Raw genomic sequence first — 455,021 nt, 5'->3', positions numbered from 1 at the left:
CACGATGAATTCCTTTCTCGAAGCGCAGATCCTGCGATTTCCCGAGCAGTACTACTGGGTGCACCGACGCTTCAAGCATCGTCCGGCAGGCGAGCCAGGCGTCTATTGACGGCTGAATGAGCGGCAGAACGTGGCGTTGGTGCACGGATGCGAATCTGAAAGAGATTTGGCGTGCCATGACGGGGCGACGTCTCCCTGCTCTACGAATGTGGCGGCAAATCCGGCGGCGCCGGCCGCTATAACCCGCTGTTGTTGCCTGTCACCGCCGAACGCCAGCCCCACGCCTTTCAGTGCGCGGCCGCCGCCGCATCGCTCGATCCCCCCGCCTTGCCCGGCTTGGTGATCCAGATCAGCGGGATGATGACGATCATCACGACTGCCGCGCCGTAGAACACGTCGTTCAGCCCGAGCATTGCCGACTGCGACTGCACGACGTGGTCGAACAACGCATACGACGATCCCTGGCCGAGCCCGAGCAGCGAATGGTAGCTGTCCATCTGCGCATTGAAGAGCGGGTTGGTCGGGCTCGACTGCTGCGTCAGGATCTCGTGGTGCATGATCGTCCGGTTGTTCCACACGACACCCGCGAGCGACGTGCCGATCCCGCCGAAGAACATCCGCGCGAAGGTCGACAGGCCTGCCGCGGCCGGCACCTTCTCGGGCGGCTGGCCGGACAGGATGATCACGGTCAGCGGCGCGAAGAACAGCGCCATCGGGATACCCTGCAGCAGCGTGGGCAGGATGATGTAGCCCTCGCTGATGTCGGTGAAGAAGAACGTGCGCATGTAATAGACGAGCGCGAAGCCGACGAACGCGAGCGTGCCGATGATGCGTGCATCCGAGCGCGGCAGGATCTTGCCCATGATCGGCGCGCCGATCACCGCGAAGATGCCGAGCGGCGCCGTCGCGAGCCCCGAGTCGACGGCCCGGTAGCCGAGATATTCCTGCATCCACTGCGGCAGCAGCACGAGCGTCCCGAAGAAGATCCCGTAGGCGATCGCGATCGAAATCGTGCCGCCGAGGAAGTTGCGCTGCTTGAAGAGCGTCAGGTCGACGACCGGATTCTTGTCGGTCAGCTCCCAGATGACGAACAGCACCAGGCCCACGACCGCGACGATGGTCAGGATCACGATCGTGTTCGACGAGAACCAGTCGAGGTCCTTGCCCTTGTCGAGCATCACCTGCAGCGACGCGACCCAGACGATCAGCAAGGTCAGCCCCACGAAGTCGATCGGCAGCTTCCGGGTGGGCGTATCGCGCTTGCGGTACAGGAACCAGACCATCGTGGCCGCGAACAACCCGACCGGGATATTGATGTAGAAGATCCACGACCATGCGTAGCTGTCGGTGACCCAGCCGCCGAGCGACGGTCCGACGATCGGCCCGGTCACGACGATCATCGAGAACAGCGATAGCGCGAGCGACGATTTCGCCTTCGGCCACGAGCTGAGCAGCAGCGCCTGCGACATCGGGATCAGCGGCCCGGCCACGAGGCCTTGCAGCACGCGCGCGCCCAGCAGGAACGGCAGCGACGGCGCAATGCCGCACAGCCACGACGCGAGCACGAACAGCAGGATCGAGCCGACGAACAGCCTGACCTGCCCCAGCCGCTGGGTCAGCCAGCCGGTCAGCGGGATCGCGACGGAATTCGCCGCGGCAAAGACGGTGATGACCCAGGTGCCCTCGTCGACCGATACGCCGAGGTTGCCCGAGATGGTTGGGATCGCGACGTTGGCGATCGATGAGTCGAGGACGGTCATGAAACCCGCAAGGCCCACGCTCAACGAGCCCAGTGCGAGTGCCGTCCCCGTCAGCGGAGGAGGATTCGATTGGTTGGCGGTCATGGTGATAATCCGGTTACGGTCGGGCCGGCGACGCGGGCGCAGGCTGCTTCGCACGCGCATTCGTCGAGCGACGGGAAGTCATTGGTTGGCGGCGACGATGTCGGCGATCGCGGCATCGGCCTTGTCGCCGTATTTCGCGAACACGTCGGTCTTGTAGATCGACGGGGGATCGGCTTCCAGGCCGGCACTGCGCTGATCGTTCACGTTGACGTCGACATTCATCGACAGCCCCACGCGCAGCGGATGCTTTTCCAGTTCCGCGGCCGGAATCTCGATCCGCACCGGCAGCCGCTGGACGACCTTGATCCAGTTGCCCGTCGCGTTCTGCGCCGGCAGCAGCGCGAGCGCCGAGCCGGTGCCCGGCGTGAAGCCCACCACCTTGCCGTGGTAGACGGCCGACGACCCGTAGACATCGGCCGTCAGCTCGACCGGCTGGCCGATGCGGATGTGACGCAGTTGCCACTCCTTGAAGTTCGCGTCGACCCACACCTGGTTCAGCGGCACGACCGACATCAGCGCGGCCCCCGGCGACACGCGCTGCCCGACCTGGACCGATCGCTGTGCGATGTAGCCGGTGACCGGCGCCGGCAGCGTCGTGCGCGAATAGGCCAGATACGCGTCGCGCACGCGCGCGGCGCTCGCCATCACGTCCGGATGCCGGTCGACGGTCGTGTTCGACGTCAGCGCGCGATTCGAGCCGAGCTGCTGCTTCGCGGCGTCGAGCGCGGCCTGCGCCGACCGGACGGCGTCCCGCGCATGCGAGATCTCCTCCTCCGACACGGCGCCCGTCATTCCGGTCGCCTGACGGCGCCGCAGGTCGTCCTGCGCCTTCGCGAGATCGGACTGCCGCTCCGCGATGTTCGCGCGGTACTTGTCGTCGTCGACATAAAGGCCATGAACCTTCCGCACGGTCTGGCCGAGATTCGCTTCGGCCTGCTGCAGCGCGATCTTCGCGTCCGCGGGATCGATCTGCACGAGCGGCTCGCCGGCCTTCACGATCTGCGTGTTGTCCGCGTTCACCGCGATGACCGTGCCCGATACCTGCGGCGTGATCTGCACGACGTTGCCGTTGACGTACGCGTCGTCGGTTTCGACGTGATAGCGCGCGTCGAGGAAGTAATAAGCACCGTAGGCGGCGCCGGCGATCCCGAGCGACGCGGCTACCAGTGCAAGCAGCGCGCGGCGCTTTCCCGGGGTCTTCGGTGCTGCGTCGGTCGGCTTTGAATCGGAGGTGTTCATGGTTGGCTCCAGTCAAGGTTGAGGTTCAAGGTCTTCCGTTCGGCGCGCGATCCAGCCGCCGAACCAATCGATCAGTTCGTCGCGGCGGGATGGGTCGGCGCGGGAATCGGCGTGTCGGCGTTCGCCGCGAGGCCGGCCTGCGACGCGTCGAAGCCGCCGCCGAGCGCCTTGATCAGCCCGATCTGCTGGCCGCGGCGCCCCATCTCGAGGTTCACCACCGCCGTCTCGGCCGCCAGCCGGTTGTCGTCCGCGTTCAGCACCTGCAGTTGCTGGTTGAGCCCCGACCGGTACCGGACGACCGCCAGTTGGTAGGCGGTGGTTTGCGCATCCAGCGCCTTGCGCGCATCGACGAGCTGGAGATCGGTCGAGCGGATCTGCGTGACCTGCGTGGCGACGTCGGACAGTGCGCCGATCAGCGTCTGGTTGTAGGTCGCGACGTCGTAGTCGAAGTCCGCATAACGACCCTTCAGTTGCGCGCGCAACGCGCCGGCATCGAAGATCGGCAGGTGAATGGCCGGGGCCGCCTGGAATTGCCGGCTGCCGGCCGTCAGGAAGCGCCCCCAGCCGAATGCGTCGAGCCCGGCCGCCAGCGACAGATTGACGTCGGGATAGAACTCGGCCTTGGCTTCCTTCACGTCGTGAACGGCTGCGTCCACCTTCCAGTAGGCTGCGACGATGTCCGGCCGGCGCGACAGCAGGTCGGCAGGCAGGTTGTCGGGAAGCGCGACGATGTCGCCGCCGCGCAGCGACGGATCGGCAATCTGGAGGCCGCGATCCGGGCCCGCGCCGAGCAGCGCGCCCAACTGGTAGCGCACCGTCTTGATCTGCCCGTCGAGATCGCTGACGCTCGAACGGCTCGTCGCGGTTTCGCCGTAGGCGGTCTGGCGCTCCACATTGCTGTCGAGCCCTGCACTGACGCGGCCTTCGGTGATGCGTGCAATCGTCTCGCGGTTCGAGACTTCCCGAACCTGGATGTCGCGCAGCGCATGGAGCAGCGCCAGCCGGTTATAGGTGCTCGCCACCGACGCGGCGAGCGTGATGCGCACCTCCTCGGCTTCCGCGTCCGCCACCTTCTCTTCTGAAACGGCCTGACGCAGCCGTTCGCGGTTCTTGCCCCACAGGTCGAGATCCCACGACACGCTTGCCAACAGGCTGTTCTCGCTCTGCCACGAGCCGCCGTACGGCGGCGGCACGATGCCGTTTTCGGTGTAGCGCTGGCGCGTCCACGTATAGCTGCCGTTCGCATTCGGATAGAGCGCGGATTTGGCGGTGCCGATGTAGGCCGACGCCTTCTCGATCCGGGCGCGCGCCTGGTCGATCGTCGGATTGCCGCGCAGCGCTTCGTCGATCAGCGCCGGCAACTGCGGATCGCCGAACTGGCTGGCCCAGTCCATCGCGGGCCACTTGCCGCCCTCGGCCGGCAGGCTCTCGGTCGACGCGTACTTCGTCGGGGCCGCCATCTGCTTGTCGCTCTTGATGCCCGCGTAGTTCACGCAACCGGCCAGACTGAACGCCAGCGCCGCCGCGGCGATCCATCCCTTACGAACGCCTGACTGCGGCCGGGGGAGCGAGTGATGCGTCGTCGTTTCCATTTCCATGTTTCCCTTGAGTCATCGAGTCATCGAACGATTAATGAATGCATATGCACACGTTAGCCAGCCAGGTTTCGCGCATCAATGTCTGGATCTGCATGAATGAGTTGCCGCGGCGGCTAACGGTCCGACGTGTCGTACGTCATGCGGAACAGTTCGCTGCGCAGATGCGCCGCCTGCTGCGATCCGAACGTGCGTTCGAAGCTCGCCTGCGCCGCCGCCCAGTGAATCGCGGCTTCATCGAGCTTCTTCGCGCCATGCGCGGTCAATACGACCTGCAGCCGGCGATGGCGCTTCCCCTCCGCGGGCGCGGCCACCAGTCCGCGCCGCAGCAACGGCTTGAGGGCGCGCACCAGCGTCGTTCGGTCCATCACCATCGCCTTCGCGAGTTCGGCCATGGTCATGCCTGCGCGGATGGCGAGCATGCCCAGGATGCTGAACTGCGTGGGCGTGATGTCGACGGCGGACAGGTGGTGCTCGTAGAGCTTCGAGATATGCCGCGAAGCCTGGCGAAGCGCGAAACAGTCGTCGTCGAGGAGGTCGATTGAGTGCATGCGCACAGCGTAGTGCGCGGCCCGCCGCAGAACGATGGCGGGCGGGTTATCAGATTGTTGTCGTTGCGCGCAGGAATGGCGCGCGGCCCGCGGCTTACCGGGTTCTCGATGCTTCGAAGAAATCGACCGCGTAGTCGATGAAGGCGCGCACCTTGGCGGGCAACAGCGTCCGGTTGCTGTAAGCGAGTTGAAGCTCGATGCTTTCGTCGATCAGCGGGAAATCGGCGAGCAGCCGCAGCAGCTTTCCGGCGGTGAGGTCTTTTTCGACCAGCGCCAGCGGCGTGATGCCGATGCCGAGCCCCTGCAGCACCATCTCGCGGTTGAACGCGGGACTGTTGGACGACACGCCGAAGCTCAGCGCGATCGCGAGTTCCTGCCCGTCGACGCGGAAACGGAGATCGGGACGGCGGATCGACGGCGACAACGGGACGAAGTGATGCGCGGCCAGCTCCGACGGATGCGCGGGTGTCGATGCGGTCTGCAGGTAGTCGGGCGTCGCGACGAGGACCACCGGAATCCGGTCGAGCACCCGCACGACGGTCGTCTCGCTCATCAGCATGAAGGGAACGACGATGCCCAGGTCGTACCCCTCCCCGACCAGGTCGACCGGCCGCTCCGTCAGCGTGACGTCGAGCGTGACCTTCGGATGGGCGCGCTTGAAGCCGGCAATCAGCGGGACGAGCCGCTGGATCGTCGCGGTCGCATGCGCGACCAGGCGCAATACGCCCTGCGCCTCCCGCGTCTGGTTCGCGACCTCCGCCTCGACCGTATCCACCTCTTCGAGAATGCGCACGCAGCTTTCGTAGAACCGCTCCGCGGCTTCCGTGAGCGATAGCCGGCGGGTCGTCCGGTTCAACAGCCGGCATCCCATCCGCTGTTCGAGCGCCGCGATCGTTCGCGACACGGCCGGCGGCGCCATGCCGTGATGGTCGGCAGCACGGGCGAAGCTTTTCAGTTCGACCACCGTCCGAAAAATGCGCATGCTTTCGATGTAATCCATGGCCACATCTCGAGAACGGGTGGAAGTCGGACGGAACACCGGCACGCTTCAGGTGTTCCGTTGACGCAAGACGGTGTTGCAGTGTGCCGAAACAACCTGGCGGCTGGTTCGCAGAAATATAACAAAACGGTCGGCTCGATAGGCACGTGCAAATCGATGCTCGACTGCGCACTTGCCGCATTGCGCGGCTGGGCGTTCGCTGACAGCGACGACGGGATCGAACGGCGCACGGGGCGATGCATGCGTTCGCTTCGAGACCGCCGCCGGCTGGTGCACCTGCACTTTTATGGCCGCTTCCCTGCCCTCGAATCGATGGCGAGTCGCATCGGAACGATCAGGACGGTGACATCAGGCACGTTTCTGAAACGGCGAGTTTGGATTCGTAATGATGCTGTTGTGATAAGAAAAGTTATCCGGATAGATGCGCGCTCTTATCAAACTGCATGTTCCAAGACAGACAAATCGGCTCGTCAAGCCGCGGAAAAGTGGGTCCCCGGGTGAGATCGCGCCACGCTTCAAAACTCGTGCGCAGCGCATCGACGCGCTTGCGCGAGACGTCGAGCGCCGATTGCGTCGCCTGCATCCGTGTCTCGACAGGCCGCCCTGACCGGACACAACCTGTCCTCCCCCGCATTTGTTCCCGCGACGCAAGACTGTTGCTCCACGGCGGGTGTTCGAAGTCGAACGCGACGCGCCTACAGTTTGCCCATCGGATTCATCGATCCGGTCGGCACTGAAGCCGAACACCATTCACCTGTCGAGGCATGTCATGAGCACATCCAAAGTCATCATCGTTACCGGCGCATCGCAAGGCATCGGCGCGGAAACGGTCAACGCGTTCCGCGCACGCGGCCATCGCGTGGTCGCGACTTCCCGTTCGATCGGGCCGTCGAGCGACCCCGATCTCGTCACCGTCGCGGGCGACATCGGCGATCCGGCCGTCGCGCGTCGCGTGGTCGATGCGGCAATCGAACGCTTCGGCCGCGTCGACACGCTCGTCAACAACGCCGGCGTGTTCGTCGCGAAGCCGTTCACGCAATACACCGCGGACGACTACGCGCAGGTCACGAACGTCAACCTGAACGGGTTCTTCCACGTCACGCAGCGTGCGATCGCCGCGATGCAGCGGCACGGCAGCGGCCACGTGGTCAGCATCACGACCAGCCTTGTCGATCACGCGAACAGCAATGTGCAGTCGGTGCTCGCATCGCTGACGAAAGGCGGCCTGAATGCGGCGACGAAGTCGCTCGCGATCGAATATGCGAAGGCCGGCATCCGAGTCAATGCGGTGTCGCCGGGCGTCATCAAGTCGCCGATGCATGCCCCCGAAACGCATGCGACGCTCGCGTCGCTGCACCCGGTCGGCCGCATGGGCGAGATGAGCGACATCGTCGACGCGATCCTGTATCTCGACTCGGCGCCGTTCGTCACCGGCGAGATCCTGCACGTCGACGGCGGCCAGAGCGCCGGGCATTGAGCCGTGGCGTCGAATGACGAGCCGGCGTGCCTAGCGCGATGCGGCGGCTCGTCTGGTGCGTGTACCGCCCGCCTTCCTGGCGGGGGCACGCTCCAGATGCTCGACGAGAAAATCGACGAACACGCGCACGCGCGACGACAGAAAGCGCGCATGCGGATACAGCAGCATGAACGGCCGCGACCGGCCGCCAAGGCCGGGCAGCACTTCCACCAGCGTGCCGGTGCGCAAGTCCTGTTCGACGATGAAGCGGTAGGTCTGGAACAGGCCCGCCCCGCTGCGCGCGAGCGTCACGCCGGCGAGGACATCGCCCGACGTACTGTAGTTGCCGGTCGTCGCGATTTCGAGCTCCTCCGCTCCGTCGTCGAACAGCCAGGGAATCGGCCGCCCGCTGCTCGGCAGCTCGAACTGGATGCATTCGTGCGCATGCAGATCGTCGATGGCGGCCGGCATGCCCGCGCGCTTCAGGTAGCCGGGCGTCGCGACGATCACGAGTTCGGCGTCTTCCAGCTTGCGCGCGACCAGGTTCGAATCGGCCGGCGCGCGGCCGCGGATCGCGAGATCGAAGCCTTCCTCGGCGAAGTCGATGTTGCGGTTGCTCAGGTGGGTTTCGACGCGCACGTCCGGATAGCGCTCGCGAAATGCGGGCAGCAGCGGCAGCACGCGATAGTGCCCGTACGGTGTCGGCATGCTGATCCGGAGCACGCCGGCGGGCGTGGCCTGCTGGCCGGTCGCTTCGCGTTCCGCGTCGACGAGCTGCGACAGCGCATCGCGGCATTGCTCGAAGTAGCGCCGGCCGGAATCGGTCAGGCGGATCTGCCGCGTCGTGCGCACGAACAGCCGCACGCCGAGCCGTTCCTCGAGCCGCGCCACCGACCGGCTGACCGCGGCCGGCGTGACGCTCGCCGCGGTTGCCGCCAGCGTGAAGCTGCCGAGTTCGGCAGCGAGACAGAACAGCTCGATGCTGCCCAGCAGCAGGTCGTCGAATCGTCGTTGCATGGGGCCGTTCCTGCCGTGTCCGGTGTGGGGCGCGCGATGAAGCAACGAGTGTGCATGAATATCGCGCGCGAAACCAGCCGGCGCGCGCGGCGCGATTCGTTACACCATGTCCCGAATCAATTGCGCGGCTGACATTTACCGGCTTCGGCCGCATGACCAGAATGACTGACAGGCAACACCGATCGCCCGATCCATTTTCCCGCAAGGAGCACGACATGACCGTCGAACAGAACCTGGCCGAACTCGGCCTCGCGTTACCCGAACCGCCGAACCCGCTCGGCAGCTATACGGCCGCAAGCGAAGCCGGCAACCTGCTGTTCGTATCGGGGCAACTACCGCTCGTCGATGGCAGGATCGCCTATACCGGCCGCGTCGGCGAGCAGTTGAGCGTCGACGAAGGCCGCGATGCCGCGCGACTCGCAGCGCTGAATGTGCTCGCACAGATCCGCAGGCATCTGGGCGGGTTCGACCGCCTGCGCAAGATCGTGCGCGTCGAGGGGCACGTGAGCTCGGCCGACGGTTTTTTCGGCCAGCCGGCCGTGATCGACGGCGCGTCGGACCTGTTCGCCGCCGTGCTGGGTGACAAGGCGGGACACGCGCGTTCGGCATTCTCCCAGCGCCAGTTGCCGGCCGACGCGGCCGTCATCCTTGTCGTGATTGCCGAGATCGACCCGGCGTGACGTCCCCGCAAGACGACAATTCATGGCGGCGGGCGTTTTCGCCCGCCTTCCCCGGGATTGGCGGCCAGCCCCGTTACCGTGGATATCGGGGCTCGACCGTCTGAGAGCCTTGTCCAGCAAAGCCCGACACGTTCCGGATACATTGAAATACAAAATATCGTATGCGATTTAATCGAATGCGCTTGACGCAGGTGGTCGGTTCGACGAAACTCCATCGCATGCGATCGAATCGCATCTGAGAAAACCCAGCCAACTGACGGAGCAAATCATGAGCAAGATCGACAAAGTGCTGTACACGGGCAAGACGCATACGACTTCGGGCGGCCGCGACGGCACGGCCCGCAGTTCCGACGGCCGCCTCGACATCCAGTTGTCGTCGCCGGGCAGCGCCGGCACCGGCACCAACCCGGAACAACTGTTCGCGGCCGGCTGGTCGGCCTGCTTCATCGGTGCGATGCAGCTTGCGGCGCGTGCCGCGAAGGTGACGCTGCCGGCCGATCTCGCCGTCGACGCCGAAGTGGATCTCGGCACGGCCGACAACGCGTACTTCCTGCAGGCCCGGCTGAACGTGAGCGTGCCCGGGCTCGATCGCGACGTCGCGCAGCGCATCGTCGATGCCGCGCACCAGACCTGCCCGTATTCGAAGGCGACACGCGGCAACATCGACGTCGACATCCGTATCGCCTGAACGTTGCATCGGGCGGCCGAGCGCCGCCCTTCCGAATTCCCGACTCTTTTCCTATCGAGGTAAATGATGAAAACCCGACTGATCGCCGCCCTTCTCGTCGCTGTTTCGGCCGCCGTTGCCGCCCCGGCGTTTGCCGATGAAACCACCGTATCCCGCGCGCAAGTGCGTGCCGAACTCGTGCAGCTCGAACAAGCCGGCTATCGGCCGGGCCGCGCGAACGATCCGCACTATCCGGACGACCTGCAGGCCGCACTGACGCGCGTTCACGCGAACGACGCCGTGACGGCCGATTCGTCGGCATCCGGTTATGGCGGCGATGCCGTCGCCGCCACCCAGTCGGGCAGCCGGCCCGCGACGCGCATCGCCGAGCGCTCGATCTATTTCGGTCATTGAACGAAACCGCGAACGGCGCCGGTTGCCGGCGTGCGGTGCGCAACCCCTGAATTCCCTTTTTCTTGCAGAGGTAAATGATGAAGACCCAACTGATTGCCGCCCTCCTCGTTGCCGTGTCGGCCGCCGTCGTCGCACCGGCGAACGCCAGCGAAAGCACCGTGACGCGTGCGCAGGTGCGCGCGGAACTGGCCGCACTGCACCAGGCCGGCTACTCGCCGAACCGCCCCAACGATCCGAACTACCCGGACAATCTCCAGGCGGCGCTGCGCCGGATTCGCGACAACGGCGCCGGCGCGGCCGATACGATGGCGTCCGGTTACGGCAACGATGCCGACAGCACGACTCAGTCCGGCAGCCGCAGTGCGGTTCGCACGGCCGAGCGCTCGATCTATTTCGGTCATTGAGCGTGACGCGACGGAATCGGTCGCCAACGTCCACCCAATAAAGCGCATGCGATTAAATCGCGTGCGCTTTTGTATTTGCGGCGCCCGGATTCGCATCGACATTTCCCGACTACGGATCGACGAGCGCGAAGAAGGCCAGCGCATGCGCGCGATGCCGATGACGCGATCCATATCGCGACGGTGCTACCTGCCCGGCCGATCCGGTCTATTCTGTGCGGCACGAAATCTTCATCGAGGAGCAGCCGATGCCGCAAGCCACAACCGGAAACGAGACAGGCGTTGCACACCCGCTCGACCATGTCGTCTGGAATGCGCTCACGGGCAAGCAGCGCCGTTTCGCGCTTGGCAACGACCGCGCGCTGCGGTTTCCGGCGGCCATTGCGCCGTTCGCCGCGATCGCCGACGCGAGCCCGGCGTCGTTCGACGCGTTGCGCGAACTGATTGCCGCGCACGGGCCGGCGGCGCTGGTCACGCCGGACGAAATCGGCCCGCCGGCGGGATTGTCGGTGATCCGGCGCGCGACGTTGCTTCAGATGATCTGGCAAGGGACGCCCGACCCGGCGCATGCATCGGCGCATGTCACGCTCGCCGAAACCGATGTGCCGGACATGCTTGCGCTGACCACGGCCGCGCAGCCCGGCCCGTTCGGCCCGCGCACGATCGAGCTTGGCGACTATATCGGCGTACGCAGCGAAGGCCGGCTGGCCGCGATGGCCGGCGAGCGGATGCAGGTGGACGGGTATACCGAGATCAGCGCCGTCTGCGTGGATGCCGCGTTTCGGCGGCAAGGCCTTGCGGCGCGGCTGATCCGGGCGTTGATTGCGGCGATCGGTGCGCGCGCGGAAACGCCTTTCCTGCACGTCCTCACGTCGAACCAGGTTGCGATCGAGCGCTACCTCGCACTCGGTTTTGTCGTCCGTCGCGAGATGAACCTGCTGGTGCTGGGCGACGAGCACGCATGACGATGCGGCCGACGCGATGCGCGCGTCGGCCGCCGGTTGCCACCGTGTTTATTCTTCGGTCGACTGGATCAGGTTGCCGCGCAGCGTGACGATCGCCTTCTGCATCTTCGCGAATTCGTCCGGCTTCAACCCGGTGGCTTCAACCAGATTCATGTCGATCCCCTTCTCGCGCACGCGGCGGCCGCTCTTCGTCAGGCTGACGAGCACCTGGCGTTCGTCCGACGGATCGCGGTGCCGCTCCAGGTAACCCATCGCCTCGAGCTTCTTCAGGATCGGCGTCAGCGTATTGGATTCGAGGAACAGCTTCTCGCCGAGCTGGCCGACCGTCTGGTTGTCGTGCTCCCAAAGCGCAATGATCGTGATGTACTGCGTATAGGTGAGGCCGAGTTCGTCGAGGATCGGCTTGTACGCCTTGCCGAACGCGAGGTTGGCCGAGTAGATCGCAAAACACAGGAACTCGGACAGCTTCGGCGCGGCGGGCGATGGTGCTTCGGTCGGTTTCATGAGCTTCCTCCGGCGACGCGAGCGGCCGCAGATGAACGCATTATATATCGCGTGCGATCTTATCGGAAGCATGATAATCGGTCTCGATGAAGTGGCGCGATGACGCGATGACGCGACGAAGCCGGATCGCCGCCGTCAGTCCTGCCTGCGTCGCTTGCCGGTTTGCAACCGGCTTTCCGACAGCAGCGAGCATTGCACCGGATGCGCGATTTCGGTCGCGAGCCCGCCTGCGGCAAACAGCAGGATCATCAGCCAGCGTTTCATGCGTCCTCCACGATCGAGAGGCTTGCGCCGTCGGCGACCGTCGCGTCGAGCGCATACGGATCGACGCCGTCGAGGCAGCCCAGATTGACGCGCCAGCATGTGGGGTCCTTGCGCGTCTGATGGAACGGATAGACGCCGCAACGGCTGCAGAAATAGTGACGGGCCGTGCGGGTGTTGAAGCGGTAGCACGTCAGTGCGCCCTCGCCTTCGACGATCTTCAGGCCGTCAGCGGGGAACATCGGGCTCATCAGCGCGCCGCGCCGGCGGCACAGGCTGCAGTTGCAGCGAGCCGCCGGCGCAATTGCCGTTTTCACTTCGAATTTGACGGCCCCGCAATGGCAGGACCCTTTGAACCAGGTTGCAGACATGATGTGCTCTCGAAGATGTCATGCCTGCTTTATAGCGGACGCGCGAACATGCGTTGTATCGCACTGTATCCGCGGTCCGAGCAGATACAGAGCATTGCAAATCGGCGGCGTCCGGAGCACGTTCGGCGCGGCGATCCGCGGCACGATCGCCGGCACGTGCCCGCCGCGTGCGGATCGAGCGATCAGTCCAGCGCGTGCTGCAGGCGCTCGATCGCGGCCCGCGTTTCGCGTTCGAGCGTCGCGAACAGTTCGGCGGCCGGCAGCGAGCGGACGAGCGGCGCCGCCTGCCCGGCCCACTGCGCGCCGTAGCCGAATTCGCCCTTCGCCTTCGCGGCCGCGTGCAGCGCCTTGCCCGCGTCGTACGCGATCGGATACGCGGGCGTGGCCGGCGCGTGCGGGTCGTCGCCGAGCGCGGTCAGCCGGTTCGCGATGCCGCGTGCGATCCGGCCCGAGATCGCGGACGTAAACGTCGTGCGGCGTGCCGCATCGCCGAGGATCGCGCGGCGATAACCGTCGTCGATCGACGTCTCCGGGCATGCGACGAACGCGGTGCCGAGCTGCGCGGCCTGCGCGCCGAGCGCCAGCGCGGCGGCGATGCCTTCGCCGTCCATGATGCCGCCGGCGGCGATCACGGGCAGCGTACATTCGCGCACGATCAGGCGTGTCAGCGCGAACGTGCCGACGCGATCGTCGTGGGCAGTCGAATCGAACACGCCGCGGTGCCCGCCGGCTTCGATGCCCTGCGCGACGATCGCGTCGATGCCGGCGGCGGCGATCTGCCGCGCTTCGTCGAGATTCGTCGCGGTCGCGAACAGCGTGATGCCGGCGTGCTTCAGCGCGGCGATCACGTCCGCGGACGGCAGCCCGAAATGGAAGCTGACGACGGCCGGCTTTTCTTCGGCGAGCATCGCCTGCATCGCGTCGTCCGCGACGAAACTCGTATAGATCTCCGACAACGATGCGGGCGGCGTCGCATCGTATTCGCGGAACACCGGTGCGAGCCAGTCGAGCCACGCGCGTTCGACGGCCGCATCGGAGCGGGCCGGACTGTGGCAGAACACGTTGATGTTGAACGGCCGGTCGGTGAGCGCGCGCGTGTCGCGGATCATCTTGCGTGCGCCGTCGGCGTTCGTCGCGCCGACGCCGAGCGAGCCGAGCCCGCCCGCGTTCGACACGGCGGCAGCGAGCGCCGGCGTGCTGACGCCGGCCATCGGCGCCTGGACGATCGGCGCGCGAATGCCGAGCGTGCGCAACAACGTCCGGTTATCGGTCGAGTGATTCATGGTGCCTGCCTCCTGCACGATCCGTAATCGAAATGCTTCGGCGCATGCCGGCCGAAGCGCGTTGGTCGGGTCCGGCACGACGCGCGTTCGTCGATCTTCGCGCGCAGCCGGTCATGTGAATGTGAAAGCAGTGTCGAAAACGATCGGCCACCTTGACGTGCGGCGTCCGGAACGCGCGGCGAAGATGCACGTTGTCACCGCTTCCGGGCACGACACCGCCACTGCGCCCATCCTACGCCACGCCCCGATCCGCGGGCCAGCCGCTAGCGGCCGCGCGCCCAGTGCGCGAGCACCGCGCAGGCCGCCAGCAGCGCGCCCGTCACGAAGAACACCGAATGCAGGCCGAGCGCGACGCCGATCTGCCCGCCGATCACCGGGCCGATCACCTGCCCGCTGAACTGCGCGGACTGCAGGTAGCCGAGCATCTGCCCCGTCGCGCGTTCGTCGACCGATTGCCGCACGAGCTTGCCGATCGACGGCAGCAATCCCGCGAGCGTCATGCCCATCAACACGCGCAGCGCGGCAAGCTGCCACCAGTGCGTGACGAACGCCTGCGGCACCATCGCGAGAGCGGTCAGCAGCAGGCAGCCGACGATCACGTTCCAGCTGCCGATCCGGTCGGCCAGCGCGCCGAGCCGCGCGGCGGTCAGCATGCTGCCGAGCGCCGAACACGCCATCACGACACCGGCGACGCGCGCGAGGTGATCGCCGCCAACGCCGAGGCCGCCGATATAGACCGTGATGATCGGCTCGATCGACATGTTCGCGAGCAGCACCATCATCGCCGTCACCAGCAGCGCGGCGACCGCCGCGCGATTCGTGCGTTGCGCCGTGCCTGCTGCCGCACCGGAGGTGCGTGCTTTCGCGTCGGTGCCTGCGTGGAAATCCTCTTTCACGACGAAGATCGTCAGCAGCGCGGCGACGGCGATCATCGCGCCACCCGCGAAAAACGTGCCGCGAATCCCGACCCAGCCCGGCAGCAGCCCGCCGACGAGCGGCCCGACGAGATTGCCCGCGAGCGCGCCGGTCGACAGGATGCCGAGTGCCCAGCCCGCGCGCTCGCGCGGCGCCTGCGTGCCGACCATCACGGTCGACGCCGATGCGTAGCCGCCGACGAGCCCCGCGATCAGTCGCAGCGCGACGAGTTCGACCACGTTGTGCGCGACGCCGATCAGCGACATCACGATGGCCATCCCGATCGCCGCGCGCACGAGCATCGGCTTGCGGCCGAAGCGGTCCGCGAGGCGGCCCCACAACGGCGCGGTGACGGCCGTGCCGAGGAACGTCGCGCCGAATGCGATGCCCGACCACTGGATCACGGCCGATTGCGCGTCGACGCCGAGTTGCCGCACGTACAGCGGCAGGAACGGCAGCAGCATGCTCAGGCTGACGAGCGTCGTGAACGATCCGAACACGCAGACGGCGAGGTTGCGCCGCCAGTAGCGCGCGTTGCGTTCGGCATAACTGGCAGTCGGCCGTTCGGCGAGCGCGGCGGCCGGCACATGTGCGGTTGTGCTCATCGCGCCCTCGCCATCGCCATCGCGATCAAACCGACCGGGAACGTCAGCGCGTCCGCCACGAGCGCAGCGGCCGAATACCCGCCGAGGTCCACCGTGCCGGACGACGCGGCCGTCGATGCCGGGAACCCGTGCACGGCGACGATCGCCGGCAGCAGCATGAACACGAAACCTGCCAGGCCGATGCCGGCCGGGCTGGCGACGGACACCATCCCGCGCGTCGCGTTGGACGCACGTGCACGGGGCCGATCGGGAAGCGCGTGACGCATGTTGACCTCCATTCGCTGGACGGGCGCCACGTGCGTCCGTCGGTTGAAGAAAGTCTAGATTGAGTCGAATGTCGAGAGAATCGCCGGTGCACGAAAGCCATTCTTCCACAACGCGGTTCAATCGCCGTCGGTGATGGCCGCCAGCCGCGCGAAGTGCTCGCGCAGGCGCGGCGCCGCGAAATCGACGAACGCGCGCACCTTCGGAACCGACAGCCGTCCGTAAGGCGTGACGAGGTGGATCGGCAGCGGCGCATGCTCGCTGTCGCGCAGCACGATCCGCAGCGCGCCGTCACGCACCTGTTCGGCGACGTGATACGAAAAGAGCCGCGTGACGCCGTGGCCGGCGACGGCCGACGCGACCGCGCCGCGGATCGTGTTGACGATGAAGCGCGGCGCGAACTGGACGACCTGCGGCAGCGCGGTCGGCCCGGACGGCGGGAAGCTCCATGAGTCGAGCCCGAAGTGCGTCATCGAGATGATCCGGTGCTGCGCGAGATCGGCCGGCGCATCGATCGCCGGATGTTTCTGCAGATAGCCGGGCGACGCCACGACGACGCGCCGCACCGTGCCGACCGGAATCGCGACGAGCGTGGAATCGGACAGATGCGCGATACGCAGCGCGACGTCCATCCCTTCGTCGATCAGGCTGACGGGACGGTCGAGCAGTTGCAGGCGGATCGACACGGCCGGATGGCGTTCAATGAACTCGTCGAGGAGCGCACGCAGCACGTCCTCGCCTGCGGCGACCGGCGCGGTGACCGTCAACATGCCGCGCGGCGCCGAGCGTTCATCGGCGACCAGCATGTCGGCTTCCTCGAGATCGGACAGGATGCGGCGGCACGCGGCCGCATAGCGTTCGCCGGCCTCGCTCAAGTGGATCGTCCGGGTGGTCCGGTACAGCAGTGCGGTGCCCGTGTGCTCCTCGAGAAACGCGATCGCGCGGCTGACCGCGGCCGGCGAGCGGCCGAGCCGCCGGCTCGCGCCTGCGAGGCTGCCTTCATCCAGCGTGGCGACGAACACCTTCATCGCATCGATTCGATCCATGGCGTGTGTGTGGGCGCGAGCGGTCGTGTGATTGGCGGCGGGCCAGCGAGCGTGCAGTCTACCGCACGCAGGCGCGGTGCTTTGCCGGGGGGATGCGGCGGTGGCGGTTTTGGCCCTACAATGCGCAGGCGAAGAAACCGTACGACCGGCCGTCACGACGCCGCGTTCATCGAACGCAGTGTCCGACATTCGAGCGGTTCCGCTGAACAACGAACAACAACCTGTACAGCACTCATGAAAAGAAGAACATTTCTCGCGCTGCCCGCCGTGGCAGCGTCCGGCATGCTTGCCGGCTGCGCCGATTTCGGTCCCGTCGCCAAGGAATGGATGAAGGATTCGAAATACGACGAAACGTTGTCGACCTTCCTGATTACCGCGGACGGCAAGCAACTCGTCGTGCTAGGCACGAAGTACCACTACATCTTCGATTTGCCGCCAAGTCTCGCGACCGTGCTCAAGGCACCCTATCGTCCGAAGCTTCAGACGGCGTTCCTCGATTTCGAGACACACGGCGAGCGGATCACCGGTCGTTATGCGATGCGACTCCCTTATGCGGATGCGCCGGACGGCTCTGAGATGAGCGCGCGCGCGCTCGCGGACGGTTTCAAGGAAGAGTCCGGTTACCTGGAGGAAGAAGGCACGATCAGCGGCAAGCGCTACCTGCCGAACGAGGTCACGCCGTCGTCGGTACCGCAGGCGTTCAATCGTCCATACCAGGTCACGGTGACGGAGAAGCTGTCGGCGGTCGGGCACGGCGCGAAGCTGGCGCTGTCGCCGATCACGATGGCTGCCGACGGCGCACTCGGCCTGCTGGGTCTGGCGCTGTTCCCGATTGCGCTGACCGCATTCATCGTCATCGCGAGCTGAGTCGCGTCGCTGCGCCGCGCGCGGCCGCTACCGCGCGGCGACGCGATGCGCGTACGCGGGCCGGACAGGCGAGCACGTAACACGACGAGCTCCGCGACCCGCGCGACCCATGTCGCGCGGCCGGCCACGCAAACTGCCTCATGGTTTTCCCGCCCCGCGTGGTTGCGGGAGCACCACCGACTCCAACTTCCGACCACGCGTCGCAGCAGGCCGCACCGCCCTGCCGCGCACATACCGCCCGCCGCGTGTTCCGTACCCTTTCTGCGCAGGAAAGGACGCTTGAAACATCCGCAATTATCGCGCGCCCCGGATTCGCACACCATGTGTCGGACGATCGGCGCAGCCCGCGTAGCCGGCCCTTCCACGGGCCTTGCGGTGCGTGCCGCCCTGTCGTGCGGCCGGACGCGTCATGCCGGCCGCAAACGCCCAGGCCCCGCGCCACGGCATATCGATAATCAGGAGACACGATGAACAGCCAATCCCTCGATCTGGGCGGCAACGCGGGTGGCCCCGCGTCCGCACGACCGCCGGCCGCATCCGCCGGCGTCGGCGCCGATGCGGCGGCCCTGCCGGCGCGCCGCGTCACGCTCGGCGATTTCATGGACGACCTGCCGGTCGGTGCGTTGCACCGGTTCGTCGTCTGGGTGATCGGCATCGGGCTGTTCTTCGACATGTACGAGATCTTCCTCGTCAGCACGATCGGTTCCGCGCTGCAGAACGAATACGGATTGAGCCGGCAGAGCACCGATTTCAAGCTGCTGCTGGCCTCGGCATTCATCGGGATGTTCGTCGGCGCGATGTGCCTCGGCAGCCTCGCCGACCGCATCGGCCGGCGCAAGGCGTTCCTGCTGACGCTCGTGTGGTACAGCGCGTTCTCGCTGGTCGGCGCGTTCTCGGTGAATGCCGACATGCTCGTCGCGTGCCGCTTCCTGACGGGCATCGGCGTCGGCGCGATCTATCCGGTCGCCGACAGCTTCCTGTCCGAAATCCTGCCGAAGGAAAAGCGCGGGCGGCTCGCCGCATGGGCGTATACGACTTCCTATGTCGCGGTGCCGCTCGTCGGCTTCCTCGCGCTGTGGCTGAACCCGCTGCATGTGGCCGGCGTGGCCGGCTGGCGCATCATCCTCGCGATCGGCAGCCTCGGCGCCGTGTACGTGCTGTTCGTCCAGCACCGTCTGCCGGAGAGCCCGCGCTGGCTGCTCGCGCAAGGCCGCACCGCCGACGCGCACGCGGCGCTGCAGCGTTTCGCGGAAGGCACCGGCGTGCGCGTGCCCGAGCACTTCGCGGAATCGGCCGAGCCGCAACGGCCGCTCGGCCTCGGAGAGCGCATCGCGCTGCTGCGCCGCGAACCCTACGGCGCGCGTTACCTGATGCTCGCGATCTTTCACCTGTTCCAGGGCTTCGGCTACTACGGCTTCGGCACGCTGGCCGGCACGGTCGTGAAGAGCCGCGGCTTCGACGTGACGGACAGCACGCTGTTCATCGCGCTGTCGTTCGTCGGTTATCCGATCGGCTCGCTGCTGTCGATTCCCCTGCTCAACTGGATCGAACGCCGCACGCTCGTGATCGCGTCGATCCTGTCGATCGCCGTATTCGGGCTGTGCTTCGCGTATTCGGGCAATACCGTGCTGATCGTCGGTTTCGGATTGCTGACGACCTGTGCATCGAACGTGTTCAGCAACGCGTATCACGTATACCAGGCCGAGATTTTCCCGGCGCGCGTGCGCTCGACGGCAATCGGCAGTACGTATTCGCTGTCGCGCATCGTCAGCGGTGTGCTGCCGTTCGTGTTGCTGCCGGTGCTCGTCAGCTACGGCGCGGGTGCGATGTTCGGCGTGATCTCGATCGCACTCGGCATCGTCGCGGTCACGCTGCGCGTGCTCGGGCCGCTGACCACGCGGCGCAGCCAGGACGAAATCAATCCGGTGTAGTCCGGTGTAATGCGGCGGCGGCCGGCACGGGGCGCACGCAGGCGTGCCCCGTGCGTCGCCGTTTCGGCGCACTCAGCGCGCCGACATGAAATCGAACAGCTTCGCGATGTCGGTCGTCAGCACGGTGCCGGCCTTGACGCCGACCCACAGCGTGCGCGTCGCCCACGCGTCGTCGAGCTTCACGACACCGAGCCGCGCTGCGCGCTCACCGGTCACCGCATCGCGCGGCAGCACGCCGATGCCGAGCCCGGCCTCGATCATCCTGCTCACGCCGTCGAAATTCGATACCTGGATCCGCACCTTCAGCGAGCGTTCGGCCGCGAAGGCGGCGTCGGTCATGCGCGCGAGCAGTGAGCTGCCGTCGCTCAGGCCGACGTAATCCTCGTCGAGCGTTTCGGCGAAGCGGATGCTGTCGCGTGCGGCGAAGCGATGCGCACGTGGCACGAGCAGCACGAGCTCGTCGCGCCGGTACAGCCGCCGTTCGATGCCGGGCGCCGGCACGTTGTCGGCAAACACGCCGAGATCGGCCTTGCCGGACCCGAGCGCATCGACTATCTCGTGGCTCAGCCGCTCCTCGAGACTCACCTTGATGCCCGGGTTGTCGGTAAGGAACGCGGCGAGATCGGCGGGCAGGAACTGGACGATCGCGGACGTATTGGTCCACACGTGGATATGACCGCGCACGCCGGCGACGTAGTCGCTCATCTCGTGCGCCATCCGGTTGACCTGCTCGATCACCTTCGCCGCATGGTCGAGCAGCGCGCGGCCCGCGGGCGTCAGCTCGACGCCGCGCGCATGCCGGACGAACAGCGCGCTACCGGTCACGCTTTCGAGCTCGGCGATGCGCTTGCTGACCGCGGACAGCGTGAGCTGACCGTGTTCGGCCGCCTTCGTCAGGCTGCCGTGTTCGGCGACGAGCGCGAACACGCGCAGCGACTGCAGATCGAAATGAAGCGGGTTCACCATGTCGGGGTCCTGGAAAGGCCGTACTGCGCGCGCCATCATCGCGGCGGCCTGACGCCGATCATACGCCCGGCCATGCAGGCGCGATACGGCGCGGCTAGCGCGGCGCAAGCACCTGCAACGCGGCGAGCATCGCGCCGTCCGGCTTCGCGAGATCGTCGAGCACCGCGAAGTGCTGCATGCCGGGCAGCCAGGTGCGCGCGATCCGTTCGCCGGCCGCTTCGCACGCTGACGCGTATTCATGCGCCTGCCGGACGAGTTCGGGCAGTTCGGCGTCGCCGACCGCGACGACGGTCGGCGCGCCGGGGCCGATGTGGCGCAGCGGGCTGTACGCGTCGACTTCGCGCGCGGTGAGTTGCAGCTTGTCGTTCAGGCAGCACAGCGAGATCGGTTCGAGATCGACGAGCGGGCTGATCGCGAGCGCTGATACAACGGCCGGATGCGCGCGATGCATGGCCGTCAGGTGGCCGCCCGCCGAATGGCCGCTCAGGTGGATCGGCCGCCGTGCGGTGCCGAGGCCGTCGGGATCGTTGGCAAGGTGGTCGAGCAGCGCGCCGATCTCGCCGACGATGTCGGTCATCGTCGCGACCGGCGCGAGCGTGTATTCGGCGAGCACGACGTCGAAGCCGCGCGCGAGCGGGCCGCTCGCCGCGTACGCGAAATCCTCTTTCGTGCAGTGTTGCCAGTAGCCGCCATGAATGAACACGAACAACGGCGCGTCGGGCTGCCCGCATGGCAGCCAGTCGAAGCGCTGCGCGGGTTGCGCGCCGTAACGCAGGTCGCGGCGGCCGGGTGTCGCGTCGTAAAGCGCCGCGCTGCGCGCCTGGCACGATGCGAGCAATGCAGGGAAATCGGGAACAACTCTCGTGTTCAGGTAGGCGGCGTCGAGTGCCGCGCGGTCCATGCCGCGATAGAGGATCGTCATTCGGGGAGTGTCCGGGGCGAGTTGCGGATGGGCGAGGCAGGTTCGCCCTGCCCGCTGCGAAGGCGACGGCCGAACCGACACCTTCGCACCATTATCCGCAGCGCGACCGGGTCAGGCTATCCGGATTCGGCGGGCGCGGCGCGTGCTTGTCCGCTTTCGGCGAAAGATTCGCGACGCCGTGCGCGCATTGTGCCTGTGCTTTCGCGACCGGGCGGATCGATGCGCCGAAGCAGCGAGACGCGCCGGCTGCCACCGGTCAGATCAACTCGGAGATCTCGATCAGGTTCAGGTCGGGGTCGCGCACGTAGACCGAACGGATCTTCTGCGTCGCACCCGTGCGTTCGACGGGCCCTTCGACGATCGGCCATTCGACCCGCTTCAGATGCGCGATCACGTCGTCGAGCGGCACCGACGCGATGAAGCACAGGTCGAGCGCGCCGGGCACCGGCACATGCGCTTTCGGTTCGAACTCCGCGCCGCGCACGTGCAGGTTGATCTTCTGGTTGCCGAAGCGGAACGCCAGCCGGCCGGCGCCGAAGGTTTCGAGCTGCATCTGCAGCACCTCGGTGTAGAAATGCTTCGTCCTGTCGGGATCGACGCAGGTCAGCACGAGATGGTCGAGGTGATCGATCAGCGCCATGGAATTCGCTCCTGTTTTCCGGTTCATGAGAATGCGCGTTGCGCGGGCATGTCGCCGGCGTCGGCGCGCGGTGGCGGATGAAGATCCGAGCGGCGCCCGGCCTTCAGGATCTGGCTCGGCACGTCATGCCCGATCAGCGCGGGCAGCCGTGCCGACGCGGCGAGCACGGCCGCGAGATCGATGCCCGTATCGTAGCCGTCCAGCTCGAGCATGTGCACGAGTTCCTCGGTACACGCGTTGCCGGTCGCGCCCGGCGCGTACGGGCAGCCGCCGAGCCCGCCGAGCGACGCGTCGAAGCGGTCGATACCGGCGTCGAGCGCGGCGAGCGTATTCGCGAGCGCCATCCCGCGCGTATTGTGAAAATGCAGCGTGAGCTGCAGCGCACCGAAGCGTTCGCGGGCACGCCCGGACAGATCTCGCACCTGCGACGGAAACGCCATGCCCGTCGTGTCGCACAGCGTGAAGCCGTGCACGCCGAGATCCGCGAAGCGCTGCATCCACGCGAGCACCGCTTCGGCCGGCACGTCGCCTTCCATCGGGCAGCCCATCGCGGTCGACAGCGACACATTGATCGCGACACCCGTGCCGCGCACCGCGTCGATCACGTCGCGCAGCTGCGCGAACGACTGCTCGCGCGTCATCCGCAGGTTTGCCCTGTTGTGGCTCTCGCTCGTCGACATCACGAGGTTCACTTCGTCGACGCTGCACGACAGCGCGCGCTCGGCGCCGCGCACGTTCGGCACGAGCACCGTATAGACGACGCCCGGTGCGCGCGCGATGCCGTGCATCACGGCTTCCGCGTCGCGCAATGCGGGGATCGCCTTCGGCGACGTGAACGACGTGACCTCGATCTTCGCGTAGCCGCAGGCGCTCAATGCATCGACGAGCGCGATCTTGTCGTCGGTATCGACGAACGCCGCTTCGTTCTGGAAACCGTCGCGCGTCGCGACTTCGTGGATGTAGAGCCGTTTGCGTGGCTTGCTCATGATGTCTCTTCCTGTCTCCTGTTGCCGGTTCAGATCACGCCGCGCGTGCGCCAGTCGCCGCGCGTCGCGGCATCGATGCCGATCGATTCGAGCACCGCATCGGTATCCGCGCCGAGCGCGGGCGCCGCGCGCTCGATGCGCCCGGGCGTCGCGCCGAGTTTCGGCACGATGCCCGGCACGAGCACGGGCGTGCCGTCGGGCAGCGCGGCGTCGACGATCATGTCGCGCGCGCGGTAATGCGGATCGGCCGCGATGTCGGCCACGTCGTAGATGCGCCCGGACGGGATGCGTGCGTCGTTCAGCGCGGCCAGCACGTCGTCGAGATCGTGACGCGCGCTCCACTCGCCGATCGCCGCGTCGATGCGCTCGACCTGCGCGACGCGTCCGTCGTTGTGCGCGAGCGCGGGATCGTTGCCGAGATCGGGCCGGCCGATCAGCTCCATCAGCCGCCGGAAGATGCTGTCGCCGTTGCCGGCGATCAGCGCGTACCTGCCGTCGCGGCAGCGGTACGCGTTGGTCGGCGCGATGCCGGGCAGGCTGCTGCCGGCCGCCTCGCGCACCGCGCCGAACGCCGAGTATTCGGGCAACAGGCTTTCCATCATGTTGAACACCGATTCGTACAGCGCGACGTCGACGACCTGGCCCTTGCCGCCCTGCTGCTCGCGATGCCGCAGCGCGAGCAGCACGCCGATCACGCCGTGCAGCGCCGACAGCGAATCGCCGAGCGAGATGCCGACGCGCACCGGCGTGCGGCCGGGCTCGCCGGTCAGGTGCCGCAGGCCGCCCATCGCCTCGGCGATCACGCCGAAGCCGGGACGGTCGCGATACGGGCCGGTCTGCCCGAAGCCCGACACGCGCAGCATCACGAGCCCCGGATTGATCGCGGACAGCGCGTCCCAGCCGAGCCCCCAGCCTTCGAGCGTGCCGGGCCGGAAGTTCTCGATCAGCACGTCGGTCTCGGCGACGAGGCGGCGCACGACGTCCTGCCCTTCGGGCGTACGCAGGTCGAGCGTGAGCGAGGTCTTGTTGCGCGACTGCGCGGCCCACCAGACCGACGTGCCGTCGTGCAGCAGCCGCCATTTGCGCAGCGGATCGCCGAGGCCGGGCGGCTCGACCTTGATCACGTCCGCGCCGAATTCGGCGAGCATCCGGCCCGCGAACGGCCCGGCGATCAGTTGGCCGAGTTCCAGCACGCGGATGCCGTCCAGGGGGCGTGTCATGGCTGTCTCCGATGAAATTGCGTTTTCGATGACGGCGATCATGACGGCGTTCGCGTACCGCGAAAATCGATCGATGCTCAACCAGCCTTTCCGAAACGGAAAGGCGCGCGTCGGTGCGATCGCTGCGTTCGTTCCCGCGCGGTGTGCGTCAGCCTTTCCATCCGGGAAAGCGCGCTCGCGCAACGGTCAAACGACACCGTGCGCGCCGCCGGCAGAATCGAGGCCGTTCCGCGCCCGCCGGGCGCTTGCCAGCGAGACCCGCCATGTTTTCTGTTTCCTCTCCCGCGAAGATCGTGTTTCTCGATCGCGCGACGCTGTCGCCGCAAACCGTGCTGAAGCCGTTCCCGTTCCCGCACGTGTTGCAGACGTTCGACCGGACGGCCGCGCATGAGGTCGCCGCGCGCATCGGCGACGCGGACATCGTCGTGACCAACAAGGTGCGGCTCGACGCTTCGGCACTCGCCGCTGCGCGCCATCTGCGGATGATCTCGATCGCCGCGACGGGCACCGACATCGTCGACCTCGACACGTGCGCGTCACGCGGGATCGTCGTGAGCAACATTCGCGGCTATGCGGTCCGCACGGTGCCCGAGCATACGTTCGCGCTGATCTTCGCGCTGCGCCGCAGCCTCGTGGCTTACCGCGACGCGGTGCGCGCCGGGCGCTGGCTCGACAGCGGCCAGTTCTGCTTTTTCGACCATCCGATCCGCGACCTGGCCGGCTCGACGCTCGGGATCGTCGGCGACGGCGTGCTCGGGCGCGCGGTGGCCGGCATCGCGCGTGCGCTCGACATGCGCGTGCTGTTCGCGGCGCACGGCGATGCGGCAGGTGACGATTACGCGCCGCTCGACACGCTGCTGCGCGACAGCGACGTGATCACGCTGCACTGCCCGCTCACGCCCGCGACACGGCACCTGATCGATGCGGCCGCGTTCGCGCGGATGGCACGCCGGCCGCTGCTGATCAATACCGCACGCGGCGGGCTCGTGGACGAAAGCGCGCTGGTCGACGCATTGCAGTCGGGGCAGATCGCGGGCGCGGGGTTCGACGTGGTCACGCAGGAGCCGCTGCCGGCCGCGCATCCGTTCCACACGATCCTGTCGCATCCGGCGTTCATCCTGACGCCGCACGTCGCATGGGCAAGCGACGAGGCCATGCAGGCGCTGGCCGATCAACTCGTCGACAACGTTGCCGCGTTTGTCGGCGGCGAGCCGCGTCATGTGGTGTGATTCGTGCCGCAGCGGCACATCGATTCACGCGCGCAAACAGAAAGGCCCCGCTCGATTGCTCGAAGCGGGGCCGGCTGAATCCGGGGGCTGCTTACGCCAGCGACTCGGCACGCGACGGGTTCGTGAATCCGCCCAATCCTGCGGCCGGTTTCTGAATTCCTGATGGGCGCTACTTTAAGGAATCCAGACCGACAACGCTGTAGGGTCAGTCTGAAACTGAATCGGACGAGTCGTGAAAAACGTCCGGTCCGGCTGCAGCGCGAACGCGCGACGCAGATTTCAGTAGGCGGACATCTCGACGCAAGGATCGACCTTGGACGGCGAGCAGATGACCGAGTACTTGGCGCTCTCGCGCATCAGCGCTTCGCCTTCGTGCAGCGCGATCTTGATCTCGGGGTGACGCTCGTACGCGAGGAACGCCGAGCACATGACCGCGGACATCACGACGAGGGAAAACACAAATTTTTCAAGGGTTTGGAAACGTTCAGGCATGGTTCGACCTTTCTCTCAGGCGGCGATTATACCCTGAGATAAGGGTTTTCCCTATAACCCGGCGCGCATACCGGGGATGCGTTCAACCGATGGCCGACCGGGTGCTCGCGCCCTTTTTCTCCGTTAATCCGCGCTTAAGCGCCGGTCGAACAAGATGGGTCGACCGGTTGCGGCGACCTGGCCGCACCGGCCGCCCTGTTCCTTTCGGAGATTCTGAAGATGAAAACCGCCCTTTCCCTGCTCGTCCTCGCCGCCGCAATCGCGGCGCCCGCCGTGTCGTTTGCGCAGGCGGCCAATGGCCCCGTCACGCGCGCCGAAGTCGTCGCGCAGTTGCGCCAGCTCGAACGCGCGGGCTACAAACCGCTGAAAGGCCAGTATCCGGACGATATCCAGGCGGCCGAAGCGCGCGTCGCGCAATCGTCGGGGATCGGCGCGGAAGCCGGCGCATCGACCGCGTCCGGCCGTCCGGCGCAGACGGCAACCGTGTCCGGCCAGCCTGGTCGCGGGCGCTGACCGGCGCATGCCCGGGCGGCGACGCGACGCTCGCGTGGGCAACCGTCGCCGATGGCGTGCCGTCGGCAGGAAGAACGGAACGGTGCGGCCATCAGGAACGACAGACCGTGCCCGCCGGAACGAAGAGAAAAACCCGTCGCCGGCGCGTCACTTCGGCGCCGACGCTGCGCTGGCCGCGTCGCCATGCCACGCCTTGCCGATCTGGTCGATCAGCGACTTCGCGGTGCCCGTCGCGAGCGCTGCGTCGACGCCCGACGTCTGCCACGAGCCGTCGGCGGCCTTCACGAAGGTCAGGTTCGCACGCGACGGCGAGTAATCGGCATTGCGCCACGTGACCACGACGTCGCACGAGTACGTGCGATCGCCGAGCTTCTTGCAGTCGCCGTCCGGCTTCGCCGACACGACATCGGCCGACACGGGCAGCGGCTGGCCGAACAGCGCGTTCAGGCCGCCGTGGTTTTCCGCTTCGAGCGCGCGGCGCACCGCCGCGTCGACGTCGCTCGATCCGGGACCGTCGTGGAGCAGATTGCAGGCGGCCAGCAGCGTCGATGCACAGCCGAGTGTCAGCAGCGTTTGAAACTTCATGGATATCCGTTGTCGGGTGTACACGTCGGGTGGCGCGCGGCGACGTGCAGGAACACGTTCGCCGGGCCGGTATGCCGCGTAGTCTGCAACGTCCGCGGGTCGTTCGCGGTATCCATTTGTAACCAATTGCACGGACGCGATCGCCCCTCTGCTTCGCCCGCGCCTACTGCCGCTCCTGCTTCACGCGGCTGACGAGCTGCGTCGGGCTCACGAACTGCAGCGCGATCACGACCCATACGAGCGTGATGGCCATATAGATCATCGCCATCGCGTCGATCGACTGCGGCGCGCGCACGCCGGTCGAGAACACCGCGTAATACAGCGCGACGACGAGCGTCTGCGTGCTCGGGCCCGCGGTGAAGAACGTCAGCTCGAACATCCCGATCGTGCGCACCAGCACGAGCAACCCCGCCGCGAGCATGCCGGGCACGAGCAGCGGCAGCAGCACGTAGCGGAAATAGCGCCACGTGTTCGCGCCGAAGATGCGCGCGGCGGCTTCGAGATTCGGATCGATCTGCTCGATGAACGGCGTCATCACGAGGATCACGAACGGCAGCGCCGGCACGAGGTTCGCGAGGATCACGCCCGGCAGCGTGCCGGCGAGCCCGACCTTGTACATCACGGTCGCCATCGGGATCCCGTACGTGACGGGCGGCACCATCAGCGGCAGCAGGAACACCAGCAGCGCGAAGCGCTTGCCGCGAAACTGCACGCGCGCGAGCGCATAGGCGGCCGGCACGCCGAGCGCGATCGACAGCAGCACGACCGCGCCGACGACCTCGACGGTCACCCACAGCACGCTCGCGAGCTGGAAGTCCTCCCACGCCTTCGCATACCAGCGCAGCGTGAAACCCTGCGGCAGCGGCGTGCCGAACCAGCGTGTCGCGATCGAGTTCACCGCGACGGTCGCGATCAGCAGCATCACGTTCAGCAGGAAGAACGCCATCAGCCCCCAGACGAGCGCCTTCCAGGCGCGGCCGGCGAGGTTGCTTCTCATCTTTTGCGGTTGCCTCGCGTTGACGGGCCGTGCATCGGGCGCGCCCTGCTTCGGCGGCCAGGCCGGCGCGGCATGATTGTCGGTCGCCATCAGCCCTTGCCTCCCGTCACCGGCCCCGTATAGAAGAAACGGCGCGCGCCGAGCATCGACGCGACCACCAGCAACTGCACGAAGCCCATCACGATCGCGATCGCCGACGCGAGCGAATAGTCGTAGCTCTCGAACGCGGCCTCGGCCGCCGCGATCGAGATCACGCGGGTCGGCCCGGCCGGCGCGCCGAGCAGCACGGCCGACGGGAACACCGAGAACGCCTGCACGAACGACAGGCATGCGGCCATCGTGAGCCCCGGTACGAGCAGCGGCAGGTAGATCTGCCGGAACTGCTGCCACGGGTTCGCGCCGAGCGTCGCGGCCGCGCGCGCGAGCGTCGGGTCGATGCCGCTGATGTACGACAGCATCAGCAGGAACGCGAACGGAAAGCCCGACACGATCAGCGACAGCAGCACGCCCCAGTAGTTGTGCGTGAGGCGCACTTCGTCCGAGTACAGGTGCAGCCCCTGCAGCGCCTGCGGGAACCAGCCGTTCGGCCCGAAGTACGTGAGCATCCCGTCGGCGACGAGCACCGTGCCGAGCGTGACGGGAATCACCAGCAGCGTCGTGACGAACTTCTGGTACGGCGAATTGCGACGCAGCGCGAACGCGACGGGCACCGACACGCCGACGTTGATCAGCGTGGCCGGCACTGCGAGCTTCAGCGTGACGAGCACGGTCGGCCACATCGCGGTATCGGTGAAGAACTGCACGTAGTTCGCGAGTGCGCCGCCGCCGTTCATCGGCTGGAACGACAGCACGAGGCCGTACGCGAACGGATAGATGAACAGCGCGACGATGAACGCGAGCGCAGGCGTGACGAGCCAGGCCTTCGCGTCGCGCGGCGTGCCGGCCGATAGCGTGCTCATGCGGCCTCCCGGCGCGACGGCGCGACGGTCGGGCCGCTCATGCCGGCGCTCCCGGATAGACGAGCGTGCGCGACGGCGCGACGCGCAGCCGCAAGTGTTCGCCTTCCGAGAATTCGCCGGCCACGCGCGCCCAGATCGGGCCGAACGGCGCGACCGCGCGGATCAGCGAATCGCGGCCGCCGTACTCGACCGTTTCGACCGTCGCGTCGAACGTGTTGTCGCCGGCGTCGTCCGCGCGCTCGATGTCGTCGGGACGCAGCGCGACCACGACGTCCTTCGCGTCGAAGCCGGCCATCGGCACGCCCGCGACGCGCACGCCGCCAGCGGTGACGTTGACGTAATCGCCGGCCATCCCTTCGAGCGTGAACGGCAGCACGTTGCGATAGCCCATGAAGCGCGCGACATGCAGGTTGTGCGGGCGCGTGTAGACGTCCTTCGGCGACGCGACCTGCTGCACGACGCCCTCCTTCATCACGACGATGCGGTCGGCCATCGACAGCGCCTCGTCCTGGTCGTGCGTCACGTAGATCGTCGCGCGTTCGAGCTGCGTGTGGATGCGGCGGATCTCGGCGCGCATCTCGATGCGCAGCTTCGTGTCGAGGTTCGACAGCGGCTCGTCCATCAGCACGAGCGGCGGCTCGATGACGATCGCGCGCGCGATCGCGACGCGCTGCTGCTGCCCGCCCGACAACTGCCCGGGCAGCTTGCCCTCGTGGCCGACGAGCTGCACGAGTTCGAGCGCCTGTTGCGCGAGGCGCCGCGTTTCCTGCTTGGGCACGCCGCGCATCTTGAGCCCGAAGCCGACGTTGTCGAGCACCGACATGTGCGGAAACAGCGCGTAGTTCTGGAACACCATCCCGAAGCCGCGGCGCTCGGGCGGCAGCACGTCGATGCGCGTGTCGTCGAGCCAGATGCCGCCGCTCGTGAGCGGCTGCAGCCCCGCGATGCAGTTCAGCGCGGTCGACTTGCCGCAGCCCGACGGGCCGAGCAGCGCGATGAACTCGCCGCGCCGGATCTCGAGGTCGAGGCCGTCCAGCGCGGCGACCTGCGCGCCTTCCGCATTGGTGAAGCTGCGGCACACGCTGTCGAGCCGCAGCCGTTCGAAACTGTGCTTCATTACGCGAACTCCATGGACGCGGGCGCCGCGGCGCCCGCCGGTTCAAGCGTCACTTCGACTTCCGCGAACCGATCTCGCGATCCCACTTCTGGAACGCGGCGACCATCGCCTGCGCGTTGAGCGGCTGCACGTGCGGACGATCGGCGAGCAGCTTCGCGTACTCGGGGCGGCCGAACTTGCGGATCACCTCCTGGCTGTGCGCGGGCGCCATCTCGAGCGTCACGCCTTTCACCGCCGGGCCCGGATAGAAATAGCCGTCGTCGTAGGTCATCGCCTGCTGCGCCGGTTCGAGCAGGAAGTTCATCAGCTTGAACAGCACGTCGAGCTTTTCCTTCGGCACGCCCTTCGGGATCACCATGTAGTGCGCGTCGTTGACCCACGTCATGTTGTCGAACGACTGGATCCGGAACTCGGCCGGCACGATGCCGAGCGCGCGCGGGTTGAGGTCCCAGCCGGTGACGGTCACGGTCATGTCGCGCGTGCCCTCGCCGAGTTCCTTCATCACGGCCGACGTGCCGCCCGGGTAGTACGGGACGCAGTCGTTCAACGCCTTCAGGAACGCCCAGGTCTTGTCCCAGCCGTTGATCGGGTCCTGCGGATTCTTGTCGCCGAGCACGTACGGCAGCCCCATCAGGAACGTGCGGCCGGGGCCCGAGTTCGCCGGGCGCGCGTAGATCAGCTTGTTCGGGTGCGCCTTGCACCACGCGAGCAACTGGTCGGGCGTCTTCGGCGGGTCGCTGACCTTCGCCGGGTTGTATTCGAGCAGCGGGCCGGCCGGCATGTAGGTGACCTCGAGGCCGAAGCCCTGCGCGAGATCCTGCATCTTGCGCGGGCCGGGCGCGTACCGGTCGAGCACGCCGGGGAACGCGCCCGCGTTGTCGGGCAGGAGTTTCTGCCACAGGTTCTGTTCGATGCCGGCGGCCAATGCGTCGGTGCCGGTCAGCACGAGGTCGATGTCCGAGCGCCCGGCCGCCTGCATCGCCTTGATCTTGCCCGGCAACTGCGGCGCCGGCGCATTCGTGAAGGTGACGGTCGATACGAGGTTCGGGTTCTTGTCCTTGAACGCCTCGATGGCCTTCTGCGTGAGCTGCAGGTTGCCCGCGACGTCGACGATGTTCAGCGACACGGGCGCGGCAACGGCCGTGGCGGCCCCCGCGGCCGTCAGCGTGAAGCCCAGCGCGACGGCAATCCGGCGGGCACGGCGCGCGATCGTGGTTGTGTTCATGTCTCCTCACTCCGGTCGATGGATGGGACCTTTCTTGTCAGGAAATCATGACGGCGTTATACGATGTCGGTCAACAAAAAACCACGGCGCGCGGGGCGGGACTTTCCCTGACAAAAACCCTTCTGCAGAAGCGTGATTCGAAAGGCTGAACGGATATAGGGTGCGTTGCAGCCGGTTGGGTGGATGGTGTTAAGACATCGTATGTCGACGCGAGAGCTGAATCAAGCTGGCGTGTCGGGAACGCCCGGCCGGCGTGTTTCGCGAGAGAGATGTAACGCCGACCTGATACCCGGAAGACGTATCGAGCCCGTACGGGTTATCGGCGCGAGGTCATCAGAACGATGCCGCAGAGAATGGTTGCGTGAGGCAGGGTTTCAACGGGACAGGGACAATTCCCAGACCGCACTGAAATACTCGGCCAGTTCCTCGCTCGTGACGCTGCCGTCGGCGACATCGACCATGAGGTCTTCGAGATCGGCAAGGCGTGGAATCGAGATGCCTTGCCGCTCCATATACGTCAAGGCGCAAGTGAGGCCGGTACGTTTGTTTGCATCATTGAACACATGGCCGCGCGCGATTGCGACGGCATAGGTCGCGGCGATACCGAACACGTCGTCGAGACCCGCGTAATGAACATGATTTTCGACGCGATGCAGCGCAGCCTCGACACCGCCGCGGCCGGCATGAGCGAAACCGCCGAGGCCGCCGAGATCCTGGATGATTTCGTCGTGGATATGATCACGTAGTTGAGATCCAGCAAATCAGCGATCCTTCAGCGCGATCAGCACGTCGCGGTGTTCGGTAATGACTTTTCGTGCTGCGCGCAGCACATCGCCCTTCTCGTTTTCAGTCGAGACCTTGACCTCCGTCGTGGGGCGAATGATCGTGCGAGGTTTCAGCTCGACTCCGTACAGCGTTTTCCGTTTGGGCGCCATGACAGATTTCCGATAAAAAGATAATAGTAATCAGCCACTTATCTGCGGCCACACTGCTGAAAATCATAGCATCCAACGATGCCGCCTCAGGATGTCTGCACGGGCAAACGATGCCGACGTGTCAATCCGTCACTTCAGAGCGCTTTCGCCGAGCGCCACGACTTCGCCGATCAACCGTTCCGCGTCATCCCACTCGCCATACCCGGACGCCGGGTTCAGGTGCCCGACTTCACCCAGATCGACGAGCTTGCTACCCCACCCCGCCGCGAACGCCTCGGCACGCTCGAAGCGCGCGAGCGGATCGTTGCGGCTCGCGGCGACGATGCTCGGGAACGGCAGCCGCGCGGTCGGCACCGGCGTCCAGCCGTGCGCGTCGATCGCATCGGGCGCCGGATAGCCGGCCGGCATCGGCGTATCGAGATCGGCCGGCGCCGCGAGCAGCGCGCCGTGGATCGCGCGCGTGGCCTGCCGCGCCCAGTGCACGGCGATCATCACGCCCGCGCTGTGCGCGACGAGAATCACCGGCCCGTCGATCGCGGCCAGCGCCGCGTCGAGCGCCGCGACGCGCGCGGCGCGGCTCAGTTTGTCGGCTTCCAGCGGTGCGACGGAGCGTGCGTTCGGCAGGCGCCGTTCGAGGTGAGTCTGCCAATGGTCTTCGACGTGATCGCGCAAGCCGGGCACGATCAGGATGGTGGGCGTGGTCGCCAAGGTCATGCAACCTCCGTGAGGGGTGAGGAAAGTTGAGATGCGCGCCGTTCGCGTTCGACGCGCGCGAGATCGGCCGCGTAGCTCGCGCGTCCGATCGCGAACAGCACGGCGGCCGCGAGCGGCACGACGGGAATCCATTGCAGTGCGCCGACGAGCCCGGCGCGATCGGCCACCCACCCCGTCAGCAGCGGGCCCGGCGCCATGCCGAGCAGGTTGTTGGCGAGCGTGAGCGTCGCAAATGCCGACGCGTGGATCGCGGCCGGCGTCAGGTTCGCGACCATCGCGCCCGATGCGCCGGACGCGCCCGCGCCGACCAGCATGCCCGCGCAGATCAGCGCGAGCTGCAGCGGCCCGGGCGGCAGCCGGAACGCGACCGCGAGGCAGACGCCGGTGATCAGGCAATAGGCGATCGCGGTCAGCCATTTGCGCGAACCGTCGGCGCGGCCGACACGGTCGGTGACGATGCCGCAGCCGACCATCCCGACACCCGCGAGCAGCACGAAGCCGGCCGCGAGCACGGCGGCACGGTCGGGCGCCATCGCGTAGTAGCGGTTCAGGTAGCTCGGCAGCCACGCGAACAGCGCGCCCGGCACGAACAGGTGCAGCCCGCTGCCGAGATACGCGCAGATCACCGAACGCGACGCGAACAGCCCGGACATCAGCGCGCGCACGCTGCCGCGCAGGTCGCGCGGCGCATCGGCATCGCGCCGGCACGGCTCGACGCGGCACGCAGCCAGCCGCCGCTCGGTCACCGCGCAGCGATACGCAACGAGCAGCACGATGCCGAGCGCGGCCATTACGCCGAACGACCAGCGCCAGCCGAGATGCGCGCCGACCAGCCCGCCGAGCGCCATGCCGAACACGGAGCCGAACGCGCCGCCGGCCATGAACGCGCCGGTCAGCGTTGCGCGCAGCCTGGCCGGGAAGATGCTGAGGATCAGCGCGACGCCGACGCTGCCGTACGCGGCTTCGCCGAGCCCGACGAGGCCGCGCGCCACCAGCATTTCGGCGTAGTTGGTCGACAGCGCGCAGCCGAGCGTCGCGACGCTCCACAACGCGGCCATCAGCACGATGCTGCGCACGCGTCCGAAGCGGTCGGCAAGCACCGACAGCGGAAACGTCAGCAGGCCGACCAGCAGCGCGACGACGCCGCTCAACGAACCGAGCTGCGTGTCCGACAACTGCCACGCGTGCTTGAGCAGCGGAAACACGGCGTTGAGCACCTGCCGCGACATGTAGTCCGACAGCAGCAGGCCGACGGTCAGCCCGAACACGAGCCACGCATACGCGGGCGCGCGCCGCTCGGTGGCCGCTAGGTCCTGCAGCGACGGCTCGACATGATGAATCAACATGCGTGTCTCCTCCGGCACCGGTGCGGCAACGCGCCGGCGCGGCTTGCGCGGCCCCGCTCCGTCGACCGGAGTCCGCCCTGCGTCATGCGCAGGGGTGGGTGCCGCGCCACATCGATCGGCGGGCGGCGCTCGCGGGCCGCCCGGATGCGCGGCGCGTCAGGCCGCGCGCAGCGGTACGCTCACCTGGCCCGGCCGGCGGTTCGGCGCCATCCCGAGCCGTGCGAGCGTTTCGTCGACGCCGTCGTACTGCACGCCGATCCGGTAGATCGCCTTCGCTTCCTTGCCGGTCGCGATGTCGCGGCCGAGTTCGCGGGCGATTCGCGCGCACTGCTCGACCTGCTGCACCGACGTCATCCGGTTGCCCTTCTGGTCGATGATCGTGTCCTCGATCCCGCAGCGCGGATGCAGGCCCAGCGCCATCGCGACCGTGTTGATCGGCAGCACGTTCTTCATCAGCGATTCGAGCGTGATGCACGCGCCGTCCGGGCAACGCCGCACGAATTCCATGAAGTTGTACGGATTCGGGCCGTCGAACCCACCGCCGATGCCGACCCACGTGACGTTCAGCGGGCCGCGATAGACGCCGCGCCGGATGATCCGCTCGAGCGTTTCGAGCGCGTGCATGCCGGTGAGCTGGAAATGCGGCTGGATGCCGGCCGCCTGCAGGCGGCGCAGGTGTTCGTCGACCCAGCCGGGGCCGGCCGGCACCGTCATCTCGCGGTACGCGTCCCAGTACGCGGCTTCGTTCAGCGACGTGCCGGCGATGTCCTGGCGGTTCATCAGCTCGGTGATGTTCATCTGCACGGTGTTGATCGCGACCGTCACCTGGTCGGGCTTCGGCGTCAGCTCGGCGAGCATGTGCCGCGTGTCGTCGGACAGCCATTTCGCTTCCGCGCCGTCGCCTTCCGGCGCGAACGAGATCGAGCCGCCCACCTGCAGGATCATGTCGGGCACGGCTTCGCGCAGCCGGCCGAGCAGCTCGTTGAACTTCGACAGCCGCTTGCTGCCCTTGCCGTCGAGCTCGCGCACATGCAGGTGCAGCACCGTCGCACCGGCGTTGTAGCAGTCGACCGCCTTCTGCACGTGCTCGTCCATCGTCACCGGAATGTCTTCCGGAAAATCGGCGGGCATCCATTCGGGGCCGTACGGCGCGACCGTGATGACTACCTTGTCCTGGTTTTCCGGGTGCAGCGAATCGTCGAGAAATTGCATGTCGTCCTCCAGTGGGAATCGTTGTATTCGGTTATTTCCGGGCGTACGGGCGTGCGTATCCCGTCGCGCCGGGCGGCGGGCCCGGCGCGTGGTGCGTATTGCGTGTTGTGAATCGGTTACGGTGCGGGCGCGCTCAGAACGGCACGTCGCCGACGATGCCCGCGCGCTCCATCTTGCGCACGCACGACGGGTAATCCATCACCGCGTAATGCTGGGTGCTGCGGTTGTCCCAGATCGCGACGCTGTTTTTCTTCCAGCGCCAGCGCACCTGATATTCGGGGATATAGGCCTGGCTGATCAGGTAGTGCAGCAACTGGCCGGCGCCGGGGTTCGCGTCCTGCCCGAAACGCACGCGCCCGGGCGTGTGAAAATTCGTGAAATGCGTCGCGAACGCATTCACGTACAGCACCTTCTCGCCGGTTTCCGGATGCGTGCGCACGACCGGATGCTCGGCGTCCGGATACTGCGCCTTCAGCGCGAGCCGCTTGTCGATCGGCATCGCCGCGCCGAAGCTCGCCTCGATGCTGTGGCGCGCGCGCAGCCCGTCGATCTGCTGCTTAACGTGTTCCGGCAGGTTTTCGTAGGCGAGCACCATGTTCGCCCACATCGTGTCGCCGCCAACCGGCGGACCCTCGATGCAGCGCAGCACGCAGCCGAACGGCGGCGCCACGCGCCAGCTCGCATCGCTGTGCCACGCATTCTCGTAGCGGTCGTTCGGCTGGTCGGGCGACTTGTAGATCCGCACGAGCCCCGGGTGCTCGGGATCGCTGCCGGCGACCGGATGATCCTCGAGTTCGCCGAAGCGCCGCGCGAACGCGACGTGCTCGGCGCGCGTGATGTCCTGGTCGCGCAGGAACAGCACGTGATGCCGGAGCAACTGCGCGCGGATCTCGGCGAACAGGCCGCCGTCGTGCACGGCGTCGGCGAGGCTCACATCCAGCAGTTCCGCGCCGATCGCGCAGGTCAGGGGTTCGACTCGCATGCGCGTCTCCTCAGACGATGAACACCGACGAACCGGTCGTCCGCCGCAATTCGAGATCGCGGTGCGCCTGCGCGGCGTCCTGCAGCGCATAACGCTGGTTGATCTCGATCCGGATGCGGCCGGCGGCGACGTGCGCGAACAGTTCGCCGGCCAGGTCGTTCTTCTCGGCCGGATCGGCGATGTAGTCGGCCAGCGCCGGGCGCGTCAGGTACAACGAGCCCTTCATCGCGAGGCGCTGCGGATCGAACGGCGGGATCGGGCCCGACGCGGTGCCGACGCACACCATCAGCCCGCGCCGCTTCAGCGAATCGAGCGAGCCTTCGAAGGTGTCCTTGCCGACGCTGTCGAACACGACGTCGACGCCGGCGCCATCCGTCAGTTCGCGCACGCGTTGCGCGACATCCTCGCGGCTGTAGTCGATCGTATGGTCGCAGCCGTGCGCGCGGGCGATATCGGCCTTGTGTTCGCTGGACACCGTGCCGATCACCTTGAGCCCGAGCAGCTTCGCCCATTGCGACACGATCAGCCCGACGCCGCCCGCGGCCGCATGCAGCAGCAGCGTGTCGCCCGGCGCGAACGCGTGGATGCGGCGCAGCAGGTAGGCCGACGTCAGGCCGCGCATCGTCATCGCCGCGGCGGTGTCGCACGCGATGCCGTCCGGCAGCCGGATCAGCGGCGCGGCCGGGATCAGCCGTTCGGTGCTGTACGCGCCGAGCGTGTTCAGGAAGCCCGTATAGGTCACGCGATCGCCGGCGGCGACGTTCGTCACGCCGGGGCCGACGGCCTCGACCACGCCTGCTGCCTCGACGCCGATCCCGGACGGCAGCGGAACCGGATACAGGCCGCTGCGGAAATAGGTATCGGCGAAGTTCAGGCCGACCGCCTCGTGCCGCAGGCGCACCTGGCCGGGGCCCGGGTCGCCGACGGCGACTGCTTCCCAGCGCAGTACGTCGGGGCCGCCGGTTTCGTGGAATCGCACTGCATGTGCCATCTTGTTCTCCGTAGGGTGTCAGTCGGATGCGCGTCGCGCATCGTCGGGTTCGTTCGCGCCCGGCGTCGTCGCGGCTGCGCTGCCTGCCGGGGGCTCGTCCAGTTCGGCCCAGTCGGCGTCGCCCAGGTAGCGCCGCGCGGCCGGGAAAATCACGCCTTCCATCCGCCCCATCTGCTCGAACGCGCCGTGTGCATAGCGCGCGAGCGCCGTGTCGAACGCGGCGGACGGCAGCCCGTCCCCGGCGATTCGCGTCAGTGCGTCGAGCGCTTGCGCGTCGCGCTGCCGCTGGCGGTCGAGTTCGTCCAGTTCGGCCGCGACGCACTCCGCACGGGCGCGCAATGCCGCGAACAGCCGCGCTTCGGCGGCCGTGCCGAAACGCGCGTTCTGCAGCGCGGCGAGCGAGGCCAGCTGGCCGCGCGCATCGACCGCTTGCTGCCGTGGCCCGTTCGCGCGTTCGCCGCACGCCATCAGCGTTTGCAGCAGCCGGCCGACGGCGCGGTGTGCATCGAGACAGCGCGCCAACACGCGCGCCTCGGCCGACGAGCGCGGCGACGGGCACACGAGCACCGGCACGCCGCTGGTCGCCAGCAGGTGCTTCCGCTGCGCGCAGGTTGCCGCATCGGCATCGTGTGGCAGCGCCGCGACGCCGATCAGGTCGCAGCCGAGTTCGCCGGCGAGCGTGCCGGGCGATGCGTTGCCAGCCCCCGGATGGCCGGCCCCCGCGATCGCATGGGACAAGCCCTGCGCCCGCGCGGCGGCTTCCACTTTCGCACCGTGTTCCGGCAGCCGCGCTCCGGACAAACGCGAGTCCGGTTCGGTGCCGGGCAGCACGAACGTGACCCGCGCGCCGACCGCACGGGCCAGTTCGAGCGCATGGCCGATCGCGTCGATGCCGCCGGGCGCGCCGTCGACCGTCACGAGCAGATGGCGGTACATCGTGCCGTTCCGCTTATCCGGCGGTCGGCGCGCTGCACTGCGCGCCGGTCGATTTGATCTTCATGGGTGCCTTCCTCGTGTGTTCGTCATGCATCGGAACCCATGCTATCGGCGCGGCGCCGGCGCGGCCCCACTCGTCGCGGGGGGGATTGACGCGCGAACGCGGTTCGACCGATCCTTCCCCCCACGCCCACCCCGGACGCTGGCCCGCACGGCACCGCCGGATTCCGACTGCAGCCCCGATGGCCCACCCACCCGATCGCGCCGACGCGCCCCCCACCGAACTGGTCCTGAAGACGACCGCGCCGCGCGTGCCGGCGCAGTTGCTCGCCCGCGCGCGGCTGAGCCTCGCCGCGCCGGCATTCGACGGCCGTCCGGTCACGCTGGTGCAGGCGCCGGCCGGCTACGGCAAGACGTCGCTGCTCGCGCAATGGCGCCGCGAGTATCTCGCGCTCGGCGGCGCGGTCGTGTGGCTGTCGGCCGACGAGCGCGACGACGCGCCGCGATTGCTGCAGGGGCTCGTACAGGCGGTGCGCACCGGTTGCGCGCGGCCCGGCTTCGGGCGCCTGATCCCGGGCGGCGCGGCCCGCGCGCTGGACGGCCTGACCGCGTGGCTGGCCGAGGTTGCGCAACTGTCGATCGACGCGCTGCTGATCGTCGACGACGCGGAGCGGCTGCCGGCCGCCGGCCTCGACGCGCTGACCTACGTGCTGCACAACGCGCCGCAAAACCTGCATGTCGTCGTCGCGGCGCGGCGCGGGCTCGATCACGCGGCCGGCGACCTGCTCGCCGGCGGGCAATGCACGCTCGCGGGCCCCGACTGGCTGCGCTTCACGCTCGACGAGACGATCGCGCTGGTCGGCGCGCGCTTCGCGCAACGCGTCGACGCCGACGCGTGCGCGCGGCTGTTCGAACGCGTCGACGGCTGGCCGCTCGGGCTGCAGCTCGCGATGGCCGCGATGGCGCGCTCGGCCGATCCGCGCCAGGCGGTCGACGCGCTCGCCGCGCGCGTGGACGGCACGCGCGACCGGCTCGTCGAGTTGCTGCTTGCGAACCTGTCGGCCGACGACACCGCGTTCCTGATGCGCACCAGCGTCGCCGATCGCCTGCATCCGTCGCTATGCGCCGCGCTGCTCGACGACGCGGATGCGCCCGACCGGCTCGCGCGGCTCGCGCGCGACACGCCGCTGTTCATTGCATCGGACGATACGGACTGGTGCCGGCTGCATCCGCTCGTGCGCGACACGTTGCGCGACCGCCTGGCCGCGGGCCCGGACGCCGAGCGCAGCGTGCTGCATGCGCGTGCGTCTGCCTGGCTCGACGCGCACGGGATGACCGAGGAAGCCGCGCGCCACGCGTATGCGGCCGGCCAGTTCGAGACCGCGTACGCGCTCGCGCAGCGTTGCCTCGAGGATGCGATCAAGCAAGGCCGCATCAACGACGTGCTCGACTGGCTCGCGCTGCTGCCCGACGCGGAGCTCGACAAGCGCCCGACGCTGCGGGTCGCGGTCGCCTGGGCGCTGGCGCTCGGCGAGCGCCATGTCGAGGCGCAGCGGCAGATCGCGGGCATCCTGGCCGACCCCGGCACGCCGGCCGCGATGCGCTACGAATGCGCGCTGATTCTCAGCGCGGCCGCGTATTACGCCGATGAAATCGATCGCTTCGTCGAACTGTTCGAACCGTGGGCCGACTTCACGCCGCCCGCGGCGACGTGGCTTGCGCAGATGCACGCGAACCGGTTGTCGGCGCGCGCGATCGTCGTCGGCGAACCGGCGCAGGCGCGCCGCTTCCAGCAGGCCGCGCCGCGTGGCGACACGGCGGCCGGGTTCGGCTACGTCGCACGCTGGGGCGAGCTGATCACGGGCCTGAGCTACCTGTGCGAAGGCCAGATCCGGCTCGCGGACGACGCGCTGTCGCCGGCACTGGCGCGTGCGGAAGCCGATCTCGGGCGCCGCCATCCGCTGACCTGCATGCTCGCGGCGATGTGCGCGGCGATCGCGTACGAGGCCGACCGCGTCGACCAGGCCGCCGCGCTGCTCGCGAACCGGCTCGACGTGCTCGAACACGCGGGCACGCCCGACACCGTGCTGCTCGGCTATCGCACCGCCGCGCGCATCGCGCTGCTGCGCGGCGTCGAGCATCGCGCGATCGACCTGCTCGAGGCGCTCGACGCGATGGGCGTCGCGCGCCGGCTGCCGCGCCTGTCGGTCGCGAGTCTCGCCGAGCAGGTGCGGATTCACGCGGCGCGCTATCGCGAGGCGACCTGCCACGCGCTCGTCGAGCGCATCGATGCGATCGCGGCGGCCGAGTTTCCGTCGCACGGGCCGCTGTGGCGGCGCCCCGTCGTGCTGCTGCAGGCGACCGCGCATGCGGGTGCGGCGCTCGCCGCGCGCCGCTGGGACGACGCGAGCGCCGCGCTCGACGAAGCGGCCGTGCTGGCACGCGAAATGAGCATGGGGCGCGAGCGCATCGAGATCATGGCGCTCAGCGCGTTCGCGCTCGAACAGTCGGGGCACGGCGGCCGCGCGCTGCTCGACGAGGCGATGAACCTCGCGGACATGTTCGGGCTCACGCGCACGCTCGCCGACGCGCATCCGGCCGTCGCCGACTGGGCCCGCCGCGTCGGCGACGAGGCGGCCGCCGGCGACGGCCCGGCGCGGCACGCGCTGCCGCAGCCGCGCATCGTGCCGCCCGCGCCGCGCGGCGCGGCCAGCCCGCGCGCGGTGCCGAGCGTCGTGCTGACGCCGAAGGAGCGCGCGATTCTCGAACTGCTCGCGCGCAACCTGTCGAACAAGGAGATCGCGGTCGCGCTCGCCGTCGGCGAGGAAACCGTGAAGTGGCACCTGAAGAACCTGTTCGGCAAGCTCGACGCCAGCTCGCGCAAGCACGCGGTGCGCCGCGCGCTGGTGCTCGGGCTGCTCGAAAGCGCGCCTTGACGCCGACCTGAAACGGCCTGTTCCGCCTGCATTGCGGCGTCGTTCGTCGTTGCAATGGCTGCGGACATTGCGCGTCCTCTCTCCTTGTACGCGCCCAAAGGAAGTCCCCTCGAGGGACGGGCGGAAAGGCACGTTCGCCAGCCCGTTGTCAGCGTGAACACGCCCTGACCCCCTTCGATTCTCCGCAACCCTGCCCCCCGCGCATGGGGGGGAGCGGCCGCCCGCCGTTGCGTAGTCTTTCCGCACGGCTCGCACCGGCGTCGCATGTCACGCCTTCCTGCCTGCCCCGATGCTTCCCCGCTTCACCCGGACGGGCTCGATCCCGTCCGGTCCAATACGATCCTGGAGACTTCATGAAGACGAAACTGGCCGCGCTCGCGGCGCTTGCCGGCTGTTCGGCGCTCGCACAGGCGCAATCCTCCGTCACGTTGTACGGCGTGATCGACACGGGCCTGCTGTACCAGAGCACGTCGGCCGCGTCGTTCAGCCCGACCGCGCCGAATACCGGCAAGGTGTTCCGCATGAAGGACGGCGGCATCTATTCGAGCTTCTGGGGCATCAAGGGCAACGAGGACATCGGCGGCGGCTACAAGATCAACTTCAAGCTGCAGGGTTCGTTCGACAGCGGCACCGGCAAGCTGCAACTGAGCGACACGCCGGGCGCCGTCGCGATCTTCAACCAGGTCGCGTCGCTCGGCGTGTCCGGCCCGTTCGGCACGTTCACGGCCGGCCGCCAGATCGTGCCGATGATCTATGCGATGGCCGACACCGACGTGCGCAACGCGCAGTTCTTCGGCAGCGTGCTGACCGCGTGGCTCGGCCTGAACACCGCGGCCGGCTGGCCGGGGACGAGCACCAACGGTTCCATTGGCGCGCTGTACGACAGCAATGCGCTCGTCTACCAGTCGCCGACGTTCGCGGGCGCGTCGATCGCGCTCGAATACGCGCCGGGCGGCGTCGCCGGCCAGTTCCAGGGCGGCACGCGCGAATCGGTCGTGCTCAAGTACTCGAACTACGGGCTGAACGTGTCGGCGCTTTACTACAACGGCCACGACACGAATCCGGCGCCTGGCGTCGCGCCGACCGGCGTCGACAACAACCGCTTCGTGTACTTCGGCGCGAAATACACGATCCGCGATTTCTCGGTGTCAGCGTCGTACGGCAACGGCAGGAATCCCGCGCATGCCGACAAGGTGAACCTCGACATGCTGTCGGCCGGCGTCGGCTATCGCTTCACACCGGCGCTGCAGGTGACCTCCGCCGTGTATTACCTGAAGGACCGCAACCGTTCCGAGAACCGGTCGACGGCGGTCGTGCTTGCGGCCGACTACAGCCTGTCGAAGCGGACGATGGTCTATGCGCAGGTCGGCCACGTGAACAACCGCGGCACGATGGACCAGATGCTCGTTTACGGGCAGCCGGTCGCGCCGGGCGTCGGCACGACAGCCGCGATGGTCGGGCTGCGGCACAACTTCTGACGATGCGTTTGACCTGACGCGGCATGGACGTGGCGGCGCTCGGGGGCGGATCCCGGCCGCCGCCTGCATCGATTGCGGGGATCGGCTACAGTGGGCGTTTTTCGGCGCGCTCCGGCGCCGTCGCCGCGCCGCGGACCGCGCGCGAGCACGGCGGCACGGCGGAGCGCGGATCACCCACCTCGTCGACGAGCGAACCTCCATGCCCGACCTGTCTGCCTTCCCGATCACGCAAAAGTGGCCGGCCCAGCATCCCGACCGTCTCCAGCTGTACTCGCTGCCGACGCCGAACGGCGTCAAGGTGTCGATCATGCTCGAGGAAACCGGCCTGCCGTACGAGCCGCACCTCGTGCGCTTCGACACGAACGACCAGTTGTCGCCCGCGTTCCTGTCGCTGAACCCGAACAACAAGATCCCGGCGATCATCGATCCGAACGGCCCCGACGGCAAGCCGCTGCCGCTGTTCGAATCGGGCGCGATCCTGATCTATCTCGCGGACAAGACCGGCCAGTTGATCCCGAAGGATCTCGCCGGCCGCTACGAGACGATCCAGTGGGTGATGTTCCAGATGGGCGGCATCGGCCCGATGTTCGGCCAGGTCGGCTTCTTCCACAAGTTCGCCGGCCGCGACTACGAGGACAAGCGTCCGCGCGACCGTTACGTCGACGAGTCGAAGCGCCTGCTCGCCGTGCTCGACGCGCATCTCGCGAACCGCAAGTGGGTGATGGGCGACACGTACACGATCGCCGACATCGCGATCTTCCCGTGGGTGCGCAACCTCGTCGGCTTCTACGAAGCGGGCGATCTGGTCGGCTTCAGCGAATTCCGGCACGTCGCGCGGGCGCTCGACGCGTTCGTCGCACGTCCGGCCGTCGCGCGCGGTCTCACTATCCCGGCACGCAGCTGATCGACAACGCGGGCGCGCCGTGTGCGGCCCGCGATCCGCGCAGCCCGCCGCGTTGCGCGGCGGGTGCGCTTCCTTCCGTTCGGCGCGTTCGCGCCCGCCGTTCGCTGTTTGCCGACGCTACTTCCCGCCCGGCCCTTCCGGCACTTCCGGCGCTCCGTTGGCCAGCCCCGCCAGCAACTTTCCCAGCAATTGCGACAACTGCGCCTGTTCCGCGTCCGACAGCGCGGCCAGCAGCGCGCGCTGGTTGTCGAGGTGCGCGGCGACCGCTTCGTCGATCAGCGCGCGGCCGGTTTCGGTCAGCGCGACGAGCGTGCCGCGCCCGTCGGCCGGATTCGGCCGGCGTTCGACCCAGCCGGCCTTCTGCAGCCGGTCGATGCGCGCGGTCATCCCGCCCGACGACATCATCAGCGCGTCGTACAGCGCCGTCGGCGTCAGCGCGAACGGCGCACCGCCGCGCCGCAATGTCGCGAGCACGTCGAATTCGCCCGGCTGCATCCCGTAGCGCGCAAACAGCGGATTGAGGCGGTCGCGCGCGATCACCAGCGCGGCTTCCTGCAGCCGCCCCATCACGACCATCGACGATGCGTCGAGATCCGGACGCTCGGCGCGCCATTGCGCGAGCGCATGCGCGGCTCGATCCATTAACCCTCCTCGGCTCACCAGTTATCTTGACGTCGAGATAAATCGGCGTTTATCTTGATGTCGAGATACTTTACATGAAAACGCACGGCGCCCGGACGGATGCCGTGCGCCGATACCGAGGGCCTGTCGATGAATCGCTTCACTTCCCCCGGATGGCGGCTCGCCGCCATCGTGCTTGTCGGGCTGAACCTGCGGCCGGCGCTCGCCGCGGTCGGCCCGTTGCTCGACATGATCCAGCGCGCGACCGGCATCGGCGACGGCGCGGCCAGCCTGCTGACGACGATCCCGATCCTGCTGATGGGGCTCGGTGCGCTGAGTGCTCGGCGCCTGCAGCGCGTGACGGGCATCGCGGGCGGCGTCTGGCTCGGCGTCGCGCTGATCGGGCTGGCCTGCGTGTCGCGCATCGGCGCGCAGCACGCGTGGCTGCTGCTCGCGAGCGCCTGCTGCGCGGGTGTCGGGATCGCGATGGTGCAGGCGCTGCTGCCCGGTTTCGTGAAGGCGCATTTCGCGACGCGCGTCGGCGGCGCGATGGGCGTCTATTCGACGTCGATCATGGGCGGTGCGGTGCTCGCGAGCGTCGTCGCGCCGTTCGCCGCGGCGCGCTGGGGCTGGCTCGCCGCGCTCGCGGGCTGGGCGGTGCCGGCCGCGGTGGCCGCGCTCGCGTGGCCGCTGGCCAGTCGCGGCGGCGATGCGCTCGCCGCCGGGCCGGCTTCGGCATCGACTGGGCAGCCGTCGCGCTCGCCGCGCGCATGGCGGCTCGCGCTGTTCTTCGGGATCGCGACGGGCGCATACACGCTGGTGCTCGCGTGGCTGCCGCCGTACTACATGCGGCTCGGCTGGTCGCCGACGGCGGCCGGCAGCCTGCTCGGCGGCGTGACGCTCGCGGAAGTCGTCGCGGGGCTGACGATCTCGGCGACGATCGACCGCCTGCCCGATCGCCGTCCCGCGCTGCATGCGGCGATCGCGTCGCTGTTCGTCGGGTTGCTGGTGATGCTGGCCGCACCCGAAGCGCTCGCGCTGCCGGCCGCGCTGCTGCTCGGCGCGGGGATCGGCGCACTGTTCCCGCTGTCGCTGATCGTCACGGTCGACCATGCGGCGACGCCGGCGGACGCCGCCTCGCTGACGGGGTTCGTGCAGGGTGTCGGCTACCTGGTCGCCGGGTTGTTCCCGTTCGCGGCCGGCGTCGTGCGCCAGCATCTCGCGGACCTGACGCCCGCGTGGATCGCGATGGCGTGCCTGTGCGTCGTGCTGTTCGCGCTGGCGGCAGGTTTTGCGCCGCGGCTCGCGCGGCAGGTTGCGCGGGCCTAGCGCCGCCCGCGGAACACGGCCATTGCCGTTCGTCTGCGACTGCCGCTCAGTTGACCGGCTCGCAGAACGACACCTTGTCGCGCAGCGCCTTGCCGGCGGCAACGGGATCCTGCCCGGCCGGCAACGGCACGGAAACCGACGTGTGCTCGGTCGCGCTTTTCGGTTTCAGCCCCGGCCAATGCGTCTCTTTCCAGGTTGCGATCCAGTCGAGCTGGCCGGCACGCGCGCCGGGCACGAAGCGTAGCCGCAACGCGCCGTCGAAGTCTTCGCTGCAATGCGGGGCGTGCTGGTACTCCCGTTCGGAAAAGCAGGCGCGAATCTGCTTGTCGCAACTGAATGGCAGCTTCGAGATCCGTGGTGTTCCGGCATGCCCGCCATTCGGCCGCAGTTCGACGAAGTCGGCATTTTCCCAGCTTCCGCCGCCGCCCGAATAGCTTTCGGACCATCCGGCCAGTACCGCAACCGCGAAGCGCTCGCCGCCCAGCGGGTACAGCGCGGGGTAGATCCCGAGCGGTGGCGCCTCGCCATCGCCGTCGACGCGGTCGGCGGGCTGGTAGTCGGAGAAATCCCACTGCTGCAGGACTTTCCAGCCGGTGGCGGACGCGAAGCTCACCTTCAGCAACTGCGGGCCGGGCAGGATCGCGTAGTAATGGCCGGGCGCGTCGTTCTTGATCCGGTACAGCGACGGCGCTTTGCTTGCGTCGCTTGGCTCGCCTGCCGACCCGCACGACGCCGAAACCAGTTGGCAGACCCTGGGCTGCCAGTCGCGATCGGGCACGGCGGCTTTCGCGACCTCGACGAACGGCACCGCGCGGGCTTCGTTCGCTTCGCCGGCGGCGTGCGCGGCGGATACCGCCAGCAAAGCGGCCGCCAAAGCCGCCAGGCCGAACATGCCCGCTCGAATACGGTGATTCATTCAGCAATGTCCTTGTGATTGACTGCGGCTCGGCTGCGCGCGCAACACCGAACGCAAATCGTCGGCCTTGGCCCGGAAGCAACATTCGCCGTGCACACCGGCCGGCGCGCGCGTGATCAGCCCGCGCTCGCGTACAGCGTCGAATCCGCGAACCCTTCTGCATCGAGCACGCGCCCGACCAGGATCAGCGCGGTGCGCTCGATCTGCGTGCCCTGCACCTTGGCGACGATGTCGGCGAGCGTGCCGGTCACGCGCTCCTCGTCGGGCCAGCTCGCGCGATAGATCACCGCGACCGGGCAATCGGCGCCGTAATGCGGCAGCACTTCGTCGACGATGCGCGCGAGATGGCGCACGCCGAGATGGATCGCGAGCGTCGCGCGGTGCGCGGCGAGCGCGCCGAGCGCTTCGCCTTCCGGCATCGTCGTCTTGCCCGCGAAGCGCGTGAGGATCACCGTCTGCGCGACGCCCGGCAGCGTCAGCTCGACGCCGAGCGTTGCCGCGCACGCAGCCGTGGCCGTCACGCCCGGCACGATTTCGTACGGAATCCCGAGCACCTTCAGCCGGCGGATCTGCTCGCCGATCGCGCCGTACAGCGACGGATCGCCCGAATGCACGCGCGCGACGTCCTGCCCGTTCGCATGCGCGGCGGCGAGCAGCGCGACGATCGCGTCGAGGTCGAGCTCGGCCGTATTGACGACCTGCTCCGCGCGATGGCCGTCGAGCACGGCCGCCGGCACCAGCGAGCCCGCATACAGGATCACCGGGCAGGTGCGCACGAGGCGCTGGCCCTTCACCGTGATCAGCTCCGGGTCGCCGGGGCCCGCGCCGATGAAATACACCGTCATCGAAAAATCTCCGTTTATTCGTTGGATGATCGGCCGCGCGGCGTCACGCGCGCGCGGCCGGATCGAGTGCGTCGAGCAGCGCGGCGGCCGAGTCGAACGCGCGATCGGCGTCGGGCAGCGGCGGCCGGCGCAGCATCACGACCGGCAGCCGGCGTTCGCGCGCGACGTCGAGCTTGGCCTCGGTGGCCGCACCGCCGCTGTTCTTGCTGACGACGACGTCGATCCCCATCAGCGCGAACAGCGCGCGCTCGCCGTCGAGCGTGAACGGCCCGCGCGCGGCGACGATCTGCGCGTGCGCGTTGCCGGGATGCGCGTCGAGGCAGCGCACGAGCCAGAACTGGTGCGGCGGGATCGCGTCGAGATGCGCGAGCGGTTCGCGGCCCAGCGTGAACAGCGGCCGCTTGAACGGCGCGAGCGCGGCCTCGATGCCGGCCCAGTCGTCGACCATTCGCCAGTCGTCGCCGGGTTGCGGCGCCCATGGCGCGCGGCGCAGCGCCCACAGCGGCACGCCCGCGTCGCGCGTCGCGGCGGCGGCATTCGCGCTGATTCGTGCGGCATACGGATGTGTCGCGTCGATCACGAGGCCGATGCCGGCGCTGCGCAGATACGCGGCCAATCCGGCGGCGCCGCCGAAACCGCCGACGCGCACGTCGCAGCGCAGGTCGTCGGGCACCTTGCCGAGGCCGGCCAGGCTGTACACGTGGTGCGGACCGAGTGCGCGCGCGATTTTCAGCGCGTCGCCGGTGCCGCCGAGCAGCAGGATGCGCGCGCTCATCGCGCTTGCCCGACGAAGCGGCCCTGCCGGTCGATCGCGAACATCTCGACGGCGACCGATGGCGGCACGATGTCGCGCGCGACGCGCAACGCTTGCGCGCAGACGAGATCGCCGAGCGGCACGCCGGCGGCCAGCGCGAGCTTCAGTGCTTCCTGGCTCGTGTTCGCGGCGCGCATCGCCGCCTGCAGCGCATCGTTCGCACCGGCCTCGGCCGCCCACTGCGCGAGCAGCGGCAGGTCGATGCTCGAATGGCGGCTGTGCAGGTCGAGGTGGCCGGCCGCGAGCTTGCTGAGCTTGCCGAAGCCGCCGCACATCGACAGCCGCGCGATCGGTGCGCGCCGCAGATGCTTGAGCACCGCGCCTGCGAAATCGCCCATCTCGACCAGCGCCATGTCGGGCAGGTGGTAGTGCGCGCGCATCGCGTCCTCGCTCGTATTGCCCGTGCACGCGGCGATATGCTCGATGCCGTTCGCGCGCGCGACGTCGATGCCCTGGTGGATCGACGCGATATACGCCGAGCACGAGAACGGCCGCACGATGCCGGTCGTCCCGAGAATCGACAACCCGCCGACGATGCCCAGGCGCGGGTTCATCGTCTTCAGCGCGAGCGCCTCGCCGCCTTCGACGCCGATCGTCACGTCGAAGCCGCCCATGTAGCCATGCTCGGCTGCCAGCGCGTCGAGGTGGGTCGTCATCATCTGGCGCGGCACCGGATTGATCGCCGGTTCGCCGACCGGCAGCGTCAGCCCCGCACGCGTGACCGTGCCGACGCCCGGCCCCGCGTGAAAACGCACGCCGGGCGCCGCCGCGAGCGCGACGCGCGCGAAGATCAGCGCGCCGTGCGTGACGTCCGGATCGTCGCCGGCATCCTTGATCGTGCCGGCTTCGGCGCCGTCGGCGGTGATCCGGCAGAACTCGAGCCGCATCATCACGCGCTGCCCCTTCGGCAGCACGATCTCGACTGCATCGTCCGCGTGGCCCGCGAGCAGCAGGCGCGCGGCCGCGAGCGAGGTCGCGGTCGCGCAGCTGCCGGTCGTATAGCCGAAGCGCAGCGGCGCGTGCTGTTCGGGGGTTTCGTCGCGCATCACGCGTCCGTTGCGTTCGTCAGGTTCGACGGTCCGGCCGTCGCGGCCGCATCGGGCTTGCGCACGTCGTACAGCGTGACCGGCAACGGCTGCCGCCACGTGTCGAAGCGGCCGAGCGGTTCGGCATGCGCGAGCGACACGCGCGTGAGCGTGCCGCCGTGCGCATCTCGCCATGCGGCGAGCGCCATCTCGCCCTGCAGCGTGACCGCGTTCGCGACCAGCCGGCCGCCGGGCTTCAGCGACGACCAGCACACGTCGAGCACGCCGGGCGCCGTCGCACCGCCGCCGATGAAGATCGCGTCCGGCGCGGCGAGCCCGGCGAGCGCATCGGGCGCGCGGCCCGAGACAAGCTGCAGGCCCGGCACGCCGAGCGCGTCGCGGTTGTGCTCGATGAAGCGCTGCCGCTCCGCATGCGCTTCGATCGCGATCGCCTGGCATGACGGATGCGCGCGCATCCATTCGATGCCGATCGAGCCGCTGCCGGCGCCGACGTCCCACAGCAGCTCGCCGGGCGCGGGCGCGAGACGCCCGAGCGTCATTGCGCGCAGGTCGCGCTTGGTGAGCTGGCCGTCGTGGCGGTACGCATCGTCGGGCAGGCCGGGCGTGAGCGCGCGGCGCGGCGCGTCGGGGCCGGCCTGGCAGTCGAGCGCGACGAGATTGAGCGCGGCCGTTTCTGCGATGTTCCAGTCGTGCGCGAGGCCGTCGAGACGACGCTCGAGCGGGCCGCCCAGATGTTCGAAGACACTGATGCGCGTCGGTCCGAAGCCGCGGGCGACGAGCTCGGCCGCGACAGCGGCCGGCGTGCGGCCGTCGGCACTCAGCACGAACAGGTGCCGGCCCGGCAGCAGGTGGCGCGCGAGCGTCGCGAGCGGACGACCGACGAGCGATACCGCGCCGATGTCCTGCAGCGCCCAGCCGAGGCGGGCGGCCGCGAGCGACAGCGACGACGGCGCGGGCAGCACGCGCCATTCGTCGGGGGAAAGCTGGCGCGCGAGCGTGGCGCCGACGCCGAACAGCATCGGGTCGCCGCTCGCGAGCACGCAGACGGGCGACGGGCGGCGGGCGAGCACACCCGCGATGTCGAACGGCGACGGCCACGCTTCGCGCGCAGCCGGCAGCCGCGCGGGCAGCATGTCGAGATGCCGCGTCGCGCCGACGACGAGCGTCGCGTCGAGCAGCGCGCGCCGCGCGCTGCGTCCGAGCCCCGCGTACCCGTCGTCGCCGATGCCCACTACCGTCAGCCACGCCGTCATGCACCCTTCCCCATCGTTCGATTCCATCGTGTCGCCGCGCGGCCGTAACAGGGCCCGCGCAGCCGTCCGCATTGCGAAAGACGGCATGGTACCGTGTTCCACCCCGCGTTTCATCTGCCGGCCCGCCGGCGCCGGGCCGTCGTCCGTTTCGCCCGTCGCGAACGGCTTTCCGGTCGCGAACCGCGGTCGAAATCGGGTATCCTACGGCCGTTCGTTCGCCGGTGCCCCTCGGGGCCGAAGAGGGAACACAGGGCGCACCGCGCGCCGCTGTGGCTGCCCCCGCAACTGTAGACAGCGAGCCGATCTCCCCCCTCACGCCACTGGTTCGACCGGGAAGGCCGGGAGCCGGCGCCGACCTGTCAGCCAGGAGACCTGCCGGCCAGAAAGTGCGTGCGTGCCAGTCGGCGTCGGGCGGGGTGTACCGATGCGTTGGCCGCGGCGCGACACTGCCCCGGTACCCCGTTGAGTTCCGCCCCCGATTCGATTCCTGCGTCGCCTGTCGTGCGCCCTTCGGCCTGCCCGGGGCTCATGCGCGTCGTTGCGGCCGCCGACGGCGGGCTGTGCCGGATCAAGCTGCCGGGCGGCCGGCTCGATGCGCGCCAGGCGCGCGCGATCGCCGCCGCCGCACGGGCATACGGCTCCGGCGCGATCGACGCGACCAATCGTGCGAATCTCCAGCTACGCGGCATTCGCGACGGCGCGGCCGACGCGCTGACGCGCGCGTTGCTCGACGCGGGGCTCGGCCCGCGCGCCGCTGCCACCGCAAACTCGACCGCGGATTCAACCGCCGATGCGGCCGCGCTCGCCGCGAGCGACGACGTCCGCAACGTGATGCTCAGCCCGCTCGCCGGACATGACCCCGCCGCGCTCGTCGACAGCCGCGCGCTCGCCGTTCCGCTGCTCGACATGCTGGCAAGCGAGCCGCGCCGCGGCGAGCTGTCGCCGAAATTCTCGATCCAGCTCGACGGTGGCGAATCGGTCGCGGCGCTCGATCATCCGCACGACATCTGGCTCGCAGCATGGCGCCGCGACGACGGCGCGGTGCGCATCGCGGCCGGGCTGGCCGGTTGTCCGCCGATTGCATTCGACGATACGCCTGCTTCGGTCGATGTGTCGCCCGACCAGGGCGTAGCGCTCGTCCGCGCACTGCTGCTCGCGTTCCTCGATCTCGCGCCGGCCGACGTCACGCGGATGCGTGCGCTGCTCGCGACGTGCGGCGCACGCGCGTTGCTGGATCGCGCGCAGCACTACCTGCCCTTCCCGCTCACGGTCGATCCCGCGCTCGCAGGCTGGCGGCGCATGCGCTCCGATTCCGCACTGCGTTTCGGCGCGCGTCCGTCGCTCGACGCAGCGCGCTGCAGCGTCGGTGCGCAATTCGCGCTCGGGCGGCTCGACGCGACGCAACTGGAACGGCTCGCCGCATTGGCCGAAGCCGACGGCGACGGCATGCTGTCGATGACGCCGTGGCAAGGCGTGTTTATCCACGGCGTGTCGCACGCACGCGCACCGGCCACGCTCGACGCGCTCGCGTCGCTCGGCCTCGTCTGCGCATCGTCCGACCCGCTTGCGACGCTTGTCGCGTGCACCGGCAGCGCGGGCTGCGCGAAAGCGCACGCCGATACGAAACACGATGCGCTCGCGCTCGCCGCGCGCATCGGCCAACCGCTCGACGTGCACCTGACCGGCTGCGAGCGTCACTGCGCGCTGCCGCATCCCGCGACGCACACGCTCGTCGCGGTTGCCCCCGCGCACTACGACCTTTACCGGCGCGACGCCGCCGCGGGCCTCGGCGCCCCGCTCGCGCGCCATCTGACGATTGACCAGGCCGCGGCCCGACTGACGGGCGCACGGCATAGCCAGGACACCACCACCGATGCTTGACTACATTCGCGACGGGCAGGAAATCTACCGCCAGTCGTTCGCGACGATCCGCGCCGAGGCCGACCTGTCGCAGGTCCCGCCCGATCTCGAGAAACTCGCGGTGCGCGTGATCCACGCGTGCGGGATGGTCGATGTCGTCTACGACCTGCGCTTCTCGGCCGGCGCCGGCACTGCCGGCCGTACGGCGCTCGCGGCCGGCGCGCCGATCCTGTGCGACGCGAAGATGGTTGCCGAAGGCATCACGCGCGCGCGGCTGCCGGCCGGCAATCCCGTGATCTGCACGCTCGGCGAGCCGGAGGTGCCCGATCTCGCACGGCATCTCGGCAACACGCGCTCGGCCGCCGCGCTCGAACTGTGGCGCCCGCATCTCGCCGGCAGCGTCGTCGTGATCGGCAACGCGCCGACCGCGCTGTTCCACCTGCTCGACATGATCGATGCCGGCGCGCCGCGCCCCGCGCTGATCCTCGGGTTCCCGGTCGGCTTCATCGGCGCGGCCGAATCGAAGGCGATGCTCGACGCCGACAGCCGCGGCGTGCCGTACGTCGCGCTGCTCGGCCGGCGCGGCGGCAGCGCGATGGCGGCCGCCGCGGTCAACGCGCTCGCGACGGAGGTCGAATGACGACCGCGCGCGGACGCCTGTTCGGGGTCGGCGTCGGCCCCGGCGATCCCGAACTGATGACGATCAAGGCGCTGCGCGTGCTGCAGGCCGCACCCGTGGTCGCGTATTTCGTCGCGAAGGGCAAGAAAGGCAACGCGTACGGCATCGTCGAAGCGCACCTGCTCGACACGCAGACGCAACTGCCGCTTGTCTATCCGGTGACGACCGAGGCATTGCCGCCGCCGCTTTGCTACGAGACGGTGATCGCCGACTTCTACGATACGGCCGCCGAAATCGTCGCGGCGCACCTCGACGCGGGCCGCGACGTCGCGGTGATCTGCGAGGGCGACCCGTTCTTCTACGGCTCGTACATGTACCTGCACGACCGCCTCGCGCCGCGCTACGACACCGAGGTCATCCCGGGCGTGTGCTCGATGCTCGGCGGCACGGCCGTGCTCGGCCAGCCGCTCGTCTATCGCAACCAGAGCCTGTCGGTGCTGTCGGGCGTGCTGCCCGAACCCGAGCTGCGCGCGCGGCTCGCACAGGCCGACGCGGCCGTCGTGATGAAGCTCGGCCGCAATTTCGACAAGGTGCGGCGCGTGCTCGACGAACTCGGGCTCGCGAAGCGCGCGCTGTACGTCGAGCGCGCGACGATGGCGAGCCAGCGCATCGTGCCGCTCGACGAAGTCGACCCGATGGCGTCGCCGTATTTCTCGCTGCTCGTCGTGCCGGGGGAAAAATGGCAAGGATGACGACTCCGCCCGCGATCGTGATTCTCGGCGCCGGCGCGCTCGACACCGCGCGGCGCATCCAGGCGCGCTACCCGGGCGCCCGCGTGCACGGGCTCGCGTCGCGCGTCGATGCCGACGAGCCGTTCGACGAACTCGGCGCGCACCTGCGCGAACTCTATGCGCGCGGCTTGCCGATCGTTGCGCTGTGCGCGGCCGGCATCGTGATTCGCTGCGTCGCGCCCGCGCTGGCCGACAAGGGCGTCGAGCCGCCGGTGCTCGCGGTTGCGGAGGACGGCTCGGCCGTCGTGCCGCTGCTCGGCGGGCTGACGGGCGTCAACGTGATCGCGCGCGAAATCGCCGATTGGCTCGGCGTCGCGCCGGCGATCACGACGAGCGGAGAACTGCGCTTCGGCGCATGCGTGCTCAATCCTCCCGAAGGTTATGCACTCGCCGATCTCGCGCAGGGCAAGCGCTTCGTGTCCGACCTGCTCGCAGGCGCGTCGACGCGCATCGACGGCGCGGCGCCATGGCTCGACGATGTCGCGCTGCCGCGCGACGCCGCCGCAGCGCATGCGATCCGCGTGACGCCCGATGCATGGCGCGGCACGCGCGACGAACTCGTGATCCATCCGCGCAGCGTGGTGGTCGGTGTCGATGCGCATGCCGTGCACGCAGACGAAGCGCTCGCCGCGCGCATCGAAGCCGCGCTCGAAGCGCAAGGCCTCGCACGGCTGGCGCTCGCGGCCATCGTCGCGCCGGCGTCGGCGATCGGCGAAGCAGCGCTGGAGGATGCCGCACAAACGCTCGGCGTGCCGCTGCGCTTCGTCGATGTCGATGTCGACCCTCACGCAGAAGCCGACGCGGCGACGCTGCTCGGCCGCGCGTTGCGCGTCGCGCACACGCTGCGCGCCTCGTCGAACGGCCTCGCGTGCGCAGTCGCGTCGCAGCCGGTCGATCCCGCCACGCTCGGCCGCGCGCGCGGCCGCCTGACGGTGCTTGGCCTCGGCCCGGGCGGCGCTGCGTGGCTCACGCCGGCCGCGCGTGCCGCGCTCGACCAGGCGACCGACATCCTCGGCTACACGACCTACGTGACCATGGCCGGCCCGTTTCGCGACGACCAGCGCGTGCACGGCACCGACAATCGCGAAGAGATGCAGCGCGCGCGCCATGCGTTCGAACTCGCGGCCGAAGGCCGGCGCGTCGCGGTCGTGTCGTCGGGCGACCCCGGCGTATTCGCGATGGCCGCGGCCGTGCTCGAAGCGCTCGACGAAGCGCGCGACCCGCAATGGGCGACAGTCGACCTGCGCGTGGAACCCGGCATCTCGGCGTCGCTCGCGACTGCCGCGCAAGCCGGCGCGCCGCTCGGCCACGACTTCTGCGCGATCTCGCTGTCGGACAACCTGAAGCCGTGGGACGTGATCGAGACGCGCCTGCGGCATGCGGCGCAGGCCGATCTCGTGATGGCGTTCTACAACCCGATCTCGCGAGCGCGGCCGTGGCAGCTCGACCGTGCGCTCGATGTCGTGCGCGCGCATCGTGCGGCCGATACGGTGGTCGTGCTCGGGCGTGACATCGGCCGGCCGGGCGCGACACTCGCGACGACGACGCTCGGCGCGCTGCGCAGCGACCAGGTCGACATGCGCACGATGGTGATCGTCGGCTCGTCGACCACCCGGCGTTTCGCGCTCGACGGCGGACGCGAGTGGGTCTATACGCCGCGCTGGTATCGCTGAACGCGGCTAGCGCATGAACCGGGCGCCGCGCACGTCGGCATGCCCGGTGCCGGCCGCGCTGCCGGTTCGCCAGAACCGGTACACGAGCACGCCGACGATGGCCTGCGCAACGACGACGAACGCGACGCAGCCGGCCCATCCCCACCGATGCCAGCCGGGCACCGGCAGGATCGACCCGAGACTGCCGCCGAAGTAATAGCAGGACAGGTAGATGCCGATCGCCGTCGAGCGTGCCGTCGCAGCAGCCTGCGAGACGAACGCGTTGGCCGACGCCTGTTCGACGAACACGGCAGTCGAGCTGAGCGCGAGGCCGGCCAGGATCACCGGCACGCTGTCGGACAGCGTCAGCAATGCACCGCCGATCGCGCATGCAGCGGCCGCGAGCCCCGGTGCGCGCGGGCCGCGATGCCGCGCGACGCGCCCCGCGAGCGGCGTGACGACCACCGCCACCAGAAACACCGCATAGATCGCGCCGATCCCGACCGTGCCGAAGCCGAACGGCGCGCGGGCAAGCCGCAAACCGATGAACGTGAAGGTCGCGACCTGCGACGCGAGCACGCACGCGCCGATCGCGAACGATGCGAGCAGCGGGCCGCGCGTGACGATGCGCCACGGTGACCCCGCAGCGGATTCGTTGCCGGAACGCCGCGCGATTGCACCGGCCGCCGGCAGGCTCGCGTAAATCGCGATGCCCGTAACGAGACACAGCACCGCGACGATATCGAGCGCGTGCCGCCAGCCCCACATCGACGTCAGCAGGTTGGTCGCGAAGCGGCCCGCGAAACCGCCGAGCGTCGTGCCGGCGACGAACAGCGAACCGATCTCGGCCGACGTGCCGCGATCGAAACGTTCGCCGATATACGCGATCGACAGCGCAAAGACGAACGGCATGATCAGCCCGGCGGCAAAGCGCGCGCCGAGAAACGACGCGAAACTTGCCGCATGCGCGGACCACACGACCGGCAGCGCGACGGCCACCGCCGCGAGCGAAATCGCGACGCGCCGCTCGATGCGCGTGGCCAGCATGCCGACGAACGGCGCGATAATGGCGACGGCCGTCGTGGTCGCGCTCACGCCCTGCCCCGCGCGTTCCGCGCTGACGCCGAAGGTCGCCGCGAGTTCGTGCAGGATGCCCTGCGTCGAATAGAGATTGAGAAACGCGGCGAAGCCGCAAAGAAAGAACGCGATGCGCGTGATCCTGTCGTTCATCGGGGCGGCCCTGTCATCGATGACGACAGTCTGACGAGCGCGCCGCACACACGCCAATACCGTTTTCATCGCCATTGATACCGGAACGACAACAATGCTCGACCTGCGCCGCCTCCGTTATTTCGTGGTCGTCGCCGACGAACTGCACTTCGGCCGCGCGGCATTGCGCCTGCGCGTCGCGCAGCCGCCGCTGACGCGCCATATCGCCGCGCTGGAAAGCGAGCTCGGCGTCCGGCTGTTCGAGCGTTCGACGCGTGCGGTGCGGCTGACGCCGGAAGGCACGCTGTTTCTCGAGCATGCGCGCCACGTCGTCAGCGCGGCCGCCGAGGCCGAGACGAGCGCGCGCAAGATCGCGCAAGGCATCGCCGGGCGCATCGTGATCGGCTATGCGAGTTCGATCCCGATGTCCGACACGTTCCCTGGCGTCATCCGCGCCGCGAGCCGGACGATGCCCGACGTCGAGCTCGCGTTCCGCGAAGCGGCGACTGCCAGCCAGCGCCAGCAGATCGCGGACGGCACGATGGACATCGGCTTCGGCTGGGCGTGGGACGGCGCGCCCGGCGTAGCGGTTGCGTCGCTCGTCGCGTCGCGCGAGCCGCTGGTCGCGGCCGTGCCGGCCGGCAATCCGCTCGCGGGCCGCGCGAGCATCGACGTGGCGGAACTCGCTGACGAGACCTTTGTGACCTTCCCTCCCGGTTACGGTTCGGCATTGACCGCAGCGCTGGACGACCTGTGCGCGCAAGCCGGATTCGCGCCGCGGATCGGCGCGACCGCGGCGCAGATCACGACGCTCGTGTCGCTGGTGGCCGCCGAACAAGGCATCGCGATCGTGCCGGGTTTCACCGCGACGCTGCAGCGCCCGGGCGTCGTCTACGTGCCGCTCGCGGGTGCACGCGCGGTCGAGCAGATCGTGTCGTGGAGCGAGCCGTTTGCGTCGGCGTGCGTCGAACGCTTCGTCGCACTGGCGCGCGCGCTTGTACAAACTGCATCGGCGTAAGCGACGTTAACGACGTTAGCGACGCGCATCGAGCTTCACGCGATCGGCACGATCGATCGGGAAAATCGCCCGTCCGATGCACTGCGGAACGGTGTCGAATCGGCAAGATCGTTACGTATCGGGAATCAAATAACAAAAAGAACTCCTGACTATTCACTATTCGGCGCGAATCCTCCAAGATGGGCACGCCGCCGGCCGGGCATGCCCGGTCGTCCGCCCGGCGGCGATACGCGGGCCAGCGTATCCCTCTTCCACTTGGAGAACAGAATGAACAACAACGTGTTGCAGCGTTTCATCCCGCGTGCGCTTGCCGCGGGCTGTCTGCTCGCCGCCGCGAGCGTGTCGCAGGGCGCCGGCGTCTATGCACCGTTCGTCGACGTGACGCTCTATCCGACGCCGCTCGTCGACCAGATCGGCGTCCGGCAAGGCGTCCAGCAATTCACGCTCGCGTTCGTGGTCGCGGGCAACGGCTGTGCGCCGTCGTGGGGCGGCGTGCAGCCGATCGGCAACGGCGCGAGCGGCGGCCTGCTGACTGCGCTGTCGACGTCGATCGCGAGCTATCGCGCGAAAGGCGGCGAAGTTGCCGTGTCGTTCGGCGGTGCGAACGGCACGCCGCTGATGCAGGCCTGCTCGACGGTTCCCGCGCTGAAGACCGCCTACCAGACCGTGATCGACACGTACGGCCTCACGCATATCGACTTCGACATCGAAGGCGCGTCGCAGCAGGACACCGCCGCGGTCGCACGCAACTTCCAGGCCGTCGCGCAACTGCAGTCCGACTATGCGGCGAAGGGCAAGCCGCTGCACGTCACGCTGACGCTGCCGACGATGCCGACCGGGCTCACGCAGGACGGCGTGAACGTCGGCAACGCGGCGATCGCGAACAACACGACGTTCGACGCGGTGAACCTGATGACGATGGACTACGGCCCCGCGAACATCGACATGGGCGCGGCCGCGATCAGCGCCGCGCAGGCGCTGTACGCGCAGCTCGATACGGCGTTCAAGTCGGCGGGCCAGCCGAAGACCGGCGCGCAGCTCTGGCAGATGGTGGGGGTGACGCCGATGATCGGCGTGAACGACGTACAGGGCGAGACCTTCACGCTCGCGAACGCGCAAAGCGTGCTGAACGCGGCGGTCAACAACGGCTACGGATTCTTCGGCAACTGGTCGGTCGGCCGCGACCAGCCGTGCCCGAACAACGGCGCGTATGCGTCGCCGACCTGCTCGGGCGTCGCGCAGCAGCCGTACGCGTTCGCGGCGATCTTCCGCAAGCTCGACGGCAAGTGGGGCGCGGGCGTCACGCAGGACCCGAACTACGGCGGCGGCTCGGACGGCGGCACGCCGCAGCCGGGCGCGCCCTGGGTGGCCGGCCAGGTCTATACGGCCGGCGCGACGGTGACCTACCAGGGCACGACGTATCAGGCGCAATGGTGGACGCAGGGCGACGTGCCCGGCCAGGCGGCGGTGTGGAAACCGGTCGGCGGCGGTTCGCCCGTGTGGTCGGCCACGACCGCCTACCAGGGCGGCACGTGCGTGATGTACCAGGGCGCGAAATACTGCGCGAAATGGTGGACGCAGGGCGACAACCCGAGTGCCGGCGGCGTGTGGGTGAAGTCGTGATGATGCAACGCGCCGGCGCATGACGCGCGACGGGCCGTTTCCGGCGCGGCAGGATCGCACGCCGGAACGGCTCGTCATGCTTCGCCATGAAAAACGCCCCAAAGGTTGGATCGGCGCCCAACTTTTGGGGTGCAGTTCAGACTGCTGGCCCGCTGCCGGCCGTCGCGTGCCGCTGCCCTACCCGCGCGCGTGCTCGGCCAGCAGCCGCGCCTTCGCGTCGACGAGCAGCGCTGCATGTGCGTCGCGATGCTGGCGGATTCGCTCGGTCGGCCCGACGACCGACAGACCGTACCAGTCGCCATCGAGCGTCAGCGCAACCGCGATTGCCGACAGCTCGGGCGCGCTTTCGCTGAAGTTCTCGGCCCAGCCGAGTTCGCGAAACCGCGCGGTTTGCGCAACGAGCGCCGGCAGGTCGGCCACCGTCGCGTCGGTGAAGCGCTCGAACGGCAACTGCGCGCCGAGCGCCTGCTGCGCATCGCCGGCGAGTTCCGCGAAGATCGCCTTGCCGATCGAGTTCGCGTGCAGCGGCCGCAGTTCGCCCGGCTGGCGCGTATAGCGGATCGCCTGCTCCGACTCGACGACGTCGAGGTAGGTCACCGACAGCCCCTGGATCTTGCCGAGCACGGCCGTCTCGCGACTCGCGTCGCGCAGCGCGACGAGATGCGGATGCACGATGTCGACGACGGGATCGGTCGCATCGATTGCGGCCGCGATCGTCTGCAGGCGGCGCGTCGGGTAGTAGCCGCCGCGCTTGCGCACTTCGTACAGGTAGCCGCGGCTCACGAGCGTGCGCGCCATCGCGAGGCAGCTCGACGCCGGCACATTGAGCAGGCGCGCGAGTTCGGTGAGCGGCAGCGGCCGCCGTTCGGCGGCGAACAGCTCGAACAGGTCGAGCGTGCGGGCAACGAGTTTGACGTCCATGACGAGCGCTTGATTCGGAACGGGAAACCGCGCGCCGGGCGGGCCGCCGCGCGTCAGTAGGACTTCGGCAGCCCGAGCACCTTCTCCGCGATGTAGCACAGGATCAGTTGCGGACTCACGGGCGCGAGCCTCGGAATCATACACTCGCGCAGGTAGCGCTCGACGTGGTATTCCTTCGCGTAGCCCATCCCGCCGTGCGTCGCGATCGCCGTCTGGCACGCGTGGAACGCGGCTTCCGCGCCGAGGTATTTCGCCGCGTTCGCCTCCGCGCCGCACGACTGCCCCGCGTCGTAGCGCGTCGCGGCCTTCATCACCATCAGCCATGCGGCCTCGAGCTGCATCCACGCCAGCGCGAGCGGATGCTGGATCGACTGGTTCTGCCCGATCGGCCGGCCGAACACGACGCGCTCGCACGCATACTGCGTCGCGCGGCGCAGCGCGGCCTGCCCGAGCCCGATCGCCTCCGCGGCGATCAGGATCCGTTCGGGATTCAGCCCGTGCAGCAGATAGCGGAAGCCATCGCCTTCGTTGCCGATCAGGTCGTCGTGCGACACGCGCAGGTTGTCGATGAACAGCATGTTGGAATCGACGGCCTTGCGGCCCATCTTCTCGATCTCGCGCACCTCGACGCGCGAGCGGTCGAGATCGGTGTAGAACAGGCTCAGCCCGTCGGTCGGTTTCGCGACCTGGTCGAGCGGCGTCGTGCGCGCGATGATCAGCATCTTGTTCGCGACCTGCGCGGTCGAGATCCAGATCTTGCGCCCGCTCAGTACGTAGTGATCGCCGTCGCGGCGCGCCTGCGTGGTCAGGTGCGTGGTGTCGAGGCCCGCGTCGGGTTCCGTCACCGCGAAGCAGGCCTTGTCGCACCCGGCGATCAGCGGCGGCAGGAAGCGCGCCTTCTGCGCGTCGTTGCCGAACACCTGCACAGGGTTCAGCCCGAAGATGTTCATGTGGACGGCCGACGCGCCGGACAGGCCGGCGCCCGACGCGCTGATCGTGCGCATCATCAGCGCGGCCTCGGTCATTCCGAGCCCGGCGCCGCCATGGGCCGGGTCCATCGCGATGCCGAGCCAGCCGGCCTCGGCGAGCGCCGCGTGGAAATCGTCCGGAAACCCGCCCGCGCGATCGCGTTCGAGCCAGTAGTCGTCGCCGAAGCGCGCGCAGATTTTCTCGATCGCGCTTTCGATCGCGCGCTGGTCGTCGGTCAGGTCGAACTGCATGGACTGCTCTCCGGGAAAAGGTGAACGGCCGCGCCGTTCTCAAGAAAACGCCGAGCCGCTCCGAGGTTTCCGCCTCGAAGGAAGTCCCCTCGGGGCGCCCGGCGCGACGCGACAGGTGTGGCGGCGCTCATAACGGAAACACGCCCGTCGCGACCGCGGCGAAGACCATCAGCACGGTGGCGGCGAACAGGAACGGAATCGTGAATTTCTGGTGCTCGGCGAGTTCGACGCCGGTCAGGCCGACGATCAGGAACGTCGCGGGCGTGAGCGGGCTCACCGGGAAGCCCGTCGTCATCTGGCCGAGCAGCGCGGCCTGCGCCATCTGGATCGGCGGCACGCCGAGCAGCTTGCCGCTTTCCGCGAGCACCGGCAGCACGCCGAAGTAGAACGAATCGGGGTCGAACAGCAGGCTGAGCGGCATCGACAGCAGCCCGAGCACGAACGGCATGTGGCGCGCATGCTCGACCGGCACATGGGCGACGACGACTTCCGCCATCGCCTTCAGCATCCCGGTGCCGGACATGATGCCGGTGAACGCGCCGGCCGCGAGCAGCACGCTCGCCATCATCAGCGCGGCCTTCGCATGCGCATCGATCCGCTCGCGCTGCGCCTGCACGTCCGGGTAGTTGATCACGAGCGCGGCGACCGTGCCGAGCATGAACATCACCATCGGGTCGACGATGCCCGACACCAGCGTGACGAGCACGACGAGCGTCAGCGCCAGGTTGATCCGGAAGCGGCCGGGCCGGCGCAGCGCGCGTTCGGCGTCGGTCAGCTCGCGCGGTGCGACCGCGAGCGACGCCGCGCCGGCGCGATCGAGCCCGAGCCGTTTCGCCTCGCGCGCGCCGAGTACGTACGCGGTGCCGAACACGAACACGAGCCCGACGATCTGCACCGGAATCATCGGCATGAAGATCGCCGAGCCGGGAATGTGCAGCGCCGCCGACGCGCGCAGCATCGGCCCGACCCACGGCAGGAAGTTGACGCCGGCCGCCATCGATGCCACGCACGCGAGGATGCGTCGATCCATCCCGAGCCGCGTATAGAGCGGCATCATCGCGGGCAGCGTGACGAGAAACGTGACGGCGCCCGAGCCGTCGAGATGGATCAGCAGCGCGAGCAATGCCGAGCCCATCACGATGCGCGGCGGATGGCAGCCGATCACGCGCAGCACGCCCGCGATGATCGGGTCGAGCATCCCCGCATCGGTGAGGATTCCGAAAAATAGAATCGCAAAAACGAACATCCCGGCGATCGGGCCGATGTTCTGTACGCCGTGCACGATGAACTTGCCGGTCGCCAGCCCGAAACCGGCCGCGAGCGACGCGGCCACCGGCACGACGATCAGCGCGACGAGCGGCGACAGCCGCTTCGTGATGATCAGGCCGAACAGCGCGACGATGGCGATCGCGCCGATCCATGCGAGCATGATGCGTCTCCTCTTCAGCCGGTGCGTCCGTGCGCGGGCCGGCGTGGTGTCCGAACGGGGTGTGCGGCCTGCGCGTCCGTGCGCCGCCGTCGGGCGCGCGGCACGGCCGGCGGCCGCGATGCCGGTCAGTCCCGGCGGGTGTCGCGATCGTTGTCGGCTTGGGCGAAGACCTGCGCCGCATGTTCGTTCAGCGCGGGCGGCGGCCGCCGGTACGTGGCCGGCGTGCGGCCGAGCTTGATCGGCGACGCGATGCCGCGATGCCGGCCCAGCTCGACCTTCATCTCCCGATGCGCGACATGCGGATGATCGAGCGCCGCGTCGAGCCCGAGCACGGGCGCGCACGGCACGCCGCGGCGCATCAGTTGCTCGGCGAGCGCCGCGCCGTCGTGTCCGGCCAGCGCCGTTTCGAGCAGCGCGCGCAGCGCGGCGCGGTTCGCGCTGCGCGCGCGGTTGTCCGCGAAACGCGGATCGGCGGGCCAGTCGCGCGTGCCGAGCACGTCGCACAGCGCCGCGAACTGCCCGTTGTTGCCGACCGCGAGAAAGATGTCGACGGTGGCGGTCGGAAAGCTGTCGTACGGCGTGATGTTCGGATGCGCATTGCCGGTGCGCACGGGCGCGTTGCCCGAATGGAAGTAGTTCGGCGTATGCGGATGCAGGATCGACAGCGCGCAGTCGAACAGCGTCGATTCGACGAACTGGCCGCGGCCGCTCGCGTCGCGTTCGCGCAGCGCCATCAGCACGCCGAGCGCCGCGTTCAGCCCGGTGACGAGATCGACGATCGGCACGCCGACGCGCAGCGGCGCGCCGCCGGCTTCGCCATTGACGCTCATCAGCCCCGCGAGCGCCTGCACGGCCGCGTCGTAGCCGGGCAGCCCGCCGAGCGGGCCGTCCGCGCCGAAGCCCGACACGCGGCAATGGACGAGGCGCGGAAACCGCGCATGCAGCGCGTCGAAACCGAGCCCCCAGCGCTCCATCGTGCCGATCTTGAAGTTCTCGACGACGGCATCGGCATGTTCGAGCAGGCCGAGCAGCCGCTCGCGGTCGTCCGGTTGCGACAGGTCGAGCGCGACGCCGAGCTTGTTGCGGTTGACGCCGAGGAAGTACGACGCGGTGTCGCCGTCGAACGGCGGGCCCCATGTGCGCGTCTCGTCGCCGGACGGCGGTTCGACCTTGATCACTTCCGCGCCGTGGTCGGCGAGGATCTGCGTCGCGTACGGGCCGCCCAGCACCCGCGACAGATCGACGATGCGCAATCCCGCCAGCGCGCCCTGCTGCTCCCGTTCCGCCATGCGTCTCGCTCCTGGTTCCGGTTGATCGGACTGCCGGTTCCGGCAGGCCGGCGCCTGCGGCGCGACGTTCCGGATCAGGCAAATAATTCTTGTGTGTGAATTTATATTCACACTCAGGAATTATATTGTCAAGCCCGGATGCACCCGGCCGACGCGTGGATAACGCCGCCGGACGCAAGTGGGGACGACACCGAACGCGGGCTGGTTGCGGCGTCGCCCCGCCGTTCGTTAAGCTGACGAAAATCGTTCATCTCGAAAAAATCAGGCGGAATATTCATGAAACGGATCTTGCTGACGGCCTTCATGCTGGCGTCGACGCTGGGCGTCGGACACGCGCAAACCCAGACTTTCCATTTCGGCGAAGGACAGACGGGGACCCCGGACGCACGGCCCGCGCCCGCGCACCGGCACGCGCCGCCGCCTCACCGGCGCGCCGTCCACAAGCGCCGTCAGCCGCGCCACGCGAAGCCGACGCGCAGCGGGATCTACACGCACGCGTAACCCGGCGCGGGCGGCGCCTGCGCGATGCACGGAACTGTCACGAACGGCCGGTAAGATCGGTGCGGCTGCCTGCATGCCGTCGCGGCCCGCGGCCGGACCACGAACCGCCGACGCGCAATTTCTCCACGATTCAGCACCTGTTTTGCCGAACATGAGTACCGGGCCGGATACCCTCGCCGTCATCAAGGAACGCGCCACGATCGTGTGCCGCCAGCGCAGCAGCGTGCTGCTGGTCGCCCGCACCGCGGCGCGCTGGTCGCTGCCGGGCGGTACGATCCGGCGCGGCGAGACGCCGCTCGAGGCCGCGCAGCGGGAACTCGCGGAGGAAACGCGGCTGGAGGGGCTTGCGCTCGACTATGCGGTGCAATTCGGCGGATTGACGAAGCTGCATCACGTGTTCGTGGCCGACGTGCCGGCGCACCTGACGCCGCGCGCGAGCAACGAGATCGCCCGCTGCAAGTGGTTCACCGTCGACCGGCTCAACACGCTCCGTGCGAGCGTGCCGACGCGCAAGATCATCGAACTGCTGCGCCTCGACTGCTTTTCGGCGATCGCGAACGGCCCGCTGCGCTGACGCCGATGTCGCCTGCGCCGGTCACGCGCGCAGGAACGGGCCGGCCTTGCGTTCGAGCAGCGCGACGAGTTCGGGCTGCATGAACGCGTAACGGTCGGGGATGTCGAGGCAGACGACCTTCTTCTGCTTCAGCCGGGCGCCGAATTGCGCGGACAGTCTCGCCTTGTGCGCGCGCTCCATCACGAAGACGATGTCGGCCCAGTCGAGCTGTTCTTCGGACAGGCGCGTGTCCGCGTCGGGCGCGAGGCCCGCGGAGTCGGTCTCGACACCCGGCCACGCGGCGAATACCGCTTCGGCCGTCGGGCTGCGCAGCCGGTTGCGGCTGCAGATGAACAGTGCCCGTGTCATGCGGCGTCGCGGCGTGCCTGCCCGTTCAACCCTGAGGAATCGTGCCGGGCCGCACGTACGCGAGCATGTGCGGCACGTAGTCGGCCTTGCCGAGCTCGACGCCGTGATGGCGCAGGATCGCGTACGCGGCGATCGCGTGGAAGTAGAACTGCGGCAGCGCCCAGTCGCGCGCGTACTGCTCGCCGGTCATGTCGAACGCGATCCCGTTCGGCATGTCGAGCGCGATCGGCCGCGCGGCGCCGCCATCGAGCGCATCCGGTGCGAGTTCGCCGAGAAACGCGAGCGTGCCGGCGATGATCGCCTGCGCGTCGCTCAGCGTGCCGGGCTGCGCATCCGCATTCCATCCGGCTTCACGCAATGCCAGCAATGCGGCCGGCAGCGGCTCGGCGCGCAGCCGGTAGACCGGCTCCATCGCCTGGAAACACGAGAAGCGCACCTGTGCGGCGAGCGGATACATGTCGGCCGCCAGCTTCAATGTCATCGCCGCATCGGGCTCGGCGCCCGCGGCCTGTCGATGCGAGACAGCCTTGTCGAGCCACGCGGACTGCGCGCGCAGCATCTGGGTGAACGTCGGAACGAGAAGTTGGGTCGGTGACACGCGTGCACTCCTGTGTGGTGGTTCGCGCCACGATATCAGCGTCGGAACAAACCTGCATCCCCGTGTGGCCGGCGCACACTGCCCGACGCGGATCCGCAGACTTGTCCGATGGCGCGTGCGAGCGTTCCCGCACGCGGGACGATCGATGGTGGAGCCCGCCCGAACGCAGCGTCACGGCTTGCCGTGTCGTGCCAGGAAGCGATCGAGTTGCGATGCAAACGTCTTGCCGTCGCGCGCGCTGAACGGTGCCGGCCCGCCCGTGTCGATGCCCGCGCTGCGCAGCTGATCCATCATCGCCCTCGTCGACAGGCGTTCCTCGATGTTCTCGCGGCTGAACCAGTTGCCGCGCGGGTCGAGCGCGTGCGCGCCCTTGTCGAGGACGGCGGCGGCCAGCGGGATGTCGGCGGTGATCACGAGGTCGCCGGCCTCGGCCAGCTCGACGATGCGTGCGTCAGCGACGTCGAAGCCGGCCGGCACCTGCACCGCCTTGATGAACGGCGACGGCGGCGTGCGCAGAAACTGGTTCGCGACCAGCGTCACGCAGATTTCGGCACGACGCGCGGCGCGAAACAACATGTCCTTGATGACGGCGGGACACGCGTCGGCATCGACCAGTACTTGCATGGCGGGTTTTCCAAAGGGGAGAAGCAGAAGCGGCGATCATATCGCACCGCCGGCACGCGGCCCGATCAGCCGGCGAGGTCCGTGCAAAGCGCATCGGCCATCACCCACTGCGCGCCCCAAGCAGCGGCGAGTCGTGCGCCCTGCCCGATCCGCACGGCCGCGTCGTCGAAGTCGACGAACACGACGTGATCGGCCGCCGCGGGTTTCGCCGGCGCTTCGCGCGTGCGCCCGTCGGACAGCACCCACAGCCAGCGCTGCTTGTCGGGCGTGCGCCGCGCATTGCGCGCGAGCAGGTTCGCGGCGGCCGCGATGCCGTCCTCGAGCGGCGTGCCGCCGCCGCCGTCGACCGGTTCGAGCCAGCGCGCATTCCACCAGCGCGGCACGGCCGGGCCGAAGCGCCGCGCGGCGCCGTTGCCGCCGAAGCAGATCAGCGCGGTTTCGACGCGGTCGCGCGCCGCGCGATCGAAATACGCGACGATCAGCCCCTTCGCCAGCGCGAGCCGGTCGTGCGATAGCATCGACGCCGAACAGTCGAGCACGAAGCAATGCAGCGCGTGCGGCGTGCCGGCCCGTTTCCGGAAGCGCAGATGGCCATGGTGCAGCGAATCGCCGCGTTTCGCGGCGAGTGTCGCCGGCCACGCAACGGCCGTACCGGCGCGCGCCGTGCCCGGCACGCGCGCGGCTGCGCCTGACTGCCATCGAGGACCGCGAACGGCGTTCGCGGCGGCGCCTGCTCGATGGCTCAGCGTTTTTTTAGCGGCAGCGGCACCACGCTTTTCACGTCGCGCAGCCCGGCGGGTTCGGGCGGCAGGTAGCCCCAGTCGCCCTGCGATGCGGCGGTGTCGTTCTTTGTCGCTTCCGGTTGGTCTTGCGGCCGCTGGCGCGCATCCGGCGGTGAACGATCGTTGCGATCGTCACGTTCGCCGCCCGGCTGCGACGCGCCGGAAGATGGCGGCGTACCCGCATGGCGCCGGTGCCGCAGCACCGCTTCGGCTACACGTTCCACATGCGACACCGTCACCGCATCGGCCCGTTCCAGCGCGGCGAGTGCGCGCGCGGCGCGCAGCATCACGAGATCGGCGCGCAGCCCGTCGACGGCCGCATCGATGCACAGCGCGCTGACGCGCGCATGGACCGCATCGTCGAAATCGAGCATCGCCAACCGCGCGCGCGCCGCATGAATCCGGTCGCCAAGTTCGCGCTGCGCGGATGCATGACGTGCGCGAAACGCGTCCGGATCGAGATCGAATGCAAGCCGCGCCTTCACGATCCGCTCGCGCTGCGCGGCATCGAAGCAGTTCTCGAGTTCGACCATCAGCCCGAAGCGGTCGAGCAACTGCGGACGCAGCTCGCCCTCCTCGGGATTCATCGTGCCGACCAGCACGAAGCGCGCGTCATGCGCGTGCGATACGCCATCGCGCTCGACGATGTTCACGCCGCTCGCGGCGACGTCGAGCAGCGTATCGACGAGCCCGTCGGCAAGCAGGTTCACTTCGTCGACATACAGCACGCCGAGATGCGCGCGCGCCAGCAGGCCCGGCCGGAAGCGCACGCCGTTTTCGGCCAGCGCATGCGCGAGGTCGAGCGTGCCCGTCACCTGTTCGTCGCTCGCCGACAGCGGCAGCGTGACGAACTGCCCTTCGGGCAGCAGCTCCGCGAGGCCGCGCGCGGCGGTCGATTTCGCGGTGCCGCGCGGCCCGCTCACCAGCACGCCGCCGAGCGACGGATCGATCGCGGCGAGCAGCAGCGCCTGCTGCAACTCGTCCTGCGCGACGAGCGCCGCAAACGGAAAGACCGCTCGTGCGCGGTGCAGTGTCGGATCGGTCATCGCCGTCCCCCTTCCTGGAGTTGTTCGCTCGCGAGCCAGACCGCTTCGATCCGTTCGCGATAGTCGCCCGGCTGCTGCCACAAGCCGCGCTGGATCGCCTCGACGAAGCGTTCGCAGATGCCGTGCAGCGCCTTCGGGTTGTGCCGTTCGACGAACGCGCGCGTGTCGTCGTCGAACAGGTACGCGTCGGCGACGAGCGCGTACTGGTGGTCGGACAACACGCGCGCGGTCGCGTCATAGCCGTACAGGTAGTCGACGGTCGCGGCCATCTCGGCCGCGCCCTTGTAACCATGGCGCTTCACGCCGTCGAGCCATTTCGGGTTGACGACGCGCGAGCGGATCACGCGCGCGATCTCCTCGCGCAGCGTGCGCATCTTCGGCGCGACCGGGTTCGCATGGTCGCCGTGATAGATGCTCGGCTGCTGCCCGGACAGGTGCCGCACGGCCGCCGTCATCCCGCCTTGGAACTGGTAGTAGTCGTTCGAATCGAGGATGTCGTGCTCGCGGCTGTCCTGGTTCTGCACGACGACGTCGATCGTCGCCAGCCGCTCGCCGAACACGTCGGCCGCGGCGTCGCCCGCGCTGTTCTGTGCGTAAACATGGCCGCCCCACTGGCGGTATGCCTCCGCGAGATCGGCGTCGCTCTGCCAGCGACGCTGGTCGATCAGGTCCTGCAGGCCCGCGCCGTAGCTGCCCGGCCGCGCGCCGAACACGCGCCAGCCGGCGCGGCGCCGCGCTTCGTCGGGCGCCACGCCCTGCGCGATCCATTTCGCGCGTTCGCGCTCGATGCGCGCGCGGACCGGATTCAGCGCCTCGGGTTCGTCGAGTGCGGCGACGGCCTGCACGGCCGCGTCGAACAGGTGCATCAGGTTCGGGAACGCATCGCGGAAGAAGCCCGATACGCGCAGCGTCACGTCGATGCGCGGCCGGTCGAAGATCTCGATCGGCAGGATCTCGAAGTCGGTCACGCGATGGCTGCCGTGCGCCCATTTCGGCCGCACGCCGAGCAGCGCGAACGCCTGCGCGATGTCGTCGCCGCCCGTGCGCATCGTCGCCGTGCCCCACACGGACAGGCCGATCGCGCGCGGATAGTCGCCGTGATCCTGCAGGTGCCGCTCGATCAGTTGCTGCGCGGATTTCAGGCCGAGCGACCACGCGGCCTGCGTCGGCACCGCACGCGTGTCGACCGAGTAGAAGTTGCGGCCGGTCGGCAGCACGTCGGGACGGCCGCGCGACGGCGAACCGCTCGGCCCCGGCGGCACGAAACGGCCGTCGAGCCCGCGCAGCAGCTGGCGCATTTCCTCGCCGCCGCATGCGTCGAGCGCAGGCATCAGCGTCGAGCGGACGCGTTCGATCACCGCGAGCGTATGCGGCCATTCGCCGGGCGGCGTCGCGTCGATGCCGGCGTTGCCGCCGGCGGCTGCACACAGCCCGTCCAGCCATTGCTGCGCGAGCCGTTCGAGCCGCTCGCGCGTATCGCCCGCATGACGCCACGGCGATCCATCGAGCGCCTGCAGGACCGCCGGGCGCGGGCCGGCCCACGGCGCGGCCCAGTCGGCCGACAGCGGATCGAAATCGTCGCCGAGCATCAGGTCGCGCGCGAGCGCGCCGATCAGCCCCGCGCGTGTGCCCTTGCCGTCGCCGACCGGAAAGCGCGCGAGCGCGAGCAGCGTGTCGCGCCGCTGGCGATCGGCCGGCGATACGCCGAACACGTGCAGCCCGTCGCGAATCTGCGCTTCCTTCAATTCGCACAGCCATGCGTCGACGCGCGTCAGCAGCGCATCCTCGTCGCCCGCGTCGCGCGGCGGCGATACGCTCAGTTCGTCGTGCAGCCGGTGTTCGGCGATCGTCGCGAGGATCGTTTTCCTCAGAAGCTTCGCGCGCCGCGCATCGACCATCAGCGCTTCGTAGTATTCGTCGACCTGCCGCTCGAGATCCTGCAGCGGGCCGTAGTTTTCCGCGCGCGTGAGCGGCGGCATCAGGTGATCGACGATCACCGCCTGCGCGCGCCGCTTCGCCTGGCTGCCCTCGCCCGGATCGTTGACGATGAACGGATACAGGTGCGGCAGCGGCCCGAGCGTCAGGTCGGGCCAGCATGCGTCGGACAGCGCGACGCTCTTGCCCGGCAGCCATTCGAGATTGCCGTGCTTGCCGAGATGGATCACCGCGTCGATGCGGTACGCATCGCGCAGCCAGAAATAGAACGCGAGATACGCATGCGGCGGCACGAGATCCGCGTCGTGGTAGCTCGCGTAGTCGTTCTCGCCGCGCGAGCGCGACGGCTGGATCCCGACGAACACGTTGCCCGCGCGCCAGCCGGCGATCGTGAAACGCCCGTGGCGTAGCGTCGGATCGGCTTCGGGCGGCCCCCAGCGCTCGTTCAGCGCATCGCGCACGGCGGCCGGCAGCCGCGCGAAATGCGCGACGTAGTCGGCCAGCGCGAAACTCTGGAACGCCGGGCGCAGCGCATGCACGGCAGCGTCGTTGGTCACGCCTTCGGTGAGCCGCGCGATCAGCGCGTCGCCGTCGGGCGGCAGGTCGGCCACCGTGTAGCCCGCATCGCGCAGCGCCGCGAGCACGCGCAGCGCGGACGCCGGCGTGTCGAGCCCGACGCCGTTGCCGATCCGCCCTTCGCTTTGCGGATAGTTCGCGAGGATCAGCGCGACGCGCTTGCTCGCGTTGTCGAGCGTGCGCAGCCGGCACCAGCCGCGCGCGAGTGCCGCGACGAACGCGATCCGCTCCGCGTCCGGCTGGTAGCGCACGACGTCGACCTCGGTATGCGGGCAACGATACGCGAGCCCCTTGAAGCTCACCGCGCGCGTGACGATGCGCCCATCGACCTCGGGCAACGCGATATGCATCGCGATGTCGCGCGCATGCAGGCCCTGGTTGTCGGCCACCCATGCGTCGCGATTGCCGCCGGACAGGATCACCTGCAGCACCGGCGCGTCGCCGGCGAGCACGTCCGGCTCGGCGGCATCGATCGCGCCGGCCGCGAACGCGGTCGTGTTCAGCACGAGCGCGACGCCGTGCGTGTCGCAGAGCTGCGTGATGACCTCGCGGCTCACCGCGTCCTTCAGCGACGTCACGGCGATCGGCAGCGGATTCAGCCCTTCCCGAACGAGCGCGTCGGCCAGCGCGTCGAACACCGCCGTGTTCGCGGCCTGCCAGTGCGCGCGATAGAACAGGATCGCGACGACCGGCGCGCCGGGCGTCCAGCGCGGCCGCCAGTCGTCGACGCTCGCGCGGTCGCGCGCCGGGTGATACAGCGCGGCGGCCGGCAGCGGGCGCGGCAGCTCGGGTTCGTCGCCGAAGCCGAGCGTATGGAATGCGATGCTGCGCAACAGCGCGTCGGCATTGTGCACGCCGCCTTCGCGCAGGTAGCGCCACCACAGCCGGCACAGCTCGGGCACGACCGTGCTCTTCGCGACGAGGTTCGGGTCTTCCTGCAGGTCGCCCGAGAACATCGCGAGCTGCTGTCCGCGCTTCGACGCGAGCGACACGGCCTGTTCGATCCCGTACGGCCAGTACGCTTCGCCGCCGAGATGATCGATCACGACCGTCTTCGCGTGGCGCAGCACGTCGTCGACATAGAAATCGACGGACGCCGGCTGCCGCAGGAACGTGACGTTCGCAAGCCGCACGCTCGGGAAGCCGTCCGGCAGTTGCGGCACGACGCTCGCGAGCAGCGACAGCGTGGTGTCGGCCGAACTCAGGATCACGATGTCGGCCGGTTGCTGGTCGATCCGGACGACGCCCTGCGTATCGTCGACGAAGCCGCCCGGCGTGGTGCGCAGCAGATGCATCGTGCGTTACGCCTGTTGCGGTTCGGCCGCGCACGCGGCGTCGAACGCGCGTTGCAGCGCGGCCGCGTCGAGATCCTCGCCGATCAGCACGAAGCGGCTCGCGCGCGTTTCGCCGTCCTGCCAGCGACGGTCGAAGTAGCTGTCGAAGCGGCGGCCGACGCCCTGGATCACGAGCCGCATCGGCGCGCCGGGCAATGCGGCGAAGCCCTTCGCGCGGTAGATCGTGTGCGCTTCGACGACGCGCTGCAGCGCGGCGATCGTCGCTTCGCGCGAGCCCGCGTCGCCCGACACGACCACCGAGTCGAAATCGTCGTGATGGTGGTCGTGATCGCCGTCTTCGGCCGAGCCGTGATGGTCGTGGCGCAGGTGGATCGTTTCCTCCGACGCCGATTCGAGGCCGAGCAGCATCGCGAGGTCGAGCTCGCCGCGCGTCGCACGCACGATCTTCACCTGCGGCGGGATCTCGTCGCGGATCGCGGTTTCGATCTGCGCGAACTGCGCGTCGCCGACGAGATCGGCCTTGTTCACGATCACGAGATCGGCGGACGACAGCTGGTCGGCGAACAGTTCGTGCAGCGGCGATTCGTGGTCGAGGTTCGGGTCGGCGCGGCGCTGCGCGTCGACGGCCAGCGGGTTTTCCGCGAACTGGCCGCTCGCGGCGGCCGGCCCGTCGACGACGGTCACGACCGCGTCGACCGTGAAGCTGTTGCGGATCGTCGGCCAGTTGAACGCCTGCACGAGCGGCTTCGGCAGCGCGAGCCCCGATGTCTCGATCAGCACGTGATCGATGTCCGCACGGCGCTCGACGAGCGCTTCCATCACCGGATAGAACTCTTCCTGCACGGTGCAGCACAGGCAGCCGTTCGCGAGTTCGTAAAGCTGGCCCGCCGCTTCGTCCTGCGCGTCGTCGCAACCGATGCCGCAGCCCTTGAGGATTTCGCCGTCGATGCCGAGTTCGCCGAATTCGTTGACGATCACCGCGATGCGGCGGCCTTCGGCGTGCTGCAGGATGTGGCGCATCAGCGTCGTCTTGCCGCTGCCGAGAAAGCCCGTGACGATGGTAACGGGCAGCTTGCGTAGGGTCATGGAATATCCAGGTTCGTAAGGGGAGTCAGGCAGAGATCGTCACGTCGATCTCGTCGTAGCGCTTTAACCGGTAGATGAGGGCCGACACGAGCCAGCATGCGAGGAACAGGCCGATCACGACATAGCCGAGCATGCCGAAGTGCGACGCCACCATCGACGCGAAGTCCCACACCGGGCCCCGCAGCGACAGCTTGTCCGCGAGCAGCGCGAGCACCTCGATGCCGCCGATCAGCGCGGCGACCAGCACCGACACGAAGGTGATCGTCATGTTGTAGTAGATCTTGCGGATCGGCCGCACGTACGCCCAGCGATACGCGCCCATCATCAGGATGCCGTCGGTCGTGTCGACCAGCGTCATGCCGGCGGTGAACAGCATCGGCAGCGCCATCACGGACCAGAACGACAGGCCGCCCTGCACCTGCGCCGCCGAGATGCCGAACAGCGCGATCTCGGTCGCCGTGTCGAAGCCGAAGCCGAACAGGAACCCGACCGGATACAGGTGCCAACTGCGCGACACGAGCCGGAACAGCGGACGGAACAGGCGCGCGAGCACACCGCGCTGGTTCAGCAGCAGGTCGAGATCGGCGTCGACGATCGGCTCGCCGCGCTGCGCGGCGCGAAACGTCCGGTAGACGGAAATCAGGATCAGCAGGTTCGCGATCGCGAGCACCAGCAGGAAGAACGCCGACACGCTCGTGCTGATCACGCCGCCCCACGCTTTCATGCTCTCGAAGCGCGCGAGCGACGCGGCCGTCAGCGCGACCACGACCGACATCACGATCACCACCGTCGAATGCCCGAGCGAGAAGAACAGGCCCGCGCCGAGCGGGCTGCGGCCCTCCTGCATCAGCTTGCGCGTGACGTTGTCGATCGCCGCGATGTGGTCGGCATCGACCGCGTGGCGCAGGCCGAACACGTACGCGAGCAGCGCGGTGCCGAGCAGCACCGGCTGGCCGTGGAACGCGATGAACGCCCAGATCCACGCGCCGACGTTGAACGCGATCAACAACGAATAGATGGCGACGATCTTGCCGCGCAGCCCGGACGGGCTGTCGTTGAACAGGCGGGAAAGCGGGTCGAGCATGGTGCTCCCTTGCGAACGGTCGACATGAAGAATGCCAACACGGCCGTCGCTGCGCGGCCCCGCGCGGTCCGGCCCTTCATCGGGCCGGATCATGCGCGCTCGCGCAGGCGGTCGGACGACGGGAATCGGGAAACGCTCGGGTGTCGGACACGCTGCGGCCGTGGACGATGCGCCGCCTCCCCGCGGCGCTGAACCCCAACGTTTAGGCCGGTATCCGGGCTGGCGAACACGCCGCTTCGCCTTCCCGGATACGCAGGGCATCCAGTGGCGGTCGTCCGCATGCGCGCGGCATGCGGCGAAGCGGCGCTGCATCGCGGCGGGCACGATGCGTTCGCTTACCGTTGCGGGGGCAGCACAGGTTGGCTCGACTGCGACGCAGGCAGGCTCCCTGTTTCCCGTTTAACTGCGCGCGCCGGAGGGCACGCGCGAGCACCAAAACGCGTGCGAGTGTAGGCGTCGGGGGCGGGAGCGTCAAGGTGAAAGGCGGGGCCGCGGCCGTCATTGTCCCGTTGCTCGGTCTTGTCGATCGCGCCCGACTACGTCGAGGCGACCGGCCGTGTCAATCACGATGAACCGGCATCGCGTGCACGACGACTGTCACGCCGATGGCGTCGTATGCGCGTGGATGGGTTCGTCGTGAAGTCCTTTTGAGTTGTGCAAGTGGCACGCCCAACCGCGCACGGGCGAGTTGACGGTTGTTCAATCTTCCGCCGGGATTGGCCGGCGACTGCGATGCCAGCCGGGCCGAGGTCTGTCAGCGAATGCGGCCGGCCAGACGCATGCACTGCGATGGACGTATCAGGGGGCTCTGGATACGGTCTAGTCCATTGACTCTTCCCTGTCGACATCCACACGAACCATGAACACGCTCCGGTCATACGTCGCCATCGTCGTGTGGCTGACTATGGCACTCATTTTTCCATTCTCGGTAAAGGAGGTGGCCGCGCCTTTCGCGGCGATCGCAAAAGTGCTGGTGTGGTCGTACTGCATTCTGCAAACGCTGCGGGCTTCAAAGCGGTGTCTGTAAAGTTGCACGGTACGAAAAGAAAACCCGACCACGGTCGTATGCCACGTCCGTGATCGTCAATCTACGGGGATGCTTCATGAAAGGACTCAAGGCATTTGAAACAAATCCGAACGCAAGCGAGCATGGATTCCGATCGGTGTCATGCAGCACGGGATTCCGTGCGCGACTTTCCCAACTCGATTCCTGACTACCGATTGCACCCATGATTCGACATTGCACTTCTCTCTTTCGCGTCGCGCGCTACGGTATCGCCGCGTTGCTGACGCTCGCGTCGCCGATCGCTTTCGCCGCCGACTACCAGGTCGAACGACTCGACAACACGATCAAGGTCGACGCATCCGGCAGGCGCACCGCGCAGGTCGATCTGTCGATCAAGCTGCTGACGGACGCCGCGATCGCCCGCTTCGGCCAGTACGTGCTGCCGTACAACGCGCAGCTCCAGACGCTCGACATCAATGCCGCGCAGACCGTGCACGCCGACGGCTCGACGGTGCCGGTCGATGTCCGGCACGGCATCTTCGACCGGCCGGCGCCGGTCACGGCCGCGGCGCCGCAATTCAGCGCCGAGCACCTGCGCATCGTCGCGTTTCCCGCGCTCGCGAAAGGCGACTCGATCCGGCTTTCGTACACGCTGACCGACACGGATACGCTGTTCCCCGGCAAATTCAGCGTGCAGCTCGCGTTTCCGCCGACCGAAGACTACCGCGCCGCGAACGTCACGCTCGATACGCCGGCCGGCATGGCCGTCGCGATCGAAGCGAGGGAGATGCGCACGACTTCCGATACGACGCGCAACGGGCGCCGGATCCGCGCTTACCACTATGAAACGCCCGCGCCGGGCCCGATCGAAGAACAGGCGAACACGGTCGCGTGGACGGACATCGGCCCCGTCTTCATCGCGAGCAATTTCTCGGGCTATGCAGACATCGCACGCGCGTATCAGGCGCGCGCCGCCGACAAGCAGGCGCCCGCGGACGCGATCCGCGCGCTCGCGGACCAGATCACCGCGGGTGTCGACGACCGTCGCGAGCAGGCGATGCGGCTGTATGCGTGGGTTGCCCGCAACATCCGCTATGTCGGCGTGTATTTCGGCGCCGGGCCCGTGGTCCCGCATCGAGCCGACGCCGTGCTTGCGAACCGCTATGGCGACTGCAAGGACCAGGTGACGCTGCTGTCCGCGCTGCTCGCGGCGAAGGGCATCGAGAGCCGCACGGTACTGGTCAACCTCGGCGATCGCTATCGCCTGCCCGACGCGCCGGACGTGCTGACGTTCAATCACGCGATCGTGTGGCTGCCCGAATTCGACGCATTTGCCGATACGACGGCCGGTGTGCTGCCGTTCGGCGCGCTGCCGTTCGAGGCGAGCGGCAAGCCCGCGCTCGACACCGCGACGGGCAACCTGATCCGCACGCCGCCGCAAAACGGCCGCAACAGCCGTTCGCTGCTCGCCTACGCGCTCGACCTCGACCGCGACGGCAACGCGGCGATGACGGGCGACATCGCGCTCGACGGCCAGGCGGTCCAGCATGCGCGGCAGATGTTCGTCTACGTTCAGCCGAAACGGCTGGCCGACGAGATGCTGCGCCGTTCCGGCCTCTCCGGCGAACTGAAGATGACTCCGCATCATCTTGACGCACTCGACCAGCCCTTCTCGATCGCGCTGCGCGGCACGCTGAATCAGTTGTCGCTGATGCCGGGCCCTGCGGCGTTCGCGGTGCCGTCGCTGCCGAATTTCGGCAGGATCCGCGAATTCGCCGATTTCGTCCTTCGGCAGAAGGACAAGCGCTTCGAAGGCGTCTGCGCCGGGACGCGGCTCGAGGAACGCTACCGGATCACGCTGCCGGCCGACGTCGAGATACTCGCGATACCGCCCGACGTCGACGTCCGCGCGGGCGAAATCGCGTACCGCTCGACCTATCGCCGCGACGGCCGGACGGTCGACGTGACGCGGGTGCTCGATCGCGATCTCGTCGGCAACGTGTGCAGCGGTACGAAGCTCGCCGAATGGGCCGACGCCGCGCGCAGCATCTCGAAGGATCTGAAGCGACAGATCCTGTATCGGTAACCGGAGCCGCGGCGGCCCGCGCATCACGCGCCGTGCGCCGGCCCCACCTGCGTTTGCACCGGCACGCTGTGCTATCGTAGCGCCGCGTTCGGTGCTCGCATGCGCATTCCGCGCACGCAGTTAAACGGGAAACAGGAGGCGGACGACCGCCCGGCCTGTGCTGTCCCCGCAACGGTACGCCGCCCGCGCGACGCGCTTCCCCGCGCACGCGCCCATGCCGCCCACGATGCCACTGCCCTTCAGCCGGGCGGGAAGGCCGCGGCCTGGCAAGCGGCCAGCCCGGATACCGGCCGACGCAAGGGGCGAGCCCGGTGCTCGCCGAACGCCCGGTCCGCGGGGGACGGATGGGGTGCGCATTCCGCCCGCGTTCGCGCGGGCTTCGCCCGATCCGTTATGCGTTGCCTGTTCGCCGGCCGCCGATGTGCCGCCCGCCTGCCCCTTTCCACTGTTTCGACACGGTGCGCGCCGTGCCGCGCGCGATGACCCGCGCGTGGCTCATCGGCGCCGGCCCCGGCGACGCCGACCTGCTGACGCTCAAGGCCGTGCGCGCGATCGGCGCGGCGGACGTGCTGCTCGTCGACGATCTCGTGAACCCTGACGTGCTGCGCCATGCGCGCGCCGACGCGCACATCGAGCATGTCGGCAAGCGCGGCGGCCATGCGTCGACGCCGCAGGAAGCGATCGTCGCCGCGATGCTCGCGCACCTGCGCGCCGGCCGCAGCGTCGCGCGGCTCAAGGGCGGCGATCCGTTCGTGTTCGGCCGCGGCGGCGAGGAACTGGCCGCGCTCGGTGCGGCCGGTTTTCCGGTCGAAGTCGTGAACGGCATCACCGCGGGCATCGCCGCGCCGGCCGCACTCGGCATTCCGGTCACGCAGCGCGGCGACGCGCAGGGCGTGATCTTCGTCACCGGCCACGGCGCGGGCGCCGACGAGCCCGACTGGCGCGCGCTGGCGGCCACGCGCATGACGATCGTGATCTACATGGGCATCCGCCGGCTCGATGCGATCGCGGCGGCGCTGCGTGACGGCGGCCTGCCCGGCGATACGCCATGCGCGGCGATCGAGAACGCGACGCGCCCCGAACAGCGGCACGTGCTCGCGACGCTCGACACCGTCGTCGAACGCGTCGGCGCGACCGGCATCGGTTCGCCGGCGATCGTCGTGATCGGCCGCGTCGCTGCGCTGGCCGACGATCCCGCGGTGCGTGCCGCGCTCGGCGGCGGTGCATGATGCGCGTCGCGCTCGGCGTCGGTTTCCGCGCGGGCGTGACGGCCGCGCAACTCGATGCCGCGATCCGCGCAGCCCTGGCGCTTTACCCGGCCGCCGAACCGGCGCTCGTCGCGACGCTCGCCGACAAGGCGCGTGCCCGCGCGCTGCGCACGCTGTGCGCGCGACGCGGCTGGCCGCTCGTCGCGTTCGACGCGGCGCAACTCGCGAGCCGTCCCGAACTGGCCGCGAGCGGCCCGTCGGACGCCGCGCTCGCGCGCTTCGGCGTCCCGGGCGTGGCCGAGCCGTGCGCGCAACTCGCGGCGCCGCACGGCCGGCTGCTGGGCCCCAAATCCATCCGTGACGGCGTGACGGTCGCGCTCGCCGGCCCGCTCTGAACCCATAGTTTCGCTTTCGACAGGACGATTCCCGATGAAGACCGATTCCGAATCCCATCAGCGGATGGCCGAGCGCCGCCGTGCCGGCCACGAGAAGAAGCAGGCCGCCGCCACCCATGAAAAAGGCCTGCTGATCGTCCACACCGGCAACGGCAAGGGCAAGAGCACGGCCGCGTTCGGCATGGCCGTGCGCGTGCTGGGCCACGGCATGCGGCTCGGCGTGGTGCAGTTCATCAAGGGCGCGCTGCACACGTCCGAGCGTGACTTCCTCGGCGCGGTCGCGGAATGCGACTTCGTGACGATGGGCGACGGCTACACGTGGAACACGCAGAACCGCGACGCCGACATCGCGACCGCGCGCAAGGGCTGGGACGAAGCGCGCCGGATGATCGAAAGCGGCGACTACCGGATGGTGATTCTCGACGAGCTGAACACCGTGCTGAAGTATGAATACTTGCCGCTCGACGAAGTGCTTGCGACGCTCGTCGCGCGTCCGGAGTCGGTGCACGTCGTCGTCACCGGGCGGCACGCGCCCGATGCGCTGATCGACGCGGCCGATCTCGTCACCGAAATGCGGCTCGTCAAGCATCCGTACAAGGAGCAAGGCGTGAAGGCGCAGCGCGGCGTGGAGTTCTGAGCGTGCCGGCCTGCCCCGCGCTGTTCGTCAGCGCGCCCGCGTCCGGCCAGGGCAAGACGTCGGTGACGGCCGGCCTCGCGCGGCTGCACCGCCGGCTCGGCCGCCGCGTGCGCGTGTTCAAGACCGGGCCCGATTTTCTCGATCCGATGCTGCTCGAACGCGCGAGCGGCGCGCCCGTGCATGCGCTCGACCTCGGGATGGTCGGCGAGGCCGGCTGCCGCGCGCTGCTTGCCGACGCCGCGCGCGATGCGGACCTGATCCTGATCGAGGGCGTGATGGGGCTGTTCGACGGCACGCCGAGCAGTGCCGATCTCGCAACCGCGTTCGGCGTACCGGTGGTCGCGGTGATTTCCGCGAAGGCGATGGCGCAGACCTTCGCGGCGATCGCGTTCGGGCTCGCACGGTTCCGGCCGGGGCTGCCGTTTCACGGCGTGCTGGCGAACCGCGTCGGCTCGGCCCGGCACGCGGAACTGCTGCAACAGGCGCTGCCCGGCGACCTGCGCTGGCTCGGGCACGTGCCGGCCGACGCAGGCATCGCGCTGCCGGAGCGGCATCTCGGCCTGCACCAGCCGGCCGACATCGACGACCTCGAAGCGCGGCTCGAGCGCGCGGCCGACGTGCTCGCGCAGACGGCGCTCGCCGAATTGCCGCCTGCCGTCGCGTTCGCGGAACCGGACGTCGCGGCGCCGCTGCCGCATGCGCTCGCCGGCAAGCGGATCGCGGTCGCGCGCGATGCGGCGTTCTCGTTCATCTATCCGGCGAATCTCGCGCTGCTCGATGCGCTCGGTGCGCAGGTGCGGTTCTTCTCTCCGCTCGCCGACGAACCGGTGCCGGACGATTGCGACGCGCTGTTCCTGCCGGGCGGCTATCCGGAGCTGCATGCGGCTACGCTCGCGGCGAATCACGAAACCGCGCGGACGATTCGCGCGCATGCGGCCGCCGGCCGGCCGATCGTCGCGGAATGCGGGGGGATGGTGTATCTGTGTGAATCGCTGGCCGACGTGGATGGTGCGACGACGCCGATGCTCGGCCTGCTGCCGGGCCACGCGACGATGCAGCGCCGGTTCGCGGCGCTCGGCATGCAGCAGCTCGATACGCGCACCGGGCCGATGCGCGGCCATACGTTCCACTATTCGCGGCTCGCGACGCCGCTGGAACCGGTCGCGAACGCAGTGCGCCCCGACGGCGGCTCGGGCAGCGGCGAAGCCGTCTATCGCAGCGGCGCGATCGTCGCGACGTACATGCACATGTACTGGCCGTCGAATCCGGATGCGGTCGTGGCGTTGTTCAACGGCGAAGCGTTCTAGATTGATCGATGCCGCGCCCGGATCGAGACGGCACAAGTCATACTGGGATGCGGGCCCCTTTGCGACGATCGCACCGCTCGACGTGCGCGACTACAGATGTCGCTCGATATCCATCCGCTGATGCAGGACCCGAATCACATCGATCGTGTTGTCCGTTTCGCGATAGAACACGACGTGGGAGCCAATTGCGTACCGGAGATACCCATCCCGAACAATGCAAGTCCGACCGGCCTTTTTCCCGTGCGCCAGTGCTTCCATTGTCCCGATCAGATCGCGGTGGTAGTGGTCCGCCTGCTCGAGCGACCAATGCTCGACGGTATACCGCCAAATGTCTGCGAGATCGAGCTCGGCCAGCGGAGTCAGCTGAAGCTGTCTGCCTTTAACCGCCATGCGTTGCCCGCATGCGGGCCAGGAACGCCTCGCTGTCGAAGGGCTTGGGCGCCCCTGATGCCTCACCGGCCTTCAACGCTTCTTGCAACGCACGCATTTGCGTTTCGTGTGACTCGAGGAGCCGCAAACCGGCTCGCACGACGTCGCTTGCGGAACCGTATCGCCCCGATTGCACTTGAGCGTCGACGAATTCAGCGAAGTGGTCGCCCAGGGAAACGGATGTGTTTCGCGACATGAGTCACCTCCTTTTCAAGGCAATCATCATATACCAAATATTGGTACATATCGTATTCGACCGCAACGGTGACCTTGCCGATGTCCGGCCCCGCGCCGCATGCGTTGCTTCGTTCGTCAGGTCAGGGTTTTTCGCGGCCCGGCGCTTCCGAACGCGAGGTCCGGATCACGATGCCATCGGGCGAGAAATGCGCATTGAACATCCCGTCGCCCGATACGCCGCCCTCGGCCCAGTGCCAGCTCCACACCTCTTCATGGCTCAACGCGTATTGCGCGACCTCGGTCGGCTTGCCGAGCAGTTGCCGCACGTCGTCCTTCGACATCCCCGGCACGACCTTCGCGATGTTCACCGCCGTCAGCGCCTGCGTGATCGACACGAGCCGGCCGTCGGGCCCGAAATCGAGCATGTAGGTGCTCGTGCCGTACGGGCCGCGCGGATACTCGAACCGCTGCGAGCCGTCGTCGCCCTGCCTGACCATCTCGGGCTTGCCGGCCTGGCGGAGCACGTCCTCGACCGTCGAGACGCCCGGCTGCAGGTTGCCGAACGCCATCGGATCGGGCTTGATCGCATTGACCGCATCGGCCACCTTCTGGTCGTCGCACCCGGCCGCCAGAACGCCGACCGCACAAGCCGTCAGCACGGTCAGAAACTGTCTTCGCATGTCGTCCACACCTGTATTCATCGAGCCGGTCCGGCGTCGCGCGCAGCGTAGCACGCGGCCTGTCCCGCCGATGTCAAGGAGCGTCAAATCAATGTGCAGCCTGCACGCGTCCGATTTCGTGGACGTGGACGCGCTTGCGCACACGGTGCAGCGGCGGCCACGCCGCCGCACCGCTGCGTCAGACCAGGAACGCCTCGGCCAGCTTGACCCAATACGACGCGCCCGTCGGCAACGCAGCATCGTTGAAGTCATAGCCCGGGTTGTGCACCATGCAGCCGCCCTCCCCGTCGCCGTTGCCGATGATCAGGTAGCAGCCCGGCCGTTTCTCGAGCAGGAACGCGAAATCCTCGCTGCCGGTAAGCGGCACCATCCCGTCGATCAGGTTCGCGGCGCCCACCCACTCGCGCGCGACGTTGCGTGCGAACGCGGTCATCTCCGCATCGTTGACGAGCACCGGGTAGCGGCGCTGGTAGTCGATCGTCGCGGTCGCGCCGAACACGGCCGCCTGCGCGTGCACGACTTCCTTTATGCGTGTCTCGAGCAGGTCGCGCACCTCCGGTTTCAGCGCGCGCACCGACAGGCGCATCTGCGCGCGATCGGGAATCACGTTCGGCGCCTCGCCCGCGTGGATCGCGCCGACGGTGACGATCGCCATGTCGAGCGGCGACACGTTGCGCGATACGATCGTCTGCAACGCCAGCACGATCTGCGCGCACACGACGACGGGATCGATCGCCTTGTGCGGCACCGCGCCATGGCCGCCGCGGCCCTGCACGTCGATGATCACGGTATCCGACGACGCCATGAACGGCCCCGGCAGGAAACCGAACCTGCCCGTCGGGAAGCCCGGCATGTTGTGCATCGCGAAGATCGCGTCGCACGGGAACAGCTCGAACAAGCCTTCGTCGAGCATCTTCTTCGCACCGCCGAGCCCTTCCTCGGCCGGCTGGAAAATCAGGTTCAGCGTGCCCGAGAAGCGGCGCTCGCGCGCGAGATGCTTCGCAGCTGCGAGCAGCATCGCCGTGTGGCCGTCGTGGCCGCACGCGTGCATCTTGCCGGCGATCGTGCTCTGGTACGGCAGGCCCGTCGCCTCGTGGATCGGCAGCGCGTCCATGTCGGCGCGCAGGCCGAGGCGCTGCGCGCCGTTGCCCACCTGCAACTGCGCGACGACGCCAGTGCCGCCGAGCCCGCGATGCACCGTGTAGCCCCACGACTGCAGTTGCTCCGCGACGAGGTCGCTCGTCGCGAATTCCTCGAAACCCAGTTCGGGATGCGCATGGATGCGGTGCCGGATCTCGATCATTTCATCGGCAAGGCCTGCGGGAATCACGCTGTGCGTCACGGTGTCGTCTCCTGTGTCCGGTGGGGAATGTGCAGGCAAGGATAGTCGGTTCGACGGCAACCGGGCAGACGGAAAGTCGTCGCGGTAGCAACTGGTAGTTGCCATATCGGACACGACACTGGGTAAGCGCACGCTGGCCATCCGGACGACTGCCGCACACGATCCGGACACGTGAAACTGTGTGCTCCGCATCGATTTCCCGTGCATGAGGGTCCGGCGATGGCTGCTCAGATATCTGAAATATCATCTATGCATCAAAGACTTGCAGATGTATGTTCACTTTTTGACGTTTGTACATTTTTTGTGTACGCTGACGAAGAAGTGAACAAGCGATCGCCTCTGATGCCCGAGAACGCCCCCCTCCCGATGTCGGAACAGCACGTGCTCGACGAAGCCTGCGCCGCGTTCGAACGCGCGACCCGGCGCTTCAGCGCGCGGCCCGTGCGAGTGCCGGCCGCATACAACGCGCATGCCGACGCGATGATCCGCTTCGACGTTGCCGGGCAGGCATTCGAGATGCCGGCCGCCGTGAGCGTGCGCGTCGAATCGCTGCCGGGCGCGCTCGCGGAATTGCGCCGCCGCGGCGGCGCTGCCCCGATGCCCGGCGAGCGGCCGCTGATGCTGATCGCGCCGTATCTTTCGGCCGAACTGGCCGCCGCTCTGACCGACCAGGGCATTCCGTTTCTCGACACCGCCGGCAACGCATGCCTGATTCAGCCGGAGGCGACCGTGATGATCGCGGGCCGGCCGAAGCCCGCACGCGCACCGCGCCGGCAGGCGTCGCGTGCGACGACGCCGAAGGGGCTGGCCGTGATGTTCGCGCTCGCGACGCAGCCGGGCCTCGTCGCGCAGCCGTATCGGGGAATTGCCGCCGCGTCGGGCGTCGCGCTCGGCACGGTCAATCTCGCGATGGACGACCTGATCGCGCGCGGCCTCGTCGGGCAGCGCCGCAACGGCGAGCGCCTGATTCCCGACTGGCCGCGCTTCGTGCAGGAATGGGTCGCGCTGTACCCGAGCCGCTTGCGCGCGAAGCTGTCGAGCCGCCGGTTTGCCGGCCTCGCGCCCGACTGGTGGCGCGGTTTCGATTTTGCGTCGTTCGATGCACGGCTTGGCGGCGAGCCAGCGGCCGACCTGCTGACGCACGATCTGAAGCCGGCCGCGATCACCGTCTATACGCACGGCGCGGTGCCGAACCGCCTGCTGCTCCAGGCCCGCCTGCGTCCTGACGAGCGCGGCGACGTCGAAATCCTCGAAGCGTTCTGGCCGCGCTCGCCTGCGCTCGACTGGCACGAGCAGGATATGCCGCTCGTACCGCCGCTCCTGATCTACGCGGATCTCGTCTCGTCCGGGGACAGCCGCAATCTTGCCGCCGCCGAACGGATCCATGACCGATACCTCGCCCACCCGCCCGCTTGAAGTCGATGCGCGCCGGCCGCTCGAGCCCGCCGCGGTCGCATTGCTGCAAGCAGTCGGCCTGGCCTGCGCGCGCCTCGATGCGGCCTTCGTCGTCGCTGGCGCAACCGCGCGCGACATCCTGATGTGGCACGTGCACGGCATCCGGCCGGTGCGCGCGACACGGGACGTCGACGTTGCGGTGTGCGCGGTGAGCTGGCCGTTTCACGACCAACTCGTCGATGCGCTCGTCGCGACCGGGCAATTCACGCGCGCGCCGAAACAGCAGCAGAAACTGCTGTTCGAAAGCGGAACGCACGGTTTTCGCACCGAGCTCGATCTCGTGCCGTTCGGGCCGCTCGAAACGCCGCCGGGCGAAATCGTGTGGCCGCCGGGCGGCGAATTCGTGCTGAACGTGCTCGGGTTCCAGGAAGCGGTCGACACCGCGCAGCCGGTGTCGATCGATGCGCACACCGTGGTGCCGGTGGCCAGCCTGCCGGCGCTCGCGCTGCTGAAGTTGCTCGCATGGAAGGACCGGCGCGCGCGCCAGAACAGCGACGCGTACGACCTGCTGTTCCTGCTGCGCAATTTTCACGACGCCGGCAACCGCGAACGCATCTGGGATGCCGCGCCGGACCTGCTCGAGACGCACGCATTCCAGCCGGGCATCGCCGCCGCCGCGCTGCTTGCGCGGGATGCGAAGCGGATTGCTTCACCGCAAACGCGCGACGCCATCCGCGCGCTGTTGTCCGACGAAGCGACTTACGCGGCGCTCGGCCAGGATCTGCTGGCACGTGCGTTCGCGCTGTTGCCGGGCGAATTCATCGATGACGCCGACCGGTATCTCGACGCGTTCCGCCACGCCTTTCTCGTTGATCCGCCCGCGCCGCACGCGTGACGCGCCGCTGCGGAGCAGCAACGTCATCGCGCTTTTGCCGCACTGCGCTCAGGCCGCCCAATCCTCGAGCGACAACCCGGCGACACGGCCGAATTCCCGCCCGTTGTTCGTGACGAGCACCGCGCCGGCCGCGATCGCATGCCCTGCGATCGACGCATCGTTCGCGCCGATCGGCGTGCCGCGCGCAGCGAGATCCGCGCGAATCGCCGCCGTTGCATCGACGGCCGCCGTATCCCACGACAGCACGCCATCCAGCCGCGACACAAAGGCCGTTACGAGTTCCGCATGCTTCGGCGACGCCTTCCTGCCGACTGCGCCGAACCGCATCTCGGCATAGGTAATCGCCGACACGACGATCCGGTGCTGCGCGTTCACGCACGACTGCAGCCGCGACAGCACCACCGGCGGCCGCTCGCGCATGATGAACGAACAAATGTTCGTATCAAGCATGTAGAGCGTGGTCACCGGCCGGACTCCGTCGGCTCGCCGGCATCGCCGGACAGATCGAAACGGCCGGACTCGATGATGGCCGGACGCTCGGCGAGGAAATCGGCGTCGGCCAGCGGTTCGTTCGCGAACGACAGCCACGTGGGGCGTACGGGACGCAGCAGCAGCGTGTCGCCCTCACGGCGGATCTCGAGTTCCGTCACGCCCTCGAACTCCATGTCCTTCGGGATGCGGATTGCCTGGTTACGGGCGTTCTTGAAAATGGAAACGGTGCGCATGAGCCACTCCATGGGAGTACGATGCGCCCATTCTAGGCATATGGCGGCATATGTCAATTTAAGGACGCGCGAATCGGATGTCGCGCCCCACGCTGTCACGGATGTTTTTGTCATGCTTCCGGCCTGTCGTCGATGAGGAGAGCGATCCATTCTTCACGACGCGGGCCGCGCGGTCCATATCCCGAACGGCCGATGCCCGCACGAAGCACGGCCGCGCGCAACGTCGTCCCGACGCTGCGCACCCGTCCCGTCACGGCAACCGGAAAGTGTCGAAGAATGTGTCGCGCTCGATCACCGTGAGCGCCGCACGCTTGTGCGGGAAGTCGAATTCCTTCAGCGTATGGAACCCGAGCCGGTGCATGTACGCGATGTGCCGCACGTGATCGACGCGCGGCTCGCCGACGAGCCGCTGCGTGCGCGGTTCGTCGACGAACATGTAGTGCAGCACCCCGCTCCACCACGCATGCAGCTTGCCCGCGCTCTGGAAGCGCGAGTCGCCGATCAGCAGGTGCAGCCCGCGATCGTAGTCGTGCGCATCGTAGAACGGCGCGAGGCGGTCCTCCTTCGCCCAGTAGAACTCGAAATAGCCGAACGGCGTATCGTCGAAATAGCCGATCATCGGGTGCATGTGCGGATCGGCGAGCCGCTCGGCGAGATACGCCGCATGCTCGTCGCGCGTGCCGCGCTGGTCCCAGAACTGCGCGACGCGATCGAGGTTCATCCAGCCGCTGAACAAGTCCGCGTGCGCGTCGATATCGACGGTGCGCAGGCTGAACGTCATCCCGACCTGCGGCATGGTGCGCGCATAGATCTCGCCGGCCGGCGACGGCGGCCGCACCGGGTGCCGGTGACCGTTCGTGATCGCGTAGCGCAGCGGCATCCCGCCCGATGCGGGCGCCTTCAGCCACGGCCGCGGGTTCTGCCAGAACGTCGTGCGCGACACGTTCAGGCGCAGCGTGTCGCCGGCGACCTGCGCACCGTCGATGACGCCCTCGCGCACCGCGCGTGCGACGTACGACTCGACGGCCGCTGCGCCGGCGCCGCCGAGTGGCACCGAGATCGTTGCCGCGTCGTGCCGCGTGTCCGTGTTGAACAGCTCGACGAACGCCGCGAGCAGCACGTCCGGCGAATCGTCGGGCCGCCATGCGTCGAGCGTGCGCTCGGCAACCGGTGCGGCCTGCCCGTGCGCGGCGCCGTCCAGTGCGGCCGCCACCTCGCCTTCGATGGCATCCGCGGCGCCGGCCGGTTTCGTCAGCGTGTCTTCCATCACAGTGCTCCCGCGTCGTGGCGGTCGGCGAGCACGTGAAGCCCTCGCTCGAGCGCCGGAAACAGGCTGCGCTGGAAGTTGTTCCAGCGCAGTTCGAGAATCGTGTCGTCCGGCGCGATCGGCGTGTCGAGCACGTCGCAGATCACCTCGCCGGAATCGATGCCGTTGTCGACGTAGTGGAACGACGCGCCCGTCATCGTCACGGGTTCGACCGACGACGTCGCGCCGCTCGCCCAGTCGACCCGTTCGCCGCGCGCGCCGTGCAGCGCGTCGAGCGTCGCCCACGCACCGCGCCGCTGGTACGGCGAAGCGTCGGCCGTGATGCCCGGGTGGATGTTCGCGATGCGCCGGTGAAAGCGCGCACCGGGCCGGACGAGTTCGTCGAGGATCACGAGCAGCCCGTCGAGCACGACGACCTCCGCGTCGAGTTCGAGCAGGCGCTCGAGCAGGCGGCGCTCGAACGCCTGTTTGGCCGCAGCGCGCTCGCTCGCGTCGCGCGGCAGCCGCCGGTACGTCGACGGAATCGAGCAGAACAGTTCGTCGACCGGCCGGCCCTGCACCGTCAACCCTTCCGGCAGGATCCACGGCCGGCCCGGCGTGCGCGCGAAGCCGTAGTCGGCCACCTTCGCGCGGTCGGCCGGCGAACCGTCGTCGTCGTCGACGATCACGCCCTTGAGCGTGTAGCGCTCGCCGAGCGGCGAGTCGTTCAGGCGCTCGACGAGGAATTCGAGCGGCGCCTTCATGTAGCGCGTGCCGCCCTGATAAGCGACCGGCTGGCCGGCGCGATCGGCCGCGCCGTTGCGCAGCGACTGGATGTAGACGAGATTTTTCTTCGGCATGGATGCGTCGTGGAAAAAGCGGACGAAGGCGCCGCGGCCAATCCGCGCCGGCCACGAAGGTCGGCAGGCCGCGGCGCGCGACGTCACCAGTTGTATTTCGCGGTCGCGATCACCGTGCGGTCGGTGCCGAACACGCAGACGTTGGCCGACTGGCAACCGCTGATGTAGTGGCGGTTGGCCAGGTTCGTCCCGTTCACGGCGAAGCGCCAGTTACGCGTGTCGTAATGCACGCCCGCGTCGAACACCGTGACGCTCGACACCGTCAGCGAGTTGTCGGCCGCACCGGCCGACGCGCTCTGGTAGCGAATGCCGCCGCCGAGGCCGAAGCCCGCGAGCGGCCCCGTGTGCCACGTCCAGTCGGTCCACAGCGACGCCATCTGGCGCGGACGCGGAATATCGACCGGCCAGTTGTTCAGCGATGCGTCGTTCGCCTTCACGTTCTTCACGTCCTGGTAGACATACGACGCGATCAGCGACAGGTTCCGCGTGAGCTTGCCGGTCGCGCTCAGCTCGATCCCGCGCGAACGCACTTCACCGGTCTGCACCGACTTCGTGCCGGTAGGGTCCTGACTCGGCAGCGCCGACGTGAGCACATTGGTCTGGTTGATCTGGTAGATCGCCGCGTTCAGCATCAGGTTCTTGCCGGGCGGCTGCCAGCGCAGGCCGGCCTCGATCTGCTTGCCGCGCGTCGGCTGCGGCAGCCCGCCGCCGACCAGGTTCACGCCGATCAGCGGATTGAACGACGTCGCGTAGCTGACGTACGGCGACAGCCCGTAGTCGCCCTGGTACGTGAGGCCGACGCGGCCGGTGAACGCCGTGACGTCCGCCTTCGTCGACGTGCCGGCCGCGCGGTCGTCCATCCGCATGTTGGCCCAGTCCTCGCGGCCGCCGAGCGTCAGCGTCCAGCGGTTCCACTTGATCTGGTCCTGCGCGTACAGGCCGAACGTGTTCAGCGTCGTGTACGTGTTGGTGCGGAACGTCGAAGCCGGATCGAACACCGCCGTCGTGACCGGCAGGTAGACCGGGTTGTAGAGGTTCAGCGGCGGCGCGGCGGCGAGCCATTCGCTGTCGGTCGCGGTCTGGCGGTTGTACTGGAAGCCGAGCAGCAGCGTGTGCTGGAGCGGGCCCGTCGCGAAACGGCCTTCCACGTTGTTGTCGATGTCGAAGCGGCTGTAGTTCATCTGGAACACGCCGGCCCAGCGCGACACGTCGGTCGTGCTGCCTTCGACGAAGCCGTTGCCGAACACCGAGCCGTTGTCGAGCGACAGGTGCATCAGGCGCACGTTCTGCCGGAACGTCCACGCCGACGTCAGGTTCTGCTCGAACTGGTAACCGACCGACCACTGCTTCTTGCGGTAGTAGTTGAAGTTCGGGTCGCCTTCGTACACGTCCTTGTTGATCTGCCCGTTCGGGTTCGGCAGCACCGTGCCCTGCGCCGGCAGGAAGTTCGACGAGATGTCGCCCCAGTCCTGCAGGTACGTCGCGGACAGCGTCAGCGACGTATCCGCGTTCGGGCGCCAGCGGAACGACGGCGCGAGCGCGACGCGCTGGTCGTTGTTCGGGCCCGTCAGCGCATTGCCGTCGCGCGCGACGCCGACGAACCGGTACGCGTACTTGCCGTCGGCATCGAGCTTGTCGCCGACGTCGATCATGAACTGCTTGCGCGCATAGTTGCCGATCTGCACCCCGGCTTCGCGCACGCGCTCGCCGTCGGCGAGCTTGGTCTGCACGTCGATGATCGCGCCGGGGTCGCCCGCGCCGTACAGCACCGACGTCGGCCCGCGCAGCACGTTGATGCTGTCGATCATGTATGGATCGACGCGCCAGCTCGCGAGGTTGATCGTGTTCGGCACCTGCAGCCCGTTCACGTAGGCGGTCGGCGTGAAGCCGCGCAGCGCCGCGTACCAGTCCGAACGGTTATCCGAACCGTACGTCGAGAAGCCCGGCACGTAGCGCAGCGCCGCGTTTACGTCGGTCGCGCCGGTCATCTCGATCTGTTGCGCGGTGACGACGTTGATCGTCTGCGGGATCTCGTTGAGCGGCGTGTCGGTCTTCGTGCCGGTCCTGCTGCGCTTCGCGACGAGCCCGACCGTGCCGTCGCCTTCCGAGGCCGCGTTGACGGTGATCGCCGGCAGCGTGCCGCTCTGCGCGCCGTTCGTCGTGCCATTTTTCGCACCGGTCGACGCACTCGCCGACGCGCCGCTCTGCGCACTGCTGGCCGACGCCGCGGCGCCTGCGTTCACGGCCGGCGCCGTCTGGGCATAAGCTTGCCCCGCCGCCGCACCGAACGCCACGCTCGCCGCGGCTGCGATCGCACGCAAACGCGTGCCTGTTGCCCACTCCATCTTTCTCTGCTCCACTTATTTCATGCGGTCTCCGACCGCGCCTTTGTCAAAGAGCGAAAGCCATCCGGCCCGCGCTCACCCCGTTTTCTTGTCTTGCCCGGGCCGCACCTTCATCATGGGCGGGTGCGATCCCGTCTTCGAGCGACGCGCAGATCTCGTCCGCGCGGCGCGCCAGTACCGACAGCAGCGTGTCGGACAATCCGTGGCTGTCTTCGCAGCAGCCTTGCAGGTAGATGCGCGGCGCGAAGTGCTCGGGCGTCGCGAGCAGGTAGTCGCGCGTCACGTCGCCGCGCGTGAGCGCGTCGCCCAGGTACGGCGCGAGCCCTTCGAGCAGCGCCGAATGCGTGTCGCGGCGATAGCCGGTCGCGAGCACGAGCGCGTCGAAGCGCTCGACGCGCGTATCGCCGCTCATCCGGTCGCGCAGCGTCAGCTCGATGCGGCCGTCGCCGGTGCGCACCGCGGCCTCGATCGCGCTGTTCGCGAGCAGCGCATGACGCGGCGTGCCGTCGATGCGCTGCAGGTACAGCATTTCGTAGATCTGCTCGATCAGCGGCCGGTCGACCACCGCGTAGTTCGTGTCGCGATAGCGTTCGAGCAGCGCGCGGCGCGCGTCGTGCGGCTGCGCATAGACGACATCGGTGAACTCGGGGCTGAAGATCTCGTTGACGAACGGGCTGTCGTCGGCCGGCTTCAGCGCACCGGCACGCATCACGAGGCTCGCGTCGACGTGCGGGAAGCGGCGTGCGAGGTCGATGAACACCTCGGCCGCGCTCTGCCCCGCGCCGATCACCGCGACGCGGCGGCGCTCGCCGTCCGGCGACGCGACGAGCCGGTCGATGTCGGCCAGATACGTCGACGAATGGATCACGCGGTCACGGCCGAGCGCGGCGAACGCGTCCGGAATCGCCGGCGTGCCGCCGACGCCGACCGACAGCGCACGCGTGACGCGCAGGCGCTCGTGGCCCGCGGCGTCGCGCGACAGCACGCGCAGCGCATCGATTCGCGCGCCGTCGCCGTGCACGGGCTCGATCGCCAGCACGGTCTCGCTGTAATGAACGCGATCGTCGAACGCATCGGCGACCCAGCTCAGGTAGTCGTGAAATTCGACGCGGGTCGGATAGAAGTTCTTCAGGTTGACGAATTCGTTCAGCCGGCCGCGTTCGAACAGGTAGTTGATGAACGTGTAGCGGCTTTTCGGATCGCGCATCGTGACGAGATCCTTCAGAAACGAGATCTGCATCCGGCAATCGTCGAGCAGCATCCCGCGATGCCAGCCGAATTCCGGCTGGCGCTCGACGAAGCAATGGGCGAACGTGCGTGCGCCGCTGCGCTCCGCGAGGCGAATGGCCAGCGCCAGATTCGACGGCCCGAAGCCGACGCCGATCAGGTCGAATACGGTTTCTCTCTGCATGTCTCAGGTCCCTTGTTGGTGATTCCGGCCCGTCAGACGTGACGGCCGGAGAAGAACGTCTCGCGCAGCGTGCGCATCCATAGCGGCTGCGCGTCGGCCAGCGCGAGACGGCGCTGCCGCGCGAAGCCATGCCGCGCGAGATGGTCGGCAACCCGCGCGTGGCCGGCCGGAACGGCACAGCCGACCGCTTCGGTGCGCGGGTCGTCGAGAAACAGGTAATGAACGACGGACGGCAGCCAGCCAGCGACGCAATGCGGGCCGCGCCAGCGCGGCTCGCCGACCAGCATCCGCAGCCCGCGGTCGTAGTCGCGCGCCGCGACGTGCGGCGCGAGCGCGTCTTCCTTCAGCCAGACCGCCTCGAAGTACGCGAACGGCTCGCCGTCGAAACAGCCGACGAGCGGCGTCACGTGCGGATCGGCGTCGGGTGCGGCACCTTGCGTGCCGTCCGCGCCGGGCTGCGCGCCCGGCCAGCCGTCGCGCACGCGCGGCTCGTCGAACCAGCGCGCGAGCCGCGCGGCGTCTTCCGCCGGCTGCCAGCCGCGCAGCGTGAAGCGCACGCCGAGCGCCGGCAGGTCGCGCGCGTAGACGTCGCCGCGCGGCGCCGGCGGCCGGCGCGGGTGACGCCGGCCGTCGGTGAGCATCGGCAGCGTCGCGCACCGCAGGTGCGTGCCGACGAGCCACAGATCGGCCTGCTGCGCCCAGCCGTCGCGCATGCAGCGGCCGCCGTCGGCGAGCACGCCGCTCGCGCGCAGCGCATCGAGCGCGACCGCCGGCCACGCGGCCGGGTCGAGCCGGATCGCCGCATGGTGCGCGCCGTCCGAAAACGCCGCGGACAGCGCGGCCAGCAGCGCGCGCCGCTGGTCGGCCGGCGCCGCGCGATGGTTGTACGCGACGAGGCGCAGCGTGCCGTCGTCGGCAAGTTGCGCGCGCAGCATCTGCGCGCCGATGCCGTCGCCCTGCGCGACGCGGATCTGCGAACCGTCGCGCGCGGCGAACAGGCCGTCCGCGAACGCGAGGCGGCACGTATCGGGCATCGTGAATCCGTCCGGACGCACTTCAGCCAGCATGGCGTTCCTCCTGTCCTGTTTCCGCGCGCGCATCGAGCCGCGCGCCGAGTGCCGCGAGCGTCGGCGACGCGAACACGTCGGCGACCGTCAGCGCATGACCGGCACGGCCGGCCGCGTCGACGAAACGCACGACGTCGAACGACGTCGCGCCGGCTTCGAACAGATCCGCACCGGGCTCGGGCGCGGCCGTCGCGAATGTGTCCGACCACAGCGCCGCGAGCGCGCCAGCCGCGTGCGACGGTGCGTCGGCCGATGCTTCCCGGCTCGCTTGCGCGCTGCAAGCCGCCTGTGTGGCCGCATGCCTGTCGGGCGCACCGAGCGCCGCTTCCGACACGCCGGCAAAGCGCGCGACTTCGTCGTGATAGACATCGACGACCGCATCGACGAAGCCGCGGTCGAGCAGTTCGTCCGCATACGAGAACGCAGCGCTCACGCGGCCATCCGGATGCTCGACGACGTCCAGCTCAAGCGTGAACACGACGCGATGGCGCACGTCGTCGAATGCCGCCAGCGACAGGCCGGCCCAGTCGCGTGCAGCCGCGCCCGTCGGGCGCAGGTAGTTGAACATCACCTGGAACAGCGGATTGGCCCGCGCGATACGCGGCGCGCGCAGCGCCGCGACGACGTCGGCGAACGGCACGTCGGCATGCGCATACGCGGCGAGCGCCGTGTCGCGCACCTGTGCAAGCACGTCCGCGCGGCGCGCGGCCGGGTCGATCCGCGTACGCACGACGACCGAATTGATGAACAGGCCGAGCGCATCGCGTGCCGCATCGCCCGTCAGCTCGCGTGTCGACGCGAGCACGCCGACCGGCTGGTCGGCCGCGCCCGTCGCGCGGAACAACGCCGTGTTGAGCGCCGCGTGCAGCAGCATCGGCAGCGTCGCGTGCGCGGCCGACGCCGCGTCGCGCGCGGCGCGGATCAGCGACGCGTCGAATTCGAACGCGATGCGTGCCGCACGCCATTGCGGCACGGCCGGCGCGTCCGCGCGCTGCGGCAGCACGCGCGACGGCAGATCGGCCAGCGCGTCACGCCAGTACGCGACGCGGGCCGGATGGCACGGCGCGGGCAGTACGAGCGGTACGGCCGGTTGGACGACCAGTTGGGCGGCCGGTTGGACGGCCTCTTCTGCCGGCACGGCGTCGCCGCGGACGCGAGCGACATAGCGCGCACGAACCGCGTCGAGCCACAGCTCGATCGATTCGCCATCCGACACGATGTGATGGATCGTCACCGACAACACATGGTCGTCCGTGCCGAGCCGCAGCACGCGTGCGCGCCACAGCGGCGCATCGGCGGCAAGGTCGAAGGGCGCGAGCGCATCGTCGTCGGTCAGCGCCGACGCGCGGGCAAGCGCATCAGGCTGCGCCGACAGGTCGACGACCGGCAGCGCGACCGGCTCCGCCGCGTCGATCCGCTGGCCCGGCAGCGCGCCGTCGCGAGCGACGAGCCGCGCACGCAGCGCCGGATGCACGGCTGCCGCATCGGAGAACGCGGCGCGCAGCGCATCGATGTCGAGCGGGCCACGCACGCGCAGCGCGACCGGAATGTTGTACGCGGCGCTGTCCGGCTGCGCGCGCCACAGGAACCACAGGCCGAGCTGCGCGGGCGACAGCGGCCACACGCCGTTTGCGTCGGGTTTGGCAACTGCGACGCCCGGCGCAGTTGCGTAGGCATGCGCGGCGCGCGGCGCGTCGGCCACCTGCAGCGCGTATTGCGCGAGCACCGGCGCCTCGAACAGCGCGCGCACCGGCACGTCGCGGCCGAGCCGTTCGGCCACGCGCGTCGCGACACGCACGGCGGCGAGCGAATGGCCGCCGAGATCGAAGAAGTGATCGCCTCGGCCAACGCGTTCGAGATTGAGTACGTCGCACCAGATCGCCGCGAGCGCGGCTTCATCGCCGTCGTGCGGCGCTTCGTACGCGCGTTCGACCCGCACGGGCGCCGGCAGCCGCGCGCGGTCGACCTTGCTGTTCGCGTTGCGCGGCAGCGCGTCGAGCACGATCAGTTGCGCGGGCACCATGTAGTCGGGCAGCGTGCGACGCAGGTGCGCGTCGAGCGTCGCGGCTTCGACGGACTGCGCGGCCGCCTGTGCGTCGGCGGTCAGTTCGACATACGCGACGAGCTGTGCAAGCGCGCCCTGCCCGTGCACGACCGCGCACGCTTCGCGCACCGCGTCGTGCGCGGCAAGCTGCGCCTCGATTTCGCCGAGTTCGATGCGCAGCCCGCGCAGCTTCACCTGGTGATCGACGCGGCCGATGAAGTCGAACACGCCGTCCGCGCGGCGCCGCACCAGATCGCCCGTGCGGTACAGCCGCGCGCCCGGCGCGCCGTACGGATCGGGCACGAAGCGCTCGGCCGTCAGCGCCGGACGGTCGAGATAACCGCGTGCGACGCCGATCCCCTCGCCGCCCAGGTACAGCTCGCCGATCACGCCGACCGGCAGCGGATGCAGCCGCTCGTCGAGCACGTGCGCGGTGCGTGCGCCGACCAGCGTGCCGATCGGCAGATACGCGGCGTCGCCGAGCTTCGCGAGATCGTCGCCGGGCCGGAACATCCACAGCGTCGGCGTAATGACCGTCTCGGTCGGGCCGTAGCCGTTGACCACGCGCACGTTCGGCAGCGCGCGGCGCAGCATCGTGAACGCCTCGCGCGACGTCGCTTCGCCGCCGACGGTCAGCGAACGCAGCGTCGGCGGTGCGCCGTGCGCGAGCGCCCATTCGGCGAGCTGCGCGGCGCAGCCGGGCGGCACGTAGGTCATCGTCACGCCGTCGCGGACCATCATCGCGCAGGTCTGCGCGGGCGGCCACAGCACGTCGGCCGTCACCGACACGGCGGCGCCCGACATGTATTGCGAAAACCAGCCTTCGTGCGCGCCGTCGAAGTTGACCGACTGGAACAGCAGGAACACGTCCTGCTCGCCGGCGCCGTAGCGCTCGGCGATCGCCGCGCAATGCAGCGCGAACGACGCATGGTCGACGATCACGCCCTTCGGCTTGCCGGTCGAGCCCGACGTGTAGATCGCGTAGGCCGCATGACCGGGCAGCACGTCCGGCAGCGCGACGTCCGCGGCTGCGTCGAGTGCATCGATTTCATCGGCGCGCCACACGCGCAGTTCCGGCAGCTCGGGCAACGACGCGGCGCTTGCGCCGTCGGTCAGCACGTGCGCAATGTTGGCGTCGCCGACGATCTGCGCGAGCCGTTCGCGCGGATGGGCCGGATCGAGCGGCACGAACGCGGCGCCGGACTTCAGCACCGCGATCAGCGCGACGAGCAGGTCGACCGAGCGTTGCAGCGCGACGCCGACGCGCATCTCGGGCCGCACGCCGGCTGCAACGAGATGACGTGCGAGGCGTGCCGCGCGCGCGTCGACTTCACCGCGCGTCAGCGCACGATCGATATCGGCGACGCCGCGTGCATCGGGCCGCGCGTGCGCATGCGCGGCGATGCGCGCGTGCACGGGCACGAACGGCTCGGCTTCGGTCGCGCCCGCCGGCGCGTTCCATGCAAAGAGCTGTGCCCGCTCGTCGGCGGGCAGCCAGTCGAGATCGCCGACCGGCATGTCGGGGCGCGCGAGCGCATCGGCGAGCAGCGTGACGAAACGCGCGGCCAGCCGCGCGATCGCGTCTACATCGAACAGGTCGAGCGCGTAGATGAACGCGGCGTCGAACGTACCGTCGGGCGTCGCCTCGACGGAAAGCGTGAGATCGAATTTGGCGGATGGCGTGCCGGACGGCAGCAACGCGGCCGCTGCCGCGCCGAGCGCCGGCAGCGCGCGGCGCTCGCCGTACGCGGCCATCACCTGGAACAGCGGATGGTGGCTCGCGCTGCGCGGCACGCCGAGCGCATCGACCACCTGCTCGAACGGCACGTCCTGATGCATCTGCGCGTCGACGAGCGCGCGCTGCGTGCGCGCGACCAGCGACGAGAAATCGCCGTGCGCGGGCACGTCGACATCGATCGCAAGCGTGTTGACGAAGAAGCCGATCAGGCCGGCGACTTCCGCGCGTTCGCGGTTCGCGGCCGGCACGCCGACGCAGATCCGCGCATCGCCGGTCGCGCGCGCAAGCAGCGCATCGAGCGCGGCGAGCAACACCGCAAACGGCGTCGCGCCCGTTGCGGCCGCGAACGCACGCAGTTGCGCGCCGATGCGCGCATCGAGCGAAAACACATGGCGCGCACCGCGCGCACTGCGGCGCGCCGGTCGTGCGGCCGCACCCGGCAGCGTCAGCACGCCGCGCTGCGGATCGAGCCGTTCGCGCCAGAACGCGAGCTGGCGGTCGCGTTCGCCGGCGTCGAGCCAGCGACGCTGCCACAGCGCGTAGTCCGCATACTGGATCGGCAGCGGCGCGAGCGGCACCGGCTTGTCGGACGCATACGCGCGGTAGAACGCCGCGAGTTCTTCGAGCATCACGCCGGACGACCAGCCGTCCGACACGATGTGGTGCACGGTCAGCGCGAGCCAGTGATGCGTCGCGTCGAAACGGACCAGGTGCGCACGCACGAGCGGCGCCGCGCCGAGCTCGAACGGTTCGGCTTCGTCGGCCGTCGCGACGGCCTCCGCGCGCGCGGCGCGTTGCGCGTCCGGCAACGCTTCGAGATCGGTTTCGCGCCACGGGCAGCGCAACGGCGCATGGATCGTTTGCGCGACACCGTCCTGCGCCTCGTCGAAGGTCGTACGCAGCGCTTCGTGGCGCGCGATCAGCGCGTCGCACGCGAGACGCAGCGCATGCGCGTCGAGCGGGCCCGTCAGCGCAAGACGCTCGGTGATGTGATACGCGTCGGGCGCATCGATCAGGCGTGCATGCAGCCACAGCCGCGTCTGCGCGAACGACGCCGGCACACGGTCGCTGCGCGGCGTGCGCGGCGGGATCGGCAGCACGCGAAAGTCGATGCCGGCCGCGCCGAGCTTGTCGATGAAGACCGCGCGCTGCGCGTCGGGCAGTTGCGCGAAACGCGTCGCGAGCGCGAGCCAGTCGGGTTGAACCTTCGTCATCCGTCGTCCTTATTGGGTTTCCAGTTCGCCGAGCAGCGCGTCGATCGCGCTTGCCGCATCGGTCGCGCCGCGTGCCGCGCAGGCCGCGTCGATCGCTTCCGCGCAGCGCGCGAGCGTGCGTTTGTCGAACAGCGTGCGCAGCGGCAGCGCGAGCCCCCAGTGCAGGTTCGCCTGCGCGTGGGCCTGCGTCGCGAGCAGCGAATGGCCGCCGAGCAGGAAGAAATCTCCATCGCGGCCGATCGCGTCGACGTGCAGCACGCGTTGCCAGATCTCCGCGAGCGCACGTTCGGTATCGGTCGCGAGTTCGACGGCTTCCGCCGCTTCACGTACCGGCGCGGGCAACGCATGACGGTCGCACTTGCCGTTCGGCGTGACGGGCAATGCGTCGAGTTCGATCAGTTGCGACGGCACCATGTAGGCCGGCAGTTGCGCGCGCAACGCATCGAGCAGCGCCGCGCGGTCGAGCGGGCCTGCGTCGCCGCGTGCGACATAGCCGATCAGTTGCTCGTCGCGCACGATCACGACCGCATCGTTCACGCCGGGCGCCGCGCGCAGCAGCGCCTCGATCTCGCCCGGCTCGATCCGCTGGCCGCGCAGCTTCACCTGCGTGTCGACGCGGCCGAGATAGTCGAGCGCGCCGTCGGCACGCCGACGTGCGAGGTCGCCCGTGCGGTACATGCGTGCGCCCGGCACGAAGGGATCGGGCACGAAACGCTCGGCGGTCAGCGCCGGGCGGCCGAGATAACCGCGCGCCAGGCCCGCGCCTGCCAGGTACAGTTCGCCGGTCGCGCCGGCCGGCACCGGCTGCCATGCGGCATCGAGCACGTGCAGTTGCAGGTTCGCGATCGGATGGCCGATCGGCACCGCGACCGCATTCGCATCGTCGGGGCCGCAGGTCCAGTGCGACACGTCGATCGCGGCCTCGGTCGGCCCGTACAGGTTGACGAGCGTCGCGTTCGGCAGCAGCCGCGCGATCTTCGCGACGAGTTCGGGTGCCAGTGCCTCGCCGCTCGCGACGATCAGACGCACGCTGTCGCATTGCGCGGCGGCCGAGAAATCGTCGAGATACGCGGCGAACGCGGCGAGCATCGACGGCACGAAATGCAGCACCGTCACGCCGTGCGCATGGATCGCGGCCGCGAGACGCGCCGGATCGCGATGGTCGCCGGGCGCGGCGATCGCGAGCTTCGCGCCGATCGCCAGCGGCCACACGAATTCCCAGACCGACACGTCGAAGCCGAACGGCGTCTTGTGCAGCACGACGTCGTCGCGCGTCAGCCGGTACGCGTGCTGCATCCACGCGATCCGGTTCGCGAGCGCGCCGTGCGTGTTGCCGGCGCCCTTCGGCTTGCCGGTCGAACCGGACGTATAGATCAGGTACGCGAGCTGGGTGTCGTCGATGGCGACGCCTGCGGGTGCTTCTTCACGTTCGCCCGCTTCATCGGCGAGCAGGTCCGCGACCGTCAGCAACTGCGTCGCTGCGTCGTCACCCAAAGCGGCCTCGACCTGCTCGCGCAGATGCGCCTGCGTGATCGCGACGGCCGGCCGCGCGTCGCGCAGCAGGTATGCGATGCGCTCGGCCGGATAGTCCGGATCGACCGGCAGGTACGCCGCACCGGCCTTCAGCACGCCGACGAGCGCCATCACCATGTCGAACGAGCGCTCGACGCACAGCGCGACCGGCGTGTCGGGCTGCACGCCGCGCCGGCGCAGCGCAGCCGCGATGCGCGACGTGCCGATGTCGAGTTCGCGATAGGTCGCGCGATGCACGCCGCCGTGAACGTCCGCGTATTCGAGCGCGATCGCGTGGGGCGTCGCGTGCGCCGCATCGACGAATTGCAGATGCAGCGGCTGACGTTGCGAAGCCGGCCATGAGCGCGCCGTGTCCTGCGCTAGCGCCAGTGCGTCGCGGGTTGCGTCGTCGGCGATCGACAGCGTGCCGAGCAGCGCGTCCGGCGTGCGGGCCAGCGCATCGAGCGCGCACGCGAACGCACGGTGCCAGGTCTCGACCTGCCGCGCATCGATGCGCGCGGTGTCGTAGCCGTAGTCGATCGTCAGGTCGGCACCGCTCTCGATCACGAGCGTCAGCGCGAAATCGGTCGCTTCGATGCTGCGCACGCCGCTCAGTGCAAGCGCGCGCGGATCGGCGTCGCGCGCCGTGTCGTCCACCGGGTAGTTCTCGAACACGACCAGCGTGTCGAACAGTGCGCCGCCCGCGCCGCGCGCCCAGCGCTGGATGTCGGCAAGCGGCGTGTGCGCATGCTCGGCGGCGGCCGCGTTCTCGCGCTGCAGCGTTTGCAGCCAGTCGGCCGCGCGTTGCTGCGGCGCGGGCGCGGTGATCACCGGCAGCGTGTTGATGAAAAGACCGAGCACCGTGTCGACGTCCGCGAGCACATCGGGACGGCCCGCGACGGTCGCGCCGAACGCAACGGCCGGCTGGTGCGTCATCCGCTGCAGCGCGAGCGCCCATGCGCCCTGCACCAGCGTGTTGACGGTCAGCTTCAGTGCGCGCGCCGTCTGCGCGACGCGCGTCATCGCGTCCGCATCGATCGTCGCACGCCACGTGATCATCTCGGCGTCCGCGCGGTCGGCCGTGCGTTCCGCGATCAGCGTCGGTGCGTCGAGCCGCGCGAGGCGGTCGGTCCAGAAACGTTCGTCGGCATCGCGGTCGCGTGTGCCGAGCCACGCGATGAAGTCGCGATAGCGCAGCGCCGGGCGGCTCGCGAACGGCGACACGGCGTCCGGGTCGCGATAGTCGCGCAGCACGTCCGCGAGCAGGCGCGCGGTGCTCCAGCCGTCGAGCAGCACGTGATGACGCGTCCACACGACGCGCCACGCGTCGTCCGTCACGCGGATCAGCGTGAGCCGCATCAGCGGCGGCTCGCGCCAGTCGAAACCGCGGGCGCGGTCGGCCGCGAGCCATGCGTCGAAATCGGCGTCGAGCGTGTCGCCGCGCGTGCGCCAGTCAAGCTGCTCGACCGGCATCCGTGCGTGGCGATGCACGCACTGCAGCGGCGCGGCTTCGTCGGGCATCACGCTCGTGCGCAGGATGTCGTGGCGTGCGACGGACGCGTCGAACGCGGCCGCGAGGCGGTCGGCATCGAGCGCGGTCGCGGTCGCGACGAGCTGGTTCACGTAGCTCGCGTGGCCGGGTGCGAACAGTGCATGAAACAGGATGCCCTGCTGCATCGGCGACAGCGGATACACGTCGTCGATCGTGCGCCAGTCGAGCGGCGTGCGTTCGATCGCAGCCTGCGTAAGGCCGGCGGCCTGCGCGAGCGGGAAATCGCCCGGCGTCGCGCCACCGCCGCGATGCGCGACGCGTGACGCGCAGGCTTCAACGAGTTCCCGCAGCGCGGCCGCGAAGCGCTCGGCAAACGCGTCGATCGTCGCGCGCTCGAACTGGGGCGCGCCGTACACCCAGTGCACTTTCAGCGTGCGCGCGCCGTCCCGGTCGGTATCGAGGTACGCGTGGATCGCGAGCGTATTGCCGAGCGGCCCTTGCTGATCGCGCTCGACGCCGGTGCCGCCGAAGCGTGGCACGAGCGTTGCGTCGCGCGGCGCGTCGAACTGGCCGAGATAGTTGAACGTGACGCGCGGGCGCGGCACGGCGGCCAGCGCCGCGCGCGTCGCCGCATCGCCGTAGTGTGCGAGCACGCCGAAGCCGAGCCCCTTGTGCGGCACCGCGCGCAGCGTGTCCTTGACCGCGCACAGCGTGTCGTTCGCGGTCGCTTCGACCGGCAACGTCACCGGGTAGTGGCTCGTCAGCCAGCCGATCGTGCGGCTCGCGTCCGCATCGTCGAACAGCGCCTCGCGGCCATGCCCTTCCAGTTCGATGCGGCACGATGCCGAGCCTCGCACGCCGGCCAGCGCCAGCGCGAGCGCCGCACCCAGCAGTTCGATCGTCTGCGTGCGATAGGCCGCATGCGCATCGGTCAGCGCCGCACGCGTCAATGCCGCGTCGATGGTCTGCACGACGACGGCCGCATCGGCATTCGTCGCCGCTGCGTCGGGGTGATCGGGCACGAGGTCGTCGCCCTGCGCCATCGCGGCCCAGTACGCGGCCTCGGCCGCGAATGGCGACGCCGGTCCCGTCGCCGCGCGCGCGAGCCGTGCGGCCCACGCGTCCGCGCGCAGGCCCGGCTGCGACAGCCGGACCGGCGTGCGTTCGCATGCTGCGCGGTAGGCCGAGTCGAGGTCGTCGAGCAGGATGCGCCACGATACGCCGTCGACGATCGCGTGGTGAATCGCGAGATAGAGCTGCGTCGAACCGTCCGGCATCCGGGCCGCGCACGCGCACGCAAGCGGGCCGCGGCCGAGGTCGAGACGGCGCTGCAACGCGTCGAAGCGCGCGAGCGCGTCGGCTTCGTCGCGTGCGGCGACTTCGACGAACGGCAGCGCATCGTACGGCTTCGCGGCATCGCTGGCGTGCCACGTGCCGTCCGTACCTCGCGCGAAGCGCTGGCGGAACGCGTCGTGATGCGTCAGCAGCGCATCGAATGCGCGCGCGAACGCGTCCGCGTCGAACGGCCCGCGCACGTCGAACGCGATCGACTGGTTCCAGTGGCCGCGCTGCGGGACGTCGAGCGCGAAGAAGCGCTGTTGCGCGGGCGTCAGGACTTGCGCGGCAGCGGGCGTTGCCGCCGCGGTTGCGATTGCAGGCTGCGCAGCGGCAGTCACGTCCTCGGTCTTCGCGATGCGTGCGAGCTCGGCCACCGTCGGGCCGTCGAACAGTTGCTTCGGCGTGAAGCGCACGCCGCGCTTGCGCGCACGGGCAATCACCTGCAACACGAGGATCGAATCGCCGCCGAGTTCGAAGAAGTTGTCGTCGCGGCCCACCTGCGGTGCCTTCAGCACGGCCTGCCAGACTTCGGCGAGCACCGTTTCGACCTCGCCCTGCGGCGCGTTGCCGGACGCGATCGCGACCGGCGCGGCCGCCAGTTCGCGCAGTGCCGCGCGATCGATCTTGCCGTTCGCGGTCACCGGCAGGCGCGCGAGCGCGACGAACTGCGCGGGCACCATGTAGTCGGGCAGCTTCGCGGCGAGCGCCGCGCGCATGGCTGCCTCGTCGAATGCCGCACCATCGCGCATCACGATGAAGGTTGCGAGACGCAGGCGGCCGTCATGCTCGATCGCGAGCGTTTCGGCTTGCGCAACCGGACCGGCCGCGCGCACGGCCGCACTCACCTCGCCCGGTTCGACGCGGTAGCCGCGAATCTTCACCTGATCGTCGATGCGGCCGAGGAACGCGAGACGGCCGTCCGCGCGCAAGCGCACGCGGTCGCCGGTGCGATACAGCCGCGCGCCGGGCGTGAACGGATCGGGCACGAAGCGTTCGGCAGTCTGCGCCGGACGCCCGAGGTAGCCGCGCGCAACGCCCGGCCCGCCCAGATACAGCTCGCCCGTCGCGCCGGCCGGCACGCATGCGCCGAACGCGTCGAGCACGAGCGCGCGCGCATTCGGCAGCGGCAAGCCGAGCGGCACGCCGCTCGCGGGATCGCGCGCATCGGCGGCAATCGACGCCGTGTCGCACGCGATCGCGCCGACCGTCGCTTCGGTGGGCCCGTAATGGTTGATCACGCGGCAAGCCGGCGCGAGCGCGGCCAGGCGCGCGACGAGCGCCCACGTGAGCGTTTCGCCGCCCGTCACGAGCGCGTGGCGCGGCAGCACGTCGGCCGGCACGCGCGCGTCGAGCAGCGCCTGCAGGTGGCTCGGCACGATCTTCAGCACGCCGACGTCGCGGCGGCGCATCTCGTCCGCGAACAGGTCGGGATCGAACGCACACGCGGCCGGCAGCAGGTGCAGCGTGCGGCCCGCGCACAGCGCGCCGAACAGCGTCGTGTGGCCGAGGTCGGCCGCGACGGTCGACACCATCGCGAACGACGCGTCCGGCGCGAACGCGAGTTCGTCCAGCATCCCCTGCACGTAATCGGCCAGTGCGCCGTGCGACACGACGACGCCCTTCGGCGTGCCGGTCGAACCCGACGTATAGACCAGGTATGCGCCCTGTTCCGGATGCGGTGCGACGCGCACGCCGGCGGCATGCGCGAGCGTCGCGTCCTGTGCGAGCGTATCGACGTCGAGCGGCTGCGCGTCGATGCCGGCGGGCCATGCGGCCGTCTCCGCGACGAGCGCCCAGCGCGCACCGCAGTCGGCTGCCGCCGCGGCGAGACGCGCGGACGGTTGTGCGGGATCGAGCAACACGGCGAGCGCGCCGGCCTTCAGCGCGCCGAGCAGGCCGACGACGAAGCGCGTCGATCGCTCGATACAGACGACGACGGACGCTTCGGCGGCCACACCGCGTTGCGTCAGCGCGCGCGCGATGCGGTTCGACGCGTCGTCGAGTTCGGCGAACGTCAGCGATGCCGACGCGTCGACGAGCGCGACGCGATGCGGATACGCGGCCGCCTGCCGCGCGAATGCGGCGACGATGTCGGCATGTTCGACGCGCAGCGCACGGCCGTCACGCGGCTGGCGCAACGCGGCCGACGCGTCGCATGGCAGCGCGGCCGTCGTGCGTTGCGGATCGTGCGCGGCCGCGCCGACGAGCGCCGCATAGCTGTCGAGCCACGCGCGGGCGGTGTCGGCGTCGATGCAGTCGGTCGCATAGGCGGCGACCAGTTCGATCCCGTTCGCGTCGTCGGTGAAATCCAGCGCGAAGTCGAACCGCGCGGCCAGATCGGGCCCCGGTGTCGCGACCGCCGTCGCACCCGGCAGCACGCTGTCGTGCCGCGCGTCGAACTGCTGCGCGAGTTTCACGCGCAGCCATTCGTCGCCGCGCTTGACCGGCGGCTTCACCGCATCGACGACGCGCTCGAACGGCACGTCCTGGTGCGCGACCGCGTCGAGCGCCGCCGTGCGCGCCGCGTCGACGAGCGCGCGGAACGGCAGCGTCGGCGCCACGCGCACGCGCAGCGCGACCGTATTCAGGAACAGCCCGAGCAACCCACGCGTTTCGGGGCGCTGGCGATGCGCGACCGGCACCGCGACGACGACATCCGTTTCGCCGGTCAGGCGCGACAGCCATGCGTCGAGCGCGGCCAGCAGCACCGTGAAGACGGTGGCCTGCGCATCGCGCGCGAGTTGCCGCACGTCGGCCGCGACCGCGTCGGGCACGCGCACCGACACGCGCGCGCCCCGCAGCGTGCGTGCGGCGCCCGGCTGACGGTCGACCGGCAGCGCGATCGGGCCCGGCACGTCGCGCAATGCGCCGCGCCAGTAGTCGAGCTGGCGTTCGCCTTCGCCGCCGGCCAGCATGCCGCGCTGCCAGTCCGCGTAGTCCGCGTACTGAATCGGCAGATCGGGCAACGACGGTTCGCGGCCTTCCGCATACGCACGGTACGCGGCCGACAGTTCGTCGAACGCGCAGCGCGAGCTCCAGCCGTCGGTGATCGCGTGATGCGCGGTCAGCAGCAGGCGGTGACGGTCGTCCGCGAGCGCGACGAGCGTCGCGCGCAGCAGCGGGCCGCGTGCGAACTCGAACGGTTCGGCCGCGTCGCGCTCGGCGAGTCGTGCGGCTTGCGCGTCGCGCGCGGCCGGCGGCTGGTCGCGCAGGTCGATGTCGGCGATCGACACCGGCAGATGCGCATGAATCCGCTGCATCACGACGCCGTCGTCGTTGTCGACGAGCGTCGTGCGCCACGCTTCGTGCCGGCCGATCACGTGATCGAGTGCACGCTGCAGCGCGTCGCGTTCGAGCGTTCCGTCGATCGTCCAGTGCGCGGCGATGTGATACGCGGCGCTCGCATCGCGCGTTTGCGCGAGCACCCAGAAACGTTGCTGCGCGAGCGACGCCGCGCGGTCGACATGCTGCGCGCCCGAAGCGGCTGCATCGACCGTCGCGCGGCGTGCGGAAATGACGGCCAGCGGCTCGCCGGTCTCGCGTTCCGCGCGGTCGATCGTTTCGGCCAGTTCGGCGAGCGCCGGGTCGGCGAACAGCGTATCGAGCCGCAGGTTCACGCGCGATGCGGCGCGAATCGCGGCCTGCAACTGCATCGTCGCGAGCGAATCTGCGCCCAGCGCAAAGAAGCGGTCGTCGCGCGACGGCGCGGCGTCGAGGCCGAGCAGCGTCTGCCAGAGACCGGCGAGTTGCTGCTCGGTCGGTGTGCGCGGCACGTCGCCGGCACCGTGCGTCGTGTCGCGCGCGGCGGCGATCCGCTCGCGCAGCGCGGCGCGGTCGATCTTGCCGTTCAACGTATACGGCAGCGCATCGCAGCGCACGAAACGGTGCGGTTGCCATGCCGCCGGCAATTGCGCGCCCACGTGCGCCTTCAGTGCCGCATCGTCGGCCGCCGCGCGCAGCGCGATGCACGCAATCAGTCGCGTCGGTCCATTGCCGGTTTCGGCGACCACAGCCGCATCGGCCACGGCCGGATGCGAGCGCAGGCACGCGGCGATTTCCGCGGGCTCCACGCGCACGCCGCGCACCTGGACCTGGTCGTCGAGACGGCCGAGATAGTCGAATGCGCCGTCGTCGCGCAGGCGGGCGAGATCGCCGGTGCGGTACACGCGTGCGCCGGGTTCGCCGTCCGGATCGGGAATGAAGCGTTCGGCCGTCAGCGCCGGACGGCCGTGATAGCCGCGCGCGATACAGACGCCGCCGAGCAGCAGCTCGCCGCCTTCGCCCGACTCGCCGTCGATGCGCGCGACGCGCGGGCCGATCACGCGGCCGATCGGCAGCGACGCATATGCGTCGTTAGCGGCCAGCACGGGCGTCTCGCCCGGTTCGACCGGCCACAGCATCGGCGAGATCACGGCCTCGGTCGGCCCGTAGCCGTTGATCAGGCGTGCCGACGGGAACGTGCGGCGCACGAACTCGAATGCCTGCTGCGGCAGCGCTTCGCCGCCGAACGCGAGTACGCGCAATGCCGGCGGCACGCCGTCGCGCGCGGCGACGGCCGCGAATTCGCGCAGGTATGCAGGCGGAAATGCGGCGACGTTGACCGATTCGCGCACCAGCAGCGCATGCGCGGCGTCCGGTGCAAACGGCTGCGGCGGCGCCACGACGATACTGGCGCCGATCGCGAGCGGCGCGAGCCAGCACTCGTGAGCGGCGTCGAAATTGACCGATGCGAAATGCAGCAGACGGTCGCCGGCCTCGATCGGCAACGCGGCCGCGAGCGCGTCGCAGTGCGCGGCGAGCGGCCCGTGCTCGACGACCACCGCCTTCGGCGTGCCGGTCGAGCCCGACGTATAGATCATGTAGGCGGCCGCACGCGGATGCACGGGCACGTCTTCGTCATCGGCAGCAATTTCTTGCTCGCCCGCCGCTTCGGCTGCCGCGTCGAACGCGTGTTCGAACGGCGTGCCGAGCGCCGCGCGGCCGGCTGCGTCGACAATGCCGTGCCGCAGTTGCGCATCCTGGACGATCCAGTCGAGGCGCGCAGCCGGATGACGCGGATCGAGCGGCACGAACACGCCGCCCGCCTTCAGTACGGCCAGCAGCGCGACGAACAGCTCGCACGAGCGCTCGACGCAGACGCCGACCCGCACTTCCGCGCCGACGCCGGCCGCGCGCAGTTGCCGGGCCAGCCGCGACGCACGCGCGTCGAGCGCGCCGCGCGACAGGCGCAAGTCGTTCTGGAAAGGTACCGCGATGGCAGGCGCGTCGGGCGCGACGCGCGCCAGTTCGCGGATTCGGTGATGCAGCGCAGTCGGGAAACTCGTCATGTGCGTGAAGTCCTTCGGTCCGGCCGCTACGGCCAAGTCTCGGGGCCGCTTGGGGCGGCTTCACTGGTGTGACGAACGGCGCGGCCGATTTTTTACCGTTTTGCGCTCAAAGCGTGCGTGGGCGCCTTTTTTGCGGGCGCTGCTAAATATTTGCGCGGCCCGTTCGTCTATCAGGGAGGAAAGTCGGAACGGGCGCCCCGCCCGCCGCTTTCGCATCACTTTTCCGTTCCCGCGTTTTCGCGTTTCCGCTTGCCTTCCCTTTACCGACGTTGCCGATGACTGCCGCCCACGAGCCTTCTTCCCCGCCGTCCCTCGACGCCTCGCCCGCCCGCCCCGCGGCGCGCCTGATCCTCGCGCTGTTGCGCGAAAGCCGCGCGTCGCTCGCGCTGGCACTCACCGCGTGCGTGCTGAACGGCGTCGCGAGCGTGCTGCTCGTCGCGACGCTCAACCGCGCACTCTCGCAGCCCGGCACCGCCGATGCGTCGCTCGCGTGGCGCTTCGCACTGTGCGCGGTGATTGCGCTCGTCACGCGGATCGTGTCGGGCACGCTGTTCGCCCGCCTGTCGCAGGACACGATGGCGCGGCTGCGCGTGCATCTCGCGCGGCGCGTCGGCGCGGCCGAGCTGCGCGACATCGAGCGGATCGGCGCGGCACCCGTGCAGTCGGTGCTGACCGACGACGCGACCAACGTGTCGATGCTGTTCTTCGCACTGCCGAACCTGGTCATGCACGGTTCGATCGTGTTCGGCTGCCTCGGTTATCTCGCGTGGCTGTCGTGGCCCGTGTGCGTGCTGGCGCTGGCCGCGATCATCGCCGGCTCGCTCGGCTATCACACCGGCGACCGCCGCGCGATCGCGTCGCTCGAAGCGGCCGGCCAGGCGCAGGACCGCCTGTTCGGCTATCTCGGCTCGCTGTTTTCCGGCGCGAAGGAACTGAAGCTGCACGATGCGCGCGCACGCCAGTTCGTCGACGGCCAGCTCGGCGCGGCGATCGGCGAAGTGCGCGACCACCGCCGCCGCGCGTTCAGCGCGTATGCGGTCGGCGTCGGCTGGATCATCTTCCTGTTCTATGTATTCCTCGGCGTCGCATCGTTCTGGCCGCAGCTCGGCGTGCATGCGAATCCGGGCGCCGCGGCCGGCTACGTCGTCGTGTTCCTGTTCATGCTCGTGCCGCTCGACGGGCTCCTGAACAACCTGCCGACCGTCAACGCGGCACGCGTGTCGCTCACGCGGATCGAAGGCGTGATGGCCGAATTCGGCGCGCTGCGCACGGTGCCGCCCGCGACCGACGCGCCCGATGTACCGCCGGCCGGCGCCGTCACATTGCGCGGCGTCACGCACGCGTATTTCCACGAGCGCGACGAACGGATGTTCAGCATCGGGCCGATCGACCTGACGATCAAGCCGGGCGAGCTCGTGTTCATCGTCGGCGGCAACGGCAGCGGCAAGACGACGCTCGCGAAGGTGCTGACGGGGCTCTACGAGCCCGAGGAAGGCGCGATCGAGGTCGACGGCCGCACGATCGGCTGGCGCGAGCGCGCCGCGTACCGGCAGCGCTTCAGCGCGGTATTCAACGATTTCCACCTGTTCGACGCACTGCTCGGCATCGTCGATCCCGACGATCCGGCCCGCGCGCAGGCCGATGCGCGCGCGAACGCGCTCGTCGCGAAGCTGGCGCTCGACCACAAGGTGAAGGTCGTCGACGGCGCGTTCTCGACCCGCGCGCTGTCGACCGGGCAACGCAAGCGGCTCGCGCTCGTCGTCGCGTATCTGGAAGACCGGCCGTTCTACCTGTTCGACGAATGGGCGGCCGACCAGGATCCGTCGTTCAAGGCCGTGTTCTACGAGCAACTGCTGCCCGAGCTGCGCGCACGCGGCAAGGCCGTGATCGTGATCACGCACGACGACCGCTATTTCGATCTCGCCGACCGGCTGCTGAAGCTCGACAACGGCCGCATCGTCAGCGACACGATGCCCACGCGTGCGCGTGCGCAGGACGGCGTCGATGCGCTGAGCGTGTAAGCCATCGCCGACGCGCCGCAATGGCGGTGCGTCGGCGGCATCCGGTTCGGAAGGGAATGTTGCTGGAGCGTTGCGACAAGGAAAGGCCGGGGCATCGACCGTCAAGCCGATGACAACGCCCTGCCCGTTAGAACAGCGTTATCGACGCCCGACAACCTACCGCGCGCTCAACGCGCGGCCGGCAGCTTCAGCAGCGTATCGGTCATCACGTCGGCCAGCTTCAGCGCCGACATCGGCCCGCCGAACCCCCAGATATTGCGTTCGATGAGCGCGATCCGGCGATCGCGCAGCGCGGGCACGAAGCGCCACACCGGCGAAGCGAGTTTCGCCGACAGCGGCACGTCCATCGCCGACGCGGTCACGAACAGCACGGCCAGGCCGCGCTGCGTGAGCAGGTCGGCCGACGTCACGTACAGCGTGCCTTCCCGCGTCGGTTTCTTCGGCCACGGATCGAGCCCGAGCGCACGCGCGAGGCCTGCCGACGTGCTGTTGCCCGTATAGGCCCAGTAACGGTCGGGCAAGCCGAGATCCTGCAGCAGCGCGATTCGCTCGTCCTTTCTGCCCGCTGCCGCGAGCCGTGCCGCATTGCGCGCGATCCCCGCATCGAGTTGCGCATCGACCGCCTGAGCGCGCGCGTCGCGCCCCGTCACCGCGCCGATCGTCCGGAAGATCTGCCGCATCCAGTCGAGCTGCGTGACGGGCACGCCGTCCTCGGAAACATTCGGGCTGAACTGGAACAGGACCGTCGGTGCGATCCGGTCGAGCGCGTCGAAGATCGGCGCATGCCGGAAACCGACGCCGATGATCAGGTCGGGCTTGACCGCGGCGATCGCCTCGAGCCCCGGCTCCTGCCGCGAGCCGATGTCGGTCACGTGCGCGAGCCGGTCGCTCTGGTAGCCGAGCCAGCCCGGATAGAACGCGGTATCGGCCATCCCGACCGGCACGATGTCGAGCGCGATCACGCTTTCCGCGAACATGAAGTCGAGCGCGACCACGCGCTGCGGTCGCACGGGCATCGTTGTGCTCGCCTGCGACACGACCGGGTTGCCGGCCAGCGACACGGCGCGCGGCGCGCTCTGTCCGCCGCCGGCAACGGCAACCGCACCGGCCGACGCGGAAAACACGCCGCAGCACGCCGCACCGAGCGCGGCGAGTGCGCCCAGCGCGTGCCGGCGGCCGGCATGCGTCACCGGATCGCGTCCTGCCCGGCCAGCGCCGCGTCGTCCATCGTCAGTAGCAGGGGGCAGCTTCCACACAGTTGTGTTTCTCCAGGAATTTCATAGCGCAGGCAGCACACGCGGCGCGCGCGGAACGGCGTCGGCAGCAGCGGCGAGCGCGGCACGGCATCGCGCACCGGCATGCGCAGCGGATTCGGTTCGCAAGCGTTGCACGTCGAGCCGAACAGCCAGCCCGCGTCGCGCGCGGGATCGGCCGCGCAACGCAGCGAACGGCAGGTGTCGAGCAGATAGTCGAGCAGATTGCCCGCGTTGCTCCACAGCACGCGCGGCGTGACGCGGCCCATCGCCGCGAGCAGGTCGACCACCGCGCCGAGATGCGCGACGAGCCCCGCATAGCGAAGCGCGGGATCGTCGCACGGCGCGCCGAGCGCGTCCGCCGCGAAATACAGCGCAACAGGCATCCCGTCGTCGAGCGCGACGAAGGTGCGCTCGGGCGCCATGTCGAGCGGCCTGCCGAGCGTCAGCGCGGCGACGACGCCGGCCGGCGCCGCACGGCCGAAATAGTATTTGCTCCATTGCGACATCAGCGCGCGCGCATGCTGCGCCGGATCGCCGCCGTAATGGCGGACCATCGCGTCGAGCATCGCGTCGCGATGTTCGGGCAACGCGCTGACGGGCACGACGATGCGGCCCGGCGCGTGCGCGTCGTCGGGCAAACCGAGCCAGACGACGTCGAGATGTTCGGCGAACGGCTCGGGCGCGAACGCCGAGAAGCGCGTGGCGCGCGCGCCGTCGAACGACGGCGTCATCGCGCTGCGCGCCGGGCGCGGCGCCCCTCGAGGATCAACAGCCCGAGCAGGTACGGCGCGCCGATCAGCGCGGTCAGCACGCCGGCCGGCACTTCGCGCGGCGCAACGACCGTGCGTGCCGCGAGATCCGCGACGCCGAGAATCAGCGCGCCGCACGCGGCCGCGAGCCACAGCCGTGTGCGATGCCGGCGTGCGCCGAGCATCGTCGCGACATGCGGCGCCATCAACCCGATGAAGCCGACCGGCCCGACCGCCGCGACGGCTGCGCACGCGGCGAGCGTCGCGATCGTCAGCGCGAGCGGCCGCAGCGCGGCCACCGGCAGGCCGAGCGCGGCCGCTTGGTCGTCGCCGAGCGCGAGCATGTCGAGCGGTCGCGCGAGCCACGCGAACACGGGCACCGCGAGCACGCACCACGGCAGCAGCATCGACACCTCGCCCCAGCTGCGGCCATAGGTGCCGCCGACGAGCCACACGACGAAGCGCGCGGGCTGCACGCTTTGCTGCGTGATCAGCCATTGCGCGAGCGTCGTCCACAGCGCGCCGATCGCAATGCCCGTCAGCGCGACCGCGAGCGGCGCATAACGATGCCGGTGATTCAGTGCGAGCGTGATCGCGAGCGACAGCCCGCCGCCGATCAGCGCGGCCGCCGCGAGCGTCACGTGGCCCATCAGCGGCCACGTCGACAACGCGAACAACGTGACGAGCCCCGCGCCCTGCGTGACGCCGAGCACTTCGGGGCCCGCGAGCGGATTGCGCACGACGCTCTGCATCGCGACGCCGCTCACGGCCAGCAGCGCGCCCGCGAGCAGTGCGCATAGCAGGCGCGGCATGCGCAGGTCGATCAGCATCCGCGCGAGCGCATCGTGGCCGGACAGCGCGGCGGACCAGCGCGCGGGCGACAGCCACTCGGGGCCGGCGGACACGCCGACCCACACCACCAGCGCGCCGCCGACGACGAACAACGCCGTGCGCAGCGGCCAGCCGAGCCGTTCGAGCCAGCCGACGAGCCGCGTCGAGCCGCCGCCCGCCGCGCGTTCGCCATCCGCATGCAGCACGCCCGACCACGCGGCGCCGCGCCGGATCATCGCGAGCATCAGCGGCGTGCCGATGAGCGCGATCGCGACGCCGGTCGACAGCGTCGCGTCGAGTCCCGACGCGAGCACCGCGCTGTCGGTGACGAGCACGAGCGCGCCACCGGCGAGCGCCGACAACGGCACCAGCACGCCGAGCCGCGCTGTGCGCGCGCCGCGCACCTGGCGCAGCAGGTTCGGCGCGACGAGACCGACATACGACAGCGGGCCCGCGATACTGACGGCCACGCTCGTGAACGCGACCGCGACGAGCGTCGCGGCGAGCCGCGTCGCATCGACGCGCACGCCGGCCGCGGCCGCCGCATCGTCACCGAGCGTGAGCGGGTTCAGCGGCCGGATCACGAACGGCAGCGCGACCAGCGGCACGACGAGCCAGCGCGCGGCGAGCGCGAGGCCCGTCGCGCCCGGCTGGTAAAGGCTGCCGTTGGTCCACAGCGCGGCGCCCGCGATGTTCTGCTCGAAGAACGCGAGCACGAGCGTCGACAGCGCGGCGAACAGCAGCATGCACACGCTGCCCGCCAGCACGAGCCGCAACGGCGTCGCGCGCCAGCCGCCGGCCGCGACGATCGCGCACGCGGCGGCGGCCAGCCCGCACACGAACAGCAATGGCACCGACGCGACACCCGCCAGTGCCGGCACGAGCATCGCCGCGAGCAAGCCGAGCTGGGCGCCGCCTGTCACGCTGAGCAGGTCGGGCGACGCGAGCGGATTGCGCGTGAGCGACTGGAACAGCGCGCCTGCGATGCCGAGGCAGCCGCCCGCGACGAGCGCGGCCGCGACACGCGGCAGGTTGAGGTCGAACAGGAACACGTGTGCGAGCGCGGCGCCGTCGCTGCCGGGCGCCGCCGCCCACCACACGCGCAAATCGGGGGCGACGCGCAGCGCCGCGAGTATCGCGATCAGCGCGACGAGGCCGATCGCGATCGTGCCCGCCCGGCCGGACGTCGCGCCCTTCCCCGTCGCCGCGAGGCGCTTGCGCATCGCGAACGTCGTCATAGGGCGAGATCCCGATCGAAGACGCCGGCCGCCTGCGGCGTGCCGGCGCTCGCCGGCCCGTAGGCCGGCACGCACATCGGCGCGCCCGTCTGCGGGTGCGCGAGCTTCAGCATCTCGACGCCGAACGCCGCGCGCAGCCGCGCCGGATCGAGCATCGCATCGGGCGAACCTTGCGCGACGAGGCGGCCCGCGCGCATCAGCACGATCTCGTCGCTGTACGCGGCCGCCTGGTTCAGGTCATGCAGCACCCACACGATCGTCAGCCCGCGCGCGCGGTTCAGCGCGCGCAGCGCATCGAGGATGTCGAGCTGGTGATGGATGTCGAGATAGGTCGTCGGTTCGTCGAGCAGCACGATCGGCGCCTGCTGCGCGAGCGCCATCGCGATCCACGCACGCTGGCGTTCGCCGCCCGACAGCGCACCGACGTCGCGACCCGCATCGTCGGCGAGGCCGCTCGTCGCCAGCGCCTCGTCGATCGCCGCATGGTCGGCGCGCGTCAGCCCGCGCAGGAAGCCGCCGTACGCATAGCGCCCGTACGCGACGAGCTCGCGCACCGTGAGGCCCGACGGAATCTGGTTGAACTGCGCGAGCATCGTCAGCTCGCGCGCGAGCGCGCGACGGCGAAACGACGCGAGCGGCTTGCCGTTCACGTCGACATGGCCGGCACGTGCGGGCTGCAGGCCCGCGAGCGTGCGCAGCAGCGTGCTTTTGCCGCAGCCGTTCGGCCCGCACAGCGCGGTCACGCGGCCGGCCGCGATCGACAGGTCCAGCCCGTCGATCACGACATGGTCGCGATAACCCACCGTCAACCCGCGCGCGGCAAGCGCGGCGGTACTACGCGTCATCGGTCCTCCGTTCGGTCGCGCGCGGGACCGTGTAACTCTGCGCCATCGCGACGACGACCTTGCGCGGCCCCTCGAACGGGTCGCGCGCATGGGCGGTCAGCATGTTGTCGAGCATCAGCACGTCGCCCGTGCGCCACGGGAACACGATGCGCTGCTGGTCGAGCACGCCGCGGATCTCGGCGAGCGCCTCGGCCTCGAGCGGCTCGCCGTCGCCGTAGTACACGTTGCGCGGCACGTTCTCGAGCCCCACCGCATCGACGAGCGCTTCCTGCATGTCGTCGTCGAGCGCGGACAGGTGAAACAGGTTCGCCTGGTTGAACCACACGCGATCGCCGGTGCGCGGATGGCGTGCCACGGCCTGGCAGCGTTCGCGGGTGCGCAACAGCAGTTCGCCGTCGTCGTCGGTGCGCCATGCGCATTCGATGCCGCGCGCCGCGCACATCCGCTCGACCTCGGCCGGCTCGTCGGTGCCGAACGACTGCTGCCACGGCAGGTCGAGCCCCTGCCCGAAATTGCGCACGTACAGCAGCTCGCGCCGCTCGAAGCGCGCGATCAGCGCCGGATCGAGCGCGCGATACACGGCGCGGCTGTCCGCGATCGGCGTCGCGCCGCCCTTCGGCGCCGCGAGCGCGCAGTGGAACCAGATCCGCAGCGGCCATTCGCGCGTATACGACTGCTCGTTGTGCAGCGGAATCGCGCGGTGCGGCGGGTATTCGGTCGACGTGTAGACGGCGCCTTCGACCTGGCTGCGCGGCGTCGACGCGTATTCATAGCCGATCAGCGGATCGCCGAACGATGCCGCGAACTGCTGGAACGCATCGATCGACGGCACGTGAAAGCCGGTGAACAGCACGCCGCCCGCCCGTTCGAGCGTGTCGGCCGCGATCTCGCGCGCCAGCGGCGCGACGTCGTCGATCGACATCCCGTCGCTGCCGCGCGGCGACACGACGGTGGGCAGCCCCGGCTCGATACGCAGGTCGTCGAGCGTCGGCAACGAAAGCAGGGTCATGCAACGTCCTCTTCAGGTGGCGCGCCGGATCGCGGCGCAGCGGGTCACGATGCGCGCGACGCGCGCTCGCCGTCCATCGCGCGGCGCAGGCTCGCGGGGCGCATGTCGGTCCAGACGGCCTCGATGTGCGCGAGACAATCGGCCTTCGGGCCGCTCACGCCGACCTCGCGCCAGCCGGCCGGCACGGGCCGGAACGTCGGCCAGATCGAATACTGTTCTTCGTCGTTGATGACGACCGTGTAGACGAGATCGTCGGTGTCGGCGGAAGGCGTCGTGGCTTGCGTCATGATCGGAAAAAAGCGGGAGACGGTTGAAGGATGCGAAGCGGCGGATTTCGCCGCTCCTGTCTGATAGACGATTGGCCGGCGCGTTTTTTTACCGGCGCCGCGCGCGGCCGCCCAGGAACACCGGGCACGCGACGCCGCGATGGCACGCGTCGAGGCATTCCGCGCAGTGGCGCTCCGCGTCGCGCACCATGAAATGCACGAGCGTCTGCGACACGTTCAGCGCGCGCGCCGCGGTCTGCAGCGTCTCCTCGCGCAGCCGCACCATCTCGAAGGCCGCGCGGCTGCGCGCCGGCAGGTCGTCGAGCGCGGCACAGACGCGCCGCAGCGTATCGCGCGTCATCAGCGCGGCTTCCGGCGTCGGCTCGGGCGACGGCACGTCGAAGCCGTCGTCCTCTTCCGTGTGATAGACGTTCTCGAGGCTCTGCCGGCGGCATGCGTCGATCGACGCATTGCGCACCATCCGCGTCACGTACGCGACCGGCTGGCGCACCGCATCCTGGTTCGGGAAATCGACGAGCTTCACGAATACGTCGTGCACGACATCCTCGGCGCGGCTCGCACAGCCGACGAAGCCGCGCGCGACATTGACGAGCATCGCGCGATGCGAGATCAGCACGTCGAGCAGTGCGCCCTGCGCGCGGGGCTCCGCGGCACGGCGTGCACGCGGCGCGGCGCGCGGCGGCAGGTCCGGATAACTGCCGAGGAACGGGTTCGCCGTTGCCACCGCCGGTCGGTCGAGCACTTCCGCCATGGCCATCGATCTGCTCCGTCATATTTCGAGATAGCAAAATTTAACGTAAACGCAAATCATTCTCAATACGATTCCCAAATACCCCTTTCAGTTGTCAGGATTTGTCTGAACAATTGGCGGGATCGTTGTTCGAGCGGACCGGGGTTCCCTTCGCCGATCGCAGTGTGTGGCGCGCTTTCGGTCCGAAAGGGGCCGGTACGATGCGACCATCGCCATCACAAGGTGTGCCGCTGAGTGCGGTAAGCGTCACGCAGCAGATGCGGACAAGCGCCGGCTTGCCGGCGCTTTTTTCCTCGCGGCCGGACGCGCTGCGGCGCGCGGCTCAATAGATGAACAACCGGATCGTCGCCGTCGCATCGAAGCGCCCGATCTTCGGCGGCCCGAACGACTTCAGCACCGCGTCCATCAATACGCTTTGGTTCATGACGTTGGCCGGGAACTGCGCCAGGTTGAACTGTTGGTTGAACGGAATCGCCTTGCCCTGGCTGTCTTCGATGCCGATACCGAAATTGCTGTCCTTCGCAGGGACCAGCAACCCGTTCTGAACCGGATAGGTCGTTTCGAAATACCCGTCGACGCGTACCGCGACGTTGCATTTCTTGGACAACGACAACGAGAATCGCTTGCGCGGCACCGCCGGCAGGAAGCCGTTGCCGACCGCCTGCACCTGTCCGAAATTGACGATGCCCGGTTCGGGCGTCACGAGCACGTCGACGAAACACGGTGTCGGCTTGAGGTTGCGCAGGCCGCTCAGGCGGTACTGGAAGCTCGGGCTGTACGCGTTCAGCCCGAACTCGCCGTCGAACTGGAACACCGTGTAGATATCGCTCGGCGGCTGGACCCAGTTGCCTTTCTTGCGCACGACGACCTGGTAGTCGATGCTGATGCGCGTCTGCTGGCAACGCCCGCGGTCGAAGTCGTACTTGCTGCACGGCGGCACCGAATACCCGGTAAACACCCCGCCGCCGCGATTGCTGGTCTTGTCGAAATAGTCGATGCCCTTGTAGCGGATGCCGATCTCGAGCCCCCATGCAACAGGGTTCGTGCGATTCGGATTCGCGTAGAAGTAAATGTTGTCGACGACCTTCAGGCTGCCGTCGTCCCCCAGGTCCTTGTAGCAATACCCTGTCGTCGTGCGCACCGGCGACACCCAGATCACATAGCCGTCCGGCGCGTCGGTCGGATACGACGCAACGCCGCCGATCGGCTCGGTCAACGAAGTCGCGCCGCTGTTGGTCAGGCAGCGCAGCGCCCATGCGGGCTGCACGGCCGCGACCAGCACCGCGAGTACGATCCAGCGCAACCAGGCCGCCGGCGATTCCCGATGACGCATTCCCCCGCTCATTTCTTCACGCTCTTGCAAGCACCCGCGTCGCACGCATACTCGACCGCCACCTGGCCGCCGTAATCGTCGATATGCGTGACGAACAGCGTCGATGGCGTCGCGGCCTTGAACGGCACGTCGGCCGTGCCCATCGGGCTCACCATCACCGGCTCGATCGGCACCGTCGTCTTCTGCGCCCCCGCGCTCACGTCGACCACCGTCACGTGGTACGGCGTCGGGTTGTCGAACACGAGCTTGTGCGCGGCCGCGTCCACCCGCAGCGTCATCGGCAGCGTCCAGTCCTCGTCGCGCGCGGGCTGCACGGCCTTCGGCCGGTAGAACAGCTTCATCTGCGTATGCAGCGCGATCTGCAGCGTGTTCGGCGTATCGGTCTTCGGCGGCACTTCGCGGATATTCAGGTAGAACACCGATTCGCGATCCGCCGGCAGCTCGGTGCCCGGCAGCTTCGCGATCCGCAGCACGTTGCGCTCGTTCGCCTCGACGCGCTGCAGCGGCGGCACGACCATCAGCGGCGACGTGATCTTGTTGCCCTTCGCGTCCTCGAGCCACGACTGCACGAGATACGGATATGTCGTGCTCTTGTTGGTGATCGTGACGATCGCGGCCTGCTCGCCTTCGTTGAAGATCACGCGCGTGCGGTCGGGCACGATCGCCGCATGCGCGGCGCCCGCGAGCAGCGCGCCGGCGGTCGCGAGCACGCACGGCGCGCGGCGCAGGAAGGAAAGGGAAAGAGAGTTTTTCATCGCAGGATCCGTGGATTCATCGTTCGACCCGTGCGGCCGCTGCGTGCGACTCGCCGGGCGTCTGGCACGTCACCGGGATCGGCGTGCCTTCGAGTTGGAGCTGGTTCGGCAGCGCGTCGACCGTGCAGAGCGTGCGTTCGCCCGCGCGCACCGCGAGCGACGACTTCGGCTGAACCTGCGTCAGGAACGCCGCGCCGCCCTCGCCGACGATGCCGAGCTCCTTGCCGTTCGCCGCGTCCTGCACCGACGCGCCGAACGGCAGCGGCTTGCCGGCCGCGTCGGTCAGCGTCAGGTACAGGTTGCTGCCGCGCGCGGCGGAGAACTTCACGAAGCCGATCGCGCCGTCGGTCAGCACCATGCGCTGGATCGGGTTCGTCACCTGCACTTCGAGCGGCAGCTTCTCGACGTTCACGGTCGCGTCGTACACGTTGTACGGCGAGATGCCGTCGAGCACCGCGTAGCCGCGCGAATCGGTATGCGTGAGCGTGCCGGACAGCGGCACGTCGCGCACGCCGTCGGTCGACACCAGCAGCCGCGTGTCGCCCGCGTTGCCGTTCGCGTGTGCGGACACGCCGTACTGCGTCGCGACGAACGAGCCGTCGACTTCGAGCGACGCGGCCGCATACGCATTGGCGAGCGTCGACGCCTGCGCGGTGAGCTGGTACGCCGACGTGCGCTGGCGGTAGCTCGCGTTCGCCGATGCGCGGCCGTCGGTCGCGCCCGCGTTGCCCTGGTAGGTGCGGCCATCCGGATCGTCGTAGATGTAGCCCGCATTCACGCTCGTGCTGCCGCTGCCCGTCGTCAGGTTCGACGTGACGGTGTGGCGGCCGCCGATCGGCAGCGTCGCGGTGATCGAGAACTGGTTGCCGCTCGCGCCCGCGCTCTGCGTGCGAAATGCCGACACGCTGACGTTCAGGTTGCGCAGCGTGCCGACCGAGAACGCGCGCGTCAGCGTGAGACCGACGCGCTGCTCGGACGAGCGCGCCCAGTAGGTCGTCTGGTCGTACGAGAAATAGGTCGACGTATCGCCGAAGCGCTTCGACATCGTCGCCGAATAGCGCTGCTTGCTGTTGGCCAGGCCGTACGCGGTCGGGTCGCCCGAGAATTGCGCGAAGTTCGTGTAGTCGCGCTCGGAGAAGCGATAGCCGAAGAAGCGCACGTCGGCGTCGAGTCCGTCGAAGTGCTTCGAATAGTTGATGCGATACGAGTTGCCGTTGCGCGTCGCGCCGTTCCACCACAGGCGCGCCCGCGCATGCGTGACGTCAGCCGACACCGCGCCGAACGTGCCGAAATCGCGGCCGACGCCGAGCGCGATCGACGTATAACCCGATGCGGCGATGAATCCGCCATACACCGTGACGTCGAGCGGCAGGCCGTACGCGATTTCGCCGAAGCCGAAGAACGGCGTGACGCCGGCGCCGCCGAACAGGCGCGGCTTGCCGACGGCGGCCTTGTAGCGCAACTGCCCGGTGCGCGCGAGGAACGGCACGGCGGCCGTCGTCACCTGGAAGCGCTGCACGCTGCCGTCTTCTTCCTCGACCGCGACGTCGAGCGTGCCCTGCACGCTCGTGTTGATGTTCTGCAGTGCGAATGCACCCGGCGACACGCGCGTCACGTACAGCACGCGGCCCGCCTGCGACACGGTCACGGTCGCGTTGGTGCGCGCGACGCCCGCGATCAGCGGCGCATAACCGCGCAGCGAAGGCGGCAGCATGCGGTCGTCGCTGCGGATCGACGCGCCCGTCAGCGCGAACGTGTCGAAAATGTCGGAGCTCAGGTAGTCGTCGCCGAACGTCACCGTCGACTGGATCGACGGCAGCGCGCGAAATGCATAAAGCCGGCTGAAGCGGAACGTGCGGTCCGCGTACGCCGTGTTGCCCACGTTCGACTGCGCCTGGTAGTCGCCGCGAAAGCGCCATGCGTCCCAGTTCGCGCCGATCGTCCCGTAGGCCTGGATCGCATTCGTCTGCCCGCCGCCCGCACCGAAGTTGCGGTTCGTGTTCGCGATCACGCGATAGTCGAGCATCGCACCGGGAATCCCTTCGGACCATCGCTCTGGCGGCAGATAGGTCGAATCGCTGAATTCGAGCGCAGCCTGCGGAATCGTGATCTTGAGCCGCCCGTCGCTCTTCAGGTAACGCACGGTCGCCCCCTCGATCGCGCCGAGGTCGACGCAGCGTCCGCCCTGGAAACGCGGCAGGTCCTTCGCGAGCGAAGGCTTCAACCCGAACTGCGCGACGAGTTCCGGACGCAGGCACGGCTTGCCCGCGCCGGACGCGTCGACGGCGATGAACTCGATCGCCTGCAGCCCGTAGAACAGGTCGTTGACCTGCACGTCGAGCATGTACTCGCCCGGCAGCGTGAAGTCGGCCTGCGAGAACTGCGACAGGTCGACATTGCTCGTTCCGTCGATGTCGAGGAACGACGAATTGAATTCCGTCGCATGGCTCTGGCTGCCGACGACCAGCACGGAGACGCAAAGGAAGGAATGTCTGATTCGCACGCGGCGCTACCGGAAGTCCGAGGAGAAGAAAACGGGAAGGAAAGAAGAAGGAGGAAGGGATGCATGCCCCCTCCTCCATACGGACGCTTACTGGTAGCGGACCGTGAAGTTCGCGACGCCGTCGGCGGTACCCGGCGTCACGCCGGCTGCCGTCGCTTCGTACATCGCTGCGAAGCGGGCGATGTTCGTGCCGTTTTGCAGCACGGTCGGCGCCTTCTGCTCGGCGCCGTTGTCGAGGTATTCACCCGACGCGGCCTGCAGGCGGATACCGACGTTGGTTGCCGAACCGATCGTGGCGAGCAGCTTCGGCTGGCCCGCGCTCGACGTGCCCGTGAACGTGAAGTACGCGTTCTGCGCGATGCTCGTGTCGCAGTCGGTCAGCTTGATGTCGAAGTTGGTCGGCGTGGACTTGTCGCCGGCCTGCTTGAACACGTTGGTCGGCACCTTGCCGAGGTTCACGGTCTGGTTGACCGAGCCCGAATCGATGCCGCATGCGCCCGCGACGATCTCGCCGGTGAAGTTGATCGTGCCGGTGCCCGCTGCGAAGGCCGAGGTCGACAGGGCCGCGAGTGCGACAGCGGTCAGGAGGGATTTTTTCATGACGTTTTCCGTGAGAATTGCAAAGGGAATGGACGACGTGGCGGATACAAAAGGCAGCGTGTGGTTGGCTCCCGTCCGTCACGAGGCGGCATTATCGAGATAATCGTGAAAGTTTTTTGTAAATCATTGTCAAATGCTTCTGACAATGTGCGGTTTACGCTTAATCATCCACATTCTTTCCCGACAATTTTCAATCCGGCCATTTTCGTCCGCAGTCCTTTTTTATTCCACGGAACCGATTGAAGATTAACGATATTTCCATCCGGCAATCGTTGTCGCCCCGCCTACCCTTGCTGGTATTGGCTCGCGCAGATCACACCCTCAAAAAAGACAAAACATTATCCAATGCCGCCACCGTTGCCGGACGGCAACGCCAACATCAAATCATTTCCAACTGACAGGAAATTAAAAGCGGCTTTCTTCGCCCCCTGATAAATTGCGCAAACGATTGCGAGTCGAATACAAACGTTTTACTGCGACACTTTGCCACCATCATTAATTCCAATACACGGATTAATTCGATCGTCAATTCCCGATCGGGAATCCGGCATTTGCGCCGCCGTCGGAGCGCGACATGCGGGCCTGAATGGACGAGATGAAAAAGGGAAGATGCGGCGCACACGTTTGCGCCGGGTGGCGACACGATCGGTCGCCGGATGCGGGCCGCTCCGGAAGATGCCCTTCCGCCCTGCCGCGGGATGAAAAACGGTGTGGATGACTGGCCCGACAGCGGAAGGTATCGCCGATAGCGATCGGCGATACAGCGGGCAACGATGTCGATCGAAACGACGGCCGCACGTCGCATCGTGCGGCCGTCGCATGGTTGCCCGACGCGCTGCGGCGTCAGGCGAAGTGCATCACATCACGCGGAAGCCGCGACCTCCGCCGACGCCGATGCCGGCGCCCAGCCGCCGCCGAGCGCGCGATACAGCGCGATCGCGTTCGCGAGCCGAAGCTGCTTGAGCCGGATCAGCTCCTGCCCCGACTCGTACGTGCTGCGCTGCGCGTCGAGCAGTTCGAGATACGTCGCGACGCCGCCCGCATAACGACGCTCCGCGAGCTTCAGCCGCGCACCGTCCGCCGTGTAGACGTCCTGCTGCGCCGCGAGCTGGCGATCGATCCAGTCGCGCGCGGCAAACGCGTCGGCCACTTCGCGGAACGCGGTCTGCACGGTCTTCTCGTATTCGGCGACCGCGATGTGCTTGCGCGCGTTCGCGACGTCGAGGTTCGCGCGATTGCGTCCGCCCGCGAAGATCGGCAGCGTGATGCGCGGCGCGAACGTCCACACGCTCGTGCCGCCCGCGAACAGGCTCGAGAACGCGTCGCTGACCGAGCCGTAGTCGGTCGTCAGCGCGATGCGCGGGAAGAACGCCGCGCGTGCGGCGCCGATCTGCGCGTTCGCGGCCTTGAGCCGCGCCTCGGCCTGCCGGATGTCCGGCCGCCGTTCGAGCAGCGCGCTCGGTGCACCGGGCGCCACCGGCGCGATCGACAACGTGTCGAGCGCGGTCGCGTCGCCGGGCACGTTGCGCGCGAAATCGCCCGCGAGCAACTGCAGCGCCCGCACGGCCTGCGCATGCTCGCGCTGCAGCGCGGCCTGCGACGCGCGCGCGGACGCCACCAGCATCTCGGCCGAGCGCAGCTCGATCGCATCGCTCGTGCCGGCCTCGTAGCGGCGCTGCGTGAGCGCGGCCATGCGCACGCGCGCGTCGAGCGTGCGCTGCGCCAGCGCGAGCTGCTCGTACAGCGAGCGCTCCGATACATACGCACCCGCCACTTCCGCGATCACGCCGATGCGGACCGTGCGCTGCGCGTCGGCCGTCGCGAAATATTCGGCGAGCGCCGCGTCGGACAGGTTGCGCACGCGGCCGAACAGGTCGAGTTCGTATGCGCTCACGCCGACGCCCGCGCGATACAGCCCGCTGATCGCGCTTTCGCGCACGACCGGGTCGTACTGGCGCGTGCGTTCATAGCCGAGATTCGCATCGACCGACGGCAGCAGGTCCGCGCGCTGCACGCCGTACAGCGCGCGCGCCTCCTCGAGCCGGCCGGCCGCGATCCGCAGGTCGCGGTTGTTCGCGAGCGCCGCGTCGATCCACGCCTGCAGCGCCGGATCGGTGAAATACGCATGCCAGTCGTCGAGCAGCGCGGCGTCCGCAGGTGTCGCATCGGACGCCGCTGCCGGCTCGAGGCTTCCATCAGCCGGCGCATAGGTAGCCGGCACGGGTGCCGACGGCCGCTCGTAGCGCGGCGCGAGCGAACAGCCGGCGAGCGCGAGCGCGGCAGCCAGCGCGATCTGAGCCCGCAACGTCGCGCGCGCATTCAGGGCAAACATCATTGCGATCCCTCCATCGTCGCCGGCTGTACCCCGCCGCGCCGGCGCGGGCCGACGTCGAACAGGCGGCCGACGATCACGAAAAACAGCGGGACGAGGAACACCGCGAGCACGGTCGCGGTGATCACGCCGCCGAGCACGCCGGTGCCGATCGCCATCTGCGCGCCGGACGCGGCGCCCGACGCGAACGCGAGCGGCAGCACGCCGACGCCGAACGCGAGCGACGTCATCACGATCGGCCGCAGCCGCAGGCGCGCGGCCTCGAGCGCCGCGTCGACGAGCGACATGCGCTGCGCGACCAGGTCCTTCGCGACTTCGACGATCAGGATCGCGTTCTTCGCCGACAACCCGATCGTCGCGATCAGCCCCACCTTGAAATAGATGTCGTTCGGCATCATCCGCAGCGTGACGCCGAGCACCGCGCCGATCACGCCGAGCGGGACCACCAGCATCACCGCGAACGGGATCGACCAGCTCTCGTAGAGCGCCGCGAGCGCGAGGAACACGACGAGCACCGACAGCGCGAACAGCATCGGCGCCTGCGCGCCCGACAGCCGCTCCTCGAACGACTGCCCCGACCACGAATAGCCGATGCCGGCCGGCAGCTTCGCGGCGATCCGCTCGATCGAGGTCATTGCCTCGCCGCTGCTGTGGCCTGCCGCGGCCGAGCCGTTGATCGTGAATGACGGATAGCCGTTGTAGCGTGTGAGCTGCGGCGGCCCCATCGTCCAGTGCAGCGTCGTGAACGCCGCGAGCGGCACCATCTCGCCGCGCGCGTTGCGCACGCGCAGCTTCTTCACGTCGTCCGGATCGAGCCGGTGCAGCCCGTCGGCCTGCACGACCACGCGCCGCACCTGCGTGCCGTGCATGAAGTCGCCGATATAGTCCGAACCGAACATCACCGCGAGCGTCGTGTTGATCTCGTCCATCGACACGCCGAGCGCCGACGCCTTCGCGCGATCGATATCGAGCTTCAGTTGCGGCGCGTCCTGCGTGCCCGCGAACATCAGGTCGGTGAGCGCGCGGTCCTTGCCGCCCGCCGCGAGCAGCTGCTCGCGCGCGGCGCTGAACGTCGCGTAGTCGAGCCCGCCGCGATTCTGCAGCCGGAAGTCGAAGCCGCTCGACGAGCCGAGATCGGGCAGCGCCGGCGAGTTCATCGCGAACACCGTCGTGTTCGGCGTGCCCGCGAAGCGCTCGTTGATGCGCGCGACGATCGACTGCACATGATCGCGCTCGGCCTTGCGCTCCTTCCAGTTCTTCAGCGTGACGAAGATCATCCCGCCGTTCGGCCCTTCGCCGTACAGGTTGAAGCCGCCGAGCGCGAACGTATACGCGGCCGGCTCGTCGTGGCGGATGTAGGACTCGACCTCGCGCACGCTCTGCATCGTTTCCGCGAGCGGCGTGCCCTGCGGCCGGATCACCATCACCATGAAGTTGCCCTGGTCCTCGTCCGGCAGGAACGCGGTCGGCAGTTGCGTGAGCATCAGCGCCGCGGCCGCGGTCAGCGCGCCGTACACGACGAGCCAGCGCACCGGCTTCTTCAGCATCGCGCCGACGCGCGTCGCGTAGCGCTGCGTCGCACGCGCGACGAAGCGGTTGAACCAGCCGAAGAAGCCGCGCTTCTCGTGATGGTCGCCGGACACGGGCTTGAGCAGCGTCGCGCACAGCGCGGGCGTCAGCGACAGCGCGAGGAACGCCGAGAAGCCGATCGACACCGCGAGCGACAGCGCGAACTGCCGGTAGATGTTGCCCACCGCGCCGCCGAAGAACGCCATCGGCACGAACACCGACGTCAGCACCACGGTGATCCCGACGATTGCGCCGCTGATCTGCTTCATCGCCTTGACGGTCGCGTCGTACGGGCCGAGCCCCTCCTCGACCATCAGCCGCTCGACGTTCTCGACCACGACGATCGCGTCGTCGACGAGGATGCCGATCGCGAGCACCATCCCGAACATCGTCAGCACGTTGATCGAGAAGCCGGCCGCATACATCACGCCGAACGTGCCGGCGAGCGCGACCGGCACGACGAGCGTCGGGATCAGCGTCGCGCGCAGGTTCTGCATGAACAGGAACATCACGAGGAACACGAGCACGCCGGCCTCGATCAGCGTCGTGACGACCTTGTTCATCGACACGCGCACGAACGACGACGTCTCGTACGGGATCTGGTACTTCACGCCCGGCGGGAAATACGCGGACAGCTCATCCATCGTCGCGCGCACGCGCTTCTCGGTGGACACGGCGTTCGAGCCCGGCGCGAGCTTGATGCCCATCCCGGTCGCGACCTTGCCGTTCACGTACGACGGATAGTTGTAGTCGTTGCCGCCGAACTCGACGCGCGCGACGTCGCGCAGATACAGCGCGGAGCCGTCGGCCTGCGTGCGCAGCGCGATCGCGCCGAAATCGGCCGGCGTCTTCAGCGGCGCGTCGGCGAACACGGTCGCCGCGATCGGCGCGCTGGCCGGCACCGCGCTGCGGCCGATGTCGCCGATCGTCACGCGCGCGTTGTGCGCACGCACCGCCGACGCGATGTCCGATGCGGTGAGGCCGTGCCCGGCCATCTTCACCGGGTCGGGCCAGATCCGCATCGCATATTCGGCGCCCCAGAACTGCACCTTGCCGACGCCGTCGACGCGGCGCAGCGCCTGCACGACGTTCGCCGACGCATATTCGCCGAGCTGCACGTCGGTCATCCGGCCGTCGTCCGACGTGAGCGACACGACGAGCTGGATGTTGTCGGCGGCCTTCTCGACCTGGATGCCGTCGCGGCGCACGGGCTCGGGCAGCCGCGCCTCGACCGTCTTCAGCCGGTTCTGCACTTCGACGGCCGCGAGATCGGCGTTCACGCCCTGCTTGAACGTCAGGTACAGCGACGCCATCCCGGCGCTGCTGGTCGCCGACGTATACATCAGCCCCGGCGCGCCGTTCATTTCGCGCTCGATCAGCGCGGTCACCGATTCCTCGACGACCTGCGCGGACGCGCCCGGGTACGTCGCGTAGATGCTGACGACGGGCGGTGCGATGTCCGGGTACTGCGCGACGGGCAGCGCGCGGATCGCGAACGCGCCGCCCAGCATGATGAAGATTGCGATCACCCACGCGAAGACGGGGCGATCGATGAAGAAACGTGCCATGGTGGTTGGTTTGAACCGGTCAGGTTTGACGGGCGGCCGCGTGCGAAGCGGCCGCTGCCGGCGCCGCCTTCGACGGCGGCGCCTTCTCGACGGGCTTGACGGCCGTATCGGGCGCGAACTGCGCGGCGTTGTCGACGATCACGCGCTCGCCGCCGGTCAGGCCGCGCGTGATGCGCCAGTCATGGCCGCTCATCTGGTCGGCCGCGACCTCGACGTCCTTGACCTTGCCGTTCGCGCCGACGACACGCACCGACGTGCGATCGGTCGTGCGCAGCAGCGCGTCGCGCGGCACGAGGATCGCCCGCTGGTCGACCGCCGTGTCGAGCGCGATCCGCACATACGCGCCCGGCAGCAGCTCGCGCTCCGGATTCGGGAACAGCGCGCGCATCGCGACGGTGTCGGTGGTCGGATCGACCGCGAGATCGCTGAACAGCAGCTTGCCTTTCAGCGGATACGCGCTGCCGTCGGCGCGCATCAGCGTCACCGCGATGTCGTGCTGCGCGATGCCGGTCGCGCGCCCGCTCTTCACCGCGCGGCGCAGCGCGTCGACGTCGGCGGCCGGCTGCGAGAAGTTCACGTAGATCGGATCGAGCTGCTCGACGGTCGTGAGCGGCGTCGCCTGGTCCTGGCCGACGAGCGCGCCTTCGGTCACGAGCGCGCGCCGGGCGCGGCCCGCAATCGGCGCGGTGACGGTCGCATAGTCGAGCTGCAACTGCGCACGCGCGAGTTCGGCCTTCGCGGATGCAACCTCGGCCTTCGCCTGCGTGTCGCCGGCAACGGCCTCGGTGTGGTCGCGCTCGCTCACCGCGCGGTCGCGCACGAGATCGTCGTAACGGCGGCGCTTGTCGCTCGCCGCGAGCGCGGCGGCCTGCGCCTTCGCGAGCGCGCCCTGCGCGGCGTCGCGCGCGGCCTTCAGCGGCGCGGGATCGATGCGGAACAGCACCGCGCCCTGCTTCACTTCCTGGCCTTCCTCGTAGGTGCGCGCGGTGACGATGCCCGCGACCCGCGCGCGTACTTCCGCCTGCCGGTACGCGTCGAGCCGGCCCGGCAATTCGACGGTCATCGGCACGGCCGTCGGGCGCACCGTCACGACGGTCGCCTGCTTCGCGGTCTCTTTCTCCGCGTCCTGCTCGCCCTTGCCGCATCCGGCCACGACGAGCGCGGCCGCCAGCGTGAACGGCGCCAGCCGGCGGCAGCGCGACAGGAAGCAATTGTTGTTATTCATGGTGACCTCGGATCGTTCGCCGCCGATAAAATGCGGCGGCTCAGGGTGGCCGATTATAATCAGTCATGACTGATTAAATAAACGCTGTTTCGCTCTGACCGTCACACTGTCTCAATAAAACGACAGCGAATTGTAAGGAAATTCACGCCATGGCCCGCAAGACCCGGGAAGAATCGCTCGCCATCAAGCACCGGATCCTCGACGCCGCCGAGCTCGTGCTGCTCGAGAAAGGCGTCGCGCAAACCGCGATGGCGGACCTCGCCGAGGCCGCCGGGATGTCGCGGGGCGCCGTCTACGGCCACTACCGCAACAAGATGGAAGTGTGTCTCGCGATGTGCGACCGCGCGTTCGCGCGCACGTCGGAAGGCTTCGACGCAGGCGACGGCCTGCCGCCGCTCGCCACGCTGCGGCGCGCCGCGTCGCACTACCTGCAGGAATGCGGCGAGCCGGGCCCGATGCAGCGCGTGCTCGTGATCCTCTATACGAAGTGCGAGCAGAGCGAGGAAAACGGCGCACTGCAGCGGCGCCGCATGCTGCTCGAGCTGCAGATGCTGCGGATCACGAAGGCGCTGCTGCGCCGCGCGATCGCGGCCGGCGAACTCGCTGCCGATCTCGACGTGCACCTGGCCGCCGTCTATCTCGTGTCGCTGCTCGAAGGCGTGTTCGCGTCGATGATCTGGACCAACCGGCTGCGCGGCAACCTGTGGAACGACGCTGAAGCGATGCTCGACGCCGGCTTCGACGCCGTCCGCACGTCCGCCGCACTGCGCGGCCGTGCGCAAAAATTGCCGGACTGACGAAAATCGTCGTAACAAATGCTGATTTAACCCGATTTACCGCACTGCGAAACGAATGAGCTGACCCCCTTTAAAATTTTTAACGTTTCGCGGAACATCGGTAGACTGACGCTGTCATCTTTCTTTAGCGTCTTCGTGATAACCGGGTTCGACCCGGTATGCACGCCGCCGTTCGAAGCGGGCCCGCCCCGCGCGTTGGGTCGAACGGAAACGACACAGGCCCCTGCCGGGGCCTGTTTTGTTGCACGCCCGCCGCCCGCCCCGTCGCCATTCGACGGTTGTGCCGCCGACGGCCCCTGCCCACACCCCTTTGAACCGCTTTCCTGGATGTGGACACCTTGGTCAAGCCTGCCGCAACCCCTGATGCTTTCGCGCCCGGCCGCGCGCAGCGCGTCGCGCGCGCGCTCGTGCCGGCCGCCGTGCTCGGCGCCCTCGCCGCACTCGGCCTTGCCGCCGCACTGCCGGCCGTGTCGCAACTGCCGGGCGCCGTCGATTCCGGCACGGCCGCGCTGCCGCAGCGCGTGCTGTCCGACACGCCGTTTCCCACCGCGCAGCATTTCGTGACGGGCGAGCTCGCCCGCACGCTCGGCGGGCGCAATGAATACGGCGAACGCAACGACCGCAGCGTGCAGCCGGGCCTGTTCGCGCCGCTCAGCGCACACCGCAACGACATGCTCGGCTATGCGAGCCTGTTCCAGCTCGCACCGCCCGAAAACCGGCACGGGATGCGCGCGGGCGACATCGAGCTCACGCTGTCCGATACGCTGAACCGTCTCGACGTGCCGCCCGAGGTGCGCATCCAGCTCGGCGATCTCGTCACCGGCAAGGTCGCGATGCGTGCGAGTGCGCAGCGCGGCGACTATTACCGCGTCGCGTACGACACCAACGACGGCACGCCGCGCCTCACCGCGTTCGAACTGCGCGTCGCCGGCCGTACGTTCGGCGCGATCTGGTTCCGCGCGCCGGGCGCCGAGCACGGCGCGTACTACAACGCGCTCGACGGCTCGCCGCTCGAAGCCGCCGCATTCACGATGCCGGTCAAGTGGACGCGCATCAGCTCGTTCTTCGGCGAGCGCATCCATCCGCTGTCGCAGGCGATGGCGTTCCATACGGGCGTCGATCTCGCCGCGCCGAGCGGCACGCCCGTCGACGCGGCGGCCGACGGCGTCGTGTCGTTCGTCGGTTTCGATCCGGGCGGCTACGGCCGCTACGTGATCGTCGATCACGCGGACGGCTACTCGACCTACTACGCGCACCTGTCCGCGTTCGCGCACGGGCTCAAGACCGGCGAAACCGTGAAGCAGGGCCAGCGGCTCGGCTCGGTCGGGATGACCGGCGCCGCAACGGGCCCGCACCTGCATTTCGAGGTGCGTATCGCGAACGATCCGGTCGACCCGCTGGTCACGCTCGCCAGCGCGCAGACGGCGCTGTCCGACATGCAGCTCACCGCGTTCCGCCAGGAAGCGGCGCAATGGCGCTTCCGCCTCGCGTCGATCAATACGGCGCCGTTCGCGTTCGCGCAGAACGACGGGCCGCTGTGGGGCGATTTCGCGACTGACAAATCGACGCTGCGCGCGGTCTTCAACGCACACTATTCGGCGTCGTGATACGCGTGCCGCCCGCCGTCGCTCCGGAAGCAGCGGCGCCGGCGGCCGGCCATCTACCGTTCATGTCCGTACTGCACGCCGGGCCCGACCTGCCCGATGTGCGGTCCACCACGGATATTCGCTAGCGTTTCCTCACCGGCAGTTCGCCACGGCGCGCGGCACACCATCACCGCGCGGGTTCCGTGCACTCGGCTGTTGCCTGCTCGACGCGTTCCGCGCGCGAGCCCCGCGACAGCAGCCAGCGCGCCGCGCCGTCGAGCGACGTGCACAGCACCAGATAGATCGCCGCGACGAACAGGAAGATCGGCGCCGGATACACCATCAGCCGGTTGTTCACCTGCGTCGCGACGAACGACAGTTCCGGCACGCCGACGATATACGCGAGCGACGTGTCCTTCACGAGCGCGACCCACTGGTTGACGAACGACGGCGTCATGATCCGGATCGCCTGCGGCAGCAGCACATGGCGCACCGTCTGCCAGCGCGTGAGCCCGAGCGACAGCCCGGCCTGCCATTGCCCGTCGCCCGTGGCGACGATGCCCGCATGCACCGCATGCGCAAGATACGCGCCGCCGACGAGCGCGAGCGCGCACACGACCGTCGCGAGCCCCGGCACATCCATGTGCAGCAGCACGGGCATCAGGAAGTACGTCCAGAAGATCAGCATCAGCACGGGAATCGCGCGGAAGAAGCCGATGAACGCGAGCAGCAGCACGCGCACCGGGCCGCGCGCGAGCGCCATCGCGACGCCGAGCGCGATGCCGAGCACCGCCGATGCAACGGCCGACGCGATCGCAAGCACCAGCGACAGCGCGGCGCCGCCGAGCGGGCCTTCCGGGAACGCGCCGACGAGCAGGTACGGCAGGTTGGCGAGTAGCAGCGAAAGGTCCATCGTCAGCGCCCCGCCTCGAGCCGGTCGCGCCATTGCGTGGCCGCGTATGCACCGGCCTCGATCGCGGCCACTGCCGCGACGTACAGCAAGGTCGCGACGCCGAACGCAGCGAAGGTCTTGAACGTTTCCGTTTCGACCTGCCGCGACGCATACGACAGTTCGGCCACGCCGATCGCCATCGCGAGCGACGAGTTCTTCACGAGATTCATGTATTGGCCGAACAGCGGCGGCAACGCGATGCGCACGGCCTGCGGCAGCACCACGTAGCGCAGCGACTGCATCGGCGTGAGGCCGAGCGCCGCCGCCGCGTCATGCTGCGCAAGACGCACGCCGCGCAGGCCGGCCTCGCACTCCTCGGCGACGAACGCGGCCGTATACGCGCTCAACCCGACCCAGCCCGCGACGAATTCGAACGACGGCCATGCGAGCGTGAGCGGGCCCGCGCTCACTTCATGGCGCGTGTTCAGCCATGCGATCCACGTGTCGGGCAGCAACGACGCGACGCCGAAATACCAGAACAGCAACTGCACGAGCAGCGGCGTGTTGCGGAACGCGACGACGTATGCGGCGGCGGCCGTGCGCAGCGCCGTGCCGCGCGCATGGCGCATGACCGCGAGCAGCAGCCCGCCGGCGGTCGCGGCGACGGCCGACGCGGCCGCGAGGCCGAGTGTCAGCAGGAAACCCTGCCAGAGCCAGGACAGATATTTGGGAGCCAACCCGAGCATGCTGAGGTACGTGCGCGAAGCGCGCGATCGGAAGAAAACGGAAAGCGCCGCGCTGCCGACGTGCCGGCAGGTCGCGGCGCGCGTGCGGCGTGGCTCAGGTCTTGTCGCCGATGCGGAAGATGCGCGTGAGCGGCGTCTTCGTCGTCGGCCCGAACCATGCGTCGTAGATCTGCGCGGCGCGGCCGTTCGCCTCGAGCCCCTTCAGCGTGTCGTTGACGAAACCGAGCAGGCGTGTCTCGCCCTTCGGCACGCCGACGCCCATGTAATCGTTCGAGATCGTGAACGCCGGGATCTCGTAGTTCTGCTTGTCGGGCACGTTCGCGAGCAGGCCGATCAGCTTCGGGCCGTCCTGCGTGATCGCCTGCACGTTGCCGGCGCGCAGCGCGGCGAACGCGAACGGCGTGTCGTCATATGCGACGATCGTCGCCTTCGGGAATTTCTCGCGCAGCGTGATCTCGTTCGTCGTGCCCTTGTCCGCGCCGACGCGCAGGCCGTTCAACTGGTCGGCCGATTTCAGCACGCCCTTCTTCGCGAGAAACTGCTGGCCCGACGAGAAATACGGAATGCTGAAGTCGACCTGCTTCGCGCGCTCGTCGGTAATCGTGAAGTTCGCGAGCACGAGATCGACCTTGCCGGACGTCAGGAACGGAATGCGGTTCGCGGGGTTGGTCGGCTGGAGCTGCAGCTTCACGCCGAGCTTGTCGGCGAGCGCCTTCGCATAGTCGACGTCGAGACCGACGATGTGGTTGTTCTTTGCATCGACATAACCGAACGGCGGATTGCTGTCGAACGTTGCAACGCGCAGCACGCCGGCCTTTTTGATGTCATCGAGACGGTCCGCATGCGCGACGGTGCCTGCGGTGACGAGCGCGGCCCCGACGAGCCACGTAGCGAGAGTGTGGATTTTCATGAGCACGACCTGATTTGTTATGAAGGCCGCCGCGGATCGCGCGGCGGCCGGTTCGAGGAACATCGCGACGCGTGTGGGGTCGCGAAGCCGCTAACGTATCAGCGTGTGCGGTGAATCCGAACCAACAAATGGTGCTTTGCTCTGCGGGTTTCGTGATGAGGCTGGCTGCGCGGTCACGCGCCATCGGCGCCCTCTTCGCCGTCCGCGGACGCCGCACACAGGAATTCGCCAGCGCCCGTGTCTTGCAGGTAATCGAGCGAGCGGTCCATGCTGAGGAACGACAGCGTGCCCGCAGCACCCAGTGCGTAGAGCGTGCGATGGTCTGGCGCGAAGATCACCTGCGACACGCCGCCCGCAACCGGAAATTCGCCGACAGTTCGGCGGGTCGCCACCTTGATCACGCGCATCGGCGAGCCGTCGTACGCGGTCACGGCGATCAGCTTGCCATCATCGCTGCCGTCGAAGCTGTGCGCCGAAGTCTGGCAGACCGGATAGGTCCTCAGCGGCGCGAGGCTCGCCGGGTCCACCCACTTGACCGACGACGCGCCGTAGAGCCATGTTCCCGCGCCCGGCGCGCCCGGTTCCGCCTGGATGAAGCCTGCATCGAGCGGATACGAGCGGACCGGCTCGTTCGTCGAAGTATCGAACGCGACGATCGTGCCTTTCTGCATCGCGTTGACGTTCAGTTGCTTGCCGTCCGGCGACAGCCACATCGACAGTGGCCGCCCGAACTCGACGCCCGCCCCGTCGCCATCACCCAGTTTCAGCGTCGCGACAACCTGCGGCCAGTGCGTCATGCTGACGACGGACACCGTATCGTCGACGCCATTCAGCACGTAGAGTCTGTCGTGAGATGCCGATGCGACGATCGCGCGCGGAAACCGACCGAGCGTCGCACTGTCGACGATCTTGCCGCTCGCCAGATCGATGCGTACGACGCTGTCCTCGCGCATCGACGTCACGTACGCATAGCGCTCATCCGGGCTGACAGCTACTCCGCTCGCGCCGCGGCCGCGGCACAGGTTGCTTGGACACCCGTTAAGCCCCGTCTTGAACGGCTCTCCGGCAATCGTGCGGACCACCGTGCGCTTGTCGACGTCGACGACGACGAGCGTGTTCTCGTCGTTGTCGGCGATGTACAGGCGCTTGCCCGACGCTCCCATGACCATCGCATAGGTACCCTTGCCGACCGGGACGACCGTGCCCGCGGCCAGTTCCGCGGACACTGGCGCGGTGCGATGCTGCTCGTCCTCGCGGATCTGGTCGGCAATCGTGTCCGCATCGCGCTTCGCCTGCTGCCGCGCGTCGTCTTGTGCACGCTCACGATCCACGGCCGTGCGTAGCTCCTGCAGCTCCGCGCTGCCCGCGCGCTGCGCCGCAAACAGCATCACGCCACTGCCCAGCACCGCCAGCGTGACCGGCAGCACCGCGCCACGCAGCGAAGCATCCGAAGGACGAAAACCGTACAGTATCCAGCCGACGACGAAACCCGTGACGACACCGCCCAGATGCGCAGCCTGGTCGATACCGGAAATGAAGAATCCCGACACCAGGTTGATGGCGATCACCTGGGCCACCGCGCCGAGATTGATGACGACGCCCGCATCGCGACCTCGATCCGCACGCCGGTGCAATGCGAACGCCGCGGCCGCGCCGGCCAGTCCCATCAGCGCGCCCGACGCTCCGACGCTGACGACCGGGCGGATGCCGCTCGTCGGCAACACGATGCCGAACGCGACCTGCATTGCGCTGACCTCGTGATACCCGGACCAGAGCGCGCTCAGCAGCGAGCCGCCGAGCGCCGACAGCAAGTACACGACGCCGAACCGCAGTGAGCCGCCCGCGCGCTCGAGCACGGTGCCGAGCACGATCAGCATGTAAAGGTTCAGCGCCAGGTGCTGCCAACCGCCGTGCAGGAACGCGCTGGTCAGCAGGCGCCACGGCTGCCCGGTCAGCGTATAGGGCGCGAAGTTGGCGCCCCAGCCGAGCAGCAGACTGTTCGGCAGCGCGCCGTACAATGCCTGTCGCCACATCAGCAGGAAGACGGCGAGGTTGACGACGGCCAGCAGGATCGTCAGGCCCGGAACGGATGATCGTTGTTCTTTCATGGATATTTTTTCAATCGTCGATGGTGCCTCGGACAAGCGCTGCCGATTGTATATCCTGGACGCTCGAATGATCGGAACAAAAAAACGCCCGCTGCAAGCAGCGGGCGCGAATCCCAGTCAAGGAGGTGTCACACGAACTACGGCTCCAGATTAAGGAAATCGCTCGCCACGGACAACGAATCGATTTCGATATCGATATGACGCGTCCCGCTCACGCCGGCACTTCCCGGGTCGAGCAGTGGATGCCGCCGCCGCCCGACGCGATGCCGAGGATGTCGACCTGTACGATCGCCCGGTTCCCCGCATACGGGCTGACCGCGGCGACCGCGGCCGCGTCGGCCGCCGCGTCGTTGAACTTCGGCATCACGATCGCGCCGTTGCACGTGTAGAAATTGATGTAGCCGGCCGCGAAATGCGACATCTGCCGGTCGTTCAGCGTGGTGCCGGCCGACGTGCCGAAATTGACCGGCGGCACGAGCTCGACGATCTGCAGCGGCCGGCCGTTCGCATCGGTCTGGCCGGCGAGGCGTTGCCGGTTCGCATCCGTCAACGCGCGTTCGCCGGTCGAATTCGACGCGTCGTAGCAGCACGCGACCACACCCGGCGCGAGAAACCGCGCATAGAAATCGACGTGACCGTTCGTGATGTCGCTCTCGCCGGCCGGTGTCGCCGCACCGCCGGCGCCGCCCACGCCGCTGCCGCGCGGATAGATTGCGGTGCCCGGCAGCCAGATGATCTTCCGTACGCCCAGCGTGCGCCGCAACTCCGCGAGCACGGTATCTTTCGCCGTCGGCAGCAGCGTCGCGTTGGCGATGGCGCCGTTCGGGATGTCGAACAATTGCGGATTCCGGTTCACGTGCAGCACGGCCGACTCGGTGAGGATCGCCGTCGCATCGCCGTCGAATTCGATCGCACCGCCTTCGAGCGTCAACGTGCTGCGGATCAGGTTCGCGCCTTTCGTCTGCGCCATCCAGCCTGCCACCGCGCTGTCCCGGCCGAATGGCTGGAAGAACCTGCCCGCCTTCGACCGGTTGCTCGCGGCCGCGACCGCCGGCGGGATCGTCGCGCCGACGCCGTCGGTGTTCGCGTTGCCCCACCCGTTGAAATTGAAGCCGACCGCATTCAGCGCATTGCCGTTCGCGGTGTCCCTGACGAACACGCAGCCCGTGTCGCGCACCCAGAAATCGTCGAAGCCGTCGGCGAGCGGCACGAGGTTGATCCCGCCCGCGCCCGCCGGACGCGCCGCATAACGCGCATGCAGGTCGGGATTCGCGACGCTCGCGTTCGCGAGCAGCGCGCGGGCCGCGTCGAGATCGGCCGGCAGCACCAGCAGGTCGACCGGTTCGGTTGCGCCGATCGCTTTCGCGACGTCCATCAGGTCGGCCCGAACCCGGTCGATGCCGGCATCCGTGCTCTGCGGCGTGACGGGCATCCAGATGCCTTCCGTGCCGGACGCGAAGGCCATATAGGTCGACGCGTGCGGCGCCTCTTCGGCCGGCAGCCGGTACACGGCCTGCCGAGCCGACGGCGTCACACGCGGCGCGGCAGTCGCGTCGGACGCGCCGTCGCCGCCGCATGCGGCCAGGCTGCCCAGCAGCGGCATGCCGAGCCACACGGCCGAACAGCGGATGAATCCGCGTCGTCCGGTATCCGGCATGTGCCGCACGAGTTTGTCTACGCTTGCGCGGGTCCCTTTTTTCGTCATGTGTTCACTCCGTTGCGCAGCCGGCGCGCGTGCGCGCATGCCGGCTTCCGTCCACCGGGACGGATTCCGCGTTTTTCTTCAGTAGTCCGGAACGACCGGCAAATGCCGGCAGCCGTGCGAACCGGTCAAGCAGACCGGCCCGCGGCCGCGCTCAGGCCGGCTGCTGTTGCGTGGTGCAGTGGATGCCGCCGCCGCCCGCCGCGATGCCGTCGATATTCAGCTGAATGACGTCCCGGCCGGGAAACAGGTCGACGAGCGTGTCACGCGTATTGCGGTCGGCCCGGCTGTCGCCGAACTGCGGCGCGATCACGGCGCGGTTGCACACGTAGAAGTTGATGTAGCCGGCCGCGAACTCCGCGTTCTCGTAGGTGTGCCGGACGGTCTTCGGGCCCGGCAGCACGACGACCTTCAACGGGCGGCCCTTCGCGTCGGTGGATTTCCGCAGGATCTCCAGATGCTGCCGCGTCACCGCGTGGTCGTACGAGGACGGATCCGTGTCGAGCCCGGCCACCACGACGCCCGGGCTCGTGAAGCGCGCGTAGAAGTCGGTATGCCCGTCGGTGATGTCCTTGCCCGCGATGCCGGGCAACCAGATGATCTTCTTCAGCCCGAGCAGGCGGCTCAGCTCCGCCTCGCACTGCGCCTGGCTGACGCCCGGATTGCGGTTCGGATTCAGCACGCAACTGCGCGTGATGATCGCCGTCCCCTCGCCGTCCACCTCGATGCCGCCGCCTTCCAGCACCAGCCGCGTGTCGATCAGCCGTGCACCGGCACGCTCGGCGACGAATGACGCAACTTCGGCATCCTGATCGTGTTCCTGCTTGTTGCCCCAGCCGTTGAAATTGAAGCTCACGCCGCCGAGCTGGCCCGACGCATTCTTCACGAACACGGGCCCCGTGTCGCGCATCCACAGATCGTCGACCGGATGCTGGACGAGCTCGACCGATGAGCCGCACAGGCGCGACGCAATCGCATAGTCCTGTTCCCGCACCAGCATCTTGAGCGGCTCGTGCGCGGCGATCGCCTTCGCGACTGCGGCGAGGTTCTCGCGCACCACGGGCAGGAGCCGCGCGCCCCAGATGTCCTCGCTCGGGCCGAACGCCATCCAGGTCGCCGTGTGCGGCGCCCTCGTCCGGCATGTGCCAGGCCGCGCCCTGCTGCGCATGCGCGGCGCGGCCGAGCAACCCGCCCAGCGTGCTGGCGGCCAGCGCCGCGCCCGATACGGACAGGCCGCGTTTCAACAGTTGACGTCTCGTTGTCATGGCATTCCTCTTTCGCTTGCCGGTTGCTTCGGTTGTTTCATGGTGTGCCGTCACGGTCGCGCCGTCTTGAAGCCGAGCCAGGTTCGACCTTCGACACGCATCGCGGCCGGCGATTCGGCGATCGGCGTAAACAGCGTGCGCCGCGTCGACTCGTCCGGATAGATGCCCGGATCGCGCACCAGCGCCGGGTCCATCAGCTTCAGCGCGCCCTGGTTCGCATTCGCGTAGCGCGTCGCATTCGAGATCTTCGCGATCACGTCCGGCCGCAGGATGTAGTTGATGAACGCATGCGCGTTGTCCGGATGTTTCGCGGATGCCGGAATGACCATCGCGTCGAACCACATCAGGCTGCCGATGCGCGGGATGTCGTACACGATATCGCGCTTCGGATCGCGCGCCTTCGCCTTCTGCGCGGCCAGGTTGATCGCACCGGAGAAGCCGACCGTCACGCACAGCTCGCCTTCGATCAGCTCGTTGGCGTCGGACGAGCCGACGAACTGGCGGATGAACGGCCGGACCTTCATCAGCATCGCCTGCGCGGCCGCGTAATCCTGCGCGGACGGATGCATCGGATCGCGGCCGATGTAACGCAGCGCCAGCGGCAGCACCGTGCTCGCGGAGTCCTGCAGGCCCAGCCCGCACTGCGCGGCGACGCGCGCCGCGATCGCCGGGTCGAACAGCAGGTCGAGGCTGTCGGCCGGCATGTCCTTGCCGAGGATCGCGTGCACTTTCGCGCGGTCGTAGCCGACGCCCACGGTGCCCCACATGTACGGCACGCCGTACTGGTTGCCGGGATCGGATTGCGCCATCTGCTTCAGCAGCGACGGATCGAGATACTTCAGGTTCGGCAGCCGGCTCTTGTCGAGCTTGCGAAACACGCCGGCCTGGATCTGCCTGGCCATGAAGTCGTTGGTGGGCCACACGAGGTCGTAGCCGCTGTTGCCGGTCAGCAGCTTCGATTGCAGCGTCTCGTCGCTGTCGTACGCATCGTAGCGAACCTTGATGCCGGTTTCCTTCTCGAACGCCGACACGGTATCCGGCGCGAAGTAATTGCTCCAGTTGTACAGGTTCAGCACCTTCTCCTCGTCGGCGCGGGCCGTTCCGGCCAGCACGCACAGCGCGAGGCCCGGCACCGCGACGCGCAGCCATCCGTTCCGTTTCATCGGGCACTCCTCATCGATAACAGGACGACATGCCGTCGCTGGTGAGCAACGTGCGATACATCTCCGGGCGGCGATCGCGGAAGAAGCCCCACGATTGCCGGTCGGCGCGGATCGCGTCGAGGTCGAACGTGTGCACGAGCACCGCTTCGTCGGTGCGGTTCGCTTCGGCCCGCTTCGCGCCGGTGTGATCCGCGATGAAGCTCGACCCGTAGAACACGCCCGTGAGCGCCTGCTGCTGCGGATTGCCGTTGCCGAAGCCGACCTCGCGGCCGATCCGGTTGGCGGCCACCACCGGCACCATGTTCGCGGCGGCGTGGCCCTGCATCGTGCGCTGCCAGTGGCCGGCCGAGTCGAACTCGCTGCTGAACGGCTCCGAGCCGATGATGGTCGGAAAGCACAGGATCTCGGCGCCCATCAGCGCGAGGCAACGCGCCGTCTCCGGATACCACTGGTCCCAGCAGATGCCGATGCCGATCCGGCCGAAACGCGTGTCCCACACCTTGAATCCGGTGTCGCCGGGCGTGAAATAGAACTTCTCCGTATAGCCCGGCCCGTCCGGGATATGCGTCTTGCGATAAACGCCGAGCACGCGTCCGTCGGCATCCGCGACGGCGATCGAGTTGTATGCGGCATTGCCCGCGCGCTCGAAGAAACCGATCGGCAGCACGATGCCGAGTTCGCCGGCCAGCGCCGCGAAACGGGCGATCTGCGCGTTGCCTTCGAACGGCTGCGCGAGTTCGAGATGGCGCACGTTCTGGTCGACGCAGAAGTACGGCATCGCGAACAGCTCCGGGCACAGCACGAGATTCGCGCCCTGTGCGGCGGCCGCGCGGATCAGGCGCTCCGCGGTGGCCATGTTGTCTTCGAGGTTCCAGCTACCCGACGCCATCTGTACGGCGGCGACGGTAATGTGTTTGGACGTCATTGCAATTGCTCCTCGCGGGATCGATACCTGCTGGTCAGGCGTCGCTCAGATCGCGACGGACGGCTGCTGCTGCGTCGAACAGTGGATGCTGCCGCCGCCGATCGACAGCGTCGGGATCGGCAACATCTCCACGTTACGTCCCGGGAACGCGCGACCGAAGACCTCGCGCGCGGCCTGATCCTGCTCGACGCCGAACGCAGGCACGATCACCGCGCCGTTCACCAGAATGTAGTTCGCATAGCAATCGCAGTAGCGCTCGGAGCCGAAGCGCTCGCTGACGATCGGCGACGGCAGGTCGAGCAGTTCGAAACGGCGCCCGGCCGCGTCGGTCGCGAGCTCCAGCGCGCGACGGTTTTCGCGCATCACGCGGAAATAGTCGCCCTGTTCGGGCAGCGCGGCCTGGCACAGCATCCGGCCCGGCGCGATGAACGACGCGATGCCGTCGACGTGCCCATTCGTCTCCACTTCGTCGGGATTGCCGGGCAGCCAGACGATCTTCTCGACACCCAGCATGCGCCGGAGCTCCGCTTCGATCTCCGCGCGGCTCAGGTGCGGGTTGCGATTGGGATGCAGCAGGCAGCTCTCGGTGGTGACCAGCGTGCCCTGCCCGTCGACGTAGAACGAACCGCCCTCCAGCACCATGTGCGAATTGAATATCTCGGCGCCTGCCGCGCGCGCGATGTCCTGCCCGGCCTGCTGGCAGCCGTCGTACGGCTGGTATTTCTCGCCCCAGCAGTTGAAGCGGAACACGGCCGCCCCCAGCCTGCGCTGCTCGCTGACGAGGAAGATCGGCCCGCAATCGCGCAGCCAGTTGTCCTCGGCCGCGACCGGCAGCACGTCGACGCTCGCACCGACCAGCTCGCGCGCGGCGTCGGCCTGGCTGTGGTGGACGGCCACCACGCAGCGCTGGTAGCGGGCGATCGTCCGCGCGACCAGCGCGAATTCGCGGCAAACCTGCGCGTAATGAACGCCCCACAGGTCCTCGCGCCCTTCGAGAACCGGCCATCCGAGCCACGTGGCGTCCATGGATTCCCATTCGGCGGGCATCCGGTAACCGCGCTGGCGAGCATCAAAGCGACCCATCGATCAGCCTCCGTTGTGATTGATGGCCGATTGTGCGTCAGGCTAAACTTGATGAATATTGATATTTTTTGGCCGAATCGATCAATTTACCTCATACCTCGATGCAACGCGTTCCGTCCCTGAAACTGCTGACCGGCTTCGAAGCCGCGGCCCGGCTGGGCAATTTCTCGCGTGCGGCCGACGAGCTGCACCTGTCGCAATCGGCGATCAGCCATCAGATCCAGCAGCTCGAAGCGCAACTCGGGCAGCCGCTGTTTCGCCGTCGCGGCCGCGGCGTCGAACTGACCATTGCCGGCGAAGTCCTGCAGCGCAGCGTGCAGCGCGCGATGGACACGTTGCGCGGCGGGCTCGACCGTATCGCGACCTACCTGAACCCGGGGCTCGTCGTGCTGGTGTGCCCTGCGCCGCTGCTGCACGGCTGGCTGCAGCCGCGCCTCGAGCAGTTGCAACAGGCGCTGCCGGACCTGTGCCCGCTGCTGTCGACCGACGAAACGGCGCGCTATGTCGACGAGATCGACGTCGACATGACGATCGGCACGCGGCCGATGCTGCAGCCGGGCCTGCTGGACATCCCGTTCATGCGGGACGAATGGGTAACGGTGTGCGCAATGCCGCTGGCGAAACAGCTCGAACGCGTGCCGCGCGGCGAGCACCCGCGGCATGCGGGGCTCATCTGCCTCGAAGCCAGCCTGACCGACGAGCGCATGGCCACGGTGTTTCGCGAGCAATTGTCGGACTTCCGGATGCACGCGATCTACGACGATCAGCGGCTCGTGCTGGACGCCGTGCTGCGCGGCCGCGGCATCGCGTGCCTGCCGCGCCTCGTCGCGCAGGCCGGCCTCGACCAGCACGCGCTGACCGTGCTCGCCGACTACCCGCGCCTGCCCGGCACCACGTGGTGGCTGTCACGCATCGACGGTCCGTCGCGTTCGCCGATCGTCGAGCGGATGTTCGAATGGCTGGTCGAGCAAGGCCGGCAGTCGGGCGCGCCCGATCCGGCATCCGCCGGCATGCCGCTGTCGCCCGCGTAGTCGCACGCCGCAAAAAAAACGTCCCGCCAGTTGGCGGGACGTTCGTCACGATGCGAATGCGCGCGCGGCGCAATCGATCACGGTTCGTGGCGCAGGTACCCTTCCTTGCTCGGATCGCGCATCCGCCACGATACGATCAGCGAGATCGCGCACAGCGCGGTCACGTACCAGTAGAAGGTTTCCTCGCTGCCGATCGACTTGAACCACAGCGCGACATACTCGGCCGAGCCGCCGAAGATCGCGTTCGCGACCGCGTACGACAGGCCGACGCCCATCGCGCGCACTTCCGGCGGGAACATCTCGGCCTTGATGAGGCCGCTGATCGACGTGTAGAAGCTGACGATCGCCAGTGCGACCGTGATCAGCACGAACGCGGCCACCGGGCTCGTGACGTCCTTCAGCGCATGCATCAGCGGCACCGTGCCGATCACCGCGAACGAGCCGAACAGGATCATCGACGTGCGGCGGCCGATCCGGTCGGACAGCGCGCCGAACACCGGCTGAATCAGCATGTAGACGAGCAGCGCGACGGTCATCACGTTGCTGGCCGTCTTCGCGTGCATGCCTGCCGTGTTCACGAGGTACTTCTGCATGTACGTGGTGAACGTGTAGAAGATCAGCGAGCCGCCGGCCGTGAAGCCGACCACCGTGAAGAACGCGCCCTTGTGCTGCCACACGCCGCGAATCGTGCCGGCGTCCTTCTTGTCGCGCGACGCGCTGGTCGACGTCTCGTCGAGCGATTTCCGCAGGTACAGCGAAATCAGCGCGGCCGCCGCGCCGACGACGAACGGAATGCGCCAGCCCCACGCCTTCAGTTCGTCGGTCGACAGCGTCTGCTGCAGGATCACGAGCACCAGCAGCGCGCACAGCTGGCCGCCGATCAGCGTCACGTACTGGAACGACGCGAAGAAGCCGCGCCGGCCCTTCAGCGCGACCTCGCTCATGTAGGTCGCGCTCGTGCCGTATTCGCCGCCCACCGACAGCCCCTGGAACAGGCGTGCAACCAGCAGCAGCGCCGGCGCGAGCGCGCCGATCTGCGCATAGGTCGGCAGCACCGCGATCACGAGCGAGCCGCCGCACATCATCAGCACCGAGATCATCATCGCGGCGCGCCGGCCGTGACGATCGGCGATGCGGCCGAACAGCCAGCCGCCGATCGGACGCATCAGGAAGCCGGCCGCGAACACGCCGGCCGTGTTCAGCAGCTGCGTCGTGGTGTTGCCGCTCGGGAAGAACGCCGGCGCGAAGTACAGCGCGCAGAACGAGTAGATGTAGAAGTCGAACCACTCGACGAGGTTGCCCGATGAGGCGCCGACGATGGCGAACACGCGCCGCCGGGTGTCATGCGCAGACAGCGCAGCTTGGTCGGTCTGGACGTCCATGGATTGGTCTGTTCCTTTTAGTGCTTTCTGGGCGAGACGGCTGGGGGCCGCCGCGTGCGGTCGCACGTGGCACCGGTTCCGGCGGCACGGCGCTACGGGATTTTAGCGAAATGTAAAGTAACAGGCTTTCCGGGTTCGTCCGGATGTAGAAAATTTTTCTCTTGCCGCGCGTTCGTCATATGAAAACGCCAGCCCGCGGGCTGGCGTCCGATGCAAACATTCTTGTAGCCGACGATCAAACGCGCACCTCCGGCGGCACGTAGCGGCACTCGTAGCGCTTGCGCACGGTGCCGGCCTCGTCGACGCTTTCCAGATACACGTCGAACTGCCAGAGCCGCGCCATGTGCTTGAGCACCTCGTCGCTGTCGTTCGACAGGTGGCGGTTGTCGGTCATGAAGTGACGCAGCGTGAGGCTGCGGTCACCGCGCGTATTCACCGCCCACACCTGGATGTTCGGCTCGCGGTGATGGATGTCGTACTGCCGCGACAACGCCTGCCGCACGTACTGGTAGCCGGAATCGTCGTGGATCGCCGACACCTCGAGCGAATCGCGCATGTCGTCGTCGAGCACCGAGAAGAGCCGCATCTCGCGGATCAGGTTCGGCGACAGGTACTGCGCGATGAAGCTCTCGTCCTTGAAGTTGCGCATTGCGTAGTGCATCGCCGGCAGCCACGGGGTGCCCGCGATCTCCGGAAACCACTTGTAGTCCTCTTCCGTCGGCGCTTCGCAGATCCGCCGGATGTCGCTCATCATCGAGAAACCGAGCGCATACGGGTTGATCCCGCTGTAGTACGGCTTCGTGACGGGCGGCTGGTAGACCACGTTGCTGTGCGAATGCAGGAACTGCATCATGAAGCCGTCTTCCAGCTTGCCCTGGTTGTACAGCGTGTTCAGCAGCGTGTAATGCCAGAACGTCGCCCAGCCTTCGTTCATCACCTGCGTCTGCCGCTGCGGGTAGAAATACTGGCCGATCTTGCGCACGATGCGGATCACTTCCCGCTCCCACGGTTCGAGCAGCGGCGCGTTCTTCTCCGCGAAATACAGCAGGTTCTCCTGCGGCTCGGGCGGATAGCGGCCTTCCTGCTCCTCCATCAGCTCGGGCTTCTTGCCCGGCAGCGTGCGCCACAGTTCATTCACCTGCGACTGCAGGTATGCCTCGCGCTCGCGCCGCAGCGCCGCTTCCTTCGACAGCGACGGCTTCTGCGGCCGCTTGTAGCGGTCGACGCCGTAGTTCATCAGCGCATGGCACGAATCGAGCAGTTCCTCGACGCGATCGAGCCCGTAGCGCTCCTCGCATTCCGCGACGTAGTTCTTCGCGTACACGAGATAGTCGATGATCGCGTGCGCGTCGGTCCACAGCCGGAACAGGTAGTTGCCCTTGAAGAACGAGTTGTGCCCGTACGCCGCATGCGCGATGACGAGCGCCTGCATCGTCATCGTGTTCTCTTCCATCAGATACGCGATGCACGGATTCGAATTGATGACGATTTCGTACGCGAGGCCCATCTGGCCGCGGCGATAGCTCTTCTCGGTCGCGAGGAAGTGCTTGCCGAACGACCAGTGGCGGTAGTTGACGGGCATCCCGACCGATGCATACGCATCCATCATCTGTTCGGCGCTGATCAGTTCGAGCTGGATCGGGTAGATGTCGAGCTCGTATTGTTCGGCGACCTGCGAGATGTGCGTGTCGTATTCCTCGAGCAGTTCGAACGTCCAGTCGGACGGGCACGGCAGCGGCTTGCGTTCGGCAACGTTCATACGCGCTTCCTTTTGCCCCGTAGCGGGCAAGTCGGCGGCCGGCGGCGGCGGTTCGGCCTGCGCGCGTTGCTGCGATGCGGCAGAGCCGGCCGTGTCGTCGCCGGAGGGGCGCGGCTCGTAGCCGCGCGACTCGTTGTGCAGATGGCGGGTCGTCATGACATTTCCACCTGCTTTTCGAACAATTCGCGAAACACCGGGTAAATCTCGGCAGCCGATTCCACTTTTTTCATCGCGAGATGCGGCTGCGACAGCGCCAGCTGCGCGTATTCCAGCCACAGATTCTGCTCTTCCGGCGCGACCTGGATATACGCGAAGTAACGCGTCTTCGTGAGGATATCCTCTTCCAGGATTTTGCGACACTTGGGCGAATCGTCGGTCCAGTTGTCGCCGTCGGACGCCTGCGCGCCGTAGATGTTCCACTCGGTCGGCGAGTAGCGCTCGTTCTGCACCTTGCGCATCAGTTCGAGCGCGCTCGACACGACCGTGCCGCCGCTTTCGGTCGAATGGAAGAAGGTATCCTCGTCGACTTCCTCGGCACGCGTATGGTGACGGATGAACACGACCTCGATGCGCTCGTAGTTGCGCTTGAGGAACAGGTAAAGCAGGATGAAGAAGCGCTTCGCGAGATCCTTGCGCTGCTCGTCCATCGAGCCCGACACGTCCATCAGGCAGAACATCACGGCCTGGCTCGACGGCTGCGGCTGCTTCACGCGGTTGATGTAGCGCAGGTCGAACGGATCGATGAACGGAATCCGCCAGATGCGCCCCTTCAGGTGATGGATCTCGGCCTCCAGCAACGCGATTTCCTCGCGGCGGTCTTCCGGATCGCTCTTCAGCGCCTCGAGCTGCGCCTCGAGTTCGCGCAGCTCGTTGACGAGCGGCGAGCCGAGCGCGATGCGCCGGCCGAGCGCGCTGCGCAGCGAACGCACGACGTCGATGTTGTTCGGCGTGCCTTCCGCCGACCAGCCCGCGCGCACGTTCTTCCAGCTCGGCACCGTCAGCAGGTGCGTCTTCACGAGGCGCGGCAGTTCGAGATCGTCGAAGAAGTACTGCATGAACTCGTCGCGCGACAGTTCGAACACGAAGTCGTCCTGCCCTTCGCCCTCGTTGCTGGCCTGACTGCCGCCGCCGCCCGAGCCGCCCTGCGGACGCGGGATCTTGTCGCCGCGCACGTAGTCCTCGTTGCCAGGGTGCACGTATTCACGACGCCCGCCCGGTCCGTGCCGGAAATTCGGCTCCGCGATGTCCTTGCGCGGGATCGTGATGCTCTGCGTGCTCTGGATATCCTTGATGCTACGGTCGCGCACCGCGTCGGACACGGCACGACGAATGTAGTTCTTGACGCGACGCAGAAAGCGTTCGCGATTGGCGATACTCTTGTTCTTGCCGGCCAGCCTGCGGTCGATGATTTGATGAAGCACTGCCGGTCTCCCGCTCGAAAGTCGATATGCCGGGACGCTCGCCGCACATGCCGTCTCCCGTCATGCGGGCGGCGTCTCTGAAAGCGCCCGTACGGACTCGCCGTACGGGCTCGGTACCGCGCGCGTCATGACGACTTGCGCACGCGCAGGTACCAGTCGCAAAGCAGCCTCACCTGCTTCGGCGTATAGCCCTTCGCGACCATCCGGTTCACAAAGTCCTCATGCTTGCGCTGCTCCTCCGCCGAACCCTTCGCGTTGAACGAAATCACCGGCAACAGTTCCTCGGTGTTCGAGAACATCTTCTTCTCGATCACGACGCGCAACTTCTCGTAGCTCGTCCACACGGGGTTCTTGCCGGCGTTCGCCGCCCGTGCACGCAACACGAAGTTCACGATCTCGTTGCGATAATCCTTCGGATTGCTGATGCCGGCCGGTTTCTCGATCTTCTCCAGCTCCGCGTTCAGCGCGGCGCGATCGAAGCTCTCGCCCGTGTCGTGATCGCGGAATTCCTGGTCCTGGATCCAGAAGTCCGCATACGTGACGTAGCGGTCGAAGATGTTCTGGCCGTACTCCGAATACGACTCGAGATAGGCCGTCTGGATCTCCTTGCCGATGAAATCCGCGTAACGCGACGCGAGCACGTCCTTCACGAAGGACAGGTACTTCTGCTCGGTTTCCGGCGGGAACTGCTCGCGTTCGATCTGCTGTTCGAGCACGTACATCAGGTGCACGGGGTTGGCCGCGACCTCGCTCGAATCGAAGTTGAACACGCGCGACAGGATCTTGAACGCGAAGCGCGTCGACACGCCCGTCATCCCTTCGTCCACGCCCGCGTAGTCGCGGTACTCCTGGTACGACTTCGCCTTCGGATCGGTGTCCTTCAGGTTTTCGCCGTCATACACCTGCATCTTCGAGAACAGGCTCGAATTCTCCGGCTCGTGCAGACGCGACAGCACCGAGAACTGCGACATCATCTTCAGCGTGCCCGGCGCGCATACAGCCTCGGCGAGCGACGAGTTGCGGATCAGCTTCTCGTAGATCTTGGTCTCTTCCGACACGCGCAGGCAGTACGGCACCTTCACGACGAAGATCCGGTCGAGCAGTGCCTCGTTGTTGCGGTTGTTGCGGAACGCCTTCCACTCCGACTCGTTCGAGTGCGCGAGGATGATCCCGTCGAACGGAATCGCGCCGAAGCCCTCGGTGCCCTTGAAGTTGCCTTCCTGCGTGGCGGTCAGCAGCGGGTGCAGCACCTTGATCGGCGCCTTGAACATTTCGACGAATTCGAGCAGGCCCTGGTTCGCGAGACACAGACCGCCCGAGTAGCTGTACGCATCGGCGTCGTCCTGCGCATACTGCTCGAGCTTGCGGATGTCGACCTTGCCGACCAGCGACGAGATGTCCTGATTGTTCTCGTCGCCCGGCTCCGTCTTCGCGATGCCGACCTGCCGCAGGATCGACGGATAGCGGCGCACGACGCGGAACTGGCGGATGTCGCCGTTGTATTCGTGCAGCCGCTTGACGGCCCACGGACTCAGGATGTTTTTCAGGTAGCGGCGCGGAATGCCGTACTGTTCCTCGAGGATCGGGCCGTCTTCGTCGTAGTCGAACAGCCCGAGCGGCGATTCGTTGACGGGCGAACCCTTCAGCGAATAGAACGGCACGCGCTCCATCAGTTGCTTCAGACGCTCGGCGATCGACGACTTGCCGCCGCCCACCGGACCGAGCAGATAGAGGATCTGCTTCTTCTCTTCGAGCCCTTGCGCAGCGTGGCGGAAGTACGCAACCACCTGCTCGATCACTTCCTCCATTCCGTAGAACTCACGGAATGCGGGATAGACCTTGATGACCTTGTTCGCGAAGATCCGCGACAGGCGCGGCTCGTTGCGGGTATCGATGTGTTCAGGTTCCCCGATTGCTGCCAGCATGCGTTCACCAGCCGTCGCGTACGCGGATGGATCGTTCTTGCAGAGCGCGAGATACTCCTCCAGCGAGAGCTCTTCCTCTCGCGTTTTTTCGAAGCGGTTCGCGAAGCTGCTGTAAATATCCATGCTACCTCCCTCGCCTGAGTCTGAAGACGTGCCTGCCTTCGTACGACTGCGCAGAAGCAAGCGCGTTCGAATTCATCCTAAACCCTTTCTTATTTTTTTTCACGAACTCTTCGTATGAAGTTCGTTATTCTCGACAACACCGCTTGGACAACACATTTCGTCGTTTTACAATCGATCTCCCGAGCCGCAGAAACTGCATCCGCCGCGTCTCGTCGAACGACGGAACCTCTTGTGCGTTGGACACATCCGACGTCGTCGCTTCCCCCCTTCATCCCTATACGTTCGAGCGGCCGTTTACGACGACACGCTTCGCGCACCGTTACAATTTTTTTGCGCAGCGCCCTTACGGAGATACCCGTACGACAGTTGCGGGCATACGACGCGCATCGTTGCGCGTATCCGCCGGGACAAGTCACGCGATGCGCGCGACGATGCACGATCGTTCATGCGCACTGTCACATTTTGTCTGCCGCCGAAACGACGACGCCCGCATGTCGCGGGCGTCGTTCGTCACCAAATGGGGATAGATACGCGGCACGCGCGAATCAGAAGGTCTCCCAGTCGTCGGCGCCGCCGGCAGAAGCGACCGGCGCCGCGGCAGGCGCCGCAGATGCGGTCGCGGGCTTGCGAGCCGGCATCGCCGCAGCCGTGCGCTTCGGCGGTGCATCGCGATCGTCGCGCGCAGCAGCCTGTTGCGCCGGCACGGCAACTGCCGCCGCAGGTGCACGCGACGCGTGACGCACGGCTGCCGGCGCGACTGCGCCGGGGCGTGCCGCTTCGTCGTCGAGCTGGAACACCGACGCCGTTTCGCGCAGGCGCGCAGCCTGTTCGTCGAGCGACTGCGCGGCGGCGGCGGCTTCCTCGACGAGCGCCGCATTCTGCTGCGTGACCTCGTCCATCTGCGCGACCGCGCGCGCCACCTGGTCGATCCCGCCGCTCTGCTCCTCGGACGCCGCGGCGATTTCGCCCATGATGTCCGTCACGCGCTGCACCGCACCGATCACGTCGCTCATCGTGCGCCCCGCTTCGTCGACCAGTGTCGACCCCGACCGGATGCGCTCCACCGACGCGTCGATCAACGCCTTGATCTCCTTGGCCGCGGTCGACGAACGCTGTGCGAGGCTGCGCACCTCGCCCGCGACGACTGCGAAGCCGCGGCCTTCCTCGCCCGCGCGCGCGGCTTCGACGGCCGCATTCAGCGCAAGAATGTTGGTCTGGAATGCGATTCCCTCGATGATCGCGATGATGTCCGCGATCCTGGCCGAGCTGTCGTTGATCTCGCCCATCGTGCCGACCACCTGGCCGACCACCGTATTGCCCTTGTTGGCAATCTCCGACGCGTTCGCGGCCAGCGCGCTTGCCTGGCGCGCATTGTCGGCGTTCTGTTTCACGGTGCCGGTCAGCTGTTCCATGCTCGACGCGGTTTCCTGCAGCGCAGCGGCCTGTTCCTCGGTACGCGACGACAGGTCGATGTTGCCGGCCGCGATCTGGCGGGCCGCGGTCGCGATCGACTCGCTGCCGCCGCGCACGGTGCGCACCGTGTCGACGAGCCCGCGCTGCATCTTCGCGAGGCCGTCGAGAAGCTGGCCCATCTCGTCGCGCCGGTGCACGACGATCGGCCGGCGCAGGTCGCCTGCGGAGATCGCGTCGAAATGCGCGAGCGCGTCCGCGATCGGGCGGCCGATCGCGCGGCTCAGCGTCAGCCACGACAGCAGCGCGGCGCCGACGCCGGCCGCGAGCGCGACGATCGACAGCACGCGCAGCATGTCGAACGTCGCTTCCGAACGGTCGAAACTCGCCTTCGCATCGGTGAACTGGAAATTACGCAGCGCTTCGCTCGCCACCGCGAGGTCGTTGTAGAGCGCCTGGAGCTGCTTGGCGCCGTCGCCGATGCGATCGCGCTGGTCCGCCCCGACGACGCTCGCGAACGCGTCACAGCCGCGTTGCAGCGCCAGCCGCTTCGCGGCGACATCCTGCGCGAGCCGATCCTCCTCCGGCCCGCGCGGCAGCGCGAGATACTTCTGCCACCACGCGTCGGACTGCGTGCGCATCGCCCGGCTGCGCTCGATGGCGGCCGCCGAGTCGGGCGTGCCGGACAGCAGCGCCGCGCGGTCGAGCGCGAGGCGCTCGCGCGCGGCGAACATTTCCGCGACCGCCACGTCGACCGCACTCGGCATCTGGTTCGTGAAAATCTCGCGCGTCGAGTCGTTCGAACGCGTCATCCCGTACAGCCCGAGCACCCCGGTTACGCCCAGCAGCACCGCCAGAAACGCCATCGTCAAACCGATGCGCGCACGAATCGTCAGGTTCCTGAACACCATCATCCATCCTGTGTTGCGTCGTCATGAACGGGCCAGGCCCGTTGGCTCGAAGCATTGCTTCACTCCGTGCATTTACGACCGTGCAGCGCACAACTTGATGGTTTTTGCGCTATTTTTTCGAATTATTGGTCTGTTTATTACAAATAGCTGAATAATCGACGCGAAATCCGGTCGGTCCGACAAACAGGATGGGAGAAAGCCCGTGGGGCGCCGGCAGCTGGCCGATGACAGGTGGTACGGCCGGCCGTCTCGTGCGACGGGCCGGCCGCGATGCGGAATCGGCGATCGCGCCCTATTCGGCCAGTTCGGCAAGCGTCGGGATCGACGGCTGCGCGCCCGCGCGCGTGACCGACAGCGCCGCCGCGCGTTGCGCGAAGCGGATGGCCGTGTCGACGTCCGCGCCGGCCGCGATCCGCGCGGAAAAGCCGCCGATGAAGGTATCGCCGGCTGCCGTCGTGTCGACGGCCTGCACGGCCGGAGCCGGATAATGCCGCGCGGTGCCGTCGGCCGTCAGCGCGAGCACGCCGCGCGCGCCGAGCGTGACCAGCACGTTGCGCGCGCCGCCGGCCTGCAGCGCACGCGCGGCGGCTTCCGCATCGGACGGATCGCGCACCGGCAGCGCGGTCAGCGCGGCCGCCTCCACTTCGTTCGGAATCAGGTAGTCGACGAGCGGCAGCCAGCCGTCCGGCAGCGGCGCGACGGCCGGGGCCGGATTGAGCACCACCGTGCGTCCGAGCCGCCGCCCGGCCGACAGCGCCGCGAACACCGCATCGGGCGGCGTCTCGAGCTGGCAGATCACCACGTCCGCCGACGCCAGCGCGGCTTCGTGGCGCGCGATCGTGTCGGTCGTGACCTCGCCGTTGCCGCCCGCGACGATCACGATCGCGTTCTGGCTCGCATCGTCGACGACGATCAGCGCGACGCCGGTCGACGCCGACGCGCTCGTCGCAAGCCCCGTGCAGTCGATGCCCTCGGCTTCGAGGCCCGCGCGCAGCGCAGCGCCGTGCGCATCCGCGCCGACGCAGCCGATCATCGCGACCTGCGCGCCGAGCCGTGCGGCCGCGACGGCCTGGTTGCCGCCCTTGCCGCCCGCTGCCTGCGCGAACGCGTGCCCGGCGAGCGTTTCGCCCGGCAGCGGCAGCCGCGGCGCACGCACGACGAGATCCATGTTCAGGCTGCCGACCACCGTCACGCGGCCGGTGCGCGCAGCGGACGCCGTCATGCGCGACCGCCTGTGCCAGCCGGCTCGCGGTAGATCGCCGTCGATTCGCGCAGCACGAGGCGCGGCGACACGACGCGACGGCGGCTCGGCACGGCCGTCGAGCCGCCGCCGATCCGCTCGATCAGCGTCTGCGCGGCCATTTCGCCGAGCGCGCGTACCGACTGGCCGACCGTCGACAGCGCCGGATACGTGTAGCGGGAAAATTCGATGTCGTCGAAACCGATGATCGAGCAGTCGTCGGGCACGCGCAGCCCGCGCTCGGCCGCCGCGCGCAGCGCGCCGACGCCCATCAGGTCGTTGCCCGCGAAGATCGCGCTCGGCCGCACCGTTTCGAACAGCCGCGACGCCGCGTGATAGCCGCCGAGGCACGAGAAGTCGCTTTCCGCGATCGCACCCGGCACGATGTCGACCCCGCGCTCGGCCATCGCGCGGATGAAGCCGTGCACGCGCATCGCGCTGACTGCCGTATCGGTCGGCCCGGTGATGCAGCCGATCTTCGCGTGCCCGAGTTCGAGCAGGTGGCGCGTCGCCAGGTACGCGCCACGTTCATGGTCGATCTGCACGAGGTCGGCCGCGAGCCCCTCGATGTTGCGGTCGACGACGACGAGCGGCGCATGTATGTCCGCAAGCGTCTGCGCCAGCACCGCATCCTCGCCCGCCGATGCGACGATCAGCCCGTCGATGCGCTTTTCCTGCAGCACGCGCAGGTAGTTGCGCTGCTTCACGGGATCGTCGTCCGAGTTGCAGAAGAACACGCAATAGCCGTTGGCCGCGCACTGATCCTCGATGCCGCGCGCAAGCTCCGCGAAGTACGGATTCGTGCTGTTCGGCACGACGAGGCCGATGGTCGCCGTCGCCCGCGCCTTCAGCGAGCGCGCCACGGCCGATGGCACGTAGTTCAGCTCGCGGATTGCGCCCTCGACCTTCGCACGCACATCCGCGGACACCGGCCGCGAATTGTTCACCACGTGCGAGACGGTCGTAAACGACACGCCCGCCATGGCCGCCACATCCTTGATCGTCGCCATTTCCCGTTTCTCTCTGGTCTGTTCTGTCTGTCTTTCTAGCTCTAGCGCACGCGCGCGCGCCGGCTGCGATACGTATCGAGCACGACCGCCACCACGATCACCGCGCCGGTGATGATCCGTTTCGTCGGCTCGTTCGCGCCGATCTGCGCCAGCCCCGCGGCCAGCACGGAGATGATCAACACGCCGAAAAACGTGCTGATCACCGAGCCGCGCCCGCCCATCAGGCTCGTGCCACCGATCACGACGGCCGCAATGACCTGCAGTTCGAGGCCCACGCCCGCGTTCGGATCGGCCGCCTCGAGCCGCGAAATCTGGAACAGCGACGCGAGCCCCGCGAGCGCGCCCATCAATGCGAATACGAGGATTTTATACGGCCGCGGGTTAACCCCGGCAAGTCGGACGGCTTCCTCGTTCGTGCCGATCCCGACGAGATAGCGCCCGAACACGGTGCGCGTGAGCACGAACTGGGCCGCGATCATCACCGCGACCGCGATCAGGAACGCCGGCGAGATGCCGAGCGCGATCGGGTTCGACAGGAAATCGAACGCGTCGCCGATATAGGCCGTGCGCGAATTCGTCAGTTGATACGCGAGGCCGCGCGCGGCCTCCAGCACGCCGAGCGACACGATGAACGACGGGATCCGCCAGCCGACCGTGACCGCGCCCGTCAGCGCGCCGGTGGCGGTCGCGACCGCGATCCCGATCAGCGCGGCCGGCAGCGGCCCCCACTGCCATTTCAGCGCGGCGACGCTGACCATCGACGCGGCGAGCGCGAGCACCGAGCCGACCGACAGGTCGATCCCGGCGATGATCAGCACGAAGGTCATCCCGACCGACATCACGACGAGATCGGGAATCTGGTTCGCGATCGTGCTGAACGTGTCGTAGGTCAGGAAATGCGAGCTCAGCACCGAAAACAGCGCGATCATCGCGGCCAGCGCGCCGGCAAGCCCGAGATAGTTCGACAGGCCGAGCCGCGTGCCGGACAGCGTGCGCGCGCGGCGCCCCGTCACGTCCTGCTGCGCGCCTGCGTCGGTCGGGGATACGGGAGGCTGGGTCATTGCTGTCGTCCTGTCGTCGAAGTGCCGGGAGCGGCGCCCTGCGCCGGCCCCGCGTCCGGATGCTGCGTCCCGCCCGGCGGCGTCTCGCGGCCGAAGCCGGCGAACGCCGCGGCCAGCAGCGCATCCTGGGTCCAGTTGCCGCGCTCGAACACGGCGGTCATGCGCCCGGCCGACATCACGCCGATCCGGTCGCAGATCAGCATCAGCTCGCGCAGGTCGCTCGACACGACGACGAGCGCGCGGCCTTCGCGCGCGAGCGCGCCCATCAAAGTGTAGATCTCGAATTTGGCGCCGACGTCGATCCCGCGCGTCGGCTCGTCGAACAGCAGCACGCCCATGTCGCGCGCGAGCCAGCGGCCGATCACGACCTTCTGCTGGTTGCCGCCCGACAGTTCGCCGACCGGCTGCGTCGCGCCGTGCGTGCGGATCCGCAGCGCGTCGATCTGACGCTCGGCGAGCGCCGTTTCGCGCACCGTGTCGACGACGCCGCCGTGCGCGAGCCGGTCGAGCTGGCCGAGCGACACATTCGCGGTGACCGACTGCGACAACAGCAGCCCCTCGCCCTTGCGATCCTCGGTAATCAGCGCGATGCCGTGCTTCACCGCATCGACGGGCGAAGCGATACGCGCCGGTTTCAGCGGCTGGCCGACCGCGATCATCCCGGCATCCGGCGTATCGGCACCGTAGATCAGCCGCAGCAGTTCGGTGCGCCCTGCGCCGATCAGCCCCGAGATGCCGAAGATCTCGCCCGCGCGCACCTCGAGCGACACGTCCCGCACGGCCGACCCGCGCGTGAGGCCCGACACGACGAGCCGCGGCGCGCCGATACGGCGCTCGCCGAGATCGATGTGCTCGCCGATCTCGCGCCCGACCATCAGCGTGACGAGCCCGTCGGACGTCGTCGCCGCCATGTCGCCCGCATGCACGAGCCGGCCGTCGCGCAGCACCGCGACGCGTTCGGCGACGCGCGCGAGTTCCTCGAGCCGGTGCGAGATGTAGACGATCGCGACACCGCGTGCCTTCAGCCGGTCGATCTGCTCGAACAACAGCGCGACTTCGCGCGCGGTCAGCATCGCGGTCGGCTCGTCGAGAATCAGCACACGGCAATCGCCGATCAGGTTGCGCGCGATCTCGACCATCTGTTGATGGCCGATGCCGAGCGCACCGACGGGCGTATCGGGATCGACCATGTCGAGCCCGACCTGCGCCATCGCGGCACGCGCGTCGTCGCGCAGCCGCGCGCGATCGATGATCCCGAAGCGTCGCGGCAGCCGGTTCAGGAACAGGTTTTCGGCGACCGTCAGCGTCGGCAGCAGGTTCAACTCCTGCATCACCATGCGCACGCCGAGCGCCTCCGCCTGCGTGCGGCTCGCCGGTGCATACGCGTGGCCGCCAAGCTGCATCGTGCCGGCAGTCGGTTCGACGAGCCCGCCGATGATCTTCGACAGCGTGCTCTTGCCGGCGCCGTTCTCGCCCGTCAGCGCGAGCGCCTGGCCCGCCGCGAGCGTCAGCGTGACGTCGGCGAGCACGGGTTCGGCATAGGTCTTGCCGATGCCGGAAACGGACAGCACCGGGGTAGCTGAACGGGAGGGTTGGAAGGTCGGTTCCATCGCGATCCTGGTTGCGGCCGCGCGCACGCGGCGCGCGGGTGTGACGCTCACTAGTGCATGTGCATGCAGTGGCCGTGATCGCGCTCACACCGGATAACGGCCGCCGCGCCGGATTCTTGAGGGCGGCGGCCGCACCGGCGCGGCGTCACTTCGTCACGAGATCCACCGGCGTCTCGACCACGCCGGACATGTCGGCCTGCTTGCGATGCTCGGCGATCGCCTTGAGCGCCGTGTCGATACCGAACACGGCCTGCTTCGCAGCGTACTGGTCGGCGGTCGCGAGCACGCGGCCGTCCTTCAGCATCGGCTTGATCGCGTTGATGTTGTCGTACCCGACCACGGCCACCTTGCCCTGCTTGCCGGCCGCGCGCACGGCCGACACGGCGCCGATCGCCATGTTGTCGTTGCCGCACAGCAGCGCCTTCAGGTTCGGGTACTCGTTGAGCATCGCAGCGGCCACCGCGTTGCCCTTGTCGATCTCCCATTCGCCGGACTGCACCGACACGACCTTCATCCCGCCCGCCCTCATCGCGTCCTGGAAGCCGGCCGTGCGCTGCTGCGCATTGGTCGTCGTCGACACGCCTTCGACGATGCCGACCTGGTCGCCCGCCTTCAGCTTCTTCGCGAGGTAATCGCCGATCTTGCGCGCGCCCTTGCGGTTGTCCGGGCCGACGAACGGCACGTTCAGGTTCTTCGACTTCAGCACGTCGGGATCGAGCCGGTTGTCGATGTTCACGACGATGACGCCCGCGTCGACAGCCTTCTTCACGACCGGCACGAGCGCCTTCGAATCGGCCGGCGCGAGCACGATCGCGTCGACCTTCGACACGATCATCTGCTCGACGATGCGGATCTGGTTCGCGGTGTCGGTCTCGTCCTTGATGCCGTTGGTGATCAGGTCGAACTGATTCGCGTTGTGTTTCTGGTATTCCTTCGCGCCGGTTTCCATGGTCAGGAAGAACTCGTTGGCGAGCGACTTCATCACGAGTGCGACCTTCGGCTTGGCGGCCGATTGCGCGTGGACGGCCGGTGCGGCGGCGACCGCGACGGCGGCAAGCGCGGCGGTCAGGAAGCGACGGCGAAAGCGGACATTCATACACATCTCCTGGCGACTGGCCCGAAGGGCCGGACTGTTGTTTTAATGTGAGCAAACGTTTGCGCCACACTACCCGAGCAATGGCCATCGATGCTGCTGTCGGTACCACGGAATGGAAGCGAGGCAGACGGCCGACTGCCTGGCGCGTGCTGTCGTTGACGCGCCGCCGCCGGCTGGAAGCCGGCGGAGTGAAAGCTATGCTGTACCGATTCGCTTCGACGCGCAACCTGTCTGATCAATATTTAAGGGTTTTTTCGGAGTGCGCGAGCGTGCGTCGCGACGCGCAAAAGCCACACTTGCGGAGGCCGCCGCGCGTCACGCCGGGTCCTGCGGCGCCGGCTCGTCTTCATCGGCCGACGGCGGCTCGCCGAAGCGGTTCGCATGCGGCGTGCCGGCGATGAAGCCGTTCATCACGAACAGCGCAATCGCGCCGACGATCGGGACGAAGAGCAGCAGCATCCACCACCCCGACTTGTCGATGTCGTGCAGCCGCTTCACGCCGACGGCAATCGACGACCACACCGCGACGACCGCGATCGCGAACAGCACGAGCATCGCCAGCAGCGGCAGATCGTCGTTCGACGAACCGCGTGAACCCGCGTCGAAAAACGCGCTGACCAACGCGGAAACCAGCGCGTAGATCCACCACGGCATGCGCCCGATCCGGCCTTCGAAGGAAAAGAGAAACCATTTGAGATTCATTGTTTACTTCTTCTTCGTGCGTGTTGCGTGTTGCGCGATATGTCGTCGAGTGTGTCGGAACCGGCAATCCGCGTGCGTTGTTTTCTGAATGAGGATTGCCTGCCGGTATCGCTTTGCACGCTTCGTCTCGGCGTTCGTTGCGCGTTGTGCGTTGCGCCGCAGGTACCAGCCGGTCGGGATGGAAGCCGGAGAGCGGCGCGAACGCCCGTCATCCGGCATTCACGCGCATTGAATCATATCTTCCGAAGCGTGGCCCGTTCGACCTCGCCGAATGGCCGAAACGTTCGCATCTACCGTCTCGTTTTTCTGCCGGCAGGCGCACGCGTGTCGATCGCCGCGTGCGGCAGACGGGAAAGATCGAAAACCGCGACTGCGGTCGATGGTTCGATGTATCCGCCACCATGACGGCGGCACCGCCCCTGCCGCCGCGCTGCGTATCACATCGGGCGAACGCACGCCGCGCCGCCCGGCGCAACGTCCCGGACGGCGCGAGAAGTACTGCCGTCAGACCGCTTCGCGCAACATCCCCGCGATTTCCGCTTCGTTCAGGTGCGGCGCGAACATCTCGATCAGCCGGTACGCATACGCGCGCAGGAACGCGCCCTTGCGGAGCCCGACCCGCGTCGTGCTCGCCTCGAACAGGTGCTGCGTATCGAGCGCGACGAGGCCCGTGTCGCGCTGCGGATCGTAGGCCATCGCCGCGACGACGCCGATCCCCATCCCGAGCTCGACATAAGTCTTGATCACGTCCGCGTCGATCGCGGTCAGCACGACGTCGGGCACGGCGCCCGCCGCCGTAAACGCCTGGTCGATGTGCGAGCGGCCCGTGAAGTCCTGGTCGTACGTGATGATCGGATACTCGGCGATTTCCTCGAGCGTCAGGTTCTCGCGGCCGACGAGCGGATGGCCCTTCGGCACGACGACCGTGTGGTGCCACGAATAGCACGGGAACGTGACGATGTCCGGATAGCGGTCGAGCGCCTCGGTCGAGATGCCGAGATCCGCCTCGCCGTTCAGGATCATCTGCGCGATCTGCTGCGGGCTGCCCTGGCGCAGCGCGAGATGCACCTTCGGGAACACGTCGGTGAACTGCCGGATCACCTTCGGCAACGCATAACGCGCCTGCGTGTGCGTCGTCGCGACGACGAGGTGGCCGCTGTCCTGATCCGCGAACTGGCGTGCGACACGACGCAGGTTCTCGGCGTCGAGCAGCATCCGCTCGATCAACTGGTGCACGGCCTTGCCGGGCTCCGTGAGGCCCGTCAGCCGCTTGCCGCGCCGAATGAAGATGTCGACGCCCAGTTCATCCTCGAGATCCTTGATCTGCTTCGACACGCCCGACTGCGACGTGTACAGCACGTTCGCGACTTCCGTCAGGTTCATGTTCTGGCGCACCGCTTCGCGCACGAACCGCAATTGCTGAAAATTCATGGGTATGCCTCTTAGGCTGTCGTTGTTTGATTGTCGAATCGGAGCGGATTCCGCCCCCTGCCCTGCATTCTCGCTTCAACGCGCGGGAAACACGCGCACCGCGCGCGGCACGGCCGTCGCGCCGTCACCGACCTGCAGCGAGAGCGCACGCCACGCGTCGCGATCGAGTTCCGCCTCGAGTGCGCCGCCCGCGCGCGCCTCGAGTTCGACACGCACCGAACCGCCGAGCGGGATCACGCGTCGCACGTCGACCGCGATGCCGTCCCGGTGCCCTTCGCCTGCCGGCCAAATCTGCAGGTCGTGCGGGCGCACGTACGCGTTCGCGGGGCCCGCGAAATCGGCGTCGACCTCGATCGGCGCAGCGGCGCCCTCGGCGACGAAGCCGCGCCCGGCGACCGTGCCCGGCAGCCGGTTCGCCGCGCCGAGGAACTCGTACACGAACGCGCTCTGCGGATGATCGTAGACGTCCTGCGGGCTGCCGACCTGCTCGACGTGGCCGCGGTTCAGCACGACGATCCGATCGGCCACCTCCAGCGCCTCCTCCTGGTCGTGCGTGACGAAGATCGTCGAGATGTGCAGGTCGTCGTGCAGACGGCGCAGCCAGCCGCGCAATTCCTTGCGGACCTTCGCGTCGAGCGCGCCGAACGGTTCGTCGAGCAGCAGCACCTTCGGCTCGACCGCGAGCGCGCGGGCCAGCGCGATGCGCTGGCGCTGGCCGCCCGACAACTCGGACGGATAGCGCTGCGCGAGCCAGTCGAGCTGCACGAGCTTCAGCAATTCGTGCACCTTGTCGCGAATCGCGGCTTCCGACGGCCGCTCGCGGCGCGGCTTCACGCGCAGCCCGAACGCGACGTTCTCGAACACCGTCATGTGGCGGAACAGCGCGTAGTGCTGGAACACGAAACCGACCTGGCGGTCGCGCGCGCCGACCGACGCGACGTCGAGCCCCTGCAGCACGACCTGGCCGGCGTCCGCGTGCTCGAGGCCCGCGATCACGCGCAGCAGCGTGGTCTTGCCGCAGCCGGACGGCCCGAGCAGCGCGACCAGCTCGCCGGGCGGAAAGTCGAGCGACACGTTGTCGAGCGCCGTGAAATCGCCGAAGCGCTTCTGAAGGTTACGGACGGTGATACCCATTCTGGTTGCCTCTTTACGATTTCGACGAAACGGCGGCGACGGGGCCGGCATGTGCTGGTACGGCGTCGCGCGCGCCGGCCAGTTCGGCGGCGAGATGACGCTCGGCGAGCAGCTTCAGCGCGAGCGTGACGAGCGCGAGCAGCGCCAGCACCGACGCCACCGCGAACGCCGCCGCGAAGTTGTATTCGTTGTACAGGATCTCGACGTGCAGCGGCATCGTGTCGGTCACGCCGCGGATGTGGCCCGACACGACCGACACCGCGCCGAACTCGCCCATCGCGCGCGCGTTGCACAGGATCACCCCGTACAGCAGGCCCCACCTCACGTTCGGCAGCGTCACGCGGCGGAAGATCTGCCAGCCCGATGCGCCGAGCACGCGCGCGGCCTCTTCCTCGTCGGTGCCCTGCGCCTGCATCAGCGGAATCAGCTCGCGCGCGACGAACGGGAACGTGACGAAGATCGTCGCGAGCACGATGCCCGGCACCGCGAAGATGATCTGCACATCGTGATCCTGCAGCCACGGCCCCAGCCAGCCCTGCGCGCCGAACAGCAGCACGTACACGAGGCCCGAGATCACCGGCGACACGGAGAACGGCAGGTCGATCAGCGTCGTCAGCAGCGCCTTGCCGCGAAATTCGAACTTCGCGATCGCCCACGACGCGCACACGCCGAACACGAGGTTCAGCGGCACGGCGATCGCGGCGACGGTCAGCGTCAGCTTGATCGCCGCCCATGCGTCGGGATCGGCGAGCGATTCGAGATAGAAGCCGACGCCCTTGCGCAGCGCCTCGACGAACACCGCGGCGAGCGGCACGACGAGGAAGAACGCAAGGAACGCCAGCGCGATGCCCGTGAGCAGCCAGCGCACGACGCGCGACTCGCTGACGGGGTCGAGCCGTTTCGCCGCGCGTCCTGGCGCGGCCGACGACGGGGTTTTCAGCACGACGCTGGCCTCCTGGCTCATTGCTGGCCTCCTGCTGCGATGGCGGCGACAGGCGCGGGCGCGGGGCCGCTTGCGCCCTTGCTCGTCCTGCGCTGCAAATACCATTGCAGCGTGTTGATCAGCAGCAGCATCAGGAACGACACGACCAGCATCACGACCGCGAGCGCGGTGGCGCCCGCGTAGTCGTACTGCTCGAGCTTCGTGATGATGAGCAGCGACGTGATCTCGGATTTCATCGGCACGTTGCCGGCGATGAAGATCACCGATCCGTATTCGCCGAGCGCGCGCGCGAACGCCAGCGCGAAACCGGTCAGCAGCGCCGGCAGCACGGCGGGCAGCACGACGCGGCGGAACGTCAGCCAGCGCGACGCGCCGAGGCACGCGGCGGCCTCTTCCTGCTCGCGCTCGAAATCCTCGAGCACCGGCTGCACGGTGCGTACGACGAACGGCAGCCCGATGAAGGTCAGCGCGACCAGCACGCCGGCCGGCGTGAACGCGATCTTGATGCCGAGCGGCGCGAGATACTGGCCGACCCAGCCGTTGGTCGCATAAACGGCCGCGAGCGAGATACCGGCGACCGACGTCGGCAGCGCGAACGGCAGGTCGACGATCGCATCGACGAGGCGCTTGAGCGGGAACGTGTAGCGCACGAGCACCCACGCGACGAGGAAGCCGAACACGGCGTTGATCAGCGCGCCGCCGAGCGCGGCCGAGAACGTCAGCCGGTACGACGCGAGCACGCGCGGCGACGTGACGGCGGTGACGAACTGGTCCCACGACAGCGTCGCGGTCTTCAGGAACGTGGCGGCGAGCGGAATCAGCACCACGAGGCTCAAATAGGCCACCGTGATGCCGAGCGTCACGCCGAAACCGGGCAGCGCGCTCGGCTTGCGAAAGGTGTACGTCGTCATCGGATGCTCTTGCTGGGTCGATGCTGCTCATGGGTCCGACGCAAACCGCCGGCGCGATGCGTTGCGCCGGCGGCCCGTCGGGGATGCGGCGCGCTGTCGTGGCGCGCCGCTGTCGTTATGGCGTTACTGCGGCTTGTAGATCGAATCGAACACGCCGCCGTCCGCGAAATGCGTCTTCTGCGCATTGGTCCAGCCGCCGAACGTGTCGTCGACCGTGTACAGCTTCAGCTTCGGGAACTGCCTGGTCAGTTCCGCCGGCACGTTCTTCGAACGCGGCCGGTAGTAGTTTCGCGCCGCGATTTCCTGGCCCTGCGGGCTGTACAGGAAGTTCAGGTACGCGTCGGCCAGCTTGCGCGTGCCCTTCTTGTCGACCACCTTGTCCACCACCGCGACGGGCGGCTCGGCCAGGATGCTCACCGACGGCACGACGATCTCGAACTTGTCGGTGCCGAATTCCTTGACCGACAGGAATGCCTCGTTTTCCCAGGCGATCAGCACGTCGCCGATCCCGCGCTGCACGAAGCTCGTCGTCGCGCCTCGCGCGCCGGAATCGAGCACGCCCGCATTCTTGTAGAGCTTCGTGACGAATTCCTTCGCCGTCTGCTCGTTGCCGCCCGGCTTGTGCTGCGCGTATGCCCACGCGGCCAGGTAGTTCCAGCGCGCGCCGCCCGACGTCTTCGGATTCGGCGTGACGATCGAGATGCCCGGCCTGGTCAGGTCGTCCCAGTCCTTGATCCCCTTCGGATTGCCCTTGCGCACGAGGAACACGATCGTCGACGTGTACGGCGACGCGTTGTCGGGCAGGCGCTTCTGCCAGTCCTTGTTGACGAGCCCCTTGTTTGCCAGCGCGTCGATGTCATAGGCGAGCGCCAACGTGACGACGTCGGCCTGCAGGCCGTCGAGCACCGAGCGCGCCTGCGCGCCCGAGCCGCCGTGCGACTGCTTGAAGTTGACCGTCTCGCCCGTCTTCGCCTTCCACTCCTTGCCGAACGCCTGGTTGAAGTCCTGATACAGCTCGCGCGTCGGGTCGTACGACACGTTCAGGAAGGTCGTATCGGCCTGCGCGTGCGTCGCGACGCCCAGCGCCGCCGCCGCGCCCAGCGCGAGTGTTGCGATCAGGCGGCCCACGCCGTCCACCAGCCCCGTATTGCGCTTCGCCATCCTTGGTTCTCCACTGTTGTCGGTATTGCGATGTCGGGCCAGTCTAACGAACGGGTTACATGATTAAAAATAATCGTTCTTCATTTTTTAATACTCAAAAGTGCTAACGCATACGGGATGGACGGTTGCGGCAGATGAACCGGCGTCCGGACGTCGCGAAATCGCGTCGGAACCGGCGTGATCGCGTCGAACCTCAAGTAACGCTTGAAATTCGCGAAGTACTGTATAAAAATACAGCTCACTGTCTATCCATACAGTTGAGCCATGACCAAACTCACCGCCCGTCAGCAACAAGTGTTCGACTTGATCCGTCGCGCGATCGAGCGCTCCGGATTCCCGCCCACCCGCGCCGAGATCGCGGCCGAACTGGGCTTCAGCTCGCCGAATGCGGCCGAGGAGCACTTGCGCGCACTGGCGCGCAAGGGCGTGATCGAGCTGGCCGCCGGCGCATCGCGCGGCATCCGCCTGCTCGGCCTCGAAGATTCCCCGCACCAGTTCACGTTGCCGCACGCCGGCCTGATGCAACTGTCGCTGCCGCTCGTCGGCCGCGTCGCGGCCGGTAGCCCGATCCTCGCGCAGGAGCACATCTCGCAGCATTACGCGTGCGATCCCGCGCTGTTCTCCAGCAAGCCCGATTACCTGCTGAAGGTGCGCGGCCTGTCGATGCGCGACGCCGGCATTCTCGACGGCGACCTCCTCGCCGTGCAGAAGCGCACGGAAGCGAAGGACGGCCAGATCATCGTCGCGCGTCTCGGCGACGACGTCACGGTCAAGCGCCTGATGCGCCGGCCGGGCGGTCTCGAGCTGATCGCCGAGAACCCCGATTACGAAAACATCTTCGTCAAGGCCGGCAGCGCGGAATTCGCGCTGGAAGGCATCGCCGTCGGGCTGATCCGCTCGGGCGAACTCTGACATTCCGTCTCGCTCAGGAGAACATCATGGAACGCCTTGCCCGCCTGCTGCCTTTCCGTCAATTCGGTCGCCTGCGTCATCTGCGCGGCCGCACGCCTTGCGCACCGCTGTCCGCGGCAGCGCCTGTGCAAGAAGAAGTCGCAGTCGAACGGCAGGCGTCCCTGCTGCCATCGGCGCTCCCCGCTTTCGCGCGGGTATCGCTGAACGCCGGCCTGAATCATGCGGAACCCGCGCGCCGCGCGCCGGTGCGCGTCTATCACGGCCGGTCGCGCCTGATCATGGTCGGCACGATCGATGCCGTGTGCCGGATGATCGATCACTGCATCGCGGAGGAACGATCGGCCGCGCAAGGCGGTCTCTGATTGCGGAGCATTCCCGCACCGGAGGCAACGTGACTGGATCCTCGGGCCGCAACCGGCGGCTCAAGCCCTTGCTGATCGTCGTGCTGGCCGTCGCCGTCATTGCGGCGATCGGCTACGCATACGCATCGCCGTACGTCGCGCTCGGTCGCCTGAAATCGGCGATCGATGCACGCGATGCGCAGGCCATCAGTGAATATGTCGATTTTCCGTCGCTGCGCATCAGCCTGAAGCAGCAGGTCACGGAAGAGTTGATGCGCCGGATCGACGCGGTGAAGAAAGACAATCCGTTCGCGGTGATCGGTGCGCTGATCGGATCCGCGCTGATCGGCCCGCTGGTCGATGCGTACGCGACCCCGGAGGGCGTGGCCGCGCTGATGAGCGGATTGCCGCCGCGCGGCAATCCGGGCGAGCGTCCGCCCGAATGGTCGAAGCTGCCGCAAGGCAATGCGCCTGGCAGCGCACCGGCCGCACCACCCGCCAATCCGGCTCCGGCGAGCGCAGCCGTTCCAGGCAGCAACGCAGCCGTCGCGGCTGCGTCATCGCCGGCACCGGCCGCTGCCGCACCGGCCAGCGCGAACGATGCAACGCACACGCCGCATCAGCAGCAAACCAGCGCCGGTTACCGGAATGTCGACGATTTCGTCGTGACCTACCAGCGCAGCGCCGACGGCACGCGCTATGCGGCGATATTCCACCGCTTCGGCCTGTTCTCGTGGAAGCTGTCCGCGATCGACCTGCATGCGTAGCCGGCCGCGGTCGACGCCCGCGCCGCTGATACGGCGCGGCGCCTGACCGGCGCGCATCGCCGGTCAGGCCGTCATTGCGCCATCAGATCATTTGCCGCTCGCCGTGGCCGCTTCACGCTCGCGCGCGATTTCGGCCTTCTGCTCTTCCGCCGACGAACATGCAACCAGAATGCTGCAGTTCACGCGATCGAGCAGTTGCGTATTGCCCGACCCCATCCACCATCTCGACAGCCCGCTGCGGCACCGATGGCCGACGACGACGAGGTCGACCTTCAGCTCCGACGCGAGATTCGCGATTTCGTCGATCGGGTAACCGAACGCAAAATGGCCTTCGGCCTGCACGCCGCGCTCGCGCAGCCAGTTCACGCCTTCCTGCAGGATTTCACGCGCGGTTTCCTCGAAGCGGCCGCACGCGACATCGGTCAGCAGACCCGCGCTTTGCGCGATGCTCGAGCGCATGTCGACGACCGACAGCAAGTGCGTTTCGGCCTTCAGGTCCATTGCCAGATTGGCGCCGCAACGCAGTGCCTTGCGCCCTTCGAGCGAGCCGTCGTAACACAGCAAAATCTTGTTGTAGCTAGCCATGAAACCTCCCTATCGCGACAACGAGCCTACGCATTCATCATGGTGCGCCGCAATTCAGGACGCAAGGGATGGAAAACGCTGATTCGCCCCGCTCGGCGCGTGCGCGATGATGCGGTGCACGATCGGTGCGCACATGCATCGCATCGTGCAGGCATGCGCTGAAGAGACGCAACCGATGCACTAGAATGGCCCGTTCGTACCCCAGCGGGTCGTGACGCGCCGGCGTCGTGCGCTTCGGTCATGCTCATGTGACACGCATTCGCGCGGTCCGTTCGCCAACCGGCCACGCATCGGGCTGCAGAACGCGCCCGCTTACAACGACAACATGCCCATGTCCGTCGCACCAATCGATCTCCGCAACGTCGAAAAGCGCTATGGCGACAAGCTCGTCGTCAACGGCCTGTCGTTCAACGTGCAGGCCGGCGAATGCTACGGCCTGCTCGGGCCGAACGGCGCCGGCAAGACCACCACGCTGAAGATGCTGCTCGGCCTCGCGTATCCCGATGCGGGCACCATTTCGCTGTGCGGCGAACCGGTTCCATCGCGTGCGCGGCTTGCGCGCCAGCGCGTCGGTGTCGTCCCGCAGTTCGACAATCTCGACCCCGACTTCACCGTGCGCGAGAACCTGCTCGTGTTCAGTCGCTATTTCGGGATGTCGGCGCAGGCTGCGCGCGCGCTCGTGCAGCCGCTGCTCGAATTCGCGAAGCTCGAAAACAAGGCCGATGCGAAGGTCGGCGAGCTGTCGGGCGGCATGAAGCGCCGCCTCACGCTCGCCCGTGCGCTCGTCAACGATCCCGACGTGCTGGTGCTCGACGAGCCGACGACCGGCCTCGATCCGCAAGCACGGCATCTGATGTGGGAACGGCTGCGTTCGCTGCTCGCGCGCGGCAAGACGATCCTGATCACCACGCATTTCATGGAAGAAGCCGAACGTCTGTGCGACCGCCTGTGCGTCATCGAGGAAGGCCGGAAGATCGCCGAAGGCGCGCCGCACGCGCTGATCGAATCGGAGATCGGCTGCGACGTGATCGAGATCTACGGGCCCGACCCGGCCGCGCTGCGCGACGAGTTGTCGGCGTTCGCGAAGCACACCGAGATCAGCGGCGAGACGCTGTTCTGCTACGTGACCGACCCGGAGCCGCTCCGCGCGCGGATCAAGGGTCGTACGGGGTTGCGCTATCTGCATCGCCCGGCCAATCTGGAGGATGTGTTCCTGCGGCTCACGGGCCGCGAAATGCAGGACTGATCGATCATGGATGTCCGCAACTATTCCACCGCCGCACCTTCGGCACCGCCGCGCGAGTCACGCTTCGCGATCGCGATGCCGGCGAACGCAACCAACTGGGTCGCCGTGTGGCGGCGCAACTATCTCGTCTGGCGCAAGCTCGCGCTCGCGTCGATGTTCGGCAATCTTGCCGATCCGATGATCTATCTGTTCGGGCTCGGTTTCGGGCTGGGCCTGATGCTCGGCCATGTCGACGGCGTGTCGTATATCGCGTTCCTCGCGGCCGGCACGGTCGGGTCGAGCGTGATGATGTCCGCGAGCTTCGAATCGATGTATTCGGGCTTCTCGCGGATGCACGTGCAGCGCACCTGGGAGGCGATCATGCATACGCCGCTCGCGCTCGGCGACATCGTGCTCGGCGAGATTGTCTGGGGGGCCAGCAAGGCGATGCTGTCGGGTGTCGCGATCATGCTCGTCGCGGGCGCGCTCGGCTATGCGCAGTTTCCGTCGATGCTCGTGGTGCTGCCCGTGATCGCGCTCGCGGGCCTCGCGTTCGCCAGCGTCGCGATGATCGTCACGGCGCTCGCGCCGTCCTACGATTTCTTCATGTTCTATCAGACGCTCGTGCTGACGCCGATGCTGCTGCTGTCGGGCGTGTTCTTCCCGATCACGCAGTTGCCGCCGGTCGCGCAGCACGCCGCGCATGCGCTGCCGCTCGCGAACGCGGTCGAACTGATCCGGCCCGCGATGCTCGGCCGGCCGGCGACGGACGTCGCGTTGCACGTTGCGGTGCTCGCCGGCTACGCGATCGGCGGATTCCTGCTGTCCGCGTGGCTGTTCCGGCGGCGGATGATGCGCTGACGGCCGGCGCGCACGGCGCCGGCTTCATGACGACGTTACTCGTCGTCGTCGCTCCACGGAATCTCGACGTCGGTCAGGAACGCGACGGTCGCGAGCGGGCCGCCTTCCTGGCGGCCGAGCTTGCCGTCCGCGCGATGCCATTCGACGCGGAACTGCGTGCCCGGATCGTCGGCGACCAGATAGACCGAGCGCAGCTCTTCCTTGTCGGCATCATCCACCGGGCCGTCGAACGACACCAGCATCTTCTGCGGCCACAGGCCGTTGACGGGATCGTAAATGCGGTCGCCCTGCGGAATGTCGATGCTGGCGTCGACGCCGATCGTTGCAGAGGCCTCGATGATCATCGTGCCGAGCGCGCTCAGCACGGCAGTCGCCCGCGCGGAATTGGCCTGGCGGATCGCGAGATCGCCGCGCGTCAGCGCCTTTTCGAGTCGAGGATGGATCTTCGGTTGGGTCATGCGTTTTCCTGTTTGCTTCTTGTAAAGGGCGCCGCACGCGTGAAGCCGCGGCGCCGGATGAATATGACGATTGCGCCCGCCCGGCGCACCGCTCGCGCGTGTCAGAACCCGAACGCGACCGCGAGCAAGCCGCTCACGATCCCGAACACGACGACGAGCGTCGCGACGATCGCCAGCATGTACGGCTTGAACGAACGCGCGAGCATCGCGAGCGACGGCACGCTGATCGGCGGCAGCGTCAGCAGCAGCGCGGCGGCCGGGCCGACGCCCATGCCGAGCGACAGCATCGCCTGGATGATCGGCACCTCGCCGGCCGTCGGAATCACGAACAACATGCCCGCGACGGCGAACGCGACGATCCAGCCGAGATGATTGCCGATGTCCGGGCCGATATGCGGGAACAGCCATGCACGCGCCGCGCCGAGCAGCAGCACGAGCACGATGTATTCGGGCACGAGCCGCACGGCCATGCGCGCAAGCAGCTTCATCCAGCGGACGAACGGGTTGCCGGCCGCGGCCTGCTCGGCCGCCAGCGCGGCGAGCTGCGCGTCGCCGATGCTGCGATCTTCAGGGCGAGCAATGCGGTTCAGCAGATAGCCGATCCCGAACACCATTGCGATGCCGAGCACGAGGCGCAGCGCGCTCCAGTGCCAGCCGAGCACGAAGCCCATGAAAACCAGCGCCGCCGGGTTCAGCACGGTGTTGCCGAGCCAGAACGCGACCGCGCCGCCCGGCGACGCATGGCGTGCACGCAGCCCCGCGACGACCGGCGCCGCGCAGCACGTGCACATCATCCCGGGCAGCGACAGCAGGCCGCCCGCGGCGACGCTGCCGAAGCCCGTGCGACCGAGCACGCGTGCGACCCAGTGCGCCGGCAGCAGCGCCTGCACGGCCGAACCGAGCAGCAGGCCCAGTACCATCGCCTGCCAGATCGCCTTGCCGTACGCCCATGCGTAGTCGAGCGCGGCCTTCAGCGACGGCTCGGGCGCAGCCGCCGACGTACCCATCAGGATCGACTGGCCGATCGAATGGTGCTCGGCGGCAACGAACGCCTTGTTGTAGTACGGAAACCATTTCACATAGAACAGTCCCGCGACCGCGATCAGCAGGAAAGTCATCCAGCCGAGGGCCGGATTGGGTTGGGTGCGTGTGGTCGTCATCGTGTGGTCGTGGTTTGATCTTTATCGGTTGCAGCTCCCGCGCCCGCCGCAAGCGCGGCCGATGCGGGCAGCCCGGCCTGCGCAAGCTCGGCCAGCAACATGCGCGCCTGGTCGCGCGCGTCGGCCGCGTTGGGCCGGAACGCGAACGTCAGCACCCGGTTCGGCTTGTCGTACGCCGCGCGGTAGGTGCGCGCATAGGCGGGATCGTAATGCTTGTCGATCAGCGTGGTGAACAGTTCGGCCCGTGCGTTCGCATCGATCAATGCTTTCCAGCTCGTCACCTCTTCGCGGCTGTGCAGCCCGATCAGCCGATGGAGCTGCGCCTTGAACGCTGCCGGGTCGTCGAACAGGTGGCCGTAGTCGTCGAGCAGGAACGCGATGCGCTCGTCGTGCGCCGCTTCGACCTGCACCCACGGCCCCGCGTGAAACGCTTCGACCAGCGCGATCGGCAACTGGACGAGCCCGATCCTGCGGCTTTCCGATTCGACGAATACCGGCCATTCGGGGTCGAAACGTCCGAGCGTTTCGACGAGCCCCGAATCGAACCCCTTCTGCGATGGCTGCCGTGTGCCCGGCAGCGCGCCGAGCAGCGAGCCGCGATGGCACGCGAGCGCCTCGAGGTCGAGCGTCTGCGCACCCGTTTCGTGCAGCGCGTTCAGCAGGCGCGTCTTGCCGCAGCCCGTGTGGCCGACGAGCGCGATATAGCGAAAGCGCGTCGGCAGCGTGTCGAGCGTCGCGCACACCGAGTGGCGATACGCCTTGTAGCCGCCGTCGAGCTGACGCGCCTGCCAGCCGATCAGGTTGAACCAGGCCGTCATCGAGCCGGAGCGCTTGCCGCCGCGCCAGCAGTAGATCAGCGGCCGCCAGTTGCGCGGACGGTCGGCGAACGTGGTATCGAGATGGCGCGCGATGTTGCGCGCGACGATCGCCGCGCCGACGCGGGTCGCCTCGTACGGCGACACCTGCCGGTACATCGTGCCGACGAGCACGCGCTCCTCGTTGCTGAGCACGGGCGCGTTCAGCGCGCCGGGAATATGGTCCTCGGCGAACTCGAGCGGCGTGCGCACGTCGATGATCTCGTCGAACTCGCCGGCGCGATCGAGGGTGACAATCAGGTTCTTCAATTTGGCGTCGAACAGGGGCGATGCGGCTCGGTGAGCCGCATGGGCGCGGAAGGCGGATTGGCGATTATCTCACGGGCCGGCGTCTCGGGCCGCGCGCGGAAGCCGGCGGCGACGATGCGACCTGCATCGCGTCGATCAGATGATCGCGAAACGCCCGTACCGACGCGGGCAGATCGCGCCCCGCCATCGTCTGCACCTGGATGCTGCGCTCGCGCAGCTGCGGGTTCGTCACGGGCACGACGACGAAGCCGTCCGCATCGCAGCGGTCGCGTACCGACAGCAGCCCCGTGAACATCACCGCGCCCGTGCGCCGCGCGTAGCCGTACATCGCCGCCGTGTTGTTGCTCGTCAGTTCGGGCTCGAGCAGCAGCCCGTCGAGCGCACACGCGATGTCGATCAACTGGCGCACCGTCGTGCCGGCCTCGGGCAGCACGTGCGGATGCCGCGCGACATCGGCGAGCGACACCCCGTCACGCGTCGCGAGCGGATGGTCGCGCCGCACCAGCGCGAAGATCGGCGCGCGCTCGGTGTGCTCGACGCGCACGCCCTTCTCCGGCGCGAGGCTGAAGGTCAGCGCGATGTCCACGTCGCCGTCGCGCACGCGCCGCGTCGCGTCCGCGGGCGACACGACCCACACGGAAAAATCGACGCCCGGATGGCGCGCCTTGAAGCCCGCGAGCGCGCCGGGCAGGAAATCGATCGCGAACCCCTCCGAGCACGCGATCTTCAGCAGGCTGCCGTGCAGCGCGTCGAGCCCGCCGATGTCCTTCATCACGTGCTCGGCCTCCAGCAGGCTGCGCTGCGCGAACGCCAGCAGCCGCTCGCCGGCCTCCGACAGCGCCATCCCGCGCGGCCGTCGCTCGAACAGCGGCGCACCGAGCTCGCTCTCGAGCTTCGCGATCTGGCGGCTGATCGCCGACACGGCCACGTGCAGCCGCGCGGACGCGTCGCTGATCGAGCCGGTGCGCGCCACCTCGACGAAATACCGCAACGCCAGGCCATGCAGGAAAGCCGCCATCACTCTGTCTCCGTGCCGTTCCCGGCCGCACTGCTTTGCCTTTTCGGCAAAGAAAGGTTCGAAATTCGATCATTGTGACAAAAAAAACGGCTTCCTAGAATCGATCGCACTTCACGCTGCACGCGCGATCCGCGCACGCCGCCCGCCCGATAGAGGAGACCCGACTTGAGCCGTACCGCCGCCATCCAGCACGCGCTGAACCAGTTCGAATCCGGTGCGTTCTTCACGACCCTGAGCCGCCGCGTCGGCCTGCGCACCGAAAGCCAGGAACGCGGCACCGAAGCCGCGCTGCGCGCCTACCTGACCGACGAGATCGCGCCCGAGGCCGCCCGCCTCGGCTTCACGTCGCGGATCGTCGACAATCCCGTCGACGGCGGCGGCCCGTTCCTGCTCGCGTCGCGCCACGAAGACGACGCGCTGCCGACCGTGCTGATCTACGGCCACGGCGACGTCGTGCGCGGCTACGACGCGCAGTGGCGCGCACCGCTGTCGCCGTGGACGCTGACGGCCGACGGCGATCGCTGGTACGGCCGCGGCAGCGCCGACAACAAGGGCCAGCACACGATCAACCTGGCCGCGCTGGCGAGCGTGCTCGACGCGCGCGGCGGCCGGCTCGGCTTCAATGCGAAGCTGCTGATCGAGATGGGCGAGGAAACGGGCTCCCCGGGCCTCGACGCACTGTGCCGCCAGGAGCGCGACGCGCTTGCGGCCGACGTGCTGATCGCGTCCGACGGCCCGCGTATCGCGGCCGCACGCCCGACCGTGTTCCTCGGCTCGCGCGGCTCGGTCAATTTCAAACTGAGCCTGCGCGCCCGCGACGGCGCGCACCACTCCGGCAACTGGGGCGGGCTGCTGCGCAATCCGGCGATCGTGCTCGCGCATGCGCTCGCGAGCCTCGTCGACGCGCGCGGCGCGATTCGCGTCGCGGGGCTGCGCCCGCCGCCGATCCCGTCCGCCGTGCGCACCGCACTCGCGGATCTTTCCGTCGGCGGCGGCCCCGGCGATCCGGCGCTCGACGCCGACTGGGGCGAGCCCGGCCTGTCCGCGGCCGAGCGCGTGTTCGGCTGGAACACGTTCGAAATCCTCGCGTTCAAGGCCGGCAACCCCGAACACCCCGTCAATGCAATCCCGCCCGTCGCGTATGCGCACTGCCAGTTGCGCTTCGTCGTCGGCACCGACTGGCAAGCGCTGCACGCGCACCTGCGCGCGCACCTCGATGCGCACGGTTTCGGCGACATCGACATCGACATCGAACGCGGCGCCCCGGCGACGCGCGTGCCGCCGGACGATCCGTGGGTCCGCTGGGCCGTCGCGTCGCTTGCGCGGACCACCGGCAAGAAGCCCGCGATCCTGCCGAATCTCGGCGGCACGCTGCCGAACGAAGTGTTCGCCGACACGCTCGGGCTGCCGACGCTGTGGGTGCCGCACTCGTACCCGGCCTGCTCGCAGCACGCGCCCGACGAGCACCTGCTCGCGAGCGTCGTCAGCGAGGGGCTGCAGATGATGGCCGGCCTCTTCTGGGATCTCGGCGACGATGCGCCGCCCTTTCGCCGCGCGGCATCCGCCGCGGCCGGCGCCGCCCTGTAACGCGCTTCGCCCCTTTCACGGGACCTGCACACACGATGAATACGACCACCCTGACCTCGCAGGACGCCGCCCGCCCCAGCGCCGCGAAAATCCGGCGCATCATCTTCGCGGCATCGATCGGCAACGCGCTCGAATGGTTCGACCTGATCGTCTACGGCTTCTTCGCGGTGACGATCGCCAAGCTGTTCTTCCCCGCGACGAGCGAAGCGACGTCGCTGATGCTGACGCTCGGCACGTTCGGGCTGTCGTACCTGATCCGGCCAATCGGTGGTTTCGTGCTCGGTGCGTACGCGGACCGCGCGGGCCGCAAGGCGTCGCTGCTGCTGTCGATCGCGATGATGATGGCCGGCACGCTGCTGATCGCGCTGATGCCGACCTATGCATCGATCGGCGTTCTCGCGCCGCTCGGGATCATGCTGTCGCGGCTGATGCAGGGCTTTTCCGCCGGCGGCGAATTCGCGAGCTCGACCGCGTTCCTCGTCGAGCATGCGCCGCAGCGGCGCGGTTTCATGTCGAGCTGGCAGTTCGCGAGCCAGGGCCTCGCGACGCTGCTCGCATCGGGCTTCGGCGCGCTGCTGACCACCACGCTGACACCCGCGCAACTCGAAAGCTGGGGCTGGCGCGTGCCGTTCCTGTTCGGTCTCGCGATCGGCCCGGTCGGGCTGTATATCCGTCGTTATGTCGACGAAGGCGTCGAGTTCAAGACGCAGGCCCGCTCCGAAGCGCCGGTGCGCGAGCTGTTCGCGGACCAGAAATTGCGGCTGCTGCTGTCGGTCGGCGCGCTCGTGATCTCGACCGCGATCAACTACATGATCCTGTACATGCCGACCTATGCGATCAAGCAGCTCGGGCTGCCCGCGTCGACGGGCTTCGCGGCGACGCTCGCGACCGGCTTCGTGCTGACGCTCGTCACGCCGGTCGTCGGCCATCTGTCCGATCGCACCGGGCGGATCCGCATGATGGCGGTTGCGGCCGTCGTGATGCTCGTCACCGTGTGGCCGACGTTCGCGTGGCTCACGCGCCACGCGTCGTTCGCGACGATGCTCGCCGCGCTGGTCTGGATCGGTGCACTGAAGGCGACGTACTGTGGCGCGCTGCCGGCGCTGATGGCCGAGCTGTTTCCGCCGCAGACGCGCGCGACGGGCCTCGCGGTCAGCTACAACACCGGCGTCACGCTGTTCGGCGGTTTTGCGCCGTTCGTCATCACCTGGCTGATCAGCACGACCGGCAACCGGCTGTCGCCGGCGCTCTACCTGATGGGCTGCGCGCTGCTGAGCCTCGCCGCGCTGTTCGTCGCGCGCACTCGGCTCAAGATGCGGTAACGCAACCGCCGACGGCGCAGCATTGCGCCGCCGATGCGGCCCGTCGCGGCATCGCTGCCGCGCGGGCCGCACGCCGTTTACGGCGCCGGGTTCGGCTGCAGTTCGTGCAGCGCGTCGATCTCGGCGAGGATCTCGTCGGACAGCTTCACGTCGATGCTGCCGATGTTCTCCTTCAGCTGTTCGATCGACGTCGCACCGACCAGGTTGCTGCGCACGAACGGCCGGCTGTTGACGAACGCCAGCGCAAGCTGCGCGGGCGACAGCCCGTGACGCTGAGCGAGCGCGACGTAACGCGACGTCGCCTCGACGGCCTGCGGCTTGCTGTAGCGCTGGAAGCGCTCGAACAGCGTGATGCGCGCGCCGGCCGGGCGTGCGCCGTTCTCGTACTTGCCGGACAGCCAGCCGAATGCGAGCGGCGAGTACGCGAGCAGGCCGACGCCGTCGCGATGCGTGAATTCCGACAGCCCGTTCTCGAACGTGCGGTTCAGCAGGCTGTACGGATTCTGGATGCTTGCGATGCGCGGCAGCCCGAGCTTCTCGGCCGCGCGCAGGAACTGCGCGACGCCCCACGGCGTTTCGTTCGACACGCCGATCGCGCGCACCTTGCCGGCTTTCACGAATTCCGCGAGCACGCCGAGGGTTTCCTCGATCGGCACCGTGTACGCGTCGTCAACCCACGGATACGAGGGACGGCCGAACGTCGTCGTGCTGCGATCGGGCCAGTGCAGCTGGTAGAGATCGACGTAGTCGGTCTGCAGCCGCTTGAGGCTGCCGTCGAGCGCCTCGGTCAGGTTCTTGCGGTCGAACTGGTTGCCTTCGCCGCGAATATGGCGCGGGTTGTGCGGCTGCCGCGCAGGGCCCGCGATCTTCGTCGCGAGCACGATCCGGTCGCGCTGCGCGCGATGCTGCGCGAGCCAGGTGCCGATGTACTGCTCGGTGCGCCCCTGCGTGTCCGGCTTCGGCGGCACCGGATACATCTCCGCGGCATCGATCAGCGTCACGCCCTGCGCGATCGCGTAGTCGATCTGCTCGTGCGCGTCGCGCTCCGAATTCTGTTCGCCCCACGTCATCGTGCCAAGACCGACCAGGCTGACCTCGATGCCCGAATCGCCGAGTGTGCGGTATTCCATGTTGTTCCTGTCGCGTCGATGGAAAGCAGGAACGCTATCACATTGAAGCGACCGCTTCAGACGTGTGCCGCCGACGCTTACAGGTGGCCTTCGGCGCTGCCTTCGATGCTCGAGCGACGGCGTTGCAACCTGCATCGCCGGTACGCGGCATCCTCCCGCACCCGGCCCCGCTTGCCACGGTTCGTTACTGCGGCCGCTGAATGAAGCAGGTCGCCGACGCATGCGCGACGATCTTGTCGTCCGGCGTCTTCAGCGTGCCCTCCGCGACGCCCAGCGAACGCGACAGGTGAATCACGCGCCCTTCCGCAATCAGGTCGACATCGCGCGGCACCGGCCGCAGCATCTTCACATGCAGATCGACCGTGCCATAGCCGACACCCGCGTCGAGCATCGAATGCACCGCGCAACCCGTGACCGAATCGAGCACCGTCGCGGCGAACCCGCCATGCACGCCGCCCAGCGGATTCAGGTGCCGGCCGTCCGCCCGCGCCGAAAACTTCACGTAGCCGAGTTCGACATCCAGCGGACGCATCGGGATCGTCTCGGAAATCGACGCAAGCGGCACATCGCCCACCGCCGCGGCACGCAGCAGATCGAGACCAGACAGGGAAAGCGGATTCATCGGGTTGTCTCCGGGTTGAAAGCGCGTCGCCGCGCGAGTAAGTTCTAAATTGGAACTTATTATCGTCAGCGATGCCGGCCGTTGTCAACGCAGCCGCGCCCGTTGTTACCGAAGGCGGGTTCTATAATCGAACCCGCTATTTCGCTGAACCGCCGCAAGACGCAAGAGACTCGACGATGAAATGGGATGACATCGGCACGCTGAACTGTTCGGTCGCGCGCACGCTCGCCGTGCTCGGCGACCGCTGGACCATGCTGATCCTGCGCAACGCGTTCCTCGGCTGCCGCCGCTTCGACGCGTTCCAGGCCCAACTTGGCCTCACGCGCCATGTGCTGGCCGAACGTCTCGCGCGGCTCGTCGACGAAGGTGTGCTGGTCAAGCGCGCGTATCAGGAGCGCCCGCCGCGTTTCGAATACCGGTTGACGGAAAAAGGCCGCGACCTGTACCCGGCGCTGCTTGCGCTGATGGCATGGGGCGACCGCTGGAAGGACGACGGCCAGGGGCCGCCGGTGCAATTGCGCCACCGTACCTGCGGCCAGCTGATGCATGCGGTGACCGTGTGCTCGGCCTGCGGCGAACCGCTCGACGCTCGCGACGTGCATCCGGAGCCTGGCCCCGGATGGATCGCGCCCGACGAAGCCGGGGCGCATGCGGCCAAGGATTGACGCGCGGTGCGCGCATGACTGCCTGACGCACAAGCACCACTTGTTGCACGCTTGTCTCTATCACGGGGCACACCGAACCCGCTCGACTGCACTCGCACATTGCTTGCACGCCGATATCCCTCGGCAGCACACGCAATCGCACACCGTCATCAGCAGCATCCATCGATCGACCTGATCGCACATGCGGATGCCACGAACGCAACTTTGCGTCATCGCCTCCGCTGCCGACGATCATCGCGCAGGCAATCCATTCGCATCCGCACGTGACTGCGCCGCCTCGTCTGCGTTACACTCGCGGCCCGCTGTCTCGAAATTATTCGCTGTCCAAGATGTTGTCGCGCAATCGCCTCGCCGCTGCCTGCCTCGCCGCTTCCCTGCTCGCCACACCGTTCGCCGCCTTCGGCAAGACGCAAAGTGAATCGCTGATCCAGCAGGCGATCGACTTCGTGTCGCGATGGCTGCCGGCGCCTACCCACGAAGCACCCGCGACACAGGTTGTCGAATCGGCGTTCTCGCCCGATGGCGGCGCCGAGGCACTCGTGCTGAAAGCGATCGGCGCCGCGCGCAACTCGATTCGCGTGGCCGCGTATTCGTTCACGTCGCCACCCGTCACGCGCGCGCTACTCGCCGCCAAGCGACGCGGCGTCAACGTCGCCGTGGTGGTCGACGACAAGGGCAACCGTGCGAAGAGCAGCAAGCAGGCGCTGAACCTGCTCGTCAACGCCGGCATCCCGACGCGCACGATCGACGCGTATGCGATCCATCACGACAAGTACCTCGTGATCGACGCCGAACACGTCGAGACCGGTTCGTTCAACTACAGCGCGTCGGCGGCCAGCCGCAATTCGGAAAACGTCGTCGTGGTGTGGAACAATCCGCAACTCGCGTCACGCTACCTCACGCACTGGCAAAGCCGCTTCGACCAGGGCACGCCGTACCGCTCCAGCTACTGACGCTCGCCGCGCACCGCTCCCCCTTTCGCATTCGATCCGCTGCATGACCGATGATCGTCGAGCGTGGCGTGCGCATCAATTCGGCCGAATGGCCTGCATGCTGTCGAGCACATCGCACGACACGCGCGACGTTCCGACCTGCTCAATGGATTTCAGGCGCCCGCCCGATCGCCGCACCGACTTGCGTGGTCGGCGCACAGCGGTTCGCGTGCCCGTCCACGCCGCTTGCCGACGACGTCGACACGCCGTGGTCGCCGCCCGGCAACGCGTTGCGCACGCAATCCGTGCTGAAGGCCAATGTGTTCTGAACCATCGGGTAAATGAGATACAGCGCAAACGCGAGATACCCCGCGTACAGAATTCGAACCATGGTGCGATGGGATGCGGTGAACGATTGGACTCGTCGTGTTTACGGCACCGCGGTGCGCACCTTGAGGCATCGCGCAGCCGATTCCGCATCGGGACGCAACGCAGCCTGATGGCGCCCGCTACTCGCCGCATCCTCATCGATTCCGGCGGCCGCTAAAACGCCCGTCACCGGAACTGCGGCTTGGCGATACACCGAATAATGCGCATACTGTCCGACATACGATCCGATGACCGGCCCTGCAGCCGGGACAAGAGACAAGGCCCATGCAAATCGCACCGAAACCTGCCGACGAGGCGGCCCGGCTCGATACCCTTCATTCGCTCTCGATCCTCGACACCCCGCCCGAAGAGCGCTTCGATCGCCTGACGCGTCTCGCGCGCCGGCTGTTCGACGTCCCGATCGCACTCGTCAGCCTCGTCGACGAGAATCGCCAGTGGTTCAAGAGCCATGCGGGCATCGACGCCACGCAGACTTCGCGCGACGTGTCGTTCTGCGCGCACGCGCTGCTCGCGGGCGACACGATGGTGATCCAGGACGCGCTGAACGACAGCCGCTTCCACGACAACCCGCTCGTCACCGGCACGCCCGGCATCCGCTTCTACGCCGGCCGGCCGCTTGCAGCGCCGAACGGCGCGCCTATCGGCACGCTGTGCCTGATCGACACGCGGCCGCGTTCGCTCGAACCCGACGAACTCGCGCTGCTCGGCGATCTCGCCCACATGACCGAACGCGAGATCGCCGCGCTGCATTTCGCGACCACCGACGAACTCACGCAACTGACGAACCGGCGCGGCTTCGAGACCCTCGCCCGTCACGTGCTGAGCCTGTGCGATCGCCTCGGTCGTCATGCCGTGCTGCTGTTCTTCGACCTGAACGATTTCAAGGCGATCAACGACCGTTTCGGCCATGCCGAAGGCGACCGTGCGCTCAAGACCTTCGCCGATACGCTGACGGGCGCGCTGCGCGACAGCGACGTGATCGCCCGGCTCGGCGGCGACGAGTTCGTCGTGCTGCTGAGCGCCACCGATCCGGCCGACGTCGCCGAGCCGGTCGAACGCGTGACGGAAGCGCTGGCGTTGCGCAACGCAGCCGACGCGCGCGGCTACGCGATCCGGTTCAGCGTCGGCCACGTCGACTACGATCCCGTGCGCCATCACGTCGTCGCCGACCTGCTCGCATCGGCCGATCGCCGGATGTACGAGCACAAGCAGCGCGGCAAGACGATCGGCACATAATCGCGGAAAAACGGGCGCGTGCGGATGCCGCCGCGCCGCCGCTCAACCGCGGTTGCGCGGTTGCGTCAGCTTCCGCACGGCGGTGCGCTGGCCATTGCCTCCGCGATCTGCTCGGGCGTCAAGTCGCGCTGATGCGTCGCGAGCGACCAGCGATGCCCGAACGGATCCTCGACCTGCCCGTAGCGATCGCCCCAGAACATGTCGGCGGCCGGCATCGTGACCGTCGCGCCGGCCGCGACCGCCTTCGCGATTGCCGCATCCGTATCCGGCACGTACAGGTGCAGGCACACGGACGTACCTTTCAGCGCCTTCGGCCCGAGCGCGCCGTGCTCTGGCATTTCGTCCACCAGCATCAGTGTCGAATCGCCAATCACGAGGCACGCGTGCGCGAGCCTGCCGTCGGGCATCGCCAGGCGAAACTGTTCGCTCGCATTGAATGCACGCTTGTAGAAGTCGATCGCTGCGGTTGCACCGGCGCAGATCAGGTGCGGCGTCAGCGTGCGCATCCCTTCCGGGATCGGTTTGACGGACGTGGACATGGGTGTCGCTCCTTCAGTCGGTTGTCGTATCGGGAATCGGGACGGACGCGCGATGCGCACGCCTCCGATGCTACGACGGACGAACCCGACGGAAATCGACACGGCGCCCGACATTTTTTGTTTTCCTGCGTGCCGGGTCGCTCGGGCCGTGCTCATCGGGCGCGATCAGCCCGTGCCGTCGGCCCGGTCGCCCTGCCCGCCGAACTGCCGGCGGCACGCTTCCAGCAACCCGGCTACCGCGTCGAGCGGAAGATCGGCGAACCGCGCGATCGGCAGCATCACGCCGCCCGGCACCTTGGTGCGCGACGAATGCGCGGAGAACTGATAACCGATGTAACGATTTCCGGCCACGCTGATGATCCGGAACTCGGTGACGTCGCGCCATTGCGTGACAGGTTTTTCGCGCGCGGCGCCGATCAGCCTGAAACCCGTTTCGTCGATCTGCAGCGCCATCCTGCGTCGCGACGAGACAAAGAACGCGGCACCCGCCAGCGCCAGCAGCACGGCCAGCGCCGCAACGGGCCAGAGCGTCGGGTCGGCCGCATAACCGCCGATGCTCGCCGCGGCCAGCACCGCGCAGACGATTGCCCTTCTTTTCAGGCTCCCGCCGTCGACCGCCAGCGTAACCGGCAACTCGCCGATGACCGTGCGCGCATCGGGATCGACGTGCAAGCCGGAATCGTTGGTTTCGCGTGCGTCGTTCATCGTTCAATTGCCCCGGGAATTGCCGCGCGTGTCGACCGCTTGCCGCGCATCACGCACCGACCATGAGCGGCTTGTCGAACGGAAATGGCTGAAGGTTGCGAAGGCGTGCATCGACACGCGGCCACCGTCGTCGTGTTCACGCTGAACGGGCGCCGTTCGGGCGGCGTCGGTCAGTTGCACACCTCGACGCCGCCGTTGGTCGTGCATTGACCGACCGCCCAGTGACTCTGTCCCGCCAGGTTCGGTGCCACGCCGACGCCGCTGATCGGCGCGACCGGCGACGACGCCGGAACGGTTACCGACGCGCTCTCGGGCGACGGGAGCGCGGGCGCCGGCTCGGGTGCGCTCTGGCAGGCAACAAGCGCCAGACAAAGCGCGGATGCCGACAATGCGATGACAGGTCTGGACATGATCTCTTGCGCGCTTGCGCCGATCTCGCCGTTCGCTTCCGGTACCGGCCCGTCGCACGATGCGCGGCCCCTCGAACCGTTCGGCGCTGTCGGCGCGATCGGTCATGCAGCTTGGTGGTAGTCCGATACTACTCCTCGCGATCGACGTTGTGCGAGCGGCCTGCCGGCCACGTGTCGCCGCCGATGCTGCAACGAACGCTACCGGCCGCGCGCGCCGATCCGGTCAGATCTGCGGAAGATCCCGCAACGTGCGCGACTCGCTCGTCGCATCGATGTCGAGCTCGATGCCTTCCGACGCATCGCGATACAGCACGCGTTTCAGCCTGGGCCCGACCGCGGTACCGTCCGACTCCGAGAAGATCGCACGGACATCGTTACCGGACGCGAGTGCGCGCGCCACTTCCGCCACCGGCGCCTCGCTCGGGCTCGCCGCCCACGACCGGTCGGCCGGATTCACGGCCGCCCAGCGCACGTGGGTTACGCGCGCGCTGAGCGGATCGATTCGCACACCATTCACCGCAAACATCGACATCGGATTCTCCTTCGAATTTTCGGTGGCCCGCTGCTGCGCAAGCGCGCCGGGTCACGGGCAGCCGCGAATCCAGCATCCATTCCCGCACGGCCCGCCATCATGCGCGCTTCTCCGGCAAACGCGATTTTCGATGATACATTGGGACGCTTTGCAACCGTCAACAGACGATCGTGTACGGGAGAAACACATGACCGACGCCTGGGGAACCTTCCCTGCCAGAATGGGCGACCATCAGGCTTTCATCAGCTTCAACCACAGCTTTGCGGAAATCGCGGAAGGCGATCCGCGCACGTCGCTGCTCAGCGTGCGCGTTCCGTTCGCGCATCCGACGCCTGAAGGCCTGCCGACCGGCGACGAATTCGCCGACCTAGCGAAGATCGAGGATCTGCTGGACGCCACGATCACCGCGAAAGGCGGCGTGCAGGTCGGCCGCATCACCGTCGACGGCAACCGGGATTTCCTCTTTTACGTGCCGTTCGACGAAGAGGCCGCAGCCGAACTCGTCGACTCGCTGGCCGAACAGACGACCTACGCACTTCAGTACGCCCACCAGGACGATCCGGACAAGGAAGCGTACTGGCAGACCCTTTACCCGACCGACGACGACTGGCAGATCATGCGCGACATGCGCGTGCTGGATACGCTGCGGCAGAAAGGCGATGCCAGCGACGTGAGCCGGCGCGTGATGCACTGGGCGTACTTCCAGGACCCGAGCGATGCACACCAGTTCGCGGACTGGGCCGAAGCGAAAGGCTATCCGGTCGAATCGGTCGCGCCGACCGAAGACGGCAAGTCGGCCGTACGGTTTTCGCACGAAGGCACGATGGCGTTGGCCGACATCACGCGCCATACGATCGCGATCAATCGCGAGGTGCGTTCGCTCGGCGGTGAATACGACGGATGGGAAACCAGCGTCGAACAGGCTGGCTGAGCGGATCGACATGCCCGCTGCGCACGACGTGATGCGATGCATTCGGCGCAAAAAACATCCCGGCAGCGCGGCTGCACGCCGCCGGGACCAAGGCATCGCCGGCCGAAACCGGCGATGGGCCCGAGGGTTCGCTCAGGCACGAGGAAAGCGATTCGTGCGGATCAGGCGAACGGATGCAGGAATGCGCGTGGTGCAATTGCGCAGCCTGCCGAACGCCTGTCCGGTTCCGCCGACGCAACTCTGCGGCGTCGGTCGGTCAAAAAGCCCCCGCTCCTGCGCGAGCGAGCGGGGAAACGGTTGACCGGGCCGGGGAAGAACGGTCAACCGGCCAGATTGTGATCGCGGGTCGCGTGACGGTCTGTGCGGCAACTCACCCTTTGGTGACAACGTGGCCGCATCAGGCAGGCCGCGTGCCGCCTCGCATCACGGTCCGAGCGCGACACCCACGGACGGCGCGAGCATCACCACGATGACGGGCAACAGCACCGCTACCCCGATCATCATCACGCAATCGGCTGCGCGCGTGACGGACGTCGCGAGCACGCGAACGGCCTTGCCCGCCGTCAGCAGCGTTATTCTTTTCATGTTTGGTGTTCTATTTTGTTTTTGTTCAGGCGGATGTATTCAGAGCCGGCCCAGTTTCCGGTAAGTCGCGGGTGATGTCAAAGCAGGATTATTCTATTTTTTCTAATTATTTGATTTCGGCTTAATTTTCCGTACGAAGTTCGTGAAACCAAGTTTCGCGAATGCAATAACCTGCGTCAGGGAACCCCGGTCTTTTCATCAGGGCGTACCACTGGAAAACCAGTCGACGACCATATCGATCCAGTCGACATCGCTGACGATTTCAATGACGGTTTCGCCGACTATTTCGGCAGTCGACGGGTCGGTCGTCGCCGCCCCTACCGAGGCAACCGCACTTGCCTTCGCAATTTCGGCCGACGCGCCGGACCTCGGATCGGCAAGCCGCTCCAGCCAGTCGACGATATGTGCGCGCGCATCCTCTTCGTCGGCGAAGTCGTTCCGCTCGAGAAAGCGGTCGAACACAATCCACGCGAGCGTCTTGCTTCGCGAATCGGATTCCAGTTTCCAGTCGACAACGCCTGTCCGGCCGGACTCCCTGGTTTCGAGCGTCGCTGTGAAACAGTAATCGAGATATTCGATTTCAAGTTTCGACGGCATGGTTTTCTCCGGTCAATCTGCCCTCTTTGTTCTTTTGACGATCCGCGCCTGCCCGGCTTCGCGACGCTGCATGAAGCTTGCATGAATTCCGCGCCGCGCGCCCTTTCCGCTGGCAGTATCGCGATATCCCCGCAACCTGTCGATATCGATCACCGACGCATGACAGCATCCGCTTCGCCGAACGTTTCTTCTGCGCTTCCGGTTCCGCTGTGAATCGTTCCGCCTCCCTATTCCAGGTATCGATTTGCTCCGCTGTTGCAATCGCGCTGCTAAACTCCGGCCACGAAGACCGCTTGCGCCACCAAAGGAAATAATGACGCTCGCCCGCGCACAACAGAATGGCGTAGATGTCTGGATTATCCAGCTTCCCGGGCACGCCCCCTATGCCTATACGCACCTCAAGCGGGTATTCGCGTCCGACGACTCGAGACATCGGGTCGTGACGATCGACCTGAAGAAATTGCTGACCTGCGCCGACCGCGACACGACCGACTACGTGCTGCCGTCCGTTCAGTACTGGGCGCCCGGAAAAGCCGCGGGCATTCGCGAATTCCTCGACCCCGACCAGGACCGGATTCCGGACATGCCGTTCATCACGTTTCGCGAGACGAGAACGAGAACACTGCTCGGCATCCCCGGCCTGTCGAAAGTCGGTGTCGCGTCGTTTCGCAACGGCCAGCATCGTGCGCGCTATCTTGCCTATGCAGGCGCGACAACGATACCCGTCGAGATCCATGAGACAGAGGCCGATTTGCTTGTGCGGTATTGCGGCGAGTAACGACGGAACACGTTCCGCTTCCGCCCGGCGTGACATCGTAGCGGCCGGAAGCGACGGCCTGTCGCGAGATCGTTGGTCCGGATACCCGCAAGCCTTCAGGCCTGTATCGCATAGATCCGATCGGTAACCTCCGTCTGGCCAATCCGGCTCGTTTCGATACCGGCCAATTGCCAGCCGTTGTGCTCATAGAAGCCGATCGCACGGACGTTGCCTTCCAGCACCTGCAGATGGACCTTGCCCGCGCCGATCGTCCGGGCCCACGCGCGAACGGCTTCGATCATGCGTTTGCCCGTGCCGCTGCCGTGATGCGAAGGATGGACGTGCAGGCAGTCGAGCAGCACGCCGAGCGACGGGTCGACAGGGCGTTCTGCACTCACGAAGCCGACGGGCTCGTCATTCGACTCGGCGATCAGCACGAGGCCCCACGCGTCTTGATTGCGGTCGAGATACTTCCGCCACCGGATCGCGTGCTCCGTCGGCACCTCGTCGGTCAGATAGGCCGCCGGAAGGATATGGCTGTATGCGGTTTGCCAACTCAGGGTGTGCAGGCGAGCGATGAGGTGCGCGTCGTGCGTCGTCGCGGCACGGAGCGTGGTCGGGGTTTCCGGCATGAGTTGGTGACTCCTTCTGCTGACTCTCTTGATCGGAATGTCTCGTCGCAAAATATACCGTTCCTTGCGGGATGCGAAGTTCGCCACGGACCCGATGCAGTAGTGCGGAGTGAGTGCGATGTCGCCGTCGACGCAATCGCATCAATGCGCATCCGTCGAACTCGGCGACGAAGTCGCATGTTGTGACGGCTCGCCGTCTGGACATCGGCGGGCAGGCAAAAAAAATCCCGGCACCTTCACTGGTCGCCGGGATCGAACGGCCCTGCAAAGCGCGAGGGCACGAGGAAAGCGATACATTACACGAATGTAAGACTGTTGCGCTTTGTCGGTTCGTGCCAACGTCCTGCTGTATTCCGCCAGATTTTCGGTTTCCGTCGCCGTAAACGAAAAAAGCCTGCTCGCGCGAAACGCGAGCAGGCAAGAAAACGGATCAGCATTCGAGGCACGAGGGCTGTCCAGGGAAGATAACGGCACGCCGCGCGCGAACCTTAGCCGGGAATGACATATCGCACGCGGATTGGATTGGTGTGTTGTCAACGAAACGCCAAGGAAAGACGACGCACATAGGGTCCTGTGCCCGTTGACGTTTTTGCGATCCGCGCCGACGACGGCACGGACACGAAAAAAGGCGGTGCTCTACGCCCTACAACCCCTCGTCGAAGATGCTTTGACGACAACCGGCTACACGGTGGTTATACGGACGCCAGAAAACAAAAAGCCCAGTTCGATGAACTGGGCTTTTTGCTTGAATTTGTTGGGGTGGCTGATGGGACTCGAACCCACGACGACAGGAATCACAATCCTGGACTCTACCAACTGAGCTACAGCCACCACTGATACTGCTTTCTGCTCTTCGCTGCTTTTGTTTCAGCAGCGAAGAAGCAAGATTATACGAAGTCTTTTGAATCTTGCAAAGCCTTTTTTTCAAAAAATTCTTCGGCTTCGTTCAGATGCGCGCGCGCCTCGTCGAACACGGCCAGATCGCCGCGCGCGAGCTTCTTGTTGTCGGACAGCACGCGACGCCAGCCGCGTGCGCCGGGCATGCCGCGATACAGGCCGAGCGCATGCCGCACGATCGCACCGAGATAGGTCCCGCGCTTCAGCTCGGCCGCGCAGTATTCGATCAGTTGCGCTTCCGCTTCTTCGCGCGTCGGCACCGCGCCCGTCGAGCCGTAGAAGCGCGTATCGACCTCCGCAAGCACGTACGGATTGTGATACGCCTCGCGGCCGAGCATTACGCCATCGACATGTTCGAGATGCTGCGCGACTTCGTCGAGCGTCTTGATGCCGCCGTTGATGACGATCTCCAGCGACGGAAAATCGCGCTTCAACTGATACGCATAGTCGTACTTGAGCGGCGGGATCTCGCGATTCTCCTTCGGCGACAGCCCCTTCAGGATCGCGTTGCGCGCATGCACGACGAACGTTTGGCAGCCGGCCTCGGCCACCGTGCCGACGAAGTCGCGCACGAACGCGTAGTCTTCCACTGCATCGACACCGATCCGGTGCTTGACCGTGACCGGCACCGACACCGCATCGCGCATCGCCTTCACGCAGTCGGCGACGAGCTGCGGCTCGTTCATCAGGCACGCGCCGAACGCGCCGCGCTGCACACGCTCGGACGGACATCCGCAGTTCAGGTTGATTTCGTCGTAGCCCCACTGCTCGCCGAGCTTCGCGGCGCGCGCGAGATCGTCGCGTTCGCTGCCGCCGAGCTGCAGCGCGACCGGCGATTCGTTCGGCGTGAACGCGAGATGCCGCTGGGCACCGCCGAACAGCAGCGCACCCGTCGTGATCATCTCCGTATACAGCCACGTATCGCGCGTCAGCGTACGGTGGAACGACCGGCAATGGCGGTCGGTCCAGTCGAGCATGGGCGCGACGGATACGCGGCGGGGAGGAAGCGAGGACGGTACGGACATGGAATTCGGGCAACAGGCCAGGCGGCGCGGAAACAACCGAGCATTTTACCGCAACATGGGCCATACCTGCCCGGCAGCCCCGCTACTCGTCGCCCAGCTCCGCATCGACCGCCCGCCGCGCCTCGTCGAGCACGCGCTCGATCACGCGCCGTTCGGTCAGCAGCAACCCGTCGACCTTGACGAGCCGCCAGTCGATCCGCACCGCATCGCCCTGCAGCACGCGGTAGTGCGCATGCTCGCCGTCCCAGACCTGCTCGGTCTTCACCTCGATCTCGAAGCCGCGGTACGGCTCGCTGAAATCGCCGAGGTCGCTGCCTCTCGGTTCCATCGCACGCTCCGTGGCGACACGGCGCCAGGCCGCCCGTGCAGCCGGCGCCGTGCGCTCAATCGTATTCGTCGGATAAAAAGGCTTTGCCATCGGCAGTCAGGTCGACCCGGTCGGCCGCCGCCTGATAGATCAGCCCCTCGTTCAGCAACGCATAGACGACGTCGTCGAACGCAGCGGGAACCGGCCGGCTGTCGCCGAACTGGTCGATCCATTTCAGCGCCTCGATGGCTTCAGGGGAAAGGATGGGGGTCATGCATTGGCCTCCGGCGTCGGTGTCGTACCATCCTAGCACTTCGTCCGGACGCCGAATACCGAGGCAAACGCGCTGCGGGAATGCCGGACGACGCCAACGGGCAGGCTGCCCGCCGGCGCCGTACCGGCTCAGGAAGCGCGCGGTCAGAGACGCGCGATCGATACTTCGGTCGACTTCACGAGCGCGACGACTTCCGCACCGACCTTCAGCTCGAGTTCGTCGACCGAGCGGGTCGTGATCACCGACGTGACGATGCCGAACGGCGTCTCGACGTCGACCTCGGACACCACCGGCCCGCGAATGATCTCCTTCACCTTGCCCTTGAACTGGTTACGCACGTTGATTGCAGTGATGCTCATCGGGTTGATCGCTCCGAAGAAAAAAGTCTCTGAACGGGCGGCCGGAGCCGCCCGGATTAAACGGCCCAGCGGATCTGCCCGACCGGTCGAACGTTGTCTGCCTGATGCACCTCGCCCTGTTCTGCCGTGCCTGGCCCGCCGGCGAGCACGCGCTTCAGCACGCGATCTTCCAGCGCCGCGAACGCCGCGGATGCGCGGGCACGCGGCCGGTCGAGCGGTACGGCTTGATCCAGCGCCACGCGCCCCTGCTCGATGAGCAGGATGCGGTCGCCGAGCGCGACAGCCTCCTGCACGTCGTGCGTGACGAGCAACGCGGTGAACCGATGCTCGCGCCACAGGCGCTCGATCAGCGCATGCATCTCGATGCGGGTCAGCGCGTCGAGCGCGCCGAGCGGCTCGTCGAGCAGCAGCAGTTGCGGCCGGTGCACGAGCGCGCGCGCCAATGACACACGCTGCCGCTGGCCGCCCGACAGTTGCGCGGGCCAGTCGTTCGCCCGTTCCAGCAGACCGACTTCGTCGAGCACCGCGCGTGCGTCGTCGCGCGCGCCGCGCCCGAGGCCGAGCATCACGTTCTGCAGCACGGTCTTCCACGGCAGCAGGCGTGCATCCTGGAACATGATCCGCGTATCGAGCGCGCCGCCGCCCTCGCCGCGCGTCACGAGCGCGCCGTTGCTCGGCTGCTCGAGTCCCGCGACAAGCCGCAGCAGCGTCGACTTGCCGCAACCGCTGCGGCCGACGATCGCGACGAAGCTGCCGCGCGCGATGCCGAGTTCGACGTTGTCGAGCACCGTGCGCGCGCCGAAGCGCTTGCTGACACCCGACAGCGTTACCGCATCGTCGGGTGCCGGGCTTCCCGCGCGCCGCCGCGCGAGCGGAACGACGGATGCGCTGCCGTCACGATCGAGAATCGCCGCGTCTCGCGCGTCGCCGTCCGCGACGCGCGCCTGCGCGAGCTCTGCCTCGAGGTCTGCGCCGGCGAGCGGGCCGTAGGCGGCCGCCGAAGTCGTCGCATTCATGCCTTTGCTCCTGATTGGTAAGCGGGGTGCCAGCGCAGCGTCACGCGCTCGAGCCATTTCGCCAGCACGTCGGCCAGCTTGCCGAGCACCGCGTACAGCAGGATGCCGACCACCACCACATCGGTTTGCAGGAATTCACGCGCGTTCATCGTCATGTAGCCGATGCCCGACTGCGCGGAGATCGTTTCCGCGACGATCAGCATCACCCACATCAGCCCGAGCGCGAAACGCACGCCGACGAGGATCGACGGCAACGCACCGGGGAGAATCACGTCGCGGTACAGCGCGAAGCCGCGCACGCCGTAACTCTTCGCCATCTCGATCAGGTTCGCGTCGACCGAGCGGATCCCGTGATACGTGTTGATATAGACCGGGAAGAACACGCCGAGCGCGACGAGGAACAGCTTCGCCTTCTCGTCGATGCCGAACCACAGGATCACGAGCGGAATCATCGCGAGCGCCGGGATGTTGCGGATCATCTGGATCGTCGAATCGAGCGCGACCTCGGCGGCCTTCGACAGGCCGGTCGCAAGCCCCAGTGCGAGACCGACGCCGCCACCGATTGCAAAACCGAACAGCGCTCGCCACGTGCTCACTTTCACGTTCGCCCACATTTCGCCCGACGTCACGAGCGACCACGCCGCTCGCACGACCGCAACCGGCTCGGGCAGTACGCGGGTCGACAGCCAGCCGGTGCGCGCGCCGACTTCCCACGCGACCAGCAGTGCAAGCGGCACGAGCCACGGCGCGACGCCGCGCCATGCGCGGGCGGCCACGGCGGCCCCCGTCGTCGACGTTTTCGTTGTCATGGCAGGCCTCCCTTCGCTCAGCTCTGACTTGCCTTCGGCAGATAGCTATTGCCGACGATCTCGCCGAACGGCCCCGACAGCGGGCCGGCCGGCCGCGCCGCGCCCTTGCCCTTGATCAGCGGGAACACGAGTTCGGCGAAGCGATACGACTCCTCGAGGTGCGGGTAGCCGGACAGGATGAACGTCTCGATGCCGAGATCCGCGTATTCACGCATGCGTTCGGCGACCTGCTCGGGATTGCCGACGAGCGCAGTGCCCGCGCCGCCGCGCACCAGACCGACGCCGGCCCACAAGTTCGGATACACCTCGAGCGCCTCGCGGCCGCCGCGCTTGCCGCCGTGCAGTGCAGCCATCCGGCGCTGGCCTTCGGAATCCATGTTCGCGAATGCCTTCTGCGCACGAGCGATCGTCTCGTCGTCGAGGCGGCTGATCAGGCGCTCGGCGTCACGCCATGCTTCGTCCTCGGTCTCGCGCACGATCACGTGCAATCGAATGCCGAATTTGATCTTGCGGCCGCGCGCCTGCGCGCGCGCACGGATGTCGGCGATCTTCTTCGCGACGGCCTCGGGCGGCTCGCCCCAGGTCAGATAGGTATCGATGTGATCGGCTGCGATCGCGTGCGCGGCCGGCGACGAGCCGCCGAACCACAGCGGCGGATGCGGGCGCTGCACCGGCGGATAAAGCGCCTTGCCGCCCTTCGACTGCAGATGCTTGCCGATGTAGTCGAAGCCGCCGTTGTCGTGCGACGCGGCAAGCAGCCCGCGCCAGATGTTCAGGAAGTCGTCGGTGATCTCGTAACGCGTATCGTGATCGGCGAACAGGCCGTCGCCTTCGAGTTCGGCCGCATCGCCGCCGGTCACGACGTTGATCAGCAGGCGGCCGCCCGACAGGCGGTCGAAGGTCGCGGCCATGCGCGCCGACAGCCCCGGCGACGCGATACCGGGACGGATTGCAACCAGGAACTTCAGGCGCTGCGTCGCCGGAATGAGGCTCGACGCAACGACCCACGCATCTTCGCAGGAACGGCCGGTCGGCAGCAGCACGCCTTCGTACCCTAGCGTGTCGGCCGCGACGGCGACCTGCTTGAAATAGTCGTAATCCGCGGCGCGCGCGCCTTCGGCCGTGCCGAGGTAGCGGCTGTCGCCATGCGTGGGGATAAACCAGAACACATTCATCTGCTGCTCCTGCTTGACTGTTCTTGCCGAAATTTGGAAAAAACCTCGCCCTGCTCGCGTCGCGGATGCGCGGCGCATGCATGGTGTGCGTTCGAATCGGGATGGTTCGCCGGTCACGCCGTGCGGCGGGCGAATACGCGACTGCACGGCTGTTTCTGGGAAATCAGTCTAGGGATCGGTGCAGGGCTTTGGAACGATTTTTTTGAGCTTAGGTTTTCCGCTTTCGTGATTAGCACGACGCTGGAGCGAATATCGCGGCGGCCGGGCCCTATAATGACGCACCAATCCGAATAACTCCGCGCATACGGCCCCGGCCGTGCGCGCCTGCGGTGCACTCATCGATGCAGAAAGTCATCCTGCCGTTCCTGTCCGGCTTCCTTGCCGCCCTGTTCTTCCGCGAGGCCACGCTCGCACTCCTTCACACGGCGGACCTGATCGCCGCGGCCGGCTTCTCCACGCAGCCGTTCGCGCCGCTCGGCATTCCTGAATTTGTCGCAAACGCGCTGATCAGCGCATGCTGCGCGATTCCGATGGCGTGGCTGCTGCGTGTGTCGCCGGAACGCGAGGCGTCGTGGATCGGCGCACTCATGTTCGGCGGCATCGTGCTGACGGCCGCGCGCGTGTTCGCGATCGATCCGCTGCGCGGCATCTGGCCGTCGGGCAACATGATGCCCGTGCTCGCGGCCGGCTTCGCGGCGAACGCGGTGTGGGGCTTCGGCGCACTCGTGTTCATGCGTGCGTTCATGTCGGACGACGCGCGCGACGAGTAACGCCGCCCCTGTCTGCGCGCCGTTCGAGCGCGGACCGGTCGTCTCCATCAACAAAAGGCCGCCTGCAGATGAACTGCAGGCGGCCTTTTCGTTTCCGTCTCGCGCCTGGGCGCCGACGAACGTCAGTCCTTCAGGTGCCGCAGCGGATGCGTGTCGGGCGTCCACGGGCTGTCGAACATCGCGAGCACGTCTGCCCGATCGATGTCGGCGGACGAATTGAAGCGCCAGTCCGGCTGGTGATCCTTGTCGACGATCAGTGCGCGCACGCCTTCGATCACGTCGCCGTGCGCGAACGCCGAGCGCGTGAGATCGAGATCGCGCCGCAGGCAATCGGCCATCGTCGCGTCGCGTGCGCGTTCGACGACTTCGAGCGACACGGCCATCGACAGCGGCGACAGTTGGTCGCGCATCGCGTGGGTCGCCTTCTCGACCCACCCGTCGACGGCCGCGCAATCCGGCTCGGCATCGAGCGATGCGAGGATCGCGTTGATGTCGGGCTGCGCGAAATGGCGGTCGATCCCGGCGCGCGCATCGGCCAGCGCCGACGTGTCCGGAGTCGGCACGACCTTGTGCGCGGCAGCCGCGTCGGCCACGCAGGCGACGGCCTGCGCACCGCTGTCGATGCGCGCGTGGCGCAATGTGTCGAGCAGCGCCGGCAGCGCGGCATCGGGCAGATAGACGTCGGCGAGCTGTGCGTACAGCGCACCGGCCGCGTCGAGCGTCGCGCCCGTCACCGCGAGGTAACGGCCGATCGCACCGGGCGTGCGCGCGAGAAACCAGCTCATCCCGACGTCCGGGAACAGGCCGATGCGCGTTTCCGGCATCGCCATCTTCGTCGAGTCGGTCACGACGCGCAGGCCGCCCGTATGCCGCGCCGCCTGTGAAATACCCATGCCGCCGCCCATCACGACGCCGTGCATCAGCGCGATATAGGGCTTCGGATACGTGAAGATCGCATGGTTCAGCGTGTATTCGTCGATGAAGAACGTGTCGACCGCGTCGCGGTCGCCGCGCTGCCACGCCTCGTGGAAGAAGCGCACGTCGCCGCCCGCGCAGAAGGCGCGCGGGTGCGGACTGTGCACGACGACCGCAACGACCTCCGGATCGTCGCGCCACGCGTCGAGCGCCTGCTGCATCAGCCGGATCATGCCGACCGACAGCGCATTCAGCGCCTTCGGCCGGTTCAGTTCGAGAAAGCCGATGCGGTTCGCGACGTAGGCGCGGACGTCGGGCTGGGCGGATTCGGCGGAGACGGCAGCGGAAGTGGAATCGGTCATGAGGGCCATCCGGCAAATGGCAGTCGCACGTTCAGTGCGCCTGCATCTTCGAGAACAGGTTCAGCACCACGACGCCCGCGACGATCAGCCCGAGGCCGATCACCGCCGGCACATCCGGCACCTGACGATAGAGCAGCATCGCGACGAGCGTGATCAGGACAATGCCGGCACCCGACCAGACGGCATAGATGATGCCGACGGGCATCGTGCGCAGCGTCAGCGACAGGCAGTAGAACGCGATGCCGTAACCGGCGACGACGAGCGCCGACGGCCAGAAGCGCGTGAAGCCGTCCGCCGCGCGCAGCGCGGACGTGCCGACAACTTCCGCGACGATCGCGATCGCGAGCCATGCGTATCCGGGAAGCTGCATCGCTCAGCTCCTCGCGAGGGCCAGCACGGCGTAGTCGTGGCCGAGCTCCGCACACAGCACCTCGACGACGAATTCGTGGTCCGCGCGCTGCGGCAGCCCCGACGCGGTGATCGAGCCGATCACGCCGGCGCCCGCGACGGTCAGCGGAAACGAACCGCCATGCGGCGAATATTCGGCGATCGGCAACCCGTGCTTGTCCGCCAGCGTGGCGCCGGCCTGCTGCATGCGCAGGCCGATCGCATACGAGCTGCGCCGGAAATGCGCGACGACGTTGCGCTTGCGGCGGACCCAGTCGGCATTGTCGGGTGTCGCACCGGCGAGTGCCGCGTAGAACAGCGGCTGGCCGAACGTGACGATGTCGATTGCGATCGCATGGCCGCGCGCCGTCGCGAGCGCATGCATCCGGTTGCCGAGCGCCCACGCACGGGCCGGGTCGAAATGGGGAAACACGAGCGCCTGTTCCTGCGCGCCGATCGATTGAAGATCGTGAGCGATGTCCATGAATCCGTCGATGCAATAAGGTGAGTCGCAACGGTGCCGATGCGATCGCGCGCCGCGCCGCTGCGGAAGAGACGAAACAAACCGCTCGATTCTAGCGCACGCGCCCACCGTGCCGTCCCCACCAGACGCGACACGCGATTGTCAGAAAGTGCTTGCACGCGTCAGGGGAACTCCTTATAATTCATTTCTTCGACGGACGCGGGGTGGAGCAGTCTGGCAGCTCGTCGGGCTCATAACCCGAAGGTCGTAGGTTCAAATCCTACCCCCGCAACCAACCCGTCCAGATTCATGCGAAAAGCCCGGCCTCGTGCCGGGCTTTTTGTTTTTCCGCACCCGATCCCGCCGCCTCTTCGCGCGCGCCCTCCGCTTCGCGCGGCACGCCGCCCGCACGCGCAGGCGTTCAAGAATGCCGCGCCCCGGTGATACACTCGCATCACCTCGTCCCTTCCACTCGACATGAAATTCTGCTCCGTCTGCGGTCACGAAGTCATCGCGCGCATTCCTCCCGGCGACAACCGCGAGCGATTCGTCTGCGATCACTGCGGCACGATCCATTACCAGAATCCGCGCAACGTCGTCGGCACGGTCCCGGTCTGGGGCGATCAGATCCTGCTGTGCCGCCGCGCGATCGAACCGCGCTACGGGTTCTGGACGCTGCCCGCGGGCTTCATGGAAATGGGCGAGACGACGGCCGAAGCCGCCGCGCGCGAAACGCTCGAGGAAGCCGGCGCGCGCGTCGAGGTGCAGAACCTGTTCACGCTGCTCAACGTGCCGCACGTGCACCAGGTTCACCTGTTCTACCTCGCGCGGCTCACCGATCCGGGTTTCGAAGCCGGCGAGGAAAGCCTCGAAGTGAAGCTGTTCGACGAAGCCGATATCCCGTGGGACGAAATCGCGTTCCCGACCGTCAGCCAGACCCTGCGATTCTTCTTCGCCGATCGCGCCGCGGGCGACTACGGCGTGCACACCGGCGATATCTTCCGCTCGCTGCGCAACGGCTGAGCCCGCCCCCATGGTCCCCTGGCTCGGCCCGGACGATCCGTTTCCGCCCATCGAACGCGCGCTCGGTCCCGCGACCGGCGCGCCCGGGCTGCTCGCCGCGAGCGCCGACCTGCTGCCGTCGCGCCTCATCGACGCGTACCTGCGCGGCATCTTCCCGTGGTACTCGGACGGCCAGCCGGTGCTGTGGTGGAGCCCCGACCCGCGCATGATCCTCGTGCCGGCCGAATTCAAGGTGTCGCCGTCGCTGCGCAAGACGCTGAAACGCGTGCTGCGCGACGCTGCATGGGAAGTGCGAGTCGATCACGACTTCCCGGGCGTGATGCGCGCCTGCGCGCAGGCGCCGCGCCGCGGGCAGCGCGGCACGTGGATCACGGCCGAGATCATCGACGCCTATACCACGCTGTACCGCTCCGGCAACGCGCACAGCATCGAGACGTGGCACGACGGGCGCCGTGTCGGCGGCCTGTACGGCGTGTCGTTCGGGCGGATGTTTTTCGGCGAGTCGATGTATGCGGATGCCACCGACGCATCGAAAATCGCGCTGGCCACGCTCGTCGCCCACCTTCGCGACCAGGGGCTGGAGATGATAGACTGCCAGCAGAATACGTCGCATCTAGCGTCGCTCGGCGGCCGCGAGATCGCACGCAAGGCGTTTGTCGCTCACGTGCGCAGCGCGGTAGCCGAACCGCCGATTCCGTGGCAGTTCGACAAGCGCGTGCTCGCCGCGCTGACGGGCCCCGCCGAAACGGCGGCGCCCTCCGGGATCGAGCGCTAGCGCGGCACTCCTTCCCTGCATCGAGAGCTGCCCATGACTCACCCGACTGAGCTGCCGCTTTCACCGCTTTCGGCGCTGCAATTCTATGCAACGGCGCCCTATCCGTGCAGCTATCTGGACGGCCGTATCGCGCGCTCGCAAGTCGCGACACCGAGCCACCTGATCAACTCCGACATCTACACCGAACTCGTGAAGGCCGGCTTCCGCCGCTCGGGCGTCTTCACGTATCGCCCGTACTGCGACGGCTGCCGCGCCTGCGTGCCGGTGCGCGTGCCTATCGACGCGTTCGTGCCGTCGCGTACGCAGCGCAGGATGTGGAAGCGGCACCGCGCGCTCATCGCGACGGTCTCGCCGCTGCACTACGACGAAGAACACTACGCGCTTTACATGCGCTACCAGTCCGCACGCCACGCGGGCGGCGGAATGGATCGCGACAGCCGCGACCAGTACGAGCAGTTCCTGCTGCAGAGCCGGATCAACTCGCGCCTCGTCGAATTCCGCGATCTCGACGCGCCGGGCGGCGAGCCCGGCAAGCTGCGCATGGTCAGCATGATCGACATCCTCGGCGACGGACTGTCGTCGGTCTATACGTTCTTCGAGCCCGACGATCGGCACACGAGCTACGGCACCTACAACATCCTGTGGCAGATCGAGCAGGCGAAGAGCCTCGGGCTGCCCTACGTGTACCTCGGCTACTGGATCCGCGAGAGCCCGAAGATGGCGTACAAGGCGAACTTCCATCCGCTCGAGGGCTTGATCGACGGGCGCTGGAAGATACTCGATCCGGATCGGATCGACCTGCCTCCCGTCGATGCGGCGCTGGCCCCGCGCGCGCCGTTGCCGGGCGGGCATTCCGGCTCGGGCTGACGTGGGCTGCGGAGGTTACGAAGCGAAGCACGCCCCTGCCGCGCAACTCCCGGTAAAATAACGGGTTGTCATTCATTCCGGCTGTCCGCCCAATTCCCGTGTTCAGTTCCCTTTATCCGCTGGCCCGCGCATCCCTGTTCAAGATGGATGCGGAAGACGCTCACCACCTCACGCTGCGCGCGCTCGGCGCGGCCGGCCGCACCGGCCTCGCCTGCGCGCTGTCGGCCCGCGTGCCCGACGCGCCGCGCACCGTGATGGGGCTCACGTTCCGCAACCCGGTCGGCCTCGCGGCCGGCCTCGACAAGGACGGCGCGGCCATCGACGGCCTCGCGGCGCTCGGCTTCGGCTTCATCGAAGTCGGCACGGTCACGCCGCGGGCGCAGCCCGGCAACCCGCGCCCGCGGATGTTCCGCCTGCCGCAGGCCGAGGCGCTGATCAACCGGATGGGCTTCAACAACCACGGCGTCGACCAGTTCGTGAAGAACGTCCAGGCCGCCCGCTATCGCGGCATCCTCGGCCTGAACATCGGCAAGAACGCCGATACGCCGATCGAGCGCGCCGCCGAGGATTACCTGTACTGCCTCGAGCGCGTGTACCCGTTCGCGAGCTACGTGACGATCAACATCTCGTCGCCGAACACGAAGAACCTGCGCCAACTGCAGGGTGCGGGCGAACTCGACGCACTGCTCGCCGCGCTGAAGGACAAGCAGCAGCGTCTCGCCGACCTGCACGGCAAGCTCGTGCCGCTCGCGCTGAAGATCGCGCCCGATCTCGACGACGAGCAGGTCAAGGAAATCGGCGACACGCTGCTGCGCCACAAGATCGAAGCGGTGATCGCCACCAACACGACGCTGTCGCGCGCGGCCGTCCAGGGCCTGCCGCATGCGGACGAAGCCGGCGGCCTGTCGGGCCGCCCGGTGTTCGACGCATCGAACGAAGTGATCCGCAAGCTGCACGCCGAAGTCGGCAGCGCAGTGCCGATCATCGGCGTCGGCGGCATTTTCTCGGGCGAGGACGCCCGCGCGAAGCTCGCGGCCGGTGCGTCGCTGGTCCAGCTTTACACGGGCTTCATCTACCGCGGCCCCGCGCTCGTGTCGGAATGCGTGAAGGCGATCGCCCGCGAGCGCACCGCATAAGTAATATAGAAATAAACAAACGATATTTATCGATCGATTGCATTTTTGCTATCATCGGTCGCACTATCAGAACAGAAGCCCCGCCGGGGCAAGGAAGCTCACACGATGAAATTTTCGCTGCTGAAGAAGCTGCTGGTTGCCGGCCTGATCGGCACGTCGTTCGCCGCCGCCACCGCGCATGCGGCCGACCTCCTCGACCAGGTGAAGCAACGCGGCACGCTGCGGGTCGGTCTCGAAGGTACGTTCCCGCCGTTCAACTCGAAGAACCCGCAAGGCGAGCTCGTCGGCTTCGACGTCGACATCGCGAAGGCCGTCGCCGCGAAGCTCGGCGTGAAAGCCGAGTTCGTGACGACCGAATGGAGCGGCATCATCGCGGGCCTGCAGGCCGGCAAGTTCGACGTGATCGCCAACCAGGTCGGCATCACCGACAAGCGCAAGGAGACGCTCGACTTCTCGCCGGCGTACACGTACTCGTCCGCGCAACTGATCCAGCGCAAGGACGACTCGCGTGACTTCAAGTCGCTGGAAGACCTGAAGGGCAAGAAGCTCGGCGTCGCGCTCGGTACGAACTACATGGACATGGCGAAGTCGGTGCCCGGCGTCGACGTGAAGACGTACCCGGGTGCGCCCGAGTACCTGCGCGATCTCGCGGCCGGCCGTCTCGACGCAGCGCTCAATGACCGCCTGATGCTCGCGTACCTGACGAAGAATTCGCAGCTGCCGCTGCGCCCGGGCGCGAACGTCGGCTCGGCGAATCCGTCGGGCATCCCGTTCAAGAAGGGCAACCCGAAGTTCCAGAAGGCGATCGACGACGCGATGGCGCAACTCGCGGCCGACGGCACGTTCACGAAGATCTCGGACAAGTGGTTCGGCATCGACGTGACGAAACCGATCAAGTAAGCACGCCTGCATTTCCCGCCTGATGGCGGGCCGGACGGGGCGGCATCCGCAACGATGCCGCCCTTTGTTTTATTCGTCCGGTTTATGATTGCGCTTTCGCGCACGCATCCGATTCGTATTCCATGTCGACAACGTCCCTGCTCGTCCAATCGCTGCCGGTGCTCGCCCAGGGCGCCGTACTGACCGTCAAGTTCGCCGTGCTGTCGATGGTGTTCGGCCTGCTCGGCGCCGTCGTGCTCGCGATGATGGGCATCCGGCAAAGCGAACCGCTCGACGGCTTCGAACGCATCTGGGTCAACGCGCTCGCGGGGCTCGCGCGCGCGTACGTGAGCCTGATGCGCGGCACGCCGCTGCTCGTGCAGATCTTCGTCATCTACTACGGGCTGCCGAGCCTCGGCATCTCGCTCGACCCGACGCCGGCCGGCGTCATCGCGCTGTCCGCGAACGTCGCGGCTTACATGTCCGAAAGCATGCGCGGCGCGATCAACGGCATTCACCGCGGCCAATGGCTCGCGTCATACAGCCTGGGGCTGTCGTGGGGGCAAACGCTGCGCTACGTGATCGGCCCGCAGGCGCTGCGCATCGCGGTGCCGAGCCTGTCGAACAGCCTGATCAGCCTGATCAAGGACACGTCGCTCGTGTCCGTGATCACCGTGACCGAACTGCTGCGCAGCGCGCAGGAAGTGATTGCGGCGACCTACCAGCCGCTGCCGCTCTATCTCGCCGCCGCGGCCGTGTACTGGATCCTGTGCCAGATCCTCGAATGGGCGCAGCGCTGGTACGAAAAGCGCCTGTCGCTGCCGTCGCGTCACTGAGCACACGCCGTCCGCCGGGCCGCGCACGCGGGCCCGGCGTCGTCCTGCCCGCCTACTCGCCCGAATAGCGCACGCCGAGCGCGGCACGCGCGGCATCGGTCATCGCGATCATCTGGCGCGAATGGTCGTGCGTCATGATCGGGCTTTCGGTTTCGCCCGCGCGCAGCAGGTCGCAGAAATGCGCGGTCTCGTAGTTCAGCCCGCCGCCGTCGACCGGCGCGTCGAGTTCGACGGTGCGACCGTCCGCATAGCGGATCGTCGCGCGCGACGGGTTCCACCACTTTTCGTGGATCGTCACGTGTCCGCCGGCCGCGGCGATCAGCGCGTCGCCGCGCCCCATCACGTCGAGCCCGCAAAAGAGCTGCGCGATCCCGCCGTTCGCATGCAGGCTGTTCAGGCTCGCGAACATGTCGACGCCCGTCGCGCCGACGCGGCCGAGCGTCTGCACGTCGCGCGCCGCGCCGAGCCAGTCGACCGCGAGAAACGCCTCGTAGATCCCGATATCGAGCAGCGCGCCGCCCGCGTGATCGAGGCGATAGACGGAATGGTCGCCGGGTACCGACGACGATGCGCACCCCGCGCGCACGAGCCGGATCTCGCCGATCGGATCGTCACGCAAATGCGCGCGCAACTGGCGATACAACGGAAAGAACGGCGGCTTCATCGCTTCCATGAAGAGCAGTCCTGCGTCGCGTGCCGCACGCAGCACGGTGTCGAGTTGCGCCGCGTTCAGCGTCGCGGGTTTTTCGCACAGGACGGCCTTGCCGGCGGCAAGCGCGGCCAGTGCGTACCGCGCGTGACTGTCATGGAGCGTCGCGATGTAGATCGCGTCGAGATCGCTCGCGAGGAGCGCTTCGAGGCTCGCGGCAGGCGTGCCGCCGCATGTCTCGCAAAAGGCTGCCGCTGCGTCGGCGCGGCGGGCCCAGGCGCCGGCGAGCGTGGCGCCCGGCACGTGTGCGAGGCTTTGCGCGAAGCGGCGCGCAATGCTGCCTGCACCGACGATGCCGAAGCGCACCGGGCGATGGTCGTTGTCGTTCATCCTGATCTTCCGTGTCGGTCGTATGACGGTGGCCGGCACGCTGCCGACCGGCCGTCATGATAAACGGCTCGCCGGCACACGGATGAGCGACGCGAACAGCGTCAGGCGCGCACGGGCACGTCGACCGAGAAATCGCGCGATATCTCGTCGGCGCTGAAATCGATCAGCGCGAGCGAGGCCGCTTCGGCTTCGCGCGGATCGCGCCGCTCGATCGCATCGACGACACGCGCATGCGCCTTCACCACGATCTCGTGCGCCCCCTCCTTCTTCACGACGCGCGGATTCACGAGACGCACCGCCCCGCGCACGATCGCCGCCATCTGCTGGAAGAACTGGTTGCCGCTCGCCTGCACGATCCGCGTGTGCAACAGTTCGTCCGCCGTGTCGTAGCCGGGGTCGCCCGGCTGCAGCACCTTGAACGCATCGAACGCTTCGCGGATGCCCGCGATGTCGGCTGCCGTCGCACGCACCGACGCCTGCGCGGTCGCGCGCGGTTCGATCAGCATCCGGAATTCGATGACGTCGCGCATGAACTGCGGATCGGGTTTTGCCCGAAACCGCCAGCTCACGACGTCTTCGTCGATCATGCGCCAGTCGCGCATCGGCCGCACGCGCGTGCCGACTTTCGGCCGCACGTCCAGCATGTCGCGCGCAAGCAACATCGACAACGCTTCCCGCATCACAGTGCGGCTCACGTCGAACTCTTTCGACAGCACGTCCTGCGGCGGCAAGATGCCGCCGTACTTGTCTTCGACGATACCCGAGACAAGCCCATCCATCACTTTGGCGACCAGTGACCGGTCTTTGCCCTGCTCCATGACACCTCCCCGTGCGTCGATTTGCGAACACCTGCTCCGCAGTTCCGCCGGCCCTGGTTACGACTGTTCTTATGATCTATAAGTTGATGAGTTCGGGGATATTTCGCTATCTGGTAAACACCTGACAGGGTTATCCCTCTTCTTGGCGGGGTCATTTATAAGGCTACAAAAAAGGCCCGGAAAGCGCGCTGCGCCTGCCGGGCCGTGAATTCCACAAGATTTAACCATGCAGTCCATTACGGTCGACATACCGTCGACTTCGTGCCGCTACGGACTGCTTTTCATTTCTTTCAATTAGCCGAATAAACGATCGTTTCAACGCCGTTTTCCGTGCCGAGCAAGCACAGATTCGCGCCGCGCTCGGCAAACAGGCCCACCGTCACGACACCCGGCCATGCATTCACCTGCGCTTCGAAGCCGCGCGGATCGGCGATCTGCAGCCCCTTCACGTCGATGATCTCGTTGCCGTTGTCGGTGATGGTCGGTGCGCCGTCCTTCGTCACGCGCAGCACGGGCACGCCGCCGAGCGCGGTCACGCGCCGGCCGATCGCCGTGCGCGCCATCGGCACGACCTCGATGGGCAGCGGGAATGCGCCGAGCACCGGCACGCGCTTGCTGGCATCGGCGATGCAGACGAACGTGTCGGCCACCGACGCGACGATCTTCTCGCGCGTCAGCGCGCCGCCGCCGCCCTTGATCATCGCGCCGCTCGCGTCGATCTCGTCTGCGCCGTCGACGTACACCTGCAGCGAGTCGACCTCGTTCAGGTCGAACACCTTGATGCCGTGCGATTTCAGGCGTTCGGTCGTGGCGACGGAGCTCGACACGGCGCCGCGATAGCGCGACTTGACGACGGCGAGCGCGTCGATGAAGCAGTTGGCGGTCGAGCCGGTGCCGACGCCGATCACGGCGCCTTCCGGCACGTTCTGGATCACATAATCGGCGGCGGCCTGGCCGACGAGGCGTTTGAGTTCGTCTTGAGTCATGGCGTAGTAATGCTGCGGGATTGCGGAAAACCGCCAGTTTACCGGACTCGGATGACGGCCCGCGTTTTTCGGCGCGCGGTGCGCCGTGCGTTCAGGGCGCGCCCGCTGCGGGCGCGTTGTCCGGCGGTTGCGTGCCGGGGAAGTATTTGTCGAGCAACGCCTGCGCGATCGCGTCGCTTTCGGCGTCCGGATTGCCCGCATAGTCGGACGGGCGGAAATGCATCTGGAACGCTGCGAATACGCGCCGCGTGCGTGCGTCGAGCACGCCGTCGGTCGGCACTTCGTAACCGTAGCGCGCGAGCTTGAGCTGCAGTTCGCGCACGTCGACCAGTGCGTGCGGATCGCGGCCGCCGAGCCGTGCGACCACGGTCGCATCGTCCGGCCATGCGCCGACACCGGCCAGTGCGAGCGCGTGCCACGGGAACAGCGGACCCGGATCGATCTTGCGTTGCGGCGCGATGTCGCTGTGCCCGACCACGCGCGTCGGCGGAATCGCGTAGCGCGCGACGATGTCCTTCGACAGGCGAATCAGCGCATCGACCTGTTCGGGCGGATACGGCTGCCAGGTGCGATTCTGCGGATCGAGCGGGCCACGGTTCACGTTCTCGATGCCGATCGACGCCGCGTTCAGCTCGGTCGCGCCCTGCCACTCGCTGACGCCCGCGTGCCATGCGCGCTCCGATTCCGGAACGAGCTGGTAGACGACGAGCATCCCGTGCTCGATGCGCGGTTGCGGCGGCACGACGTAATGCACGCTGACCGAATCGCCTGTCAGCGTGCGCAGCGACTTCGCTTCGTCGCTTTCGGTGTAATGCATCACGAGAAAGCGGATCCGCGCATCGGCACCGCGTGCGTGCAGGCTCGTGTCGGCGTAGTAGGTGCTGCGTTCGACGAGCGACTGCGCCGTGCAGGCAGCCAGCAGGCATAGCACGGCGCATGATGCGCCGAGGCGAAACGGGATCATCGGTCGCGAGTTCCGGAGAACCGCGTGCCGCATCGCATCGCGGCACGCTTCATTCGGGTCATGCCCGGCTCGCGCACATCGCGCGAGACAGGTTGCGTCAGGCCTTCACGCGCCGCTGGCGCACGGCTTCGTACAGGCACACGCCGCTTGCGACCGACACGTTCAGGCTTTCCACGCTGCCGGCCATCGGGATGCTCATCACATCGTCGCAGGTGTCGCGCGTGAGCCGGCGCATGCCTTCACCTTCCGCGCCCATCACGAGCGCGACGGGGCCGTCGAGCTTCGTGTCGTAGAGCGTCGACGACGCCTCGTCCGACGTGCCGATGATCCACACGCCGGCTTCCTTCAGCTCGCGCAGCGCGCGCGCGAGGTTCGTCACCGTGATGTACGGCACCGTATCGGCCGCGCCGCTCGCCACCTTGGCCGCGGTCGCGTTCAGGCCGACCGCACGGTCGCGCGGCGCGATCACCGCATGCGCGCCGGCCGAATCGGCAACGCGCAGGCACGCGCCGAGGTTGTGCGGATCGGTGACGCCGTCGAGCACGAGCAGCAGCGCCGGGCCCTGGATACCGTCGAGCAGCTCGGACAGGTTCTGCGCGAGCGGCACGTCCTCGACACGCGCGACGACGCCCTGGTGACGCTCGGTATGGGCGAGGCCCCACAGGCGCGTTTCGTCGGCCGCGATCAGCCGCACGCCCGCTTCCTTCGCGGTGTGCAGGAAGTCCTGCATGCGGCGGTCGCGGCGCGTCTGGTCGTACAGCACCTCCGCAACCGTCGATGCATCGTGCCGCAAACGTGCGGTCACCGCATGAAAACCGTAAAGAACCTTCAGACGTGACATGACTGGAACAACCTTCGATCAAACGTGCGGCCGCGCGACGCGCGCAGCCGCGATCCATGGAAAAGGAAAGCGCCGCGTTGCCGGCCGATGACCGGTGACGCGGCGTCTCTCGATACTGCAGGGCGTGCGCTTGCGCCGCCCCGAACGCTCAATACTTCTTGCGCGCGCGCGGCTTCTTCGCAGTCGGCTTCGCCGCCGCGCCGCCACTGCCACCGCCGCTCTTCTTCTTCGCGGCGGCACGCGCGGCCTGCGCTTCCTTCACCGCGGCGCTCGGCGCGCTCGCGGCCTTCTTGCGACGCGGCGCGAACTCCTCCGCCGGCGGCAGCGCGCGTACGCGCGGGCCGCCGTTGCGATCGACACCGGCACCGGCACCTGCGGCAGCCGGTGCGGACGCCGGGCGCGGCGCCTTCACCGGCGTATCGCGCACGAGGCGGAAATCGATCTTGCGCGCATCCAGATCGACACGGCTCACCTGCACGCGCACGCGGTCCGACAGGCGATAGCGGATGCCCGTACGTTCGCCGCGCAGCTCGTTCTTGATCTCGTCGTACTGGAAGTAGTCCGAGCCGAGTTCCGTGACGTGCACGAGCCCTTCGATGAACAGCGTGTCGAGCTGCACGAAGATGCCGAACGACGTGACGCCGTTCACCATCCCGCCGTATTCCTCGCCGAGCTTGTCGCGCATGAAATAGCACTTGAGCCATGCCTCGACGTCGCGCGACGCTTCGTCCGCACGTCGCTCGTTCGCCGAGCAGTGCAGGCCGAGTTCTTCCCAGATCGCCGTGTTCGAGCGCGAGCGATTGCGCGCTTCGTCGTCGGCCTGCTGCATCGCGCGGGCGCGCGGCGACAGCGCGGTGTTCAGCTCGAAGCCCTCCGGCGCCTTCGGCACGTACTTCTTGCCCGACAGGATCGAGTAGATCGCGCGGTGCGTGAGCAGGTCGGGATAGCGGCGGATCGGGCTCGTGAAGTGCGCATACGCCTCGTACGCGAGACCGAAGTGGCCGATGTTGTCCGGGCTGTAGACGGCCTGCTGCATCGAACGCAGCAGCATCGGCTGCAGCATCTGCGCATCGGGCCGGTCGCGAATCTGCGCCATCAGCGCCGCGTAGTCGCTCGCATGCGGCTTGTCGCCGCCGCCGAGCGACAGGCCCATGCCGCGCAGGAACGCGCGCAGGTTCTCGAGCTTCTCCGGCGTCGGCCCCGCGTGCACGCGGTACAGGCCCGGATGCTTGTTGCGCTTCAGGAAGTCGGCCGCGCAGACGTTCGCGGCCAGCATGCATTCCTCGATCAGCTTGTGCGCATCGTTGCGCTGGCGCGGCACGATCTGCTCGATCTTGCCCTGCGAGTTGCAGACGATGTAGGTCTCGGTCGTGTCGAAATCGATCGCGCCGCGCTTCTGCCGTGCGGCGAACAGCGACTTGTAGACGCCGTACAGGTTCTGCAGGTACGGCAGCAGCTCCGCGCGGCGCGCCGCCTCCGGCCCCTTCGTGTTCGACAGCACGGCCGCGACTTCGGTGTACGTGAGGCGCGCAGCCGAATGGATCACGGCCGGATAGAACTGGTACGCCTTGATCTCGCCGCGCGCGGTGATCACCATGTCGCACGCGAGCACGCAGCGATCGACCTGCGGGTTCAGCGAGCACAGGCCGTTCGACAGCTTCTCCGGCAGCATCGGGATCACCCGGCGCGGGAAATACACCGACGTGCTGCGTTCGAGCGCGTCGGCATCGAGCCCGTTGCCCGGTTGTACGTAGTACGACACGTCGGCGATCGCGACGATCAGCCGGAAGCCGTCGCCGCGGCCGACCTTGACCGGTTCGCAGTAGACGGCGTCGTCGAAGTCGCGTGCGTCCTCGCCGTCGATCGTCACGAGCGGTACGTCGCGCAGATCGACGCGGAATCGCAGGTCCGCCGGTCGAACCTTGTCGGGCAGCGCGGCGGCTTCGTCGAGCGCCGGCTGGCTGAATTCATGCGGCACGCCGTACTTGCGCACCGCGATTTCGATTTCCATGCCCGGATCGTCGATGTCGCCGAGCACTTCGACGACACGGCCGAGCGGCTGCGAATGGCGGCTCGGGAAATCGGTCAGCTCGACGACGACGACCTGGCCCACCTTCGCCTTCTTCACGTTCTGCGTGATCAGGATGTCGTGGCCGATGCGCTTGTCTTCCGGCGCGACGATCAGCGCACCGTTCTCGTTGAGCAGGCGGCCGATCACGCGCTTGTTCGCGCGCTCGGTGACTTCGACGACATGCCCTTCCGGCCGGCCGCGGCGATCGTAGCCGACGATTCGCGCGAGCACGCGATCGTTGTGCATCACCTTCTGCATTTCGCCGTTCGGCAGGAACAGGTCGTCCTGGCCGTCGTCGCGGATCACGAACCCGTAGCCATCGCGATGCCCCTGCACGCGCCCGGCGACGAAATTCGACGGATGGGTCAACTGGTAGTGGCCGCGCTTGTCGAGGCGGATCTGGCCGTCGCGCTCCATCGCGGCGACACGCCGGAAGAACCCCTCGCGCTCCTGACGCTTGATCGACAGTGCTTCGGCGATGTCGTTGGCAGCCAGCGGCGCGTCGCTCGTACGCAGCACGCCGAGAATTTCTTCACGGCTCGGAATGGGGTACGGATATTTGCTCAAGGGTTTGTCGATGATTGTTCTCGTTGCGTTGACTGATGGTGCACGGCATCAACATAGAGGTGTCCGTCAGACAGTTCTATATTGACGGCGGCGGGTCATTCTATCATCCGCCTGTGTCGCCAAAAGACGGGAATGCCGCGGGCAGCCGCGACGGCAGCCGGTTTGCGATGCATCGCAAAAAAGTGTTGACACGAATAATTGGGGCGCTATAATTTCGCTTCTTTGCAGCAAGCAGCTACTGCAAAACGTGCCCAGGTGGCGGAATTGGTAGACGCACTAGGTTCAGGTCCTAGCGGTGGCAACATCGTGGAGGTTCGAGTCCTCTCCTGGGCACCACTTATTTAAAAAGGTCGGCTTCTAGCCGGCCTTTTTCTTTTTCAGGCCCAGGAAGCAAAGCGCCTGCGCGCTTTGCGCGAGGACTCGAAAAGCTGCGCTTGCAAGCGCAGCCGGGGTCGCGCTCGTGTGACCGAGTCCTCTCCTGGGCACCACTTATTTAAAAAGGTCGGCTTCTAGCCGGCCTTTTTCTTTTTCAAGCCCAGGAAGCAAAGCGCCTGCGCGCTTTGCGCGAGGACTCGAAAGGCTGCGCTTGCAAGCGCAGCCGGGGTCGCGCTCGTGTGACCGAGTCCTCTCCTGGGCACCATCTGTTTTTAAAAAGGTCGGCTTCTAGCCGGCCTTTTTTCATTTCCGGCACCGGGAACAAGGCGCGACTTCGTCGCCGATGAACTTGCACAGTGACCGGCACAGTTCGTCGAACCCGGCCTTCGTGAATTTCCGCAGACGGGCATTGAGCACCTTCGATGCGATCTCCGGAATCTGCGCGGCAACCGCCTGCTTCGCTTCAGTCAACGCGAGGTTCACGGCCCGCCGATCGCTCATGCTGCGCGAACGCTCGACGAGCCCCTTGCTCTCCTGTTTGCCGAGCAGGCGCGTTCGGCCCCGCGTCGACCCCGAGCAACTTCGACAACGCAAAAGGCGTCGTCGCGCTGCCAATCCACATCGACAGCAGGACCCTCCTCTGCCGAGTCGCAATGTCGAAATCCTTCCATGCCGCATACCGTCGCGCCTTGATACCGGCGGCGGGTTTGCGCTCCGCCGTCGATTTCAGCGCCGACGTCGCCGACACGGTCCCGGCCTTCGCGCAAGCCGCGCATGCGCGATTCGCGTACGTCGCGTACGAAGCGCCGTCGCCGAAAGCACAGGCAATCGTCATCAAGCAGGGCAGCGCACTGCGCACGCTCGCCGCTCTCAAAGGCAAGCGCATCGCGGTCACGAAGGCCGCCGGCAGCCACTACCTGCTGCTCGCCGCGCTCGCACGCGCGAAGCTCGCGCCCGCCGATGCGGCGATCCACTACCTGACGCCCGCCGACGGCCGCGCGGCATTCGAGCGCAGCAGCGTGGACGCATGGATCACGTGGGATCCCTACGTCGCGTCGGTCGACCGAAATCCCGACGTGCGGTCCTGGCCGACGGCAGCGGACTCGCGTCGTACCAGCGCTACTACCTCGCATCGAGCAGTTTTGCCGCCGCGCGACCGGACGTCGTCCAGATCCTGTTCGACCAGTTGTCTCAGGCCGGCACGTGGCTGCGCGACCACCCGCAAGAGGCCGCGAATACGCTCGCGCCGATCTGGGGGCTCGACGCGGCGACGATCGTGCGCGCGAACGCACGACGCAGCCATCTTGTCCGCGCAGTCGTCGCGCAAAACTTCGGCGATCAGCAGAAGATCGCGGACACGTTCCTCGCCGCCGGACTGCTGCCGGCGCATGTCGATACGCGACAGGCGCTGCGCTGGAATTTCGCGGCGAAACGCGCGGATCCGGTCGGCGCGTGAGACCCCCGTCGCACAAGAGCGCAATATTTTTATCGCTTCGGATGAAATTGTGTTGACAGACTTCGAAGAGACGCTAGAATAGCGGTCTTCGCACTGCAGCAAGCGAAACGTGCCCAGGTGGCGGAATTGGTAGACGCACTAGGTTCAGGTCCTAGCGGTGGCAACATCGTGGAGGTTCGAGTCCTCTCCTGGGCACCACTTATTTAAAAAGGTCGGCTTCTAGCCGGCCTTTTTCTTTTTCAGGCCCAGGAAGCAAAGCGCCTGCGCGCTTTGCGCGAGGACTCGAAAGGCTGCGCTTGCAAGCGCAGCCGGGGTCGCGCATGGGTGACCGAGTCCTCTCCTGGGCACCATCTGTTTTTAAAAAGGTCGGCTTCTAGCCGGCCTTTTTTCATTTCAGGCCCGGAACACCAAGCGCGATACAGGCCGCGAATTCGAGATATTCAGCGAACGTCGCCGGCACGCGTCAAGCACTTCGATCACGTATCGGCCCCACCCATCCGCCGAACGGACGACCGTCGAGACATGGTCACCCGGCCATTGATTTCAGGCGCCGTTCCAGCGTTTCGCGGCAATCGCGACGCGCTCGCCCAGCACTTCGGCCGTCTTTCGGTCGCTCTCGAGAATCGCATCGCCGCCCTCGTCCGCATTTGCCTGCGCCATCGCACCGAGGAACGACCCGAGCCGATTCAGATCGTTGACCGAACCCTTGCTGTTGTTGTTGCCGGGCATCAGGCCGAGGCTGACCCACAGCATCTGATGCTGGGCAGCGAAGACCGCCAGTTGCTGCAGCGTCGCCAGTTTGTCGCCGCTTTGCGAAGCCGACACCGTGAAGCCGGCCGCCAGCTTGTCTCGCCACTTGCCCCAATGCTTCGACGATGCGTCCATGAAGCCCTTGAACTGCGCGGACGCACTGCCCATGTAGGTCGGCGAACCGAAGACGATCGCCTTGGCATCACGCTCCAGGTACTCCCAGTGTTCGTCGATCGCGTCGACGGGGATCAACTTGACCGACGCTCCATCGACTTTCTCGACACCACGAGCGACTGCGTCCGCAATGACGGCCGCGTGGCCGTAGCCGCTATGAAAAACCACTGCGATTTCAGACATGAGGAACTCCTTGACGCGGATCATTCCGCAAATAAACGTTACTGCGATAGTAACAGAAATTATCGCAATGCAAATGACTTCGCCTGGATGCGCCGCGCGCTCCATTGCGGCCGGCGAATACACGAGCGCACGGTGTCGCCAAGCGAGCGGACAATCGCGGCGTCCGCCGCCTGCATTCGCGAGTCGGCGCGACACGACAGGCACCCGTCGACGATAACTTCTGCGGCAACGGACTTGAACATGCGTTCAGGAAATTCGCTCATTCCTGTTCGGCGGCAATCCTTCGGGATCGACCCGGAAGCGATGTGCGAACACGGCGCATCAGACACGCGCCTCTTTCTCGCCCCCCAAAGTCCGCGCAAAATCTGTTGACAAGCTGTTCGGGCACGCTATAATTGCGGTCTTTCGCATCGCAGCAAGCGAAACGTGCCCAGGTGGCGGAATTGGTAGACGCACTAGGTTCAGGTCCTAGCGGTGGCAACATCGTGGAGGTTCGAGTCCTCTCCTGGGCACCACTTATTTAAAAAGGTCGGCTTCTAGCCGGCCTTTTTCTTTTTCAGGCCCAGGAAGCAAAGCGCCTGCGCGCTTTGCGTGAGGACTCGAAAGGCTGCGCTTGCAAGCGCAGCCGGGGTCGCGCTCGTGTGACCGAGTCCTCTCCTGGGCACCACTTATTTGAAAAGGTCGGCTTCTAGCCGGCCTTTTTCTTTTTCAGGCCCAGGAAGCAAAGCGCCTGCGCGCTTTGCGTGAGGACTCGAAAGGCTGCGCTTGCAAGCGCAGCCGGGGTCGCGCTCGTGTGACCGAGTCCTCTCCTGGGTACCACTCATTTGAAAAGGTCGGCTTTCAGCCGACCTTTTTTCATTTCCGGTCCTGCATCATTCACACCGCGGCGTTGATCCACACGGTGTGCCCTCCCTTCCCTCGCCATCTTCCGGATGGACAAATCGTCGTCTCTCCCCCGCGAACGCACGCCCACCCGGCAAATTCCAAAGTTTTCGCCTCGGCATCCGCGACCCATCCCCATTTCACGAGGCCGCACTGCCCCCCTTCACCCACGGCAAAAACCGGGATTTCCCTAGGCTGACATGCCAGCGCTCTCGCGGTTAAATAAATCAACGTGATTTATTTAATGCGCTGCCGCACGGCGCAACATGGAAGGAGACGCCATGAGAAGCCCGCACATCGGCCAGGGAAGCAATTCGGCCAACGTGCGCCGTTACAACGAGCGCCTGCTGCTGAAGACGCTGCGCCGCGCAGGCAGCGCGTCGAAGGCCGACCTTGCGCGTCTCGCGAGCATGACGGGCACGGCGGTCGGCAGCATCATCGCGTCGCTGGCCGACGCGAAGCTGATCGAATTCGCGGGCCGCACCGAAGGCCAGCGCGGCCAGCCGGCGTCGTTGATCCGCCTCGACCCGCGCGGTGCATTCGGCATCGGCGTCCATCTCGACCGGATGCGCATCGAGACTGCACTCGTCAACTTCGCGGGCGACGTGCTCGGCCGCCGCTCGCATGACACGCTGCTGCCTCCGCCCGCCGACGTGCTCGAGATCGTGCGTCACGACATCGAAGCGATGCAGGCCCTGCTCCCCGACCACGAACGCGCCCGCCTGACCGGCATCGGCGTCGCGCAGCCGTACAACCTCGGCGCGTGGATGCGCGAACTCGGCCTCGCACCCGACACGTTCCGCGCATGGGAAGACGTCGATTTCGCGAGCGACCTCGGTCACGCGGTGTCGCTGCCGGTGTTCGGCGAAAACGACGGCAACGCGGCCGCGATCGCCGAACTGTTCTACGGATACGGCCGGCAGTGCGACGATTTCGTCTACCTGTTCATCGGGCCGGCAATCGGCGGCGGCATCGCGATCGACGGCGACTGCCTGCGCGGCGTAACCGGCAATGCAGGCGACATCGCCGTGATTCCGGTGCCGCCGAGCCGGCTGGCGTCCGCGCCGCCGCCGCGCGGCCCGTGGGACATCCTGCTCGCGCGCGCGTCGCTGCATGCGCTCGTGCGCCATCTGCGCCATCACGGCGAGACGGTCGAGAACCGCGCCGATCTCGAAGCGTGCATCGCCCGCGGCCTGCCGGCCGTCGACGAATGGATCGACGACTGCGTCGACGCACTCGCGCCGGCCTTGCGCGCGGTGCTGTGCGTGGTCGATGCGCCGGTAGTCGTGCTCGACGCCGATACCGATGCGGGTCTGCTCGACGCGGTCACGACGCGCCTGCGCTCGGCGCTGGTTGCCACCGCGCCCGAAGCGCGCGGCACGCCGACGCTCGTGCGCGGCACGTTCGGCGCCGACGCCGGCGCGATCGGCGCCGCCACGCTGCCGATGTTCTTCAACTTCTCCCCGCGGGCCGGCATCCTCCAGGGCGCCCGCACCGATTCGCAGGAGGTCAACCATGTCGCGGTCTGAGTCGCCCCGCCCGCTGCTCGAAATGCGCAAGATCAGCAAGACGTTTCCGGCCGTGCGCGCGCTCGACAACGTCAGCCTGACCGTCTACCCGGGCGAGATCCATTCGCTGATGGGCGAGAACGGCGCCGGCAAATCGACGCTGATGAAGATCCTGTCGGGCGCCTACCGCGCCGACCCCGGCGGCGAAATCCTGATCGACGACGAACGCATCGACATCGACGGCCCGCTCGCCGCGCGCGATGCCGGTGTCGCGGTGATCTACCAGGAGCTGTGTCTGTCGCCGAACCTGAGCGTCGCGGAAAACATCTACATCGGCCGCGAACTGCGCCGTGGCAACCGACGCTGGGGTACGATCGACCGCGCCGCGATGGCGCGCGGCTGCCAGGACGTGCTTGCGCGCCTGGGCGCATCGTTCGGGCCCGAAACGCTCGTCGACACGCTGTCGATCGCCGAGCAGCAGCTCGTCGAGATCGCGCGCGCCGTGCACACCCGCGCACGCATCCTCGTGATGGACGAGCCGACGACGCCGCTGTCGTCGCGCGAAACCGAGCACCTGTTCCGCCTGATCCGCCAGTTGCGCGAGGAAGGTCTCGCGATCATCTACATCAGCCACCGGATGGCGGAGATCTACGAACTGTCCGACCGCGTGTCGGTGCTGCGCGACGGCGCGTACGTCGGCACGCTCGAACGCGAATCGCTGTCGGCCGAGCGTCTCGTCGCGATGATGGTCGGCCGCGACATCTCCGGCTTCTACAAGAAGGAACACGCACCGTACGATCCCGGCCATCTGCTGCTGTCGGTACGCGACATCGCCGACGGCGCGCGCGTGCGCGGCTGCAGCCTCGACCTGCATGCCGGCGAGGTGCTCGGCATCGCGGGGCTCGTCGGTGCCGGCCGCACCGAACTCGCGCGGCTGATCTTCGGCGCCGAACCGCGCGTGCGCGGCGACGTGATGCTGGACGGCCGCACGTTCGGCGCGCATTCGCCGCGCGACGCGATCGATGCGGGGCTCGTCTACCTGACCGAGGACCGCAAGCGCCAGGGCCTGTTCCTCGACATGAGCGTGCGCGACAACATCAACATCTCGGTCTGCAACCGCGATGCCCGGCTCGGCGCGCTCGACCTCGCACGCGGCGCCGATCGCGCGCGCGACGCGATAACGTCGCTGTCGATCCGCGTCCCCAACGCGAACGTCAACGTCGGTGCGCTGTCGGGCGGCAACCAGCAGAAAGTGCTGCTGTCGCGCCTGCTCGAGACGAAGCCGCGCGTGCTGATCCTCGACGAACCGACGCGCGGCGTCGACATCGGCGCGAAATCCGAGATCTACCGGATCATCAACGAACTGGCCCGTGCCGGCGTCGGCGTGATCGTGATCTCGAGCGAGCTGCCCGAAATCATCGGCGTCGCCGATCGCGTGCTCGTGATGCGCGAAGGCGAGATCGCGGGCGAACTCGGCGGCCACACGCACACGCCCATCACGCAGGAAGCCATCATCGCGCTCGCGACCGGCTCGCAGGCCGAACTCGCCGACGCGCACTGAGCCGCGCTCTTTCATTCGACTCTTACATTCAGGTTACCGAAATGATCAACCCGACCAAGCAGCGGAACCTCGCTTCCGCGACGGCCCATCCGGTGGGCGATCGTACACCCCAGGTACGCGCCGCCGATCATCGCGCACGCATGCAGTCGCTGATCCGCACCGCCGGCATGCTGCCGGTACTGCTGGTCCTGTGCGTCGGCTTCGGCCTTCTGACCGACGGCTTCTTCACGCTGCAGAACCTGTCGATCGTCACGCAGCAGGCGTCGATCAACATCGTGCTCGCCGCCGGCATGACCTTCGTGATCCTGACGGGCGGCATCGACCTGTCGGTGGGCTCGGTGCTCGCCGCCGCGGCCGTCGCCGCGCTGCTGGCGTCGACCATCCCCGGCTGGGGCTGGCTCGGCGTGCCCTTCGCGCTCGTCGTCGGCCTCGTGTTCGGCGCGATCAACGGCGGCCTGATCTCGTTCCTGCGCCTGCCGCCGTTCATCGTCACGCTCGGTGCGATGACGGCCGTGCGCGGCGTCGCACGCCTGATCGGCAACGACACGACCGTGTTCAATCCGCAATTGCCGTTCGCGTTCATCGGCAACGGCACGATCCTCGGTGTGCCGTGGCTCGTCGTGATCGCGTGCGCGGTGATCGCGATCTCGTGGTTCATCCTGCGCCGTACCGTGCTCGGGATGCGGATCTATTCGGTCGGCGGCAATCCGGAAGCCGCACGCCTGTCGGGCATCAACGTGCGGGCAATCCAGATGTTCGTGTATGCGGCGTCGGGGCTGCTCGCGGGCCTCGGCGCAGTGATGTCGGCCGCGCGGCTCTATGCGGCCAACGGCCTGCAGCTCGGCCAGTCGTACGAACTCGATGCGATCGCCGCGGTGATCCTCGGCGGCACGAGTTTCGTCGGCGGCGTCGGCTCGATCGTCGGCACGCTGATCGGCGCGCTGATCATCGCGGTACTGACGAACGGACTCGTGCTGCTCGGCGTGTCCGACATCTGGCAATACATCATCAAGGGGCTCGTGATCATCGGCGCCGTCGCGCTCGATCGCTACCGCCAGCGCGATTCGGCGCGCACCTGACCCCTTCCCGTCCATTCAACCTTGCGGCGCAGGCAGGTCCTCCTGCGCCCGTTCGCCCACCGACCTCACGGAGACACAACGACATGTTCAAGCACAAAGCCGCCCTGACCGCCATCACCTGCGCGCTCGCATTCGGCGCTTCCGCTGCGCACGCAGCCGACAAGCCGCTCAAATCGATCGGCGTCACGGTCGGGTCGCTCGGCAACCCGTACTTCGTCACGATCGTCAAGGGCGCCGAAGCGCGCGCCAAGCAGCTCAACCCGAACGCGAAGGTCACGGCCGTGTCGGCCGACTACGACCTGAACAAGCAGTTCACGCAGATCGACAACTTCATCTCCGCGCACGTCGACATGATCCTGCTCAATGCGACCGACCCGAAGGCGATCGAGCCGGCGGTGAAGAAGGCGCAGGCGGCCGGCATCACGGTCGTCGCGGTCGACGTCGCGGCAGCCGGCGCGAACGCGACCGTGCAGACGAACAACGTGAAGGCCGGCGAGCTGGCGTGCGACTACATTGCGAAGAAACTCAACGGCAAGGGCAACGTGATCATCGAGAACGGCCCGCAGGTATCGGCCGTGATCGATCGCGTCAACGGCTGCAAGACCGTGCTCGCGAAAAACGCGGGCATCAAGCTGCTGTCGAGCGACCAGGACGGCAAGGGCTCGCGCGAAGGCGGGATGAACGCGATGCAGGGCTACCTGACGCGCTTTCCGAAGCTCGATGCGGTGTTCACGATCAACGACCCGCAGGCGATCGGCAGCGATCTCGCCGCGAAACAGCTGAACCGTCCGGGCATCGTGATCACGTCGGTCGACGGCGCGCCCGACATCGAGGTCGCGCTCAAGTCCAACACGCTCGTGCAGGCGTCGTCGAGCCAGGACCCGTGGGCGATGGCGCAGCAGGCCGTCAACGTCGGCTACGGGATCATGAACGGCCAGAAGCCGGCCAATCCGATGATCCTGATCGAGCCGACGCTCATCACGCGCGACAACGTGACAACCTACAAGGGCTGGAGCTCCCCGCGCTGATCGCGCCGGTCGCTCTACTCGCCCACGGAACCGGGCGGTGCCGGGCCGCGTCGCCGCGCGCGACGGCCGGCGCTGCCCGCCCGCTCACTTCAACCGCTGCACGGCCGCGCCACCAGGTTTCAACATGACGACGACGTTCCCCCGCCTGATCGTATTCGGCGAAGCGCTGACCGATTTCATCCGCGACGACGCGCAACGCTGGCACAGCGTCGCCGGCGGCTCATGCTGGAACGTCGCGCGCGTCGGCGCGCGACTCGGCGTGCCGACGGCATTCGCCGGCACGGTCAGCCGCGACATCTTCGGCGACGAACTGATGCGCAAGAGCGCCGACGCGGGGCTCGACATGCGCTTCATCCGGCAGGTCGACCGCGCACCGCTGCTCGCGATGGTCGTGTCGAAGCAGCCGCCCCACTATTTCTTCATCGGCGAGAACAGCGCCGATCTCGCGTTCGATCCGGCGGACCTGCCCGCCGGCGCGCTCGACGCAGCCGAGATCGTGCACATCGGCTCGCTCGGCGTCGTGCGTGAACCGCTCGCGTCGCGCCTGATCGACGTGGCGCAGGCTGCGCGCGCGGCCGGCAAGCGGATCTCGTTCGACCCGAACTACCGCGCGCCGATGGCCGCGCCGTCGTATCGCGACACGCTGCGCCGGTTGGCCGGGCTCGCCGACTGGATCAAGGTATCCGACGAAGATCTGCACGGGCTGTTTCCCGAACTCGACGAAGCGGCTGCGCTCGCGCAACTGCGCGCGTGGGCGCCCGACGCAACGATGCTCGTCACGCGCGGCGCGTCCGGCATGCAGCTCCTGCATCGCGACACCGTGCTGTTCCAGCCCGCGTTCCCGACCGAGGTCGCCGACACGGTCGGCTGCGGCGACGCCAGCATCGGCGGCTGGCTCGCGAGCCAGCTTGCGCGTCCCGATGCATCGGCCGCCGAGCATCTGCGCTACGCGGCCGCGTGCGCGGCGGTCGCCTGTGCGCATGCAGGCGCCTATGCGCCGACGGCTGCGGAAGTGGCCGACATGATCGATCGCGCCGCCGACACCGTGCTTTCGCGATAGAACGCGCCGCCGCGTCGCCTCGTCACGCGGCGGTCGTTCCGTCGCTGCCGCCCGGCGGCATGCCGGCCTGCAGCAGTTGCAGGCTCTCGTCGACGCTCAGTTCGGACATCGCGCCGTCGCGCAGCGTATCGTCCGCCGCGCGGTGCAACGCATGCAGTGCGTGCATCTTGAGCCGCACGATCGCAAGCCGCAGCCCGCGCGCCGTGCATTCGGCCGCGAACGTGCGCAACGATTCGATCGTCGTGCCGTCGACGTCCGGCGTTTCCTCCAGGCTCAGCAGCACGGTATGCGTGTCCGGCGCGGCCTTCATCAGCGCGCGCACGCGATTCAGCATCCGGTCCGCGTTCGCGAAGAACAGTTGTGCCTCGGGCCGCACGATCAGCACGCCCGGCACCGGTTTCGCTTCGGCATGGCTCGCGACGTCGACGAAGTCATGGCTGTCGCGCAGCCGGCCGAGCACGCTGACGTTCGGCTCGGACAGCTTGCGCAGCGTCAGCAGCAGGCTCACGCCGATCGCCGCGAGCAGCCCGTGCAGCACGCCGAGCACGAGCACCGCAAGCAGCGCGGCGATCACGACGAGCCGGTCGCGATGCCAGGCCCAGTACGGCTTGAATACGGACGGATGCAGCGAGTGGCTGACCGCGAATATCACGATCGCCGCGAGCACGGGCTCCGGTGTGCGCGCGAGCTGCGGCAGCAACAGCCAGACGATCAGCGCGACCACGCCCGCTGCCCAGAGGCCGGCAAAGCGCGACTGCGCGCCGGCCGCTTCGTTCGCCGACGTCGCCGAATAGCCGGCACCGACCGGCATCCCGTGCAGCAGGCCCGACACGAGGTTCGCGCAGCCGAGCGCGACGAGGTCGCGGTTCGGCGACACACTGTCGCCGTGCTTCAGCGCGAAGTTGCGGATCGACCCGTACGACTCCGCATACAGGATCAGCATCAGCGCGAACGCAAGCTCGACTGTCTGCATCCACGCATTGCGGTCGAGATCCGGCAGGCCGAATTCGAGGTGCCGAAAGTCGATATGGCCGACGATCGCGATCCCGTATCGCTGCCAGTCGATCGCATAACCGGCCGCGATCGACAGCACGATCACGACGAGCGTCGCGGGCACGCGCGAGCGGCGCCCGAGCACGAACAGCAGCGCCAGCGCGGTCGCGCCGACCACGACACTCGCGAGGTTCGCATGCGGCGCACCGGTGACCAGGTCGAGCGCGACATGCGGCGCATCGCTGTGCTGCACGGAAATCGCGAGAATCTTCGGCAACTGCTTGATGACGATCGTCAGTGCAAGGCCGAAGGTGAAGCCGCGCAACACGGGCCGTGCGACGAAATCCGACATGCCGCCGAGCCGCGCGGCGCCCGCCAGGATGAACAGCACGCCCGTCATCGCGACCAGCGCCGCCGCCAGCGCGAGTTGCGCGGCTAGCGCCAGCCCCGATTCGGCGAGCACGGTCGCCGCGAGCACGGCGGCCGACGATGACGTCGACGATACGATCGCGAAGCGGCTGCTGCCCGTCAGCGCATAGACGACGAGCCCCGACAGCAGCGCAATGAGACCGGCCTGCGGTGGCAGGTTGGCCAGCCCCGCATACGCGACCGCCTCGGGAATCAGCAACCCGGCGATCGACAGGCCGGCCAGCGCATCGAGACCGATGCGCCGCGTGGGCGGCGGCGGGGCCGCGTCGAGCGCGGAGAAATGGTCGGCATGCTGCAGGCCGGCGTCGGGGCGGATCGGGGCGCTCGTCATGAGGCAGTCGGTGCCGGTCAGGGTTTGACGGCGATGACGCCCGACCAGCCGGGCAGATAACGCGCATCCTGCTCGTGCGCGCGGTGCAGCGCGACGTCGAGCGCCTTCGTGAAGTTCTTGCGGATCTGGTCGAGCGACACGTGCTGGCGCAGGTAATCGGCCCACAGGAATTCGCTGAACGGCGTCGCGTCCTTCGCATAACCGCCCGCCGTACGCAGTTCGCCTGCGAGGCTGCGGTACGGATCGTCCTCGAGCCCGGTCAGCACCTTCGGCAAATGCGCATAGTCGCGGCGCGTGCCGTCCGCGCCGAACGGATGCACCCACTGGTTGTGCTCCATCATCCGCCAGAAGATCGTATCGTCGAGCCACGACAGATCCTTCAGCAGCATCGCGTTCACGCGCGACTCGCCCTCCTCGATCAACGCGAGGCCGAGATGGTGATGATCGGTGATGTAGTGCAACCCGTCCGGGCCGAGGACGGCCGGGAACCAGTGCGATTCGATCGCGGCCTTGCGCGCGCGCTTGTCGAGCGCCTTCCAGTGCTTGCGCTTCGCCTTGACTTCGCGATAGCCGACCGTCATTTGCGTCGGACGCAGCGCGTCGAGCCTGACGGGAATGAGATGAACGTCGGTGCCGAGTGCCATGGTCGTACCCCATGTTGCGAAATTCCGGCAACGATACTCCTGATCGCGCGAGCCGTTAATACGTCATGACCTCGATATGCGTGCGATTGACGATCTCTGACAACCGCCCACACGCGCATACGACCGACACTAGGCGCGCAGATCGTTGCGCTCGAGACGATGACGTATGTAAGGAATGCCGTCGTGCACGACGCTCACGCGACGCATCCCGAGCTTGCGCGCGACGTTCAGCGAGCCGCTGTTGGCCTCGGCGATATCGGCGATCACGCGCGGCAGGCGCACGGTATCAAACGCGTGACGCACGACGGCGGCCGCAGCCTCGCTCGCGATGCCGCGCCCCCATGTCGTGCGCACGAGCCGCCAGCCGATCTCGACGTCGCGCGCACCGTCCGCATAGTCTGGAATCAGCAGGACCCAGCCGATGAACGCATCGGGCGCGGCCTTCTCGAAGATCGACCAGTAGCCGAGGCCCGGCGGGTAGTCGCGCGTGATCCGGTGCGTGACGAAGCGGCGATGCTCGTCGGGATCGTGCCACGGGCCCGCGATGTGCCGCGTGACCTCGGGATCGCGATCCATCGCCATGCACGCATCGAGATCGGCCAGCACGCGCGGACGCAGCCACAGCCTGGCGGTTTCGAGCACCGGCAGCGCGGCAGCGGAACGTTCGTTCATCGGGACTCCTGATTCGGTGACGATGCTCATCGAGCGCATTACAAAACAGATACAAACAGCCTTCCGGAATGATACAGATGCCTGTCGCCGGTCCGGCGCGGCTCCGTTTCAGTTTCCGAAACAGTTCATTTCGTAGGGATTATTCCCGATTCGGCTTTATCGCGCCCCACATCGCACGGCGCCGCGGCCTACACTCGATCATTGCCCCCGCACCGCGCGCAAGCCGGGCCGGCATCCGCATGCACATCGCGAGCGCGCAAGCCAACGAGGAGACCTCGGACATGAGCTGGACCCGCGAACAACGCAACGTCACGATCGCCGCCTACCTGGGCTGGACGCTCGATGCGTTCGATTTTTTCCTGATGGTTTTCGTGCTGAAGGACATCGCCGCCGAATTCGCGTCGACGATCCCCGCCGTTGCGTTCGCGCTCACGCTGACGCTCGCGATGCGCCCGCTCGGCGCGCTGATCTTCGGCCGGCTCGCCGACCGTTTCGGCCGCCGCCCGACGTTGATGGTCAACATCGCATGCTACTCGCTGCTCGAGCTCGCGTCGGGTTTCGCGCCGAGCCTGACCGCGCTGCTCGTGCTGCGCGCGTTGTTCGGCATCGCGATGGGCGGCGAATGGGGCGTCGGCTCCGCATTGACGATGGAAACCGTGCCGACCCATGCGCGCGGCTTCGTGTCGGGGTTGCTGCAGGCCGGCTATCCGAGCGGCTATCTGCTCGCGTCAGTCGTGTTCGGCCTCTTCTATCAATACATCGGCTGGCGCGGGATGTTCATGATCGGCGTGCTGCCCGCGCTGCTCGTGTTGTACGTGCGCACGCACGTGCCCGAATCGCCGGCATGGAAACAGATGGAGAAACGCCCGCGCCCGAGCCTCGGGGCCACGCTGAAGCAGAACTGGAAGCTCACGATCTACGCGATCGTGCTGATGACCGCGTTCAACTTCTTCTCGCACGGCACGCAGGATCTTTATCCGACGTTCCTGCGCGAACAGCATCACTTCGATCCGCATACCGTGTCATGGATCACGATCGTGCTGAACATCGGCGCGATCGTCGGCGGGCTGTCGTTCGGGGCGCTCTCGGAGCGGATCGGCCGGCGTCGCACGATCTTCATCGCCGCGCTGATCGCGCTGCCCGTGCTGCCGCTGTGGGCGTTCTCGAGCGGCCCGGTCGCCCTCGCCGCCGGTGCGTTCCTGATGCAGATCTCCGTGCAGGGTGCGTGGGGCGTGATTCCGGTTCACCTGAACGAGATCTCGCCGGACGAGATCCGCGCGACCTTCCCCGGCGTCGTCTACCAGCTCGGCAACCTGTTCGCGTCCGGCAACGCAACGATGCAGGCCTCGCTCGCCGTTTCGCACGGCAACAATTACAGCCTGGCGCTCGCGCTCGTGGCCGGCATCGTCGCCGTCGTGATCGCCGTGCTGATCCTGTTCAGCCGCGAGCGGCGCGGCATCGACATGACGCAATCGGTCAATACGCGTAGCACGGTCGGCTAAACCTGCGCATTGCCGCATCGCACCATCGCGCGTGCCCCGTCCCGCCGGGGCCGCGCGCCATATTTTCCGCATTCGCACATCGAACTAGAGGAATTTGTCCAGATTCCCCGCTTGCCCGCTCTGCCCGCGATTTTTTATCTTAATAAAAACGACTGTTTGAATCAGATAATCAAATCACCTGTTCGCGGCCGGGCAACCGGCATGGGAGGCGGAACATGGCAGTAAGTCAGGAGGGGCGGCCATCCGCGGGACGGCCGTCCGGGGCGCGGTCATCCGGCACTCGGCAGACCGGCGGGACAAAGGCGCGCATCCTCGATGCGGCCGAGGACCTGTTCATCGAGCATGGCTTCGAGGCGATGTCGATGCGCCAGATCACGTCGCGCGCGGCGGTCAACCTCGCGGCGGTCAACTACCACTTCGGCAGCAAGGAAGCGCTGATTCACGCGATGTTGTCGCGCCGGCTCGATCAGCTCAACCAGGAGCGCCTCGGCATCCTCGACCGCTTCGATGCGCAGCTCGGCACGCACATCACCTGCGAGCACGTGCTCGGCGCGATGTTCATTCCCGCGCTGAAGGCATCGCGCAACCCGGACCGCGGCGGGCCCGGGTTCCTCCGGCTGATCGGCCGCGCGTACACGGATCCGTCGCCGTTCGTGCGCAACTTCCTGACCGCGCACTACGCGAGCGTCGCGGGCCGCTTCTTCGACGCGTTCCAGCGCGCGTTGCCGCACCTGCCGCGCACGGAGCTCGGCTGGCGGCTGCACTTCGCGATCGGCGCGCTGTCCGGCGCGCTCGCGGGGGCCGAGACGGAAAGCCTGATCGACGAGTTCTCGCAAGGCCGCACGATGAACGACGTGCAGATGATCGCGCGGCTGTCGTCGCTGATCGTCGCCGCGCTGAAGGCGCCGATGCCCGACAGCGCGCAACTGTCGATCTTCGCGGCGGTGCTCGACGACGCGGGAGCAAGCGAAGCGTTCGGGCTGCCGTCCAGTGCGGCGATCGCCGATACGGCGACGCTGCATTCCGCGAACTGAACGCGCGAGGCCACGCGCGACTTCCTGTTCACGAATTGATTGATACGCGGGGTCATGCGGCGCGTCGAGGCGCCCGCGTTGATCGCCCGTGAAGCATGGGGCACGGGCACGCATAAAAGCGCCTGCTCCCGCCGAAAGCAAAGACCGGAGACAAGTCATGTCATCTTCCGCAGCAACCGCAGCGGCCCAGGTTCCGCCGAACACCGACGGCATCTGGTACGCGTCATACCCGCCCGGCGTACCGCACGAAATCGACGTCGCGCAATACGCGTCGCTCGTGCAGTTCTTCGACGAATGCACGACACGCTTCGCCGGGCGCGTCGCCTATGTGAGCGCAGGTGCATCGATGACCTATCGCACGCTCGCGCAGAAAGTCGACGCGTTCGCGTCGTATCTGCAAAGCCTCGGCGTGAAGCCCGGCGACCGCGTCGCGATCATGCTGCCGAACACGTTCCAGTATCCGGTTGCGCTGTTCGGCACGCTGAAGGCCGGCGCGATCGTCGTCAACGTCAACCCGCTCTACACCGCGCGCGAACTCGCGCACCAGTTGAAGGACAGCGGCGCGCAGACGATCGTCGTGTTCGAGAACTTCGCGAGCACGCTGCAGGAGGCGCTGCCGGAAACGCAGGTGAAGAACATCGTCGTCACCGCGCTCGGCGACCTGCTCGCCGACGGCTTCAATGCGAAAGGACGCCTGATCAATTTCGTGCTGAAGCACGTGAAGAAGCTCGTGCCGGCCTACCACCTGCCGCAGGCGATCCGGCTGCGCTCCGCACTCGCGCTCGGCGCGCGCGGCAAACCGCAGCCCGTGCAGATGACGCGCGACGACCTCGCGTTCCTGCAATACACGGGCGGCACGACCGGCGTCGCGAAAGGCGCGATGCTCACGCACGGCAACCTGATCGCGAACCTGCTGCAGGCGAAGGCGTGGATCGCCGACCAGGTGTCGGGCGACGTCGAAACCGTGCTCACGCCGCTGCCGCTTTATCACATCTATTCGCTGACGGTGAACGCGTTCATCTTCATGGGGCTCGGCGGGCGCAACATCCTGATCGCGAACCCGCGCGACATGAAGATGGTGATGAAGATCATCCGCAACGAAACGTTTACCGGGATCACCGGCATCAACACGCTGTACAACGCGTTCCTCGACAACGAGGAATTCCGCCAGCGCGACTTCTCGAAGCTCAAGCTCGCGATGGCGGGCGGGATGGCGATGCAGCGCGCGGTCGCGGAGCGCTTCCAGCAGGTGACGGGCCGGCCGGTGGTCGAAGGCTACGGCCTCACCGAATGCTCGCCGATCGTCACGATGAACCCGGTGAACCTGGACGACATGGCCTCGTTCAGCGGTTCGATCGGCCTGCCCGCCCCGTCCACCGTCGTGCGCTTTCGCCGCGAGGACGGCACCTGGGCCGCCATCGGCGAGCCGGGCGAGCTGTGCGTGCATGGTCCGCAGGTGATGCGCGGCTACTGGCAGCGTCCCGACGAGACGGCCAAGGTGATCGACGCCGACGGCTGGCTCGGCACCGGCGACATCGGCGTGATGGACGAACGCGGCTTCATTCGCCTCATCGACCGCAAGAAGGACATGATCCTCGTGTCCGGCTTCAACGTGTATCCGAACGAGATAGAGGAAGTGCTCGTAATGCATCCGGGCATCAGCGAGGCCGCCGCGATCGGCATTCCGGACGAGGTGCAGGGCGAGCGGATCAAGGTGTTCGTCGTGCGCCGCGACCCGTCGCTCACGGTCGACGACGTGCTCGCGCACTGCCGCAAGAACCTGACCGGCTACAAGATGCCGAAATTCGTCGAGTTCCGCGACGCACTGCCGCAGACGAACGTCGGCAAGATCCTGCGCCGCGCGCTGCGCGACGAGGAACTCGCCAGGATCAAGGCCGCGAAGCAAGGCTGAACGATCCATCGCTCCGGGAGACGCTGTCGATGAACGAAGGAAAGAAGCGCAGCGCGCGGCATGCCGCCGCCGCGGCAGTCGCATGCATGTTGTCGCTCGCGCAACCGGGCCTGCACGCGCAGGAAACGGCCGAGGCCGCGAGCGCGGCACAGGAAATCGCGCTGCCGGCGGACCTGGCGAAAGTCACGCGCGAGCCGGTCGCGCAACAGGCGCGCTGGCTGCGCACGGTCGCGCAGCGCGGAACGCTCGCGCAGCTCGATGACGCGACGCTCACGACGCTCTTCAAGGCGCTCGATCCGCTCGCCGTGCCGCTCTATATCCGCAATGGTCCTAACGGCTATCCGGCGTACCAGTTCACGATGGTGCGCCAGGAGCGCATCAGCGGGAAATGGTCCGACACCCCCGACCGCATGCTGGTGAAAACCACGCGCGAGCCGCTGCGGGTGTATGCGAAATGGCTGCCGGGCGGCGCGCATGCCGGACAGGAGACGATCTACGACACGACGCAGCGCAAGGACGAGATGTATGGCCATCTCGGCGGCCTGCTCGGCAAGATTCCGTTGTGGACGGCGCTCGATGGCGCGCTCGCACGCGCGCAGTCGAATCACCAGGTGAAGGATCTCGGCACCGAGTTCATCACGAACCTGTACCTGACCGAAGGGAAGAAATACGAGGAAGCCGGCGTGCAGCGGCCGACCCGGGTGGAGGCAAAAACGATCGGCGGCGTGCGCGTCGTCGCGCTCACCTACGAGACGCCGACCGGCCGGCCGCAGTTCTACGCGAAAAAGGAAGTCCTCGGGCTCGACCTGCACGCGCCCTATTTCCGGACCGTCGAGTCCTATGACAACGACGGCAGGATCTTCGAGCGGATCGTCATCGAGAAGATTGCGCCGGCGACACTCGACGACACCGCATTCGACCCGAAAAACCCCGACTACGCGTTCTGATGCGCGCGGGCGGCGCCGACCCCGGGATCAATCGTCATCGTCGTCGCCGTGGTGCTTGTGCCAATGCTTGTAATAGTGCTTGCGCCACTTGCGATACCGATCGTCGTCGTCATCGCCGTAGTAGCCGTATCCGTAGCCCGGATAGGCGACCACGGCCGGCTGCGGCGCCACATAGACCGGCGCCGGCTCGACATAGACCGGTGCGACCGGTACGCCGATGCCGACCGACAGGTCGACATGCCCTGCCATTGCACTGCCGGAAGCCAGCAACGCCACGCCGCCGACCCACCCCGCCCATCGCCACTTGTTCATGTTCTGGATCCCTGATATGCCGGCCCATCCGGCTCGCGCGAGTAATGTAGGCGCAGTGCGCGCACCCAGGTGATACGGCGCTGCGAGAATCGTAACGCGACGTAACGAAACAGCTTTGGCCGTTCGGCCGAATCGCGAAAATGCGCTGGAACGTCTATAGTGGGTTACGGTTCGACACAATCACGACTGCGCGCTTCCCCATCGAACAGGGTAGAATTCCGCCAAACGCCTTGTGGACGAACACGTCACACACACGCACAACATATTCTCTGACGCAGGCTCCTGCCGCACCTCAATGGCCAATCCCGCAGAATCCCATCCGCAAAACGACTTCATCAATTCGGCGCGCAAGGAACGTAAGCGCGTTGAAATCTATCTCGTCAACGGCATTCGTCTGACGGGGTGTATCGAGTCGTTCGACCAGTATCTGGTGATGCTGCGCACCCCCGTGGGTCTGCAAGGCATCTACAAGCGTGCGATTTCCACGATCCAGCTCGACACGGGCGGCGCGCGCCCGGGCGGCGGCGGCCCCCGCGGGCCGCGCACCGGCGGGCGCCCCGGCGGCCGTGAAGGCGGCGGTCACAGCCCGTACGGCTCGCACGGCGGCCCGCGCGAATCGCGTGGCGACGGCGGCGGCTACGGTTCCCGCGAACCGCGTGAAGGCTATGGCTCCCGCGAGCCGCGCGAGGGTTACGGCTCGCGCGAACCGCGCGAAGGCTACGGCGCACCGCGCGAACCCCGTGAACCGCGCGAAAGCTACGGCGCGCCGCGCGACACCGGCGACGCATCCGGCAACACATCGCCGTCGGATGCACGCGGCGGCAACGGGCCGGTGATCGTCACGCGCCGCCGGCGCATCGTGCCGGACGGCCAGTAAAACAAAAGGGCAAGCCAACCGGCTTGCCCTTCTTTCTTGTGCGGCCGGCGCGGCATGTCGCCGCACTGCCACTCTCAGTTCAGTGCGCCGCCGTCGGCAGGCCCGCGTCGGCCTCGCGCTGCAGCGAACGCACCTGCTGCTGCAACGCGCGCAGTTGCGACTGGAGTTCGGCCTGTTGCGCCTGCAACGCGGCCGTCTCGCTGCGTACGCTCTTCTGGCGGTCCGCGACCGCTGCCTGCTGCTGGCGTGCGATCGAGATATCGGCCTGCAGACGCCGCGCGCGGTTCTGCGTGACTTCGATCTGCTTGTCCATTTGCGCCTTCTGCGCTTCCAGCTTCGTCGCCCGCAATTCGTTGACGGCCAGCCGCTCCGCCTGGCGCGAGAAATCGCGATAGATCGCTTCCGCGCGCGTTTCGTCGAAAGTCTTGATCACGCGCCAGAACGCCTTCTGCTGGAACAGCGCGACGAAGTACGCACCGTCCTTCACGTTGAACAGCAGGCTCGCACCGTAGCTGCCGTTGTAGCTCGTACGCATTTCCGTCAGCGTGTGCGCCTGGATCTGGCGCTGCAGCTCGTCGACCGTGCTCGGCCCGGTTGTCTCGCCCGCCTGCGGCTGCACCGAGGTCTGGACCTGCGAATCGATCACCGGAATCGCAGCCACCGGCGCCGACGCCTGCTGCACCGCCGGCGAATCGCTGCCGGCCAGCCCCTGCGCGCAAGCGCCCTGCATGCCTCCCACCACGGCGAGCAACACGCATGCCCGCCCCAACCCCGTCATATGGCTCATGAAGTTTTTATTCCCGCCCGTGTCGTTGTAATTCAGCGCGATTTTATCTCATTAATTATTCGCTTTCGCGTGTCTCGGGCTCTTCGTCGAAGATCTGATACTTGCGCATTTTTTCCCACAATACCTTGCGGCTGATGCCGAGCTGCTGCGCCGTGTCCTGACGCCGCCAGCCGTTTGCGTCGAGCGCCGCGATGACGCGGTTGCGCTCGTTCATGTCCCACTTGCTGCGATCGACGAAGACCTCGGCCGCACTCTCCGCCGGCACCGGCTGTGCCGAGTTGCGCGCGTGCGCAATCAGCCGCTGCAGCCGTGCGGCATCCCACCCGCCCGTCTGCCGCACCGTCACGCCGACCCGCTCCGCGAGGTTGCGCAATTCGCGCACGTTGCCGGGGAAATAGCTGTCCGCGACCGAATCCGTCAGCCAGTACGGCAAATCGGACAACTCGGCGAGCCGGTCCTCGCCGACAATCTGTGCGACGAACGACTTGAACAGCGCGATCTTGTCGACTGCGCCGCGCTCCTCCAGCGACGGAATGCTCAGCTCGATCACCGCGAGCCGGTAGTAGAGATCGGCACGGAACAGGCCGTCCTTCACGAGCTGCGGCAGCTTCTTGTTGCTCGCCGCGACCAGGCGGAAATCGACCTTGACCGACGTCGCCGCACCGACACGCAGCACCGCGCCGTCCTCGAGCACGCGCAGCAGCTTGACCTGCTGATACAGCGGCAGATCGCCGACTTCGTCGAGGAACAGCGTGCCGCCCGCCGCCTGCTCGAAATACCCTTTATGCGCAACAACCGCGCCCGTGAACGATCCTTTCGCATGGCCGAAGAACAGCGATTCGAACAGGCCGTCGGGAATCGCGCCGCAGTTCACCGGCACGAATTCGCCGTGCCGGTAGCGCGAATGCTTTTCGTGCAGCAGTTGCGCGATGCGCTCCTTGCCGACGCCGGTTTCGCCGTGCAGCAGCACGTTGGTGTCGCAGTCGGCGAACGTATCGACTTCGTGCAGCAGCGCCTGCATCGATTCCGAGTGCGCGACGAGTTCGGACGGCTGCAACGTTTCGGCCGCGTGCGCGCGCAGTTGCGTGACGAGCTTGCCGATCATGCCGCGCAACTCGGCGCACGTGAAGTCGAGCGGCAGGATATGCGAATACTCGGGCGGATACTGCGACGAGTCGTGGTCGCGCGCCGCGCCGACCCAGACGACCGGCATGCCGATGTTGGCCTGCCAGTCGCGCAGGAACGCCGCGCCGGTTTCGATCATCGATACGCTGATGATCGCCAGCGACGGCCGCAACGCGGCGCGCTCGGGCGAGATCTCCGCGTTGTCGGCACGGATCACTTCGACGTCGAAGCTCGCCATGCAACGGGCGACACGGTCGACGATGTCCGCCTTGCCTTCCCAGACGTACAGGTCGAGCTCTTCGATTGCGGGCGTGGTTCTCATGATTCGGGTGCGGCTTCAGTAATTGACGAGTGGCTCGGCATTGCAGGTCAGTGACCGGTTGCGGGTGGCAGCGACGCCGCCTGCTTCGATAACGGAACGTTCAGGCATTCATTGAACAAGCATGGGATTGCCGCATCTGATCGAGTCCGGTGTGTTCGTGACATAGGCGTTCCCCAGGCTCAGGCCGAGCAGGCCCGTGACCGAGGTCAGGAGCGAATCGATCGGTTGCAGGAGCAGCGGAACGAGCGTGCTTCCGAGCGCGCTCAACAGCGGCCCGGTCAGGATATTCAGCAGAGGCGTCAGGATGCCGGCCAGCACCCTTGCCAGGCCACCGCTCGCCGACAACGAGAACGACAGACCACTGTTCGATATACCTTGCACGGCGGGCGCAAGGAACTGATCTGTTGCCGTATTCCGCATGTACGGCGGCCCCGGATTCTGCGAACCGGACGACCCGGCTCCAGGATACGTAAACGTCAACGGTGACGGATCTTGATTGGCGACAGGAATCGTCACCTGCCCGGGCTGTATGTTGATGTTGACCGAGATCTGATTCAGGTTGATGAGCCCAAACGTCACGGCATCGAGCAAGTTCGTCACGGTACCAAGGCTCAGCAGGTCGAGCAGACTCTGCAGGCTGACGGACGCGAGCGTGATCGGGGTTGCGCTGCTGTCGGGCATATATCCGGACGGCGCGTTGAGGTTGATCGGCATATTCGCCGAACCGCCGATGTACACGGCAGCCACCCCGGTTTGCACATTCACCTGTGCGGTCTTCGTGCCGTCCGCGGTACAGGTAACGGACGCCAGGCCGGCCTTCGCCGGCGCCACATACGCGGTGATCGGCAATTGAACGGCAGCAAGCGGCGTCGGACTACCCGACGGGCAACTGCCTCCCGGATAGACCAGCCCGCCGGTGGAGCACGTCGACAGCAGCGAGATCGAAGTATTGAGGAACACGTTCCCTTGCGCGGTCGACGTGTTGGTCGTGCAATTGGAGGTCCCGCAACTCGTCGGGCCGGGCGGGCCGCTCGCGGTGGCCGGCGGCGTCCCGGCGAGCTTCACGGAACCCGACACGGTCGCATTCAGCAGCGGCGCGAGCGCGGTCGGCGTCTGAACCGAGATGCTGGGAATGCTGACCGAATTCGTACCGTTTGCGATCTGCAACGCCGTCGACAACAATCCGAGCGCATTGACGCTGGCATTGACGGCGGAGCTTCCCGTAGCGGTTGCCGCGGAAACCAGCTGGCCAAGCGCGATCTGCGGCCCACCACAGATGCTGTTCGAGCAAAGCGCCACGACGAGCGCATTCAGCACGTTCAGGTTCGCCCCGACCAGATTCTGCTGCGTCGCCGCCTGCACCGCAGCGTTGGCCAGTTGGCCAAGCGTGACGGTGCCGTTCAGCACGGACGTGCTTGAGCCGACCGGCAGATTGGCGAGAATGCCGCCCAGCTTCAGGTTGACCTGAGCGAGCCCCTGATAGTCGACGGCCTGCAGACTCAGCGTATTGGGCGAGCCCGTCAACACCTGAAGCAACTGGTTGGCCAGTCCACCGTTCAGCGCCGCAAGCGACGTGCTCAGCGTAAAGGTATCGGTCGGCACACTCTTGGCAATCGCCGACGCGCTGATCGTTACTCCATTGATAAAGAGCCCGGTCACGGGTTCGGAAACGGTAACGCACACGGCGTTGACCGATTGACCGTTGCTGACGACTCCGCCCGACAAGCCGGCACATTGATTGTTCGCGGGCAGCGGTGCGCCCGACGTGCGGGTGAACTGTGCGCTACCGCCGCTGGTTTGCGGCGCGGTCCAGATGCCGCAGGTCACGGTAGCGGACGGTTTCCCCGATAGCAGGCTCGCCGGCACGTTCGTGACTTGATTGACCGCCGTCGTCGCTGCGGCGCAAGTGGCGTCGCTGGCAACCTGCGTAACAGCGGAAAGCGCGGCCGAATCGGCGGCCGCCTGCATATGGCGTCGTTCGGCATAATAGCGGCCGATATCGGTCGCACCCAGCACGATGACCGCTATCGCCAGGAAGATCGTCACCATGATCGCAGCGCCGCCGCGCAGGTGACGTCTGCGTGAGCAGCCGGCTCTGCGCCGCCGAGCCACATGTGATTGATCTGTGCGCATCGCCGCCTCGCCTACTGCTGCGCACCTTGCCAGCCACCCGACGTGCCGCCGGCAGAACCGAGCTGCGAATTCATCGTGTCCGGAATCTTGTTCTTGAACGAGTCGAGATAGCGCTGATAGACGAGCGTCGCAACCTCTCCGAGCATCGGCTGCGTTGGCGCCGCCGCGCGATTGTCGCGCTGCATTGCGAGCCATTCCTTCGTGGAGCGCTCGACGTCGGATGCGCGCGGTGCGTCAACATCTTGCGCGTATGCGACCGTCGAGCCCGCTACCAGCAAGACGATCGCACCCAGCGCCGCGATCCGGCCGACGTGCATGTTTCGATCATGTTTGTTGTTCATGTCGTTCCCCGGATGTCTGTTCATTGTGCAAAGCGCTGCAACAGCGGCACGGTCTGGTCGTAGCCGAAATTGTTCGCCATCGGTGTAATCGGGGCCGTGGCGGCACGGCGCGACACCACCGGCGGCGTCGCAACCGCGCGCTGCTGCGCACGCACCGCCGCGACAATCTTCGCGGCGTCGCCATTGATGTCCTTGCGGATATCCGCCGGCAGATGCTGCTGGTTCATCAATCGTTGCGCATCCTGCGGGCGCCCCGCCGCAATCAGATAAAGGGCGAGGTTGCTGACGATCTTGGGATTGCGCTGATCCAGTTCGGCCGCCTTCATCAGCGGTACCCGCGCACCGACGACGTCGCCGCTGCGCAGCTTCGCGTACGCGAGATCGGACAGCAGCGACGCATCGGTCGGCGCAAGATCCGACGCCTGCGCAAGCACCTGCGCCGCACGATCGAAATCGCCTGCCGCGCCCGCGATCAATCCGAGCCCGCGATAGCCTCGCGCGGCAAGCGGCGTTTTCAGCAACTGCGTGTAGGCGGCCGCACTCGCGGCCGGCTGGTCAGTCATGCGCAATGCGTCCGCGCGCAACAGGACCGACTCCGGGATCGCTCCATATGTCTTGTCGTATGAGTCGATGTGCGCGAGCGACGCAAAGTAGAGGCCCTGCGACTGCATCCGCTGGATCAGGCCCAGATACATCCCCGGTGTATCCGGGACGGACTGCTTCTGATCGGCCGCCTGCATCAGCGACGCGCGCTCGGTCTGCGCGTTGACGCCGTACCCGTTTTCCTTGGTTGCGCACGCGCCGAGCAGCACCACCGCTGCCGCCACGCCCGCCTGCACTGCCATTTCGCTGATCCGCTTCATCGTCTTTCCTTCCACCGTCAATGACGCGACGACAGCGCGTGCGTCACCGCCAACAAGCCCGGCCCGGCCGTCACGATCAGCAATGCGGGCAGCAATGTCAGCACCATCACGCCGGTCATCTTCACGGTCAACCGGCCGATCCGTTCGCGCAGCATCGCACGACGTGTCTCGCGCAACCGGTCGCCGAACTGCCTGAGCGGCTCCTGCACCGCGCCGCCATGCTTGTCGACCTGGACCATCAATCGCACGATCGCGCGCAAATCCTCATTGTCGAATCCGCCGGATAGCCGCTGCAACGACTGTTCGCGCGTCCGGCCCGCCGCGAACTGCCGCTGCGCAATCCCCATCTCCGACGACAGTACCGGCATCATCCCGCGAAAATCGTTCGTCACGACCTGCAGGCTCTGATCGAGCGACAAGCCGACGCCTTGCAGCAAGCGCAGCATGTCGACGAACAACGGCAATTCGTCGACCACGCTCTGCCGCCGCGCCGCCGCACGGCGCTGCACGTAGAGCTTCGGCAACATGAAGCCGAGCCCGAACGCGGCGAACATGCCGATCATCCAGATACCGCCCTTCATGCGCCCGCTCGCGACGATCGCGAACAGCAGCGGCAGCCCGATCCCGCACGCGACGCGTGCGCTCAGGAACAACCCGCGCGTGCGCGCGTCGACATAACCGCATTGCTCGAGCAGGCGGCGATCCTCCTCCGCGACAACGTATTTGCCGAGCCCGGTATCGAGCCAGCGCACGCCCGCCGCCGACAGCCGGTCGAGAAAACGTTCGACACGCTGCCTGCCGCGCACGTCCGGCTTCGCAGGCGCATCGCCATCCGGCGCGCTCCGCGCTTTCGCTGCCTCGAGCGCAGCCATCCGCCGGTTCAGCGCATCGACAAGCGCGCGCTCGGCACGCGTCGCGGCACTCGCGCGCAACAACGCGATCATGCCGAACAGCAGCACGCCGAGTGCGCCGCTCGCCAGGGCAATCGCTCCGATCTGAGTCGCCGTCATAGCATCACCTGAGCCGGGCCATTCGATACAGCCAGACACTGCCGGCCAATTGCAACAGGAACGCGAACATGAGAAGCGTCCGTCCACCCGGATCGTTCCACATGCCGTGCAGATATTTCGGATTGTTGACGACGATAAAGCTGCCGATCGCGATCGGCAACATCACGAGCACAAACGCCGACAACCGTGTCTCGGCCGACATCGCGGTCAACTCGCGTTCCGCCTGTTCGAGATCGCGCATGAACACGGCCATGCGTTCGAGCATCACGTCCGCGCGGCCGCCATACTTGACCGACAAACGCAACACGGAGCCGACAAGTTCGAACTCCTCGGTTCGATAGATCTTCGCGATGTGTACCATTGCGCGATCGATTTCGACACCGCCGCGCAGCATCCGCGACACGTGGTCGAGACAAGCGCGAAGCGGCTCCTCGGTCGTCAGCAGCGCGGACTGGAATGCCGCCGGCACGCTGTTGCCGAGCGTCACCAGACGCACGATCCCGTCGAGGAACGACGGGATCTGCCGGACGATCTTCAGCCTGCGCCGCTGAATTCGCGACGCGAGCCAGACGCCGAGCATCGAGCTGCCGCACGCGAGCGCCGCGAAGCACGCCAGCGCGCCACCGCGACTGCCCGCGAATGCCGCGACAACAACCAGCACGACGAGTGCGACGAGCGTCTTGCCCCGCGCATCCTCGATCCCGGCGCGACTCGCGAGGTTCGTCAGATACTCGGATGCCGTCGCATACCAGTGCGCCCAGAATGCGTCGGACGATGCATTCCGTGCCGCGCCCGGTTGCGGCACGGCACGCGCAGCACCGGCCGCGGACTGCCGCGCCGGCTGCGCAGCGGCACCGGCACGTGCGCCGGGTTCGAGCCGGCTGTCGATAAAACGCTTCGCGTCGGTCCGCACGCGCCGGGTCTCAGCGTGACGCCACAGCATCATCGCCGCCGCGACGCACAGCATCGCGCACGCCAGCACCCACACCATCGCGCTATACATTGAAGCCCCCGCCGCCGCGGCCGAACCCGCCACCGCCGAAGCCGCCGCCAAACCCGCCGTCGCCGAATCCGCCGCTCGTCAGCGTCTGACGGAAGCGCGCAAGCTTCGGCGAATGCGGATGAATGCCCAGCGTTTCCCAGTGGTCGACCTCGTCGCCCTCCGGCGTCACGCGCGCTTCGTAGCGGTAAAGCTCCTGCGTTGCGATGATGTTGTCGGATAGCCCGGTCACTTCGGTGATCGACAGGATCCGCCGCCGCCCGTTCGACAGGCGCCCGATCTGCACGATGAAGTCGATCGCGTTCGCGATCTGCCGGCGCAGGCTCGACTCGGTCCCCTGGAAGCCCGCGAAGCCCGCCAGCATCTCGAGACGGTACAGGCATTCGCGCGGCGAACTCGCATGCACGGTGCCCATCGAGCCGTCGTGACCCGTGTTCATCGCCTGCAGCATTTCCAGCACTTCGCCGCCGCGCACTTCGCCGACGATGATCCGGTCCGGGCGCATCCGCAGCGTATTGCGCAGCAGGTCGCGAATCGACACGACGCCGGTGCCGTCGAAGCCGCCCGGCCGGCTCTCGAGCCGCACGACGTGCGGGTGGTTCAGCGACAGTTCCGCCGTATCCTCGATCGTCACGACACGCTCGATCTCGGGAATGTGGAACGCCAGCGCGTTGAGCAGCGACGTCTTGCCGGAACTCGTCCCGCCCGACACGAGAATGTTGCAGCGCGCCTCGACCGCCGCCTGGAGCAGCGTGTTGATCTCTTCGTTGAAGGTCCCGTTGGCGAGCAGGTCCGACGGCTTCAGCGGATCCTTGCGGAATTTCCGGATCGATACGACCGGGCCGTCGATCGACAGCGGCTCGATCACGACGTTCACGCGGCCGCCATCGGGCAGCCGCGCATCGACCATCGGGTTCGACTCGTCGAGACGGCGGCCGATCGGCGCGAGGATGCGTCGCACGATCCGCAACAGGTGCGCGTTGTCGGTGAAGCGCACCGGCAACTTCGCGAGGATCCCGTGACGCGATACGTACACGTCGTTGTAGCCGTTGATCAGGATGTCTTCGACAGCCGGGTCCGCGAGCAGGTCCTCGATCGGCCCGAAGCCCGCGAGCTCCTTCGTCAGCGCCTCGGCGATCGCACGCACCTCGTTCTCGTTGAGCGGAATGCGGCGCAGACGCACGAAGCTGTCGATCTCGAGATCGACGAACTGGTTGATCGCCTGGCGGGACCAACGGCCGAACTCGGCGCCCAGTTCTTCGATGCGCGTCAGCAAGTGCTCGTGCGCGGCATTCTTGATGTCGTGGAATTGCTGCGTCTGGGAAAACGGCGCTGCGCCGTCGGCGAATTGAATGTCGTGTGCCATCGCTTACGACCGCTTGGACGAGGGTTGAATGAAACGCTTCAGCGCGGACAGGCCGGATGCGGAACGCGGGGTGGCCGATCTGGCCGACACGCCTGGCAGCCGCGCGGCGAGCGACTCGAGCGCGCGCACGTACGGGTCGCGCTCCGCGATATCGACGATGAGCCGGCCCTGGTTCGCCGCATGGCCGATCGCGACGCGACGCGACGGCAAGGTGCCGACCAGCGACAGACCGAGGCGCTCGGCGATCTGCGCGGGCGTCAGGTCGAGTGCAGGGTCGTACTGGTTGACGACGAGCCGTACGCGATCGGTATCGACGCCCGCATCGCGCAGCCCGGTAAGCAGATCGGCCGCCGACACGATCGACGCGACGCCCTGATCGCAGACGAGCCACGCTTCGTCGGCCGAGTTCGTGATCTGAGCGACGAACTCGCGGTTCGAAAAGCCGCCGAGATCGACGACCTGCTGATCGAAGAATGCGCGAAACCGGTTCAGCAAACCGGCACACGACGCGTACGAGACGTCGCGCAGCCCGCCGAGATCGGCTGGCAGCGTCGTCAATGCGACGCCGCTCTCATGCCGGGTCAGCGCGGTATTCACGAAGGTCCGGTCGATGCGGCGCAGGTTGTGAACCGCGTCGATGAAATGGAATTCGCAGCGCGTATTCAGGAACAGCGCGCCATCGCCTGCCGGCAGCCCCAGGTCGACGAGCGCGGTCTGGCGGCCGGCCGGTGTGCCGCCATTCGACACGCCGCCCGCCCCCGGGCTTGCCGCACGCTTCTGCAACCAGACGGCGAGATTCGCCGCGAGCGTGCTCACGCCCATGCCGGCGCGCGCACCAAGCAACGCGACGAGCTTGCCGTGGCGGCTCGTCGACTCGGCGACGTTCGCAAGCAGCCCGCGCGTCGTGCGCAACGCCTCCTCGGCCGGTGCCGACACGTCGATGAAATCGCGAACGCCGGCGCGCAATGCGGCAAGCGTGCTCTCCGGCTGCGCGAGCGATCCGAGCGCGACGATCGGCAATCCCGGATGCGTGGCGCGAACTGCGGCGGCGGCGATGCTCGCTGCCGTGCTGCCATCCGAGAAATCGATGAAGACGAGCGCCGGATTGAGGCCCGTGATGCGCTGTGCAAGCACGCCCGGTTCGAGCGATGCGGCCTCGACCGCACCGGCCGACACGAGCGTATCGGCCAGCCAGCGGACATGCGCGTCCTGTTGAGATGCACAAACGAAATAGTCGGTCACGGCGGGTTCACACAATGATTGGATTCGCGCGTTCATGCTGAACACCCCCGGTTACGCAAGGCGTGCCGAAGCACCGCAACACGCGATGCTTCGCACTCATTTCGAAAAACCCGGTGCAGCGTCCGGCGACGCAGCACCGCCCAGATACGACTGCCATACCGGCCCGTTGCGCTGTTCGGACAGCTCACCCGGCGTAGCAGGCAGCACCGCACCCTTCGCGATTGGCGCGACGAGATGCGGCGTCACGATGATCAGCAGTTCCTTGTCGTTCTGCTGATAGCTCAGATTCTTGAAGAACGTGCCGATGATCGGCAGATCGCCCAGCAACGGCACCTTGCTCACGTTCGAAATCGTCTGACGATCGATCAGGCCGCCGATCACGAAGCTCTCGCCGTCGCCGAGTTCGACGGTCGTGTCCGCGCGGCGCGTCGTGATGCCGGGCACCGCGACGCCGCTGACCGTCACGCTGTTCACGAAGTCAAGCTGACTCGACTCCGGTGCGACCTTCAGCGCGATCCGGCTGGGGCTCAGAACCGTCGGCGTCAGCGAAAGCCCGACGCCGTATTGCTTCCACTGGATCGCGGTCGAACCGAGCCCTTGCGGGGACGGCACCGGAATCTCGCCGCCCGCAAGGAAGCTCGCGCTCTGCCCCGACAGCGCGACCAGCGTCGGCTCCGCCAGCACGCGCGCGAGATTGTTCGCCTCGAGCAGTGACAGATCGGCAAAGATGCCGCGTCCGGCAGCATTGACGACCAGGTTGAACGCGGACGCAACGGGTGACCCGAGCGTCGGAATGTAACCCGCGGTACCGGGGCCCGCCCCGCCGCCATAAGACTGCACGCCGCCCGGCGCAAACGATCCGAACGAGAAGCCGTTGCTCTGCTTGAAGAAATTGAACCCGACCTGCTTGAGCACCGAGCGGCTGAATTCGACAACCCGGACGTCGACCTGTACGACATTCTTGCCGGTGACCGTCGAACGGTCGATCACGACGCCCTTCCCGCTCATGTTCTTGCCGACCGCAGCTGCGCGCGCATGCCCATCGAGCGACGCCGACGATCCCTGCAGCACCGCCGTGCCGCCATATGCATTCACGCGCGGCGTGGAGCCATCGAGCACCGCTTGCGCTGCCGCGTCGACGACTGCGACATTCCAGACCGTCGGTTCGTCGTGACCTCGCTCCCACAGCATCACGTTCGTCGCGCCAGGCGCCTTCGCGGTCAGCAGCACGGAACCCGAGCGGCTGCCCTTCATGATCAGCACGTCGGCGATCGCCGGATCGCCGACCGCGACGCGCTGCAGCGTGCGGCCGGCCGAAATCTGCCGTTGCGCGCCGACCGCGAGCTCGATGGTGCCGCTCGCACTCGCGAACGATGCGAACGTCATGGTGCAGATGGCAATCGCGAATGCAATCAGTGTGTTTTTCATTGTTTGGTCGACCGTCGCGCGGCCCGTTACTTGTCGTCGCTGATTTCGATGGTCGTCGATGTCGTTCAATAGGCAACCGTTTCCGACCGGCCGCCACGGATCACCTCGATACCGCCGCCGCTCCCGCTCGGCCGTACCGCCGGCGGCAGACGCGACGGCAACGGCGGCACGTTCACGTTGGCGACCGGCGTTCTCGGTGTGCCGGACAACTGTTGCAGCGAGACGCCGGCGGCGGCAATTGCCGACGGCGACAGCTTGTTGTCCGTACGCACCGCGACCGTCTGCATCGCAAGCTCGTCGTCGCGCGGGTTTCGCAGCGCGAACGTCAGGCGGCCGCTCGCCTCGCCGAGCGTCAACGCATCGACCTGCGCGGTCGGCACCGCGAGCACCGCGATGCGGGCGCCGGACGCTTGACCGTTGTTGCCGGTGTTGTTATTGCCGCTGTCGCGATCGGGTGTCGCATCGCCGAACGACAGCACCCGCACCTTCGACAACAGAAGCCGTGCCTGCGTCTGCGAAACTTCGCCGTCAAGCATCGTGCCGCCTTCGCGCTTCAGGTTCAGGAACACATCGACGAAATTGCCGGGCCGCAGCCGGTTGCCGACTGCATTGGTTTCATCGACACGCACTGCGACCGCGCGCTCGCCCGGTTGAACATCCTCGGCAAGCCCCGATACCAGCGCGCCCGCGACGACCGGCGACGATGCCGGAATGTCCGCCGCCGGCACTCGGCCAACGAGCGCGGACGGATCGGCGAAGGCACCCGTCGGCACCGGCGTGGTCGGCTGAAGCTTCAGCGCGTCGGCCGCGATCGGCTGGCCGGCGGACAACACACGCGTCGCAACCACGACCGGAACCGGACTTGCCGCAACGGTTTGCTGGGTCGGTACGGGATTCGGTGTACTGCGTCCGAGCATCCACGCGTAGATTCCGAGCAATACGGCGATCGCAATCAGCAGCCCCGCGATGATCTTCGTTAAATTGTTGGCCATGTTGTCGTGTGGATGCCGAAATAAAAGTCCGATAAGTTTTTTGCCCGATTCGCGAGTCGGCGTGCGCGTCGCGTCACGATGCTTAATTCAAAGGATCGACTGCGGAATTTGTACGACCGCCGTGCTCGTCAACGGTTGAGTCAGTATGCTTCCCAGAAATGGCATGCTCGTTATCCAGCTCTGCGGGGTGTAGTTCACCGTGACCGACAGGCAGTACAACGACGGCGGAGTCGACTTGTCATAACTGCATTGGGGCGCCACGACCTGTGGCGTGCCGACATTCAGCCAGGCCACGACGTTCTGTGCAGTCGTCGTTGCGTTCGTCATGCGCGCAGCAAGACTGGGGGCGTAACTCAGCCCGGCCCGCGCGCCCTCGCTGGCAGCAAACGTCAGGCTCTGTTGAATCGTGAAAATCATCCCAAAACTGAGGATGCCGTAGAAAATCACGAACAGCAGCGGAAACACGATCGCAAACTCGACCGCCGTCGCGCCACGCTGCCGCCGGCGTCCACGCGGCTGCATCTGTCGTGTCATCGCACGCCCCCCGTTGCGACAAGAAAAACGACCCACGCAGCAGCCGGTGCCGCGAGGCATGCCGCATAGGGTGTTGCCCGGTATCTGCCGAGCGCCATCGTCGGCTTGCCCCGGCGCCACAACGAGCCGACCGACGTGCGCGAAAACAGCATCAGGGCAAGGGCATGAATACCGGCGACAAGACTGGCGGCAACCCAGATCCACAGCAGCGCATTCGCGCCGCACCACACGCCGATCACGGCAAAGATCTTGACGTCCGCCGCGCCCATGACGCGAAGCAGAAAAAGCGGGAAAAAGGCGACCAACCCGACCAGCAGACCGATCATTGCCTGCGCCGGGAGAATGCCGAACGGACTGGCGTTCAAGTACGCTCCGCTCACGCCACAGGCCAACCCCGCCAGGACGAGCGAATTCGAAACGCGCCTAAAGCGGATGTCGCTGGTCGCGACGAACGCAGCCCAGACCAGGAACACCCCGCTGAAAATGAATTTTGCCATCGCACCGCAACCTGCCATAAATGCCGCGGCGGGTGGATTGCCAAGGCAATCCACCCACCGCAACACCAAGACGACTCAATGCCTCGAGGTCGTGCTAATTGACGTCAGGTGGGTTACTTAAAGATGCTGGCAGCCGTGCAGTTCGTGCCGCTCGGGGTGGTAAGACATGCCCCGAGGTTCGTGAACATATTGCCCAGATTAGTGCCGATCGTCGAAGCACCAGCAAGGATCGCGACAGCAATAAGACCCGCAATCAGACCATACTCGATCGCGGTAACCCCGTTGTTTTCCCTAAGGAAACGCTTGATGATTGCTTTCATTTTATTCCTCGTGCCTGAATTTACGTTCTTTGGCCTTTTATACGTATACATCCCCGCATATTGGCCGTTGCCCCATGTCGTTCGCCACATCTGCTGCAGCGACAACCGGGTGCGCTTTCTTTATAGGTCGCCCAAAAGGGCATGTCTCACGATTTGATGCAAGTTAACATTCGCGATAGTGACCCTCCTCGAACGTCGTGTACCGAACCGTACATTTGCTTACATCTGCTCCGGATTCTATATCCGAACCTATTTACTTTCCAACCTCTTTCAACGGCTCGGATCGAAAAAAATGACCCGGAGCACGACGTATTTGTACGGCGTTTCGGTACGTCTTACACATAGGATTTACGATAGGTTAGATGTGCACACCTAATCCACCAGTAAAACAATTGCCTCGTCCACCAAGCCCCCGCGCATCCCACGTTACGCCGCACGCGTAACGCCAATGTTGTGACGTTACGTTACGAAACGGCCGAAACCGTTCTCATTCGCCTGCCCTTAAACAGATTCAACAATCTTTCAATTGCCATAACTTCCTTTTCCGACAAGGAATTGCCCCGTTTAAAACCTGTTGTCGAACCGTCGACCATCGAAATGGCACGACAGTTGCAGAGTAGTCCTCGCACCACTCAACACAACGCAGTTCACAACACATTTTTAATGCGAGGAAGAAATGGACATTAAGGTTATCCCTCATGGCGTGTTCCGGACGACTCTGATCGCGGCCACCGTTGCAGCCATGCTTTCCCTCTCCGCGTGCGGCGGCTCCGGTTCCATCAGCCAGGGCCTCGGCAGTGGCCACTCGGGCTCGGGCGGCGGCGATTCGATCTCGACGTCGGGCGGCGGCACCTCGGGCGGCACGTCGGGTTCGACGAGCGGCAGCACGTCGGGCAGCACCAGCGGCTCGACCAGCGGCAGCACGAGCGGTTCGACGAGCGGCAGCACCAGCGGCTCGACGAGTGGAACGACCAGCGGCACGAGCGGCACCTCGGGTGTGTCGTCGAACGCGGTGGGAACTGTCCTCGCAAGCGGCAGCAATCTCGTTACGGGTGTCGGCGGGACCGTCTCGGGTCTCGGCTCCGTCATCGCCAGCCAGTCGCTGCCGGGCGTGAACCCGGCCACCACGCAAGCGGCGGGCGGCATCGTGCAAAGCGTCGGCGGCGCGGTCACCACACTCGGCAACGGCCTCGGCAACGGTCTCGGCCAGCTCGGCGCAACGAAGGATCCGGTCGGCACCACGGTCGCCAGCACGGGCGGCGTGGTCAATCAACTCGGCGGTGCGGTCACGCAGACCGGCAACCTGGTCACGAGCCTCGGCAGCGGCCCGCTGTCGCCGCTCGCACCGGTCACGGGCGCCGTCGGCGGCCTCGTGTCGACGCTCGGCGGCGCCGTGTCGAACGGCGGCACCACCCTCACCAACGCGCTGTCGACCGGCCCGATCCAGCAGGTTACGCAGACGGTCAGCTCGGCCATCACGCCGATCACGACGATGGTCGGCCAGACGACGCAGACGATCGGCACGGCGACCGGCCTCGGCGCACCTGTCAACACGCTGCTCGGTACGGTCGGCAACGGCCTGAACCAGGCCGGCGCGCTGCTCGCGTCTGCAGGCGGCAACCCGGTCACGACGGGCCTCGGCAACACCACCTCGACGACGGGCAATACCGTGAAGGCGGTCGGCGGCCTGCTCACGGGCGGCACCGGCGGCGCGACCAACCCGCTCGCTCCGCTCACGGGCCTCGTCTCCACGGTTACCGGCGCACTCGGCGGCGCAACGGGTGGCGGCAGCGGCCCGCTCGCCCCGGTCACCGGCCTCGTCTCGACGGTTACCGGCGCACTCGGCGGCGCAACAGGCGGCGGCAGCGGCCCGCTCGCCCCGGTCACCGGCCTCGTCTCGACGGTTACCGGCGCACTCGGTGGCGCTGCAGGCGGCGGCAGCAGCCCGCTCGCGCCGGTCACGGGCCTCGTCTCGACGGTCACGGGCGCGCTCGGTGGCGCTGCAGGCGGCGGCAGCAGCCCGCTCGCGCCGGTCACCGGCCTCGTCTCGACGGTCACGGGCGCGCTCGGCGGCGCAACGGGCGGTACGAGCGGCAGCCCGCTCGCGCCGGTCACGGGTCTCCTCGGTGCAGTCACGGGCGCACTCGGCGGCGCGACGAGCGGCGCAGGCGGCAGCAGCCCGCTCGCCCCGGTGACGAACGCCGTCTCCACGGTCACCAGCACGGTCGGCGTACCTGCACTGAGCGGCGGCACGGGTGCCGTCACCAACTCGGGCTCGTCGTCGAATCCGCTCGCGCCGGTCACGTCGCTGATCGGCGGCCTGCTCGGCGGCACGCACGGCAAGTAAGCCAATACCCATTCATCGACAAGACAGCGAGGAGTCCATCATGTCCCAGCAACGTTCTCTCACGACGGCCGCCCTGCGCCAGTGGCGCGTGCCCCTCACCGCCTTCGCCGCAGCCTGCCTGCTGGCCGCCTGCGGCGGCGGCGGCGTCAGCTCGCCGCCGACCAGCGCCAACAACAGCGGCTCGTCCAGCGGCACGAGCGGTACGTCCGGCACGAGCGGCACCAGCGGCACGACCACCGGCACCAAAGGTGCCGTCAGCACGGTCGGCCAGACGGCCACCGACCTCGGCAGCACGGTCGGCAACGTCAGCCTGCCGGGCCTCGGCGACGGCGTGACGAAGGGCGTCGGCAGCACGATCTCCAGCACCGGCACGATCGTCGGCGCAGCCGCCGATGCCGTGAGCAACGGGCTGGGACAGATCGGCACGACGAAGGATCCGGTCGGCACGACGGTTGCCGGCCTCGGCAATGTCGTCGGCGCGACGAGCAACACGGTGTCCGGCCTGAGCTCGACGGTCAAGGCGCTCGGCACGGGCCCGCTCGCGCCGCTCGCCCCCGTCACGACCCCGGTCGGCACCGTGCTCGACACGGTCGCCAATGGCCTGTCGGCCGCCGGCACGACGATCGGCTCGACGCTGTCGTCGGGTGCCGTGCAGCAGGTCACGCAGCCGCTCAGCTCGGCGATCACGCCGCTCGTGATCACCGCCGGCCAGGTCACGCAACAGGTCGGCACGACGACCGGCCTCGGCCAACCCGTCTCGGGCCTGCTCGGCCAGGTCGGCGGCGCGATCAGCTCGGCGGGCAAACAGGTCGGTAGCACGTCGAATCAACCGCTCGTCGGCGATGTCGGTCAACTCGTGACCGCGGTCGGCAACACCGTGACCAACGCGGGTGGTCTCGTCAACCCGAACGGCCCGAATGGTGCCGCACCGATCCCCGGCCTGATCACGAGCCTCGTCGGCGGCTCGACGGCTGGCGTCCAGAACGGCACGTCGTCGGGCTCCGGTTCGACGAACCCGCTCGGCGGCCTGCTGTCGGGTCTCGGCTCGACGCCGCTCGGCTCGCTCACGGGCGCACTCGGCGGCGCAACGGGCGGCACGAGCAGCGGCCCGCTCGCCCCGGTCACGAATCTCGTGTCGACAGTTACGGGCACGCTCGGCGGCGCAACGGGTGGCGCAGGCAGTGCAAACCCTCTCGCGCCCGTTACTGGTTTGCTGAATACTGTCACCGGAGCGGTCGGCGGTGCAGCAGGTTCCGGGGGCTCGAGCCCGCTCGCGCCGATCACGTCGCTGGTCGGCAGCGTGTCGGGTACCGCATCGTCGGGTGGCGGTTCGACGGGCCTGCTGGCACCGGTCACGGGGTTGCTGGGCACGCTGGGTAGCGTTGGCAAGTAAGAAGGACGGTCGCACCTTCGCAGCCGGAGCAGATGGCGCGGCCGTACGAATACACCCGGCATTGCGGCACGCGGCGCGCGACACCCTGGTGTCGCGCGCCTGCATTAGAAAGAAGATGAAAAGAAAGGCCTACGAGGAAGAACAATGAAATCCAGACTCGACAGATGGATGATGCTGCTCGCCATCGCGGCAGCAAGCACGGCACATGCACAAACGCGCGTTGCGGGTAACCCGCTCGACTCCCTTCCCCAGATCAACGCACCGAAGACGGGCCCGAACGTCACCGTCCAGGTCGCGCCCCAGGCGCCGCAACTGCAGGAGCTGCTGTCGCGACACCTGACGCCGACGACGTTCCAGGTCGAAGGCGTGAAGTCGGTGCCGTTCGAGGAAATCTCGCAGCGCTTCACGCCCCTCGTCGGCAAGGACATCACGATCGGCCAGTTGATCGAAACCGCCAACGGCGTGACGAAGCTGTACCAGGATCGCGGCTTCGCGCTGTCGTTCGCGTTCGTTCCCGCGCAGACGTTCGAGAATGGCGTCGTGCGCATCACGGTCGTCGAAGGCTATGTGTCCGACGTCAAGGTCACCGGCAAACCCGGCGCGATGGAACCGAAGATTCGCGCGATCGCCGCGCATATCACGGCCGATCGCCCGCTGCGCCGCGCGACGTTCGAGCGCTACGTGAACACGTTCGGCCTGCTGCCCGGCCTCACGGTGAAGGCGAATGTGCCGCCGCCGCAAACCACCGACGGCGCAACGACGCTCGAACTCGCGGTCGACCGCAAGCCGTTCAACGTCAGCACCGGTATCGACTTCAACCACCCGGGTGTCCAGGGCCTCATCACCGCGACCGAAAACGGCCTCACGTCGTTCGGCGAGCAACTCAGTATCTCCGCGCTGGCGCCGCCGGGGCGTGACAAGCAGACCTATTTCGCGTTCAGCGGCGCGGTGCCCGTCGGCAGCAGCGGCCTGGTCACACGCCTCGACGCAAGCACGTATCGCGGCAAGCCGACCAACAACCCGGGCCTGCCGTCGTTTGTCGAGCGCACCGTCAAGAACGAGAAGCTTGGTCTTTCGGCATCCTATCCGTTGCTGCTGAATAACCAGCGCAGCCTGCTCGGCACCGTGTCGGGCTATGCATCGCACAACGAGGACCGTTATCAGAACCAGATCAACGGCGCGACGCTCGACACACGCTCTCAGGTCCGCGTGCTGCAGATGCAACTCGACTACACGAGCGTTTCGCCGAAACAGGTGCAGAAGCTGAGCGTCAACGTCGCGAAGGGGTTCAACATCCTCGGCGCGTCGAAAGCACAGGACGTGACCGTCGGCACGACGACGACCTCGGTCGACAGCCCGATTTCGCTGACCTTCGTCCGCACCGGCGCCACCTTCACGCAAACCAACGAATGGCCGTTCCGGATCGGCACCTCGGTTTCGCTGACCGGGCAGTACAGCCCCGACTCGCTGCCGACGTCCGAACAGATTTCGTTCGGCTCGACGCGCTACGCGCTCGGCTACCAGCCCGGCGAAACGTCGGGCGACTCGGGCTGGGGGATGTCGCTGGAGGTCAACCGCGGCTTCTCGCCGGGCTGGACGTATCTGAAATCCGTCACGCCGTACATCGCGTACGACATGGCGCGCGTGTACCTGCACGCGGGCACGCCGTCGCCGAGCCGCCTGTCGTCGGTCGGCATCGGCGTGCGGTTCACGGACAGCCGCTACTACAGTCTCGACCTGAACGTCGCGAAACCGGTTGGCGACGCACCCGTCGAAAGCGCATCGCGCAGCCCGCGCATCAACGCCGCATTCTCGTATCAGCTCAACTGATCGGTCGGCAAACAGCCCGCGTCACGCGGGCTGTTTGGATTAGAGTCCCCTCTATCAAACGTGGCGCGCGGATTCACGTATTCTGGCAAAGCTCGCAACATGCCCGCCCCATGCAGACGGTCGTGCGAGCGAATCGAACACGACATGCAAAACAAGGAGGATGACAATGATTCAACTGACCCGCCCGTTGCGTGCAATGGCCATCGCCGGCGCACTGCTCGCCTGCGCAGCACCCACGTTCGCTCAAGCCGACAGCCCGCTCGGCATGTGGCAGACGATCGACGACAACACCCATCAGCCGAAGGCACTCGTGCAGATCGCCGAGGACGGCGACGGTGCGCTGACTGGCAAGGTCGTCAAGGGTCTCGGCGCGAACGATACGCCCGATCGCCGCTGCACCGCCTGCACGGACGAGCGCAAGGATCAGCTCATCAAGGGCATGACGATCATCAAGGCGATGAAGAAGGAAGGCGATCACTGGGACGGCGGCAACATTCTCGACCCGGAAAACGGCAAGGTCTACAAGTGCAAGATGACGCTTGAAGACGGCGGCCAGAAGCTCGTCGTGCGCGGTTACATCGGCGTGTCGCTGCTCGGCCGTTCGCAGACCTGGGTTCGCCAGCAATAACGCAGCACGCGCTGAAACGCGCGACACAATGAAAAAATCGGCCTGCGACGGAGTCGTCAGGCCGATTTTCTTTTGGTGCATGCGCAGAAGCAAACGACGGACATCATGCCGCGTGCTTCAGCGCGTCCCGCGCATAGCCGCCCGGTGTGCGACACGCGGGCGCCACGCTGCTACGCGCCTCCGCTGCCTTCGATTGCGCGTGCTTGCGCATCCGTGTGGACAATTCGTTGCACAGACTTACGCCCGAATCGCCATAGAGCTCACGCATCACGTTCAACAACGTGCCCGACTCGTGCCAGACCTTGAAGCGGCGATGACATGTCTGATACGAAGGGTAACGGCGCGGCATGGCGGACCACGTTGCACCGCTGTAGATCACCCAGAGCACGCCGTTCAGTACGGCACGCGTATTGGCCAGCGGTCGGCCGCGCAACTCGGTGCGCGGCTGCATTTCGGGCAGAAGCGGCGCGGCGCAGCGCCACTCGTGGTCGGTCAGATCGCGATACGGTGTCATGGACATCTCCAGCCTTGGTAACCATGACACAACGATATCGGCTCACCTCAACGATGAATATAAGACAAATCCGAAAATACCCCGAGATTGCATGGATTTGACCGGAATTGACGTTTGAATCGCGCCAATTACCGGGAATCGCAATCAGGTCAGCGAAGTATCGACGATACGGCGCGGCGTTTCAAGATACTCCTTCGACTGCATCTCGACGATACGCGAGACCGTGCGCGCAAATTCGTTGGCCATCGGGCCTTCGACGTACAACTGCTCCGCCGGTACCGCCGCGGACATCAGCAGCTTGACCTTGTGGTCGTACAGCACGTCGATCAGCCAGGTGAAGCGGCGCGCCTCGGACGCCATCCGCGGCGACATCTGCGGCACTTCGGACAGCACGATCGCGTGGAAACGGCTCGCGAGTTCGAGATAGTCGTTCTGCGAGCGCGGGCCGCCGCACAGCGTCGCGAAGTCGAACCATACGACGCCGTCCGCCTTGCGCAGCGCCTTCAGCTCGCGCTTCTCGATATGCAGGATCGGGCTCTCGTCGGGTACCGCGGCGAGCTTCGCGAATGCATGGCGCAATTCGCGATCCGCGTCGGCGCCGAGCGGCGTGTGATACATCTTCACCTGCGCGAGCGTGCGCTGGCGATAGTCGACACCCGCGTCGACGTTGAGCACGTCGAGCTTGTCCTTGATCAGCGCGATCGCCGGCAGCATGCGATCGCGATGCAGCCCGTCCGGATACAGGTCGTCGGGATCGTAGTTGGAAGTCATCACGAACTGCACGCCGTTGTTGAACAGGCGATCGAGCAGACGGTACAGGATCATCGCGTCGGCAATGTCCGACACGTGGAACTCGTCGAAGCAGATCAGCCGGTAGCGCTTCGCGATGCGTCGCGCGAGTTCGTCGAGCGGATCGGCCTGCCCTTTCAGTTCCTCGAGTTCGCGGTGCACTTCGCGCATGAATTCGTGGAAATGCAGGCGCGTCTTGCGCTGCACGGGTACGACCGCGTAGAAGCTGTCCATCAGGAAGCTCTTGCCGCGACCGACGCCGCCCCACATGTAGACACCGCGCGGGAGGTCAGGATGAATGATGAGCTTCTTGAACGCATTCGAGCGGCGCGCCTTGTATTCGACCCACTCGTCGAAACAGCGCTGCAGGCGATCGACGGCCGCGCGCTGCGCGGGATCGGACTGATAGCTGCGCGTGGTCAGTTCGCGCGTGTAGTATTCGGTGACGTTCATCGGGCAAACCGGAAATGACGAAGGCGAGCGGGAAACCCCGCCCGCCTTCGTCGTAGAACCGCGGCGCCGGCCACGGAACGGGCCGGCGCGTCGGTCAATGCGCGTTAGCTGTTCAGCGAGCGCTTGTCGACGGCGAGCGCCGCTTCGCGCATCACTTCCGACATCGACGGGTGCGGATGGCAGATGCGGGCGATGTCTTCCGACGCCGCCTTGAATTCCATCGCCACCACGGCTTCCGCGATCAGGTCCGACGCGTTCGCAGCGATCACGTGCACGCCGAGCAGTTCGTCGGTCTTCGCGTCCGCGATCATCTTCACGAAGCCGTCCGGTGCGTTCATGCCGAGCGCACGGCCATTGATCGAGAACGGGAACTTGCCCGACTTGATCTCACGGCCTTCCGCCTTCAGTTGCTGCTCCGTCTTGCCGACCCAGGCGATTTCCGGGTACGTGTAGATCACCCACGGAATGCAGTTGTAGTCGATGTGCGGCTTCTGGCCGTCGATCACTTCCGCGACCAGCACGCCTTCGTCTTCCGCCTTGTGCGCGAGCATCGGGCCGCGCACCACGTCGCCGATCGCATACACGTTCGGCACCGCCGTGCGGCAGTGGTCGTCGACGTCGATGAAGCCGCGCTCGTTCGCCTTCAGGCCGATCGCCTCGAGGCCGAGGTTGTCGGTGTTCGGCACGCGGCCGACCGACACGATCAGGCGGTCGGCGTCGAGCGTCTGCGCGTTGCCGTCCTTGTCCGTGTAGGCGATCGACACGCTGTCCGCGGTCGTCTTCACTTCGCCGATCTTCACGCCGAGATGGATGTCTAGGCCCTGCTTCTTGAACAGCTTGGCCGCTTCCTTCGCGAGCGCTTCGTCGGCTGCGCCGAGGAACGCCGGCAGCGCTTCGAGCACCGTCACTTCGGCGCCCAGGCGACGCCACACCGAGCCGAGTTCGAGGCCGATCACGCCTGCGCCGATCACGGCGAGCTTCTTCGGCACCGAGTCGAACGTCAGCGCACCTTCGTTGTCCGACACGATCTTGTTGTCGACCGGGACGCCCGGCAGGTGACGCGCCTTCGAGCCCGTCGCGATGATCACGTTCTTCGCGGTGACGACTTCGGTTTCACCCTCGCCGCTCACTTCGATCTGCACGCCGGCGTCGGTCTTGCCGGCGAACTTGCCATGGCCCTTCAGCCAGGTGATCTTGTTCTTCTTGAACAGGAACTCGATCCCGCTCGTCATCTTCTCGACGATCGCGTCCTTGCGGCCGAGCATCTTCGCGATGTCGAGCTTCACGCCTTCGACTTCGATGCCGTGGTCGGCCAGGTGATGCGACGTGTTCTCGAACTCTTCCGACGATGCGAGCAGCGCCTTCGACGGGATGCAGCCGACGTTCAGGCAGGTGCCGCCGAGCTTCAGCGCGCCGGCCGGGTTCTTCCACTTCTCGATACAGGCAACGGTCTTGCCGAGCTGTGCGGCGCGGATCGCGGCGATGTAGCCGCCGGGGCCAGCGCCGATCACGACGACGTCAAATTCCTTGGACATGACAATCCTTTCTTCTTGTGCATCCGCACGGTCGCGCGTTTCGCGCGCCCGTGCGGAGCGGGTCAATGCGGTGAAACTCGGCTTACAGGTCGAGCAGCAGGCGTGCCGGATCCTCGAGCGCATCCTTCATCGCGACGAGCGACAGCACGGCTTCGCGGCCGTCGATGATCCGGTGGTCGTACGACAGAGCAAGGTAGTTGATCGGACGGATCACGATCTGGCCGTTTTCGACGACCGGACGCTCCTTCGTCGCATGCACGCCGAGGATGGCCGACTGCGGCGGGTTGATGATCGGGGTCGACAGCATCGAGCCGAACACGCCGCCGTTCGAGATCGAGAACGTACCGCCCGTCATTTCCTCGATCGACAGCTTGCCGTCCTTCGCCTTCTGGCCGAATTCGGCGATCTTCTTCTCGATGTCGGCGAGGCTCAGCTGATCCGCGTTGCGCAGAATCGGCACCACGAGGCCGCGCGGCGAGCCGACGGCGATACCGATGTCGAAGTAGCCGTGGTAGACGATGTCGTTACCGTCGATCGACGCGTTCACGAGCGGGAACTTCTTCAGCGCATGCACGGCCGCCTTCACGAAGAACGACATGAAGCCGAGCTTCACGCCATGTTCCTTCTCGAACTTGTCCTTGTACTTGTTGCGCAGCTCCATGACCGGAGCCATGTTGACTTCGTTGAACGTCGTCAGGATCGCGTTGGTCTGCTGCGACTCGAGCAGACGCTCGGCGATACGCGCGCGCAGGCGCGACATCGGCACGCGCTGTTCCGGACGGTCGTTCAGCCAGGTCGTCGCCGACGCCGGCACCTTCACGTCCGGCAGCGACGGCTTCGCAGCGGCCTTGGCCGGTGCGGCGGCCGGAGCAGCCTTCGGTGCGCTGCCTGCGGCCAGCGCGTCGCCCTTCGTGACGCGGCCGTCGCGGCCCGAACCTGCGACGTCGCCCGCCGACAGGCCTTTCTCGGCCAGCAGCTTCGATGCGGCCGGCGATGCAGTGGCCGACGATGCGGCTGCGGCGACCGGCTGTGCTGCCGGCGCGGCTGCAGCAGGCGCTGCGGCCGGCTGGACTTCGGCGGCGCCCGCCGCGGCTTCGGCTGCACCTGCCTTCGCTTCGGTGTCGATCGTCGCGATCAGCTGATCGGCAACCACCGTGTCACCGTCGTTCTGCAGCACTTGCGCGAGCACGCCCGCGGCCGGTGCCGGCACTTCGAGCACGACCTTGTCGGTCTCGAGTTCGATCAGGATTTCGTCCTGCGCGACTGCTTCGCCCGGCTTCTTCTTCCACTGCAGCATGGTGGCTTCCGAAACCGACTCCGAAAGCTGGGGGACTTTGACTTCTACGATAGCCATGTGATTTTCCTGGATGCTTAATCTGGGGTATGACGAGGTTCGTGCGATTCCTTCGGCCGGTGCGGCGCGACGCGCCCGGCAGGCCAAAAGAGACGGGAAAGCGCAGCGCGCCTTCCCGTTTCGCTTCCGTCGGTTATTTCGCGATCGATGCGCTCTTCAGGCGGCCGAATGCACCCTCGATCAGGGCCTTCTGCTGCTCGTAGTGCTTCGCGTAGTAGCCAACCGCCGGCGAGGCCGAAGCCGGACGGCCGCTGTACGCCAGCTTCTGCCCTTCCTTCATGCCTTCCTTCAGATGGTGCTCGACGTAGAACCAGGGGCCCTGGTTCTGCGGCTCGTCCTGCACCCAGACCACTTCAGTCGCGTTCTCGTACTTCTTCATTTCCGTTTCGAACTGCTTGTGCGCGAACGGATACAGCTGCTCGATACGGATGATCGCGACGTCGTTCGCCTTCGCTTCGCGGCGATGTGCGACGAGGTCGTAATACACGCGGCCCGAACATGCCAGCACGCGCTTGACCTTCTTCGCGTCGATGCCGCCGTCGGTTTCGCCCAGCACCGGCTGGAACGAACCCTTCGCCAGTTCCGACAGGTCCGACACCGCTTCCTTGTGACGCAGCAGCGACTTCGGCGTCGCGACGATCAGCGGCTTGCGGAACAGGCGGATCATCTGGCGACGCAGCAGGTGGAAGATCTGCGCCGGCGTCGTCGGCTGGACGACCTGCATGTTGTGATCCGCGCACAGTTGCAGGAAACGCTCGATACGGGTCGACGAGTGTTCCGGACCCTGGCCTTCATAGCCGTGCGGCAGCAGCATCGTGAGACCCGACACGCGGCCCCACTTCACTTCGCCCGACGAGATGAACTGGTCGATCACGACCTGCGCGCCGTTGACGAAGTCGCCGAACTGCGCTTCCCACAGCACGAGCGTGTTCGGCTCGGCGGTCGAGTAACCGTATTCGAAGCCCAGCACCGCTTCTTCCGACAGCACCGAGTCGATCACCGTGAACTTCGCCTGGCCTTCGGCGATGTTCTGCAGCGGCACGTACGTGCCGTCGTTCCAGCGCTCGCGGTTCTGGTCGTGCAGCACCGCGTGACGGTGCGTGAACGTGCCGCGGCCCGAGTCCTGGCCGGTCAGGCGCACCGAGTAGCCCGATGCGACGAGCGACGCGAACGCGAGGTGTTCGCCCATGCCCCAGTCGAGCGGCTGGTCGCCGCGCGCCATGTTGCGGCGGTCGTTGATCACGCGCTCGACGAGCGGGTGGACCTTGAAGTTTTCCGGGACCGTCGTGATGCGTTCGCCGAGGCGCTTCAGTTCGGCGAGCGGCACGGCCGTGTCGGCGGCATCGGTCCACTTGCGGTTCAGGAACGGCACCCAGTCGACCGCGTACTTGCTCTTGTAGTTCGACAGGACCGGATCGACCGTGTGGTGACCGTCGTCCATCGCCTTGCGGTACGCCTTCACGAAGTTGTCGGTGTCTTCCGCGGTGATCACGCCCTGCTGCACGAGCTTCTCGGCGTACAGCGCACGGGTGCCCGGGTGCTGCGCGATCTTCTTGTACATCAGCGGCTGCGTGACGGCCGGCGTGTCCTGCTCGTTGTGACCCAGCTTGCGGAAGCAGACGATGTCGATCACGACATCCTTGTGGAACTGCATCCGGTAATCGATCGCGATCTGCGTCGCGAGGATCACGGCTTCCGGATCGTCGCCGTTCACGTGCAGCACCGGCGCCTCGATCATCTTGACGACGTCGGTACAGTACAGCGTCGAACGCGCATCGCGCGGGTCGGACGTCGTGAAGCCGATCTGGTTGTTGATGACGATGTGCAGCGTGCCGTGCGTGCCGTAACCGCGCGTCTGCGCGAGGTTCAGCGTTTCCATCACGACGCCCTGGCCCGCGAAGGCCGCGTCGCCGTGGATCTGCACCGGCAGCACCTGCAGGCCGTCTTCGTCGCCGCGACGGTCCATCCGCGCCTTCGCGGAACCTTCGACCACCGGGTTGACGATTTCGAGGTGCGACGGGTTGAACGCGAGCGACAGGTGAACCGGGCCGCCTTGCGTCGACACGTCCGACGAGAAGCCCTTGTGGTACTTCACGTCGCCTGCCGGCAGGTCGTCGACGTGCTTGCCTTCGAATTCGGCGAACAGGTCGGCCGGCATCTTGCCGAGCGTGTTGACGAGCACGTTCAGGCGGCCGCGGTGGGCCATGCCGATGATGATTTCCTGCACGCCGCGCTTGCCCGCGTGCTGGACGACTTCGTCCATCGCCGCGATGAAGCTTTCGCCGCCTTCGAGCGAGAAGCGCTTCTGGCCGACGTACTTGGTATGCAGGTAACGCTCGAGGCCTTCAGCGGCCGTCAGGCGATTCAGGATGTGCTTCTTCTCGTCGGCCGAGAAGTTCGGCGTCGCACGGGTCGACTCCAGGCGCTCCTGCCACCAGCGCTTCTGCTCCGGATCGCTGATGTACATGTATTCGGCGCCGATCGTGCCGCAATACGTGTCGCGCAGGCCCTTGACGATGTCGCGCAGCGAAGCCTGGTCGAAACCGAAATACAGGTTGCTCGCGCTGTACGTCTGGTCGAGGTCGCCTTCCGAGAAGTCGTAGAACGCGGGTTCGAGTTCGGGAATGGCGGGACGTTCGCGACGCTTCAGGGGATCGAGATTGGCCCATTGCGAGCCAAGGAAGCGATAGGCGCTGATGAGGGACTGGACGTGAACCTGCTTGCGCGCCGCTGCCAGATTGGTGCTGCTTTCGCGCGGGATGAAGGCATTGGCCTTCGCACGCTCGGCAAACGATTCGACGATCGGGAAATGCGCGACGTCATTGGCATTCGAACCGTCCGTTGCAGGCACATTCTGCAACGCGTCGAAATACTCTCGCCAGTTCTCTGGCACGGACGCCGGATTGTTGAGGTATGCATCGTACAGTTCTTCAACGTACGAAGCATTGCCGCCGAACAGATAGGAGTTCAGCTGAAACTGCTTCATTACATCTGACATTTTACGCTCACCTTTCTTCGAGCTTCTCGAGAAATAGCGGGTTGCTCAACCTTCCGCGACACGGCCTGACCGTTTAGCGGATTGCGAATCAAGTCTTGCTTGGAAGGACCTAAAACTTGCGTGCGCGCAGCATATCACAGAACCGATACCGGAGTTCACGGCGAAATGTGCCTGAAAGCACCGCGTGACGGGGTTTTGCCGGATTGCCACGAGCCGCGGGAACAGTGTTTTGCAGGCGGCCCGATTGCGCATCGCGCGGATGCAAAAAAGGCTGCCCGGAGGCAGCCTTTTCCGTGATGCACGGGAACGGTCGAAACGCTCAGTCGACCGCGCCTTCGCGGCTCGCGCGGCGACGCTCGTGCTCCTTCAGGAAGCGCTTGCGCAGGCGGATCGACTGCGGCGTCACTTCGACGAGCTCGTCGTCGTCGATGAACTCGACCGCGTATTCCAGCGACATCTGGACCGGCGGCACGAGACGCACGGCTTCGTCGGTACCCGACGCGCGCACGTTGGTCAGCTGCTTGCCCTTGATCGGGTTCACGACGAGGTCGTTGTCGCGGCTGTGGATGCCGATGATCATGCCCTCATACAGCGCGTCGCCCGGCTTCACGAACATGCGGCCGCGATCCTGCAGCTTCCACAGTGCGTATGCCACGGCTGCGCCGTCGTCCTGCGAGATCAGCACGCCGTTGCGGCGCTCGAAGACCGAGCCTTCCTTGACCGGTGCGTACGAGTCGAAGATGTGGCTCATCAGGCCCGTACCGCGCGTGAGCGTCAGGAATTCGCTCTGGAAGCCGATCAGGCCGCGCGCCGAGATCCGGTATTCCAGACGCGTACGGCCACGGCCATCCGACGCCATGTCGAGCATTTCGCCCTTGCGGCGACCAAGTTCTTCCATCACGCCGCCCTGGTGCTCGTCTTCGACGTCGACCGTCAGCAGCTCGTACGGCTCGTTCTTCACGCCGTCGATTTCCTGCATCACGACGCGCGGACGCGACACGGCCAGCTCGTAGCCTTCGCGGCGCATGTTCTCGACGAGAATCGTCAGATGCAGTTCGCCGCGCCCAGACACTTCGAACACCGTTTCATCGCCGGTGTCCTTCACGCGCAGCGCGACGTTGTGGTTCAGTTCCTTCATCAGGCGGTCGCGAATCTGGCGGCTCGTCACGAACTTGCCTTCGCGACCGGCGAGCGGCGACGAGTTGACGAGGAAGTTCATCGTCAGCGTCGGCTCGTCGACGGTGATCATCGGCAGCGCTTCCGGCGTATCCACCGCGCAGATCGTCGCGCCGATGCCGACATCTTCAATACCGTTGATCAGCACGATGTCGCCCGCTTCGGCCGACTCGACCTGCACGCGCTCGAGGCCCGTGAACGACAGCACCTGGTTGATCTTGCGGCTCAGCACATCGCCTTCCGGGCCGAAGCGCATCACGACCGGCTGGCCCGGCTTGATGCGACCGCGCGTGATGCGGCCGACGCCGATCCGGCCGACGTACGTCGAATAGTCGAGCGACGTGATCTGGAGCTGCAGCGGCGCTTCCGGATCGGCCGGGCGGACCGGCACGTGCTCGAGGACCGCCTCGAACAGCGGGCGCATGTCGCCCTCGCGCGCAGCCGGGTCGAGCGACGCATAGCCGTTCAGGCCCGATGCGTAGACGATCGGGAAGTCGAGCTGCTCTTCGGTTGCGCCAAGCTTGTCGAACAGGTCGAAGGTCTGGTTGATGACCCAGTCGATCCGCGCGCCCGGACGATCGATCTTGTTGACGATGACGATCGGCTTCAGGCCGAGCGCGAGCGCCTTCTTCGTGACGAAGCGCGTCTGCGGCATCGGGCCCTCGACCGCGTCGACGAGCAGCAGCACCGAGTCGACCATCGACAGCACGCGCTCCACCTCGCCACCGAAGTCCGCGTGCCCCGGCGTGTCGACGATGTTGATGTGCGTGCCTTCGTACTCGACCGCGCAGTTCTTCGCGAGAATCGTGATCCCGCGCTCCTTTTCGATGTCGTTCGAATCCATCACCCGCTCCGCAATCTGCTGGTTCTCGCGGAAGGTGCCGGACTGGCGGAGCAGTTGGTCGACGAGCGTGGTCTTGCCGTGGTCGACGTGGGCGATGATGGCGATATTGCGAAGGGCGCGGGTCATAGAAACCTGGAAATCGTTTGAACGCGCAAACGCGCCCGCTCGTTTTTCACGGGCGCGCGCACATTGCAGCTTGGAAAGCCACAAATTATAGCACGTGAGCGTGTCGAGAGCTGCCGGCACGTTGCGACGCAGCAAGCCGGGTATCGCCGCCCTCTCCGCGAACGCGCCAATCGGCCGGCGGCCCTGTCACCAGCGACCGAAAAACCTTATCGAGATAAGGGATTCTTGCAACGCGAAGCGCGTCCGTTGCCGTTCGATTAACATTTGCCGCGGCAAGCAATTGTGCCTATACTGCTGCCTAGTCAACTATTGCAGCTTCAGGGTTTTATGTCGGATTCTCCTACTCAACCGCCCGTTTCGCCGCTTTCGTCGTATCAGATGAACGACAGCGTCGGTTATCTGATGTCGCGCGTGAAGTCCGTGATGACCAACCTCGTCACGCAACGCACGCAGGAAGAGCTCGGGATCACGGGCACGCAGGCGAGCATGCTGTTCATGATCGCGGTCGGCAAGTGCTCGACGGCCGCCGAGCTCGCGCGCGAATACGGGATCGACGCGAGCGCGGTCACGCGCCTGCTCGATCGGGTCGAGAAACGCGGCCTGCTGTCCCGCGTGCGCAGCATCGAGGATCGGCGGGTCGTGCGCCTCGAGTTGACCGACGAAGGCCGCGCGCTGGCCGAGCGGCTGCCGCCGATATTCCGCAGCGTGCTCGACGAGCTGCTCGGCGGGTTTACGCCGGAGGAAGTCGGGTTCCTGAAGAGCATGCTGCGCCGCATTCTCAGCAACTATTGCGAGACGGCCGGCGGCAGCATCTCGTAATAGTTGCCATAACAATTACTTTTGACAGATTAATGTAAGGAAATCCTTGCAGTGTCCATCATTCATTCCGAGTCAGGGGTCAGCGCGATGAAATCCTCCCCGTTGTCCGCGCGCGCCGGGTCGTGCCGCGCCGCCGTCGCCGCGGCGGTCGCCGCACTGGCGCTGGCGGGCTGCGCAAATTACATCGGCATCAAGAGCGACAAGCAGATCGCCCCTGCGTCGCAATTCGAATCCGCACAAAGCCTGCCGGCCCAGGGCGGCCAGTGGCCGGCGCTCGACTGGGCCAACCAGTTCGGCGATCCGCAATTGCCGAAGCTGATCGACGAAGCCCTCCAGGGCAATCCGTCGATCGCGCAGGCCCAGGCGCGCATCGCGAAGGCATCGTCGTACATCGAATCGTCGCGCTCGAACCTCCTGCCGAAGGCCGAGGCCAGCTATTCGTGGACGCGCGAGCTGTATTCGTCGAACGCACTGTTCCCGCCCCCGTTCGGCGGCCAGTGGTACAGCGAGAACAACGCGCTTGCGAGCGCGTCGTGGGAACTCGACCTGTGGGGCAAGAACCGCGAACGCCTGCACACCGCCGTGTCGCAGGAAAAGGCCGCCGAAGCCGACATGCAGCAGGCGCGCATCACGCTCGCGTCGTCGGTCGCGCGTACCTATAACTCGCTCGCGCAGCTCTATGCACTGCGCGACATCGCGCAACGCGAGATCACCAATCGCCAGACGGTCGGCAAGATCACCGACGGCCGCGTATCGGCCGGCCTCGACACCAATGTCGAACGTCAGACGGCCCGCGGCAATATCGCGACGACCCAGGCTTCGCTGTCGGATCTCGACGGCCAGATCACGTCGGTGCGCTACCAGCTCGCCGCACTGCTCGGCAAGGGCCCGGATCGCGGGCTGCAGATCGCGGCGCCCGTGATGAACCCGAGCGGCGAGGTCGCACTGCCCGGCAACCTGCCGGCCGATCTCGTCTCGCGCCGCCCCGACATCGTCGCCGCGCGCTGGCAGGTCGAGGCCGCGATGCACGACGTGAAGGAAGCGAAGGCCGAGTTCTACCCCGACGTGAACCTCGCGGCCGGCTTCGGCTTCGATGCGTTCGGCTGGGGCAAATTCCTGAACTTCGCGAGCCGCCAGGCGCAGTTCGGCCCGGCGATCCACCTGCCGATCTTCGACGGCGGCGCGCTGCGCGCCCAGCTCAAGGGCCGCTACGCGGACTTCGACCTGTCGGTGGCGAACTACAACCAGACGCTGATCAGCGCGCTGAACGACGTCGCGACGCAGGTCGCGTCGATCCGCGCGGTCGATCGCCAGATGGGCGACGCGCAACGCGCGCTCGACGCATCGACGCGCGCCTACGATCTCGCCGTGATCCGTTACAAGGCCGGCCTGTCGCCGCAACTGCAGGTGCTGACCGCGGACAGCAACCGCCTTGCCTCGGAGCAGACGGTGACCAACCTGAAGATGCGCCGCCGCGACATGCAGCTCGCGCTGATCAAGGCGCTGGGCGGCGGATTCGACGCGACCGGCACGCCACTCGCCGCACCCGACGCCGACAAGCCGACCAAACAGGCCGCCAACTGATTTGGCGCCACCACTACGCAGACACTCGAAATAACGGACGGAGAAAATCGCCATGAGCGACCCTCAACAAAACGCCGCCAGCGCACAGTCGCAGAACAACGGGAAGCGCAAACGGATGATGACGCTGCTCGTCGCGGTCATCGTGATCGCGGCCATCGCGTACGGCCTGTACTACTTCCTCGTCGCCCGCTTCCATGAAGGGACCGACGATGCGTACGTGAACGGCAACGTCGTGCAGATCACGCCGCAGGTCACCGGTACCGTGATCGCCGTGAAGGCCGACGATACGCAGACGGTCAAGGCCGGCGACCCGCTGGTCGTGCTCGACCCGGCCGATTCACAGGTCGCGCTGCAGCAGGCGGAAGCCAACCTCGCGCAGACGGTGCGCCAGGTGCGCGGCCTGTTCGTCAACGACGACCAGTACCGCGCGCAGGTCGCGCTGCGCCAGTCCGACCTGTCGAAGGCCGACGACGACCTGCGCCGCCGCATGGCCGTCGCGCAGACGGGCGCCGTGTCGCAGGAAGAAATCTCGCATGCACGTGATGCCGTGAAGGCCGCGCAGGCGTCGCTCGATGGCGCGCAGCAGCAGCTCGCATCGAACCGCGCACTGACCGCGAACACGACGATCGCATCGCACCCGAACGTGCTGGCCGCAGCGGCGAAGGTTCGCGACGCCTACCTCGCGAATGCGCGTAACGTGCTGCCCGCGCCGGTCACCGGCTATGTCGCGAAGCGCTCGGTGCAGGTCGGCCAGCGCGTGTCGCCGGGCACGCCGCTGATGTCGGTGGTGCCGCTGAATGCCGTGTGGGTCGACGCGAACTTCAAGGAAGTCCAGCTCAAGCACATGCGCATCGGCCAGCCGGTCGAACTGACGGCCGACATCTACGGCTCGTCGGCCGTATACCACGGCAAGGTCGTCGGTTTCTCGGCCGGCACGGGGTCGGCGTTCTCGCTGCTGCCGGCGCAGAACGCGACCGGCAACTGGATCAAGGTCGTGCAGCGCCTGCCGGTGCGTATCGAACTCGATCCGAAGGATCTCGACAAGCATCCGCTTCGCATCGGCCTGTCGATGCAGGTCGACGTGGACATCAAGGACGAACGCGGCAACCAGCTCGTCAACGCACCGAACACCGTCTACGAGACCAGCGTGTTCGCGAAGTACGGCGACGAAGCCGACGCCGAAATCGCGCGCATCATCGCCGAGAACGCAGGCGGCAATGCGTCGGCGCCGGTCGCGGCGAAGCAAGGCAGCGCTGCGAAGATGATGTAACCGCTCCGACTCCGGAAAAACAACCGACATGGCACAAGCTCCTGTCTCCTACCCGCCCTTGCAGGGCGGGAAACTCGTGCTCGGGACGATCGCCGTGTCGCTCGCGGTGTTCATGAACGTGCTCGACACGTCCATCGCGAACGTCGCGATCCCGACCATCTCGGGCGACCTCGGCGTGTCGTCCGACCAGGGCACGTGGGTCATCACGTCGTTCGCAGTCGCGAACGCGATCTCGGTGCCGCTGACGGGCTGGCTGACCGACCGTTTCGGGCAGGTCCGCCTGTTCCTCGCGTCGATCATCCTGTTCGTCATCTCGTCGTGGATGTGCGGGCTCGCGCCGAGCCTGCCGTTCCTGCTCGCGTCGCGTGTCCTCCAGGGTGCGGTCGCGGGGCCGATGATTCCGTTGTCGCAATCGCTGCTGCTGTCGAGCTATCCGCGCGCGAAGGCGCCGATGGCCCTCGCGCTATGGTCGATGACGACGCTGATCGCGCCGGTCGCAGGCCCGATCCTCGGCGGCTGGATCTCGGACAACTACTCGTGGCCGTGGATCTTCTACGTGAACATCCCGGTCGGCATCGCCGCCGCGCTCGCCACGTGGTCGATCTATCGCACGCGCGAATCGACGGTGCGCCGCGCGCCGATCGACGGCGTCGGCCTCGCGCTGCTCGTGCTGTGGGTCGGCTCGCTGCAGATCATGCTCGACAAGGGCAAGGATCTGGACTGGTTCGCATCGACGACGATCGTCGCGCTCGCGTTGATTGCCATCATCTCGTTCGCGTTCTTCGTGATCTGGGAACTGACCGCCGAGCACCCCGTGGTCGACTTGTCGCTGTTCCGCCGGCGCAACTTCACGGGCGGCACGATCGCGCTGGCGGTCGGTTACGGGCTCTACTTCGGCAACCTCGTGCTGCTGCCGCTGTGGCTGCAGACCCAGATCGGCTACACGGCGACCGACGCCGGCCTCGTGATGGCGCCGGTCGGGCTGTTCGCGATCCTGCTGTCGCCGCTGACCGGCAAGTTCCTGCCGCGCACCGACCCGCGCTACATCGCGACCGCCGCGTTTCTCATATTCGCGCTGTGCTTCTGGATGCGATCGGGCTACACGACGGGCGTCGACGAGTGGTCGCTCACGCTGCCGACGCTCGTGCAGGGTGTCGCGATGGCCGGCTTCTTCATTCCGCTCGTGTCGATCACGCTGTCCGGCCTCCCCGGCCACCGCATTCCGGCGGCGTCCGGGCTGTCGAACTTCGTGCGGATCATGTGCGGCGGCATCGGCACGTCGATCTTCCAGACTGCGTGGGATCATCGCAACAACTTCCACCACGCGCAGCTGGTCGAGCAGACGAACGTCTACAACCCGACGTTCAACCAGGCCGTCACGCAGATGGGCAATCTCGGGCTGACGCAGGACCAGGCGCATGGCCTGATCAACAACCTGGCCACGCAGCAGGCCGCGCAGCTCGGCGTGAACGACCTGTTCTACATCTCGGCGGCGATCTTCGTGCTGCTGATTGCGCTGATCTGGATCACGAAGCCCGAACGCGCGGGCGGCGGCGATGCCGGTGCGGCGGCGTCGGCGGCACACTGAACGCCGCCCGACACCGCGCCACCGCGCGCCAATCAAAAAGCCCGGTCGAAATCGACCGGGCTTTTTCTTGCTCCGACGGCGCGCTCGCGCCGCTGCGTCAGGCTGCCGTCACGACGAGCCGCTCCGGTGCAAGCACGCCATTTGCCTTGCGCGCCACGCCGAGCAGCCGCGTCTCGTCGTAGACGCGCACGCGCTCGCCGTCGGCCGCATCGATCGGCCCGAGCTCCGACAGTGGCAGGCGCTGGCCGTGCAGGAACCGCTTCGCGCACGCGTCGTCGAGACGAACCGACGGAAACGTCGACAACAATGCATCGACCGGCTGAAGCCACGCATCGCGCGCAGATTCGTCGGCGTCCGACAGCGCATCGAGCGTCACCGCATGCTCGAGCGTCAGCGCGCCGACGCCCGTGCGGCGCAGCATCGTCAGGTGCGCACCGCAGCCGAGCGCCTCGCCGATATCCTCCGCCAGCGTGCGCACATACGTACCCTTGCTGCAGGTCACGCGAAACGTCACGTCGGGCAGGTCGCAGGCGAGCAGGTCCAGCGCATGGATCGTCACGTTGCGGCCTTCGCGCTCGACGGTCTGGCCCGCACGCGCATATTCGTACAGCGGCTTGCCGTCGCGCTTGAGCGCCGAATACATCGGCGGCACCTGCACGATCTCGCCGGTGAAACGCACGAGCGCGGCTTCCACCGCTGCGCGGTCGCATTCGACCGGCCGCGTGTCGATCACTTCGCCTTCCGCGTCGCCAGTGGTCGTGCGCAGGCCGAGACGCATCGTCGCTTCGTAGGTCTTGTCGGCCTCGAGCAGATCCTGCGAAAACTTCGTCGCCTCGCCGAAACACAGCGGCAGCAAGCCTGAAGCCAGCGGATCGAGCGTGCCGGTGTGGCCGGCTTTCTTCGCGAGAAGCAGCCGCTTCGCGCGAATCAGCGCGTCGTTGCTCGACAGGCCGACCGGCTTGTCGAGCAGGAGAACGCCGTCCAGCGCGCGCCGGGGCACGCGCGGACGTTGGGATGCTGCATTCGTCATAGGCCGGTCGAGCTCAATCGTCCTTGGCGGGCACGTCGGCCTCGTCGTCGTCCTTCGCACGCGTCGAGTTCGCTTCCTTGATCAGGCGCGACATCTCCACGGCCTTCTCGATCGTCTGGTCGTAGTGGAAATGCAGCGTCGGCACCGTATGAATGTGCAGGCGCTTGAACAGCAGGTTGTGCAGGTGGCCCGACGCATGGTTCAGCGCCTCCTGCGTCTTTTCCGGATCGCCGGTGAGCGCCGTGAAGTAGACCTTCGCATGCGCGTAGTCCGGCGTGAGTTCCACGCTCTGGATGGTCACGATGCCAATGCGCGGGTCTTTGACCTCGCGCATGATGAGTTCGGACAGATCGCGCTGAATCTGGTCGGCGATCTGAACGTTGCGATTGGGGGAAGTACGTTTCCTGGACATGATCGATCCCTGATTCGTTTATCAGGATAATGCGGCCGCCTTTTGGCGGGCCGCCATGAAAAATGGGCGGGACAAGCCCAAGCCTGCCCCGCCCATGAGCCGATACGCGACGATTACAGCGTACGCGCGACTTCGGTCACTTCGAAGACTTCGAACTGGTCGCCTTCCACGATGTCGTTGAAGTTCTTCACCGACATGCCGCACTCGAAGCCTTGCTTGACTTCCTTCACGTCGTCCTTGAAGCGCTTCAGCGATTCGAGCTCGCCCGTGAAGATCACGACGTTGTTGCGCAGCACGCGAACCGACGACGAGCGCTTGACGATACCGTCCGTGACCATACAGCCTGCGACCGCGCCGATCTTCGGCACCTTGAACACCTGGCGCACCTCGACCGTACCGGTGATGACTTCGCGCTTCTCCGGTGCCAGCATGCCCGACATCGCCGCCTTCACCTCATCCACTGCGTCATAGATGATGTTGTAGTAACGGATGTCGACGCCATTGGCTTCCGCGAGCTTGCGCGCCTGCGCATCCGCACGCGTGTTGAAGCCGATGATGACTGCCTTCGATGCCGTTGCAAGGTTGACGTCGTTTTCGCTGATGCCACCCACCGCGCCGTGCACGATCTGCACGCGCACTTCGTCGGTCGACAGCTTGAGCAGCGACTGCACGAGTGCTTCCTGCGAACCCTGCACGTCGGCCTTGACGATAAGCGGCAGGTTCTGAACTTCGCCTTCGCCCATCTGCTCGAGCATGCTTTCAAGCTTCGCGGCCTGCTGCTTCGCGAGCTTCACGTCACGGAACTTGCCCTGACGGAACAGCGCGATTTCACGTGCCTTGCGCTCGTCCGGCAGCACGATCACTTCCTCGCCCGCGCCCGGCACTTCCGACAGACCCTGGATTTCGACCGGGATCGACGGGCCGGCTTCCTTCGTCGGCTTGCCGTTCTCGTCGAGCATCGCGCGCACGCGGCCGTAGGCCGAGCCCGCGAGCACGATATCGCCACGATTCAGCGTACCGGACTGCACGAGGATCGTCGCGACCGGGCCCTTGCCCTTGTCGAGCTTCGCTTCGATCACGATACCCTTGGCCGGTGCTTCGACCGGTGCCTTCAGTTCCAGCACTTCGGCCTGCAGCAGCACGTTCTCGAGCAGATCGTCGATGCCCGCACCCGTCTTAGCCGACACCGGCACGAACGGCGAATCGCCACCGTATTCTTCCGGCACGACGCCTTCCGTGACCAGTTCCTGCTTGACGCGATCCGGATTCGCTTCCGGCTTGTCGATCTTGTTGATCGCGACGACGATCGGCACGCCACCCGCCTTCGCGTGGGCAATTGCTTCCTTCGTCTGCGGCATCACGCCGTCGTCGGCCGCCACCACCAGCACCACGATGTCGGTCGCCTTCGCGCCGCGTGCACGCATTGCCGTGAACGCCTCGTGACCCGGCGTATCGAGGAACGTGATGACGCCGCGCGGCGTATCGACGTGATACGCACCGATGTGCTGCGTAATGCCGCCCGCTTCGCCTGCGGCAACCTTCGCGCGGCGGATGTGGTCGAGCAGCGAGGTCTTGCCGTGGTCGACGTGACCCATCACCGTGACGACCGGCGGACGCGGCAGTTGCTCCGCATCGGTGGTCGTCTCGCCTTCGACGAGCAGCGCTTCCGGATCGTCCAGCTTCGCGGCAACCGCGCGGTGGCCCAGTTCCTCGACGACGATCATCGCCGTTTCCTGGTCCAGCACCTGGTTGATCGTGACCATCTGGCCCATCTTCATCATCACCTTGATGACTTCCGAGGCCTTGATCGACATCTTGTGCGCGAGATCGGCAACCGACACGGTTTCCGGCACGTGCACTTCACGCACGATCGGTTCGGTCGGCGCCTGGAACGACGATGCGCTGTCCTGGTGACGGCCGCGACCCTTCGGGCCGCCGCGCCAGCCGCGGTCGACGCCGCCGCTCGAATCGCCGCGCGTCTTGATGCCGCGGCGCTTCGCCGCGTCGTCCTGCCAGCCGCCCTTGCCTGCGCCCGGCTTCTTGTTGCGATCGCCCGCGCCTGCCGGGGCCTGCGTCGTTGCCGGTGCTGCAGCGCCGGCCGGCTTCTTCACCGCCGGACGCGCCTGCGCACCTTCGGGCTTCGCCGGCTTGTGCAGCGTGCCCTTCGCTTCAGCCGGCTTCGGCGGCTCGACCGGCTTCGGCGGCTCGACTGCCTTGACCACGGCCTTGCGCGGCGTGTTCATCATTTCGCGGATCGCGCGCGCTTCGGCCTCGGCGGCCGCACGGCGCTTGCTGATCTCTTCCTGCTCGGCGCGCGCCTTGTCCGCCGCCTCGCGGGCAGCATCCTCGGCCTTCTTCGCCGCTTCGCGCTGCGCCGCACGTTCGGCAGCCGCGCGAGCTTCAGCGGCCGCGCGCGCTTCGTCCTGCGCGGACTGCGCACTCGGTGCTTCCGGCTCGGCCGCGGCGGCCTGCTGCGCTGCCGCCTGCTGCTGCTGCGCCGCAGCGGCTTCGGCCGCCGCACGCTTCGCCGCAGCTTCTTCCTCGGCGCGACGGCGCTCGGCTTCAGCCGCTTCCTCGCGGGCGCGGCGTTCGGCTTCCTCGCGTTCGAGGCGCTCCTGGCGCTCGCGCAGTTCCTGCGCCTGCTTCTCGAGCAGCTCGGCCTCGCGGCGCGCTTCTTCCTCGCGACGCTTCAGTTCTGCATCGTCGTCCGCTTCGGCGACCTGCGCCTGACCCTGTTCCGCACCGTCGCTCACGTCGTCGCGCTTGACGAACGTGCGCTTCTTGCGGACCTCGACCTGAATGGTGCGAGCCTTGCCCGTCGCGTCAGATTGCTTGATCTCCGACGTATGCTTGCGGGTCAGCGTGATCTTGCGCTTGTCGCCGTCGGTTGCGCCGTGCGACTTGCGCAAATGATCGAGCAGACGCGCCTTGTCCGCTTCGGACAGCGCATCGTCTTCACTCGCTTTCTGGACGCCCGCTGCCTGCAGCTGTTCGAGCAGCACACCAGCAGGCATTTTCAGTTCCGCGGCAAATTGGGCTACGTTGTTACTCGCCATTCATTCCTCTTAGTGCAAGGACCGATTCCTTGCGGTTAGCATCGGGTCAGGCCATACGGCCGCCATCAAATCAGTGCGCCATGGTCATTTCTCACTGGAACCAGTGTTCACGTGCTTTCATGATCAACGCCTTAGCGGCATCCTCTTCCATTCCGGTCAGATCGACCAGTTCATCCACTGCGAGCTCGGCGAGATCGTCCCGCGTCTGCACGCCGTGTTCGGCCAGCTTCGCGAGCAACTCCGGCGTGATGCCGTCGAGGCTCTTCAAATCCAGCGCTGCGTTCTCTACCTTTTCTTCGTTCGCGATGGCCATCGTCAGCAACGCGTCGCGTGCGCGGTTGCGCAACTCATGCACGGTGTCCTCGTCGAACGCTTCGATTTCGAGCATTTCGTTGAGCGGCACGTAGGCGATCTCTTCGAGGCTCGTGAAGCCTTCGTCGATCAGGATGTCGGCAACTTCTTCGTCGACGTCGAGACGCGCCATGAACAGCGCACGCAGCCGGTCGCGCTCTTCACCCTGCTTCAGGGCGGATTCGTCCGGCGTCATGATGTTGATCTGCCAGCCGGTCAGTTCGCCGGCAAGGCGAACGTTCTGACCGCTGCGGCCAATCGCGACAGCCAGCTCGTTCTCGTCGACGACGACGTCCATCGAGTGCTTTTCTTCATCGACGACGATCGACTGGACAGCTGCCGGCGCGAGCGCGCCGATCACGAACTGGGCGGGATCCTCCGACCATAGCACGATGTCGATGTTTTCGCCACCGAGCTCGTTGCGCACGGCCTGCACGCGCGAGCCGCGAATGCCGACGCAGGTGCCGATCGGATCGATCCGCTTGTCGTACGCGATGACGCCGATCTTCGCGCGCACGCCCGGGTCACGGGCTGCCGCCTTGATCTCGAGCAGGCCCTGCTCGATTTCCGGCACTTCCATCTCGAACAGCTTCATCAGGAACTCGGGCGCCGTGCGCGACAGCTCGATCTGCGGGCCGCGCGCGGTGCGGTCGACCTTCGCGATGTACGCACGCACGCGGTCGCCCACGCGCAGGTTTTCCTTCGGAATCAGCTGGTCGCGGCGCAGCAGCGCCTCGACACGACCCGATTCGACGATGAAGTTGCCCTTGTCGAGGCGCTTCACCGTACCCGTCATGATCTTTTCGCCGCGCTCGAGGTAGTCGTTCAGGATCTGCTCGCGCTCCGCGTCGCGCACCTTCTGCAGGATCACCTGCTTCGCGGCCTGCGCGCCGATGCGGCCGAACTCGATCGACGGCACGGGTTCCTCGACATATTCGCCGACTTCGACGTCGGGCTTCTGCTCACGTGCTTCGAACAGCAGGATCTCGCGATCCGGCTCCTGCAAGCCAGCCTCATCGGGTACGACGAGCCAGCGACGGAAGGTTTCGTGCTCGCCGCTTTCGCGATCGATATGGACGCGGATTTCGGCGCCTTCGTCGAACAGCTTCTTGGAAGCGGACGCGAGCGCAGCCTCGAGGGCGCCCAGCACCACATCCTTGTCGACGTTTTTCTCGCGCGCCAGCGCATCCACCAGCATCAACACTTCGCGACTCATTATTTGCGGCTCCTAAAGTCAACTTGCGGAATCAGGCGGGCTTTATCGATATCGGCCAGCGTGAAATCCAGCATGGCTGCCTCGCCCTTCTTCCCCTCAAATTCCAAACCGATCGTTTCGCCATTCGGCGCGTGCAGAATGCCCCGGTACGTCTTGCGCCCGTCCAGCGGCTTTTTCAAGGTCACGGAAACTTCGCTGCCGGCGAAGCGCTCGAAGTCGGCCAGCTTCTTCAACGGGCGGTCGAGCCCCGGGGACGAGACTTCGAGCCGTTCGTAATCGATGTTTTCGACCGTCAAGACGTGCTGGAGCTGACGCGTGACCTTTTCGCAATCTTCGAGCGAGATGCCGGCAAGCTGATCGATATAGATGCAAAGCATGCCGCGCCCGGTGCGCTCGAGATCCACCAGCTCGTAGCCGAGCCCGGTGACCGTGGTTTCTATCAGTTCCGTCAGTTGCACAGTGTCCTCTCAGGTGTTCGCGCCCGCCGCTCGCGATTACACCCGCGGGCGCGCGCCTTAGCCGGCGCAGGAAGCGCTACCCGAGATGCCTAACCGTTTCAGCAAAAAAAAATGGGCGGAACGCCCATCTTCTCTTACTGGTGGTCGCACCTGAGCCGCACATTGAATCCGTACGCCCAGCGACTCCGCGATTATAGCGATTTTTGGCGCAAACGCCAAGCCAGCCGGTAAAAGCGGCGCATCGGCTGCTTTTACGGACCGAAAATGCGAAATCGGGCTGCCGGATCAACCGGCGCAATCCTGCCGCGCCGGAGATCGGCCATGCCGGCCGCCATCTGGCGGCACGCGGCATATATACAGTCGAAATCAAAAAACGCAACGTGTCGTGCCGACAAAACCGGACTCATACCGATTCTGCCGGCACGCCGGCGGCTTTGCGCCGCCGCATGCCGTCACGCTTCAGCGGCTGCGCGTGCGACTGCGCTGCGGACGCTGGCCGCCGCGCTGACCGCCGCCGCTACCGGCGCCTTCGGGACGATTGCCGTTCGGATTGCGATTGCCGCCCTTGCTGCCGCCACGCTTGCCGCCTGCACCTGCGCCTTCGCGCTTGGGGCCTGCGCCGTACGACGCGCGGTTGCCGTCGACATCACGGCCGCCGCCCGAGCGGTTGCCATCGCGGCCGCCGCCGGCACGGTTACCGTAGCCCGACGGTGCGACCGGCAGGCTGCCGTAGCCGCTCAGGCCAGGCAGACCCGGCCCGCCGCGACGGCCACCGCCGCGGCGCGGCTGGTCGAGCTGCCCGTGCGTCGTCAGCACCGGCTCGCGGCTGATGAAGCCCATCGACGTCTGCATCGGATCGGGCTGGCGACGCTCGGCCTGGCCGGCACCGCCGCGCTTGCCCTTCTCCTCGGACGGCGCCTTCAGGCCGACGGTCGCCATCAGCTTGCGCACCTGCGCATCGTCGAGCTCCTCCCAGCGGCCGCGCTTCAGGCCGCGCGGCAGCGGGATCGGGCCGTGACGCGTACGGATCAGTCGGCTCACCATCAGGCCGGCCGCCTCGAACATCCGGCGCACTTCACGGTTACGGCCTTCGGCCAGCGCGACGTGATACCAGTGATTCGTGCCTTCGCCACCGCCGTCGCGGATGCGCAGGAAATTGGCGGGGCCGTCGTCCAGCTCGACGCCGTGCAGCAGCTTCTGCCGGTTGCCTTCGGTGAGCTCGCCGACCACCCGCACCGCGTACTCGCGCTCGACGCTGTAGCGCGGATGCATGAAACGGTTCGCGAGGTCGCCCGACGTCGTCAGCATCAGCAGGCCTTCGGTATTGAAGTCGAGGCGACCCACCGCAAGCCATTTCGCCGTCTTCATCGGCGGCAGGCGATCGAATACCGACGGACGGCCTTCCGGATCCGCGTGACTGACGATTTCGCCCGTCGGCTTGTGGTACAGCAGCACGCGCGGCGGCTTGTTCGGCAGCTTGCGCTTGACCGGCTTGCCGTTGATCCGCACCTGGTCGGTCGGCATGATGCGCTGGCCGATGTGCGCGGGCTCGCCGTTCACCGACACGCGGCCGGCCACGATCAGCTCTTCCATTTCGCGGCGCGAGCCCATGCCCGCTTCCGCCAGCACCTTGTGCAGCTTCGGTGCGTCGTCGTCCGGCGACAGCACGCGCTTGTTCGCCGGCTGGCTGCGGCCGCGGCGCAGCATCGGCGCACGCACGCCGCTGCCGCCAGCGGAGTTGTCCGCGTCGAATGCGGGGGACGTCACGTACGCGAACAGTTCGTCCTGGGACGCATCGCCTTCCGCCTTCGGCGCACCACCTTCAGCCTTCGGCGCGGCGCCGCGGCGGCCCTGGCCGCCCTGCGCACCCTGAGCGCCCTTGGCCGCGCCTTCGCGCTTGCCGGCCGGCTTGCGGCCGCCCTTGGCCGCACCTTCCTTGCGCGGCGCGCGCGCGGGCTGCGCTTCGGCGGCCTCGGCCGGCTGCGCGTCCGCGCCTTCGCCGCCCTGCGACTCGCCTTCGGCGCCCTTCGACTTGGCCGCCGCGCGACGCCGCGCGATCAGGCTGCGCGGGCCTCGCCGCAGACCGCGGCGGGGACGCTCGTCGCCGCCCTCGGCCGAAGCATCCTGCTCCGGCGCATCGTCGGCACGCGCTGCCTGCACGGCAGGCGCGGACGATTCAATATCGTGGATATCTGTCAAAACAACCTCAAAATGTCAGGTCTCGCGCCCGGCGCGGGCGCGGCAAGAAGTTGGCCGCGTTCAGGCGCGACGCTGTTCGGGTTCTGCTTCGTCGTCCGGCAGCGCGTCGGCGCCGATGGGCGCACTGGCGCTTCGTACGGCATCGGCAAGACTGTCGGACGTGTCGTCCAGCATCTCGCCGTCCGCGGGACGGGAGGCGTCGGCCTGGCCTGCCTCGCCGGGCATGTCGCCGGCCGCTTCCGCTCCGTCTCCGGCAGCCACTTCGGCGGCCGGTTTGCGATCTTCCTCGCTCCAATCCGCGCGCAGCGGCTCGGGCTGCACATGGGTCGGCACTGCTTCGGCACCAACCTGTTCCGTTTGTTCCACGTGCCCGAGATCACCATCGAGCGTAGCGCGGTTCGGTATTTCCTGCATCGACGCGGCATCGCCCGGCAATCCGGCGGATGCTTCATCCGCGTGCACCTGCGACACGTCAGCCGCTGCGTCGCCGGCCAGCGGCGCGTCGTCGGCAACCGGTACATCACCGTCGAAGTCCATTGCCTGCTGCGCAAGCAGCGCGGCCTCGATGTTCGCGGCCGGCTCTTCGAGCGCAGGCAGGTCGTCGAGCGCCTTCAGGCCGAGATCGTCGAGGAACTGCTTGGTCGTCGCATACAGCGCCGGACGCCCCGGCACGTCACGATGACCGATCACCTCGATCCAGCTGCGATCCTCGAGCTGCTTGACCACCTGCGTATTGACCGTGACACCGCGAATCTCTTCGATGTCGCCGCGCGTGACGGGCTGCCGGTACGCGATGATCGCGAGCGTTTCGAGCACCGCGCGCGAATATTTCGGCGGCTTCTCGGGATGCAGGCGGTCCAGATAATGACGCATCGCCGGCTTGCTCTGGAAGCGCCATCCGGTCGCCAGCGCCACCAGTTCGACGCCGCGGCCGGACCAATCCTGTTTCAGATCTTCGAGCAACGTGCGGACCGTGTCAGCCGACACGCCGTCGGCAAAGAGCTTGCGCAAATCGCCGAGCTTCAGCGGTTCCTGCGCACAGATCAAAGCAGTCTCGAGGACGATCTTCGCCTCTTGGGTATTCATGCAGCTAGGCCAGACCCTGTGGTCAAACGAACCGGATCAACAAACAGACGAAAGGAACGGAAGACGCGCTCGCCCGATTCTGATCGGTCATATTGATGGGAGCACGAACCGGGGGCGGCGAACCAACTTCAGGCCAGGCCCAAACCGGACGGAACAGCACGGCTCAACGACGGAACCGCGTGACTGAGCGCCATATTACGCAAAATTGCCCGGTGCGTAAAGATGAGCAGATTGGCTCGCCGCCAGTCCGCCCCGCCCGCTCCGGCCCCGCTTCAACGGGCGGCCGCGTCGTGCGCGAGAAACCGGCGCAGCCGCTCGACGCCCGCGTCGAGTCGCGCCGGATCGCATGCGTAGCACCAGCGCACGAATCCCTCGCCCTCCGGGCCGAATGCCCGTCCGGGCGCAAGCCCGAGCCCCGCATCGCGTACCAGCGTCTTGCAGAACGCGAGACTGTCGGCCGCGCCCGGCAATCGCAGGAACAGGTACATCGCGCCCGGCGGGGGCGGCACCTCGACGCCCGGCAGCGTCCGCAGCGCGGCGACCAGGTGATCGCGCGCGTCGCGCAGCGCCGCGACGAACGACCGCACGAACGGCTCGCCGTCGCGCAGCGCGACTTCGCCCGCGGCCTGCACGAAGCCCGGCGCGCACGACGTGTTGTATTCGACGAGCTTCGACAGGTCGCCCATCACCGATGCCGGCGCAACGAGCCACCCCAGCCGCCAGCCCGTCATCGCCCAAGCCTTCGAGAACGAATTCACGACAACGACGCGCTCGTCTCGCGACGCGATATCGAGGAACGACGGCGCGCCACCCTCGCCGAATGCGAGTCGCTCGTACACCTCGTCGGCTACCAGCCAGATGCCGTGACGGCGGCAATGGGCCAGCACGGCCTGCTGATCGTCGCGCGACATCGTCCAGCCGGTCGGATTGTTCGGCGAGTTGACCAGCAGCATCCGCGTATCGGGCGTCAGCGCGGCGAGCAGCCGATCGACGTCGAGCCGCCAGCCCGCGTCGCCATAATCGAGCGGCACGCATTCGACCTGTGCGCCGAGGATTTTCGGAATCTCGACGAGATTCGGCCAGAGCGGCGTGACCGCAACGACGCGCTCGCCCGGGCCGACCAGCATCTGCGCGGCCAGCATCAGCGCGTTCACGCCCGAACTCGTCACGGCCACCGTGTCGGCCGCCGTCGCACCGTGACGCGCGCTCACGTAGGCTGCAATCGCGTCGCGCAGCGGCGCAGTGCCGAGGTTGTGCGTGTAGAAGGTCGCGCCATCGCGCAGCGCCGCCGCTGCGGCATCGCGGATGAAATCCGGTGTCACGCGGTCCGACTCGCCGAACCAGAACGGCAGCATGTCCGGCACGCCGAAGCCGGCGTTCGCCACCTCCCGGATCAGCGACGGCCGCAGCGCGTGCACCGCGGCGCGCGCCGCCGGCTCGCCGTTCGTCAGGGAAAAATCCGAGGAATGCGCCATCGAGCACCACCGTCGAGGAACACGATCCGCGTAGTGTACCGGCCCGCAAGCCGGGCTGTCGCACGTCCGCGCGCGTCAGTCGAGGTCTTCCGCCCTCGCCGGCATCTGCCGCACCAGTTCCCAGATCGCCTGCGCCGCAGGCGACAACGACCTGTCGCGGCGTCGCACCAGCTCGACAGTACGCTCGGTACGCGGCGTAAGCGGCCGCGCGACGAGTGACGAGCCGGCCGGCAGCGGCAACGACAGCCACGGCTGCACGCTCACGCCGACGCCGGCCTCGACGAGCCCGAATACGGTCGCCGAATGCCCGAGCTCCTGCATGACCGTCGCGTTGACGTGGTGGGCGGCCAGCGCGGCATCGATCAGCGGCCGGCTGCCCGACGCATGATCGAGGAGCACGAGTCGCTCGCCGTCCAGCGCGGTCCACGGCACCTCCGCACGCGCCGCGAGCGGATGGTCGGCACGCGCGACGAGGCAGAACGAATCGGTCATCAGCGGCTCGCACACGAGATCGGCGACCGTCAGCGGCCCGATCACGACGCCGAAATCGACTTCGCTCGACTTCACCTTGCGCAGCACGTCGCTCTGCACGTCGTCTCGCAGGCCGAGCGTCACGAACGGAAACTGGCGCTCGCACGATGCCACCACGCGCGGCATCAGCCGGCACGCGATCGTCGGGCTCGCCGCGACGATCACGCGCCCGCGGCGCTGCTCGCCGATCTCGCGAATCTCGCGCAGCGTGTCGTCGAGATCGTCGATCAGACGCGACACGCTTGCGATCAGGTTCGCGCCGACATCGGTCAGTTGCACGTCGCGCGTCGTGCGGTCGATCAGCTTCAGCCCGAGCTCGGCCTCGAGCTCGCGCACGCAGCGGCTGACCGCGGACTGCGTGAGCCCGATTTCGTCACCCGCGCGACTGAAGCTCTTGAGCCGCGCGACCTCGATGAATACGCGAAGCTGGCGCAGCGTGACGTTCATCCCCGGACCTCATCAATCGTTGATATCGATTCGTAATTTTAATGCGTGAATCCGGCTTCGATGCGCGAATCCGGCACTGGCCGCACATGTTTCGCTGCGGTGCAATACACACGCAAACGCACGTAGCGCGGGCGAACTGCACAAGATTGGTGATTGTCCCGATTTGCTGGCGGGTTATTTTGGCGTCTTATACGCCCCTAGCTGACTTAGCCGTTAGCTCGCTGCCAAGCGGCTCTCGAGGGATTCGCCTCCGACATGGCACGCTTCGTGCGTTACCTGTCGCACAGGGCGCAGGTTTCGTCGGATGGAAAGGCAAAAACGCCGCTGCCGGCCAACCGGACGCCCCCACCCGGCACTCGACGATCGAGTGCTTGAAGAGTGCGCGGCGCAGGGCAGCGCACCGGAGTTAGCTTCGCTGAGGTGAGGACATGATGCTGTTCGACGATTTGAGAGATAACGAGTGGGCGCTGGTCGAGGGTCTGTTTTGCTCGGAACCCGCACGGAGTGAGCGGCGCGGCCGTCCCCGCGTGGAAGCCCGCTCGGTGGTGAACGCCGTGTTGTGGGTGCTGTCGACGGGTGAAGGCTGGTCGAAGCTGCCGGGCCGCTATCCGTCACCGCCGACCTGCCGCCGTCGCTTCGACGAATGGCAGGCGGACGGCACGCTCGCCGAAATCGTGAAGCGACTCGGCACGAGCGGCCGGCAGATCTCGCTGCGCGGACGCATCGGCGCGAGCGCCGCGAAGCCGCCCGCACCGCCGAGCCGCGACCGGTTGCGCGGCGCCTTCTGGACCAATCCGGAATCCTGGCGCGCGCCCGTCAAGATGGCGTAACGAATGCTCGATCGGGCGGCTTCGGCCGCCCGGTTTCTTTTCGCGACGCGATCTTTTCGCGACGCCTGCGTTGCCGTCGATTACCGCTGTCGTGCCGCGATACATCTATTTACCAATATTTACAGCAAGCCTGCACTCCCGCGCTTACCTTAGCGATATATCAACAGGCCGCATCGACGGCTTGAAGGGAGCCCCCGCCATGAAACCAATGTCACTGCTCGTCGCATGCGGCATTGTCATTTCCGTGGCGCTGACCGCTCCAGCTCACGCCGACGATCGCACGAAACCGCCCCATCGCCAGCAGGATCACGGCAATACCGTCCGCCAGCCGCCGTCTGCCGCCCAGTCCGGCCGGCAGACCGTGCCGCGCGGCGACCTGCGCGGCGACATCGCCAGCAATGCGCGTGCGCGCATCGGCTCGCAGCCGACCGACATGCCGCGTCATCCGTAGTCCTGCGGATTTCTGGATTTCGTCAAAGAAAATGCCGGCTTTCGGGAACTGCGCCGCATGCGGCGAGTCACATCGTTGCCATGAGCACAGCGTGGCAACAGCAAAAGTATCCGGTACGCCCGTATCCTCGCGATACGGGCTTTTTTTTGGCATCGCCGGCTCGCGCGGCGACCCACCAGGCGGGATGGCCCGCCGCTACAGGCGGCTTTCGAGAATCGCCACGGCACTCGCTTCGCTCAATGCGTAGTCGTCCATGCGGCGATCAGTCCAGGAAAGTAATTTCTCGTCGCGCTCGAGGCGCGAAAATTCGGCTCGACCGCTGTCGGTCAGCACTGCGATGTCCACCGGTGCGTGGAAACCCGGCGCGGGGGCAACGGTCTTCTGCCTGACCGTGTCCATCAGCCCGAGCGAACGGAGATACTCGAACACGCCCGGGCGGCGTGCCCACGGTACCTGGCGGTACTGCACTCGTCTCAATGCGTCGAGCACCGCTTCGTTGGAATACGTGGCCATCTCGATTCTTTCTTAAAGTGCAGCGACAATGCGAAGCGGCGCGCCGGGCAGGGTCTCCGCCCGCCGATACCGCCACCGATTCTGGAGGCCGACGTTCGGCGTCGCTTCAGGGCCGGATCGTCAGCCGTCCATAAAAAGACACCATACCCCAATCAAATTGATTCTGTTCGATTCATTTGTACTTCTCTTCATCTGTTTCATGCTCTGCCGCAAGTGGCGACGATTCATCTCGATCGCCGCTGTTGCGGTGTTCTGGCTGCTCGCGACAGGCTGGCTCGCCGCGCCGCTGATCGCGTGGACCGAGGCCGGCGTCGTGCCGGTCGAGCACCCGGACATGCATGGGCGGACCACGCTGATTCTCATCGGCGCCGGCACGCATCGCACCAACTCCGGGCTGCAGCCGCCGCCCGACGGCATCGCGCGCATCCACAAGGTTGCGGCGCTCTATCACGTGTGCCAGCAGCAGGCCGACCGCTGCACCGTGGTGATGTCAGGCGGCGACCCGCAGCATCACGGTGAAACCGAGGCGGCCGTATATGGACGCCGGCTCGTCGCGGAAGGCGTTGCCCCTGGCGACCTCGTTCTCGAACCGAACAGCCGCACAACCTACGAAAACGCGAAATTCACTGCGTCTATACTACGCCCACAGTATGACGACACGCGCATTCTCGTCACCTCGTCCTATCAGATGCGCCGCGCCCTGCTTGATTTCCATCGATTCGGCATCGATCCGCAGCCCGTTTATGCGAATCGCCGGCGCGCGCAAACGGGCTGGCTGCCGCGCTGGCGCAATGTGGTCAACGCCGAGCAGGCGCTGCACGAACTGGTCGGTATCGCGCAATTCCACATCTACCGATGGCTCGGGTGGTTCTGACGGCTGCGTGGAAACGGGAGCGGAATGGCAGTGCCCCCCCAGGATGGCAGGCGCGTGACGAAACGCGCGAAGTGTTGCGCGACTTCAACGCGGCCTTGCGTTGCGCCAAGATCCGGTGCACATTGATCCGTCACTTTTGTTACACTCGACACGCACTCGTTTGCAGTCGCCAGACAAAACGGCAACATTCGGGTTCATCACCACTTAGCGGAGGTAAAGCAATGAAGAAGACGTCCCTGGCTATCCTGGTAGCGATGTCGGCGCTGACTGGCGCAGCGTATGCGCAAGAGAGCACGGAAATCAAGACCATTACCGATCCGGCCAAGATCTCCGAGATCGAGCAGCGCGCACAGGCGCTGCAGCAGCAGCAAGCGGCCGAAGCCGCTCAGCCGGCGATGCACGAAGAGCATCACGGCAAGAAGGCTGCTCACCACAAGGCTGCTGCGAAGAAGGCCGGCAAGAAGGCTGCCAAGGCCGACGCTGCCAGCCAGTAAGTTCGGCGGCACCGCACAAGCAAAAAAGCCGAATCCGGGCAACCGGGTTCGGCTTTTTTGGTTGCGGCGCCTGCGCGCTGTGCTAAAGTCGCGCACCGAAATTTTCCACCCGTGCGCACCCCGGTGCGGAGGACAGCATGAGCAACATTCAACTCGACATCGAGTGGACCGAAGCCGCCACTCGCCAGATCAAGCAACTGATGCCCCGCGGCTCGGCCGACGCGTTTCTCGCGCTGCCGCCGATCGAATGCCTGCCGATGGAGGGCGACGTGCTTTTCCTCGGCCCGCAAGGCAAGCAGCAACCGTTCATCGTTGCCGAGCGCCAGTATCATCACGACGGCGACGCCGACTGGACGATCATCCTGATCCTCGACGTACCCGGCACGTCGCACTGACGCACCGCTGCGACCGGACACGTCCGGTCGCCCCACCCGGCTCAGACGAGCTTCGACAGCACGCGGATTTCGGAACTTTCGATCCAGTACTCGGCCGCTTCTCGATAAGCGAGAATGTGCGCGGAACGCGCATGGGCGGCCAGCGCCTCCTCGCTCTCCCAGCGCTCGACGAATACGAACCGCGCGGGTTCCTTCAGATCCCGGTGCAGGTCGTACTGCAACGCACCGGCTTCGCTGCGCGTCGGCTCGACGATCCCTTCAAGCATGGTGCGCAGCTTTTCCTCGGCGCCCGGCTTCGCGACGATCAGCGCCACGACTGCAATTTCCGCCGTTCCCGACTCCTTCATCCAGAAAAGTCCGAGAATACGCGAATCACGCATCGCGCATCGGCCGCGCCGATGCGACGCTGTTCGACGGCCCCAAAAAAATAGCCCGCGCTTCAGAGAAGCGCGGGCGAAACCGTCGCCCTACGAGGATAGGCGACGGGGCCATCGGGATCCGCACGCTGGTGCGGATCGTCATCAGTTGCGCCGGCGCTTGCCGCGCCGGCATTTGAGACGTCGATACCGTTGATCGGCGCTCACGGCGCACACCCGGTATCTGACGCCAGCCTCCCTGCTCCAACCATTCCAACATATAAAGCAGGTTGCGTGCCAAGCATTGGACGCCGATCATTCCGTTGATTTAAAAGGACAATTTTTCAATCCGCGACGATGTGACACGTGTTTTGCCGCCGTAACGCACGGATGTTACGTAACGTCACGAGGAGGGACGGAACCTTTCGCACATGCGTGCGCAAGCTCGCTCGCAGGCGAGCGGCCATGAAAAAAGCCCGCCGAATGGCGGGCTTTTCACTGATACGGCGAAACGTCGGGATCAGCGGAGCTGGTTCACGAGCAGCCCCATGATCTGGCGAGCCGGCGACGATGAGTCGATCGCGCCCGAATCGTCGACGACCGCGACGCGCGTCTGGTCCGCCGTGAGCGCCTTCACGTTGACACGGTACTGCTTCGCCTGCTTTTCCTTCTTGCCGTGGAACAGCTGGCTCCAGAAGCCCTGCTCGGCCGAACTCAGATCCTTCGGGTCGACATAGCGCACGAAATACAGACCCTTCGAGCGATCGCGATCGTCGACCGTGAAGTTCGCCCGATCGAGCGCGAGACCGACGTGCAGCCACGACCGGTCGTACGGCTCGCCGAGCGTGACTTCGGACGGTACGGCCGCGTCGGCCGCATCGTTGCCCTGCGCGGACGTGCGCGACACGTTTTGCGCGGCGATCGCGGCGGCGGCAGCCTTCGACGCGTCGGTGTCGGCCTTCTTGTCCTTCGGGGCCGTGTTGTCCTTGATGTTTGCGATCGGCGGCTCGCCGTTCTTCGCACGCTGCTCGTTCTGCGCGAGCACGGCCATCAGCCGCTTCAGGTATTCGGTCTCGAGCGCCGGATCGTTCGGCTTCGCTTCCCACTTGCTCGAATCGTTGTTCGAGCCGGTGATCGCCTCGCGCATCCCCTTCTGGCTGATGAACACGTAGGTGCCGCCGTTCGGCGCCGAGTCGAGTCGCGTGCGGTACTTGTTGCGCTCGGCCGTCACGTACGAGTTGCCCATCGCCTTCGAGATCACGCTGCGGATCAGGCCGTCGTTGATCTGCGGATGGGTTTCGTTCCAGTCGGTTTCCATCACGCCCTTGTCGCGCTGGTCGACGACGAGCAGGAAACCCTGCTCCTGCCAGAAACGACGCACCTGCGGCCAGATGTCGGCCGGCTGCTTGCCGTCGATCACGAGCCAGCTTTCGGTGCCGTCGCGCTGGATATGCATGCCGGCTACGGCCGGAGCGACGGTGTCCAGCGCAGGCGCCGTCTGCTGGACCTGCTGAAGCGCAGACAGGGAAGTCGCGCCGCCCTGGGGCGGCAGCGAACGCTGATCGGCCGTCTCGTCGAGCATGTTGGGCGGCACTGCGAGCGACGCTTCCTTCGATTTCGAATCGCTCTTGTAGTCCACTTTCGTGGGCGACGACGTACCGCAACCGGCGACGAGCGCGCCGGTGGCGAGCACTGCAGCGAACCGCATGGTAAGACGAAGATCAGTCATGTTCGGGGAATCCTCTTCCGCTAAATCACGGCGCTTTCCGTGGATCAACCTTGCATTTTACCGGGGCCGCGCCGCGATGTGCAAAAAAGCGACCGGCAAGAAAAAACCCGCGTCAGCCTAAGCCGACGCGGGTTCTTGTCTGGTCGGGGCGAGAGGATTTGAACCTCCGACCACCTGCACCCCATGCAGGTACGCTACCAGGCTGCGCTACGCCCCGAAAGAAGAAAAGTATAACAGACACTGTTCCGATTGAGAATCGGGTCGCATGCATTTTGTGAATGTTCTTGTGAAATTTTTTGGCGTGGCCGCGCAGATTCGGGTGGCGACGCCCATGCCGGCGCGACCCGCGCCCCGGCCACGCGGCATCCGCCTCGCATTCACCGCTTGCGCGCAACGCAGATGACTGTCAGGCCGGCAACGCGGTTGAACCGGAACATCGGCAACTCGACGCGACAGATCGTCTTGAGCATGCCGTTGACGAACGGATGATGCCGGCGCAATTGCGACGCCGGCTCGCGCGGATGCCGACGCACCCGCTCGCCCAGCCGCAGCGCTGCCGCGAGCGGAAACGTGAAGCCGAAGTAATAGGCGCCGCGCTCGACGTCGAGCCCAGCACGACGAACCACCTCCTCGAGACTGCCGAGCGTATACCTGCGCTTGTGCTCGAGAAAATCGTCGTGGCCGCTCCAGAGGAACTGGAACGCGGGAACCGTGATCAGGAACCGGCTGCCCGGAGGCGCCCCCTTCACGTACTGCGCCAGCAGTCCGACATCGTCGTCGACATGCTCGAGCACGTCCATCAGCAGAACGAGATCGGCATCGAATCGCTCGACGGACCGCCGAAAGTGGATGGGCTTGCCGGCCGTCTCCTCATCGGTATCGTCGGCGTAGCTCGTATCGACGCACCACGCTTCCGTCGCCTGCGTGCGTTCGAGCAAATGCTTCGAGAAGAAACCGGAGCCTGCACCGACGTCGAGTATCCGGTTCGCACCCGACGCGCCCAGGAACCGACGGATCGCGCCCGCCTTCGACGCGTAGTACCAGTGATCGCCCGCACTCGTCCCCAATACGTCGACTTCCTTCAGATCCATGACGCTTCCCCGTGATGGCCAAGTGTTTTGATCCATACAGCCATGACGCCGATCTTACCTCGCCGTCGGCGTCGATCGTACTTGTCGACGCAGCAAGGCCGCACCGGCAACCCGCATTCCTCCCTAGTCGAAAAGGACGATGGCTGTTTCGCCGCGGATCGGTACCGTGCGGTAACCCGGCGCGAGATTGATGCGCACGGCGAACCGTCCGACTGCATGCCGATCGATCCGGGTTGCCCCGGCTGTGCCGCATCGCGCGCGATGCAGGAGGCGGCTCCGGTCACCACCGCGGTCGCGACGTCTTGTACCCGTCTCCGACACAGGGCATCGAATGCATCAGAAAAACGAAATATCCCGTCGACATTTTCTCCGGTTGGGCGCCGGCACGATAGGCATCGCACTGGGGAGCACGTCGCTTCTGTCGGCATGCGGCGGCGACTCGATTGCGGTCGCGCCGGTCACGACGCCGCGGCTGAGTTCGGTGTCGAACTTCCGCGACACGGCCGGACCGGGCGGAACCGGCTATGTGACGACCAGCGGCACGACGATGAAGAAAGGCGTGATCTATCGCTCGTCCGCGCTCGCATTGTCCGCCGAAGACGTCGCAACCGTCGGCACGCTGGGTATCAGGCAGGTCTGCGACCTTCGCACGCCCGCCGAGATCAAGACGCAACCGGATGTGCCGCTGGCCGGCGCAATGTGGCAAAACCTCAACGTGCTCGGTGCCGCCAGTATCGGTCCGATTCCGACCACCCGCGCAACCGCGACGGCCTTCATGCTGAGCATGTACCGGGCGTTCGTGACGTCGGACACCGCGCATGCAAGCTATCACGCGCTGTTCACCGGGTTCGCCGATGCGGGCGAAAACCTGATCTTCCACTGCACGGCCGGGAAGGATCGCACCGGCTGGGCGACCGCCATCCTGCACACGATCCTGGGCCTCCCCCAGCAAACGATTTTCGCGGACTACCTGCTGACCAACGTCTACAGCGCATCCACCATCGCCGCGTCGGTCGCCCAGGCTCAAAAAGCCGGCGGGCAAAATGCGGCCGACATGATGACCGCGCTGCAAGGCGCGCACGCCGATTATCTGCAGGCGGCATTCGATCAGGTCACTGCGTCGTACGGCTCGATGACGTCCTATATCGCGAACGGCCTGCAACTCGACCAGGCGACGCTGAACGCGATCCGGCAGCACATGCTGCTCTGATCGGCCCCGCGGGCGGCCACGACGGTGCCGGATCGCACGCTCGTTGCGACCGCATCGGCCGCCACATCGCGAATCCGGCAAAACCCGCGCCGGCCAAGGCTGGCAGCGGGTTTGCCCGTGCGCCGGAAAACACGTTGGCGGATGGCCCGCACAAACCAAACGACCGTTTGATCCGGCCGCCCCGCCACCCCGAATCCGTTGTCCCGCAGCGCGCCGGCTCGCCGAGCCCGGGCGCCCGTTGTTTGGTAACGCCGCTCTAGCGCGCTATGACACACTGCACGGCATCGACGCTCGCGCCGTGCAGTGGCGCGCGCCGCCGTCGATCACGACAAGACATGGAGACAGACGATGCGGAATGCGGTCCGGCACGGCCATCGCTCGCCTTTGGCAATTTTCGACTGGATTTCCGGCCCGCGACGCGCGGCCACCCCGGTCTCGCACAAGACCTTCCGCGTGCTCGGCTGCGGCGCGCTGGCGCTCGCGCTGCTCTGCACCGGCTGTGCGGAATCGTCCGCGCAGCGCGACGGCAACACGTCGGTCGCGTCGACGAAGATCGAGCGCACCAAAGCCGAACGCCTCGCTCGCGAGCAGCAGATCGCGCGCGCCGTGCCGTCGCTCGCCTCGATCAGCCTCACGCAACCGCGCCCGTTCACGCTGCGCGACTCGGGCCAGAACGGCGCGATGACGTTCCTGCGCGACGTCGATTTCCGCATCGTCAACAACCTCGGCTTCTTCATCCATCAGTTGTCGGCCACGCTCGTGCCGACGCAGGCCGGCGCGCCGATCGTGTTCGACGATCCGACGAGCTTCGAGATCGACGTGCACGAAGGCATGGTCACGCTCGACAACGCGAAGCTGACCGCCCTCTTCAACACCTACATCTTCGGCTATCGCAACGCACCGCTGCGCAAGCTTGCCGTGTCGGCCGGCGACGGCGTGATCCATCTGCAAGGCGAGATGCAGCGCGACGGCTGGGTGCCGTTCTCGCTGACCGGCACGCTCGCGATCCGCGACGGCAGCCAGCTCGTGTTCCACCCGACCGGCGTGCGCGTGTCGGGCATCAACGCGCAGCCGGTGATGCGCGCGGCCAACGTGAAGATGGCCGACCTGTTGAAGGTCCAGACGCCGATCGCGCAGCTCGCCGGCGACGATCTCGTGATGTCGGTCGACAAACTGATGCCGCCGCCGCGCCTGAAACTCACGATCACCGCGCTGCGCGTGACGTCGGCCGGCCTCGACCTCACGCTCGACGACGGCACGCATGCGGGCTTTGCGATGCCGGCTAACGTGCCGCAACAGGCGATGTATATCCGCGGCGGCGACGTGAAGTTCATGCGCTCGATGCCGATGAACGCGGACATCCTGATCGGTCCGGTCGATGCAGCGAAGCGCGACCAGAATTTCGTGTTCGACCTGTATCACTATCGCGACCAGGTGTCGGCCGGTTATTTCAATTTCGACGAAAGCGGTGCGATGGCGATCCGCATGCCTTCGTACACGGGCCCGGCCAGCGGCACACTGCTCGGCAACGCGGCCGCGCGCCTGAACGACAGCTTCCTCGCCGCGCAGCAGAATGCGCTGCGCGACGTGCGCCAGCACTGGGAAGCCTACGCGCTCGCGGCCGACACGGCGCGACCCGGCATGCAGAAGGTCGCGATGCGGCGCACGTCGACCACGCCGTTCAACGAGCGGCACGTGTCGAACCGCAACCCGACGATCCATCTGCGCAACGTCGACTTCAACCTGTCCGGCGATATCGGCTTCCATGTCGAGGATCTCGACGTCGAACTCGTGTCGAAGCGTCCCGGCGAGCCCGTCGATCTCGACAATCCGAACCAGTACGACATCCGCATTCTCGGCGGCACGGTCGTCGAGTCGTGGAAGGCGATGTCCGCGCTCTTCAACAACTATTTGCTCGACTACTCGCCGCGCTCGCTGAACGACCTGCAGTTGAGCGCGGACGGCCAGAACCTGCGCGTCCAGGGCGGCATCAAGCTGTGGAATCACGTGCCGGGCGTCTGGCTGCCGACCGACATGCAGGGCTCGTTGACGGTGCTGGACGATCGGCACCTCGCGTTCAAGCCGTCCCAGGTGTCGGTGCTCGGCATTCCGCAGGCGAAGCTGCTGCGCTCGCTCGGCATCGAACTCGCTTCGTTGACGCCGCTGCAGCGGCGCGGCGCGGAACTGCGCGGCGACACGCTCGTGCTCGACCAGTACACCGTATTCCCGCCGCCGGTGCTGAACGGCAAGCTCGGGCAGGCGACGGTCGAGCGCGACGGGCTGCGCCTCACGTTCCGGCGCGCGGCGGGCGCGCCCGCGCCGAAGCGGCCGCAGATCGATGCGCCGAGCTACATGTGGATGGAAGGCGGCGACATGAAGATGTTCAACGTGCTCGAACTGAACGTGCGCGCGCTGATCCGGAATTCAGCCGAGGCCGGCCCGATGCGCTTCGACCTGTACGGCTACCGCAGCCAGGTCGCGCAGGGCTCGGTGAGGATGCTGCCGGACGGCACGCTGGTCGTCGACATGGGGCAGAAAAATCCGCTCGCGTCACGCTGATCCGCGTACGCGACACGCATGAAAAAAGCCCGGTGGCGCTTCGCCAACCGGGCTTTTCATTTCATCTTTCGCGCTGCGCGCTCAGTCGTGCTTCAATCCGTCGATCACGTCGAGCAGCGCCTGCCGCAACGCGATGACATCGACGGTTGCGCCCGGCTTGCCCGACACGCGCGCGTCGGCCGCCTGCACCTCGGGTTCGACCGGCCCCGCCGCGACCCGCTCGCCGCCCGGCGAATCGAGCCGGTTGCGCGCGCCGTTGATCGTGAACCCCTGCTCGTACAGCAACTCGCGAATCCGCCGGATCAGCAGCACTTCGTGATGCTGGTAATACCGACGATTGCCGCGCCGCTTCACCGGCCGAAGCTGAGTGAATTCCTGTTCCCAGTAACGCAGCACATGCGGCTTGACCCCACACAGTTCGCTGACTTCACCGATCGTGAAGTAGCGCTTCGCGGGAATCGGAGGCAAAACGACTTTCTCAACCGTGGTGGTCATCGTCGGTTAACCGTCGGTAAGGGTGCGCGGCGGCCGCGCGGAGACGTCAGCGCGCGGGGCTTACTCCGCGCCGTTTTCGACCAGCGCCTTCAGCTTCTGGCTCGCGTGGAAGGTTACCACCCGGCGGGCCGCGATCGGAATCGCCTCGCCCGTCTTCGGATTGCGGCCCGGACGCTGCGGCTTGTCGCGCAACTGGAAATTGCCGAACCCCGACAGCTTGACGCTTTCGCCATTTTCGAGCGCGTCGCGGATCACTTCGAAAAACGCCTCGACCATGTCCTTCGCTTCACGCTTGTTCAGCCCGACGCTGTCGAACAGCAGCTCCGCCAGTTCCGCTTTCGTCAGCGTGGGCGTCTCGGTGGACGCCGGCGCCGAAGCGTCGCGGTTCATGGCGCTGCGTTGCGCTGTCAGGAGGGCTTCGAATTCACTCGAGGTCATGTCGTTCATATCTGCCATACAGCGCGTTGAATCAAAACTTACGATGGGAAAAAGCCGCCCGCGAACGGGCGGACCCTCTCCTTAGCCGCGCAGACGCGCACCGGCACGAGCCATCCGCTCGACCAGCGTCTGGATCGCCTGATCGACGACCTCGTCCTGTAGCGTGCCAGCCGCGTCCTGCAGCGTCACGCGGAAGGCAAGGCTCTTCTCGTGCGCGGCAAGACCACCGGAAGTATTTGATTTTGCACGAAATTCGTCGAAGAGTACAACCTTCTGAACGAATCGGCAGGCCTCTTCGGCAAGCGCCTTCTTCATTTCGTCGAAAAGTGCCTGAACCTCGACCGCCTGATCGACGACAACGGCGATATCGCGCCGTACCGGCGGGAATTTCGACACGTCGGTCGGCGCGGGCAGCGCACGTGCAATCAGCGCGTCCGCATCGATCTCGAACATCACCGGCGCGTGCGGCAGCTCGTACTTCTGCATCAGGCGCGGGTGCAGCTCGCCGATCCAGCCGACCGCGCGGCCATCGACCTCGATGCGCGCGCTGCGGCCCGGATGAAGGGCCGGATGCTCTGCCTTCACGAAACGTGCGGCCGCGGGCGCGAGCAGCGCCTCGAGATCGCCCTTCACGTCGAAGAAATCGACCGCGCGGGTCTCTGCGCCCCACTGCTCGTCGAGTGCCGGACCGTACGCAAGCGCGCCGACACGCTTCGGTTGCGCATGACCCTCGACAGCCAGCTCGCCGGCCTTCACCGACGGATCGGCGACGAACACGCGGCCCGACTCGAACACGCGCACGCGATCAGCGCGGCGGTTCAGGTTGTGGCGCAGCACGGCGATCAGGCTGCCGAACAGCGTCGTGCGCATCACCGAAAGCTGGCTCGCGATCGGGTTCAGCAGGCGGATCGGATTGTCGTTGCCCGCGAAATCGTGCTCCCACTCCGCATCGACGAAGCTGAAGTTGACGGTTTCGGCATAGTCGCGCGCGGCAAGCGCGTGACGGATGTCGTGGATCGAGCGACGCGTCTCGTTGGTCGCACGCATTTCGCTCGTCGCGACCGGCGGACGCGCGGGGATCTTCTCGAAGCCGTAGATACGCGCCACTTCCTCGATCAGGTCTTCCTCGATCTCGATGTCGAAGCGGTGCGACGGCGGCGTGACGAGGAACGCGTCGTCGTCACGCTCGAACGGCAGGCCGAGGCGCGTGAAGATGCTGGCGATTTCGTCGGCGCCGATCTTCACGCCGATGATGCGATTCGCGCGCGACACGCGCATCTTCACCGGCGCGCGCTGCGGCAGGTTCACGGACTGATCGTCGACCGGGCCGGCCTTGCCGCCGCAGATCTCCAGAATCAGTTGCGTGATGCGCTCGACGTGCTCGACGGTCGTCGCGTAATCGACGCCGCGCTCGAAGCGATGGGCCGCATCGGTCGAGAAGTTGTACTTGCGCGAGCGGCCGCGGATGCTGTCCGGCCACCAGAACGCGGCTTCCAGGTAGATGTTGGTCGTGTCGAGCGTGACGGCCGTGCTGTCGCCGCCCATGATGCCGGCCAGGCTTTCGACCTGGCGGTCATCCGAAATCACGCCGACCGTTTCGTCCAGTTCGACCGTGTTGCCATTGAGCAGCTTCAGCGATTCGCCGCGCTTGCCCCAACGCACCTCGATGCCGCCGTGGATCTTGTCGAGATCGAACACGTGCGACGGGCGGCCGAGCTCGAACATCACGTAGTTCGAGATGTCGACGAGCGCGGACACGCTGCGCTGGCCCGAACGCTCGAGGCGCTCGACCATCCACTGCGGCGTCTTCGCATGCGCGTTCACGCCGCGGATCACGCGCCCCGAGAAGCGGCCGCACAGATCCGGCGCGGCAATGCGCACCGGCAGCGTTTCGTCGAGCTCGACGCGCACCGGGCGGATGTCGACCGGCGTCAGCGGCGCGCCGGTGATCGCGGCCGTCTCGCGCGCGATGCCGAATACGGACAGGCAGTCGGCCTTGTTCGGCGTCAGCTTGATTTCGAAGATCGTGTCGTCGAGACTGAGCGTCTCGCGGATGTCCTGCCCGACCGGCGTGTCTTCCGGCAGGATCAGCAGGCCGCTGTGATCCTCGGACAGCTTCAGCTCGCGCGCCGAGCACAGCATCCCCTGGCTCTCCACGCCGCGCAGCTTCGACAGCTTGATCGCGAACGGCTTGCCGCCCTCTTCCGACGGCGGCAGTTCCGCGCCGACCAGCGCGACCGGCACCTTGATGCCGGGCGCCACGTTCGGCGCGCCGCAGACGATATTCAGCGTCGCGCCGGTGCCGGCGTCGACCTGGCAGACATTGAGCTTGTCCGCATCCGGATGCTTGACGACTTCGAGCACGCGGCCGACGACGATCTTCGACGTCGGCGGCGCAGCCTTGCTCAGCGATTCGACTTCGAGCCCCGCCATCGTCAGCGCGTGCGACAGTTCGTCGGTCGTGAGCTGCGGGTCGACAAAGGTTCTCAACCAGGATTCAGGGAATTGCATGGATGTCTACGTTCGAAACAGGTTAGATCGACGCCCGGGCCCCATCGGATCGTCCGTCGGGGCGTGCGCGGGCACAGGTCGGCGCGGCGAGCGGCGTTATGCGAACTGGCGCAGGAAACGCAGGTCGTTCTCGAAGAACAGCCGGAGATCCTGGACGCCGTAGCGCAGCATCGTCAGGCGCTCGAGGCCGCTGCCGAACGCGAAGCCGATGTAGCGCTCGGGATCGAGGCCCATGTTGCGAATCACGGTCGGATGCACCTGCCCCGAGCCGGAGATCTCGAGCCACTTGCCGGCGTTCTTGCCTTGCTCGAACATCATGTCGATTTCGGCCGACGGTTCCGTAAACGGGAAATACGACGGACGGAAGCGCACGAGGATGTCGTCGCGCTCGAAGAATTTTTTCAGGAAGTCGGTATAGACGCCCTTGAGGTCGGCGAAGCTGATGTTTTCGTCGATCCACAGCCCCTCGACCTGATTGAACATCGGCGAGTGGGTCGCATCGCTGTCGACGCGATACGTGCGGCCCGGCGCGATCACCTTGATCGGCGGACGGTTCATGCGCGCGTAACGCACCTGCATCGGGCTCGTGTGCGTGCGCAGCAGCAGCTGGCGGCCGTCGGCGTCCTTGCCTTCCACATAGAAGGTGTCCTGCATCGAACGCGCCGGATGGTTCTCCGGGCTGTTCAGCGACGTGAAGTTGTACCAGTCGGTCTCGATTTCGGGACCGTCGGCCACGTCGAAACCGATCGAGCCGAAAATCTGTTCGACGCGCTCCCACGTGCGCATCACGGGGTGCAGGCTGCCTGCACCGGCGCCACGGCCCGGCAACGTCACGTCGATCGCCTCGGTGGCGAGGCGCTGGTTCAACAGCGCGTCGGCCAGCGCCTGGCGACGTGCGGTCAGCGCGGCTTCAACCTGCTGCTTCGCGACGTTGATGCGTGCGCCTTCGGTCTTGCGTGTTTCGGGATCGAGCTTGCCGAGGCCCTTCAGCAACTCGGTCAGCGCACCCGACTTGCCGAGAAATCGTGCTTTCTCGTTTTCGAGCGTGGTGATGTCGGCAGCCTGTTCGAAGGACTGCTGCGCGTCGGCGACAATCTGGTCCAGATCCATAGATCCCATCATTTCCAACGTCATTCGGTCTTGGCGAGCGAAACTGCTCCACCAACAAAAAACGGCCCCCACGCTCTCTTCGTTCGCTGCCCCCCCGAGGGGGCGATCGGCCCTCTTGGGGCGGCCCAGCGAGGGCCGATAAAAAAAGGGGCTCGGAAGAGCCCCGTTTTCGCTGCAGCGGCCGAGACTACCGGATCATCGCTGCAACTAACCACGCAGTGCTAATTTCGCAATTAGGCTGCAACGGCGGCTTTCACCTGCTTGACGATCGCAGCAAAAGCAGCCTTGTCGAACACCGCCATGTCGGCCAGCACCTTACGGTCGAGTTCGATCGACGCCTTCTTCAGGCCGTTGATGAACACGCTGTAGGTCATGTCGTGCTGGCGAACTGCCGCGTTGATACGCGTGATCCACAGTGCGCGGAACACACGCTTCTTGTTGCGGCGATCGCGGTACGCGTACTGACCAGCGCGCATCACCGCCTGCTTGGCGATGCGGTAGACGTTATTGCGGCGGCCGCGATAACCCTTGGCCAGGTTGATGATCTTCTTGTGGCGGGCCCGTGCGGTTACCCCACGTTTGACTCGAGGCATGTTTCTCTCCTTAGAGTATCGATTGAGGGGTTACGCGAACGGGAGCATCGCGCGGACGGAGTTCAGATCGGAATCATGAACTGCCGTAGCGCCGCGCAGATGACGCTTGTTCTTCGTGGTTTTCTTGGTCAGGATGTGACGCTTGAAGGCTTGACCGCGCTTGACGGTACCGCCCGGACGCACCACGAAGCGCTTTGCAGCGCTCTTCTTGGTCTTCATCTTAGGCATGACGAACAACTCCAGTTTATTAGATGGCGATGGGTGTGCGGTTGGCTTGCGCCCTTGACCCGCCCTTCGAAACCCAGTCCACTTGTGTACGGCGTACCGCTTGCGCAGCCACCGTCATTGTTGGCGCGTCGCCCTGACCGGGCAACGCGCCGAACCACTGTCGAACCTGCGCGCGCAGCGCGCGGGCCCGTTACTTCTTTTTCTTCGGCGAGAGCACCATGATCATCTGGCGCCCTTCCATCTTCGGCATCTGCTCGACCTGGCCGACTTCCTCGAGATCCGTGCGCAGACGCTCAAGCATCCGCATACCGATTTCCTGGTGAGCCATTTCACGGCCGCGGAAACGCAACGTGATCTTCGTCTTGTCGCCCTCTTCGAGGAAGCGCACGAGATTGCGGAGCTTGACGTTGTAATCCCCGTCATCGGTACCCGGGCGGAACTTGACTTCCTTGACCTGGATGACCTTCTGCTTCAGCTTCGCTTCGTGCTGCTTCTTCGATTCCTGGTACTTGAACTTGCCGTAATCCATCAGACGGCAAACCGGGGGAACCGCTTGCGGCGCGATTTCCACCAGGTCAACATCCAGTTCTTCCGATTTACGGAAAGCATCAGCGAGTTTTACGATACCGAGCGGTTCGTTCTCGATCCCGACCAGACGCACTTCCGGCGCAGTGATTTCACCGTTGATGCGATGCGACGACTTATCAGTAGCGATGTTACGTTTCCTCTAAAAATTAAAAAAACGAGCCGCGCTGCCAGGGCGGTTACTTGAACGAGCGCAGGTCTTCCTGCAGACGCTCAACGAAGGCATCGACCGGCATCACGCCAAGATCGACGCCGCCACGGGCACGCACGGCTACCGTTTGCGCATCACGCTCCTTATCACCCACGACGAGGAGATAAGGCACCTTTTCCAGCGTGTGCTCGCGTATTTTATAGCTAATCTTCTCGTTGCGCAAATCGGCCGTCACTCTAACCCCTTGTTTTTGCAACGATTGGGCCAGAGATTGCGCATATTCGACCTGACTTTCGGCGATATTGAGCACAACAGCCTGCATCGGCGCGAGCCAGACCGGCATCGCACCAGCGTGGTGCTCGATCAAAATGCCGAGGAATCGCTCCATCGAACCGACGATTGCACGGTGCAGCATCACGGGCCGGCGACGGCTGTTGTCTTCCGCCACGTACTCGGCGCCGAGGCGCTCCGGCAGCATCATGTCGAGCTGCAGCGTGCCGCACTGCCACGATCGGCCGAGCGCGTCCTTGATGTGGTACTCGATCTTCGGACCGTAGAACGCGCCCTCGCCCGGCAGTTCCTCCCACTGGAGGCCGCACGCCGTCAGCGCTTCACGCAGCCCCTGCTCGGCACGGTCCCACGTTTCGTCGGAACCCATGCGCTGCTCCGGACGCAGCGACAGCTTGATGTCGATGTGGTCGAAGCCGAAATCGCCGTACACGCTCATCGCGAGCTTGTTGAACGCGATCGATTCGGCAATGATCTGGTCTTCCGTACAGAAGATGTGCGCATCGTCCTGCACGAAGCCACGCACGCGCATCAGGCCGTGCAGCGCGCCCGACGCCTCGTTGCGGTGGCACGAGCCGAATTCCGCGTAACGCAGCGGCAGGTCGCGGTACGAACGCAGGCCGTGCTTGAACACCTGGACGTGCCCCGGGCAGTTCATCGGCTTGATCGCGTAGTCGCGCTTCTCCGACTCCGTCGTGAACATGTTCTCGCGGTAGTTCTGCCAGTGGCCGGACGCTTCCCACAGCGAGCGATCCATGATCATCGGCGTCTTGATCTCGAGGTAGCCGGCTTCGTTCACGCGGCGGCGCATGTACTGCTCGACCTGCTGCCACAGCGCCCAGCCCTTCGGATGCCAGAACACCATGCCCGGCGACTCTTCCTGCATGTGGAACAGGTCGAGCTGCTTGCCAAGCTTGCGGTGGTCGCGCTTTTCCGCTTCCTCGAGCATGTGCAGGTACTGGTCCTGGTCTTCCTTCTTCGTCCAGGCCGTGCCGTAGATGCGCTGCAGCTGCTCGTTCTTCGAATCGCCGCGCCAGTACGCGCCCGCGACCTTCATCAGCTTGAAGACCTTCAGCTTGCCGGTCGACGGCACGTGCGGGCCGCGGCACAGATCGGTGAAGCCGCCGTGCGAATACAGCTTGATTTCGTCGCTCTGCGGAATCGATTCGATGATCTCGGCCTTGTACTTCTCGCCGAGGCTGCGGAAATAACCTGCAGCCTCGTCGCGCGACACGACGCGGCGCGTCACGGGCTCGTCCTTCTTCACGAGTTCCTGCATGCGCTTTTCGATCTTTTCCAGATCTTCCGGCGTAAACGGACGGTTATACGAGAAGTCGTAATAGAAGCCGTTGTCGATCACGGGGCCGATCGTCACCTGCGCATCCGGATACAGATCCTTCACTGCATACGCGAGCAAGTGCGCGGTCGAGTGGCGGATGATGTCGAGGCCATCGGCATCCTTGTCCGTGACGATGGCGAGCGACGCGTCGCGGTCGATCACCGTGGACGTATCAACGAGCTCGCCGTCGAGCTTGCCACCAAGCGCAGCCTTCGCAAGGCCGGGACCGATCGAGGCTGCAACCTCGGCAACTGTCACCGGATGCTCGTATTGTCGAACTGAGCCGTCAGGCAAGCATATCGAAACCATAGCAATCTCCGTGATGCCGACAGTGGGCGGCAGACCAGGCACGCGATGTAAAAGTCACGCGCGGAATTTTCGCGACAAAAAAAATGCGGCCCCGCTTTCGAGGGGCCGCATTCGATACTTCACTCAAACTGAAAGGGCGAAAACGTTCCTCGACTAGCGTCGCTCCGAAGTGGTTTCGGTCAACGTTCGCGGTGTCATAACCGTATTCGCCTTGTTCGCGTTGAGCTATTTACTGCATCGAATACCCGGAGACCGGGCATTCTCAATTCGTTGGTAGGCTCGATTGGACTCGAACCAACGACCCCCACCATGTCAAGGTGGTGCTCTAACCAGCTGAGCTACGAGCCTAGAGAAGCTGAAATTATATGGAGCTGTTATCGGTTTGGCAAGCGTTTTTATGCGGTCGCAGCAAAATAACGATGTTCCAACCCCATCATGCCTTGCGACCGGCCCGCACGACGCCCTGTACCTCGCCGAGCAGCGTGCAGGCGCGCTGGACTTGCGCCGAGTTCGACACCTCGACCGTGAACTGCATGAATGCCGCATTGCGGCGACTCTGCGTTTTCACGCCCACGACGTTGATCTTTTCGCGTGCGAACACTTCGGAGATGTCGCGCAGCAATCCTTGCCGGTCGCTCGCCTCGATCATCAGGTCGACCGGATAAACGGACGCGCCGCGCCCGCCCAGCACGTCGGCGGACCAGGTCGTCTGCAGCACGCGCTCCGGTGCGCGCTCGACCATCCGGCGAAACGTCGGGCAGTCGCTGCGGTGGATCGACATCCCCTTGCCGCGCGTGACGAAGCCGCTGATCGGATCGGGCGGCGCCGGCCGGCAGCAGCGCGCGAGTTGGGTCAGCAGCGCGTCGACGCCCACCACCAGCACGCCGGTCGACGCGCCGTGCGCGACGCTCGCGCCGCTGCTGCGCTTCTCGAAATCGGCAGGCGCCTCCGGCGCCGGCTCAGCGGGCGGCGCATCGGACAGCGCGTGCTCGACATTGCGCAGGCTGAATTCTTCCTTGCCGACGACCGAGAACAACTCCTCGGGCGACTTGAAGCCGAGCTTCGCGGCGAGGTTGTCCAGGCTGACCGACGTCTTGCCCTCGCGCTGCAGCGTCTTTTCGACGAGCGCGCGGCCGTGCGCGACGTTTTCCTCCTGCTCGATCGAGTTGAACCACGCCCGTACCTTCTGACGCGCGCGCGGGCTCTTCAGGTAGCCGAGCTGCAGGTTCAGCCAGTCGCGCGACGGCCCGCCCTCCTTCACCGCGACGATCTCGACCGTCTGGCCGTTCGCGAGCGGCGTGTTCAGCGGCACCATCGCGCCGTCGACGCGCGCGCCGCGACAACGATGACCGAGTTCGCTGTGCAGGTGGTACGCGAAATCGACCGGCGTCGCGCCCTGCGGCAGCGCGATCACGCGCGCCTGCGGCGTCAGCACGTAGATGTGGTCGTCGTCGAGCGACGTCTCGCGCAATTGCGCCCACGCCTGGTCGCCCGATACCCCGGGGCCGTCCTCGACGTCGTCCTTCCATGCGAGCAACTGGCGCAGCCATGCGATCTTCTCGTCGTATTTGTCGCTCGCCGAGAACTGGCCGCCATAACCGCGCGCACCGGCCTCCTTGTAGCGCCAGTGCGCGGCAACGCCATACTCGGCGAAGCGATGCATCTCCTGCGTGCGGATCTGCACTTCGAACGCACGGCCGTCGTCGCCGATCACGACCGTATGCAGCGACTTGTAGCCGTTCGGCTTCGGTCGCGAGATGTAGTCGTCGAACTCCTTCGGCACCGGCTGCCACAGGTGATGCACGATGCCGAGCACCGTGTAGCAATCCTTGATGTCGGGCACGATCACGCGAAACGCGCGTACGTCGTAAAGCTCGGAGAAATCGAGCTCCTTGCCGCGCATCTTGCGCCAGATGCTGTAGATATGCTTCGGCCGGCCGCCCACGTCGGCCTGGATGTTCGCGTCCGCCAGCTCGTGCTGCAGCCGCGCGATCGCCTGCGTGACGTACGCCTCGCGTTCGATGCGCTTCTCGTCGAGCAGCTTCGCGATCCGCTTGTAGGTGACCGGATCCTCGAAGCGGAACGCGAGATCCTCGAGCTCCCACTTCAGTTGCCAGATCCCGAGACGGTTCGCGAGCGGCGCATAGATCTCGAGCGTCTCGCGCGCGACACCGGGCGGCGGGTCGAGCTTCGCGGCCGCGTAGTAGCGCAGCGACTGCAACCGCGACGCGAGCCGGATCAGCACCACCCGGATGTCCTGCGCGAACGCGAGGAGCATCTTGCGCAACGCCTCGATCTGCGTGCGGCGCTCTTCCGCCGCGTCGCGCCCCGCGTCGGGCACCGCATTCTGCGCGGCGCGCAGGCTGACGGTGCCGAGCCGCAACAACTTGCGTACGTCGGATACGAGCCGCGCCACTTCGTCGCCGAAACGCTCGGTGAGCTCGCGCTCGGGATTGCTCAGGTGCGGCGTCAGTACGAACAGCGCGGCAGCCTGCATCGCCGACGGATCGACGTTCAGCGTACGCATGATCGACGCCGTGCCCGCCGAGTGATCGGCGAGCAGTTCGCCGGACGACAGGCGTGCGTCGCCAGCCCGCTCGCGCACGAACGCGAGCACGTCGTCGAACGACGGTGCCGCGACGGGGGAAGTGGAAACGGACTCGGTCATTGCACGGCCTGACGGAATGCGATCATCGTCGGTTAATGCTCTGCCCCGCTCAGCTCCGCTGCGCGGCGACGACCACGATCTCGACGAGCAGCGCCGGATCCGCGAGCTTCGCCTCGACGGTGGCGCGCGGCGGCGTATTGCCCTGCGCGACCCACGCGTCCCACTCCGCGTTCATGCCTTCGAAGTTCGCCAGGTCCGAGATGTAGATCTGCACCGACAGCAGATGCGCCTTGTCGCTGTTCGCTTCGGCGAGCAGGCGGTCGATGTGGCCGAGCACTTCGCGCGTCTGGCCCTGGATGTCCTGGGTGGTGTCTTCGGCGATCTGGCCTGCCAGATACACGGTACCGTTGTGGATCGCGGTTTCGGAGAGACGGGCCCCGACGTGGTGACGAATGACTGCCATGGAATGTTCCGGTCGTGAGTGGATGAAGAATCGGACGACGACACGGCCCGCGTGCCGCCGAACCGCATATTATGACGCGTTTATGCGTCGCCTTCGACGAAAAACCGCCGCGCGAGCGCAATCTGGTCGGCGCTGATGAACGCCGGCGCGTGGCCCGCACCCGGAATCTCGGCCTGCGTCACATGCCGGCCACGACGCATCATGTCGGCCACCGTCTCGCGCGACAGCAGGTCGGACGTCTCGCCGCGCACGACGAGCAGCGACGCGCCCGTCGCCTCGATGGCGTGCCACAGCGCGGCCTCGCCGAGCGCGGCCAGTTCGGGCGTCGTCGCCCTGAACGGCTCCGCGATGCGCGGATCGTAGCGCATCGTCCAGCCACCTTCGGGCAGCTCGCGCAGCAGCGGCCCGTTGATATCGCGCCACTCGTCGGCGGTCAGCGCGCCGAACGGCAGCGACAGCGACGTCAGATAGTCGATACCTTCCTGCCTGGTTGCGAAGCGCGGCTGCACGCCGAGATACTCGCCGATGCGCGTCAGCGAATCAGGCTCGATGCGCGGGCCGACGTCGTTGACGATCATCCGGCGCAGCGGCGAACCGGGCAGCCCCGCGAGCGCCATGCCGATCAGGCCGCCCATCGACGTGCCGAACCAGTCGACCGATTCGACGTCGAGCCGTGCGATCAGCGTCACCATGTCGGCCACGTATTGCGGAATCGCGTAGAGCCGCGGATCGGCAAGCCAGTCCGACCGGCCGCGCCCGACGACATCGGGGCAAACGACGCGATACGTATCGGACAGCGCGGCAGCGAGCCGATCGAAATCGCGCCCGGAACGGGTCAGGCCATGCACGCAAACCAGCACGCGCGGGTTGGCGGGATCGCCCCACTCGGTATAGGCAATGTGATGAAGGCCGGCAGCGCTCGCACACTGCACGCGCCGCTGGCGCGGAACCACGGGATTCGCTGGGGTCGTTGGCATCGTTGGCATCCTGTCGAACGGGGGCGACGCGCGGGGCAACGCCTGCGACGCCCGATGCAAACGATTGTAAACCGCTTCCGTCATGCGGGTCGGCTCACCGGGCGCCGAACACGCGGCCCGATCGCCGTCGATGACAAACGCCCCGCATGCCGTCGTCCGGCATGCGGGGCGCCGAAACCGCGCCTGCGCGCGGCGAACTTATGCGACTGCGCTGACGTCGAGCGGCGCGCCCGTCTTCGCCTGGATCTCGTCGACGCCCACGCCGTCGGCGAGCTCTAGAACCTTCAGCCCGGCCGGCGTCACTTCGATCACGCCGAGATCGGTGATGATCAGGTCGACCACGCCGACACCCGTCAACGGCAGGTTGCACTCGTCGAGAATCTTGTGCTGGTCGCCCTTCGCGACGTGCTCCATCAGCACGACGACGCGCTTCACGCCGGCGACGAGGTCCATCGCACCGCCCATGCCCTTGATCATCTTGCCGGGGATCATCCAGTTCGCGAGGTCGCCCTGCTTGCTGACCTGCATCGCACCGAGGATCGCGAGGTTGATGTGACCGCCGCGGATCATCGCGAACGAGTCGGCCGACGAGAAGATCGACGAGCCCGGCAGCGTCGTGACGGTCTGCTTGCCTGCGTTGATGAGATCGGCGTCGACTTCGTCCTCCGTCGGCGACGGGCCGATGCCGAGCAGGCCGTTCTCCGACTGCAGCCACACCTCGACACCCTCCGGCACGTGGTTTGCGACGAGCGTCGGCAAGCCGATGCCGAGGTTCACGTAGAAGCCGTCCTGCAGTTCCTTCGCCGCGCGCGCGGCCATCTGGTCACGATTCCAGGCCATGTCAGTCTCCTTTCGCGCGTACGACGCGTTGTTCGATGCGTTTTTCCGGCGTCGCGTTCAGCACGATGCGCTGCACGAAAATCCCCGGCGTATGGACCTGGTCCGGATCGAGCGTGCCGTTCTCGACGATCTCCTCGACCTCGACCACGGTGATCTTGCCGGCCATCGCGCACATCGGGTTGAAGTTGCGCGCGGTGCGGCGATAGATCAGGTTGCCGGACTTGTCGGCCTTCCACGCCTTCACGAGCGCGACATCGGCCGTCAGCGACGGCTCGAGCACGTAGTGGCGATCGCCGAACTGGCGCGTTTCCTTGCCTTCCGCGATCACGGTACCGTAGCCGGTGTTCGTGAAGAACGCGGGGATGCCCGCGCCGCCCGCGCGCAGCTTTTCGGCCAGCGTGCCTTGCGGCGTGAATTCGAGCTCGAGTTCCCCGGCCAGGTACTGGCGCTCGAACTCCTTGTTCTCGCCGACGTACGACGAGATCATCTTCTTGATCTGGCGCGTTTCCAGCAACAGGCCGAGACCGAAACCGTCGACGCCTGCGTTGTTGCTGATGCACGTGATGCCCTTGACGCCCGAATCGCGCAACGCCGCGATCAGTGCCTCCGGAATCCCGCACAGGCCGAAGCCGCCCACCGCGAAGGTCTGTCCGTCGCGGACGATCCCTTCCAGCGCGGCAGCCGCGCTTGGATAGACTTTGTTCATCTGTTGTCCCTTCCTTTATGGAAACCAGCAAAACCGGTTCACGCGCCCCGATGGGCCGCAAGCCCGCCGCATCATTCTATGCATGCGCGGCGATACCTGCGTCGAGGCGCGCTGTTTTTATGTCGCGGCAAACCGTCGCGAGATGCCTGAAAGGGTACGATGCGGCGCGGATGCGGCACAATACGCAAAAATACATAAGCGTTTGCCTCCGGTTGCCTGCGCCATGACCGCTCTCGATTACCAGACTGCCTTCCACCTCGCGCCGCTCGGCCTCGTGATGTCGCGCGACCGCGTAATCGAGGACTGCAACGACGCGCTCGCGTCGATCTTCCGCTGCGCGCGGGCCGACCTGATCGGGAAATCGTACGAGGTGCTCTACCCGTCGACGGACGAATTCCAGCGAATCGGCGAGCGCATCGCGCGCGTAATGGCCGCGAACGGCATCTATTCGGATGACAGAATCATGAAACGGGCCGACGGCGAGCTGTTCTGGTGCCACGTGACGGGCCGCGCGCTCGACCGCACCGCGCCGCTCTCCGCCGGCGTCTGGACCTTCGAGGATTTGAGCGCGACGCGCCGCGTCGCCGTCGAGCTGACCCCGCGCGAGCGCGAGATCGCCGCGCAACTCGCGACCGGCAAGACCAGCAAGCAGATCGGGCGCGTGCTCGACATCAGTTCGCGCACGGTCGACATCTACCGCGCACGGCTGATGCGCAAGTACGGGACGAACAACACGCCGGAGCTGCTGCAGCGCCTGCTCGGGCAGTGAACGGGCAGCAAATGGCAGCGCCCGGATGACAATCGGCCGCACATGGCGGCCGATTCGGGTGACAACGGGCATGGCGACTCACCGGCGCGCCGGCGCCGGCCTCGCCGTATCGGCGCTCAGCCGATTTTCGTCTCGAGCGCGCGCTCGATCGTGTCGCGCAACAGTTGCGGCAGCGGCACCGACTTGCCGAGCGCATAGTCGACCCATACGCACCGCGCGTTGCCGCGCGCATAGACGTGCTGCGGATCGTCCGCACGCGTGAGTTCGAAACCGGTGTCGAAACTGCTTCGGCCGGGTTTCGCGGCCGACATCTTTGCGATCACGTCGCCCGGATAATGCAGTTGCTTGAGGAATTCCATCGACGCCGTGACGATGACGGGCCCCTGCCCCTCGCCGTTGCCGCCGGCGATGCCGAGTTCCTCGAACCACGAGATCCGCGCCTGCTCCATGTAGCGGAAATAGACCGTGTTGTTCACGTGGCCGAACGCGTCCATGTCGCCCCAGCGGATCGGCATCGACATCTCAAAAACGGGTGAGTAATCGCTTGTTGCGCTCATTGCAGTCTTCTTTGTTGCGGTATGTCGTCCGCTCAGGCGAGGCCGAAGCCGTCGTCGGCGGAGATAATCGAGCCATTGATGAACTGCGACTCGTCGGCCGCGAGCAGCAACAACAGCCCGTCGAGATCCTGCGGCTTGCCGACGCGCCGGCGCGGCAGCATCGACTGCAGCTTCTGGCCCTGCTCGGTTTCCCACAGGTAATGATTGATTTCGGTATCGATATAGCCCGGACAGATCGCGTTGACGTTGATCCCGTGGCGCCCCCATTCGAGCGCCATCGCGCGCGTCATCTGCACGACCGCGGCCTTGCTCATCGCGTACAGCCCGATCTGCGGAAACACGCGCAGGCCGGCCACCGATGCGATGTTGATGATCCGGCACGGCGGCTTGCCGTTACCGCTGCCGTTCGCGCGCATGATCATCCGCTTCGCGACTTCCTGCGCGACGAAAAACGCGCCGCGCGTGTTGGTATCGAACACGAATTCGAAATCGGCCGGCGTCACGTCGACGAGCTTCTGCATCGTCGACACGCCCGAATTGTTCACGAGGATGTCGATCGTGCCGGCTTCCGTCTCCGCATGCGCGACCGCCGCCTTGATGCTCTGGACGTCGGTGACGTCGAGCGACACCACGTGCGCGGCGCCCCCCTCCGCCTCGATCTCCGCGCGCAGTTCCTTCAGGCGCTCGACGCGGCGGCTCGCGAGCACGACCTTCGCGCCGGCCTGCGACAGCACCTGCGCGAAGCGTTGCCCAAGACCGCTCGACGCGCCCGTCACCAGTGCAACCTTGCCTTCCAGATTGATCGACCGACCCATTGCACACCCCTTTCGATGTCGTTTCGCCGCCCCGGACAGCGCAGCCCGTGCGGCATAACCCTAGCATAAAAATAGAACGATCGTGCCAATCTAGACACCTGCTGTTGCGGCAAGCGTTTCGTTTCGCAGACAATACGCTCCCGAATAAAAGCATTCTAACGGTTAGAGGAACGCCAATGACCCCCGCAAGCCTCATCGAGCAATACGGCCCGCGCGAATCGATGGAATACGACGTCGTGATCGTCGGCGGCGGCCCCGCCGGGCTGTCGGCGGCGATCCGGCTCAAGCAGCTGGCCGCCGAGAAAGGCACCGAGATCGGCGTGTGCGTGCTCGAGAAGGGTTCCGAGATCGGCGCGCACATCCTGTCGGGTGCGGTGATGGACCCGCGCGCGATCACCGAGCTGTTCCCCGACTGGAAGGAACAGGGCGCGCCGCTGACCGTCGAGGTGACGGAAGACCGCTTCCTGTTCCTGTCCGAGAAGAGCGCGGTGACGACGCCGAACTGGGCGCTGCCCGAGAACTTCAAGAACCACGGCAACTACGTGATCTCGCTGGGCAACGTCACGCGCTGGCTCGGCACGCAGGCAGAAGCGTTGGGCGTCGAGATCTTCCCGGGCTTCCCGGCCGCCGAGATCCTGTATAACGACGACGGCTCCGTGAAGGGCGTCGCGACCGGCAACATGGGCGTGGGCAAGGACGGCGAGCCGACCGAGAACTTCCAGCTCGGCATGGAACTGCACGCGAAGTACACGCTGTTCGCCGAAGGCTGCCGCGGCCACCTCGGCCGCCAGCTGATCTCGAAGTTCAAGCTTGACGCGAACGCTGATCCGCAGGCGTACGGGATCGGCATCAAGGAACTGTGGGAAATCGATCCGGCGAAGCACAAGCCGGGCCTCGTGATCCACACGGCCGGCTGGCCGCTGAAGTCGGATACCTACGGCGGCTCGTTCCTGTATCACATGGACAACAACCAGGTCGTGGTCGGCTTCGTGGTCGGCCTCGGCTACACGAACCCGTACCTGTCGCCGTTCGAGGAATTCCAGCGCTACAAGACGCATCCGTCGATCCGCGCATTCCTCGAAGGCGGCAAGCGCGTGTCGTACGGCGCGCGCGCGATCACCGCGGGCGGGCTGCTGTCGCTGCCGAAGACGGTGTTCCCGGGCGGCGCGCTGATCGGCGACGACGCGGGTTTCCTGAACGCATCGCGAATCAAGGGCAGCCACGCGGCAATCAAGACCGGGATGCTGGCGGCCGACGCCGCGTTCGACGCGGTGCAGGCCGGCCGCCAGAGCGACGAGCTCAACGCGTACCCGGACGCGTTCAAGCAATCGTGGCTGTACACGGAGCTGTACCGCGCGCGCAACTTCAAGCAGTGGATGGCCAAGGGGCTGTATCTCGGCACGCTGATGGTCGGACTCGAACAGAAGGTGATGGGCGGCAACGTGCCGTGGACGCTGCATCACCAGCATGCCGATCATGAAATGCTGAAGCCGGCGTCGCAGTGCGAGCCGATCGAGTATCCGAAGCCGGACGGCAAGCTGACGTTCGACCGGCTGTCGTCGGTGTTCATCTCGAACACGAACCACGAGGAGAACCAGCCGGCGCACCTGACGCTGAAGGATGCGAGCGTGCCGGTGAACGTAAACCTGCGCACGTACGCGGGGCCGGAGGCGCGGTTCTGCCCGGCGGCGGTGTACGAGTTCATGAAGAACGACGACGGCAGCGACCGGCTGGTGATCAACGCGCAGAACTGCGTGCACTGCAAGACCTGCGACATCAAGGACCCGACGCAGAACATCGTGTGGGTCACGCCGGAAGGCGGCGGCGGGCCGAATTACCCGAACATGTAACCTGCCGGAACGCGCCGCCACGAGCGGCGCGCTTTTTTTGGCGGGCCGCGCTGCAATCGGTTGCAAACGAAACGGGGCGCTGCATCACGCAGCGCCCCGTTTGCATTCATCGCTCGACGATCGAGACGAGGCGCACAGCGCCCCGCCCGCTTGCGTCAGGTCGCGCTGCCCGCGATCTTCGGCGTCGGCGTCTCGACGTCGCCGCACTGCGCGCGATGGCGCAGTGCATGATCGATCAGCACCAGTGCAAGCATCGACTCGGCGATCGGCGTGGCACGAATGCCGACGCACGGATCGTGGCGGCCGAAGGTTTCCACCGTAGCCCCGTCGCCGGCCTTCGTGATCGAACGACGCGGCGTGCGGATGCTCGACGTCGGCTTGATCGCGATCGACACGGTGATGTCCTGCCCCGTCGAAATCCCGCCGAGCACGCCGCCCGCATGGTTGCCGACGAAACCGCCCGGCGTCAGCTCGTCGCCGTGCACCGAGCCGCGTTGCGCGACGCTGTCGAAGCCCGCGCCGATCTCGACGCCCTTCACCGCGTTGATGCTCATCATCGCCTTCGCGATGTCCGCATCGAGACGGTCGAACACGGGTTCGCCCCAACCGACCGGCACCCCCGACGCGACGACATCGATGCGTGCGCCGATCGAATCACCGTCCTTGCGCAGCGCATCCATGTAGGCCTCGAGCTCCGGAACGACCGCTGCGTTCGGCGAGAAGAACGGATTCTCGCGCACATGCGACCAGTCGACGAACGGCACGTCGATCTCGCCGAGGCTGCTCATGTAGCCACGCACCTCGACGCCGAAGCGCTCGCGCAGCCACTTCTTCGCGACCGCGCCCGCGCCGACGATCGGCGCGGTCAGACGCGCGGACGAGCGGCCGCCGCCGCGATAGTCGCGGATGCCGTACTTCTGCCAGTAGGTGTAATCGGCATGGCCGGGACGGAACGTCTCGACGATGTTGCCGTAGTCCTTGCTGCGCTGGTCGGTATTGCGGATCAGCAGCGCGATCGGCGTGCCGGTCGTCACGCCTTCGAACACGCCCGACAGGATCTCGACCTCGTCGGCCTCCTGCCGTTGCGTCACGTGCCGCGACGTGCCGGGCTTGCGGCGATCCAGCTCGAACTGGATGTCGGCTTCGGTCAGCCCCATCCCCGGCGGGCAGCCGTCGATCACGCAGCCGATCGCGGGACCGTGCGATTCGCCGAAGGTCGTGACAGTGAAAAGCGTGCCGAGGGTATTGCCGGACATGATGGAACCGCCCAAAGAGAAATGGGCAAACCGATGCGCTGCCGGGGCCGCAGGCAGTTCGATCGTTTGCCGGTCGAGAAAAAGAGGTAAACCGCTATTATGCCAGCCGTCCCGGGCCGGCGGGCCGCATGAAACGCCGGCCGGGCGCGCGGTACGCGCATGCGCGCCCCGGATGGTGCGGCCGGAAGCCCGTTCCGGCCGACTTGCAGCCGAATGCCTGCCCGCGGGCGCCCGCCTACTTCCGCGCGCCGCGCAGTTCGGTCACCGCGGCCTGCAGCGACTCGGGCGTTGCGACCGACGCCGGGACCGGCTCGCCGACCGCCAGCGTCAGCCGGCTCATCACGCCGCGCTTGATGGGCCGCGGCATCCGCGCATCGGAATGCCGCGAGAAATAGCTGCCCCAAAGCCCGCGCAGCGCCATCGGAATCACCGGCGCCGGCGTGCGGCCCAGGATCTCGGTGATGCCGTGATGGAACGTATTGATGTCGCCCGTCTTCGTCAGCTTGCCCTCGGGGAAGATGCACACGAGTTCGCCTTCTTTCAGCGCGGCCTCGCACGCGTCGTACGCGCGCGCGAGCATCTCGGGATCCTCGTGGCGCGGCGCGATCGGGATCGCCTTCGCATGCCGGAACACCCAGCTCGCGAAGCGCGTCTTGAAGATCCGGTGATCCATCACGAAACGGATCGGGCGCGGGCTCGCGGCGGCCAGCACGAGCGCATCGACGTAGCTGACATGGTTGCAGACAAGCACGGCCGCCCCCTCCGCCGGGATCCGCTCAGCGTGCACGAGGCGAATCCGGTAGAACGTATGCACGAGCACCCACGCGACGAAACGCAGCAGGAACTCGGGCACGAGCAGGTAGATATACGTCGCGACGATGACGTTCAGCAGCGCGGTGGCGAGGAACAGGCCCGGGATGTCGACACCGGCCTTGGTCAGCCCCATCGCCATCACGGCCGACAGGATCATGAACAGCGCGTTCAGGATATTGTTCGCGGCGATGATCCGCGCGCGGTGCGTCGGCGCGCTGCGGCTCTGGATCAGCGCATACAGCGGCACGCTGTAGAAGCCGCCGAACATCGCGAGCAGGAACAGGTCGGCGAGGATACGCCAGTGGCGCGCACCGGCCAGGAATTCGCCGACCGACAGCAGGTGGCCGGGCGACGGCAGCGCGTGGCTCGCGAAATACAGCTCGATCGCGAACACGCTGATGCCGATCGAGCCGAGCGGCACGAGGCCGATCTCGACGCGCCGCTGCGACAGGCGTTCGCACAGCAGCGAGCCGAGACCGATGCCGACCGAGAAGGTCGCGAGCAGGATCGTGACGACGTCGGGGCTCGCGGACAGCACGTCCTTCGCGAAATTGAAGAACGACGTGAGGAACGTCGCGCCGACGAACCACAGCCACGAGATGCCGAGCAGGCTCAGGAACACGGTGCGGTTCTGCCGCGCGAGCCCGAGGTTGCGCCAGGTCTCGCTGAACGGATTCCAGTTGATCACGAGATCGGGCTGCGGCGCCGGCGTGGACGGCACGCGCTGCGAGACGAGCCGCCCCGCGATCGCGATGACGACGACGCTCACCGCGAGCACGCGCTCGCCGCTGCCTTCGATACCCGCGGCCGCGCCGCCGATGATCGTGCCGATCAGGATCGCGATGAACGTGCCCATCTCGACGAGACCGTTGCCGCCGACCAGTTCGTGCTCGCCGAGATGCTGCGGCAGGTACGAATACTTGACGGGCCCGAACAGCGTCGAGTGCATCCCCATCATGAACGTGCACAGATACAGCAGGGTCGCGCTGTGCGTGACGAAGCCGGCCGCTCCGACCAGCATCAGCACGATCTCGAAGGTCTTCACGAAGCGCGTGAGCGTCGCCTTGTCGTACTTGTCGGCGATCTGGCCGGACGTCGCCGAAAACAGCACGAACGGCAGGATGAAGATCGCGGAAATCAGGAACGCGGCCGTCTTCGCGTCGACGCCCGAGAACCGCGCGGTGTGATAGGTGACGAGCGACGTGAAGCCGATCTTGAAGACGTTGTCGTTCAGCGCGCCGAGGAACTGGGTCGTGAAGAACGGTGCGAAACGGCGCTCGCGCAACAGGTCGAACTGCGACGCGTGGGCGCGCCGTTCGTCGCGCTGCCCCGATGTGGCTTGCGTTTGATCGCTCATGCGGAATACGCGCGCGTCGTCTTGGCGAAGCTGCGCGGGCCTTGTTGTGTTGTCGTTGAAAAAACGGCGGCGCAGGACGAACCTGCGCCGCCGCGCGCCGGATGGCGACGCCCGCGCGTCAGGGCGCCGGGCGCGGTGTGGTTCACGGCTTGTGCGCTTCGGCTTCCGATTCCGGCCAGTCGCGGATGTACGCCTTCAACATCCGGTTCTCGAAGCTCTGTGCCTCGACGACCGTCTTCGCGACGTCGTAGAACGAAATGACGCCCATCAGCACCTTCTTGTCGAGCACGGGCATGTAGCGCGCGTGGCGCTCGAGCATCATCCGGCGCACTTCGTTGACGTCCGTTTCCGGCGTGCACGTGAGCGGCTCGTCCATCACCTTGCGCACCTGCACGTCGCCGATCGCGCCGCCGTTGACGTGCAGGCGCAGGATGATCTCGCGGAACGTCAGCATCCCGACGAGATCGCCATACTCCATCACGACGAGCGAACCGATGTCGTGCTCGGCCATCGTATCGACCGCTTCGCGCAGCGGTTTATCGGGCGTCACCGTAAACAGCGTGTTGCCCTTCACTTTCAGAATATCGCTGACGCGCATCGTAGTCCCCTCATGCTTGAATGCAAAACCTCTTTCGATCCTATCGGAAAGCCTGTCAAAAGGAAAGCGCAGGCCGGCGCGGCTGGCCGCCCCCCCGCTTGCGGACACCGGCCGCCGGCCGCACAATGGCCCCATGAACAGCGGCCCGAGGAGACGGCCATGGCGCATACGCATTCGGAGCAATTCGCCAGCTTCGCTGATTTCTACCCGTATTACCTGAACGAACACCAGAACCTGACGTCGCGGCGGCTGCACTTCATCGGCTCGCTCGGCGTGATCGGCTGCGTCGCGATGGCGATCGCGACAGGCAACTGGCTGTGGCTGCCGGCGGCTGTCGTCTGCGGCTACGGGTTCGCGTGGGTCGGACACTTCTTCTTCGAGAAGAATCGCCCGGCCACGTTCCGGCATCCGATCTACAGCCTGATGGGCGACTGGGTGATGTTCAAGGACATCTGCACCGGCAAGATTCCGCTGTAGCCGCCGGGCGCCGCATTCACGCGGGCCGCGGCGGCCGCGCGTGCGGGTCGGGCACGCCGTCCGGCGCCTGCCCCGGGATACCCGTCGGCTGTGCGCCCGCGAGCCGGTGCGCGGCGATCAGCGACTCGAGCGACACGTCGAACCGCTCGTTCGACAGCACCTCGAGCAGCGCCGCGCCGTCGACATGGCTGCGCCGCCGCTGCAACTGGTAGGTCAGCTCCGTGCGGTCGATCACCAGCACGTCGAACAGTTGCGCGAGCGTCAGTTGCTCCGGGTTCGCGAGCAGGACGTAGCGCGGCGCGGCATCGCCGCCGGCGTCCAGCCTCGCAATCCATTCCCGCTCCTCCATCGTCGTCAGCAACCGCAGCGCGGTTTCCATGTCGCACCGCAGCATGGTCGCGAGCCGCAGCGCCGCGTACCCGGGCTTGCCCGCCGCACGTGCCTCGGCAAGCCGCGCGAGCAGTTCGAGCGCATCGAGCAGGTCGCTGCCCGGATAGTGGATGCGATGGAACTGACCGACGCGGATCGCCGGCAGCGCGGACGCCACCATCGCACCGAGCAGCGCGACGAACCAGCTGAGGTACACCCATAGCAGGAACACCGGCAGCGCCGCGAACGCGCCGTAGACGGCCGTATAGGTCGGAATGCGACGCACGTAGTAGCCGAACCCGCGTTTCGCGAACTCGAACGCGATGGCCGCGAACAGCCCGCCGATCACCGCGTCGCGCCAGGCGACCGTGCAGTTCGGCAGGTACACGTACAGCAGCGTGAACGCGAGCACCGTCAGCGGCAGCGACGCGAGCGCGAGCAGCCACTCGACGATCGACGTGGACGGCCCCGCGCCGGTGAACGCGAGCGACTGCGTGAACAGATACGACGAGATCGACAGGCTCACGCCGAACAGCAAGGGCCCAAGCGTGATCAGCGCCCAGTACGCGAGCACGCGCTGTGCGAACGGCCGTGGCTTGCGCACCCGCCAGATCAGGTTGAAGGCCGATTCGATCGTCATCATCGTCATCACCGACGTGACGACGAGCACGATCAGGCCGGCCGTCGTCAGCCCCTTGGCCTTCGACGCGAACTGGTTCAGGTACTTGAAGATCTGGACGTTGAACTGCGCGGGCATCAGGTGATCCGCGAGGAACCCCTGCAGCGAGATCTGGAACGACGCGAACATCGGGAACGCGGTGAACAGCGCGAACGCGACCGTCACGAGCGGCACGAGCGCCAGCATCGTCGTGAAGGTCAGACTGCCCGCCACTTGCGGGATGCGATCCTCGGCGCTGCGCCGGGCCGCGAACTGCGCGAGGCGCTTGAGGGTGTCGAGATCGACGCTCAACTTCGGCAAACGGCTTCTCCTTCTTGATGCTGCACGCCTCTCGGCGCGCCGCCGCCGCGCTGCGCGACGGCTTCAGCCCCTATAATAGCCGCTCGATCCAGCAGGGGCCGACTGCACCGGGCACGCGCGCGGCCGCACGCGGCTCCGTAGCCCATGAAAGACATCCTCGTCCTCTATTACAGCCGCCACGGCGCCACGCGCGATCTCGCGCTCGCCATCGCCAACGGCATCGACAGCGTGCCGGGCATGCAGGCACGCATCCGCACCGTGCCGCCCGTGTCGGCAGTCTGCGAAGCCACTGCCCCCGACATCCCCGCCGACGGTCCGCCCTATGCGGAACTGCGCGACCTCGAGGAATGCGCGGGCCTCGCGCTCGGCTCGCCGACCCGTTTCGGCAACATGGCCGCGTCGCTCAAGTATTTCCTCGACGGCACGACGCCGCAATGGCTGTCGGGCGCGCTGACCGGCAAGCCGGCGAGCGTGTTCACGTCGACGGGCAGCCTGCACGGCGGCCAGGAATCGACGCTGCTGTCGATGATGCTGCCGCTGCTGCATCACGGGATGATGATCGTCGGCATCCCGTACACCGAATCCGCGCTCAGCACGACGCGCACTGGCGGCACGCCGTACGGCGCGTCGCATGTCTCGCAGCACGATCGCGCCGCGCCCGGCGGACTGTCGGCGGACGAAAAGGCGCTCGCGGCCGCGCTCGGCGTGCGGCTCGCACGCGCGGCGGCCGCCCTTTCCAACGCCCAGGCGGCCGAAGCCGCATGAACGCGCCCGCCCGCCCCGCCGTCGCGGCCCGGCCGCGCTGCGCGCTGGCCGCCGCCGCGTGCCTCGTCGCGCTGATCGCGCTGTCGCTCGCGTGGGAGCTGTGGCTCGCGCCGTTGCGCCCGGGCGGCTCCGCGCTGATGCTGAAGGCCGTACCGCTCGCGCTCGCGCTGCCCGGCGTCTGGCGGCGTAACATCTATACGATGCAGTGGGCGAGCATGCTGATTCTCGTCTATTTCGCCGAAGGCATCGTGCGCGGCATGTCCGATCGCGGCTTGTCCGCGACGCTCGGCTGGTGCGAGACCGCGCTTGCCGTCGGCTTCTTCGTGGCGGCGCTGGCGTACGTCGCGCCGTTCAAGCGCGCGGCAAAAAAGTCGCGCGCCGCGTCCTGACCCTTACGCGACAAGGTGATGATGTCCTCCGAAGCTTTCGTTTCAGCGTGCCGCGACGCGATCGGCGCCGACCACGTGCTGACCGACCCGCACGATACCGAACCGTTCCTGACCGACTGGCGCCGCCGCTACAAGGGTGCCGCGTGCGCGGTGCTGAAACCCGCGAACACGGCCGAAGTCGCCGCACTCGTCAAGCTGGCCAACGCGCACGGCATCGCGCTCGTACCGCAAGGCGGCAACACGGGCCTCGCGGGCGGCGCGACGCCCGATGCGAGCGGCAGCCAGGCCGTGCTGAGCGTCGCGCGACTGAACTGCGTGCGCGCGCTCGATCCGCACAACAACACGATCACCGTCGAAGCCGGCGTGATCCTCGCCGACGTGCAGGCACGCGCGCGCGACGGCGGCCGGCTGTTCGCGCTGAGCCTCGCGGCGGAAGGCAGTTGCACGATCGGCGGCAACCTGTCGACCAATGCGGGCGGTACCGCGGTGCTGCGCTACGGCAACGCGCGCGAGCTGTGCCTCGGGCTCGAGGTCGTGACGCCGCAGGGCGAGATCTGGGACGGGCTGCGCGGGCTGCGCAAGGACAACACCGGCTACGACCTGCGCGACCTGTTCATCGGCGCGGAAGGCACGCTCGGGATCATCACCGCTGCCGTGATGAAGCTGCATCCGCTGCCGGCCGCACAGGTCACGGCACTGGCCGCGCTCGAATCGCCGCACGCGGCGCTCTACTTCCTCGCGCTCGCGCAGCGCGCGGCCGGGCCGCTGCTGACCGGCTTCGAGCTGATGTCGGATTTCTGCATGCAGCTGGTCGGCAAGCACTACCCGCAACTGCGCTACCCGTTCACGCAGACGCATGCGCAGACGGTGCTGCTCGAACTGTCCGACAACGAAAGCGAAGCGCATGCGCGCGCGCTGTTCGAGAAGCTGATGGAAGAAGCGTTCGAGGCCGGGCTCGTGGTCGACGCGGTGGTCGCGGAGAATCTCGCGCAGTCGCGCGCGTTCTGGGACCTGCGCGAGCACATCCCGCTCGCCCAGGCCGACGAGGGGCTCAACATCAAGCACGACATCGCGGTGCCGATCTCGTCGGTCGCGCGGTTCATCGACGAGACCGACGCGGCGATCCAGCAGGCCGCGCCGGGTGCGCGGATGGTCACGTTCGGCCACCTCGGCGACGGCAACCTCCACTACAACGTGCAGATGCCCGAAGGCGGCGATCCGAAGGCGTTCCTCGCCGCATTCCAGGCGCCGATCAACCGGATCGTCTACGACAACGTGCATCGTCACCACGGTACGATCAGCGCGGAACACGGTATCGGCCAGTTGAAGATCGACGACGCGCAGCGCTACAAGTCGCCGGTCGAAACGACGCTGATGCGCACGCTGAAGACCGCGCTCGACCCGCGCGGCCTGATGAATCCCGGCAAGGTCCTGCGCTGAAGCCGCCCACTCCGGAGCGAAGCCCGTGAAAGTCCGCGTCCTGTCCGACCTGCATCTCGAAAGCAACCAGCCCGACGTGATCGCGCATGCCGACGCGGATCTCGTCGTGCTGGCCGGCGACATCCACAATCACGCGGAAGGCCTGCGCTGGGCCGCCGAGACGTTCGACCCTGCCGTGCCGGTGATCTACGTGCCGGGCAACCACGAGTACTACGACGGGGAATTCGGCGCGCTGGAGGCGGCGATGCGCGACGCGGCGGATGCGCTCGACAACGTGCATTACCTGAACAACGGCGTCTACGTCGATCCCGAACAACGCTTCCGCGTGCTCGGCACGACGCTCTGGGCCGATTTTTCGCTGTTCGGCAGCGACGAAGCCGGCATCGCCAGCGCAATCGACGCCGCGCTGCGCGTGATGCTCGATTTCAAGGGATTGATCCAGGTGACCTGGCCGCACGACGCGGCGCTGCATGCGGCACCGGGTGCGGCGGAACGGGATTTCTCGCCGGCCGATGCGATCGCGCTGCACCGGCAAGGCCGTGCGTGGCTGGAAGCGCAGCTTGCGGTGCCCTTCGCGGGGCGGACGATCGTCGTCACCCACCATGCGCCGCACCGGCGCTCGCTGGCGGAACGCTATGCGGAAGACCTCGCGTCGGCGGGATTCGTCACGGATATGGCGGAACTCGTGCGGCCGCCGGTGGATCTGTGGATCCACGGCCACACGCATACGTCATTCGACTACGTTGCGGAAGGCGGCACGCGCGTGGTGTGCAATCCGCGCGGCTACATCCACCGGCGCACCGGCGAACTGGAAAATACCGCGTTCGCGTGGAACAAGGTCGTCGAGCTCGGCTGAACGCCGGCCCGCCCGGCCGCTTTGCGCGGCCTTCTCCGACCCGGGCCGATATGGCCCGATCAGCGTTCGTTGCGGCGCGCGCCGTGCTGGGCCGCGCGCACGCGCACCGGCACCGGCTTCATCCGCGCCTTCGCCTTCATCGCACGCAGCAGGTCGCGGGTCGCCGCGGCGGCAGCGGCCGCGCCAAGCAGGACGCCAAGGCCGATCATCAGGTGCGTATCCATTGCTACTCCGGTGTGACGTATCTCGATTACTTTAACAGTATCAAACTGTCCGACACGCGTTCGTAAAAAAATGTTGCGTGAAGGACAAATCTCGTCAGATTGCGGTCAACCGCGCTGTCATGTCGCACGCGTGTACTGCGCGAGCGCGGCTTCATCGGCTTCGAGCGTGGCCGGCAGTTCGTCGCGCAGGAAATCGACCCAGGTGCGGATTTTCGCGTCGAGGTACTGGCGCGACGGATACAGCGCGTAGATGTTCATCACGTGCGACCGGTACTCGGGCATCACGCGCACGAAGTAGCCGCTGCGCAGCCCGCCGATCGCCGAATAGAGCGGCAGCCCGCCGATCCCCATCCCCTCCCGCACGGCCACCGCGAGCGCCTCGGCGACGTTCACGCGAAACGGCGGCGCCGCGATCGGGACGACCTCGTCGCCATTCGGCCCCGACAGCGTCCAGTCGTCGTAGTGGAAGCCCGGCGTGACCATGCCGAGACACACGTGCTGCGCGAGATCGGCCGGCCGCCGCGGCACGCCATGCGCCTCGACGTAGCCGGGCGACGCGCAAACGACGCTGTAGCTCTCGCCCAGCCGCTGCGATACGAGCCCCGAATCGGGCAGGTCGCGGCCGACGACGATCGCGACGTCGTAACCCTCGTCGAGCAGGTCGGGCATCCGCTGCGCGAGCGTCAGCTCGACGTGCACGTCCGGATAGCGCTCGCGATAGCGCGCGATGGCCGGCACCAGGTAGTGCTGGCCGAGGCTCGTGAAGCAATGGACCTTCAGCTTGCCCGACGGGCGCGCGTGCGCGTCGCCGGCCTCGGCTTCGGCCTGGTCGACATACGCGAGGATCTGCTCGCAGCGCTGCAGGTAGCGCTCGCCGGCTTCGGTTAGCGCGATCCGCCGCGTCGTGCGGTTCAGCAGGCGCGTGCGCAGGTGCGCCTCGAGATCCGAGACCGCGCGCGACGCATAGGCGGTGGTCGAATTCATCTGCTGGGCCGCCGCGGTAAAGCTCCCCGCGTCGACCACGCGGACGAATACCCGCATGTTTTGTAACGTATCCATCCCATTACCCGTTTGAATCCGGACGGATTGTTGCACAGAGGCGAACAAGTATTGTCTCAGGATTCGTAAAAATGACTTGCACCGTTGTCCATTTATTCAGGAATCACTGAAAAATATAATCGCATCCGACTCATCTATATCCGAAAGGGAGAAAATCGTGCAGTCTCCGGCGACAAAAGGGACGCTCGCACTGGCGGTTCTTGCAGTCTCATTAATAATGGCCGGATGCGCGAGCATGGGCGACAACAAACCGCAGTCGGCCCGCATCGACGCGAACGCGCTCGACGCCGGCGCTGCCATCCGCGCGGCCGACCGCGACGCGGGCTGGCCCGCGGCCGACTGGTGGCGCGCCTACCGCGATCCGCAACTCGATTCGTGGATCGCCGCCGCCCAGGCCGGCAACCCGACGCTCGCGGCCGCCGAGGCACGCGTACGCGAAGCGCAGGCGATGGCGCGCGTCGCCCGCTCTGCCGAACTGCCGCAGATCAACGGCAACCTGTCGCTGATGCGCGAGCACTGGCCCGACAACGTGTTCTACGGCCCGGGCCCGCTCGCGAACGCCGATACCTGGAACAACACCGGCACGCTCGGCCTGTCGTATCACCTCGACCTGTGGGGCAAGGACAAGAACGCGACCGAGCGCGCGCTCGACACCGCGCATGCGACCGCCGCCGACGCGCGTGCGGCGAAGCTCGAGCTCGAAGTCAACGTCGTGCGCGCGTATGTCGGCATGTCGATGAACTATGCGCTGCTCGACCTCGCGCACGAAACGTTCGAACGCCAGCGCTCGCTCGCCGATCTCGCCCGCAAGCGGCTGCAGGCCGGCCTCGGCACGCAGCTCGAAGTGAGCCAGGCGGAATCGACGCTGCCCGACTACGAGCGCCAGATCGACAGCTATGAAGAAGCGATCCAGCTCGCGCGCCACCAGCTCGCCGCACTGGCCGGCAAGGGCCCGGGTGCCGGCGACGCGATCAAGCGGCCGCAGCTTTCGCTCGACGCACCGGCCGGCCTGCCGTCGGCGCTGCCGGCCGACCTGCTCGGCCGCCGCCCCGATGTGGTCGCGGCGCGCTGGACGGTCGACGCGCAGGCGCGCGGCATCGATGTCGCAAAGGCCTCGTTCTACCCGAACATCGACCTGCTCGCGACGGTCGGCGGCTTCGGCGTGACCGCACCGTTTACCGACTTCCTGCGCGCGATGAACGGCGGCTGGACGGCCGGCCCCGCGCTGTCGCTGCCGATCTTCGAAGGCGGCCGGCTGCGCGCGCAGCTCGGCGCGGCGAATGCCGGCTACGACCAGGCGGTCGAGCGCTACAACCAGACGATCGTCGGCGCGCTCAAGGACATCGCCGACCAGGTCGTGCGGATCCGCTCGCTCGATACGCAGAAGAAGGATGCCGCGCGCTCGGTGGCCGCCAACGACCGCAGCTACCAGTTGTCGCGCGAAGGCTTCCGCCGCGGGCTGACCGATTACGTGAACGTGCTGATCGCACAACAGCAGTTGCTGCGCGCGCAGGAAACGGCGGCCCGCATCGACGCGGAACGCCTTGCCGCGCACGCGCAGCTGATGGCCGCGCTCGGCGGCGGCGTCGAGACGGGCAAGGACGTTCCCGCCGGCGACGTACCCGCCGCGGGCGCCGCAGCATCGGCCGCCGCGTCGGGCGCGAAGCCCGTGGCAACGGTCGCCCGCCCCGCGCAGGTCGCCGCCGCCGGCGCGTCCGGCGTGCCGGCCGCACGGTAACGCGGAGCGCTCGTCATGTCAGCCTCCTCCCCCGCTTCCACGCACGCCGGCGGCACGCTCGCGGCCTGGTCCGCCGCGTTCGGCGACTGGGCCCGCAGCGACGGCGCCGCGTGGCTCTACCTGTTCAAGGCGCTGCTCGCCGCGTTCATCGCGACCGGCGTGTCGATGCGGCTCGACCTGCCCGCGCCGAAAACGGCGATGACGACGGTGTTCATCGTGATGCAGCCGCAAAGCGGCGCGGTGCTCGCGAAGAGCTTCTACCGCGTCGCCGGCACGATCTTCGGGCTCATCGCGACGCTCACGTTCGTCGGCTTGTTTCCGCAGCAGCCGCAACTGTTCCTGCTGGCGGTCGCGCTGTGGGTCGCGCTGTGCACGGCCGGCGCCGCGCGCAACCGCAACTTCCGCAGCTACGGCTTCCTGCTGGCCGGCTATACGACCGCGCTGATCGGGCTGCCCGCGTCGCAGCACCCGGACGGCGCGTTCATGAGCGCGATGACGCGCGTGGCCGAAATCATGGTCGGGATCGTGTCGGCCGGGGTGGTCAGCGCGCTCGTGTTTCCGCAGTACACGGGCGAGCAGATGCGCACGACGGTACGCAAGCGCTTCGGCAGCTTCGTCGACTATGTCGCGTCGGCGCTGTCGGGCCAGCTCGACCGCGCGCATATCGAAACCATCCATACGCGCTTCGTCGCCGACGTGGTCGGTTTCGAGGCTGCGCGCAGCATGGCCGTGTTCGAGGATCCGGACACGCGGATGCGCAGCGGCCGCCTCGCGCGGCTGAACAGCGAGTTCATGAGCGCGTCGAGCCGTTTCCATGCGCTGCACCAGCTGATGAACCGGCTGCATGCGGCCGGCGCGCAGGCCGCGATCGACGCGATCGAGCCGTACTTCCGCGAGATCGCGCCGCTGCTGATGACACGCGCCGGCGAACCCGTGCGCACGTCGACCGACGCGGGGCACGCGGCCGGGCAACTGCTCGCGTGGCGCGACGCGCTGCCGCGCCGCATCCGCGCGACGCGCGCGGCGCTCGAAACGCAGCCGGATTTTCCGCTGCTCGACTTCGATACGGCCGCCGAGCTGCTGTACCGCTTCATCACCGACCTGCACGAGTACGCGGCGACCTATGCGTCGCTGTCGACCGCAACGCACGAACGCGAACGCTGGATCGAGCGCTACGAGCCGCGCACCAACATGACGGCGATGGTGATCGCGGCGATTCGCACCGCGACCGTGATCCTCGTGCTCGGCTGGTTCTGGATCGAAACCGCGTGGCCGAGCGGCGTGACGCTCACGCTGACGGCGGCGGCCACCTGCGCGCTCGCGTCGTCGACGCCGCGCCCGACCGCGATGTCCGCGCAGATGGGCATGGGGACGGCTCTCGCCGTCTGCACGGGTTTCCTGCTGACGTTCGGCATCTATCCGCACATCGACGGCTTCCCGCTGCTGTGCGTCGCGCTCGCGCCGCTGCTCGCGATCGGCATCTTCATGACGCTGAAGCCGAAGCTCGCGGGCTACGGGATGGGCTACCTGATTTTCTTCAGCTTCCTCGCCGGCCCGGACAACATCACGCACTACGACCCGACCAGCTTCATGAACGACGCGCTCGCGCTCGTGCTGTCGATGCTGGTCTCGGCGATCGCGTTCGCGGTGCTGTTCCCGCCGACCGCGCCATGGCTCAAGAAACGGCTGTTCGCGGACCTGCGCCACCAGGCCGTCGCGGCCTGCCATGCGCGGCTCGCCGGCCTGCGCACGCGCTTCGAGAGCGGCGCGCGCGACCTGATGTACCAGGCGCATACGCTGTCGGCCGACCAGCCCGACGTGCAGCGCGACGCGCTGCGCTGGATGTTCGCGGTGCTCGAAACCGGCAACGCGGCGATCGACCTGCGCCACGAGCTGGCGACGCTGCCGTCCGACCCGCGCTATGCGCCGTCGATGCCGTGGCGTCGTGCGATCGAGGCGATGCGCGCCGCATTGTCGACGTTGTTCGCGAAGCCGGACGCCGTGCGCTTCGATGCGACGCTCGCCGCGACCAATGCCGCGATCGACGCGACCCGGCAGGCGCTCGACGTGTTCGCACCGACGCGCGACGAGCGCCACCGGCTGCAGCGCATCCTGAGCCATCTGCATTTCGTGCGCACCGCGCTGCTCGATCCGGAATCGCCGCTCGAGCCGCTTTACCGCAACCGCCCCGTGCGTCCCCAACCAGGAGCCTCGTCATGATGCCGCGTGAAATCGCCATTCTCGATGCCTACATGCCCACGGTGGTGCTGATGTTCGTCGTCGGCGCGCTCGCGACCTGGGCCGTCGACCGCGTGCTCGCCTATACGGGCCTCTACCGTCTCGTCTGGCACCCGTCGCTGTTCCGTGCCTGCCTTCTCGTCTGCATTTGCGGCGGACTGAGTCTTGCCGTTTACCGTTGATTCCGAACCATCATGATTCTCAGAAAACTCTTCGGCTTCGTCGCGACCGCCGTCATCCTTCTCGTCGCGATCCTGATCGGGCGCTCGCTGTGGGTGCACTACATGGACGATCCGTGGACGCGCGACGGGCGCGTGCGCGCCGAGATCGTCAACGTCGCGCCGGACGTGTCGGGCGCGATCGTCGAGTTGCCCGTGCATGACAACCAGCTCGTGAAAAAGGGCGACCTGATCATGCAGATCGACCCGTCGCACTACCAGATCGCGGTCGAGCAGGCACAGGCGGCCGTCGCCGCCCGCCGCGCGGAACTGCAGATGCGCCGCGACGACGCGGCACGCCGCGCGGATCTCGATGCGCTCGTCGTGTCGAAGGAAAACCGCGAGAACGCGGCGCACAGCGCGTCGAGCGCCGATGCGCAGTACCAGCAGGCGATCGCCGCGCTCGACGCCGCGAAGCTCAACCTCGAGCGCACGCGCGTCGTCGCGCCGGTCGACGGCTACATCACGAACCTGCAGACGTTCAAGGGCAATTACGCGGTGGCCGGCCAGGCGAAGCTCGCGATCGTCGACAGCCACTCGTTCTGGGTCTACGGCTACTTCGAGGAAACCAAGCTGCCGCGCGTGAAGATCGGCGCGCCGGCCGAAATGCGACTGATGAGTGGCGGCGTGATGAAGGGCCGCGTCGAAAGCATCTCGCGCGGCATCTACGATCGCGACAACCCGCAAAGCCGCGATCTCGTCGCGGACGTGAACCCGACCTTCAACTGGGTGCGCCTCGCGCAGCGCGTGCCGGTGCGCATCCGGATCGACGAAGTGCCGGCCGACGTGGTGCTGTCGGCGGGCACGACGTGCACGGTCATCATCGATCCGGACCAGCGGAAGAAGTCGTAAGCGCGGGACGGCCGGGCGCCGCGCGCCCCGGCCGTATCATTCCCAGAAGAACCGGTAAGGCAGGAACGGCGACGGACCGAGCCCGGATTCGCCGAGCATGTTGCGCAGGCGCATCGCAAAGCCGATCGCGCCGATCACGACGAGTACGGCGATCACGTACCGGCGCCGCATGCCCGGCATGCGCTGCAGCGGCACGAACTGGCAGTTCATCGCGAACAGCACGAGCCACTGGAAACGCAGGCCCGCATAGCTGACTCGTGCGAGCGCGAAACTCGCGATCTCGCACGCGAACAGGAACGCCAGCGTACGCGGCATGCGCGCCAGCAGCACCCAGCCGGCAGCGAACGTCAGCAGCGCGAGGACGAGCGGCGCGCTGCCCGACATCTGCGCCGGCGGCGTGAAGGCCGCATAGAGGCCGACCTTCGCCAGCAGCGCCTCGTGATGCATCGCGAACAGCACGCCGCCGATCGCGACCGCCAGCCCCGCGTAGCGCAGCAGGCGCAGCCGCCGGACCTGCAGCAGCACGACAAGCAGCACCGCCGACACATGCATGCTGGCAGCCATGGCCGCCAGCGCGATCGACGCGGCATGCCGCCTGCGCTCCCACGCGTCCGATGCGATCTTCGCCACACAGAACGCGACGCCATAGCGTAGACCGCTCATCGCCATGTCGTAGAAGAACAGCGGAAAGATCAGCGTGGCGAACACGCACGCGTCCTCGGCGGTCCGGCCGAACGCGACGACGCACGCGACGACGACCATCAGCGACAGGATCGCTGTCACGATGCGCGGATCGTGTCCGAGCCATTCGAGTGTGCGCACGAGCCATACGAAACCCGGCTCGAGGGTACGCGGCACGACCTTCAGGTTGCCGCTCCAGATGCCGGCCACGATGTCCTGGTAAATCGCCGTGTCGGTACCCGTCCGGCCGCGCAACACGGCAAACGCAGCGGCCGGTGCGATGCCCGCCGCAAGCCACCGCCACGCGGCCATGCGCGTACGCATGCCGATCGCGGCGGATACGAGCATGCACACGTAGCCGCTCAGGTAAATCGTCGTTGTCATTGTCATGACCCGTTCGACGCGCTGCCGCACCGGTGTCGATGCACGCGCCGCGGGTTCCGGCCCCAAACTTTGTGGAAGCGCATTGTAGGGGATTGCGCGCCGCTCGACTGCCCGGTTTTGTCACCGATCGACAGCTGAACGACGCCATGCGTGCATCGCGGGTGGCCGGCCCGCGACCGCGCGTCGCTCAGGCCGCGATGCGAAACCGCCCGACCAGCGACTTCAACGCCTGAGCCTGTTCGTCGAGCGCGTTCGCGGCAGCGGCAGCCTGTTCGACGAGCGCCGCATTCTGCTGCGTGCCGGCGTCCATCTGCGTGACCGCGCGGCCGATCTCTTCGATCCCGGCGCTCTGCTCGTCCGATGCCGCCGAAATCTCGCCGATGATGTCGGTCACGCGCTTGACCGCGCGCACGACGTCGCCCATCGTGCGGCCCGCATCGTGCGCGAGCGCCGCGCCGTTCGCGACGCGCTCGACCGATGCGCCGATCAGCGCGCGGATCTCCTTCGCCGCGGTCGCCGCGCGCTGCGCGAGCAGGCGCACCTCGCCAGCGACCACCGAGAAGCCGCGCCCCTGTTCGCCGGCGCGCGCGGCCTCGACCGCCGCATTCAACGCGAGAATGTTGGTCTGGAACGCGATCCCTTCGATCGTGCCGATGATCTCGCGAATGTTCTTCGCGCTGTCGTCGATCTCGCTCATTGTCGCGACCACGCGCCCGACGACTTCCCCGCCCGTTTCCGCAACGGCCGACGCATTGGCCGCGAGCGTGCTCGCCTGCCGCGCGTTCTCGGCGTTCTGCCGCACGGTCGACGTGAGCTGCTCCATGCTGGCCGCCGTGCGTTCGAGCGCGACGGCCTGCTGCTCGGTGCGCCGCGACAGGTCGAGATTGCCGGTCGAGATCTCGCCGGACGCGGCCGCGATGGCCTCGGCGCTGACGGCGATCTCGCCGACGGTCGCCGCGAGCCCCGTCTGCATCTCGGCCAGCGCGCGCACCATGCTGTCGCGGTCGTGCCGGCCGAGCGCGATCGGCCGCGTCAGGTCGCCGCGCGCGATGTCGGCGGCAATCGCCTTCGCGTGCGCGGGCTCGCCGCCGAGCTGCGACGCGAGGCGCCGCACGACGCGTTCGGCGATCGCGATCGCGAGCACGATCAGCGCGGCCGTCATGACCGCGATCATCGCAAACGACGACGAGAAGATGGTGGCGGATGCATCGAGCGTCGCCTTCGACTTTTCGCCGCGCGTCTTCACGAGTACGGCGACGAGCTTTTCGAGCTTGCCGGTTTCGACCAGCAGCGACACGTCCTGCGTGCCGACCTGCCAGTTCATCTGCGACAGGTCGAGCGGCTGCGCGCGCACGAGCGCGACGAAATCGCGCAGATGCGCGCTCCACGTGCCGACGGCCGTCGAGAACGCACGCAGCCGCGCCGAATCGTCGGCGTCGGCCGGATCCGCATAACGCTGCAGCGTGGCGAGCGCCTTGCCGATCGACGCGAGCCCCGCGCCGACCTCGGCGCCCAGCTCGTCGCGCTCCTTTGCGGTGGTCGCGGTCAGCAGCATCTTCTGTGCACGGCTCGCCCGCAGCACCTCGGCCCGGACTTCCTGCGCCGCGCGGCTCGCGACGTGGCCCTGCTCGTAGACCGATGAGATCGACGCGTTCAGCCGGCTGATCTGCCACAGCGAAAACACGCCGATCGCGAGCGTGCCGGCCAGCAGGATCGCGAACGCGGCGCGCAAGGTCGCCTTGACGGTCCACGGCCGGCGCTCGCGCCGCGCCGCGCGCGGGCGCCGTGCGGCGCGGCCGGCGGCAACGTCGGGTGCGGCGGCGGCCGCACCTGGCTGCGAATGCAATGATGCTGCTTTCATCGATATATCCCCGTATGGATCACGCTGCCGGAAAGGTCGGTCCCGGCGGTCCGCGATGGCAGGCCATGCCGCGCGTCCTGCGCCCGCCCGGCGGGTAGCCGGTGCCGGACGCGGCGCACCTGTTGTCATTGGGTCGTTCAACGGCCGCCACCGCCGTTTCTTGAGTCCGGTAAAACACGCACCGGGCCACGACGCGGCCCCGCTGACGGGCGGACGCGCCGCCAGCGTTATACCCGGTCAAAAAAACGGGCAACGACCGATCTGTCGGACGAATGTCCGATTCGCGATAAAACTTGGCCTGACATTCCCGATGCGCCACATTACACTTCTTTGACGCATCAACGATTCAACACGCGCCGATCCCCATCAGAGCGCGCCCGCTACCTCAACTCGTTCAGCTCACATGGAAACCAGCCTCGACACCGGAGCCGTCGGCGCAGCCGCCGCCCAGCCGTCCGCGCCACCCGCACCCCGCACCGTCTATCCGGTGCTTGGCGCGATCAGCTTTTCGCACATGCTCAACGACATGATCCAGTCGTTGATCCTCGCGATCTATCCGATGCTCAAGAGCCAGTTCGCGCTGTCGTTCGCGCAGATCGGCCTGATCACGCTCACCTACCAGATCACCGCGTCGCTGCTGCAGCCGCTCGTCGGCCTCTATACCGACAAGCGTCCGAAGCCGTATTCGCTGCCGGTCGGCATGGGCTTCACGCTCGCGGGGCTGCTGCTGATGTCGGTTGCGCCGAGCTTCCCCGTGCTGCTGGTGGCCGCGGCGCTCGTCGGCTGCGGCTCGTCCGTGTTCCATCCTGAATCGTCGCGCGTCGCGCGGATGGCGTCGGGCGGCCAGCACGGGCTCGCGCAGTCGGTGTTCCAGGTCGGCGGCAACGCGGGTTCCGCGCTCGGGCCGCTGCTCGCCGCGCTCGTGATCATTCCGCACGGCCAGCACAGCATCGCGTGGTTCTCCGCGGCCGCGCTCGTCGCGATGGTCGTGCTCACGCAGATCGGCCACTGGTACAAGAAGCATCCGTCGATGAAGAAGAAGGCCGCGGCGGCCGGCCACCCGACGCTGTCGCGCGGCCGCGTGATCGGCGCGATGGGCGTGCTGGTGCTGCTCGTGTTCTCGAAGTACTTCTACCTCGCGAGCATCAACAGCTATTTCACGTTCTACCTGATCGACAAGTTCCACCTGTCGGTGCAGGCCGCGCAGATCCACCTGTTCGTGTTCCTCGCGGCCGTGGCGGCCGGCACGCTGATCGGCGGGCCGGTCGGCGACCGGATCGGCCGCAAGTACGTGATCTGGGTGTCGATCCTCGGCGTCGCGCCGTTCACGCTGCTGCTGCCGTACGCGAACCTGTTCTGGACGAGCGTGCTGACCGTGATCATCGGCATCGTGCTGGCGTCGGCGTTCGCCGCGATCCTCGTCTATGCGACGGAGCTGATGCCCGGCAAGGTCGGGATGGTCGCGGGCCTGTTCTTCGGCTTCGCGTTCGGCCTCGGCGGCGTCGGCGCGGCCGTGCTCGGCCAGCTCGCCGACGCGACGAGCATCACGTTCGTCTACAAGGTGTGCTCGTTCCTGCCGCTGATCGGCGTGCTGACGGTGTTCCTGCCGAACCTCGAAAGCAGCCGGCGCAAGAGGGCGTGACGAGCCGGCCGCGGCGTGCGCGCCGCGGCCGGTCGAACGGCTTGAACGGAGAAAACGACGGCGGCTTCAGGCCGCCGTCGTCGCATGCAGCGTCAGGAAACGCTTGAGGATGCCGGACGAATAGCTGCTCGCGATCGCCGACAGGAAGTGCGAGAACGACTGCGTCGCGTGATCGTCGGCCGTATCGGAAATCGTGCGCACGAGCGCGAACGGCACGTCGTGCTCCGCGCACACCTGCGCGATCGCGGCGCCTTCCATTTCGACCGCGAGCGCGTCCGGCAGCGCGTCGCGCAGCGCGACGACCTCGCGCTCGCTCGACACGAAGCGGTCGCCGCTGATGATGAGCCCTGCGTGCAGCGCCGCGCCGGCGAGCCCGAAACGTTCGGCGAACATCGCGCCCTCTTCCGCGACGAACTGCGTGCACGCGGCCCTGAGACGCGCCGTCAGTGCCGCGTCGGTCGCGAAGCGCGTGATGCCGAGCAGCGGCACCTCGTAGCGCGGAAAGAGCGGCGACGCGTCGAGATCGTGCTGCAGCAGCGTATCGGCCACGACGACGTCGCCGACACGCACCGTACGCGACACGCCGCCCGCGACGCCGGTAAACACGACGCCCGCGACGCCGAACACGTGGATCAGCGCGCTGACCGTCGCGGCGGCCGCGACCTTGCCGACCCGTGCGAGCGTGACCACGCAGGCCGCGCCGTGCACGGTGCCGACGTGATATTCGCGGCGGCCGAGCGTGACCGTCTTCATTGCGCCGTCGGCGCGCATCGCGGCGATCAGGTCGCCGAGTTCCTCGGGCAGCGCGGCCAGAATGCCGAGCGGGCGAGCCGCAGGTGTCACATCCATGTCGATGCCCATCATTCCACCGCCTGCAGTTTCGCGACCGCGAGCGCGAGCCACTTCTCGCCGTGCCGCTTGAACTTCACCTGCGCCTTCGCATCGGTACCGTTGCCTTCGAGCGCGGTGACCGTGCCTTCGCCGAACTTGGTATGGAACACCTGCTGGCCGACCCGGAAGCCGGCATCGGCCGCGCGCTGCTTGTCCGCGAACGCGGGCAGCGGCGCGGTCACGGCCGCGTCGACGATCTGCTCGCGGCTGCCGCCACCCGGCCGCGCGAACCAGTCGCGCCCGTACCCGGCGTTGTCCGAACGCCCGCCCCAGCGCGAACCGGCCTCGACCTTCGGCGTCAGCCACTTCAGCACGTGCTCCGGCAACTCGTCGAAGAAGCGCGAGCGCACGTTGTAGCGCGTCTGGCCGTGCAGCATCCGGCTCTGCGCGAACGACAGGTAGAGCCGCTCCTTCGCGCGCGTGATCGCGACATACATCAGCCGGCGCTCCTCCTCGAGGCCGTCCGATTCGAGCACGCTGTTCTCGTGCGGGAACAGCCCTTCCTCGAGGCCCGTGATGAACACGGCCGAGAATTCGAGCCCCTTCGCCGCGTGCACCGTCATCAGCTGCACGGCGTCCTGCCCGGCCTGCGCCTGGTTGTCGCCGGCCTCCAGCGATGCATGCGACAGGAAACCGGCGAGCGGCGTCATCGTGTCGGGGTTCTGCGCCGGGTCGCCGGGCGATGCGGGATCGAGTACCTCGACCGCCGGATCGTCCGTCGCCGTGCCGAGTTCGGGCGCCGCGATCGCACCCGCGCGCAGCGGGATCGAGCGGGCCGGCGTGTCGAGCCCGTAGCCTTCCTCCGCGACGAACGCGGTGGCCGCGTTCACGAGTTCCTGCAAGTTCTCGAGACGGTCCTGCCCTTCGCGCTCGCCCTGGTAGAAATCGGCGAGGCCGCTCGCGCGCACGACGTACTCGACCGTGTCCGGCAGGTTCATCTGCTGCGTCTCGGCGCGCATCTTCGCGACCAGGTTCGCGAACCCGCCCAGGCTCGTGCCGGCCTTGCCCGTCACGTACGGGATCGCGGCCGCCATCGAGCAATCGTAGAGGCGCGCCGCATCGGCGAGCTGCTCGATCGAGCGCGCACCGATTCCGCGGGTCGGGAAGTTCACGACCCGCACGAACGCCGTGTCGTCGTTCGGGTTGTCGATCAGGCGCAGGTACGCGAGCGCATGCTTCACTTCCTGGCGCTCGAAGAAGCGCAGGCCGCCGTACACGCGGTACGGGATGCCCGACGACATCAGCGTGTGCTCGATCGAGCGCGACTGCGCGTTGCTGCGGTACAGGACGGCCACTTCGCTGCGCGCCATCCCGGTGTTGATCAGCGAGCGGATCTCCTCGACGATCCAGCCGGCTTCCTGCGAATCGGTACTCGCCTCGTACACGCGCACGGGCTCGCCGTGGCCCGCGTCGGTGCGCAGGTTCTTGCCGAGGCGGTGCGCGTTGTTCGAGATCAGCTGGTTCGCCGCGTCGAGGATGTTGCCGTGCGAACGGTAGTTCTGCTCGAGCTTGATCAGGTTGCGCACGCGGAATTCGTCTTCGAAGTCGCGCATGTTGCCGACGTTCGCGCCGCGGAACGCGTAGATCGACTGGTCGTCGTCGCCGACCGCGAAGATCGCGTTCTGGCCGCCCGCGAGCATCTTGAGCCACGCGTACTGCAGCTTGTTGGTGTCCTGGAACTCGTCGACGAGGATGTGCTTGAAGCGCGCCTGGTAATGCGCGCGCAGCGGCGCGTTGTACGCCAGCAGTTCGTAGCAGCGCAGCAGCAGCTCGGGGAAATCGACGACGCCCTCGCGCTGGCACTGCTGGTCGTATGCCTGGTACAGCTCGACGAACTTGCGGTTGAAGCTGTCGGTCGCGTCGACCTTGTCGGGACGCAGCCCCTGCTCCTTCGCGTTGTTGATGAAGTACTGGACGTTCTTCGGCGGGTACTTCTCGTCGTCGACGTTCGCCGCCTTCATCAGCCGCTTGATCGCGGACAGCTGGTCGGCCGTATCGAGGATCTGGAAGGTCTGCGGCAGGCCGGCGTCGCGCCAGTGCGTGCGCAGCATCCGGTTGCACAGCCCGTGGAACGTGCCGATCCACATCCCGCGCGTGTCGATCGGCATCATCGCCGACAGGCGCGCCATCATCTCGCGCGCGGCCTTGTTCGTGAAGGTCACGGCAAGCACGGTGGGCGGCGACGCGTAGCCCTGCTGGATCAGCCACGCGATGCGCGTGATCAGCACGCGGGTCTTGCCGCTGCCCGCCCCTGCGAGGATCAGCGCCGGTTCGTTCGGCAACGTGACGGCGGCGTGTTGTTCGGGGTTCAGATTGGCGAGCAGATCGGGCATGGAGCGGCGGCGGACGGGCGTAAGAAAAGCGGACCCGCCATTATAAGTCGGCCGCGCGATGCCGTTCCCGATCCGTTCGGACACACGTCGCAAGCACGTTGTGGCCGCGTCGCGACGGGCCCGCGCCGGCAATGCGATGGCTGGCCGATGGGCATCCATTTATAATTGTCAGATTCGGCATCCAATTCACGCATTTTTCGGCAGATTTCCAACATGAGCGACAACACGCTTGCGAAGAGCTTCGAGCCCCACACCATCGAGTCCCAATGGGGGCCGGAGTGGGAAAAACGCGGCTATGCCGCCCCGGCAATCGACCCGTCCCGCCCCGATTTCGCGATCCAGTTGCCGCCGCCGAACGTGACCGGCACGCTGCACATGGGCCACGCGTTCAACCAGACGATCATGGACGGCCTCGCCCGCTATCACCGGATGCTCGGCGAGAACACGCTGTGGGTGCCCGGCACCGACCACGCGGGGATCGCCACCCAGATCGTCGTCGAGCGCCAGCTCGACGCGCAGGGCGTGTCGCGCCACGACCTCGGCCGCGAGAAGTTCGTCGAGCGCGTATGGGAATGGAAGCAGCAGTCCGGCTCGACGATCACGGGCCAGGTGCGCCGTCTCGGCGCGTCGACCGACTGGTCGCGCGAATATTTCACGATGGACGACAAGATGTCGGCCGCCGTGCGCGACGTGTTCGTCACGCTCTATGAACAGGGCCTGATCTACCGCGGCAAGCGCCTCGTCAACTGGGATCCGGTGCTGCTCACCGCGGTGTCGGATCTCGAAGTCGCGAGCGAAGAGGAAAACGGCCACCTGTGGCACATCCGCTACCCGCTCGTCGACGGCTCGGGCTCGCTGACCGTCGCGACGACGCGCCCCGAGACGATGCTCGGCGACGTCGCGCTGATGGTCCATCCGGAAGACGAGCGCTACGCGCCGCTGATCGGCAAGCTCGTCACGCTGCCGCTGACGGGCCGCGAGATCCCGGTGATCGCCGACGACTACGTCGACCGCGAATTCGGCACGGGCGTCGTGAAGGTCACGCCCGCGCACGACTTCAACGACTACCAGGTCGGCCTGCGCCACAACCTCGCACCGATCGAGATCCTGACGCTCGACGCGAAGATCAACGACAACGGTCCCGAGCAGTATCGCGGCCTCGACCGCTTCGACGCGCGCAAGGCGATTGTCGCCGATCTCGATGCGCTGGGCTTCCTCGACTCCGTGAAGCCGCACAAGCTGATGGTGCCGCGCGGCGACCGCACGGGCGTCGTGATCGAGCCGATGCTGACCGACCAGTGGTTCGTCGCGATGACGAAGGCGGCGCCGGAAGGCACGTTCAATCCGGGCAAGTCGATCACCGAGACGTCGCTCGACGTCGTGCGCAGCGGCCAGATCAAGTTCGTCCCGGAAAACTGGACGACCACCTACTACCAGTGGCTCGAGAACATCCAGGACTGGTGCATCTCGCGCCAGCTGTGGTGGGGCCACCAGATTCCCGCGTGGTACGGCGAGAACGGCGAGGTGTTCGTCGCGCGCAACGAGGAAGAGGCGCGCGCGCAGGCCGCCGCGAAGGGCTATGCGGGCGCGCTGAAGCGCGACGAAGACGTGCTCGACACGTGGTTCTCGTCGGCGCTGGTGCCGTTCTCGTCGCTCGGCTGGCCGAACGAAACGCCTGAGCTGAAGCACTTCCTGCCGTCGTCGGTGCTCGTCACCGGCTTCGACATCATCTTCTTCTGGGTCGCCCGGATGGTGATGATGACCACGCACTTCACCGGCAAGGTGCCGTTCCATACCGTCTACGTGCACGGCCTCGTGCGCGACGCGGAAGGCCAGAAGATGTCGAAGAGCAAGGGCAACACGCTCGACCCGATCGACATCGTCGACGGCATCGATCTCGAGACGCTGGTCGCGAAACGCACGACGGGCCTGATGAACCCGAAGCAGGCCGCGACGATCGAGAAGAAGACGCGCAAGGAATTCCCGGACGGCATCCCCGCGTTCGGCACCGACGCGCTGCGCTTCACGATGGCGTCGATGGCGACGCTCGGCCGCAACGTGAACTTCGACCTCGCGCGCTGCGAAGGCTATCGCAACTTCTGCAACAAGCTGTGGAACGCGACGCGCTTCGTGCTGATGAACTGCGAAGGCCACGACTGCGGCGCCGACAAGCCGGAAGTCTGCGGCGCGGGCGACTGCGGCCCCGGCGGCTACCTCGATTTCTCGGCGGCCGACCGCTGGATCGTGTCGCTGCTGCAGCGTACCGAGGCGGACATCGCGAAGGGCTTCGCCGACTACCGCTTCGACAACGTCGCGACCAGCATCTACAAGTTCGTGTGGGACGAGTACTGCGACTGGTATCTCGAACTCGCGAAGGTGCAGATCCAGAACGGCACGCCGGAACAGCAGCGCGCCACGCGCCGCACGCTGCTGCGCGTGCTCGAAACGGTGCTGCGCCTCGCGCACCCGGTCATCCCGTTCATCACCGAGGCGCTCTGGCAGAAGGTTGCGCCGCTCGCCGGCCGCTATCCGCAGGGCAAGGCCGAAGGCGAAGCGTCGCTGATGACGCAGGCGTATCCGGTCGCCAACCTGCAGAAGATCGACGAGGTGTCCGAGCAGTGGGCGGCCGACCTGAAGGCGATCGTCGACGCATGCCGCAACCTGCGCGGCGAGATGAACCTGTCGCCGGCGACGAAGGTACCGCTGCTCGCGGCCGGCGATGCCGAGCGCCTGCGCTCGTTCGCGCCGTACGTCCAGGCGCTCGCGCGTCTGTCGGAAGTGCAGATCCTCGCGGACGAGGCCACGCTCGACAAGGAAGCGCACGGCGCACCGATCGCGATCGTCGGCCCGAACAAGCTGGTGCTGAAGGTGGAAATCGACGTCGCGGCCGAACGCGAGCGCCTGTCGAAGGAAATCGCGCGCCTGACGGGCGAGATCGCGAAGTGCAACGCGAAGCTCGGCAACGAGGCATTCGTCGCGAAAGCGCCGCCGGCCGTGGTCGAACAGGAGCAGAAGCGCGTCGCCGAATTCCAGAGCACGCTCGAGAAACTGCGTGCGCAGCTCGATCGGTTGCCGGCGTAACAAACCGTAAGGCCGTTTGCGTTCACTATAATGCGGACGTGAACATAGACCGTCTGACAAGTCGATTACAGGAATAAAGGTTCGATCATGTTGAAAGTCACCAAGGCGGTATTCCCCGTTGCCGGTCTCGGCACGCGGTTCCTCCCGGCAACAAAGGCGAGCCCGAAGGAAATGCTGCCGGTCGTCGACAAGCCGCTGATCCAGTACGCGGTCGAGGAAGCGATCGCCGCGGGCATCACCGAGATGATCTTCGTCACCGGGCGCAGCAAGCGCGCGATCGAGGATCATTTCGACAAGTCATACGAGATCGAGGCCGAACTCGAGGCGCGCGGCAAGGAAAAGCTGCTCGAGCTCGTGCGCAGCATCAAGCCGAGCCATGTCGACTGTTTCTACGTGCGCCAGCCGGAAGCGCTCGGCCTCGGCCACGCGGTGCTGTGCGCGGAGAAGCTCGTGGCGGACAACCCGTTCGCGGTGATCCTCGCGGACGACCTGCTCGACGGCAACCCGCCCGTGATGAAGCAGATGGTCGACGTGTTCGACCACTATCACAGCTCGGTGATCGGCGTCGAAGAGATCCCGCCGTCGGAGACGAAGTCGTACGGGATCGTCGACGGCAAGGAATGGGAAGAGTCGATCGTCAAGATGTCGGCGATCGTCGAGAAGCCGGCGCCGGAAGTCGCGCCGTCGAACCTCGGCGTGGTCGGCCGATACATCCTGAAACCGCGGATCTTCCAGCACCTGCGCGCGCTGAAGCCGGGTGCGGGCGGCGAGTTGCAGCTCACCGACGCGATCCAGGCGCTGCTCGCCGATGAACAGGTGCTGGCCTACAAGTACCAGGGCACGCGCTACGATTGCGGCAGCAAGCTCGGTTACCTGAAGGCAACGGTCGAATTCGCGCTGCGCCATCCGGAAGTCGCCGCGGAATTCGACGAATACCTGCGCACGCGCGGCGGCGCGCAACCGGCCGCCTGAACGCGGCAGCGGCTCGCCCCGGCGGGCCCGCCCTCACCTCACCGGCCGGCGCTCAGCGCACTTCGGCCGGCTTCACCGAGACGACGCCCGGCATCCCGCCCGCGTCGTCTTTTTTCATCTTGACGAGCCAGCCGTCGCCCGCGTCGAACGGCACCTTCGCGAGCGCGCTCGTCACGAGCGCCGGCGCGGCCTGCTGCGTGCCCGGTTCGCGATCGCGCAGCGCGGCCGTCACGCGATAGACGTCGGCGCCCGATTTGGCATCGACGAAACGCAGCGTCAGCACATGGCGGTACACCTTGCCCGCGAACGGCAGCGCGAGCGGCGACGGCCCGTCGACGGTCACGCACGCGCTGCTCGCGGCGCCGCACTGGTCGGCGCTGGCCGCGACCGCCGCCGGCTGCGTCGCGTACGCGACCGACAGCCGGTAGCGCGCGTCCTTGAGCGGCTGCGCGTCGAAACCGCGACGCGCGAGTTCGTCGCGCACGAGCGTCTCGATCTGCCGGTATTCGGTGTCGTCGGCCTGCGCGGCCGTCCGGACGAAATCGTAGCCGTGCACGCCGGATGCAAACGCATTCGGCTGCCCGACCGCACTCACGCCGCTCGTCAGGCCGGCGCAGCCCGTCAACAGCGACGCCGCAAGCGCGGCCGCTGCCCATTCCTTTCTCATGGCTTTCCCCAAATACCTGCCGTCGTGCCCGGCCCTGTCAGGCGGACGGCTCGTCGATCGCGGGCAGCGACACCGTCACCGCGGTGCCGACACCCACTTCGCTGTCGACCGACACGCTGCCCCCATGGCGCGTGACGACCGTCTTCACGAATGCCATGCCGAGCCCGGAACCCGAGATCTCGGGCCGCTCGCCGGCATGGAATCGCTTGAAACGCTCGAACAGATGCCGTTGATCTTCCGGCGCAATGCCGTACCCCTGATCGCGAATCGTACAGAACATTCGCTTCGACGCGTGCTCGACCGTCAGCGTACACGTGATCACGGTGTCGGACGGACTGTATTTGACCGCGTTGTTCAGCAGGTTCACGAACGCGCGCGTGATCAGCGAACGATCCGCGCGCACCCAGCACATGTCGGCGCCGACCTCGGTGTCGATGCGGATGCGCTTCGCCTGCGCCTGCGGCCATACCTCGTCGCTCGCATCGATCAGCACGTCGACGAGGCTCGTCACCTCGAGCTGGTACGCCTGCGACTCCGCGCGCGCCAACTGCACGAACTCGTCGGCAAGCGACAGCGCGCGGTGCGCGTAGCGCTCGATCCGCGCGAGCAGCCCGCGCATCGCGTCGGTCTCGACGCGGTCGCGCTCGATCTCGACGAGCGCGAGGATCGACGACTGCCGCGAGCGCATGTCGTGCGACAGCAGGTGCAGCGCTTCCTCGCGATGCCGCTCGGCCGCGTGCAGTTCGGTCACGTCGACGAGGCCGGCAATCCAGCCCGTCACGCGGCCCTGCGCGTTCGTGCACGCGGCGTAGCGTAGCAGATGGTCGAGGCCGTCGCGATCGCGCACCTCGATGCCGCGCGCCATGGCATCGTGCTCGTCCTCGAGCGTCGGGTCGAGCACGGCCGGCCAGTGCTCGCGGATCGCCGCGTCGTGTTCCGCGTTGCCGTCGACGGTCTTCATGAACGTCAGCTCGCCGAGCGCGGTGCGCAGCGGCCGCCCTTCCGGCAGCGGCAGCGCGAGCCGCGACCCGTAGCGCTTCGCCGCATGGTTCGCGATCAGCACGGTACCGGCCAAGTCGGTCACGAAGATCGGCTCGGGCATGCTGTCGAGGCTGTCCCACACGAAGCGCTTCATGTCCTGCACGCGCTGCGCGGCTTGCGCCATCAGCGCCATCTGGCGCTCGAGCACGTCGCCGCCGACGCTGCGCGTGCGCGGCGCCTCGGGCAGCAGGTGCGGTTCGTCGGCGAGCCGCTGCAGCTCGCGGCGCAGGTACGACATCGTCATTTCGAGGCGCCGCCAGTTCCAGATCGGGTAGACGCCGATCAGCCCGAAGATCGCCGGCGCCGGCGACAGCCAGATGCGCGCCTCGAACAGCAGCGCCGTGCTCGCGACGACGGCGAGCGCGGCGAGGCTCAGCGTCAGCAGCAGCGCGCGCCACGGCGACAGCATCAGGAAGCCGCCCAGCAGTGCGGCGAGCGGCAGCAGCGACGCGGCGAACAGCCCCGCGCGCGACACGGGCGAAATCGCGCTGCCGGTCGCCAGCATGTCGAGCACGTTGGCGTGGATATACACGCCGGCGAGCGGGCCGAAATCGCCTGATACGGGGGTCGCGAAGCGGTCGTACAGCCCCGACGCGGTCACGCCGACGACGACGATCTTGCCGCGCAGCGCGTCGGGCTTCACGCGCCCCTCGAGCACGTCGTCGAACGACACCGTCGGATAAGCGGGCGTGTTGCGGCTGAACGGGATCAGGTAGCGGCCCTCGCCGTTCGCGTCGCGCGACAGGTCGTGCGCGTTCGCGCCCGGCGCGCCGCCGGCCGGATGCAGCCGGCCGGCCTGGATCGCGCGGTACACGGGCACCATCAGTTGCGGCCAGCGCACGCGGCCGTCGCTTTCGAACAGCGCGACGCTGCGCACGATGCCGTCGGGATCGACTTCGAGGTTGATGTGACCGAGCCCCGTCGCGCGCGCCGCAAGCGCGGCCACCGGCGGATCGACGGTACGCGAGCCGTCCGCCTGCTCGGGGCTCAGCAGCACCGGCAGGAAGGTCGGTACGTGGCTCATCGCGTCCGCGAACGCGCGATCCTCCGGCGACGGCTCGGTGAACAGGACGTCGTAGACGACGGCGGCCGGCTGCGCGCGCGCCAGCGTGTCGAGCAGCCGCGCATGCACGTCGCGCGACCACGGCCAGCGGCCGAGCGCCGACACGCTCTGGTTGTCGATGTCGACGACAACCACGTCGGGCGACAGCGGCAGGCTGCGCAGCATCAGCAGCCGGTCGTAGATCAGCCCGTCGACGCTCGACGACAGGCGGCCGAGCGCGCACGCGAGGATGACCGCGATCCCGAGGCAGCCGATCGCGATCCATTCGATCAGGAAGCGGCGGCCGAGATGCCGCCGTGGGGAAACGGAGTCGGGTTTCATGCGCCGCGGGTCAGCGCGACAACGTGAATGCGTTGACCGGACTGGTCTTCTCGTAGAACTTGCCGCCCTCGAATTCCTCGACGGTTACGGCCCAATAGTAGTCGCCGGGCGGCAGGTGCGCGATGGTGATCTTGCGCGCCTGCAAGCCCATCTGGTCGACGACCGGCGCGCTCAGGTCCTTCGAGCGCGACAGCACGAACCGGTAGTGCGCGTCCTGCCCCGCGCCGTTCGGCGACCAGCGGAACTCATAGCCGTTCGCGCCGGGCGAAGCGCTGGCGTCGAGCCCCATCAGGCGCCGCTCGAATGCATAGATGCGCGACACACCTTCGAGGCCGTTGGCATCGATCGCGGCGACTCGCACGAAATACGTGCCGTTCGGCACGTCGCGGAACAAGGCTCGCGACGCAACGGTGCGCGTTTCGCGGAACACGTCGAGCATCCCCGCGTCGTGCGCGAGCTGCAGGTGATACGCATGCGCCTGCGCAAGCGGCGTGACGTCGAACGCGATGTCGGAGTCGTCCTGCACCTTCTCGGGATGCGCGAGTGCCGGCGCCTGCAACAGCGCGACCGGCGCACCGACCGCGCCGGACGACGTGCTGACGCTACCGAAATTCGCGTGCACGAGCGTCGGGGCGGCCGGCTGCCGGTTGCCCGCGACGCCTACGGTGCCGTCGAGCACTTCGACGCGCGTCGACGCATTGCCGGCCGCGTCGTAGTTCACGCGAAAGCGCGTGCCGCGCACGCCGGCCACGACCGACGGCGAGCGGATCTGGAAGCGGTCGTCGCGTTTCTTCAGATGGGTGACCTCGCTGTCGACCGAGCCGCGCGTGAGTTCGAACTCGCGATCGAGCGTGCCGGTCAGCACGGTGCGGCGCAGCGCCTTCAGGTCGAGCTGGCTGTCGGGCGGCAGGCTCATGTGCGTGCCGTCGGAAAGCTCGATCGTGACGAAACCGTTCGCGCCGGTGCGCACGCGGTCGCCCTCGGCGAGCGTCGCATCGTTCGCAAGCGGCGCGTAAGCATCGCCGGACGCGCGCTCGGCCGTGCCTTGCACCGCGACGACGCGTGCGGTCAGCTTTTCCTTGCGCAGGCGCGCGACCGGCAGCTTCAGCGCGACGCCGGGTTGCAGCTGCTTCGGCGCCGGAACGCGGTTGATCTGCTGGAGCAGTTGCCAGTCGTCCGCACCCTGCAGGTAGCGCGCGGCGACGTCGTACAGCGTGTCGCCGGCCTGCGTGCGGTAGACGACCATTTTGCCCGCGGCAGCGGGCGGCTGTGCTGCCGCATGCTGCGCGGCAAACGCAAACGCAACCGCGCAGGCCGTGCGCAGCGCGATCGTGCGCAGGTTCGCCGTGCGCTGCGTGATTCCCGTGGTCACTCCGGTTCTCCCTGACCGACCCGTTCGAGCCTGTAGCCGTAGCCGTAGATCGGCGCGAGGCGATAGCCGTTTTCGGGCCGCAGGCCGAGCTTGGTGCGCAGCATCGAGATGTGCGTATCCATCGTGCGCGACGGGATGTCGGTCGCCTGCTTCCACACGAGATCGAGAATGTGCGCGCGCGACAGCGGCCGGTCGAGATGCTGGAACAGCAGCAGCGCGAGCTCGAATTCCTTCTGCGTCAGGCTCACGGGCTTGTCGCCGACATAGGCCTGCTTCAGGTTCACGTCGAAACGGAACTGGTCGAATTCGCGAACGGTCGCCTCGGCGTTGACCGGATACGCACGGCGCAGCAGCGAGCCGATGCGCGCGCGCAGGATCGGGCCCGACACGGGCTTGACCACGTAGTCGTCGGCGCCGGCGTTGAGGATCTGCGTGATCCCCGCCTCGTCGTCGCGGCTCGTCATGAAGATGATCGGCAGGCTGTGCTCGGTCTGGTTGGCGCGCACCCACTTGAGCACTTCCTCGCCGGACATGTCGGGCACGTTCCAGTCGAGCACCAGCAGATCGAACGTCTCGCGCTGCAGGCGCTTCTTCAGGGCCTTGCCTTCCTTGAACGCATAACACGTGTGGCCAACGGCCGTCAGCGTTTGACTGACAAAATCCGTCTGGGCCGGATCGTCATCCAGTACAGCAATTCTCATAGCACCCCGCAAATCGAAATCGATCCGTCCAGTTCAGCTCCCCGCCCTCTCCCCGCAGCGCAACGCGCGCGGCTTCCGGATACCGGCCGGCGAGCCATCGTTCGCCGCTCGCGCCACCTGCGCAAACCGGCGACCCCGGCAAATATCTCAAAAACGGGGCACGGACGAACCGGCGATTTCACCATAGTAGTATGAAATTCGCCAAGTAATCGCGCGGACTACGTTCTTTCTTCGAATAATCCTTCCGGTCGCGCAATCTGACGCCTAATCGGCGCCCGCGATGCCGGCCACCGGCTCGGCGAAATCGTCGGCCGGCAGGTGCTGCAACAGCGATTGCGACGGCACCGGTTGCGCAAGCATGCGCTGCAACTGTCCGCGCACGCGCTCCCACGCGGTGGCCGCATAGTCGGGCTGGCCCGCCGCCCATGCCTGCGCCAGATCGAACACGCGCTCGATCGTCGCACCGCAGTAGGTCGGGCCCGAGCCGTCGTCCTGCGCGGCATCGCGCAGCCGTTCGTCGAGCCACTCGGCCAGCCACGGCATCTCGGCCGCGGCCGAATCGGCGTAGGCCTCCAGCGCGGCACGCGCGTGGCGGTCCTGTTGCGGATCGAGCTCGATCCGGCTCAATTCCGACGCACGCTCGAGCGCATGGCATTCCGCTCCGGACGGACTTCGAAGGGTCCCTGGTCTGAAGGACATGTCCTCTCCCCGTTGTACGACGGTAGCGTCAGGCATGGCTCCCGTGCCCGCCGCGCGACGTACCGTGGCCGGCACCTCCGCTGGGAGCGGACGACCGGCCGGGTCAGTATACGCAGCCGGTCACGAAGCGAGGTTTAAGAATTGTCAGAGGCTCGACCGGCCGGGCGCCGGGCATTGCCGGCCCGTGCACCGCGAACGGACGCCGCGGCCGGGCGCGCGAGGCAGGCCGTCAGCGGCGGCGCATCAGGAACACGTAGGTCTTGTCCTGCGTCGTCGATTCGACGATCTCGTTGCCCGTCTGCTTCGCGAACGCGGCGAAATCGCGCTGCGAGCCGGGATCGGTCGCGAGCACCTTGAGGATCTGCCCGCTTTCCATATCGGCAAGCGCTTTCTTGGCACGCAGGATCGGCAACGGGCAATTGAGCCCGCGCGCGTCCACTTCCTTGTGAATCTGCATCGGCTGTCGACCTTCGAATGTCGCGCCACACGTGGCGCGGGAGGAAGCCGCGATTTTACCGCAGCGCCGCGGCGCCCGCCCGGGCAGCCCACCGCCCGGCGCCGCGGGCACCGGCGTCACGCGCCGGAGAAGCCGCCCGCGAGCCGTTCGCGCAGGTGCCGCACGAGCGCGCGCACCGCGCTCGGCACGACCGGGCTGTACGGGCGGATCGCGAAGATGTGGTCGCCGAACGCGCCCGACGGCCGCCAGCCGTCGAGCAGCGCGACGAGCCGGCCGGCGTCGAGATCGCGCCGCGCGCTGAAATCGGGCAGCAGCGCAATGCCGAGCCCGCCGAGCGCGGCCTCGCGCATCGCCTCGCTGTTGTTCGCCGCGAAGCTGCCGCGCACCGGCACGCTCACGCGCTCGCGCCGCCGGCCGTCCGGCTCGAAGCTCCACGCGGCCGGTTCGTTGTCGCGCAGGTAGCACAGGCAGCTGTGATCGACGAGTTCGCTCGGGTGCCGCGGCGCACCGCGCGCGTCGAGGTAGTCGCGGCTCGCGACGAGCAGCGAGCGCGTGTCGCACAGCTTCCACGCGACGTGGGTCTGCGGCGCGGTGGTCGTATGGCGGATCGCGAGGTCGAAGCCCTCCTGCGTCAACGAATGCAGCCGGTCCGACAGGTCGAGCTCGATGTGCACGCCCGGATGCTGACGCAGGAAATCGGGCAGGTGCGGCACGACCTGCTGGCGCCCGAGCGCGACCGGCGCCGTTACGCGCAACAGGCCGCGCGGCTCGCCGGCCAGGTCCTTCACGCGCGCGAAATGCTGCCCGATCGACTCGAACGCGTCGCGCGTGCTGTCGACGAGCGTCTGGCCCGCATCGGTGAGCCGCACGCTGCGCGTCGTGCGGCGCACGAGCGGCACGCCGGCCGCCTTTTCGAGATCGGCGATGCGCTGGCTCATCGCCGCCTTGCTGATGCCGAGCCGCTGCGCGGCGGCCGTGAAACTGCCGGCCGCGGCCAGTACCGTCAGCGAATGGATATGCGGCCAGAGTGCCTGGACATTTTGCTGATTCATTCGTCGATTATTCAGAATTCTGAACAGTGAATCAAGTTTCGCGGCCTTCTCCCGCCCCGCCGGTTTCCCTAGACTAGGTTCCGTTCCCCCCTCATCCCCAGGAGACACGATGAATCCGGTTCCCGCGTACACGTCCGACGCCGACGTCGGCCACTATGTCGACGGCGCGCCCGTCGCCGGCCGCAGCGGCCGCTTCCAGGACGTCCTCAACCCGTCGCTCGGCCGCGCGGTGCGCCGCGTGGCGCTCGCCGACGACAGCGAAGTGCAGCAGGCCGTCGCATCGGCCCACGCCGCGTTCCCGGCGTGGGCCGCGACGCCGCCGATCCGCCGCGCGCGCGTGCTGCACCGTTTCCTGCAGCTGATAAACGAGCACCGCGACACGCTTGCGGCGATCATCACGGCCGAGCACGGCAAGGTGTTCTCCGACGCGCAGGGCGAAGTCGCGCGCGGCATCGACATCATCGAATTCGCATGCGGCGTGCCGCAGCTCCTGAAGGGCGACTTCACCGACCAGGTCAGCACCGGCATCGACAACTGGACGATGCGCCAGCCGCTCGGCGTCGTCGCGGGCATCACGCCGTTCAACTTCCCGTGCATGGTGCCGTGCTGGATGTTCCCGGTCGCGATCGCGACGGGCAACACGTTCGTGCTGAAGCCGAGCGAGCGCGATCCGTCGGCGGCGCTGTTCATCGCCGACCTGCTCACGCAGGCCGGGCTGCCGGCCGGCGTGTTCAACGTCGTGCAGGGCAACAAGGACGCGGTCGACGCGCTGCTCGACCACCCGGACGTGCAGGCCGTCAGCTTCGTCGGCTCGACGCCGATCGCGGCCTACGTGCAGCAGCGCGCGGTGCAGTCCGGCAAGCGCGTGCAGGCGCTCGGCGGCGCGAAGAACCATCTCGTCGTGATGCCCGATGCGAACATCGAGCAGGCGGTCGACGCGCTGATCGGCGCCGCATACGGCTCGGCCGGCGAGCGCTGCATGGCGATCAGCATCGCGGTGCTGGTCGGCGACGTGGCCGACCGGATCGTGCCGGCGGTCGCCGAACGCGCGCGCAAGCTGGTGATCGGCGACGGCATGCAGCCGGAAGTCGAGATGGGCCCGATCGTCACCGGCGAAGCGCTGAAGCGCATCGAAGGCTATATCGAGCAAGGCGTGAGCGAAGGCGCGCAACTGGTGGTCGACGGGCGCGGGCTGCGCGTGCCGGGCCGCGAGGCCGGCTTCTTCACCGGCGGCACGCTGTTCGATCACGTGACGCCCGACATGCGGATCTATAAGGAAGAAATCTTCGGGCCCGTGCTCGGCTGCGTGCGCGTGAAGGATTTCGGCGAAGCGGTCGACCTGATCAACGCGCACGAGTTCGGCAACGGCGTGTCGTGCTTCACGAGCGACGGCGGCATCGCGCGCGAATTCGCGCGGCGCATCCAGGTCGGGATGGTCGGCATCAACGTGCCGATTCCGGTGCCGATGGCGTGGCACGGCTTCGGCGGCTGGAAGAAGAGCCTGTTCGGCGACATGCACGCATACGGCGAGGAAGGCGTGCGCTTCTACACGCGCCAGAAGTCGGTGATGCAGCGCTGGTCGTCGAGCATCGGCAAGGGTGCCGAATTCGCGATGCCGACCGCGAAGTAAGCCGGCCGGTGCGCCATCAAGGGCCTGTTCCCGCTATCAGCGGGAACAGGCCCTGGCGGGCGATGCGCCGGCGGAGTGCGTCAGCCGGCTTTCGTGCCGTGCGCGCCGTCGGCGGTCGGCAGGTACGACAGTTCGAGCCGGTACGCGAGCGCGACGAACAGGCTCTGCGCGAGGCCCATCGTGGCCGTCAGCGCGCGGAACCCGAACGTCTCGCTGTCCTGCACCATCAGCGTCACCTCGGCCTCCCGCGCGAGCGGGCTCATCCGGCTGTCGGTGATCGCGATCAGGCGCGCGCCGCGCTGCGCGGCCTGCTGTGCGACCTGCACGGTTTCGTCCGCATACGGCATGAACGAGATGACGATCATCACGTCGCCGTTGCGCACCGACCGGATCTGCCCGAGATGCATGCTGCCGAGCGCGCTGAACAACCCGATGCGCTTGTCGGTGTGCTGCAGCGCATAGTCGAGATACACGGCGATCGGAAACGCGCGCCGCGAGCCGGCGATCCAGATCGCCTGCGTGTCGGCGAGCAGGTCGACGGCCTGCGCGAGCGCCTGCGGGTCGAGCGTCTGCCGCAACTGCTGCATCCCGGCAATGCTGCCCTTGATGAATTCGTCGGCGATCTGCTCGGGCTGCAGGCTCGACGAACCCGATTCGATCACGTCGCGCAGCCGCAGGTTGTACGCGCGCCCCGGCGCGATCTGCTGCGCGAGCCCTTCGCGGAACAGCCGCTGCATCTCGGAGAAACCGGAGAAGCCGAAATGCTTCGCGAAGCGCACGACCGCCGACGGCTGCACGCCGCACGCTTCCGCGAGCGACTGGATGCCTTCCAGGCCAAGCTGGTCCCGATGCGTTTCCACGTGACGCGCAATGACCTTCAGGCGATTGCTGAGGCCGTCGTATTCCTGCGTCAGATGCTGCAGGAACTGCTCGACGGTGGCGGGAGGTTTCTCGGATGAACTCATCGGATGGCGCGAAGTTGACGGCCCCGGTGCACGCGCGATGCTGACGGACGCGGCCCGAGGCTCACCTGGATACATGCATGAAGGGCGAATTTAATCACGTTTGCGGCACGGCCCGCGCCGCGCGTTTCGCTCCCACGCGCTCGATCATCACCTGCACACGCTCCACGGCAAGACTGGCAACGATTGTCCAACGCTCTCGCGGTATCGTAAAGATTAGGGCGTCTACCGAGTCTGCCGACGCCGACGGCCGGTGCGAAGCGGCGCCCGGCGCGCCGCCTCCGGCCTGCCCTGCTCAGCGATAGTCGACCCACGCGCCGCCCGCGTCGGCGGAACGCACGCAGTTCTCGACCCATCGGACGCCCTCGACGCCCGCATGGACGTCCGGAAAGCGGATACCCTTCAGCGCCGCGGCGTCGCCGCGATCGGCCGCATCCATCGCGAGCGCGAAGCGCTGATAGAGATTGGACCAGGCCTCGAACAGCCCTTCCGGATGCCCGGCGCCGATGCGATCCTCGCGCAACGCATTCGGATGCAGATAACCCATCCCGCGATCGAGCACCTGCGCGGGCTGCCCCTGCACTTCGTAGCGCAACTGGTTCGGATGCTCGTCCCACCATTCGACGCTCGCCTTCGATCCGATCACGCGCACCTTCTGGCCGTGCATCGAACCCGCGTTCACCGCGCTCGACCACACGTAGCCGATCGCGCCCGTGTCGTATTCCATGATCGTGAACGCGTTGTCCTCGAGCGGCGCGCGGCTCTTCACGAAGCTCTGCCGCGAACACATCAGCCGCCGGATCTTCAGCTCGGGCGCCATCACCTCGGAGATGTACAGCGGATGCGTGCCGATGTCGCCGAGCACGTAGCTCGGACCCGCGAACTTCGGATCGACGCGCCAGCGCGCGGCCGCGCTCGCGGCCTCGACGCCTTCGCTGTGGAAACCGTGTGCGAACTGCATCTGCACGATGCGGATCTCGCCGAGATCGCCTCGCGCGATCATCTCGCGCGCCTGCTCGATCATCTGGTGACCCGAATAGCCGTATGCGACGCCGACGATCCGGTTCTTCTCGACCGACAGGCGCTGCAGCGTCTCGGCCTCGTCGGTCGTGAAGCACAGCGGCTTCTCGCAGACCACGTGCAGCCCCGCGTTCAGCGCGGCGCGGCAAATTTCGAAGTGCGTATTGTTGGGCGTCGCGATCGACACCGCGCGAATGCCGTCCGGGCGACGCGCCTCGGCGTCGAACATCGTCGCGTAGTCGGGATAGCAGCGCTCGGCCGCGACGCCGAGCTTCAAGCCGAACTGGCGGCCGCGTTCGGGATCGATGTCGAACGCGCCGGCGACCAGCTCGAAACTGCCGTCGCGCAACGCGGCCGACCGGTGGCTGTAGCCGATCTGGCTGCCGAGCCCGCCGCCGACCATGCCCCAGCGAATCGAGTGTCCAAGCAGAATCTGTCCGTCAATCATGATGGTGGTGTTCCTGGTCCGTGTTCAGGTGTTCGGTGGTTCAGGTGTTCATGCCAAGTTCATGCGAAACCGGCCGACGCGAGAAACGCGCGGCTCGCGGCAACGTCGCGCAGGCTCGTGCCGGCATTGCGCGGATCGCGCTCCTGCTCGATCGTGATGTAGCCCGCGTAGCCGATGTCGTCGAGCGCGTGCCGGATCGACCGGTAGTCGAGCACGCCGGTGCCGATCGGGCACATCACGCCGCGCGCGCATGCCGCGAAGAACGCAATGTGCTCGCCCATCACCGCGTCGTACACGGCCGTGTCGATATCCTTGAAATGCACATAGTCGAGGCGCGCCGCATGACGGCGCAGCCAGGTCTCCGGGTCCATGCCCGAGTAGTACAGGTGGCCCGTATCGAGACAGAGGCCGACCGTGTCGGCCGGCAGGTCAGCGACGATCCGGTCGATCTCGTCCGCGAACTCGATGTAGCCGCCCGCATGCGGATGGATCACCGCGCGCACGCCGAACTCGTCGCGCGCGATCGTCGCGATCTGCCGGATGTGCTCGACCATGTGCGCCCAGCGCTCGCCGGACAGCCGCGGCGCGCGATCGGCATGACCGGCCGCGTAATCGCGTTCCTCGTGCCCCCAGTCCATCACGACCAGGTACGGCGCCGCGTAGCGCTGGCCATCCTGCGTCGGCAGCTTCGGCAGCCGCGTGATCAGCGCGCAGATCTCGCGCGTCTGGCGCAGCAGGTTCGGCAGGTTCTCCGGCGACACGAGATCGTCGAAGATCGTGCCGGCGGTAATGCTCAGGCGCTGCCGCTCGAGCTCGGCGCTCACGACGTCGAGCTCGAGCGGGATATAGCCGTACGGCCCGAGCTCGATGCCCGAGTAGCCGGCCTGCGCGGCCTCGGCGAGCACGTGCCGCCACGGCGGCAGGTGCGGGTTCTTCACGTCGTCGACGCCCCAGCAGCAGGGTGCGCAACCAATCTTCATCGTCATGTCGGTCAGTCCGGCAGGTAAGCGGCGCGCGGCCGCATGCGTGGCGACGCGGCCACGGTTCAGGCGCGATAGAACGCGGGGCGGTCGGCCATCGCGATCGGTTCGACCGCACCGCTCTGTTGCGCACGCACGCATGCGTCGGCCGCGACCGCCGCCGCGTAGCCGTCCCAGGCCGACGGGCCCGTCAGCGCACCCTGCCGCACGCCGTCGATGAACGCCTGCAGCTCGACGTCGTACGACGCGATGAAGCGCTCCTTCCAGTCGGTCATGATCTCGACCGATTGCCGCGCCGCGCGCTTGAGGTCCACGGCCGGCGGATCGGGCAGCTTCGCGATGCCCTGCTCGCCGACCACTTCGCACTGGATGTCGTAGCCGTACTGGCAGTTCACGAAAATCTCGACGTCGATGCGCACGCCGCTCGCGGTTTCCAGCAGCACGATCTGCGGGTCGGCGAGATGCGCGGACGCATGGCGCGTCTTCTTCGGATAGACGACCTGCGCGCTCGCGTAATCCTCGCCGAGCAGCCAGCGCAGCACGTCGAGCTCGTGGATCAGCGTGTCGGTGATCGCCATGTCGGTCGTGTAGCGCTCGCCGACCGACTGGTTGCGGTGCGCGCAATGCAGCATCAGCGGTGCGCCGATCTCGCCGCTGTCGATCACGCGCTTCAGCGCGCGATAGCCTTCGTCGTAAGGCCGCATGAAGCCGACCTGCACGAGCCGCTTGCCGTGCGCGACTTCCGCTTCGACGATCCGCATGCAGCCGTCGGCCGTGACGGCGAGCGGCTTCTCGCAGAACACGGGCTTGCCGTGCGCGATCGCGTCGAGCACGAACGCTTCGTGCGTCGGCCCCCACGACGTGACGAGCACGGCCTGCACGTCGGCGGCCGCGACCACTTCATGGCCGTCGCCGTAGATCTCGGCGTCGAGCCCGTATTTCGACACCGCGTCGCGCGCCTGCTGCGGATCGATGTCGTTGACGGCCACCACGCGCGCACCGGACAGCGTGCGCGTCAATCTGCGGATATGGTCCTGGCCGATCGCGCCACAGCCGATCACGCCGATTTGCAAGGTCATCTGGGAGTCTCCAGTCGTTCATCAGCGGCGCGGCCCGTGCCGCGCCGGTCAGTAATCGTTCAGCGCGCCGTGCGATCGAAATGAAGATCGACGTAGCGCCCGATCGTGTCGCGCATGTAGCGCGACGACGCTTCGGCGCGGTCCTCCCACGCGAACACGCACGACGACATCACGCCGTCGAAGCCCGCGGCGCCGAGCGCGCGGAAGAACACGTCCCAGTCGATCTCGCCCTGCCCGATGTCGAGATGCTGGTGCACGCGGATCTGGTTCGAACCCGGCGGGTTCACGATGTAGCGCAGCTGGCTGCTCTTGCGGTGGTCGAAGGTGTCGGCCACGCGCACGTGCGCGAGGATCGGCGCGGCCTGCGCGATCATCGCGGCCATGTCGTCGCCGTAGTAGAACGTGTGCGGCGCGATATACGACAGCTTCAGCGACGGCGAGCCGAGGTTCGTCACGATGTCGATCGCCGGCTGCAACTGCTCGATCCAGTCCTCCGGATGCGGCTCGACCGACAGCACGATGCCCTCGCGCTCGAGAATCGGCAGCAGCTCGTCCATCGACCGGAACCACGCGGCTTCGCACAGCTCCTTCGGGTTCGCGCCCGGCCGCTCGCCGACCGAGCGCTCCGGCGACGCACCGCGCCCGAACTCCGACACCATCAGCGCGCACTCCATCTCGAGCGCGACCTCGATCGCCTTCTTCCAGCAGCGCACGGCCCATTGACGCTCGTCCTCGAACGGGCTCGCCCAGCGGTACATCGGCTGCAGCGACGCGAGGCCGACGCCGCTCGCGCGCATCGCCTGGCGAAACGCAGCCATGCGCTCGCGCGTCGCGCGCGGCATCACCCACCAGTCGAGGAAATCGCTGCGCGGCGACAGCTCGATCTGGTCGTAGCCGAGCTCGGCCACCGCGTGCGGCAGCCGGTCGAGCGGCAGGTGGCGAATCATGTAGGGGTCCAGCGCGATCTTCATCAGGCTTCCTTCGTGAATGCGGGGTGCAGTCGGACGCGTGCGCTCAGCGACGCTTCTTCTTGTTGCGATACTGGTCGGCGATCACGGCCGCGACGATGATCGCGCCCTTGACCATCTCCTGGTAATACGCGTCGATGCGGATGAACGTGAAACCCGACGTCATCACGCCGAGGATCAGCACGCCGATCACGGTGCCCGTTACGCGACCGAGGCCGCCCGACAGCGACGTGCCGCCGATCACGACCGCGGCGATTGCGTCGAGCTCGTACATCACGCCCATGCCCGACTGGCCCGAGATCGCGCGCGCGGCCGTCACGGTGCCGGCGATCCCGCTCAACAGGCCCGCGATCGCATAGACGAAGACCAGGTGACGCGTGACGTTGATGCCCGACACGACGGCCGCGTGACGGTTCGCGCCGATCGCGTAGGTGTACTTGCCGAAGCGCGTGTAGCGCAGCACGACGTGGAAGATCGCGGCGATCACGAGAAAGATGATCACCGGATTGGCGCCTGCGCCGATGGCCGCGAACTGGTCGGTCAGCATCGACACGGGCATCCCGTTGGTGAACCATTTCGCGAACCCGCGTGCGGCGACCATCGTGCCGAGCGTCGCGATGAACGGCGGGATGCCCGTCATCGCGATCAGCGAACCGTTCAGCAGGCCGACCAGCAGCCCGACACACACGCCGGCCAGCACCGGCCAGACGATCGGCAGGTCGGTCAGGTGCGGAAACACCGCGCGCGGAAAGTCGGACACCTGCGCGAGGCTCGCGGACACGACGGCCGCGGCGGCCACGACCGACCCCGACGACAGGTCGATCCCGCTGGTGATGATCACGAGGTTCACGCCGACCGCGATGATGCCGATCACGGCCATCTGCAGCACGATGATCTCGAGCCGCTCGGCGTTGAACAGGAAGCTCTGGCCGACGACGATCCAGCCGACGATCTCGAAGAACAGGCTGATGCCGACCAGCACGAGAAAGATGCTCAGCTCGGGCGGCCACTTGGTGTGCCGCGACTTGATTGTCATGGTCTGCGCGTCCGCGACCGGATTCAGGTTGCCCATTTCTTTGTCTCCACTCTTGTTTCGGATCAGCGCGACGCGAGATCCATGATGCGGACCTGGTCGGCGTCCTTGCGGTCGACGATGCCGGTCATGCGCCCTTCGTGCATCACCATCACGCGGTCGCTCATTCCCAGCACCTCCGGCATCTCCGACGAGATCATCAGCACCGCGACGCCCTTGCCGGCGAGCGCGCTGACGAGCCGGTGGATCTCGGCCTTCGCGCCGACGTCGATGCCGCGCGTCGGTTCGTCGAGGATCAGGATGCGCGGCTGCGTGAGCAGCCAGCGCCCGATCAGCACCTTCTGCTGGTTGCCGCCCGACAGGTTCTGGATCTCCTCGTGCAGCCCGGGCGACTTCACGCGCAGCATCCGGCTCATTTCCTCGCAGTCGCGCTTCAGCTGCGCCTGCCGCACGAAATTGAACTTCACGTAGCGGTTGCTGAGCACCGCCGCTTCCATGTTCGCGAGCAGGTCGAGATTCAGGAAACAGCCGGTGTCCTTGCGGTCCTCGGTCAGGAACGCCATCCCGTGCTTCATCGCCTGCGCGGGCGTCGAGATCCGCACCGGCTTGCCGTCGATCCGGATCTCGCCCGACGTGGCCGGCACGACGCCGAACAGCGCCTCCGCGACGTTCGAGCGCCCCGAGCCGACCAGGCCCGCGACGCCGAGGATCTCGCCCGCGCGCAGCTCGAAGCTCACGTCGCGGAACACGCCGTCGACGCCGAGGTTCCGCACCGACAGCACGACGTCGCCGATCGGCACCTCCTCCTTCGGGAACATCTGCGTGATCTCGCGCCCGACCATCATGCGGATGATGTCGTCGCGCGTGACGTCGCTCGACGCATGCGTGCCGATGTACTTGCCGTCGCGGAACACCGAGAACTCGTCGGCGATCTCGAACAGCTCGTTCATCTTGTGCGTGATGTAGACGATGCCCTTGCCCTGCTCGCGCAGCTGGCGAATGATCCGGAACAGGTGCGTGACCTCCTTGTCGGTCAGCGCCGACGTCGGCTCGTCCATGATCAGCACGTCCGAGTCGAACGACACGGCCTTCGCGATCTCGACCATCTGGCGGCTCGCGACCGTCAGCGTGCGCACGTCGGTTTCCGGATCGATGTCGATCGACAGCCGCTCGAACAGCTCGGCCGTACGGCGGCGCAGCTCCGCGTGATCGATCAGGCCGAAGCGGTTCTTCGGTTCGCGGCGGATCCAGATGTTCTCCGCGACCGTCATGTACGGCATCAGGTTGAGTTCCTGGTGGATCATCGCGATCCCGCGGTCGAGCGCATCGAGCGGGCCGTTCAGCACGACGGGTTCGCCGTTGATCAGGATCTCGCCCTGATCGGGCGTGTAGACGCCCGCGATGATCTTCATCAGCGTCGACTTGCCCGCGCCGTTCTCGCCCATCAGCGCATGGACGGTGCCGCGGCGCACGCGGAACTGCACGCCGTCGAGCGCGACGACGCCGGGAAAGGACTTGCCGACGCCGCGCACCTCGAGCACGCAGTCGGACGCGGCAGAAGCCGGCGAACCGGACGATCCGGATGCGCCGGGCGATCCTCCGGACGAAGCGGCCGGCGCGTCGACGCCGGCCATCGGGCGCGCGATCCTGGCTGTAAACATGGACGTTCCTCGACAAGTCGCGCGCGAACCCGGCCAGGCCGGGCCCGCGCAGTTCAACGGATCGCCGCTCAGTGCTTGGCGTACTGGTTCATGTTCTCGGGCGTCACGAGCTCGAACGGCACGTTCACGAAGCGGTCGACGGGCTGCTTCTTCGCGAGCTTCAGCGCGGCGGCAACCGATTGCGCGCCCTGCCCGATCGCGTTCTGGTACACCGACACCTTCAGCTCGCCGCTCTTCATCGACGCCAGGCCGTCCGGCGTCGCGTCGATGCCGGCGACGACGGTCTTCGGCGTCAATTTGCGCGCAGCCTTCAGCGCATTGATCGCGCCGATCGCCATTTCGTCGTTGTTCGACACGATCGCGTCGAACTTCGTCCCGGAGCTCAGCCAGTTCATCGTGATGTCCTGGCCCTGCGTGCGGCTCCACTTGCCTTCGCGCTTGTCGACGATCTTCATGCCGGAGCATTCCTTCGTCGCGATCACGTCCTCGATGTCCTTGGTGCGGGCGCGCGCCGATTCGTTGGACAGCTCGCCCATCAGCACGAGGAGGTCGCCCTTGCCGCCGAGCAGCTTGCACACCTGGCGCGCCTGCAGCGTGCCCGACTGCTTCTCGTCGGATGCGACGACCGCGACGCCGGCCGGCAGCTTGTCGAAATCGACCGGCTTGCGGTTCACGTACACGAGCGGGATCTTCGCCGCCGTCGCCATCTTCGTGATCTTCGGCGTCGCGTCGGTGTCGACCGCGTTCACGATGATCGCGTCGACCTTCTGCGCGATCATGTTCTGGACCTGGCTCAACTGCTTGCCGACGTCGTTGCCGCCGTCCTCGATCTGCACCGTCGCACCGTCCTTCTTCGCTGCGTCGGTGATGCTGTTGCGCAGGATGGTCAGGAATGTGTCGTCGAACGACGCCATCGTCACGCCGATCTTCTCGGCATGCGCGAGCGGCGCAGCCAGGATCGCGGCGGCCGCGACGGCCATCAGCTTGGTCTTCATGATCACTTTGTCTCCTCATCTCCGGGGGGCGGAAGACGGCGCGTTGCGCGCCGCCGGGCCGAGTCCGATACGGACTGAAGCATCCGGATGAAACTGTAGATCACTTCCTCGATAATTTGGAAATTTATTTCTACGTGATTTCACCTAGGGAACTGGATTTCCAAAAAGCCTAGACTGCGTCCGTAGCCCGATTCCTTGCGGCAGGCAGCCTCGCGTCGTGTAGCGCACGTTGCGGACCGTCGCCGGTGGATCGGTCCCCTAATCTGCCGGCAGCGCCGAACGCCGGCCGCGAGCGTGATACGTGATATGAGCCTGCTGAACTTTCCGAGTGACCGCCCCATCGATCTCGCCTGCCTCGGCCGTGTGGCCGTGGATCTCTATGCGCAGCAGTACGGCAGCCGCCTGGAGGACGCGCGCAGCTTCCAGATGTATCTCGGCGGCTCGTCGGGCAACGTCGCGTTCGGCGTCGCCCGGCTCGGGCTGAAGACTGCGATGATCTCGCGCGTCGGCGACGAGCAGATGGGCCGCTTCGTGCGCGAGACGCTCGAGCGCGAAGGCTGCGACACGAGCCAGCTGCAGACCGACCGCGAGCGCCTCACCGCGCTGGTGCTGCTCGGGCTGAAGGATCGCGACACGTTCCCGCTGCTGTTCATGCGCGAGAACTGCGCGGACATGGCCGTGCGCGCCGACGAGATCCGCGAGGACTTCATCGCCGGCTGCCGCGCGCTCGCGATCACCGGCACGCATCTTTCGACGCCGGCCACGCGCGAGGCGTCGCTGACCGCGCTCGGCTACGCGCGCCGCCACGGCGTCGTGCGAATTCTCGACATCGACTACCGGCCGGTGCTGTGGGGGCTGACCTCGCGCGGCGCGGGCGAGAACCGCTACGTGCCGGACGCGCAGGTGACGCGGCAATTGCAGCAGGTGCTCGGCGAATTCGACCTGCTGGTCGGCACCGAGGAGGAATTCCTGATCGCGGGCGGCGTGCCGCACGACCTGATCGGTTCGTTGCAGGCGGTGCGCGGGATCACGAACGCCGCGCTGGTCGTCAAGCGCGGCGCACTCGGCTGCTGCGTGATCGAAGGCGACATCCCCGCGCGGATCGACGATGCGCCGACCTTTCTCGGCGAACGCGTCGAGGTGCTCAACGTGCTCGGCGCGGGCGACGCGTTCCTGTCGGGCCTGCTGTCCGGGCTGCTGCGCGGCCGCGACTGGGCGGAATCGACGCGCATCGCGAACGCGTGCGGCGCGATCGTCGTGTCGCGCCATGCGTGCTCGGCCGCGATGCCGACGCCGGCCGAACTCGCGCACTGGTTCGACGGCAGCCGCAATCCCGTGGTCGACGCGGACCGAACGCTCGCGCACCTGCATCGCGTCACGGTGCCGCGCCGCGAATGGGACGACCTGTGCGTGATGGCGTTCGACCATCGCAGCCAGTTCTACGAACTCGCGGTGCAGGCCGGCGCGGACGAAGCACGGATCAAGACGCTGAAGCGCCTGCTCGTGCGCGCGGCCGAACAGGTCGAGCGCGATCGCCATATCGAAGGCCACGTCGGCGTGCTGATCGACGGCGGCGCGTATGGCAGCGACGCGCTCGCGTCGGCCACCGGGCGCGGCTGGTGGGTCGGCCGACCGGTCGAGCTGCCGGGCTCGCGGCCGTTGCGCTTCGACGAGACGCGCTCGGTCGGCTCGTCGCTCACGCACTGGCCGACCGAGCAGGTCGTGAAGTGCCTGGTGCACTACCACCCCGACGACGACGTCGATCTGCGCGTCGAGCAGGAGCAGCGCGTGCTGGAGCTGTGGGAAGCCACGCGCGCCAGCGGCAACGAGCTGCTGCTGGAAGTCATTCCGCCGCGCGCGGTCACGCCGGCCGGCACCGAGGACGATGCGGTGCTGCGCGCGGTCGCGCGCTTCTACAACCTCGGCGTGATGCCCGAATGGTGGAAGCTCACGCCGCTGAGCGCCGACGGCTGGGCGCGACTCGCCGCGCTGATCGCCGAGCGCGACCCGCACTGCCGCGGCGCCGTGATCCTCGGGCTGAACCAGCCGCTGCAATATCTCGTCGACAGCTTCCGCTCGGCGACCAACCCGATCGTCAAGGGTTTCATGGTCGGGCGCACGCTGTGGGCCGATGCGTCGCTGAACTGGCTCGCCGGCCGGATCGACGACCAGGCGCTGATCGACGAGGTCGCGGGCAACTTCGCGCAGCTCGTGGACGCGTGGCTCGGCCGCCGCGGCACCGCGCGCGCGGCCGCGGCCTGATCCGCATGCCCGTCATGACCGACCCGACTCCTCACTACTGACCGACGATGACCACCACCGTGAGACTGACCGTCAGCCAGGCGCTCGTGCGCTACCTGGCCGCCCTGCGCGCCGAAGTCGTCCAGCCCGACGGCCGCACCGAGATCCTGCCGTACTGCGGCGGCGTGTTCGCCATCTTCGGCCACGGCAACGTGGCCGGGCTCGGCGAAGCATTGCATGCCGAGAAAGACCGGCTGCCGACCTTCCGCGCGCACAACGAGCAAGGGATGGCCAATGCGGCCGTCGCGTTCGCGAAAGCTAATTTCCGCCAGCGGATGATGGCCGCGACGTCGAGCATCGGCCCCGGCGCGACCAACATGCTGACGTCGGCCGCGCTCGCGCACGTCGGCCGGCTGCCGCTGTTGCTGCTGCCCGGCGACGTGTTCGTGTCGCGCCTGCCCGACCCCGTGCTGCAGCAGGTCGAGGATTTCGAACAGGGCGACGTCAGCGCGAACGACTGCTTCCGCCCCGTCACGCGCTACTTCGACCGGATCACGTCGCCCGAACAGTTGCTGGTCGCGCTGCCGCGCGCGATCCAGGTGATGACCGACCCCGCGCAGTGCGGCCCCGTGTGTCTCGCGCTGCCGCAGGACGTGCAGACCTTCGCATACGACTGGCCCGAGGATTTCTTCGCGCCGCCGGTGATCCGGATGCGCCGACCGCCGGCCGACCCGCTCGAACTCGCCGATGCGCTCGACGTTCTGAAAGCCGCGAAGAAGCCGCTGATCGTCGCCGGTGGCGGCGTGCTGTACAGCCAGGCGTGGGACGCGCTGCGCGCGTTCGCCGACACGCACGGCGTGCCGGTCGCCGAATCGCAGGCCGGCAAGGGCAGCCTTGCGTGGGACCATCCGCTGAACCTCGGCTCGATCGGCGTGACGGGCTCGCCCGCCGCGAACCGCGCGGCCGCGCAGGCCGACGTCGTGCTCGCGGTCGGCACGCGGCTGCAGGACTTCACGACCGGCTCGCACGCGCTCTACGGCGACGCCACGCTGCTGAGCCTGAACGTGCAGCCGTTCGACGCGGGCAAGAAGCGCGGCCGGCAACTAGTCGCGGATGCGCGCACGGGCCTCGGCCAGTTGTCTGCCGCGCTGGCCGGCTGGCGCGCCGACGCAGCATGGACGGCCGCCAACCGCGACCAGGCCGCCGCGTGGAACTCGCGCGTGACGGAGCTGACGACGCGCGCGCCGAAGGACACGCTGCCGTACGACGCGGAAGTGATCGGCGCGGTGCGCGAATCTGCCGCCGACGCGGGGCGCGACAGCGCGCGCGACGACCTCGTCGTATGCGCGGCCGGCACGCTGCCGGCTGAATTGCACAAGCTGTGGCGCAGCGGCATGCCGGGCAACTACCACATGGACTATGCGTATTCGTGCATGGGCTACGAGGTCGCGGGCGGCCTCGGCGCGAAGCTCGCGCGGCCCGAGCGCGAAGTGATCGTGATCGTCGGCGACGGCTCGTACATGATGCTCAATGCGGAACTCGCCACTTCCGTGATGCTCGGCCGCAAGCTCATCGTCGTGATCCTCGACAACCGCGGCTACGGCTGCATCGAGCGGCTGCAACTGAATTGCGGCGGCGCGAGCTTCAACAACATGCTCGACGACTGCGTGCCGGAAGGCGGCGCGCGCTCGACGATCGACTTCGCGATGCATGCGCGCTCGATGGGCGCCGACGCGGTGCACGTGCGCGACGTCGGCGAGCTTCGCAGCGAAATGAAGCGCGCACGCGCGGCAACGAAAAGCCAGGTACTCGTGATCGACACCACGCACAAGCGCACGACCGACGACGGCGGCGCGTGGTGGGAAGTCGCGGTGCCGCAGGTATCCGAGCGTGCCGGCGTCGAGCAAGCGCACCGCGCGTATCTCGACGCAAAGACCCGGCAGCGGCGCTGATGCCGCGCGCTGCCTACCCACCCGCCACGCAAAAAAACCATACGAACCAAGGAAGCAAGTCATGAGCTGGAACGTCCGCATCGGTATCAATCCCCTGTCGTGGATGAACGACGACCTGCCGTCGCTCGGCGGCGAGACGCCGCTCGAAACGGCGCTGAAGGAAGGCGCCGAAATCGGCTACGCGGGCTTCGAGCTCGGCAACAAGTTTCCGAAGACCGGCCCCGAGCTGAAGGCGAAGCTCGCCGAGTTCGGGCTCGTGTGCGTATCGGGCTGGTATTCGGGCTTCCTTGCGGAAGTCGAGCCGGGCATCAGCGACGCCGATGCGGTCGCGGCGGAAATCGAACGCTGCCGCGCGCACATGACGAAGCTGCAGTACAACGACGTGAAGGTGGTCGTCTACGGCGAGTGCGCGGGCACGATCCAGGGCAGCATCGACACGCCGGTCGCGAAGCGGCCGCGCTTCGTCGACGACGCAGCGTGGCAGCGCTACGCGGCGCGCCTCGACGCATTCGGCGCGCACCTGCTCGACACGTACGGGATCAAGCTCGCCTACCATCACCACATGGGCGCGTACGTCGAGTCGCCCGACGACGTCGACAGGCTGATGGCGCTGACCGATCCGGCCAAGGTGTTCCTGCTGTTCGACACCGGCCACGCGTATTTCGGCGGCGCGGCCGACCCGGTGACGCTGCTGAAGAAGCACGTGTCGCGCGTGGTGCACGTGCATTGCAAGGACGTGCGCGCGCAGGTCGTCACGCAGGCGCGCAACGACGGCTGGAGCTTCCTGAACGGCGTGATCAACGGCACCTTCACGGTGCCGGGCGACGGCGCGCTCGACTACGACGCGACGCTGCGCACGCTGAAGGACGCCGGCTACGAAGGCTGGCTCGTCGTCGAGGCCGAGCAGGATCCGGCCGTCGCGCCGAGCTACGCGTATGCGAAAAAAGGCTACGACTCGCTGCGCGCGATCGTCGACCGGTTGAGCGCGTGAGCCTGCGAGCGCTCGAACGCATGAGCCCCACCCTATTGCGGAGCCCCACCCCATGACGATTTCTCCCCTGCTGGTCAAGGCATCCGCCGACCGCGAAATCTGCAACGTCACGCCCGAGTCGGCCGGCTGGAAGCATGTCGGTTTCCGCGCGCTGCGCCTGAAGGCGGGCGACACCGAAACGCTCGACACCGGCGCACGCGAGCTGTGCGTCGTCGTGCTCACGGGCACGGTGCGCGCGGAAGTGGACGGTGAAACCTACGATGCGCTCGGCAAGCGCGACAGCGTCTTCGAGGAAGTAGCGCCGGACGCGCTGTACGTGCCGGGCGGCAAGACCGTCACGCTGGTCGCGACGCGCGATGCGGAAATCGCACTGTGCACCGCGCCGTACGCGAGCGGCGACAAGCCCGTGCGACGCCTCGACGGCGAGCGGATGCGCCGCTCGGTGCGCGGGCAAGGCACCAATACGCGCTACGTGTGCGACATCCTGATGGGCGACAACCCGGCGGCCGAGCGGCTGCTGGTCGTCGAGGTCGTCACGCCCGCCAGCCATTCGAGCAGCTATCCGCCGCACAAGCACGACCGCGACGCGGCGCCCGACGAAACCTCGCTCGAGGAAACCTACTACCACCGGATCGATCCGCCGCAGGGTTTCGCGTTCCAGCGCGTGTACACCGACGACCGCAGCCTCGACGAAGCGTGCGCGGTCGAGAACCACGACGTCGTGATGGTGCCGCGCGGCTACCACCCGGTCGTCGCGCCGCACGGCTACAACCTGTACTACCTGAACGTGATGGCGGGGCCGAGCCGCGCGTGGGCATTCAAGAACGATCCCGCGCACGAATGGATGCTCGACGCGGCGCCGAAGCGCTGAACGAATCACGGGCAAGCGCGCGGCCCGTGACAACGCGACGCCGGCGCGCGAACCTGACTTGCGACGATACGGAGCCGCCATGGTGACGACCTTCCTGCGCATCGATCACGCGCCCTTCGACGACGACGCGCCGGACCTGGCGCTGCCGCACTTCAATGCCGAGGTCGCGCGCCGGCTCGGGGAAATCGCGGTCAATATCGCGTCGCGCCGCGGGCTGCCGATCGCGGTCGGCATCGTCGGCGAAGCGGCGCCGCTGTTCTACTGCGCACTCGACGGCAGCCGCGCGGAAGACAGCGACGCGATCCGCCGCAGGCAGAACACGGTGCTACGTTTCGGCCTGAGTTCGCTCGAGGTCGGCACGCAGTTTCGCCGCGCCGGCTGGTCGCTGCGGTCGCAGGGGCTGTCGGACGACGACTATGCGCTCGACGGCGGCGGCGTGCCGTTGCGAATCGCCGGTGCCGGCCTCGTCGGTGCGATGACGATCGCGGGGCTCGACTCCGAACGCAATCACGCGCTCGTCGTCGAGAGCCTGCGCTGGCACGTCGGCGCGAACGCGCTGGCGATGCTCGCGTAACGACGCGATCGGCCCGAACGGCGCACGCGCGCCGCTCGTGCCGATGCGCCGACGCGCAGGATCAGTTCAACCCGCCGCTCACGACGAGGTGTTCGCCGGTCATCCAGCGTGCGTCGTCCGATGCGAGGAACACGGCGACCGACGCGATGTCGTCCGGCTCGCCGAGGCGGCCGAGCGGCGTTTCGCTGCGCACCTGCTTGTCGAGATCGGAACCGATGATGCCCGCGCTGTGCGTGCCCTCGGTCACGATCATGCCCGGGTTGATCGCGTTCACGCGGATCTTGCGCGGGCCGAGTTCCAGCGCGAGCACGCCGGTGATCGCGTCGACCGCGCCCTTGGTGCCGCTGTACACCGCGCTGGCGGGCGGCGTGATGCTGGTCACCACCGAGCTGATGTTGATGATGCTCGCGCCTTCGCCGAGATGCTTGACGGCCGCCTGCGTCGTGAGCAGCACACCGAACACGTTCGTATCGAACTGCCGGCGGTAATGTTCTTCGGTGATCGCTTCGATCGGCGCGAATTCGTACACGCCGGAATTGTTGACGAGCACGTCGAGACGGCCGTACGACTCGATTGCCGTATCGACGATGCGCTGCGCATCGGCAGCCTTCGACACGTCGCCGCCGACCGCGACCGCACGGCCGCCGGCTTCGACGATCGCGCTCACCACTGCGTCGGCACCTGCCTTGCTGCTCGCGTAATTGACGACGACGGACGCGCCTTCCGCGGCCAGCGCCCTCGCGATCGCCGCGCCGATGCCCTTCGATCCGCCCGTGACGATCGCTACCTTGCCTGCCAGCTTGCTCATGATTTCATTCCTCAGTCAGAAGACTCTCGATGGGTGGCACCGGTTGCCGCGCTGACGCTGCGAACCGGCATGGCTGGCAATGTAAGACGCCGCGCGGCGGCGATAAAGCGGCTCGACACGAATTGTCTGGCGGGGCCAGCCGAACAATCGGTGCGGCGCCGTCAGCCGGCGCTCAGCCATGCGTTGGCGACATCGCCGCTCAGGCCGTCGAGCGCGCCGTCGTACACGATCCGCCCGCGCCCCATCACCGCGACGCGGCGCGCGAGCCGCGGCGCGAACTGCAGCCGCTGCTCGATCAGCACGATCGCGACGCCGTCGGCCTGCAGCGCGGCGAGGCACGCGCCGACTTCGTCGACCGCGAGCGGCGCGAGCCCTTCGGCCGGTTCGTCGACGATCAGCACGCGCGGGCGGCCGGCGAGCGCACGGACCAGCGCGAGCACCTGCTGCTCGCCGCCCGACAGCCGCCCGGCCTTCACGTCCGCGCGCGCGGCCAGCAGCGGAAAGCGGTCGAACAGGCGTTCGACCGCCGCGCGTTCGGCCGCGCCGGTCACGCCGCGCAGCCCGAGCTTCAGGTTGTCGCGCACTGTCAGCAGAGGAAACACGTCGCGGCTTTCAGCGACGTAAGCCACGCCGCGCCGCGCGATCTCGAACGTGCGCGCGCCCGCGCATTCGGCGCCGGCGATGCGCACCGACCCGGCCGTGCGCACGAGCCCCATCACGGCCTTCGCGAGCGTCGAGCGCCCCGACCCGTTGCGGCCGAGCAGCGCGAGCGTCTCGCCCGGCGCGAGCGCGAGATCGACGCCGTCGAGCACCGGCTGCATCCCGTACCACGCGCGCAGGTCGCGGATGTCGAGCAGTGCGCTCGTCATACGCCGCCCTCCCCGAGATACGCGGCGCGCACGGCCGGATCGGCGCGGATCGCATCGGGCTCGCCGGTCGCCACCACCGTGCCACGCACGAGCACCGTGATGCGTTCGGCGAAGCCGAACACCGCATCCATGTCGTGCTCGATCATCAGCACCGTGCGGCCCTGCGTCGTCGCGCGGATCAGCGCGATCATCCGCGCCGCCTGCGCGCGGCTCATGCCGGCCGTCGGCTCGTCGAGCAGCAGCGTGCGCGCGCCGCTCGCGAGCGCGATGCCGAGATCGAGCGCGCGCTGCTCCGCATAGCTCAGTTCGGCGGCCGGCGTGTCGCGGCGCGCGTCGAGCCCGATGTCGTGCAGCACGCGTGCAGCCGCGAGATCGACCGACGCCGATTCGCGCAGCCGGTTCCACCAGCGCCGCCGCTCGGCCGGCGCATGCAGCGCCGCGCAGCGCAGGTTGTCGAACACTGTCAGCCGCGCGAACGCGCTCGTCTGCTGGAAGCTGCGGCCGATGCCGAGGCGGCTCGCGACGACCGGCCCGCGCCCGCGCAGCTCGACGCCGTGCAGCACGACACGCCCGCGCGTCGGCCGCGTCGCACCCGCGATCACGCCGAACAGCGTCGACTTGCCTGCGCCGTTCGGCCCGATCAGCGCATGGCGCTCGCCGGCCGCGATGCTCAGCTCGACACCGTCGAGCACCGTTTGCGCGCCGAAGCGCTGCACGACGCCATGCAGCGCGATCGCGTTGCCGTTCATCGCCCGTCCCCCCGCTTGCCGGCCTGCGTGCGCTGCACGAACCGCGCGCGCCAGCCCCACAGCAGCGTGCCGATGCCGGCCGCCGAACACGCGACGGCCCAGCCAGCCGGCGTATCGGCGTCGATGCCCCACGCGCCGAACGCGAGGCCCGTACCGTCGTCCTGCGCGAAGCGCCACGCATAACCAAGCTCGCCCGCGCAGACGATCGCGACGCCCCAGAACACGCATGCGCCGACGCCGCACAACAGGCGCCACCGCTCGGCCGCCGGCGCGTCGCGGCGCAACGCGTGCACGAGCGCTTGCGCGATGCCGGCGATCCCGCGCGGCGCGGCCACGACGATCGCGACGAACAGCACGCCGAGATACAGCGCCCACGCGCGCGACACGCCTGCGACGACGATGCTCAGCGCGGTCAGCACGGCCGCGCCCGCCGCCGGCCCGAAGAACGCGCCGGTGCCGCCGATCACCGTGGCGATCAGCACGGTCGCCGAGCGCGCCATCGACACGCTGTCGGGTGTCGCGATTTCGACGTCGATCAGCGTCAGCGTGCCGGCGATGCCCGCGAAGAACGACGCGCAAGTGACCATCGCGAGCCGCACGCGGCGCGGATCGGTGCCGAGCGCGGCGACCCGTGCCGGGTTGTCGCGCACCGCGTTCGCGAGCCGCGCGAGCGGCGTGCGCGTCAGCGCGTGCATCGCCCACGCCGACACGACGCACCACGCGGCGATCACCGCATACGCCTGGGCCGGCGCACCGAAATGCCAGCCGCCCCACGGCGTGCCGCTCGCGCGGTCGATCGGCACGCCGCCGATGCCGCCGAACCACGCGGGCACGCTCCACGCGGCGGCCGCGACGCATTCGCCGAGCCCGAGCGTGATCATCGCGAACGCCGTACCCGAACGGCGCGTCGCGAGCAGCCCGGCGACGAAGCCGAAACCCGCGCCGGCCATGCCGCCTGCGAGCGGCAGCAGCGGCAGCGGCCCGCCGAAGCGGTTGAACCAGTGCGCGGCCGCGAATGCGCCAAGGCCCGCGAACGCCGCATGCCCGAACGACAGCAGCCCGGTCGTGCCGAGCTGCAGGTTGTACGACAGCGCGAGCACGACGAGCGCGGCCGTCTGCGCGAGATAACCGAGCACCGCGCCGTGCGGCCACAGCCACGCGGGCAGCGCGACGCACGCGGCGAACAGCGTCCAGCGCGCGAAGCCGGCGAGCGCGCGGCTACGCATCGGCACGCTCGCCGAACAGCCCGCGCGGCCGCGCGACCAGCACCGCGACGAGCAGCAGGTACGGCACCAGCGGCGCCAGTTGCGCGATCGACACCGCGGCCACGCTGTCGGGCAGCGCGACGCCGACCCACTGCGCGAGGTCGCGCAACGACGTGTCGCTCGCGGCCGCGAAGGTCTGTGCGAAACCGACGGCGAGCGACGCGGCGAACGCGCCGCCGAGCGAGCCGAGTCCGCCGATCACGACGACCGCGAACACGACCGACCCGACGGTCTCGGCGAGCGCGGGTTCGATCACCGCGAGCGGCGCGCCGATCACGCCGGCCAGCGCCGCGAGCGCGGTGCCCGCGCCGAACAGCGCCGTCATCACGCGCGGCACGTCGTAGCCGAGCGCCTCGACGGCCGCGCGATGCGTCAGCGCCGCACGCACGACGAGCCCGATGCGCGACACGCGCAGCAGCGCGCCGAGCACGACCAGCATCGCGGTGGACATCCCCATCATGAACAGCCGGTAACGCGGCAACGCGAGGCCGAACACGGTCACGGGCGCGCCGTCGAACAGCAGCGGCACCGGCGCCGGCAGCGGTGCAAGGCCCCAAAGCAGCTTCGCGCCTTCGCCGATCAGGTAGGCAAGGCCGAAGGTCAGCAGCAGCTCGCTCGTATGGCCGCGTGCCTGCACGCGGCGCAGCAGCACGCGTTCGCAGCCGGCGCCGAGCAGCCCGACCGCGAGCGGCGCGAGCACGAGCGCGGGCCAGAAACCCGCGCGCGCCGCGATGCTGTAGCCGACATACGCGCCGAGCATGTAGAAGCTCGCATGCGCGAAGTTGAGCACGCCCTGCACGCTGAAGATCAGCGTGAGGCCGGCCGACAGCATGAACAGCAGCAAGCCGTAGCTGAGGCCGTTGAAGGCCTGGAGCGCGAACGCGTGCACCGCGAGCGGTCAGGCGGCGAGCGGATCGAGCGCGGCGCGCAGCGCGTCGGGCAGCGGCACCGGGCGGCGCGTGCCGCGATCGACGTACACGTGCACGAAATGCCCCTGCGCGGCGGGCGCGGCGTCGCCTTGCGCGAACAGCCCGACCTCGTAGCGCACGCTCGACGTGCCGAGCTTGACGACGCGCAGCCCCGCGTCGACCGACTGCGGAAACACGAGCGGCGCGAAGTAGTTGCACTGCGTCTCGACGACCAGCCCGATGGTCTGCCCGTGCTCGACGTCGAGCACGCCCGCGCGGATCAGGTACGCGTTCACGACGGTGTCGAAGTAGCTGTAGTAGACGACGTTGTTTACGTGCCCGTAGACGTCGTTGTCCATCCAGCGGGTCGTGATCGGCAGGAAGTGGCGGTAGGCGTCGCGCGGACGCGGCTGCGGCTTGTCGGACATGGCGATGGCGGTCAGGACGATGGGGGCGACGAAGACGAAGCGCGGCGGCCGTAGGGCACGGCTCGCCGGCAGGAAGCGAAGCGCCGCGTCGCGATCGCGCGCGGCACCGCGGATGAAACGCTGCGGACGGGCCGGCCCGTCACTGCCCCGGCCGGTCGACGAATTCGAAATCGAGGCCGCGCGCGCGCATCCAGTCGGCGAGCGCGATGCCGGTGCCGGCGCGCCACGGGCGCAGCAGCGGCGGATCGACGAGCTTGTATTCGAGCAGTTCCGGCGACAGCGCGACCGTGCCCGACGCGCGCACGTGATACGCGATGATCAGTTCGTTCTTGCGGATGAATTCGTAGACGCCGACGAGCGACACGTGCTCGGCCTTCAGCGCCGTTTCCTCGAACACTTCGCGCGCGATGCCGTCCTCGGGCGTTTCGCCGTTTTCGAGGAAGCCGGTGATCAGCGCGAACATCCCTTCGGGCCAGGCCGCGTTGCGCGCGAGCAGGATCTTGCCGTCGAGCTCGACGATCGCCGCGACGACGGGCAGCGGGTTGTTCCAGTGAACATAGCCGCAGGTGTCGTCGGGGCACGCCTGGCGGACGCGGCCTCCTTCGTGGTCGGGATCGGCGCGCTCGGTCAGCGGGCACGCGCAGCGCGGGCAAAAACGGTAGTCGGCGGTGGTCATCGGTGGAGGCATGGCGAACGGGGCCGCCTGCATCGGCGGCCCCGTTCGCGCTCGGCGCGGGAAAGTCTCGATTCTAGCGAGTTTGCGCCGCGCCGAGGCTTTCCGCGACGACAGGACAAGCCGGCCGGAACGGCGCGGGCGATGCGATTCATCCGCATTCGGCCCGCGTCCGGATCGCCGGCCGCCGGATCGCCGGCCGCCGGCCGGTCGATCAAACCGCACCGCCGGCGCGGACGACGCCGGTCAGTCGCGGATGTCGCCGTAGTTGATGCCGGCGAGCGGCATTCCGGCTGGATTGCCGGTCGAACTGCTGCCCTTCACCAGGCCGACGTTGACGGCCACGAGCGAGCCCGATCGCTGCCTGTACTCCGGCGTCAGCGCGACGCGGGTTTTCGTCGTCGAGCTGTCGATCATGCCGAAATTCAGGCCCGCCAGACCGCCGAGCTCCGCATAGTAGCCTCCGGAAACCGTACCCGCCGACGACGACGATGCGATGGTGCCGCTGTTGGAACCGACCAGGCCGCCAACGTAGCTATCGTGACCGCCTTGCGCCGAACCGGTCGAAGCGGATTGCTCAACGGACGCGCCCATGTAGTTTTCGCCGATCAGGCCGCCGACCGCGCTGCGGCGATCGGCCCGCACATCGCCGGACGCATTCGCGCCGGACACGCGGCCCGCGTTGAAACCGACGAGGCCGCCGGCCTTGCCCGAGCCCGCGACGGTCACCGCGCCGGTCGCGCCGGACTTGAGCACCGCACCCGCGTTACGGCCGACGAGCCCGCCGGCAATGCTGTCGAATGCGGCCCAGACCTCGCCCGACGCCGACGATCCGTCGACGACGCCGTGGTTGGTCGCGACGAGGCCGCCGGCAACGCTCGAGAAATCGGCCGCCACCGAACCCGTCGAATCGGACGCCTGCACGGTGCCCGCATTGAAGCCGACGAGCCCGCCGGCCTGCCCGCTGATGCCTGCCGTCACGGTGCCGCGCGCCGACGATGCACGGATCGTGCCGTCGTTCACGCCGACCAGGCCGCCTGCGGTCGCGACATGGCCGCCGGAGACGTCGCCGGTCGCGAACGATCCGAGCACTTCGCCGGTCGCCGCATTACGGCCGGCAACCCCGCCCGCGATGCCGTTGCTGCCCGCCAGGACGTCGCCGTTCGCGCTCGACGCGTCGACCTTGCCCGCGTTGTGCCCGACCAGCCCGCCGGCCACGCCGGCCGTACCGGTTTCCACGCGGGCGCCGGACGTCGAGTCGCGCACGCTCGCGAAGTTCGCGCCGACCAGGCCGCCGATGTTCGACACACCGCCCATCACCCTGCCTGCGGCCGTCGACGCGGCGACGACGCCCCGGTTTTCGCCGACCAGGCCGCCCACGCGAGCGCCGTCGGTCGCCGCCACGATGCCGCTGAACCCGGACGCGTCCAGTCGGCCGGCGTTGTGGCCGACGAGACCGCCCGCGGACGCGTTGCGCGCGGCGCGCACGTCCGCAACGGCCGTCGACGCCTTCACCACGCCGCCGCTGTTCGCGCCGACCAGGCCGCCGACGCGGGCGCCGGTGCCGAGTGCCGTGATGGTGCCCGTGACCGTCGACGCATCGACGACGCCGCGGTTGTCCCCGACCAGCCCGCCTGCGCTGCCGCTCGACGCGCTGACGACCTGGACATCGGCACGGCTGTTGCGGATCATCGCATCGTCGCCGCCCGGCCCGATGAACGAGATGTTCTCGCCGGCCAACCCGCCGACGACCAGCGCATCCGCGCCGCCGTCGACGCGACCCAGCACGGCCGCGCGCTCGATCGAGCCGCCGAAGTTGCTGCCGACGAGCCCGCCGACGATCGTGCGGCCCACGCCGCTCACCACGACGTTCGTCGCCTTCACGTCGGAGATCGTGCCCGTGTTGTAACCGGCCAGCGTGCCGACACTCGCCGGCGACCAGCCGTACGGGACGACCGCGCTCGTCGACACCTTGTCGAGGCCGAGGTTGGCGATGCGCCCCGCGTTGAACGCGAAGAGGCCGACGGCATTGCTGCCGTGATTGGAAATCGACAGATTGCCGATGCTGTTGCCGAGGCCGTCGAACACACCGCCGAACGTACCTCTCGCGCCGATGCTCCGGAACGATGCACCGTTGCCGTCAATCGCATTGCCCAGCACGTAGCGGCCCCGCAGGTTCTCGTCCACGTTGCGCAGGCCCGCCACGTCGTGGATCACCTGATACGCGTCGCCGTTCGACGCGAACGATGCGTGACGGCCCGACAGCGTCGCCTGCGCGCCGTCCTGCGTGAACCGGTGGCCCTTCTTCGCGTTCAGTTCCAGTCGTGCGTGCTCGCCCGTCAGCGTCAGCTTGTCGTCGATCCGGATTTCGCCGGCCGCATTCGCCGCGATGCCCGCCTTCGCGCCGCTCGCCGTCAGCGACTGCTTCAGCGCGACGTCGCCCTTTTGCGACGTCAGCGTCAGTGCGTGGTCGTTCGTCCAGTCCACCGCGCCGTCCACCGTCAGGTCGCCCGACGTGTTCGTCAATGCGACGTTCGTCGTGCCCAGCGTGCGCGACAGCGTCGGTGCGTTCAGCGCGCCGTCGGCATTGTCCACGCCTGCGTTGGCCGATTCGATCGTCCACGTGCCCGTACGGCCCGAGACGCTACGCGTATCGACTTGCGCATCGCCCGACACGCGAACCTGTTCGCCGCGCGTCGTCACGGAGCCGCCTGCCGCGTTCAGCTTGCCGGCGACCTGTACCAGACCGCCGTCCAGCACGATCCTCCCGTTTCGCGCGCTCAGCCCTTGCGCCTCGATCGTCCCGCTGTTGTTCACCACCGCGTTCAGCAGGCCGTTCGCCGCGCGCGCCGTCATCAGCACCTCGCCGCCATCCGCCTTCAGCAGCCCGCCGTTGTGCGCCTGTGCGTCCATCGCGCCGCCTTCCACCTGCAGGTTCAGCAGACCGCTGCCGTCGAAGTTCACGTTGAACGCGTTGCCCGCGCCCAGCGCCACGCGGCCCGCCTGCGCACGAATCACGCCCGAGTTCGACACCCGTGCGCCCAGCAGCGCCACGCTGCCGCCTTCGGCCGCGGTGATCTTTCCGGCGTTCTCCACCGACTTGCCCGATACGCCCGCGAACCGGTAGTTGCCCGCCAGGAAATCCTTGTCCGACACGTCCTTCGTCGACGCCACCAGCGCACCCACGTTCACCTGCGCGCCCGCGCCGAACACCACGCCGTTCGGGTTCACCAGGAACACCTTGCCGTTCGCGTCGATCTGGCCGTGAATCTGGCTGCCGTTCGTGCCGATCACGCGGTTCAGCGCGATCGACTTGAAGTCCGGCTGCTGGAACGACACGCGCTCGCCACCCGCCACGCTGAAGTCCTGCCAGTTCGTGATCAGCTTGTCCGTGTGCTGGTTGATCGACATCGTCTTGCCGTCCGCCGACGTCGCGATGTCGGCCTGCCCCGATACCACCGCGCCGCCCGTCGGCAGCGCATAGGCGCTCGTCGCCGCCAGACCCAGCAGCGACACCCCCGCCGCCAGCAGGCGCTTGCCGCCGCCCGACTTGCCGCGACGGCGCGCGGTTTCGCTCACCGCGCACCAGCCGCCCTGCGCTTCGTTCCACACCAGTGAATAGGCTTTATTCATTTGGAATCCTCTTTATTTGATATTTGAATGCTCGCGGGAAACGAGCAATCGATCACGCATACCCGGAAATACCGGGCAGCCTGAACCCCTATGCCTGATACAGGCACCGTCCACCGTGCATCTGGCCGAACGGGCCTGCATCCGGATCGACCGGTCGTTTCCGGCCGACTGGCATAGCCATGCGATCGAAACATCACGCAACGATCGGGGCATGGCACCGGTCGGCGCGATTGCCGCCCGTGCCATCCGCGATGCCACACCCCGCGCCGACGCGAATTACCGCTTGCCGTCGATCAGGCCGATGTTCATGGCGTTGAACGGCTCGACGGATGCCGCCCCCGTCGTCTGGCTCGATTCAATGCGTCCCGAATTGATCCCGACGAAGCCACCGAGGAACATCGAGCGTTCGTGAGCCGGGTAGTCGAGCTTCGCGCTCGTGCGCGACGAGCGAATCTTGCCGGTGTTCCCGCCCACGAAACCGCCGGCGATCGAATAGGCGGTCGCAACCGTTCCCGACGCTTCCGAATCGGCAATCAGCCCTTCGTTCCACCCGGCAAAGCCGCCGATCGCTCGCCCGCCGACGCTCGACACCTTGCCGAACGCCTTCGAGTCGCTCACGACGGCCGCCTGGCTCTTGTTGAAGCCGACCAGGCCGCCCAGGTAGCTGTCACGCCCAGCGGAAACGCTCGACTTCGAACTCGACGACGCGATCGTGCCGCGGTTCTCGCCGACGAGCCCGCCGATCGAGTTCTCGAGGCCGCCGCGCACAGTGCCGCTCGACCGCGAACCTTCGATCGTTCCGGCGTTGACGGCCACGAGCCCGCCGACGGTGCTCGCGTTGCCGGCGCTCACGTCGCCTTCCGCCACCGCCTTGCGAATCGCACCGTCATTCTTGCCGACCAGGCCGCCGACGACGCCCTTCGCCGCATCGGCCACGCGCCCCTTCGCCGATACGTCCGCGAGGACCCCGCCGAGATTCGCGCCCGCGAAGCCGCCCACCGCGGCCGCACCGTTTCCGCCGGCATTGCCGGACGCGTGCGATCCGCTGATCTCGCCGCGCTCGTGGCTGCCGACGAACCCGCCGATCGTGCTGCCGGCCGTCGCGGAAACGTTGCCGCTCGCCGATGCATCGCGAATGGTGCCGTCGTTGTTGCCGACCAGACCGCCGACCTTCGCACCGGTCGTCGCGCTGACGTTACCGCTGGCCGACACGTTCGACAGCGAGGACCTCATGTTCCAGCCGACTGCACCGCCGGCATAGCCGCTTTTCCCGGCCGACACGGCCATCGACGCAGTCGAGCGGTCGATGGTGCCGTCTGCGGAGAAGCCGGCGAGACCGCCTGCGAACGCGTTGTCACGCACCCGAAGCTTGCCGCTGCTCGACGAATCCGCGACGGTCGACTCCCAGTTCGCGCCGACGACACCGCCCGCCATGTACATGCCGAACGACGACGACCCGTTGCTCGTGATCTCCGCGTCGGCATGGCTGTTCGCGATCCGCGCGCCGCCGGCGTTCTGGCCGACGATCCCGCCGATCGACGTCGTCTTGTCGTTGCCGGTGACACGCCCCTGGAAGCGCACGCCGTCGACCACACCGCCATCGTTCGAGCCGACGAGACCGCCGGCGACGGCATACTTCGTGCCGACGGACGAGACGGTCATCCCCGTCGCACGGACGTTGGCGATCGTCCCCCGGTTATAGCCGACCAGGCCGCCGAGTTCGGTGACGCCCTGGCCCGTCCGGCTGCTCACGGACAGCGAATCGAGTGCGAGATTGGCGATACGCCCGTGGTTCTCGGCAAACAAGCCGACCGTCGGGGCTGCGCCGGTCACGTTCAGCCGGGACACCCGGTTGCCGAGACCGTCGAACGCGCCGTCGAACGCGCCGATGCCCTGGAACGACGCACCCTTGCCGTCGATCGCGTTGCCCAGCACGTAGCGGCCCTTCAGGTTCTCATCGACGTTGCGCAGGCCCGCCACGTCGTGGATCACCTGATACGCGTCGCCGTTCGACGAGAACGATGCGTTGCGGCCCGACAGCGTCGCCTGCGCGCCGTCCTTCGTGAACCGGTGGCCCTTCTTCGCGTTCAGTTCCAGTCGTGCGCGCTCGCCCGTCAACGCCAGCTTGTCGTCCACGCGGATTTCACCCGCTGCATTCGCGGCCACGCTCGCCTTCGCGCCGCTCGCCGTCAACGACTGCTTCAGCACGACGTCGCCCTTTTGCGACGTCAGCGTCAGCCCGTGATCGCTCGCCCAGTTCACCGCGCCGTCAACCGCCAGGTCGCCCGACGTGTTCGTCAATGCGACGTTCGTCGTGCCCAGCGTGCGCGACAACGTCGGTGCGTTCAGCGCGCCGTCGGCATTGTCCACGCCCGCGTTGGCCGATTCGATCGTCCACGTGCCCGTACGGCCCGACGCCGCGCGCGTGTCGACCTGTGCGTCGCCCGCCACACGCACCTGCTCGCCGCGCGTCGTCACCACGCCGCCGGCCGCGTTCGCGTCCTGACCGCTCGCGTTCAGCTTCCCGCCAACCTGCACCAGGCCGCCATCCAGCACGATCTTCCCGTTGCGCGTGCCCAGCCCTTGTGCCTCGATCGTTCCGCTGTTGTTCACCACCGCGTTCAGCAAGCCGTTCGCCGCACGTGCCGTCATCAGCACCTCGCCGCCTTCCGCCTTCAGCAACCCGCCGTTGTGCGCCTGCGCATCGATCGCGCCGCCTTCCACCTGCAGGGTCAGCAGACCGTCGCCGTCGAAGTTCACGTTGAACGCGTTACCCGCGCCCAGCGCCACGCTGCCCGCCCGTGCACGGATCACGCCCGTGTTCGACACCCGAGCGCCCAGCAGCGCGACGCTGCCACCTTCGGCCGCCGTGATCTTCCCCGCGTTCTCCACCGACTGGCCCGACGCGCCCGCGAACCGGTAGTTGTCCGCCAGGAAATCCTTGTCCGACACGTCCTTCGTCGACGCCACCAGCGCACCCACGTTCACCTGCGCGCCCGCGCCGAACACCACGCCGTTCGGGTTCACCAGGAACACCTTGCCGTTCGCGTCGATCTGGCCGTGAATCTGGCTGCCGTTCGTGCCGATCACGCGGTTCAGCGCGATCGACTTGAAGTCCGGCTGCTGGAACGACACGCGCTCGCCACCCGCCACGCTGAAGTCCTGCCAGTTCGTGATCAGCTTGTCCGTGTGCTGGTTGATCGACATCGTCTTGCCGTCCGCCGACGTCGCGATGTCGGCCTGCCCCGATACCACCGCGCCGCCCGTCGGCAGCGCATAGGCGCTCGTCGCCGCCAGACCCAGCAGCGACACCCCCGCCGCCAGCAGGCGCTTGCCGCCGCCCGACTTGCCGCGACGGCGCGCGGTTTCGCTCACCGCGCACCAGCCGCCCTGCGCTTCGTTCCATACCAGCGAATAGGCCTTATTCATTTGGAATCCTCTTCATTTGATTTTTGAATGCCCGTGCGTAACGAGCTGCCGATCAAGTCCGCTCAGAAATACTGGGCGGCCTGAACCCATACGCTCGGAGATCGGGTCGGCGAATCGCCTCCCCGGCCGAGCGGCAATGCGGCCGTCAGCGTGACTTGCCGCTTCGCGCCATACCAGCTCGCGCCGACACCCGCCGCCTGCATGTGTTGCGTATTGCGTTCGCGCGTCCACGGTTGCCGGTTGAGCTGCACACCGCCCGCGTCGACGAACGTGCTGACCTGCCAGCCGGGCGCGACGAGATAACGCAGTTCCGCGCTCGCCTGCCAGCCCTGATCGCCGCTGCCTTCGCCCAGCGCATACGCGCGCACGCCGTACGGGCCGCCCAGGCTGAATTTTTCGGATGAGTCGAGATTGCGCGACGCGAGCTGTGCGCTGACTTGCGCATACAGCTGGAAGCGGCCGCCCAATGCCTGAATCCGCTGCGCATTCAGGTTCAGCTTCGCGAAGCGGCCGATCGCCTTCGTCAGCGGGTTCGACACGAACACATCGTCGCTGCGCAACCGTCCCACGCCGAACATCACCGAGAAGCCGCTGCGGCCGCCGCCCAACCAGCCGTCCTGGCTGTTGCCGCTGAGCCCGAAGGTCCACAGGCCGACGTTCTTGTCGTTGCGCAGCGAGTACGTGCCGTACTCGTCGCTCATGTTCTTGTTTTCGTATTGAACCTGCGCGGTGAGGTTGAGGTCGCGCGCGCGCACGATCGGCTGCGCAACGTATGCGGTCTGCACGCTGGCGCGCCCGCTCATCTCGAGATCGGCAAAACGCCCGGCAACCCGGTAATGCAGCGACGAATACGCGACGCCGACCCGCGTGGACGCCGGCCCGACCGGCACCTGATAGGCGGCACGGTAATAGCGTTGCCGTTCGTCGGTGCCGAGCCCGCGCAGGCTCAGCCGATCGCCGAGCCGCAACGGCGCATTGACGTCGACGCTGCCGCCGACGCGGTAGCGCCCCGTCGATACCGCCCCGAAGTTGTCGAATTCGAGCGACCCTGACGCGGGCGCCGCGCGTTCGGCCTCGACGACGAGATCGGTCGTGCCGGGCGCTTCGCCCGGGCGCAACGTACCGCGCGCGCCGACGCCCGCCAGATCGTCGAGCAGCAGCAGGCTGCGCTCGAGGCTGGAGCCGCGCACGACGTCGCCCGAATGCAACGCGGCAAGCGGCTGCCGCAGCACGGCATCGAATACGCGGGAATGGTTCTGGAGCTCGATCTTGCCGTAGCGCCCTTCGGCGACTTCGATGCGCACGACACCGTCCTCGATGTCCTGCTTCGGCAGGTAGGCGCGCGCAAGCACGTAGCCGCGCTCGCGATAGTAGGCGGTGATTCGCTCGGCCGCGCGCTGCAGGTCGGCGAACCCGAGCGTGTCGCCGGCGAGCCCGGCGACGAGCGCCTGCAGCGTGGCGCTGTCGAATACGGTGTTGCCGCCGACCTCGAACGCGCGCACGACGATGCGCGGCCCGGCTTCCGGTGGCGGCTGCGCGGCGCTTTCGGACGGGACGATCTCGAGATCGGGGGCGGCTTCCGGCGGCAGGGCCGGCCGCGACGTTTCGACATCGCGCATCGTCGAGCCGGCGTTCGGCACTTGTGCATGCGCATGCCCAGACAGGCTCGCGGCGCCCGCCCCGCACAACAGCGACAGGCACAGCGCAAGGCTGCCCCCGCTGATTGCATGTCGCACGCCGCCGGCTTCGACGGCCACAGCCCGCGAGCCGGTCGGGCGAGGATCGGCGACGAGGAAAGCGCCGATGTCGTCGCGGAAACGGACGACGATTCTTGTTTGAACTTGATCTGCCCACATACGCCACAGCATCCGAAGTCGAATCGCCGGAACACTCCGGCGATCAATTTATTCGGCGGATGCTACAGACAGACATTCCCGATGTATGTAGATCATGTACGAAATTTGGGCGGAATCTTTCGTTCAAATCAGGTGGCGTACGAAGTTATGCCGGGTGAATGAAATACAGTAATCCTATTCAATTACCATGACTCATATCGACATCGACTATCAAGACTCGCGCCTTTCCGGCGCAGGCGGCTACGCAGCGCCTGTCGACGCGGCGCGCGATCCGCCGTCGGCCGTCGTCAGATTCGCGGCGGTCGACGCGCGGCGGCCGCCGCGATGACCGCGAACCCCGCCGCCCCGGCCAGCAGCGTCGCGGCCGCGACCCACAGGGCCGGCGTGAACGATCCATATCGCGCGACCAGCGGCGCCGCCACGAGCGGCCCCGCGATCTGGCCGACACCGTACGAAGCGGTCGCATAACCCATCAGCCCGGCCGCGCGCTCGCCGTGCAGGCGGCGCGCCTCGCGCATCGCGAACAGCGTGATCGCGGTGAACGGCAAGCCGAGCAGCACGCAACCGAGCGAAAAACCCGCTGCGTTGGGCCACACGATGCCGGCCCCGATGCCCAGCGCCTGCGTCGCGCAGCCGAGCGCGAGCAGCAACCTGTTGTCCCAGTGCCCGGGCAGCCGCGCGGCGGCGAGCGCGCCGACGATCAGCGCCGCACCGAACATCGGCCAGAACAGGTCGGGCCACGGTGAACCGGCCGGCAGCGCCGCGCGCGCGATCACCGGCAGGAAGGTCGCCGTGATGATGTAGCCGAAGCCCGGCATCCCGTACAACACGACGAGCCACGCGGCATCCGCGCGATGGCGGCGCGAGGTATCCGGCGCGGCCACGGCCGCTGCGTGCGGCGCGGCGCAGGACGGCGGCTGGCCAGCCGCAGGCGTCCCGGCGAACGCGCGCCAGATCGCGACCGACAGCACGGCCGACAGCGCCGCGAAGCCGAACCAGCCGAGCGCCGCGCGATGGCCGGCCAGCGCGCTGCCGATCAGCCCCGTCAGCACGATGCCGGCGCCCGGCCCCGCGTAGATCACCCCGCTCCACTCCGGCGCGTGCAGTTCCGAGAGCCGGCGCAGCCCCCATTGCGATACGAACACGAACGTCCACGCGCTGACTACGCCGGCGACGAAGCGCACCACGAGCCACAGCGGCAGCAGATGGCCGGCGCCCATCGCGGCCGTGAGCAGCACGGTGGCCGCGAGCCCGAAGCGGATCATCCGCGCGGGCGCGACGCGCAGCGCCGCGCAACTGACCGCGCCGGCGAAGTAGCCCGCGTAATTCGCCGATGCCAGCCAGCTGCCGGCCTTCAGGCCGATCGAGCCGTCGGCGAGCATCAACGGCAGCAGCGGCGTGAACGCGAAGCGGCCGACGCCGAGCGCGACGGCCAGCCCGATCATGCAGGCCAGCGCGGCCGCACGGGCGCGGCGGTCGGCTTCGTCTGACGAAAGCGCATGGGCGGTGGGTGATGCATCGAAACGGGACATGGCGGCAGCTCGGGCCGCCGCATGCGATGCGCCGGCCGCGACGAGGATCGGGATGGCGTCATCCTAGCTTGACCAACCGTTCTCGAAAAATGAATAATTAAGAATCCAGTCATCCCTTGGAGAGAATCATGGATCTGGCGGCGCTGGCGATTTTCCGGGCCGTCGTGCGCGAGAACGGTGTGACACGCGCAGCGGCCAAGCTCAATCGCGTGCAGTCGAACGTGACGACGCGCATCAAGCAGCTCGAGGAAGAACTCGGCGCGGCGCTGTTCGTGCGCGACGGCCGCCGGCTCGTGCTGACGCCGGCCGGGCACACGCTGCTGCCGTATGCGGAGCGCCTGCTCGCACTGGCCGACGAGGCGCGCGACGCGGTGCGCGAGGACACGCCGCGCGGGCGGCTGCGGCTCGGCACGATGGAAAGCACGGCCGCGAGCCGGCTGCCGACCGTGCTCGCCCGCTATCACCATGCGTGGCCCGACGTGTCGCTCGAGCTCGTGACGGGCACGACGGGCTGGCTGATCGGCAAGGTGCGCGACTTCGAGATCGACGCCGCGCTGTTCGCGCGCCCGCCGGCGCCGGACACGCTGCCCGACACGTTCGAGACGGTGCCGGTCTTCCGCGAGGATCTCGTGTTGCTCACGCCGCGCGGCCATCCGCCGGTGCGCACGCCGCGCGACGTGATCCTGCCGACGCTGATCGCGTTCGAGCGCGGCTGCACGTATCGGAAGTACGTCGAGCAGTGGTATGCGGCGCACGGGATGAAGCCGGCGCGCGTGCTCGAACTCGGCTCGTATCACGCGATCGTGGCATGCGTCGCGGCCGGCGCGGGCATCGCAGTCGCGCCGCGCTCGGTGCTCGACCTGCAGCCGGAAACCGACCACGTCACCGAGCATGCGATTCCGGAATTCGAAGGGATCGATACGCTGTTGGCGTGGCGGCAAGGTTATGCGTCGGCGGCGCTCGCCGCGCTGCGCGACGCGCTTGGGGAGGCCGGGCGGCAGCCGGACGCGGCGCAGAAGCCGCGCGTGGCGCAACCGGCCTGAAGCGATACGCCAACGGACGCGCGACGGCGAACTCGCGCACCGTCCGTTTGCGTGCCGGGCAACCGTTCGTGCGTCACGCAGGGTGGCGGATCGCCCCCTCGCACCGCGCGTAAACGCAAAACGACCCGACCGGCACCCACGCCGATCGGGTCGTTTCATGCTGTTCCGTCGAAAGAACCGCGCGGTGCAGGCCGACGCGCCGCCCTCGCGGGCGCCGCGCCGGCCAGGCCCGATCAAAGACGCTCTTCGACCCAGCCCTTGACGCCAGCCAGCGCGCCCGGCAGGTTGGCCGGCTCGGTACCGCCTGCCTGCGCCATGTCCGGACGGCCGCCGCCCTTGCCGCCGACCTGCTGCGCGACGAAGTTCACGAGCTCGCCGGCCTTGACCTTCTTGCTCGCGTCGGGCGTGACGCCCGCGATCAGGCTGACCTTGCCGCCTTCGACGGCCGCCAGCACGATCGCCGCGCTCTTCAGCTTGTCCTTCAGCTTGTCGACCGTTTCGCGCAGCGTCTTCGCGTCCGCGCCGTCGAGCGTCGCGGCCAGCACGTACACGCCGCCGATTTCGACGGCCTGCTGCGCGAGCTCGTCGCCCTGGCTCGATGCGAGCTTCGACTTCAGCGCGCCCAGTTCCTTCTCGAGCGACTTCACCTGGTCCTGCACCTGCGCGATGCGCTGCGTGAGCTCCGACGGCTGCGCCTTCAGCGCGGCCGCCGCTTCGTTCACGCGCGCGTCGAGCTCCTGCACGAAGCGCACCGCGTTGTCGCCGGTGATCGCCTCGACGCGGCGGATGCCGGCCGCGACGCCGCCTTCGACGACGATCTTGAAGAAGCCGATGTCGCCGCTGCGGTGCACGTGCGTGCCGCCGCACAGTTCGCGCGAGAAGCCGAGATCGAGCACGCGCACTTCATCGCCGTACTTCTCGCCGAACAGCGCCATCGCGCCGCCCTTCACCGCTTCGTCGTACGGCATCACGCGCACGATGCCCGGCGCGTTCGCGAGGATTTCGTTGTTGACGATCTGCTCGACGCGACGGATTTCGTCGTCCGTCATCGGCGCGTTGTGCGCGAAGTCGAAACGGGTTTTTTCCGCGTCGACCAGCGAACCCTTCTGCTGCACGTGCGCGCCGAGCACTTCGCGCAGCGCCTTGTGCATCAGGTGGGTGGCCGAGTGGTTGCGCTGCGTGCGCGCACGACGGTGCGCGTCGATTTCCGCACGCATCACGTCGCCGACCTTCAGCGTGCCCTGCTCGAGCGAGCCGTGATGACCGATCACGTCGGCCTGCACTTTCAGCGTATCGGCCACCGCGAAGCGCGTCGACGCATTCGCGAGCACGCCCTGGTCGCCGACCTGGCCGCCCGATTCCGCATAGAACGGCGTGTGGTCGAGCACGACGACCGCATCCTGGCCGGCCTTCACTTCGTTGACCGACGAACCGTCGACGTACAGCGCGACGACCTTTGCATCGTCGAACGCGATTTCTTCATAGCCGTGGAAGGTGGTCTTCGCGCCCGTGTATTCGAGGCCCTGCGTCGCCTTGAACTTGCCGGCCGCGCGCGCCTGCTCGCGCTGGCGCGACATCGCATCGTCGAACGCCGGCTCGTCGACCGTCATCCCGCGCTCGCGGCACACGTCGGCCGTGAGGTCGAGCGGGAAGCCGTAGGTATCGTGCAGCTTGAACGCGAGTTCGCCGTCGAGCACCTTGCCGCCCTTCGCGTCGACGTCGGCCAGCGCGCCCTCGAGGATCGACATCCCGTGCTCGATCGTCTCGAAGAAGCGCTCTTCTTCCTGGCGCAGCACGTCGGTCACGCGCTGTTCGGCTTCCTTCAGCTCCGGATACGCGACGCCCATCTCGGCGACGAGGTCGGCCACCAGCTTGTGGAAGAACGAACCCTTGCGGCCGAGCTTGTAGCCGTGGCGGATCGCGCGACGCACGATCCGGCGCAGCACGTAGCCGCGGCCTTCGTTGCCGGGAATCACGCCGTCGACGATCAGGAACGAACATGCGCGGATGTGATCGGCGATCACCTTCAGCGAGTTGTTGGTGAGGTCGCTGATCTCGGTCACGCGCGCGGCGGCCTTGATCAGGTTCTGGAACAGGTCGATCTCGTAGTTGCTGTGCACGTGCTGCAGCACCGCGGCGAGACGCTCGAGGCCCATGCCGGTGTCGACCGACTGCTTCGGCAGGCGCGTCATGTTGCCCTGCGCGTCGCGGTTGAACTGCATGAACACGAGGTTCCAGATCTCGATGTAGCGGTCGCCATCTTCTTCAGGCGACCCCGGTGGGCCGCCCCACACGTCCGGGCCGTGATCGTAGAAGATTTCCGTGCACGGGCCGCACGGGCCCGTGTCGCCCATCGTCCAGAAGTTGTCCGACGCGTAGCGCGCGCCCTTGTTGTCGCCGATCCGGATGATGCGCTCGGCCGGCACGCCGACTTCCTTCGCCCAGATGTCGTATGCCTCGTCGTCTTCCTGGTAGACGGTGACCCACAGCTTTTCCTTAGGCAGCTGGTAGACCGTGGTCAGCAGCTCCCACGCGAAGCGGATCGCGTCGTGCTTGAAGTAGTCGCCGAACGAGAAGTTGCCGAGCATCTCGAAGAACGTGTGGTGGCGCGCCGTGTAGCCGACGTTCTCGAGGTCGTTGTGCTTGCCGCCCGCGCGCACGCTGCGCTGCGCCGTCGTGGCGCGCGAGTACGGGCGCGGGTCCGTGCCGAGGAAGACGTCCTTGAACTGGACCATGCCCGAGTTCGTGAACATCAGCGTGGGATCGTTACCGGGCACGAGGCTCGACGAGCGGACGATCGTGTGGCCCTTCGATTCGAAGAATTTGAGGAATTTCTCGCGGATTTCGGCAGCTTTCATGGCGTGCGGGGACAGTCTGGCAAAGACGGCTTCAAACGCCGGCGCCCTTGGCGGGGCGCGCGGCGGCATGGATTCGGAAACGATCGATTATACGGGATCGGGGCCGGCTTCCGGGCAAAGCGCCGGCAAAGCGGCTCGGCCCTCCGGATGGGCCGGCTGGGCCACCCGCGCGGCCGATTCGCCTTAAGATGCGCTTCATGCCAATCGGCCTTGCCGGACAACGCAGGCCAGCCAACAAAGGAGACGATTCGACGATGGGTGCCCTGAGCCATATCCGCGTGCTGGACCTCACCCGCGTGCTCGCGGGCCCGTGGTGCGCGCAGACCCTTGCCGATTTCGGCGCGGACGTGATCAAGGTCGAGCGCCCGGGCGCCGGCGACGACACGCGCCACTGGGGGCCGCCGTACCTGAAGGACGCGGACGGCGCGGATACCGCCGAGGCCGCGTACTACCTCGCGGCGAACCGCAACAAGCGCTCGGTGACGATCGACATCGCGACGCCCGAAGGCCAGCAGATCGTGCGCGAACTCGCCGCGCAAAGCGACGTCGTGCTCGAGAACTACAAGGTCGGCCAGTTGAAGAAATACGGGCTCGATTACGATTCGCTGCGCGCGGTGAAGCCCGATCTCGTCTACTGCTCGGTCACCGGCTTCGGCCAGACCGGCCCGTACGCGCACCGCGCGGGCTACGACTTCATCGTGCAGGGGATCGGCGGCTTCATGAGCATCACCGGCGAGCGCGACGGCGAGCCGGGCGGCGGCCCGCAGAAGGCCGGCGTCGCGATCGCCGATCTCGCGACCGGGCTCTACTCGACGATCGCCGTGCTCGCCGCGCTCGCGCACCGCGACCGTACCGGCGAAGGCCAGTACATCGACATGGCGCTGCTCGACGTGCAGGTCGCGCTGCTCGCGAACATGAACACCAACTTCCTCGCGAGCGGCAAGCCGCCGGTGCGCTGGGGCAACGCGCATCCGAACATCGTGCCGTACCAGACGTTCCAGACGAGCGACGGGTGGATCATCGTCGCGGTCGGCAACGACGGGCAGTTCCGCAAGTTCGTCGAGGCCGGCGGCCGGCCCGAACTCGCCGACGACGAGCGCTTCGCGACGAACCCGTCGCGCGTGCGCCACCGCGACACGCTGGTGCCGATCCTCGCGGAGATGGTGAAGGCGCGCGGCAAGGCCGACTGGATCGGCGTGCTCGAGGCGGCCGGCGTGCCGTGCGGGCCGATCAACGATCTCGACGAGGTGTTCGACAACGAGCAGGTCGTCGCGCGCGGGATGCAGGTGTCGCTGCCGCACCCGTGCGGCGCGGACGTGCAGCTCGTGCGCAACCCGATCCGGATGAGCGCGACGCCGCCCGACGCGCGCACGGCCCCGCCGCTGCTCGGCGCGCAGACCGACGACGTGCTGCGCGACATGCTCGGTTACGACGATGAACGGATTGCGGCGTTGAAGGCGAAGCAGGCGATCTGACGAGCGGCCGCTTCAACGGCTCGCGCGGCGGCGGCCATCCGACCGGCGACTACCGCGCGAGCGCGTCCAGCCAGCCACGGGCGGCCGGCCAGTCGCCGAGCCCGCTGTCCGCGTTGATGTGGCCGCGCGGGCCGATGTCGCGAAATTCACTGCCCCACGCGTGCGCGCAGCCGCGCGCGAACGCGAGCGAGCCGTACGGATCGTCGCTGCTCGCGACGACGCAAGTCGGAAACGGCAGCCGCTCGTGCGGCACCGGCCCGAAGCCGTGCGCGTCGGCCGGAAACGCCGGGCCGCCGGGATCGGGCAGTGCGACGAGCAGCGCGCCGCGCACTTTCGCGAGCGCGGCCGGGCGAGCATAGCGCGTCGCCCACCACGCGGTGGTCAGTGTGCCGAGGCTGTGGCCGGCGATCAGCACGGGCCCGCGCGCGGCTTCGACCGCACGATCGAGCGCGAGACACCAGCCGTTGCGGAACGCACGGTCCCAGTCGGGCATCGCGACGCGCGAGAAGCGCGCATCGGCGCGCTCCCAGCGGCTTTGCCAGTGAAGCGGGCCCGAATTGGCGTAGCCCGGCAGGACGAAAACGAGGGGGTCGCTCATGAAAGGATGCGTCGACGAATGGTGTCGTTATGTGATGTCGACGAAGTGTCGCACACCCTCCTCTCCCTGATGCTGCCTGTCAAAAAACCGGAAGGGTGTGCGGTGGGTCGTGACGCGTTCAGGACGATGTCACGACCGGCCGGCGCTCAGGTGCGCCGGCTTCGATCAGCGTACGCCGGCGCCGACCAGGCCGCCTGCTGCCGCACCGGCAACCGTGCCGACCGGGCCGCCCGTGATCAGGTAGCCGAGCGCGCCGCCCGCGGCCGCGCCGATACCGGCATTGCGTTGCGTATGCGTCATCGCGCATGCGCCGAGTTGCGACAGTGCCGCGACGATCACCGCGGTACGAACGAGAAAAGTGGTCTTCTTCATCATGGTTATTGGCTTCCTCCCGCCACGCAATTAAGCGAACGGCGGCATTGACTCGGTAAAGCCATCATAGAAAAACCCGAACGGCGCGGGCAAACCGATTTACGTCGTGTTACAGCGGACACACTATCGAGATATTGCGGTACGCATCGCGAACGCAGCGGCCGTGACCCGCAAGCCGCGCGGGACGGACCCCGGTCAGGTAGAATTACGGGATTAAACCGGCGCGACGCGCCGACACAACCTGACGCCAACCGCATGAGCACCGAACGCAACGACGCCCCCGCGGCTTCCAATTTCATCCGCAACATCATCGACGACGACAACCGCACCGGCAAATGGGGCGGCCGCGTCGAAACGCGCTTCCCGCCCGAGCCGAACGGCTATCTGCACATCGGCCACGCGAAGAGCATCTGCCTGAACTTCAGCGTCGCGCGCGACTACGGCGGCGTGTGCCACCTGCGCTTCGACGACACGAATCCGGAAAAGGAAAGCGTCGAGTACGTCGACTCGATCGTCGACGCGGTGCGCTGGCTCGGTTTCGACTGGCGCAAGGACGCCGTCGATCACCAGTATTTCGCGAGCGACTACTACGACAAGCTGTACGAGTTCGCCGAACTGCTGATCAAGCGCGGCAAGGCCTACGTCGACAGCCAGAGCGCGGATGAAATGCGCGCGAACCGCGGCTCGCTGACGGAAGGCGGCAAGCCGTCGCCGTTCCGCGAGCGCACGCCCGACGAAAACCTCGACCTGTTCCGCCGCATGAAGGCCGGCGAGTTCAAGGAAGGCGAGCACGTGCTGCGCGCGAAAATCGACATGGCTTCGCCGAACATGAACATGCGCGACCCGGTGATCTACCGGATCCGCTACGCGCACCACTACCGCACCGGCGACGCATGGTGCGTGTATCCGATGTACGACTACACGCACTGCATCTCGGATGCGCTCGAAGGCATCACGCATTCGCTGTGCACGCTCGAGTTCGAGGATCACCGCCCGCTGTACGACTGGGTGCTGAACGAACTCGCGGAAGCCGGCATGTTCACGCGCCCGCTGCCGCAACAGATCGAATTCTCGCGGCTGAACCTCACGTACGCGATCACCAGCAAGCGCAAGCTGCTGCAGCTCGTGACCGAAGGCCACGTCGACGGCTGGGACGACCCGCGGATGCCGACGATCGTCGGCGTGCGCCGCCGCGGCTTCACGCCGGAGAGCATCCACCTGTTCTGCGAGCGGATCGGCGTGACGAAGATCGATTCGTGGATCGACATGAGCATCTTCGAGGGCGCGCTGCGCGACGACCTCGACGACAAGGCCGCGCGCACGGTCGCGGTGCTCGATCCGCTGAAGCTCGTGATCGACAACTATCCGGAAGACCTCGAGGAAGCGTGCACGGCGCCCGTGCATCCGCACCATCCGGAGCGCGGCGTGCGCACGTTCCCGATCTCGCGCGAGCTGTGGATCGAGCGCGAGGATTTCGTCGAGAACCCGCCGAAGGGCTATTTCCGCCTGTTCCCGGGCAACAAGGTGCGCCTGCGCTACGGCTACGTGATCGAGTGCACCGGCTTCGACAAGGATGCCGACGGCAACGTGACGGCCGTGCACTGCAACTACTTCCCGGACAGCAAGTCGGGCACCGACGGCGCGAACACGTACAAGGTCAAGGGCAACATCCACTGGGTCAGCGCGAAGCATGCGCAGCCGGCCGAAGTGCGGATCTACGACCGCCTGTTCAAGGAGCCGCATCCGGACGCGGGCGGCGCGAACTTCCTCGAAGCGCTGAATCCCGATTCGAAGAAGATCGTGCAGGCGTACATCGAGCCGGGCAACGACGACATCGCGCCGGAAACGCGTCTGCAGTTCGAGCGTCACGGCTACTTCGTTGCCGACCGCGTCGATTCGAAGCCGGGCAAGCCCGTGTTCAACAGGATCGTCGGGCTGCGCGACAGCTGGGGCAAGCCGGCCTGACGGCCTGCTCCGCGTGCGGCGCGCGGCCTGGGGCCGACGTCGCGCGACCATGAAAAAACCGGCCCTCGAGCCGGTTTTTTTGTTGCATGCATCGAAGCGAAGCCATGCGGCGGCGGTAGCCACCGCGTGCGTTCACGCGCCCGACAGCCGCCGATGCAGTTCCGCGAGCGACAGCTTCGTGCGAAACAGCCGCGCGAGGCTGCGGCTCGCATACGCGTCGATATCGCCCGGCACGGTCCAGCGGTACGCATCCATCTCGGGAATCATCGAGCCGTCGCGACGGCTCGGGAACAGCGACGTGCACGTGCACCGAGCGGGATCGATCTCGCCGTCCGCCACCTGCACCGCGAACAGGTGCAGGTCCTTGTCGTGCCGGTACGCGAAGCGGCCGAGATCGAGCAGCCGGGCCGGCGCGAACTCGATGCCGGTTTCCTCGAGCAGTTCGCGCAGCGCGGCGTCGGCCGGCGTCTCGCCGGGTTCGCCCTGCCCCTTCGGGATGTCCCAGTGCGTGGTATCCGTCGCGTGCGCGAGGAACACGCGACCCGCCGCGTCGAGGATCACGACGCCGCACGACACCGTGCGCGGCGCGCCGCCCCGCTTCATCACACGCGTGCTCAGTGCTTCTGCAACTGCCACTTGCCCGCGGACGTCTTGCAGTAGACGGGCTTGAGCGTCATCGCCTGGCCCTTCGCGGTGATGTCGGTCGTGATTTCGCGGCAGGTCTTGCCGTCCGTCTCGGTCGTGGTCGGCGTGAGCTTCGCTTCGATCTGCGTGCGGCTGCCGCTGTTCTGCCACGTCGTCGTCTCGCCGTCCTTGCCTTCGTCGCGCACCTTTGCGGCGGCCTTCGACAGCGACGCCGTGTCGGCCTTGCTGAAATAGCTGAGCGGCGTGTCGGTCAGGAAGTTCAGGTTGTTCTGCGCATGGGCGGGCAGCATCGCGGCTGCGCACGCGGCACCGGCCAGCACACGCGTGACGACGGAAAGGGATGCACGCATCGACATGTTGTTCTCCTTGGATGTTCGATCGAACGGCGCGGTGCATGCCGGCGAACCGGCACGCGCCACGCCCGTCAGCGAGCGAGCATAGCATGCGTGCCGCGTGCGACGCTTTTAGCGGGCCGCCTGCGTCGCCCCCGGTTGATATCCGTCAGTCAGCGTGCCCAGGAACGCGATCACGTCCTTGATCTCGGCCGCGTTCAGCGCCGGCTGCTCGCCGCGCTTGCGGTCGAACGGCGGTTCGCGGTTGATGTTCGGCCAGTAGCGCTTCGGCAGATCGTCGTAGATCTGCACCTTGCCGTGCACGACCGGGTAGAACTTCTCCGGATGAATGTCGCGCTCGACGTAGAAGCGCATCACGTCCTCGAGCGAGTGATACACGCCGTTGTGGAAGAACGTCTTGCGCAGCGCGACGTTGCGCAGCGACGGCGTGCGGAACAGCCCGCAGAATTCGTCGCGGCCCTTCAGGTCGGTGCGCTCGGGGCCGCACGCGCCGAGATCGTGGAAGCGCGGGTCGCGGTTGACGGGCAGCGCGCGGTTGCGCGGCACCGCGATCGCGATCAGCCCGAAATCGCTGAACTGCGGCGGGCCGCCTTCAAGCGTGCGCTGGCTGATGTGGCAGCTCGCGCAGTTGCCCTTCTTCTCGTCGTTGAACAGTTGCAGCCCGTGCAGCTCGGCGGGCGTGAGCTGCGCGCGGCCGGCCAGGTACGCGTCGTACTTGCTCGTGTACGGATCGAACAGCGCCGGCTGCTGCTGGAACGCATCGAGCGCGCGTAACACAGCGTCGAAGATAGCCTGATCGTCGCCGAGCACCCGCTCGCCGAACGCGTTGCGGAACGCGTCCGCATACGGCGCCGCGCGCACCGCCTGCGCAACCCGCGCCGGCGAGCTGCTCATCTCGAACGGCGACAGGAGCGGAATGCGCGCCTGCGCGTCGCGGGTGTCGACGCGGCCGTCCCAGGTCAGCCCGCCGGTCGGGCCCGCGTCGATGCTTTCGTCGCCCTCGTCGGGCGAATCGTGGAAGTGCTCGCTGAACGGCGGGATGCCGCGCACGTACTTCAGCGACGGCACCGCGCGAAACCCGGTGCGATGCATGTCGTCGCCGCCGAGCTGCACCGACAGCGCGTTCGGCGGCCCGAACGCATGTTCGGCACTGTGGCACGACGCGCACGCGAGCTTGCCGGAGCCCGACAGCGACGGATCGAAGAACAGCTGCTTGCCGAGCGCCGTCATCTGCTTCACGCCCTCGAACACCTGCGCGCGCGTCTGCGGCTGGCTGGCCGGTGCGACCGCCGGCGCGGCCGGGGCGGCCGGCACGACAGACGCGGCCGACGCGCTCGCGCCGGGCTTTGCATCGCAACCGGCGAGCGCCGTGAGCCCGGCAGCCAGCGCCAGGGCCGCCGCGGCATGGATCAACGATCGCGCGGACGCAAAGGATTTCGGAGTGGTGAGCATCGTCGTTTTATTGGTAGCGGTGGGCAATCGGCCGGAGCTTATGTCAGTTCCGTGACCGTCGCATGACGTTCCACCGACAGTCAATTGAAAGCACCCCTACACCCGCCTGTCAAATGGGTTCCAGATAATGCGCGCAGCCGGTCGGCGCCCGGCGCCTGCTGCGCCGGCCTTAAGCCAACCCGGTTCCCACACGCGACCAACGACGAAAGAGAGAACACCGCATGAAGAAGCACGCCTGGATTCGCTACACGCCGATCGCCCTCGCGGCCGCGCTCAGCCTGACCGCCTGCGGCGGCGACGACGTCACGCAACAGGGCCTGTCAGCCGTCAAGAACGTTGTCGTGATCTATGCGGAAAACCGCAGCTTCGACAACCTGTACGGCAACTTCCCGGGCGCGAACGGCCTGCAGAACGCAACGGCCGCGAACTCGGTGCAGAAGGATCGCGACGGCTCGACGATGGCGACGCTGCCGAAGGTCTGGGGCGGCCTGACCGCGACCGGCATCACGCCGGCCGTCACCGAGGCGATGACGGCGAACCTGCCGAACGCGACGTTCGCGATCGACGATCCGAACGGCTTCAACCAGTCGATGAGCATCGCGACGCGCGACATCGTGCACCGCTTCTACCAGGACCAGATGCAGATCGACGGCGGCAAGAACGACATGTACGCCGCGTGGACCGATGCCGGTGGCCTGACGATGGGCCACTACACGCCCGACCCGTCGAAGCTGCCGCTGTGGAAGATCGCGCAGCAGTACGTGCTCGCCGACAACTTCTTCATGGGCGCGTTCGGCGGCTCGTTCCTGAACCACCAGTACCTGATCTGCGCGTGCGCGCCGTTCTACGCGAACGCGAACACGAGCCCCGCGGCCGGCAAGATCGCCGTGTTGAACGCGGACGGCAAGTCGCTGAAGGTCGCCACGAACTCGCCCGCGTCCGCGCTGAGCGGCCCGCCGAAGTTCGTCAACGACGGCGCGATCACGCCCGACTTCTTCGCGGTCAACACGATGCAGCCGCCGTATCAGCCGAGCGGCAACAAGGCAGCCACGGGCGGCGACCCGCTGCTCGCCGACCCGGCCAACGCGTCGACGATGCCGGCGCAGACGTCGACCAACATCGGCGACCTGCTGACCAATGCGAACGTGTCGTGGGCATGGTATGGCGGCGCGTGGGGCCAGGCGCTGCAGGCGAGCCAGAACGGCACGTCGAACGTGATCTACGGCGCCGACCTGTCGACGCCGAACTTCCAGCCGCACCACCAGCCGTTCAACTACTTCGCGAACCAGGCGCCGGGCACCGCGAGCCGCGCGCAGCACCTGCTCGACGGCGGCGCGAACGGCGCCGAGTTCATCAAGGCGATCGACGCGGGCGCGCTGCCGGCGGTCACGTTCTACAAGCCGCAGGGCAACCTGAACGAGCACCCGGGCTACACGGACGTCACTTCGGGGGACCAGCACATCGCCGACGTGATCGCGCACCTGCAGGCGAGCCCGCAGTGGAAGAACATGGTCGTGGTCGTCACGTACGACGAAAACGGCGGCTTCTGGGATCACGCCGCGCCGCCGACCGCCGACCGCTGGGGCCCGGGCACGCGCATTCCGGCGCTGATCGTGTCGCCGTATGCGAAGAAGGGCTTCGTCGACCACACGCAATACGACACGGGCTCGATCCTGCGCTTCATCACGCGCCGCTACTCGCTGCCGCGCCTCGCGGGCCTGCAACAGCGCGACGACGCGCTGAAGGCCAACGGCGCGCAGCCGATGGGCGACCTGACGAACGCGCTCACGCTGTCGCCGAACCTGTAACGGCATCGCGACGCACGGGCCGGCAGCGTTGCCGGCCCGGACGAACGAAGGGCGGCCTCGCGGCCGCCCTTTTTTCATGGGTACGCGTCGTCGCGCCCGTTCGTCACCACCCGTATTTCAGCTCGACGCCGACATAGTCGGCGTTGTGCCCGCCCGCCTGCCGGATCGCATCGCCAACCTGGAAATGCACGGCCTCGACCGCGCCGATCAGGTTCGCGGCAATCGTCCAGTCCGCTCGCAGCTGCACGTACATCCCCGTCCACAACCCGCCCTTGCCTGCCGTGCCCGGCACCACCGCGTTGCCCTGCTGGTAGACGGCGTCGCCGGTCGTCTCGCGCCACTGGAAACCGAGCGCGCCGAGCAGCGACAGGTTCGGCGACGGCTTCAGCGTCACCGACGGCTTCACGTGGATCAGGTTCGAGTAACCGGTGTAGCCGGCGAGCGTGAAGTAATAGCCGTTCGGAAACAGCGGGTTGAAGGTTTCGACACGGCCATCGTGCGGATGCCGGTCGCCCGACGCCGCGTCGACCTGCAGCGCGACGCGCGGCGACCACGGCGCGTCAAGCCGATAACCGGCGATCGAACCGACGGCCCACGCGCGAATCGAGCTGCTGCCGACCGTGCCCGTCTGCAGCATCGTTTCGAGATCCCAATCGAAGCGGCCCTGCGTGCCCGTGTAGCGCACGTCCCACACGTCGCGGCGCTCGGCGCCGCTCGCGTCGAGAAAACGCGCGTTGCTGCGGTTGTAGCGCGACCAGTAACCCGACAGATCGCCGGGCCCGACCGACTGCCGCTCGACGCGCACGCCGCTGAACGTGAGGTCGCGGTTCGACACGTCGTCGAACGCGGTTACGGTGCGGTTCTGCACCGGCTGCGTCGCATACGCGATGAAACGCCACTTCTGGTATTCGTAGTCGGCCCACACCGCATCGAACGCCTGCCGCACGTTCGGGCCGTCGCGCGCGGCGATGAAGCGCTGCAGGTCGAACGCCATCTCCTGCCGGCCGACGCGGAACTTGAACGTGCCGCCGCCGAGCGCACCCGTGTAGGTCGCGAATGCCTGTTCGAGATCGAGCGGGTTCTTGTCGACCGGCGAGATCGTGTTCTTGCCGAACGCGCGGTCGTCCTGCAACTGCACGAAGAACTGCCAGTGCTGGCCGAGATGCGCATCGGCATGCACTTCGACGCGCTGGATCAGGTACGTGTCCGATTGCGCGGAGCCGATCCCGAACAGCGGCGCGTTGTTGCTCTCGATGCGCTCGCGCAGGTTCACGCCGAGCGAAAGATAGGAGGCCGGATCGTTGCCGAGCGGAATGTACTTCAGCCCGTCGAGCGGCTTGCGCGGCACGCACGGATTCGCGAGCACCGACCAGTTTTCCTGCCAGCGGTTGAACAGCACGGTCGGCCGCTTGGCCGTGCACGTCGATGCAGGCGTGCTGTCGGCTGCCGCCGGTGACGTCGCCGTGTCCGCGAACGCCGCATCGGCACCCGCGAGCAGCAGCCCCGCGACGATCGACATGCGGGCGGCCCGGTCGAAGCGGCTGCCGCGTGTCGTCGCGGTATGCGGGCCGCTTGTCGCGGCGATCCGCTCGCGACCGCGTGCATCAGTCCGGCCCGCCTGCCCCGCGCGGTCGCGACGCGCCCCTCCATGCCGCACGATCATGCATGCTCCTGTGTAACCGAACCGGCGGACATCCCCGCGCATGCAGCCAGCACCGCGAGCGCACCGACGGGCACAAGCAGCGCCCAGAACCCGGCATGGCGAAAACCCAGCGCACCGCACACCGCGCCGAGCGCGAACGCGACGATCGCCGGCAGCATCTTCGCGAAGCGCGCGCGTGCCGTCGCGCGTGCGCTGTCGGCCGTGCCGGCGGACAGCAGGTCGACGACGTCGAGGATCGCCTGCGTGACGTTGCCCGTCATCACCGTGTTCGGCACGCCGGCGCGCGCGATCACGCGCGGATGTGCGTTCTGCACGCCCATCGCGAACGTGCCGACGATGCCGGCCAGCAGCACCGGCAGGCTGTCCGATTGCGTCACGGGTGTCGCCCATACGCCGGCCGCGCAGAAGCCGAGCAGCAGCACGGCCTGTACCGCATGCAGCGCACGCGTGCCCTGCCATGCGGGCCGCCCGGAAAGCGCGCGCGCAATCAGGCTGCTCGCGACGACACCGCACACGAACGCAGGAAACACGCTGAGCTTCAGCAGGATGCCCTGCCCGAACCCCGCGACGCCCGCGCCGATCAGCACGAAGTTGCCCGTCACGTGCGCGGTGAACAGCCCGAACAGCGCGACGAAGCTCAGCGTGTCGACGAAGCCGGCCACCGCGGCAAGGATCGTGTCTTCGTGCTTCATCGTGCCGCGCTCGCGTGAATCTCGGCGACGTAGCCGCCCGGGAACTGCACGAGCGCCGCGTCACGCCCGTCCGCCGTGTACGACGGCACGAGCACGTTCGCGCCCGCGGCCTGCGCCTTCTTCAGCGTCGCGGCCAGATCCTGCACTTCATAGCCGGTCATCTCGTGCCCGTACGGATACGGCAGTTGGCCGTCCGTCACGAGCACGGTCATCTTGCCGAAGCCCGACGTGATGCGAATGCGGCGATAGGTATCGTTCGGCCGGCCGATCTCGATGCCGGGCGCCTTGAGGTTGTCGGATACCACCTTGCCGTTCGAGAACTTGACGAAATCGTGGACGAACTTGCGCACGCTCTGCGGCGACACGTACACGCGATTCTCGGGGATCGTCTGCAGTGCGTCGTACTTCGGCGCCTGCGTATGCCAGTAGAGCTGCATCTTCACGCCGCCCGTCCACGCGATCACCGCATCGCGACCGATCGGATCGGGGAACGTGTCGACGATCACTTCCGCGCCGTGCTCGCGCGCCACCTTCATCGCCGCGTCCATGTCGGTGACGAGATAACCGGTGCGCTCCGCGCCGAACGGCCAGGGCACCGGCGTCTTGAAACCGAACACGGAGATCGTGCCGGACGGCGTGAAAACGAGTTGCGACATCGTCTGGCTCGGGGTCGGCGTGACCTGGAACACGCCCTGCTTCGACTTGCTGCCGCCGAACGTCGCGACGAAGCTGTCGGTGAAGCGATCGAAATCCTCGGGTGCCACGTACACGTGCGTCGTATCGTATTGCGGCCCGACGGCCAGCGTCGGCGTGGCCGCCGGCGGCACGGGCGGCTTCGCGTACGACGCCGGCGCCGCGACGAGGCCGGCGGCGATCGCAAGCGCGAGCAAAGCGGAACGAATCGTTTTCATGACTGGATTTCCTTGTTGTTTCATCGTCATCGAGTGATGCGGCCGTCGCCGGCCGTGTGCTTCGCATCGGCGAGCAACGTCGCGAGCACGAGTGCGGCGATCAGCCCGAGATGCTCGAAAAAGCTGTTGAGCGCCATGAAGCGCGCCACGCCCGTCTGGTTCCAGAAGTCGTTCGCCACCAGCATCGCGACGAGCGTCAGCATGCCAAGGCTGCCGGCGCCAAGCCACGTGAAGCGGCGAAACACCACGCACAGCGAGCCGGCGATCTCGACCGCGATCGCAAGCGCCGCCCACAGCGCGGCCGGATGCAGGCCGAAATGCGCCTGCTCGGCGACCGCGCCGTCGAAGTCCAGCGCCTTCGCGACGCCGCCGATCAGGTAGGCGGACACCAGCGCGAGGCGCACGAGCGGCAGGACCCACGGCTGCGCCAGCAGCGCATGGACCCAGGCCGGGTTGTCGAAGCCGCCGCGGTTGGTCGAGGTGGCCATGTCAGATCGCCCAGCACGAACAGCCGAACGCGCCCCAGAAGCCCTTCGCGTCCGATGTCGGCAACGTGCGGCCCCACGCGCTCGCATGCGCATGCGCGTGTACGTTGCACGCGCTCGCGCAGCCGCACATCGCGGCAGCGGCAGCCGCCGCGCGCTGCAGCGGTGCACCGTTGCGCTGCGTCGCGCCCCAGCCACCATAGCCGCCGTACTCGCGCACCGGCGACCAGTCCGGCATCGCGGGCGGAATCGGCGCGTCGTGCGACGCAAACGGCCCCGCGCCCCATACGATCTTTCCGCCGACCACCGTCAGCAATGCAGTCGTGTCGACGATATCGTCCTCCGCGCATGTGAAGAAATCGCGATCCGGGACCACCAGGTCGGCAAGCTGCCCGACCGCGATGCGCCCTTTCTTGCCCTCTTCGTTCGAGAACCACGTCACGTATTCGGTCCACATCCGCAGTGCAGTCTCGCGATCGAGCAGGTTGCGTTGCGGATACATGCGCATCCCGCCCACCGTCTTGCCCGTCACGAGCCACGCGAGCGACACCCACGGGTTGTACGACGCGACGCGTGTCGCGTCGGTGCCGGCCGACACCTTGATGCCCTTCGACAGCATCTTCGCAACGGGCGGCGTCGCTTCGGCCGCCTGTGCACCATAGCGCTCGACGAAGTATTCGCCCTGGTACGCCATCCGGTGCTGCACCGCGATGCCGCCGCCCAGCGCCGCAATACGATCCATCGATTTCTCGGTGATCGTTTCCGCGTGATCGAAGAACCAGTTCAGCCCGTCGAGCGGGATGTCCTTGTTGACCTTCTCGAACACGTCGAGCGCGCGGTCGATCGTTTCGTCGTAGGTCGCATGCATGCGCCACGGCCAGCGGTTCTGGGCGAGCACGCGCACGACGCCTTCGAGATCGTCCTCCATCTGCGCCGGCAGATCGGGACGCGCAACGCGGAAATCCTCGAAATCGGCCGCCGAGAACACCAGCATCTCGCCCGCGCCGTTGTTGCGAAAATAGTCGGTGCCGTCGTGATACTTCGTGCTCTTGGTCCAGTTCACGAAGTCTTCCTTCTCCGCATTCGGCTTCTGCGTGAACAGGTTGTACGCAATCCGGATCGTCATCTCGCCCGCGTCGTGCAGCTTGCGGATCACTTCGTAATCGTCCGGGTAATTCTGCGAGCCGCCACCCGCATCGATCACGCCGGTCACGCCGAGGCGGTTCAGTTCGCGCATGAAGTGGCGCGTCGAGTTGTACTGGTATTCGAACGGCAGCTTCGGCCCCTTCGCGAGCGTCGCGTAGAGGATCGTTGCGTTCGGGTTCGCGAGCAAGAGCCCGGTCGGGTTGCCCGCCGCGTCGCGCAGGATCGTGCCGCCCGGCGGCTCCGGCGTGTCCTTCGTGTAGCCGACCACACGCAGCGCGGCCGCGTTCAGCAGCGCGCGGTCGTACAGGTGCAGGATGAACACCGGCGTATCGGGCGCGGCCGCGTTGAGTTCTTCGATCGTCGGCAGGCGCTTCTCGACGAACTGGTGTTCGGTGAAGCCGCCGACCACGCGCACCCACTGCGGTGCGGGCGTGATCGCGACCTGCCGCCTGAGCATCTCCATCGCGACGGCAAGCGAACGCACGCCGTCCCAGCGCAGTTCCATGTTGTAGTTCAAACCACCGCGAATCACGTGCGTATGGTTGTCGATCAGCCCCGGCAGCACGGTGCGGCCGTCGAGGTCGACGACCTTCGTCGCGCGGCCCGCGAGCGGCACGATGTCCGCGTTGCCGCCGACCGCGACGAAACGGCCGTCCTTGATCGCGACGGCCGTCGCGACGGGGTTCGCACGATCGAGCGTCGTGATGCGCCCGTTGTGCAGGATCAGATCAGGTTGAGTGTCGGTAACGCTCATCAATTGAGTCCTCGATGCAATCAGAAGCCGAGCCAGTGACGGATCGGTGCGATGGCCCCTGCGCCGATCAGCATGCCGGCCAGCCCGACCAGTGCAATCAGCGGCGGTGCGGGCGAGCGCACCTTGATCACGCTGTACACGACGCCGACCAACACGCCGGCGCCCAATGAAACGACATACGATTCCATACGCTCCCTCCCGACTGGATTAGAATGACCCGCATTGCCGCCCGCCCGGGCGCCGTGCGCCGGCGGCGCGATCCGCTGCCGCCGAATCCGCTTCGCTTCCCTGCCACGCTTTCCAGCCATGCAACATCTTCCCGATCTCGAAGCCTGGGCCATCTTCGCGCGTGTCGCGGAGACCGGTTCGTTCGCCAAGGCCGCCGACCTGCTCGGTATAACGCAACCGACCGTGTCGAAAGCGATCGCGCGCCTCGAAAAACGCCTGGGCTCGATGCTGCTGTACCGCACGTCACGCAAGCTGTCGCTCACGCCGACCGGCGAACTGCTGCGCGATCGCGCGATCCGGCTGCTCGCCGACGCCGAGCTGATCGAAGGCGAGGCGTCCGCGCATGCGCTCGAACCGCACGGCCTGCTGCGCGTGAACGCGCCGATGTCCTACGGCCTGTGCAATCTCGCGCCGCTGTTGCCCGCGTTTCTCGAGCGCTATCCGCGCGTCGACGTCGATCTCGTGCTCACCGACAACTTCGTCGATATCGTGTCCGGCGGCTTCGACGTCGCGATCCGGATCGCCGAACTGAACGATTCGTCGCTGCGTGCGCGCCGCCTGTGCGCGGTGCGCCGGCCGCTCGTCGCGTCGCCCGCGTATCTCGACCGGCGCGGCCGGCCGACCCATCCGAGCGAACTCGACCAGCACGCGTGCCTGACCTACACGAACATACCGACACCCGAATACTGGCGCTTTCGCCACACGACGTCGGGTGAGGAATTCGGCGTGCCCGTGCGCGGGCGCATCCGCGCCAACAATGCCGACGTCCTCTGTCCCGCGCTGATTGCCGGCCACGGCCTCGCGTTGCAGCCGGCGTTCCTGGTGTGGAATGAGTTGCAAAGCGGCGCGCTCGAGGAAGTGATGCATGACTGGAAGATTCCCGATATCAACGTCAACCTCGTCACGCCGCCCGGCATGCTGCGTGCGGCGCGTGTGACGGCGTTGCTCGACTTTCTCGTCGAGCACCTGACACACGCGCCGTGGGCACTGCCGCCCGTCTGAACGGGCGGTCGCATACGGCCTGTTACTTCGCCGGCACGGCCGGGATCGACTCGTGCGGCGTCGCAGTGCGCTGCGCTGCCTTGTGGACCATCGTGTACGCGTAGTCGACGCCCATTCCGTACGCGCCCGAGTGCTCCTTCGCGATCGCCATCACGGCGTTGTAGGTGTCGCGGCGTGCCCAGTCGCGTTGCCACTCGAGCGCGACCTGCTGCCATGTAACGGGCACGACGCCGGCCTGGATCATGCGCTGCATCGCGAAGTCGTGCGCGTCCTTCGACGTGCCGCCCGATGCATCGGCCACCATGTAGATCTCGTAGTCGCCTTCGAGCATCGCGCACAGCGCGAACGTCGTATTGCAGACTTCGGTCCACAGGCCCGACACGATCACCTTCTTGCGACCGTTCGCGGCAAGCGCGTCACGCACCTTCTGGTCGTCCCACGAGTTCATCGACGTGCGTTCGAGCGTCTTCTGGTTCGGAAACACGTCGAGCAGTTCGGGATACGTGTAACCCGAGAAGCTTTCGGATTCCACCGTCGTGATCGTGGTCGGAATGTTGAATGCCTTCGCGGCCTTCGCGAGCCCGACAACGTTGTTCTTCAGCGCCTGACGATCGATCGACTGCACACCGAACGCCATCTGCGGCTGCTGGTCGATGAAGATCAACTGGCTGTTCAGGGGGGTGAGGACTTCAAGCTTGGGGTTGCTCATGGCGCGAATCATCCTTTGGACAGGAAACGTTTAAGGCTTGCCTCGATCGGAAAGTACGAGGAGCCGACTGTGCGTTGCCCCGGATTTGCGTCTTCCGGTTGCAGCCATTTAATCGGAAAAGTCGCAGCTCGAACATCCAAGAAACGGAATCGATCGAATTCCGAAAGCAGGGTCTGTTCAAGGGCTATCCGCCCTTTTGTTCCGCACGTAAACCCGATACGCTTCCAGCACATTGAAGGCGCGCCCTTCGCCCTCGATCAGCCTATCACGAGAGGTTTTCATCATGAAACCGTATTTTCAGTCGCTGCTCGCCGGCATCCTCGCCGGCGTCATCTACGGCGCGCTCGGCGTGAATTCGCCGGCGCCGCCGATCATCGCGCTCACCGGCCTGCTCGGCATGCTGGCCGGCGAACAGATCCTGCCGGTCGCGCGCCGGATGTTCGCGGGCCACCGGCTGAATGCGGCATGGCGCGACGCGCAGTGCAGCCAGCACATGTTCGGCGCGCTGCCGGGCGGCGCCGCGAACGACCGCAAGCCGTCGTGAAGCAACGCTGATGACCAACGTCGAGCTGTTTCACTACCTGCTGCTGTTGATCTGCGGTGCGGGCGCGCTGACGTGGCTCGCCGAACGGATCTCGATTCCGCCGGCCGTCGTGCTGTTGCTCGGCGGCTGCGTGGTCGCGATCGCCGGCAAGCGCGTGCCCGACATGGACCCGGCGCTGCTGCTCGCGGCCGTGCTGCCGCCGCTGCTGATGTCGAGCGGGTTCTACACCGCGTGGAAGGAATTCCGCCAGGAGCTTGCGTCGATCGCATCGCTCGCGCTCGGTGCGGTGGTGTTCACGACCGTCGCGGTCGCGGTGGCCGTGCATGCGGCGAACCCGGCGTTGCCATGGGCCGCATGCTTCACGCTCGGCGCGATCGTGTCGCCGCCCGACGCGGTCGCCGCGAAGGCGATCCTGCAGCGCTACCCGCTGCCCGCGCGGCTCGTCGCGGTGCTCGAAGGCGAAAGCCTCGTCAACGATGCATCAGGCCTGCTGCTGTACCAGATGGCCGTGTCGGCCGCGCTCGCCGTGTCGATCACGGCCGCGAGCGCCACCGGCCTGTTCTTCTCGCTCACGCTGATCGGCATCGCGGTCGGCCTCGCATGCGGCCATGCGATGTGCTGGGTGCTGCCGCGCCTGCGCGACCCGATGCTCGGCATCGTCGTGACCTTCGCGATGGCGTGGGGCAGCTACGGGGTCGCGGAAGCCGTCGACGGGTCGGGCGTGCTGTCGGTCGTGACCTGCGGCCTCGTGCTCGGCGTGCGCCAGCATCGCGTGTTCGATGCCGACATGCGGATCAAGGCGAAGGCGACATGGGAAGCGATCGTGTTCGTGCTCGATGCGCTCGTGTTCATCCTGATCGGTCTCGCGCTGCATGCGATCCTCGCGCGCGTGAACCACGAAGGCGCGGTGCTGATGGCCGGCCTGCGCGTCGCGCTGCCCGCCACCGCCGCCGCGATCGGTGCGCGCGTCGTGTGGGTGTTCGTCGCGATGTGGCTGCCGGGCCGCCTGCGCGCGCCGCGCGCGGGCCACGCGCCGTGGTCCTGGCGCGAGGCCGTCGTGCTCGGCTGGTCGGGCATGCGCGGCGTCGTGAGCCTCGCGGCCGCGATCGCGCTGCCGAGCAACTTTCCCGGCCGCGACCTGATCCTGTTCAGCACGTTCCTGTTGATCATCGCGACGCTCGTCGTGCAGGGCGGCACGCTCGCGCCGCTGATCCGCGTGCTGAAGCTGCGGCCTGCCGCACGGCACACGATGTCCGAGCACGCGGTGCGCGCGCATACGTTCGGCGCGGCGCTCGCCGAACTCGACGCGCTCGAGCAGCGCGGGTCGACCCTCGAACGCCCTTCGCTCGACCGCCTGCTCGCCGAATACCGGAACCGCGTCATGTTCAACGAACGTGCGCATCGGCACGGCGCCGAACCGGCCGACATGCGCGCGCGGATGCTGCGCGTCGAGCTCGAACTCGTCGGCGTGTCGCGCCAGGCACTGCTCGACCTGCATCGTGACGGCAAGGTCGACGACACGGTGCTGCACCGGATCGAATCGGAGCTCGATTTCGAGGAACTGCGGCTGCAGCGGCTGCTCGAACCGTAACGTCCGGCCACGCCGCCGGCCTTCCCCCTTTCCCTTATGGAACTGCAATGAGCGAACTGTCCGTCGAAGCGAGCATCGGCTCGGTCGATTACCTCGTCCACTTCAGCGACGGCGTCCACCAGTGGCGCGCCGACGAACCGGCGTCGCTCGGCGGCGGCGATGCGGCACCGACGCCCGTCGCGCTGCTGCTGTCGAGCCTCGGCGCGTGCACCGCGATCACGCTGAAGATGTATGCGCAACGCAAGGGCTGGCCGCTCGCCGAAGTGCACGTGAAGCTCGCGCACGAATCGGGCAGCGCGGGCAGCACGATCGTGCGCCGCATCACGCTCGACGGCGACCTGTCCGGCGAACAGCGCGAGCGCCTGCTGCAGATCGCGAACGCATGCCCGGTCCACAAGATCCTCACGCATCCGATCACGATCGACACGGCGATCGCCTGACCGCCTACCCCACGAGATTCCCACCATGTCCGCATCGATCAAGACCCTGCTCACGCCGCGCGAAAGCGACATCGGCAACCTCGTCGTGCGGCGCGTGCTGCCCGCTCGCGCCGCGCGCCTCGTCGGCCCGTTCATCTTCTTCGACGAGATGGGCCCGGCCGTGCTGCCGGCCGGCCGCGGCATCGACGTGCTGCCGCATCCGCACATCGGGCTCGCGACCGTCACCTACCTGTTCGACGGTTCGCTGATGCATCACGACAGCCTCGGCTTCCGGCAGAAGATCGTGCCGGGCGACGTGAACTGGATGACGGCCGGCCGCGGCATCGTGCATTCGGAGCGCTCGCCCGACGAGGACCGCCCGCACGAGCAGCCGGTCCACGGGATCCAGACCTGGGTCGCGCTGCCGGTCGAGCACGAGGACACCGCGCCCGCGTTCGTCCATCATCCTGCCGACACGCTGCCGTCGTTCACGCGCGACGGCGCGAGCGTGCGCGTAATCGCGGGCACCGCGTTCGGGCTCGCGTCGCCGGTCGCCGTGTTCTCGCCGACGCTCTACGCGTACGCCGAATTCGCGTCGGGCGGGCAGCTCGCGCTCGATGCGGAACACGACGAACGTGGCGTGTATCTCGTCGACGGCGACCTCACCATCGACGGCACGCCGCTCGCCCCCGCGACGATGGCCGTGCTCGAACCGGGCGCGACCGTCGCGCTCGCCAGCGCGAACGGCGCGCGCGTGATGCTGCTCGGCGGCGCGCACCTGCCGGGCGAGCGTTTCATCGAATGGAATTTCGTGTCGAGCGAGCGCGCGAAGATCGACGCGGCGCGCGCGGCGTGGGCCGCGCAGACCTTCGGCAAGGTGCCGGGCGAAGAAGACACATGGACGCGCCAGCCGGAACGCAAGGTGCGGCCTGCGGAATAAGCGGATTCGCACGCAAGCAGGCGAACGACGGCCGGCACGCATGCCGGCCGTCTTTCGTTTATCTCTTCAATCCCATCAGTTTCGCGAGCGTCGGCCAGCGATCGAGCGACTCGATGAACGCGCGGCGCGCCTGCTCGTCGACATAACGTTCGGGATCGAGCGCGGGCAGGTGCCGCGCGAGGCCGAGCACGTCGTTCGGCTGCGACAGGCGATCGTCATCGCCATCGCCGGGAAGGATTACTGTTCGTCGATCCATACGCCGTCCGGAGTTTTCACCGCGTAACCCGCGGCCGTCTGCATCGTCACCGTGCCCTCGTTCTCGCCGACCATCCGCGTGCGCGGCAGGTCCGCCGCATATTGCGAGAGCGTCGCGCCCGGCTTGAACGGGCTGTTCGACACGAGATTCGACAGCAGCTGCGCGAGCGCGAGGAAGCTGGCCGGCTGCTCGACCACGGTCGTCGCGCCGTGGTTGCCGGTAAAGCCGACGAGCCGCACGCCGACCGGCCCGTGCACGATGCGCGGCGTCGGGATCTCGCGCAGCCCCGCGACCTGGTTCTTGTCGCCGCGCAGCGCGGCGCCGTGCTCGGGCACGAACACGATCACCGCGCGGCGGCCCGATTGCGCGATCAGGTCGGCGAGCCGGTCGAAATCGCTCATCAGCTTCGTCACGCGCTGCGGATACGAGTCGATGCTCGTCAGCGCACTGCCGACCACGCGGTTGCCGTCGTGCAGGCTGATCGTGTTGTAGTACAGCGCGACGGGCCCCTGCACCGACGCGCGCTGCGCATACCAGTTCGCGAGCGTGCCGTAGTCCTCCTTGATCGCGGAGCCGTCGAACGCATGCATCGCGACCGGCGCGGCGGCGTTCGAGACCATCGGTGCACCGGCCGCGCCGATGTTGTCGTGAATCACCTGCAGGAAGTTGTCGAAGTGGCCGTCGTGGTTCAGCAGCGACTGCACCGTATAGCCGGCACCCGCGAGCTGCGCGAACAACTGGCACTGCTGCGGCGCGGGCTTGTACAGGTCCTCGTGCGCCTCCTGTCCGCAGCTCGCGCGCAGCACGCGGATCGCCGCCGGGCCGCTGTAGCTCGCGGCGGTGCTGAAGTTCGTGAACAGGTAGTCGAAGTGGCTCAGCATCGGGTGGTTGCGCACCTTCGCGGCATCGAGGTCGTCCCACGACAGCGAGCAGACGTGCAGCACGATCACGTCGAACTGCGCGGCCGGATCGTTGCCGGGATGGCCGAACGCGACCTGCCGCTGCGACTCCTGCGCGCGGAACGTCGCGAGCGCGGCGTTGTGGTCCTCGGGCCGGTCGGCGCGCCCCATCGTCGTGGTGCCCGGCGCGTCCGCCTGCTGCGCGGCCGGCGCGACCACGCGCGCCATCAGGCCGCTGCCCGCTTGCCACAGCGGCATCACGATCAGCGCGGCCAGCACGAACGTCGCGACGCGCAGCCAGCGGTTGACGATGAAATAGACGATCAGCGCGCCGACCACCGTCAGCACCAGCATGGGCGGCAGCAGGCGCGGCAGCAATTCCATCCAGTAGTCGAGACGGAACGTGCTCACCTCGCGCGCGGCTTCGACGAGACGTGCAAGCGGCGGCGCATGCATCTCGCGTGCGAGCAGCGGCACCGCGATCGCGATCGCCGCGACCTGCCGGACGATGCGCCACGCACGCCGCCGGAGCGGCGCGCTCGCCGCGAGCGCCACCGCGAACGCGAGGTTCGCGAGCCACAGCGGCTGCAGGTGCCCGGTCGCGAACAGCGCGAACTTCAGGATGAAATACAGATTCCAGAACGTCATCTAACCCACTCCATGATGAGCGCCGCGTCAGTCGCGCGCCCGATCGAGTTTCGGCGCCAGCATGGCCTGCAAGCCGCGCGCCGCACCCTTCCACATCCGTACGTAACCGTTCACGCCGATGCGAAGCACTTCCTTCAGCCCGCCGAGCGGCGTGTCGACGCGCGTGCCTTCGTGCCAGTCGAGCCACGCATCCGCGCGGCCGAACGTGCACTGCACGAGCTGGCGCTCCTGTTCGAGCGTCAGCGCCTCGAAGCTCAAGCCGACGTGGGTCGGCGTCACGCGGGTCACGCGCACCGGGAACGGGAACGGCCGGTCGCCGCGCGTCACGCACACCGTCAGCGTGTCGCCGACGGCGAGCGGCAGCCCCGGCACGGCTTCGAGGCCGAGGCCGCCGGTCGAATAGTCGCTCGTGAAGCACGCAGCGGTCGTTCCGTCGGCGAGCAGCAGCGTGGCCGGCACGCGCATCGCGATCCGGTGCGTGACGCGCACCTGCTTGGTCTCGCGCGCGACGGCCAGCGCCGCGCCGAGCATCGCGAGGTTGTACACGGTCCAGCCGAGCGTGATCAGGATCGTCGACGCCTCGTCGCCCTGGTCGGCGACCAGCCGCCACAGTCCGGCCGCGATCGCGAGCACGTTCAGCGCGAACAGCACGAGATACGGTTTCGACGTCGACCAGTCGACGTAGCCTTCGTCGATCTTGCCGCCCTTGTCGGTCACGTTGAACTTGCCGTGCTTCGGGCTGAAGAACGCAACGGTGGTCGGCAGCGCGATGTACCACGCGAGCACCGATTCGTAGACCTCGGCCCAGAACGAATGGCGGTAGCGCCCCTGCATCCGCGAGTTCGCGACGTTCGCGAGCACGAGATACGGGATCACGTAGCTCGCGAGCGCGAGCGCCGACGCGTTGATGAAGTACAGGTGGAAGAACAGGTACGCGAGCGGAATCGTCAGGAACACCAGCCGCGGAATCCCGTAGAAGAAGTGCAGCATCGCGTTGCCGTAGCAGATCCGCTGGATGAAGCCGAGCCCGCGCCCGAGGAACGGGTTGTCGATGCGGAAGATCTGCGCCATCCCGCGCGCCCAGCGCGTGCGCTGCTTCACGTGGCCCGCGAGGCTTTCGGTCGCGAGGCCGGCCGCCTGCACGGTCGGCAGATACGCCGACGTATAGCCGCGCCGGTGCAGCTTGAGCGCCGTATGCGCATCCTCGGTCACGGTTTCCACCGCGACGCCGCCGACCTCTTCCAGCGCGCTGCGCTTGAGCACCGCGCACGATCCGCAGAAGAACGTCGCGTTCCACAGGTCGTTGCCCGACTGCACGAGCCCGTAGAACAGGTTGCCCTCGTTCGGGATCTCGCGGAACGTGCCGAGGTTCCGCTCGAACGGATCGGGCGAGAAGAAATGGTGCGGCGTCTGCACGAGCGCGCACTTCGGGTCGCGCAGGAACACGCCCATCGTCGTCTGCAGGAACGAGCGCGTCGGCACGTGATCGCAGTCGAAGATCGCGATGTATTCGCCGTGCGTCTTCGGCAGCGCGCGGTTGATGTTGCCGGCCTTCGCGTGGAGGTTGTCGTCGCGCGTCAGGTAGTCGATGCCGGCCTCGGCCGCGAACGCCGCGAATTCGGGGCGCCGGCCGTCGTCGAGCAGGTAGACGCGCAGCTTCGCCGTCGGCCAGTCGATGCTCTGCGCGGCGAATACCGTCGGCTTCACGACCGACAGCGGCTCGTTGTAGGTCGGGATGTAGAGGTCGACGGTCGGCCAGGTGTCGGGATCGTCGGGCAGCGGCACGATCGGCCGGTCGAGCGGCCACGCGGTCTGCACGAAGCCGAGCAGCAGGATCATCCACGTATAGGCTTCGGCGCCGTACAGCAGGTAGCCGGCGATCGCTTCGACCGGGCCGCGGAAGTCGAGCGTCTGCGTCGTGCGCCACCACACGTAGCGCACCGCCGACAGCAGCGCGAGCGACGCGAGCGCCAGCGTCGGCAGGTGGCCCGGCAGGCGGCGCAACGCGAGCGCCAGCACCGCGACGATCGCGAAGAACGCGAACTGCGCGCCGGGCATCAGCGGCGACATCCCGGCCGCGGCCCACAGCAGCGCGCCGGCCACGAGCAGCAGCGGCGCGAGCCAGCGGCGCCGGCCGACGCCGTTCGCGCGCGCATCGAGCCAGCCGCCCCAGCGCGCCCACGGCAGGCGTTCGAGCAACGCGTCGATGCGCCGGCCGACCGCACGCCCGGCCACATAGACGGGCACGACGTACGTGTCGAACCACGCGAGCGGATCGCGCGCGGGCCGGCCGTCGGCCGCGCGCGGCGCGCGCACGATCGAGCGCCACAGCCATTCGCGCGGGCTGAGCGGCTGCAACACGCCCCACTCGTGCGCGAGCCGCAGGAACGCGGCGCGCGCCTGGCGGCGCACGTGATCGGGCCGGCTGGGCGGCGGCGCATGGAAGAACAGCCGCACGAGCCAGTCGAGCAGCGTGCGCTCCGCCGGCAGCCCGATGCCGCGCGCGAACCAGTCGGCCGCACGGCGGCCGAGCGCGCGCAGCCGCGCCGCGACGGCGGCCTTCATCGCGCCGCTCCGGTGCGACCGGCAGCAGCCGCCGCGAGCCACGCATCGACCCAGTTCGCGATGCCGTTCAGGTCGTGCGACGCCTGCGAATACGGCGCGTCGTCGAAGATCCAGCTACCGCGCGCGAGCGCTTCGGGCACGGCAGCGTCGACGTGGACGCGCTGCTCGAGCATCGACGCCGGCCCCGCGACAGCGCGCAGCATCGCGATCGCGTCGCGCTGCATGTCACGTGCCGGATTCAGCCGGTTCACGACGATCTGCAGTTCGCCGCCGCCGGCGCGCAGCGCGCCGAGCCGCGCGGCCACCGTCGCGCACGCGGTCGGTTCGGGCGGCACGACGACGAGCGTCAAGTCCGCGCGGCGCATCGCCTGCTCGGCCTGCGGCGACGGATAGCGCGCGGTGTCGACCAGCACGACGCCGTCGGCCGGCAGCGCGATCTCGTCGAGCGCGCGCGACAGCCATGCCGGGTCGGCCGTGAGCCGCGCATCGCACGCGGCCGCGCCGGCCGCGTCGACCTGCCCGTACGGCACGAACAGCACGCCGTCGGCGTTGCGCCACGTATGCGCATGCCACGGCTCGGCGCCGCCGAGCACGGTCTGCGCAAGGCCGTGTTCGGCCAGCGTGTCGAGGCCGAGCGTCGCGCCCATCAGGTTCTGCGCATCGAATTCGACGGCGACGACCGGCCGGCCGCGGCGCGCGAGCAGCACCGCGAGCGCGGCGGCGAGCGTCGTGCGGCCCGCGCCGCCCGTCGTCGACGTGATGGCGATCGTCTTCATCGGGCCGCCTCGTCGCTGCGCTCGGCATCGGGCAGCAAGCGCCCGCGCAGCGCGACCGGCACGAGTTCGCACGGCACCGCGTCGCGCCGGTCGAGCCCGCGCGGTGCATGAAAGCCGCGGCCGATGCCGAGGTGTTGCGCGACGATCCAGACGGGCACCGCGATCACGATGCCGACGACGAAACCGATGACGAGTTCGGCAATCATGCGTCCTCCGGCTTGCGCAGCGGCATCGCGCTGCGGGTGGCGCCGCGCGTTCGGGCGGCGGGAATGACGGGATGCGGGGCCGGTGCGTCGGCGGCCAGGTGCGCGAGCGCCGGCATCGCACCGATCGCCTCGAGCGAGACGATTGCATCGATCGCATCGACCGCATCGCTCACCTCGCTCGCGTCAGGCAACGCCGCGCCGACATCGGCGCGCGCAGCCGAGGTGCGCTCGGCACCGGCCGGCTGCGTGGCCGCGAACAGGTCGCTGTAGTCGGCGATCGGCGCGCGCCGGTTCTCGGCCTTCAGCGCGTCGAGCTCCGTGTCGATGCTGCCGTGCCCGAGACACACGACGCGGTCGGACAGCGTGTCGACCGGCACGTCGAAGATCCGCGCCAGCGCGTCGTCGGCGTCGACCGGCTCGCACGCGAACAGGAACACGTACAGGTGCCCGGGGTCGGCCGTCACGACGTCGCCCGCGCGGCGCGGCCGGCAATGCCGCAGCGCGTCGACATGCGACACGCCCGGCAGCAGCGTGATCTTCGCGAGCGTGTGCGGCAGCGCGAGCACCGCGCCGCGATCGAGCACCGCGCGAGTCCGCAGGCAGAACGCACCGACCGGCAGATAGCCGAGCACCGAATCGCCGAGCGCGGCGGCCAACGCCGCGCGATAGTCGGCCGCGACGGGCCGCGCATAGAGCTGGCCGCGCAGCGCGTGCACGGCGGCCTGCATCCGCGACACCGGCAGGTCGCGCGCGACGACGCGGTTCGCGCCGACGCTCAGCAACAGCATTTCGAACTGCTGGCGCAGCACCTCGCCGCGCTCGACGACCGCGATCTTCAGCGCGCCGCCGCACTGCCGGCGCAGCGCGTGCACGTCCGCGCACAACGCTTCGAGCTGCGCGTGCGAGCGGAACACGAGCACCGCGGTCGCGGCCTGGGCCTGCGCGCAGACCGCGACGACGGCCGCGTTGTCGTCGACGATTTCCCAGTCGCCCGGCATGCGGTTCGCACCGTCGAGCACCGCGCGGCTGACGACGACGCGATCCTCGTCGGTCGCGAGCTTCATCCGGCGCGCCGGCTCGGTCGCGCCGCCATCGACGCTCGCCGACAGCCGGCCGCCCGGCGCAAAGCGCAGCGGCCGCACCTCGCCGGCCGCGAGCGTGTCGCCCGCGCGCCAGAAATCGACGATCCACAGCAGTTCGCCGTGGGTGCGCTGCATCTGCGCGACGCCCGAGCACACGCCGTGGAAACCGCTGCGCGGCGTGCGATCGGCATCGCGCACGAGCGGCGGATCGTCGGTGCGCGGATCGGTGCCCGCACGGGCCGCTTCGGGATCGAGCAGCAGCACGAGCGCGATCCGGTGCGTGCGGCACCAGTCGGCGAGTGCGTGCGCTTCTTCCGCGAGCGCGACCGGATCGTCCCAGCTGAACCAGCGCTGCGCGCCTTCGACGAAATACAGCGAACGCGCACGAAAACCGTAGCGCTTCATCGCACGCAAGCCGCCGGTCAGCCGCGCGAACGGGCCCGGCGCCGCGCGGCGCGGCGCGTCGCCGGTCGCGCCGGCGCCTTCTCCGTCGGCCGGTTCGGCCGCCGCCGGCATCGCCAGCACGCTCAGGTTGCGCGGCCAGCCGGCCGGCTGCGCGCCGCCCGCGAAGCCGCGCGCCTGCATCTGTTCGGCGACGCGTGCCGCATCGCGTGCGAGCACGACCGTGACGTTGCTCGTGCGCGCCTGCCGCGTGCTCTCCCATACGAGCGCGTCGCACGCCGGCGTGCCGCCGGCCGCGTAGATCGCGTACAGGCCGCCCGCTTCCAGTTGCGTCCAGGTGTCGGGCAGGCCGTCGATCGCGAGCCGGCTCAGCGTGCCGATGCGGCCGCCGGCCGGCCCCGTGCGCAACAGCGCACGCAGGCGGCCCAGCAGGCCGGCGGCGCCGAGCGCGGGACGGGTGGCATCGATTTCCGTATTCACGACGGTCCCCTAATAGTCCGAATAAAGCCGCACCGGCGTCGGCGTGACGAGCCAGCTGGGCTGCGCGCGCGCATCGAATGCATAGCGCAGGTACACGAGCGCCGAACTCGGCGCGTAATCGTGCGACCGGTCGACATGCAGTTGCGCACCGACGCTCAGGTGCGGGTTCACGCGGTACTCGACGATCCCGTTCACGCCGTACGAGAACGACACGCCGCGCGTCGAGCTGCCCGCGTACACGAACCCGGCCGCCACCTGCGCGGCCCGCTGGTCCGGGAACGTCGGGTAATACAGCGAATCCTTCTCGTAGCTGTTCGAGATCCCGCCCGTGACGGTCAGGTCCCACGACAGCGCATCGTACCGCCCCGCCCATTCGATCGGCACGCCGAGCGACAGATAGCGCTGCGGGCTGTAGTAACCGCCCTGCCCGTACGTGTAGTAGCGCAGGTTCTGCGCGTAGTGCCACGCATTGCCGACGAGCCCGGTGCTGACCTTCATCGTCGCGCGCTCGTACACGGGCACCGTGAAGCCGGTGCGCAGCGTGACTTCCGCGTTGCGTTCGACGTTGCGGCCGGACAGCACGCCCGCGCCGAGCTCCGCGAACAGGTTCGTGCGGCCGACGTCGACCGACGCGCGCAGGTTCACGCCGTCGCGGCGCACGCCGCCCCACACCGCGCCCGTCCACGGGTCGCGCATCCCCGCGTACGACAGTACGCTGCTGGTTTCCGGCCGGCGCGACGCGTTCACGGAGAAGCTCGCGGGGCCCGCGTCGAAACGGTAGCGCACGCCGCCGACCAGGTAGTGCACAGGGAAGCCGAGCGGCGACGTGCCGAGATCGAAGCGCCATGCATCGGACAGATAGCCGGCGCCGAGCGCGACGCCCGTGGTCGACTGGTGCAGCGAACCCGGCGGATTCGCGATCAGCGCGGCGGCCTGCTGATTCGACGGGAACGGGGGCGGCAGCCCGCTCTGTGCGTTGAGCGCCGCGTAGGTCCCGAACGTCTTCAGCGAAAAAGCGTTCGGGTCGCTCGTATCGAGCGTGCCCGGATCCAGATGCACGGTGTCGATCTGCGCGAACACATGCCCGTCGTAGCGGATCGGCATCTGCATGTAGATCGGCACCTGCTGCGCGCGATACGACGAAACGCCTTCGTCGCCCGACTTGTACGCCGGCGTCCAGCCGGTCTCGATCTCGGGGTCGCGCCGCTGCTCGAGATCCGCGAACGCGGCCTGCGCGGGCGTCAGGCCGTCGCGGCCCGGGCTCACGCCCGCCGTGCGTTCCTGCGACCGCGACAACCGGTACAACGACGCCGCGTCGTCATAGCGGCCCTGTGCTTCGGCCACGCGCCCGGCCGCGACCGTCACGTCGGCACGCGCCGGATACGCGGCCTGCAGCCGACCGGTCACCTGCGCGGCCTCGTCCGGGCGGTGCAGCGCGTTCAGCCGGCGCACGGCCGACAGTTGCGTGTCGACGTCGTCGTCCGGCGTGCGCGCGAGCACGGCCTGCACACGCGCGAGCGCGGCCGCGCGATTGCCGCTGTCCTCGTCGATTCGCGCAAGCGCGAGCTGCGTATCGGCATCGTCCGGCGTGCGTGCGACGACCGGCGCGAGCGCGTCGCGCGCCGCGTCGTAACGGCCCTGCGCACGTTCGAGATCGGCCAGTTCGAGCGCATGGCGCTTGTCGGCGCGGCCGGCCGGGCTCACGTGATCGAGCAGCGTGCGCGCCTGCGCGTAGTCCTGCCGTGCGATCGCATCGTCCGCCTGCCGCAGCACGACGCGCAGCGACTGGTCCTCGAGCCTCGCCGCCTGCGCGGGCGTCAGCGACGGTTCGCGGCGCAGCACGTCCAGCCACGCGGCGAGCGCATCGTCGCGGCCCGCGCTGCCGAGCAGGTCGCCATAGCGCAGCCGCACGTCCGCATCGGCTTCGCGCGGATGCGCGGCGATCCAGTCGCGCAACGGCGCGAGGCCGCGTTCGGGCTCGCCCGCATCGATCCACTGCGCGCCGATCGCGGCGAGCATGTCGGGATCGTCCGGCGCGCTCGCCTGCGCATGCGCGAGCGATGCCGCGAATGCCGCGCGGTCGCCGCGCCCGAGCGCGCCGCGCGCGTCGGCCAGTTCGCCTTCGGCGTCGAGCTTGCGTGCCAGCGCGCGCATCCCGTCCGAACGGTGTGCGTCGTCGACGGGTGCAAGCGCGGCCTGCGCACCCGCGACGTCGTCGAGCGAGTTGCGGTACAGCGCGGTCGCGTAACGCATCTCGGGCGTATCGCTTTGCGCGAGCCCGTCGTCCATCACCGTGCGGCCGAGCTGCGGCAGCCCCATGTCGCGGTACAGGCGTGCGAGCGCGAAGCGCGTCCACGGTGCATCGGGCGCCGCGCGCACGGCCTCTTCGTAGCGTTGCGCGGCGGGCCCGCGTTCGCCCTTGTCGGCAAACGCGCGCGCCTGGTTCGCGAGCAGGTCGGCGCGCAGGCCGTCGAGCGCGCGGCGATCGTCGCGGCCCGTCACGCGGCCTTGCAGCGCGTCGAGCAGCGGCCCGATGCGGTCCGCGCGGCCGGTGTTTTCATACAGCATCGCCGTGCCGCGCACGGCCGACGGGTTCGGTGAACGCGCGGCCAGCAATTCGCGCAGCAGCGGCTCAGCACGCGCCCAGTCGCGCTGCGCGAGCAACGCATCGGCAAGCTGCAGCTTCGCGTCCGGGCTGTTCGGCTGCATCGCGAGCGCCGCACGCGCTGCGCGCTCGGCATCCTGAGGACGCCCCGCGGCGGCGGCCGCGCGGCCCTGTGCGAGCAGCCCCCAGAACTGCGCGGTGCGCGCCAGACTCTGCCATTTGCCGCGCTGGTCGGTCGCGAGCGTCGCGGCCCGCGCGAACAGCGCGCGCGCTTCGTCGTGCCGGCCTTCGCGCAGGCGCAGCAGGCCGAGCCCGCCGACCGCGTCGGCGTCGTCGGCCCGCGCACGCGCGGCGCGCGCGAGCAACGGATCGGCGGCAGCAAGGTCGCCGCGCGCGAGCGCCTGCAGGCCACGCTGCTGCGCGACGTAGTCGGGATCGCGTTCGAGCCGGCGCTGCGCATCGCGTCGGCTGTCCAGTTCGGCAACGCGGCCGCGGAATTCGGTGTCGTCCGGCACGAGCGCAAGGTACGCATGCAGCGCATCGAGATACGCGGGATCGTTGCCGGCCGCCTGCAGCACACGCCGCCACAGCGACATCGCCTCCGTATGGTCGGCGTCGTCCCGCTTCGCGAGCGACCATGCGATCCGGTTCGCGTCCGCGCGCGTGTCCCCATGCTGGTTCAGCAGCCGCGCGAGCGCCATGGCCGCGCCGGTGTCCTGCGAATCGGCGGCGATCCTGCCGCGCAGCGCGGCGATCGCCGGCTCGCGCCCACCCGGCGCATTCGCGAGGATCTCGTAGTACTCGGCGCCGAGCGCCCCTGACGGCGCACCGTTCGGAAACAGCACGACGATCCGCCGGGCCGCCTCGTCGGCGCGGCCGCTGCGCGCGAGCAGCCGGATCTGCGCCATCTCGCCGCGCCCGCTCGTCGCGACGCGGTATTCGTCGGCCGCTCGCCGCGTCGCGGGTGCATTCGGCGACTGCGCCTGCAGGCGCGCGAGCGCGGCCTGCGCGCCTTGCGCGTCGCCGAGCCGCAGCAGCACGCGCACTTGCTCGGCAAGCAGTTCGGGATCGCCCGGCGCGATCAGCAGCCCCTTGCGCAGCGCATCGCGCGCGAGGTCGTCGCGATGCTTGACGCCCCACATCCGCGCGGTGTCGAGCTGGCGCTGCGCGTCGGCGGAACCGGAAGCGGACGCCGCCGGCGTGGCGGTTTTCGGCATCGCCGCGTCGGCGGCGGTGCCGGGCGCCGCCGCACATACCGACGACGCGAGCCACGCGAACCCCGCGACATGCGGCGCGGCGCGCTTCAGCGGGCGGCGCACGAACGGCCTCCCCAGCGGGCGTCGAGCGTGCCGTCCGCGCCGAACGTGTAGCGTCCGTCGCGCCAGCCGAGGCCGAACAGCGTCAGCACGCTCGTGTAATAGCCGGGCGCCGACTGGCGCGCGAGCGTGTCGACGCGGGCCGCCTGCGCATCGGCGAGCGAATGCTGGCCGCGCGCGTCGAGGAACGGCACGGCCGCCGCGGAGAACCCGCCGTTGCCGTCGTTCGGCCCCGCGACGCCCGTCGTCGCATCGACCTTCTCCGGCGGCGCGCCATGCGCGGCGATATGGTCGGCGAACGGCGCGAAACGCGCGAGCAGCGGCGCCGCGAGCGGATCGGCGCGGTCGAGCATGCCGGCCCACAGGTACACGCGGATCGCGTTGTACGCGCTCTCCGCATGCGTCTGCGGATCGGGCGCGAAGCCCGCGCCCGCGCGATACAGCGCCCAGTCGGGCGAAAAACCCTTCGGCGCCGTGTCGAGCAGCACGCGCCCGGTGCTGGATACCAGCGCGGCCCAGCGCCGGTCGTCGGGCAGGCGTGCGCCGAGCGCGCGGATCACCTGCGGCGGCGAATAGCTCGGGTTCACGCGCCACTGGCCGTTGGGCAGCTTGAACCCGGTCGGCCCCGGCAGCAGCGTGACGCCGAGGCCCGGCACGGTCGCCGTTTCCTCGTCGAGCACGCGTTTCGCGAGCAGCGCACCGCGCGCGGTGTAGCTGCGCTCGTGCCACAGCCGCCCGGCCTCGACGAGCGCGTACGCGATCCACAGATCGGCGTCCGACGCCGCGTTCGCGTCGAGCACGCGCCACGCGCCGTCGGGCGCACGGCCCCACAGCCACGCCGGCAAATGCGCGCTCAGGTCGCCCTGCGCGAGGTTGTTCTCGGTCCATGCGAGGATCGTGTCGAACATGCGCCGGTCGTTCGCGACCAGCGCGAAGAAAAGCCCATATGCCTGCCCCTCCGACACCGTGCGTGAATCGGCCGAGCCCACGTCGATCACGCGGCCGTCGGCCGAGATGAAATCGCGCTTGAACGCATCCCAGCGCGGCCACGCCGCGCTGCATCCGGCGGCGGCCGCATCGGTCGCGTTGGCGCCCGCGGCCTGCGCGCGCCCGGCCGTGCCGGTTGCCGCGCACGCCATCGCAACCGCCAGCGCGAGTGCCGCGCCGACACGCCGCGCCGGCCGCGTTGCCCGTCGCTTCGCCATAACCCGCGCCATCCGTTACATCCCCCGTCGACGCGCGGCGATTCTCTGCAGCACGCTGAACACGCCGAGCGCGAGCAGCAGCCCCGCGACGACGCCGACCGCGCCGAGCACGACCGGATGCCGCGCCGCATGCGTCCAGACGCGCGCATACCACGGCACGAAGCCGACCACGTAAGGCTCGCCGACGCGCAGGCTGTCGACCTGCCCCGGCCGCACCAGCGCGAGATCGCCCTGCAACTGCGACACCAGGCCGGCGTTCTCGAACACGTTCAGCAGATCGCCGAGCCGCGGCTGGTCGGTCGCCGTCAGCGCGACGACGCTGCGGCCGCGGCTGCCCGGCAGTTCGAACCCGGCGAGCGCCGCGAGCGGGCCCGTCTGTTCGATATGCGCGCCGCCGTCGGCCAGGCCGACGCCGTTGCGCCAGCGCTCCTTCACCGTGAACGCGACGTGCGTCGCGCCGTCGCCGCCCTGCTCGCCGATCGCGAGCGGCAGCGCCGAGCGCCAGTGCGCGAGCAGCGGCGACGCGGGCGAGCCGTCGATCACGAGCAGATCCTTGCTGCCCGACAGCGCGGCGACGTCGCCGGGCCGCGCGACCTGCACGCGCAGTGCCGGGAAGCCCGTCCACTGGCCCATGTGGCCGAGCATCGTCAGGTAGGCCTCGAGCTCGTGCGGCGACGGCCGGTCGGGTATCACGACGGCCGTCTGCGACAGGTCGGCGAAGCGCGTGAACGGGAAACCGCTGTTCGCGAAGAACGCGAGGTTCGGCAATTGCGCGTAATGGACGAAGTGCGAGAAGTCGATCGTCGAATCGGGATCGATCGCCGCGCGCTGCGGCTCGGCGGCCGCGCTCGAGCACAGGCCCGTCTTCTGCGAGTCGAGCGTGAAGCGGAACTGCAACTGGTTGCCGCTGCCGACCCGGAACGCCGGGATGTCGACATCGCTCGTCACGCGCCCTTCCGGCACCGACAGCAGCGGCAACTGCATGCGGCCGCGCGCATCCTCGGCATGGGCCGGCCCGAGCCGGTACGACTTCACGAGCTGGTCGTTGATCTCGACGGCGAGCGTCGAATTGTCCTGCACGGTCGGCGCCGTGTACCGATAGCGCAGCGTGATCGGCACGCCCGCGCCGTTCCATGAATGGAGATCGGCCGGCACGCGCAGGTTCAGGCGGATCGCGTCGGGCGTCGTGCCGCGCGCTTCCAGTTCGCGCGGATCGGCCACGAGTTCGCGGAACGTGATGGGCCGGTTCACCGGCAGCCAGCGCGGCGCGTCGTACGGCTTGCGCGGCGCGCCGAGATCGACGTGCGCGACCGTCGCCGCCGGCCCCGACAGCGCCGCGCGGCCGAGCACGAGCGTCGCGACCGCGTCGTCGACTTCGGCCGCGGTGCGGCCCGTGACGACGAGCAGCTTGCGCCCCGGCGCGGCCGGGTTGTCGGCGACCGCGAGCAGCGGACCGTGGACCGACGGCAGTGCGAGACCGGCCGGCAGCGTCGCGGCCGTGCCGACCACCACCGCCTGGTCGTCGGCCGGCAGCGCGGCCGACACCGGGAAGCGCGCATGCCGGTAGTCGGCCAGCGCGCCGAACCACGACGCGAGCACGCCCGCGCTGCGCAGCGTCGCCGAATCGGGCGACACCGGCAGCACGAACGGCAGCCGCACGCGGCCGTTGTCGCGCCGGTCGAAGAACGGCGCGGGCAGCAGCGCGAGATCGTTCGGCAGGCGGACCGGCGATTCGTCGAGGATCAGCTCGCTCGTCGGGCTGACGTCGGCCCACAGCGCCGAGTTCGCCGGATCCTCGCAATGGTCGAGCGTGTAGTGCGCGATCAGGCGCAGGCCGATCTGGTTGAAGTCCGAGAAGTAGCGCGGATCGATCGGGATGTCCTGCGTGACCGCGCGGCCCGCGCGCGCGGCGTCGAACGGGACGGTCGCGATCACCTCGCCGTTCACCGATACCTTCAGGTGCGACAGCGGGAACACCAACGACGGCGAATAGGCGTAGGTCAGGCGCAGCCGCGCGCCCGTGACCACGCGATCGAGCCGCACGCCCGCGTTGATCGTGCGCGCATCGTCGGCGCCGCGCAGGCGCAACGGATCGAACGCGCCGAGCGACGCGAACGGCAGGTGCACGGTCGTCGCCGGCAGCCCGGCGGACGGCGCACTGGCCGCCGTCGGCGCAGCCGCGAGCACCGGCGCCGACGCGTCGCCGGGCGACGCCGCATGACCGGCACCGGGCGCCGCAGCGGCCGCCGGCACCGCCGGCATCGGAGCGGCCGACAGCGCGGCCGCGTGGAAGGCGCCGACCATGGCAACCGACAGGACGAACAGCGACGCGGCCGGCTTCATGCACCGCTCCGTTTCGTCAGGGTCATCCGGTCATCCGTCGCGTCGAAACCGACGCACGCAAAGCAGCCATGCCCGTGAGTGAACATCCCCACTGCTTCCCCTCATATCGCTAACTGGCCTGATTCATTTATCGAAACGAAGCGGCCCATTCTTTAATCGGCTGTCGTCGTGTTGCGCGCGCGCCTGGCACCAGCACGCGCCCATTCGTCACACTATCTCAAAAACAGGACAAAACTTACCCGGATTCGCGACGATGAAGCGAAAAAAACCTCAATCCGGTCGGAAATGCTGCGCGAGAGGCACGAATGGTAAGAATTGCGCCGTTGTCGCCCACCGGGACGAACGGCATACTGCCGGCGCGGTGCGGGGCTGGCCGGCGGCGGTCCGTTGCAGACCACCCGGGACGCACTGCCGCGGGGCGGCGCGTATGCTACCGCAATCCCGCGACGCCGAACGTGCTTTCTTTCGTGGAAAACTGACTTGTATCAAATCGCCGACACCGCCACTCCGTCCCCCGATACCCTGCTGCGCATCATCGCCGCGCAGACCGAGATCGCGAAGGTCGGTCTCGACCTCGGCAGCGTGATGACCTATGTGACCGAACAAGTGCCGCGGCTCACCGGCGCGAGCGCCGCGGCGGTCGAATTCGCCGAAGGCGACGACATGGTGTACCGCGCCGCGTCGGGCACGGCCGCCGGGATGCTCGGCCTGCGGCTGCGGCGCTCGGGCAGCCTGTCGGGCCTGTGCGTGCAGCGCGGCGAGTTGCTGCACTGCACCGATTCGGAAACCGATCCGCGCGTCGATCGCGACGCGTGCCGCCGGGTCGGCCTGCGCTCGATGCTCGTGATGCCGCTCACGCATGCCGACACGACGGTCGGCGTGCTGAAGGTGATGTCGCCGGACGTCGACGGCTTCTCGCAGGCCGACGCCGGCACGCTGCGGCTGACGGCCGGGCTGATCGCCGCCGCGATGTTCCACGCGGCGCGCAACGAGGCGAACGAACTGTACCTGCGCGCGACGCACGACGCGCTCACGGGCCTGCCGAACCGCGCGCTGTTCTACGACCGCCTGCGGCAGTCGATGCATACGGCGCTGCGCGCGAACGGCCGGCTCGGCATCCTCAACATCGACATGGACGGGCTGAAGCCGATCAACGACGGTTTCGGCCATCGTGCGGGCGACGCCGCGCTGCGCGAGATCGCCACGCGGATGCAGGGCGCGGTGCGGCGCTCGGATACGGTCGCGCGCGTCGGCGGCGACGAATTCGCGGTGATCCTGCCGAACCTCGGCAACCGCGACGATGCCCATGCGCAAAGCGCGAGGCTCGCGCGGCAGGTCGGCGAACCGTTCGAATTCGAGGGACGCGCGCTGCGGCTCGGCGTCAGCGTCGGGCTCGCGATGCTGCCCGACGACGGCACCGACATGAACGCGCTGATCGAGCATGCGGACCAGGCGATGTACGAAGCCAAGCGGACGCGATCGCAGCGTGCGGCGCGCGCTTAGCGCGCGCCTGAAGGAAGTCGTCTCGGAGAGCGGGCACAAAGGCCTGCCCGTGATTGACACGAACCGGCGCTAGCCGATCTGCGGCACCGCGATCGCGACGCCGACCACGAGCCACTGCACGATCGCGACCAGCACGCTGGCGCGGCACAGCCCGACCGCGCCGCGCACGCGCACGTCGAGCGCGCGGCCGGCCTTCGCGGCATCGATCCAGCCGAGATCGGCAAGCGCACGGTCGAGCGCCGCGAGCCCGTCGTCGAGCGACCCGTCGCCCGCCGCCGCCCGCGCCAGCGCGGCGAACAGCCGGCGGTCGATCTCGATGCGCACCGCGTACCACAGCGCCGCGATCCCCGACCCCGTGCTGACGACCGCCAGCAGCACGCGCGCGATCGTCGCCGGCGCCCAGCCCGATGCAATCCACCAGCCCGCGCCGGCCGCGGCCAGCGCGGCCGCGATCGCCCATGCGCCCGCATCGAGCGCGCCGCGCGCGGCGGCAATCCGGAACGGCGCGGACGGATCGTGCATCACACGCCTCCCGCGCTGCGGCGTCGATCGATCCAGTGCTGCAGCACGGCCACGCCGTCGTCCGACCACACTGCGTGCGGCCGCACCGCGCGCACCGCGGCAAGCGCGTCGCGTGCATCGGCGAGCCCGCGCCGCGCGGCGAGCCACGCAGCCGCGCACAACACGCTGCGTCCGTAGCCGAGCGCGCAGCAGACCAGCACGTCACGCCCTTCGCCGTGCAGGCGTTCGAGCGCCGCGACGGCCTGCGCGAGCTGCGCGGCCGTCGGCGCGACGAGGTCGAGCTGCGGCACGGCCGCATACGCTAGCGACGCATCGGCCGCCGCCCAGCGCGGCATCTCGGCGGTCAGGTCGACCAGCGCCGTGAAACCGTGGCGCCGCACGTCGCGCGTTGTCGGCGTACGGCCGATCGACACGCGTTCGTCGATCCGCACCGGCGCCGGCTGCCGGAACGTCCACAGCCGCGAATTGACGAACGCGCCGGCGATCGTCGGCGCGAGCAGCCAGCGGATGACGACAGGGAAACGCCCGTGCGCATCCTTCTGGAAGGCACCGGGTGCGCCGCGCCGGTAGCTCCACGCGACACACGCGAGCGCCAGCGCAACCCACCCCGCTGCCAGCGCCCAGCCCGGCGCGCGCGGCACGCACCAGAGCGCCACGAGCGCGACCAGCGCCGCGCCGAGCGCATAACGACGCGCGAGCGCGCGGCCAGCCGCGCCCGGCGCCGCATCGGCGCCCGGCAGCCGTCCCGCGGCATCACGCAGCGGAAACAGGAACAACGCGAGACAGCCGACGGCCGCGCCGGTCGGCACGTCGATCGCGTGATGCTGGTAGGTCGTCAGCACCGACACGCCGATCGCCGCAAACCACAGATGCAGCACGACGCGCGCGAGCGTGCCGCGCAGGTGCTTCGCATAGACGGCCCACAACACGACGAGCAAGCCGATATGCAGCGACGGCGCCTGGTTGAACGGCTTGTCGAACCCCATCAGCAACGTGAACAGCGCGCCGGCCACGCCGCCCGCGTCGGGCCGCTCGAAACCGAAGCGCAGCGGCCATGCGATGAAACACGCGACCGACACCAGTTGCACGGTGAGCAAGCGCTTCACGTGATCGAGCAGATCGTCGCGGCGCGTCCAGAAGAAGAACGACAGCGCATACAGAAGATCGATCGACCAGTACGGCACGATCGTCCACGGCACGAACGGGATCGCGTGCTCCCAGCCGAACGCGAACGTCGGCACCGCCGCGCGGCGCGCGGCGAGCCAGTTCGCGAAGCCGTACGTCGAGAAGAACACGGCGCCCATCGCCGCGAGCCAGCCGAAGCGCAGCGCGAACGACGCGTCGCGCGCGTCGGCCGCCGACGCCTGCGCCGCAAGGCCGCGCGCGTCGCCGCCGAATTCGCTCATGACGCGTCGACCCGCTGCGCGAGGCTGACCGTGAAGATGCCCATCTCGTCGATCCGCTGGTCGAGCTTGCGGAAGCCCGCGCGCGCGACGAGTTCGTCCATCTCGGCCTGCGAGCGGCGGCGCATCACCCAGGTCGCCTCGCCGCGGTGATTGTTCAGCGCACGCGCGATGAATTCGAGCTGCGGATGCCACGGCTGCCCCGTATAGACGAGATAGCCGCCCGGCGGCACGGCCTGCGCGAGCCCGCGCAGCGAGCGTTCGATCAGCGCGTTCTCGCCGAACAGTTCATAGAGACCCGACACGATCGCGAGCGTCGGGCGCGGCTCGAGCGTCGCGAGCGACGTCTCGTCGAACGCGTCGCCGCGCTCGAAGCGCGCGATCGGCTCGAGCCCGCGCTGTGCGATCAGCACGCGCCCGGCCTCGACGTTCGGCGGGCTGTAGTCGCGCAGCGTGATGTCGTCGGGCGCCGCGCCGTCGCGCTCGGCGGCCGTCGCGATCGCGTCGAGCACGTAGCGCCCGTGACCGGCCGCGATGTCGACGATCCGCACCGGCGTGCCGTGGCCGCGCAGGCGGCCGATCGCCGCGCCGATCAGTTCCTGCAGATGCACCTTGCGCTGGCGGATGCCGATCCAGCCCGGCGAATCGAGATACGTGCGGTCGATCAGCGCGCCGACGCCGAGCCGGCCCTGCGCGCGGTTGCGGTACACGTAATCGAGCGTCGAGCCCGAATCGAAGCCGAGCCGCAGCCCGAGCGCGATGCCGTCCGACAGCGCGCCGCCCGCTTTCAGGCCGGCGCGCGTGAGCGCCCAGTACGCCCGCGCGAACACGTTCGCGGGCGGACGGCCGAGCGCCGCGTATTCGTCGTGGAACGCGCCGCGCCGATCGGCGTCGGCGAGCGACACGCGCGGGCTCGGCGCATCGAATTCGCGCAGCACGAATGCGCGCAGCGGCGCGAGCGCCTGTGCACGGTCGCGCTCGCCGAGCGTGTCGTGATAGAAACCCGGCAGCACGATGCGCTCCTTGCGCGCGGAGCCGAGCCGTTCGAAGAAGCGGTCCTGCGGGCCGCGATGCACGACCCAGTCGGCGCCCGAGATCAGCAGCTGCGTCGGCACGGTAATCGCGGCCGCATCGGCGACGATCCGCTGCGCGGTGTCGTGCAGGTCGAGCAGCATGTTGACCGCGATCGGCCGCGTGATCAGCGGATCGGACGCATAGCTCGCGATCCGCTCGGGATCGTGCGTGAGGAATTTCGGCTTCACGTAGCTGTTCACGTAGAACAGCCCGCGCAGCTTGTGCATCAGCCGCAGCCCCGGCCGCGCGAACGGTACGTAGAGCTTGATATGGAACGCCGGCGACGCGACGACGAGGCAGCGGATCGGCGGCGCGTAGTCGTGCGCCCAGGCCGCCGCGAGCACGGCGCCGACGCTCTGGCCGACCACGGCCATGTCCTCGATCGCGATGCCGTGCGTGTCGCGGATATGCTCGACGAAGGTCTGCAGGTCGCGCACCGATGCGGCCGCGCTCGGACTGTAGCCGCGCGCGCCGGGCGAACGGCCGTGGCCGCGCGCATCCCATGCGAAAAACGCGAAATCCGGCAGGTCGAGCTCGTCGACGAGGTGCGCGACGCGCGCCGAATGCTCGTGGCCGCGATGCAGCAGCACGATGGCGCCGCGGCAGCGCGGGCCCGTCGCGGGCCAGTGACGATAGAACAGCGTTTCGCCGTCGTGCGTGATGAAGTCGGCCTCACGGGCCGTGCGTGTGCTCATGCGATCTCTCTCGTTTCGTTATTCGAATCGTGTGGCGCCGCCCTCCGGCGCCTCGTAGTTCAACCGCCCTTTTCGGCGATGCCGGCCTGCACGCGCCGCACCACCGTCACGATCGACAGCACGATCAGCAGGCGCCACAGCCATGCGGCGATGCCGCCGACCGGCAGGCCGAAGCCGATCCACAGCGCGAATGCGCCGAGGGCCAGCGCGCGGTCGCTCTTGCCGAACGGGCCGTCGTAGCGGCGCGTTGCGCCGACGAGCGGCCCGATCAGCCCCGCGCATTCGACGATCACCGCCGTCAGCGCGAACAGCCAGACGTCCGCCGGAGCGAACGCGGGAACGGCAAGGAACGGCAGCACGAGCGCGACATCGGACACGATGTCGCCCAGCTCGTTCAGGTACGCGCCGAGCGTGCTCTTCTGCCCGTGCTCGCGGGCGAGCATCCCGTCGATCGCGTTGAGCGCCATCCGCGCGAACAGCCACAGTGGAATCAGCAGGAACAGCACGCGGGCGAATACGCCGAGCCCGGCGAGCGCGCCGACGACGATCGAGCCGCCGGCCGCGAACAGCGTGACCTGGTTGGCGGTGACGCCGCGTTCGGCGAGCGAATTCGCGAACGGCCGCAGACGGTCCTGGAATTTGGGTTTGAGTGCGTAGAGGCTCATCGTTTCGTATTCGTATTATTCGCTCGGCACAGTCGGACACGTTTCCCGCCACCATGCCCCGGGCGGCGAAACGGCCTTCGTCGGCCTTCAATGGACGGCCCCCATCGTCGCCGAGCCGCCCCGATGCGTCAAGCGTGCGCCCGGCCCGCCCGCGCGGCGCCAATCTGGCGTTTTTGACGGAAACTCGCGATAATCCGCTGGCCCGATCGCAGCGCAGATCCATTCGAACTGCAAACGGGCACTCGTGCAACGGCCGACATCACGCCGCCGACGGCGCATTCGCCGCTACGCAACGGGGTGAGACGGCGAACCGTCCGATTATCGCGGACCTGCGACAGGCAGCCACGAACTTGAAAAAATTTAAACAAGGGCCGTCCGGCGCGCATCCTGCCGCGCCGGCATTCCGGGACCCCGTCCGCCGCACCTGCGGCCGGGCATGCAGGCAGGAGGCAGCGCGCCGATGAACATCGTCAACGTCTGGCAGCGCGACTTCCTGCTGTCCATCGTGCGGCTCGTCGCCGGCGCGTATCCGGTCTGGCATCAGGCGCCGCCGTCCCCGACGCAGAAAATCTATTTCTCGAACCATACGAGCCACATCGACACGCTCGCGATCCTCGCCGCGCTGCCGCGCAACGTACGCGCGGTCGTGCGGCCGGTCGCCGCGCGCGACTACTGGGACAGCAGCGACACGAAGCGCCACATCGCGCAGAAGCTGCTGAACGTGGTGCTGATCGACCGTCACCGCGAATCCGGCGGCGACCCGCTTGAACCGGTGCGCGACGCGCTGCGGCAGGGCCACTCGATCATCATCTTCCCGGAAGGCACGCGTGGCGCCGACGTGCTGCCGCAGCCGTTCAAGAGCGGGCTGTTCCATCTCGCGACCGAATTCCCGAACGTCGCGCTCGCGCCCGTCTATCTGGAGAACCTGCAGCGCATCATGCCGAAGGGCGCGATCTGGCCCGTGCCGCTGATCTGCAAGGTGCACTTCGGCGCGAACGATGCGCTCGGCAGCCAGGAAGACAAGCCGACGTTCCTCGCCCGCATGCGAGACGCGGTCGTCGCGCTCGCGCCGCAGCGGCCCGCGGGCTGAACGCGGCACCCTCCTCTCCCTTTTTCCGGATATCCCCATGCGAACTATTTTCTGGGAGCTGGTTGCGGGCGTCACGGGCGTGCTCGTCGTCGCGACCGTGATCGGCGCGATCCTCGGCGCGCGCAACGGCGGCACGAGCTCGACCATTGTCAACCTGAACCAGCGCATCCGCGCGTGGTGGGCGATGATCGCGATCATGGCCATCGCGATCGGCCTCGGCAACAACGTCACGTATCTCGTGTTCGCGCTGCTGTCGTACCTGACGCTGCGCGAATTCATCACGCTCACGCCGACCACCGCGAGCGACCACACGACGCTGTTCATCGCGTTCTTCGTCGCGATCCCCGTGCAGTACCTGCTGCTCGGGATCAACTGGTACGGGATGTATTCGATCTTCGTGCCCGTGCACCTGTTCTTCGCGATGTCGCTCGTGTCGGCGCTCACGCAGGACACGCGCGAATTCCTGAGCCGCAACGCAAAGATCAACTGGGCGCTGATGGTGTGCGTGTACGGGCTGAGCCACGCGCCGGCCGTGCTGATCCTCGACATTCCGCACTACGCGGGGCAGAACGCGCTGCTGCTGTTCTTCTTCCTGGTCGTCGTGCAGATCAGCGACGTGCTGCAATACGTCGTCGGCAAGCTGTTCGGGCGCCGCAAGATCGCGCCGCAGCTGTCGCCGTCGAAGACGGTCGAAGGCTTCATCGGCGGCGGCCTGCTCGCGACGCTGTGCGGCGCGTCGCTGTATCGCGTGACGCCGTTCAGCTTCGGCGCGGCGTTCGGGATCTCGCTCGCGATCGTGATCGCGGGCTTCGTCGGCGGGCTCGTGCTGTCGGCCGTCAAGCGCTCGCTCGGCACGAAGGACTGGGGCTCGATGATCGCGGGCCACGGCGGGATGCTCGATCGCGTCGACTCGATCTGCTTCGCCGCACCGGTGTTCTTCCACCTGGTGCGCTACCTGTACGTGTGATGCGCGGGCGGCGCAACGCCGCCCGTTCCGCCGCGCGGACGCTCAATACCCTGCGCGCAGCGCCTTCGGCACGATGTAGCGGCCGCGCGCCGCGTCGAATTTCACCGTGTAGCGCGCGTGGATATCCTTGTCGCCGCGCGTGCCCGTTTCCGTGACCGTCAGCGGATAGACGTCGCCGGTGCCCGTCGTGTCGGGCACGATCGTGAACGTGCGGCTCTCGCAATGCGACTTCGCGTTCCCGCAGTCGAGCGATCCCGCATTGTCGAGCGCTTCGTCGATGCGCGACGCCGCTTCGACGATCGCATTGCCGTAGGGCAGCCAGATCGACCGGCTCGCCTGCGTATAACCCTGCAACGTGACCCCGTCGCCGATGACGAACCCGAACAGGTGCGGCCCGAGCCGCTCGATGCGTACCGTGCCCGGTTCGCCGCGCTTGCCCGACGCGATGTCCGTCTTCTTCACGACCGGCTCGAGCGTCTTGCCGTCCGGCGCCGGCTTCAGCACGTACAGATCGATCGTGCCGGCCGTGCCGTCGGAATCCATGCCCGGCGTCCCGTTCTGCACGGCCTCTTCGGTCTCGCCGCACATCGCGAGCAGAACCCGCGGGCCGTCGGCGGTCGCGACGCGCAGCGAGCCGCACGGCGCATAGATGAAGTCGCCCGCGTCCGACTGCCAGCCCTTGCGGTCCGCGCGCCATTTGCCGTAGCTGTCGTGGATGAACGTCTGCAGCTGGCGGTCGGGATGGACCGGATCGGCCGCGTAGACAGGCGACGACGCGGAGAGCGCGGCGAGCACCGCGAGTGCGGCAAGTGAAGCGGCGAACAGCTTGCGGCGTGTGTTTCGGTGCTGGACAGTCATGACGAGGTCCGGTCGGATTGGAAAGGCGTGTAACGGATGGTGGCGTCGACGGGTCGTTGCACGACACCGGCGACGCGCACGGCGACGGCCGCGGCCGCGAACCGGCGGCAGTGCCCGGCCTCGCCATTCGCGCCGGCCGGCGTTACGATCTCGTTCTTCATTGCAGGATCCGGTCGAAACGCACGGCCCGTGCCGCGCGCGCGGGCATGCACCCGCGAGCCCGTAGCGTACACGCACGGCGTAGCATCGCAAGCGTGCATCGACCGGCCCCATCCGGGACTGACGGGACCAACGCATGAACCTGACCTTGCAGGACGTCGCATGGCACCGGTCGGTCGGACGGCTCATCGAGTCGCTCGACCAGCCGGGCTTCTGGCTGTCGCTGATCCGGCTGATCGACGAATACGTCGCGGTCGACAGCTGGGTCGCGCTGATGTTCGACGACGGCCGCCCGCAGGTATTCGCCGAATGCCCGTACGAAGGCGACGGCCCCGACCCGCTGTTTCGCGACTACGTGCAGGGCCTGTACCTGCTGGACCCGTTCTACATCGCGAACCGCGACGCGCCGCAGAGCGGCCTGTTCCGGCTGTCCGACGTCGCGCCCGAGTGCTTTCGCGACACCGAGTACTACACGCTCTATTTCACGCACAACGTCGTCGAGGACGAGGTGCAGTTCAACGTCGTGCTCGACGACACGCGCACGCTGTGCCTGTCGCTCGGCAGCAAGCAACGCTTCAGCCCCGAGCAGGTTGCGCTGCTCGACCTGGTGCGGCCCTGGGTGGCCGGGCTGATGCGCCAGCGCCTCGCGTTCGAGCAGACGCCCGCCGACGCCGAACCCGCGCCGTCGCGCCGGGCCGGTGCCGACGGGCGGGACGGCTTCGAGCATGCGATGGCGCGGCTCGGCACGCCGCTCACCGCGCGCGAACTCGACGTGATCCGGCTGATCCTGAGCGGCCGCTCGAACAAGGAAGTCGCGAACAAGCTGGCGATTTCCGCGGAAACGGTCAAGGTGCACCGGCGCAACATCTACGCGAAGCTCGCGATCAACTCGCAGTCGGAGCTGTTTTCGCTGTTCCTGAAGGCGCAGACCGACGGATAGCGCGCGGCGCCCGTTCCGCCGGCCCGTTCTCGCGCCCGTCGTGCAACCTTCCCGCAGCCTTCGGCTGCCCCGGCCGGATCAAACCGATGCCGTCTCGGCCCGATGCGAACCCGCGAGCTTGAATTCGCCGACCGTCTGCGCGAGCTGCGCCGCCTGCTCGCGCAACAGCGCCGCGGCGGCAGCCGATTCCTCGACGAGCGCCGCGTTCTGCTGCGTGGAATGATCGAGCTGCGACACGGCCTGGTTCACCTGCGCGAGCCCGGTACTCTGCTCGTTCGCCGCGACCGTCATTTCCGCGATCACGCTCGTGATGCCGCGCACCCCCTCGACGATCTCGTCCATCGTCTCACCGGCCGTCTTCACGAGCCCCGAACCGCCCTCGATCTTCTCGACGGACGACTGGATCAACTGCTTGATTTCCCGGGCCGCCACCGCGCTGCGTTGCGCGAGCGTGCGCACCTCGCCCGCGACGACCGCGAAGCCCCGCCCGTGCTCGTGCGCGCGCGCCGCCTCGACGGCCGCATTCAGCGCGAGGATGTTGGTCTGGAACGCGATGCCGTCGATCACGCCGATGATGTTCGAGATCTCGGCCGACGCCTTCGTGATCTCGCCCATCGTCGCGACCACCTCGCTCACCACCTCGCCGCCGCGCACGGCGACGCCCGACGCCGATTCCGCCAGCCGGCTCACCTGCGTGGCCGAATCGGCCGAGTTGCGCGCCGTGCCGGCGATCTCCTCGAGCGCCGCCGCCGTCTCCTGCAGGCTCGATGCCGCATGTTCGGTGCGGCTCGACAGATCCTGGTTGCCCTGCGCGATCTCCGCGCTCGCCACGCTCACGGATTCGCTGAAGCCGCGAATCTGCAGCAGGATCGCACTGATCTTTTCGGCAAACATGTTGAACGCGCGCGCGATCTGCGCGGCCTCGTCGCTGCCGTCGGCCGGCAGCCGCTTCGTCAGGTCGCCGCTCCCGCTCGCGACGTCGGTCAGTGCGTCGCGCACGAGCAGCACGCGCTTGAATGCCGCGTTCGTCAGCGCGCCGACGAGCGCTGCCGCGACGCAGGCGACGACGAGGATCGCAATGAGCGTCGTCGTCGCGACGGCCCGCATGCCGGCCGTCACGTCCGACCGGTCGAGCGCGATGACGAGCGACCAGTCGGTCCCGGCGATCGGGCGCGCGCGGAGCAGCTTGGTCACGCCGTCCACGTCGATCGCCACCGGTTCGGTCGCCGCCTGCAGGCCGGCGAGGCGCTCCGGCGTCAGTTCGGGCGACAGTTCGACGGCCGGCTTCATGATCAGATCGGTCTTCGCGCCCGCGATCAGGCGCCCGCTCTTGTCGACCAGGAACGCGAAGCTCGACGGCGTCGGGTGCATCGATGCCACGATCGCGCTCGCGCGCTCCATGTAGAGGCTCGCCGCGAGCACGCCCTTCAGCGTGCCGCCGCGCACGATCGGTGCGGCGAACGCAAAGGCGGGCTTGCCGGTCGACGCGTCTCGGTACAACGCCGTGACGACGAGCCGGCCGGCCTCGACCGCCTGCTTGAACCACGGGCGCGCGGTCGGATCGTAGCCGGCCGCGAGCGGGACGTTCGAGAACGCCGTGCGGTCCGGCAGGCCGAGCGTGAGCACCTGGAAGCCGCCCGATTTGCCGAGCAGCGTCAGCGCCGGCAGCGGGTCGCCTTCGCCCGGCGCCAGTGTGTCCGCGAGCGCCTGGGTCTGCTGCGCGCGGCTCGCGACCCACTCGTCGAGTGCGAGCGCGTGGCCGGTCAGGACGGACTGCAGGTTCTGGTCGATGGTTGCGTCGTTGTGCTGCTTGACGACGTAGTACACAAGGCCGCCTGTCACGGCCAGGGCCGTGACCACGATGGCGACGCAGGTCGCCAGAATCCGGGCGCGAATCGATGACAGCATGATGACGGTGATCTCCGGTTGCCGCGTAGTTTTCGAATGGTCAAATGGGCACTCAATCGTCCTTAACGACCGCGCGGGACGCAACTTGAGGTTCGACTGGTCAGACCGGCGAAAAAAAGCGAACCCGGGCCGGCGAAAGCCCGCGAGATCAATACCCCCGACGGGTTAACACGCCGACGGGATGGGAAAACCCGCGGTTCGGCGCATACTCGGGCGTTCCGACATCCACCGTGGCGGGGCCGGCCGCGCCGGTCCCGCCCACCGAAATCGCCCATGAAACTGAAGCTCGACATCGTCCAGCTCGCCGGCCGCGACGGCGACACGCACTACAACCTGCAGCGCACGCTGGAAGCGATCGCGACCACCGCGCCCGGCACCGACATCGTGATGTTTCCGGAAGCGCAGCTCACCGGCTTCCTCGATCCGTCGAATCTCGCCGACGTCGCCGAGCCGCTCGACGGCCCGAGCATCGGCGCGGTCATCGCGGCCGCGCGCGCATGCGACGTCGCCGTCGTGGTCGGGCTGATCGAGAACGATGGCGGCCGCTTCTACAACACGACCGTGTTCGTCACGCCGGACGGCATCGCACTGCGCTATCGCAAGACCCATCTGTGGGTGAGCGAGCGCGGCGTCGTGCTGCCCGGCGATCGCTACGCGACGGTCGAATGGCGCGGCGTGCGGATCGGCCTGCTGATCTGCTACGACAACGAATTCCCGGAAACCGGCCGCGCGCTCGCCGCACTCGGCGCGCAATTGATCCTCATCACCGACGGCAACATGGAGCCGTACCGATACGTCCACCGCACGTCGGCATCGGCGCGCGCGATGGAGAATCAGGTGTTCGCGGTGGTCGCCAACCGCGTCGGCGACAGCACGCACGACGTCGTGTTCGCGGGCGGCAGTCTCGCGGTCGATCCGTTCGGCAACGTGATCTTCGAAGCCGGCAACACCGAATCGCGCCACGCGGTCGAACTCGATTTCGACCAGCTCGCCGCGTCACGCGCGGTCTACGATTATCGAAAGGACCAGCGCCTGCACATCGCCGGCGAGCGCATCGAGCACGCGGACGGGCGTCGCGAGCTGCTGATTCCCTGACCCTGAGCCTGTGCGCACGACCCGGCCGCGACGTGTGCCGTCACGCCGGGTCGGGCACGTCGATCGCCAGCAGCGCCGAACTGACCGACTTGCCGTGCGCATCGAGCGCGAGCGAACGCGTCACGCCGCCGCCGAGCGCATCGCGCAGCACGAAGTTGAACGCGCCCAGCGCCGGTAATTCGTAGCGCACGACATCGCCGTGCACGATGCCCGCGAGCCACGCCTTCACCTTGTCGGCATCCAGATGCGCGCGCAGATGGTCGTAATGGCGCGGATCGCGGCAGATGACCGACACGTTCAGCGTATTGCCCTTGTCGCCGGTGCGCGCATGCGCGAGTTCACGCAGTTGCATCATGCCTCCACGAATGAAAACGACGGCGTCACCGCGTCACGCGGCAGCAGCACCGACTGCACGGCGATCACCTCGCGCGTCGACTTGAACGCGCCGCCGCCGCCGGCCGGCCCGTTCGTATAGAGCGTCTCGACTTCATTGCCGATCCGCGCCGCTTCATCGGCGCTCGCCGCACGGCCGGCCACCCGCACGCGCACCTCGGCCGGCTCGCCGCGCACCGCCGGCGTCGCGTCGCCATACAGCGAATCGACGCCGATCAGGTCGAAGCGCAATTCGGTCGCGGCGACGCCGGTCAGCGCCAGTCGCTCGCGGACGATGTCGAGCGCGAGACGCGCGCGTTCGAGTGCGCCCGGGCCGCCGTACGAGATCTGGCCTTCGCCGATATAGCCGTCGACGTAAGCGACCGACACCTTCAGCGTATCGGGCCGCGCGGTGCCGCGCCCGCCCGTCACGCGCACGCGATCCGTCGCCTCCCCGGCGACCGCGACGCGCGTGAAATCCGCGACGACGTCGGGCTGCAGATACCGCGCCGGATCGTGAATCTCGTAGAGCAGTTGTTCCTTGCAGGTCGCCGCGCTCACGCGGCCGCCCGCATGCGCCACCTTCGTGATCACGACCGAGCCGTCGGCCGCGACTTCGCCGATCGGGAACCCGAGCCGCGCGAGATCCGGCACGTCCTTGTAGCCGGGATCGGCGAAATAGCCGCCCGTCACCTGCCCCGCGCATTCGAGCAGATGGCCGACGACCGTCGCCTGCCCGAGCGTGTCCCAGTCGTCCATCCGCCAGCCGAACGCGTGGATCAGCGGCGCGGCGAACAGCGACGGATCGGCGACGCGCCCGGTCAGCACGACGTCCGCGCCGGCCGCGAGCGCGTCGACGATCGGCGCGGCGCCGAGGTATGCATTCGCGGACACGATGCGGTCGCGATACGCGGCGACTGCGTCGCCCGATTCCTCGAAACTGAACGCGCCGCGCAGCACGACGTCGAGCACGTCGTCGCCTTCGACCGCCGCGACCTTCAGCCCCGCGATGCCGAGCGATTGCGCGATCTGCGCGGTGCGCGTTGCCGCTGCGCGCGGGTTCGCCGCGCCCATGTTCGACACGATGCGCACGCGTTTTGCCGCGGCGATCGGCAGCACCGCACGCATGCGCGCGTCGAGCAGCGGATCGTAGCCGAGCGCCGGATCCTTGCGGCGCGCCTGCTGCGCGATCGCGATCGTGCGCTCGGCCAGGCATTCGAAGACGAGATAGTCGAGCTGCCCGTGTTCGGCCAGTTCGACCGCGGGCTCGATCCGGTCGCCAGAGTAGCCGGCGCCCGCGCCGATGCGCACGCGCCGTTCAGGTTGCTTTGCTGTCATGTCCGTACCGTCGTCCGGCGGGTCTCGCCGCCGGAAAAAATCAAAAGATGCCCAGCACGACGCACGCGATCGTCATCACGATCGAGGCGCCGAACAGCAGCGGGAACGTGAATTTCTGATGCTCGGCCAGCTCGATGCCGCACAGGCCGACGACCAGGAACGTCGCGGGCGTCAGCGGGCTGACCGGAAACCCGGTCGTCATCTGGCCGAGCAACGCGGCCTGCCCGACCTGAACGGCTGGCACGCCGAGCTGGCCGGCCACCTCCGCAATCACCGGCAGCACGCCGAAGTAGAACGAATCGGGATCGAACAGCATGCTGAGCGGCATCGACGCGAAACCGAGCACCACCGGAATGTGGCCGGCCATCGACGGCGGCACGAAGCCGACCGCGGCCTGCGCCATCGCCTTCAGCATCCCGCTGCCTTGCATGATCCCCGTGAACACGCCGGCCGCGAGCAGGATGCCGGCCATCATCAGCGCCGCGCGCGCATGCGCGTCGATCCGCTTCCTCTGCATGTCGACGTCCGGGTAGTTCACCATCAGCGCGATGCACAGCCCGACCATGAACATGATCGCGGGCGGGATCTTCTCGCCCATCACGACCATCGTGCCGAGCACGACGAGCGTCAGCACGAGGTTGAACCAGAACAGGTGCGGCCGGCGCAGCGCCTGCTCGTCGGGCGTCAGTTCGCGCGTCGGCAGCGGAATCGACGCATCGTCGCGCGACAGGCCGAGCCGCTTCTCCTCGCGCCGCCCGAGCCAGTACGCGACGCCGAACACGAACACGAGCCCGATCGCCTGGACCGGGATCAGCGGATTGAACAGCGCCGACACCGGCAGGTGCAGCGACGCCGACGCGCGGATCATCGGCCCCGTCCACGGCAGGAAGTTGATGCCCGCGGCCATCGACACGGCCGCGGCCAGCACGCGCCGGTCCATTTTCAGCCGGTCGTACAGCGGCAGCACGGCCGGAATCGTCACGAGAAAGCAGACGGCGCCCGAGCCGTCGAGATGGATCAGCAGCGCGAGCAGCGTCGTACCCATCACGATGCGCGTCGGCCGCGTGCCGACCGCGCGCAGGATCCGGTCGATGATCGGGTCGAGCGTGCCGGCGTCGGTGATCGTCCCGAAATACAGGATCGCGAACACGAACATCCCGACGACGGGCGCGAGGCCCTTCAGCCCGTCGATGACGAACTTGCTGGTGTGCAGCCCGAAGCCGCCGAGCAGCGACGCCGCGATCGGCACGACGATCAGCGCAACGAGCGGCGACATGCGTTTGGAAAGAATCGCGGCCAGCAGCACGACGATCGTGCCAAGCCCGAGTAACGGCAGCATCCGTGTCTCCTACCTTGTCTTTTGTTGAAGACGAGCGTAAGGTCGGCGCAGCGATAGCACAATTGAAATGATTTGATCGCAGCAATCACGAATCGTTATGGATCTGAATCTTCGCGACATCCGCGCGTTCGTCACCGTCGCGCACGCCGGCAACTTCACGCGCGCGGCCGCGCGGCTGCACCTGTCGCAGCCGGCGCTGACCGTGCAGATCCGCCGGCTGGAGGAAATCGTCGGCGCGCGGCTGTTCGACCGCAACAGCCGCAGCGTCGCGCTCACGCAGACGGGGCGCGAGCTGCTGCCGCTGCTGCAGCGCTCGCTCGACGACATGGAACGCGTGCTGCGCGATGCGCGCGCGCTCGGCGAAGGCACGAGCGGCACGGTGCGGCTCGCGTGCCTGCCGACGTTCGCGTCCAGCGTGCTGCCGGAGCTGATCCAGTCGTTTCGGCGCGACGTGCCGCGCGCGGGCTTCGAGATTCGCGACGGCGTCGCGAGCCTCGTCACTGCGCTGGTGCGCAACGAGGAAGCCGATCTTGGATTGACGGGCGGCGACACGTTCGATGCGTCGCTGGAAGTGTTGTACGCGGGCGCCGACCGGCTCGTCGCCGTGTGCCCGAAGGATCATCCGCTCGCACGCAAGCGCCGCGTGAGCACCGCCGATGTCGCAAGCGTGCCGCTCGTGCTGACCGCGCAGGGCACGAGCGTGCGCAGCGTCGTCGATGCTGCGCTGGAGGCGGCTGGCTGCACGCCCGACATCGCGTGCGAGCCGACCTACATGATGACGGCCGTCGCGATGGTGCGCGGCGGCCTCGGCGTGACGATCCTGCCCGCGACCGCGCGCGAGGTGCGCGCCGAACCGGAACTGGTCGCGAAGCCGATCGACGATCCCGCGTTCGTGCGGCCGATCGCGCTCGTCACGAAGCGCGGGCGCACGCTGCCGCGCGTCGCGCAGGCGTTCGCCGAAGCGATGCTGGCTGAATTGAAAAAGCGCGCGTGAACCGCGCGCCCGGATCGGGAAAGAAAGCTGGCTTTATGCTTGCTGCGCGTCCGGATCGACGTGCAACGATTCGCCGATCGCATAGAAATTGCCGCCCGCGATGTAATGCAGGCTGCGCAGCGCCGGATCGGCCGATTCGAAATACCAGTGGCCGTCGCGGAACACGCGCGTGTCGGACCACGCACCGACCACCTCGCCGATGAACAGGTCGTAGGTCTGCTGGTTGTGCGGCTCGGGAATCAGCTTGCATGCGAGCCAGCCCGAGCAGCCGGCGACGAACGGCAGGTCATGGCCTTCGACGTCGAACAGCGTGACGCCCGCTTCGCGCAGCTTGTCGGGCCGCTCGGCAAGACTGTGGCTGCCGACCGCATGCGTGAGTTGCAGCTGCGCGGCCGTCGGCACCTGAATCACGAACGTGCCGCTGCGCTCGACGAGCTCGCGCGTCTTCGCGGACTTGTCGAGCACGACGGTCAGCTTCGGCGGCAGGAAGTCGAGCGCGCACGCCCACGCGGCGGCCATCACGTTGTCGACGCCGTCGTGGCGGGCCGACACGAGCACGGTCGGGCCGTGATTGAGGAGACGGTAGGCTTTCTTCAGCTCCACCGGAGCGATGTGACTGTCCATACGGGTTCCCTGGAAAACGGCGCGCACGGACGCATGCCGTGCGGCGCGGCGCCGACCGCAGCACCTGCGCGCGGCCCGGCCGGAGGCCGCATTCTCGCACCCATTTTCAATCGGCGCAGACTCGCCCGATCCGTCACTTCGCGAACAGCTGCCCGATGTCGCGGAATGCCTTGAACTCGAGCGCGTTGCCGCACGGGTCGAACAGGAACATCGTCGCCTGTTCGCCGACCTGCCCCTTGAACCGCACATACGGTTCGATCGCGAAGGTCACGCCGAACGATTTCAACCGCTCGGCCAGCGCTTCCCAGCTCGCCCAGTCGAGCACGATCCCGAAATGCGGCACCGGCACGTCGTGACCGTCGACGGCATTCGTATGCGCGCCTTCCTGCGATGCGGTCTTCGGGTGCTCGTGAATCACGAGCTGGTGCCCGTAGAAGTCGAAGTCGACCCATTGCGTGCTCGAACGCCCCTCTTCCAGCCCGAACACGCGGCCGTAGAAATCGCGCGCGGCCGGCAGGTCGTAGACCGGAATCGCCAGGTGAAACGGGGAAAGACTCATGATTGCCTCGTGAAGAGATGCTCGCGTGGCGCGAGGACGGCACCATGGTAGACAACGGCAAGCAAAAATTAAATCAATATATAGTTTTGCAATTCACAAACGGAATCGATCAATGATCCGCGAGCTGAAAACCCTTGTCGCCGTCGCCCGGGAAGGCACGTTCGCCGCCGCGGGCAACCGTATCGGGCTGACGCAGGCGGCCGTCAGCGCGCAGATGCAGCGTCTCGAAGCCGAACTCGGCTTCGCGCTGTTCGACCGGCAAGGCCGGTCGGCCCGTCTCAACGAGCGGGGCCATCACGTGCTCGACCAGGCGCAGGCGCTGATCGGCCTGTACGAGAACCTGAGTTCGGCCGCGCCCGGCTCGCCGGCCGCCGTGCGCGTGACGATCGGCGCGATCGCGTCGGTGCAGAGCGCGCTGCTGCCGGCCGCGCTGGCCGATTTCCATCGCCGGCATCCCGCGTGCCGCACGCGCGTGATACCGGGGCTGTCGATCGAGCTGGTCAACCGCGTCGATGCGGGCGAAATCGACATGGCCGCGATCATCCGGCCGCCGTTTTCGCTGCAGAGCGACCTGCACTGGACGACGCTCGCGCAGGAACCGTTCCGGCTGATCGTGCCGCGCGGTGTGAAGGGCAAGGACTGGGCCGCGCTACTGTCGAGCGAGCCGTTCATCCGCTACGACCGCGCGTCGTTCGGCGGCCGGCAGGTCGATCGTTTTCTGCGGAAGATGCACATCGCGGTGCGCGACACCTGCGAACTCGACGAACTCGACGCGATCGTCAAGCTGGTCGAGAACGGCGTCGGCGTCGCGATCGTGCCGCAGACCGCCGCCTATCGTCGCTGGCCGGCGGGCGTGCGCGCGATCGACCTCGAGCACCACACGTTTCACCGCGATATCGGGCTCGTGCATCGCGCGCCGCGCAACCTCGCCGAGCCGGCGCGCTTGCTGGCCCAACTGATCGAAGACGTCGCGCTGAAGCAGACGCCGCCGGCCCGTTGACGCGCGAACGGCGGACACGCACCAGCCCGGCATGGCGTGCAGGTGACCGGAGCGCTCATGCAACGGGCGTTTTAAGCAGGATGACGAACGTGTCGTCGGTCATCCGGGACATCGAGGACAAGCTCACGTTGCCGCCGCCGTACGCGGCGTGCGGCAACACCATCAACGCCGCCCCGCCGCCCAGTCGACGGCCGCGTCGAACAGCGCGACGCCGGCCGGCGACAGGTTCGTGAACGTGTCGTTGTCGAGGAAGAACATCACGCGACGCGCCGGCGCGAGCGCCTCGTAGTCCATCGTCGCGCCCTTCTCGTACGCGAAGATCGCGGCCTTGTCGGGCTGGCCGTACACGGTCGCGATCGTGATCGCGCCGAGCCCCGGCTTGCCCCAGCTCATCGGCGCCTGCTTGCCGTACACGTTGGTCGCGCCGGCCGGCAGCCCGGCCGACACCGGATGCGGCGCGTTGACGAGCCACAGGTAGCGCTCCTTGCCCGTTTCGCCGAAGTCGACGTCGTGACGCTTGCCCGTCATCGCGAGATCGTCGAGCAGGTCGTTTTCCCAGGTCACGAGCGGCTTGTCGAGCGTGCGCCAGCCCGGCCGCACGTTCTTCGACGATACCGTCGACGAGATCACGACCAGGTCGGCGTCGCGTGCCGCATCGGGGCTGGCCGACTCGTCGATCAGGCGCACCGCGTAACCGCGCTCGCCGAGATGCTGGACGATGCGCTCGTCGACCTTCAGGTTCGGGCCGCGCAGCTGCACGAGCATCGCGACGCGCGTGACGGCCGGCGCTGCATCGGCTGCCAACGCGGGTGTCGAACCACTCGCACCCAGGCCCGCGCACAGCGCGAGCACCGAGCCCGCGATCGTGTGCAAAACGCGGCGTCGCGCGCCGACGGCAACATCAGCGGCGCGCACGGCGCCGATCTTCATCTTCCGGTTCATCTGGATCTTCTCCGAAGCCGCGCGCCGTCGTTTCGGCCACGCGGCGATTGCGTGGTCAGAACTGCAGCGTGGTCAGCAGCGACACCTGTCGCGCGTCGCCGATCGCGACGAAGTAGCGGTTCGCGCTCGACGGGTAGTACGTGCGGTTGAACAGGTTCTTCACGTTGAGCTGGAACGACAGCTTCTGCTTGCCGATCCGCGTGTCGTAGGTCGCGAACGCATCGGCGAGCACGTACGACGGCAGCGTGAAGCTGTTCGCCGAATCGCCGGGCCGCGCGCCGACGTAGCGGGCCGCCGCGCCGATGCGCAGGTCGTCGCCGCCGATCAGCGTGCCGACGTCGTAGACGGCCGCGAGCGACGCGGTGTGCCGCGCGACGTTCCACAGCTGGTTGCCCGCGTACAGCGGATCCTCAGTCGTCTTCGCGTCGATGTACGCGTAGCTCGCGATCACGTTCACGCGCTCGCCGATCCGGCCCGACACGTCGAGCTCGATCCCCCGCGAGCGCGCCTTGCCTGACGTGCGCCAGTCGGTCAGCTTGGTCGCGTCGTTGTATTGCGACACGAGCACGTTCTTCTTGTCGATGTTGAACAGCGCGAGCGTGCCGGTCATCCCGCCCGGCAAGTCGAGCTTGCCGCCCACCTCCCACGCGGTCGCTTCCTCGGGCGGTGTCGCGCCATCGATCACGTAGCCCGTCATCGGCGCGATCGACGACGACGGTTTCAGCGATTGCGAATAGCTGCCGTACAGCGAGAACGAATCGGTCCACTTGTACACGACGCCTGCGCGCGGCAGCCACTTCGAGCCGCTGAGATCGGTGTTCGCAACGAACGGCCGACCGCGCCCCGCGACCTGGTTGTACGTGATGTAGCGCAGCCCGCCCGACACGATCCACTTGTCGGTCAGGTGGATGCTGTCCTGGAGGAACACCGACGTATCGTGCAGCGTGTCGGTCTGGTCGCTGTCGCTCGCGGAAACGGTGCTCGACGGTGGCAGCAGCCCGTACACCGGATCGATATAACTGAACGGCGTCTTCACGGCCTGCCGCAGCATGTCCTTGCGGTAGATGCGGCGATACTCGCTGTCGACGCCGAGCTGCACGTCGTGGCGCATCCCCGCGAGCGTCACCTTGCCGTTCACGTAAGCGATGCCGTAGCTGTCGGTGCTGAGCGAACCGTGCGTCGCATCGTTGCTGCGCGACAGCGTGCCCTTCACCGGATCGACGCCGGTCGTGCGCAACTGGTTCGCGTCATAGGTCTCGCGGTTGTAGCTGTAGCCGAGATGCGCGCTCCAGTCCGCATTGAACTGGTGATCGACGCTCAGCTGCGCGAGATGCGATTCGCCGTCCATGTTGTTGAACGGCTCGTCAAGCCGCCGCCGCGCGGGAATGTCGAGCGGTGCATTGGTGCGCGGGTCGAGCGCGGTGCCGCGATCGAACGGCGAATGGAACTTGCGGTACTCGTAGGACACCACGACCTGCGTATCGCGGCCATACCACGCGAGCGACGGTGCGACGAAGGTCTGCCGGTATTCGCCGAAGTTGCGCCAGTACTGCTCGTTCGACTGGTCGACGATCAGCCGGTACGCGAGCCGCGAATCGCCTACCGGCCCCGTCGAATCGAAGGTCGCGCTGCCGCCGTTCTTGCCGTGCCCGAACGTCGACGCGCCGAGCGAGATCGCGTTGTAGCGCACGAGCTGCGGCTGTTTGGTGACGACGTTGACCACGCCGCCCGGGTCCATCAGCCCGTACAGCAGCGACGTCGGCCCCTTGAGCACCTCGACGCTGTCGACCGCCGCGTTGAATGCGCGCCCCTGCACGAGCGGCATCCCGTTCTGCATGATCGAGCCGTCACGATTGCCGCCGAAACCGCGCTTCATGATCGTGTCCTGCGTGCCCGCGAGCGTGTTGCCCTGCGTGATGCCGCTCACGTTGCCGAGCGCGTCGTCGAGATTGCGCGGACGCTGGTCGCGCAGCACCTGTGCGGGCACGATGTTGACCGCCTGCGCGGTGTCGAGCAGCGGAATGTCGGAACGCAGCACGCCCGCTTCCTTCGGCGCGCGATAGCTTTCGGCGCGCAGCGCGCGGGTGCGCACCGTGATCGTCGGCAGTTCGGCGGCGGCCGCCGCGCCGGCCGCCGCAGGCTGCGCGACCGAGCCGTTCGCGCGCATCAGCGTGTAGCCGCCGCCCGGCTGGCGCAGCGCGACGAGCCCCGTGCCCGCCAGCAGGCGGTCGAGCGCGCCGTCGACGTCGAACCGGCCCTGGACGCCGCCGCTCGTCTTGCCGGCCGTCAGCTCGGCCGGAAACGCGAGCAGGATGCCCGCGTCGCGCCCGAACCGGTTCAGCGTCGCTTCGAGCGGGCCGGCCGGAATGTCGAACGCGCGACGCGATGCGCGCTGCGCGGCAGGCGCCGCATCGGCATCGGTGTCGGCCAGCGCGGGCAGCGGCAGCAGCGCCGACAGCAGGACGGCGCCGGCCAGCCGGCGCGCGAAGCGGCCCGGTGCGGCGGGCGCGGCCGGGCGCAATGCACGCGGCAGATGACGGGCGGGCGCCGGGCGGCGCCGATATGTGAGACGGATGGAAACCATGATCGGAGAGTCGGTGGACGATGGGCCAGTGCTGCTTTCATTACCCATGTCACGCGAACATCGAGAAACAGCTCAGGTCGGCAGAAAATTTTTTCGCAGCGCTCACGATCGGGCCGGCACGACCGTCGCCCAGTAGCGCGTCAGGTAGTCGACGTCGATCGGTAGCGTCGCCTTCAGCGTGTCGAGCACGCGCGCGGGATCGTCGAGCGGATAGGTGCCCGACACGCGCAGGTCGGCCACGGCCGCATCGCAGCGCAGGCTGCCGCGGCGATAGCGGTCGAGCTCGGCGACGAGGTCGGCCAGCCGCATGCGCGACGCGACGAGCATGCCGTCCGTCCACGCGGACGCATACGCATCGAGCGGCGCCGGCGCGCCGATTGCGTCGCGCGTGAAATCGGCGCCCTCTCCCGCCGCGATCACGCGCGTGCCGGCCGTCGCGTCGACCGGCTGCACGCGCACGGCCCCGGCGAACACCTCGATGCGCGTCGCGCCGTCGCGCTGCCGTACCGCGAAGCGCGTGCCGAGCGGCCGCAGCTCGCCCTGCGCGGTCGCGACGACCAGCGGCCGTGCGGGCACGCGATCGTCGTGGCCGCTCGTCACCATGATCGTGCCGCGCAGCAGGCGCAGGCGACGCGCGGCGGCGTCGAAGCGCACGTCGAGCGCCGTATCGGTATCGAGCACGATGACCGTGCGATCCGCGAGTGTCACCGTGCGCCGCTCGCCGACCGCCGTGCGCAGATCGGCCGGCCAGATCGCCGCGCGACGCGCGGGCTCGGCCATCCACGCGGCGCCGCCCGCGAACAGCAGCACGGCCAGCGCCTTCACGGCCGCGCGGCGGCGGCCCGCACGCGGCGGCAGCAACGAAGCATGCGCGGCCTGCGTATCGAGCCCGGCCGCCAGCCGGCCGAACCTGCGCTGCATCGTTTCGATATGACGCCATGCCGCGTCGTGCGCCGGATCCTCGGCACGCCAGCGCGCGAGCGCGGCGTCGAATGCGTCGTCCGTGCGCCCGGCCTGCCGGTCGACCCACCATTCGACTGCGCGACGCGCGACATGCGGCGGCACCGCCGGCGCTCCCGGGGCGGCCATCGGTCAGGCCGCCATCGCGAAGAAGCACTGCGTGCCGGCCTTCACGAGATGGCGCTTCACCGTCGCGAGCGACACGCCGAGTTCGCGCGCGATCTCGGCCTGCGTGAGACCGTCGAGCTGCGCGAGCAGGAACGCGCGTTTCGCCGCGAGCGGCAGGCCGTCGAGCAGCCGGTCGATTTCGAGCAGCGTCTCGAGCACGACCGCCCGCTCTTCCGGCGACGGCGCATACGCTTCCGGACGCTGCGCGAGCACGTCGAGATACGCACGCTCGATCTGCTCGCGGCGCCAGTGGTTGCTCAGCACGCGCTGCGCGACCGTCGTCAGGAACGCGCGCGGCTCGTCGGCGCCGATCGGCTCGTCGCGCACGAGCAAGCGCATGAACGTGTCGTGCGCCAGGTCGGCCGCGCGGTGCGCGCAACCGAGCTTCCGGCTCAGCCAGCCGCGCAGCCACGCGTGATGGCCGACATAGAGGGCGTCGATTTCTCGATGGAGAGACAGCTTGTCAGCGGACATGGCCGGGTTCCGGGGTGCGCAGGCGGCGGCAATTTTGTAAATGAGAATGATTATTATATACAAAAGCGAGCTTGCGACCGCGGTTTCGGTGCGCGGCGGCTACGCGGCAGCGACGGATGGCGAAGCCGCGATGCCGTCGCCGGCCGCAGGCGATACGCCGCTAACACATTCATTTCAGCCCGGCCAATTCAATTCATTAAATAATTATTTGACGGATCAATAACAATAGTCCGGCCGCCACCCTTTCCCCGAAAATCGCCGGAAATTATCACGGGATACGTAAAACGCCATAGGTAAATCGCAAAATGACAACCCATTGATACGCGATCGACAATAATTCAAATCCATCAATGGTGAATTTCGTAGGACATCCCTGTCTGCGTCAGGCCACACAAGAGAATTTCATTTTTGCCGTTTTAATCCGGATCGGTAGTCTCCTGCCATTCCGGATCACGAACACAAGCCAATGCGCAAGGAGATGAAATGAAACGCACGACCCTCTCGCTGATTTCCATCGCGTCATTCGCGGCAATACCCGCCGCGCATGCGCAGTCGAGCGTCACGCTGTATGGCGTGATCGACACGTCGATCACCTACGTGAACCATGCGCAGGGCAAGGACAACGCGTGGATGCTCGGCAACAGCAGCGCGGGCAACCTGGCCGGCAGCCGCTGGGGCGTGAAAGGCACCGAGGATCTCGGCGGCGGGCTGAAGGCGCTGTTCCAGCTCGAGAACGGCTTCGACCCGAGCAACGGCCGGCAGGGCCAGGGCAGCCGCCTGTTCGGCCGCCAGGCGTTCGTCGGCCTGACGAGCGACCGCTACGGCACGCTCACGTTCGGCCGCCAGTACGATCCGCTCGTCGACCTCGTGCAGGCCATCACCGCCGACAACTATCTAGGCAGCGTGTTCGCGACGCCGGGCGACGTCGACAACTACGACAACAGCTTCCGTGTCGACAACGCGGTGAAGTACACGTCGGCCGTCTATTCGGGCCTGCAGTTCTCGGCGATGTACTCGTTCGGCGGCATCGCCGGCAGCACGGGTTCCGCGCAATCGTATTCGGCCGCCGTGTCGTACAACAACGGGCCGTTCACCGTCGCGGGCGGCTACTTCCACGCGACCAACAGCCCCGCGTCGAACGGCCTGCGCAGCGGCTGGACCAGCTCGTCGGACGGCACGTTCGACGGCCCGATCAACAACGGCTATGCGAGCGCGCACTCGATCGGCATCGCGCGCATCGCCGGCCAGTACGTCGCCGGCCCGTTCACATTCGGCCTCGGCTACAGCAACGCGCAGTACCGCCGAGATGCAAGCTCGGTGTTCGGCTCGAACGAGCACTACAACACGGGGCAAGGCTTCCTGAACTACCAGGCGACGAACGCGCTGCTCGTCGGCGTCGGCTACAGTTACACGCGCTCGGGCGGCGACACGTCGGCCACCTATCACCAGGTATCGGCCGGCGCGGACTACAACCTGTCGAAGCGCACCGACGTCTACCTGACCGCCGCGTACCAGCACGCGAGCGGCCAGACCGGCGACGGCCACGGCGGCTCGATGGCCGCGCAGGCATCGATCGGTTCGTACGGCTATGCGGGCACGAGCTCGCAGACGATGGTCAACCTCGGCCTGCGCCACCGCTTCTGATGCGAAGCGGCCGGTTGCGCGCCGCGCGGCCGGCCGGAACCGCATGCCCTCGCACGGCGGCTTCGGCCGCCGTTGTCTTGCGATCGTCTGTTCATCGCCCCGACCTGCACGGACACCGACTGCCGGGCGATTTCCATTCCGACTGATTCAGCACCGCTCTCCCGACGTGGCTGACGCAACGCGTCAGGTTTCCGAGCATCGCCACTGCACCCGCATGCGCCGAAAAGGCGGCCATTTTTACCGGTCGAGCGTCGTCGCGACCGCCGATCCGACACGATCAAGATGCGTGACGCACGCATGGGCAAATGCAAAGGAAAGTTTGACGCGAGCCATTTGTCTGCTCGCTATGGCACACTTCGCGTCTCGCGTAATTTCCTTGCACCGGGCGGCCGGATTCCGCCCCATCCTGCCATGCCGTGTCAGACAACCCGCTCGATCAGCCGCGAAACGCTGAAGGTCGCCTCGACGATTGCGATGTCGTGCGTGCTGCACGGCGTCGCGCGCGCCGATTGCCTCGACGACGCGGCCGCGTTCCAGCACGTGAGCGTCAGCCTGATGCGCGGTATCGCGCAGGTCGAATCGGGGATGAATCCGAACGCCGTCAACAAGAATACGAACGGCACGTTCGACATCGGCCTGATGCAGATCAACAGCACGTGGCTGCCGACGCTCGCGCGCGAAGGCATCACGCAGCAGAGCCTGTTCGATCCGTGCACGAACGCGTATGTCGGCGCGTGGATCCTGTCGCAGAACATCCGCCAGCTCGGCCCCAACTGGAACGCGATCGGCGCGTACAACTCCGCGTCGCCAGACAAGCGCCTCGCGTATGCGCGCAAGGTCTATGATGCAATCCGGACCATGCCGGATTCGCCGGATACTCCCATGCCCATCCTTCCACCGTCCTTTACGCCGCCGCAGCAGCAACAGGCGTACAACCCGTTCGCGAGCCTGAGCGTCCCGGCGCCGCAGGTCACGCGAGCGCGCACGGTATCGCCGGCCCCGCCTCCGCCTCCGCCGCAGGGCGGCCCCGCAGGCCCGGCCGGTACCTACAACTTCGGATGGTCGGTCACCGGCGCGGACCAGGCGAAGCCGACCCAAGTCTTCGACGACGGTGCGCGGATCTACGTGCAATTCAGCGACATGAAGCACGTGCCGGCGATCTTCACCGAAACGTCGTCGGGCCGCGTGCTGATGTCGTGGGAACTGCAGTTTCCGTATGCCGTTTTGACGCGCCCCGCGCAAACGTTGATCTTTCAGCTCGGGCCGTTCGAGGCGCGCGCGCAGCGTGGCGCGGCCGGCGGCGCAGGCATGACCGCGCAGACGGGTACGGCCGCGCAGCGCCCGGGGGCGGCGACGGCGGCGGCTACTCCGTCGAATTCGAAGAAGTCCGCCGATGCGGCAGCGACTACGGCGGCGAATCCGGCGACGAAACGCTCGGCGTCGGCCGATGCGCTGTGGTATCTGAACACGCCGTCGACGTCGGGATCGGCGTCCGCATCGCCATCGACATCGAATATTCCCGCGACGCTGCCGACGGCCGTGACATCGAACACGCCGCCGGCCACACCGGCTCAAGCACCGGCTGCGGCGGCTCAGCCTTCGCGCGTCAGCACCGATGCGCTGTGGTACATCTCGAAGTAACGCACGCCCGCTCGCGCATTCGCGCGTGCGGCACCGGCGCGATCCATCACCCGCGCCGCACCCAGATCACCTTGCCGTCGCGAATCCCGAGATTGCGACGCTCCTGCCGGTAATCCATCGTGCCCGGCAACGCGTTGCCGTCGCGCTCGAGCACGCGCCACAGGCAGCCGTCGAGTTGCGCGGCCGCATCGGCCTCGGTCATGCCGACCAGCGCATCGTCCTGCCCCGCGTCCGCCTTGCATGCCTGCGACGCGCCCGCCTGCCCGCCAGTCGCCGGCGTGTTGCCCGCGCTCGTGATCTTCGTGTTCATGTCCGCACATCCCGCAAAGGTTGCGCTCGCAACCAGCGCCATCATCATCGCGATCGTCTTCTTCATCGATTTCTCCCTTTCGCGCCCGGTGGAGCAAATGCGGCGTCCCTCGCCGACCGAGGCGTTGCATGCATGAGCGGTTCCGCGCGTCGCCAGCCGCTTCCCGACGGATGCCGGCCGGCGAATCGCGGCCTCGCGCGCCCCGACCGTGCCGATTCGGCGTATCGAGGGCGCGGGCTCGGCCCGAAGCCGAAGCCGAAGCCGAAGCCGAAGCCGAAGCCGAAGCCGAAGCCGCCTGCATGTTACCGCACGCGGTCAGCCGCTACGGCGCTGCGCCGACGCATCGCGCGGTGCGCGCGAATCGATCGCGCCGATCCATGCACGCCAACGCAACGCGGTATTCGGGATCGATGTCTGCGGCCCGTTCAGAACCTGTAGGTCACGCCCGCGATGGCGAAGTAGTTGCTGCGCGACTGGACGATCGGGCTGTCGCCGTAGCGGCCGAGCAGCCGCGTCACGCCGCCGGTCGCGAGCACCGACCAGTGCTGCGACAGGTTCCAGTTCCATGCGACCGCCATCGACGCGCTGTCGATCCCGCCGCTCGTCGAATACGGCCGGAACCGGCTCGTCATCGACTGTGCGTCGGTCACACCGTAGAACGTCTGCGTATACCGTCCCGAGCCCGCGTGCACGGTGCCCGTCACGACGATCTCGTGCTGCGCGGTCTTGAACACGGGCACCGCGAGATCCATGTGCCCCGACACGCCGCGCGACGTGTGCGTCACGGGTGTGTCGATCGTGACGCTCAGTTCGGCCGCATTGAAGAGCGTCACGCCCGCGCGCACGCCGACCAGCACCGAGCCCGGGATCCGGCCCATGCCCTTCAGGTAGTCGGAACCCGGCAGGTCGAAACGATTCTCGTCCGCGCGGCCCGCGTCGTAGCTCACGGCCGCCGACACGAACACGCCGTGCGGCAGGTCCAGCCGGTAGCCGGCGCCCTGCTTGGCGTCGATGAAGAAGCCGTTGCCGAACGTGGCGGAAAACGACGGCGCGACGACGCCTCGATACTGGTTGCTGCCCTGGTAACGCGGCGCAAAACCGCCGCCGAGCGAGATCGAATACTGGTTTTCCGCGTGGGCGGCGGCGGCGAGGGTCAGGCCGGCGAGCGGCATGCAATAGCGGTAGCGGCGGAGTATTGGGCGCACAATATTGAGATATGAGTGACGGAGCCCGCAGTCTAGGTGCCGCCCTGCGCCGAGACTGTCCTGAATCTGCGGCGAATCTGTGCTCAATTGTGTTCGATTGTTCGCGATTGTCGTCCCGCTGCCCGGGCCGCCGGTACGCCGGATAGAATTCGCGTGCCGCGCCGCATATCGGCCCGCCGGGGTACGAAATCGCGCGTGCGCTCTGAGGAGACCATGAACGACAATCCGCTCAAATACCGTGTACTGCTGATCGAGGACGACGACCGCCTCGCGCAGCTCGTCCGCGAATATCTCGATGGCTACGAATTCGCGGTGACGGTCGTGCGACGCGGCGACCTCGCCGTCGCGGCGGTGCGCGAGCACCAGCCGGCCCTCGTGATACTCGACCTGATGCTGCCGAACCTCGACGGCATGGAAGTCTGCCGGCGCATCCGTGCGTTCACCGGCATCCCCGTGCTGATCCTGACCGCGCGCACGGACGTCTACGACCAGGTCGCGGGCCTCGAGACGGGCGCCGACGACTACGTGACGAAGCCGATCGAGCCGCGCGTGCTCGTCGCGCGCGCCCGCGCACTGCTGCGCCGCGCGCAGCCGGCCGTCGCGGAAGCGCCGGCTGCCGCACCCGAAGCACTCGTGTTCGGCGAACTGTCGATCTCGCCGCCGAACCGCACCGTCACGTGGCGTGGCGAGCCGGTCGACCTGAAGACCGCCGAATTCAACCTGCTGCTGATCCTCGCGCGCGCGGCCGGCACCGTGCTGAGCCGCGACGACATCCTGAAGCAGTTGCGCGGCATCGAGTTCGACGGGCTCGACCGCTCGGTCGATTCCGGCATCTCGAAGCTGCGCCGCCGCTTCGAGGATGCGTCGTCGGAGCCGCACAAGATCAAGACGATCTGGGGCCGCGGCTACCTGTTCAGCCCTTCCGCGTGGGACGAATAAATGCTGCGTCCGTTGATCAGGCTGTACCTCGTCGTGATCCTGTTCGTCGCCGCGTCGATCCTGTTCATCCAGTTGGCGTTCGACCGGATCTTCTACGACCGCGTCGCGCAGGCGCAGCGCGACTCGCTGACGACCTATTCCTTCGTGCTCAACGACTACCTCGAACGCCATCCGGGCGGGCAGCGCCAACTCGCGCTGCGCGAGCTCGCGAAACGCGGCAACGAAGGGTTCGGTTTCATGTCGATGACCGACGCGCGCGCGCAGCTGAGCGGCGCGCCGCTGCGAGATCTCGACGCCGGCAGGATCGCGATCAGCTACAACGGCAAGGATTACTACATGCCGCTCGCGGACGGCACGGTGCTGCATGCGCGGCCGGTCGAGGCGCCCGATCTCGACATCAGGATCTATGCGTACCTGCTGCTCGCGATCAGCACGCTGTTCGCCGTGGTGCTGTGGATTCACTATCACTGGCGCGACCTGCGCAAGCTGCAGGAGGCCGCACGCGCATTCGGCGCCGGCACGCTGTCGACGCGCGTGAAGCTGTCGGGCAAGTCGAACATCGACGAGCTGTCGCAGCAGTTCAACGACATGGCCGAACGCATCGAGGCGTCGATCAAGCAGCAGCGCGAAATGATGCACGGCATCTCGCATGAACTGAAGACGCCGCTCGCGCGGCTCGAATTCGGGCTCGCGCTGCTCGCCGAGCCCGACGAAACGGAACGGATGCGCGCCCGTCGCGACGCGTTGCAGCGCGACGTGCGCGAACTCGACGAGCTCGTCACCGAGCTGCTGACGATCGGCCGGCTCGAACAAGGCGCGAGCCAGCTCGCGCCGATGGAGGTCGTCGTCGATGCGCTGATCGACAGCGTCGCCGGCAACGTCGCGAACGACCTCGCCGATCTCGGGATCGCGCTCGACGTGTCGATGCTCGACGCACCCGCGACCCACGTCTGCGATCCGAAGCTCGTCGCCCGCGCACTGCTGAACCTGATCCGCAACGGCGCGCGCTACGCATCGCGCAGGGTGCTGCTGGCCGCTGCCGGCGACCGGTCCGGCGCGCTCGTGCTGAGCGTCGACGACGACGGCCCCGGCATTCCCGCCGCCGAGCGCGCCCGCGTGTTCGAACCGTTCCAGCGGCTCGACTCGAGCCGCGACCGGCAGACCGGCGGCTTCGGGCTCGGGCTCGCGATCGTGCGGCGCGTTGCGCTGGTGCATGGCGGTGATGTGCGGCTCGAGGATTCGCCGCTTGGCGGCGCACGCTTCGTGATCACCTTGCCCGCGCGAACCCTGCAGGACAGCTTCTTCGACGCAACGGGAGACCTCGCCCACAGCGACGCGTCCGGCGACGGCACGGGCGCGGCCACACCGCGGCGCTGAAGCGCACGCCGGGGAATCCGCCCCACCCTCGCCTGACGGTGTGTCCGCTGCCGGTCAGCGGCGGCGCAGCAACGCGACGAAGAACAGGCTGCCGAACAGCGCGGTCACGATGCCGATCGGCAAATCCTCCGGCGCCGCGACCGTGCGGGCCGCGACATCGGCCCACACGAGCAGGATCGCGCCCGTCAGCGCGGCGACCGGCAGCAGCCTGCCGTGCTCGGCACCGACGAAGCGCCGGCACAAATGCGGCGTCACGAGCCCGACGAAGCCGATCGCGCCGCTCACCGCGACCATCGCGCCGGTCGCGAACGATGCGACGACAAACACCTCGCGCCGCATCCGCGCGCTCGGCACGCCGAGCGCCGCCGCTGCGACGTCGCCCGACATCAGCGCATTCAGTTCGCGCCGGCGCGCATACAACGCGCCGCCGGCGAGTACCGCGCACACGGCCGGCACCGGCAGCAGATCCCAGCGCGCGAGCCCGACGCCGCCGAGCATCCAGAACAGCACCGACGACGCGGCGCGTTGATCGCCGAGATACAGCAGCAGGTTGCCGAACGCGGCCATCATGAACGACACCGAGACGCCCGCGAGCAGCAAGCGATCCGATTCGAGCCGGCCGCGCCGGTAAGCGAGCGCGATGACGCACGCGGTTGCCGCGAGCGCACCCGCGAAGGCGGCGGCCGACAGCGTGAACGGGCCGAACGCCGCGCCGGCCACCACCGTGACCGCGACGGCGCCGAGCATCGCGCCCGCGCTCACGCCGAGCAGGTGCGGATCGGCGAGGCGGTTCGCGGTCGCCGCCTGCAACGCGACGCCGACCGCCGCCAGCGTTGCGCCGACCATCGCGGCCAGCAGCGCACGCGGCATCCGGATCAGCCACACGATGCTGTCGTCGCCGGCGCCCGCCGCGACCACGCCGGCCGCCCCGAACGCCGACGCGATATGCGTGGCGACGATCCGCGCCGCGACCGGCATCGCGATCGGCGCGGGACCGAACGCGGCCGACACGACGATCGACGCGATCAGCAGCACGGCCAGCGCCGGCAGCACCACGCGCATGGCGGGCCGCGACGGATGCACGGCCGCGCTCATCGCACCGGCCCGGCGAACGCGGCCGGATACAGCGCGCGCGCGAGCGTCTCGACGGCCGCGACGTTCTCGGGGCCCGGCGTCGCCGCATCGTACGGAATCGCGACGAAGCGCCGGTCGCGAATCGCGGCCACGCGCGCGAGCGCCGGCTGGCCCAGCAGGAACTGCTGCTTCTGCGCGGCCGTCACCGCCGAATAGTCGACGATCACGATGACCTGCGGATCGCGCGCCACCACGCTCTCCCAGTTCACCTGCGTCCAGCTGCGCGGCACGTCGTCCATCACGTTGCGCGCGCCCGCCGCCGCCAGCAACGCGGTCGGCATCGCGAGCGCGCCTGCCGTCATCGGCTTGTCGGTGCCGCTGTCGTAGACGAACACGCGCAGCGGCGCCGGGCGCCCGATCGCGCGCGACACCGCCGCGAGACGCGCGCGCATCGCGGCGACGACCTGCGCGGCGCGCGCGTCGACACCGAAGATCCGGCCGAGATTGTTCAGGTCGCGGAACACATCGTCGAACGACGCAGGCGATTGCTTCGTCACGTGCGAGCACGATTCGGTCAGTTCATACGTACGGATGCCGAACGGCGCGAGCGTCGCGGGCGTCACCGGGCCGCCGACGTGCATCCCGTAGTTCCAGCCCGCGAGATAGAAGTCGGCGCGCGCGGCGGCCAGCACCTCGAGCGACGGATACTGGCTCGCCAGTTCGGGCACGCCGCGCAACGCATCGCGCACGCGCGCGGTGCCCGTCTTCCAGCCGCCGATGCCCGTATAGCCGACGAGCCGGTCCTTCAGGCCGAGCACGAGCATCATCTCGGTCAGGTTCACGTCGTTGCTCACCGCGCGCGTCGGTGCGCGCTCGAACGTCACGTCGCGATCGCAACTGCGCACGGTGACGGGATAGGCGAACGCGTGAACGGCAGCGCAGCCGAGCACGGCGGCGGCAGCCAACCGGCGGGAGACGAAGGACAACGCAGGTAACGGCATGACGGTCATTCCGGATGAAGCGGCGTGATGCGCGGCCGGCCCGTGACGGGATGGCGATCGACGAGCGCGGCGACGCCGAACACGTCGCGCAGCAGCGCTTCGGTCAGCACGTCGTCCGGCGCGCCGGACGCAACGACCCGGCCGTGCGCGAGCACATGGAGCCGGTCGCAATACGCGGCCGCGAGATTGAGGTCGTGAATCGTCGCGAGCGTCGCGACGCCGAGGCGCCGCACGCGCGCGAGCAGTTCGAGCTGGTGACGCAGGTCGAGATGGTTGGTCGGCTCGTCGAGCAGCAGCAGTTCCGGTTGCTGCGCGAGCGCACGGGCCAGCAGCGCGCGTTGCTTCTCGCCGCCCGACAGCGACGCGAAGCGTTGCGCACGGCGCTCGGCGAGGCCGACGTCGTGCACCGCGGCTTCGACGATCCGGCGATCGTCGGCCGACTCCGCATCGAACGGCCGCTGGTGCGGCGTGCGGCCCATGCCGACCAGTTCGTCGACCGTCAGCCCGAAATCGTCCGGCGTCTCCTGCTGCAGCACCGCGATGCGCTGCGCGACCGCACGCGGCCGCATCCGCCACACGTCCTGCGCATCGAGGGCAACCTCGCCCGCAGCGGGCCGCGCGTAACGGAACACACAGCGCAGCAGGCTCGTCTTGCCGCTGCCGTTCGGGCCGACCAGCCCGACGAACTCGCCTTCGGCAACGCTCAGCGTGACCGAATCGAGCACGGTAATCGCACCGCCGGGGGACCAGCTCACGCGATCGATGTCGAGCATGTGCGTCACGGGAGGCTCGCTGCGCGGCACTAGAAACGCATCGTCGCGACGAGCTCCGCCGAGCGCGACGGACCGAGCAGCCACTGCTCGCCGCCGTTCGACGTCGTCATCGCGTACGTGCGGTTCGCGAGATTGCGCAGATACAGCGCCAGCTCGGTGCGCGACGTCGGCTGCCAGCGCAGCGACGCATCGAACACCGTGTACGACGGCACCTGCAGGCGGTTTGCATCGTCGCCGTAGGTCGCGCCGACGTAGCGCACACCCGCGTTCGCCTGCCAGCGCTCGGCGAACGCCCAGCCGAGCCACAGATTCGCCGTCTGCTGCGGCACGCCGGACGGCACGTTGCCGGCCAGCGACACCGTCGCGCCGCCAGTCGCCTGGTTGAATTCGTCGTAGCGTGCGCGCAGCAGCGCGACGTTCGCATCGATCGTCCAGCCGTGCGGCAGCCGCGCGCCGCCCGTCAGTTCAACGCCGCGCGACGATTGCCGGCCGACCTGCTGGCGCAGCGCGGGATTAAACGGATCGGTGCTGAGCAGGTTGCGCTTCGTGATGTCGTACACGGCGAACGTCCAGTACGCGCGACCGTCGAGCAGTGTCTGCTTGACGCCGGCTTCCCACTGTTCGCCGGTCGCGAGGCGGTAGTTCGCCTGCGACGCGGACAGCGTCACGAGCGAACCGAGGCCCTCCGCGCCGGTCGTGTACTGCGCATACGCGCTGAGCGTCGGCGCGACTTCGAACACGAAACCGGTACGCCAGCCGACGTTGGCGAAGCGCTTGTCGAAGCCCGCGCCGGTCGCCGCCTGCGTGCGGCTGAACGCGATGTGGTCGTATCGCAGGCCGCTCACCCACGCGAGCCGCGGCAGCATTTCGAGCCGGTTCTCGGCGAACACCGCGGCCTGCCGCGCACGCGTGCTGAACTGCGGCACCGTCGGGTCCGGGCTCGTGAACATGCCTGGGTCGAAACCGTGCGCGGCCACCGTCGATACGCCGCCGTACGGAGAATTGTTGGTGCCGTCGAACGTGATCCGACTGAACTCCGTGCCGACGACGAAGCGGTTCGCGCGGCCGAACAGCGTGCCGTCGAAACGCGCGCTCAGACGGTCGCCGATCTGCCGCTGATGGTGGCCGATGTCGAGATAGTCGCCGCGCGTGACAAGCCCGGTCGCAGGGTCCAGCACATACGATTCGGCGTTGCGCCAGTGGCGATTCGACGTCAGGTAGTAGAGCTGGTTGTCGATCGTCACGCCGGCCGCGGGCCGGTAGCGGGCCGACAGGCGGGTCCACTGGTCGTAGTACGCGATCGTCGCATCGCCGACGTTGTAGTTGAGCTTGCGCAGCGACGGATCGAGCACGCCGTTCGGCGCGGGCAAGCCATAGTACGTCGCCGGCATCTGGCGGCCGTAGTCGTAGTCGAGCGTCAGCGTGAGTTGCGGGCTCACGTCGAATTGCAGCGCACCGCCGACCGCCGTCGTATGCGTATCGGCCCGCTCGGCGAGGCCATTGGCGCGCGCATCGCTCGCGTAGAAGCGGTACGACAGCCGAGGGCCGAGCGCGCCCGTCGTGTCGAACGCGGCGCGCTTCGCGCCGTCGGGGCCGACGCCGACCTGCAGCGTCGTCTCGCGCGTGCGCTGCGGCCGCTTCGGCACGACGTTCACGACGCCGCCGATCGCCCCTTCGCCGTACAGCACCGACGCCGGGCCGCGCAGCACGTCGATGCGCTCGACCGACCACGTATCGAACGGAAACGTGATCGTGCCGGCCGCCGGCATCAACCGCACGCCGTCGAGCAGCGTCATCACCGATTCCTGCCCGCTGAAGCCCCGCACGCTCACCGCGGTGCCACCGTTGCCGGGCGCCATCGCACTCGAGAAACCAGCCGTACGCGTGACCGCGTCGAGCACCGTGCGATCGCCGCGCGCTTCGATCGTGTCGGCCGTGACCGTCTCGACGCTCGCGGGTGTGTCGAGGCTCGCCAGCCCGAGCCGCGAGCCCGTTTCGAGCGGCTGCGCCAGCGGGTCGGCCGGCGCCGAGCGGGCGGTGACGCCGATCGCCGGCAACGCATGCCGGTCGTCCGCTGCGGGAGCTGCCGCTTCGGCGGCCAATGCGCCGGAGGTCGCCATCGCGCAACCCAGCAGGGTCGTGCAGCTGCGCGCCGCGCGTGCGCGCCACGCGCCGGTGTTCCGGCGCGACGCGGCATGATGCCGCTCCCCGCGCGCCGGGTTGTTTCTGGATTTCGTCACGTCGTATCGATCTTCGTGTGGTGTCGTCGCCGGCCGGGCAGCCCGGCTGGCCGGCAACGAAAACGTCAGATGATACAATATATCAATTCATTTCGTCAGGGTTTTGTCAGCTTGCGTCGGCCCCACGGCGCGCCTGCAGCGGAACGCTGGACTGCACCCACGGCTTGTCGCCCTGCGGCCGGTTGCGCACCGCGAACGACGACGAGCTTGCGATCTACAACCATGCGTCCGAACGCACCGCGCTCGTCTGCGACTGGTTCGTCGAGCGGCTGGCGCGCGCGGGCGGTGTGTGACGACGCATGCATGGACGACCGCAAGTACGGTCGCCCACGCCCGTCACGCCAAGACTTCGCGCCGTCGCCCCGCAATCGCGCGGCTCAGCCGCCGACCTTGAACGCCGGCAACTGCTGCCCGAGCCGCGCGCCCATTTCCGCGCCGAGCGCCTGCAATGCATTGAACGGCCGGATCATGACCTCGAATTCGACGATCCGCCCGTCGTCGTCGAAGCGGATCATGTCGATCCCATTCAGCGCCTTGTCGCCGACGTTCGCGCTGAACTCCAGCACCACGTTCTTGCCGTCGTCGGCGACGAACTGGCGGTGATAGGTGAAATTCTCCAGGATCGTGATCACCGTGCGCAGCGCCATCAACAGCGCGGGCGCCGGCCCGTACGGCCTGAACGCCATCGGCGAACGGAACACGGCGTCCGGATGGACGATCGATTCCAGCGCGCCAAGATCCTTGCTCTCGATCAGCGCATGCCACGTATCGAGCGATTTCGCGACAGCAGGTTGAACATGCAGCGGTGAATGCGTCATCGAAGACTCCTGTATCGTCGGGCGGAAAGGGAACGCATCGGTCTCACAGGGCCGCGGCAAGCGTCGTGCCCTGGTGAATCGCGCGCTTCGCGTCGAGCTCTGCGGCTTCATGCGCGCCGCCGATCACGTGAACCTTGCATCCTGCGGCTTCCAGTTGCACCGCCAGTTCGCGCAACGGCTCCTGCCCGGCGCAGATCACCACGTTGTCCACCGGCAGCGTCTGTTCGACGCCGTCGATCGTCACGTGAAATCCGTCGTCGTCGATGCGACGGTACGTCACCGCCGACGACATCCCGACGCCGCGCGCCTTCAGCGCCGCGCGGTGGATCCATCCGGTGGTCTTGCCGAGCCCGTCGCCGACCTTCGACGCCTTGCGTTGCAGCAGATGCACCTGTCGCGCCGCCGGTTCGGGCTGCGCATTGCGCAAGCCGCCGGCTTTTGCATACGACCGGTCGACGCCCCATTCGGCGAAAAACCGGTCGGCGTCGACGCGCGTGCCGTCGCCGCGATCGACGAGGAATTCCGCCACGTCGAAGCCGATGCCGCCGGCGCCGACGATCGCAACATTGCGGCCGACGGCCTTGCCGTCGCGCAGCACGTCGAGATAGCCGAGCGTCTTCGGGTGCCCGACGCCGTCGATCGGCGGCATGCGCGGCACGATGCCCGTCGCGATCACCACTTCGTCGAATTCGCCCTGCAGCAGCATCTCGGCGGTCGCGCGCGTATTGACGTGAAGCGTCACGCCGCGCAGTTCGATCTGCCGGCGGAAGTAGCGCAGCGTTTCGTTGAACTCTTCCTTGCCGGGCACCCGCTTCGCGATATTGAACTGGCCGCCGATCTCGGCGCCGGCTTCGTACAGCGTCACCGCATGACCGCGTTCGGCCGCCGTGACCGCAAAGCCGAGGCCCGCCGGGCCGGCGCCGACCACCGCGATTCGCTTGCGCTGCTGCGCGGGGCGGATCACGAGTTCGGTTTCATGGCACGCGCGCGGATTCACGAGACAGGACGTGATCCTGCCGCTGAACGTATGGTCGAGGCACGCCTGGTTGCAGCCGATGCACGTGTTGATTTCGTCCGCGCGCCCTTCCCGCGCCTTGCGGACGAACTCGGCATCGGCGAGGAACGGCCGCGCCATCGACACCATGTCGCAATAGCCGTCGGCGAGCAGTTGCTCGGCGACTTCCGGCATATTGATCCGGTTGGTCGCGACGAGCGGAATGCCGACCTTGCCCATCAGTTGCCGCGTCACCCATGCGTACGCGGCGCGCGGCACCTTGGTCGCGATGGTCGGAATGCGCGCCTCGTGCCAGCCGATGCCAGTATTGAGGATCGTCGCGCCGGCCGCCTCGATCGCCTGTGCGAGCCGGATCACCTCGTCGAGCGTCGACCCGCCTTCGACGAGATCGAGCATTGACAGCCGGTAGATGACGATGAAATTCGTGCCGACCCGCTCGCGCACGCACCGCACGATCTCGACCGCGAAGCGAATGCGGTGCTCGTATGCGCCGCCCCACGCGTCGTCGCGATGGTTGGTGCGCGCAGCGATGAATTCGTTGATCAGGTAGCCCTCGGAACCCATGATCTCGACGCCGTCGTAGCCCGCATGCTGCGCGAGCGCCGCGCATCGCACGAAATCGGCGATCGTCTCGTCGACTTCGTCGCTGCTCAACGCATGCGGCGTGAACGGATTGATCGGCGCCTTCAGCGCGCTGGGCGCGACGAGCGCCGGCTGATACGCGTAGCGCCCGAAATGCAGGATCTGCAGCGCGATCCTGCCGCCTTCCGCATGCACCGCGCGCGTCACGACGCGATGACGCTCGGCGTCCGCCTCGGTCATCAGCATCGCGCCGCCCGGCGCCGGACGGCCGCGCTCGTTCGGCGCGAATCCGCCCGTGACGATCAGGCCGGCCTCGCCACGCGCGCGTTCCGCATAGAACGCCGCCATCCGCTCGAAACCGTTCGGCGCTTCCTCGAGGCCGACGTGCATCGACCCCATCAATACGCGATTCCTGAGCGACGTGAAGCCGAGTTCGAGCGGGGTCGTCAAATGCGGATAACGGGGCATCATCGGTTGTCTCCATCTTTATGCAACAAGTTGCAAAGATGGTAGCCTGCCGTTTTCGTTTATGCAACCTGTTGCACAAACATGGTCACCCGCTTGTACCGTGGCCCCGATATGGCAAGATGCGGTTCATTCCGCGGCCTCCCCGATCCGACATGTCCCTGCCTCACGCACTCCTCACCGCTCTCGCCGAACGCCCCGGCTCCGGCTCCGAACTCGCCGACCGTTTCGATCGCTCGATCGGCTATTTCTGGCAGGCGACGCACCAGCAGATCTATCGCGAACTGGGGCGTCTCGAGGAAACGGGCTGGATCGAATCGCTGCCCGCCGAATCGGGGCGCGGCCGCAAGCGCGCGTACCGGATCCTGCCGGCCGGCAAGAAGGAACTGCGGCGCTGGATCGCCGAACAGGAAGACCCGACGCCGCTGCGCGAAGCGTTGATGGTGCGCCTGCGCGCGGAAGCGGTGCTCGGCCCGGCCGGGCTCGAGGACGAAATCAGGCGGCGCATCGCGCTTCACCAGGAGAAGCTCGATTTGTATCTGCAGATCGAGGCGCGCGATTTTTCGGAGGCCGACGAATCGCGCACGAAGCGCCTGCAGCATCTGGTACTGCAGGCCGGTATCGCGAACGAGCGGTTCTGGGTCGAGTTTTCACAGAACGCACTCGACGTGCTGCGTTTGCCGAAGGACTGATCCGCGTGCGCATCGTCCGGATCGGGCGGATGCATCACGACATGCTCGTGCCGCCCGTCGTCGTTCGAACCGTTGTTCATCGTCCACCCTTCCGAATCGGCAAATGATGGAGTGCGGCTGCCCCGCCAAGCCAAGGGCGGGCGACTGTCAATCGAACAGCTTGTTCGCGGTTCGCGCGATCAGTTCGCCCTGATGACGCGCACCGGCCAGCTCGATCTCGCTCGGCACGCGCTGCCCCTGCCCGCCCGCGATCGTGGTCGCGCCATACGGCGCGCCGCCGACGATCTCGTCGAGCGTCATTTGCCCCTGGTGGCTGTACGGCAGCCCGACGATCGTCATGCCGAAATGCAGCAGGTTGGTGATGATCGAGAACAGCGTGGTTTCCTGGCCGCCGTGCTGGCTCGCGCTCGACGTGAATGCACCGCCGACCTTGCCGTTCAGCGCACCGGTCAGCCACAGTCCGCCGGCCTGATCCAGGAACGCCGCCATCTGCGACGAGATGCGGCCGAAACGGGTCGGCGTGCCGACGATGATCGCGTCGTAGTCGGCCAGTTCGGCCACTGTCGCAACCGGCGCCTGCTGCGCGAGCTTGAAATGCGCGGCCTGCGCGACTGCCTCCGGCACCGTTTCCGGCACGCGCTTGACGTCGGCCGTGGCGCCCGCCGCGCGTGCACCTTCGGCGATCGCATCCGCCAGCGCTTCGATGTGGCCGTACGACGAGTAATACAGCACTAGAACCTTGGACATTTCGAATTCCTCACGAGAGTCGCGACGATGTCGCGATGGAACCCGCGCGCGTCGGCCGACGCACGCGGCGTTGCATGACCGGATGGATGTCTGAACGACCCGGGCAGGATCCCGACGAGACGACTCGGCCGGTCACGCGCCCGGTCGCCCCGGAGGATCGGCCCGTCCGGCTCACGCGGCCGGTGCGATACGCAGCGCCGCGCGCCCGATCCGCGCGTCGAGGCTGAATGCGCCTGCACCGAAGTACGCGATCTGCAGCAGGCCGCCGGCCATCATCACGTTCTTCAGAAAGTGAATCATCTGGTTCTGGTCGGCGAAGTTGTGGTGGAAGAACACCGCGGTCACCACACTGAACAGCGCCATCGCCAGCGCCACCGGACGGGCCCGATAACCCGACATCAGCAGCAGGCCGCCGCCCGCCTCGACGAGCACCGCGACCACGAACGCGAGCGATGGCGCCGGCAGGCCGACGGAGGCGATGTAGCCGACGGTTGCCGCATGCGCGGCCAGCTTGCTCAACCCGCTCATCAGAAACGGCGCGCCGATCAGAATGCGGCCGAGAAGCGGAAGATACTTGTAACGATCCATGATGAACTCCTGAAATTGAATGAATTGATTCGGTGGACTGGGAAACAAAGGCACTCAGCCGGCTTCCACCATCACCAGCTCGGAATCTTCGACCGCGGTGATGTCGAGTGCGGTCTCGTTCGTGATTGCGACGCCGTCGAGCGGCCCCACGCGTTCTCCGTTCACGTCGATGCGCCCCGACGCCGCGACGAGATATGCGCGGCGCGATGCGCCCAATCCATGCCGGACCTGCTCGCCCGCCTTCAGCGTCGCGCCGAGCACACGTGCATCGGCACGGATCGGCAGCGCGCCTTCGTCGCCGGCCAAGCCGCTCGCCAGCACGACGAAACGCCCGGACCGGTCGCCTTTCGGGAACTGCTTCGTGTCCCACCCGGGCGCCCCGCCGCTTGCGCGCGGCAGAAGCCAGATCTGATAGACCTTGAGCGGCAGGTCGCCCCGGTTGAACTCGGCGTGACGGATACCCGTGCCCGCACTCATGACCTGCACGTCGCCCGCGCCGATCGTTCCTTCGGATCCCAAAGTGTCTCGATGGCCTAGCACGCCTTGCCGCACGTACGTGATGATTTCCATGTCGCGGTGCCCGTGCATCGGGAACCCGCTGCCGACGGCGATCTCGTCGTCGTTCCAGACGATCAGCGGGCCCAGTGGCGCGTGCTCGGGCGTGCCGCCGGCCGTGACCGCGAAATGGTATTTCGCGCGCAGCCAGCCATGATTCGCCGCATCCAGTGATTCCCAACGCCGATGAGCCAGCATGTCCGCATCCTTTTTCCTGCTGCCCGAGCGACGGGCGGTTACCTGGCGGCGCCGCGCCGGAATCTGCGAAGCACCGAATGTTGGACAGATGCTAATTTCGCAAAGATCGCTCGCATATCTCCTGAATCGCAACGTATCATTGCTCCCAGTAGAACGATCTCGTCGAACGGAACCGTCGCCATGAACCCAATCGCCGATCTGAACGATCTCCGGCTCTTTGCAGAAGTGGTTGAACACGGCAGCTTCACGGCCGCCGCCCGCAGCCTCGGCGCGCAAACGTCGAAGCTCAGCCGGCGCATTCGCGCGCTCGAGGAGGAGCTCGGCGTGCGGCTGCTCAATCGCACGAGCCGGAGCCTGTCGCTGACGGAAACCGGGCGGCAGTTCCATCAGCATTGCGTCGCGCTGGTCGCGGAATCGAGGGCCGCGAAAGACATCGTGGATCGCACCCGCACGCAGCCGCAGGGCACCGTGCGCATCAGCTGCCCGGTCGGGTTGCTGAGTTCCGGTGTCGCGGAGATCCTGGCGCGATACATCGAGAACAATCCGCAGGTCCAGGTGCTGCTCGATGCGACCAACCGGTGCGTGGATGTGGTCGAGGAAGGGCTGGATTTCGCGATCCGCGTCAGGGTTCCGCCGCTGGAGAACACCGATCTCGCGGTTCGACAACTGGGGCTGTCGTTCCGGATTCTCGTCGCGAGCCCGGCGCTGGCCGCACGTTATCCGGCGCCCGAGTCGATCGACAGCCTGAAGGACTGGCCGACGGTTTCAACGTCCAGCAGCGGCGACCGTTTCGTGTGGAGCCTGACGGACGCCGACGGGCGCGCGATCTCCTTCGCGCATCGGCCGCGGCTGGCAACCGATGATCTGGCGAGCCTGCGGCTTGCGGCGCTCGGCGGCATCGGCGTCGCCGAATTGCCGCGCGAACTGGTGAGCGCCGATCTTCAGGCCGGCCGGCTGCTCCACCTGCTGCCCGCGCTGTCGGCACCGACGGCGCTCGTCCACGCGATCTTCCCGACGCGCCGCGGCATGGTGCCCGCCGTTCGCCATCTGCTCGACGCGCTCGTCGCGGGCTTCGAGGAACTGAACCGGATCGGGTAGCGGCCGTCGGCACGGCCGCAAACGCGTCGCGACGACGCGTGCCGTCACGGGGCGCGCGACGCGCATCGCGCCGCCGCACGCCGGACCCGGATCATGCGTCCGGCAGGATCACCACCTTGCCCTTCACCTGCCGGTTCGCCATTCGCGCAATCGCGTCGGCCGCGCCGGCCAGCGACACGCGCTCGGTAATCGCCGGCCGCACCTTGCCGGCCGCGAACCATTCGGCGAGCAGGCGCATGTTCGCGACATGCTGCGCGGGGTCGCGGCGCACCGCGTCGCCCCAGAACACGCCAAGGATGTCGCGCTCCTTGAGCAGCGCCAGATTCAGCGCGATCTTCGGGATCTCGCCGGCCGCGAAACCGACCACGAGGAACCGGCCATGCCACGCGGTCGCGCGCAGCGCCGCCTCGCTGTATGCGCCGCCGACCGGATCGTAGACGACGTCGGCGCCACGCCCGCCGGTCAGCTCGTCGACGCGGCGGCGCAGGTCTTCGGTCGAGTAGTCGATCGTCTCGTCGGCGCCCGCGGCGCGACACAGTGCGAGCTTGTCCGCACTCGACGCCGCCGCGATCACGCGCGCGCCGAGCGCCTTCGCGATCTCGACCGCGGCGAGTCCGACGCCGCCCGCCGCACCCAGCACGAGCAACGTCTCGCCCTGTTGCAGGCGCGCGCGCTGCTGCAATGCGTGCAGCGACGTGCCGTACGCGAGCACGAGCGCCGCGCCCTGCTCGAACGTCATGCCCGGCGGCAGCGCGGCGACTTGGTGCACGTCGGCCACGCACTGTTGCGCGAACCCGCCGTGCCCGGTAAACGCAACCACCGAATCGCCGGGCCGCCACTCG

Annotated in this window: 397 protein-coding genes, 7 tRNA genes, 3 pseudogenes and 3 riboswitches (2 of these 410 cut by a window edge); of the genes and pseudogenes, 127 read left to right on the top strand and 280 right to left on the bottom strand. The window is 67.6% G+C overall.

Annotation, left to right across the window (positions count from 1 at the left end; all coding sequences use genetic code 11):
- Positions 1–109: the end of a lipid A biosynthesis lauroyl acyltransferase gene (locus LXM88_RS13895; protein ID WP_318654690.1), read on the top strand. 767 nt of this gene lie to the left of the window's left edge; the window shows 109 of its 876 coding nt (coding positions 768–876); its start codon lies off the left edge, out of view; it ends in the stop codon at positions 107–109.
- A 178-nt stretch (positions 110–287) separates the two neighbouring features.
- On the opposite strand, the gene LXM88_RS13890 is transcribed toward LXM88_RS13895, so the two are convergent.
- The 6 genes from LXM88_RS13890 to LXM88_RS13865 all read right to left on the bottom strand — a co-directional run bounded on the left by LXM88_RS13890 (position 288) and on the right by LXM88_RS13865 (position 6,812).
- Positions 288–1,844, bottom strand: coding sequence for a DHA2 family efflux MFS transporter permease subunit (locus LXM88_RS13890; RefSeq protein WP_262531762.1), 1,557 nt, complete (start codon positions 1,842–1,844; stop codon positions 288–290).
- 78 nt (positions 1,845–1,922) lie between these two features.
- The gene (locus tag LXM88_RS13885) at positions 1,923–3,083 is read right to left on the bottom strand and encodes an HlyD family efflux transporter periplasmic adaptor subunit (RefSeq protein WP_262531761.1); all 1,161 of its coding nucleotides are present in this window, start codon (positions 3,081–3,083) and stop codon (positions 1,923–1,925) included.
- Between the two features lie 71 nt (positions 3,084–3,154).
- Entirely contained in the window at positions 3,155–4,675 is a 1,521-nt protein-coding gene (locus LXM88_RS13880) for an efflux transporter outer membrane subunit (protein ID WP_262531760.1), read from the bottom strand.
- A gap of 119 nt (positions 4,676–4,794) precedes the next feature.
- Entirely contained in the window at positions 4,795–5,229 is a 435-nt protein-coding gene (locus tag LXM88_RS13875) for a MarR family winged helix-turn-helix transcriptional regulator (RefSeq protein ID WP_262531758.1), read from the bottom strand.
- 94 nt (positions 5,230–5,323) lie between these two features.
- Complete coding sequence (locus tag LXM88_RS13870; protein WP_262531756.1) at positions 5,324–6,229, bottom strand: LysR family transcriptional regulator; 906 nt, start codon at positions 6,227–6,229, stop codon at positions 5,324–5,326.
- A 409-nt stretch (positions 6,230–6,638) separates the two neighbouring features.
- Entirely contained in the window at positions 6,639–6,812 is a 174-nt protein-coding gene (locus LXM88_RS13865) for a hypothetical protein (RefSeq protein ID WP_262531755.1), read from the bottom strand.
- Between the two features lie 186 nt (positions 6,813–6,998).
- Here LXM88_RS13865 and LXM88_RS13860 point away from each other — a divergent pair, with 186 nt between their 5' ends.
- Positions 6,999–7,706 (top strand): SDR family NAD(P)-dependent oxidoreductase, encoded by a 708-nt coding sequence (locus LXM88_RS13860; RefSeq protein ID WP_262531753.1) that lies wholly within the window; start codon positions 6,999–7,001, stop codon positions 7,704–7,706.
- A 30-nt stretch (positions 7,707–7,736) separates the two neighbouring features.
- Here LXM88_RS13860 and LXM88_RS13855 read toward each other — a convergent pair whose 3' ends face one another.
- A complete protein-coding gene (locus LXM88_RS13855; RefSeq protein ID WP_262531751.1) occupies positions 7,737–8,702 on the bottom strand; it encodes a LysR family transcriptional regulator in 966 nt (321 codons plus the stop codon).
- Between the two features lie 215 nt (positions 8,703–8,917).
- On the opposite strand from LXM88_RS13855, the gene LXM88_RS13850 reads away from it, so the two are divergent.
- The 5 genes from LXM88_RS13850 to LXM88_RS13830 all read left to right on the top strand — a co-directional run bounded on the left by LXM88_RS13850 (position 8,918) and on the right by LXM88_RS13830 (position 11,829).
- A complete protein-coding gene (locus LXM88_RS13850; RefSeq protein ID WP_262531750.1) occupies positions 8,918–9,382 on the top strand; it encodes a RidA family protein in 465 nt (154 codons plus the stop codon).
- Positions 9,383–9,650: 268 nt separating this feature from the next.
- Positions 9,651–10,070, top strand: coding sequence for an organic hydroperoxide resistance protein (locus tag LXM88_RS13845; RefSeq protein ID WP_262531748.1), 420 nt, complete (start codon positions 9,651–9,653; stop codon positions 10,068–10,070).
- A gap of 66 nt (positions 10,071–10,136) precedes the next feature.
- Complete coding sequence (locus tag LXM88_RS13840; protein ID WP_262531747.1) at positions 10,137–10,463, top strand: DUF4148 domain-containing protein; 327 nt, start codon at positions 10,137–10,139, stop codon at positions 10,461–10,463.
- Positions 10,464–10,537: 74 nt separating this feature from the next.
- A complete protein-coding gene (locus LXM88_RS13835; protein WP_262531745.1) occupies positions 10,538–10,867 on the top strand; it encodes a DUF4148 domain-containing protein in 330 nt (109 codons plus the stop codon).
- Between the two features lie 245 nt (positions 10,868–11,112).
- A complete protein-coding gene (locus tag LXM88_RS13830) occupies positions 11,113–11,829 on the top strand; it encodes a GNAT family N-acetyltransferase (protein WP_262531744.1) in 717 nt (238 codons plus the stop codon).
- 48 nt (positions 11,830–11,877) lie between these two features.
- Here LXM88_RS13830 and LXM88_RS13825 read toward each other — a convergent pair whose 3' ends face one another.
- The 7 genes from LXM88_RS13825 to LXM88_RS13795 all read right to left on the bottom strand — a co-directional run bounded on the left by LXM88_RS13825 (position 11,878) and on the right by LXM88_RS13795 (position 17,078).
- Positions 11,878–12,333, bottom strand: coding sequence for a MarR family winged helix-turn-helix transcriptional regulator (locus LXM88_RS13825; protein ID WP_262531742.1), 456 nt, complete (start codon positions 12,331–12,333; stop codon positions 11,878–11,880).
- Between the two features lie 135 nt (positions 12,334–12,468).
- Positions 12,469–12,597, bottom strand: a complete 129-nt coding sequence (locus LXM88_RS13820; protein WP_258281806.1) for a hypothetical protein — start codon at positions 12,595–12,597, stop codon at positions 12,469–12,471.
- Positions 12,594–12,965, bottom strand: coding sequence for a GFA family protein (locus LXM88_RS13815; RefSeq protein ID WP_262531739.1), 372 nt, complete (start codon positions 12,963–12,965; stop codon positions 12,594–12,596). The genes LXM88_RS13820 and LXM88_RS13815 overlap by 4 nt, the downstream gene beginning before the upstream one ends.
- A gap of 182 nt (positions 12,966–13,147) precedes the next feature.
- Positions 13,148–14,248, bottom strand: coding sequence for an NAD(P)H-dependent flavin oxidoreductase (locus LXM88_RS13810; RefSeq protein ID WP_262531738.1), 1,101 nt, complete (start codon positions 14,246–14,248; stop codon positions 13,148–13,150).
- 263 nt (positions 14,249–14,511) lie between these two features.
- Positions 14,512–15,768 carry an MFS transporter gene (locus tag LXM88_RS13805; RefSeq protein WP_262531736.1) on the bottom strand — a complete coding sequence of 419 codons (1,257 nt, stop codon included), beginning with the start codon at positions 15,766–15,768 and terminating at the stop codon, positions 14,512–14,514.
- The gene (locus LXM88_RS13800) at positions 15,765–16,034 is read right to left on the bottom strand and encodes a hypothetical protein (protein ID WP_262531734.1); all 270 of its coding nucleotides are present in this window, start codon (positions 16,032–16,034) and stop codon (positions 15,765–15,767) included. Before LXM88_RS13800 ends, LXM88_RS13805 begins: the two co-directional genes overlap by 4 nt.
- A gap of 117 nt (positions 16,035–16,151) precedes the next feature.
- On the bottom strand, positions 16,152–17,078 hold the full coding sequence (locus LXM88_RS13795) for a LysR family transcriptional regulator (RefSeq protein WP_262531733.1): 927 nt from the start codon (positions 17,076–17,078) through the stop codon (positions 16,152–16,154).
- A 234-nt stretch (positions 17,079–17,312) separates the two neighbouring features.
- Between LXM88_RS13795 and LXM88_RS13790 the strand changes: the two genes are divergently transcribed.
- Together LXM88_RS13790 and LXM88_RS13785 are read left to right on the top strand one after the other, a co-directional pair.
- On the top strand, positions 17,313–17,945 hold the full coding sequence (locus LXM88_RS13790) for a 5-formyltetrahydrofolate cyclo-ligase (RefSeq protein ID WP_262531731.1): 633 nt from the start codon (positions 17,313–17,315) through the stop codon (positions 17,943–17,945).
- Between the two features lie 467 nt (positions 17,946–18,412).
- Entirely contained in the window at positions 18,413–19,876 is a 1,464-nt protein-coding gene (locus tag LXM88_RS13785; RefSeq protein ID WP_262531729.1) for an MFS transporter, read from the top strand.
- 72 nt (positions 19,877–19,948) lie between these two features.
- On the opposite strand, the gene LXM88_RS13780 is transcribed toward LXM88_RS13785, so the two are convergent.
- The 5 genes from LXM88_RS13780 to LXM88_RS13760 form a co-directional block, all read right to left on the bottom strand.
- Positions 19,949–20,842: a LysR family transcriptional regulator gene (locus LXM88_RS13780; RefSeq protein WP_047900702.1), complete on the bottom strand. Its 894-nt coding sequence runs from the start codon at positions 20,840–20,842 to the stop codon at positions 19,949–19,951.
- Between the two features lie 94 nt (positions 20,843–20,936).
- A complete protein-coding gene (locus LXM88_RS13775) occupies positions 20,937–21,764 on the bottom strand; it encodes an alpha/beta hydrolase (RefSeq protein WP_262531727.1) in 828 nt (275 codons plus the stop codon).
- 256 nt (positions 21,765–22,020) lie between these two features.
- On the bottom strand, positions 22,021–22,404 hold the full coding sequence (locus tag LXM88_RS13770; protein WP_034184203.1) for a VOC family protein: 384 nt from the start codon (positions 22,402–22,404) through the stop codon (positions 22,021–22,023).
- Positions 22,405–22,427: 23 nt separating this feature from the next.
- The gene (locus LXM88_RS13765) at positions 22,428–23,390 is read right to left on the bottom strand and encodes a hydroxymethylglutaryl-CoA lyase (protein WP_262531726.1); all 963 of its coding nucleotides are present in this window, start codon (positions 23,388–23,390) and stop codon (positions 22,428–22,430) included.
- 29 nt (positions 23,391–23,419) lie between these two features.
- Complete coding sequence (locus LXM88_RS13760) at positions 23,420–24,610, bottom strand: CaiB/BaiF CoA transferase family protein (protein WP_262531725.1); 1,191 nt, start codon at positions 24,608–24,610, stop codon at positions 23,420–23,422.
- Positions 24,611–24,873: 263 nt separating this feature from the next.
- Here LXM88_RS13760 and LXM88_RS13755 point away from each other — a divergent pair, with 263 nt between their 5' ends.
- Complete coding sequence (locus LXM88_RS13755) at positions 24,874–25,839, top strand: D-2-hydroxyacid dehydrogenase (RefSeq protein WP_262531723.1); 966 nt, start codon at positions 24,874–24,876, stop codon at positions 25,837–25,839.
- 279 nt (positions 25,840–26,118) lie between these two features.
- Here the strand turns inward: LXM88_RS13755 and LXM88_RS13750 are convergent, their stop codons facing one another.
- Entirely contained in the window at positions 26,119–26,331 is a 213-nt protein-coding gene (locus tag LXM88_RS13750; RefSeq protein ID WP_047900698.1) for a hypothetical protein, read from the bottom strand.
- A 219-nt stretch (positions 26,332–26,550) separates the two neighbouring features.
- Between LXM88_RS13750 and LXM88_RS13745 the strand changes: the two genes are divergently transcribed.
- On the top strand, positions 26,551–26,844 hold the full coding sequence (locus LXM88_RS13745) for a DUF4148 domain-containing protein (protein WP_262531720.1): 294 nt from the start codon (positions 26,551–26,553) through the stop codon (positions 26,842–26,844).
- Between the two features lie 147 nt (positions 26,845–26,991).
- On the opposite strand, the gene LXM88_RS13740 is transcribed toward LXM88_RS13745, so the two are convergent.
- The 13 genes from LXM88_RS13740 to LXM88_RS13680 all read right to left on the bottom strand — a co-directional run bounded on the left by LXM88_RS13740 (position 26,992) and on the right by LXM88_RS13680 (position 38,843).
- Positions 26,992–27,429: a hypothetical protein gene (locus LXM88_RS13740; RefSeq protein ID WP_174418945.1), complete on the bottom strand. Its 438-nt coding sequence runs from the start codon at positions 27,427–27,429 to the stop codon at positions 26,992–26,994.
- Positions 27,430–27,592: 163 nt separating this feature from the next.
- Positions 27,593–28,516, bottom strand: a complete 924-nt coding sequence (locus LXM88_RS13735) for an ABC transporter permease (protein WP_047900692.1) — start codon at positions 28,514–28,516, stop codon at positions 27,593–27,595.
- On the bottom strand, positions 28,516–29,385 hold the full coding sequence (locus LXM88_RS13730) for an ABC transporter permease (RefSeq protein WP_262531718.1): 870 nt from the start codon (positions 29,383–29,385) through the stop codon (positions 28,516–28,518). The genes LXM88_RS13735 and LXM88_RS13730 overlap by 1 nt, the downstream gene beginning before the upstream one ends.
- A 37-nt stretch (positions 29,386–29,422) precedes the next feature.
- Complete coding sequence (locus LXM88_RS13725; RefSeq protein ID WP_262531717.1) at positions 29,423–30,502, bottom strand: ABC transporter ATP-binding protein; 1,080 nt, start codon at positions 30,500–30,502, stop codon at positions 29,423–29,425.
- Between the two features lie 49 nt (positions 30,503–30,551).
- Positions 30,552–31,727, bottom strand: a complete 1,176-nt coding sequence (locus LXM88_RS13720) for an ABC transporter substrate-binding protein (RefSeq protein ID WP_262531716.1) — start codon at positions 31,725–31,727, stop codon at positions 30,552–30,554.
- A gap of 374 nt (positions 31,728–32,101) precedes the next feature.
- Positions 32,102–32,446, bottom strand: a complete 345-nt coding sequence (locus tag LXM88_RS13715) for a type II toxin-antitoxin system death-on-curing family toxin (protein ID WP_262542844.1) — start codon at positions 32,444–32,446, stop codon at positions 32,102–32,104.
- Positions 32,447–32,488: 42 nt separating this feature from the next.
- Positions 32,489–32,662, bottom strand: a complete 174-nt coding sequence (locus LXM88_RS13710) for a hypothetical protein (RefSeq protein WP_262531715.1) — start codon at positions 32,660–32,662, stop codon at positions 32,489–32,491.
- A 129-nt stretch (positions 32,663–32,791) separates the two neighbouring features.
- Positions 32,792–33,376, bottom strand: coding sequence for an RBBP9/YdeN family alpha/beta hydrolase (locus tag LXM88_RS13705; RefSeq protein WP_262531714.1), 585 nt, complete (start codon positions 33,374–33,376; stop codon positions 32,792–32,794).
- A complete protein-coding gene (locus tag LXM88_RS13700; RefSeq protein ID WP_262531713.1) occupies positions 33,373–34,722 on the bottom strand; it encodes an MFS transporter in 1,350 nt (449 codons plus the stop codon). Before LXM88_RS13700 ends, LXM88_RS13705 begins: the two co-directional genes overlap by 4 nt.
- A 156-nt stretch (positions 34,723–34,878) precedes the next feature.
- The gene (locus LXM88_RS13695) at positions 34,879–35,934 is read right to left on the bottom strand and encodes a 3-keto-5-aminohexanoate cleavage protein (protein ID WP_262531712.1); all 1,056 of its coding nucleotides are present in this window, start codon (positions 35,932–35,934) and stop codon (positions 34,879–34,881) included.
- A 133-nt stretch (positions 35,935–36,067) separates the two neighbouring features.
- Entirely contained in the window at positions 36,068–36,916 is an 849-nt protein-coding gene (locus LXM88_RS13690; RefSeq protein WP_262531711.1) for a TauD/TfdA dioxygenase family protein, read from the bottom strand.
- A 10-nt stretch (positions 36,917–36,926) separates the two neighbouring features.
- On the bottom strand, positions 36,927–37,907 hold the full coding sequence (locus LXM88_RS13685; RefSeq protein WP_262531710.1) for a quinone oxidoreductase family protein: 981 nt from the start codon (positions 37,905–37,907) through the stop codon (positions 36,927–36,929).
- 18 nt (positions 37,908–37,925) lie between these two features.
- Entirely contained in the window at positions 37,926–38,843 is a 918-nt protein-coding gene (locus LXM88_RS13680) for a universal stress protein (RefSeq protein ID WP_262531709.1), read from the bottom strand.
- Positions 38,844–39,085: 242 nt separating this feature from the next.
- Between LXM88_RS13680 and LXM88_RS13675 the strand changes: the two genes are divergently transcribed.
- From LXM88_RS13675 to LXM88_RS13665, 3 genes are all read left to right on the top strand, one after another.
- The gene (locus LXM88_RS13675; protein ID WP_262531708.1) at positions 39,086–41,779 is read left to right on the top strand and encodes a LuxR C-terminal-related transcriptional regulator; all 2,694 of its coding nucleotides are present in this window, start codon (positions 39,086–39,088) and stop codon (positions 41,777–41,779) included.
- A gap of 353 nt (positions 41,780–42,132) precedes the next feature.
- Complete coding sequence (locus LXM88_RS13670) at positions 42,133–43,257, top strand: porin (RefSeq protein WP_262531707.1); 1,125 nt, start codon at positions 42,133–42,135, stop codon at positions 43,255–43,257.
- Between the two features lie 199 nt (positions 43,258–43,456).
- Positions 43,457–44,161 (top strand): glutathione S-transferase N-terminal domain-containing protein, encoded by a 705-nt coding sequence (locus LXM88_RS13665; RefSeq protein WP_262531706.1) that lies wholly within the window; start codon positions 43,457–43,459, stop codon positions 44,159–44,161.
- A 117-nt stretch (positions 44,162–44,278) separates the two neighbouring features.
- Here the strand turns inward: LXM88_RS13665 and LXM88_RS13660 are convergent, their stop codons facing one another.
- The gene (locus tag LXM88_RS13660) at positions 44,279–44,803 is read right to left on the bottom strand and encodes a MarR family winged helix-turn-helix transcriptional regulator (protein ID WP_262531705.1); all 525 of its coding nucleotides are present in this window, start codon (positions 44,801–44,803) and stop codon (positions 44,279–44,281) included.
- 129 nt (positions 44,804–44,932) lie between these two features.
- Between LXM88_RS13660 and LXM88_RS13655 the strand changes: the two genes are divergently transcribed.
- Complete coding sequence (locus tag LXM88_RS13655; protein ID WP_262531703.1) at positions 44,933–46,111, top strand: MFS transporter; 1,179 nt, start codon at positions 44,933–44,935, stop codon at positions 46,109–46,111.
- A 46-nt stretch (positions 46,112–46,157) separates the two neighbouring features.
- Here LXM88_RS13655 and LXM88_RS13650 read toward each other — a convergent pair whose 3' ends face one another.
- The 5 genes from LXM88_RS13650 to cbiE all read right to left on the bottom strand — a co-directional run bounded on the left by LXM88_RS13650 (position 46,158) and on the right by cbiE (position 50,985).
- Positions 46,158–47,027: a hypothetical protein gene (locus LXM88_RS13650; RefSeq protein ID WP_262531702.1), complete on the bottom strand. Its 870-nt coding sequence runs from the start codon at positions 47,025–47,027 to the stop codon at positions 46,158–46,160.
- Positions 47,028–47,143: 116 nt separating this feature from the next.
- Positions 47,144–47,872, bottom strand: a complete 729-nt coding sequence (gene cobM / locus LXM88_RS13645) for a precorrin-4 C(11)-methyltransferase (protein WP_262531701.1) — start codon at positions 47,870–47,872, stop codon at positions 47,144–47,146.
- A 43-nt stretch (positions 47,873–47,915) separates the two neighbouring features.
- Positions 47,916–48,647, bottom strand: coding sequence for a cobalt-precorrin-6A reductase (locus LXM88_RS13640; protein WP_262531700.1), 732 nt, complete (start codon positions 48,645–48,647; stop codon positions 47,916–47,918).
- Positions 48,644–49,732 (bottom strand): cobalt-precorrin-5B (C(1))-methyltransferase, encoded by a 1,089-nt coding sequence (locus LXM88_RS13635; protein ID WP_262531699.1) that lies wholly within the window; start codon positions 49,730–49,732, stop codon positions 48,644–48,646. The genes LXM88_RS13640 and LXM88_RS13635 overlap by 4 nt, the downstream gene beginning before the upstream one ends.
- Positions 49,732–50,985, bottom strand: a complete 1,254-nt coding sequence (cbiE, locus tag LXM88_RS13630) for a precorrin-6y C5,15-methyltransferase (decarboxylating) subunit CbiE (protein WP_262542843.1) — start codon at positions 50,983–50,985, stop codon at positions 49,732–49,734. The genes LXM88_RS13635 and cbiE overlap by 1 nt, the downstream gene beginning before the upstream one ends.
- A gap of 202 nt (positions 50,986–51,187) precedes the next feature.
- Positions 51,188–51,379, top strand: a riboswitch (cobalamin riboswitch).
- 134 nt (positions 51,380–51,513) lie between these two features.
- On the opposite strand from cbiE, the gene cobG reads away from it, so the two are divergent.
- From cobG to cobJ, 4 genes are read left to right on the top strand one after another with little or no spacing between them, the layout of a single operon-like run.
- Entirely contained in the window at positions 51,514–52,866 is a 1,353-nt protein-coding gene (gene cobG / locus LXM88_RS13625; protein WP_318654675.1) for a precorrin-3B synthase, read from the top strand.
- Entirely contained in the window at positions 52,859–53,485 is a 627-nt protein-coding gene (locus tag LXM88_RS13620; protein ID WP_096470918.1) for a precorrin-8X methylmutase, read from the top strand. The genes cobG and LXM88_RS13620 overlap by 8 nt, the downstream gene beginning before the upstream one ends.
- Positions 53,482–54,216, top strand: a complete 735-nt coding sequence (locus tag LXM88_RS13615; RefSeq protein WP_262531697.1) for a precorrin-2 C(20)-methyltransferase — start codon at positions 53,482–53,484, stop codon at positions 54,214–54,216. Before LXM88_RS13620 ends, LXM88_RS13615 begins: the two co-directional genes overlap by 4 nt.
- Positions 54,213–55,928, top strand: coding sequence for a precorrin-3B C(17)-methyltransferase (gene cobJ / locus LXM88_RS13610; protein WP_262531696.1), 1,716 nt, complete (start codon positions 54,213–54,215; stop codon positions 55,926–55,928). Before LXM88_RS13615 ends, cobJ begins: the two co-directional genes overlap by 4 nt.
- A gap of 6 nt (positions 55,929–55,934) precedes the next feature.
- On the opposite strand, the gene LXM88_RS13605 is transcribed toward cobJ, so the two are convergent.
- Positions 55,935–57,137: an MFS transporter gene (locus tag LXM88_RS13605; RefSeq protein WP_262531695.1), complete on the bottom strand. Its 1,203-nt coding sequence runs from the start codon at positions 57,135–57,137 to the stop codon at positions 55,935–55,937.
- A gap of 94 nt (positions 57,138–57,231) precedes the next feature.
- Here LXM88_RS13605 and LXM88_RS13600 point away from each other — a divergent pair, with 94 nt between their 5' ends.
- Both LXM88_RS13600 and LXM88_RS13595 read left to right on the top strand, forming a co-directional pair.
- Positions 57,232–58,134: a LysR substrate-binding domain-containing protein gene (locus tag LXM88_RS13600; protein WP_262531694.1), complete on the top strand. Its 903-nt coding sequence runs from the start codon at positions 57,232–57,234 to the stop codon at positions 58,132–58,134.
- Positions 58,135–58,401: 267 nt separating this feature from the next.
- A complete protein-coding gene (locus LXM88_RS13595) occupies positions 58,402–59,757 on the top strand; it encodes a chitinase (protein ID WP_262531693.1) in 1,356 nt (451 codons plus the stop codon).
- A gap of 177 nt (positions 59,758–59,934) precedes the next feature.
- Here LXM88_RS13595 and LXM88_RS13590 read toward each other — a convergent pair whose 3' ends face one another.
- The 4 genes from LXM88_RS13590 to LXM88_RS13575 form a co-directional block, all read right to left on the bottom strand.
- The gene (locus LXM88_RS13590) at positions 59,935–60,678 is read right to left on the bottom strand and encodes an IclR family transcriptional regulator (RefSeq protein WP_262531691.1); all 744 of its coding nucleotides are present in this window, start codon (positions 60,676–60,678) and stop codon (positions 59,935–59,937) included.
- Between the two features lie 53 nt (positions 60,679–60,731).
- Positions 60,732–61,898 carry an acyl-CoA dehydrogenase family protein gene (locus tag LXM88_RS13585; RefSeq protein ID WP_262531690.1) on the bottom strand — a complete coding sequence of 389 codons (1,167 nt, stop codon included), beginning with the start codon at positions 61,896–61,898 and terminating at the stop codon, positions 60,732–60,734.
- Positions 61,899–62,025: 127 nt separating this feature from the next.
- Positions 62,026–63,327 carry a CitMHS family transporter gene (locus tag LXM88_RS13580; RefSeq protein WP_262531688.1) on the bottom strand — a complete coding sequence of 434 codons (1,302 nt, stop codon included), beginning with the start codon at positions 63,325–63,327 and terminating at the stop codon, positions 62,026–62,028.
- Positions 63,328–63,452: 125 nt separating this feature from the next.
- The gene (locus LXM88_RS13575; RefSeq protein ID WP_262531687.1) at positions 63,453–64,616 is read right to left on the bottom strand and encodes a CaiB/BaiF CoA transferase family protein; all 1,164 of its coding nucleotides are present in this window, start codon (positions 64,614–64,616) and stop codon (positions 63,453–63,455) included.
- A 276-nt stretch (positions 64,617–64,892) separates the two neighbouring features.
- Between LXM88_RS13575 and LXM88_RS13570 the strand changes: the two genes are divergently transcribed.
- Positions 64,893–65,117, top strand: a complete 225-nt coding sequence (locus LXM88_RS13570; RefSeq protein WP_262531685.1) for a hypothetical protein — start codon at positions 64,893–64,895, stop codon at positions 65,115–65,117.
- 151 nt (positions 65,118–65,268) lie between these two features.
- A complete protein-coding gene (locus tag LXM88_RS13565; protein ID WP_262531684.1) occupies positions 65,269–65,691 on the top strand; it encodes an NUDIX hydrolase in 423 nt (140 codons plus the stop codon).
- A 21-nt stretch (positions 65,692–65,712) separates the two neighbouring features.
- On the opposite strand, the gene LXM88_RS13560 is transcribed toward LXM88_RS13565, so the two are convergent.
- The 9 genes from LXM88_RS13560 to LXM88_RS13520 form a co-directional block, all read right to left on the bottom strand.
- A complete protein-coding gene (locus LXM88_RS13560; protein ID WP_262531682.1) occupies positions 65,713–66,039 on the bottom strand; it encodes a low molecular weight protein tyrosine phosphatase family protein in 327 nt (108 codons plus the stop codon).
- A gap of 25 nt (positions 66,040–66,064) precedes the next feature.
- Positions 66,065–66,637 carry a DUF1993 domain-containing protein gene (locus LXM88_RS13555; RefSeq protein ID WP_262531681.1) on the bottom strand — a complete coding sequence of 191 codons (573 nt, stop codon included), beginning with the start codon at positions 66,635–66,637 and terminating at the stop codon, positions 66,065–66,067.
- 171 nt (positions 66,638–66,808) lie between these two features.
- On the bottom strand, positions 66,809–67,261 hold the full coding sequence (locus LXM88_RS13550) for a YaiI/YqxD family protein (RefSeq protein ID WP_047900659.1): 453 nt from the start codon (positions 67,259–67,261) through the stop codon (positions 66,809–66,811).
- A gap of 65 nt (positions 67,262–67,326) precedes the next feature.
- The gene (locus LXM88_RS13545) at positions 67,327–67,935 is read right to left on the bottom strand and encodes a vWA domain-containing protein (protein WP_262531678.1); all 609 of its coding nucleotides are present in this window, start codon (positions 67,933–67,935) and stop codon (positions 67,327–67,329) included.
- Positions 67,936–68,003: 68 nt separating this feature from the next.
- Entirely contained in the window at positions 68,004–69,089 is a 1,086-nt protein-coding gene (locus tag LXM88_RS13540; RefSeq protein ID WP_262531676.1) for an ATP-binding protein, read from the bottom strand.
- Positions 69,086–72,895 carry a cobaltochelatase subunit CobN gene (gene cobN, locus LXM88_RS13535; RefSeq protein ID WP_262531675.1) on the bottom strand — a complete coding sequence of 1,270 codons (3,810 nt, stop codon included), beginning with the start codon at positions 72,893–72,895 and terminating at the stop codon, positions 69,086–69,088. Before cobN ends, LXM88_RS13540 begins: the two co-directional genes overlap by 4 nt.
- A gap of 6 nt (positions 72,896–72,901) precedes the next feature.
- The gene (cobW, locus tag LXM88_RS13530; protein ID WP_262531673.1) at positions 72,902–73,981 is read right to left on the bottom strand and encodes a cobalamin biosynthesis protein CobW; all 1,080 of its coding nucleotides are present in this window, start codon (positions 73,979–73,981) and stop codon (positions 72,902–72,904) included.
- Between the two features lie 25 nt (positions 73,982–74,006).
- Positions 74,007–75,065 carry a HoxN/HupN/NixA family nickel/cobalt transporter gene (locus LXM88_RS13525; RefSeq protein WP_262531672.1) on the bottom strand — a complete coding sequence of 353 codons (1,059 nt, stop codon included), beginning with the start codon at positions 75,063–75,065 and terminating at the stop codon, positions 74,007–74,009.
- Between the two features lie 188 nt (positions 75,066–75,253).
- Positions 75,254–75,517: riboswitch (cobalamin riboswitch) on the bottom strand.
- 367 nt (positions 75,518–75,884) lie between these two features.
- Positions 75,885–76,055 carry a hypothetical protein gene (locus LXM88_RS13520; protein WP_262531670.1) on the bottom strand — a complete coding sequence of 57 codons (171 nt, stop codon included), beginning with the start codon at positions 76,053–76,055 and terminating at the stop codon, positions 75,885–75,887.
- Between the two features lie 239 nt (positions 76,056–76,294).
- Between LXM88_RS13520 and LXM88_RS13515 the strand changes: the two genes are divergently transcribed.
- The 5 genes from LXM88_RS13515 to LXM88_RS13495 all read left to right on the top strand — a co-directional run bounded on the left by LXM88_RS13515 (position 76,295) and on the right by LXM88_RS13495 (position 81,704).
- Complete coding sequence (locus LXM88_RS13515) at positions 76,295–78,157, top strand: DUF3857 domain-containing transglutaminase family protein (RefSeq protein WP_262531669.1); 1,863 nt, start codon at positions 76,295–76,297, stop codon at positions 78,155–78,157.
- Positions 78,158–78,229: 72 nt separating this feature from the next.
- Positions 78,230–78,466: riboswitch (cobalamin riboswitch) on the top strand.
- A 110-nt stretch (positions 78,467–78,576) separates the two neighbouring features.
- Complete coding sequence (cobA, locus tag LXM88_RS13510; RefSeq protein WP_262531668.1) at positions 78,577–79,386, top strand: uroporphyrinogen-III C-methyltransferase; 810 nt, start codon at positions 78,577–78,579, stop codon at positions 79,384–79,386.
- The gene (locus LXM88_RS13505) at positions 79,383–79,760 is read left to right on the top strand and encodes a cobalamin biosynthesis protein (RefSeq protein ID WP_262531667.1); all 378 of its coding nucleotides are present in this window, start codon (positions 79,383–79,385) and stop codon (positions 79,758–79,760) included. The genes cobA and LXM88_RS13505 overlap by 4 nt, the downstream gene beginning before the upstream one ends.
- Before the next feature lie 34 nt (positions 79,761–79,794).
- Positions 79,795–80,397 carry a cob(I)yrinic acid a,c-diamide adenosyltransferase gene (gene cobO, locus LXM88_RS13500; protein ID WP_034184156.1) on the top strand — a complete coding sequence of 201 codons (603 nt, stop codon included), beginning with the start codon at positions 79,795–79,797 and terminating at the stop codon, positions 80,395–80,397.
- Positions 80,398–80,399: 2 nt separating this feature from the next.
- Positions 80,400–81,704 (top strand): cobyrinate a,c-diamide synthase, encoded by a 1,305-nt coding sequence (locus tag LXM88_RS13495; protein WP_262531666.1) that lies wholly within the window; start codon positions 80,400–80,402, stop codon positions 81,702–81,704.
- Between the two features lie 90 nt (positions 81,705–81,794).
- Here LXM88_RS13495 and LXM88_RS13490 read toward each other — a convergent pair whose 3' ends face one another.
- From LXM88_RS13490 to LXM88_RS13475, 4 genes are all read right to left on the bottom strand, one after another.
- The gene (locus LXM88_RS13490; RefSeq protein WP_262531665.1) at positions 81,795–82,094 is read right to left on the bottom strand and encodes a type II toxin-antitoxin system RelE/ParE family toxin; all 300 of its coding nucleotides are present in this window, start codon (positions 82,092–82,094) and stop codon (positions 81,795–81,797) included.
- Positions 82,084–82,329 carry a type II toxin-antitoxin system ParD family antitoxin gene (locus LXM88_RS13485; RefSeq protein WP_262531664.1) on the bottom strand — a complete coding sequence of 82 codons (246 nt, stop codon included), beginning with the start codon at positions 82,327–82,329 and terminating at the stop codon, positions 82,084–82,086. Before LXM88_RS13485 ends, LXM88_RS13490 begins: the two co-directional genes overlap by 11 nt.
- Before the next feature lie 121 nt (positions 82,330–82,450).
- Positions 82,451–82,990, bottom strand: a complete 540-nt coding sequence (locus LXM88_RS13480; protein ID WP_262531663.1) for an outer membrane protein assembly factor BamE — start codon at positions 82,988–82,990, stop codon at positions 82,451–82,453.
- 178 nt (positions 82,991–83,168) lie between these two features.
- Positions 83,169–84,332, bottom strand: coding sequence for a M20 aminoacylase family protein (locus LXM88_RS13475; RefSeq protein ID WP_262531662.1), 1,164 nt, complete (start codon positions 84,330–84,332; stop codon positions 83,169–83,171).
- A 342-nt stretch (positions 84,333–84,674) separates the two neighbouring features.
- Between LXM88_RS13475 and LXM88_RS13470 the strand changes: the two genes are divergently transcribed.
- On the top strand, positions 84,675–85,748 hold the full coding sequence (locus LXM88_RS13470) for a type IV toxin-antitoxin system AbiEi family antitoxin (RefSeq protein ID WP_262542798.1): 1,074 nt from the start codon (positions 84,675–84,677) through the stop codon (positions 85,746–85,748).
- Positions 85,717–86,622, top strand: coding sequence for a nucleotidyl transferase AbiEii/AbiGii toxin family protein (locus LXM88_RS13465; RefSeq protein ID WP_262542797.1), 906 nt, complete (start codon positions 85,717–85,719; stop codon positions 86,620–86,622). Before LXM88_RS13470 ends, LXM88_RS13465 begins: the two co-directional genes overlap by 32 nt.
- Before the next feature lie 48 nt (positions 86,623–86,670).
- Here LXM88_RS13465 and LXM88_RS13460 read toward each other — a convergent pair whose 3' ends face one another.
- The 9 genes from LXM88_RS13460 to LXM88_RS13420 form a co-directional block, all read right to left on the bottom strand.
- Complete coding sequence (locus LXM88_RS13460; protein ID WP_027787436.1) at positions 86,671–87,087, bottom strand: PIN domain-containing protein; 417 nt, start codon at positions 87,085–87,087, stop codon at positions 86,671–86,673.
- On the bottom strand, positions 87,084–87,347 hold the full coding sequence (gene vapB / locus LXM88_RS13455; protein WP_262542796.1) for a type II toxin-antitoxin system VapB family antitoxin: 264 nt from the start codon (positions 87,345–87,347) through the stop codon (positions 87,084–87,086). Before vapB ends, LXM88_RS13460 begins: the two co-directional genes overlap by 4 nt.
- Positions 87,348–87,597: 250 nt before the next feature.
- Positions 87,598–88,614 carry a GNAT family N-acetyltransferase gene (locus LXM88_RS13450; protein ID WP_262542794.1) on the bottom strand — a complete coding sequence of 339 codons (1,017 nt, stop codon included), beginning with the start codon at positions 88,612–88,614 and terminating at the stop codon, positions 87,598–87,600.
- Positions 88,614–89,453 carry a formyltransferase family protein gene (locus LXM88_RS13445; RefSeq protein WP_262542792.1) on the bottom strand — a complete coding sequence of 280 codons (840 nt, stop codon included), beginning with the start codon at positions 89,451–89,453 and terminating at the stop codon, positions 88,614–88,616. Before LXM88_RS13445 ends, LXM88_RS13450 begins: the two co-directional genes overlap by 1 nt.
- Positions 89,454–89,536: 83 nt before the next feature.
- Positions 89,537–91,798, bottom strand: a complete 2,262-nt coding sequence (locus LXM88_RS13440) for a TonB-dependent siderophore receptor (RefSeq protein WP_262542791.1) — start codon at positions 91,796–91,798, stop codon at positions 89,537–89,539.
- A gap of 46 nt (positions 91,799–91,844) precedes the next feature.
- Positions 91,845–93,209 carry a lysine N(6)-hydroxylase/L-ornithine N(5)-oxygenase family protein gene (locus tag LXM88_RS13435; RefSeq protein ID WP_262542790.1) on the bottom strand — a complete coding sequence of 455 codons (1,365 nt, stop codon included), beginning with the start codon at positions 93,207–93,209 and terminating at the stop codon, positions 91,845–91,847.
- 32 nt (positions 93,210–93,241) lie between these two features.
- Entirely contained in the window at positions 93,242–94,276 is a 1,035-nt protein-coding gene (locus LXM88_RS13430; protein WP_262542789.1) for a GNAT family N-acetyltransferase, read from the bottom strand.
- Complete coding sequence (locus LXM88_RS13425; protein WP_262542788.1) at positions 94,266–99,272, bottom strand: non-ribosomal peptide synthetase; 5,007 nt, start codon at positions 99,270–99,272, stop codon at positions 94,266–94,268. Before LXM88_RS13425 ends, LXM88_RS13430 begins: the two co-directional genes overlap by 11 nt.
- 9 nt (positions 99,273–99,281) lie before the next feature.
- On the bottom strand, positions 99,282–108,941 hold the full coding sequence (locus LXM88_RS13420; protein WP_262542787.1) for a non-ribosomal peptide synthetase: 9,660 nt from the start codon (positions 108,939–108,941) through the stop codon (positions 99,282–99,284).
- A 275-nt stretch (positions 108,942–109,216) separates the two neighbouring features.
- Between LXM88_RS13420 and LXM88_RS13415 the strand changes: the two genes are divergently transcribed.
- The gene (locus tag LXM88_RS13415; protein ID WP_262542785.1) at positions 109,217–110,962 is read left to right on the top strand and encodes a cyclic peptide export ABC transporter; all 1,746 of its coding nucleotides are present in this window, start codon (positions 109,217–109,219) and stop codon (positions 110,960–110,962) included.
- A 167-nt stretch (positions 110,963–111,129) separates the two neighbouring features.
- Here LXM88_RS13415 and LXM88_RS13410 read toward each other — a convergent pair whose 3' ends face one another.
- The 14 genes from LXM88_RS13410 to LXM88_RS13345 all read right to left on the bottom strand — a co-directional run bounded on the left by LXM88_RS13410 (position 111,130) and on the right by LXM88_RS13345 (position 129,813).
- Entirely contained in the window at positions 111,130–112,152 is a 1,023-nt protein-coding gene (locus LXM88_RS13410) for an ABC transporter substrate-binding protein (RefSeq protein WP_262542784.1), read from the bottom strand.
- Complete coding sequence (fhuF, locus tag LXM88_RS13405) at positions 112,149–112,949, bottom strand: siderophore-iron reductase FhuF (RefSeq protein ID WP_262542783.1); 801 nt, start codon at positions 112,947–112,949, stop codon at positions 112,149–112,151. The genes LXM88_RS13410 and fhuF overlap by 4 nt, the downstream gene beginning before the upstream one ends.
- Positions 112,946–115,036, bottom strand: coding sequence for a Fe(3+)-hydroxamate ABC transporter permease FhuB (gene fhuB / locus LXM88_RS13400; protein WP_262542782.1), 2,091 nt, complete (start codon positions 115,034–115,036; stop codon positions 112,946–112,948). Before fhuB ends, fhuF begins: the two co-directional genes overlap by 4 nt.
- Entirely contained in the window at positions 115,033–115,881 is an 849-nt protein-coding gene (locus LXM88_RS13395; protein ID WP_262542781.1) for an ABC transporter ATP-binding protein, read from the bottom strand. Before LXM88_RS13395 ends, fhuB begins: the two co-directional genes overlap by 4 nt.
- A complete protein-coding gene (locus LXM88_RS13390) occupies positions 115,871–116,890 on the bottom strand; it encodes a TauD/TfdA family dioxygenase (RefSeq protein WP_262542780.1) in 1,020 nt (339 codons plus the stop codon). Before LXM88_RS13390 ends, LXM88_RS13395 begins: the two co-directional genes overlap by 11 nt.
- 44 nt (positions 116,891–116,934) lie before the next feature.
- The gene (locus tag LXM88_RS13385; RefSeq protein WP_175828996.1) at positions 116,935–117,177 is read right to left on the bottom strand and encodes an MbtH family protein; all 243 of its coding nucleotides are present in this window, start codon (positions 117,175–117,177) and stop codon (positions 116,935–116,937) included.
- 88 nt (positions 117,178–117,265) lie between these two features.
- Positions 117,266–117,934, bottom strand: coding sequence for an RNA polymerase factor sigma-70 (locus LXM88_RS13380; RefSeq protein WP_262542779.1), 669 nt, complete (start codon positions 117,932–117,934; stop codon positions 117,266–117,268).
- Positions 117,935–118,250: 316 nt separating this feature from the next.
- Complete coding sequence (locus LXM88_RS13375; RefSeq protein WP_262542778.1) at positions 118,251–119,273, bottom strand: fimbrial protein; 1,023 nt, start codon at positions 119,271–119,273, stop codon at positions 118,251–118,253.
- The gene (locus LXM88_RS13370) at positions 119,270–120,016 is read right to left on the bottom strand and encodes a fimbrial biogenesis chaperone (RefSeq protein WP_262542777.1); all 747 of its coding nucleotides are present in this window, start codon (positions 120,014–120,016) and stop codon (positions 119,270–119,272) included. The genes LXM88_RS13375 and LXM88_RS13370 overlap by 4 nt, the downstream gene beginning before the upstream one ends.
- Positions 120,017–120,032: 16 nt before the next feature.
- Positions 120,033–122,486: a fimbria/pilus outer membrane usher protein gene (locus LXM88_RS13365; protein WP_262542842.1), complete on the bottom strand. Its 2,454-nt coding sequence runs from the start codon at positions 122,484–122,486 to the stop codon at positions 120,033–120,035.
- Positions 122,487–122,606: 120 nt separating this feature from the next.
- Positions 122,607–123,119, bottom strand: coding sequence for a fimbrial protein (locus LXM88_RS13360; RefSeq protein WP_034184132.1), 513 nt, complete (start codon positions 123,117–123,119; stop codon positions 122,607–122,609).
- 862 nt (positions 123,120–123,981) lie between these two features.
- Positions 123,982–125,451, bottom strand: a complete 1,470-nt coding sequence (locus LXM88_RS13355; protein ID WP_262542841.1) for an efflux transporter outer membrane subunit — start codon at positions 125,449–125,451, stop codon at positions 123,982–123,984.
- The gene (locus LXM88_RS13350; protein WP_262542776.1) at positions 125,451–128,588 is read right to left on the bottom strand and encodes a multidrug efflux RND transporter permease subunit; all 3,138 of its coding nucleotides are present in this window, start codon (positions 128,586–128,588) and stop codon (positions 125,451–125,453) included. Before LXM88_RS13350 ends, LXM88_RS13355 begins: the two co-directional genes overlap by 1 nt.
- Positions 128,589–128,607: 19 nt before the next feature.
- Complete coding sequence (locus LXM88_RS13345; RefSeq protein ID WP_262542775.1) at positions 128,608–129,813, bottom strand: MexX/AxyX family multidrug efflux RND transporter periplasmic adaptor subunit; 1,206 nt, start codon at positions 129,811–129,813, stop codon at positions 128,608–128,610.
- Positions 129,814–129,962: 149 nt separating this feature from the next.
- Between LXM88_RS13345 and LXM88_RS13340 the strand changes: the two genes are divergently transcribed.
- Together LXM88_RS13340 and LXM88_RS13335 are read left to right on the top strand one after the other, a co-directional pair.
- Complete coding sequence (locus tag LXM88_RS13340; protein ID WP_072441475.1) at positions 129,963–130,610, top strand: TetR family transcriptional regulator; 648 nt, start codon at positions 129,963–129,965, stop codon at positions 130,608–130,610.
- 338 nt (positions 130,611–130,948) lie between these two features.
- Positions 130,949–132,217: a M23 family metallopeptidase gene (locus tag LXM88_RS13335; protein WP_262542773.1), complete on the top strand. Its 1,269-nt coding sequence runs from the start codon at positions 130,949–130,951 to the stop codon at positions 132,215–132,217.
- A gap of 166 nt (positions 132,218–132,383) precedes the next feature.
- Here the strand turns inward: LXM88_RS13335 and LXM88_RS13330 are convergent, their stop codons facing one another.
- The 9 genes and pseudogenes from LXM88_RS13330 to LXM88_RS13290 form a co-directional block, all read right to left on the bottom strand.
- Positions 132,384–133,109, bottom strand: coding sequence for an amino acid ABC transporter permease (locus tag LXM88_RS13330; protein ID WP_262542772.1), 726 nt, complete (start codon positions 133,107–133,109; stop codon positions 132,384–132,386).
- Positions 133,110–133,111: 2 nt separating this feature from the next.
- Positions 133,112–133,834, bottom strand: coding sequence for an amino acid ABC transporter permease (locus tag LXM88_RS13325; RefSeq protein ID WP_262542771.1), 723 nt, complete (start codon positions 133,832–133,834; stop codon positions 133,112–133,114).
- A gap of 94 nt (positions 133,835–133,928) precedes the next feature.
- Positions 133,929–134,744 (bottom strand): ABC transporter substrate-binding protein, encoded by an 816-nt coding sequence (locus tag LXM88_RS13320; RefSeq protein WP_262542770.1) that lies wholly within the window; start codon positions 134,742–134,744, stop codon positions 133,929–133,931.
- A gap of 173 nt (positions 134,745–134,917) precedes the next feature.
- On the bottom strand, positions 134,918–136,852 hold the full coding sequence (locus LXM88_RS13315) for a rhomboid family intramembrane serine protease (protein ID WP_262542769.1): 1,935 nt from the start codon (positions 136,850–136,852) through the stop codon (positions 134,918–134,920).
- Between the two features lie 211 nt (positions 136,853–137,063).
- A complete protein-coding gene (locus LXM88_RS13310; RefSeq protein ID WP_262542767.1) occupies positions 137,064–138,557 on the bottom strand; it encodes an agmatine deiminase family protein in 1,494 nt (497 codons plus the stop codon).
- 151 nt (positions 138,558–138,708) lie between these two features.
- Positions 138,709–139,819: pseudogene (locus LXM88_RS13305) on the bottom strand (agmatine deiminase family protein).
- Between the two features lie 50 nt (positions 139,820–139,869).
- Complete coding sequence (locus tag LXM88_RS13300) at positions 139,870–140,982, bottom strand: polyamine ABC transporter substrate-binding protein (protein WP_262542766.1); 1,113 nt, start codon at positions 140,980–140,982, stop codon at positions 139,870–139,872.
- 10 nt (positions 140,983–140,992) lie between these two features.
- Positions 140,993–141,907, bottom strand: coding sequence for an N-carbamoylputrescine amidase (aguB, locus tag LXM88_RS13295; RefSeq protein ID WP_262542765.1), 915 nt, complete (start codon positions 141,905–141,907; stop codon positions 140,993–140,995).
- Between the two features lie 45 nt (positions 141,908–141,952).
- Positions 141,953–142,990, bottom strand: coding sequence for an agmatine deiminase family protein (locus tag LXM88_RS13290; RefSeq protein ID WP_262542764.1), 1,038 nt, complete (start codon positions 142,988–142,990; stop codon positions 141,953–141,955).
- A gap of 101 nt (positions 142,991–143,091) precedes the next feature.
- Here LXM88_RS13290 and LXM88_RS13285 point away from each other — a divergent pair, with 101 nt between their 5' ends.
- The gene (locus tag LXM88_RS13285) at positions 143,092–144,021 is read left to right on the top strand and encodes a LysR family transcriptional regulator (protein WP_262542763.1); all 930 of its coding nucleotides are present in this window, start codon (positions 143,092–143,094) and stop codon (positions 144,019–144,021) included.
- A 77-nt stretch (positions 144,022–144,098) separates the two neighbouring features.
- On the opposite strand, the gene LXM88_RS13280 is transcribed toward LXM88_RS13285, so the two are convergent.
- From LXM88_RS13280 to LXM88_RS13205, 16 genes are all read right to left on the bottom strand, one after another.
- Positions 144,099–145,403 carry an MFS family transporter gene (locus LXM88_RS13280; protein WP_065500107.1) on the bottom strand — a complete coding sequence of 435 codons (1,305 nt, stop codon included), beginning with the start codon at positions 145,401–145,403 and terminating at the stop codon, positions 144,099–144,101.
- 235 nt (positions 145,404–145,638) lie between these two features.
- Complete coding sequence (locus LXM88_RS13275; RefSeq protein ID WP_262542762.1) at positions 145,639–147,318, bottom strand: SpoVR family protein; 1,680 nt, start codon at positions 147,316–147,318, stop codon at positions 145,639–145,641.
- The gene (locus LXM88_RS13270; RefSeq protein WP_262542761.1) at positions 147,315–148,583 is read right to left on the bottom strand and encodes a YeaH/YhbH family protein; all 1,269 of its coding nucleotides are present in this window, start codon (positions 148,581–148,583) and stop codon (positions 147,315–147,317) included. Before LXM88_RS13270 ends, LXM88_RS13275 begins: the two co-directional genes overlap by 4 nt.
- 125 nt (positions 148,584–148,708) lie before the next feature.
- Positions 148,709–150,631 carry a PrkA family serine protein kinase gene (locus tag LXM88_RS13265; RefSeq protein ID WP_047900613.1) on the bottom strand — a complete coding sequence of 641 codons (1,923 nt, stop codon included), beginning with the start codon at positions 150,629–150,631 and terminating at the stop codon, positions 148,709–148,711.
- Positions 150,632–151,176: 545 nt separating this feature from the next.
- Positions 151,177–152,952, bottom strand: coding sequence for a methyl-accepting chemotaxis protein (locus LXM88_RS13260; protein ID WP_262542760.1), 1,776 nt, complete (start codon positions 152,950–152,952; stop codon positions 151,177–151,179).
- Positions 152,953–153,244: 292 nt separating this feature from the next.
- A complete protein-coding gene (rbsK, locus tag LXM88_RS13255; protein ID WP_262542759.1) occupies positions 153,245–154,174 on the bottom strand; it encodes a ribokinase in 930 nt (309 codons plus the stop codon).
- Positions 154,171–155,202 (bottom strand): LacI family DNA-binding transcriptional regulator, encoded by a 1,032-nt coding sequence (locus tag LXM88_RS13250; protein ID WP_262542758.1) that lies wholly within the window; start codon positions 155,200–155,202, stop codon positions 154,171–154,173. Before LXM88_RS13250 ends, rbsK begins: the two co-directional genes overlap by 4 nt.
- Before the next feature lie 41 nt (positions 155,203–155,243).
- Positions 155,244–156,263 (bottom strand): ABC transporter permease, encoded by a 1,020-nt coding sequence (locus LXM88_RS13245; RefSeq protein ID WP_262542757.1) that lies wholly within the window; start codon positions 156,261–156,263, stop codon positions 155,244–155,246.
- The gene (locus LXM88_RS13240; protein WP_262542756.1) at positions 156,260–157,873 is read right to left on the bottom strand and encodes a sugar ABC transporter ATP-binding protein; all 1,614 of its coding nucleotides are present in this window, start codon (positions 157,871–157,873) and stop codon (positions 156,260–156,262) included. The genes LXM88_RS13245 and LXM88_RS13240 overlap by 4 nt, the downstream gene beginning before the upstream one ends.
- 145 nt (positions 157,874–158,018) lie before the next feature.
- Entirely contained in the window at positions 158,019–158,969 is a 951-nt protein-coding gene (locus LXM88_RS13235; RefSeq protein ID WP_262542755.1) for a sugar ABC transporter substrate-binding protein, read from the bottom strand.
- A gap of 315 nt (positions 158,970–159,284) precedes the next feature.
- The gene (locus LXM88_RS13230; protein WP_262542754.1) at positions 159,285–159,671 is read right to left on the bottom strand and encodes a DUF805 domain-containing protein; all 387 of its coding nucleotides are present in this window, start codon (positions 159,669–159,671) and stop codon (positions 159,285–159,287) included.
- 504 nt (positions 159,672–160,175) lie between these two features.
- Positions 160,176–161,102: a CysB family HTH-type transcriptional regulator gene (locus LXM88_RS13225; RefSeq protein WP_175955462.1), complete on the bottom strand. Its 927-nt coding sequence runs from the start codon at positions 161,100–161,102 to the stop codon at positions 160,176–160,178.
- 75 nt (positions 161,103–161,177) lie between these two features.
- Complete coding sequence (locus tag LXM88_RS13220; protein WP_262542753.1) at positions 161,178–162,236, bottom strand: sulfate/molybdate ABC transporter ATP-binding protein; 1,059 nt, start codon at positions 162,234–162,236, stop codon at positions 161,178–161,180.
- A gap of 13 nt (positions 162,237–162,249) precedes the next feature.
- The gene (gene cysW / locus LXM88_RS13215) at positions 162,250–163,200 is read right to left on the bottom strand and encodes a sulfate ABC transporter permease subunit CysW (protein ID WP_262542752.1); all 951 of its coding nucleotides are present in this window, start codon (positions 163,198–163,200) and stop codon (positions 162,250–162,252) included.
- A complete protein-coding gene (gene cysT, locus LXM88_RS13210; protein WP_262542751.1) occupies positions 163,197–164,090 on the bottom strand; it encodes a sulfate ABC transporter permease subunit CysT in 894 nt (297 codons plus the stop codon). Before cysT ends, cysW begins: the two co-directional genes overlap by 4 nt.
- Before the next feature lie 123 nt (positions 164,091–164,213).
- Positions 164,214–165,251, bottom strand: a complete 1,038-nt coding sequence (locus tag LXM88_RS13205) for a sulfate ABC transporter substrate-binding protein (protein WP_262542750.1) — start codon at positions 165,249–165,251, stop codon at positions 164,214–164,216.
- 264 nt (positions 165,252–165,515) lie between these two features.
- Here LXM88_RS13205 and lexA point away from each other — a divergent pair, with 264 nt between their 5' ends.
- Genes lexA through LXM88_RS13190 form a run of 3 tightly spaced genes read left to right on the top strand, consistent with a single transcriptional unit; the run spans position 165,516 to position 167,271 of the window.
- Positions 165,516–166,163, top strand: coding sequence for a transcriptional repressor LexA (lexA, locus tag LXM88_RS13200; protein WP_047900600.1), 648 nt, complete (start codon positions 165,516–165,518; stop codon positions 166,161–166,163).
- Between the two features lie 26 nt (positions 166,164–166,189).
- Complete coding sequence (locus LXM88_RS13195; protein ID WP_262542749.1) at positions 166,190–166,525, top strand: hypothetical protein; 336 nt, start codon at positions 166,190–166,192, stop codon at positions 166,523–166,525.
- A 29-nt stretch (positions 166,526–166,554) separates the two neighbouring features.
- Positions 166,555–167,271 (top strand): DUF2939 domain-containing protein, encoded by a 717-nt coding sequence (locus LXM88_RS13190; protein ID WP_262542748.1) that lies wholly within the window; start codon positions 166,555–166,557, stop codon positions 167,269–167,271.
- A gap of 87 nt (positions 167,272–167,358) precedes the next feature.
- On the opposite strand, the gene LXM88_RS13185 is transcribed toward LXM88_RS13190, so the two are convergent.
- A complete protein-coding gene (locus LXM88_RS13185; RefSeq protein WP_034184109.1) occupies positions 167,359–167,856 on the bottom strand; it encodes a universal stress protein in 498 nt (165 codons plus the stop codon).
- Positions 167,857–168,187: 331 nt separating this feature from the next.
- Here LXM88_RS13185 and nodI point away from each other — a divergent pair, with 331 nt between their 5' ends.
- On the top strand, positions 168,188–169,102 hold the full coding sequence (gene nodI, locus LXM88_RS13180) for a nodulation factor ABC transporter ATP-binding protein NodI (protein WP_262542747.1): 915 nt from the start codon (positions 168,188–168,190) through the stop codon (positions 169,100–169,102).
- 6 nt (positions 169,103–169,108) lie between these two features.
- On the top strand, positions 169,109–169,942 hold the full coding sequence (locus LXM88_RS13175) for an ABC transporter permease (protein ID WP_262542746.1): 834 nt from the start codon (positions 169,109–169,111) through the stop codon (positions 169,940–169,942).
- Between the two features lie 35 nt (positions 169,943–169,977).
- On the opposite strand, the gene LXM88_RS13170 is transcribed toward LXM88_RS13175, so the two are convergent.
- From LXM88_RS13170 to LXM88_RS13155, 4 genes are all read right to left on the bottom strand, one after another.
- Entirely contained in the window at positions 169,978–170,400 is a 423-nt protein-coding gene (locus LXM88_RS13170) for a hypothetical protein (RefSeq protein ID WP_262542745.1), read from the bottom strand.
- A gap of 101 nt (positions 170,401–170,501) precedes the next feature.
- Positions 170,502–171,560: a permease gene (locus tag LXM88_RS13165; RefSeq protein ID WP_262542744.1), complete on the bottom strand. Its 1,059-nt coding sequence runs from the start codon at positions 171,558–171,560 to the stop codon at positions 170,502–170,504.
- Positions 171,557–172,684, bottom strand: coding sequence for a tRNA 2-selenouridine(34) synthase MnmH (gene mnmH / locus LXM88_RS13160; RefSeq protein ID WP_262542743.1), 1,128 nt, complete (start codon positions 172,682–172,684; stop codon positions 171,557–171,559). The genes LXM88_RS13165 and mnmH overlap by 4 nt, the downstream gene beginning before the upstream one ends.
- A gap of 64 nt (positions 172,685–172,748) precedes the next feature.
- Positions 172,749–173,702 (bottom strand): LysR family transcriptional regulator, encoded by a 954-nt coding sequence (locus tag LXM88_RS13155; RefSeq protein WP_262542742.1) that lies wholly within the window; start codon positions 173,700–173,702, stop codon positions 172,749–172,751.
- 165 nt (positions 173,703–173,867) lie between these two features.
- Here LXM88_RS13155 and LXM88_RS13150 point away from each other — a divergent pair, with 165 nt between their 5' ends.
- Positions 173,868–175,289 (top strand): M20 family metallopeptidase, encoded by a 1,422-nt coding sequence (locus LXM88_RS13150; protein ID WP_262542741.1) that lies wholly within the window; start codon positions 173,868–173,870, stop codon positions 175,287–175,289.
- 35 nt (positions 175,290–175,324) lie between these two features.
- Positions 175,325–176,611, top strand: coding sequence for an MFS transporter (locus LXM88_RS13145; RefSeq protein WP_262542740.1), 1,287 nt, complete (start codon positions 175,325–175,327; stop codon positions 176,609–176,611).
- A 77-nt stretch (positions 176,612–176,688) separates the two neighbouring features.
- On the opposite strand, the gene LXM88_RS13140 is transcribed toward LXM88_RS13145, so the two are convergent.
- Both LXM88_RS13140 and LXM88_RS13135 read right to left on the bottom strand, forming a co-directional pair.
- Positions 176,689–177,741 carry an NADP(H)-dependent aldo-keto reductase gene (locus LXM88_RS13140; protein ID WP_262542739.1) on the bottom strand — a complete coding sequence of 351 codons (1,053 nt, stop codon included), beginning with the start codon at positions 177,739–177,741 and terminating at the stop codon, positions 176,689–176,691.
- Between the two features lie 184 nt (positions 177,742–177,925).
- On the bottom strand, positions 177,926–178,363 hold the full coding sequence (locus LXM88_RS13135) for a PaaI family thioesterase (RefSeq protein WP_047900588.1): 438 nt from the start codon (positions 178,361–178,363) through the stop codon (positions 177,926–177,928).
- 176 nt (positions 178,364–178,539) lie between these two features.
- On the opposite strand from LXM88_RS13135, the gene LXM88_RS13130 reads away from it, so the two are divergent.
- Both LXM88_RS13130 and LXM88_RS13125 read left to right on the top strand, forming a co-directional pair.
- Positions 178,540–179,028 (top strand): winged helix-turn-helix transcriptional regulator, encoded by a 489-nt coding sequence (locus tag LXM88_RS13130; RefSeq protein ID WP_262542737.1) that lies wholly within the window; start codon positions 178,540–178,542, stop codon positions 179,026–179,028.
- Between the two features lie 329 nt (positions 179,029–179,357).
- Positions 179,358–179,981, top strand: coding sequence for a phospholipase D family nuclease (locus LXM88_RS13125; protein ID WP_318654688.1), 624 nt, complete (start codon positions 179,358–179,360; stop codon positions 179,979–179,981).
- Positions 179,982–180,123: 142 nt separating this feature from the next.
- Here LXM88_RS13125 and LXM88_RS13120 read toward each other — a convergent pair whose 3' ends face one another.
- Positions 180,124–180,351, bottom strand: coding sequence for a hypothetical protein (locus LXM88_RS13120; RefSeq protein WP_262542735.1), 228 nt, complete (start codon positions 180,349–180,351; stop codon positions 180,124–180,126).
- Positions 180,352–180,614: 263 nt separating this feature from the next.
- Here LXM88_RS13120 and LXM88_RS13115 point away from each other — a divergent pair, with 263 nt between their 5' ends.
- Positions 180,615–181,586 carry a GGDEF domain-containing protein gene (locus LXM88_RS13115; protein ID WP_262542734.1) on the top strand — a complete coding sequence of 324 codons (972 nt, stop codon included), beginning with the start codon at positions 180,615–180,617 and terminating at the stop codon, positions 181,584–181,586.
- A gap of 65 nt (positions 181,587–181,651) precedes the next feature.
- On the opposite strand, the gene LXM88_RS13110 is transcribed toward LXM88_RS13115, so the two are convergent.
- The 5 genes from LXM88_RS13110 to LXM88_RS13090 form a co-directional block, all read right to left on the bottom strand.
- The gene (locus LXM88_RS13110; protein ID WP_262542733.1) at positions 181,652–182,125 is read right to left on the bottom strand and encodes a VOC family protein; all 474 of its coding nucleotides are present in this window, start codon (positions 182,123–182,125) and stop codon (positions 181,652–181,654) included.
- Positions 182,126–182,290: 165 nt separating this feature from the next.
- Entirely contained in the window at positions 182,291–182,830 is a 540-nt protein-coding gene (locus LXM88_RS13105; RefSeq protein WP_262542732.1) for an aspartyl-tRNA synthetase, read from the bottom strand.
- Positions 182,831–182,833: 3 nt separating this feature from the next.
- Positions 182,834–183,010, bottom strand: a complete 177-nt coding sequence (locus LXM88_RS13100; RefSeq protein ID WP_262542731.1) for a hypothetical protein — start codon at positions 183,008–183,010, stop codon at positions 182,834–182,836.
- Entirely contained in the window at positions 183,001–183,240 is a 240-nt protein-coding gene (locus LXM88_RS13095; protein WP_262542730.1) for a hypothetical protein, read from the bottom strand. Before LXM88_RS13095 ends, LXM88_RS13100 begins: the two co-directional genes overlap by 10 nt.
- A 223-nt stretch (positions 183,241–183,463) precedes the next feature.
- Complete coding sequence (locus LXM88_RS13090; protein WP_262542729.1) at positions 183,464–183,772, bottom strand: phosphatidylserine/phosphatidylglycerophosphate/cardiolipin synthase; 309 nt, start codon at positions 183,770–183,772, stop codon at positions 183,464–183,466.
- A gap of 187 nt (positions 183,773–183,959) precedes the next feature.
- Between LXM88_RS13090 and LXM88_RS13085 the strand changes: the two genes are divergently transcribed.
- The gene (locus LXM88_RS13085) at positions 183,960–184,703 is read left to right on the top strand and encodes a DUF695 domain-containing protein (RefSeq protein WP_262542728.1); all 744 of its coding nucleotides are present in this window, start codon (positions 183,960–183,962) and stop codon (positions 184,701–184,703) included.
- Positions 184,704–185,126: 423 nt separating this feature from the next.
- Here the strand turns inward: LXM88_RS13085 and LXM88_RS13080 are convergent, their stop codons facing one another.
- Together LXM88_RS13080 and LXM88_RS13075 are read right to left on the bottom strand one after the other, a co-directional pair.
- Entirely contained in the window at positions 185,127–185,288 is a 162-nt protein-coding gene (locus tag LXM88_RS13080; RefSeq protein ID WP_262542727.1) for a hypothetical protein, read from the bottom strand.
- A gap of 198 nt (positions 185,289–185,486) precedes the next feature.
- Complete coding sequence (locus LXM88_RS13075; protein WP_262542726.1) at positions 185,487–185,885, bottom strand: hypothetical protein; 399 nt, start codon at positions 185,883–185,885, stop codon at positions 185,487–185,489.
- A gap of 313 nt (positions 185,886–186,198) precedes the next feature.
- On the opposite strand from LXM88_RS13075, the gene LXM88_RS13070 reads away from it, so the two are divergent.
- On the top strand, positions 186,199–186,663 hold the full coding sequence (locus tag LXM88_RS13070) for a plasmid fertility inhibition factor family protein (RefSeq protein ID WP_262542725.1): 465 nt from the start codon (positions 186,199–186,201) through the stop codon (positions 186,661–186,663).
- A 95-nt stretch (positions 186,664–186,758) separates the two neighbouring features.
- Here the strand turns inward: LXM88_RS13070 and LXM88_RS13065 are convergent, their stop codons facing one another.
- The 9 genes from LXM88_RS13065 to ssuD form a co-directional block, all read right to left on the bottom strand.
- Complete coding sequence (locus LXM88_RS13065; RefSeq protein WP_262542724.1) at positions 186,759–187,274, bottom strand: GNAT family N-acetyltransferase; 516 nt, start codon at positions 187,272–187,274, stop codon at positions 186,759–186,761.
- A 755-nt stretch (positions 187,275–188,029) separates the two neighbouring features.
- Positions 188,030–188,105: transfer RNA gene (locus tag LXM88_RS13060), tRNA-His, on the bottom strand.
- A gap of 56 nt (positions 188,106–188,161) precedes the next feature.
- The gene (gene dusA / locus LXM88_RS13055; protein WP_262542839.1) at positions 188,162–189,148 is read right to left on the bottom strand and encodes a tRNA dihydrouridine(20/20a) synthase DusA; all 987 of its coding nucleotides are present in this window, start codon (positions 189,146–189,148) and stop codon (positions 188,162–188,164) included.
- A 130-nt stretch (positions 189,149–189,278) separates the two neighbouring features.
- The gene (locus LXM88_RS13050) at positions 189,279–189,524 is read right to left on the bottom strand and encodes a hypothetical protein (protein WP_262542723.1); all 246 of its coding nucleotides are present in this window, start codon (positions 189,522–189,524) and stop codon (positions 189,279–189,281) included.
- Between the two features lie 55 nt (positions 189,525–189,579).
- The gene (locus LXM88_RS13045) at positions 189,580–189,777 is read right to left on the bottom strand and encodes a hypothetical protein (protein WP_262542722.1); all 198 of its coding nucleotides are present in this window, start codon (positions 189,775–189,777) and stop codon (positions 189,580–189,582) included.
- Between the two features lie 143 nt (positions 189,778–189,920).
- Positions 189,921–190,136, bottom strand: a complete 216-nt coding sequence (locus LXM88_RS13040) for a TOBE domain-containing protein (RefSeq protein ID WP_006400187.1) — start codon at positions 190,134–190,136, stop codon at positions 189,921–189,923.
- A 56-nt stretch (positions 190,137–190,192) separates the two neighbouring features.
- On the bottom strand, positions 190,193–191,152 hold the full coding sequence (locus tag LXM88_RS13035; protein WP_262542708.1) for an ATP-binding cassette domain-containing protein: 960 nt from the start codon (positions 191,150–191,152) through the stop codon (positions 190,193–190,195).
- Entirely contained in the window at positions 191,149–191,961 is an 813-nt protein-coding gene (gene ssuC / locus LXM88_RS13030; protein WP_262542707.1) for an aliphatic sulfonate ABC transporter permease SsuC, read from the bottom strand. The genes LXM88_RS13035 and ssuC overlap by 4 nt, the downstream gene beginning before the upstream one ends.
- Before the next feature lie 17 nt (positions 191,962–191,978).
- Positions 191,979–193,136: an FMNH2-dependent alkanesulfonate monooxygenase gene (gene ssuD, locus LXM88_RS13025; RefSeq protein WP_262542706.1), complete on the bottom strand. Its 1,158-nt coding sequence runs from the start codon at positions 193,134–193,136 to the stop codon at positions 191,979–191,981.
- 341 nt (positions 193,137–193,477) lie between these two features.
- On the opposite strand from ssuD, the gene LXM88_RS13020 reads away from it, so the two are divergent.
- Complete coding sequence (locus LXM88_RS13020; RefSeq protein ID WP_262542705.1) at positions 193,478–193,906, top strand: hypothetical protein; 429 nt, start codon at positions 193,478–193,480, stop codon at positions 193,904–193,906.
- Positions 193,907–194,028: 122 nt separating this feature from the next.
- Here the strand turns inward: LXM88_RS13020 and LXM88_RS13015 are convergent, their stop codons facing one another.
- Genes LXM88_RS13015 through LXM88_RS13005 form a run of 3 tightly spaced genes read right to left on the bottom strand, consistent with a single transcriptional unit; the run spans position 194,029 to position 196,054 of the window.
- Complete coding sequence (locus tag LXM88_RS13015; RefSeq protein WP_262542704.1) at positions 194,029–195,183, bottom strand: enoyl-CoA hydratase/isomerase family protein; 1,155 nt, start codon at positions 195,181–195,183, stop codon at positions 194,029–194,031.
- A gap of 31 nt (positions 195,184–195,214) precedes the next feature.
- The gene (locus tag LXM88_RS13010) at positions 195,215–195,553 is read right to left on the bottom strand and encodes a DMT family transporter (protein ID WP_011656759.1); all 339 of its coding nucleotides are present in this window, start codon (positions 195,551–195,553) and stop codon (positions 195,215–195,217) included.
- Positions 195,554–195,556: 3 nt separating this feature from the next.
- Complete coding sequence (locus LXM88_RS13005; RefSeq protein WP_262542703.1) at positions 195,557–196,054, bottom strand: heme-degrading domain-containing protein; 498 nt, start codon at positions 196,052–196,054, stop codon at positions 195,557–195,559.
- 197 nt (positions 196,055–196,251) lie between these two features.
- Here LXM88_RS13005 and LXM88_RS13000 point away from each other — a divergent pair.
- The 7 genes from LXM88_RS13000 to LXM88_RS12970 all read left to right on the top strand — a co-directional run bounded on the left by LXM88_RS13000 (position 196,252) and on the right by LXM88_RS12970 (position 201,549).
- A tRNA-Met gene (locus LXM88_RS13000) sits at positions 196,252–196,328 on the top strand.
- 182 nt (positions 196,329–196,510) lie between these two features.
- Positions 196,511–197,056: an NUDIX hydrolase gene (locus tag LXM88_RS12995; protein ID WP_021161562.1), complete on the top strand. Its 546-nt coding sequence runs from the start codon at positions 196,511–196,513 to the stop codon at positions 197,054–197,056.
- A gap of 10 nt (positions 197,057–197,066) precedes the next feature.
- On the top strand, positions 197,067–197,831 hold the full coding sequence (aat, locus tag LXM88_RS12990; RefSeq protein ID WP_262542702.1) for a leucyl/phenylalanyl-tRNA--protein transferase: 765 nt from the start codon (positions 197,067–197,069) through the stop codon (positions 197,829–197,831).
- Between the two features lie 33 nt (positions 197,832–197,864).
- Positions 197,865–198,698, top strand: a complete 834-nt coding sequence (locus LXM88_RS12985; protein WP_262542701.1) for an arginyltransferase — start codon at positions 197,865–197,867, stop codon at positions 198,696–198,698.
- A gap of 98 nt (positions 198,699–198,796) precedes the next feature.
- Positions 198,797–199,834, top strand: a complete 1,038-nt coding sequence (locus LXM88_RS12980; RefSeq protein ID WP_262542700.1) for a quinone-dependent dihydroorotate dehydrogenase — start codon at positions 198,797–198,799, stop codon at positions 199,832–199,834.
- Positions 199,835–199,939: 105 nt separating this feature from the next.
- Positions 199,940–200,734, top strand: coding sequence for a cystine ABC transporter substrate-binding protein (locus tag LXM88_RS12975; protein ID WP_262542699.1), 795 nt, complete (start codon positions 199,940–199,942; stop codon positions 200,732–200,734).
- 122 nt (positions 200,735–200,856) lie between these two features.
- On the top strand, positions 200,857–201,549 hold the full coding sequence (locus LXM88_RS12970; protein WP_047900564.1) for an amino acid ABC transporter permease: 693 nt from the start codon (positions 200,857–200,859) through the stop codon (positions 201,547–201,549).
- A 52-nt stretch (positions 201,550–201,601) separates the two neighbouring features.
- Here LXM88_RS12970 and LXM88_RS12965 read toward each other — a convergent pair whose 3' ends face one another.
- The 6 genes from LXM88_RS12965 to rnr form a co-directional block, all read right to left on the bottom strand.
- Positions 201,602–202,588, bottom strand: a complete 987-nt coding sequence (locus LXM88_RS12965) for a Gfo/Idh/MocA family protein (RefSeq protein WP_262542697.1) — start codon at positions 202,586–202,588, stop codon at positions 201,602–201,604.
- A gap of 101 nt (positions 202,589–202,689) precedes the next feature.
- On the bottom strand, positions 202,690–203,406 hold the full coding sequence (locus LXM88_RS12960; protein WP_262542696.1) for a FadR/GntR family transcriptional regulator: 717 nt from the start codon (positions 203,404–203,406) through the stop codon (positions 202,690–202,692).
- 290 nt (positions 203,407–203,696) lie between these two features.
- A complete protein-coding gene (gene rpiA, locus LXM88_RS12955; protein WP_262542695.1) occupies positions 203,697–204,392 on the bottom strand; it encodes a ribose-5-phosphate isomerase RpiA in 696 nt (231 codons plus the stop codon).
- Between the two features lie 91 nt (positions 204,393–204,483).
- Complete coding sequence (locus LXM88_RS12950; RefSeq protein WP_262542693.1) at positions 204,484–205,356, bottom strand: N-acetylmuramoyl-L-alanine amidase; 873 nt, start codon at positions 205,354–205,356, stop codon at positions 204,484–204,486.
- Positions 205,357–205,453: 97 nt separating this feature from the next.
- Entirely contained in the window at positions 205,454–206,197 is a 744-nt protein-coding gene (gene rlmB, locus LXM88_RS12945) for a 23S rRNA (guanosine(2251)-2'-O)-methyltransferase RlmB (protein WP_262542692.1), read from the bottom strand.
- A 148-nt stretch (positions 206,198–206,345) separates the two neighbouring features.
- Positions 206,346–208,835: a ribonuclease R gene (rnr, locus tag LXM88_RS12940; RefSeq protein WP_262542691.1), complete on the bottom strand. Its 2,490-nt coding sequence runs from the start codon at positions 208,833–208,835 to the stop codon at positions 206,346–206,348.
- 249 nt (positions 208,836–209,084) lie between these two features.
- Between rnr and LXM88_RS12935 the strand changes: the two genes are divergently transcribed.
- The 3 genes and pseudogenes from LXM88_RS12935 (at position 209,085) to LXM88_RS12925 (ending at position 210,864) form a co-directional block, all read left to right on the top strand.
- Positions 209,085–209,171: transfer RNA gene (locus tag LXM88_RS12935), tRNA-Leu, on the top strand.
- A 755-nt stretch (positions 209,172–209,926) separates the two neighbouring features.
- A pseudogene (locus LXM88_RS12930) lies at positions 209,927–210,666 on the top strand (ABC transporter substrate-binding protein); the annotation flags it as partial.
- Positions 210,667–210,777: 111 nt separating this feature from the next.
- Positions 210,778–210,864, top strand: a tRNA-Leu gene (locus LXM88_RS12925).
- A gap of 345 nt (positions 210,865–211,209) precedes the next feature.
- Here LXM88_RS12925 and LXM88_RS12920 read toward each other — a convergent pair.
- Together LXM88_RS12920 and LXM88_RS12915 are read right to left on the bottom strand one after the other, a co-directional pair.
- Complete coding sequence (locus tag LXM88_RS12920; RefSeq protein ID WP_174421459.1) at positions 211,210–211,773, bottom strand: flavodoxin family protein; 564 nt, start codon at positions 211,771–211,773, stop codon at positions 211,210–211,212.
- Between the two features lie 59 nt (positions 211,774–211,832).
- Positions 211,833–212,036: a hypothetical protein gene (locus LXM88_RS12915; protein WP_262542690.1), complete on the bottom strand. Its 204-nt coding sequence runs from the start codon at positions 212,034–212,036 to the stop codon at positions 211,833–211,835.
- Positions 212,037–212,201: 165 nt separating this feature from the next.
- On the opposite strand from LXM88_RS12915, the gene LXM88_RS12910 reads away from it, so the two are divergent.
- From LXM88_RS12910 to LXM88_RS12885, 6 genes are all read left to right on the top strand, one after another.
- Positions 212,202–212,288 (top strand) — tRNA-Leu (locus tag LXM88_RS12910).
- Between the two features lie 648 nt (positions 212,289–212,936).
- On the top strand, positions 212,937–214,184 hold the full coding sequence (locus LXM88_RS12905; protein ID WP_262542689.1) for an ROK family protein: 1,248 nt from the start codon (positions 212,937–212,939) through the stop codon (positions 214,182–214,184).
- Positions 214,171–215,724, top strand: a complete 1,554-nt coding sequence (locus LXM88_RS12900) for a sugar ABC transporter ATP-binding protein (protein ID WP_262542688.1) — start codon at positions 214,171–214,173, stop codon at positions 215,722–215,724. The genes LXM88_RS12905 and LXM88_RS12900 overlap by 14 nt, the downstream gene beginning before the upstream one ends.
- A 41-nt stretch (positions 215,725–215,765) precedes the next feature.
- Entirely contained in the window at positions 215,766–216,803 is a 1,038-nt protein-coding gene (locus tag LXM88_RS12895) for an ABC transporter permease subunit (RefSeq protein ID WP_047900555.1), read from the top strand.
- A gap of 83 nt (positions 216,804–216,886) precedes the next feature.
- Complete coding sequence (locus LXM88_RS12890) at positions 216,887–217,831, top strand: ABC transporter substrate-binding protein (protein ID WP_262542687.1); 945 nt, start codon at positions 216,887–216,889, stop codon at positions 217,829–217,831.
- Positions 217,832–217,955: 124 nt separating this feature from the next.
- On the top strand, positions 217,956–218,891 hold the full coding sequence (locus LXM88_RS12885; protein ID WP_262542837.1) for a carbohydrate kinase family protein: 936 nt from the start codon (positions 217,956–217,958) through the stop codon (positions 218,889–218,891).
- Positions 218,892–218,913: 22 nt separating this feature from the next.
- Here LXM88_RS12885 and LXM88_RS12880 read toward each other — a convergent pair whose 3' ends face one another.
- From LXM88_RS12880 to LXM88_RS12870, 3 genes are all read right to left on the bottom strand, one after another.
- Complete coding sequence (locus LXM88_RS12880; RefSeq protein WP_262542686.1) at positions 218,914–220,644, bottom strand: SulP family inorganic anion transporter; 1,731 nt, start codon at positions 220,642–220,644, stop codon at positions 218,914–218,916.
- Between the two features lie 17 nt (positions 220,645–220,661).
- Entirely contained in the window at positions 220,662–221,288 is a 627-nt protein-coding gene (locus LXM88_RS12875; protein ID WP_262542684.1) for a ParB-like protein, read from the bottom strand.
- 129 nt (positions 221,289–221,417) lie between these two features.
- The gene (locus LXM88_RS12870; protein ID WP_262542683.1) at positions 221,418–221,960 is read right to left on the bottom strand and encodes a GNAT family N-acetyltransferase; all 543 of its coding nucleotides are present in this window, start codon (positions 221,958–221,960) and stop codon (positions 221,418–221,420) included.
- Positions 221,961–222,241: 281 nt separating this feature from the next.
- Between LXM88_RS12870 and LXM88_RS12865 the strand changes: the two genes are divergently transcribed.
- The 4 genes from LXM88_RS12865 (at position 222,242) to LXM88_RS12850 (ending at position 227,355) form a co-directional block, all read left to right on the top strand.
- The gene (locus LXM88_RS12865) at positions 222,242–223,462 is read left to right on the top strand and encodes an MFS transporter (RefSeq protein WP_262542682.1); all 1,221 of its coding nucleotides are present in this window, start codon (positions 222,242–222,244) and stop codon (positions 223,460–223,462) included.
- Between the two features lie 215 nt (positions 223,463–223,677).
- On the top strand, positions 223,678–224,496 hold the full coding sequence (locus LXM88_RS12860) for a TetR/AcrR family transcriptional regulator (RefSeq protein ID WP_262542681.1): 819 nt from the start codon (positions 223,678–223,680) through the stop codon (positions 224,494–224,496).
- Positions 224,497–224,653: 157 nt separating this feature from the next.
- Positions 224,654–226,408, top strand: a complete 1,755-nt coding sequence (locus LXM88_RS12855) for an AMP-binding protein (protein ID WP_262542680.1) — start codon at positions 224,654–224,656, stop codon at positions 226,406–226,408.
- A 29-nt stretch (positions 226,409–226,437) separates the two neighbouring features.
- Positions 226,438–227,355 (top strand): DUF1571 domain-containing protein, encoded by a 918-nt coding sequence (locus LXM88_RS12850; protein ID WP_262542679.1) that lies wholly within the window; start codon positions 226,438–226,440, stop codon positions 227,353–227,355.
- 27 nt (positions 227,356–227,382) lie between these two features.
- Here the strand turns inward: LXM88_RS12850 and LXM88_RS12845 are convergent, their stop codons facing one another.
- Positions 227,383–227,667: a hypothetical protein gene (locus LXM88_RS12845; RefSeq protein ID WP_262542678.1), complete on the bottom strand. Its 285-nt coding sequence runs from the start codon at positions 227,665–227,667 to the stop codon at positions 227,383–227,385.
- A gap of 295 nt (positions 227,668–227,962) precedes the next feature.
- Between LXM88_RS12845 and hfq the strand changes: the two genes are divergently transcribed.
- On the top strand, positions 227,963–228,544 hold the full coding sequence (gene hfq / locus LXM88_RS12840; RefSeq protein WP_047900548.1) for an RNA chaperone Hfq: 582 nt from the start codon (positions 227,963–227,965) through the stop codon (positions 228,542–228,544).
- A 79-nt stretch (positions 228,545–228,623) separates the two neighbouring features.
- Here hfq and LXM88_RS12835 read toward each other — a convergent pair whose 3' ends face one another.
- The 14 genes from LXM88_RS12835 to LXM88_RS12770 form a co-directional block, all read right to left on the bottom strand.
- The gene (locus LXM88_RS12835) at positions 228,624–229,331 is read right to left on the bottom strand and encodes a DUF2968 domain-containing protein (RefSeq protein WP_262542677.1); all 708 of its coding nucleotides are present in this window, start codon (positions 229,329–229,331) and stop codon (positions 228,624–228,626) included.
- Positions 229,332–229,386: 55 nt separating this feature from the next.
- Positions 229,387–230,778, bottom strand: a complete 1,392-nt coding sequence (locus LXM88_RS12830) for a sigma 54-interacting transcriptional regulator (protein ID WP_262542676.1) — start codon at positions 230,776–230,778, stop codon at positions 229,387–229,389.
- A gap of 108 nt (positions 230,779–230,886) precedes the next feature.
- Complete coding sequence (locus tag LXM88_RS12825; RefSeq protein ID WP_262542675.1) at positions 230,887–232,827, bottom strand: pilus assembly protein TadG-related protein; 1,941 nt, start codon at positions 232,825–232,827, stop codon at positions 230,887–230,889.
- Positions 232,828–232,922: 95 nt separating this feature from the next.
- Positions 232,923–233,252, bottom strand: a complete 330-nt coding sequence (locus LXM88_RS12820; RefSeq protein WP_262542674.1) for a DUF3613 domain-containing protein — start codon at positions 233,250–233,252, stop codon at positions 232,923–232,925.
- A 20-nt stretch (positions 233,253–233,272) separates the two neighbouring features.
- The gene (locus LXM88_RS12815; RefSeq protein ID WP_262542672.1) at positions 233,273–234,115 is read right to left on the bottom strand and encodes a tetratricopeptide repeat protein; all 843 of its coding nucleotides are present in this window, start codon (positions 234,113–234,115) and stop codon (positions 233,273–233,275) included.
- A gap of 17 nt (positions 234,116–234,132) precedes the next feature.
- A complete protein-coding gene (locus LXM88_RS12810) occupies positions 234,133–235,125 on the bottom strand; it encodes a type II secretion system F family protein (protein WP_262542671.1) in 993 nt (330 codons plus the stop codon).
- 4 nt (positions 235,126–235,129) lie between these two features.
- The gene (locus tag LXM88_RS12805) at positions 235,130–236,128 is read right to left on the bottom strand and encodes a type II secretion system F family protein (RefSeq protein ID WP_262542670.1); all 999 of its coding nucleotides are present in this window, start codon (positions 236,126–236,128) and stop codon (positions 235,130–235,132) included.
- Complete coding sequence (locus LXM88_RS12800) at positions 236,121–237,491, bottom strand: CpaF family protein (RefSeq protein WP_262542669.1); 1,371 nt, start codon at positions 237,489–237,491, stop codon at positions 236,121–236,123. The genes LXM88_RS12805 and LXM88_RS12800 overlap by 8 nt, the downstream gene beginning before the upstream one ends.
- A gap of 3 nt (positions 237,492–237,494) precedes the next feature.
- Complete coding sequence (locus tag LXM88_RS12795) at positions 237,495–238,769, bottom strand: fimbrial protein (protein WP_262542668.1); 1,275 nt, start codon at positions 238,767–238,769, stop codon at positions 237,495–237,497.
- Between the two features lie 60 nt (positions 238,770–238,829).
- Positions 238,830–240,161 carry a type II and III secretion system protein family protein gene (locus LXM88_RS12790; protein ID WP_262542667.1) on the bottom strand — a complete coding sequence of 444 codons (1,332 nt, stop codon included), beginning with the start codon at positions 240,159–240,161 and terminating at the stop codon, positions 238,830–238,832.
- Between the two features lie 65 nt (positions 240,162–240,226).
- Positions 240,227–241,153 (bottom strand): Flp pilus assembly protein CpaB, encoded by a 927-nt coding sequence (cpaB, locus tag LXM88_RS12785; RefSeq protein WP_262542666.1) that lies wholly within the window; start codon positions 241,151–241,153, stop codon positions 240,227–240,229.
- An 87-nt stretch (positions 241,154–241,240) separates the two neighbouring features.
- A complete protein-coding gene (locus LXM88_RS12780; RefSeq protein ID WP_262542665.1) occupies positions 241,241–241,687 on the bottom strand; it encodes a TadE family protein in 447 nt (148 codons plus the stop codon).
- On the bottom strand, positions 241,684–242,184 hold the full coding sequence (locus LXM88_RS12775) for an A24 family peptidase (protein ID WP_262542664.1): 501 nt from the start codon (positions 242,182–242,184) through the stop codon (positions 241,684–241,686). Before LXM88_RS12775 ends, LXM88_RS12780 begins: the two co-directional genes overlap by 4 nt.
- Before the next feature lie 113 nt (positions 242,185–242,297).
- On the bottom strand, positions 242,298–242,504 hold the full coding sequence (locus tag LXM88_RS12770; protein ID WP_262542663.1) for a Flp family type IVb pilin: 207 nt from the start codon (positions 242,502–242,504) through the stop codon (positions 242,298–242,300).
- 676 nt (positions 242,505–243,180) lie between these two features.
- Between LXM88_RS12770 and LXM88_RS12765 the strand changes: the two genes are divergently transcribed.
- The 4 genes from LXM88_RS12765 (at position 243,181) to LXM88_RS12750 (ending at position 248,702) form a co-directional block, all read left to right on the top strand.
- Positions 243,181–244,851 carry a collagen-like triple helix repeat-containing protein gene (locus LXM88_RS12765; protein ID WP_262542662.1) on the top strand — a complete coding sequence of 557 codons (1,671 nt, stop codon included), beginning with the start codon at positions 243,181–243,183 and terminating at the stop codon, positions 244,849–244,851.
- Between the two features lie 40 nt (positions 244,852–244,891).
- Entirely contained in the window at positions 244,892–246,244 is a 1,353-nt protein-coding gene (locus LXM88_RS12760; protein WP_262542661.1) for a collagen-like triple helix repeat-containing protein, read from the top strand.
- A 144-nt stretch (positions 246,245–246,388) separates the two neighbouring features.
- Positions 246,389–248,074: a ShlB/FhaC/HecB family hemolysin secretion/activation protein gene (locus tag LXM88_RS12755; RefSeq protein WP_262542660.1), complete on the top strand. Its 1,686-nt coding sequence runs from the start codon at positions 246,389–246,391 to the stop codon at positions 248,072–248,074.
- Positions 248,075–248,240: 166 nt separating this feature from the next.
- On the top strand, positions 248,241–248,702 hold the full coding sequence (locus LXM88_RS12750) for a DUF2147 domain-containing protein (RefSeq protein ID WP_047900532.1): 462 nt from the start codon (positions 248,241–248,243) through the stop codon (positions 248,700–248,702).
- A 103-nt stretch (positions 248,703–248,805) separates the two neighbouring features.
- On the opposite strand, the gene LXM88_RS12745 is transcribed toward LXM88_RS12750, so the two are convergent.
- The 6 genes from LXM88_RS12745 to typA all read right to left on the bottom strand — a co-directional run bounded on the left by LXM88_RS12745 (position 248,806) and on the right by typA (position 258,491).
- On the bottom strand, positions 248,806–249,216 hold the full coding sequence (locus LXM88_RS12745; RefSeq protein ID WP_262542659.1) for a transposase: 411 nt from the start codon (positions 249,214–249,216) through the stop codon (positions 248,806–248,808).
- A 144-nt stretch (positions 249,217–249,360) separates the two neighbouring features.
- A complete protein-coding gene (zapE, locus tag LXM88_RS12740) occupies positions 249,361–250,458 on the bottom strand; it encodes a cell division protein ZapE (RefSeq protein WP_262542658.1) in 1,098 nt (365 codons plus the stop codon).
- A gap of 104 nt (positions 250,459–250,562) precedes the next feature.
- Complete coding sequence (lpdA, locus tag LXM88_RS12735; RefSeq protein WP_262542657.1) at positions 250,563–251,993, bottom strand: dihydrolipoyl dehydrogenase; 1,431 nt, start codon at positions 251,991–251,993, stop codon at positions 250,563–250,565.
- Positions 251,994–252,075: 82 nt separating this feature from the next.
- Positions 252,076–253,347, bottom strand: coding sequence for a 2-oxoglutarate dehydrogenase complex dihydrolipoyllysine-residue succinyltransferase (gene odhB, locus LXM88_RS12730; RefSeq protein ID WP_047900528.1), 1,272 nt, complete (start codon positions 253,345–253,347; stop codon positions 252,076–252,078).
- A 133-nt stretch (positions 253,348–253,480) separates the two neighbouring features.
- Positions 253,481–256,345 carry a 2-oxoglutarate dehydrogenase E1 component gene (locus LXM88_RS12725; protein ID WP_262542656.1) on the bottom strand — a complete coding sequence of 955 codons (2,865 nt, stop codon included), beginning with the start codon at positions 256,343–256,345 and terminating at the stop codon, positions 253,481–253,483.
- Between the two features lie 319 nt (positions 256,346–256,664).
- Positions 256,665–258,491, bottom strand: coding sequence for a translational GTPase TypA (gene typA, locus LXM88_RS12720; protein ID WP_262542655.1), 1,827 nt, complete (start codon positions 258,489–258,491; stop codon positions 256,665–256,667).
- A 327-nt stretch (positions 258,492–258,818) separates the two neighbouring features.
- Between typA and LXM88_RS12715 the strand changes: the two genes are divergently transcribed.
- The 4 genes from LXM88_RS12715 to LXM88_RS12700 all read left to right on the top strand — a co-directional run bounded on the left by LXM88_RS12715 (position 258,819) and on the right by LXM88_RS12700 (position 263,752).
- Positions 258,819–259,310 carry a MarR family winged helix-turn-helix transcriptional regulator gene (locus LXM88_RS12715; protein ID WP_262542654.1) on the top strand — a complete coding sequence of 164 codons (492 nt, stop codon included), beginning with the start codon at positions 258,819–258,821 and terminating at the stop codon, positions 259,308–259,310.
- A gap of 87 nt (positions 259,311–259,397) precedes the next feature.
- A complete protein-coding gene (locus LXM88_RS12710) occupies positions 259,398–260,894 on the top strand; it encodes an efflux transporter outer membrane subunit (RefSeq protein ID WP_262542653.1) in 1,497 nt (498 codons plus the stop codon).
- A gap of 52 nt (positions 260,895–260,946) precedes the next feature.
- Positions 260,947–262,164: an HlyD family secretion protein gene (locus tag LXM88_RS12705; RefSeq protein WP_262542652.1), complete on the top strand. Its 1,218-nt coding sequence runs from the start codon at positions 260,947–260,949 to the stop codon at positions 262,162–262,164.
- A gap of 28 nt (positions 262,165–262,192) precedes the next feature.
- Entirely contained in the window at positions 262,193–263,752 is a 1,560-nt protein-coding gene (locus LXM88_RS12700) for a DHA2 family efflux MFS transporter permease subunit (protein WP_047900522.1), read from the top strand.
- A 97-nt stretch (positions 263,753–263,849) separates the two neighbouring features.
- On the opposite strand, the gene truB is transcribed toward LXM88_RS12700, so the two are convergent.
- The 9 genes from truB to LXM88_RS12655 form a co-directional block, all read right to left on the bottom strand.
- Positions 263,850–264,782, bottom strand: coding sequence for a tRNA pseudouridine(55) synthase TruB (gene truB, locus LXM88_RS12695; RefSeq protein WP_262542651.1), 933 nt, complete (start codon positions 264,780–264,782; stop codon positions 263,850–263,852).
- 13 nt (positions 264,783–264,795) lie between these two features.
- Positions 264,796–265,194, bottom strand: a complete 399-nt coding sequence (gene rbfA, locus LXM88_RS12690; protein ID WP_053525271.1) for a 30S ribosome-binding factor RbfA — start codon at positions 265,192–265,194, stop codon at positions 264,796–264,798.
- 113 nt (positions 265,195–265,307) lie between these two features.
- A complete protein-coding gene (infB, locus tag LXM88_RS12685; RefSeq protein WP_262542650.1) occupies positions 265,308–268,250 on the bottom strand; it encodes a translation initiation factor IF-2 in 2,943 nt (980 codons plus the stop codon).
- Between the two features lie 91 nt (positions 268,251–268,341).
- Entirely contained in the window at positions 268,342–269,817 is a 1,476-nt protein-coding gene (gene nusA / locus LXM88_RS12680) for a transcription termination factor NusA (protein WP_048020756.1), read from the bottom strand.
- A complete protein-coding gene (rimP, locus tag LXM88_RS12675; RefSeq protein WP_006752291.1) occupies positions 269,817–270,275 on the bottom strand; it encodes a ribosome maturation factor RimP in 459 nt (152 codons plus the stop codon). The genes nusA and rimP overlap by 1 nt, the downstream gene beginning before the upstream one ends.
- Positions 270,276–270,734: 459 nt before the next feature.
- Positions 270,735–272,474, bottom strand: coding sequence for a 23S rRNA pseudouridine(2605) synthase RluB (rluB, locus tag LXM88_RS12670; protein WP_262542649.1), 1,740 nt, complete (start codon positions 272,472–272,474; stop codon positions 270,735–270,737).
- Between the two features lie 60 nt (positions 272,475–272,534).
- Positions 272,535–273,560: an SMC-Scp complex subunit ScpB gene (gene scpB, locus LXM88_RS12665; protein ID WP_262542648.1), complete on the bottom strand. Its 1,026-nt coding sequence runs from the start codon at positions 273,558–273,560 to the stop codon at positions 272,535–272,537.
- A 272-nt stretch (positions 273,561–273,832) separates the two neighbouring features.
- Positions 273,833–275,035 carry a pyridoxal phosphate-dependent aminotransferase gene (locus tag LXM88_RS12660; RefSeq protein ID WP_262542647.1) on the bottom strand — a complete coding sequence of 401 codons (1,203 nt, stop codon included), beginning with the start codon at positions 275,033–275,035 and terminating at the stop codon, positions 273,833–273,835.
- A gap of 75 nt (positions 275,036–275,110) precedes the next feature.
- Positions 275,111–276,013, bottom strand: a complete 903-nt coding sequence (locus tag LXM88_RS12655; protein ID WP_262542646.1) for a LysR family transcriptional regulator — start codon at positions 276,011–276,013, stop codon at positions 275,111–275,113.
- 431 nt (positions 276,014–276,444) lie between these two features.
- Here LXM88_RS12655 and LXM88_RS12650 point away from each other — a divergent pair.
- Both LXM88_RS12650 and LXM88_RS12645 read left to right on the top strand, forming a co-directional pair.
- A pseudogene (locus tag LXM88_RS12650) lies at positions 276,445–276,840 on the top strand (transposase); the annotation flags it as partial.
- 202 nt (positions 276,841–277,042) lie between these two features.
- Positions 277,043–277,294: a hypothetical protein gene (locus tag LXM88_RS12645; RefSeq protein ID WP_262542644.1), complete on the top strand. Its 252-nt coding sequence runs from the start codon at positions 277,043–277,045 to the stop codon at positions 277,292–277,294.
- A gap of 195 nt (positions 277,295–277,489) precedes the next feature.
- On the opposite strand, the gene LXM88_RS12640 is transcribed toward LXM88_RS12645, so the two are convergent.
- Positions 277,490–277,807, bottom strand: coding sequence for a hypothetical protein (locus tag LXM88_RS12640; protein WP_006495354.1), 318 nt, complete (start codon positions 277,805–277,807; stop codon positions 277,490–277,492).
- A gap of 157 nt (positions 277,808–277,964) precedes the next feature.
- Between LXM88_RS12640 and LXM88_RS12635 the strand changes: the two genes are divergently transcribed.
- The 3 genes from LXM88_RS12635 to LXM88_RS12625 all read left to right on the top strand — a co-directional run bounded on the left by LXM88_RS12635 (position 277,965) and on the right by LXM88_RS12625 (position 279,570).
- Positions 277,965–278,681: a YdcF family protein gene (locus tag LXM88_RS12635; protein ID WP_262542643.1), complete on the top strand. Its 717-nt coding sequence runs from the start codon at positions 277,965–277,967 to the stop codon at positions 278,679–278,681.
- 221 nt (positions 278,682–278,902) lie between these two features.
- Positions 278,903–279,175, top strand: coding sequence for a hypothetical protein (locus LXM88_RS12630; RefSeq protein WP_262542642.1), 273 nt, complete (start codon positions 278,903–278,905; stop codon positions 279,173–279,175).
- A gap of 137 nt (positions 279,176–279,312) precedes the next feature.
- Complete coding sequence (locus LXM88_RS12625; RefSeq protein ID WP_034184019.1) at positions 279,313–279,570, top strand: hypothetical protein; 258 nt, start codon at positions 279,313–279,315, stop codon at positions 279,568–279,570.
- 41 nt (positions 279,571–279,611) lie between these two features.
- Here the strand turns inward: LXM88_RS12625 and LXM88_RS12620 are convergent, their stop codons facing one another.
- The 4 genes from LXM88_RS12620 to LXM88_RS12605 all read right to left on the bottom strand — a co-directional run bounded on the left by LXM88_RS12620 (position 279,612) and on the right by LXM88_RS12605 (position 282,746).
- Positions 279,612–279,917, bottom strand: coding sequence for a putative quinol monooxygenase (locus LXM88_RS12620; protein WP_262542641.1), 306 nt, complete (start codon positions 279,915–279,917; stop codon positions 279,612–279,614).
- A 529-nt stretch (positions 279,918–280,446) separates the two neighbouring features.
- A complete protein-coding gene (bamC, locus tag LXM88_RS12615; RefSeq protein WP_262542640.1) occupies positions 280,447–281,655 on the bottom strand; it encodes an outer membrane protein assembly factor BamC in 1,209 nt (402 codons plus the stop codon).
- Positions 281,656–281,795: 140 nt separating this feature from the next.
- Positions 281,796–281,872, bottom strand: a tRNA-Pro gene (locus LXM88_RS12610).
- Between the two features lie 160 nt (positions 281,873–282,032).
- A complete protein-coding gene (locus tag LXM88_RS12605; RefSeq protein WP_262542639.1) occupies positions 282,033–282,746 on the bottom strand; it encodes a class I SAM-dependent methyltransferase in 714 nt (237 codons plus the stop codon).
- A gap of 190 nt (positions 282,747–282,936) precedes the next feature.
- On the opposite strand from LXM88_RS12605, the gene LXM88_RS12600 reads away from it, so the two are divergent.
- Together LXM88_RS12600 and LXM88_RS12595 are read left to right on the top strand one after the other, a co-directional pair.
- Positions 282,937–283,956, top strand: a complete 1,020-nt coding sequence (locus LXM88_RS12600) for a tyrosine-protein phosphatase (RefSeq protein ID WP_262542638.1) — start codon at positions 282,937–282,939, stop codon at positions 283,954–283,956.
- A 348-nt stretch (positions 283,957–284,304) separates the two neighbouring features.
- Positions 284,305–286,515 carry a hypothetical protein gene (locus LXM88_RS12595; protein WP_262542637.1) on the top strand — a complete coding sequence of 737 codons (2,211 nt, stop codon included), beginning with the start codon at positions 284,305–284,307 and terminating at the stop codon, positions 286,513–286,515.
- Positions 286,516–286,596: 81 nt separating this feature from the next.
- Here the strand turns inward: LXM88_RS12595 and LXM88_RS12590 are convergent, their stop codons facing one another.
- The 14 genes from LXM88_RS12590 to LXM88_RS12525 all read right to left on the bottom strand — a co-directional run bounded on the left by LXM88_RS12590 (position 286,597) and on the right by LXM88_RS12525 (position 300,156).
- Entirely contained in the window at positions 286,597–287,010 is a 414-nt protein-coding gene (locus tag LXM88_RS12590; protein ID WP_262542636.1) for a MerR family transcriptional regulator, read from the bottom strand.
- 60 nt (positions 287,011–287,070) lie between these two features.
- Positions 287,071–287,457 carry an integration host factor subunit alpha gene (locus LXM88_RS12585; RefSeq protein WP_006486093.1) on the bottom strand — a complete coding sequence of 129 codons (387 nt, stop codon included), beginning with the start codon at positions 287,455–287,457 and terminating at the stop codon, positions 287,071–287,073.
- A 72-nt stretch (positions 287,458–287,529) separates the two neighbouring features.
- Positions 287,530–289,959: a phenylalanine--tRNA ligase subunit beta gene (pheT, locus tag LXM88_RS12580; RefSeq protein WP_262542635.1), complete on the bottom strand. Its 2,430-nt coding sequence runs from the start codon at positions 289,957–289,959 to the stop codon at positions 287,530–287,532.
- Between the two features lie 96 nt (positions 289,960–290,055).
- Entirely contained in the window at positions 290,056–291,069 is a 1,014-nt protein-coding gene (gene pheS, locus LXM88_RS12575; protein WP_262542634.1) for a phenylalanine--tRNA ligase subunit alpha, read from the bottom strand.
- Between the two features lie 233 nt (positions 291,070–291,302).
- Complete coding sequence (gene rplT, locus LXM88_RS12570; RefSeq protein ID WP_004192938.1) at positions 291,303–291,662, bottom strand: 50S ribosomal protein L20; 360 nt, start codon at positions 291,660–291,662, stop codon at positions 291,303–291,305.
- A 30-nt stretch (positions 291,663–291,692) separates the two neighbouring features.
- Positions 291,693–291,890, bottom strand: a complete 198-nt coding sequence (rpmI, locus tag LXM88_RS12565; RefSeq protein ID WP_004191477.1) for a 50S ribosomal protein L35 — start codon at positions 291,888–291,890, stop codon at positions 291,693–291,695.
- A 190-nt stretch (positions 291,891–292,080) separates the two neighbouring features.
- Complete coding sequence (gene infC / locus LXM88_RS12560; RefSeq protein ID WP_071734130.1) at positions 292,081–292,605, bottom strand: translation initiation factor IF-3; 525 nt, start codon at positions 292,603–292,605, stop codon at positions 292,081–292,083.
- A gap of 49 nt (positions 292,606–292,654) precedes the next feature.
- Entirely contained in the window at positions 292,655–294,562 is a 1,908-nt protein-coding gene (thrS, locus tag LXM88_RS12555) for a threonine--tRNA ligase (RefSeq protein ID WP_262542598.1), read from the bottom strand.
- A gap of 271 nt (positions 294,563–294,833) precedes the next feature.
- Positions 294,834–294,910: transfer RNA gene (locus tag LXM88_RS12550), tRNA-Val, on the bottom strand.
- A gap of 85 nt (positions 294,911–294,995) precedes the next feature.
- Complete coding sequence (locus tag LXM88_RS12545) at positions 294,996–297,230, bottom strand: RelA/SpoT family protein (protein ID WP_262542597.1); 2,235 nt, start codon at positions 297,228–297,230, stop codon at positions 294,996–294,998.
- Positions 297,231–297,279: 49 nt separating this feature from the next.
- The gene (locus LXM88_RS12540; protein ID WP_262542596.1) at positions 297,280–297,633 is read right to left on the bottom strand and encodes a RidA family protein; all 354 of its coding nucleotides are present in this window, start codon (positions 297,631–297,633) and stop codon (positions 297,280–297,282) included.
- A gap of 80 nt (positions 297,634–297,713) precedes the next feature.
- The gene (locus LXM88_RS12535) at positions 297,714–298,610 is read right to left on the bottom strand and encodes an alpha/beta fold hydrolase (RefSeq protein WP_262542595.1); all 897 of its coding nucleotides are present in this window, start codon (positions 298,608–298,610) and stop codon (positions 297,714–297,716) included.
- Positions 298,611–298,808: 198 nt separating this feature from the next.
- The gene (locus LXM88_RS12530; protein WP_262542594.1) at positions 298,809–299,450 is read right to left on the bottom strand and encodes a CoA transferase subunit B; all 642 of its coding nucleotides are present in this window, start codon (positions 299,448–299,450) and stop codon (positions 298,809–298,811) included.
- A 1-nt stretch (position 299,451) separates the two neighbouring features.
- Positions 299,452–300,156: a CoA transferase subunit A gene (locus LXM88_RS12525; RefSeq protein ID WP_034184003.1), complete on the bottom strand. Its 705-nt coding sequence runs from the start codon at positions 300,154–300,156 to the stop codon at positions 299,452–299,454.
- 223 nt (positions 300,157–300,379) lie between these two features.
- On the opposite strand from LXM88_RS12525, the gene LXM88_RS12520 reads away from it, so the two are divergent.
- Positions 300,380–300,925: a PAS and helix-turn-helix domain-containing protein gene (locus LXM88_RS12520; RefSeq protein ID WP_262542593.1), complete on the top strand. Its 546-nt coding sequence runs from the start codon at positions 300,380–300,382 to the stop codon at positions 300,923–300,925.
- 116 nt (positions 300,926–301,041) lie between these two features.
- Here the strand turns inward: LXM88_RS12520 and LXM88_RS12515 are convergent, their stop codons facing one another.
- Together LXM88_RS12515 and LXM88_RS12510 are read right to left on the bottom strand one after the other, a co-directional pair.
- Positions 301,042–301,482 carry an acyl-CoA thioesterase gene (locus tag LXM88_RS12515; protein ID WP_262542592.1) on the bottom strand — a complete coding sequence of 147 codons (441 nt, stop codon included), beginning with the start codon at positions 301,480–301,482 and terminating at the stop codon, positions 301,042–301,044.
- Positions 301,483–301,514: 32 nt separating this feature from the next.
- Positions 301,515–302,297 carry an SDR family oxidoreductase gene (locus LXM88_RS12510; protein ID WP_047900499.1) on the bottom strand — a complete coding sequence of 261 codons (783 nt, stop codon included), beginning with the start codon at positions 302,295–302,297 and terminating at the stop codon, positions 301,515–301,517.
- A gap of 176 nt (positions 302,298–302,473) precedes the next feature.
- Between LXM88_RS12510 and LXM88_RS12505 the strand changes: the two genes are divergently transcribed.
- Positions 302,474–304,147 carry an electron transfer flavoprotein-ubiquinone oxidoreductase gene (locus LXM88_RS12505; protein ID WP_262542590.1) on the top strand — a complete coding sequence of 558 codons (1,674 nt, stop codon included), beginning with the start codon at positions 302,474–302,476 and terminating at the stop codon, positions 304,145–304,147.
- 155 nt (positions 304,148–304,302) lie between these two features.
- On the opposite strand, the gene aroC is transcribed toward LXM88_RS12505, so the two are convergent.
- The 3 genes from aroC to LXM88_RS12490 form a co-directional block, all read right to left on the bottom strand.
- The gene (gene aroC, locus LXM88_RS12500; RefSeq protein WP_262542589.1) at positions 304,303–305,403 is read right to left on the bottom strand and encodes a chorismate synthase; all 1,101 of its coding nucleotides are present in this window, start codon (positions 305,401–305,403) and stop codon (positions 304,303–304,305) included.
- A gap of 235 nt (positions 305,404–305,638) precedes the next feature.
- Positions 305,639–307,573 carry an MFS transporter gene (locus LXM88_RS12495; protein WP_262542587.1) on the bottom strand — a complete coding sequence of 645 codons (1,935 nt, stop codon included), beginning with the start codon at positions 307,571–307,573 and terminating at the stop codon, positions 305,639–305,641.
- Between the two features lie 142 nt (positions 307,574–307,715).
- Positions 307,716–308,171: a CBS domain-containing protein gene (locus LXM88_RS12490; RefSeq protein WP_006488504.1), complete on the bottom strand. Its 456-nt coding sequence runs from the start codon at positions 308,169–308,171 to the stop codon at positions 307,716–307,718.
- A gap of 159 nt (positions 308,172–308,330) precedes the next feature.
- Here LXM88_RS12490 and LXM88_RS12485 point away from each other — a divergent pair, with 159 nt between their 5' ends.
- Positions 308,331–308,648, top strand: a complete 318-nt coding sequence (locus LXM88_RS12485) for an Mpo1-like protein (RefSeq protein ID WP_096470759.1) — start codon at positions 308,331–308,333, stop codon at positions 308,646–308,648.
- A gap of 16 nt (positions 308,649–308,664) precedes the next feature.
- Here LXM88_RS12485 and LXM88_RS12480 read toward each other — a convergent pair whose 3' ends face one another.
- Positions 308,665–309,996 (bottom strand): YihY family inner membrane protein, encoded by a 1,332-nt coding sequence (locus LXM88_RS12480; protein ID WP_262542582.1) that lies wholly within the window; start codon positions 309,994–309,996, stop codon positions 308,665–308,667.
- Between the two features lie 144 nt (positions 309,997–310,140).
- On the opposite strand from LXM88_RS12480, the gene wrbA (LXM88_RS12475) reads away from it, so the two are divergent.
- Genes wrbA (LXM88_RS12475) through LXM88_RS12460 form a run of 4 tightly spaced genes read left to right on the top strand, consistent with a single transcriptional unit; the run spans position 310,141 to position 313,446 of the window.
- The gene (wrbA, locus tag LXM88_RS12475) at positions 310,141–310,761 is read left to right on the top strand and encodes an NAD(P)H:quinone oxidoreductase (protein ID WP_262542581.1); all 621 of its coding nucleotides are present in this window, start codon (positions 310,141–310,143) and stop codon (positions 310,759–310,761) included.
- On the top strand, positions 310,758–311,150 hold the full coding sequence (locus tag LXM88_RS12470; protein WP_262542580.1) for a DUF2069 domain-containing protein: 393 nt from the start codon (positions 310,758–310,760) through the stop codon (positions 311,148–311,150). Before wrbA (LXM88_RS12475) ends, LXM88_RS12470 begins: the two co-directional genes overlap by 4 nt.
- Before the next feature lie 18 nt (positions 311,151–311,168).
- On the top strand, positions 311,169–312,590 hold the full coding sequence (locus LXM88_RS12465; protein WP_262542579.1) for an FAD-binding oxidoreductase: 1,422 nt from the start codon (positions 311,169–311,171) through the stop codon (positions 312,588–312,590).
- Between the two features lie 25 nt (positions 312,591–312,615).
- A complete protein-coding gene (locus LXM88_RS12460) occupies positions 312,616–313,446 on the top strand; it encodes a metallophosphoesterase (protein ID WP_262542578.1) in 831 nt (276 codons plus the stop codon).
- Between the two features lie 59 nt (positions 313,447–313,505).
- Here the strand turns inward: LXM88_RS12460 and LXM88_RS12455 are convergent, their stop codons facing one another.
- Together LXM88_RS12455 and LXM88_RS12450 are read right to left on the bottom strand one after the other, a co-directional pair.
- Positions 313,506–313,670: a hypothetical protein gene (locus tag LXM88_RS12455; RefSeq protein ID WP_262542577.1), complete on the bottom strand. Its 165-nt coding sequence runs from the start codon at positions 313,668–313,670 to the stop codon at positions 313,506–313,508.
- A 117-nt stretch (positions 313,671–313,787) separates the two neighbouring features.
- Positions 313,788–314,729, bottom strand: coding sequence for a LysR family transcriptional regulator (locus LXM88_RS12450; protein ID WP_262542576.1), 942 nt, complete (start codon positions 314,727–314,729; stop codon positions 313,788–313,790).
- A 157-nt stretch (positions 314,730–314,886) separates the two neighbouring features.
- Between LXM88_RS12450 and LXM88_RS12445 the strand changes: the two genes are divergently transcribed.
- From LXM88_RS12445 to LXM88_RS12430, 4 genes are read left to right on the top strand one after another with little or no spacing between them, the layout of a single operon-like run.
- Entirely contained in the window at positions 314,887–316,467 is a 1,581-nt protein-coding gene (locus tag LXM88_RS12445; RefSeq protein ID WP_262542575.1) for an efflux transporter outer membrane subunit, read from the top strand.
- A gap of 15 nt (positions 316,468–316,482) precedes the next feature.
- A complete protein-coding gene (locus LXM88_RS12440; protein WP_262542574.1) occupies positions 316,483–318,687 on the top strand; it encodes an FUSC family protein in 2,205 nt (734 codons plus the stop codon).
- Complete coding sequence (locus LXM88_RS12435; protein WP_262542573.1) at positions 318,684–318,887, top strand: DUF1656 domain-containing protein; 204 nt, start codon at positions 318,684–318,686, stop codon at positions 318,885–318,887. Before LXM88_RS12440 ends, LXM88_RS12435 begins: the two co-directional genes overlap by 4 nt.
- 12 nt (positions 318,888–318,899) lie before the next feature.
- On the top strand, positions 318,900–319,775 hold the full coding sequence (locus LXM88_RS12430; protein ID WP_262542572.1) for an efflux RND transporter periplasmic adaptor subunit: 876 nt from the start codon (positions 318,900–318,902) through the stop codon (positions 319,773–319,775).
- A gap of 36 nt (positions 319,776–319,811) precedes the next feature.
- Here the strand turns inward: LXM88_RS12430 and LXM88_RS12425 are convergent, their stop codons facing one another.
- Together LXM88_RS12425 and LXM88_RS12420 are read right to left on the bottom strand one after the other, a co-directional pair.
- On the bottom strand, positions 319,812–320,840 hold the full coding sequence (locus LXM88_RS12425) for an EpsG family protein (RefSeq protein ID WP_262542571.1): 1,029 nt from the start codon (positions 320,838–320,840) through the stop codon (positions 319,812–319,814).
- A 187-nt stretch (positions 320,841–321,027) separates the two neighbouring features.
- Positions 321,028–322,701: a methyl-accepting chemotaxis protein gene (locus LXM88_RS12420; RefSeq protein WP_262542570.1), complete on the bottom strand. Its 1,674-nt coding sequence runs from the start codon at positions 322,699–322,701 to the stop codon at positions 321,028–321,030.
- Between the two features lie 403 nt (positions 322,702–323,104).
- Between LXM88_RS12420 and LXM88_RS12415 the strand changes: the two genes are divergently transcribed.
- On the top strand, positions 323,105–324,343 hold the full coding sequence (locus LXM88_RS12415) for an MFS transporter (protein ID WP_262542569.1): 1,239 nt from the start codon (positions 323,105–323,107) through the stop codon (positions 324,341–324,343).
- A 66-nt stretch (positions 324,344–324,409) separates the two neighbouring features.
- On the opposite strand, the gene LXM88_RS12410 is transcribed toward LXM88_RS12415, so the two are convergent.
- A complete protein-coding gene (locus LXM88_RS12410; protein WP_262542568.1) occupies positions 324,410–325,207 on the bottom strand; it encodes a 5'-methylthioadenosine/adenosylhomocysteine nucleosidase in 798 nt (265 codons plus the stop codon).
- Positions 325,204–327,567, bottom strand: coding sequence for a UvrD-helicase domain-containing protein (locus tag LXM88_RS12405; protein ID WP_262542567.1), 2,364 nt, complete (start codon positions 327,565–327,567; stop codon positions 325,204–325,206). Before LXM88_RS12405 ends, LXM88_RS12410 begins: the two co-directional genes overlap by 4 nt.
- A gap of 213 nt (positions 327,568–327,780) precedes the next feature.
- Between LXM88_RS12405 and LXM88_RS12400 the strand changes: the two genes are divergently transcribed.
- Both LXM88_RS12400 and galU read left to right on the top strand, forming a co-directional pair.
- Positions 327,781–330,648, top strand: coding sequence for a valine--tRNA ligase (locus tag LXM88_RS12400; RefSeq protein WP_262542566.1), 2,868 nt, complete (start codon positions 327,781–327,783; stop codon positions 330,646–330,648).
- An 87-nt stretch (positions 330,649–330,735) separates the two neighbouring features.
- Positions 330,736–331,620 (top strand): UTP--glucose-1-phosphate uridylyltransferase GalU, encoded by an 885-nt coding sequence (gene galU / locus LXM88_RS12395; protein WP_096470743.1) that lies wholly within the window; start codon positions 330,736–330,738, stop codon positions 331,618–331,620.
- A 52-nt stretch (positions 331,621–331,672) separates the two neighbouring features.
- Here the strand turns inward: galU and LXM88_RS12390 are convergent, their stop codons facing one another.
- The 7 genes from LXM88_RS12390 to LXM88_RS12360 all read right to left on the bottom strand — a co-directional run bounded on the left by LXM88_RS12390 (position 331,673) and on the right by LXM88_RS12360 (position 338,993).
- Positions 331,673–332,287, bottom strand: a complete 615-nt coding sequence (locus LXM88_RS12390; protein WP_262542565.1) for a DUF4136 domain-containing protein — start codon at positions 332,285–332,287, stop codon at positions 331,673–331,675.
- A 37-nt stretch (positions 332,288–332,324) separates the two neighbouring features.
- Positions 332,325–334,712 (bottom strand): CHASE2 domain-containing protein, encoded by a 2,388-nt coding sequence (locus tag LXM88_RS12385; RefSeq protein ID WP_262542564.1) that lies wholly within the window; start codon positions 334,710–334,712, stop codon positions 332,325–332,327.
- Positions 334,713–334,722: 10 nt separating this feature from the next.
- On the bottom strand, positions 334,723–336,084 hold the full coding sequence (locus LXM88_RS12380) for a FecR family protein (RefSeq protein WP_262542563.1): 1,362 nt from the start codon (positions 336,082–336,084) through the stop codon (positions 334,723–334,725).
- Positions 336,081–336,785 (bottom strand): response regulator transcription factor, encoded by a 705-nt coding sequence (locus LXM88_RS12375; protein ID WP_034183383.1) that lies wholly within the window; start codon positions 336,783–336,785, stop codon positions 336,081–336,083. Before LXM88_RS12375 ends, LXM88_RS12380 begins: the two co-directional genes overlap by 4 nt.
- A gap of 264 nt (positions 336,786–337,049) precedes the next feature.
- Positions 337,050–337,484 carry a peptidase gene (locus tag LXM88_RS12370; protein WP_262542562.1) on the bottom strand — a complete coding sequence of 145 codons (435 nt, stop codon included), beginning with the start codon at positions 337,482–337,484 and terminating at the stop codon, positions 337,050–337,052.
- Positions 337,485–337,713: 229 nt separating this feature from the next.
- Positions 337,714–337,941, bottom strand: a complete 228-nt coding sequence (locus tag LXM88_RS12365) for a sulfurtransferase TusA family protein (RefSeq protein WP_262542561.1) — start codon at positions 337,939–337,941, stop codon at positions 337,714–337,716.
- Positions 337,942–338,057: 116 nt separating this feature from the next.
- Positions 338,058–338,993 (bottom strand): LysR family transcriptional regulator, encoded by a 936-nt coding sequence (locus tag LXM88_RS12360; protein WP_262542560.1) that lies wholly within the window; start codon positions 338,991–338,993, stop codon positions 338,058–338,060.
- A 109-nt stretch (positions 338,994–339,102) separates the two neighbouring features.
- Here LXM88_RS12360 and LXM88_RS12355 point away from each other — a divergent pair, with 109 nt between their 5' ends.
- The gene (locus LXM88_RS12355) at positions 339,103–340,623 is read left to right on the top strand and encodes a CoA-acylating methylmalonate-semialdehyde dehydrogenase (RefSeq protein WP_262542559.1); all 1,521 of its coding nucleotides are present in this window, start codon (positions 339,103–339,105) and stop codon (positions 340,621–340,623) included.
- An 80-nt stretch (positions 340,624–340,703) separates the two neighbouring features.
- Here LXM88_RS12355 and LXM88_RS12350 read toward each other — a convergent pair whose 3' ends face one another.
- From LXM88_RS12350 to LXM88_RS12315, 8 genes are all read right to left on the bottom strand, one after another.
- Positions 340,704–341,588 carry a MurR/RpiR family transcriptional regulator gene (locus LXM88_RS12350; RefSeq protein WP_262542558.1) on the bottom strand — a complete coding sequence of 295 codons (885 nt, stop codon included), beginning with the start codon at positions 341,586–341,588 and terminating at the stop codon, positions 340,704–340,706.
- 292 nt (positions 341,589–341,880) lie between these two features.
- Complete coding sequence (locus LXM88_RS12345) at positions 341,881–343,053, bottom strand: Gfo/Idh/MocA family protein (RefSeq protein ID WP_262542557.1); 1,173 nt, start codon at positions 343,051–343,053, stop codon at positions 341,881–341,883.
- 59 nt (positions 343,054–343,112) lie between these two features.
- Positions 343,113–344,039 (bottom strand): sugar phosphate isomerase/epimerase, encoded by a 927-nt coding sequence (locus LXM88_RS12340; RefSeq protein WP_262542556.1) that lies wholly within the window; start codon positions 344,037–344,039, stop codon positions 343,113–343,115.
- A gap of 59 nt (positions 344,040–344,098) precedes the next feature.
- Positions 344,099–345,112: a Gfo/Idh/MocA family protein gene (locus LXM88_RS12335; RefSeq protein WP_047900470.1), complete on the bottom strand. Its 1,014-nt coding sequence runs from the start codon at positions 345,110–345,112 to the stop codon at positions 344,099–344,101.
- A 59-nt stretch (positions 345,113–345,171) separates the two neighbouring features.
- Complete coding sequence (locus LXM88_RS12330; protein WP_262542555.1) at positions 345,172–346,083, bottom strand: sugar phosphate isomerase/epimerase family protein; 912 nt, start codon at positions 346,081–346,083, stop codon at positions 345,172–345,174.
- A 43-nt stretch (positions 346,084–346,126) separates the two neighbouring features.
- Positions 346,127–347,152 carry an ABC transporter permease gene (locus LXM88_RS12325; RefSeq protein WP_152858899.1) on the bottom strand — a complete coding sequence of 342 codons (1,026 nt, stop codon included), beginning with the start codon at positions 347,150–347,152 and terminating at the stop codon, positions 346,127–346,129.
- A 26-nt stretch (positions 347,153–347,178) separates the two neighbouring features.
- Entirely contained in the window at positions 347,179–348,774 is a 1,596-nt protein-coding gene (locus tag LXM88_RS12320) for a sugar ABC transporter ATP-binding protein (protein WP_262542554.1), read from the bottom strand.
- 68 nt (positions 348,775–348,842) lie between these two features.
- The gene (locus LXM88_RS12315; protein WP_047900466.1) at positions 348,843–349,769 is read right to left on the bottom strand and encodes a sugar ABC transporter substrate-binding protein; all 927 of its coding nucleotides are present in this window, start codon (positions 349,767–349,769) and stop codon (positions 348,843–348,845) included.
- Positions 349,770–350,075: 306 nt separating this feature from the next.
- Between LXM88_RS12315 and LXM88_RS12310 the strand changes: the two genes are divergently transcribed.
- The 5 genes from LXM88_RS12310 to LXM88_RS12290 all read left to right on the top strand — a co-directional run bounded on the left by LXM88_RS12310 (position 350,076) and on the right by LXM88_RS12290 (position 356,398).
- Positions 350,076–352,031 (top strand): bifunctional 5-dehydro-2-deoxygluconokinase/5-dehydro-2-deoxyphosphogluconate aldolase, encoded by a 1,956-nt coding sequence (locus LXM88_RS12310; RefSeq protein ID WP_262542553.1) that lies wholly within the window; start codon positions 350,076–350,078, stop codon positions 352,029–352,031.
- Between the two features lie 47 nt (positions 352,032–352,078).
- Positions 352,079–353,962 carry a 3D-(3,5/4)-trihydroxycyclohexane-1,2-dione acylhydrolase (decyclizing) gene (iolD, locus tag LXM88_RS12305; RefSeq protein ID WP_262542552.1) on the top strand — a complete coding sequence of 628 codons (1,884 nt, stop codon included), beginning with the start codon at positions 352,079–352,081 and terminating at the stop codon, positions 353,960–353,962.
- A 61-nt stretch (positions 353,963–354,023) separates the two neighbouring features.
- Positions 354,024–354,953 carry a myo-inosose-2 dehydratase gene (gene iolE, locus LXM88_RS12300; RefSeq protein ID WP_262542551.1) on the top strand — a complete coding sequence of 310 codons (930 nt, stop codon included), beginning with the start codon at positions 354,024–354,026 and terminating at the stop codon, positions 354,951–354,953.
- Positions 354,954–355,005: 52 nt separating this feature from the next.
- Positions 355,006–355,824, top strand: coding sequence for a 5-deoxy-glucuronate isomerase (gene iolB / locus LXM88_RS12295; protein WP_262542550.1), 819 nt, complete (start codon positions 355,006–355,008; stop codon positions 355,822–355,824).
- 79 nt (positions 355,825–355,903) lie between these two features.
- Positions 355,904–356,398: a heme-degrading domain-containing protein gene (locus LXM88_RS12290; RefSeq protein ID WP_262542549.1), complete on the top strand. Its 495-nt coding sequence runs from the start codon at positions 355,904–355,906 to the stop codon at positions 356,396–356,398.
- A gap of 61 nt (positions 356,399–356,459) precedes the next feature.
- Here the strand turns inward: LXM88_RS12290 and LXM88_RS12285 are convergent, their stop codons facing one another.
- The 11 genes from LXM88_RS12285 to LXM88_RS12235 all read right to left on the bottom strand — a co-directional run bounded on the left by LXM88_RS12285 (position 356,460) and on the right by LXM88_RS12235 (position 372,548).
- Entirely contained in the window at positions 356,460–357,206 is a 747-nt protein-coding gene (locus LXM88_RS12285) for a glucose 1-dehydrogenase (protein WP_262542548.1), read from the bottom strand.
- 161 nt (positions 357,207–357,367) lie between these two features.
- A complete protein-coding gene (locus LXM88_RS12280; RefSeq protein WP_262542547.1) occupies positions 357,368–358,075 on the bottom strand; it encodes an ABC transporter ATP-binding protein in 708 nt (235 codons plus the stop codon).
- Positions 358,072–358,824 carry an ABC transporter ATP-binding protein gene (locus LXM88_RS12275; RefSeq protein WP_262542546.1) on the bottom strand — a complete coding sequence of 251 codons (753 nt, stop codon included), beginning with the start codon at positions 358,822–358,824 and terminating at the stop codon, positions 358,072–358,074. Before LXM88_RS12275 ends, LXM88_RS12280 begins: the two co-directional genes overlap by 4 nt.
- Positions 358,821–360,050, bottom strand: coding sequence for a branched-chain amino acid ABC transporter permease (locus LXM88_RS12270; RefSeq protein WP_262542545.1), 1,230 nt, complete (start codon positions 360,048–360,050; stop codon positions 358,821–358,823). The genes LXM88_RS12275 and LXM88_RS12270 overlap by 4 nt, the downstream gene beginning before the upstream one ends.
- Entirely contained in the window at positions 360,043–360,978 is a 936-nt protein-coding gene (locus LXM88_RS12265) for a branched-chain amino acid ABC transporter permease (protein ID WP_262542544.1), read from the bottom strand. The genes LXM88_RS12270 and LXM88_RS12265 overlap by 8 nt, the downstream gene beginning before the upstream one ends.
- 9 nt (positions 360,979–360,987) lie before the next feature.
- Positions 360,988–361,425, bottom strand: coding sequence for an acyl-CoA thioesterase (locus LXM88_RS12260; protein ID WP_048244160.1), 438 nt, complete (start codon positions 361,423–361,425; stop codon positions 360,988–360,990).
- 139 nt (positions 361,426–361,564) lie between these two features.
- Positions 361,565–362,101, bottom strand: a complete 537-nt coding sequence (locus tag LXM88_RS12255; protein ID WP_262542543.1) for an NUDIX domain-containing protein — start codon at positions 362,099–362,101, stop codon at positions 361,565–361,567.
- Between the two features lie 243 nt (positions 362,102–362,344).
- Positions 362,345–365,731: a two-partner secretion domain-containing protein gene (locus LXM88_RS12250; protein ID WP_262542542.1), complete on the bottom strand. Its 3,387-nt coding sequence runs from the start codon at positions 365,729–365,731 to the stop codon at positions 362,345–362,347.
- Positions 365,732–366,007: 276 nt separating this feature from the next.
- Positions 366,008–369,160 carry a GLUG motif-containing protein gene (locus tag LXM88_RS12245; RefSeq protein ID WP_262542541.1) on the bottom strand — a complete coding sequence of 1,051 codons (3,153 nt, stop codon included), beginning with the start codon at positions 369,158–369,160 and terminating at the stop codon, positions 366,008–366,010.
- Positions 369,161–369,222: 62 nt separating this feature from the next.
- Positions 369,223–371,016 (bottom strand): ShlB/FhaC/HecB family hemolysin secretion/activation protein, encoded by a 1,794-nt coding sequence (locus tag LXM88_RS12240; RefSeq protein ID WP_262542540.1) that lies wholly within the window; start codon positions 371,014–371,016, stop codon positions 369,223–369,225.
- Positions 371,017–371,303: 287 nt separating this feature from the next.
- Complete coding sequence (locus tag LXM88_RS12235) at positions 371,304–372,548, bottom strand: YbfB/YjiJ family MFS transporter (RefSeq protein WP_262542539.1); 1,245 nt, start codon at positions 372,546–372,548, stop codon at positions 371,304–371,306.
- Between the two features lie 128 nt (positions 372,549–372,676).
- On the opposite strand from LXM88_RS12235, the gene LXM88_RS12230 reads away from it, so the two are divergent.
- On the top strand, positions 372,677–373,591 hold the full coding sequence (locus LXM88_RS12230) for a LysR family transcriptional regulator (RefSeq protein WP_262542538.1): 915 nt from the start codon (positions 372,677–372,679) through the stop codon (positions 373,589–373,591).
- Between the two features lie 233 nt (positions 373,592–373,824).
- On the opposite strand, the gene alaS is transcribed toward LXM88_RS12230, so the two are convergent.
- Positions 373,825–376,449, bottom strand: a complete 2,625-nt coding sequence (alaS, locus tag LXM88_RS12225) for an alanine--tRNA ligase (RefSeq protein WP_262542537.1) — start codon at positions 376,447–376,449, stop codon at positions 373,825–373,827.
- Positions 376,450–376,703: 254 nt separating this feature from the next.
- Here alaS and LXM88_RS12220 point away from each other — a divergent pair, with 254 nt between their 5' ends.
- Positions 376,704–377,924, top strand: coding sequence for a CaiB/BaiF CoA transferase family protein (locus tag LXM88_RS12220; RefSeq protein ID WP_262542536.1), 1,221 nt, complete (start codon positions 376,704–376,706; stop codon positions 377,922–377,924).
- A gap of 49 nt (positions 377,925–377,973) precedes the next feature.
- On the opposite strand, the gene LXM88_RS12215 is transcribed toward LXM88_RS12220, so the two are convergent.
- Positions 377,974–378,522: an RBBP9/YdeN family alpha/beta hydrolase gene (locus LXM88_RS12215; protein WP_174383925.1), complete on the bottom strand. Its 549-nt coding sequence runs from the start codon at positions 378,520–378,522 to the stop codon at positions 377,974–377,976.
- A 165-nt stretch (positions 378,523–378,687) separates the two neighbouring features.
- Positions 378,688–378,897 (bottom strand): ornithine acetyltransferase, encoded by a 210-nt coding sequence (locus LXM88_RS12210; RefSeq protein WP_006497729.1) that lies wholly within the window; start codon positions 378,895–378,897, stop codon positions 378,688–378,690.
- 252 nt (positions 378,898–379,149) lie between these two features.
- On the opposite strand from LXM88_RS12210, the gene LXM88_RS12205 reads away from it, so the two are divergent.
- Entirely contained in the window at positions 379,150–380,859 is a 1,710-nt protein-coding gene (locus tag LXM88_RS12205; RefSeq protein WP_262542535.1) for a glutamine--tRNA ligase/YqeY domain fusion protein, read from the top strand.
- A 132-nt stretch (positions 380,860–380,991) separates the two neighbouring features.
- Here the strand turns inward: LXM88_RS12205 and LXM88_RS12200 are convergent, their stop codons facing one another.
- From LXM88_RS12200 to LXM88_RS12190, 3 genes are all read right to left on the bottom strand, one after another.
- Positions 380,992–381,462 (bottom strand): NUDIX hydrolase, encoded by a 471-nt coding sequence (locus tag LXM88_RS12200; protein ID WP_262542836.1) that lies wholly within the window; start codon positions 381,460–381,462, stop codon positions 380,992–380,994.
- An 11-nt stretch (positions 381,463–381,473) separates the two neighbouring features.
- A complete protein-coding gene (locus LXM88_RS12195) occupies positions 381,474–381,860 on the bottom strand; it encodes an RT0821/Lpp0805 family surface protein (protein ID WP_262542534.1) in 387 nt (128 codons plus the stop codon).
- 108 nt (positions 381,861–381,968) lie between these two features.
- Positions 381,969–383,309: a cytochrome-c peroxidase gene (locus LXM88_RS12190; protein WP_262542533.1), complete on the bottom strand. Its 1,341-nt coding sequence runs from the start codon at positions 383,307–383,309 to the stop codon at positions 381,969–381,971.
- A gap of 221 nt (positions 383,310–383,530) precedes the next feature.
- Here LXM88_RS12190 and LXM88_RS12185 point away from each other — a divergent pair, with 221 nt between their 5' ends.
- The gene (locus tag LXM88_RS12185; protein WP_262542532.1) at positions 383,531–385,117 is read left to right on the top strand and encodes an acid phosphatase; all 1,587 of its coding nucleotides are present in this window, start codon (positions 383,531–383,533) and stop codon (positions 385,115–385,117) included.
- A 103-nt stretch (positions 385,118–385,220) separates the two neighbouring features.
- On the opposite strand, the gene LXM88_RS12180 is transcribed toward LXM88_RS12185, so the two are convergent.
- The 6 genes from LXM88_RS12180 to LXM88_RS12155 form a co-directional block, all read right to left on the bottom strand.
- A complete protein-coding gene (locus LXM88_RS12180; protein WP_262542835.1) occupies positions 385,221–386,636 on the bottom strand; it encodes an alginate export family protein in 1,416 nt (471 codons plus the stop codon).
- Between the two features lie 140 nt (positions 386,637–386,776).
- Positions 386,777–387,472, bottom strand: a complete 696-nt coding sequence (locus tag LXM88_RS12175) for a YoaK family protein (RefSeq protein ID WP_262542531.1) — start codon at positions 387,470–387,472, stop codon at positions 386,777–386,779.
- On the bottom strand, positions 387,469–388,383 hold the full coding sequence (locus LXM88_RS12170; protein ID WP_262542530.1) for a glyoxalase: 915 nt from the start codon (positions 388,381–388,383) through the stop codon (positions 387,469–387,471). The genes LXM88_RS12175 and LXM88_RS12170 overlap by 4 nt, the downstream gene beginning before the upstream one ends.
- A 26-nt stretch (positions 388,384–388,409) precedes the next feature.
- A complete protein-coding gene (locus LXM88_RS12165; protein ID WP_262542529.1) occupies positions 388,410–388,871 on the bottom strand; it encodes a DoxX family protein in 462 nt (153 codons plus the stop codon).
- A gap of 1 nt (position 388,872) precedes the next feature.
- Complete coding sequence (locus LXM88_RS12160) at positions 388,873–390,768, bottom strand: amidohydrolase (RefSeq protein WP_262542528.1); 1,896 nt, start codon at positions 390,766–390,768, stop codon at positions 388,873–388,875.
- Between the two features lie 20 nt (positions 390,769–390,788).
- On the bottom strand, positions 390,789–390,956 hold the full coding sequence (locus LXM88_RS12155) for a XapX domain-containing protein (protein ID WP_262542527.1): 168 nt from the start codon (positions 390,954–390,956) through the stop codon (positions 390,789–390,791).
- A gap of 118 nt (positions 390,957–391,074) precedes the next feature.
- Between LXM88_RS12155 and LXM88_RS12150 the strand changes: the two genes are divergently transcribed.
- Positions 391,075–391,998, top strand: coding sequence for a LysR family transcriptional regulator (locus LXM88_RS12150; RefSeq protein WP_262542526.1), 924 nt, complete (start codon positions 391,075–391,077; stop codon positions 391,996–391,998).
- Positions 391,999–392,020: 22 nt separating this feature from the next.
- Here the strand turns inward: LXM88_RS12150 and LXM88_RS12145 are convergent, their stop codons facing one another.
- Complete coding sequence (locus LXM88_RS12145; RefSeq protein WP_262542525.1) at positions 392,021–392,707, bottom strand: hydrolase; 687 nt, start codon at positions 392,705–392,707, stop codon at positions 392,021–392,023.
- A gap of 283 nt (positions 392,708–392,990) precedes the next feature.
- On the opposite strand from LXM88_RS12145, the gene LXM88_RS12140 reads away from it, so the two are divergent.
- From LXM88_RS12140 to LXM88_RS12125, 4 genes are read left to right on the top strand one after another with little or no spacing between them, the layout of a single operon-like run.
- On the top strand, positions 392,991–393,251 hold the full coding sequence (locus LXM88_RS12140) for a XapX domain-containing protein (RefSeq protein ID WP_262542524.1): 261 nt from the start codon (positions 392,991–392,993) through the stop codon (positions 393,249–393,251).
- 10 nt (positions 393,252–393,261) lie between these two features.
- Entirely contained in the window at positions 393,262–394,842 is a 1,581-nt protein-coding gene (locus tag LXM88_RS12135; protein ID WP_262542523.1) for a cation:proton antiporter, read from the top strand.
- A 47-nt stretch (positions 394,843–394,889) separates the two neighbouring features.
- A complete protein-coding gene (locus tag LXM88_RS12130) occupies positions 394,890–395,282 on the top strand; it encodes an OsmC family protein (protein WP_262542522.1) in 393 nt (130 codons plus the stop codon).
- 25 nt (positions 395,283–395,307) lie between these two features.
- Positions 395,308–396,201 carry a pirin family protein gene (locus LXM88_RS12125; protein WP_262542521.1) on the top strand — a complete coding sequence of 298 codons (894 nt, stop codon included), beginning with the start codon at positions 395,308–395,310 and terminating at the stop codon, positions 396,199–396,201.
- A 58-nt stretch (positions 396,202–396,259) separates the two neighbouring features.
- On the opposite strand, the gene LXM88_RS12120 is transcribed toward LXM88_RS12125, so the two are convergent.
- From LXM88_RS12120 to bcsB, 9 genes are read right to left on the bottom strand one after another with little or no spacing between them, the layout of a single operon-like run.
- The gene (locus LXM88_RS12120) at positions 396,260–396,457 is read right to left on the bottom strand and encodes a hypothetical protein (RefSeq protein ID WP_114176748.1); all 198 of its coding nucleotides are present in this window, start codon (positions 396,455–396,457) and stop codon (positions 396,260–396,262) included.
- The gene (gene bcsG, locus LXM88_RS12115) at positions 396,439–398,004 is read right to left on the bottom strand and encodes a cellulose biosynthesis protein BcsG (RefSeq protein WP_262542520.1); all 1,566 of its coding nucleotides are present in this window, start codon (positions 398,002–398,004) and stop codon (positions 396,439–396,441) included. The genes LXM88_RS12120 and bcsG overlap by 19 nt, the downstream gene beginning before the upstream one ends.
- A gap of 27 nt (positions 398,005–398,031) precedes the next feature.
- On the bottom strand, positions 398,032–400,569 hold the full coding sequence (bcsA, locus tag LXM88_RS12110) for a UDP-forming cellulose synthase catalytic subunit (protein ID WP_262542519.1): 2,538 nt from the start codon (positions 400,567–400,569) through the stop codon (positions 398,032–398,034).
- Positions 400,566–401,345: a cellulose biosynthesis protein BcsQ gene (bcsQ, locus tag LXM88_RS12105; RefSeq protein ID WP_262542518.1), complete on the bottom strand. Its 780-nt coding sequence runs from the start codon at positions 401,343–401,345 to the stop codon at positions 400,566–400,568. Before bcsQ ends, bcsA begins: the two co-directional genes overlap by 4 nt.
- A complete protein-coding gene (locus LXM88_RS12100) occupies positions 401,342–401,551 on the bottom strand; it encodes a hypothetical protein (RefSeq protein ID WP_262542517.1) in 210 nt (69 codons plus the stop codon). Before LXM88_RS12100 ends, bcsQ begins: the two co-directional genes overlap by 4 nt.
- A complete protein-coding gene (gene bcsE, locus LXM88_RS12095; protein WP_262542516.1) occupies positions 401,548–403,515 on the bottom strand; it encodes a cellulose biosynthesis protein BcsE in 1,968 nt (655 codons plus the stop codon). The genes LXM88_RS12100 and bcsE overlap by 4 nt, the downstream gene beginning before the upstream one ends.
- A 9-nt stretch (positions 403,516–403,524) precedes the next feature.
- Positions 403,525–407,439, bottom strand: coding sequence for a cellulose synthase subunit BcsC-related outer membrane protein (locus LXM88_RS12090; RefSeq protein WP_262542515.1), 3,915 nt, complete (start codon positions 407,437–407,439; stop codon positions 403,525–403,527).
- On the bottom strand, positions 407,424–408,653 hold the full coding sequence (bcsZ, locus tag LXM88_RS12085) for a cellulose synthase complex periplasmic endoglucanase BcsZ (RefSeq protein WP_262542514.1): 1,230 nt from the start codon (positions 408,651–408,653) through the stop codon (positions 407,424–407,426). The genes LXM88_RS12090 and bcsZ overlap by 16 nt, the downstream gene beginning before the upstream one ends.
- A 3-nt stretch (positions 408,654–408,656) precedes the next feature.
- Entirely contained in the window at positions 408,657–410,984 is a 2,328-nt protein-coding gene (bcsB, locus tag LXM88_RS12080) for a cellulose biosynthesis cyclic di-GMP-binding regulatory protein BcsB (protein WP_262542513.1), read from the bottom strand.
- Positions 410,985–411,464: 480 nt separating this feature from the next.
- On the opposite strand from bcsB, the gene LXM88_RS12075 reads away from it, so the two are divergent.
- Entirely contained in the window at positions 411,465–412,487 is a 1,023-nt protein-coding gene (locus LXM88_RS12075) for a sensor domain-containing diguanylate cyclase (RefSeq protein ID WP_262542512.1), read from the top strand.
- A gap of 69 nt (positions 412,488–412,556) precedes the next feature.
- Here the strand turns inward: LXM88_RS12075 and LXM88_RS12070 are convergent, their stop codons facing one another.
- From LXM88_RS12070 to LXM88_RS12055, 4 genes are read right to left on the bottom strand one after another with little or no spacing between them, the layout of a single operon-like run.
- Complete coding sequence (locus LXM88_RS12070; protein WP_262542511.1) at positions 412,557–413,009, bottom strand: hypothetical protein; 453 nt, start codon at positions 413,007–413,009, stop codon at positions 412,557–412,559.
- A complete protein-coding gene (locus tag LXM88_RS12065; RefSeq protein ID WP_262542510.1) occupies positions 413,009–414,415 on the bottom strand; it encodes a phosphatase PAP2/dual specificity phosphatase family protein in 1,407 nt (468 codons plus the stop codon). The genes LXM88_RS12070 and LXM88_RS12065 overlap by 1 nt, the downstream gene beginning before the upstream one ends.
- Complete coding sequence (locus LXM88_RS12060; RefSeq protein ID WP_262542509.1) at positions 414,412–416,181, bottom strand: bifunctional alpha/beta hydrolase/class I SAM-dependent methyltransferase; 1,770 nt, start codon at positions 416,179–416,181, stop codon at positions 414,412–414,414. The genes LXM88_RS12065 and LXM88_RS12060 overlap by 4 nt, the downstream gene beginning before the upstream one ends.
- 59 nt (positions 416,182–416,240) lie before the next feature.
- Positions 416,241–416,846, bottom strand: coding sequence for a CDP-alcohol phosphatidyltransferase family protein (locus LXM88_RS12055; RefSeq protein ID WP_262542508.1), 606 nt, complete (start codon positions 416,844–416,846; stop codon positions 416,241–416,243).
- 460 nt (positions 416,847–417,306) lie between these two features.
- Between LXM88_RS12055 and LXM88_RS12050 the strand changes: the two genes are divergently transcribed.
- The gene (locus LXM88_RS12050) at positions 417,307–417,936 is read left to right on the top strand and encodes a lysophospholipid acyltransferase family protein (RefSeq protein ID WP_262542507.1); all 630 of its coding nucleotides are present in this window, start codon (positions 417,307–417,309) and stop codon (positions 417,934–417,936) included.
- A 37-nt stretch (positions 417,937–417,973) separates the two neighbouring features.
- Positions 417,974–418,903 carry a phosphatidate cytidylyltransferase gene (locus LXM88_RS12045; protein ID WP_262542506.1) on the top strand — a complete coding sequence of 310 codons (930 nt, stop codon included), beginning with the start codon at positions 417,974–417,976 and terminating at the stop codon, positions 418,901–418,903.
- Between the two features lie 42 nt (positions 418,904–418,945).
- Here the strand turns inward: LXM88_RS12045 and LXM88_RS12040 are convergent, their stop codons facing one another.
- Together LXM88_RS12040 and LXM88_RS12035 are read right to left on the bottom strand one after the other, a co-directional pair.
- Complete coding sequence (locus tag LXM88_RS12040) at positions 418,946–419,761, bottom strand: topoisomerase IV (RefSeq protein ID WP_262542505.1); 816 nt, start codon at positions 419,759–419,761, stop codon at positions 418,946–418,948.
- Positions 419,758–419,922 carry a hypothetical protein gene (locus LXM88_RS12035; protein ID WP_262542504.1) on the bottom strand — a complete coding sequence of 55 codons (165 nt, stop codon included), beginning with the start codon at positions 419,920–419,922 and terminating at the stop codon, positions 419,758–419,760. Before LXM88_RS12035 ends, LXM88_RS12040 begins: the two co-directional genes overlap by 4 nt.
- A 134-nt stretch (positions 419,923–420,056) precedes the next feature.
- On the opposite strand from LXM88_RS12035, the gene LXM88_RS12030 reads away from it, so the two are divergent.
- Positions 420,057–420,860 carry a response regulator transcription factor gene (locus LXM88_RS12030; protein ID WP_262542503.1) on the top strand — a complete coding sequence of 268 codons (804 nt, stop codon included), beginning with the start codon at positions 420,057–420,059 and terminating at the stop codon, positions 420,858–420,860.
- A 78-nt stretch (positions 420,861–420,938) separates the two neighbouring features.
- On the opposite strand, the gene LXM88_RS12025 is transcribed toward LXM88_RS12030, so the two are convergent.
- Positions 420,939–422,768, bottom strand: a complete 1,830-nt coding sequence (locus LXM88_RS12025) for a methyl-accepting chemotaxis protein (RefSeq protein ID WP_262542502.1) — start codon at positions 422,766–422,768, stop codon at positions 420,939–420,941.
- A 273-nt stretch (positions 422,769–423,041) separates the two neighbouring features.
- Here LXM88_RS12025 and LXM88_RS12020 point away from each other — a divergent pair, with 273 nt between their 5' ends.
- On the top strand, positions 423,042–423,863 hold the full coding sequence (locus tag LXM88_RS12020; protein WP_262542501.1) for a carbon-nitrogen hydrolase family protein: 822 nt from the start codon (positions 423,042–423,044) through the stop codon (positions 423,861–423,863).
- Between the two features lie 40 nt (positions 423,864–423,903).
- Here LXM88_RS12020 and LXM88_RS12015 read toward each other — a convergent pair whose 3' ends face one another.
- From LXM88_RS12015 to LXM88_RS12005, 3 genes are read right to left on the bottom strand one after another with little or no spacing between them, the layout of a single operon-like run.
- Complete coding sequence (locus LXM88_RS12015; protein ID WP_262542500.1) at positions 423,904–424,215, bottom strand: AtuA-related protein; 312 nt, start codon at positions 424,213–424,215, stop codon at positions 423,904–423,906.
- A complete protein-coding gene (locus LXM88_RS12010; RefSeq protein WP_262542499.1) occupies positions 424,215–425,573 on the bottom strand; it encodes an acyclic terpene utilization AtuA family protein in 1,359 nt (452 codons plus the stop codon). The genes LXM88_RS12015 and LXM88_RS12010 overlap by 1 nt, the downstream gene beginning before the upstream one ends.
- Before the next feature lie 40 nt (positions 425,574–425,613).
- Positions 425,614–426,912: a CitMHS family transporter gene (locus LXM88_RS12005; RefSeq protein WP_262542498.1), complete on the bottom strand. Its 1,299-nt coding sequence runs from the start codon at positions 426,910–426,912 to the stop codon at positions 425,614–425,616.
- Positions 426,913–427,009: 97 nt separating this feature from the next.
- Between LXM88_RS12005 and LXM88_RS12000 the strand changes: the two genes are divergently transcribed.
- Complete coding sequence (locus LXM88_RS12000) at positions 427,010–427,906, top strand: LysR family transcriptional regulator (RefSeq protein ID WP_262542497.1); 897 nt, start codon at positions 427,010–427,012, stop codon at positions 427,904–427,906.
- A gap of 33 nt (positions 427,907–427,939) precedes the next feature.
- Here LXM88_RS12000 and LXM88_RS11995 read toward each other — a convergent pair whose 3' ends face one another.
- On the bottom strand, positions 427,940–428,530 hold the full coding sequence (locus LXM88_RS11995) for a flavin reductase family protein (RefSeq protein ID WP_262542496.1): 591 nt from the start codon (positions 428,528–428,530) through the stop codon (positions 427,940–427,942).
- A 133-nt stretch (positions 428,531–428,663) separates the two neighbouring features.
- Complete coding sequence (locus tag LXM88_RS11990) at positions 428,664–429,089, bottom strand: VOC family protein (protein WP_034183320.1); 426 nt, start codon at positions 429,087–429,089, stop codon at positions 428,664–428,666.
- A gap of 112 nt (positions 429,090–429,201) precedes the next feature.
- Between LXM88_RS11990 and LXM88_RS11985 the strand changes: the two genes are divergently transcribed.
- Positions 429,202–430,089 carry a LysR family transcriptional regulator gene (locus tag LXM88_RS11985; protein ID WP_262542495.1) on the top strand — a complete coding sequence of 296 codons (888 nt, stop codon included), beginning with the start codon at positions 429,202–429,204 and terminating at the stop codon, positions 430,087–430,089.
- Positions 430,090–430,251: 162 nt separating this feature from the next.
- On the opposite strand, the gene LXM88_RS11980 is transcribed toward LXM88_RS11985, so the two are convergent.
- Genes LXM88_RS11980 through LXM88_RS11965 form a run of 4 tightly spaced genes read right to left on the bottom strand, consistent with a single transcriptional unit; the run spans position 430,252 to position 435,217 of the window.
- Positions 430,252–431,031 (bottom strand): hypothetical protein, encoded by a 780-nt coding sequence (locus LXM88_RS11980; RefSeq protein WP_262542494.1) that lies wholly within the window; start codon positions 431,029–431,031, stop codon positions 430,252–430,254.
- 55 nt (positions 431,032–431,086) lie between these two features.
- Positions 431,087–433,663: a TonB-dependent siderophore receptor gene (locus LXM88_RS11975; protein ID WP_262542493.1), complete on the bottom strand. Its 2,577-nt coding sequence runs from the start codon at positions 433,661–433,663 to the stop codon at positions 431,087–431,089.
- A gap of 54 nt (positions 433,664–433,717) precedes the next feature.
- Entirely contained in the window at positions 433,718–434,704 is a 987-nt protein-coding gene (locus LXM88_RS11970) for a FecR domain-containing protein (protein WP_262542492.1), read from the bottom strand.
- 3 nt (positions 434,705–434,707) lie between these two features.
- Complete coding sequence (locus LXM88_RS11965) at positions 434,708–435,217, bottom strand: sigma-70 family RNA polymerase sigma factor (protein WP_262542491.1); 510 nt, start codon at positions 435,215–435,217, stop codon at positions 434,708–434,710.
- A gap of 40 nt (positions 435,218–435,257) precedes the next feature.
- On the opposite strand from LXM88_RS11965, the gene LXM88_RS11960 reads away from it, so the two are divergent.
- From LXM88_RS11960 to LXM88_RS11950, 3 genes are all read left to right on the top strand, one after another.
- Positions 435,258–435,440 carry a hypothetical protein gene (locus LXM88_RS11960; RefSeq protein ID WP_262542490.1) on the top strand — a complete coding sequence of 61 codons (183 nt, stop codon included), beginning with the start codon at positions 435,258–435,260 and terminating at the stop codon, positions 435,438–435,440.
- Between the two features lie 260 nt (positions 435,441–435,700).
- Positions 435,701–436,861, top strand: coding sequence for a porin (locus tag LXM88_RS11955; RefSeq protein ID WP_262542489.1), 1,161 nt, complete (start codon positions 435,701–435,703; stop codon positions 436,859–436,861).
- A gap of 411 nt (positions 436,862–437,272) precedes the next feature.
- On the top strand, positions 437,273–438,502 hold the full coding sequence (locus LXM88_RS11950) for a transglycosylase SLT domain-containing protein (RefSeq protein WP_262542488.1): 1,230 nt from the start codon (positions 437,273–437,275) through the stop codon (positions 438,500–438,502).
- A gap of 46 nt (positions 438,503–438,548) precedes the next feature.
- On the opposite strand, the gene LXM88_RS11945 is transcribed toward LXM88_RS11950, so the two are convergent.
- Positions 438,549–438,878 (bottom strand): hypothetical protein, encoded by a 330-nt coding sequence (locus LXM88_RS11945; RefSeq protein WP_262542487.1) that lies wholly within the window; start codon positions 438,876–438,878, stop codon positions 438,549–438,551.
- A 359-nt stretch (positions 438,879–439,237) separates the two neighbouring features.
- Positions 439,238–439,984: a MipA/OmpV family protein gene (locus LXM88_RS11940; protein ID WP_262542486.1), complete on the bottom strand. Its 747-nt coding sequence runs from the start codon at positions 439,982–439,984 to the stop codon at positions 439,238–439,240.
- A gap of 246 nt (positions 439,985–440,230) precedes the next feature.
- On the opposite strand from LXM88_RS11940, the gene LXM88_RS11935 reads away from it, so the two are divergent.
- Together LXM88_RS11935 and LXM88_RS11930 are read left to right on the top strand one after the other, a co-directional pair.
- The gene (locus LXM88_RS11935) at positions 440,231–440,956 is read left to right on the top strand and encodes a response regulator (RefSeq protein ID WP_262542485.1); all 726 of its coding nucleotides are present in this window, start codon (positions 440,231–440,233) and stop codon (positions 440,954–440,956) included.
- Complete coding sequence (locus LXM88_RS11930; RefSeq protein ID WP_262542484.1) at positions 440,957–442,333, top strand: ATP-binding protein; 1,377 nt, start codon at positions 440,957–440,959, stop codon at positions 442,331–442,333.
- 54 nt (positions 442,334–442,387) lie between these two features.
- Here the strand turns inward: LXM88_RS11930 and LXM88_RS11925 are convergent, their stop codons facing one another.
- From LXM88_RS11925 to LXM88_RS11910, 4 genes are read right to left on the bottom strand one after another with little or no spacing between them, the layout of a single operon-like run.
- Positions 442,388–443,428 carry a FecCD family ABC transporter permease gene (locus LXM88_RS11925; RefSeq protein ID WP_412524136.1) on the bottom strand — a complete coding sequence of 347 codons (1,041 nt, stop codon included), beginning with the start codon at positions 443,426–443,428 and terminating at the stop codon, positions 442,388–442,390.
- Positions 443,425–444,417: an ABC transporter substrate-binding protein gene (locus LXM88_RS11920; RefSeq protein WP_262542483.1), complete on the bottom strand. Its 993-nt coding sequence runs from the start codon at positions 444,415–444,417 to the stop codon at positions 443,425–443,427. Before LXM88_RS11920 ends, LXM88_RS11925 begins: the two co-directional genes overlap by 4 nt.
- A complete protein-coding gene (locus LXM88_RS11915) occupies positions 444,414–445,181 on the bottom strand; it encodes an ABC transporter ATP-binding protein (protein ID WP_262542482.1) in 768 nt (255 codons plus the stop codon). The genes LXM88_RS11920 and LXM88_RS11915 overlap by 4 nt, the downstream gene beginning before the upstream one ends.
- Before the next feature lie 29 nt (positions 445,182–445,210).
- Positions 445,211–447,301, bottom strand: a complete 2,091-nt coding sequence (locus tag LXM88_RS11910) for a TonB-dependent receptor (RefSeq protein ID WP_262542833.1) — start codon at positions 447,299–447,301, stop codon at positions 445,211–445,213.
- A gap of 284 nt (positions 447,302–447,585) precedes the next feature.
- On the opposite strand from LXM88_RS11910, the gene LXM88_RS11905 reads away from it, so the two are divergent.
- Positions 447,586–447,714: a hypothetical protein gene (locus LXM88_RS11905; RefSeq protein ID WP_262542481.1), complete on the top strand. Its 129-nt coding sequence runs from the start codon at positions 447,586–447,588 to the stop codon at positions 447,712–447,714.
- 84 nt (positions 447,715–447,798) lie between these two features.
- Here LXM88_RS11905 and LXM88_RS11900 read toward each other — a convergent pair whose 3' ends face one another.
- Entirely contained in the window at positions 447,799–448,239 is a 441-nt protein-coding gene (locus tag LXM88_RS11900) for a nuclear transport factor 2 family protein (protein ID WP_262542480.1), read from the bottom strand.
- 43 nt (positions 448,240–448,282) lie between these two features.
- Complete coding sequence (locus LXM88_RS11895) at positions 448,283–450,304, bottom strand: oxidoreductase (RefSeq protein WP_262542831.1); 2,022 nt, start codon at positions 450,302–450,304, stop codon at positions 448,283–448,285.
- Between the two features lie 152 nt (positions 450,305–450,456).
- On the opposite strand from LXM88_RS11895, the gene LXM88_RS11890 reads away from it, so the two are divergent.
- Positions 450,457–450,993, top strand: coding sequence for a PadR family transcriptional regulator (locus tag LXM88_RS11890; RefSeq protein ID WP_262542479.1), 537 nt, complete (start codon positions 450,457–450,459; stop codon positions 450,991–450,993).
- A gap of 147 nt (positions 450,994–451,140) precedes the next feature.
- On the opposite strand, the gene wrbA (LXM88_RS11885) is transcribed toward LXM88_RS11890, so the two are convergent.
- The 3 genes from wrbA (LXM88_RS11885) to LXM88_RS11875 form a co-directional block, all read right to left on the bottom strand.
- A complete protein-coding gene (gene wrbA, locus LXM88_RS11885) occupies positions 451,141–451,740 on the bottom strand; it encodes an NAD(P)H:quinone oxidoreductase (RefSeq protein ID WP_262542478.1) in 600 nt (199 codons plus the stop codon).
- Between the two features lie 171 nt (positions 451,741–451,911).
- Positions 451,912–452,328: a DoxX family protein gene (locus tag LXM88_RS11880; protein ID WP_096470536.1), complete on the bottom strand. Its 417-nt coding sequence runs from the start codon at positions 452,326–452,328 to the stop codon at positions 451,912–451,914.
- Positions 452,329–452,382: 54 nt separating this feature from the next.
- Entirely contained in the window at positions 452,383–453,081 is a 699-nt protein-coding gene (locus tag LXM88_RS11875; RefSeq protein WP_262542477.1) for a pirin family protein, read from the bottom strand.
- 180 nt (positions 453,082–453,261) lie between these two features.
- Here LXM88_RS11875 and LXM88_RS11870 point away from each other — a divergent pair, with 180 nt between their 5' ends.
- Positions 453,262–454,179: a LysR substrate-binding domain-containing protein gene (locus LXM88_RS11870; protein ID WP_262542830.1), complete on the top strand. Its 918-nt coding sequence runs from the start codon at positions 453,262–453,264 to the stop codon at positions 454,177–454,179.
- 91 nt (positions 454,180–454,270) lie between these two features.
- Here the strand turns inward: LXM88_RS11870 and LXM88_RS11865 are convergent, their stop codons facing one another.
- Positions 454,271–455,021: the 3' portion of an NADPH:quinone oxidoreductase family protein gene (locus LXM88_RS11865; protein WP_262542476.1), read on the bottom strand. Its footprint extends 230 nt past the window's final position; the window shows 751 of its 981 coding nt (coding positions 231–981); its start codon lies off the right edge, out of view — the gene reads right to left on this strand; the stop codon is at positions 454,271–454,273.

The sequence above is a fragment of the Burkholderia sp. S-53 genome (genome assembly GCF_025560745.1).
GTDB lineage: Bacteria > Pseudomonadota > Gammaproteobacteria > Burkholderiales > Burkholderiaceae > Burkholderia > Burkholderia pyrrocinia.
This window is presented reverse-complemented; position numbering and strand designations above follow the sequence as displayed.

What these genes read in the sequence shown, in the direction of transcription:
- LXM88_RS13890 (WP_262531762.1), bottom strand. Translation starts at nt 1,844, where the DNA reads ATGACCGCCAACCAATCGAATCCTCCTCCGCTGACGGGGACGGCACTC.
- LXM88_RS13885 (WP_262531761.1), bottom strand. Translation starts at nt 3,083, where the DNA reads ATGAACACCTCCGATTCAAAGCCGACCGACGCAGCACCGAAGACCCCG.
- LXM88_RS13880 (WP_262531760.1), bottom strand. Translation starts at nt 4,675, where the DNA reads ATGGAAACGACGACGCATCACTCGCTCCCCCGGCCGCAGTCAGGCGTT.
- LXM88_RS13875 (WP_262531758.1), bottom strand. Translation starts at nt 5,229, where the DNA reads ATGCACTCAATCGACCTCCTCGACGACGACTGTTTCGCGCTTCGCCAG.
- LXM88_RS13870 (WP_262531756.1), bottom strand. Translation starts at nt 6,229, where the DNA reads ATGGATTACATCGAAAGCATGCGCATTTTTCGGACGGTGGTCGAACTG.
- LXM88_RS13865 (WP_262531755.1), bottom strand. Translation starts at nt 6,812, where the DNA reads ATGCAGGCGACGCAATCGGCGCTCGACGTCTCGCGCAAGCGCGTCGAT.
- LXM88_RS13860 (WP_262531753.1), top strand. Translation starts at nt 6,999, where the DNA reads ATGAGCACATCCAAAGTCATCATCGTTACCGGCGCATCGCAAGGCATC.
- LXM88_RS13855 (WP_262531751.1), bottom strand. Translation starts at nt 8,702, where the DNA reads ATGCAACGACGATTCGACGACCTGCTGCTGGGCAGCATCGAGCTGTTC.
- LXM88_RS13850 (WP_262531750.1), top strand. Translation starts at nt 8,918, where the DNA reads ATGACCGTCGAACAGAACCTGGCCGAACTCGGCCTCGCGTTACCCGAA.
- LXM88_RS13845 (WP_262531748.1), top strand. Translation starts at nt 9,651, where the DNA reads ATGAGCAAGATCGACAAAGTGCTGTACACGGGCAAGACGCATACGACT.
- LXM88_RS13840 (WP_262531747.1), top strand. Translation starts at nt 10,137, where the DNA reads ATGAAAACCCGACTGATCGCCGCCCTTCTCGTCGCTGTTTCGGCCGCC.
- LXM88_RS13835 (WP_262531745.1), top strand. Translation starts at nt 10,538, where the DNA reads ATGATGAAGACCCAACTGATTGCCGCCCTCCTCGTTGCCGTGTCGGCC.
- LXM88_RS13830 (WP_262531744.1), top strand. Translation starts at nt 11,113, where the DNA reads ATGCCGCAAGCCACAACCGGAAACGAGACAGGCGTTGCACACCCGCTC.
- LXM88_RS13825 (WP_262531742.1), bottom strand. Translation starts at nt 12,333, where the DNA reads ATGAAACCGACCGAAGCACCATCGCCCGCCGCGCCGAAGCTGTCCGAG.
- LXM88_RS13820 (WP_258281806.1), bottom strand. Translation starts at nt 12,597, where the DNA reads ATGAAACGCTGGCTGATGATCCTGCTGTTTGCCGCAGGCGGGCTCGCG.
- LXM88_RS13815 (WP_262531739.1), bottom strand. Translation starts at nt 12,965, where the DNA reads ATGTCTGCAACCTGGTTCAAAGGGTCCTGCCATTGCGGGGCCGTCAAA.
- LXM88_RS13810 (WP_262531738.1), bottom strand. Translation starts at nt 14,248, where the DNA reads ATGAATCACTCGACCGATAACCGGACGTTGTTGCGCACGCTCGGCATT.
- LXM88_RS13805 (WP_262531736.1), bottom strand. Translation starts at nt 15,768, where the DNA reads ATGAGCACAACCGCACATGTGCCGGCCGCCGCGCTCGCCGAACGGCCG.
- LXM88_RS13800 (WP_262531734.1), bottom strand. Translation starts at nt 16,034, where the DNA reads ATGCGTCACGCGCTTCCCGATCGGCCCCGTGCACGTGCGTCCAACGCG.
- LXM88_RS13795 (WP_262531733.1), bottom strand. Translation starts at nt 17,078, where the DNA reads ATGGATCGAATCGATGCGATGAAGGTGTTCGTCGCCACGCTGGATGAA.
- LXM88_RS13790 (WP_262531731.1), top strand. Translation starts at nt 17,313, where the DNA reads ATGAAAAGAAGAACATTTCTCGCGCTGCCCGCCGTGGCAGCGTCCGGC.
- LXM88_RS13785 (WP_262531729.1), top strand. Translation starts at nt 18,413, where the DNA reads ATGAACAGCCAATCCCTCGATCTGGGCGGCAACGCGGGTGGCCCCGCG.
- LXM88_RS13780 (WP_047900702.1), bottom strand. Translation starts at nt 20,842, where the DNA reads ATGGTGAACCCGCTTCATTTCGATCTGCAGTCGCTGCGCGTGTTCGCG.
- LXM88_RS13775 (WP_262531727.1), bottom strand. Translation starts at nt 21,764, where the DNA reads ATGACGATCCTCTATCGCGGCATGGACCGCGCGGCACTCGACGCCGCC.
- LXM88_RS13770 (WP_034184203.1), bottom strand. Translation starts at nt 22,404, where the DNA reads ATGGCGCTGATCGATCACCTCGACCATCTCGTGCTGACCTGCGTCGAT.
- LXM88_RS13765 (WP_262531726.1), bottom strand. Translation starts at nt 23,390, where the DNA reads ATGAGCAAGCCACGCAAACGGCTCTACATCCACGAAGTCGCGACGCGC.
- LXM88_RS13760 (WP_262531725.1), bottom strand. Translation starts at nt 24,610, where the DNA reads ATGACACGCCCCCTGGACGGCATCCGCGTGCTGGAACTCGGCCAACTG.
- LXM88_RS13755 (WP_262531723.1), top strand. Translation starts at nt 24,874, where the DNA reads ATGTTTTCTGTTTCCTCTCCCGCGAAGATCGTGTTTCTCGATCGCGCG.
- LXM88_RS13750 (WP_047900698.1), bottom strand. Translation starts at nt 26,331, where the DNA reads ATGCCTGAACGTTTCCAAACCCTTGAAAAATTTGTGTTTTCCCTCGTC.
- LXM88_RS13745 (WP_262531720.1), top strand. Translation starts at nt 26,551, where the DNA reads ATGAAAACCGCCCTTTCCCTGCTCGTCCTCGCCGCCGCAATCGCGGCG.
- LXM88_RS13740 (WP_174418945.1), bottom strand. Translation starts at nt 27,429, where the DNA reads ATGAAGTTTCAAACGCTGCTGACACTCGGCTGTGCATCGACGCTGCTG.
- LXM88_RS13735 (WP_047900692.1), bottom strand. Translation starts at nt 28,516, where the DNA reads ATGGCGACCGACAATCATGCCGCGCCGGCCTGGCCGCCGAAGCAGGGC.
- LXM88_RS13730 (WP_262531718.1), bottom strand. Translation starts at nt 29,385, where the DNA reads ATGAGCACGCTATCGGCCGGCACGCCGCGCGACGCGAAGGCCTGGCTC.
- LXM88_RS13725 (WP_262531717.1), bottom strand. Translation starts at nt 30,502, where the DNA reads ATGAAGCACAGTTTCGAACGGCTGCGGCTCGACAGCGTGTGCCGCAGC.
- LXM88_RS13720 (WP_262531716.1), bottom strand. Translation starts at nt 31,727, where the DNA reads ATGAACACAACCACGATCGCGCGCCGTGCCCGCCGGATTGCCGTCGCG.
- LXM88_RS13710 (WP_262531715.1), bottom strand. Translation starts at nt 32,662, where the DNA reads ATGGCGCCCAAACGGAAAACGCTGTACGGAGTCGAGCTGAAACCTCGC.
- LXM88_RS13705 (WP_262531714.1), bottom strand. Translation starts at nt 33,376, where the DNA reads ATGACCTTGGCGACCACGCCCACCATCCTGATCGTGCCCGGCTTGCGC.
- LXM88_RS13700 (WP_262531713.1), bottom strand. Translation starts at nt 34,722, where the DNA reads ATGTTGATTCATCATGTCGAGCCGTCGCTGCAGGACCTAGCGGCCACC.
- LXM88_RS13695 (WP_262531712.1), bottom strand. Translation starts at nt 35,934, where the DNA reads ATGCAATTTCTCGACGATTCGCTGCACCCGGAAAACCAGGACAAGGTA.
- LXM88_RS13690 (WP_262531711.1), bottom strand. Translation starts at nt 36,916, where the DNA reads ATGCGAGTCGAACCCCTGACCTGCGCGATCGGCGCGGAACTGCTGGAT.
- LXM88_RS13685 (WP_262531710.1), bottom strand. Translation starts at nt 37,907, where the DNA reads ATGGCACATGCAGTGCGATTCCACGAAACCGGCGGCCCCGACGTACTG.
- LXM88_RS13680 (WP_262531709.1), bottom strand. Translation starts at nt 38,843, where the DNA reads ATGTACCGCCATCTGCTCGTGACGGTCGACGGCGCGCCCGGCGGCATC.
- LXM88_RS13675 (WP_262531708.1), top strand. Translation starts at nt 39,086, where the DNA reads ATGGCCCACCCACCCGATCGCGCCGACGCGCCCCCCACCGAACTGGTC.
- LXM88_RS13670 (WP_262531707.1), top strand. Translation starts at nt 42,133, where the DNA reads ATGAAGACGAAACTGGCCGCGCTCGCGGCGCTTGCCGGCTGTTCGGCG.
- LXM88_RS13665 (WP_262531706.1), top strand. Translation starts at nt 43,457, where the DNA reads ATGCCCGACCTGTCTGCCTTCCCGATCACGCAAAAGTGGCCGGCCCAG.
- LXM88_RS13660 (WP_262531705.1), bottom strand. Translation starts at nt 44,803, where the DNA reads ATGGATCGAGCCGCGCATGCGCTCGCGCAATGGCGCGCCGAGCGTCCG.
- LXM88_RS13655 (WP_262531703.1), top strand. Translation starts at nt 44,933, where the DNA reads ATGAATCGCTTCACTTCCCCCGGATGGCGGCTCGCCGCCATCGTGCTT.
- LXM88_RS13650 (WP_262531702.1), bottom strand. Translation starts at nt 47,027, where the DNA reads ATGAATCACCGTATTCGAGCGGGCATGTTCGGCCTGGCGGCTTTGGCG.
- cobM (WP_262531701.1), bottom strand. Translation starts at nt 47,872, where the DNA reads ATGACGGTGTATTTCATCGGCGCGGGCCCCGGCGACCCGGAGCTGATC.
- LXM88_RS13640 (WP_262531700.1), bottom strand. Translation starts at nt 48,647, where the DNA reads ATGAGCGCGCGCATCCTGCTGCTCGGCGGCACCGGCGACGCGCTGAAA.
- LXM88_RS13635 (WP_262531699.1), bottom strand. Translation starts at nt 49,732, where the DNA reads ATGCGCGACGAAACCCCCGAACAGCACGCGCCGCTGCGCTTCGGCTAT.
- cbiE (WP_262542843.1), bottom strand. Translation starts at nt 50,985, where the DNA reads ATGACGGCGTGGCTGACGGTAGTGGGCATCGGCGACGACGGGTACGCG.
- cobG (WP_318654675.1), top strand. Translation starts at nt 51,514, where the DNA reads ATGCGCGTCGTTGCGGCCGCCGACGGCGGGCTGTGCCGGATCAAGCTG.
- LXM88_RS13620 (WP_096470918.1), top strand. Translation starts at nt 52,859, where the DNA reads ATGCTTGACTACATTCGCGACGGGCAGGAAATCTACCGCCAGTCGTTC.
- LXM88_RS13615 (WP_262531697.1), top strand. Translation starts at nt 53,482, where the DNA reads ATGACGACCGCGCGCGGACGCCTGTTCGGGGTCGGCGTCGGCCCCGGC.
- cobJ (WP_262531696.1), top strand. Translation starts at nt 54,213, where the DNA reads ATGACGACTCCGCCCGCGATCGTGATTCTCGGCGCCGGCGCGCTCGAC.
- LXM88_RS13605 (WP_262531695.1), bottom strand. Translation starts at nt 57,137, where the DNA reads ATGAACGACAGGATCACGCGCATCGCGTTCTTTCTTTGCGGCTTCGCC.
- LXM88_RS13600 (WP_262531694.1), top strand. Translation starts at nt 57,232, where the DNA reads ATGCTCGACCTGCGCCGCCTCCGTTATTTCGTGGTCGTCGCCGACGAA.
- LXM88_RS13595 (WP_262531693.1), top strand. Translation starts at nt 58,402, where the DNA reads ATGAACAACAACGTGTTGCAGCGTTTCATCCCGCGTGCGCTTGCCGCG.
- LXM88_RS13590 (WP_262531691.1), bottom strand. Translation starts at nt 60,678, where the DNA reads ATGGACGTCAAACTCGTTGCCCGCACGCTCGACCTGTTCGAGCTGTTC.
- LXM88_RS13585 (WP_262531690.1), bottom strand. Translation starts at nt 61,898, where the DNA reads ATGCAGTTCGACCTGACCGACGACCAGCGCGCGATCGAAAGCGCGATC.
- LXM88_RS13580 (WP_262531688.1), bottom strand. Translation starts at nt 63,327, where the DNA reads ATGCTCGCATGGATCGGCGCGATCGCCATCGTCGCGCTGTTCGGCCTG.
- LXM88_RS13575 (WP_262531687.1), bottom strand. Translation starts at nt 64,616, where the DNA reads ATGGCGGAACGGGAGCAGCAGGGCGCGCTGGCGGGATTGCGCATCGTC.
- LXM88_RS13570 (WP_262531685.1), top strand. Translation starts at nt 64,893, where the DNA reads ATGAAACGGATCTTGCTGACGGCCTTCATGCTGGCGTCGACGCTGGGC.
- LXM88_RS13565 (WP_262531684.1), top strand. Translation starts at nt 65,269, where the DNA reads ATGAGTACCGGGCCGGATACCCTCGCCGTCATCAAGGAACGCGCCACG.
- LXM88_RS13560 (WP_262531682.1), bottom strand. Translation starts at nt 66,039, where the DNA reads ATGACACGGGCACTGTTCATCTGCAGCCGCAACCGGCTGCGCAGCCCG.
- LXM88_RS13550 (WP_047900659.1), bottom strand. Translation starts at nt 67,261, where the DNA reads ATGCAAGTACTGGTCGATGCCGACGCGTGTCCCGCCGTCATCAAGGAC.
- LXM88_RS13540 (WP_262531676.1), bottom strand. Translation starts at nt 69,089, where the DNA reads ATGACCGATCCGACACTGCACCGCGCACGAGCGGTCTTTCCGTTTGCG.
- cobN (WP_262531675.1), bottom strand. Translation starts at nt 72,895, where the DNA reads ATGCATCTGCTGCGCACCACGCCGGGCGGCTTCGTCGACGATACGCAG.
- cobW (WP_262531673.1), bottom strand. Translation starts at nt 73,981, where the DNA reads ATGACCCTACGCAAGCTGCCCGTTACCATCGTCACGGGCTTTCTCGGC.
- LXM88_RS13525 (WP_262531672.1), bottom strand. Translation starts at nt 75,065, where the DNA reads ATGCTCGACCCGCTTTCCCGCCTGTTCAACGACAGCCCGTCCGGGCTG.
- LXM88_RS13520 (WP_262531670.1), bottom strand. Translation starts at nt 76,055, where the DNA reads ATGCAGTACGACCACACCAGCACTTTTGCGATCGCCGCGAAAGGCGCG.
- LXM88_RS13515 (WP_262531669.1), top strand. Translation starts at nt 76,295, where the DNA reads ATGATTCGACATTGCACTTCTCTCTTTCGCGTCGCGCGCTACGGTATC.
- cobA (WP_262531668.1), top strand. Translation starts at nt 78,577, where the DNA reads ATGTGCCGCCCGCCTGCCCCTTTCCACTGTTTCGACACGGTGCGCGCC.
- LXM88_RS13505 (WP_262531667.1), top strand. Translation starts at nt 79,383, where the DNA reads ATGATGCGCGTCGCGCTCGGCGTCGGTTTCCGCGCGGGCGTGACGGCC.
- cobO (WP_034184156.1), top strand. Translation starts at nt 79,795, where the DNA reads ATGAAGACCGATTCCGAATCCCATCAGCGGATGGCCGAGCGCCGCCGT.
- LXM88_RS13490 (WP_262531665.1), bottom strand. Translation starts at nt 82,094, where the DNA reads ATGGCGGTTAAAGGCAGACAGCTTCAGCTGACTCCGCTGGCCGAGCTC.
- LXM88_RS13485 (WP_262531664.1), bottom strand. Translation starts at nt 82,329, where the DNA reads ATGTCGCGAAACACATCCGTTTCCCTGGGCGACCACTTCGCTGAATTC.
- LXM88_RS13480 (WP_262531663.1), bottom strand. Translation starts at nt 82,990, where the DNA reads ATGCGAAGACAGTTTCTGACCGTGCTGACGGCTTGTGCGGTCGGCGTT.
- LXM88_RS13470 (WP_262542798.1), top strand. Translation starts at nt 84,675, where the DNA reads ATGCCCGAGAACGCCCCCCTCCCGATGTCGGAACAGCACGTGCTCGAC.
- LXM88_RS13465 (WP_262542797.1), top strand. Translation starts at nt 85,717, where the DNA reads ATGACCGATACCTCGCCCACCCGCCCGCTTGAAGTCGATGCGCGCCGG.
- vapB (WP_262542796.1), bottom strand. Translation starts at nt 87,347, where the DNA reads ATGCGCACCGTTTCCATTTTCAAGAACGCCCGTAACCAGGCAATCCGC.
- LXM88_RS13450 (WP_262542794.1), bottom strand. Translation starts at nt 88,614, where the DNA reads ATGGAAGACACGCTGACGAAACCGGCCGGCGCCGCGGATGCCATCGAA.
- LXM88_RS13445 (WP_262542792.1), bottom strand. Translation starts at nt 89,453, where the DNA reads ATGCCGAAGAAAAATCTCGTCTACATCCAGTCGCTGCGCAACGGCGCG.
- LXM88_RS13440 (WP_262542791.1), bottom strand. Translation starts at nt 91,798, where the DNA reads ATGGAGTGGGCAACAGGCACGCGTTTGCGTGCGATCGCAGCCGCGGCG.
- LXM88_RS13435 (WP_262542790.1), bottom strand. Translation starts at nt 93,209, where the DNA reads ATGCAGAGAGAAACCGTATTCGACCTGATCGGCGTCGGCTTCGGGCCG.
- LXM88_RS13430 (WP_262542789.1), bottom strand. Translation starts at nt 94,276, where the DNA reads ATGCTGGCTGAAGTGCGTCCGGACGGATTCACGATGCCCGATACGTGC.
- LXM88_RS13425 (WP_262542788.1), bottom strand. Translation starts at nt 99,272, where the DNA reads ATGACGAAGGTTCAACCCGACTGGCTCGCGCTCGCGACGCGTTTCGCG.
- LXM88_RS13420 (WP_262542787.1), bottom strand. Translation starts at nt 108,941, where the DNA reads ATGACGAGTTTCCCGACTGCGCTGCATCACCGAATCCGCGAACTGGCG.
- LXM88_RS13415 (WP_262542785.1), top strand. Translation starts at nt 109,217, where the DNA reads ATGACTGCCGCCCACGAGCCTTCTTCCCCGCCGTCCCTCGACGCCTCG.
- fhuF (WP_262542783.1), bottom strand. Translation starts at nt 112,949, where the DNA reads ATGACGCCGTCGTTCGACGGCGCGCGCGCCACGCGCTTCTCGGCGTTC.
- fhuB (WP_262542782.1), bottom strand. Translation starts at nt 115,036, where the DNA reads ATGACGACGTTCGCGATGCGCAAGCGCCTCGCGGCGACGGGGAAGGGC.
- LXM88_RS13395 (WP_262542781.1), bottom strand. Translation starts at nt 115,881, where the DNA reads ATGACGCGTAGTACCGCCGCGCTTGCCGCGCGCGGGTTGACGGTGGGT.
- LXM88_RS13390 (WP_262542780.1), bottom strand. Translation starts at nt 116,890, where the DNA reads ATGACCCTGCTTTCGTTGCCGACGCTCGACGACCTGCGTATCGAGCCG.
- LXM88_RS13385 (WP_175828996.1), bottom strand. Translation starts at nt 117,177, where the DNA reads ATGACGCAAGCCACGACGCCTTCCGCCGACACCGACGATCTCGTCTAC.
- LXM88_RS13380 (WP_262542779.1), bottom strand. Translation starts at nt 117,934, where the DNA reads ATGGCCATGGCGGAAGTGCTCGACCGACCGGCGGTGGCAACGGCGAAC.
- LXM88_RS13375 (WP_262542778.1), bottom strand. Translation starts at nt 119,273, where the DNA reads ATGAGCGGGGGAATGCGTCATCGGGAATCGCCGGCGGCCTGGTTGCGC.
- LXM88_RS13370 (WP_262542777.1), bottom strand. Translation starts at nt 120,016, where the DNA reads ATGAAAAACTCTCTTTCCCTTTCCTTCCTGCGCCGCGCGCCGTGCGTG.
- LXM88_RS13360 (WP_034184132.1), bottom strand. Translation starts at nt 123,119, where the DNA reads ATGAAAAAATCCCTCCTGACCGCTGTCGCACTCGCGGCCCTGTCGACC.
- LXM88_RS13355 (WP_262542841.1), bottom strand. Translation starts at nt 125,451, where the DNA reads ATGTTTGCCCTGAATGCGCGCGCGACGTTGCGGGCTCAGATCGCGCTG.
- LXM88_RS13350 (WP_262542776.1), bottom strand. Translation starts at nt 128,588, where the DNA reads ATGGCACGTTTCTTCATCGATCGCCCCGTCTTCGCGTGGGTGATCGCA.
- LXM88_RS13345 (WP_262542775.1), bottom strand. Translation starts at nt 129,813, where the DNA reads ATGAATAACAACAATTGCTTCCTGTCGCGCTGCCGCCGGCTGGCGCCG.
- LXM88_RS13340 (WP_072441475.1), top strand. Translation starts at nt 129,963, where the DNA reads ATGGCCCGCAAGACCCGGGAAGAATCGCTCGCCATCAAGCACCGGATC.
- LXM88_RS13330 (WP_262542772.1), bottom strand. Translation starts at nt 133,109, where the DNA reads ATGGACCTTTCGCTGCTACTCGCCAACCTGCCGTACCTGCTCGTCGGC.
- LXM88_RS13325 (WP_262542771.1), bottom strand. Translation starts at nt 133,834, where the DNA reads ATGCTCGGGTTGGCTCCCAAATATCTGTCCTGGCTCTGGCAGGGTTTC.
- LXM88_RS13320 (WP_262542770.1), bottom strand. Translation starts at nt 134,744, where the DNA reads ATGAAAATCCACACTCTCGCTACGTGGCTCGTCGGGGCCGCGCTCGTC.
- LXM88_RS13315 (WP_262542769.1), bottom strand. Translation starts at nt 136,852, where the DNA reads ATGAAAGAACAACGATCATCCGTTCCGGGCCTGACGATCCTGCTGGCC.
- LXM88_RS13310 (WP_262542767.1), bottom strand. Translation starts at nt 138,557, where the DNA reads ATGACGAAAAAAGGGACCCGCGCAAGCGTAGACAAACTCGTGCGGCAC.
- LXM88_RS13300 (WP_262542766.1), bottom strand. Translation starts at nt 140,982, where the DNA reads ATGAAACGGAACGGATGGCTGCGCGTCGCGGTGCCGGGCCTCGCGCTG.
- aguB (WP_262542765.1), bottom strand. Translation starts at nt 141,907, where the DNA reads ATGACGTCCAAACACATTACCGTCGCCGCCGTACAGATGGCGTCGGGT.
- LXM88_RS13290 (WP_262542764.1), bottom strand. Translation starts at nt 142,990, where the DNA reads ATGGGTCGCTTTGATGCTCGCCAGCGCGGTTACCGGATGCCCGCCGAA.
- LXM88_RS13285 (WP_262542763.1), top strand. Translation starts at nt 143,092, where the DNA reads ATGCAACGCGTTCCGTCCCTGAAACTGCTGACCGGCTTCGAAGCCGCG.
- LXM88_RS13280 (WP_065500107.1), bottom strand. Translation starts at nt 145,403, where the DNA reads ATGGACGTCCAGACCGACCAAGCTGCGCTGTCTGCGCATGACACCCGG.
- LXM88_RS13275 (WP_262542762.1), bottom strand. Translation starts at nt 147,318, where the DNA reads ATGACGACCCGCCATCTGCACAACGAGTCGCGCGGCTACGAGCCGCGC.
- LXM88_RS13265 (WP_047900613.1), bottom strand. Translation starts at nt 150,631, where the DNA reads ATGGATATTTACAGCAGCTTCGCGAACCGCTTCGAAAAAACGCGAGAG.
- LXM88_RS13260 (WP_262542760.1), bottom strand. Translation starts at nt 152,952, where the DNA reads ATGGTGTTCAGGAACCTGACGATTCGTGCGCGCATCGGTTTGACGATG.
- rbsK (WP_262542759.1), bottom strand. Translation starts at nt 154,174, where the DNA reads ATGACGGCGTCCGCTGCGCGCACCGGCCGCGTGACGGTGGTCGGCAGC.
- LXM88_RS13250 (WP_262542758.1), bottom strand. Translation starts at nt 155,202, where the DNA reads ATGGCGACGATCAAGGATGTGGCGGCCATGGCGGGCGTGTCGTTTACG.
- LXM88_RS13245 (WP_262542757.1), bottom strand. Translation starts at nt 156,263, where the DNA reads ATGACCCAGCCTCCCGTATCCCCGACCGACGCAGGCGCGCAGCAGGAC.
- LXM88_RS13240 (WP_262542756.1), bottom strand. Translation starts at nt 157,873, where the DNA reads ATGGAACCGACCTTCCAACCCTCCCGTTCAGCTACCCCGGTGCTGTCC.
- LXM88_RS13235 (WP_262542755.1), bottom strand. Translation starts at nt 158,969, where the DNA reads ATGAATGTCCGCTTTCGCCGTCGCTTCCTGACCGCCGCGCTTGCCGCC.
- LXM88_RS13230 (WP_262542754.1), bottom strand. Translation starts at nt 159,671, where the DNA reads ATGAATCTCAAATGGTTTCTCTTTTCCTTCGAAGGCCGGATCGGGCGC.
- LXM88_RS13225 (WP_175955462.1), bottom strand. Translation starts at nt 161,102, where the DNA reads ATGAATTTTCAGCAATTGCGGTTCGTGCGCGAAGCGGTGCGCCAGAAC.
- LXM88_RS13220 (WP_262542753.1), bottom strand. Translation starts at nt 162,236, where the DNA reads ATGGGTATCACCGTCCGTAACCTTCAGAAGCGCTTCGGCGATTTCACG.
- cysW (WP_262542752.1), bottom strand. Translation starts at nt 163,200, where the DNA reads ATGAGCCAGGAGGCCAGCGTCGTGCTGAAAACCCCGTCGTCGGCCGCG.
- cysT (WP_262542751.1), bottom strand. Translation starts at nt 164,090, where the DNA reads ATGACGACGTACACCTTTCGCAAGCCGAGCGCGCTGCCCGGTTTCGGC.
- LXM88_RS13205 (WP_262542750.1), bottom strand. Translation starts at nt 165,251, where the DNA reads ATGGCGAAGCGCAATACGGGGCTGGTGGACGGCGTGGGCCGCCTGATC.
- lexA (WP_047900600.1), top strand. Translation starts at nt 165,516, where the DNA reads ATGACCAAACTCACCGCCCGTCAGCAACAAGTGTTCGACTTGATCCGT.
- LXM88_RS13195 (WP_262542749.1), top strand. Translation starts at nt 166,190, where the DNA reads ATGGAACGCCTTGCCCGCCTGCTGCCTTTCCGTCAATTCGGTCGCCTG.
- LXM88_RS13185 (WP_034184109.1), bottom strand. Translation starts at nt 167,856, where the DNA reads ATGGCTAGCTACAACAAGATTTTGCTGTGTTACGACGGCTCGCTCGAA.
- nodI (WP_262542747.1), top strand. Translation starts at nt 168,188, where the DNA reads ATGTCCGTCGCACCAATCGATCTCCGCAACGTCGAAAAGCGCTATGGC.
- LXM88_RS13175 (WP_262542746.1), top strand. Translation starts at nt 169,109, where the DNA reads ATGGATGTCCGCAACTATTCCACCGCCGCACCTTCGGCACCGCCGCGC.
- LXM88_RS13170 (WP_262542745.1), bottom strand. Translation starts at nt 170,400, where the DNA reads ATGACCCAACCGAAGATCCATCCTCGACTCGAAAAGGCGCTGACGCGC.
- LXM88_RS13165 (WP_262542744.1), bottom strand. Translation starts at nt 171,560, where the DNA reads ATGACGACCACACGCACCCAACCCAATCCGGCCCTCGGCTGGATGACT.
- LXM88_RS13155 (WP_262542742.1), bottom strand. Translation starts at nt 173,702, where the DNA reads ATGGCGGCTTTCCTGCATGGCCTGGCGTTGCGGTATTTCGTCGAGGTG.
- LXM88_RS13145 (WP_262542740.1), top strand. Translation starts at nt 175,325, where the DNA reads ATGAATACGACCACCCTGACCTCGCAGGACGCCGCCCGCCCCAGCGCC.
- LXM88_RS13140 (WP_262542739.1), bottom strand. Translation starts at nt 177,741, where the DNA reads ATGGAATACCGCACACTCGGCGATTCGGGCATCGAGGTCAGCCTGGTC.
- LXM88_RS13135 (WP_047900588.1), bottom strand. Translation starts at nt 178,363, where the DNA reads ATGAATCCGCTTTCCCTGTCTGGTCTCGATCTGCTGCGTGCCGCGGCG.
- LXM88_RS13130 (WP_262542737.1), top strand. Translation starts at nt 178,540, where the DNA reads ATGAAATGGGATGACATCGGCACGCTGAACTGTTCGGTCGCGCGCACG.
- LXM88_RS13125 (WP_318654688.1), top strand. Translation starts at nt 179,358, where the DNA reads ATGTTGTCGCGCAATCGCCTCGCCGCTGCCTGCCTCGCCGCTTCCCTG.
- LXM88_RS13120 (WP_262542735.1), bottom strand. Translation starts at nt 180,351, where the DNA reads ATGGTTCGAATTCTGTACGCGGGGTATCTCGCGTTTGCGCTGTATCTC.
- LXM88_RS13115 (WP_262542734.1), top strand. Translation starts at nt 180,615, where the DNA reads ATGCAAATCGCACCGAAACCTGCCGACGAGGCGGCCCGGCTCGATACC.
- LXM88_RS13110 (WP_262542733.1), bottom strand. Translation starts at nt 182,125, where the DNA reads ATGTCCACGTCCGTCAAACCGATCCCGGAAGGGATGCGCACGCTGACG.
- LXM88_RS13105 (WP_262542732.1), bottom strand. Translation starts at nt 182,830, where the DNA reads ATGAACGACGCACGCGAAACCAACGATTCCGGCTTGCACGTCGATCCC.
- LXM88_RS13095 (WP_262542730.1), bottom strand. Translation starts at nt 183,240, where the DNA reads ATGTCCAGACCTGTCATCGCATTGTCGGCATCCGCGCTTTGTCTGGCG.
- LXM88_RS13090 (WP_262542729.1), bottom strand. Translation starts at nt 183,772, where the DNA reads ATGTCGATGTTTGCGGTGAATGGTGTGCGAATCGATCCGCTCAGCGCG.
- LXM88_RS13085 (WP_262542728.1), top strand. Translation starts at nt 183,960, where the DNA reads ATGACCGACGCCTGGGGAACCTTCCCTGCCAGAATGGGCGACCATCAG.
- LXM88_RS13080 (WP_262542727.1), bottom strand. Translation starts at nt 185,288, where the DNA reads ATGAAAAGAATAACGCTGCTGACGGCGGGCAAGGCCGTTCGCGTGCTC.
- LXM88_RS13075 (WP_262542726.1), bottom strand. Translation starts at nt 185,885, where the DNA reads ATGCCGTCGAAACTTGAAATCGAATATCTCGATTACTGTTTCACAGCG.
- LXM88_RS13070 (WP_262542725.1), top strand. Translation starts at nt 186,199, where the DNA reads ATGACGCTCGCCCGCGCACAACAGAATGGCGTAGATGTCTGGATTATC.
- LXM88_RS13065 (WP_262542724.1), bottom strand. Translation starts at nt 187,274, where the DNA reads ATGCCGGAAACCCCGACCACGCTCCGTGCCGCGACGACGCACGACGCG.
- dusA (WP_262542839.1), bottom strand. Translation starts at nt 189,148, where the DNA reads ATGCTCGACTGGACCGACCGCCATTGCCGGTCGTTCCACCGTACGCTG.
- LXM88_RS13050 (WP_262542723.1), bottom strand. Translation starts at nt 189,524, where the DNA reads ATGGAACCGAGAGGCAGCGACCTCGGCGATTTCAGCGAGCCGTACCGC.
- LXM88_RS13045 (WP_262542722.1), bottom strand. Translation starts at nt 189,777, where the DNA reads ATGACCCCCATCCTTTCCCCTGAAGCCATCGAGGCGCTGAAATGGATC.
- LXM88_RS13040 (WP_006400187.1), bottom strand. Translation starts at nt 190,136, where the DNA reads ATGAGCATCACTGCAATCAACGTGCGTAACCAGTTCAAGGGCAAGGTG.
- LXM88_RS13035 (WP_262542708.1), bottom strand. Translation starts at nt 191,152, where the DNA reads ATGAATGCGACGACTTCGGCGGCCGCCTACGGCCCGCTCGCCGGCGCA.
- ssuC (WP_262542707.1), bottom strand. Translation starts at nt 191,961, where the DNA reads ATGACAACGAAAACGTCGACGACGGGGGCCGCCGTGGCCGCCCGCGCA.
- ssuD (WP_262542706.1), bottom strand. Translation starts at nt 193,136, where the DNA reads ATGAATGTGTTCTGGTTTATCCCCACGCATGGCGACAGCCGCTACCTC.
- LXM88_RS13020 (WP_262542705.1), top strand. Translation starts at nt 193,478, where the DNA reads ATGCAGAAAGTCATCCTGCCGTTCCTGTCCGGCTTCCTTGCCGCCCTG.
- LXM88_RS13015 (WP_262542704.1), bottom strand. Translation starts at nt 195,183, where the DNA reads ATGACCGATTCCACTTCCGCTGCCGTCTCCGCCGAATCCGCCCAGCCC.
- LXM88_RS13010 (WP_011656759.1), bottom strand. Translation starts at nt 195,553, where the DNA reads ATGCAGCTTCCCGGATACGCATGGCTCGCGATCGCGATCGTCGCGGAA.
- LXM88_RS13005 (WP_262542703.1), bottom strand. Translation starts at nt 196,054, where the DNA reads ATGGACATCGCTCACGATCTTCAATCGATCGGCGCGCAGGAACAGGCG.
- LXM88_RS12995 (WP_021161562.1), top strand. Translation starts at nt 196,511, where the DNA reads ATGAAATTCTGCTCCGTCTGCGGTCACGAAGTCATCGCGCGCATTCCT.
- aat (WP_262542702.1), top strand. Translation starts at nt 197,067, where the DNA reads ATGGTCCCCTGGCTCGGCCCGGACGATCCGTTTCCGCCCATCGAACGC.
- LXM88_RS12985 (WP_262542701.1), top strand. Translation starts at nt 197,865, where the DNA reads ATGACTCACCCGACTGAGCTGCCGCTTTCACCGCTTTCGGCGCTGCAA.
- LXM88_RS12975 (WP_262542699.1), top strand. Translation starts at nt 199,940, where the DNA reads ATGAAATTTTCGCTGCTGAAGAAGCTGCTGGTTGCCGGCCTGATCGGC.
- LXM88_RS12970 (WP_047900564.1), top strand. Translation starts at nt 200,857, where the DNA reads ATGTCGACAACGTCCCTGCTCGTCCAATCGCTGCCGGTGCTCGCCCAG.
- LXM88_RS12965 (WP_262542697.1), bottom strand. Translation starts at nt 202,588, where the DNA reads ATGAACGACAACGACCATCGCCCGGTGCGCTTCGGCATCGTCGGTGCA.
- LXM88_RS12960 (WP_262542696.1), bottom strand. Translation starts at nt 203,406, where the DNA reads ATGGAGCAGGGCAAAGACCGGTCACTGGTCGCCAAAGTGATGGATGGG.
- rpiA (WP_262542695.1), bottom strand. Translation starts at nt 204,392, where the DNA reads ATGACTCAAGACGAACTCAAACGCCTCGTCGGCCAGGCCGCCGCCGAT.
- LXM88_RS12950 (WP_262542693.1), bottom strand. Translation starts at nt 205,356, where the DNA reads ATGATCCCGTTTCGCCTCGGCGCATCATGCGCCGTGCTATGCCTGCTG.
- rlmB (WP_262542692.1), bottom strand. Translation starts at nt 206,197, where the DNA reads ATGTCACGTCTGAAGGTTCTTTACGGTTTTCATGCGGTGACCGCACGT.
- LXM88_RS12920 (WP_174421459.1), bottom strand. Translation starts at nt 211,773, where the DNA reads ATGTCTGAAATCGCAGTGGTTTTTCATAGCGGCTACGGCCACGCGGCC.
- LXM88_RS12915 (WP_262542690.1), bottom strand. Translation starts at nt 212,036, where the DNA reads ATGAGCGAATTTCCTGAACGCATGTTCAAGTCCGTTGCCGCAGAAGTT.
- LXM88_RS12905 (WP_262542689.1), top strand. Translation starts at nt 212,937, where the DNA reads ATGAGAAGCCCGCACATCGGCCAGGGAAGCAATTCGGCCAACGTGCGC.
- LXM88_RS12900 (WP_262542688.1), top strand. Translation starts at nt 214,171, where the DNA reads ATGTCGCGGTCTGAGTCGCCCCGCCCGCTGCTCGAAATGCGCAAGATC.
- LXM88_RS12895 (WP_047900555.1), top strand. Translation starts at nt 215,766, where the DNA reads ATGATCAACCCGACCAAGCAGCGGAACCTCGCTTCCGCGACGGCCCAT.
- LXM88_RS12890 (WP_262542687.1), top strand. Translation starts at nt 216,887, where the DNA reads ATGTTCAAGCACAAAGCCGCCCTGACCGCCATCACCTGCGCGCTCGCA.
- LXM88_RS12885 (WP_262542837.1), top strand. Translation starts at nt 217,956, where the DNA reads ATGACGACGACGTTCCCCCGCCTGATCGTATTCGGCGAAGCGCTGACC.
- LXM88_RS12880 (WP_262542686.1), bottom strand. Translation starts at nt 220,644, where the DNA reads ATGACGAGCGCCCCGATCCGCCCCGACGCCGGCCTGCAGCATGCCGAC.
- LXM88_RS12875 (WP_262542684.1), bottom strand. Translation starts at nt 221,288, where the DNA reads ATGGCACTCGGCACCGACGTTCATCTCATTCCCGTCAGGCTCGACGCG.
- LXM88_RS12870 (WP_262542683.1), bottom strand. Translation starts at nt 221,960, where the DNA reads ATGAACGAACGTTCCGCTGCCGCGCTGCCGGTGCTCGAAACCGCCAGG.
- LXM88_RS12865 (WP_262542682.1), top strand. Translation starts at nt 222,242, where the DNA reads ATGAGCTGGACCCGCGAACAACGCAACGTCACGATCGCCGCCTACCTG.
- LXM88_RS12860 (WP_262542681.1), top strand. Translation starts at nt 223,678, where the DNA reads ATGGCAGTAAGTCAGGAGGGGCGGCCATCCGCGGGACGGCCGTCCGGG.
- LXM88_RS12855 (WP_262542680.1), top strand. Translation starts at nt 224,654, where the DNA reads ATGTCATCTTCCGCAGCAACCGCAGCGGCCCAGGTTCCGCCGAACACC.
- LXM88_RS12850 (WP_262542679.1), top strand. Translation starts at nt 226,438, where the DNA reads ATGAACGAAGGAAAGAAGCGCAGCGCGCGGCATGCCGCCGCCGCGGCA.
- LXM88_RS12845 (WP_262542678.1), bottom strand. Translation starts at nt 227,667, where the DNA reads ATGAACAAGTGGCGATGGGCGGGGTGGGTCGGCGGCGTGGCGTTGCTG.
- hfq (WP_047900548.1), top strand. Translation starts at nt 227,963, where the DNA reads ATGGCCAATCCCGCAGAATCCCATCCGCAAAACGACTTCATCAATTCG.
- LXM88_RS12835 (WP_262542677.1), bottom strand. Translation starts at nt 229,331, where the DNA reads ATGAGCCATATGACGGGGTTGGGGCGGGCATGCGTGTTGCTCGCCGTG.
- LXM88_RS12830 (WP_262542676.1), bottom strand. Translation starts at nt 230,778, where the DNA reads ATGAGAACCACGCCCGCAATCGAAGAGCTCGACCTGTACGTCTGGGAA.
- LXM88_RS12825 (WP_262542675.1), bottom strand. Translation starts at nt 232,827, where the DNA reads ATGGTGACGATCTTCCTGGCGATAGCGGTCATCGTGCTGGGTGCGACC.
- LXM88_RS12820 (WP_262542674.1), bottom strand. Translation starts at nt 233,252, where the DNA reads ATGAACAACAAACATGATCGAAACATGCACGTCGGCCGGATCGCGGCG.
- LXM88_RS12815 (WP_262542672.1), bottom strand. Translation starts at nt 234,115, where the DNA reads ATGAAGCGGATCAGCGAAATGGCAGTGCAGGCGGGCGTGGCGGCAGCG.
- LXM88_RS12810 (WP_262542671.1), bottom strand. Translation starts at nt 235,125, where the DNA reads ATGACGGCGACTCAGATCGGAGCGATTGCCCTGGCGAGCGGCGCACTC.
- LXM88_RS12805 (WP_262542670.1), bottom strand. Translation starts at nt 236,128, where the DNA reads ATGTATAGCGCGATGGTGTGGGTGCTGGCGTGCGCGATGCTGTGCGTC.
- LXM88_RS12800 (WP_262542669.1), bottom strand. Translation starts at nt 237,491, where the DNA reads ATGGCACACGACATTCAATTCGCCGACGGCGCAGCGCCGTTTTCCCAG.
- LXM88_RS12795 (WP_262542668.1), bottom strand. Translation starts at nt 238,769, where the DNA reads ATGAACGCGCGAATCCAATCATTGTGTGAACCCGCCGTGACCGACTAT.
- LXM88_RS12790 (WP_262542667.1), bottom strand. Translation starts at nt 240,161, where the DNA reads ATGAAAAACACACTGATTGCATTCGCGATTGCCATCTGCACCATGACG.
- cpaB (WP_262542666.1), bottom strand. Translation starts at nt 241,153, where the DNA reads ATGGCCAACAATTTAACGAAGATCATCGCGGGGCTGCTGATTGCGATC.
- LXM88_RS12780 (WP_262542665.1), bottom strand. Translation starts at nt 241,687, where the DNA reads ATGACACGACAGATGCAGCCGCGTGGACGCCGGCGGCAGCGTGGCGCG.
- LXM88_RS12775 (WP_262542664.1), bottom strand. Translation starts at nt 242,184, where the DNA reads ATGGCAAAATTCATTTTCAGCGGGGTGTTCCTGGTCTGGGCTGCGTTC.
- LXM88_RS12770 (WP_262542663.1), bottom strand. Translation starts at nt 242,504, where the DNA reads ATGAAAGCAATCATCAAGCGTTTCCTTAGGGAAAACAACGGGGTTACC.
- LXM88_RS12765 (WP_262542662.1), top strand. Translation starts at nt 243,181, where the DNA reads ATGGACATTAAGGTTATCCCTCATGGCGTGTTCCGGACGACTCTGATC.
- LXM88_RS12760 (WP_262542661.1), top strand. Translation starts at nt 244,892, where the DNA reads ATGTCCCAGCAACGTTCTCTCACGACGGCCGCCCTGCGCCAGTGGCGC.
- LXM88_RS12755 (WP_262542660.1), top strand. Translation starts at nt 246,389, where the DNA reads ATGAAATCCAGACTCGACAGATGGATGATGCTGCTCGCCATCGCGGCA.
- LXM88_RS12750 (WP_047900532.1), top strand. Translation starts at nt 248,241, where the DNA reads ATGATTCAACTGACCCGCCCGTTGCGTGCAATGGCCATCGCCGGCGCA.
- LXM88_RS12745 (WP_262542659.1), bottom strand. Translation starts at nt 249,216, where the DNA reads ATGACACCGTATCGCGATCTGACCGACCACGAGTGGCGCTGCGCCGCG.
- zapE (WP_262542658.1), bottom strand. Translation starts at nt 250,458, where the DNA reads ATGAACGTCACCGAATACTACACGCGCGAACTGACCACGCGCAGCTAT.
- lpdA (WP_262542657.1), bottom strand. Translation starts at nt 251,993, where the DNA reads ATGTCCAAGGAATTTGACGTCGTCGTGATCGGCGCTGGCCCCGGCGGC.
- odhB (WP_047900528.1), bottom strand. Translation starts at nt 253,347, where the DNA reads ATGGCTATCGTAGAAGTCAAAGTCCCCCAGCTTTCGGAGTCGGTTTCG.
- LXM88_RS12725 (WP_262542656.1), bottom strand. Translation starts at nt 256,345, where the DNA reads ATGTCAGATGTAATGAAGCAGTTTCAGCTGAACTCCTATCTGTTCGGC.
- typA (WP_262542655.1), bottom strand. Translation starts at nt 258,491, where the DNA reads ATGACCCGCGCCCTTCGCAATATCGCCATCATCGCCCACGTCGACCAC.
- LXM88_RS12715 (WP_262542654.1), top strand. Translation starts at nt 258,819, where the DNA reads ATGTCGGATTCTCCTACTCAACCGCCCGTTTCGCCGCTTTCGTCGTAT.
- LXM88_RS12710 (WP_262542653.1), top strand. Translation starts at nt 259,398, where the DNA reads ATGAAATCCTCCCCGTTGTCCGCGCGCGCCGGGTCGTGCCGCGCCGCC.
- LXM88_RS12705 (WP_262542652.1), top strand. Translation starts at nt 260,947, where the DNA reads ATGAGCGACCCTCAACAAAACGCCGCCAGCGCACAGTCGCAGAACAAC.
- LXM88_RS12700 (WP_047900522.1), top strand. Translation starts at nt 262,193, where the DNA reads ATGGCACAAGCTCCTGTCTCCTACCCGCCCTTGCAGGGCGGGAAACTC.
- truB (WP_262542651.1), bottom strand. Translation starts at nt 264,782, where the DNA reads ATGACGAATGCAGCATCCCAACGTCCGCGCGTGCCCCGGCGCGCGCTG.
- rbfA (WP_053525271.1), bottom strand. Translation starts at nt 265,194, where the DNA reads ATGTCCAGGAAACGTACTTCCCCCAATCGCAACGTTCAGATCGCCGAC.
- infB (WP_262542650.1), bottom strand. Translation starts at nt 268,250, where the DNA reads ATGGCGAGTAACAACGTAGCCCAATTTGCCGCGGAACTGAAAATGCCT.
- nusA (WP_048020756.1), bottom strand. Translation starts at nt 269,817, where the DNA reads ATGAGTCGCGAAGTGTTGATGCTGGTGGATGCGCTGGCGCGCGAGAAA.
- scpB (WP_262542648.1), bottom strand. Translation starts at nt 273,560, where the DNA reads ATGAATACCCAAGAGGCGAAGATCGTCCTCGAGACTGCTTTGATCTGT.
- LXM88_RS12660 (WP_262542647.1), bottom strand. Translation starts at nt 275,035, where the DNA reads ATGGCGCATTCCTCGGATTTTTCCCTGACGAACGGCGAGCCGGCGGCG.
- LXM88_RS12655 (WP_262542646.1), bottom strand. Translation starts at nt 276,013, where the DNA reads ATGAACGTCACGCTGCGCCAGCTTCGCGTATTCATCGAGGTCGCGCGG.
- LXM88_RS12645 (WP_262542644.1), top strand. Translation starts at nt 277,043, where the DNA reads ATGAAACCAATGTCACTGCTCGTCGCATGCGGCATTGTCATTTCCGTG.
- LXM88_RS12640 (WP_006495354.1), bottom strand. Translation starts at nt 277,807, where the DNA reads ATGGCCACGTATTCCAACGAAGCGGTGCTCGACGCATTGAGACGAGTG.
- LXM88_RS12630 (WP_262542642.1), top strand. Translation starts at nt 278,903, where the DNA reads ATGAAGAAGACGTCCCTGGCTATCCTGGTAGCGATGTCGGCGCTGACT.
- LXM88_RS12625 (WP_034184019.1), top strand. Translation starts at nt 279,313, where the DNA reads ATGAGCAACATTCAACTCGACATCGAGTGGACCGAAGCCGCCACTCGC.
- LXM88_RS12620 (WP_262542641.1), bottom strand. Translation starts at nt 279,917, where the DNA reads ATGAAGGAGTCGGGAACGGCGGAAATTGCAGTCGTGGCGCTGATCGTC.
- bamC (WP_262542640.1), bottom strand. Translation starts at nt 281,655, where the DNA reads ATGACTGATCTTCGTCTTACCATGCGGTTCGCTGCAGTGCTCGCCACC.
- LXM88_RS12605 (WP_262542639.1), bottom strand. Translation starts at nt 282,746, where the DNA reads ATGGATCTGAAGGAAGTCGACGTATTGGGGACGAGTGCGGGCGATCAC.
- LXM88_RS12600 (WP_262542638.1), top strand. Translation starts at nt 282,937, where the DNA reads ATGCGCACGGCGAACCGTCCGACTGCATGCCGATCGATCCGGGTTGCC.
- LXM88_RS12595 (WP_262542637.1), top strand. Translation starts at nt 284,305, where the DNA reads ATGCGGAATGCGGTCCGGCACGGCCATCGCTCGCCTTTGGCAATTTTC.
- LXM88_RS12590 (WP_262542636.1), bottom strand. Translation starts at nt 287,010, where the DNA reads ATGACCACCACGGTTGAGAAAGTCGTTTTGCCTCCGATTCCCGCGAAG.
- LXM88_RS12585 (WP_006486093.1), bottom strand. Translation starts at nt 287,457, where the DNA reads ATGAACGACATGACCTCGAGTGAATTCGAAGCCCTCCTGACAGCGCAA.
- pheT (WP_262542635.1), bottom strand. Translation starts at nt 289,959, where the DNA reads ATGCAATTCCCTGAATCCTGGTTGAGAACCTTTGTCGACCCGCAGCTC.
- pheS (WP_262542634.1), bottom strand. Translation starts at nt 291,069, where the DNA reads ATGGATCTGGACCAGATTGTCGCCGACGCGCAGCAGTCCTTCGAACAG.
- rplT (WP_004192938.1), bottom strand. Translation starts at nt 291,662, where the DNA reads ATGCCTCGAGTCAAACGTGGGGTAACCGCACGGGCCCGCCACAAGAAG.
- rpmI (WP_004191477.1), bottom strand. Translation starts at nt 291,890, where the DNA reads ATGCCTAAGATGAAGACCAAGAAGAGCGCTGCAAAGCGCTTCGTGGTG.
- thrS (WP_262542598.1), bottom strand. Translation starts at nt 294,562, where the DNA reads ATGGTTTCGATATGCTTGCCTGACGGCTCAGTTCGACAATACGAGCAT.
- LXM88_RS12545 (WP_262542597.1), bottom strand. Translation starts at nt 297,230, where the DNA reads ATGACCGAGTCCGTTTCCACTTCCCCCGTCGCGGCACCGTCGTTCGAC.
- LXM88_RS12540 (WP_262542596.1), bottom strand. Translation starts at nt 297,633, where the DNA reads ATGGCAGTCATTCGTCACCACGTCGGGGCCCGTCTCTCCGAAACCGCG.
- LXM88_RS12535 (WP_262542595.1), bottom strand. Translation starts at nt 298,610, where the DNA reads ATGCCAACGACCCCAGCGAATCCCGTGGTTCCGCGCCAGCGGCGCGTG.
- LXM88_RS12530 (WP_262542594.1), bottom strand. Translation starts at nt 299,450, where the DNA reads ATGGCCTGGAATCGTGACCAGATGGCCGCGCGCGCGGCGAAGGAACTG.
- LXM88_RS12525 (WP_034184003.1), bottom strand. Translation starts at nt 300,156, where the DNA reads ATGAACAAAGTCTATCCAAGCGCGGCTGCCGCGCTGGAAGGGATCGTC.
- LXM88_RS12520 (WP_262542593.1), top strand. Translation starts at nt 300,380, where the DNA reads ATGACCGCTCTCGATTACCAGACTGCCTTCCACCTCGCGCCGCTCGGC.
- LXM88_RS12515 (WP_262542592.1), bottom strand. Translation starts at nt 301,482, where the DNA reads ATGAGCGCAACAAGCGATTACTCACCCGTTTTTGAGATGTCGATGCCG.
- LXM88_RS12510 (WP_047900499.1), bottom strand. Translation starts at nt 302,297, where the DNA reads ATGGGTCGGTCGATCAATCTGGAAGGCAAGGTTGCACTGGTGACGGGC.
- LXM88_RS12505 (WP_262542590.1), top strand. Translation starts at nt 302,474, where the DNA reads ATGACCCCCGCAAGCCTCATCGAGCAATACGGCCCGCGCGAATCGATG.
- aroC (WP_262542589.1), bottom strand. Translation starts at nt 305,403, where the DNA reads ATGTCCGGCAATACCCTCGGCACGCTTTTCACTGTCACGACCTTCGGC.
- LXM88_RS12495 (WP_262542587.1), bottom strand. Translation starts at nt 307,573, where the DNA reads ATGAGCGATCAAACGCAAGCCACATCGGGGCAGCGCGACGAACGGCGC.
- LXM88_RS12490 (WP_006488504.1), bottom strand. Translation starts at nt 308,171, where the DNA reads ATGCGCGTCAGCGATATTCTGAAAGTGAAGGGCAACACGCTGTTTACG.
- LXM88_RS12485 (WP_096470759.1), top strand. Translation starts at nt 308,331, where the DNA reads ATGGCGCATACGCATTCGGAGCAATTCGCCAGCTTCGCTGATTTCTAC.
- wrbA (WP_262542581.1), top strand. Translation starts at nt 310,141, where the DNA reads ATGAAAGACATCCTCGTCCTCTATTACAGCCGCCACGGCGCCACGCGC.
- LXM88_RS12470 (WP_262542580.1), top strand. Translation starts at nt 310,758, where the DNA reads ATGAACGCGCCCGCCCGCCCCGCCGTCGCGGCCCGGCCGCGCTGCGCG.
- LXM88_RS12465 (WP_262542579.1), top strand. Translation starts at nt 311,169, where the DNA reads ATGATGTCCTCCGAAGCTTTCGTTTCAGCGTGCCGCGACGCGATCGGC.
- LXM88_RS12455 (WP_262542577.1), bottom strand. Translation starts at nt 313,670, where the DNA reads ATGGATACGCACCTGATGATCGGCCTTGGCGTCCTGCTTGGCGCGGCC.
- LXM88_RS12450 (WP_262542576.1), bottom strand. Translation starts at nt 314,729, where the DNA reads ATGGATACGTTACAAAACATGCGGGTATTCGTCCGCGTGGTCGACGCG.
- LXM88_RS12440 (WP_262542574.1), top strand. Translation starts at nt 316,483, where the DNA reads ATGTCAGCCTCCTCCCCCGCTTCCACGCACGCCGGCGGCACGCTCGCG.
- LXM88_RS12435 (WP_262542573.1), top strand. Translation starts at nt 318,684, where the DNA reads ATGATGCCGCGTGAAATCGCCATTCTCGATGCCTACATGCCCACGGTG.
- LXM88_RS12430 (WP_262542572.1), top strand. Translation starts at nt 318,900, where the DNA reads ATGATTCTCAGAAAACTCTTCGGCTTCGTCGCGACCGCCGTCATCCTT.
- LXM88_RS12425 (WP_262542571.1), bottom strand. Translation starts at nt 320,840, where the DNA reads ATGACAACGACGATTTACCTGAGCGGCTACGTGTGCATGCTCGTATCC.
- LXM88_RS12420 (WP_262542570.1), bottom strand. Translation starts at nt 322,701, where the DNA reads ATGAAAGCAGCATCATTGCATTCGCAGCCAGGTGCGGCCGCCGCCGCA.
- LXM88_RS12415 (WP_262542569.1), top strand. Translation starts at nt 323,105, where the DNA reads ATGGAAACCAGCCTCGACACCGGAGCCGTCGGCGCAGCCGCCGCCCAG.
- LXM88_RS12410 (WP_262542568.1), bottom strand. Translation starts at nt 325,207, where the DNA reads ATGATGGGCATCGACATGGATGTGACACCTGCGGCTCGCCCGCTCGGC.
- LXM88_RS12405 (WP_262542567.1), bottom strand. Translation starts at nt 327,567, where the DNA reads ATGCCCGATCTGCTCGCCAATCTGAACCCCGAACAACACGCCGCCGTC.
- LXM88_RS12400 (WP_262542566.1), top strand. Translation starts at nt 327,781, where the DNA reads ATGAGCGACAACACGCTTGCGAAGAGCTTCGAGCCCCACACCATCGAG.
- galU (WP_096470743.1), top strand. Translation starts at nt 330,736, where the DNA reads ATGTTGAAAGTCACCAAGGCGGTATTCCCCGTTGCCGGTCTCGGCACG.
- LXM88_RS12390 (WP_262542565.1), bottom strand. Translation starts at nt 332,287, where the DNA reads ATGAGAAAGGAATGGGCAGCGGCCGCGCTTGCGGCGTCGCTGTTGACG.
- LXM88_RS12385 (WP_262542564.1), bottom strand. Translation starts at nt 334,712, where the DNA reads ATGAAACCCGACTCCGTTTCCCCACGGCGGCATCTCGGCCGCCGCTTC.
- LXM88_RS12375 (WP_034183383.1), bottom strand. Translation starts at nt 336,785, where the DNA reads ATGAGAATTGCTGTACTGGATGACGATCCGGCCCAGACGGATTTTGTC.
- LXM88_RS12370 (WP_262542562.1), bottom strand. Translation starts at nt 337,484, where the DNA reads ATGTCCTTCAGACCAGGGACCCTTCGAAGTCCGTCCGGAGCGGAATGC.
- LXM88_RS12365 (WP_262542561.1), bottom strand. Translation starts at nt 337,941, where the DNA reads ATGCAGATTCACAAGGAAGTGGACGCGCGCGGGCTCAATTGCCCGTTG.
- LXM88_RS12360 (WP_262542560.1), bottom strand. Translation starts at nt 338,993, where the DNA reads ATGAATCAGCAAAATGTCCAGGCACTCTGGCCGCATATCCATTCGCTG.
- LXM88_RS12355 (WP_262542559.1), top strand. Translation starts at nt 339,103, where the DNA reads ATGAATCCGGTTCCCGCGTACACGTCCGACGCCGACGTCGGCCACTAT.
- LXM88_RS12350 (WP_262542558.1), bottom strand. Translation starts at nt 341,588, where the DNA reads ATGAGTTCATCCGAGAAACCTCCCGCCACCGTCGAGCAGTTCCTGCAG.
- LXM88_RS12345 (WP_262542557.1), bottom strand. Translation starts at nt 343,053, where the DNA reads ATGATTGACGGACAGATTCTGCTTGGACACTCGATTCGCTGGGGCATG.
- LXM88_RS12340 (WP_262542556.1), bottom strand. Translation starts at nt 344,039, where the DNA reads ATGACGATGAAGATTGGTTGCGCACCCTGCTGCTGGGGCGTCGACGAC.
- LXM88_RS12335 (WP_047900470.1), bottom strand. Translation starts at nt 345,112, where the DNA reads ATGACCTTGCAAATCGGCGTGATCGGCTGTGGCGCGATCGGCCAGGAC.
- LXM88_RS12330 (WP_262542555.1), bottom strand. Translation starts at nt 346,083, where the DNA reads ATGAAGATCGCGCTGGACCCCTACATGATTCGCCACCTGCCGCTCGAC.
- LXM88_RS12325 (WP_152858899.1), bottom strand. Translation starts at nt 347,152, where the DNA reads ATGGGCAACCTGAATCCGGTCGCGGACGCGCAGACCATGACAATCAAG.
- LXM88_RS12320 (WP_262542554.1), bottom strand. Translation starts at nt 348,774, where the DNA reads ATGTTTACAGCCAGGATCGCGCGCCCGATGGCCGGCGTCGACGCGCCG.
- LXM88_RS12315 (WP_047900466.1), bottom strand. Translation starts at nt 349,769, where the DNA reads ATGAAGACCAAGCTGATGGCCGTCGCGGCCGCCGCGATCCTGGCTGCG.
- LXM88_RS12310 (WP_262542553.1), top strand. Translation starts at nt 350,076, where the DNA reads ATGAGCCTGCTGAACTTTCCGAGTGACCGCCCCATCGATCTCGCCTGC.
- iolD (WP_262542552.1), top strand. Translation starts at nt 352,079, where the DNA reads ATGACCACCACCGTGAGACTGACCGTCAGCCAGGCGCTCGTGCGCTAC.
- iolE (WP_262542551.1), top strand. Translation starts at nt 354,024, where the DNA reads ATGAGCTGGAACGTCCGCATCGGTATCAATCCCCTGTCGTGGATGAAC.
- iolB (WP_262542550.1), top strand. Translation starts at nt 355,006, where the DNA reads ATGACGATTTCTCCCCTGCTGGTCAAGGCATCCGCCGACCGCGAAATC.
- LXM88_RS12290 (WP_262542549.1), top strand. Translation starts at nt 355,904, where the DNA reads ATGGTGACGACCTTCCTGCGCATCGATCACGCGCCCTTCGACGACGAC.
- LXM88_RS12285 (WP_262542548.1), bottom strand. Translation starts at nt 357,206, where the DNA reads ATGAGCAAGCTGGCAGGCAAGGTAGCGATCGTCACGGGCGGATCGAAG.
- LXM88_RS12280 (WP_262542547.1), bottom strand. Translation starts at nt 358,075, where the DNA reads ATGACGAGCGCACTGCTCGACATCCGCGACCTGCGCGCGTGGTACGGG.
- LXM88_RS12275 (WP_262542546.1), bottom strand. Translation starts at nt 358,824, where the DNA reads ATGAACGGCAACGCGATCGCGCTGCATGGCGTCGTGCAGCGCTTCGGC.
- LXM88_RS12270 (WP_262542545.1), bottom strand. Translation starts at nt 360,050, where the DNA reads ATGCGTAGCCGCGCGCTCGCCGGCTTCGCGCGCTGGACGCTGTTCGCC.
- LXM88_RS12260 (WP_048244160.1), bottom strand. Translation starts at nt 361,425, where the DNA reads ATGTCCGACAAGCCGCAGCCGCGTCCGCGCGACGCCTACCGCCACTTC.
- LXM88_RS12255 (WP_262542543.1), bottom strand. Translation starts at nt 362,101, where the DNA reads ATGACCACCGCCGACTACCGTTTTTGCCCGCGCTGCGCGTGCCCGCTG.
- LXM88_RS12250 (WP_262542542.1), bottom strand. Translation starts at nt 365,731, where the DNA reads ATGAATAAAGCCTATTCACTGGTGTGGAACGAAGCGCAGGGCGGCTGG.
- LXM88_RS12245 (WP_262542541.1), bottom strand. Translation starts at nt 369,160, where the DNA reads ATGAATAAGGCCTATTCGCTGGTATGGAACGAAGCGCAGGGCGGCTGG.
- LXM88_RS12240 (WP_262542540.1), bottom strand. Translation starts at nt 371,016, where the DNA reads ATGTGGGCAGATCAAGTTCAAACAAGAATCGTCGTCCGTTTCCGCGAC.
- LXM88_RS12235 (WP_262542539.1), bottom strand. Translation starts at nt 372,548, where the DNA reads ATGTCCCGTTTCGATGCATCACCCACCGCCCATGCGCTTTCGTCAGAC.
- LXM88_RS12230 (WP_262542538.1), top strand. Translation starts at nt 372,677, where the DNA reads ATGGATCTGGCGGCGCTGGCGATTTTCCGGGCCGTCGTGCGCGAGAAC.
- alaS (WP_262542537.1), bottom strand. Translation starts at nt 376,449, where the DNA reads ATGAAAGCTGCCGAAATCCGCGAGAAATTCCTCAAATTCTTCGAATCG.
- LXM88_RS12220 (WP_262542536.1), top strand. Translation starts at nt 376,704, where the DNA reads ATGGGTGCCCTGAGCCATATCCGCGTGCTGGACCTCACCCGCGTGCTC.
- LXM88_RS12215 (WP_174383925.1), bottom strand. Translation starts at nt 378,522, where the DNA reads ATGAGCGACCCCCTCGTTTTCGTCCTGCCGGGCTACGCCAATTCGGGC.
- LXM88_RS12210 (WP_006497729.1), bottom strand. Translation starts at nt 378,897, where the DNA reads ATGATGAAGAAGACCACTTTTCTCGTTCGTACCGCGGTGATCGTCGCG.
- LXM88_RS12205 (WP_262542535.1), top strand. Translation starts at nt 379,150, where the DNA reads ATGAGCACCGAACGCAACGACGCCCCCGCGGCTTCCAATTTCATCCGC.
- LXM88_RS12200 (WP_262542836.1), bottom strand. Translation starts at nt 381,462, where the DNA reads ATGAAGCGGGGCGGCGCGCCGCGCACGGTGTCGTGCGGCGTCGTGATC.
- LXM88_RS12195 (WP_262542534.1), bottom strand. Translation starts at nt 381,860, where the DNA reads ATGTCGATGCGTGCATCCCTTTCCGTCGTCACGCGTGTGCTGGCCGGT.
- LXM88_RS12190 (WP_262542533.1), bottom strand. Translation starts at nt 383,309, where the DNA reads ATGCTCACCACTCCGAAATCCTTTGCGTCCGCGCGATCGTTGATCCAT.
- LXM88_RS12185 (WP_262542532.1), top strand. Translation starts at nt 383,531, where the DNA reads ATGAAGAAGCACGCCTGGATTCGCTACACGCCGATCGCCCTCGCGGCC.
- LXM88_RS12180 (WP_262542835.1), bottom strand. Translation starts at nt 386,636, where the DNA reads ATGTCGATCGTCGCGGGGCTGCTGCTCGCGGGTGCCGATGCGGCGTTC.
- LXM88_RS12175 (WP_262542531.1), bottom strand. Translation starts at nt 387,472, where the DNA reads ATGAAGCACGAAGACACGATCCTTGCCGCGGTGGCCGGCTTCGTCGAC.
- LXM88_RS12170 (WP_262542530.1), bottom strand. Translation starts at nt 388,383, where the DNA reads ATGAAAACGATTCGTTCCGCTTTGCTCGCGCTTGCGATCGCCGCCGGC.
- LXM88_RS12165 (WP_262542529.1), bottom strand. Translation starts at nt 388,871, where the DNA reads ATGGCCACCTCGACCAACCGCGGCGGCTTCGACAACCCGGCCTGGGTC.
- LXM88_RS12160 (WP_262542528.1), bottom strand. Translation starts at nt 390,768, where the DNA reads ATGAGCGTTACCGACACTCAACCTGATCTGATCCTGCACAACGGGCGC.
- LXM88_RS12155 (WP_262542527.1), bottom strand. Translation starts at nt 390,956, where the DNA reads ATGGAATCGTATGTCGTTTCATTGGGCGCCGGCGTGTTGGTCGGCGTC.
- LXM88_RS12150 (WP_262542526.1), top strand. Translation starts at nt 391,075, where the DNA reads ATGCAACATCTTCCCGATCTCGAAGCCTGGGCCATCTTCGCGCGTGTC.
- LXM88_RS12145 (WP_262542525.1), bottom strand. Translation starts at nt 392,707, where the DNA reads ATGAGCAACCCCAAGCTTGAAGTCCTCACCCCCCTGAACAGCCAGTTG.
- LXM88_RS12140 (WP_262542524.1), top strand. Translation starts at nt 392,991, where the DNA reads ATGAAACCGTATTTTCAGTCGCTGCTCGCCGGCATCCTCGCCGGCGTC.
- LXM88_RS12135 (WP_262542523.1), top strand. Translation starts at nt 393,262, where the DNA reads ATGACCAACGTCGAGCTGTTTCACTACCTGCTGCTGTTGATCTGCGGT.
- LXM88_RS12130 (WP_262542522.1), top strand. Translation starts at nt 394,890, where the DNA reads ATGAGCGAACTGTCCGTCGAAGCGAGCATCGGCTCGGTCGATTACCTC.
- LXM88_RS12125 (WP_262542521.1), top strand. Translation starts at nt 395,308, where the DNA reads ATGTCCGCATCGATCAAGACCCTGCTCACGCCGCGCGAAAGCGACATC.
- LXM88_RS12120 (WP_114176748.1), bottom strand. Translation starts at nt 396,457, where the DNA reads ATGGATCGACGAACAGTAATCCTTCCCGGCGATGGCGATGACGATCGC.
- bcsG (WP_262542520.1), bottom strand. Translation starts at nt 398,004, where the DNA reads ATGACGTTCTGGAATCTGTATTTCATCCTGAAGTTCGCGCTGTTCGCG.
- bcsA (WP_262542519.1), bottom strand. Translation starts at nt 400,569, where the DNA reads ATGAAGGCCGCCGTCGCGGCGCGGCTGCGCGCGCTCGGCCGCCGTGCG.
- bcsQ (WP_262542518.1), bottom strand. Translation starts at nt 401,345, where the DNA reads ATGAAGACGATCGCCATCACGTCGACGACGGGCGGCGCGGGCCGCACG.
- LXM88_RS12100 (WP_262542517.1), bottom strand. Translation starts at nt 401,551, where the DNA reads ATGATTGCCGAACTCGTCATCGGTTTCGTCGTCGGCATCGTGATCGCG.
- bcsZ (WP_262542514.1), bottom strand. Translation starts at nt 408,653, where the DNA reads ATGGCGCGGGTTATGGCGAAGCGACGGGCAACGCGGCCGGCGCGGCGT.
- bcsB (WP_262542513.1), bottom strand. Translation starts at nt 410,984, where the DNA reads ATGAAGCCGGCCGCGTCGCTGTTCGTCCTGTCGGTTGCCATGGTCGGC.
- LXM88_RS12070 (WP_262542511.1), bottom strand. Translation starts at nt 413,009, where the DNA reads ATGCACGATCCGTCCGCGCCGTTCCGGATTGCCGCCGCGCGCGGCGCG.
- LXM88_RS12065 (WP_262542510.1), bottom strand. Translation starts at nt 414,415, where the DNA reads ATGAGCGAATTCGGCGGCGACGCGCGCGGCCTTGCGGCGCAGGCGTCG.
- LXM88_RS12060 (WP_262542509.1), bottom strand. Translation starts at nt 416,181, where the DNA reads ATGAGCACACGCACGGCCCGTGAGGCCGACTTCATCACGCACGACGGC.
- LXM88_RS12055 (WP_262542508.1), bottom strand. Translation starts at nt 416,846, where the DNA reads ATGAGCCTCTACGCACTCAAACCCAAATTCCAGGACCGTCTGCGGCCG.
- LXM88_RS12050 (WP_262542507.1), top strand. Translation starts at nt 417,307, where the DNA reads ATGAACATCGTCAACGTCTGGCAGCGCGACTTCCTGCTGTCCATCGTG.
- LXM88_RS12045 (WP_262542506.1), top strand. Translation starts at nt 417,974, where the DNA reads ATGCGAACTATTTTCTGGGAGCTGGTTGCGGGCGTCACGGGCGTGCTC.
- LXM88_RS12040 (WP_262542505.1), bottom strand. Translation starts at nt 419,761, where the DNA reads ATGACTGTCCAGCACCGAAACACACGCCGCAAGCTGTTCGCCGCTTCA.
- LXM88_RS12035 (WP_262542504.1), bottom strand. Translation starts at nt 419,922, where the DNA reads ATGAAGAACGAGATCGTAACGCCGGCCGGCGCGAATGGCGAGGCCGGG.
- LXM88_RS12030 (WP_262542503.1), top strand. Translation starts at nt 420,057, where the DNA reads ATGAACCTGACCTTGCAGGACGTCGCATGGCACCGGTCGGTCGGACGG.
- LXM88_RS12025 (WP_262542502.1), bottom strand. Translation starts at nt 422,768, where the DNA reads ATGCTGTCATCGATTCGCGCCCGGATTCTGGCGACCTGCGTCGCCATC.
- LXM88_RS12020 (WP_262542501.1), top strand. Translation starts at nt 423,042, where the DNA reads ATGAAACTGAAGCTCGACATCGTCCAGCTCGCCGGCCGCGACGGCGAC.
- LXM88_RS12015 (WP_262542500.1), bottom strand. Translation starts at nt 424,215, where the DNA reads ATGCAACTGCGTGAACTCGCGCATGCGCGCACCGGCGACAAGGGCAAT.
- LXM88_RS12010 (WP_262542499.1), bottom strand. Translation starts at nt 425,573, where the DNA reads ATGACAGCAAAGCAACCTGAACGGCGCGTGCGCATCGGCGCGGGCGCC.
- LXM88_RS12005 (WP_262542498.1), bottom strand. Translation starts at nt 426,912, where the DNA reads ATGCTGCCGTTACTCGGGCTTGGCACGATCGTCGTGCTGCTGGCCGCG.
- LXM88_RS12000 (WP_262542497.1), top strand. Translation starts at nt 427,010, where the DNA reads ATGGATCTGAATCTTCGCGACATCCGCGCGTTCGTCACCGTCGCGCAC.
- LXM88_RS11995 (WP_262542496.1), bottom strand. Translation starts at nt 428,530, where the DNA reads ATGGACAGTCACATCGCTCCGGTGGAGCTGAAGAAAGCCTACCGTCTC.
- LXM88_RS11990 (WP_034183320.1), bottom strand. Translation starts at nt 429,089, where the DNA reads ATGAGTCTTTCCCCGTTTCACCTGGCGATTCCGGTCTACGACCTGCCG.
- LXM88_RS11985 (WP_262542495.1), top strand. Translation starts at nt 429,202, where the DNA reads ATGATCCGCGAGCTGAAAACCCTTGTCGCCGTCGCCCGGGAAGGCACG.
- LXM88_RS11980 (WP_262542494.1), bottom strand. Translation starts at nt 431,031, where the DNA reads ATGAACCGGAAGATGAAGATCGGCGCCGTGCGCGCCGCTGATGTTGCC.
- LXM88_RS11975 (WP_262542493.1), bottom strand. Translation starts at nt 433,663, where the DNA reads ATGGGTAATGAAAGCAGCACTGGCCCATCGTCCACCGACTCTCCGATC.
- LXM88_RS11970 (WP_262542492.1), bottom strand. Translation starts at nt 434,704, where the DNA reads ATGGCCGCCCCGGGAGCGCCGGCGGTGCCGCCGCATGTCGCGCGTCGC.
- LXM88_RS11965 (WP_262542491.1), bottom strand. Translation starts at nt 435,217, where the DNA reads ATGTCCGCTGACAAGCTGTCTCTCCATCGAGAAATCGACGCCCTCTAT.
- LXM88_RS11960 (WP_262542490.1), top strand. Translation starts at nt 435,258, where the DNA reads ATGAGAATGATTATTATATACAAAAGCGAGCTTGCGACCGCGGTTTCG.
- LXM88_RS11955 (WP_262542489.1), top strand. Translation starts at nt 435,701, where the DNA reads ATGAAACGCACGACCCTCTCGCTGATTTCCATCGCGTCATTCGCGGCA.
- LXM88_RS11950 (WP_262542488.1), top strand. Translation starts at nt 437,273, where the DNA reads ATGCCGTGTCAGACAACCCGCTCGATCAGCCGCGAAACGCTGAAGGTC.
- LXM88_RS11945 (WP_262542487.1), bottom strand. Translation starts at nt 438,878, where the DNA reads ATGAAGAAGACGATCGCGATGATGATGGCGCTGGTTGCGAGCGCAACC.
- LXM88_RS11940 (WP_262542486.1), bottom strand. Translation starts at nt 439,984, where the DNA reads ATGCCGCTCGCCGGCCTGACCCTCGCCGCCGCCGCCCACGCGGAAAAC.
- LXM88_RS11935 (WP_262542485.1), top strand. Translation starts at nt 440,231, where the DNA reads ATGAACGACAATCCGCTCAAATACCGTGTACTGCTGATCGAGGACGAC.
- LXM88_RS11930 (WP_262542484.1), top strand. Translation starts at nt 440,957, where the DNA reads ATGCTGCGTCCGTTGATCAGGCTGTACCTCGTCGTGATCCTGTTCGTC.
- LXM88_RS11925 (WP_412524136.1), bottom strand. Translation starts at nt 443,428, where the DNA reads ATGAGCGCGGCCGTGCATCCGTCGCGGCCCGCCATGCGCGTGGTGCTG.
- LXM88_RS11920 (WP_262542483.1), bottom strand. Translation starts at nt 444,417, where the DNA reads ATGACCGTCATGCCGTTACCTGCGTTGTCCTTCGTCTCCCGCCGGTTG.
- LXM88_RS11915 (WP_262542482.1), bottom strand. Translation starts at nt 445,181, where the DNA reads ATGCTCGACATCGATCGCGTGAGCTGGTCCCCCGGCGGTGCGATTACC.
- LXM88_RS11910 (WP_262542833.1), bottom strand. Translation starts at nt 447,301, where the DNA reads ATGGCGACCTCCGGCGCATTGGCCGCCGAAGCGGCAGCTCCCGCAGCG.
- LXM88_RS11900 (WP_262542480.1), bottom strand. Translation starts at nt 448,239, where the DNA reads ATGACGCATTCACCGCTGCATGTTCAACCTGCTGTCGCGAAATCGCTC.
- LXM88_RS11895 (WP_262542831.1), bottom strand. Translation starts at nt 450,304, where the DNA reads ATGCCCCGTTATCCGCATTTGACGACCCCGCTCGAACTCGGCTTCACG.
- LXM88_RS11890 (WP_262542479.1), top strand. Translation starts at nt 450,457, where the DNA reads ATGTCCCTGCCTCACGCACTCCTCACCGCTCTCGCCGAACGCCCCGGC.
- wrbA (WP_262542478.1), bottom strand. Translation starts at nt 451,740, where the DNA reads ATGTCCAAGGTTCTAGTGCTGTATTACTCGTCGTACGGCCACATCGAA.
- LXM88_RS11880 (WP_096470536.1), bottom strand. Translation starts at nt 452,328, where the DNA reads ATGGATCGTTACAAGTATCTTCCGCTTCTCGGCCGCATTCTGATCGGC.
- LXM88_RS11875 (WP_262542477.1), bottom strand. Translation starts at nt 453,081, where the DNA reads ATGCTGGCTCATCGGCGTTGGGAATCACTGGATGCGGCGAATCATGGC.
- LXM88_RS11870 (WP_262542830.1), top strand. Translation starts at nt 453,262, where the DNA reads ATGAACCCAATCGCCGATCTGAACGATCTCCGGCTCTTTGCAGAAGTG.